Annotated in this window: 391 protein-coding genes, 7 tRNA genes, 2 rRNA genes, 1 other RNA gene and 3 pseudogenes (2 of these 404 running past the window's edge); 143 read left to right on the top strand and 261 right to left on the bottom strand. The window is 32.2% G+C overall.

What is annotated here, in order from left to right; all coding sequences use genetic code 11:
• The 4 genes from CELLY_RS12110 to CELLY_RS12095 all read right to left on the bottom strand — a co-directional run.
• Positions 1 to 608, bottom strand: a 23S ribosomal RNA gene (locus CELLY_RS12110) (it extends 2,217 nt beyond the left edge of the window).
• Between the two features lie 215 nt (positions 609 to 823).
• Positions 824 to 900, bottom strand: a tRNA-Ala gene (locus CELLY_RS12105).
• 183 nt (positions 901 to 1,083) lie between these two features.
• Positions 1,084 to 1,157: transfer RNA gene (locus CELLY_RS12100), tRNA-Ile, on the bottom strand.
• 114 nt (positions 1,158 to 1,271) lie between these two features.
• Positions 1,272 to 2,791, bottom strand: a 16S ribosomal RNA gene (locus CELLY_RS12095).
• The 16S and 23S rRNA genes sit together here with 2 tRNA genes alongside, the layout of an rRNA operon.
• Positions 2,792 to 3,603: 812 nt before the next feature.
• Here CELLY_RS12095 and thrS point away from each other — a divergent pair.
• The 7 genes from thrS to CELLY_RS12065 all read left to right on the top strand — a co-directional run bounded on the left by thrS (position 3,604) and on the right by CELLY_RS12065 (position 8,520).
• On the top strand, positions 3,604 to 5,547 hold the full coding sequence (gene thrS / locus CELLY_RS12090; protein WP_013621967.1) for a threonine--tRNA ligase: 1,944 nt from the start codon (positions 3,604 to 3,606) through the stop codon (positions 5,545 to 5,547).
• A gap of 39 nt (positions 5,548 to 5,586) precedes the next feature.
• Positions 5,587 to 6,135, top strand: coding sequence for a translation initiation factor IF-3 (infC, locus tag CELLY_RS12085; RefSeq protein WP_075695343.1), 549 nt, complete (start codon positions 5,587 to 5,589; stop codon positions 6,133 to 6,135).
• Between the two features lie 108 nt (positions 6,136 to 6,243).
• The gene (gene rpmI / locus CELLY_RS12080) at positions 6,244 to 6,441 is read left to right on the top strand and encodes a 50S ribosomal protein L35 (protein ID WP_034647033.1); all 198 of its coding nucleotides are present in this window, start codon (positions 6,244 to 6,246) and stop codon (positions 6,439 to 6,441) included.
• 96 nt (positions 6,442 to 6,537) lie between these two features.
• Entirely contained in the window at positions 6,538 to 6,882 is a 345-nt protein-coding gene (gene rplT, locus CELLY_RS12075; protein WP_013621964.1) for a 50S ribosomal protein L20, read from the top strand.
• A gap of 206 nt (positions 6,883 to 7,088) precedes the next feature.
• Positions 7,089 to 7,232 carry a hypothetical protein gene (locus tag CELLY_RS17090; RefSeq protein WP_013621963.1) on the top strand — a complete coding sequence of 48 codons (144 nt, stop codon included), beginning with the start codon at positions 7,089 to 7,091 and terminating at the stop codon, positions 7,230 to 7,232.
• Positions 7,232 to 7,618 carry a DUF4870 domain-containing protein gene (locus CELLY_RS12070; RefSeq protein ID WP_013621962.1) on the top strand — a complete coding sequence of 129 codons (387 nt, stop codon included), beginning with the start codon at positions 7,232 to 7,234 and terminating at the stop codon, positions 7,616 to 7,618. The genes CELLY_RS17090 and CELLY_RS12070 overlap by 1 nt, the downstream gene beginning before the upstream one ends.
• Before the next feature lie 104 nt (positions 7,619 to 7,722).
• Positions 7,723 to 8,520: a Cof-type HAD-IIB family hydrolase gene (locus CELLY_RS12065; protein ID WP_013621961.1), complete on the top strand. Its 798-nt coding sequence runs from the start codon at positions 7,723 to 7,725 to the stop codon at positions 8,518 to 8,520.
• A gap of 3 nt (positions 8,521 to 8,523) precedes the next feature.
• On the opposite strand, the gene CELLY_RS12060 is transcribed toward CELLY_RS12065, so the two are convergent.
• The 4 genes from CELLY_RS12060 to CELLY_RS12045 all read right to left on the bottom strand — a co-directional run bounded on the left by CELLY_RS12060 (position 8,524) and on the right by CELLY_RS12045 (position 14,883).
• Positions 8,524 to 9,783 carry a hypothetical protein gene (locus CELLY_RS12060; protein ID WP_013621960.1) on the bottom strand — a complete coding sequence of 420 codons (1,260 nt, stop codon included), beginning with the start codon at positions 9,781 to 9,783 and terminating at the stop codon, positions 8,524 to 8,526.
• Between the two features lie 119 nt (positions 9,784 to 9,902).
• The gene (gene dnaB, locus CELLY_RS12055; protein WP_034647037.1) at positions 9,903 to 11,453 is read right to left on the bottom strand and encodes a replicative DNA helicase; all 1,551 of its coding nucleotides are present in this window, start codon (positions 11,451 to 11,453) and stop codon (positions 9,903 to 9,905) included.
• Positions 11,454 to 11,621: 168 nt separating this feature from the next.
• Complete coding sequence (locus CELLY_RS12050) at positions 11,622 to 12,575, bottom strand: acetyl-CoA carboxylase carboxyltransferase subunit alpha (protein ID WP_013621958.1); 954 nt, start codon at positions 12,573 to 12,575, stop codon at positions 11,622 to 11,624.
• A gap of 121 nt (positions 12,576 to 12,696) precedes the next feature.
• Positions 12,697 to 14,883 carry a glutamine synthetase III family protein gene (locus CELLY_RS12045; RefSeq protein WP_013621957.1) on the bottom strand — a complete coding sequence of 729 codons (2,187 nt, stop codon included), beginning with the start codon at positions 14,881 to 14,883 and terminating at the stop codon, positions 12,697 to 12,699.
• Positions 14,884 to 15,087: 204 nt separating this feature from the next.
• Between CELLY_RS12045 and CELLY_RS12040 the strand changes: the two genes are divergently transcribed.
• The gene (locus CELLY_RS12040; protein WP_013621956.1) at positions 15,088 to 16,098 is read left to right on the top strand and encodes a glutamine synthetase beta-grasp domain-containing protein; all 1,011 of its coding nucleotides are present in this window, start codon (positions 15,088 to 15,090) and stop codon (positions 16,096 to 16,098) included.
• Between the two features lie 87 nt (positions 16,099 to 16,185).
• Here CELLY_RS12040 and CELLY_RS12035 read toward each other — a convergent pair whose 3' ends face one another.
• Entirely contained in the window at positions 16,186 to 17,121 is a 936-nt protein-coding gene (locus tag CELLY_RS12035) for a calcium/sodium antiporter (protein ID WP_013621955.1), read from the bottom strand.
• A 575-nt stretch (positions 17,122 to 17,696) separates the two neighbouring features.
• Between CELLY_RS12035 and CELLY_RS12030 the strand changes: the two genes are divergently transcribed.
• Positions 17,697 to 17,849: a hypothetical protein gene (locus CELLY_RS12030; protein WP_013621954.1), complete on the top strand. Its 153-nt coding sequence runs from the start codon at positions 17,697 to 17,699 to the stop codon at positions 17,847 to 17,849.
• Here CELLY_RS12030 and CELLY_RS12025 read toward each other — a convergent pair.
• The gene (locus tag CELLY_RS12025; RefSeq protein ID WP_013621953.1) at positions 17,846 to 18,358 is read right to left on the bottom strand and encodes an adenine phosphoribosyltransferase; all 513 of its coding nucleotides are present in this window, start codon (positions 18,356 to 18,358) and stop codon (positions 17,846 to 17,848) included. The two genes, CELLY_RS12030 and CELLY_RS12025, sit on opposite strands and share 4 nt — an antisense overlap.
• Before the next feature lie 82 nt (positions 18,359 to 18,440).
• On the opposite strand from CELLY_RS12025, the gene CELLY_RS12020 reads away from it, so the two are divergent.
• The 6 genes from CELLY_RS12020 to CELLY_RS11995 all read left to right on the top strand — a co-directional run bounded on the left by CELLY_RS12020 (position 18,441) and on the right by CELLY_RS11995 (position 22,801).
• A tRNA-Arg gene (locus tag CELLY_RS12020) sits at positions 18,441 to 18,514 on the top strand.
• A gap of 232 nt (positions 18,515 to 18,746) precedes the next feature.
• Complete coding sequence (locus CELLY_RS12015; RefSeq protein WP_013621952.1) at positions 18,747 to 20,018, top strand: site-specific integrase; 1,272 nt, start codon at positions 18,747 to 18,749, stop codon at positions 20,016 to 20,018.
• A gap of 109 nt (positions 20,019 to 20,127) precedes the next feature.
• Entirely contained in the window at positions 20,128 to 20,961 is an 834-nt protein-coding gene (locus CELLY_RS12010) for an RteC domain-containing protein (protein WP_013621951.1), read from the top strand.
• A 180-nt stretch (positions 20,962 to 21,141) separates the two neighbouring features.
• Complete coding sequence (locus tag CELLY_RS12005; RefSeq protein ID WP_013621950.1) at positions 21,142 to 21,414, top strand: helix-turn-helix domain-containing protein; 273 nt, start codon at positions 21,142 to 21,144, stop codon at positions 21,412 to 21,414.
• Positions 21,415 to 21,423: 9 nt separating this feature from the next.
• Positions 21,424 to 21,945: a hypothetical protein gene (locus CELLY_RS12000; protein ID WP_013621949.1), complete on the top strand. Its 522-nt coding sequence runs from the start codon at positions 21,424 to 21,426 to the stop codon at positions 21,943 to 21,945.
• A 172-nt stretch (positions 21,946 to 22,117) separates the two neighbouring features.
• On the top strand, positions 22,118 to 22,801 hold the full coding sequence (locus CELLY_RS11995) for a P-loop NTPase family protein (RefSeq protein WP_013621948.1): 684 nt from the start codon (positions 22,118 to 22,120) through the stop codon (positions 22,799 to 22,801).
• A gap of 80 nt (positions 22,802 to 22,881) precedes the next feature.
• On the opposite strand, the gene CELLY_RS11990 is transcribed toward CELLY_RS11995, so the two are convergent.
• The 6 genes from CELLY_RS11990 to CELLY_RS11965 form a co-directional block, all read right to left on the bottom strand.
• Positions 22,882 to 24,867 carry a UvrD-helicase domain-containing protein gene (locus CELLY_RS11990; protein WP_169309926.1) on the bottom strand — a complete coding sequence of 662 codons (1,986 nt, stop codon included), beginning with the start codon at positions 24,865 to 24,867 and terminating at the stop codon, positions 22,882 to 22,884.
• A gap of 94 nt (positions 24,868 to 24,961) precedes the next feature.
• Entirely contained in the window at positions 24,962 to 31,267 is a 6,306-nt protein-coding gene (locus CELLY_RS11985) for a DEAD/DEAH box helicase (RefSeq protein WP_013621946.1), read from the bottom strand.
• A 509-nt stretch (positions 31,268 to 31,776) separates the two neighbouring features.
• Entirely contained in the window at positions 31,777 to 33,180 is a 1,404-nt protein-coding gene (locus tag CELLY_RS11980) for an ATP-binding protein (protein ID WP_013621945.1), read from the bottom strand.
• A complete protein-coding gene (locus CELLY_RS11975) occupies positions 33,177 to 37,931 on the bottom strand; it encodes an Eco57I restriction-modification methylase domain-containing protein (RefSeq protein ID WP_013621944.1) in 4,755 nt (1,584 codons plus the stop codon). Before CELLY_RS11975 ends, CELLY_RS11980 begins: the two co-directional genes overlap by 4 nt.
• Before the next feature lie 6 nt (positions 37,932 to 37,937).
• A complete protein-coding gene (locus CELLY_RS11970; protein WP_013621943.1) occupies positions 37,938 to 40,775 on the bottom strand; it encodes a DEAD/DEAH box helicase in 2,838 nt (945 codons plus the stop codon).
• Between the two features lie 18 nt (positions 40,776 to 40,793).
• A complete protein-coding gene (locus CELLY_RS11965) occupies positions 40,794 to 41,066 on the bottom strand; it encodes a helix-turn-helix domain-containing protein (protein WP_013621942.1) in 273 nt (90 codons plus the stop codon).
• Between the two features lie 154 nt (positions 41,067 to 41,220).
• On the opposite strand from CELLY_RS11965, the gene CELLY_RS11960 reads away from it, so the two are divergent.
• The 5 genes from CELLY_RS11960 to CELLY_RS11940 are packed head-to-tail and all read left to right on the top strand — an operon-like array spanning position 41,221 to position 46,315.
• Entirely contained in the window at positions 41,221 to 42,072 is an 852-nt protein-coding gene (locus tag CELLY_RS11960) for an SPL family radical SAM protein (protein WP_013621941.1), read from the top strand.
• A 1-nt stretch (position 42,073) separates the two neighbouring features.
• The gene (locus CELLY_RS11955) at positions 42,074 to 44,503 is read left to right on the top strand and encodes a UvrD-helicase domain-containing protein (protein WP_013621940.1); all 2,430 of its coding nucleotides are present in this window, start codon (positions 42,074 to 42,076) and stop codon (positions 44,501 to 44,503) included.
• Positions 44,484 to 44,921: a DUF1232 domain-containing protein gene (locus CELLY_RS11950; protein ID WP_013621939.1), complete on the top strand. Its 438-nt coding sequence runs from the start codon at positions 44,484 to 44,486 to the stop codon at positions 44,919 to 44,921. Before CELLY_RS11955 ends, CELLY_RS11950 begins: the two co-directional genes overlap by 20 nt.
• 10 nt (positions 44,922 to 44,931) lie before the next feature.
• Entirely contained in the window at positions 44,932 to 45,309 is a 378-nt protein-coding gene (locus CELLY_RS11945) for a hypothetical protein (RefSeq protein WP_013621938.1), read from the top strand.
• Entirely contained in the window at positions 45,299 to 46,315 is a 1,017-nt protein-coding gene (locus tag CELLY_RS11940) for a hypothetical protein (protein ID WP_013621937.1), read from the top strand. Before CELLY_RS11945 ends, CELLY_RS11940 begins: the two co-directional genes overlap by 11 nt.
• A gap of 947 nt (positions 46,316 to 47,262) precedes the next feature.
• Here CELLY_RS11940 and CELLY_RS11935 read toward each other — a convergent pair.
• The 4 genes from CELLY_RS11935 to CELLY_RS11920 form a co-directional block, all read right to left on the bottom strand.
• Entirely contained in the window at positions 47,263 to 47,589 is a 327-nt protein-coding gene (locus tag CELLY_RS11935; RefSeq protein WP_013621936.1) for a YegP family protein, read from the bottom strand.
• 604 nt (positions 47,590 to 48,193) lie between these two features.
• A complete protein-coding gene (locus CELLY_RS11930; protein WP_013621935.1) occupies positions 48,194 to 48,451 on the bottom strand; it encodes a hypothetical protein in 258 nt (85 codons plus the stop codon).
• A gap of 4 nt (positions 48,452 to 48,455) precedes the next feature.
• Positions 48,456 to 48,851 carry a DUF5675 family protein gene (locus CELLY_RS11925; protein WP_013621934.1) on the bottom strand — a complete coding sequence of 132 codons (396 nt, stop codon included), beginning with the start codon at positions 48,849 to 48,851 and terminating at the stop codon, positions 48,456 to 48,458.
• Positions 48,852 to 49,607 (bottom strand): hypothetical protein, encoded by a 756-nt coding sequence (locus CELLY_RS11920; protein ID WP_013621933.1) that lies wholly within the window; start codon positions 49,605 to 49,607, stop codon positions 48,852 to 48,854.
• A gap of 158 nt (positions 49,608 to 49,765) precedes the next feature.
• Between CELLY_RS11920 and CELLY_RS11915 the strand changes: the two genes are divergently transcribed.
• Positions 49,766 to 49,969 carry a hypothetical protein gene (locus tag CELLY_RS11915; RefSeq protein ID WP_013621932.1) on the top strand — a complete coding sequence of 68 codons (204 nt, stop codon included), beginning with the start codon at positions 49,766 to 49,768 and terminating at the stop codon, positions 49,967 to 49,969.
• Positions 49,970 to 50,263: 294 nt separating this feature from the next.
• Here the strand turns inward: CELLY_RS11915 and CELLY_RS11910 are convergent, their stop codons facing one another.
• From CELLY_RS11910 to CELLY_RS11900, 3 genes are all read right to left on the bottom strand, one after another.
• Positions 50,264 to 51,271 (bottom strand): hypothetical protein, encoded by a 1,008-nt coding sequence (locus tag CELLY_RS11910; protein ID WP_013621931.1) that lies wholly within the window; start codon positions 51,269 to 51,271, stop codon positions 50,264 to 50,266.
• Positions 51,272 to 51,413: 142 nt separating this feature from the next.
• On the bottom strand, positions 51,414 to 51,839 hold the full coding sequence (locus CELLY_RS11905) for a hypothetical protein (RefSeq protein WP_013621930.1): 426 nt from the start codon (positions 51,837 to 51,839) through the stop codon (positions 51,414 to 51,416).
• Positions 51,840 to 52,009: 170 nt separating this feature from the next.
• A complete protein-coding gene (locus CELLY_RS11900) occupies positions 52,010 to 52,399 on the bottom strand; it encodes an alpha/beta hydrolase family protein (RefSeq protein WP_013621929.1) in 390 nt (129 codons plus the stop codon).
• An 82-nt stretch (positions 52,400 to 52,481) separates the two neighbouring features.
• Between CELLY_RS11900 and CELLY_RS17235 the strand changes: the two are divergent.
• Positions 52,482 to 52,616, top strand: a pseudogene (locus CELLY_RS17235) (IS110 family transposase); the annotation flags it as partial.
• A 48-nt stretch (positions 52,617 to 52,664) separates the two neighbouring features.
• Here the strand turns inward: CELLY_RS17235 and CELLY_RS11895 are convergent.
• The 5 genes from CELLY_RS11895 to CELLY_RS11875 form a co-directional block, all read right to left on the bottom strand.
• Entirely contained in the window at positions 52,665 to 53,600 is a 936-nt protein-coding gene (locus tag CELLY_RS11895) for a retropepsin-like aspartic protease (RefSeq protein WP_013621928.1), read from the bottom strand.
• Positions 53,601 to 53,817: 217 nt separating this feature from the next.
• Entirely contained in the window at positions 53,818 to 56,517 is a 2,700-nt protein-coding gene (locus CELLY_RS11890) for an ATP-dependent DNA helicase (protein WP_013621927.1), read from the bottom strand.
• 221 nt (positions 56,518 to 56,738) lie between these two features.
• On the bottom strand, positions 56,739 to 57,194 hold the full coding sequence (locus CELLY_RS11885) for a hypothetical protein (RefSeq protein ID WP_013621926.1): 456 nt from the start codon (positions 57,192 to 57,194) through the stop codon (positions 56,739 to 56,741).
• A gap of 304 nt (positions 57,195 to 57,498) precedes the next feature.
• Complete coding sequence (locus CELLY_RS11880; RefSeq protein ID WP_013621925.1) at positions 57,499 to 58,170, bottom strand: bifunctional 4-hydroxy-2-oxoglutarate aldolase/2-dehydro-3-deoxy-phosphogluconate aldolase; 672 nt, start codon at positions 58,168 to 58,170, stop codon at positions 57,499 to 57,501.
• Positions 58,171 to 58,203: 33 nt separating this feature from the next.
• On the bottom strand, positions 58,204 to 59,226 hold the full coding sequence (locus CELLY_RS11875; RefSeq protein ID WP_013621924.1) for a sugar kinase: 1,023 nt from the start codon (positions 59,224 to 59,226) through the stop codon (positions 58,204 to 58,206).
• A gap of 152 nt (positions 59,227 to 59,378) precedes the next feature.
• Here CELLY_RS11875 and CELLY_RS11870 point away from each other — a divergent pair, with 152 nt between their 5' ends.
• Entirely contained in the window at positions 59,379 to 60,392 is a 1,014-nt protein-coding gene (locus CELLY_RS11870; RefSeq protein ID WP_013621923.1) for a LacI family DNA-binding transcriptional regulator, read from the top strand.
• Between the two features lie 54 nt (positions 60,393 to 60,446).
• On the top strand, positions 60,447 to 61,085 hold the full coding sequence (locus tag CELLY_RS11865) for a chloramphenicol acetyltransferase (protein WP_013621922.1): 639 nt from the start codon (positions 60,447 to 60,449) through the stop codon (positions 61,083 to 61,085).
• Here the strand turns inward: CELLY_RS11865 and CELLY_RS11860 are convergent.
• The 3 genes from CELLY_RS11860 to CELLY_RS11850 are packed head-to-tail and all read right to left on the bottom strand — an operon-like array spanning position 61,082 to position 64,273.
• Positions 61,082 to 62,101 (bottom strand): UDP-glucose--hexose-1-phosphate uridylyltransferase, encoded by a 1,020-nt coding sequence (locus tag CELLY_RS11860; protein WP_013621921.1) that lies wholly within the window; start codon positions 62,099 to 62,101, stop codon positions 61,082 to 61,084. The two genes, CELLY_RS11865 and CELLY_RS11860, sit on opposite strands and share 4 nt — an antisense overlap.
• Before the next feature lie 23 nt (positions 62,102 to 62,124).
• The gene (gene galK / locus CELLY_RS11855) at positions 62,125 to 63,273 is read right to left on the bottom strand and encodes a galactokinase (RefSeq protein WP_013621920.1); all 1,149 of its coding nucleotides are present in this window, start codon (positions 63,271 to 63,273) and stop codon (positions 62,125 to 62,127) included.
• A 1-nt stretch (position 63,274) separates the two neighbouring features.
• The gene (locus CELLY_RS11850; RefSeq protein WP_013621919.1) at positions 63,275 to 64,273 is read right to left on the bottom strand and encodes a winged helix-turn-helix domain-containing protein; all 999 of its coding nucleotides are present in this window, start codon (positions 64,271 to 64,273) and stop codon (positions 63,275 to 63,277) included.
• A 113-nt stretch (positions 64,274 to 64,386) separates the two neighbouring features.
• On the opposite strand from CELLY_RS11850, the gene galE reads away from it, so the two are divergent.
• Both galE and CELLY_RS11840 read left to right on the top strand, forming a co-directional pair.
• A complete protein-coding gene (galE, locus tag CELLY_RS11845; RefSeq protein ID WP_013621918.1) occupies positions 64,387 to 65,421 on the top strand; it encodes a UDP-glucose 4-epimerase GalE in 1,035 nt (344 codons plus the stop codon).
• Positions 65,421 to 66,407: a LacI family DNA-binding transcriptional regulator gene (locus CELLY_RS11840; RefSeq protein ID WP_013621917.1), complete on the top strand. Its 987-nt coding sequence runs from the start codon at positions 65,421 to 65,423 to the stop codon at positions 66,405 to 66,407. Before galE ends, CELLY_RS11840 begins: the two co-directional genes overlap by 1 nt.
• A gap of 80 nt (positions 66,408 to 66,487) precedes the next feature.
• On the opposite strand, the gene CELLY_RS11835 is transcribed toward CELLY_RS11840, so the two are convergent.
• Positions 66,488 to 67,249 carry an SDR family NAD(P)-dependent oxidoreductase gene (locus CELLY_RS11835; RefSeq protein WP_013621916.1) on the bottom strand — a complete coding sequence of 254 codons (762 nt, stop codon included), beginning with the start codon at positions 67,247 to 67,249 and terminating at the stop codon, positions 66,488 to 66,490.
• A gap of 98 nt (positions 67,250 to 67,347) precedes the next feature.
• A pseudogene (locus CELLY_RS17350) lies at positions 67,348 to 68,254 on the bottom strand (helix-turn-helix domain-containing protein).
• A gap of 183 nt (positions 68,255 to 68,437) precedes the next feature.
• Between CELLY_RS17350 and CELLY_RS11825 the strand changes: the two are divergent.
• The 8 genes from CELLY_RS11825 to CELLY_RS11790 all read left to right on the top strand — a co-directional run bounded on the left by CELLY_RS11825 (position 68,438) and on the right by CELLY_RS11790 (position 85,016).
• On the top strand, positions 68,438 to 72,571 hold the full coding sequence (locus CELLY_RS11825; protein ID WP_013621915.1) for a hybrid sensor histidine kinase/response regulator transcription factor: 4,134 nt from the start codon (positions 68,438 to 68,440) through the stop codon (positions 72,569 to 72,571).
• Positions 72,572 to 73,230: 659 nt separating this feature from the next.
• Positions 73,231 to 76,263: a SusC/RagA family TonB-linked outer membrane protein gene (locus CELLY_RS11820; RefSeq protein WP_013621914.1), complete on the top strand. Its 3,033-nt coding sequence runs from the start codon at positions 73,231 to 73,233 to the stop codon at positions 76,261 to 76,263.
• 17 nt (positions 76,264 to 76,280) lie between these two features.
• A complete protein-coding gene (locus CELLY_RS11815; RefSeq protein ID WP_013621913.1) occupies positions 76,281 to 77,825 on the top strand; it encodes a RagB/SusD family nutrient uptake outer membrane protein in 1,545 nt (514 codons plus the stop codon).
• 366 nt (positions 77,826 to 78,191) lie between these two features.
• Positions 78,192 to 78,683 (top strand): GbsR/MarR family transcriptional regulator, encoded by a 492-nt coding sequence (locus CELLY_RS11810; protein ID WP_013621912.1) that lies wholly within the window; start codon positions 78,192 to 78,194, stop codon positions 78,681 to 78,683.
• 13 nt (positions 78,684 to 78,696) lie between these two features.
• Positions 78,697 to 79,827 carry an efflux RND transporter periplasmic adaptor subunit gene (locus CELLY_RS11805; RefSeq protein ID WP_013621911.1) on the top strand — a complete coding sequence of 377 codons (1,131 nt, stop codon included), beginning with the start codon at positions 78,697 to 78,699 and terminating at the stop codon, positions 79,825 to 79,827.
• Between the two features lie 22 nt (positions 79,828 to 79,849).
• The gene (locus CELLY_RS11800) at positions 79,850 to 82,987 is read left to right on the top strand and encodes an efflux RND transporter permease subunit (RefSeq protein WP_013621910.1); all 3,138 of its coding nucleotides are present in this window, start codon (positions 79,850 to 79,852) and stop codon (positions 82,985 to 82,987) included.
• Positions 82,988 to 82,992: 5 nt separating this feature from the next.
• Positions 82,993 to 84,411 carry an efflux transporter outer membrane subunit gene (locus CELLY_RS11795; RefSeq protein ID WP_013621909.1) on the top strand — a complete coding sequence of 473 codons (1,419 nt, stop codon included), beginning with the start codon at positions 82,993 to 82,995 and terminating at the stop codon, positions 84,409 to 84,411.
• 11 nt (positions 84,412 to 84,422) lie between these two features.
• The gene (locus tag CELLY_RS11790) at positions 84,423 to 85,016 is read left to right on the top strand and encodes a TetR/AcrR family transcriptional regulator (protein ID WP_013621908.1); all 594 of its coding nucleotides are present in this window, start codon (positions 84,423 to 84,425) and stop codon (positions 85,014 to 85,016) included.
• Between the two features lie 2 nt (positions 85,017 to 85,018).
• On the opposite strand, the gene CELLY_RS11785 is transcribed toward CELLY_RS11790, so the two are convergent.
• A complete protein-coding gene (locus CELLY_RS11785) occupies positions 85,019 to 87,442 on the bottom strand; it encodes a DUF5916 domain-containing protein (protein WP_013621907.1) in 2,424 nt (807 codons plus the stop codon).
• Between the two features lie 242 nt (positions 87,443 to 87,684).
• On the opposite strand from CELLY_RS11785, the gene CELLY_RS11780 reads away from it, so the two are divergent.
• The 3 genes from CELLY_RS11780 to CELLY_RS11770 are packed head-to-tail and all read left to right on the top strand — an operon-like array spanning position 87,685 to position 91,111.
• Complete coding sequence (locus CELLY_RS11780) at positions 87,685 to 89,076, top strand: sensor histidine kinase (RefSeq protein WP_013621906.1); 1,392 nt, start codon at positions 87,685 to 87,687, stop codon at positions 89,074 to 89,076.
• Positions 89,076 to 89,786: a response regulator transcription factor gene (locus CELLY_RS11775; RefSeq protein WP_013621905.1), complete on the top strand. Its 711-nt coding sequence runs from the start codon at positions 89,076 to 89,078 to the stop codon at positions 89,784 to 89,786. Before CELLY_RS11780 ends, CELLY_RS11775 begins: the two co-directional genes overlap by 1 nt.
• Before the next feature lie 50 nt (positions 89,787 to 89,836).
• Positions 89,837 to 91,111 carry a hypothetical protein gene (locus CELLY_RS11770; protein ID WP_013621904.1) on the top strand — a complete coding sequence of 425 codons (1,275 nt, stop codon included), beginning with the start codon at positions 89,837 to 89,839 and terminating at the stop codon, positions 91,109 to 91,111.
• Positions 91,112 to 91,143: 32 nt separating this feature from the next.
• Here the strand turns inward: CELLY_RS11770 and CELLY_RS11765 are convergent, their stop codons facing one another.
• From CELLY_RS11765 to CELLY_RS11735, 7 genes are all read right to left on the bottom strand, one after another.
• Complete coding sequence (locus CELLY_RS11765) at positions 91,144 to 93,447, bottom strand: GH92 family glycosyl hydrolase (RefSeq protein ID WP_013621903.1); 2,304 nt, start codon at positions 93,445 to 93,447, stop codon at positions 91,144 to 91,146.
• A gap of 134 nt (positions 93,448 to 93,581) precedes the next feature.
• Positions 93,582 to 95,066, bottom strand: a complete 1,485-nt coding sequence (locus CELLY_RS11760; protein WP_013621902.1) for a SusD/RagB family nutrient-binding outer membrane lipoprotein — start codon at positions 95,064 to 95,066, stop codon at positions 93,582 to 93,584.
• A gap of 4 nt (positions 95,067 to 95,070) precedes the next feature.
• Positions 95,071 to 98,178, bottom strand: coding sequence for a SusC/RagA family TonB-linked outer membrane protein (locus CELLY_RS11755; RefSeq protein WP_013621901.1), 3,108 nt, complete (start codon positions 98,176 to 98,178; stop codon positions 95,071 to 95,073).
• 271 nt (positions 98,179 to 98,449) lie between these two features.
• Positions 98,450 to 100,663, bottom strand: a complete 2,214-nt coding sequence (locus CELLY_RS11750; RefSeq protein WP_013621900.1) for a GH92 family glycosyl hydrolase — start codon at positions 100,661 to 100,663, stop codon at positions 98,450 to 98,452.
• A gap of 4 nt (positions 100,664 to 100,667) precedes the next feature.
• Entirely contained in the window at positions 100,668 to 102,992 is a 2,325-nt protein-coding gene (locus tag CELLY_RS11745; protein ID WP_322500032.1) for a glycoside hydrolase family 20 protein, read from the bottom strand.
• Between the two features lie 12 nt (positions 102,993 to 103,004).
• Positions 103,005 to 104,129, bottom strand: coding sequence for a family 10 glycosylhydrolase (locus tag CELLY_RS11740; RefSeq protein WP_042257438.1), 1,125 nt, complete (start codon positions 104,127 to 104,129; stop codon positions 103,005 to 103,007).
• A complete protein-coding gene (locus CELLY_RS11735) occupies positions 104,116 to 105,174 on the bottom strand; it encodes a carbohydrate-binding family 9-like protein (RefSeq protein ID WP_013621897.1) in 1,059 nt (352 codons plus the stop codon). Before CELLY_RS11735 ends, CELLY_RS11740 begins: the two co-directional genes overlap by 14 nt.
• Positions 105,175 to 105,423: 249 nt before the next feature.
• Here CELLY_RS11735 and CELLY_RS11730 point away from each other — a divergent pair, with 249 nt between their 5' ends.
• The 7 genes from CELLY_RS11730 to CELLY_RS11700 all read left to right on the top strand — a co-directional run bounded on the left by CELLY_RS11730 (position 105,424) and on the right by CELLY_RS11700 (position 115,177).
• Positions 105,424 to 106,509 carry a sensor histidine kinase gene (locus CELLY_RS11730; RefSeq protein WP_013621896.1) on the top strand — a complete coding sequence of 362 codons (1,086 nt, stop codon included), beginning with the start codon at positions 105,424 to 105,426 and terminating at the stop codon, positions 106,507 to 106,509.
• Positions 106,509 to 107,225, top strand: coding sequence for a LytR/AlgR family response regulator transcription factor (locus tag CELLY_RS11725; protein ID WP_034645020.1), 717 nt, complete (start codon positions 106,509 to 106,511; stop codon positions 107,223 to 107,225). Before CELLY_RS11730 ends, CELLY_RS11725 begins: the two co-directional genes overlap by 1 nt.
• Positions 107,226 to 107,368: 143 nt before the next feature.
• Positions 107,369 to 109,732: a PSD1 and planctomycete cytochrome C domain-containing protein gene (locus CELLY_RS11720; protein ID WP_013621894.1), complete on the top strand. Its 2,364-nt coding sequence runs from the start codon at positions 107,369 to 107,371 to the stop codon at positions 109,730 to 109,732.
• Positions 109,733 to 109,734: 2 nt separating this feature from the next.
• Entirely contained in the window at positions 109,735 to 111,228 is a 1,494-nt protein-coding gene (locus CELLY_RS11715; protein WP_013621893.1) for a DUF1501 domain-containing protein, read from the top strand.
• A 33-nt stretch (positions 111,229 to 111,261) separates the two neighbouring features.
• Entirely contained in the window at positions 111,262 to 112,299 is a 1,038-nt protein-coding gene (locus CELLY_RS11710) for an NHL repeat-containing protein (protein ID WP_013621892.1), read from the top strand.
• Between the two features lie 8 nt (positions 112,300 to 112,307).
• On the top strand, positions 112,308 to 113,114 hold the full coding sequence (locus CELLY_RS11705; protein ID WP_042256976.1) for a hypothetical protein: 807 nt from the start codon (positions 112,308 to 112,310) through the stop codon (positions 113,112 to 113,114).
• Positions 113,114 to 115,177 (top strand): chitobiase/beta-hexosaminidase C-terminal domain-containing protein, encoded by a 2,064-nt coding sequence (locus CELLY_RS11700; protein WP_013621891.1) that lies wholly within the window; start codon positions 113,114 to 113,116, stop codon positions 115,175 to 115,177. Before CELLY_RS11705 ends, CELLY_RS11700 begins: the two co-directional genes overlap by 1 nt.
• On the opposite strand, the gene CELLY_RS11695 is transcribed toward CELLY_RS11700, so the two are convergent.
• The 7 genes from CELLY_RS11695 to CELLY_RS11665 form a co-directional block, all read right to left on the bottom strand.
• Positions 115,174 to 115,449 carry an ATP-dependent Clp protease adaptor ClpS gene (locus tag CELLY_RS11695; protein ID WP_013621890.1) on the bottom strand — a complete coding sequence of 92 codons (276 nt, stop codon included), beginning with the start codon at positions 115,447 to 115,449 and terminating at the stop codon, positions 115,174 to 115,176. The two genes, CELLY_RS11700 and CELLY_RS11695, sit on opposite strands and share 4 nt — an antisense overlap.
• A gap of 22 nt (positions 115,450 to 115,471) precedes the next feature.
• Positions 115,472 to 116,308 (bottom strand): 50S ribosomal protein L11 methyltransferase, encoded by an 837-nt coding sequence (gene prmA / locus CELLY_RS11690; RefSeq protein WP_013621889.1) that lies wholly within the window; start codon positions 116,306 to 116,308, stop codon positions 115,472 to 115,474.
• A gap of 43 nt (positions 116,309 to 116,351) precedes the next feature.
• A complete protein-coding gene (tpiA, locus tag CELLY_RS11685; protein WP_013621888.1) occupies positions 116,352 to 117,101 on the bottom strand; it encodes a triose-phosphate isomerase in 750 nt (249 codons plus the stop codon).
• A 137-nt stretch (positions 117,102 to 117,238) separates the two neighbouring features.
• The gene (locus CELLY_RS11680) at positions 117,239 to 117,748 is read right to left on the bottom strand and encodes a GyrI-like domain-containing protein (protein ID WP_013621887.1); all 510 of its coding nucleotides are present in this window, start codon (positions 117,746 to 117,748) and stop codon (positions 117,239 to 117,241) included.
• A gap of 2 nt (positions 117,749 to 117,750) precedes the next feature.
• The gene (locus CELLY_RS11675; protein ID WP_013621886.1) at positions 117,751 to 118,182 is read right to left on the bottom strand and encodes a PH domain-containing protein; all 432 of its coding nucleotides are present in this window, start codon (positions 118,180 to 118,182) and stop codon (positions 117,751 to 117,753) included.
• Position 118,183: 1 nt separating this feature from the next.
• On the bottom strand, positions 118,184 to 119,278 hold the full coding sequence (locus tag CELLY_RS11670) for a BT_3928 family protein (RefSeq protein ID WP_013621885.1): 1,095 nt from the start codon (positions 119,276 to 119,278) through the stop codon (positions 118,184 to 118,186).
• Between the two features lie 71 nt (positions 119,279 to 119,349).
• Positions 119,350 to 119,886 (bottom strand): DUF1599 domain-containing protein, encoded by a 537-nt coding sequence (locus tag CELLY_RS11665; RefSeq protein WP_013621884.1) that lies wholly within the window; start codon positions 119,884 to 119,886, stop codon positions 119,350 to 119,352.
• Between the two features lie 116 nt (positions 119,887 to 120,002).
• Between CELLY_RS11665 and folP the strand changes: the two genes are divergently transcribed.
• The 3 genes from folP to CELLY_RS11650 are packed head-to-tail and all read left to right on the top strand — an operon-like array spanning position 120,003 to position 122,453.
• Positions 120,003 to 120,839 carry a dihydropteroate synthase gene (folP, locus tag CELLY_RS11660; RefSeq protein WP_013621883.1) on the top strand — a complete coding sequence of 279 codons (837 nt, stop codon included), beginning with the start codon at positions 120,003 to 120,005 and terminating at the stop codon, positions 120,837 to 120,839.
• Positions 120,840 to 120,883: 44 nt separating this feature from the next.
• Positions 120,884 to 121,672, top strand: a complete 789-nt coding sequence (gene cdaA, locus CELLY_RS11655) for a diadenylate cyclase CdaA (protein ID WP_013621882.1) — start codon at positions 120,884 to 120,886, stop codon at positions 121,670 to 121,672.
• A 1-nt stretch (position 121,673) separates the two neighbouring features.
• Positions 121,674 to 122,453, top strand: a complete 780-nt coding sequence (locus CELLY_RS11650) for a DUF3667 domain-containing protein (RefSeq protein ID WP_013621881.1) — start codon at positions 121,674 to 121,676, stop codon at positions 122,451 to 122,453.
• A 1-nt stretch (position 122,454) separates the two neighbouring features.
• Here CELLY_RS11650 and CELLY_RS11645 read toward each other — a convergent pair whose 3' ends face one another.
• Together CELLY_RS11645 and truA are read right to left on the bottom strand one after the other, a co-directional pair.
• Positions 122,455 to 124,230: an ABC transporter ATP-binding protein gene (locus tag CELLY_RS11645; protein WP_013621880.1), complete on the bottom strand. Its 1,776-nt coding sequence runs from the start codon at positions 124,228 to 124,230 to the stop codon at positions 122,455 to 122,457.
• Positions 124,223 to 124,978, bottom strand: coding sequence for a tRNA pseudouridine(38-40) synthase TruA (truA, locus tag CELLY_RS11640; RefSeq protein WP_013621879.1), 756 nt, complete (start codon positions 124,976 to 124,978; stop codon positions 124,223 to 124,225). Before truA ends, CELLY_RS11645 begins: the two co-directional genes overlap by 8 nt.
• 138 nt (positions 124,979 to 125,116) lie before the next feature.
• Here truA and CELLY_RS11635 point away from each other — a divergent pair, with 138 nt between their 5' ends.
• The 3 genes from CELLY_RS11635 (at position 125,117) to CELLY_RS11625 (ending at position 126,871) form a co-directional block, all read left to right on the top strand.
• Positions 125,117 to 125,611, top strand: coding sequence for a metallophosphoesterase family protein (locus CELLY_RS11635; protein ID WP_013621878.1), 495 nt, complete (start codon positions 125,117 to 125,119; stop codon positions 125,609 to 125,611).
• Positions 125,612 to 125,756: 145 nt separating this feature from the next.
• Positions 125,757 to 126,590 (top strand): helix-turn-helix domain-containing protein, encoded by an 834-nt coding sequence (locus CELLY_RS11630; RefSeq protein ID WP_013621877.1) that lies wholly within the window; start codon positions 125,757 to 125,759, stop codon positions 126,588 to 126,590.
• Between the two features lie 86 nt (positions 126,591 to 126,676).
• Positions 126,677 to 126,871 carry a hypothetical protein gene (locus CELLY_RS11625; RefSeq protein ID WP_013621876.1) on the top strand — a complete coding sequence of 65 codons (195 nt, stop codon included), beginning with the start codon at positions 126,677 to 126,679 and terminating at the stop codon, positions 126,869 to 126,871.
• Between the two features lie 76 nt (positions 126,872 to 126,947).
• Here CELLY_RS11625 and CELLY_RS11620 read toward each other — a convergent pair whose 3' ends face one another.
• Positions 126,948 to 127,358 carry a DUF4293 domain-containing protein gene (locus CELLY_RS11620; protein WP_013621875.1) on the bottom strand — a complete coding sequence of 137 codons (411 nt, stop codon included), beginning with the start codon at positions 127,356 to 127,358 and terminating at the stop codon, positions 126,948 to 126,950.
• A gap of 195 nt (positions 127,359 to 127,553) precedes the next feature.
• On the opposite strand from CELLY_RS11620, the gene rho reads away from it, so the two are divergent.
• Both rho and CELLY_RS16760 read left to right on the top strand, forming a co-directional pair.
• Positions 127,554 to 129,212 (top strand): transcription termination factor Rho, encoded by a 1,659-nt coding sequence (rho, locus tag CELLY_RS11615; protein ID WP_013621874.1) that lies wholly within the window; start codon positions 127,554 to 127,556, stop codon positions 129,210 to 129,212.
• A 124-nt stretch (positions 129,213 to 129,336) separates the two neighbouring features.
• Positions 129,337 to 129,978 (top strand): hypothetical protein, encoded by a 642-nt coding sequence (locus tag CELLY_RS16760; RefSeq protein ID WP_013621873.1) that lies wholly within the window; start codon positions 129,337 to 129,339, stop codon positions 129,976 to 129,978.
• Between the two features lie 842 nt (positions 129,979 to 130,820).
• Here the strand turns inward: CELLY_RS16760 and rpsT are convergent.
• From rpsT to proS, 4 genes are all read right to left on the bottom strand, one after another.
• Positions 130,821 to 131,072 carry a 30S ribosomal protein S20 gene (gene rpsT, locus CELLY_RS11600; RefSeq protein WP_013621871.1) on the bottom strand — a complete coding sequence of 84 codons (252 nt, stop codon included), beginning with the start codon at positions 131,070 to 131,072 and terminating at the stop codon, positions 130,821 to 130,823.
• A gap of 46 nt (positions 131,073 to 131,118) precedes the next feature.
• A tRNA-Glu gene (locus tag CELLY_RS11595) sits at positions 131,119 to 131,190 on the bottom strand.
• Between the two features lie 80 nt (positions 131,191 to 131,270).
• Positions 131,271 to 131,342 (bottom strand) — tRNA-Glu (locus tag CELLY_RS11590).
• An 81-nt stretch (positions 131,343 to 131,423) separates the two neighbouring features.
• A complete protein-coding gene (gene proS, locus CELLY_RS11585; RefSeq protein ID WP_013621870.1) occupies positions 131,424 to 132,902 on the bottom strand; it encodes a proline--tRNA ligase in 1,479 nt (492 codons plus the stop codon).
• A gap of 98 nt (positions 132,903 to 133,000) precedes the next feature.
• Here proS and CELLY_RS17085 point away from each other — a divergent pair, with 98 nt between their 5' ends.
• The 3 genes from CELLY_RS17085 (at position 133,001) to CELLY_RS11570 (ending at position 135,734) form a co-directional block, all read left to right on the top strand.
• Positions 133,001 to 133,144 (top strand): hypothetical protein, encoded by a 144-nt coding sequence (locus CELLY_RS17085; protein WP_169309925.1) that lies wholly within the window; start codon positions 133,001 to 133,003, stop codon positions 133,142 to 133,144.
• 126 nt (positions 133,145 to 133,270) lie between these two features.
• On the top strand, positions 133,271 to 134,188 hold the full coding sequence (locus CELLY_RS16925) for a hypothetical protein (protein ID WP_013621869.1): 918 nt from the start codon (positions 133,271 to 133,273) through the stop codon (positions 134,186 to 134,188).
• Positions 134,189 to 134,231: 43 nt separating this feature from the next.
• Positions 134,232 to 135,734, top strand: a complete 1,503-nt coding sequence (locus tag CELLY_RS11570; protein WP_013621868.1) for an OmpP1/FadL family transporter — start codon at positions 134,232 to 134,234, stop codon at positions 135,732 to 135,734.
• A gap of 76 nt (positions 135,735 to 135,810) precedes the next feature.
• Here the strand turns inward: CELLY_RS11570 and CELLY_RS11565 are convergent, their stop codons facing one another.
• Both CELLY_RS11565 and CELLY_RS11560 read right to left on the bottom strand, forming a co-directional pair.
• On the bottom strand, positions 135,811 to 137,193 hold the full coding sequence (locus CELLY_RS11565) for a T9SS type B sorting domain-containing protein (RefSeq protein ID WP_013621867.1): 1,383 nt from the start codon (positions 137,191 to 137,193) through the stop codon (positions 135,811 to 135,813).
• A gap of 128 nt (positions 137,194 to 137,321) precedes the next feature.
• Positions 137,322 to 139,121, bottom strand: a complete 1,800-nt coding sequence (locus CELLY_RS11560; protein ID WP_013621866.1) for a T9SS type B sorting domain-containing protein — start codon at positions 139,119 to 139,121, stop codon at positions 137,322 to 137,324.
• Positions 139,122 to 139,258: 137 nt separating this feature from the next.
• Between CELLY_RS11560 and folE (CELLY_RS11555) the strand changes: the two genes are divergently transcribed.
• From folE (CELLY_RS11555) to CELLY_RS11525, 7 genes are all read left to right on the top strand, one after another.
• Complete coding sequence (folE, locus tag CELLY_RS11555) at positions 139,259 to 139,939, top strand: GTP cyclohydrolase I FolE (protein WP_013621865.1); 681 nt, start codon at positions 139,259 to 139,261, stop codon at positions 139,937 to 139,939.
• A gap of 15 nt (positions 139,940 to 139,954) precedes the next feature.
• Complete coding sequence (gene cysS, locus CELLY_RS11550) at positions 139,955 to 141,439, top strand: cysteine--tRNA ligase (protein WP_013621864.1); 1,485 nt, start codon at positions 139,955 to 139,957, stop codon at positions 141,437 to 141,439.
• 11 nt (positions 141,440 to 141,450) lie between these two features.
• Entirely contained in the window at positions 141,451 to 141,675 is a 225-nt protein-coding gene (gene yidD, locus CELLY_RS11545) for a membrane protein insertion efficiency factor YidD (protein ID WP_013621863.1), read from the top strand.
• A 101-nt stretch (positions 141,676 to 141,776) separates the two neighbouring features.
• The gene (gene lgt / locus CELLY_RS11540) at positions 141,777 to 142,733 is read left to right on the top strand and encodes a prolipoprotein diacylglyceryl transferase (RefSeq protein ID WP_013621862.1); all 957 of its coding nucleotides are present in this window, start codon (positions 141,777 to 141,779) and stop codon (positions 142,731 to 142,733) included.
• A gap of 1 nt (position 142,734) precedes the next feature.
• The gene (locus CELLY_RS11535; RefSeq protein ID WP_013621861.1) at positions 142,735 to 143,226 is read left to right on the top strand and encodes a DUF192 domain-containing protein; all 492 of its coding nucleotides are present in this window, start codon (positions 142,735 to 142,737) and stop codon (positions 143,224 to 143,226) included.
• A gap of 5 nt (positions 143,227 to 143,231) precedes the next feature.
• A complete protein-coding gene (locus tag CELLY_RS11530; RefSeq protein WP_013621860.1) occupies positions 143,232 to 143,750 on the top strand; it encodes a GNAT family N-acetyltransferase in 519 nt (172 codons plus the stop codon).
• Between the two features lie 10 nt (positions 143,751 to 143,760).
• A complete protein-coding gene (locus CELLY_RS11525) occupies positions 143,761 to 144,999 on the top strand; it encodes an ATP-binding cassette domain-containing protein (protein ID WP_013621859.1) in 1,239 nt (412 codons plus the stop codon).
• Positions 145,000 to 145,053: 54 nt separating this feature from the next.
• Here the strand turns inward: CELLY_RS11525 and secDF are convergent, their stop codons facing one another.
• Both secDF and CELLY_RS11515 read right to left on the bottom strand, forming a co-directional pair.
• Positions 145,054 to 148,053, bottom strand: a complete 3,000-nt coding sequence (gene secDF, locus CELLY_RS11520) for a protein translocase subunit SecDF (RefSeq protein WP_013621858.1) — start codon at positions 148,051 to 148,053, stop codon at positions 145,054 to 145,056.
• A gap of 145 nt (positions 148,054 to 148,198) precedes the next feature.
• Positions 148,199 to 149,125: a malate dehydrogenase gene (locus tag CELLY_RS11515; RefSeq protein WP_013621857.1), complete on the bottom strand. Its 927-nt coding sequence runs from the start codon at positions 149,123 to 149,125 to the stop codon at positions 148,199 to 148,201.
• Between the two features lie 256 nt (positions 149,126 to 149,381).
• Here CELLY_RS11515 and CELLY_RS11510 point away from each other — a divergent pair, with 256 nt between their 5' ends.
• The gene (locus tag CELLY_RS11510; RefSeq protein ID WP_013621856.1) at positions 149,382 to 149,783 is read left to right on the top strand and encodes a hypothetical protein; all 402 of its coding nucleotides are present in this window, start codon (positions 149,382 to 149,384) and stop codon (positions 149,781 to 149,783) included.
• 86 nt (positions 149,784 to 149,869) lie between these two features.
• Here CELLY_RS11510 and CELLY_RS11505 read toward each other — a convergent pair whose 3' ends face one another.
• The 3 genes from CELLY_RS11505 to asnB form a co-directional block, all read right to left on the bottom strand.
• The gene (locus CELLY_RS11505; protein WP_013621855.1) at positions 149,870 to 150,871 is read right to left on the bottom strand and encodes a DUF6588 family protein; all 1,002 of its coding nucleotides are present in this window, start codon (positions 150,869 to 150,871) and stop codon (positions 149,870 to 149,872) included.
• A gap of 74 nt (positions 150,872 to 150,945) precedes the next feature.
• Complete coding sequence (gyrB, locus tag CELLY_RS11500; RefSeq protein ID WP_013621854.1) at positions 150,946 to 152,886, bottom strand: DNA topoisomerase (ATP-hydrolyzing) subunit B; 1,941 nt, start codon at positions 152,884 to 152,886, stop codon at positions 150,946 to 150,948.
• A gap of 326 nt (positions 152,887 to 153,212) precedes the next feature.
• Complete coding sequence (asnB, locus tag CELLY_RS11495; RefSeq protein ID WP_013621853.1) at positions 153,213 to 154,877, bottom strand: asparagine synthase B; 1,665 nt, start codon at positions 154,875 to 154,877, stop codon at positions 153,213 to 153,215.
• Between the two features lie 243 nt (positions 154,878 to 155,120).
• Here asnB and CELLY_RS11490 point away from each other — a divergent pair, with 243 nt between their 5' ends.
• Positions 155,121 to 155,654, top strand: coding sequence for a DUF2911 domain-containing protein (locus CELLY_RS11490; protein WP_013621852.1), 534 nt, complete (start codon positions 155,121 to 155,123; stop codon positions 155,652 to 155,654).
• A 79-nt stretch (positions 155,655 to 155,733) separates the two neighbouring features.
• Here CELLY_RS11490 and CELLY_RS11485 read toward each other — a convergent pair whose 3' ends face one another.
• From CELLY_RS11485 to CELLY_RS11475, 3 genes are all read right to left on the bottom strand, one after another.
• Positions 155,734 to 157,353 carry an amidohydrolase gene (locus CELLY_RS11485; protein WP_013621851.1) on the bottom strand — a complete coding sequence of 540 codons (1,620 nt, stop codon included), beginning with the start codon at positions 157,351 to 157,353 and terminating at the stop codon, positions 155,734 to 155,736.
• A 106-nt stretch (positions 157,354 to 157,459) separates the two neighbouring features.
• Positions 157,460 to 159,229 (bottom strand): porin family protein, encoded by a 1,770-nt coding sequence (locus CELLY_RS11480; RefSeq protein ID WP_013621850.1) that lies wholly within the window; start codon positions 159,227 to 159,229, stop codon positions 157,460 to 157,462.
• Positions 159,230 to 159,258: 29 nt separating this feature from the next.
• A complete protein-coding gene (locus tag CELLY_RS11475; protein ID WP_038506230.1) occupies positions 159,259 to 162,282 on the bottom strand; it encodes a tetratricopeptide repeat protein in 3,024 nt (1,007 codons plus the stop codon).
• Positions 162,283 to 162,457: 175 nt separating this feature from the next.
• Between CELLY_RS11475 and CELLY_RS11470 the strand changes: the two genes are divergently transcribed.
• Genes CELLY_RS11470 through CELLY_RS11460 form a run of 3 tightly spaced genes read left to right on the top strand, consistent with a single transcriptional unit; the run spans position 162,458 to position 164,246 of the window.
• Entirely contained in the window at positions 162,458 to 163,141 is a 684-nt protein-coding gene (locus tag CELLY_RS11470) for a cell division ATP-binding protein FtsE (protein ID WP_013621848.1), read from the top strand.
• A gap of 28 nt (positions 163,142 to 163,169) precedes the next feature.
• Positions 163,170 to 164,045, top strand: a complete 876-nt coding sequence (locus CELLY_RS11465) for a cation diffusion facilitator family transporter (protein WP_013621847.1) — start codon at positions 163,170 to 163,172, stop codon at positions 164,043 to 164,045.
• Positions 164,046 to 164,060: 15 nt separating this feature from the next.
• Complete coding sequence (locus CELLY_RS11460) at positions 164,061 to 164,246, top strand: hypothetical protein (RefSeq protein WP_013621846.1); 186 nt, start codon at positions 164,061 to 164,063, stop codon at positions 164,244 to 164,246.
• A 78-nt stretch (positions 164,247 to 164,324) separates the two neighbouring features.
• On the opposite strand, the gene CELLY_RS11455 is transcribed toward CELLY_RS11460, so the two are convergent.
• Entirely contained in the window at positions 164,325 to 164,753 is a 429-nt protein-coding gene (locus CELLY_RS11455; RefSeq protein ID WP_013621845.1) for an FKBP-type peptidyl-prolyl cis-trans isomerase, read from the bottom strand.
• A 364-nt stretch (positions 164,754 to 165,117) separates the two neighbouring features.
• Between CELLY_RS11455 and CELLY_RS11450 the strand changes: the two genes are divergently transcribed.
• From CELLY_RS11450 to CELLY_RS11415, 8 genes are all read left to right on the top strand, one after another.
• Positions 165,118 to 165,738 (top strand): hypothetical protein, encoded by a 621-nt coding sequence (locus tag CELLY_RS11450; protein ID WP_013621844.1) that lies wholly within the window; start codon positions 165,118 to 165,120, stop codon positions 165,736 to 165,738.
• 77 nt (positions 165,739 to 165,815) lie between these two features.
• Complete coding sequence (locus CELLY_RS11445) at positions 165,816 to 166,202, top strand: acyl-CoA thioesterase (RefSeq protein ID WP_013621843.1); 387 nt, start codon at positions 165,816 to 165,818, stop codon at positions 166,200 to 166,202.
• A 111-nt stretch (positions 166,203 to 166,313) separates the two neighbouring features.
• Complete coding sequence (locus CELLY_RS11440) at positions 166,314 to 166,640, top strand: DMT family transporter (protein WP_013621842.1); 327 nt, start codon at positions 166,314 to 166,316, stop codon at positions 166,638 to 166,640.
• A 98-nt stretch (positions 166,641 to 166,738) separates the two neighbouring features.
• Positions 166,739 to 167,215, top strand: coding sequence for a hypothetical protein (locus tag CELLY_RS11435; protein WP_013621841.1), 477 nt, complete (start codon positions 166,739 to 166,741; stop codon positions 167,213 to 167,215).
• A 120-nt stretch (positions 167,216 to 167,335) separates the two neighbouring features.
• Positions 167,336 to 167,797, top strand: a complete 462-nt coding sequence (locus CELLY_RS11430) for a hypothetical protein (protein ID WP_034644920.1) — start codon at positions 167,336 to 167,338, stop codon at positions 167,795 to 167,797.
• A 71-nt stretch (positions 167,798 to 167,868) separates the two neighbouring features.
• Positions 167,869 to 169,329 carry a potassium/proton antiporter gene (locus CELLY_RS11425; protein WP_013621839.1) on the top strand — a complete coding sequence of 487 codons (1,461 nt, stop codon included), beginning with the start codon at positions 167,869 to 167,871 and terminating at the stop codon, positions 169,327 to 169,329.
• A gap of 52 nt (positions 169,330 to 169,381) precedes the next feature.
• Positions 169,382 to 169,762 (top strand): hypothetical protein, encoded by a 381-nt coding sequence (locus CELLY_RS11420; RefSeq protein ID WP_038506226.1) that lies wholly within the window; start codon positions 169,382 to 169,384, stop codon positions 169,760 to 169,762.
• Positions 169,763 to 169,867: 105 nt separating this feature from the next.
• Positions 169,868 to 170,359, top strand: coding sequence for a hypothetical protein (locus tag CELLY_RS11415; protein ID WP_013621837.1), 492 nt, complete (start codon positions 169,868 to 169,870; stop codon positions 170,357 to 170,359).
• Positions 170,360 to 170,414: 55 nt separating this feature from the next.
• Here the strand turns inward: CELLY_RS11415 and CELLY_RS11410 are convergent, their stop codons facing one another.
• Entirely contained in the window at positions 170,415 to 171,341 is a 927-nt protein-coding gene (locus tag CELLY_RS11410) for a LamG domain-containing protein (RefSeq protein ID WP_013621836.1), read from the bottom strand.
• 272 nt (positions 171,342 to 171,613) lie between these two features.
• Here CELLY_RS11410 and ppgK point away from each other — a divergent pair, with 272 nt between their 5' ends.
• Positions 171,614 to 172,375 (top strand): polyphosphate--glucose phosphotransferase, encoded by a 762-nt coding sequence (ppgK, locus tag CELLY_RS11405; protein WP_013621835.1) that lies wholly within the window; start codon positions 171,614 to 171,616, stop codon positions 172,373 to 172,375.
• Positions 172,376 to 172,419: 44 nt separating this feature from the next.
• Here ppgK and CELLY_RS11400 read toward each other — a convergent pair whose 3' ends face one another.
• Positions 172,420 to 173,325 carry a hypothetical protein gene (locus tag CELLY_RS11400; protein ID WP_013621834.1) on the bottom strand — a complete coding sequence of 302 codons (906 nt, stop codon included), beginning with the start codon at positions 173,323 to 173,325 and terminating at the stop codon, positions 172,420 to 172,422.
• Positions 173,326 to 173,446: 121 nt separating this feature from the next.
• Positions 173,447 to 175,246: a translational GTPase TypA gene (gene typA, locus CELLY_RS11395; protein WP_013621833.1), complete on the bottom strand. Its 1,800-nt coding sequence runs from the start codon at positions 175,244 to 175,246 to the stop codon at positions 173,447 to 173,449.
• A gap of 172 nt (positions 175,247 to 175,418) precedes the next feature.
• Between typA and kdsA the strand changes: the two genes are divergently transcribed.
• The 3 genes from kdsA (at position 175,419) to CELLY_RS16755 (ending at position 180,274) form a co-directional block, all read left to right on the top strand.
• Positions 175,419 to 176,240 carry a 3-deoxy-8-phosphooctulonate synthase gene (kdsA, locus tag CELLY_RS11390; RefSeq protein ID WP_013621832.1) on the top strand — a complete coding sequence of 274 codons (822 nt, stop codon included), beginning with the start codon at positions 175,419 to 175,421 and terminating at the stop codon, positions 176,238 to 176,240.
• A 41-nt stretch (positions 176,241 to 176,281) separates the two neighbouring features.
• A complete protein-coding gene (locus tag CELLY_RS11385) occupies positions 176,282 to 178,252 on the top strand; it encodes a DUF3857 domain-containing protein (protein ID WP_013621831.1) in 1,971 nt (656 codons plus the stop codon).
• A 105-nt stretch (positions 178,253 to 178,357) separates the two neighbouring features.
• Positions 178,358 to 180,274 (top strand): TlpA disulfide reductase family protein, encoded by a 1,917-nt coding sequence (locus CELLY_RS16755; protein WP_013621830.1) that lies wholly within the window; start codon positions 178,358 to 178,360, stop codon positions 180,272 to 180,274.
• Between the two features lie 61 nt (positions 180,275 to 180,335).
• Here the strand turns inward: CELLY_RS16755 and CELLY_RS11375 are convergent, their stop codons facing one another.
• Positions 180,336 to 180,698 carry a DUF1801 domain-containing protein gene (locus tag CELLY_RS11375; RefSeq protein ID WP_013621829.1) on the bottom strand — a complete coding sequence of 121 codons (363 nt, stop codon included), beginning with the start codon at positions 180,696 to 180,698 and terminating at the stop codon, positions 180,336 to 180,338.
• Positions 180,699 to 180,779: 81 nt separating this feature from the next.
• On the opposite strand from CELLY_RS11375, the gene CELLY_RS11370 reads away from it, so the two are divergent.
• From CELLY_RS11370 to CELLY_RS11355, 4 genes are read left to right on the top strand one after another with little or no spacing between them, the layout of a single operon-like run.
• Complete coding sequence (locus CELLY_RS11370) at positions 180,780 to 181,403, top strand: hypothetical protein (RefSeq protein WP_013621828.1); 624 nt, start codon at positions 180,780 to 180,782, stop codon at positions 181,401 to 181,403.
• Between the two features lie 2 nt (positions 181,404 to 181,405).
• A complete protein-coding gene (locus CELLY_RS11365) occupies positions 181,406 to 181,699 on the top strand; it encodes a winged helix-turn-helix domain-containing protein (protein ID WP_013621827.1) in 294 nt (97 codons plus the stop codon).
• Positions 181,700 to 181,754: 55 nt separating this feature from the next.
• Complete coding sequence (locus CELLY_RS11360) at positions 181,755 to 182,210, top strand: hypothetical protein (RefSeq protein WP_013621826.1); 456 nt, start codon at positions 181,755 to 181,757, stop codon at positions 182,208 to 182,210.
• 2 nt (positions 182,211 to 182,212) lie between these two features.
• Entirely contained in the window at positions 182,213 to 182,860 is a 648-nt protein-coding gene (locus CELLY_RS11355) for a DUF1361 domain-containing protein (protein ID WP_013621825.1), read from the top strand.
• Positions 182,861 to 182,864: 4 nt separating this feature from the next.
• On the opposite strand, the gene CELLY_RS11350 is transcribed toward CELLY_RS11355, so the two are convergent.
• Positions 182,865 to 184,067: an NAD(P)-dependent oxidoreductase gene (locus CELLY_RS11350; protein ID WP_013621824.1), complete on the bottom strand. Its 1,203-nt coding sequence runs from the start codon at positions 184,065 to 184,067 to the stop codon at positions 182,865 to 182,867.
• Positions 184,068 to 184,280: 213 nt separating this feature from the next.
• Between CELLY_RS11350 and ssrA the strand changes: the two genes are divergently transcribed.
• Positions 184,281 to 184,676, top strand: a transfer-messenger RNA (tmRNA) gene (gene ssrA / locus CELLY_RS16920).
• A gap of 153 nt (positions 184,677 to 184,829) precedes the next feature.
• Here ssrA and CELLY_RS11345 read toward each other — a convergent pair.
• From CELLY_RS11345 to CELLY_RS11225, 25 genes are all read right to left on the bottom strand, one after another.
• Complete coding sequence (locus CELLY_RS11345) at positions 184,830 to 185,765, bottom strand: toxin-antitoxin system YwqK family antitoxin (protein ID WP_013621823.1); 936 nt, start codon at positions 185,763 to 185,765, stop codon at positions 184,830 to 184,832.
• An 18-nt stretch (positions 185,766 to 185,783) separates the two neighbouring features.
• Positions 185,784 to 186,281: a hypothetical protein gene (locus tag CELLY_RS11340; protein ID WP_013621822.1), complete on the bottom strand. Its 498-nt coding sequence runs from the start codon at positions 186,279 to 186,281 to the stop codon at positions 185,784 to 185,786.
• 32 nt (positions 186,282 to 186,313) lie between these two features.
• Positions 186,314 to 186,922, bottom strand: a complete 609-nt coding sequence (locus CELLY_RS11335; protein WP_013621821.1) for a hypothetical protein — start codon at positions 186,920 to 186,922, stop codon at positions 186,314 to 186,316.
• A gap of 97 nt (positions 186,923 to 187,019) precedes the next feature.
• Positions 187,020 to 187,394: a hypothetical protein gene (locus tag CELLY_RS11330; RefSeq protein ID WP_013621820.1), complete on the bottom strand. Its 375-nt coding sequence runs from the start codon at positions 187,392 to 187,394 to the stop codon at positions 187,020 to 187,022.
• Positions 187,395 to 187,434: 40 nt separating this feature from the next.
• Complete coding sequence (locus CELLY_RS11325; protein ID WP_013621819.1) at positions 187,435 to 189,354, bottom strand: hypothetical protein; 1,920 nt, start codon at positions 189,352 to 189,354, stop codon at positions 187,435 to 187,437.
• Positions 189,355 to 189,486: 132 nt separating this feature from the next.
• Positions 189,487 to 190,179 carry a hypothetical protein gene (locus tag CELLY_RS11320; protein WP_013621818.1) on the bottom strand — a complete coding sequence of 231 codons (693 nt, stop codon included), beginning with the start codon at positions 190,177 to 190,179 and terminating at the stop codon, positions 189,487 to 189,489.
• Between the two features lie 20 nt (positions 190,180 to 190,199).
• A complete protein-coding gene (locus CELLY_RS16750) occupies positions 190,200 to 191,054 on the bottom strand; it encodes a hypothetical protein (RefSeq protein ID WP_148228904.1) in 855 nt (284 codons plus the stop codon).
• A 17-nt stretch (positions 191,055 to 191,071) separates the two neighbouring features.
• Positions 191,072 to 191,896: a hypothetical protein gene (locus tag CELLY_RS16745; RefSeq protein WP_013621816.1), complete on the bottom strand. Its 825-nt coding sequence runs from the start codon at positions 191,894 to 191,896 to the stop codon at positions 191,072 to 191,074.
• A gap of 20 nt (positions 191,897 to 191,916) precedes the next feature.
• Positions 191,917 to 192,129, bottom strand: a complete 213-nt coding sequence (locus tag CELLY_RS11305) for a hypothetical protein (protein ID WP_013621815.1) — start codon at positions 192,127 to 192,129, stop codon at positions 191,917 to 191,919.
• Positions 192,130 to 192,146: 17 nt separating this feature from the next.
• On the bottom strand, positions 192,147 to 192,761 hold the full coding sequence (locus tag CELLY_RS11300) for a hypothetical protein (protein WP_013621814.1): 615 nt from the start codon (positions 192,759 to 192,761) through the stop codon (positions 192,147 to 192,149).
• Between the two features lie 48 nt (positions 192,762 to 192,809).
• Positions 192,810 to 194,540 (bottom strand): FAD/NAD(P)-binding protein, encoded by a 1,731-nt coding sequence (locus tag CELLY_RS11295; protein WP_013621813.1) that lies wholly within the window; start codon positions 194,538 to 194,540, stop codon positions 192,810 to 192,812.
• A 56-nt stretch (positions 194,541 to 194,596) separates the two neighbouring features.
• Entirely contained in the window at positions 194,597 to 194,833 is a 237-nt protein-coding gene (locus tag CELLY_RS11290) for a hypothetical protein (protein ID WP_013621812.1), read from the bottom strand.
• 386 nt (positions 194,834 to 195,219) lie between these two features.
• Positions 195,220 to 195,552 (bottom strand): CCC motif membrane protein, encoded by a 333-nt coding sequence (locus tag CELLY_RS11285; protein WP_013621811.1) that lies wholly within the window; start codon positions 195,550 to 195,552, stop codon positions 195,220 to 195,222.
• Positions 195,553 to 195,637: 85 nt separating this feature from the next.
• On the bottom strand, positions 195,638 to 196,852 hold the full coding sequence (locus CELLY_RS11280; protein ID WP_013621810.1) for a hypothetical protein: 1,215 nt from the start codon (positions 196,850 to 196,852) through the stop codon (positions 195,638 to 195,640).
• 103 nt (positions 196,853 to 196,955) lie between these two features.
• Positions 196,956 to 197,825: a LytTR family DNA-binding domain-containing protein gene (locus CELLY_RS11275; RefSeq protein WP_013621809.1), complete on the bottom strand. Its 870-nt coding sequence runs from the start codon at positions 197,823 to 197,825 to the stop codon at positions 196,956 to 196,958.
• Positions 197,826 to 197,974: 149 nt separating this feature from the next.
• Complete coding sequence (locus CELLY_RS11270; RefSeq protein ID WP_013621808.1) at positions 197,975 to 198,601, bottom strand: HD domain-containing protein; 627 nt, start codon at positions 198,599 to 198,601, stop codon at positions 197,975 to 197,977.
• A gap of 147 nt (positions 198,602 to 198,748) precedes the next feature.
• Positions 198,749 to 199,312, bottom strand: coding sequence for a hypothetical protein (locus CELLY_RS11265; RefSeq protein WP_013621807.1), 564 nt, complete (start codon positions 199,310 to 199,312; stop codon positions 198,749 to 198,751).
• Between the two features lie 165 nt (positions 199,313 to 199,477).
• Positions 199,478 to 200,074 (bottom strand): RDD family protein, encoded by a 597-nt coding sequence (locus CELLY_RS11260; protein ID WP_013621806.1) that lies wholly within the window; start codon positions 200,072 to 200,074, stop codon positions 199,478 to 199,480.
• 126 nt (positions 200,075 to 200,200) lie between these two features.
• A complete protein-coding gene (locus tag CELLY_RS11255; RefSeq protein ID WP_013621805.1) occupies positions 200,201 to 201,568 on the bottom strand; it encodes a phospholipase D-like domain-containing protein in 1,368 nt (455 codons plus the stop codon).
• Positions 201,568 to 204,894 (bottom strand): AAA domain-containing protein, encoded by a 3,327-nt coding sequence (locus tag CELLY_RS11250; RefSeq protein WP_013621804.1) that lies wholly within the window; start codon positions 204,892 to 204,894, stop codon positions 201,568 to 201,570. Before CELLY_RS11250 ends, CELLY_RS11255 begins: the two co-directional genes overlap by 1 nt.
• Positions 204,895 to 205,178: 284 nt before the next feature.
• Positions 205,179 to 205,910 (bottom strand): hypothetical protein, encoded by a 732-nt coding sequence (locus CELLY_RS11245; RefSeq protein WP_013621056.1) that lies wholly within the window; start codon positions 205,908 to 205,910, stop codon positions 205,179 to 205,181.
• Between the two features lie 189 nt (positions 205,911 to 206,099).
• Positions 206,100 to 206,948, bottom strand: coding sequence for a hypothetical protein (locus tag CELLY_RS11240; RefSeq protein ID WP_013621803.1), 849 nt, complete (start codon positions 206,946 to 206,948; stop codon positions 206,100 to 206,102).
• Positions 206,949 to 207,158: 210 nt separating this feature from the next.
• The gene (locus CELLY_RS11235) at positions 207,159 to 209,360 is read right to left on the bottom strand and encodes a PepSY domain-containing protein (RefSeq protein WP_013621802.1); all 2,202 of its coding nucleotides are present in this window, start codon (positions 209,358 to 209,360) and stop codon (positions 207,159 to 207,161) included.
• Positions 209,361 to 209,367: 7 nt separating this feature from the next.
• A complete protein-coding gene (locus CELLY_RS11230; RefSeq protein ID WP_013621801.1) occupies positions 209,368 to 209,853 on the bottom strand; it encodes a DUF2271 domain-containing protein in 486 nt (161 codons plus the stop codon).
• A gap of 6 nt (positions 209,854 to 209,859) precedes the next feature.
• Positions 209,860 to 211,335 (bottom strand): ankyrin repeat domain-containing protein, encoded by a 1,476-nt coding sequence (locus CELLY_RS11225; RefSeq protein WP_013621800.1) that lies wholly within the window; start codon positions 211,333 to 211,335, stop codon positions 209,860 to 209,862.
• Positions 211,336 to 211,554: 219 nt separating this feature from the next.
• Here CELLY_RS11225 and CELLY_RS11220 point away from each other — a divergent pair, with 219 nt between their 5' ends.
• Positions 211,555 to 211,914 carry a hypothetical protein gene (locus CELLY_RS11220; protein ID WP_013621799.1) on the top strand — a complete coding sequence of 120 codons (360 nt, stop codon included), beginning with the start codon at positions 211,555 to 211,557 and terminating at the stop codon, positions 211,912 to 211,914.
• A gap of 3 nt (positions 211,915 to 211,917) precedes the next feature.
• On the opposite strand, the gene CELLY_RS16740 is transcribed toward CELLY_RS11220, so the two are convergent.
• Entirely contained in the window at positions 211,918 to 212,898 is a 981-nt protein-coding gene (locus tag CELLY_RS16740; RefSeq protein WP_013621798.1) for a helix-turn-helix domain-containing protein, read from the bottom strand.
• Between the two features lie 124 nt (positions 212,899 to 213,022).
• Here CELLY_RS16740 and CELLY_RS11210 point away from each other — a divergent pair, with 124 nt between their 5' ends.
• Both CELLY_RS11210 and CELLY_RS11205 read left to right on the top strand, forming a co-directional pair.
• The gene (locus CELLY_RS11210; protein WP_013621797.1) at positions 213,023 to 215,449 is read left to right on the top strand and encodes a TonB-dependent receptor; all 2,427 of its coding nucleotides are present in this window, start codon (positions 213,023 to 213,025) and stop codon (positions 215,447 to 215,449) included.
• Between the two features lie 20 nt (positions 215,450 to 215,469).
• A complete protein-coding gene (locus tag CELLY_RS11205) occupies positions 215,470 to 216,837 on the top strand; it encodes a hypothetical protein (protein ID WP_013621796.1) in 1,368 nt (455 codons plus the stop codon).
• Positions 216,838 to 216,921: 84 nt separating this feature from the next.
• Here CELLY_RS11205 and CELLY_RS11200 read toward each other — a convergent pair whose 3' ends face one another.
• The 18 genes from CELLY_RS11200 to CELLY_RS11115 form a co-directional block, all read right to left on the bottom strand.
• Entirely contained in the window at positions 216,922 to 217,392 is a 471-nt protein-coding gene (locus CELLY_RS11200) for a hypothetical protein (protein ID WP_013621795.1), read from the bottom strand.
• 26 nt (positions 217,393 to 217,418) lie between these two features.
• Complete coding sequence (locus CELLY_RS11195) at positions 217,419 to 218,045, bottom strand: hypothetical protein (RefSeq protein ID WP_013621794.1); 627 nt, start codon at positions 218,043 to 218,045, stop codon at positions 217,419 to 217,421.
• 7 nt (positions 218,046 to 218,052) lie between these two features.
• Positions 218,053 to 218,622: a hypothetical protein gene (locus CELLY_RS11190; protein WP_013621793.1), complete on the bottom strand. Its 570-nt coding sequence runs from the start codon at positions 218,620 to 218,622 to the stop codon at positions 218,053 to 218,055.
• A gap of 331 nt (positions 218,623 to 218,953) precedes the next feature.
• Positions 218,954 to 219,304, bottom strand: coding sequence for a hypothetical protein (locus CELLY_RS11185; protein ID WP_013621792.1), 351 nt, complete (start codon positions 219,302 to 219,304; stop codon positions 218,954 to 218,956).
• Positions 219,305 to 219,407: 103 nt separating this feature from the next.
• The gene (gene folE, locus CELLY_RS11180; RefSeq protein WP_013621791.1) at positions 219,408 to 220,070 is read right to left on the bottom strand and encodes a GTP cyclohydrolase I FolE; all 663 of its coding nucleotides are present in this window, start codon (positions 220,068 to 220,070) and stop codon (positions 219,408 to 219,410) included.
• Positions 220,063 to 220,467 carry a MerC domain-containing protein gene (locus CELLY_RS11175; RefSeq protein ID WP_013621790.1) on the bottom strand — a complete coding sequence of 135 codons (405 nt, stop codon included), beginning with the start codon at positions 220,465 to 220,467 and terminating at the stop codon, positions 220,063 to 220,065. The genes folE (CELLY_RS11180) and CELLY_RS11175 overlap by 8 nt, the downstream gene beginning before the upstream one ends.
• Positions 220,468 to 220,660: 193 nt before the next feature.
• Complete coding sequence (locus CELLY_RS11170; RefSeq protein ID WP_013621789.1) at positions 220,661 to 221,692, bottom strand: OmpA family protein; 1,032 nt, start codon at positions 221,690 to 221,692, stop codon at positions 220,661 to 220,663.
• 203 nt (positions 221,693 to 221,895) lie between these two features.
• Positions 221,896 to 222,285: a RidA family protein gene (locus tag CELLY_RS11165; RefSeq protein WP_042257426.1), complete on the bottom strand. Its 390-nt coding sequence runs from the start codon at positions 222,283 to 222,285 to the stop codon at positions 221,896 to 221,898.
• Between the two features lie 166 nt (positions 222,286 to 222,451).
• Entirely contained in the window at positions 222,452 to 223,015 is a 564-nt protein-coding gene (locus CELLY_RS11160) for a Crp/Fnr family transcriptional regulator (RefSeq protein WP_013621787.1), read from the bottom strand.
• 396 nt (positions 223,016 to 223,411) lie between these two features.
• On the bottom strand, positions 223,412 to 224,356 hold the full coding sequence (locus CELLY_RS11155; protein ID WP_013621786.1) for a hypothetical protein: 945 nt from the start codon (positions 224,354 to 224,356) through the stop codon (positions 223,412 to 223,414).
• Positions 224,357 to 224,411: 55 nt separating this feature from the next.
• Entirely contained in the window at positions 224,412 to 224,903 is a 492-nt protein-coding gene (locus CELLY_RS11150) for a hypothetical protein (protein WP_013621785.1), read from the bottom strand.
• A 311-nt stretch (positions 224,904 to 225,214) separates the two neighbouring features.
• Positions 225,215 to 225,661 (bottom strand): hypothetical protein, encoded by a 447-nt coding sequence (locus CELLY_RS11145; protein WP_148228901.1) that lies wholly within the window; start codon positions 225,659 to 225,661, stop codon positions 225,215 to 225,217.
• A gap of 236 nt (positions 225,662 to 225,897) precedes the next feature.
• Positions 225,898 to 226,404 carry a hypothetical protein gene (locus CELLY_RS11140; protein WP_038506174.1) on the bottom strand — a complete coding sequence of 169 codons (507 nt, stop codon included), beginning with the start codon at positions 226,402 to 226,404 and terminating at the stop codon, positions 225,898 to 225,900.
• A 159-nt stretch (positions 226,405 to 226,563) separates the two neighbouring features.
• Positions 226,564 to 227,553, bottom strand: coding sequence for a hypothetical protein (locus CELLY_RS11135; protein ID WP_013621783.1), 990 nt, complete (start codon positions 227,551 to 227,553; stop codon positions 226,564 to 226,566).
• A 483-nt stretch (positions 227,554 to 228,036) separates the two neighbouring features.
• Positions 228,037 to 228,354 (bottom strand): hypothetical protein, encoded by a 318-nt coding sequence (locus tag CELLY_RS11130; RefSeq protein WP_013621782.1) that lies wholly within the window; start codon positions 228,352 to 228,354, stop codon positions 228,037 to 228,039.
• A 39-nt stretch (positions 228,355 to 228,393) separates the two neighbouring features.
• A complete protein-coding gene (locus tag CELLY_RS11125; protein WP_038507472.1) occupies positions 228,394 to 228,591 on the bottom strand; it encodes a hypothetical protein in 198 nt (65 codons plus the stop codon).
• Between the two features lie 10 nt (positions 228,592 to 228,601).
• Positions 228,602 to 228,949 (bottom strand): hypothetical protein, encoded by a 348-nt coding sequence (locus CELLY_RS11120; protein WP_013621780.1) that lies wholly within the window; start codon positions 228,947 to 228,949, stop codon positions 228,602 to 228,604.
• Complete coding sequence (locus tag CELLY_RS11115) at positions 228,950 to 229,279, bottom strand: YtxH domain-containing protein (protein ID WP_013621779.1); 330 nt, start codon at positions 229,277 to 229,279, stop codon at positions 228,950 to 228,952.
• 181 nt (positions 229,280 to 229,460) lie between these two features.
• On the opposite strand from CELLY_RS11115, the gene CELLY_RS17080 reads away from it, so the two are divergent.
• A complete protein-coding gene (locus CELLY_RS17080; protein WP_013621778.1) occupies positions 229,461 to 229,637 on the top strand; it encodes a hypothetical protein in 177 nt (58 codons plus the stop codon).
• Between the two features lie 309 nt (positions 229,638 to 229,946).
• Here CELLY_RS17080 and CELLY_RS11105 read toward each other — a convergent pair whose 3' ends face one another.
• From CELLY_RS11105 to CELLY_RS11060, 10 genes are all read right to left on the bottom strand, one after another.
• Positions 229,947 to 230,765: a universal stress protein gene (locus CELLY_RS11105; protein ID WP_013621777.1), complete on the bottom strand. Its 819-nt coding sequence runs from the start codon at positions 230,763 to 230,765 to the stop codon at positions 229,947 to 229,949.
• 22 nt (positions 230,766 to 230,787) lie between these two features.
• Positions 230,788 to 232,149: an oxygen-independent coproporphyrinogen III oxidase gene (gene hemN, locus CELLY_RS11100; protein ID WP_013621776.1), complete on the bottom strand. Its 1,362-nt coding sequence runs from the start codon at positions 232,147 to 232,149 to the stop codon at positions 230,788 to 230,790.
• Positions 232,150 to 232,233: 84 nt separating this feature from the next.
• The gene (locus CELLY_RS11095; RefSeq protein ID WP_013621775.1) at positions 232,234 to 233,283 is read right to left on the bottom strand and encodes a lactonase family protein; all 1,050 of its coding nucleotides are present in this window, start codon (positions 233,281 to 233,283) and stop codon (positions 232,234 to 232,236) included.
• Between the two features lie 103 nt (positions 233,284 to 233,386).
• On the bottom strand, positions 233,387 to 234,754 hold the full coding sequence (fucP, locus tag CELLY_RS11090) for an L-fucose:H+ symporter permease (RefSeq protein ID WP_013621774.1): 1,368 nt from the start codon (positions 234,752 to 234,754) through the stop codon (positions 233,387 to 233,389).
• 189 nt (positions 234,755 to 234,943) lie between these two features.
• A complete protein-coding gene (locus tag CELLY_RS11085) occupies positions 234,944 to 236,353 on the bottom strand; it encodes an MBL fold metallo-hydrolase (protein ID WP_013621773.1) in 1,410 nt (469 codons plus the stop codon).
• Between the two features lie 65 nt (positions 236,354 to 236,418).
• Positions 236,419 to 238,143, bottom strand: coding sequence for a SulP family inorganic anion transporter (locus CELLY_RS11080; protein ID WP_013621772.1), 1,725 nt, complete (start codon positions 238,141 to 238,143; stop codon positions 236,419 to 236,421).
• A gap of 68 nt (positions 238,144 to 238,211) precedes the next feature.
• Positions 238,212 to 238,994 (bottom strand): aldose epimerase family protein, encoded by a 783-nt coding sequence (locus CELLY_RS11075; RefSeq protein WP_013621771.1) that lies wholly within the window; start codon positions 238,992 to 238,994, stop codon positions 238,212 to 238,214.
• Positions 238,995 to 239,020: 26 nt separating this feature from the next.
• The gene (locus CELLY_RS11070) at positions 239,021 to 239,608 is read right to left on the bottom strand and encodes a sugar O-acetyltransferase (RefSeq protein ID WP_013621770.1); all 588 of its coding nucleotides are present in this window, start codon (positions 239,606 to 239,608) and stop codon (positions 239,021 to 239,023) included.
• 12 nt (positions 239,609 to 239,620) lie between these two features.
• Entirely contained in the window at positions 239,621 to 240,601 is a 981-nt protein-coding gene (locus CELLY_RS11065) for a PLP-dependent cysteine synthase family protein (protein WP_013621769.1), read from the bottom strand.
• A gap of 92 nt (positions 240,602 to 240,693) precedes the next feature.
• Positions 240,694 to 241,935, bottom strand: coding sequence for an ABC transporter permease (locus CELLY_RS11060; RefSeq protein ID WP_013621768.1), 1,242 nt, complete (start codon positions 241,933 to 241,935; stop codon positions 240,694 to 240,696).
• 3 nt (positions 241,936 to 241,938) lie between these two features.
• Between CELLY_RS11060 and CELLY_RS11055 the strand changes: the two genes are divergently transcribed.
• The gene (locus CELLY_RS11055; protein ID WP_013621767.1) at positions 241,939 to 243,174 is read left to right on the top strand and encodes an exo-beta-N-acetylmuramidase NamZ family protein; all 1,236 of its coding nucleotides are present in this window, start codon (positions 241,939 to 241,941) and stop codon (positions 243,172 to 243,174) included.
• Here CELLY_RS11055 and CELLY_RS11050 read toward each other — a convergent pair.
• The 3 genes from CELLY_RS11050 to CELLY_RS11040 form a co-directional block, all read right to left on the bottom strand.
• Positions 243,171 to 244,001, bottom strand: a complete 831-nt coding sequence (locus tag CELLY_RS11050) for a sterol desaturase family protein (RefSeq protein ID WP_013621766.1) — start codon at positions 243,999 to 244,001, stop codon at positions 243,171 to 243,173. The two genes, CELLY_RS11055 and CELLY_RS11050, sit on opposite strands and share 4 nt — an antisense overlap.
• 63 nt (positions 244,002 to 244,064) lie before the next feature.
• On the bottom strand, positions 244,065 to 244,559 hold the full coding sequence (locus CELLY_RS11045; RefSeq protein WP_013621765.1) for a YkgJ family cysteine cluster protein: 495 nt from the start codon (positions 244,557 to 244,559) through the stop codon (positions 244,065 to 244,067).
• Positions 244,559 to 245,074: a DUF2059 domain-containing protein gene (locus tag CELLY_RS11040; protein WP_013621764.1), complete on the bottom strand. Its 516-nt coding sequence runs from the start codon at positions 245,072 to 245,074 to the stop codon at positions 244,559 to 244,561. Before CELLY_RS11040 ends, CELLY_RS11045 begins: the two co-directional genes overlap by 1 nt.
• 60 nt (positions 245,075 to 245,134) lie before the next feature.
• Here CELLY_RS11040 and CELLY_RS11035 point away from each other — a divergent pair, with 60 nt between their 5' ends.
• Complete coding sequence (locus CELLY_RS11035; protein ID WP_013621763.1) at positions 245,135 to 245,851, top strand: class I SAM-dependent methyltransferase; 717 nt, start codon at positions 245,135 to 245,137, stop codon at positions 245,849 to 245,851.
• Between the two features lie 68 nt (positions 245,852 to 245,919).
• Positions 245,920 to 246,726, top strand: coding sequence for a hypothetical protein (locus tag CELLY_RS11030; protein ID WP_013621762.1), 807 nt, complete (start codon positions 245,920 to 245,922; stop codon positions 246,724 to 246,726).
• A gap of 15 nt (positions 246,727 to 246,741) precedes the next feature.
• On the opposite strand, the gene CELLY_RS11025 is transcribed toward CELLY_RS11030, so the two are convergent.
• The 5 genes from CELLY_RS11025 to CELLY_RS11005 are packed head-to-tail and all read right to left on the bottom strand — an operon-like array spanning position 246,742 to position 250,519.
• Positions 246,742 to 247,170: a VOC family protein gene (locus CELLY_RS11025; protein ID WP_013621761.1), complete on the bottom strand. Its 429-nt coding sequence runs from the start codon at positions 247,168 to 247,170 to the stop codon at positions 246,742 to 246,744.
• Between the two features lie 14 nt (positions 247,171 to 247,184).
• Positions 247,185 to 248,027, bottom strand: a complete 843-nt coding sequence (locus CELLY_RS11020; protein ID WP_013621760.1) for an alpha/beta fold hydrolase — start codon at positions 248,025 to 248,027, stop codon at positions 247,185 to 247,187.
• Positions 248,028 to 248,057: 30 nt separating this feature from the next.
• Positions 248,058 to 248,426 (bottom strand): cupin domain-containing protein, encoded by a 369-nt coding sequence (locus CELLY_RS11015; protein ID WP_013621759.1) that lies wholly within the window; start codon positions 248,424 to 248,426, stop codon positions 248,058 to 248,060.
• A gap of 1 nt (position 248,427) precedes the next feature.
• Entirely contained in the window at positions 248,428 to 248,973 is a 546-nt protein-coding gene (locus tag CELLY_RS11010) for a hypothetical protein (RefSeq protein WP_013621758.1), read from the bottom strand.
• A 37-nt stretch (positions 248,974 to 249,010) separates the two neighbouring features.
• Positions 249,011 to 250,519, bottom strand: coding sequence for a helicase HerA-like domain-containing protein (locus CELLY_RS11005; protein WP_013621757.1), 1,509 nt, complete (start codon positions 250,517 to 250,519; stop codon positions 249,011 to 249,013).
• Between the two features lie 169 nt (positions 250,520 to 250,688).
• Between CELLY_RS11005 and CELLY_RS11000 the strand changes: the two genes are divergently transcribed.
• Positions 250,689 to 251,336 carry a 7-carboxy-7-deazaguanine synthase QueE gene (locus CELLY_RS11000; protein ID WP_013621756.1) on the top strand — a complete coding sequence of 216 codons (648 nt, stop codon included), beginning with the start codon at positions 250,689 to 250,691 and terminating at the stop codon, positions 251,334 to 251,336.
• A 63-nt stretch (positions 251,337 to 251,399) separates the two neighbouring features.
• Here CELLY_RS11000 and CELLY_RS10995 read toward each other — a convergent pair whose 3' ends face one another.
• The 7 genes from CELLY_RS10995 to CELLY_RS10965 all read right to left on the bottom strand — a co-directional run bounded on the left by CELLY_RS10995 (position 251,400) and on the right by CELLY_RS10965 (position 258,879).
• A complete protein-coding gene (locus tag CELLY_RS10995) occupies positions 251,400 to 252,257 on the bottom strand; it encodes an alpha/beta hydrolase (RefSeq protein WP_013621755.1) in 858 nt (285 codons plus the stop codon).
• 131 nt (positions 252,258 to 252,388) lie between these two features.
• Complete coding sequence (locus tag CELLY_RS10990) at positions 252,389 to 252,850, bottom strand: GyrI-like domain-containing protein (protein WP_013621754.1); 462 nt, start codon at positions 252,848 to 252,850, stop codon at positions 252,389 to 252,391.
• Between the two features lie 42 nt (positions 252,851 to 252,892).
• Entirely contained in the window at positions 252,893 to 253,618 is a 726-nt protein-coding gene (locus CELLY_RS10985; RefSeq protein ID WP_013621753.1) for a helix-turn-helix transcriptional regulator, read from the bottom strand.
• Between the two features lie 3 nt (positions 253,619 to 253,621).
• Positions 253,622 to 254,596 (bottom strand): sulfurtransferase, encoded by a 975-nt coding sequence (locus CELLY_RS10980; protein ID WP_013621752.1) that lies wholly within the window; start codon positions 254,594 to 254,596, stop codon positions 253,622 to 253,624.
• Between the two features lie 152 nt (positions 254,597 to 254,748).
• A complete protein-coding gene (locus CELLY_RS10975; RefSeq protein WP_013621751.1) occupies positions 254,749 to 255,636 on the bottom strand; it encodes a bifunctional 5,10-methylenetetrahydrofolate dehydrogenase/5,10-methenyltetrahydrofolate cyclohydrolase in 888 nt (295 codons plus the stop codon).
• A gap of 49 nt (positions 255,637 to 255,685) precedes the next feature.
• Positions 255,686 to 257,026: a signal recognition particle protein gene (gene ffh, locus CELLY_RS10970; protein ID WP_013621750.1), complete on the bottom strand. Its 1,341-nt coding sequence runs from the start codon at positions 257,024 to 257,026 to the stop codon at positions 255,686 to 255,688.
• Between the two features lie 134 nt (positions 257,027 to 257,160).
• Positions 257,161 to 258,879 (bottom strand): hypothetical protein, encoded by a 1,719-nt coding sequence (locus CELLY_RS10965; protein ID WP_013621749.1) that lies wholly within the window; start codon positions 258,877 to 258,879, stop codon positions 257,161 to 257,163.
• Between the two features lie 114 nt (positions 258,880 to 258,993).
• On the opposite strand from CELLY_RS10965, the gene CELLY_RS10960 reads away from it, so the two are divergent.
• The 3 genes from CELLY_RS10960 to CELLY_RS10950 all read left to right on the top strand — a co-directional run bounded on the left by CELLY_RS10960 (position 258,994) and on the right by CELLY_RS10950 (position 263,030).
• Complete coding sequence (locus tag CELLY_RS10960; RefSeq protein WP_013621748.1) at positions 258,994 to 259,506, top strand: RNA polymerase sigma factor; 513 nt, start codon at positions 258,994 to 258,996, stop codon at positions 259,504 to 259,506.
• 94 nt (positions 259,507 to 259,600) lie between these two features.
• Positions 259,601 to 260,509, top strand: coding sequence for a FecR family protein (locus CELLY_RS10955; RefSeq protein WP_013621747.1), 909 nt, complete (start codon positions 259,601 to 259,603; stop codon positions 260,507 to 260,509).
• Entirely contained in the window at positions 260,496 to 263,030 is a 2,535-nt protein-coding gene (locus tag CELLY_RS10950) for a TonB-dependent receptor (RefSeq protein ID WP_013621746.1), read from the top strand. The genes CELLY_RS10955 and CELLY_RS10950 overlap by 14 nt, the downstream gene beginning before the upstream one ends.
• Here CELLY_RS10950 and CELLY_RS10945 read toward each other — a convergent pair.
• From CELLY_RS10945 to rpsL, 39 genes are all read right to left on the bottom strand, one after another.
• The gene (locus CELLY_RS10945; RefSeq protein ID WP_013621745.1) at positions 263,027 to 263,839 is read right to left on the bottom strand and encodes a zinc-dependent peptidase; all 813 of its coding nucleotides are present in this window, start codon (positions 263,837 to 263,839) and stop codon (positions 263,027 to 263,029) included. The two genes, CELLY_RS10950 and CELLY_RS10945, sit on opposite strands and share 4 nt — an antisense overlap.
• 18 nt (positions 263,840 to 263,857) lie before the next feature.
• The gene (argS, locus tag CELLY_RS10940; protein ID WP_013621744.1) at positions 263,858 to 265,630 is read right to left on the bottom strand and encodes an arginine--tRNA ligase; all 1,773 of its coding nucleotides are present in this window, start codon (positions 265,628 to 265,630) and stop codon (positions 263,858 to 263,860) included.
• A 59-nt stretch (positions 265,631 to 265,689) separates the two neighbouring features.
• Positions 265,690 to 266,622 (bottom strand): citrulline utilization hydrolase CtlX, encoded by a 933-nt coding sequence (gene ctlX, locus CELLY_RS10935; protein ID WP_013621743.1) that lies wholly within the window; start codon positions 266,620 to 266,622, stop codon positions 265,690 to 265,692.
• Positions 266,623 to 266,638: 16 nt separating this feature from the next.
• The gene (locus CELLY_RS10930) at positions 266,639 to 267,550 is read right to left on the bottom strand and encodes a dimethylarginine dimethylaminohydrolase family protein (RefSeq protein WP_013621742.1); all 912 of its coding nucleotides are present in this window, start codon (positions 267,548 to 267,550) and stop codon (positions 266,639 to 266,641) included.
• Positions 267,551 to 267,671: 121 nt separating this feature from the next.
• Positions 267,672 to 268,955 (bottom strand): citrate synthase, encoded by a 1,284-nt coding sequence (locus CELLY_RS10925; RefSeq protein ID WP_013621741.1) that lies wholly within the window; start codon positions 268,953 to 268,955, stop codon positions 267,672 to 267,674.
• A gap of 237 nt (positions 268,956 to 269,192) precedes the next feature.
• Positions 269,193 to 270,485, bottom strand: a complete 1,293-nt coding sequence (eno, locus tag CELLY_RS10920) for a phosphopyruvate hydratase (protein ID WP_013621740.1) — start codon at positions 270,483 to 270,485, stop codon at positions 269,193 to 269,195.
• 130 nt (positions 270,486 to 270,615) lie between these two features.
• Entirely contained in the window at positions 270,616 to 271,728 is a 1,113-nt protein-coding gene (gene carA / locus CELLY_RS10915; RefSeq protein ID WP_013621739.1) for a glutamine-hydrolyzing carbamoyl-phosphate synthase small subunit, read from the bottom strand.
• A 108-nt stretch (positions 271,729 to 271,836) separates the two neighbouring features.
• Positions 271,837 to 272,325 carry a 50S ribosomal protein L17 gene (gene rplQ / locus CELLY_RS10910; RefSeq protein WP_013621738.1) on the bottom strand — a complete coding sequence of 163 codons (489 nt, stop codon included), beginning with the start codon at positions 272,323 to 272,325 and terminating at the stop codon, positions 271,837 to 271,839.
• A gap of 37 nt (positions 272,326 to 272,362) precedes the next feature.
• Entirely contained in the window at positions 272,363 to 273,355 is a 993-nt protein-coding gene (locus CELLY_RS10905; RefSeq protein WP_013621737.1) for a DNA-directed RNA polymerase subunit alpha, read from the bottom strand.
• 16 nt (positions 273,356 to 273,371) lie between these two features.
• On the bottom strand, positions 273,372 to 273,977 hold the full coding sequence (gene rpsD, locus CELLY_RS10900) for a 30S ribosomal protein S4 (RefSeq protein ID WP_013621736.1): 606 nt from the start codon (positions 273,975 to 273,977) through the stop codon (positions 273,372 to 273,374).
• A gap of 97 nt (positions 273,978 to 274,074) precedes the next feature.
• Positions 274,075 to 274,467, bottom strand: a complete 393-nt coding sequence (gene rpsK / locus CELLY_RS10895; RefSeq protein WP_013621735.1) for a 30S ribosomal protein S11 — start codon at positions 274,465 to 274,467, stop codon at positions 274,075 to 274,077.
• A 99-nt stretch (positions 274,468 to 274,566) separates the two neighbouring features.
• On the bottom strand, positions 274,567 to 274,941 hold the full coding sequence (gene rpsM, locus CELLY_RS10890) for a 30S ribosomal protein S13 (RefSeq protein WP_013621734.1): 375 nt from the start codon (positions 274,939 to 274,941) through the stop codon (positions 274,567 to 274,569).
• Between the two features lie 2 nt (positions 274,942 to 274,943).
• A complete protein-coding gene (ykgO, locus tag CELLY_RS16915; protein ID WP_013621733.1) occupies positions 274,944 to 275,060 on the bottom strand; it encodes a type B 50S ribosomal protein L36 in 117 nt (38 codons plus the stop codon).
• 1 nt (position 275,061) lies between these two features.
• A complete protein-coding gene (infA, locus tag CELLY_RS10885) occupies positions 275,062 to 275,277 on the bottom strand; it encodes a translation initiation factor IF-1 (protein ID WP_013305172.1) in 216 nt (71 codons plus the stop codon).
• Between the two features lie 3 nt (positions 275,278 to 275,280).
• Positions 275,281 to 276,624, bottom strand: a complete 1,344-nt coding sequence (gene secY / locus CELLY_RS10880) for a preprotein translocase subunit SecY (protein ID WP_013621732.1) — start codon at positions 276,622 to 276,624, stop codon at positions 275,281 to 275,283.
• A 14-nt stretch (positions 276,625 to 276,638) separates the two neighbouring features.
• Complete coding sequence (rplO, locus tag CELLY_RS10875; protein ID WP_013621731.1) at positions 276,639 to 277,091, bottom strand: 50S ribosomal protein L15; 453 nt, start codon at positions 277,089 to 277,091, stop codon at positions 276,639 to 276,641.
• A gap of 16 nt (positions 277,092 to 277,107) precedes the next feature.
• Complete coding sequence (rpmD, locus tag CELLY_RS10870; RefSeq protein ID WP_013621730.1) at positions 277,108 to 277,287, bottom strand: 50S ribosomal protein L30; 180 nt, start codon at positions 277,285 to 277,287, stop codon at positions 277,108 to 277,110.
• 10 nt (positions 277,288 to 277,297) lie between these two features.
• Positions 277,298 to 277,822: a 30S ribosomal protein S5 gene (gene rpsE, locus CELLY_RS10865; RefSeq protein ID WP_013621729.1), complete on the bottom strand. Its 525-nt coding sequence runs from the start codon at positions 277,820 to 277,822 to the stop codon at positions 277,298 to 277,300.
• Positions 277,823 to 277,828: 6 nt separating this feature from the next.
• Complete coding sequence (rplR, locus tag CELLY_RS10860; RefSeq protein WP_013621728.1) at positions 277,829 to 278,182, bottom strand: 50S ribosomal protein L18; 354 nt, start codon at positions 278,180 to 278,182, stop codon at positions 277,829 to 277,831.
• An 11-nt stretch (positions 278,183 to 278,193) separates the two neighbouring features.
• Positions 278,194 to 278,736: a 50S ribosomal protein L6 gene (gene rplF, locus CELLY_RS10855; RefSeq protein WP_013621727.1), complete on the bottom strand. Its 543-nt coding sequence runs from the start codon at positions 278,734 to 278,736 to the stop codon at positions 278,194 to 278,196.
• Positions 278,737 to 278,755: 19 nt separating this feature from the next.
• Entirely contained in the window at positions 278,756 to 279,154 is a 399-nt protein-coding gene (rpsH, locus tag CELLY_RS10850; protein WP_013621726.1) for a 30S ribosomal protein S8, read from the bottom strand.
• A 76-nt stretch (positions 279,155 to 279,230) separates the two neighbouring features.
• On the bottom strand, positions 279,231 to 279,500 hold the full coding sequence (gene rpsN, locus CELLY_RS10845) for a 30S ribosomal protein S14 (RefSeq protein WP_013621725.1): 270 nt from the start codon (positions 279,498 to 279,500) through the stop codon (positions 279,231 to 279,233).
• A 1-nt stretch (position 279,501) separates the two neighbouring features.
• A complete protein-coding gene (gene rplE, locus CELLY_RS10840; RefSeq protein ID WP_013621724.1) occupies positions 279,502 to 280,053 on the bottom strand; it encodes a 50S ribosomal protein L5 in 552 nt (183 codons plus the stop codon).
• Positions 280,054 to 280,055: 2 nt separating this feature from the next.
• A complete protein-coding gene (gene rplX / locus CELLY_RS10835; protein WP_013621723.1) occupies positions 280,056 to 280,370 on the bottom strand; it encodes a 50S ribosomal protein L24 in 315 nt (104 codons plus the stop codon).
• A gap of 11 nt (positions 280,371 to 280,381) precedes the next feature.
• The gene (gene rplN, locus CELLY_RS10830; protein WP_013621722.1) at positions 280,382 to 280,750 is read right to left on the bottom strand and encodes a 50S ribosomal protein L14; all 369 of its coding nucleotides are present in this window, start codon (positions 280,748 to 280,750) and stop codon (positions 280,382 to 280,384) included.
• Position 280,751: 1 nt separating this feature from the next.
• Positions 280,752 to 281,009, bottom strand: a complete 258-nt coding sequence (gene rpsQ, locus CELLY_RS10825; RefSeq protein ID WP_013621721.1) for a 30S ribosomal protein S17 — start codon at positions 281,007 to 281,009, stop codon at positions 280,752 to 280,754.
• A 13-nt stretch (positions 281,010 to 281,022) separates the two neighbouring features.
• A complete protein-coding gene (gene rpmC / locus CELLY_RS10820) occupies positions 281,023 to 281,214 on the bottom strand; it encodes a 50S ribosomal protein L29 (RefSeq protein WP_013621720.1) in 192 nt (63 codons plus the stop codon).
• A gap of 18 nt (positions 281,215 to 281,232) precedes the next feature.
• Positions 281,233 to 281,652 (bottom strand): 50S ribosomal protein L16, encoded by a 420-nt coding sequence (gene rplP, locus CELLY_RS10815; RefSeq protein WP_013621719.1) that lies wholly within the window; start codon positions 281,650 to 281,652, stop codon positions 281,233 to 281,235.
• Between the two features lie 20 nt (positions 281,653 to 281,672).
• Positions 281,673 to 282,389 (bottom strand): 30S ribosomal protein S3, encoded by a 717-nt coding sequence (gene rpsC, locus CELLY_RS10810; RefSeq protein ID WP_013621718.1) that lies wholly within the window; start codon positions 282,387 to 282,389, stop codon positions 281,673 to 281,675.
• A 9-nt stretch (positions 282,390 to 282,398) separates the two neighbouring features.
• The gene (gene rplV / locus CELLY_RS10805) at positions 282,399 to 282,806 is read right to left on the bottom strand and encodes a 50S ribosomal protein L22 (protein WP_013621717.1); all 408 of its coding nucleotides are present in this window, start codon (positions 282,804 to 282,806) and stop codon (positions 282,399 to 282,401) included.
• A 3-nt stretch (positions 282,807 to 282,809) separates the two neighbouring features.
• Positions 282,810 to 283,088, bottom strand: a complete 279-nt coding sequence (rpsS, locus tag CELLY_RS10800) for a 30S ribosomal protein S19 (RefSeq protein ID WP_013621716.1) — start codon at positions 283,086 to 283,088, stop codon at positions 282,810 to 282,812.
• Positions 283,089 to 283,100: 12 nt separating this feature from the next.
• Complete coding sequence (gene rplB, locus CELLY_RS10795; RefSeq protein WP_013621715.1) at positions 283,101 to 283,925, bottom strand: 50S ribosomal protein L2; 825 nt, start codon at positions 283,923 to 283,925, stop codon at positions 283,101 to 283,103.
• Positions 283,926 to 283,934: 9 nt separating this feature from the next.
• The gene (gene rplW / locus CELLY_RS10790; RefSeq protein ID WP_013621714.1) at positions 283,935 to 284,225 is read right to left on the bottom strand and encodes a 50S ribosomal protein L23; all 291 of its coding nucleotides are present in this window, start codon (positions 284,223 to 284,225) and stop codon (positions 283,935 to 283,937) included.
• 7 nt (positions 284,226 to 284,232) lie between these two features.
• Entirely contained in the window at positions 284,233 to 284,862 is a 630-nt protein-coding gene (rplD, locus tag CELLY_RS10785) for a 50S ribosomal protein L4 (RefSeq protein WP_013621713.1), read from the bottom strand.
• Positions 284,862 to 285,479 (bottom strand): 50S ribosomal protein L3, encoded by a 618-nt coding sequence (gene rplC / locus CELLY_RS10780; RefSeq protein WP_013621712.1) that lies wholly within the window; start codon positions 285,477 to 285,479, stop codon positions 284,862 to 284,864. The genes rplD and rplC overlap by 1 nt, the downstream gene beginning before the upstream one ends.
• Before the next feature lie 160 nt (positions 285,480 to 285,639).
• A complete protein-coding gene (rpsJ, locus tag CELLY_RS10775; RefSeq protein ID WP_013621711.1) occupies positions 285,640 to 285,945 on the bottom strand; it encodes a 30S ribosomal protein S10 in 306 nt (101 codons plus the stop codon).
• Between the two features lie 10 nt (positions 285,946 to 285,955).
• Positions 285,956 to 288,088, bottom strand: a complete 2,133-nt coding sequence (gene fusA, locus CELLY_RS10770; protein WP_013621710.1) for an elongation factor G — start codon at positions 288,086 to 288,088, stop codon at positions 285,956 to 285,958.
• A gap of 5 nt (positions 288,089 to 288,093) precedes the next feature.
• Positions 288,094 to 288,570: a 30S ribosomal protein S7 gene (gene rpsG / locus CELLY_RS10765; RefSeq protein ID WP_013621709.1), complete on the bottom strand. Its 477-nt coding sequence runs from the start codon at positions 288,568 to 288,570 to the stop codon at positions 288,094 to 288,096.
• A gap of 26 nt (positions 288,571 to 288,596) precedes the next feature.
• Positions 288,597 to 288,971 (bottom strand): 30S ribosomal protein S12, encoded by a 375-nt coding sequence (gene rpsL / locus CELLY_RS10760; protein WP_013621708.1) that lies wholly within the window; start codon positions 288,969 to 288,971, stop codon positions 288,597 to 288,599.
• 315 nt (positions 288,972 to 289,286) lie between these two features.
• Here rpsL and CELLY_RS10755 point away from each other — a divergent pair, with 315 nt between their 5' ends.
• The 8 genes from CELLY_RS10755 (at position 289,287) to rlmB (ending at position 305,413) form a co-directional block, all read left to right on the top strand.
• Positions 289,287 to 292,388, top strand: a complete 3,102-nt coding sequence (locus CELLY_RS10755) for a SusC/RagA family TonB-linked outer membrane protein (protein WP_013621707.1) — start codon at positions 289,287 to 289,289, stop codon at positions 292,386 to 292,388.
• Positions 292,389 to 292,399: 11 nt separating this feature from the next.
• Complete coding sequence (locus CELLY_RS10750) at positions 292,400 to 293,905, top strand: RagB/SusD family nutrient uptake outer membrane protein (protein ID WP_013621706.1); 1,506 nt, start codon at positions 292,400 to 292,402, stop codon at positions 293,903 to 293,905.
• 60 nt (positions 293,906 to 293,965) lie between these two features.
• Positions 293,966 to 294,397: a hypothetical protein gene (locus CELLY_RS10745; RefSeq protein WP_148228900.1), complete on the top strand. Its 432-nt coding sequence runs from the start codon at positions 293,966 to 293,968 to the stop codon at positions 294,395 to 294,397.
• A 260-nt stretch (positions 294,398 to 294,657) separates the two neighbouring features.
• Entirely contained in the window at positions 294,658 to 297,888 is a 3,231-nt protein-coding gene (locus tag CELLY_RS10740; protein WP_013621704.1) for a SusC/RagA family TonB-linked outer membrane protein, read from the top strand.
• Positions 297,889 to 297,899: 11 nt separating this feature from the next.
• Complete coding sequence (locus tag CELLY_RS10735) at positions 297,900 to 299,324, top strand: SusD/RagB family nutrient-binding outer membrane lipoprotein (RefSeq protein ID WP_013621703.1); 1,425 nt, start codon at positions 297,900 to 297,902, stop codon at positions 299,322 to 299,324.
• A gap of 465 nt (positions 299,325 to 299,789) precedes the next feature.
• Positions 299,790 to 302,999, top strand: coding sequence for a SusC/RagA family TonB-linked outer membrane protein (locus tag CELLY_RS10730; RefSeq protein WP_013621702.1), 3,210 nt, complete (start codon positions 299,790 to 299,792; stop codon positions 302,997 to 302,999).
• Between the two features lie 4 nt (positions 303,000 to 303,003).
• Entirely contained in the window at positions 303,004 to 304,599 is a 1,596-nt protein-coding gene (locus CELLY_RS10725; RefSeq protein ID WP_013621701.1) for a SusD/RagB family nutrient-binding outer membrane lipoprotein, read from the top strand.
• Positions 304,600 to 304,675: 76 nt separating this feature from the next.
• Entirely contained in the window at positions 304,676 to 305,413 is a 738-nt protein-coding gene (gene rlmB, locus CELLY_RS10720) for a 23S rRNA (guanosine(2251)-2'-O)-methyltransferase RlmB (protein WP_013621700.1), read from the top strand.
• Between the two features lie 6 nt (positions 305,414 to 305,419).
• On the opposite strand, the gene CELLY_RS10715 is transcribed toward rlmB, so the two are convergent.
• Entirely contained in the window at positions 305,420 to 306,166 is a 747-nt protein-coding gene (locus CELLY_RS10715) for a rhomboid family intramembrane serine protease (RefSeq protein WP_013621699.1), read from the bottom strand.
• An 89-nt stretch (positions 306,167 to 306,255) separates the two neighbouring features.
• Between CELLY_RS10715 and CELLY_RS10710 the strand changes: the two genes are divergently transcribed.
• Entirely contained in the window at positions 306,256 to 307,533 is a 1,278-nt protein-coding gene (locus CELLY_RS10710; RefSeq protein ID WP_013621698.1) for a replication-associated recombination protein A, read from the top strand.
• 2 nt (positions 307,534 to 307,535) lie between these two features.
• Here the strand turns inward: CELLY_RS10710 and CELLY_RS10705 are convergent, their stop codons facing one another.
• The 6 genes from CELLY_RS10705 to radC all read right to left on the bottom strand — a co-directional run bounded on the left by CELLY_RS10705 (position 307,536) and on the right by radC (position 313,042).
• Positions 307,536 to 308,318 (bottom strand): hypothetical protein, encoded by a 783-nt coding sequence (locus CELLY_RS10705; protein ID WP_038507468.1) that lies wholly within the window; start codon positions 308,316 to 308,318, stop codon positions 307,536 to 307,538.
• A gap of 14 nt (positions 308,319 to 308,332) precedes the next feature.
• Positions 308,333 to 309,679 carry a DUF5723 family protein gene (locus CELLY_RS10700; protein WP_244847005.1) on the bottom strand — a complete coding sequence of 449 codons (1,347 nt, stop codon included), beginning with the start codon at positions 309,677 to 309,679 and terminating at the stop codon, positions 308,333 to 308,335.
• 68 nt (positions 309,680 to 309,747) lie between these two features.
• Positions 309,748 to 310,290, bottom strand: coding sequence for a hypothetical protein (locus tag CELLY_RS10695; protein ID WP_148228899.1), 543 nt, complete (start codon positions 310,288 to 310,290; stop codon positions 309,748 to 309,750).
• 37 nt (positions 310,291 to 310,327) lie between these two features.
• A complete protein-coding gene (locus CELLY_RS10690) occupies positions 310,328 to 311,017 on the bottom strand; it encodes a YjjG family noncanonical pyrimidine nucleotidase (RefSeq protein WP_013621694.1) in 690 nt (229 codons plus the stop codon).
• Positions 311,010 to 312,305 (bottom strand): polysaccharide deacetylase family protein, encoded by a 1,296-nt coding sequence (locus tag CELLY_RS10685; protein ID WP_013621693.1) that lies wholly within the window; start codon positions 312,303 to 312,305, stop codon positions 311,010 to 311,012. Before CELLY_RS10685 ends, CELLY_RS10690 begins: the two co-directional genes overlap by 8 nt.
• Before the next feature lie 38 nt (positions 312,306 to 312,343).
• Positions 312,344 to 313,042: a RadC family protein gene (gene radC, locus CELLY_RS10680; RefSeq protein ID WP_013621692.1), complete on the bottom strand. Its 699-nt coding sequence runs from the start codon at positions 313,040 to 313,042 to the stop codon at positions 312,344 to 312,346.
• Between the two features lie 74 nt (positions 313,043 to 313,116).
• Here radC and CELLY_RS10675 point away from each other — a divergent pair, with 74 nt between their 5' ends.
• Together CELLY_RS10675 and CELLY_RS10670 are read left to right on the top strand one after the other, a co-directional pair.
• Positions 313,117 to 313,410: a hypothetical protein gene (locus tag CELLY_RS10675; RefSeq protein WP_013621691.1), complete on the top strand. Its 294-nt coding sequence runs from the start codon at positions 313,117 to 313,119 to the stop codon at positions 313,408 to 313,410.
• 6 nt (positions 313,411 to 313,416) lie between these two features.
• The gene (locus CELLY_RS10670; protein ID WP_013621690.1) at positions 313,417 to 315,912 is read left to right on the top strand and encodes an Hsp70 family protein; all 2,496 of its coding nucleotides are present in this window, start codon (positions 313,417 to 313,419) and stop codon (positions 315,910 to 315,912) included.
• An 83-nt stretch (positions 315,913 to 315,995) separates the two neighbouring features.
• Here the strand turns inward: CELLY_RS10670 and CELLY_RS10665 are convergent, their stop codons facing one another.
• Both CELLY_RS10665 and CELLY_RS10660 read right to left on the bottom strand, forming a co-directional pair.
• The gene (locus CELLY_RS10665) at positions 315,996 to 318,092 is read right to left on the bottom strand and encodes a hypothetical protein (RefSeq protein WP_013621689.1); all 2,097 of its coding nucleotides are present in this window, start codon (positions 318,090 to 318,092) and stop codon (positions 315,996 to 315,998) included.
• Positions 318,093 to 318,162: 70 nt separating this feature from the next.
• On the bottom strand, positions 318,163 to 319,521 hold the full coding sequence (locus tag CELLY_RS10660; RefSeq protein ID WP_013621688.1) for a UDP-N-acetylmuramate--L-alanine ligase: 1,359 nt from the start codon (positions 319,519 to 319,521) through the stop codon (positions 318,163 to 318,165).
• A 253-nt stretch (positions 319,522 to 319,774) separates the two neighbouring features.
• On the opposite strand from CELLY_RS10660, the gene CELLY_RS10655 reads away from it, so the two are divergent.
• Both CELLY_RS10655 and cls read left to right on the top strand, forming a co-directional pair.
• Positions 319,775 to 325,810, top strand: a complete 6,036-nt coding sequence (locus CELLY_RS10655; protein ID WP_013621687.1) for an alpha-2-macroglobulin family protein — start codon at positions 319,775 to 319,777, stop codon at positions 325,808 to 325,810.
• 50 nt (positions 325,811 to 325,860) lie between these two features.
• Positions 325,861 to 327,318 (top strand): cardiolipin synthase, encoded by a 1,458-nt coding sequence (gene cls, locus CELLY_RS10650; RefSeq protein ID WP_013621686.1) that lies wholly within the window; start codon positions 325,861 to 325,863, stop codon positions 327,316 to 327,318.
• Positions 327,319 to 327,504: 186 nt separating this feature from the next.
• On the opposite strand, the gene CELLY_RS10645 is transcribed toward cls, so the two are convergent.
• The 7 genes from CELLY_RS10645 to CELLY_RS16910 form a co-directional block, all read right to left on the bottom strand.
• The gene (locus tag CELLY_RS10645; protein ID WP_013621685.1) at positions 327,505 to 328,254 is read right to left on the bottom strand and encodes a LytR/AlgR family response regulator transcription factor; all 750 of its coding nucleotides are present in this window, start codon (positions 328,252 to 328,254) and stop codon (positions 327,505 to 327,507) included.
• Positions 328,251 to 329,339 carry a sensor histidine kinase gene (locus tag CELLY_RS10640; protein WP_013621684.1) on the bottom strand — a complete coding sequence of 363 codons (1,089 nt, stop codon included), beginning with the start codon at positions 329,337 to 329,339 and terminating at the stop codon, positions 328,251 to 328,253. Before CELLY_RS10640 ends, CELLY_RS10645 begins: the two co-directional genes overlap by 4 nt.
• A gap of 147 nt (positions 329,340 to 329,486) precedes the next feature.
• Positions 329,487 to 329,621, bottom strand: coding sequence for a hypothetical protein (locus CELLY_RS17300; protein WP_013621683.1), 135 nt, complete (start codon positions 329,619 to 329,621; stop codon positions 329,487 to 329,489).
• Between the two features lie 191 nt (positions 329,622 to 329,812).
• Positions 329,813 to 329,947, bottom strand: coding sequence for a hypothetical protein (locus CELLY_RS17295; RefSeq protein ID WP_013621682.1), 135 nt, complete (start codon positions 329,945 to 329,947; stop codon positions 329,813 to 329,815).
• A 189-nt stretch (positions 329,948 to 330,136) separates the two neighbouring features.
• Positions 330,137 to 330,661, bottom strand: a complete 525-nt coding sequence (locus tag CELLY_RS10635) for a DUF4136 domain-containing protein (protein ID WP_013621681.1) — start codon at positions 330,659 to 330,661, stop codon at positions 330,137 to 330,139.
• Between the two features lie 102 nt (positions 330,662 to 330,763).
• Positions 330,764 to 331,765 carry a GTPase ObgE gene (gene obgE, locus CELLY_RS10630; RefSeq protein ID WP_013621680.1) on the bottom strand — a complete coding sequence of 334 codons (1,002 nt, stop codon included), beginning with the start codon at positions 331,763 to 331,765 and terminating at the stop codon, positions 330,764 to 330,766.
• 38 nt (positions 331,766 to 331,803) lie between these two features.
• Positions 331,804 to 332,910, bottom strand: a complete 1,107-nt coding sequence (locus tag CELLY_RS16910; protein ID WP_013621679.1) for an adenylate kinase — start codon at positions 332,908 to 332,910, stop codon at positions 331,804 to 331,806.
• Positions 332,911 to 333,037: 127 nt separating this feature from the next.
• Here CELLY_RS16910 and CELLY_RS10620 point away from each other — a divergent pair, with 127 nt between their 5' ends.
• Together CELLY_RS10620 and purE are read left to right on the top strand one after the other, a co-directional pair.
• Positions 333,038 to 334,192 (top strand): 5-(carboxyamino)imidazole ribonucleotide synthase, encoded by a 1,155-nt coding sequence (locus tag CELLY_RS10620; RefSeq protein ID WP_013621678.1) that lies wholly within the window; start codon positions 333,038 to 333,040, stop codon positions 334,190 to 334,192.
• Positions 334,193 to 334,195: 3 nt separating this feature from the next.
• The gene (gene purE / locus CELLY_RS10615; RefSeq protein WP_013621677.1) at positions 334,196 to 334,681 is read left to right on the top strand and encodes a 5-(carboxyamino)imidazole ribonucleotide mutase; all 486 of its coding nucleotides are present in this window, start codon (positions 334,196 to 334,198) and stop codon (positions 334,679 to 334,681) included.
• Between the two features lie 326 nt (positions 334,682 to 335,007).
• On the opposite strand, the gene CELLY_RS10610 is transcribed toward purE, so the two are convergent.
• The 3 genes from CELLY_RS10610 to CELLY_RS10600 all read right to left on the bottom strand — a co-directional run bounded on the left by CELLY_RS10610 (position 335,008) and on the right by CELLY_RS10600 (position 338,164).
• Positions 335,008 to 335,913, bottom strand: coding sequence for a zinc metalloprotease (locus CELLY_RS10610; RefSeq protein ID WP_013621676.1), 906 nt, complete (start codon positions 335,911 to 335,913; stop codon positions 335,008 to 335,010).
• Between the two features lie 11 nt (positions 335,914 to 335,924).
• A complete protein-coding gene (locus CELLY_RS16735; RefSeq protein WP_013621675.1) occupies positions 335,925 to 337,469 on the bottom strand; it encodes a DUF5018 domain-containing protein in 1,545 nt (514 codons plus the stop codon).
• 80 nt (positions 337,470 to 337,549) lie between these two features.
• Complete coding sequence (locus CELLY_RS10600) at positions 337,550 to 338,164, bottom strand: Crp/Fnr family transcriptional regulator (RefSeq protein WP_013621674.1); 615 nt, start codon at positions 338,162 to 338,164, stop codon at positions 337,550 to 337,552.
• 201 nt (positions 338,165 to 338,365) lie between these two features.
• Between CELLY_RS10600 and CELLY_RS10595 the strand changes: the two genes are divergently transcribed.
• Complete coding sequence (locus CELLY_RS10595; RefSeq protein WP_013621673.1) at positions 338,366 to 340,381, top strand: M3 family metallopeptidase; 2,016 nt, start codon at positions 338,366 to 338,368, stop codon at positions 340,379 to 340,381.
• Positions 340,382 to 340,466: 85 nt separating this feature from the next.
• Here the strand turns inward: CELLY_RS10595 and CELLY_RS10590 are convergent, their stop codons facing one another.
• The gene (locus tag CELLY_RS10590; RefSeq protein WP_013621672.1) at positions 340,467 to 341,048 is read right to left on the bottom strand and encodes a DUF4494 domain-containing protein; all 582 of its coding nucleotides are present in this window, start codon (positions 341,046 to 341,048) and stop codon (positions 340,467 to 340,469) included.
• 343 nt (positions 341,049 to 341,391) lie between these two features.
• On the opposite strand from CELLY_RS10590, the gene CELLY_RS10585 reads away from it, so the two are divergent.
• Positions 341,392 to 342,408 (top strand): LLM class flavin-dependent oxidoreductase, encoded by a 1,017-nt coding sequence (locus CELLY_RS10585; RefSeq protein WP_013621671.1) that lies wholly within the window; start codon positions 341,392 to 341,394, stop codon positions 342,406 to 342,408.
• Positions 342,409 to 342,495: 87 nt separating this feature from the next.
• Here the strand turns inward: CELLY_RS10585 and CELLY_RS16730 are convergent, their stop codons facing one another.
• The 9 genes from CELLY_RS16730 to CELLY_RS10540 form a co-directional block, all read right to left on the bottom strand.
• A complete protein-coding gene (locus CELLY_RS16730) occupies positions 342,496 to 344,241 on the bottom strand; it encodes a leucine-rich repeat domain-containing protein (protein ID WP_013621670.1) in 1,746 nt (581 codons plus the stop codon).
• A gap of 41 nt (positions 344,242 to 344,282) precedes the next feature.
• On the bottom strand, positions 344,283 to 345,167 hold the full coding sequence (locus CELLY_RS10575; RefSeq protein WP_013621669.1) for a hypothetical protein: 885 nt from the start codon (positions 345,165 to 345,167) through the stop codon (positions 344,283 to 344,285).
• 35 nt (positions 345,168 to 345,202) lie between these two features.
• Positions 345,203 to 345,598, bottom strand: a complete 396-nt coding sequence (locus CELLY_RS10570) for a hypothetical protein (protein WP_013621668.1) — start codon at positions 345,596 to 345,598, stop codon at positions 345,203 to 345,205.
• A 10-nt stretch (positions 345,599 to 345,608) separates the two neighbouring features.
• Entirely contained in the window at positions 345,609 to 346,127 is a 519-nt protein-coding gene (locus CELLY_RS10565) for a hypothetical protein (protein ID WP_013621667.1), read from the bottom strand.
• A gap of 58 nt (positions 346,128 to 346,185) precedes the next feature.
• Complete coding sequence (locus CELLY_RS10560) at positions 346,186 to 346,635, bottom strand: hypothetical protein (protein ID WP_013621666.1); 450 nt, start codon at positions 346,633 to 346,635, stop codon at positions 346,186 to 346,188.
• A 139-nt stretch (positions 346,636 to 346,774) separates the two neighbouring features.
• Positions 346,775 to 347,278 carry an endonuclease V gene (locus tag CELLY_RS10555; RefSeq protein WP_013621665.1) on the bottom strand — a complete coding sequence of 168 codons (504 nt, stop codon included), beginning with the start codon at positions 347,276 to 347,278 and terminating at the stop codon, positions 346,775 to 346,777.
• A gap of 26 nt (positions 347,279 to 347,304) precedes the next feature.
• Positions 347,305 to 347,766: a hypothetical protein gene (locus tag CELLY_RS10550; protein ID WP_042256931.1), complete on the bottom strand. Its 462-nt coding sequence runs from the start codon at positions 347,764 to 347,766 to the stop codon at positions 347,305 to 347,307.
• A gap of 86 nt (positions 347,767 to 347,852) precedes the next feature.
• On the bottom strand, positions 347,853 to 348,269 hold the full coding sequence (locus CELLY_RS10545) for a hypothetical protein (protein ID WP_013621663.1): 417 nt from the start codon (positions 348,267 to 348,269) through the stop codon (positions 347,853 to 347,855).
• Positions 348,270 to 348,391: 122 nt separating this feature from the next.
• The gene (locus CELLY_RS10540; RefSeq protein ID WP_013621662.1) at positions 348,392 to 353,380 is read right to left on the bottom strand and encodes a DUF4132 domain-containing protein; all 4,989 of its coding nucleotides are present in this window, start codon (positions 353,378 to 353,380) and stop codon (positions 348,392 to 348,394) included.
• A gap of 222 nt (positions 353,381 to 353,602) precedes the next feature.
• Here CELLY_RS10540 and CELLY_RS10535 point away from each other — a divergent pair, with 222 nt between their 5' ends.
• The 7 genes from CELLY_RS10535 (at position 353,603) to CELLY_RS10505 (ending at position 359,962) form a co-directional block, all read left to right on the top strand.
• Positions 353,603 to 356,116, top strand: a complete 2,514-nt coding sequence (locus CELLY_RS10535; protein WP_013621661.1) for a leucine-rich repeat domain-containing protein — start codon at positions 353,603 to 353,605, stop codon at positions 356,114 to 356,116.
• 175 nt (positions 356,117 to 356,291) lie between these two features.
• A complete protein-coding gene (locus tag CELLY_RS10530) occupies positions 356,292 to 356,795 on the top strand; it encodes a GbsR/MarR family transcriptional regulator (RefSeq protein WP_013621660.1) in 504 nt (167 codons plus the stop codon).
• A 7-nt stretch (positions 356,796 to 356,802) separates the two neighbouring features.
• Positions 356,803 to 357,180 carry a DoxX-like family protein gene (locus CELLY_RS10525; RefSeq protein WP_013621659.1) on the top strand — a complete coding sequence of 126 codons (378 nt, stop codon included), beginning with the start codon at positions 356,803 to 356,805 and terminating at the stop codon, positions 357,178 to 357,180.
• A gap of 1 nt (position 357,181) precedes the next feature.
• Entirely contained in the window at positions 357,182 to 357,916 is a 735-nt protein-coding gene (locus tag CELLY_RS10520; RefSeq protein WP_013621658.1) for a DUF2071 domain-containing protein, read from the top strand.
• The gene (locus CELLY_RS10515) at positions 357,910 to 358,662 is read left to right on the top strand and encodes a class I SAM-dependent methyltransferase (protein WP_013621657.1); all 753 of its coding nucleotides are present in this window, start codon (positions 357,910 to 357,912) and stop codon (positions 358,660 to 358,662) included. The genes CELLY_RS10520 and CELLY_RS10515 overlap by 7 nt, the downstream gene beginning before the upstream one ends.
• 10 nt (positions 358,663 to 358,672) lie before the next feature.
• On the top strand, positions 358,673 to 359,071 hold the full coding sequence (locus CELLY_RS10510) for a hypothetical protein (RefSeq protein ID WP_013621656.1): 399 nt from the start codon (positions 358,673 to 358,675) through the stop codon (positions 359,069 to 359,071).
• 3 nt (positions 359,072 to 359,074) lie between these two features.
• Complete coding sequence (locus tag CELLY_RS10505; protein WP_013621655.1) at positions 359,075 to 359,962, top strand: TIGR01777 family oxidoreductase; 888 nt, start codon at positions 359,075 to 359,077, stop codon at positions 359,960 to 359,962.
• A gap of 1 nt (position 359,963) precedes the next feature.
• Here the strand turns inward: CELLY_RS10505 and CELLY_RS10500 are convergent, their stop codons facing one another.
• Positions 359,964 to 360,314, bottom strand: coding sequence for a rhodanese-like domain-containing protein (locus tag CELLY_RS10500; RefSeq protein WP_013621654.1), 351 nt, complete (start codon positions 360,312 to 360,314; stop codon positions 359,964 to 359,966).
• Positions 360,315 to 360,386: 72 nt separating this feature from the next.
• On the opposite strand from CELLY_RS10500, the gene CELLY_RS10495 reads away from it, so the two are divergent.
• Together CELLY_RS10495 and CELLY_RS10490 are read left to right on the top strand one after the other, a co-directional pair.
• Entirely contained in the window at positions 360,387 to 360,935 is a 549-nt protein-coding gene (locus tag CELLY_RS10495) for a sigma-70 family RNA polymerase sigma factor (RefSeq protein WP_034643329.1), read from the top strand.
• 2 nt (positions 360,936 to 360,937) lie between these two features.
• Positions 360,938 to 361,171: a hypothetical protein gene (locus tag CELLY_RS10490; RefSeq protein ID WP_013621652.1), complete on the top strand. Its 234-nt coding sequence runs from the start codon at positions 360,938 to 360,940 to the stop codon at positions 361,169 to 361,171.
• On the opposite strand, the gene CELLY_RS10485 is transcribed toward CELLY_RS10490, so the two are convergent.
• Positions 361,164 to 361,988 carry a UbiA prenyltransferase family protein gene (locus CELLY_RS10485; RefSeq protein WP_013621651.1) on the bottom strand — a complete coding sequence of 275 codons (825 nt, stop codon included), beginning with the start codon at positions 361,986 to 361,988 and terminating at the stop codon, positions 361,164 to 361,166. The two genes, CELLY_RS10490 and CELLY_RS10485, sit on opposite strands and share 8 nt — an antisense overlap.
• Before the next feature lie 135 nt (positions 361,989 to 362,123).
• Between CELLY_RS10485 and gcvP the strand changes: the two genes are divergently transcribed.
• The 4 genes from gcvP to CELLY_RS10465 all read left to right on the top strand — a co-directional run bounded on the left by gcvP (position 362,124) and on the right by CELLY_RS10465 (position 367,591).
• Positions 362,124 to 364,976: an aminomethyl-transferring glycine dehydrogenase gene (gcvP, locus tag CELLY_RS10480; protein ID WP_013621650.1), complete on the top strand. Its 2,853-nt coding sequence runs from the start codon at positions 362,124 to 362,126 to the stop codon at positions 364,974 to 364,976.
• Positions 364,977 to 365,133: 157 nt separating this feature from the next.
• A complete protein-coding gene (locus tag CELLY_RS10475) occupies positions 365,134 to 366,192 on the top strand; it encodes a 3-oxoacyl-ACP synthase III family protein (RefSeq protein WP_013621649.1) in 1,059 nt (352 codons plus the stop codon).
• Between the two features lies 1 nt (position 366,193).
• A complete protein-coding gene (locus CELLY_RS10470; protein ID WP_013621648.1) occupies positions 366,194 to 366,718 on the top strand; it encodes a class I SAM-dependent methyltransferase in 525 nt (174 codons plus the stop codon).
• Positions 366,719 to 366,739: 21 nt separating this feature from the next.
• Positions 366,740 to 367,591 carry a glycosyltransferase family 2 protein gene (locus tag CELLY_RS10465; RefSeq protein ID WP_013621647.1) on the top strand — a complete coding sequence of 284 codons (852 nt, stop codon included), beginning with the start codon at positions 366,740 to 366,742 and terminating at the stop codon, positions 367,589 to 367,591.
• Here CELLY_RS10465 and pafA read toward each other — a convergent pair.
• Positions 367,588 to 369,282 (bottom strand): alkaline phosphatase PafA, encoded by a 1,695-nt coding sequence (gene pafA, locus CELLY_RS10460; RefSeq protein WP_013621646.1) that lies wholly within the window; start codon positions 369,280 to 369,282, stop codon positions 367,588 to 367,590. The two genes, CELLY_RS10465 and pafA, sit on opposite strands and share 4 nt — an antisense overlap.
• A gap of 113 nt (positions 369,283 to 369,395) precedes the next feature.
• Here pafA and CELLY_RS10455 point away from each other — a divergent pair, with 113 nt between their 5' ends.
• Positions 369,396 to 370,133: an MlaE family ABC transporter permease gene (locus tag CELLY_RS10455; RefSeq protein ID WP_034642898.1), complete on the top strand. Its 738-nt coding sequence runs from the start codon at positions 369,396 to 369,398 to the stop codon at positions 370,131 to 370,133.
• Complete coding sequence (locus tag CELLY_RS10450; protein ID WP_013621644.1) at positions 370,133 to 370,900, top strand: ABC transporter ATP-binding protein; 768 nt, start codon at positions 370,133 to 370,135, stop codon at positions 370,898 to 370,900. Before CELLY_RS10455 ends, CELLY_RS10450 begins: the two co-directional genes overlap by 1 nt.
• Here CELLY_RS10450 and CELLY_RS10445 read toward each other — a convergent pair.
• From CELLY_RS10445 to porV, 9 genes and pseudogenes are all read right to left on the bottom strand, one after another.
• Positions 370,897 to 372,402 carry a DUF389 domain-containing protein gene (locus CELLY_RS10445; RefSeq protein WP_013621643.1) on the bottom strand — a complete coding sequence of 502 codons (1,506 nt, stop codon included), beginning with the start codon at positions 372,400 to 372,402 and terminating at the stop codon, positions 370,897 to 370,899. The genes CELLY_RS10450 and CELLY_RS10445 overlap by 4 nt on opposite strands.
• Before the next feature lie 11 nt (positions 372,403 to 372,413).
• Entirely contained in the window at positions 372,414 to 373,484 is a 1,071-nt protein-coding gene (locus CELLY_RS10440) for a mannose-1-phosphate guanylyltransferase (protein WP_013621642.1), read from the bottom strand.
• 4 nt (positions 373,485 to 373,488) lie between these two features.
• Positions 373,489 to 374,088 carry a SprT-like domain-containing protein gene (locus CELLY_RS10435; protein WP_013621641.1) on the bottom strand — a complete coding sequence of 200 codons (600 nt, stop codon included), beginning with the start codon at positions 374,086 to 374,088 and terminating at the stop codon, positions 373,489 to 373,491.
• A 181-nt stretch (positions 374,089 to 374,269) separates the two neighbouring features.
• Positions 374,270 to 374,950, bottom strand: coding sequence for an SDR family NAD(P)-dependent oxidoreductase (locus tag CELLY_RS10430; RefSeq protein ID WP_013621640.1), 681 nt, complete (start codon positions 374,948 to 374,950; stop codon positions 374,270 to 374,272).
• Positions 374,950 to 375,912: a M28 family metallopeptidase gene (locus CELLY_RS10425; RefSeq protein WP_013621639.1), complete on the bottom strand. Its 963-nt coding sequence runs from the start codon at positions 375,910 to 375,912 to the stop codon at positions 374,950 to 374,952. Before CELLY_RS10425 ends, CELLY_RS10430 begins: the two co-directional genes overlap by 1 nt.
• An 85-nt stretch (positions 375,913 to 375,997) precedes the next feature.
• Positions 375,998 to 377,623, bottom strand: a complete 1,626-nt coding sequence (locus CELLY_RS10420; RefSeq protein WP_013621638.1) for a pyruvate dehydrogenase complex dihydrolipoamide acetyltransferase — start codon at positions 377,621 to 377,623, stop codon at positions 375,998 to 376,000.
• Between the two features lie 3 nt (positions 377,624 to 377,626).
• Complete coding sequence (pdhA, locus tag CELLY_RS10415; RefSeq protein ID WP_013621637.1) at positions 377,627 to 378,625, bottom strand: pyruvate dehydrogenase (acetyl-transferring) E1 component subunit alpha; 999 nt, start codon at positions 378,623 to 378,625, stop codon at positions 377,627 to 377,629.
• Between the two features lie 168 nt (positions 378,626 to 378,793).
• Positions 378,794 to 379,276 (bottom strand): cytidine deaminase, encoded by a 483-nt coding sequence (locus CELLY_RS10410; protein WP_013621636.1) that lies wholly within the window; start codon positions 379,274 to 379,276, stop codon positions 378,794 to 378,796.
• Positions 379,277 to 380,428 (bottom strand): annotated as a pseudogene (gene porV, locus CELLY_RS10405) (type IX secretion system outer membrane channel protein PorV).
• A gap of 405 nt (positions 380,429 to 380,833) precedes the next feature.
• Between porV and gldJ the strand changes: the two are divergent.
• Together gldJ and CELLY_RS10395 are read left to right on the top strand one after the other, a co-directional pair.
• Positions 380,834 to 382,501 (top strand): gliding motility lipoprotein GldJ, encoded by a 1,668-nt coding sequence (gene gldJ / locus CELLY_RS10400; protein ID WP_013621635.1) that lies wholly within the window; start codon positions 380,834 to 380,836, stop codon positions 382,499 to 382,501.
• 67 nt (positions 382,502 to 382,568) lie between these two features.
• Entirely contained in the window at positions 382,569 to 383,846 is a 1,278-nt protein-coding gene (locus CELLY_RS10395) for a UDP-N-acetylmuramoyl-tripeptide--D-alanyl-D-alanine ligase (protein ID WP_013621634.1), read from the top strand.
• 33 nt (positions 383,847 to 383,879) lie between these two features.
• Here the strand turns inward: CELLY_RS10395 and CELLY_RS10390 are convergent, their stop codons facing one another.
• From CELLY_RS10390 to CELLY_RS10370, 5 genes are read right to left on the bottom strand one after another with little or no spacing between them, the layout of a single operon-like run.
• Entirely contained in the window at positions 383,880 to 384,656 is a 777-nt protein-coding gene (locus tag CELLY_RS10390) for an RMD1 family protein (protein ID WP_013621633.1), read from the bottom strand.
• A gap of 2 nt (positions 384,657 to 384,658) precedes the next feature.
• Complete coding sequence (locus tag CELLY_RS10385) at positions 384,659 to 384,958, bottom strand: hypothetical protein (protein WP_013621632.1); 300 nt, start codon at positions 384,956 to 384,958, stop codon at positions 384,659 to 384,661.
• Positions 384,959 to 384,960: 2 nt separating this feature from the next.
• Positions 384,961 to 385,935, bottom strand: coding sequence for a deoxyhypusine synthase family protein (locus CELLY_RS10380; protein ID WP_013621631.1), 975 nt, complete (start codon positions 385,933 to 385,935; stop codon positions 384,961 to 384,963).
• The gene (gene speB / locus CELLY_RS10375) at positions 385,925 to 386,869 is read right to left on the bottom strand and encodes an agmatinase (protein WP_013621630.1); all 945 of its coding nucleotides are present in this window, start codon (positions 386,867 to 386,869) and stop codon (positions 385,925 to 385,927) included. Before speB ends, CELLY_RS10380 begins: the two co-directional genes overlap by 11 nt.
• Positions 386,853 to 388,256 (bottom strand): arginine decarboxylase, encoded by a 1,404-nt coding sequence (locus CELLY_RS10370; protein WP_013621629.1) that lies wholly within the window; start codon positions 388,254 to 388,256, stop codon positions 386,853 to 386,855. The genes speB and CELLY_RS10370 overlap by 17 nt, the downstream gene beginning before the upstream one ends.
• 584 nt (positions 388,257 to 388,840) lie before the next feature.
• Between CELLY_RS10370 and CELLY_RS10365 the strand changes: the two genes are divergently transcribed.
• Both CELLY_RS10365 and CELLY_RS10360 read left to right on the top strand, forming a co-directional pair.
• Entirely contained in the window at positions 388,841 to 390,763 is a 1,923-nt protein-coding gene (locus CELLY_RS10365; protein ID WP_013621628.1) for a DUF294 nucleotidyltransferase-like domain-containing protein, read from the top strand.
• On the top strand, positions 390,760 to 391,425 hold the full coding sequence (locus CELLY_RS10360) for a 3'-5' exonuclease (RefSeq protein ID WP_013621627.1): 666 nt from the start codon (positions 390,760 to 390,762) through the stop codon (positions 391,423 to 391,425). Before CELLY_RS10365 ends, CELLY_RS10360 begins: the two co-directional genes overlap by 4 nt.
• 64 nt (positions 391,426 to 391,489) lie before the next feature.
• Here CELLY_RS10360 and CELLY_RS10355 read toward each other — a convergent pair whose 3' ends face one another.
• From CELLY_RS10355 to ccoS, 11 genes are all read right to left on the bottom strand, one after another.
• On the bottom strand, positions 391,490 to 391,903 hold the full coding sequence (locus CELLY_RS10355) for a heavy-metal-associated domain-containing protein (protein ID WP_013621626.1): 414 nt from the start codon (positions 391,901 to 391,903) through the stop codon (positions 391,490 to 391,492).
• A 73-nt stretch (positions 391,904 to 391,976) separates the two neighbouring features.
• Positions 391,977 to 394,472 (bottom strand): heavy metal translocating P-type ATPase, encoded by a 2,496-nt coding sequence (locus CELLY_RS10350; RefSeq protein WP_013621625.1) that lies wholly within the window; start codon positions 394,470 to 394,472, stop codon positions 391,977 to 391,979.
• Between the two features lie 69 nt (positions 394,473 to 394,541).
• Positions 394,542 to 395,099 (bottom strand): helix-turn-helix domain-containing protein, encoded by a 558-nt coding sequence (locus tag CELLY_RS10345; protein WP_013621624.1) that lies wholly within the window; start codon positions 395,097 to 395,099, stop codon positions 394,542 to 394,544.
• A 192-nt stretch (positions 395,100 to 395,291) separates the two neighbouring features.
• Positions 395,292 to 396,560 carry an acetyl-CoA hydrolase/transferase family protein gene (locus CELLY_RS10340; RefSeq protein WP_013621623.1) on the bottom strand — a complete coding sequence of 423 codons (1,269 nt, stop codon included), beginning with the start codon at positions 396,558 to 396,560 and terminating at the stop codon, positions 395,292 to 395,294.
• A 20-nt stretch (positions 396,561 to 396,580) separates the two neighbouring features.
• Positions 396,581 to 397,282 carry a sulfite exporter TauE/SafE family protein gene (locus tag CELLY_RS10335; RefSeq protein WP_013621622.1) on the bottom strand — a complete coding sequence of 234 codons (702 nt, stop codon included), beginning with the start codon at positions 397,280 to 397,282 and terminating at the stop codon, positions 396,581 to 396,583.
• Positions 397,283 to 397,284: 2 nt separating this feature from the next.
• Positions 397,285 to 397,731, bottom strand: a complete 447-nt coding sequence (locus CELLY_RS10330; RefSeq protein ID WP_013621621.1) for a FixH family protein — start codon at positions 397,729 to 397,731, stop codon at positions 397,285 to 397,287.
• A gap of 12 nt (positions 397,732 to 397,743) precedes the next feature.
• The gene (gene ccoG / locus CELLY_RS10325; protein WP_013621620.1) at positions 397,744 to 399,159 is read right to left on the bottom strand and encodes a cytochrome c oxidase accessory protein CcoG; all 1,416 of its coding nucleotides are present in this window, start codon (positions 399,157 to 399,159) and stop codon (positions 397,744 to 397,746) included.
• A gap of 30 nt (positions 399,160 to 399,189) precedes the next feature.
• Entirely contained in the window at positions 399,190 to 400,077 is an 888-nt protein-coding gene (locus CELLY_RS10320) for a cbb3-type cytochrome c oxidase N-terminal domain-containing protein (protein WP_013621619.1), read from the bottom strand.
• A gap of 7 nt (positions 400,078 to 400,084) precedes the next feature.
• Positions 400,085 to 400,276 (bottom strand): CcoQ/FixQ family Cbb3-type cytochrome c oxidase assembly chaperone, encoded by a 192-nt coding sequence (locus CELLY_RS10315; RefSeq protein WP_013621618.1) that lies wholly within the window; start codon positions 400,274 to 400,276, stop codon positions 400,085 to 400,087.
• A 4-nt stretch (positions 400,277 to 400,280) separates the two neighbouring features.
• The gene (gene ccoN, locus CELLY_RS10310) at positions 400,281 to 402,479 is read right to left on the bottom strand and encodes a cytochrome-c oxidase, cbb3-type subunit I (RefSeq protein ID WP_013621617.1); all 2,199 of its coding nucleotides are present in this window, start codon (positions 402,477 to 402,479) and stop codon (positions 400,281 to 400,283) included.
• A gap of 3 nt (positions 402,480 to 402,482) precedes the next feature.
• The gene (ccoS, locus tag CELLY_RS10305; protein ID WP_013621616.1) at positions 402,483 to 402,683 is read right to left on the bottom strand and encodes a cbb3-type cytochrome oxidase assembly protein CcoS; all 201 of its coding nucleotides are present in this window, start codon (positions 402,681 to 402,683) and stop codon (positions 402,483 to 402,485) included.
• Between the two features lie 182 nt (positions 402,684 to 402,865).
• Between ccoS and CELLY_RS10300 the strand changes: the two genes are divergently transcribed.
• Positions 402,866 to 404,125, top strand: a complete 1,260-nt coding sequence (locus tag CELLY_RS10300; protein WP_013621615.1) for an alginate export family protein — start codon at positions 402,866 to 402,868, stop codon at positions 404,123 to 404,125.
• A 58-nt stretch (positions 404,126 to 404,183) separates the two neighbouring features.
• On the opposite strand, the gene CELLY_RS10295 is transcribed toward CELLY_RS10300, so the two are convergent.
• Complete coding sequence (locus CELLY_RS10295; RefSeq protein ID WP_013621614.1) at positions 404,184 to 406,559, bottom strand: heavy metal translocating P-type ATPase; 2,376 nt, start codon at positions 406,557 to 406,559, stop codon at positions 404,184 to 404,186.
• A gap of 117 nt (positions 406,560 to 406,676) precedes the next feature.
• Here CELLY_RS10295 and CELLY_RS10290 point away from each other — a divergent pair, with 117 nt between their 5' ends.
• A complete protein-coding gene (locus CELLY_RS10290) occupies positions 406,677 to 407,363 on the top strand; it encodes a Crp/Fnr family transcriptional regulator (RefSeq protein WP_013621613.1) in 687 nt (228 codons plus the stop codon).
• Positions 407,364 to 407,455: 92 nt separating this feature from the next.
• Positions 407,456 to 408,298, top strand: a complete 843-nt coding sequence (locus CELLY_RS10285; RefSeq protein WP_013621612.1) for a universal stress protein — start codon at positions 407,456 to 407,458, stop codon at positions 408,296 to 408,298.
• Positions 408,299 to 408,358: 60 nt separating this feature from the next.
• Here the strand turns inward: CELLY_RS10285 and nagB are convergent, their stop codons facing one another.
• From nagB to CELLY_RS10240, 9 genes are all read right to left on the bottom strand, one after another.
• On the bottom strand, positions 408,359 to 410,287 hold the full coding sequence (gene nagB, locus CELLY_RS10280) for a glucosamine-6-phosphate deaminase (RefSeq protein ID WP_013621611.1): 1,929 nt from the start codon (positions 410,285 to 410,287) through the stop codon (positions 408,359 to 408,361).
• Positions 410,288 to 410,678: 391 nt separating this feature from the next.
• Positions 410,679 to 411,539, bottom strand: a complete 861-nt coding sequence (locus CELLY_RS10275) for an outer membrane beta-barrel protein (protein ID WP_013621610.1) — start codon at positions 411,537 to 411,539, stop codon at positions 410,679 to 410,681.
• A 282-nt stretch (positions 411,540 to 411,821) separates the two neighbouring features.
• Positions 411,822 to 411,896 (bottom strand) — tRNA-Val (locus tag CELLY_RS10270).
• An 89-nt stretch (positions 411,897 to 411,985) separates the two neighbouring features.
• Positions 411,986 to 413,197, bottom strand: coding sequence for a bifunctional folylpolyglutamate synthase/dihydrofolate synthase (locus CELLY_RS10265; protein ID WP_013621609.1), 1,212 nt, complete (start codon positions 413,195 to 413,197; stop codon positions 411,986 to 411,988).
• 54 nt (positions 413,198 to 413,251) lie between these two features.
• Entirely contained in the window at positions 413,252 to 414,163 is a 912-nt protein-coding gene (locus CELLY_RS10260) for an energy transducer TonB (RefSeq protein ID WP_013621608.1), read from the bottom strand.
• Positions 414,163 to 414,549, bottom strand: a complete 387-nt coding sequence (locus CELLY_RS10255; RefSeq protein ID WP_013621607.1) for an ExbD/TolR family protein — start codon at positions 414,547 to 414,549, stop codon at positions 414,163 to 414,165. Before CELLY_RS10255 ends, CELLY_RS10260 begins: the two co-directional genes overlap by 1 nt.
• Before the next feature lie 11 nt (positions 414,550 to 414,560).
• The gene (locus CELLY_RS10250; protein ID WP_013621606.1) at positions 414,561 to 415,253 is read right to left on the bottom strand and encodes a MotA/TolQ/ExbB proton channel family protein; all 693 of its coding nucleotides are present in this window, start codon (positions 415,251 to 415,253) and stop codon (positions 414,561 to 414,563) included.
• Positions 415,254 to 415,303: 50 nt separating this feature from the next.
• Positions 415,304 to 416,638, bottom strand: a complete 1,335-nt coding sequence (gene nhaD / locus CELLY_RS10245; RefSeq protein ID WP_013621605.1) for a sodium:proton antiporter NhaD — start codon at positions 416,636 to 416,638, stop codon at positions 415,304 to 415,306.
• Positions 416,639 to 416,659: 21 nt separating this feature from the next.
• Positions 416,660 to 417,886: a Glu/Leu/Phe/Val dehydrogenase dimerization domain-containing protein gene (locus CELLY_RS10240; RefSeq protein ID WP_013621604.1), complete on the bottom strand. Its 1,227-nt coding sequence runs from the start codon at positions 417,884 to 417,886 to the stop codon at positions 416,660 to 416,662.
• Between the two features lie 304 nt (positions 417,887 to 418,190).
• Between CELLY_RS10240 and CELLY_RS10235 the strand changes: the two genes are divergently transcribed.
• The 9 genes from CELLY_RS10235 to CELLY_RS10195 all read left to right on the top strand — a co-directional run bounded on the left by CELLY_RS10235 (position 418,191) and on the right by CELLY_RS10195 (position 430,894).
• Positions 418,191 to 419,333 carry an acyl-CoA dehydrogenase gene (locus CELLY_RS10235; protein WP_013621603.1) on the top strand — a complete coding sequence of 381 codons (1,143 nt, stop codon included), beginning with the start codon at positions 418,191 to 418,193 and terminating at the stop codon, positions 419,331 to 419,333.
• A gap of 235 nt (positions 419,334 to 419,568) precedes the next feature.
• A complete protein-coding gene (gltB, locus tag CELLY_RS10230; RefSeq protein WP_013621602.1) occupies positions 419,569 to 424,080 on the top strand; it encodes a glutamate synthase large subunit in 4,512 nt (1,503 codons plus the stop codon).
• A 6-nt stretch (positions 424,081 to 424,086) separates the two neighbouring features.
• Entirely contained in the window at positions 424,087 to 425,553 is a 1,467-nt protein-coding gene (locus tag CELLY_RS10225) for a glutamate synthase subunit beta (protein WP_013621601.1), read from the top strand.
• A gap of 68 nt (positions 425,554 to 425,621) precedes the next feature.
• Positions 425,622 to 425,813, top strand: coding sequence for a cold-shock protein (locus CELLY_RS10220; protein WP_013621600.1), 192 nt, complete (start codon positions 425,622 to 425,624; stop codon positions 425,811 to 425,813).
• A 162-nt stretch (positions 425,814 to 425,975) separates the two neighbouring features.
• The gene (rpe, locus tag CELLY_RS10215) at positions 425,976 to 426,635 is read left to right on the top strand and encodes a ribulose-phosphate 3-epimerase (RefSeq protein WP_013621599.1); all 660 of its coding nucleotides are present in this window, start codon (positions 425,976 to 425,978) and stop codon (positions 426,633 to 426,635) included.
• On the top strand, positions 426,635 to 427,600 hold the full coding sequence (locus tag CELLY_RS10210) for a YpdA family putative bacillithiol disulfide reductase (RefSeq protein ID WP_013621598.1): 966 nt from the start codon (positions 426,635 to 426,637) through the stop codon (positions 427,598 to 427,600). The genes rpe and CELLY_RS10210 overlap by 1 nt, the downstream gene beginning before the upstream one ends.
• A gap of 170 nt (positions 427,601 to 427,770) precedes the next feature.
• Positions 427,771 to 429,762 carry a tetratricopeptide repeat-containing sensor histidine kinase gene (locus tag CELLY_RS10205; RefSeq protein ID WP_013621597.1) on the top strand — a complete coding sequence of 664 codons (1,992 nt, stop codon included), beginning with the start codon at positions 427,771 to 427,773 and terminating at the stop codon, positions 429,760 to 429,762.
• The gene (locus tag CELLY_RS10200; protein ID WP_013621596.1) at positions 429,749 to 430,396 is read left to right on the top strand and encodes a LuxR C-terminal-related transcriptional regulator; all 648 of its coding nucleotides are present in this window, start codon (positions 429,749 to 429,751) and stop codon (positions 430,394 to 430,396) included. Before CELLY_RS10205 ends, CELLY_RS10200 begins: the two co-directional genes overlap by 14 nt.
• Positions 430,397 to 430,501: 105 nt before the next feature.
• Positions 430,502 to 430,894 carry a hypothetical protein gene (locus tag CELLY_RS10195; protein ID WP_013621595.1) on the top strand — a complete coding sequence of 131 codons (393 nt, stop codon included), beginning with the start codon at positions 430,502 to 430,504 and terminating at the stop codon, positions 430,892 to 430,894.
• A gap of 163 nt (positions 430,895 to 431,057) precedes the next feature.
• Here CELLY_RS10195 and CELLY_RS10190 read toward each other — a convergent pair.
• The 15 genes from CELLY_RS10190 to mraZ form a co-directional block, all read right to left on the bottom strand.
• A tRNA-Arg gene (locus tag CELLY_RS10190) sits at positions 431,058 to 431,131 on the bottom strand.
• 21 nt (positions 431,132 to 431,152) lie between these two features.
• A complete protein-coding gene (locus CELLY_RS10185) occupies positions 431,153 to 431,602 on the bottom strand; it encodes a GatB/YqeY domain-containing protein (RefSeq protein WP_013621594.1) in 450 nt (149 codons plus the stop codon).
• Positions 431,603 to 431,700: 98 nt separating this feature from the next.
• A complete protein-coding gene (gene ftsZ, locus CELLY_RS10180; RefSeq protein ID WP_013621593.1) occupies positions 431,701 to 433,674 on the bottom strand; it encodes a cell division protein FtsZ in 1,974 nt (657 codons plus the stop codon).
• Positions 433,675 to 433,720: 46 nt separating this feature from the next.
• A complete protein-coding gene (gene ftsA / locus CELLY_RS10175) occupies positions 433,721 to 435,079 on the bottom strand; it encodes a cell division protein FtsA (RefSeq protein WP_013621592.1) in 1,359 nt (452 codons plus the stop codon).
• A 3-nt stretch (positions 435,080 to 435,082) separates the two neighbouring features.
• Positions 435,083 to 435,802: a cell division protein FtsQ/DivIB gene (locus tag CELLY_RS10170; RefSeq protein ID WP_013621591.1), complete on the bottom strand. Its 720-nt coding sequence runs from the start codon at positions 435,800 to 435,802 to the stop codon at positions 435,083 to 435,085.
• Positions 435,799 to 437,145, bottom strand: coding sequence for a UDP-N-acetylmuramate--L-alanine ligase (murC, locus tag CELLY_RS10165; RefSeq protein ID WP_013621590.1), 1,347 nt, complete (start codon positions 437,143 to 437,145; stop codon positions 435,799 to 435,801). Before murC ends, CELLY_RS10170 begins: the two co-directional genes overlap by 4 nt.
• Positions 437,142 to 438,233, bottom strand: a complete 1,092-nt coding sequence (gene murG / locus CELLY_RS10160) for an undecaprenyldiphospho-muramoylpentapeptide beta-N-acetylglucosaminyltransferase (RefSeq protein ID WP_013621589.1) — start codon at positions 438,231 to 438,233, stop codon at positions 437,142 to 437,144. The genes murC and murG overlap by 4 nt, the downstream gene beginning before the upstream one ends.
• Positions 438,220 to 439,413 (bottom strand): FtsW/RodA/SpoVE family cell cycle protein, encoded by a 1,194-nt coding sequence (locus CELLY_RS10155; RefSeq protein ID WP_013621588.1) that lies wholly within the window; start codon positions 439,411 to 439,413, stop codon positions 438,220 to 438,222. Before CELLY_RS10155 ends, murG begins: the two co-directional genes overlap by 14 nt.
• An 18-nt stretch (positions 439,414 to 439,431) precedes the next feature.
• Positions 439,432 to 440,766: a UDP-N-acetylmuramoyl-L-alanine--D-glutamate ligase gene (gene murD, locus CELLY_RS10150; protein ID WP_013621587.1), complete on the bottom strand. Its 1,335-nt coding sequence runs from the start codon at positions 440,764 to 440,766 to the stop codon at positions 439,432 to 439,434.
• Positions 440,767 to 441,990: a phospho-N-acetylmuramoyl-pentapeptide-transferase gene (gene mraY, locus CELLY_RS10145; RefSeq protein WP_013621586.1), complete on the bottom strand. Its 1,224-nt coding sequence runs from the start codon at positions 441,988 to 441,990 to the stop codon at positions 440,767 to 440,769.
• A gap of 25 nt (positions 441,991 to 442,015) precedes the next feature.
• Entirely contained in the window at positions 442,016 to 443,479 is a 1,464-nt protein-coding gene (locus tag CELLY_RS10140; protein ID WP_013621585.1) for a UDP-N-acetylmuramoyl-L-alanyl-D-glutamate--2,6-diaminopimelate ligase, read from the bottom strand.
• Positions 443,476 to 445,482 carry a penicillin-binding protein gene (locus CELLY_RS10135; protein WP_013621584.1) on the bottom strand — a complete coding sequence of 669 codons (2,007 nt, stop codon included), beginning with the start codon at positions 445,480 to 445,482 and terminating at the stop codon, positions 443,476 to 443,478. Before CELLY_RS10135 ends, CELLY_RS10140 begins: the two co-directional genes overlap by 4 nt.
• A complete protein-coding gene (locus tag CELLY_RS10130) occupies positions 445,482 to 445,799 on the bottom strand; it encodes an FtsL-like putative cell division protein (RefSeq protein ID WP_013621583.1) in 318 nt (105 codons plus the stop codon). The genes CELLY_RS10135 and CELLY_RS10130 overlap by 1 nt, the downstream gene beginning before the upstream one ends.
• On the bottom strand, positions 445,799 to 446,695 hold the full coding sequence (gene rsmH / locus CELLY_RS10125) for a 16S rRNA (cytosine(1402)-N(4))-methyltransferase RsmH (protein WP_013621582.1): 897 nt from the start codon (positions 446,693 to 446,695) through the stop codon (positions 445,799 to 445,801). Before rsmH ends, CELLY_RS10130 begins: the two co-directional genes overlap by 1 nt.
• Positions 446,682 to 446,746 carry the 3' portion of a division/cell wall cluster transcriptional repressor MraZ gene (mraZ, locus tag CELLY_RS10120; RefSeq protein ID WP_013621581.1) on the bottom strand. 400 nt of this gene lie beyond the right edge of the window, so 65 of the gene's 465 nt are visible here — the last part of the coding sequence; the start codon falls outside the window, past its right edge; the stop codon is at positions 446,682 to 446,684. The genes rsmH and mraZ overlap by 14 nt, the downstream gene beginning before the upstream one ends.

The following is a 446,746-nucleotide window of genomic DNA, read 5'->3' as shown; positions in this document are numbered from 1 at the left end:
CTCGTAGGCTCATTATGCAAAAGGCACGCCGTCACCCCTAAAGGCTCCGACCGCTTGTAAGCGTATGGTTTCAGGATCTTTTTCACTCCCTTGTTCAGGGTTCTTTTCACCTTTCCCTCACGGTACTGGTTCACTATCGGTCTCTCAGGAGTATTTAGCCTTAACGGATGGTCCCGCCAAATTCACACAAGGTTTCACGTGCCCCGTGCTACTCAGGATACCACTATCGGTAATGGTCTTTACTTATACAGGGCTATCACCTGCTATGGCCACGCTTTCCAACGTATTCTAATTCATAACACACCAAATATCGTGGTCCTACAACCCCAATATTGCCGAAACAATATTGGTTTGGGCTAATCCGCGTTCGCTCGCCACTACTAACGGAATCACTTTTGTTTTCTCCTCCTCCGGGTACTTAGATGTTTCAGTTCTCCGGGTTTGCTTCTCTTTCGAGATGACATATCTTCAATATGCCGGGTTGCCCCATTCGGATACCTGCGGATCATATCATATGTGCTGATCCCCGCAGATTTTCGCAGCTTATCGCGTCCTTCTTCGCCTCTGAGAGCCTAGGCATTCCCCATACGCCCTTTTGTAACTTGTCACTACTAGATGTTTTACATACCATCTAATAGCCTCTTGCTCTTCTCTATTTCGTATTCTTTTTATTTCTTATCGTGATAATTACCCCTGTGGTAATTATACACAATGTCCCAATATGTCAATGAACGTTATTACGAATCGCAACAGACAATTAAATTATCTATGCTCTCGATTACAATACACTGGATGATAATATTAATTATCTCCAGGAATTGCATGGTGGAGAATATCGGAGTCGAACCGATGACCTCCTGCGTGCAAGGCAGGCGCTCTAGCCAGCTGAGCTAATCCCCCATATACTAAAAGTAGTATATAGTAGCTTGTAGTTAGTACTGCCAACTACTACTCAACTTCCAGAATTTCCTTTTTACATTACGTTTATAATGCTATCTCAATACAACCAAACTAAAATAACTATAGCCTCTTGTTTTACCTTGACTACTTTTGTAACACTTACTCTTGATAAGCTTTACTTAGTAGTCCCAGGCAGACTCGAACTGCCGACCTCTACATTATCAGTGTAGCGCTCTAACCAGCTGAGCTATGGGACTCAATCTTAGTTGTTGTATCTTAATATTTTGAAGTGACAGCGAAAAAAGAAAATAAATCTAGATAAACTAAATTCTTACTACATAAACTAATATGTAACGGTCGTCTTTCTCTAGAAAGGAGGTGTTCCAGCCGCACCTTCCGGTACGGCTACCTTGTTACGACTTAGCCCTAGTTACCAGTTTTACCCTAGGTCGCTCCTTGCGGTGACGAACTTCAGGTACCCCCAGCTTCCATGGCTTGACGGGCGGTGTGTACAAGGCCCGGGAACGTATTCACCGGATCATGGCTGATATCCGATTACTAGCGATTCCAGCTTCACGGAGTCGAGTTGCAGACTCCGATCCGAACTGTGATAGGTTTTATAGATTCGCTCCTTATCGCTAAGTGGCTGCTCTCTGTACCTACCATTGTAGCACGTGTGTGGCCCAGGACGTAAGGGCCGTGATGATTTGACGTCATCCCCACCTTCCTCACGGTTTGCACCGGCAGTCTTGCTAGAGTCCCCACCATAATGTGCTGGTAACTAACAACAGGGGTTGCGCTCGTTATAGGACTTAACCTGACACCTCACGGCACGAGCTGACGACAACCATGCAGCACCTTGTAAATTGCCCGAAGGAAAGTCTATCTCTAAACCTGTCAATCTACATTTAAGCCCTGGTAAGGTTCCTCGCGTATCATCGAATTAAACCACATGCTCCACCGCTTGTGCGGGCCCCCGTCAATTCCTTTGAGTTTCATTCTTGCGAACGTACTCCCCAGGTGGGATACTTATCACTTTCGCTTGGCCGCTCAGATCGAAACCCAAACAGCTAGTATCCATCGTTTACGGCGTGGACTACCAGGGTATCTAATCCTGTTCGCTACCCACGCTTTCGTCCATCAGCGTCAATCAATTGTTAGTGATCTGCCTTCGCAATCGGTATTCTATGTAATATCTATGCATTTCACCGCTACACTACATATTCTAACCACTTCACAATAATTCAAGACCATCAGTATCAAAGGCAATTCTACAGTTGAGCTGCAAACTTTCACCCCTGACTTAACAGCCCGCCTACGGACCCTTTAAACCCAATAATTCCGGATAACGCTCGGACCCTCCGTATTACCGCGGCTGCTGGCACGGAGTTAGCCGGTCCTTATTCTTACAGTACCGTCACCAGACTACACGTAGTCCTTATTCTTCCTGTATAAAAGCAGTTTACAATCCATAGGACCGTCTTCCTGCACGCGGCATGGCTGGATCAGAGTCTCCTCCATTGTCCAATATTCCTCACTGCTGCCTCCCGTAGGAGTCTGGTCCGTGTCTCAGTACCAGTGTGGGGGATCCCCCTCTCAGGGCCCCTACCCATCGTAGTCTTGGTAAGCCGTTACCTTACCAACAAACTAATGGGACGCATACTCATCTTACACCGTAAACTTTATTATTTAAATGATGCCATAAAAATAAACTATAAGGTGTTAATCCAAATTTCTCTGGGCTATCCCTTAGTGTAAGGCAGATTGTATACGCGTTACGCACCCGTGCGCCGGTCGTCAGCAAGAGCAAGCTCCTCTGTTACCCCTCGACTTGCATGTGTTAAGCCTGCCGCTAGCGTTCATCCTGAGCCAGGATCAAACTCTTCATCGTTGTTTTGTAAATATTCTTAACAACCTAAAATCGTCCTAAACTAAACTCATTCTCTTTTTTTAATCCAATAATACTACAAGTAGCATTATTTTGCTGTCTCTTCAATATGTCAAATGAACTTTTAATTCTTGTAGAAATACTAGACTCGAACTAGTTGATTTTTAATAACAAATCATTCCAAAATTTCTTATCGCTTTACCCTCTTTGAAAGCGGTTGCAAATGTAAAACGTTTTTTTAAACTGACAAAATAAAAATTTAATTTATTTTACTGTTAATTTCGCTTTGACAACCCTAGCAAATTGGGAATGCAAAAATAGTATTTTTAATTGCTACAAAACAAGCTTTTAGTTACTTATTTTTTAACCTTTATATTATACTAATTTTACAACTGAATCAATGAACTTTGCTAACTTTACAACTGCTTGTTTCCCCGTTAGCGGCTGCAAATATACTCCCATTTTTAAACACCACAAGGCTTTTTTGATTCTTTTTTTAAAGTATTTTTATTTTATGCTTTAGAACCCTATTTTTCAAGCACTTAAAACAACACACTTTTAACCTATTTTTTTACCAAGCCTAAGCTTATTATTGAAAACTAACCTAAAACAATATTACTTTACCGCTAAAAAGGCGATTGTAGGGATAAAGAAATACAGAAAAGCAATACACACGTATACCTTATATATAATGTAAATTACTTTGGCGTTACACTGATAACATATATGCCATTAATTTAATATAAAATATCTACTTTATTATTGTTAGGGTGACAACAAGATATTATCTTTGTATTCTTATATTAATATTAGGTATGATTAAAATTACTTTACCAGACGGTACTTTAAAAGAATTTTCCGAAGGAAGCACTCCTATGGACGTTGCTAAAAGCATTAGCGAAGGATTTGCTAGAAATGTTATTTCTGCTAAATTTAATGATACCACGGTAGAAACCGTAACACCATTAACCGAAGATGGTAGCTTAGTTTTATATACTTGGAAAGATACTGAAGGCAAACAAGCTTTTTGGCACTCATCTTCACACATAGTTGCACAAGCTATTGAAGAATTATATCCTGGGGTTAAATTAACTATTGGACCATCTATTGAAAATGGATTTTACTATGATGTTGACTTAGGAGAAGGCAGATCTATATCTGATAAAGATTTTCCTAAAATAGAAAAGAAAGCAATTGAAATTGCCAGAGGAAAGCATGATTTTAAAATACGTTCTGTTACTAAAGATGAAGCCCTAGCCTTATACAAGGAACAAGGCAACGAATACAAAACCGAGTTAATTGAAAATTTAGAGGATGGCACAATTACTTTTTGTGACCATGATACGTTTACAGATTTATGTAGAGGCGGACATATACCTAACACTGGCATTGTAAAAGCAATAAAAATACTAAGTGTTGCAGGAGCATACTGGAGAGGTGATGAAAATAAGCCTCAGCTTACTCGTATATACGGTATATCTTTCCCTAAACAAAAGGAATTGACCGAATACTTAGAATTATTAGAACAAGCTAAACAAAGAGATCATAGAAAATTAGGTAAAGAACTTGAACTGTTTACTTTTTCTCAAAAAGTTGGCGCAGGTTTACCATTGTGGCTACCAAAAGGTGCTGCCTTAAGAGAGCGTTTAGAAAACTTTTTAAAGAAAGCACAGAAAAAAGCCGGTTATGAAATGGTGGTAACTCCGCACATAGGACAAAAAGAACTATACGTTACTTCTGGACATTACGCTAAGTACGGAGAAGATAGTTTTCAACCAATAAAGACTCCTAAAATGGATGAAGAGTTTTTATTGAAGCCTATGAACTGTCCACACCATTGCGAAGTATTTAATTTTAAACCACACTCTTATAAAGATTTACCTAAACGTTTTGCTGAATTTGGTACAGTATATAGATATGAACAAAGTGGTGAGTTACACGGACTAACACGTGTTAGAGGTTTTACACAAGATGATGCGCATATTTTTTGCACACCAGACCAATTAGATCAAGAGTTTAAAAATGTTATAGATTTATCTTTATATGTATTAAATTCTTTAGGTTTCACAAACTTTAAAGCTCAGGTATCTGTAAGGGATTTGAACAATCCCGACAAATATATTGGTAGTGTTGAAAACTGGGAAAAAGCTGAGAATGCAATTATAAATGCAGCCAAAGAAAAAGGCTTAGACTACGTTATAGAGAGTGGTGAAGCAGCTTTTTATGGCCCTAAGCTAGACTTTATGGTTAAAGATGCACTTGGTAGAAATTGGCAACTTGGCACAATACAGGTAGATTATAACTTACCAGAGCGTTTTGATTTAACTTATAAAGGGAGTGACAATGAAGATCACAGACCAGTAATGATACACCGAGCTCCTTTTGGAAGTATGGAACGTTTTATTGCTTTATTATTAGAACATACAGGTGGTAATTTCCCATTATGGCTAATACCAGATCAAGCAATTGTACTACCAGTTAGCGAGAAATATGAGAAATATGCGAAAAAAGTTTTAAATTCATTAGAAAATGACGAAATTCGCGCCCTGCTAGACAACAGAAACGAAACGGTTGGTAAGAAAATTAGGGAAGCTGAAATGAATAAAATCCCTTTTATGATTATCATTGGCGAGAATGAAGAGGCTACAAACACTATATCTGTGCGTAAACACGGAGGTGAAGATTTAGGCTCTATCTCAATAAAAGATTTTAGTGACTTGGTAACTAGCGAAATAAATAGTACCTTAAAGTCGTTTTAAAAAAATAGAAGTTTAATCTAAAAATTATTAGTTATAGCAATTAGAAAGAGATTTAGGCCGCAGCCGAGAAGAGAGAACAAGAATCCGCACAATATCAACAACGATATTAAAGTACCTAATGTACGTTTAGTTGGTGATAATGTAGAGGTTGGTGTATACTCAACAAAAGTGGCTTTAGCAAAAGCAGAGGAGTTAGAATTAGATTTGGTAGAAATCTCACCAAAAGCAGACCCTCCTGTGTGTAAAATTATAGACTACAAGAAATTCTTATACGAGCAAAAGAAGCGTGAAAAGGTTATGAAAGCCAAAGCGTCTAAAGTTGTTGTAAAAGAAATTCGTTTTGGACCACAAACTGATGATCATGATTATGAGTTTAAGAAAAAACACGCAGAGAAATTTTTAAAAGATGGTGCTAAATTAAAGGCATATGTATTTTTTAAAGGTAGATCTATAGTCTATAAAGATCAAGGAGAAATATTGTTGTTACGTCTTGCACAAGAACTAGAAGAACTAGGAAAAGTGGAGCAAATGCCTAAGTTAGAAGGTAAAAGGATGACAATGTTTTTAGCTCCTAAAACGAAGAAATAAGAATACTTGTAATTAAGTGTTTTAAAATAAACCAAATGTAACAGTTTGGAATACTAAGCGAGAAATGCCGGAGTTTTTTCGGTATTTAATTTATTAAATAGGAGAAAAATGCCTAAAATGAAAACTAAATCCAGTGCTAAGAAGCGTTTTAAGCTTACAGGTACAGGTAAAATAAAAAGAAAGCACGCTTTTAAGAGTCACATTTTGACAAAAAAATCTAAAAAGCGTAAGCTTGCATTAACTCATAGCGGATTAGTACATGAGTCTGATGTAAAAAGTATTAAAGAGCAATTACGTTTAAAGTAATTAAACTCTTTACGGTAATTATTATTAACCATGGAGTTAGGCTTAAAAACAAAGTGTCTTAATTAAGGCCGCCTACTACAAAAAAAATTAAAATTTATGCCAAGATCAGTAAATTCAGTTGCTTCTAGAGCCAGAAGAAAAAAGGTAATGAAGCAAGCCAAAGGTTACTTTGGAAGACGTAAAAACGTTTGGACAGTAGCTAAAAATGCGGTTGAAAAAGCAATGCAATATGCTTATAGAGACCGTAGAGTTAAGAAAAGAAATTTCCGTGCTTTATGGATTACTCGTATTAATGCGGGTGCTAGATTACATGGAATGTCTTATTCTCAATTCATGGGTAAAGTAAAAGCTAATAACATTGAGCTTAACCGTAAGGTTTTAGCTGATTTAGCTATGAACCACCCAGAAGCTTTTAAAGCTATTGTAAACAAGGTAAAATAAAAAAATAATTCATCTCGCTTAGGTGAATAAAACCTGCTCTTTTAAGAGCAGGTTTTTTTTTAGGAAAACTTTAGCTTAGTCACCACAACATTTACACTAATGATAAGTTTTATACTATAACTAATATTTTTTTGCTTAATACAAGCAACCTTTTTAACTGTTTTACATCTAATGTATGACTTAAATTTTTAAAGAAAGAAACGATTATGACAGGAGAATTTTCAGAAATGACAGATTTCTTAATTAACCTTACCGAACAAAAACCATATATTTTCATTACTATTTGCATACTAATTACAGCTTTTTTAACGTTTTACGAAATACGTAGAACCAAACACAATAAAAGCTAATGCTCAACAATGAATTACCTGAAGATTATAGCAACATATCTTTAATGCACTACTCCCAACTACTAAATTTTTTAGGGCCGTTTGGTATTATTGTACCCATAATAATGTGGTCTTCTAAAAAGACTGAAGTGAAAGATATGGATGCTCATGGAAGAGCTGTTATTAATTTTCAAATTAGTGTACTAATTTACTCCGTGGTATTTTTTGTATTATTATTAATATCTATGTTTTTATCATTATTCATTGTAGGCATTTTATTTTTATTTATACTATTTTTTGTTGGTATTGCACTAGCTTTATTAATGATAATAACTCCAATAATGGGTGGTATGGCTGCTTCTGAAAAAAGACTATACAAATACCCGTTGAGTATTAAATTTATTTAAACCTATTTATCTCTTTTTTAATTTCCATTTACAAAATGTTTAACTAAATTTTATATGATTATAAAGAGTTAAAGATATCTTTGTAGCTTATAATTAGCATAAATATGGATTTATCAAAAGTGAAAATGGTAGTTACCGATATGGATGGTACACTACTAAACTCTAAACATGAGGTTAGTGAAAAGTTTTTTAATCAATTTAAAAAATTAAAAGAGAATAATATTCTTTTTGTAGCTGCAAGCGGAAGACAATACCACAGTATAATAGATAAATTGCATAGCATTAAAGATGATATTTTAGTTATAGCAGAAAATGGTGCTATTGCTAAAAACAAAAATAAAGAACTACTGCAAACAGGCTTAGACAACACTACAATTACAGAGCTTCTAAATTTAATTGACACTATAGATGATGTTTACCCTGTATTATGCGGTAAAAAAAAGGCCTATATAGCATCAGACTCTGAAGAGTTTAAAGAAAAGTTTAAAGAGTATTATGCAGAATACGAAGTTTTAGATAGCTTACGCAACTATGAAGATGATATTTTAAAAATTGCTATTTATCATTTTGAGAGCTCTGAAAACTATATCTACCCAAAAGTAAAACATCTAGAGTCTAAACTAAAAGTGAAAGTATCTGGAGAGAATTGGCTAGACCTGTCTCACAACGATGCACACAAAGGGCACGCTCTAAAAAAATTACAAGATATGTTTAATATATCTTCATCAGAAACAATGGCATTTGGAGATTTTAATAACGACTTAGAAATGTTAGCACTCGCAGATTTTAGTTTTGCAATGGCTAATGCACACCCAAATGTTACCAAAGCAGCAAACTACCGTACAAAAAGCAATGATGAATTTGGAGTAGAGACAATATTAGATAAGCTTTTAGAAAGCTAACACTTAAGTTTTCTTCTTTTTTTTACGAGCCGCAGGAAACAACACATTATTTAATATTAACCTATAACCTGGTGAAGTAGGGTGTAATTCTAATTCAGTTTTAGGATCCCCTACTCTATGCTGGTAATCCTCTGGGTCATGACCACCATAAAACGTAAAAAAGCCTTTACCTTTTATGCCGTGAATATACCTAGCCTCATTATTAATTTTATTTTCACCCAAAACCAAAACTGTAGGTTTTATTTCAAATCTATTAAACGAGGTTGTTTGCCCCATAAAACCTTTAACTAAAGATGTGTGATTTTGGCAAAGCATAGTTGGCACAGGATCCCATTTAGCAGAAAAATCCATTAAAGAAAAATAATCTGTTTCTTTAGCTATTTGTCTTTTTCTTGTCATGTCTATAGATGAAAACTCATAAATAGAAGGGTTACGTTCTAACGTAAAATTAGTAAAGGCAAAAGTTTTCTTATAATCTATTTGAGATTGATAACTTGGGTCTGACGCATCACCATCAAACATAGGTTCACAAATATCTACACCTTCTGCAGACAAAGCAATATCAAAACTATCTGTAGCAGAACACATTGCAAACATAAAACCACCTCCTATCACATAATTTTTAATTTTTAAAGCTACATCTCTTTTCTCTTCAGATACTTTTGAATATCCTAACTTGTTTGCTAATTCTTCGGATTTTTTCTTGTTTTCAATATACCAAGGTGCTGCTTTATAACTACCATAAAATTTACCATATTGCCCAGTAAAATCTTCATGATGCAAATGCAACCAATCATACAAGGCCAATTTATCACTTAAAACCTCTTCATCATAAATAGTAACATACGGAATCTCTGCATAGGTTAACACCATAGTAACAGCATCATCCCACGGTTGATTACCTTTAGGTGAATAAACAGCAATTTTGGGTGCTTTTTCTAAGATAACTGCATCTTGATTTTTAGACGGACTACTTATTTCATCCAAAATACTTTCTGCCTGAGCAGAAGACAAAACTTCAAAAGAAACTCCTCTAATTTGGCATTCTTTACGTATTGCATCACCATCTGGCAGCAAAAAAGAACCACCTCTGTAATTTAGCAGCCACTGTACTTTTTGTTGTTTGGCAAGCACCCAATAGGTAATACCATATGCTTTTAAATGATTTTTTTGACTTTCTGCATCCATAGGAATTAGGATATTAGAAGCCAATGCATTTAATGAAATAAATAAAATTGATGCCAATAGAAGATACTTACGCATTTGTTTAGGTAATTTTAACTTTATTAAAGGTACTTAATTAGCCATTTAAAACATAAAAGCTAGTCTTAAATTATTTATTAAGACTAGCTTTTAGCATATTATATTATATGTTTCCTAAATTAAAAAGGAACATCATTATCATCTTCTGGAGGTAAACCATCGTTCATAGAACTACCAAAAGCTTCATTTGCACTTGGTAAGCCTTGAGTTAAAAATGGGTTTTCTTCATTTTCGTTCATTTTAGATTGATACTCAAAAGGAGAATCAAAATCATCTAGGTTATCAAATTTACCTTGACTACCAATAAACTTAAGTCTAATATTCTCTAAACCACCGTTTCTGTGTTTTGCAACAATAAATTCACCCTGACCTTGTGTTGGCGAATGCTCATCATCATCCCATTCATCAATTTTATAGTACTCGGGTCTATATATAAATGATACAATATCTGCATCTTGTTCAATTGCTCCAGATTCACGTAAATCTGATAAAACCGGTCTTTTACTTCCACCACGTGTTTCTACCGCCCTTGACAACTGCGAAAGTGCAATAACTGGAACATTAAGTTCTTTTGCAAGCGCCTTTAAGTTTCTAGAAATTGTTGAAATCTCTTGTTCACGGTTTCCTCCTTTTTGCGTACCACCTGCAGTCATAAGTTGCAAATAATCAATCATAATCATTTTTATACCGTGCTGAGATGCCAATCTTCTACATTTTGCTCTTAAATCAAAAATAGAAAGCGAAGGAGTATCATCTATAAACAAAGGAGCAGACTCTAAGGTTTTTACCTTTACGTTTAATTGCTCCCATTCGTGTTTTTCTAATTTACCAGTACGAAGTTTTTCAGAAGACAATCCGGTTTCTGACGAAATAAGTCTTGTAATTAACTGTACAGAAGACATCTCTAGAGAGAAAAAAGCAACTGGCATTTGAGACTGCACTGCCATATTACGTGCCATAGACAATGTAAAGGCAGTTTTACCCATACCAGGACGTGCGGCCACAATAATTAAATCACTTGGTTGCCAGCCAGATGTTAATTCATCTAACTTATGAAAACCAGATGGCACACCACTTAATCCTTCTTTACCAGATATCTCTTCAATTCTTTTTTTAGCTTGTATAACTAAATTTTGTGCCGTTTCTGCAGAACGTTTTAAGTTACCTTGTGTAACGTCATATAATTTAGATTCTGCTGTATCTAACAAATCAAATACATCTGTAGCCTCATCATAAGCCTCTTGTATAATTTCATTAGATATTTTAATTAAACTTCTTTGTATAAATTTCTGAAGAATAATTCTTGCATGAAACTCAATATGAGCAGAAGATGTTACTTTTTGGGTTAATTTGATTAAATAAAAATCTCCACCAACAGCTTCTAACTTACCATCTTGTTTTAATTGGGTAGAAACAGTTAATAAATCTATAGGTTCAGAAGATTCAAACAACTTAAAAATTGCTTCATAAATATGCTTGTGGGCATCTTTATAAAAAACATCTGGGTGTAAAATATCTATAACCTCATCTACACCTTTTTTATCTATCATCATTGCGCCAATCACAACCTCCTCTAAATCAACGGCTTGTGGCGGTATTTTTCCTTTCTCTAAATTTATTATTGTAGATTTATCTATCTTATGTCCTAATACTGGGCTTGGCTTATCCATATCTGCTAAAGTATGCAATTAACGTTTAGTTAACTTTATAATAGGTATAGTTATATTCACTAGTGATTAACAATTGACCTGTTGATAAGTTACGAATTTGTGTTCATAACCAAAAAAAATCCAAAGCCTAAGTCTTTGGATTTCTATTATTTTGAATAAAAATGCCTGTTAGCCGTTAAAGACTCCCATACTAGCATATTTATCCATTCTAGTTTCTACCAATTCTTTTGGTGATAACTTTTTTAAATCTTCAAAATGAGAAATAATTTTGTTTTTTACAATTGTAAAATTCTTATCTCTGTTTGCATGAGCTCCACCTGCTGGTTCACGTACAATTTCGTCAATAAGTTTTAATTTCTTCATATCTGTAGCAGTAAGTTTTAATGCCTCTGCAGCTTGCTCCTTATATTCCCAGCTTCTCCATAAAATAGAAGAACAAGATTCTGGAGATATTACAGAATACCACGTATTTTCTAACATTAACACTTTATCTCCCACACCTATACCTAATGCGCCACCAGAAGCACCTTCACCTATTATAACAACAATTATTGGTACTTTAAGGCGAGTCATTTCTAATATATTACGTGCAATAGCTTCTCCTTGTCCGCGTTCTTCTGCTTCAATACCTGGGTAAGCACCTGGAGTATCTATAAAACATACTACAGGAACATTAAATTTCTCTGCAGATTTCATTAAACGTAAAGCTTTACGGTAACCCTCTGGGTTAGCCATACCAAAGTTACGGTATTGTCTTGTTTTAGTATTAAATCCTTTTTGTTGACCAATAAACATAAAACTCTGATCCCCAATTTTTCCAAGGCCACCAATCATAGCTTTATCATCTTTTACATTACGGTCTCCGTGAAGCTCTAAAAAAGTATCTCCGCAGATTGCATTTATATAATCTAATGTATAAGGTCTGTTTGGGTGTCTAGAAAGTTGCACCCTTTGCCATGGTGTAAGATTCTTATATATATCTTTTCTAGTCTCTGTTAATTTTTTCTCTATCTGCTTACAAGTTTCAGATACATCAACATCACTCTCCTTGCCAATAATCTGACACTTATCTAACTGCTCTTCTAGTTCTTTGATAGGGAGTTCAAAGTCTAAATATTCCATATTTTCAAATAGGTTTGATTTATATCAAGAAACAAATATATGATATTAATGTAATTCCCCCATTAGACATCTAAAAAAATCCTAAAAATAACTAAAAGCAATTGCTTTTTACTATTCATTTTTACTTTGTAAATAGCAGTTCTCTATACTTAGTTAACGGCCATAACTCATTCTCTATCAATTGCTCTAACTTATCACTATGGTATCTAATTTCATCAAAAAATGGCTTTACACTATCACAATAAGCAAATGCCTTTTTACTTAAGTCTTTTAAGTTATTGGCATCTCTACGAGCTTGCGTCATTGTATCTGTCTTTGTTTTTATCTCATTTATATGTTCTGCTATTTGCTCTAAAATGGTTAATTGTGCTGCTGCCATTGACTTGTAATTATTGCCATAAATTTCTTTTAAACCAAGAACAGTTTTTAGTAGTTTATTTTGATATGCTAAAGCCGCAGGAACAATATGGCTGTATACCAATTCATTAAACACACGACCTTCTATTTGTACGTGCATAATGTATGATTCTAGCTCAATTTCTTGTCTGGCAGAAACTTCTACTTCGCTCATTACATTCATAGATTTAAACAAGTCTAAACTTTGTTTAGATGTTAAAACCTTTAAAGCTTCTGGAGTAGTTTTATTATTGCTAAGCTTTCTCTTTTTGGCCTCTTTTTCCCATTCTTTACTATACCCATCACCATCAAACCTAATTCTTTTAGACGTTTTTATATATTCTCTTAATATATTAAAAACAGCTTCGTCTTTTTTTAAGTTTTTATCATCTATAAGCTCATCTACCTCTTTTTTAAAATCTATTAATTGTTTTGCAACAATAGTATTTAAAACGGTCATTGGTTTAGAGCAGTTTGTTTTAGAACCAACACCACGCATCTCAAACTTATTTCCTGTAAATGCAAAAGGAGATGTTCTGTTACGGTCTGTATTATCTAAAAGTATTTCTGGTATTTTACCAACTACATTTAATTTAAGCTCTGTTTTTTCTTCTGGCGATAATTTACCTTTAGATACACCTTCTAACTCATCTAACACACTGCTTAATTGTGTACCTATAAATATTGAAAAAATAGCTGGTGGAGCTTCATTAGCTCCTAGCCTGTGATCGTTACTTGCAGATGCTATTGAAGATCTTAATAACTCCTCATACGTATCTACTGCTTTTATAGTATTGATAAAGAATGTTAAAAACTGAAGATTTTTCATTGGTGTAGAACCAGGACTTAACAAATTAGTACCTGTATCTGTAGCTAATGACCAATTGTTATGTTTACCAGACCCATTTATATGTGCAAATGGTTTTTCATGAAACAATACTTTTAAATTGTGCTTGTCTGCAATTTTATCCATAACGTCCATTAATAATAGGTTATGGTCTACGGCTAGGTTTGCTTCTTCAAAAACTGGTGCTAGCTCAAACTGATTAGGAGCAACCTCATTATGCCTTGTTTTTACAGGTATACCAAGTTTTATACACTCTACTTCAAGTTCCTTCATGAAATTTAAAACCCTACTAGGTATAACTCCAAAGTAATGATCATCTAACTGTTGGCCTTTTGCTGCATGATGCCCAACAAGAGTTCTACCTGTAAGTACAATATCTGGTCTAGAATATGCCAAAGATTTGTCTATAACAAAATACTCTTGCTCCCACCCTAGTGTTGCATTTACTTTAGTTACATTTTTATCAAAATATTTAGCCACAGCAGTTGCTGCTTCATCTACAGCAGAAAGTGCTCGTAAAAGTGGTGCTTTATTATCTAAAGCCTCACCAGTGTAGGATACAAATATGGTAGGTATACACAAAGTTTTATCATAAATAAAAGCTGCAGAAGTAGGATCCCATGCTGTATAACCTCTGGCTTCAAACGTATTTCTAATTCCTCCGCTAGGAAAACTAGAAGCATCTGGCTCTTGCTGTACCAATTGTCCCCCTCCAAATTTTTCTAGTGCTCTACCATCACTTAAAACATCAAAAAAGGCATCATGTTTTTCTGCAGTTGTACCTGTTAGTGGCTGAAACCAATGGGTGTAATGTGTAGCACCCATTGTAATGGCCCATGACTTTATACCTTCTGCTACTTGATCTGCAATTTTACGATCTATTTTAGCACCAGAAAAAATAGCATCTTTTACGGTTGCAAGTGCATCTTTAGTTAAAAATTGCAGCATTCTCTCCTCGTTAAAAACATGATTTCCAAATTTTTTAGATCTGCTACCTTTTTCATTTATCACAAAGTTTTCTCTAGACAAACTTTCTCTAACAGCATTAAACCTTACTATAGACATTATATATATTTTAAAAGTGGTGTGAATTACAAAATTACTAATTAAACCGAATAAAAATAAAAAATTTATAATTTACCCCTAAAAAAATAAGGGTATTAAGAATTACATCTAATATTTTAGCAATTACCCCTATAAAAATTATGGAGATACAATGAAAAAAATTATTTTTGCTGCATCTTTAATGAAATTACAACAATCAACATTATGAGCAAATCAAAATTAGAGTACATTTGGTTAGATGGTTATACACCAACTGCCAATTTAAGAAGTAAAACAAAAGTAGAAGATGACTTTAGCGGTAAATTAGAAGATTGCCCTATTTGGTCTTTTGATGGAAGTTCTACACAACAAGCAGAAGGAGGATCATCTGACTGTTTATTAAAGCCTGTAGCTATTTACCCAGATCCAGCACGTAAAGACGGGTACTTAGTAATGACTGAGGTTTTAAATGCTGACGGAACTCCTCACTTATCTAACTCTAGAGCTGGTATTGATGATGAAGATAACGATTTCTGGTTTGGTTTTGAGCAAGAGTACTTTATTATGGATAAGAATACACAATTGCCTTTAGGTTTCCCTGTAGGTGGTTATCCTGGTCCACAAGGTATGTATTACTGTTCTGTAGGTGGTAAAAACACTCACGGAAGAGATTTTGTTGAAGAACATGCAGACCTATGTATTGCAGCTGGTTTAAATTTTGAAGGAATTAACCAAGAAGTTGCAAGCGGACAGTGGGAATTTCAATTGTTTGCAAAAGGAGCTAAAAAAGCTGGTGACGAAATATGGATAGCTCGTTATTTATTAGACAGATTAACTGAACAATATGGTTACTATATTGAGTACCACCCAAAACCAGTAAAAGGTGACTGGAACGGTTCTGGTATGCACGCAAACTTCTCTAACACTATTTTAAGAACTTGTGGTTCTAAAGAAACTTACGAGAAAATATGTGAAGCATTTAGACCTGTTACTAAAGAGCACATTGCTGTTTACGGAGAGTTTAACGACCAACGTTTAACTGGTGAGCACGAGACTGCTGCTATTACAGATTTCAGCTACGGTATATCTGATAGAGGAGCTTCTATTAGAATACCTATTATTACAGTTGAAAAAGGCTGGAAAGGCTGGTTAGAAGACAGAAGACCTGCATCTAACGGAGATCCTTACAAAATTGCAGGAAGAATTATTAAGACTGTAAAATCTGCAAAGATTTAAGCATATAATTAAATTAATTGTTTTTAAAAATGCCTAAGATTATTCTTAGGCATTTTTTTTATTCTTCATTTAACTATTTCTTGTTTACTAAATGGTAAAGTATACAAAAGCAATATATCCAGATAGTAGCACAATACCGTCTCGCCATCCTAAGCGTAAACCTTTTGGAAAAAATACCAGAGGTAATAAAATTATTGCAAAACCTAGCATCCATAAAATATCATTACTTAACAACGTATTATCTACAACATTAAGAGGTGTTATTAATGCAGTTATACCTAGCACAGCAAAAATGTTAAATATATTAGAGCCAATTAAATTTCCTAAAGATATGGCTTTCTCTTTTTTAATTACTGCTATTATAGAAGCAGCAAGCTCTGGTATACTGGTACCTACAGATACAACAGTTACTCCAATTACCCTTTCACTAACATTGTAAAACCTAGCTAAACCTGTTGCACCGCTTACCAAAAGTTCTGATCCACCCCAAAGGCCTAAACCTCCAAGAGCTAAAAACAATAACATTTTAAAGGTTGGCAAAGGTACATCATCCTCTGGCGCTTCATCTTCTACTGCTGTTTTTTGAAACTTAATAAGATACACAATGTATACAATTAAAAGCGCCACCATTATTACCCCTTCATAAAACTTTATAACACCATCAAAATAAATAAAGCCAAAAAATACCAATGAGGCTAACATTAAAATTGGCCAGTCTGTTGTATAAAAACTTTTACGAACATCTATACTGCCTAACATTACTATAACACCCAGTACCAAACCTAGGTTAGCTATATTAGAACCAACTACATTACCTAAAGCTAAATCTGGCGAGCCCTCTAATGCTGCTTTTATACTAACTATTAGTTCTGGTGCAGATGTTGCAAAAGAAACTACCGTCATCCCCACCACAATTTTTGGTATTTGCAACCTTAATGATAATGCTACAGAAGATTTTAATAACCAGTTACCACCCATTATTAAAAAAACCAAACCAATAATTATGTAAACCAAATTGAGCATATACTATTTTTTGCAGCAAATATAACAATTAGAATGCTACATACTTTTTTAGTAAAATTATATTTTTTAACTATTAAAAACACCCCAAAATATCCTTAAAAATAAAAGGGAACATAAACCAAAACCACATAAAGTATTTTTTTGGAAATGAAAGGCCCCTTGCTTTTTTTATTATTGCAAAAACAGCCCTACAAATATTACAATTTAAAATATAAAGTTAAATTTAAGATTACATATATAAACTTTATTCAAGAATGCAATATGAATATTAACACAATTAACATTTAAAAGTTATAAATAGTGTATTCACTTGTATTAATAGTAGTCAACTTATTTGCAAATGAGTATAATTTCTATTTATCTTAAGTGAATAATCGATTATTTACAACTAATTATTAACCTTTAAAAACTACAAATTATGATTATTCTATCAGAAATTTTATTTAGCTATGTTATCACAATTACTGTAATACTATTTTAAGAAGAATCATATAGGCCTATATACCAATAAAGGTTGCTATAATGCAACCTTTATTCTTTTTAAGTATTACCATATATTTGCAGAAATTACTTTTATGAAAAAAGCCCTTTTTAGGTTTCTTGCTAAAATTAACCGTTTACTATTACCATCTTACAGTAAAAAACAGTTAGACTTATCTAAAGCTAGTAAATTACAATTAGCCATAATAGGTTGGCGTTATTATGTAACTACAAATGCTATAGACTAATAATGTAGTAAAGAATCAACATTATAATTTGCTATTTTATCTTTACCATTTAAAAAGTCTAATTCTATTAAAAAATTGCATTGCACTACCTCACCACCTAATTCTTCAATTAACTCACAAACAGCTTTTGCGGTGCCACCAGTAGCAAGTACATCATCATGTATTAATACCTTATCCCCTTTTTTAATGGCATCTGTATGTATTTCTAATGCATCTTCACCATACTCTAAAGAGTAGGGTTTAGAAAGCACGTTAAAAGGTAATTTTCCTTTTTTACGCACAGGAACAAAACCTGCTTTTAACTTGGTTGCTAAAAGTGTTGCAAAGAAGAAACCACGACTTTCCATACCCACAACTTTGTCTATTTTTTGCTCTTTTACTAAATTTAAGAGTGCATCTGTAGTTTTTTCTAAAATTTCTGCATTATTTAGCAAAGGAGTAATATCCTTAAAAACAATGCCTTGCTTAGGAAAATCTTGAACATCTCTAATATATTCTTTAAAATTCATATATTTTTTTCTTTAGTTATTTTGTGGTAAAAGTAAAAAGAAATATATTTGCACCCTCGTTTAAAGGAATTTAAACAAAAACGGCCTCGTGGCGCAACTGAATAGCGCACTTGATTACGGCTCAAGAGGTTACAGGTTTGAATCCTGTCGAGGTCACTTTAAAGAGCTTAAACTCTTATCAAAACCACGTAATTCTTATGAATTACGTGGTTTTCTGGTTTTTAGAGCAACATATAAAATGATATGATTTGCTTTAATATGTCAGTTATCCGTCAGTTAATTTTCAAAGTGTCAGTTCAACTGACGCTTTCACAAAAAGCGCTGAATGTATTGCTATAGTTGATTTGACTTTCGTCAAGACGATTTGTTTAATCTAAAGACGACAACTATGCGGTCAACACACACATTTTCAATTCTCTTTTGGGCAGACCAAAAGAACGCAATCAATGGCGAAGTATTAATCTACGCTAGAATAACTGTAGATAAAAAAAGAGCAAATATTAGTTTAAAAAGACGTGTGCCTCAAAATCTTTGGGATCCTAAAAAGAAAAAACTCAGAGGCAATTCGCACCAAGCTCAAAGCGCCAATCAGTATTTAGATCAGATTTACACACAACTCTTCCAGATTTACCAGGACCTTAAATTTAAAGGAGAGCTTATTACGGCTCAACTTATTAAAGCACAATACACAGGTGAAGCTGACAACAAAGGAAAATCACTTAAAAATATTTTTGAGTACCACAGTAAAAAAATTACAAATACACTTGCTTCTGGTTCCATAAGAAATTTTGGCATTACAGAAAACTACGTATTTAAGTTCCTGGAGCAAAAAAGAAAAACAACAGACATTTACCTCAACCAACTCAATTTTGAATTCTTAAGTCATTTTGAATTGTTTCTATCTGAAGTTTGGCCAACTGGCCACCCAAAAGCATTAGGCAACAATACAAGAATGAAGCACATACAACGTTTACGAAAGGTTGTTACGTTAGCTTATCATTTAGAGTGGATTGACAAAGATCCTTTTGTTAGATGGAAAATGACTTACGATAAAACTAACAGAGAATTTCTATCAGAGCAAGAATTAAAAAAACTCGAAAACAAGGTTTTCATTTCTGAACGATTAGATCGCGTTCGCGACCTATTCGTTTTTAGTTGCTACACTGGTATTAGCTATGTAGATATAATGAACTTAACACCCAATCATTTAGTCTTAGGTATAGACGGAGGTTATTGGATAATGACCAAAAGACAGAAAACCAATACAACAGTCAAAGTACCTCTATTAGGGCAAGCTTTAGATATCGTAAACAAATACAAAGATCATCCGGTAACAGCAGTTAATAATTCATTGCTTCCAGTACTCACAAACGAAAAACTCAATATGTTTCTTAAAGAAGTTGCCAATTTTGTAGGCATTAATAAGAATCTAACCTTTCATATGGCACGACATACATTTGCAACGACTGTAACGCTTTCTAACGGCGTTCCAATCGAAACGGTTTCCAAACTTTTAGGTCATTCAAAAATCGCAACAACTCAAATTTATGCTCGTGTACTTGAAAATAAAGTAAGTGCAGATATGAATGCCTTAAAAAACGTTTTACTCAATAAATCAAAAGATAGCACAGTTGCAAAAAACTCAAAAGCAAGCAGTTGAGTTTTTACAAGAACCTGCTTCCCTCACTCCTATTTTGAAATTTTAAATGTGTTGTATAGCTTAATGGATAAATTTTAAATCCAACCTATGCAACACATTTCCCAAATCATTGAACGTTACAAAAAAACAAATCATTAAGATAGAAGAATCTAACCTGAGAAATCTATCTGTTCTTAACGACGGTCTTAACCTTTCCGTACAAACATTAAATAAATTAAGAAAAAATTTAAGAACCAAGGATAACTTCTTCACTCAAGAAGAAGAAATATCTTTTTTCAAATATGATAAACCGTTTATCAATGGACGAATAAAATTCTTCTCAAAAGTTAGACGATTTATTGCTGAAAAACCTAACGCAAGTATTACTAAACAAATTAAATATGTTCATTCTACAATAGATAAACTAGAAAAACATAAAATGCGAAACTTAGAATTCTTCCAATACACCAGGCAATGCAATAATACACTAGACCATATATATTTTGTACGCGGCAAAGACAACTTAGACTTTCCAGTAGATACTTCTCATTATTTTACAGATCCAGAATTTTCTACCAGTCACGACAATCTTGCTGCGCAAGTAATTGGTTATGATTTACTTTCAAACTATTACGATCTTGAATTAGAATACCTCAACAAAAAGAAAGAAAATGTCATTATTGAAGAAGTCAGTCCAGCCATTTTAAATGGCTTGTCCTGGACAGCGTCTAAAACTGATTTAGTAGAAATTATTTATGCACTACATAGCGCAGGAGCCATCAGAAACGGACAAGCTGAATTAAGTAAAATGGCCGAAGTCTGCGCCACACTATTTGATTTAAACCTAAACAATTTCTATAAAACCTATGCCGAAATCAAGAATCGCGAAAAAGACACCACAAAATTTTTAGACCATTTAAAACGCAGTCTAGAAAAGCGCATAGACCTCGATAATGCTAAGTGAATTCAAAATAAATGCTCATTTTTAACAACATCATAAATGTTAAATTATCTCGGTACTACCGAACACATACCGAACAAAAAATTATAAATCTTACCAGTTTTGTAAAACGAAAGTCAAATCAATGCAAAGTCATCTTTAACCAATTAACTTGATGACTTTGCTTTTAAAACAGTTTTACAAATGCCAACATCAATTCTCACCACAGACGATCTTTATGATTTTAAACTAGAACTTCTTAGAGAACTCAAAAAACTTCTTCAAGATAAAGCTCCAACAGCAATCAAAAAATACCTCAAATCGGCAGAGGTGATGGAAATGCTCCAAATAAGTCCAGGAACATTACAGAACTTAAGAATCAACGGTACACTGCCCTACACAAAAATTGGTGGAATTATTCTATACGAGTATGAAGAAATACTTCGTATTCTTCAAGAAAACAAAGTTGCTTCTTAAAATGAAACAATGGCAGACGTTAATTACATCAAACATCTCAATGCGATATTTGCTTTGTTCCAAAAAGATTCCAGACTCAACCCTACACACATTAGTCTATATTTAGCATTCTTTCAAATATGGAACCATAATCGCTTTCGCGAAAGTTTCCACGTAAACCGAGAAGATGTAATGCAATTGTCTAAAATAGGCTCAAAATCAACCTATCATAGATGCACCAAACAATTGCACCACTACAAATATCTCATTTATATGCCATCGCATAATCCGTTTAAAGGTTCCGTAATCAAGATGCTCAAATTCGAGACAACCTCTGAACAAGCTCTAGACTTAGGTGTGCCAAATCAAGGACAAGCATTGGTACCTTCTAATAAACAGTATAAACAAATAAAAAACAGTTATAAACTGGAGCTTCCAAAAAATGAATTAGAAGTTTTAGATTTTTTCAAAAAAGAAAACTGGCCTCAATTAGAAGCACAAAAATTCTATAACCATTATCAAGCCAACGGTTGGAAAATAGGTGTAAAATAAAAATGGAAAATTGGCACGCTTCCGCTAAAAATTGGATGCTGAAACATATGGAAATATCAGTTCGAACAAGTCATATCGAGCGCAGTCGAGATGCGAAAACAAATGATAAACAGCAGTCCCAAATCAGAGACAACCTACACACAGTTAGAAACAAAGATTATAATCAACCGCTATGAAGCAATCAGAAACAATATTTAATCCAAAGGCACCACACATACTTATTGAAGGCGCCACACAGTTTGAATTAGGTAGTTTTAATGGCAAAGCCATCAATTACGATTTTCCTAAGATACTTAACTACCTAGATGCAAAAGGGAAATTATGCTTCGGCAAGAATTTCAAAATCTACAAAGAGGATCACGAGTTATTACTTGAGCTGGCAAGCTACTTCATTCAAGATCACGAGTATTGTAAGAAACTAAATATTGATACTAAAAAAGGCATACTCTTATCTGGTCCAGTAGGTTGTGGTAAAACGACGCTGATGCGTCTATTACCTCATCTTGTTCCTCATAAAAAAACTTACAATTTTATTCCGTGTCGCAATATCGTTTTTGGTTTTAATGGTATAGGATTCAAAATGATTGAAGATTATAGCGATAATAAAGCATACTGCTTTGATGATTTAGGTGTTGAGCACATTGGAAGGCATTACGGTAAAGATTGCAATGTAATGGGCGAAATTCTCATATCAAGATATGAGGTTTTTAAACAAAAAGATATCTTAACTCATATTACAACAAATCTTAATGCTGTAGAAATTGAAGAACGTTATGGAGAACGTGTTCGCTCCCGTATGCGGTCTATGTTCAACCTACTTAGTTTTGATAGCAACACTAAAGACAAAAGAGGTTAAAAACCTAATGACCTTCTATTATTTGGTTTATGTAGTGTTACTCAACACCTATAAAAATTGGTAACATCAATAAAATTAAATCAAACTATCCAATCTGATTTCTCGCCAACACCAGTAATTATTAATGTTTGAATTGCTCGTGAGAAAACTACGTAGTAAAGTGATTTTTCTTTCTTAAGATATTCTTTTTTCTGAATATCAGAATAAATATCAAAACCAGGATGCCTAAATGGCACATAATCCTTACTAAAGCCTCTTACAAATAAATGCTTGAATTCGTGACCTTTTAAATTATGAAAAGTTGACACTACAATTGAATCATTTGATCGTATTGTAGCTTTAATATCAGAAAACTTTTGTTGGATCTCGTTAAGCAATTTCTTGCTTTCATCTACTAAGCGATTTGTTCTACTTGCGATACAGATATCACTCGGGTTTACACTATCATCAAGGAGTAATGTCTCTATCTGCTCTGAAATATACTGATCCTCCGCTTCAGGACTAGCAAAAACTTTATAGGTAGGGTCTGAACCGTGCATTAAACTCACGTAACCAGTATTTGTTTCTTTTTCTCCATCAAAATCATCGTACTCCGTATTTAACAATATACTTACAGCTCTCTTTTTTATTTCTTCTGTAGTTCTATAGTTAACTTTTAATTTTCTAGATCTACGACCACGAATGTGAATACCTGATTTAGAAAAATTAATTCTTCTTCCATAAATATTCTGAAAAGGATCTCCTACCAAGAACAAATCATCCTCTTTTTCATTTACTAAAACTCTTAATAATGATAATTCTAAATTTGAAAAGTCTTGAATTTCATCGCAAATAATATGAGAAAAAGGCTTCTCGCTAATGCTACTAAAATATGCAATTAATAAATTACACAACTCAAATTTAGTATAGTTTGATTCCTTAGACTTTATAAACTCTTCGCAAAGCTCCCAAATTTGAGTTTTATCTTGGCGACCTATTCTAACAGAGCGACCAACTCGAGAAGTTTTATAATATTCATTAACCGATTTTACTGAATTTGCTAAAATCACATCGTTGTATTCATCCTGAAGAAACTTTTCATCAAAAGTAGATGGATTAAATTCAATAATCTCTTTCCACAGTTCTAGCTCTTGGCTACTATTAATCATTCCCGACGACTCATCAATTACTTTAAATTCACGTGCCAATTCAAAGATTAGTTTGTCGATATTTGAAATTACTATTTCACTATCAGGTATACTAAATTTTTCAGTTACTGTACTTAAATACTGCGTCAAGCTTTTAGTAAATGTTGTAAAAAGAATTGGCTTATCAAATGATTCTAATTTTTGCGATAAATACTTAGCTCTATGTAAAGCACAGACTGTTTTACCTGTACCCGCGCTTCCAGTGACTTTAAGAGGACCTTTAAACTCTCCATAAGCTATAGAACGCTGTGATGGATGCAGAAATAATTTCCATTTTTCGAAATCTCCAGATAATATATTTTCAAGCTCTGCATCATCTGTAAGCACGTATACATTCTTCTGAGCATTAGGACTCAAGGTATTGTCATCTGATACTTTACCAGCCTCTATTTCTTCAAGAATATCTTCTAATGAAATTCCTTCAGACAAGTAGTATAAATACTCATAAACATCTGATGGAAGATTGGAAGCATAACTTTCTAAATGTTCAACGCGCTCGATGCTTTTAACCAATCCAATAAGGTCTTTAGGCACACCAATACTAGTCAGTTGATCGTCTGAATATGATGTATAAAGTGAGGCTGCATCTTTTACGGTGACGTTAGTTGACACAGGTTTAGTTTGGTTTTTAGGGCGGTCATACATTTGAAATGATTGCGTACTCGCATTCCATTCAAAAACTTTATTCTTAGCCCAATCCATTGCTTCATCGTGATTGTCAACCCATAGTAAATGAAATCCATTACCTTCCTCTGGAGCTTGTATAATAGCACGGTATTTTTGATCTATTCTTACCGTCCGAAGAGACTGATCTTTAAATGTATTTATCTTTTCATAATTGATGGCACTAGATTTAGGGTCTTCTTTAAACTTTTTCATAAACTCCCTAGTCTTCTTCTGTATCTTTCTAGGTAGTACAGAGAAAGCATCAAAAAAGGAGTCGTGTATGAACAATTTTATGGCGTTATTCATCTTATTTTTCTAATTTAAAATTGTCAGGAGTAAAAACCTGATATCCATTTGTAATAAATATTTTTTCTGATTCTGAATCAAAAGGACTAACAACTATTTTTTTATCGTGAGAGCCTAATTCGGCAGATGCTAAAATCACATCATTATCCATTAAATCAAAATCTGTATCTGTATTAAAATCAAAACCATTCTTAGCGAATAACTTGACAATATCGTGCAATTCTTCCGAGAAATTTAGTAATGTCTTTTCGCTTACAGCTCCTTGTATTATAGAAACCTCTTTTTTAATCTCTTTATCAAAAGAGTATACCTCTATATTATGAAATTGTGTTAGATTGTAAAACCTCCAGAATAAAGCCCAATTTTCTTTATCCCAAAACGGTACAGCTTTATAATAACCATAGCCTTTAAGTTTAAAATCTTCTGGACGAATAAACAAACCAAAACTAGCTTCGTCTTTCAATTGTAAATCATCTGCGTGAATATAATTAGTTAGCTTTAAGGTTCCCTTTTCAATATCTTTGATACTTCTCGTCTCAATTATTTGCTCAACATTTTCGGGACTGTAAGAAACCCCCATCATCTTACTTTGAAAGCTAAATACGGCAAGACTTGACCAATTTTTATTATCGACTACGGTAATAGGATTTATAAGAAGTTGAAAAAATCGCGTCGCATTATTATTATAATAAACGTCTCTAAAATCATATTCTTTAAAAGAACTATGTTTCAGAAAAAATTTACCAACTATAAATTTCTCGTCTTGTTTAAGCCCTATAGCATCTTTATCATTAAATATAGACTCTGCAAAATCACTCCAAGTAAATACCCACTGATTATATCTGCCAGAATTGATAATACTATTTCTTATTTCTAAATCTTTAGGAAAACGATCGCTATGATTTTCACTAGCGTGATACTCATAACCGTCAAGATATATTACAATATCCTTTATGGTTTCTAATTCGTCTAGCGTAAATTTCTTACCATTTTTAGTAAGTCCAACACATTTTAAAACAAAATCAGGACGTGTTTTCTTCTCGATACCAAAAAGCCACCTATTGAGATTTTGAGGATATACTTTGTAAACAATTTCATTACCATAATAAGCGAGCTTAAGTTTGTAAATTTTAAGTCCCATCTCATTGTCAGACTCAAAAGTTGAACCTGAAAACTTATTTGCAAATTCTTCGAGAAGTCCTTTAAACTTCCATTCTAAGTCTGACTCTTCATTATTTCCAAACGTACTTACATTCTGTAGGCTTTCTATACTATTCCACTCATCAGTCTTTTCTAGTATATTAGAAAATAACTCCTCTGCTTCAGTACGGCTTAAGATGGTTCTCTCATATTGGTTACCGTAAGTATAAATACATCTATAACATCCATCCTTTCCTTCTTGCTTACACGAACAGAAAGCAATACGTTCATAAGCCTTTTCTAAAATTTTAGTAAAAACTGTAGTGTCAAAAAGCTTTGATAAATAGCCTGTCCCTCCAGGAATAGTTTCATAGAAAACCAGATATCGATCTTTTCTATTAGTCGTCTTATTAAATATTTCATTCTCTCTAATTAGGATATGATCCGGACGACCTTTAAAATATTCTTTCAAACCTAACTTAAGACCTGCTTTAAATAAAGCTATACGCTCTTCAGATCTAAAATCTTCAACAGGAAGCAGTATTGATAAGGCTTCAGTATTAAATTTACGATACAAATAAATTTCATTAAAAACATCATCAGATTGATCGGCGTACAACACTTCTCGGTTAGAACAATAAGGGAAGTGGTAGGCTCTATCTCTATTGTTTAATTCTCTTGCTGACAATGAACGTTCTGTAGATTTTCCACACGTTTTACAAACTACAAATCCTACTTGTGGGTGTTTTTCTCCATTGATTTCAATTTCCCTTGTACCAAAAAAGCCTTCTTCCCTAATACCTGTATTTATCTCTAAGTAGTCTACGTCTTGAAAAAACTCGATTCCAAATGGCACTCTCTTTAAGACGTGTGCACCTTGAGAAGATGATTGATTAATCTTGATATGTACCGATTTTTGATAAAAATGTCGCTCTCTATCATCTGAAGAATCTGTGATTTTTGAACGTTCTTTATCATTTACAGATAAAACACCTTGAAGTTTTACAAGAAATTTTCTGTTATTTAAGCTAGACCAAGAGCCGTGACCACAAACTGGGCATTGAGATTGTTCATTTTCCTCTACATCAATTTCTTTCTTTACGTGATTACAGTTACTACAAAAACGATGCTCTTCATAATCTTCTTGAGACTTGATCTCTAAACCTTCAGACTTCAGTTTATGACCCTGAGAATAGAATATGTTCGCAGGAGCCAATTCTGTTAATGCAGATGAACTCGGTCGTACTATTTCGCTAAAGTCTTCATATTTATATTCAGTTTTCCCATCTACTTCTTTCTTTCTTTTAATTTGTGCATTTAAGGTTACTCCAGTTTCTGGAAAAGCGTAGTTAGGTAAAACACCTACGTTCGTTAAATACTCAATTACATTACGCCTATTAATATTATAAATAGCACTAGACAAAGCTCTTTTCTCATTTTTAAGGATTACCGTTTCATTACCTGTCTCCGGTAGTGCTTTAAGTCTCTTGTTTACAAGTTTTATCTTCTCTTGATAATACTCTATCTCATCCAGTAAATTCTTATGTAAACAAGTCAATCTATTAATAAAACGTCCAGAACTTAAATCTTCAAAAATAGAAGCAAGGCTTTTAGAATTATCACCTAACTGTTCCTTGTATTGCTCAACAAATAAATCATAAAGTAAGGTTTTATTATTCTCTATGTGTGTAGCTATTTTTTGAAATAAGAAATTAGGATCACCTGGTTTTAGAGATTTCAATCTCAATACTCTCACCATTGGAGGTATATTATTTTCCTCAGGATCCATTGAAGCCCAATGATCAAAGCAAAAAGCCATAAAGTGTCGCTTTAAAATATCTTTAGCTTCTAAATAACACGATGGAGTTTTTATTTGCCCACTCATCATATCTTGAGGGTCTTGAAAGTAATATAAATCGTGAGCATCACGTCCTGCAAGATTCAAAATCATTGACGTACCACTAGATCTTCCTGCACGTCCTATACGTTGTAAATAATTAGCTGTTTCAGGCGGTAAGGAAGAGTTAAAAGTCACATTTAGATCACCTATATCTATACCCATCTCTAATGTAGAGGTCGCTACTAATACGTTTGTACTATCTTGTTTAGGTTGTCTTTTAAAATCATACTCTAGTTTTTCACGCTCATTTCTATCTATAAGCCCAGTATGATCTTTTGCGAAAATTCGTAACGAGCGTCCACGATTATAAACCATACGATAATAATCTAACTGGGAGTTTTCTGCAGCTTCATACTGTCCTTTACAACGGTATTGTAGACACTTCATCCCACTTACTAATGATGCTTGTGCTGCACCAGTATTAATTTGATTACCGCAATGAGAACATTCATAATGAACAACATTTGGACTCAAATAAATGCTATTTTCAGACAACCCATAGTTTGTAACACCAGCTGCAACGCGTTTATCTAATATTTTATTAGCATCTAGGTAGTCTAACAACTGGGCATAAAAATCATTTATTAAAACGGTCTCTTCTTGAATAATCTCTTGAAAGCACTTTTTAAAATAAGCGCTAAACCAGTTATCCTTAGTAGTTGTTTGAACAACATCAAAAGCTCTTGTATTTGCACCATTTGCAAGCGCTAAAAATTTAGGCAGTCTTGATGATGGCCCAAAGTTTTTCATTAAAAAGTATTGTTTGTTTACATTACCTCTGTGTCCTATTAAATATGAGTTAGTACGCTCTGTCCTATACTTTTTTAGATATTTATGATCTACACCTCCTTTTGTTCGTAGTCGATGTAAAAAGCCATTTAAGAATTTTAAAAAGGGCTCTTTATCTATGGCTGTTCCTAATTTATTTTCATCGAGCCAATATTTCATTTGGTCATAGACCTCACTCATTACTGCTGTATCAAAATAGGTTGCAGATGCTCCTGTTTTTTCAAGCGTACGACCTATCATCGCGCTATATGAAAATTCAGACCATATTTCCCAAGACATTCTATTAGAAAACTCTTTATCAAATACACTACTTAATTTTCCGTCCTTATTTCTGTAATCGCTTATTTCTAATCTCGCATCACAATCTGGCGGAAAAAATTTGTAATAATAAGCGTCTAAATTTCCTGTTTCTTCATCGTCTGAATGTTCTTTCCAGTGTTCTATAAATCGTTCATACACCTGTGGTAGTGTAATAGGCTCTTTTACATCTTTCAAAACTGCTTGTATAGCGTGGCGCATACCAAAGCGAAAGTTTCTATTTTCTATAAAACCGGCTTGATGTGCTGCGTCTTGAACTCCATTTGTAAAAGCAAGTAACTTACGTTGCCCATCTTTAGTAGGATCTGTTGCTGTAGCAAGTACCTGCGCTGTTGCTATGGACTCTAAGGTAGGGACACCTGTTCCTATAAGTGCTAGTGTGTTACGAGAATTGCAATGAGGACAGATTTTATCTATTCTATTACCATCAACTATACGTGTTCCTAGTATTTTAAAATAATCGTTACTCTCGTAATTATCATAAATACTTAGGGAATGTGGATGCAAATAGCCATCTATCGCATCTCCAGAGTGCGTATAGTCAGAAGCATAAACTTCTTGATACTTCCGGTCTTCAAGGCTACTAATAAAGTATAAATTCTTGTTTTGACTATGCGCCATTAGTTGCTGGCGTGTTCTAGATAAATCGTCCTCAAAATGCGCATTTTGTTCTTTCTTGATACCTATCCATCCACTACCTCCACATTCTCTACAAAAGTATGGTGGCAACGATTTTACAGGATCATTAGGATTCATATCGCTTTCCCATTCAAAAGCTGCGGTAGGTTGCAGTTTACGTACTATTTTTGAAAGACTGCGTAACCAATAGGTGATTTGCAGGTATAAAAAAGGAAACTGTTTAGAGCCAGATTGTTCTTTCGCATACGTTATGAGCGCTAGTAGGGAGCTAAATAGTAAATGAATCTCTTTATCATCTAATTCAAGGCCTATCTTTTCTCTCCATCGCTTTAACTTTGGTTTAATTACAACCACATCAGATTTTGTGATCTTCAATAAGTCAAAAAACCATTTGTTTTTTTTGAGTGCATCTCCTAAATCTTTGGGCGATAAACCTGCATAACCCCAAAAAACCAGTTGCCGCTCTAAATAGCTTAAATAGGTATCGTTCTCCTCAAAAGCACATTTTTGAATCTGGTTAACATCAATAACTGGCTCTTCTATAGTATCATCAAAAAACTCATCTGGTTCTAAACGCTGTTCTTCTATAACCGCATCGGTTGTAACTTTTACTCCAAATACTTTAGAAAAGAAATCTACAAGCTCCAGCTTTCCTTGATCTCCACCACCCATTGTTGCAGATGTTCCTACAGGTACGATTTGATCTTTAGGTAGCTTCAGTTTTAGCTTTAAGCGACGTATTAAATTTGCGACGTCAGATCCTTTTGCACCATCATAAGTGTGTAGCTCATCCAGTACTATAAACTTTAAAAGGTCTGTATTTTTAAAGTTGTGGCTCCATAAATTATGAAATCTTGCTTGTAGTAATGCAAAATCAAGCATCTTAAAATTGGTAAGCAATATATCTGGCGGTGCATCTACAAGTGTTTTACGATCTTCTATAATACGATCCTCGCTCATACGTGTTGCACGTATTCCATCCTTATCTTTTCCTTCTCCTATAAAAAGTCCAGCACGTATTTTTCCCTTTAATTCACCGTCATTAAAATCATTAATTTCTTCTGCTATCCTACGTGCTTGGTCTGTTGCTAGTGCGTTCATAGGATACAGAATAATGGCTTTTATCCCTGGTTTATCTCTATGTTGATAGCAATAATCTAGTAACGGAAATAAAAAACTCTCTGTTTTACCAGATCCTGTTCCTGTGGTAAGTATTACAGGTTCTGGCTTATGACCGTTACGTGTAGATAGTTTGAGAAAGGATAAAAATTGATGATGGTACGGATCAAAAGGTGGTTTTACGTATAGCGCTTTCGCGAAAGCGTCTCTATCTCCATCTGTTGCAATCTTATCAAAAGGCAGTCTTAACTGCATATACGGGCCTTTAAACATTCCCTTTTGTTCACTTAAAAGAAAATCTTCAAATGATTGATCCAGTAACGGATCTTCAAAGTTGAAGGTAGATCTTAGATAATCTACCACCGCTTGCTTTATTTCATTTGCTTGTAATAATGGTAGCATCTATATGTTCTTGTTTATTGTTATTATTCTCATTTATTCACCAACTGAATTTACCAACCTTTTCTTCTTTTAACTTGTCAACTATTGTAAATACTATAACGACAATGTTTTTATTCACCAACCAGATTTACCAACATCCTTTTTTAAGAGTCAATCACCAACTTTTTCATTATTTACCCACTCTTTTCACCCTCTTTATAAAAGAAAAACCTCTTAAAAAACTGATTAACAGTATTTAACCCTAAAATTATTCACCCACCCAATTTACCCACCTAAAAAACCTAATTAATCGTAAAACAAGTGTTTACAGCGGTTTATGAGCAATTCAAATTCATTTATTTACCCACCTGATTCACCAACCTTTTAAACAGTCTGTTTATTAACTGTTTTATTATCAACAATTTAAGATTTGGTTATAATCTATTTATTTACCAACCTGATTTACCAACCAATATTTGTAAATATGCTTCTGGTCGCCGTAAATAGAGGTATCATCTATTATTTATTTACTAACCTGATTTACCAACTCCATCATCATTTTCAGGTAGAATATGTAGTAATTTCCAATTACCACCTTTAGTGCCTTCTCTATCTAAAAGTCCTAATTCTTTAAGGACATCCATATTCTTCCCAATAGCCGTATCACTTATACCAATTTTACTCGCCAGCTCTCCTATAGTAACTTTACTATTTTCATTGACGGCTCGTAAAATTTCTAATCGATTATCTGTAAGATGCTTTTCCCATCGGGCTATCCATTTTTCAAAATCAAAAGGTCTTGTAAGTGTTACCGTAAACATTCCATCAAAAGAAAAATGTGGTGGTTGTAAATCGTTCTCTTTCATAAGGTCTTTAATACGACCTATACCAGAACCTATTTGCTCTACCATACGCATACGAGCAAAAAGCCCAAATACTAATGGGTTACGACTGTGGCTACGTTTACCAAAATCTTTTGAAGAAACCGCACTTACTAGTCCACCTGGATTGGCAATCTCAACACGATCATCAAAAAGCTCTATCGTAATGGTAGCACCTCTGTCATAGTAATCTCTATGAGCAAGTGCATTAACTATAGCTTCCTTAAATGCGGTTTGCGGTATTTCCCAAATTTCCTCGCGTGGTCCTGTAGAACCTTCTATTTCATAGCGAACATCTAATTTATTCTTTAACCATTGTATTGCATCTTTGTACTGTACATATAATGGTCCTGTAAACTTTTTATCATCTACAATATATCGTTTATCCTTACCATCAAAAGCAACGCAACGTATCAAAGCAGTATCAATATATTGTTGTGGTTCTTTACCAAAAAACAACACCGCTCCATTTTTAAAAGCATTGTTTTGGTCTTGTAATTTTAGGTTTTTAAAAATCTGCTCGTTAGGAACTGCATTTGATAAATTTGCTTCTGCTTTAAACTCGTTTAAATTATCTGCGTGAATACCTGTCGCAATGTCAAAAGCTGGACACGGTGTTTCATCAAAATAGATGCGATCTGCTTGCTGAAAGAAGTCACGCATCTCTTCGACAGTAGTTACTTTTTGTGAATTAGGGCCATTACGCACGTAAATAGCTCCACTTAACACGTAAGGTTTTTGTGTTCCAGAAGGGATCTCTATAACCCAAATCTCACTACCATCTACATCAACCGCATAAACGTCACAGTTTATAGCAGGCGAAATCTCACCAATTGAATTATGAATAGCAGAGCGTTTTGCGTTATCTATAGTAGCGCCTTGTATCACATTATTATCATCTACTCCTATAAGTAGAACGCCACCAGAGGCATTTGCAAAAGCACAAATTTCTTCTGTAAGCTTTCTCACATTGGCAGGAGCGCTTACTTTAAACTCTGCATTGTAACCTTCTCCAGAAGCTGCAATACTTTTTATGTCTTTGTCTGTGATCATACTACTGCTTCTTCTGTTTTAAAAATGTTCTCAAAATGCGCCCAAGCTGTTTTATAATCTTCTACACGGTCGCACTTAGTAAATGGCGCGTGGTAGGTTATTGTTTTACCTTGATACAACTCACTTTTTGTAATGGTATGCTCATAGGTTTCTCCTGCTTTCATATCCTTAATGCTGTTCCAGCCGCTGCGGTCTAGACCTACGCCTACGAGACCTTTGGATACGGTGAATACAATATTACCAGTAGCATCATACCAGGTGTCATCCTCATTTTGTTGTAATACAGGAAACTGTACATTGTACATTAAAATAAGTTCTTCTAAGGATAAACCTAATGCCATAGCAGTAATGACATCTATCTCAACGAGTGCTTGCCTGCGCTCAAACCAATTACGTAATGGTGTTTCCCATTTCCATTCTTTAGTTAAATCATTAAATGGTTTTAAGCGCGTATCTTTTTTACTCCAAGAATCTTTTTTAAAATCTTCATTCCAGTTACGTTCCCATAAACTTTGGTATGCTGAACTCAAACAGTTCAGTAAAAGTGTTCTACTATTCAAAAAAATTAAAAAAATATCATCGAGCCCAAAGATTAAATTTCTTATGGTATTATCATAAATATTACTTTTTCCCAATGATTTAATATAAAAATCCATTACTAGAGAAAAGCTTAGCCCAGACAATTGTAATAATTCAAACTCTGATTTTGTTTGAATGGAAATCACACTATTAGTATGACTGGTATACGGAGCAATTATAGTTGACTGGAGAGTTCTCTCTGACATAGTATCAATCATCTTCCCCATTGCAAGTCTATAAGTGAAAATCCAATTATCTAAACCAACAACTCTATTTTTAAACAAATCAGAATCTTCATATCTCGTGAATATTGTCCTTGGAATAAAATTCTGATCAATTAAATTTAGATTTATTATATCGTAATCATTATGATTGTTGACCATAATTTGTGGGTTCCGATAGAATGGATTTGCGGTAAAAAAGTGCGGCCCACTATAAATAAATTCGAAATTATCTAATGTGGGATAATGAACTTTCTTTTCAATAACTCCTTGATTTTGAGAATTCACCTCATTCCAACAGTCGGTACTAAAAAACTTGATATCTGATAAGGTTCCTCCATTTTCTTTTAATTTTTCTAGAATTTTTAAAATATCCTCAGAATGAATTGATGGTAGTTTTGCAGATTCATAATTAGCACCTGGTTCAAATAGCTCTTGTAGTATTTTAAGAGATTTTGATTCAATTTGAACAATTCGACTTTTATGTGGAGAGGTATTCCATTCAAATTGATTATTCAATACATTTTTTTCTTTCAACCCTCCACAAATACCTAAACCACTATGGCCAAATGAGTTTACAATGGTAGATACTGAAAAAAGATTATTTATGTTTTTGAAATTTATTTCAGAAGGCGACGAATATATATTTATACTGTAAATAATTTTATCCTTTATTTCAGAAAATAACATAAGTTTATTTTGAAATTGAAAGTGATAATCAAGTCTTTTGTATAAGGTTTTTCTTAGTTTTTGCCCTTTAGGATTGTCATAAATGCCATCAGGATGAATCAATCCAATTGAACCATTTTCTGAGGATAAATCGAAAGTATTAGTTAAAATTGATTTATATAAATTATTCCTATGACCTTGCAACAAAGGATAATTTTGTATTGCGCCTAAGAATTGCTTTGTAGATTGAGCCCATATGAATTCCTTTTTAAAATCCTCATTTAATTTAACATCGTTTTCCAAAATTTTTGGTGCTAATTTTTTTACTTGGGAAGCTGACATTTTCTTAATGAAAATTTCGGGATTTTTTTCTGATAGTATACCTGCTTCATCCATTGTTATACTCACCCAAGGCGGATTCCCTACAATGACATCAAAACCGCCACGCTCATAAAAGACTTCTACAAACTCAATCTCATTATGAAAAAAGCGATGCTGTTGGGCTAACTGCTCAATATTATCAATACGGTCGCTAGTATCAAATAAGGTACCTGCTCGGGCTTTTTTACGTATTTGGTCTTTGATGTCTTGCGACGACCCATCTGCAAGTAGCTCGTTGCTGTCTATTTGTAGTATAGATTCTACTTCGTTATACCATTCTGTACGGTTGGGCAATAATCTAACATCGCGCACATCCCAAAACCATAAACTACACCAGTAGTCTAAAATCATTTTTAACTTAAAGTAAGGTGCAGAACGGTCTTTACGAGAGTCTGTTAGTCTTTCCTTTTCGTCATAGCCTTTAGTAGTTGTTTGAGGATTAGGTTGCCCATATACTTGATAAACAGATGCGGTATCTTTTACCATACCCATTTGCTGTTTGTAATGTTCTTCTAGCAAGTAATCTATAACGTTACTTATCTTTTCTAGTCTATTTAATTCAACTCTGGTTAATGGTTTTTTGAACTCATTACGCCAGTCTTTAAACGCTTTTTGTTCAACTTCGGTTAACTCATTTTTCAATAATTTAATACCATAACTCGGTACCATATTATCATCTGGTAATAGAAAATGATAGATTTGATTTTGCTTTCGCGAAAGCGTACCCTTCTTATTCCACATTACACGTTTAGGAGCTTTGTCCCACCACGGTTTTGGAATGGGTTTTTTACCAATTTTACCGTTTGCCAAAACAGGAAACTCCTCTAAACAGTCTTTATCGTTATATACTTTTAACCAGGCACCCACAACTGCATTACCAGCACCTAAACGGTGCGCAAAAAATGGCGTTTCCATATTTTTATGCATACAGTTAAGCCATAAGGATAGTTTACCTAGCTCTACCGCAGTTGGGTTAAGGTCTACACCATACACATTATTTGCGGCGATGTAGGCTTTTACCTTTTGTAGCTCGTCTTTATAAATACCAGGTGTAATGCGCTTGCGACCAGCTGCTTGTTCTTCATTTTCTTTTAGCTCTAAATAAGCAACAGCCAGCTGGTTAATCACCTCATTATGGAAGGCTGCTGCACCCATTGCTGGTTCTAGTATCTTAAGTTTTAAAATCTCGTCTGCACAGGCTTCACCAGTAAGTACACCATCTACAATAGCTTGTTTTTCTTTAAGGCGTTCTATAATGCCTTTAAGCGTGTACTTTACAGTGGTTTGTGTAAGTACTTCTGGCGTATAATACGATGCTGAGTTTTTACGATCACGACCGTTCAAGCGATACACAAAATGTCCTTTAGGGATAATAACGTCTTGTTCTGGATACTCTTCGTGCTTTAAAATCTCTGATTCCTTGAAATCATCACGCCTTGTTTTTGGCACTAAAAAGGTACCGTCTGTCCCGTTTTTATCTTTAGCGTTTTTAACCTCGATAAGGTCTTCTCTGGCAAAAAAACCAGAGTACGATAATAAACTCTCGTACACACTTCCCAACTGGTTAATACCAAGATTAGCATACGAAATTCTACCACGTCCTTTATTTTTTGTGCGTTCTGAAAGTGATAAACGCACCACAATTTCTTGTAATATCTTATTACGAAACTGGATGCCTTTTAACTGCTTTAAAGATGCATTGTCAAACAATGGCGAGTCTAAAGGTCGCATCTGGAAACCATCTTTTAAATCTGATCCAGTATGTAAAAAGTCAAAAAGCTTCCATAAACTCTCTGAAAAGAAATAACCATTACGGGACGAGTCTGTAGTTAAAGGCACCATCTCAAGATCGCGTAACATTTCTAGACTATAGCCTTTTTGATACGTACTGTCTTTGATAGGTAATATCTCAAGATCTGCTCGGGACTCTGCATAGAATAAAAACAGTAAGCGATATACCATTTCTAGACATTCATCCTTAAGTTCTCTTGCAAAGTTGTCATTATCAAGTAGGGTAACGATTTCCTTTTTAGCTTCTAAGGTTTTGGCTTGTGATGATTTATAATATATGGCTTCATTTGCTAGGGCTTCTACCGCATAGATTACGGCACTTTTTAAAGTAACCGTAACACCATAACTGGCTTTGTGCGCATCTTCTTCTAAACCTACTAGAACACTTTCGGTTTCCGAAATGAATTGCTTTTTAGCGAGAAGTGCATAAAATAGCGCTAGTAAATTTTTATTTGAAGCCGTTTTAGTTACTGTAAAAAGCTCTTCTAGATCAAAAAGTAAATAGCTATCAAACTTCCATTTTTCATATTGAATCAGAAATATTTTGGGTCCTGCAAGCATTATTAAATAAACCGGACGCTCTTCTTCTGGCAGTAAAAACAATTCTGACAGCGCTTCTTTTATAACTTCTGGTCGTATGTCATAACCATCCCAAGAGTCTGGAAGAACTTTCTCCCAGTCCTCCTTTATGTAGCTTTGTTCATACAGCCCATCTGCGTCTACTTCACCTACTTGAATCATAGGCTGCATCTCCATTATGTACAAATATGGCTTGTCATTCTTGTTAAATCTATAACGTATTGGGATGATTTTTTTATCATCCATCACCACAGGTTCATCATAAGCACGCACGCCATTTATGTATCCTAGTGCTTGCAATAATTGGGTATGGAAATCGTGGGTTCTTTTTACTTTGTCCTTAGTTCTACGTAGGTTTAAGTAATCGTTTTTAAACTTATAATACTTCTCACTTAATGGCGCTATCTTACTAGTAAATTCCTTAATGTGGTCTGCACCATAGCCCGATTTATCAAATACTTTCTTCGGGAAATCTTCATCAAAGAAATGCTGAGAAAAGTAATCGCCTATATTTTCTAAAAATTCTATCATTAGTTGTTATGCATTAAAAAATACTGCTAGTACTCTTAAAAAGGGTTCGTTTTCTAATTGGAAAAATTCATTGTAGAACTCATCCATTTGTTCCTTCACGTAATTCACTTCGCGTTGTCTTTTCTTTTTATGGAAGGAACCGGATGTTTCATCGCCAAATTTTAGTTCCATTTGTGCTTCAGAAGCGGTTAACCAAGATTCTAATTTTTCTTGATAGCTTTCTAATTTCTCTTCCAGCTCATCTTCAAGCCCACCTTGTAATGTGTATTTATACAATTGTTCGCCTCTTTTTACTGCTTCAGGTAGTAAGGATTTAATTTTATCGAGTTGCTCGTTAGTAGTTTCTAATTCTGTCAACCTATCATTTAAGCGAAACTGGTTTAAAAACTCATTGAAGGTTTCTAAATTTCCAACGCTAGCACCATCAAAAGATTTACCTATTACAAAGGTTTTAGAAAACATAGGCTTTCCTTGCTGGTTAGAAGTAATACCTTGAAACACAAACCAAGCAGTGTTTTTAGGTAATGGCTCTCGTAATCTTGCAACTAGCGCTTTACCACGATCTACTTGTGCTAGCAACTTGTATTGCATCCATTTGGCAATGGGATTCAGGTCATATAACAACTGAAAGTTAGGCCATTCATTCTGTTTTTTTCTGGCTCTTATAATAGACCGTTCAACAATTTCTGAATCTGTAGTTAGATTAAAGGTTTCATTCTTTTGCGGGAAAGCTTCTTTAGGCATATCGTATAAAACACCTTTAGACGATAACTCTTCAAATTGCTCAATCTCTACAACCTTATCCTCTCTATCTATAGTTATACGAGGTATTAATCGTTCATCTTCAGCTTTTAATTCATCAATTAATGTGGCGTAATAAGTAAAGTCATCAGGATAGAAAGAAGCAAAACCTTCGTCTTTTTTTATTTCTTCTTTTGTCGTGGCTGTATCTTCCATAAGACTAGATAGCCAATCGTCATCAATTACATCTTTATTTTTTGTATCCAAAAGAGAATCATCACCAGTGGCTATAGCTTTTTCCACCAACTTAGTTTCTTGCTGCTGGTCATAAAAGCCCATTACACTACCGGCATCTCCTAAGCTCTTATGAACCTCTTCTTCTTTTTCTTTTAATTTTTCTACAATTCTAATATCGCCTTGCACGTCTTCACTTTTTGAATCTGAAATCAAATAGTATATAAAAGGCGTTTGTTTTTGACCAAAACGGTCAATACGTCCATTACGCTGGTCTAAAGTGATAATAGACCAAGGAATATCATAATTAAACATCTGATTACAGAAATAGTGAAGGTTAACACCTTGACTTCCTGCATCTGAAGCTAGGAATAAACGGATCTCGCTATCCTCTTTTGAAAAATCTTCCAGTATATCTTGCTGTTGTGTATCGGTCAAACTTCCATTAAACTGAACAACTGCTTTTGGTTTTAATCCAAAGTCTTCTGTTAAGTTTTTTTCAAGCTCATTTAAAGTAGCACGGCGTTCGGCAAAAATGATGATACGTTCATCATTCTTTTTACCTTTCCAACCCATTTGATCTAACTTAAATTTGAGCTGATTGTATTTAGAATCGCTCTTTTCATCTACAATTTTCTGAAGGATAACTCTTAATTCTGTAAGATGTTCAATAACACCTTCTTCATCTATATTTTTTTCAATTCTTTTAATTACCGTTTCTAAACAAGCTTTTGGCGAAGACATATAAGCTTTAAAGAGTCCTATGGAAAACAAGAGTGCTTCAAAATTATAATCGCCATCACTGTCTTCTTGTGCTACTTTTTTAAATTCCTGAATAATTCTTAGTGCTTCCTCTTCATCTCGATTAAGAGGACAATCAATTTTACTTGTAACTCGATCCCTAAAGGCGTCTCCAACTTCATCTTCAACATCCTTTTTAAATCGACGCACATATAAAGGTTGAATAGCTTCTTTTGTAAACTCGCCATTAAAAGGAATGGCTGTTGGGTCTAGCATTCCAATAAGATTTGCAAAATTTTCACGTTTACCATTATGCGGCGTTGCAGAGGTTAATACCATAGCTTCTGTACGCTCAGATAAAAACTTGGCCAATCCACCACGTTGTGAAGCTACATTTGCAACAGTATGACATTCATCAATAGCAACTACATCCCATTTTACGCGCTCTAAATAATGCCTAAACTTGGCGTTATTTTTAAGGGTATCAATTGAGACAATTACTTTGTCATAATAATCAAAAGGATTCTTGTTAGATGGAATTTCGATTTTGATTTTTGCAATACCTTGACTATCTAAACGAACCAAAGGTATTGCAAAACGCGCCCAAATTTCTTGCTGAAATTGAGATAAAATAGATTTTGGCGTTACTACCAAAACTTTTTTTCCTTTACCACGTCTTATCAATTCGGCAAGGAATATCCCTACTTGAACCGTTTTACCTAATCCTACAGCATCTGCAATTAGAATTTTAGGTTGAGGTAACTTAAGTGCTTTAATGGTAGATTCAAATTGATAATTAGCACCACGAATAGCTGCTTTATGTGCTATTTCAATATGTTCTGAGTAATGAGACGAATTTCTAAAAGTAGTCTCTAAAAACAGTTTAGTCTGCCTATAATGAGCCGATGTGTCTGCTTTTAGTTCGGTTTCTTCTGGCTTGATTACTTTATAGTTTTTTTCTAATCGCAAATCAAACTTAAAGCTTTGACCATAGACCAATTCAGATATTCCTTCAACATCAATAATGTCGCGCTCCCGATTTGTAACAATAAAATCTTCTCCTCGTAAGCTAATCCTTATGCCTGGAGTAACTTTTTTGGTTTGTTGGGTTAGTGTATCGTTGTTCAAATTATACGTTATTGGTCGTTAAACATTTTCAATCGCAAGTCTCAATGCTTCCTTAGAGAACTTTTCACTGCCTACTGTCTTTAAAATCTTATCTGCAAGCCATAGCGTTAGCAGTTCTTTTTTAGATTGTTTAAAGATTTTTGCAAGTGCATCTATATCTTCTTTTCTAAACGAACGCTCGCCGCGTTCCATCTTACTTAATAATGCTTGATCCATATCCAGCTTAGCTGCAAGCTGTCGAAGTAGGATATCATTAGCTTCTCTCAGCGTTCGTATGCGTTCACCTATCATCTTAGTAAAGTTTTCATTAAAAGACTTGACAAATATTGGACAATTTAAGGATTATGTACGAAAATATTAGTATTTTGTTGAACTAAAATTTAAGATTTCAAAATCTGTACCACCCATCGCAGGTAGTACATATTTAAAGTATAAGAGATAGTAAATGGATCAATTAAATTTATTTAGTGAAGAGGAAGTAAAACGAGAAAAACTTGGCAAAACAGCTATTGAGTACAAGGCTGCAAGTTCCATCTTAACTCCAGCTTCTGGTTTTATGGCTGATTATGATTATACCTTAAACCCTTACTCTGGATGTTCGTTTGGCTGCACCTATTGTTATGCAGCTTTCTTCTCAAGAAATAAAGAGAAAATGGATGGTTGGGGTGACTGGCTTACTGTAAAAGAAAACGCTCTTTCATTACTGAAAAAGAAACGAAAACGACCTTTAATTGATAAAACTATCTATTTAAGTAGTGTTACTGATCCTTACCAACCTGTAGAAAAAGAACTGGAGTTAACGAGGTCTATTTTGAAAGAGCTTCTTGATTTTCATAAAGTGCGATTGGTAATTCAAACTAGGAGTGCACTAGTTACTAGAGATATTGATTTATTGCAAAAGTATGAAACACTTCAAGTAAATATGACTGTAACCACTGATAGTGAAAAGGTAAGGAAAGTTTTTGAGCCTTTTTGTACTGGAAATAAACAAAGAATTAAAGCTATTACAGAGATGCACAATGCAGGTATACAATCTTGTATCACTATGACACCATTACTACCTATAGAAAATCCTGTTCAATTTGCTGATGATTTATTAGCTACTGGCATAAAACGCTTCATTATACAACCGTTTCATAAAGATAAAGGAAAGTTTGTACGAGGAACAAGGAATGAAGCCTTAAAAATTTTGAATGAGTTTAACTGGAGTGATGAAGAGTATAATAGGGTACTCTCTGTAATGCGTGAAAAAATTCCAAATCTTGGAATAGGTAAAACTGGGTTTGCACCGATTTGATATGTATAATAATTATTTAGATTGGCTAGAGAATCAGCGCAGTATTTTAGATGAATTATTTGCTAGAGCAGGTTTTACTTTTTACGAAAAACACAAACATTTAGACAATTTTTCCTTTGATGCAAACGAAACTCAAAAAGAATGTTATTTGCTTGGTACAGATAGAGACTTATGCTATGATCGTTTTACTATAGGATTATCTTATTCTCTTTGGTATCAAGGAAAAAGAACAAATGCATTTATAAGTTACTTCGCCAAGTTACTTTACGAAGCACGTGAAGAGAATGAAATTACTCTACTTGACCTAGGTGCTGGAACCGGAGCTGTTCAACTTGCTATTTCTTTATGTAAAATAGGTCTTGACCAGTTATTTGGTAAAAGCCCCAAAATTACCATTATAAATATTGACACAAGTCCCTTTATGTTGGATTACAATAGGAGTTATTTGTGGCCTGAATTTATTAAGAGTTACGAAATAGCGAAGGATATAAAGACAATTTATTCCGTCAATTCTTGGGAACAGACAGATACTTCTAATTTCAATAATTTTTGGATAACAGCCAGCTATTTATTTGATCAGAGTGATAATGTTCAGCATTTAAGTGATAATTTATCCAAACTGGTAGAAACCTTTGAACCTAGATTTATTATTTGCAATACTTCTAAAAGGAAAAGCTATTTGATGAATAAAGCTTCTGTTCCTATCAAAAATCAAAATTACGAAGTGTTGTCTATTGATATGAAACATCTATTTACTGGTTCTTTACCAAGTACTTTAGCTGTAAGACGCAAAATAAAAGAAGAATGCGGAGTACAGTATAACGGTATGCCAGTATGGCAAGAAAACTGGATGTCATCAATAATTTTGAGACTTGCGACCCCAGGTTTATCAATTCCTATAGAATCACCTTCTGTAGATTTGTTTACACCACCGTTAACCGTTCGTAGGGATATAATTCTGTCTCCAGAACAAAAGAAAGCAGCTGAAGATGACGGAAGGCCTACTGTTATATATGGACCAGCTGGATGTGGTAAAACTGTAGTGATTACAGAGAGAATAATAAATATCTTAAAAAATAGCTCTGAAAAACCAATTGAAGAGATATCTATACTCGTAACAACTTTCAATAAAGGACTTGTAAGTGTTATAAAAAGTTGGTTGAAGGAGTTGTTATCACGTGAGAAATTTAAGTTTATTGATCGTGGCGATTCTTTGCGAGTAGGCGAATCAACTAAAGATACCATTACCATAATGCATTTTGATGTTTTGCCTACTAGGTTATGGTCTAAAATTTCAGATGCACCAACTCCGTTTAAAAATGATAAAATTCAGTTTGACAATTATCACTTAAGTGTTGCTGCTAGGGCAATAAATACAATTAAAAAGAAATATGGAATTACTACTAATGTTTACGATCACGTACTTAATGACAGATACGTTATTGATGAATATCATTATGTGATTTATGGACAAGATATAGCAGAAGCATCAATATATGCTAAAGCACGAATTAAAGGTAGAAAGCGCTTAGAAAGAGATGGTAATTCAAGAAAATACTTATTTGAAAGTGTCGTACTGTATCTTGAACTTTTAGGTTTAAATAGTTCTTTTGTAAAGAGACGCCATCAGTTTTATAAAGAATTGAAAAAATCGAACAAAGGTTTTGGATTTTCTCATCTTATTGTTGATGAGTTTCAAGATTGTACTCAAACTGATTATAACATCTTTTATGAGTTACTAAAAAACCCAAATAATCTTATCATTTGTGGAGATTTTGCACAAGCCATACATCTTGGAAATGTTGCAAATATTCCAAGACTGTCGCAAGAGGATATGGGTAGAAGAAAATTTATTCAACTAGTAGGGTCTTATAGACTGCCTTACAGAATAAGTGAATGTCTACAGAATTTTTCTAAAAATATCGTTACTGAAGAAGATGATATTAAAAATCCTTTATCTCCATTTAAAGGTGCTCCGCCAGGTGCTCGACCAATCCTTATTAAAGCTTCAAATTCAAAGGAGATGGCATTAAAGATTAAAAATGCAGTGTCTTCCTATCATCAATATGATATATTTAATTTTAACGTAGTCCCTTACGACAATATCCTAATTCTTGAAAAAGACGCAGAACTAAGGAATGAACTTGCTTTATTTAGGCGCGGGCTTTCCTATGATGAGACCATATTAAAAGTTAAAGGATTGGAAAAGAAGTGTGTGGTATGGACAGCGCGAAAGAATATAGAATTTAGCGAACGTATTAGGCATTATGTCTACACTATTTTAACGCGAACATCTGGAATTTTGATTATCGCACTATTTGGGGAAGAATGTAAAGAGTACAAAGATATTATAAATGAATTTGATCCAGAGAGAGTGATTATTTGGGATCAAGACACAAAAAACTATTTGGATGAAAACTACAAGCTTTAAGAAATTCAAATTTGAAGATCTATTGTTAAATAATACTAGGGACTATCAAAACAAGCATAGTGAGCTTATTAGGTCTGCACCTTATATTTATCAATTATTAACTTCTTTACTTGATGTGACTGACCTTTCTGTTGCAAATAGATCAAAAATTTTCACCTCTATTGGGTACTTCCTTGTGCCAAAAGACCTGTATTCAGAAGACGAACACGGCGCAATCGGATATATAGATGACATATTATTAGCAATATTTGTCATAAAAGAAGTTGAAACAGAAATTGGTTTTGAACAAATAGAAAGATTATATAATCAAGATTTGAATAATCTTGATGAGTTATTAAATTCAGGGATATATGATAATGCAATTAAAGATTATGACGAATTATTTCAGGAGGTTTTAGAATTCGTTGGCTTCTACTAAACTAACATATATGGAAGATAAAAAATCAGAGCAAAATATACTTGAAAAAGCAATTAACTATATCTCAAAGCTTTCAAGTTCTAAGAAAGAAAAACTGATGACGATTTTAAAAAAAGTAAATGAAGTTCAGTCCTCAAATCTTACGACTAAGGAAAAAGCAAAAGAAATCAAACGAATTATGTGGAGTGATCAATCAACTAATAGCAAGCTGTTTATTGGCGCTTTCCTAGGTGCTGTCACTGGCTTCTTCATTTTTGGAACTGGAGGCATAGGTATCGCAGCTTTAGGTACAGGTGTAGGTGTTTGGGGTTGGTTAGCTACAGCAGCTGGTGGTGCTTTCATTTCTTCATTAATACATAATTACGAGAAGAAAGAGAATGAAAATTAATTCTATTAATGAAATAACACAAGCCATCAAAAACTTCGATATAGCTGCTTTAAAAGAACTGCTGGATGATAATAAGCCATATCAAGATGTTCCTAAATCACTTTTTCTTGAAAAATTAGAAAAGAAGTTTAATCAAGCTAGGCGTGACGATTGCCATTCCTTCGACGATGTATTTTTTGGTATTTGTGAATCTTGCAATAAGGGCTGTGAAGGAATGACCTTTCTATCAAATTCTGGATACTATTTAGACTTGTTTATTGAAAGTAAAGATGAAGAGTTTGCAGATGATATTTACGTCTGTAATAAACTCACAAACTTTACAGATCTTGAAAAGTCCATAGATTTAGGTTTCAGTTTTAGAAAAGATGAATATTACAACTTTAAACCTACCTCAAAGTACCTCATTATAAAAAAAGAATATAATGAATTATTAAATCAAATAAGTGAGATCGAAAAACCCATAAAAGTAGATAAATTATTGAATTGGTACTACAATAACTTTAACTACTTAAGCGAAACCATTAACGGTTTTGGTCCATTTGAATGTTTCGACTACAACTTATATAATGATGCTTATAGTTTGGTAAGTAAAGTAGAACGCGTATTTGAGATAACACAAGTGAAAGAACAAGCAATTGAGAGTCTGGTGGATTATCACAATTCTAGTACTGAAAGAGAAAGACTAATCTGGTTCTTTAAAAATCAAGAAAACCTATATGGATCTATCTATTTTGAATTTTCTGAGAAATGGAAAACAGATTCCATAATATTTTACGAGCAGGAACAAGTTGAATTGGAGTTAGACATTACAGGATATGAATATGTTATAGATTACTTTTTAATATTAGATAACTTATATGATGAACTCATAGAAAAGTATAAACCAATACCAGTGCACTTTGAAGGTTCAAAAAATGGTAGCATCGAATGTTCATTAGAAAACTATCTAAGATTGCGCAACAAGTATATAGACGTAGTGAAAAAATACGGTAGAAAAGGATATTAGATCAATTCGATAGTTCAAAAAGGATTAAAATATATTCGAATAAATGCTTTTACTAAACGCTTTACCAAAAAGGTTTAATATAATCTCTATAATCTAAATTAAAAAGAATACATCTTTCAATTCATCTGCACTAATAATTTCAAAATTCGGGAAGGCAGGTAATAAGGTGTTCGTCAGTCGCTCCATTTAGTTACATAGTACATAATCAAAAATGCTTCTATCGTCGCATTTGTGCTTACAGTAAATAGAACTACTGCGGCGATACGTCCTCGCTCGCACTATTTACTTGTACTATTGCACACATTACGCTATTCCTCACCCATAGCTACTCTTGTGCCTTAAAATCCAAAGCTGTGTGTGCTATGCACACGCATAATTTATTAAGGCACAACCGCTATTTAATGTTTTGCGAGCCTGCGTGTCGCTGCGGGCTACGACCTCAAACTTATGGCAGCATTACGTTATGAGAACGCAAAACACTAAGAAATTGATATTTAAATAACAAGAGCATAGCTAGGCTTAGGAAGACTACCATAAGTTTGAGGTCTACCGGTGTCACATTTTTTGATACCTATTCAATAAATTTCGGTTATTAAATAACGTCCTACAGCCATACCACCTTACCTAGCGGTTAAGCTGATACCGCTTCCGTCCTAGTACGTAAGAGCTATGTATTCCTTCGGCGTCTTCCTACCTTCAGTCACCTCACTCACACATAGCACTTACCTATTCAATTAAAAATAGAAATCACTTTAAACCAAATCAAAAAACTGCGCCACCTAGTGTTACCACATTACCGTGAGAGTGCTCGTACCTCACACTATCACTCACAGTACCCTTGCTAATCTCGCAGTCGGCTCGCGCCTTTTAGATTACCTGCTTAACAAACAATAGCGGATAAGAGAACCTTATACTTCAGAAGGCCTTAAAACTTCTTTTAAAAAATTTTAAACCTCTTCAATAGTTGCTTTTGGTGCATTAGATGTAACCGATGCAATACCATTTTCCATTCCAGAAGAAGATTCATACATTTCACTAGTTCCTATAACCTGACCATTACTCGCCTTAAGATTAAAATAGTGCTTACCATTACTCGCCTTTAAACGCTCATATCGTTTATCATCTTGTGAATTTTTACGAACAGATTCTATTCCATTCATACATCCAGCTTTAGCTGAATAACCTTCACTTGCTAATATTTTTTGACCATTATCAGCTTTCAACCTAAAACGATACTCACTCCTAGCATCTTGATATACTTCAAATTTTGACATAATATTTGTATTGTTTTGATATTAAATGTACTTAAAATAGAAATTCAAATCACAACATTAAACTCTATTTATCAACCACTTATTCAACAGTCTTAAGAATAATAATAAAAAAGGCCACAAATTTAGTTGGCTTCCATCGGCCACCACAATAATGCTATAAAGTTCAAGCCAAAGGTTTTGAAAAAAATAGCACGCCAAAAGGCAGTTCTATTTTTTTCAACCTTCCTCCTAGGCGCACGATTTTTCCAAAAAACTTGACAGCATTGCCACGCCACTAGAGAAATCGCTTTCTTTTTTTTGTTTTTCTTTTAAAATAATACGGAAGGGTTTTGTGATTCAATGAAAGTATCGGAATAAAAAAAGAGCCTCTTCGGAAGCTCTTCTTTATTACTTTTTCTTCTTTCTCGGCACTCGTCCAGACCGTAATCGTAGTAGCGTATGATGCAGTCTTTTTACGAGTAATGAAACCACATAGCTAATTACTGCGCCTATTGCAGCCATAAGTGCTGTCTTAATGAGGTCATCTGATGTGATATGAATCCACGCAGAAGATAACGTCCCACCTAGTACCGAAAATTTGATATGTGTTACATTTTGTGTCACTCTATTTAATATTCGACGCGGAATCTTTTCCGTCTATTTTGGGAATCTCTGTCTTCTCATCAATTGTTACTGCTTGACTAACAGCAGTAGCAACGGTTCCGGCAACAGTCATATAAGTTGCTACAGTTACCAAAACAGCTGGCAAACTAATAGGTGCTGCGATAATTGCGCCACCTGCGGTAGCTAATGCGATACCTATATTACGCAAAGTTCTGAAAAACTTAGGCGTTGGCTTTTTATAACGTTCTACAATATTCATTGTCTTAATATTTAATAGTTAATAATACGTTTTCGTTTCTGTCAAATGCTTGATAGCAAAGAGATACTAATTTTTGAAACAGTGGTTTGGAATAAGCTCCTTTTCCTATACCTGTTAACTTAGTTACAGGAGCTATACAACCACGAAGCTCACGCTTCGCGTTATTAGCAGGATGCAGTAGTATAAGACTACGCTCTTCTACATTAGTAAGATGTAAATGATGCTTAAATTTTACCGAATACCTCGCTTTCAGCTCGTATTCGCCTTCAGGTATACAAGACACGTTTCTTTCATTGTTCAACCAAGGTAATTCAATAGCAAAACCTAAAAACTGACCATTATAGAAGAGAGCACTATTAGTGCCCTCTTTATAATAGGTCCTTTGCAACAACACATTCATTTAGACAGTATCTACTTTTGCTACAGCAAGTGCATTAAATGCACCGTTTTTTAACGGATACATTTGTCCATTTACTTCTTGATAAAACTCAATACCAACGACTTGCAAAATTGGAAGCGCTGAGTTTGCTGGAAGTGCAACACTCAAATCAATTGCTGCAGTATTTGCACTATCATAAGGAAGAATCGCCGTTTCATCACTCTCAAAAGTTGAGGTCTCATTGGCAAAATCAAGCTCTGCAGCACCCATTACTACCTTAAAGTGAGTAGTACCTCCTGGAGCTGCAATTCTTACTGTTGGTGAAAATGGAGCCAAACTCACATCGACATCTCCAGTTGTACGATCAAGAGATGTAGTATAAGGAGCAAATAGTGTTGCGCCTAGCTTTCCATTCGCATTAAATTCAAAGCCTTGCAATGTAGCCATATCACCGTCTTCAATGGTTCTAAGACCACGCTCATTGACAGTATCAGTTTTTGTAATTGCTACAAGAGATTTAGTCAAACGACTCACTACACGCTTGTCTTTTGCGTTCTGCAAAAGCACACGGATAGCATTTCGAATCACTTTACCTCCTTTTCCAGCACGTCCAAACTCAGAGCCATTTTCACGAGTTCTCTGAAACGCAGGATCATTTGCAATACGATTGGCATCGACACCTCCTTTATAGCGCGCAAGGTGTCCATCTGCGCTTTTGTAAAAAGAAATATCTCCGATAGTTCCTTTTAATTTGATAATACCTGTTTGTCTAGCCATAATGTTCTAATTTTTTGATTATTAGACAAAAGACACTAGTTTTATAAAAGAAATCAAAAACAGCCATACATTGGTGCCACAAAATACGTTTTATGCCATAAGAAGACATATAAACAATCCATAGTTGAGGTATAGATAAAGTATGGATAGAGTATAAAATGAGAATAGTAAGAGCTTGTATATACCCAAAAGACATACAGCGTATCACTGGAAGAAGTGAACGCTACGGTCGTAAGCTTTTAAATGACATTAAAACCCACTTTGGTAAGAAGTCACACCAATTTATCACTGCAGAAGAATTCGCCGAATATAGCGGTATTAAAGAGGAAATCGTTAACCAATATCTTGAACAAATTTCATAGTATTTAATATGATTTATATAGGTTTGAATCCTTGATTTTCGTATCTTTATGATCTTCTGAGAAAGACAAACAACTATAAAGACTTTCAATGTAAATGGTAGCTATTAGGTTAGTAATCAAATTGAAAAACTAAGAAAGTCAATAATACTAAGGAATTACAGACAAGGTTTGAATCCTGTCGAGGTCACTAAAAGCTTGCTAAATATTAGATTTAGCAAGCTTTTTTCTTTTTACAATACCTCATTTTATAATCAAAAATAAACAATTAAATTTTACAGTAGAACAATAAAATCACTACTCTAAATTAGCTATTTTACCGTCTTTAATTACCAGATAAAAAATATTACCAGCAGTAACATTTTGGTCCATTTTTTTAGAGTAAGCAGGTATCATTTTAGGTAAACCAATAATAGTCTGTAAGGCTATTGTCTGTAGTTTCTTGTTGTTTGATTTTATATCTCTTTCAAAAGGAGTTATACTGCCATCTATTTCTACCCTAAATCTTACTTTTAAAGTAGCATTTTCAATTACTACATTTTCTACTTCTAATTCTTTTAGTATTCTTTTTCTAACGCTATTACGCAAACAAACTCCTTTATCTACACTTTTTTCACAGCCAATATAAATAGGATCTTTACCACTTACAATAGGGTGCTCTATATTTGGTATTTCTTTTCTATCTCTCTTTATCAACTGCTTAGTTTTATATGTAGGTCTATCTGTTATATTTGTTGCTCTCATACTCACAACAAATTTGTGTATAGGAAACTCTTCTGTTTGTTTATTGTAGTTGTTAGACATTGTAATGCTTAATTTTACTAATGTGTTTTCTAAATTCCAAACTGTACTTTTATAATAAGCAGTGCTATCATTAATTTCTAAAGGAATATTTCCTTCTACAGTACCTTCTCCCATAGAAGCTATCATTGCTTTTTCTCCTCTTAAATAAAAACTGAGCATATTTTTTCTAAACTCTAAGTCTTTTTTATTATTGATTTTTTTGTTGTGGTTGGCTACATCCCACTCATTAATTAATTCTAGAATAAGACTATCTTTTTTATAATAAACATATCTAGCAACTATGTCTATATCTGCAATGTCACTATCTTTTCTTATAAATGAAAGTAATCCCAAATCATCGGAAACTGTATAATAGTCAGAATTTAATATTTTTCCTCCAGGAAAGTTATTTTCTGCTTCTAAGTAAGTTGAAAGCGGAAATTGATTTAAATCTAAATTTGGAAGTTGACATAAACCCGAAGTAACAACAAGCAAAACAAGTAGCGTAGTTAGCTTTTTCATTTTTTAAAATTTTATTTATATCAATTTTAATAACAAGTATGCAATAAAAAAACTAGTAATTTATATTTGTAAGGGTTTAGCGCTTATTTGTATAAAAAAGTAGAATAACTAAGACAAAAAAAATTAATTGTAATTTATATATTTAATAGCCTGTTTTCTGGTATACCTCTTCAAAAATAGGATTTTCTACAACCTTGTACATCCTTTGGTTGATGTCTTTAATTTTAGCTACTTTCTTTTTTATTTGAGATAAAAGCACCCCTCTTGTTCTAATTAAATCATAAACAAAGCCTAATCTACGGCCGCCAACAAACCACAGAAAACTTTTTTCTTTTCTCTTTCTAAATATAAACAACTCAATTTCTGAAACTCTAAGCTTAGGGTAATCACTAATATTTTTTTTTATAAAATCAGATTGTCTCTCTACACCCAAATCTTTAAGCATTTGTATATTTCTGTTATGTATTTCTAAAAATTCAGAAGCAGAATTAACTAAATCTACACGCTCTTCAAAACCTATTATAATAGTAAGTGATTTTTTTAAAATATCTAAATCAGACTCTCTCATACCCTATTTTATAAATAATTATATAGAAACAAGGTTCTTTAATAACCTTATTGCCTTGTGATTAACACAATGCCAAGCAATAATAGGTACATTTAGTTTATAAAAGTATAGGAGGTTTATATTTGTAAGTATACAGTTTATATTCGCTGTGGAATTGTATTGTCTTTTAATTAGGTTATTTTATATAAAGACGCATAAAACAGCTCAAAAGTGTCATAAAGGGTAGCAAAAATATCTTGACCATCAAAAATAACAACAGGGAAGTCTTTTTTTGTTGTATCTACAAACAAAACAAATTCGGCATAAGAATCATAACGAAATTCTGGATTTGCCTCTAAAGCATACTCTAAATCTAAAGCCCCTAATGACTCATAATTTGGATAACGCTCTAATAATTCTGAGTCAAAATCTTCCATTTCATTTTCTTCTAACCACTCGTATAAATCGTAATCATCTAGTCTGTAGGTTAAATCTCCAAACTCTAGCGGATAACCTTGTAGAATATCACAAGCAAGTCCAACTGGTTTTTCTTTAAGCTCCTTAAAATCTGTATATTTCATATTTATTTTTTATACTGTATACAACGGGTTTTAAAATAGTTTGTTGCGTGTTTAAAATTAAAATTAGCAGATAAAAAAGTGAATAGTTGCCAAATGTCAAATTAAAAAGTTAGCGCTAATAGCCATATGCAATAAATTATTAAAACAAGCCTTTGCTATTGCAAAATCAGAACTAGTATATGATGATTCTTACAGAAGCACTTTAGCTGAAAATTAGTTAGTTATTACTTATTTTTTACCACAGTACTTTGTTGTGCGTAGGCTTTTATTTAGAGTTATTATATTCTATTAACTTTATTTTTTTACTATTCCAATTTAGAATTACTCGATAATTTTTAAAAAAGTCTAAACCAAATCTTCTACCCAAATATTGCTCTGAATATACTTTTTGTTTTTTTAAAATAGTATTTCCGAATTCTAATTCATTAATAATTCCTGTGTAAGATATCCTTGCATTGTCGTGTTTTCCATAAATCCCAATAGAACCGGTTGTTTTAGATTCAGTGAAATCTGATATTTGTCCATTTTCTTTTTGCTTTTCAAATTCGGAAAAAGGTATAACTAAATCTCCATTATAGCCAAAATCGACATCAAAATTCCAAACTTTTTCACCATTTATTTTACAAGCAATAGAAGGTATTCCTGCATAACCAATAAATAATTTATTTTCAATTATTTTTTCAGGTAAGCTTAATTTCGATTCATTGTCAGTTATAATAATTTGTTTCTTATCAAAATCAATATCCCAAATAGCGTGTTGCAGTAAACTTGAACCAATAAACCCGTCAATATTGAGAGAAGACCACATTGGTATTGAATTAAAATCATTTATTAAGGCTACTGTTTCAACAAAATCTATTTTTCCAATTCCAATAGATTCTATTCTGGTATATTGATTAGTTTGTTTTTTATTAAAAACATCAGAAACATTTACAGAGTCAATAATTTTCAAATTTAAACTTTTAGCAAGTTCTTTTGACACAAGAGTTGGCGTCCCAGTATCAAAAAGAAAATTATAATTTTTATTATTTATTTCTACAGGAATAATTATCCAACCATTTTTAATTTCGAAAGGTAAAGTAACTTTAAAGTTTTCTTGTTTTGTTTTTCCTTCTTTAAAGTATTTTACTGCTTTGCTAGTTGCACAACTAGTTATTAAAATTAATATTACTGAATAAATAAATACTCTTGTTTTGTTCATATATTTCAATTTTGTAGATGCTGTTTTAGCTTACGCACAACGTTTTTTGTATGATTAGTGGCGTGTTTAAGGAATTAATTTAGCAAATAAAAAATCCGCTAGTCCCGACGCATCGGGATTCGTAAGTAGGCTAAAACAAGAAATAATCACAGACCTTCGATTAAGCACGAACGCCCTATGTTTTTTATACATTGTTAGCAACTGGCCTTTTTATTAATTAAAGACTATTCTTTGTTTTAAGTAAAGCATAGTCCTTTTTGTTAAACTTAGTTTTAAAACTTTCTATAATTTTCTTTTCAGATTCAGGTGTCCAATAAATTTTTAGATTTTCTTTTGCTCTTGTAATTGCTGTATAAAAGATATTATGGGAAATCATCTCTTCAACTTCATCTGTTATCACAATTTTTACAGAATTATATTCTAATCCTTGTGCTTTATGGATAGAAACTGCATAAGCTACTTGAAAAGGAATAATATTGCTAGAATCGTCATCATCATTATCAGTACTTTTGTACTTATCGACAGTAAATCGAATTACAGAATTTCCATTTTCAGAATTATCTAAGAGTTCAAAATCATACCACTCAGTATCAAATTCATTAAGTACTAGATTAACTTCAATGTCAAATTGTATTTGTTCGCCAAGTAATTCAATTCCTGAGATTTTACCTTTTAGGTTATTATAAATTAATGGTGAAAAGCGACCTGATTCGTTAAAAATTATTGGGTCTTCAACTTTGTAAGTTTGAGTACCCCAAATAAATGTCTGATTAGAATTACTGCTTTGTAAAAATGAATTTATATTGTTTATGCCGTAAAGCCCATCGTAATTCAAACAAAGTATTATTTCGTCTTCTTCGGCATTTTGAAAAATTGAATTATCAAGTGTTTTAGAATATTCGTTTTTCGTTAAACTTTCTAGAATATTGTCTTCAATGTTTCTTACTCTTTCCCAAAGTCTTAATAAATCTGGATTATTACTTCTATAAGGTTTTTCCAATTCAAATACTGAAGATTCTGGAATAAAAGATTTTATTAGACTGAACCAATTACCAAAAAGTATTGATTCTATTTGAAATACGTCTCCAACAAGAATAAGCAGCCTGAATTTTGCTTTGTTAAGTATTTTAAGCATATCCGAATTACTTACTGTACTGCACTCATCTATAATTAAAATATCGTATTCAGTTTCTTTACTCCAAGTAAATTTGGTTATAGTTTTAAAATTACAATTGGCAACCTTTATATTACGTTTTAAATTGTCAACTGCAGGATTTGTATTTGCCAAATATAACTTACTTTCTTTGTCAAAAAAGTTTGAAATATGATTAATCATAGTTGATTTTCCAGTTCCAGCTGCCCCATAAATTAAAGCTACTTTTGAGCTTTCGAATAAGTTTTTAAGAGCAGTCTTTTTTTCTTCACAATCAATTTTATAAGCAGTTGAATTAAGCCAAGATTCTATTGAGTTTTTATAATTTTTAATTCCCGTAGATGATATTTCTTTTAGTTTGTTTATAATGTTAAAAGTATCTGCTTCATAGCCTTTGATAAATACATTTTTTTTAAAACTTTCTATTCCTCTATTTTTGTGTTTCCAATATAGATTGTCATTCCATTGACTTATAAGTTCTTCAACATTATCAAAGTTTTCAATTTCATTGATAGCAGTAAATAATTGTCCTTTTTGTTCTGTATTGTTTTTTATATGTCTTGCTAATATTTCGTGTTTTCTGTCTTCAGTATTGATAGATGCAAAAAGGTCACTCAATTTAGGATTGTGATTAATTAATGCCGAATTAAAAGGCATTTGGTCAAAAGGAATACACCCAAACTCTAAATTTAGATTTGATAATAAATCACAAGGAGAATTAGTGTATTGTTTTTTAATTATTTTATTATTAAGCTTGAGTAGTAAATACCTAAGTAGGTTATGACCGTCACTTTTAGTTCTACTCATTTCTCTGCATTTGTCCAGTAGTTGGAATATTCGAGAAGCTTTAGCTTTTTCAGTAACCGTCTTTTTTACGTATTCATAATACCAATCATTTAAACTAATAACCTCTACTAAATTTAATCCGGTGGATGTTAAATATTTCATTAGTTCATAAGGTTCCTTACCACTACTAATTTTAGAGTTCACGCCAAAAATTTTTGCGAAATTATCTATTTCACAAGGTCGTATTGAAACCTCCCAACTATCAATGATTTGAATAGGCATTTTTTTATCTAAAATCTCTATAAAATCTGTGCTTATTGATAATTTTACTGCATAATTTCCAAGAATTTCAAGCTTCGTAAAAGCAATTATTCTGTCAAATTTGCTAGTATAATCATTAGCTCTGCGAAAAGTTACTTCATAGAATATTTCATTTTTTACAAAAAAAGGTTTTATTTTTTGAATATAATATCTGTCTTTGTAATTAGTTTTTTTTCGATTCCCTTCTGGTTGCTTAATTAATGAAGAAATTTTGTCATAATATTCTTTTAAGTTAGAATCTGTTTGGATTGGAAAATCTTTTAGGTTGTGAAGAACATCTAAATTATATGTATTGTAAAGAAAAGACTTTATTTTAATAAGGTATTCGAAGTATTTTAGTATTAATCTTTCTGAACTTTCTTCGTTTAGAGTATAATGCGAAGCTGTAATTTGTAAGAGTTTATGAAATCTTGATAAAAATTTTAAGTCTCCTCTAGCTTTTATATATTCAATAGCGTTCTGGATATTTTCGTAGCTATTATTTAATTCTGTTTGTTGTGCATCCTCAAAAACTTTTAGGGCAATATGTTCAACATAATTCCTAAGTTGAGATAAAATATTTTGAGATAATAACCCTCTTTCATTAATATCAAATTTCTCAATGTTCTTACAAATTGTTTTATCAATATCAAATATGTGGGAATTGATTTTACTCATTCTTATTTAGGGTTTGCTATGGCTTGTTGCTAACGTTTAGTATATGGCAAGTAGGGCAGTAGAAAGCGATAAACTTTCAAGTTGCACTGAGCCAAAACGTTGTATTTTGTTTTTAATTTATTCATTCTTAAAAGCCAAATCAACGATTTGGCGGTGTTGGTAAATAGCACTGAACTTCCTTAAACCACCGAGCGCCGTATTTGCTATATACAGTGTTAGCATTAGTTTTCTTTTAAGTGTTTTCTAATTTCCTCATCACATTTTAGAACTGCCTTTAAACGAGTTTCTATTATATCGAATGTTTTTGCGTTTAATATTTCTCTCAACAGGAAATGGACAGAAATAGAACCACTATACTTTGTATAAACACAAGGTAAGTTATAATAAACATTCGTTTTATCTTCAGTATAGATAATCCATTTTGATTCTGGAATTAAGCGGATTAGAGTTTCTCCCATATATGAAACAATCCCATCAAGTTCATTGTTTTTTTCTTTATTTTTTAAATCAACTAGGCTGTACTTACTAATTATGTGATTTTCTAAACTAGAAAGAGAACTCTCTGAAAAGTCTAACACTAATTCCTCTTCTTTATCAATAAGTCCCTTTTTCCAATTTTCAATTCTACTCGATGTATTTTCTTTCCATTGTTTAAATATTTTTTCCTTTTGATTCATTAAATCACATTCTTTGAGTTATTAATGCTAACTAGTTAGTAAACGCAATTAATTGCGTTTATTCACCCATATTGGTGTAATAAACGCACATTTCTAATTTTAGCGCTTAATTTTCTTACAATATAAAAACATTTTTTTTAGTACAAATACAGATATGTGTAATTGTATCAGAATTAATTATAAATGGTAGCTATAGTAACTTAAAATGTAAAATACTTTTAACTTTTAGGCATAAAAAAAACCATACTTTACTACAAGTATGGTTTTGTGGTTTGTGTTTAGTATAACCCTAAAATGGGATAATTTATTTTTTCTTTAGCTTTTTAATTACTGCTATAGTTTGTTTTACGGTAGCCTCTAAGCCTTTATAATCTTTATTAGCTATAACATCTTTACTAATTAATTTAGAGCCTATACCAACACAAGTAACACCTGCATTAAACCAAGCTGTTAAATTGTCTTCTTCTGTAGTTACACCGCCTGTTGGCATTACGTTTGTCCACGGTTGTGGGCCTTTTATGGCTTTTACAAAACCTGCTCCGTAGGTTGCGCCAGGAAATAGCTTTACTACCTCACAACCCAACTCTTCTGCTGTGTTTATTTCTTTTAAAGAACCACATCCAGGAGACCACATTACTTTGCGTCTGTTACAGGCTATGGCAATGTCTTCTCTAAAAGATGGTGTTACAATAAAATTGGCTCCCATTTGCATATACAAAGAGGCTGCTGCAGCATCTGTAACAGAACCAACACCTAATACCATACCCGGTAATTCTTTTATGGCATATTTATTTAGCTCAGAAAAGACTTCAAAAGCAAAATCTCCACGTGCGGTAAATTCCATTAAGCGTGCGCCTCCATTGTAACAAGCTTTTAAAATGTTTTTTGCTAAATCTACATCAGAATGGTAAAACAAGGGTACCAAACCGGTTTCATTCATTGTATTAAAAACTTCTATTCTGCTATATTGTGCCATAATTGTATGCTGTGTTTTTATTATTTTTAAGTGTTAGCGTGCTACTTTACCAGAGGCATCGCCACTCATTAGTTTTTCTACCTCATCTGCCGTTACCAAATTAATGTCTCCGGCTATGGTATGCTTTAAACAACAGGCTGCTACTGCAAAATCTACTGCTTGTTGTGCGTTATATTCTTTATTTAGTAAGCCATAAATTAAACCTCCCATAAAAGCATCTCCGCTACCTACCCTATCTACAACTGGCGTAACATCTTTTATTGCTGCGCTGTACAGCTCGCCATTATCATACAAAATACCTCCAATCTGTTGGTGAGATGCGCTTATAGAGTAGCGTAATGTTGTAGCTACTTTTTCTAAATTAGGATACAATGTAAACAATTTATTATACAAGCTTGGTAAGGACGCTTTATTTTGGTAATCTGGTTTTTCTTCTGCCAAGCCCGACATAAAAAATGCGGTATCTAAGTCGCCCAAAATTACATTGCTATAAGATAATAACTCTGGCATAATATCTTTAGGTTCTTTGCCATATTGCCACAATTTTGCTCTGTAATTTAGATCCGATGTTATAAAAACACCCATCTTACTGGCTACTTTTACGGCCTCTAAACATACATCTGCTGCTGTTTGTGATACTGCTGGTGTTACACCACTCCAATGAAAAACGGTGGCGTCTTTAAAAACTTCTTCCCAATTTATAGTACCTGGTGTAATGGTTGCCATTGCACTATTAGCTCTGTCATACACCACCTTACTACCTCTAGTACCTGCACCGGTTTCTAAAAAATATACACCTAACCTATCACCTCCAAAAGCAATATTTTTAGCTTGTACATTACGTTTTTTTATTTCCATTAGGGCTGTATGACCCAAATCATTATCTGGTAAACGTGTAACAAACTCGGCCTCTAAACCATAATTTGCAATAGATACTGCAACATTAAACTCGCCACCACCATACGTAGCCGTAAAGTTATTTGCTTGCGAAAAGCGCAAATGTCTTTGTGTAGACAAACGCAACATAATTTCTCCAAAGGTGACAACTTTACTCATTTTTATATTTTTTAATTAAAATTTACATATGGTTAATCGATTAAGCATTGAGCTAAAATAAAATCAAAACCACCTTGTTACACTATAGTAGCTTTGATTATATGTGTATTTTCAATACTTTTGGTTAATCGATTAAGCAAATATATTAAAAATTGTCAAACAAAAAAACCACTCTAAAAGATATTGCTGTTAAGCTAAACATATCTACCGCTGCTGTTAGTAAGGCTTTGCGTAACGACTCTAGAATTAGTAAAAAAACCAAAGAGGCTGTAAAAAAAATAGCAAAAGAGTTGGATTATCAGCCAAATAACCTTGCTAGTGCCCTACGTAGTGGTAAAAGTAATTTGGTTGGCGTAATGGTGCCAAGTACCAATAGTTCTTATTTTTCATCGGTTTTACAAAATATAGAAGAGGTATTAAACAGCAAAGGGTATAATGTTATTGTAACACAGTCTAACGAGTCTTACACTAAAGAATGTAACAATATAGACACACTACTTTTTACGCAAGTAGATGGTATTATTGCTTCTATGGCAAATGAAACGGTGGATTTAGACTTTTTTGAAAAAATAAAAACCAAAGGCATACCTCTTATTTTGTTTGATAGAGGTGAAAACGATTTAAATGTTGATTACATTGGTATTAACGATTATGATAGTAGCCATATGATTGTTGACCATTTGGCTCAAAAAGGTTGTAAAAAAATTGCTCATATAGGCGGATTTAAACACACACGTATTTTTAACAACAGAATTAGAGGTTATGTTGATGCTCTACACAAACACAATTTTACTTTTATTGATGATTATGTAAGCGAAAGTAACCTTACTATTGAAGATGGTAGAATACAAATGAAAAAATTACTTGCCCTACAGAACCCACCAGATGCTGTATATGCTGCTAGTGATTATGCTGCTCTTGGTGCTTTGCAAGTTTTAAAAGAAGAAAATATAGCGGTGCCTAATACTATTGCGCTTGTTGGTTTTGGTAACGAACCCTTTACCACAATGGTTACACCTACCATAACAAGTGTAGACCAACATAGTGCAGAAATTGGTAAAATTGCTGCACAAACCTTTTTAGAATATGCAGACAAAAAAACAGCTACACAGCAATTAAACAAAAAGATATTAGAGGCTAAACTTATTGTTAGAGAATCTTCTTAAGAAACTCATTAGTTTTTTTATTTTTACTTAAAATTAAGAGATTTTAGTTATAATATGAAAAGAACAAAAGTAAATTTAAGCAATTGGGAACGCACAGAACACTATAATTTTTTTTCTGCTTTTACTGAACCTTTTTTTGGTATTACATTAACTATAGATTGCACAATAGCATTAAAAAAAGCTAAAAAAAAAGAAACTTCATTTTTTTTATATTATTTGTACAGAGCAACAAAGGCTGCTAATATGGTTGAAAACTTTAGGTACAGAATTATTGATGATAACGTTTATTTATATGACAGCATAAATGCATCCCCCACAATAGGCAGAGATAACAATACCTTTGGTTTTTCTAACATTATATATCATAAAAACGAAACTGAATTTATTAAAAATGCTAAAGAAGAAATAGAAAAAGTTAAAAAGGGAACTACACTATTTCCTACTCCAAAAGATAGTGACGACTTTAATGCAGTAATACACTTTTCTGCCCTTCCTTGGTTAAATTTCACTAGTATGTCACACGCCAGAAACTATAACTTACCAGACAGTTGCCCAAAAATATCCTTTGGTAAAGTAGTAAGTATAAATAACAAGCAACAAATGTCTATTTCTATACACTTACACCATGGATTAGCAGACGGGTACCACGTATCTCTTTTTGCCGAAAAATTTCAAGAACTTATGAATTCTTAAATTAAGTATCTTAACCTAGATGCTGCTTGCTCTGCTGTAATATCTCTTTGTGGCGACCCAAACATTTCATACCCAACCATAAATTTTTTAACTGTTGCACTGCGTAATAATGGTGGGTAAAAACTCATATGCCAATGCCAATGGCTATTATCTTTACCGTTTGTTGGTGCTTGGTGTATACCACTAGAATAAGGGAAAGAGGTATTAAATAACTTATCATAGGCCTTTGTAATAACAGAAATTGCATCTGCAAAAGCTAAAGATTCTGTATTAGATATTTGACTAATATTGTTGTATTGTTTTTTGGGAACTATCATTACCTCAAAAGGCCAAACAGCCCAAAATGGGGTTAATACAATAAAATCTTCATTCGTATAAATTATACGCTCATTAGCCTCTATTTCTTGTTGTAAATAATCTCCTAAAAGACTTCTTTTATTTTTAGCGTAGTACTCTTTTTGCTCTTTTTCTTTTTTTAAAATTTCGTTAGGCAAGGTAGACTGTGACCATATTTGTCCGTGTGGGTGTGGATTACTACACCCCATAACAGCTCCTTTATTTTCAAAAATTTGAACATAATTAATAGTGTCATTACTACCAAGCTCTACATACTCTTTTTGCCAAGTTGTTACTACTTTATTAATGTCTTCTACAGCCATATCTGCCAAACTCTTAGAGTGGTCTGGACTAAAACAAATTACTTTACAAATACCTTGCTCACTTTCTGCTTTAAACAAACCATTATTTACAGAAAAGGTTTTAGAATCTGTTTGTAGTGCTGCAAAATCATTAGTAAACACAAAAACATCTTTATAATCTGGATTTACTTCTCCGTTAATTCTAGTATTTCCTGCACATAAATAACAACTAGGGTCGTAAGCAGGCCTTACCTCATTAGACACAGCCTCGTTTTGTCCTTGCCAAGGTCTTTTTGCTCTGTGTGGAGAAACCAATACCCATTCTCCTGTTAATATATTAAAACGTTTATGCGAAAAATCTTGTAAATCTGTATTCATTATATTGTAGAATTCTGGTTGTTTTATTTTATTTTTTGTGTGCCGTTAGATAGCTTTACGTTATAAATAGAGCAGTTAGTACCAAATTCTTTTTTAAACGCTTTAGCAATTTCTTTTTTAAATGATTTTATCTCTGACTTTAAAATTAGGTTAATAGTACAGCCTCCAAAGCCGCCACCCATCATTCTTGCCCCTAATATATTAGAATTGTTTTTAGTTTTATCAACCAAAAAATCTAACTCCTTACAACTAACTTTAAACTGTGTGCTTAAACCATTATGAGATTGGTATAATAAAGCACCTAACTCTTGTATATCATCTGCCTTAATAGCTTTTGAAAAAGAAGTTACACGCTGGTTTTCTTCTATAATGTATAACGCTTTTTGGTAATCTTCTTCTGTAATATCTGCTTTTATCGTATTTAAATCTTGTATTGTAGCGTCTCTTAAAGCTTTAACATTTAACTTTTTAGAAACTTTTTCACAAACCTCTCTTCTATCATTATAAGCACTCTCAGACAAGTCATGCTTTACGTTTGTATTAATTAAAAGTAGCTTATAGTCATTAAAATTTAGTTTATATAATTTAGACTTTACTGTTCTACAATCTAGCAAAAGAGCACTATTTTTAACACCAAACATACTTGCATACTGGTCCATAATTCCGCATTTAACACCTGCATAATTGTGTTCTGCCTTTTGCGAAATTAAAATCATTTCTTCTTTAGAAATTCCAAGTTTAAATAGTTTATTTAAGCCATAAACAACACTATTTTCTAATGCTGCAGAAGAAGATAAACCTGCACCACCGGGTATATTACCTGCAAAAACAATATTAAAATTGCTTAACTCTATTTCTCTTTTTTGTATTTCAGATACTACACCCAAAATGTAATTACGCCACCCACCATTTTGTAAAGGAGCAACACTTTGTAAGCTAAACTCATAGGTTTCTTCTTTATTTAAAGCATAAACTGTAGATACATTTTTTTTTGTTTTTTGTATGGCTAAGGCAATACCTTTATTAATTGCTGCCGGAAAAACAAATCCGTCATTATAATCTGTATGCTCACCAATTAGATTTATTCTTCCTGGAGAAAAAACCATAAGTGGTTTAGTTTTAAATGTATGTTTAAAACTATTTTTCACCTCTTTTAGTAACTTTTTATTCATGTTATAGTGAGTTTCTAACAATTAAACTATTTGGGTTTTCTATTTGTATATTTTCATTAGATAAAATCATTTGTGCCAAACGCTCTCCCATAGTGTAAAAATTGGTAGATATTGTAGTAATACCACCTTCTACAACCTCTTTAAGCAAACTATCATTGTAACAAATAATTCCTATATCCATACCTAAAACAAGTTGCTGTTCTTGTATTTTTTTTAATAGTAAAATAAGTGCTCTATCATCTAAAATAAAGTACAACTCTCCCTTAACAGGCACACGATTTTGCAGTGTGCTAATTTGTTCATGAGCTATAGTTTTTGTGGCACAAAATGCATTAAAGCCATCTAATATACCTTGCGGCTGTTTCTCTTTTGAAAACAGCAATATCATTTTTTGATATTTAGAAATTAACGAGGCACTCTCTAACAAACCATTTAAAACATTTTTTTTAAAATTTTGATAGATAGACGGATAAGCTTTTAACTCGGCATTAGTTTGATCTAGAATATAAACATTATCCTTAGGTAGTTTTTCTACAACATGACCAATATTTTGGAGATTTGCAGGCATAATAACGTAGTAAGAGTACGCTCCTATATTGTCATATATAAGCTTGCTAAAAATATCTGAATTAAAGTGATGAAAAAAGATATCTACCTGTACATTATCTCCTAATGTATCTAAAAAAGAATTGTATAAATCTTCTTTAAAAGAATTAAGCTCATCAAATAATAAAAAAACCTTTTGTACTACATTAACATCTTCTGTGTTTAAGTAATACCCTTTACCTGCAATAGATTGCACTATACCACGTGTTTTTAACTCATTAAAAGCCATTAAAACCGTATCTCTAGAGAGCTTATGCTTATCTCTTATACTATTTATAGATGGCAATTTATCTCCTTTTTTTAAAGCACCACTTAACACAGCCTCTTCTATAGATGCTACTATTTGCTTGTACTTTGGAGTGCCAGAATTACCCTTTACCGAAACTATACTCATAAGGCAAATATAAAATAAAAACACAACAAAACAAACTGGTAGGTACTAGTATGGTTTTTTCAAAAAAAATTCTTAATATAGCTACTTCAAATTAGACACAACTAAACTTATAAATGATGAAAGAAAAGATAATAGTTACTGGAGGCTGTGGATATATAGGCTCTCACACAGTTATTGAGCTGCTAAAAAGTAATTTTGAAGTTGTAATTTTAGATGATTTATCTAATTCTACCGAAAAAACAATTGATAGAATATCACAAATTACTGGCAAAACACCAACTTTTATACATATAGATTTAAAAGAAGAACTACAAACAAATAAAGTATTTGCCGCGCATAAAAATGCATTTGCAGTTATACATTTTGCAGCACATAAAGCAGTAGGAGAATCTGTAACAGAACCTCTAATGTATTATAAAAACAACTTTTATTCGCTTATAAACACATTACATGCACAAACTAAAAACAATATAAATAATTTTATATTTTCTTCATCTGCTACTGTTTATGGTTTACCTAAAACACTGCCAATTACAGAAAAAAATAAAACAAAACGTCCGTTTTCTCCATACGGAAACACAAAAAAAGTAGCCGAGGAAATTTTAGAAGACCTTACTAAAGCAAGCGTAAATTTTAATGCAATATCCTTACGCTATTTTAACCCTATAGGCGCTCATGAGTCTGGCTTAATTGGCGAATTACCAACAGGTATACCAAATAACCTTATGCCCTATGTTACGCAAACAGCTGCTGGTATTAGAGAAAAATTAATGGTTTACGGTAATGACTACCCTACAAAAGATGGCACGCCTATTAGAGACTATATACATGTAGTTGATTTGGCAATAGCCCATGTATTAGCAGTTAAGAGGCTTGTAAAAAATAAACAGGAAAAACAGTTTGAGTGTTTTAATTTAGGTACTGGTGTTGGATACTCTGTGTTAGATATTATTAAAACCTTTGAAACAGTAACAAACTCTAAACTAAATTATGAGTTTACAAGCAGAAGAGATGGTGATGTACCTAAATTATATGCAGAAACAAAATTAGCTGCCAAAAAATTAGAGTGGACACCTACTAGAGAACTTAGTGAAATGATTAGTTCTTCATGGAAATGGGAACAAAACGTTAGAAAAGAACAAGCATAATGATACACACAAGACCAACATTATCACAAATATCTAAAGCCTTAGACTTATCTATTTCTACCATATCTAAGTCTTTATCTGATAGTCCAGAAATAAGCATTAGTACCAAACAAAAGGTACAAGAATTTGCACGTAAATGTAACTACAGACCTAATAGCTTTGCTGCAAGTTTAAGAAGAGGATATACCAAAAATATTGGTTTAATTATACCAAGTGTACTAAACCCATTTTATGCAAAAGTTTTGGTTGGTATAGAAAAGCATTTAGATGAAAATGGCTATAAGCTTTTTACTAGCATTAGTAACGAGTCTGCAGAAAAAGAATCTCATTACTTACGTTTTTTAGGTAGTGGTTATGTAGATGGTGTAATTATATGTGTTTCTAAAGAAACAGCAATAACTAATAAATACCAACATATAAATACCCTTATTGCAGAGGGCACACCGCTTGTTTTATTTGACAGAATTAGTAATTTAAAAAAATGTGATAGCGTTATTATTGATGATTACAAAGCTTCATTTAAAGCTACAGAGCACCTAATTATAAATAAAAAGTGTAAAAAACCAATAATGGTTTCTTTAATACACCAATTAGAACATGGTAAATTAAGGGCTAATGGTTTTATAGACGCACTAAAAAAACACAATATACCTACAAAAAATAGCATTATTACTGCTGCTACAATTGAAGAATTATCCAGTAAAATAAAACTTGCTTTACAAAAAAATAAAGCAGACGGAATTTATGGTGCTAATGATTTGGCTTTAGAACAAGCAATGACTATTGGTAATAGGTTACAAACCAATAAAATTGCATATACTGGCTTTTGTAACAATTCTAAAACCGGATGGAATACTGCCTTAAAAATTATAAATCAGAATGCAGAAAAAATGGGTAAAGAAGCTGCTAAATTGGTGCTAGAGCGTATTAAAACAACAAATAATAAAGAATTTTATACTAGAACAATTACAGCAGAATTTGTGTAAAAAATAGCTCTTCAAAAAATTATTTTTAACAAGAGTGCATATACTTCACACTCTTGTTAAAAAATATATTTAAATGAAATTTATATCATTTGTCCACCAGACACTTCTATACGTTGAGCATTAATCCATTTTGCATCATCTGTACACAAAAACGCAACAACACTACCTATATCACTAGCAATTCCTACTCTTCCTAAAGCCGTTTGCGAACCAATAAAATCATTTAAATCCTTATTGTCTCTTACGGCTCCGCCACCAAAATCGGTTTCAATAGCACCTGGAGCTACTGTATTCACTCTTATTTTATTTTCTCCTAACTCTTTTGCTAAATATAATGACAATATTTCCACCGCTCCTTTTGATGCTGCATAAGCTGCATAACCAGGTAAAGTAAACCTAGTTAAGCCGGTTGAAACATTTACTATTCCGCCTTCATTATTTAAATAAGGTAATATTTTTTGAGTAAGAAAAAAAGGTGCTTTAAAATGAATATTAACCATTTCATTAAATTGGTCTTCTGTTGTATTTTTTAAAGACTCATTAATACCAATACCAGCATTATTAACTAAAAAGTCTAATTTATCTGCATTAAAAACATCTTTTAATGTAGCATTTAAACTCATAAAAAAAGAATCAAATTTTTTGCTGTCATCCACATTTAATTGTAACGCAGCTGCTTTATTTCCTAATACCTCTATTTCTTTAACAACAGCTAGTGCACTAGTTTTACTGCTCTTATAAGTTAAAATAACATCTAACCCTTTTTTAGCCAAACTTATAGCCATATTTTTACCTAGACCACGGCTGCCACCTGTTACCAAAACAATTTTATTTTGTACCATAATATTTTATTTTTTAATTAAAGTACAAAGGTCTTTAAATACTAAAATTATTAACTTACTAAAAACAAAGAGATAGTTGTAAATTTCAAAGAAGTTAATTAGTTTCTAAATTTATTAGGTGAAAAGGAGGTTTGTTTTTTAAAAAAGTTTGAAAAATGGGCTACTTCATCAAAACCTAAAGAGTATGCAATTTCTGACACAGACCAATTGGTTTGCTTAAGCAAGTATTTAGCTTCTTGTGTTATTCTATTAGCAATAAAATAAGTTGTAGTATTACCTGTAACCTCTTTTAGTGTTGTATTTAAATGGTTTACATGCACCGCCAACCTATTTGCATAATCTTTAGCAGATCTAAGTTTTAATTGTTGCTGCGTACTTTCTATAGGAAATTGTCTCTCTAACAACTCTAAAAATAAAGATGTAATTCTTTTTGATGCTGTCTGTGCTGTGTACAAAGCAGTATTAGGTTGTAGCTTTTGTCCAAAATGAATAATTTCTAAAATATAATTCCTAATTAAATCATATTTGTAAGCATAGGACGAATCTATTTCTGCTTGCATTTTTTTAAATAACACAGCTAATTCTTGATACTCTTTTTTTAGTTAATTTAAATACAGGATAGCCTCCAGAGTTAAAAATTGGTAAATCATCTAACACTACACCTCTTTTAGATTTTATTAAAAATTCATCTGTAAAAACACAAAATTTTCCTTTCTGTTTAGCATCTAAAGGCTCGTATCTATAAGGTATTTTTGGTGAACCAAATAGCAAAGCATACTTATCTATATTTATAATTTTATCTGCATATTCTGCTTTATTTTTTCCGTTGATAAGGCTAATTTTATAATACATTCGCCTATTGTAAGGCATTACATTATCTTTTTTTAAATTAGCTAACATATCTGGTATATTAAAAATATTAAAGTGTCCAATATACTTACCAATCTCCTCAGGAAGTTTGGCATTTATCTCTTTATAAAAATCTTCAATAGTAGTTACCTTCATTATAATTTATTGTAAAATTCAAATATATAATTATTCTTCGCAATCAATTTTTAATTATAAACAAAAGCAAATATTGATGTAATAAATAGCACATTTTAACAATAACTTAACCAATTAGTCTAAATTCTTTAGTAACTAAATTTTAATTTATAAATTGTACTAGCTAAAACTGTGCAATCATTTATGAGGAAAATAATCTCCCTTGTCTTTTTATTCATTTTCTGTACATCTACTTATTCACAAGATTCTCCTAAAGAATACAACTTTGTTAGTATAAAAGAAGGTATTTCTAAAGTTGGTGTATCTACCATAGTACAAGATCATTATGGCTTTATTTGGATGGGCACCAATGGCGTTGGTCTTTACCGTTATGATGGTATAGATTACACGTATTATAAGCACGTTTTAAATGACACTACCTCATTAAGTAGTAGTCTTGTTTACTCATCATACTTAGATAAAACAAACCGACTTTGGTTTGGTACTGAAGAAGGCCTAAACCTATATGACAGAGATAAAGATCAGTTTAAAAAAATATACCTAACTGCAGAAGAAAAAGAAAATAAAATAAATATTCCTATACGTAGTATAGAAGGAGATAATAACGGAAACTTATTTATTGGCACAGTAGATTTAGGGTTGTTTAAACTAAACTTAAAAACACTAAAAGCAGAAAAAATTGAAAACCAATATAAATATTTACCCGTAGATGTTTATGCCTTAAAGATTGATAAAAACAATAAAATATATGCTGGTACAAGTATAGGGTTACAAGAGTACGACTCTAACACCAATAAACTTAAGCAATCTCTATTAAATACAGAAGATAATTCATCAGCCATAAAAGAGGGTATACAATCTTTATTGGTTGATAAAAACAATAATATTTGGGTAGGTACTATAGATGATGGTTTGTATAAAATAGATCATCTATTAAACACCCGCAATTACCCTATTTCTGACACTAAGATTTTTTCTATGATTCAGTTGCCTGACAATACTATAATGTTGGGTACTGAGAATAACGGACTTTTTCATATTAACACCAACGGTAGCGTTATTAAAAACTATTTATCTAGTAAAACTGATGAAAAAAGTATTTTATACAACTCTATTTGGTCATTATTTTTAGACACAAATGATCGTATTTGGATGGGCTACTACAACTCTGGAGTTGCGGTTTATGACAAGTTGTATGACAAGTTTAATAATATAGAAAGCCTTAATAATACACCAAACTCATTACAAATAGGCTCTGTAACATCTATTGTACAAGACAGCAGCGGTAAACTTTGGATTAGTATGGATGGCGGTGGTATAGATATTTACAACCCAACAACTAAACATTTTACACACATAAATAAAAAAGAAAATAGCACTTATAGTGGTTTAACTAGTGATTATATTGAAGGCCTTTTTATAGATAGCAAAGAAAACATTTGGGCTGTTAGTTGGGATAACGGCATTTATATGCTTAAAAAAGGAACTAACAAGTTTATAAATTTTAATATTACTAATACAGGAGGCAAATTAGAATCTAATACCGTTTTAAGTATTGATGAAGATTCTGAAGGAACTATTTGGATTGGCTCCTTTTATGGCGGGTTACACTCATACAACCCAAAAACTGAAAAAATTACACAGCACAATACCGAAATTTTTGTGAAAAATGGCATTACCAATAGTGATATTTGGAAAGTATTGGTAGATAAAGAAGATAACATTTGGCTTGGTACAACACTAGGGTTATTTCGTATTAAAAAAATGACTAACGGCAACTTTATAGTTACTTCTATGACCAAACGTATGTCTAAAGAATATAAAAACCAAGCAAGTGCAAATCATATTTTAACCCTGCATGAAGATAGCCTAGGTAACATTTGGATAGGTACAAAAGGAGCTGGCTTGTGCAAACACAACCCAAAATTAGACACTTTTAGTTGGTACAATAAGTTTAATGGCTTAACAGAAGAAAATGTTTGTGGTATTATAGAGTGTAAAGAAGGTAATATATGGGTTACTGGTAATTCTGGAATATCTAAAATAATGGTAAATCAAAATAAAATTCTTAATTACACAAGTAATGATGGTTTACTGTCTAACGACTTTAATATTAATGCCACATATAAAGACAGTAAGGGACAATTGTATTTTGGCAACTACAAAGGAGTAGATTATTTTGACCCAAAAAAAATACAAACAAACAAAAATCTTACTTCTATTTACCTTACAGATTTTAAGCTATTTAATAAAAAGGTTACTCCTACACAGGCAAACTCACCTTTAAAAAAAGTTATTTCAGAAACAGATAGTATTAGCCTTACCAACAAACAATCTGTATTTACTATAGAGTATTCTGGTATTAATTACACAAGACCAGAAAAAAACGAATATGCTTATTATTTAGAAGGATATGAAAAAAACTGGAATTATGTAGGTGCCACAAGAAATGCAACCTATACTAATTTAGATCCTGGCAACTATACTTTTAAATTAAAAGCCTCTAATAATGATGGGGTATGGAATGAAGACCCACTGGAATTAAAAATTACAATTTTACCTCCTTGGTGGAAAAGTGTTTGGGCAGTTATTGCTTATATTTTATTGTTTTTATTAGGTGTTTACATACTTAATAAAATGACCCAAAGCAGAATTAAAGAAAAACAAATTATTAATAACGAAAGAGATAAACGTTTACAAGAAAAAGATTTAGACGAGAAAAAATTTCAATTTTTCACCAACATATCACACGAGTTTAGAACTCCGTTAACGCTAATATTAAATCCTTTAAAAGATATTTTAAATGATACTAGTCTTAACCTGCCTTCTAGAACAAAGGATAAACTTAAAATTATACACAAAAACACAGACCGTCTTTACCGCTTAATAAATGAGTTGTTAGATTTTAGAAAGCTAGAACTAAACAGAGTAAACATTAAGGTTAGACAATTAAACTTAGTTGCTTTTACAAAAGAAATAGTTAGTCATTTTACAGAAGAGGCTAACTCTAAAAACATTAACCTATGGGTAAGTTCTGCTTTAGAAGATTTACCTATTTGGGCAGATGAAAATAAGTTAGAAAAAATTATTTTTAATATTCTTTCTAATGCTATGAAGGTTACGCCAAATGGTGGTGCAATTAAAATAAAATTAGAGCCAAAAAACAAGCTAACAATACTACCATTAGTAAACCCAATATCACCTGTAAAGGCAATAAAAATAACAGTATCAGACACTGGTCCTGGATTAAAAAAGGAACAAGTAAAACGCATTTTTGAGCGTTTTTATCAAGTAGACAATCTTAATAAAACGTATTATGATGGTACTGGTATTGGCTTAGAGGTTGTAAAAAGTTTTGTACAACTACATAAAGGCAAGGTAGAGGTTAATAGTACCGTAGGTAAAGGCACAAAGTTTAAAGTAATATTACCTGCAGGTAAAGCTCATTTTACCGAGGATGAAATTGTACCAGATATTGCTAGTACAACTATTACCAATAACAAAATTACAAATAGTGATAAAACCAAAGATACTGAAGAAGATATAGACAATGCTCCTAACCTACACACGCTTTTAGTAGTAGAAGATAATACCGAGTTAAGAAACTACATAAAAAACGAATTTAAACACCTGTATAAAGTGCTTACGGCTGTTAATGGTACAGAGGGATTAAAAATTGCTAAAGAATCTTTTCCAGATGTTATTATTACAGACGTTATTATGCCAGAAATGAATGGTTATAAGTTTTGCCAAAGTATTAAAAACGATCTTAAAACAAGTCATATTCCATTACTAATGCTTACTGCAAAAGCAAGAATAGACGACCGTATAGAAGGTATAGAAACTGGTGCAGATGCCTATATGGTTAAACCTTTTGATATGCGTCTTTTAAAACTAAGGGTATCACAATTAATAACAAGTAGGCAGCTTATTTTTAACAAATATTTTAGTTTAATTAATGATGTCCCTAAAAACATAAACACTACATCATTAGACAAAGAATTTATACAAAAAGTATTGGTTTACATTAATGATAATATTGATGACCCAGAACTAAATGTAGAGTCTTTAGCCTCTGAGTTAAACTTAAGTAGAAGTCAGTTTTACCGTAAAATAAAAGCGTTAACCAACCAAACAGCTAGTGAGTTTTTACGTAACATACGCTTACAAAAGGCTAAACAAATTATAGAAATGGGCAACACAAACATTAGCGAAGTATCATACAAGGTAGGATTTTCTTCTCCTTCATACTTTACTAAATGCTTCAAAAACTATTTTGATATGCTACCAACAGATGTTAAACCTACTAATACATAATAGTATTTTTAACAGTATAAATCAGTCTTTAAAAAGCTTAAAGCAGGTTCTAAAGTTATTTGCTTTGTAGCTAAAAACAACCATTGTTTATCTTAAAAGCTTCCTAAAAAAACAAGCATTACGCTCGTTAAAATACCTGTTAAAATGTTAAATAATGAAGGTTTTCTACTTAGTTTCTATAACATATAAAGCAAAAATTGGTAATTTAAAACACCTGCCACATTAAACTTTAACATTTTAAAGTACTACATCACTACAACAAACTAGACAGTAATAAAACGTATGTTGCATATAATGCTACAAATGTTGCAAAATACTGCATTTACTAGTGTTTGCTACATATTTTTTAGTGAACGCTTTAAATGTCTTAACAACTAATTTACATCTGTAGGTATATTTGGTAATATGAAAATTAACTACTCAAAAATGAGACGCCTTGTAGAAATAGGCTTAATAGCTGCAATAATTGCACTGCTCATATTTATTATAATGTATATATTCTAGTTTCTATATTTTAACAAGATTAATCAAATAAAAACACTCACAAATAATTACTAACAACACATAAAAAAGAAAGGAAAATTTATGACAAACTAATAAAGCAAAACTTACTTAATAAACTAACAAAAAAACTATTTTACTAACTTAAACTTTTTAATATGATAATAAGGTTAAAACACGTGATTGCTACACTTGTAATTATTATTACACAAACAGCATTTGCGCAAACAAAGACTGTTAGCGGTCTTGTTACAGACCAAGCCGGTATACCATTAGGTGGTGTTACCGTTATTGTATCTGGAACCACTAATGGGACCAGTACAGATTTTGATGGAAATTATACCATTGACAACGTTAAATCTACAGACAAATTAGACTTTACTTACATTGGTATGGTGCCACAAACTATAACTGTTGGCAGTAAAACTACCATAAATGTAACTATGCAAGAAGATGCACAAGCCTTAGACGAGGTTGTAATTGTTGGTTACGGTTCTAAGAAAAAGAGCTTGGTAACAGGTGCCATTTCTAGTATAGATAGTGAAGATATAAAAAGTACATCTGGCCAAAGGGTAGAGCAAGTTTTACAAGGTAGAACTTCTGGTGTTACGGTTTCTTCTTCTTCTGGTGCACCAGGTTCTGGAGCTAAAATTAGAATTAGAGGTGCTGGATCAAGTGGTAACTCAGATCCTTTGTATATTGTAGATGGTATGAAAACTTCTTCTATTGTAGATATTGCTCCAGGTGATATTGCTAATCTAGAAATTTTAAAAGATGCTGCTTCTGCCGCTATTTATGGTACAGAAGGTGCAAACGGTGTTGTAATTATTACTACTAAAAGAGGTAAACAAGGTGGCTTAAAAGTTGGATTTAACTCGCAACTAGCTATACAATCTGTAAAAACAGATATGGAGTTAATGAACGCCGAGCAGTTTGTACAGTATATGAACGAAGCCGGGCAAGCTAATGTTGCTTTAAATGGTTATGATACAGATTGGATAGACGAAACATTTAACAACGCTTTAATGTTTAGAAATGATATTAACCTTTCTGGAGCTACAGAAAAATTATCATACTATATGTCTGCATCTAACTTAAACCAAGATGGTATTGTTGGTAAAGGTAATTCTTCTTTTGAGCGTTCTACTTTTAGAGCCAATATTAAGGCAGATATTACAGAGTGGTTAGAAGCTGGTATAAATGCTACTTACTCTATTACAGACAAAAACGGTATTCAAGAAAATAATGATACCAGAGGTGTTATACAAAATATGTTAATTATAGATCCATTAACTCCGGTTTACTATGCAGATGGTCAAGTACCACAATCTGTTATAGATAGGTCTGCAGATAATGGCGTTCCTTTATTAACTTCTAGCAATGGTAGAGTTTATGGTTACCCAAGCTACTCTACAGGTGAGGTTATAAACCCTGTAGCTTTTGCTAATGATATTAATAAAACCATAACAGATACAGATCAATTTTTAGGGTCTGCATATTTAAAATTTAACTTGTTTGAAGGCTTTTCATTTACATCTAGATTTGGGTATGAAAACGGAAAAACAGAGGTTAGAAATAATGTAATTCCTTACTATGTTTCTTCTGAGGCAGCTAATACAAAGTATACCACATCACAAACTAAGTATGAAACTAAAAAGTGGTTATGGGAAAACTTTGCATCGTATACAAAATCTTTAAACGATCATAACTTTACTCTTTTAGCTGGTTACTCTGCAGAACAAACAAGGTTTGAAACTGTTTTATCTAGAAACGGCTCTGTAGATATAGACCAGTTTACTGGTTTTGATTTAGACTTACCTGGTTATACCGTAGAAGTTAAAGATATTTTACCTGCTCCAGATAATATGGTGTCTATGTATGGTAGGTTATCTTATGATTTTGCTGGCAAATACTTATTTGAAACTTCTATAAGAAGAGATAAATCAGATAAATTCCCAGATGCAAACAAGGCTGGTACATTCCCTGCTTTTTCTGCCGGTTGGGTATTATCTAAAGAAGATTTCTGGAAAGAAGACTCTAAACTAAACTACGCAAAATTAAGAGCTAGTTGGGGACAAAATGGTAGTAGAAGCAACTTAATAGGTAATGCAGATAAAACGTATGTTATTAGAGCTATTAATGGTGTAGATATTAATTATGAAGGACAAACAGGTGCACAAATCTCTGGATACTCTAATCCTAACTTAGTTTGGGAAACTTCTGAGCAATTAGATTTTGGTGCAGATTTTAGAGCTTTTGAAAACAGATTAAATTTCTCTGTAGATTACTACAAAAAAACCACAAAAGATGCCATTGTTAATAATGGAGGTTTAATTACACCTGGTTCTGCTGGTTTTCAATCTAACGAGTTTAATGCTGGTACTATAGAAAATAAAGGTTGGGAATTTGAACTTGGTTACGGAGATACAACTAGCGGCGGATTTAGATATGATTTTAACGCTAACTTATCTACCTTAAAAAATGAAGTAACAGAAATATTATTTGTTCCAGAAGGTGCTTCTATTATTGGTGCTGGTGCACAACAAAATCCAGATGGTGTTACTCGTTTTACAGAAGGTCAGCCATCTTGGTATTTCTATGGTTATAAAACAGATGGTATAGACCCAGCTACCGGTGAAGTAATTAAGGTAGATACTAACGGAGATACTATTGTAAACAACGCAGATAAAGTAAAAGTAGGTTCTCCTCACCCAGATGTATTATTTGGTGGTAACATTGCTTTAGGTTATAAGGCGTTTGATTTTAACTTACAGTTTCAGGGTACAATTGGTAACGATATTTTTGCTACTTACCACCAACCATCTAGACCTATTACTAACAAGCCTGTTCATTTTTATAATGAAAGATGGACTCAACCTGGTGATGTAGCTACATTTCCTGGTGCTGCCAATGTAATAGATTCTTATGATACAGATTTAATGGTAGAAGATGGTTCTTATATGAGAATTAAGCAAATACAAGTTGGTTATACATTACCAAAGAAAATTGCAGAGAGACTAAAAATAAACAATTTAAGAGTTTATGTATCTTTAGATGACTACTTTACCTTTACAGACTACAAAGGCTTAGATCCAGAAATTGGAAACTTTAGCTTTAATTCTATTGGTGTAGACAGAGGTTTTTATCCAACAGCTGCTAAAACAGTATTTGGCTTATCATTAGACTTTTAATAAATAGATATAGTATTATGAAAAAAATTATAATCGCAATGGTAACTATCCTTTTTATTGGAGGAGTTACTGCATGTAGTGAGGATTTTACAACAAATCCGCGAGAAGACGGAGAAGATTTGGAAACATTTTTTCTTGAAGAGGAAAACGTAGATGCAGCCATAATTGGTATTTATGATTTAATGCAACACACCTACTCTGTAGACTGGCACAGTGCATTTTTAGTAAAACAATTACCTGGTGATGATATGAATGCTGCCGGTGGTAACAGTGGAGATCAACCACAATTACAAGATATAGATGATTATGCAAACGTATCTACATCTAACCAATCTATAGAAAGTGTTTGGAACTTGTTTTACAGAACAATTTCTTTATCAAACTTAGTTATAGAAAACATTAAAGAAAGTGACTTAAGTAATAAAGAGTTAGCATTAGCTGAAGCTAAATTTTTAAGAGCTTGGTCTTATTTTGAGCTTACTACAATGTTTGGTGATGTTCCTTTAAGATTAACAATACCATCTACAGCAGATGAGTTTGGAATTGCTAAATCTCCTAGAGCAGATATTTACACACAAGTAAAAGCAGACTTAACAGACGCTATTGCTGGTTTACCAGACAAAACTGCTTTAACAGAAGACTTTAGAGTTTCTAAAGGTGCTGCACAGGCATTAATGGGTAAAGTATTGGTTTTTGAAGGATTATACGGAGAAGCTATTCCGTTTTTTGAAGCTGTAATTTCTAATCCAGCGCATGACTTAGAAGATAACCCAGAAGATGCTTGGAGTATTAACCACGAGTTTGGAAAAGAATCCTTATTTGAAATTGGTTTTATTTCTACAACCGGAAGAGACTGGGGTAACTTTGCTTGGGGCGGAAGAAATGAAAACAACATACACATACAGTTAATGGGGCCACGTGGTGATGGTATTTTTGATGTATCTCCTGTTGGTTTAATTAATGGTTGGGGCTTTAACTTACCAACTGCTAAACTTTTAAATGCTTTTGATGCTGCTGGTGATACAGACCGTAAACTAGCTACTGTAATGACAGAAGAAGAACTAATTGCTGCTGGCGGTAGTGTAGATGAAAGCGCTGCAACTGGCGGAAGTATTTGGGACTATGAAGGTGGTATTAGAATAAAATATGCTACAAAAGAAGAAGATACAAGTGCTGATGGTGTTAAAGAATTAAACTATGGTACTAACTATAGGTTATACCGTTATGCAGAAATGTTATTATTAGCTGCTGAAGCTTATAATAAAGATAATAAAGACGCTGAGGCAAGAACAGAACTTAACAAGGTTAGAAACAGAGCTGGTTTACCAGATGTAGATGCATCTTTAGCTGGAGACGATTTGTTTGAAGCTATTGTTAACGAAAAGTTTTTAGAATTAGCTCATGAAGGACAACGTTTTTGGGATTTAGTTCGTTGGGGTAAAGCTGCAACAGAATTAGCAGGAACAGGTTATACATCTAAAAATGATTTATTCCCTATTCCAGAAACAGAAATAGAGAAGAATTCTGAATTGACACAAGCAGATCAGAATCCTGGTTATTAGTAGTTAGATTTTTAGTTCATTTAATACGGCGGTATAAGTTATCTTATATCGTCGTATTTTTTTATCTAGTTTTAAATCGCATGTAGAGCACTTTCCTCTTTATGCGATTTTTTTGCATATACAAGGGTTAATATATAAAAAAACAAGTGTTTTTATCTTCATAAAATTAACAAAAATAGTTGTTGAAATTTGTTAAAAATACAATTTAAACAGCTGATTTTTAACTATATAAATAAAGCATTTCCTTTAACAATTAATTAACTTCGATTAGTTCTGAACTAACCGAACCAATTATATCTTTGTCGCTTCTTTTTAAACATAAAAAGAAAATAAAAACAAATACTAATTAAAAAAAAGGTATTGCAAATGAAGAAGAATATGTGCAGCAAAAAAAGTACACTAGTAGAAAAACTAGGAGTACACATAGAATCTAACAACGGATATTCTCCTATAGCTTCTAGAGTGCTTGCTTATATTATCCTAACAGGAAAAATAGGGACAACTTTTGAAGATTTAGTATCACTATTATGTGCTAGTAAAAGTACCATATCAACGCAGTTAAACTATTTAACAGACATAAAAGAGATAGAATATTTTACTAAAACTGGTGATCGTAAAAAATACTATGTAATTACTTCCAATAAAATAAAAAGTCATATTTCTAATATGATACAGAAATGGGAAGTAGAAAAAGAACTACATCAAGAAGTTAGAGATTATAAAAAAGAGATTAATGATTTAGAAACCACTACAGAAGAAGAAAAATTTGATTTAACATTTCATAACAATTACATACAATTTTTAAACCAAGCAATTACGTCCATCTCAAAACTAAACGTGGACAACATTAACCTATAAAGACAGAATAAAGATGAAAAAGAGAACTATTAGTAGAATTATAATTCCAATGGCAGCATTCCTTGTCATTGTGAGCTGTGGAAGCAAGCAAGAACAACAAGCACCACAGGCACCACCAGCACCTTTCCCGGTTGCACAATTACAACCTAAAACAGTAACAAGTTATGCAGAATACCCTACAACAATAGAGGGTATTGTAAATAGTGATGTTAGGGCAAAAACATCTGGTTACATTCAAAAAGTTTTAGTAGATGAAGGACAAAAAGTACGTAAAGGTCAGGTTTTATTTAGATTAGAAACACAATCTTTAAGTCAGGATGCTAGTGCAGCAAAAGCACGTATTAATGTAGCACAGGTAGAGGTTAACAAATTAATACCACTAGTAGAAAAAAATATTATTAGTGAAGTTCAGTTAGAAACTGCAAAAGCTAATTTAGCACAGGCTAAAGCTAATTACAGCAGTGTAAGTGCTAATATTGGTTACGCTACAATTAAAAGCCCTGTAGATGGTTACGTTGGTGCTATTAATTTTAGAGAAGGTGCTTTAATTTCTCCAAGTGACCCTACTCCACTTACTACAGTTAGTGATATTAGCAAAGTGTATGCATTTTTTAGCTTAAATGAAACACAATATTTAGACTTTTTAGAAAAGGCAGAAGGTAAAACTTTAAATGAAAAATTAGCAAATTACCCAGAGGTAAGTCTAATTTTAGCAAATGGTAGTACATACTCTGAAAAAGGTAAAATACAAACTAGTACAGGACAAATAAACCCAAGTACTGGTACCGTAAGTTTAAGAGCTATATTTAACAACCCTAACCGTTTAATAACAAATGGCAACAGTGGTAAAATACAAATACCTAATACGTTTGAAAATGCTATTGTTGTACCACAACAAGCAACATATGAGCAACAAGGTAATGTAATGATATTTAAAGTAGGAGAAGATAATAAAGTATCTACATCTATTATTAAAATAAAATCTACTGTAGATAATTTATATGTTGTAGAATCTGGTTTAGATCCTAAAGACAAAATTGTTACAACTGGTGTAGGTAAATTAAAAAATGGTGTGGTAATAACTCCTCAAGAAACTTCTTTTGATGATGCCATAAAACCTATAGCTACATTATTTAAAAACTAAAAAAATCTAAACTTATTTAGTTATGTTAAAAACATTTATTGAAAGACCCGTTCTTTCAACAGTAATATCTATTATCATTGTTGTACTTGGTGTTATAAGTATAACAAGTTTACCAATAGAAGAATATCCAGATATTGCGCCACCAACAATTAAGGTGTCGGCATCATATACAGGAGCCAATGCAGAAACGGTATTAGAGAGTGTAATTATACCTATAGAGGAGCAAATTAATGGTGTAGAAGGTATGAGTTATATTACCTCTACAGCATCTAACAACGGTACTGCCGAAATTACAGTTTATTTTGATCAAGAAATAGATGCAGATATTGCAGCTGTAAACGTACAAAACCGTGTAGCAAGAGCCAACCCTTTATTACCACAAGAGGTAATACAAACTGGGGTAACTACGCAAAAGCAAGAGACTAGTGCTTTAATGTTTATATCTATGTATTCTGAAAATGAAGATTATGATGCAACATTTATTCAGAACTACTTAAAAATAAACGTTATACCAGCAATGCAACGTATTAGCGGTGTTGGTGATGTATCTGTATTTTCTCAGCAAGATTATGCTATGCGTATTTGGTTAAAACCAGAAAAATTAGCAGCATATAATTTAATACCCTCAGATATTTCTGCTGCTTTAGCAGAACAAAACTTAGAAGCAGCTGCTGGTTCTTTAGGTGAAAATAATGGAGAAGCATTTTCATATACTTTAACCTATAGCGGGCGTTTTAAAGAACAAAAGCAATACGGAGATATTATTATAAAAGCATTAGGTAACGGAGAATTTTTACGTTTAAATGATGTTGCTACAATAGAGTTAGATGCACAATCTTACTCTTCTAACGCAATGAGTTTAGGAAACCCTGCAGTTTTTATGGGTATTTTTCAAACAAAAGGTTCTAATGCACAAGAAATTATAGAAAACATAAAAACCACTTTAGCATCTGTAGAAAAAGACTTGCCAGAAGGTTTAAATATATTTGTTCCTTATGATACAAGTTTATTCTTAAACGCATCAATAGAAAAAGTAATTAGTACACTTGTTGAAGCCTTTTTATTAGTTTTCTTAGTTGTATTTATCTTTTTACAAGATTTTAGATCTACTTTAATACCAGCAATTGCAGTACCTGTATCTATTATTGGTACCTTCTTTTTCTTAAGTGTATTTGGGTATTCTATAAATCTACTAACATTATTTGCATTAGTATTAGCTATTGGTATTGTGGTAGATGATGCTATTGTTGTGGTAGAAGCCGTCCATGCTAAAATGGATGAAGGAGTTAAAAATCCTAAAAAGGCTACACTTATTGCAATGAACGAGATTTCTGGAGCCATTATATCTATTACATTAGTAATGGCAGCTGTATTTATTCCGGTAACATTTATTACGGGGCCTACTGGTGTTTTTTATGAGCAATTTGGAGTTACTTTAATTATTGCCATTTTAATTTCTGCAGTAAACGCATTAACATTAAGTCCGGCTTTATGTGCTTTATTATTAAAAGAGCATAAACATGATGAAGAATTAAAAGGCAAAAGTCCATTACAACGTTTTTATACTTTATTTAACCGTGGCTTTAATGCTACTATAGACAGGTATGGTAAATCGCTTCAATTTTTATACAAAAGAAAATTTGTTTCTGTATTGTTATTAATAATTGCAGGTGTGGGTATCTACTGGGCATCACAAACAACACCAACTGGTTTTGTACCAGATGAAGATAGAGGTATTATTTTTGCAAACATAGAATTACCTGCGGGTTCTTCTTTAGATAGAACCGATGCTGTTTCTAGAGATTTATACTCTAAAATAAACGGTATAGAAGGTATTGCTGGTGTTAACTTTATTAAAGGTCGAAGTTTAATTAGTGGTGCTGGTACCAACTACGGTTTTGGTATTATTAAATTAAAAGATTGGACAGAGCGTGAAGATCCTTCTACATCTGTACAGGCCATAACAGGTAAGTTATTTGGTATTGCATCTACAATGCCAGAAGCAAATATTATTTTCTTCTCACCACCAAGTATACGTGGTTTTGGTAACTCTGCTGGTTTTGAAGTTAACTTATTAGATAAATTTGGAGGTGAGTTTACAGAATTAGACAAAACAAACAAAGAGTTTGCAATGGCTTTAATGTCTCACCCCGAAATTAAGTATGCACAATCTTCATTTAATACAAGTTACCCACAGTATGAGATGGATATTAATGTACCACTAGCTAAAGAAAAAGGAGTATCTGTTAGCAGTATCTTCTCTACTTTACAGGGTTATATTGGTGGTGTGTACGCATCAGATTTTTCTAGATTTGGTAAACAATTTAGAGTATACATACAGGCCTTACCAGATGACAGAGCTAGTGTAGATGATTTAAACAGTATGTATGTTAGAACAGATGCTGGTGAAATGACGCCTATTACACAGTTTGTAAACTTAGAGCGTGTGTATGGTCCACAATCTGTAACTCGTTTTAACTTATTTAATTCTACAAAAATAACAGGTGCTACAAACGAAGGTTTTAGTACAGGTGATGCTATTAGAATTATAGAAGAGGAAGTTGCTAAATTACCTAGTAATTATACAGTTGCTTATTCTGGTTTAACACGTGAAGAAGTAAATGCTGGTAGTCAAACCACATTTATATTTATACTAAGTATTTTATTTGTTTACTTTTTATTAAGTGCACAGTATGAGAGTTACTTACTACCATTTGCAGTAGTATTATCATTACCATTTGGTGTATTTGGAGCTTATATAAGTACTAAGTTTTTAGGCTTAGAGAATAACATTTACTTCCAAATTGCATTAATTATGCTTATTGGTTTACTTGCTAAAAATGCCATATTAATTGTAGAGTTTGCACTGCAACGTAGAAGAGCAGGAGAATCTATTGTAGATGCTGCTATAGATGGTGCTAAATCTCGTTTAAGACCAATTTTAATGACTTCTTTTGCCTTTATTTTAGGTTTAATGCCATTAGCATTAGCAAAAGGTGTTGGTGCAGAAGGTAACAACTCTATTGGTACTGGTGCCGCTGGTGGTATGTTAATTGGTACCATATTAGGGGTATTTGTTATTCCAATACTGTTTATTTTATTTCAATGGTTACAAGAAAAAGTTTCAGGTAAACCAGCAATTCAAACTACAGAAGAATAAAAACTATGAAATCTACAATAAAATATAAATTTATTAGCAAAACAGCGCTTATAGTAGTTGTTGCTTTTACACTACAAAGTTGTTTTGTTGCTAAGGATTATGATAGGCCAGAGTTACCACAAACCGAGGCCTTATACAGAACAGACAATTTGCCTACAGATAGTATATCTATGGCAAATGTGTCTTGGAAAAACTTGTTTACTGACAATTATTTGGAGCAGTACATACAAGAAGGTTTGCAAAACAATTTAGATATTAGAATTGCAATTCAACAATTGGCAGCTGCAGAGGCTTATGCTAAACAAGGTAAGGCTGGGTATTTTCCAACATTAAGCATTGGTCCTAATTACACACACCAAGAGTTATCTAAAAACAGTCAGTTTGGTTCTTTTTTAAGTAATACTTCTACAGACCAGTATGATATTACTGCTAACCTATCTTGGGAAGCTGATATTTGGGGTAAAATAAGAAGCAATAAAAGAGCCACACAAGCTGCATATATGCAAAGTGTTGCTGGGCACCAAGCTGTAAAAACACAGCTTATTTCTAGTATTGCAAATACATATTATAACTTATTGGCTTTAGATGCCCAATTAGCTATTACTAAAGAAACAATTAAGACTAGAGAAAGTAGTGTAGAAACAATTAAAGCCTTAAAAGATGCTGGTAATGTAACTCAAGTTGCAGTAGACCAAAACATAGCACAATACAATAGTGCAAAAGCTTTAAAAGTAGATCTTGAAGCTGCTATTTTTAGAACAGAAAATACGTTAAGTATATTATTAGGTAAGGCACCACAAAGCTTTAAGAGAAGTAGTTTAGACATACAAAAAATAGAAACCGACTTAGCGCTTGGTGTACCAGCTACATTACTTAGCAACAGACCAGATGTTATGGCGGCAGAATATGGTTTAATTAATTCTTTTGAGCTTACAAATGTTGCTAGAAGTAGTTTTTATCCTTCATTAACATTAACAGCTTCTGGGGGATACCAAAGTTTAGAGTTAGATAAATTATTAGACGCTAACTCCCTTTTTGCAAATATAGTTGGTGGTTTAACGCAGCCTATTTTTAATCAGCGTAAGCTAAAAACACAAAAAGAAGTTGCGCTAGCACAACAAGAACAGTCTTTATTACAATTTAAAAAGACACTTTTAACTGCTGGTTCTGAGGTATCTAATGCTTTGTATACGTACAATGCAGAAACTGAAAAATATGAGTACAGATTAAAACAAGTTGAAGCCTTACGTAGAGCAGAGCAAAACTCTGAAGAGTTACTTAAAAATGGGTACGCAAATTACCTAGATTTATTAACTGCCAGAGAAAGTGCTTTAAATGCAGAACTTAATATTATTGATAGCAAATTACAGCAACTAACAAGTATTGTAAATTTATATGAAGCTCTTGGTGGCGGCTGGAAATAATATAAGTAGTAATGATCACTAAAAAAGAGCTTTTAGAATGTGCTAAAGCCAATTTTACAAAATTTGGCAGCAAACGTATTACTTTAGATGAGTTAGCAAAAACGCTAGGAATTTCTAAAAAAACGATTTATGTACATTTTAAAAACAAAGAAACTTTAGTGAACAAAAGTGTTACGTCTTTAATAAACGATTATAAATTGGATATTAATGAAATTGTTAAAAACAATTTAAATGACGATATACTTACTATTATACTAATATACAAACGAGGGTTTGAGTATCTAAGATACTTTAAACCCTCGTTTATTTTTGGTTTAAAAAAATACTATCCTAAAGCCCATACTACTTTTTACAATTTTAGGCATGAGCTTGCTTTTACAATCATTTATAACCTTTTAAAAAATGCTAAAGAAAAAGGACAAATTTTACCTAATGTAAACCTTAAACTGGTTACAGAGTTATATTTTTTAAATGTAGGGACTATTGCTTTTTCTTCAGACAATCTTTTTAATATTTATGATTCTGATACAATTTTAAAACATTTAATTGTTTACAATTTAAAAGGTATAACTGTAAAAGAGTACGCTAACAGTTATTATAACTAACGTCACTTTTTAAGTATATTGGCATCTAAAAAATATGTCATTTTTAATGATACTGTAGTGCTATTATTTTCTTCTAAAACACGTTTTAAATTTGTACCATAATTAGAGTTTACTGCTGCATTATAGTAGTTAGACCCAAGTTTGCAAGCTAAACTAACTTCACTAGCTGGTGCAAACTGCCATTTGGCTAAAACATCTATATTAAACTGATTAAAATTATCATCATAATCATCTGGATTTATACTAAAATTATTAGTCATAAAATCACCATTATTTTTTAGTGTAAATTGGTTATTATAATCTACTGTAATCCAATAATGACGCAAACGCATATTTACATTTAAGGTAGAGTTTACAGCATAATTTAAAGTAATTGCGTTGTTTAATTCTTTTACTTTTCTACTACCAAAAACAATATCATTTTCCTCATTTTTTATAAATCCTACTCCGTTTGGTTTGTCTTCTAAAGCCTGACTAAAATAAAGAGAAAAGTGCTGACCAACTCTTGCCCGCAGACCATAGCCCGTAATAAACTCATTTGTAAACACATCAGAATTGTAATATTTAACCAAAACCATATATGCAGATAATGAAATGTTTTTGTTACTATTTGTTTGGTATTCTAAAAAGGTTTCTGCTTGTGCTGGCACATTAAAATATCTATCTTTTGTACGTGCTTCAAAAAAGTTTTTGCCTTTAGCTAAATATCTAAATTCAGCAAAAAAAGTATGATTATTTTTTTTTAACACACCATAGGTGCCCAATTTATAATACGTTTGCTCTTGCTTCATTAAACTGTAATAGTACCTCTGCTGGTGATCTAAAAAAACTTGATATCTAGAAAATATTTTTTTAGGCTTATTATTGGTATAACTTAAATCCCCTTTAAAGCGCAGCTCATTGTTTCTAGACAAATATCCAAAATCATTAGAGTCAAATTTATCATCTAGTAATTTAATAGATGCTCCTCCTCGCCATTTGCCACTAACTTTACCCGCATAACCATAGTACTCGTGTCCAAACTCGTCTTCCGTATTAGAAAAATATTTTTGAGAAAGTGCCTTTTTAAAGTACATAGAGTAGGTTCTGTTTTTATTGTAATAACGATACAAAAGTGCTGTTAAGTTAGCATCATAAATAGCGCCACTGCGCAATACAGAGTTATTTATAAAAGTTAAAGATGAGTTGTTTTTTAATGCTTTATCTAAAACAATTGCATTATAATTGGTTAGTGGGTTAGTTACAACTTTTCTTGTAGTATTGGTATTTATATTCTTAATTTCGGCTTCACTCTCTGCAGTAATTCCGTTTAAAACACCAATAGACAATCCGTTTTTAGATTTACCTGTAAACTTAAGTAAGTTAATAATGTTAGATGTAACTGGGTTTTCTTTAACCTCCTCATTTTCAGATAAATGAATGTTATCTTTAGATATTGGCGCACCTCCTATTCTACGTGTATACAAATAACCACCTTTGTCAAAAATCTCTGTACCTTCTACAAAAAACTGTCTATTTTCATTAAACTTTACTTCAAAAGGAGATAGATTAAAAATTTGATCGTCTGATGGTGCCTGACTAAAATCTGGAATAAGAGAAACATCTAATGTATATGCATTTTTGTGCACATACTTTACATCTAAACCGCCATTAAAAGTTGTATTTTTAGTACCAGTAGGACTCTTTTCTGTTACTACAGATACAAACGGATTAAAAGACAAATTAAGCGGTGGCGTTATACTGTTTAATCCATTTAATTTTCCTAGCTGATTTAAATATCCGTCTACATCTAACCGTATTGGGTTCCAATAGGCATCTTCATTTAAAGCATTTGTTATACGTTGAAAATTGATCTTAAAATTGCTTAAATCCTCTTTAGGAAAACGTATACTATTAAACGGTATTTTCATTTCTACAATCCATTTAGTAGCATACAATTTTACTTTACTCTGCCAAACAACATTGTAATTTGCGTAAGTATCGGTTGGTGTTATTTTTTGGTCGGACTGTACACCTGCAGCTGTAACAGAAAAATCGTAACCTTCTCTAGCCTCTCCAAAAGGATCTATTTGTATGCCAAAAACATCTGCATTACCCACATCATCTCTGGCTGTTAATTGGCTGCTAATTTCATTTTTATCATCAACATATAAAACACCTAAAACATACAAGTAACTATCATCAAATAAAATAGCTATATCTGTTTTTTGTTTAGATGATTTTCCGGCCTCTGGCAAGGTTTGTATAAAATTACCTGCCACTAAATGTTGCTGCCATATTGCTTCTGTAGCTTCTCCATCTATCTTAATAATTTCTGTTGCTTTATGTATTTTTATACTTTTTTGGGCTGTTACGTTATGTAGTACAAACCCAAATACACACAAGACTACCAACCTACAGATATTGGTTTTTTTACTAATTTTCATAATTGGTTGTTTTTTAATTGACAACACAAATGTGAGATTGTTATACCATACTATTGGTTAAGCCAAGGTTAAAGGGCAGTTAATGGCAAGGCAACTAAAAAAATTGTTCTATTAACAAAAGAGCAAAAGACCTTTAAATGCTATAAACAGGGCGAATATTAACGTTAACGAAGGGTTAACGACTTCTGTTTACGGTACATAATGTAGGTTTATTGGTATTTTTGACTAGCAGAAAATAACCAATGAAAAACAAAACAACCATATTAATAAGTACCGCTATACTAGTTTTAATAGCGTTATCGTCTATACAGGCGTACTTAATAAACAATACTTACCAACTAAAAAAGAAAGCTTTTATTAATGAAACTACAGATGTTATCTCTGTAATAGATGACAATACTAAACTAGATTCATTGTACAATATATGGGGAGATAATTTAAAAAATTACATAGCAGATTATAAAAACAATCGTTTATCTAAACACCAAATTGTTAGTAGGTCTAAAGAAAAAAGTGATAGCCTAAATACCGAGTTTAAAAAAATATTTAAAGCAGAACTTAAAAAAGTAAATTTAGGGTATGATGTAGATTTTAAAATGAATTTAACTAGCGTTGTTCTTTTAGATAAAGTTAAAAATGACACCATATTTTCTGCTGGCAAAAAAGAATTAAGATTATTTGGCGAAGATTTTGAAGATAAAAACGCAAAAACCATTAACAACGCTAAGTGGTTTTCTGAGCAAGAATTTGTTGAAAAAATTAAAGATGAAATAAAAATAAACACCTTTGATTTAGAAGTAAAAACAGAAAATAAAATAGTTATAAAAGACTGGAAAAGTATTGTATATAAAAGAATGGCCTTTTTATTTTTTGCCTCTGTACTAATATTTTTAATTGTTATTGGGCTTTTATACTACGCCATTAAAAACTTAATAACACAGAAAAAAATAACAGCTATTAAAACCGATTTTATAAATAATATTACGCATGAGTTAAAAACACCTTTAGCTACATTAAGTATAGCATCTAAAAGTCTTAAAAAAGAAGAAATTAAAAATAATGAAGTAATTTTTAACAGCACACTTAATATTGTAGATAGGCAAAATGAACGTTTACAAAAACTAATAGATCAAGTAATGACTAACAGCCTTAGCTCTAGAGAAATTATACTAAACAAAGAGCAGGTTATTGATAATGAGTATTTTAAAAACTTAATTGATGATTTTAAATTATCTGTACAACAACAAGACGTTACTATTGTAAACAACGTTTGTAGCGCAGAGGTTTTATTACGTATTGATAAATTTCATTTTACCACAGCGTTACTAAACATATTAGAAAATGCAGTAAAATATGGTTCAGCATCTATAAAAATCACCATAGAAACAAAGCATATAAACGGAGAATATTGTATTAACATAACTGATAATGGTATTGGCATACCAGAAAAAAACCTACCCCTAATTTTTGATAAATTTTACAGAGTTACAGAGGGCAATTTACACAACGTAAAAGGTTTAGGTTTAGGCTTGTATTATACTAACCAAATTATAAAAGCACATAATGGTTCTATTGCTATACATAGCCAATTACATAAAGGAACAACGTTTACTATTAAAACACCAATAAACTAATGCAAAAAACCACTGTTTTATTAGCCGAGGACGATTTTGATTTTGGAAGTATTTTAAAACAATACTTAGAAATTCACAATTTTGCAGTTACCTGGGCAAAAGATGGAAAAGAAGCTTTAGATATTTTTATGTTAGAAGCTAACAACAACACTCCTTTTGGTATTTGCGTTTTTGATGTGATGATGCCAAAAATGGATGGCTTTACTCTAGCAGAAAAAATAATAAACAATAGCCCAGAAACCCCTTTTGTTTTTTTAACTGCAAAAAAAATGAAAGAAGATAAAATAAAAGGTTTAAAACTTGGAGCAGATGATTATATAGTAAAACCTTTTGAAGCAGATATTTTAGTATTACGATTAAAAAATATATTAAAAAGAACACAAAAAATCATTCATCAATCAAAAAACAACAGCAGTTACAACATAGGCGCCTATGTTTTTAACCCTGTTAATTACCAACTAATATTTAACAACACCACACAACGGCTAACAGAAAAAGAAGCTCAATTAATAGCCTATTTTTTTGAGAACAAAAACCAAATGGTAAAAAGAGATCATTTACTTAATGCCGTTTGGGGTACAGACGATTTTTTCTCTGGTCGTAGTATGGATGTTTTTATTAGTAGGCTCCGTAAATATTTTAAAGAAGACAACAACATTTCTATAGAGAGTGCGCGTGGTGTTGGCTTAACCTTTAAAATTAAGGAGTAAAAGTAACAACAAAAACTTCTGTGAAAAACAGAAATTAAAAACAAAAATCTATGAAAAAAATAACAATATTAACAGTACACATTATTTTATTTTTGCTAGGAAGCACAGTACTAGCACAAACAATACCAACACCGCCAAAACCACCAACAACACATACATCTTCTTCTAGTTCTATGTCTTATTCTAAAACCAGTAGTGATAACCAAGGCGGAAACATTTCTATAGCTATTAGCAATACTAATGATAGCTATAAGTTTAAAGCAAAATTCCCTGAAGAAAGATATGTAGAAATAGTATCTGTCTTAAAAAATGAATTAGAATCTAAAAAAATGACCAAATCTGGTAGTACTTATTCTTGGGTATCTAATGCTAATGGTAACGAAGTTTACAACGTTAATTTAAACTCTAAAAAGCTAACAATGTCTTTAGATAAAAGTATTGCTTCTGATGCTCTTATTACAAAGTTTGAAGCCTTGGGTAAAACACTTAAAACAGTTATTTCTGGTAATGATGAAACAAAAAGAGAAGCAGAAGAATTACAGCGTGAAGCAGATAGATTACTTAGAGATGCAGAAAGAATGAAACGTGAAGCTGCCAGAATACAAAGAGAAGCAAAGCGCATAGAGCAGGCTAATTTGGAAAGCTACAAAGAAGATGCTATACGTATTGCTGAAGAAGCCAAACGTTTAGCAGAAAAAGCTGCAATAATCAGCGTAGAAGCAAGTCATAAAGGAGCTATTAATACTCCTTTAAAAATGTTATTGCGTAGTAACAAAACTTACTTAAGTAATACCCTAAAAAACACAATTAATTATACTTGGCCAAGTGCGCAAAATGAGCTTATTACAGCTCTTTTAAAAAATAATATGGTACAATCTAAAAATAATATTGTTTTTAATACAGACCCAACTGGTGTATACATAAACGGCACAAAACTTACCAACACGCAAATTAACCAGTACAAGAGTATTTTAAAAAGATATAACATTACGCCAGATAATACATTCTCGTTCTACAAAACAGACAATAATATTGTTATTATTAATAACAATGCAAAACTTACTAGCTTTTTAAAAAATTTAAAAGAAAAAGGGTATATAAACTCTTTAAAAGACAAATTGCTTTTAGAAATTAACGGTACCAGTATTATAAAAAACGGAAAAGCTGTTTCTACTAAAGATGTAGCAATTTACAACAGACTGCTTTTACAAAATAACATTATACCTGCGCCTGGTAAAATTATAGAAATAACAGCTTCTAATGCTTATAAATTAGGGTATACATTAAACAACAAATCACATATAGGAACTTGGGTTATGCCTTAAGTAAAGCACAACCCAGTTCTTAATTTTATAAACTATTTTTTTGTTACAGACATTGAGTATGGTTTAGCTTCCTTAGCCGTTCCTCTACTCTTGTTTGGTGTGTTTTTCATACTAAAATTATAAGTTGCACCACTCATAATATCATCATACGTAATGTAGTTTTTAGTATAGCTATTTCCGTTTTTCTGTACCTCATCAATATAAATATTTTCTTTACTATTATTTGGGGCATTAACTGTAAATGTTTTACCGTTTCTTAAATGCATTTTTACACTTTTAAACAACGGACTACCCAAAGCATATTCTCCAGTTCCTGGAGTTACAGGATAAAAACCAGCAGCAGAAAACACATACCAGGCAGATGTTTGCCCGTTATCTTCATCACCACATAAACCATCTGGTGCAGAAGAATATAACTTATCCATTACATTACGCACGTGCATTTGTGTTTTCCAAGGTTGTTCTAACCAATTGTACAAATAAATTGCGTGCTGTATAGGTTGGTTTCCGTGTGCATATTGCCCCATATCTGCAACCAGCATTTCTGTAATTTCGTGTATTTGTTGTCCGTAGTAAGAGTCATTAAAAGTGGGTGCTGCAGTAAAAACATCGTCTAACCTAGAGCGCATTTTAGCTACACCTCCAAAGTCTTCTGCTAAACCTAACGGATCATGAAAAACACACCACGTCCAGTGCCAAGCAGCACCTTCTGTAAAAGCATCTCCCCATTTGTCTGGTGTATATGTAGTTGCCCATGAACCATCTTTATTTTTACCACGCATAAAACCTATTTTAGGATCAAATACATTTTTATAATTTAAAGATCGTTCTCTAAATAACTTAACCTGTTTTTTAGGCTTTCCTAATGCTTCTCCCAATTCTGCAATACTCCAATCTGCAAAAGCATACTCTAAAGTACGTGCTGCATTTTCATTTACGCCAACATCATAAGGCACATATCCTAAATTATTATAAAATTCAGCTCCAAAACGACCAACAGAATTAACAGGTCCTTTACGGGTTGAATTTTTAACAACGGCTTCATACAAGGTTTCAATATCATACCCTCTAATACCTCTTAAATAAGCATCAGCAATGTTTATAGCAGAGTTAGACCCTATCATACAATCTCTATGTCCAGGGCTGGCCCACTCTGGTAACCAACCACTTTCATTATACGTATTTACAAGGCCTTGCATTACATTGCTTAAATACTCTGGATACATTATTGTGAAAAATGGAAAAACAGCTCTAAATGTATCCCAAAAGCCATTATCTGTAAACATATAACCAGGTAAAACTTCTCCGTTATATGGACTGTAATGTACTATTTCATTAGCTGCATTTAGCTCATAAAACTTTCTTGGAAACAATAAAACTCTGTACAAAGCGGTGTAAAATGTTCTGTATTCTTCTACAGTACCACCTGCAACCTCCATACGGCCTAACTCTTTATTCCAAGCTGCAGCAGCTTTTTCTTTAGTCTGATTAAAAGTATCATCTCCTATTTCTCTTTTTAGGTTGATTTCTGCTTGCTCTAAACTAATAAAAGACGATGCTACTTTTGCTGTAACTTGTTCCCCATCTTTTGTTGAAAAACTGATAGCTGCACCAACGTGGTAACCCTCTGCTACCTTATTATAAGATGTTTGTTCTTTTTCTTCCTTTTCTTTTTTCCAAGTTAAAATCTCATCAAAATCTTTATCAAAAACTAAAACAAAATAATTGTGAAAATTACCCGGTACGCCACCACTATTATTTCTACAATACCCAATAATTTTGCGCTCTTCTGGTATTATTTTTACCATAGAACCTTTAAAAAAACCATCTACAAGAATATGAGATTTTTTAGACTCAGGAAACGTAAACCTAAATTGGGCGCCTCTTTCTGTTGGTGTAATTTCTGTAGTTACATCATAGTCTGCCAAGTAAGCACTGTAGTAATGTGGTTTACTAATTTCTGCTTTGTGTGAATACCAAGAAGCTCTCTCGTCCTCATTAATTTTTAATTTTCCTGTTTCTGGAAATAATGAAAATGCTGCATAATCATTAATCCACGGACTTGGTTGGTGGGTTTGTTTAAAACCTCTAAGTTTTAAAGCATCGTAGGTATATCCCCAGCCGTCTCCCATTTTACCAGTTTGGGGCGTCCAAAAGTTCATTCCCCACGGTGTAGCTATTGCAGGGTAAGTATTACCGTTAGACAATGCAAACTCTGAGTCTGAACCTACCAATGGGTTTACATAATCTACATAAGAAACTCCCGTGTTAGATTGTGCTACTACAGCAGTTGTTACAAGTACAATTAGGGGAAAAAGTATTTTTATTAATTTCATTTTTTGAGATTGTTTACACTATTTTTTATGGATAATATTTTACTAATTTAAGGTTATTTGTGCCGTATTTTAACTAAAAAAAGAGGAGGAATAATTTTCCTCCCCTTAAAAAACTAAATAATTACACTAAAAAACTATTTATCCCACCATACTCTTGTGGTAAGTACATCTGGACCTTGAGATGCAATTGCCGCAGCATAGTTGTCTGGGTTATTACTTTGCTCGCTTGTAGAGTACGTTAACCTTCTTGGTATTGTACCTCCTGTTTCATTACCAGGATAATTTGTTGGTGTTAGGTTAGGGAAACCTGTTCTCCTCCAATTAGCAAAAGCTTCATACTCATTTAAAAAAGTTGCAGCCCAATATTGGGTGTTAATTTGCTCTAATGCATTTGCTGCATCAAACGGGTTTGCTGTTAAATAAGCATCTATATCTGCATCATCTATAATAGCGGCATCACCATAAATTGCTAACATTTTCATTGCTGCTCTTACTCCTGCATTGTAGTGTGCTTCTGCATTACCACCTGCTAACCCCCAACGCTCTGCTGCTTCTGCAAGCATAAACTCTACCTCAGCATAAGTCTGAAAAAACATTGGCGCACCTTCACCAGTAATAATACTTCTGTTAGGTTCTGCATATAAATCTGTATCTTTTTCTCCTGTAGACTCCTCTAATAACTGGCTATCTAATCCGTTTGGCAAACCTTTTAAATCTGCAACATTAGTACTACCATCACTTTTACGAGCTGCTAAAATTGGCAGTCTAGGATCTCCCTGTAAAAAGTCTATAAACGTTTTACTCATTCTAGGGTTGCTATCTGCTGTAAAAACTTCTCCGTTACCGTTTTTATTTATTCCCTCTGGGCCAGCAGTATGTTGTATGTATGCAATATCATCATTAGATTCCATTACGCCACCAGCTATTGCTTTAGTTGCCCAAGCCTCAGCCGCAGCAGGATCTACTTTTATTAAGCGTAGACCTAACCTTAGCATCATAGAATTTCCAAATTTTTTCCATTGAGATTGATCTCCTTGAAACATTAAATCTGCATCTCCAAAACCAGAAACTCCGGTACCTAATACTGCAACAGACTCTTCTAACTCTTTTAGCATATCTGCATAAATATCACTCTGCTTGTCATATTTAGGAGTTAGGTTTCCTGTTAGTACCGCTTTACCAGCTTCAGAGTAAGGAACATCACCATACAAATCTGTTAATCTGTGGTAAATAAAAACTCTCATTATTCTAGTAATAGCTTTCATTTCTTCTGGCTGTTCTTCTTCATCTAATTGAACAAGCATATCCTCTACGGTTTTTATAGCATTACCGTAAATACGATCTATCATAGAAGATGCATAGCCTTTGTTCCATGTATATTTATCTCCAGACCAATAGCCTGCTGTTGTAGATAAATGCTGCATCATTGTAGAAGAGTATATTAAATTTGCTCTCCAGTTCTCATAACGTTCACCTGATGTGTATAGTTGAGCAGCACTAAGCTTAGTGGTAGCCGGCACCTGATTTGGTGCTGTTGGGTTAACGTTTAGCTCTTCAAAACCTTTATCACAGGCTCCAAGAACTAATACAAATGATAATATAAATAATATTTTTCTCATGTTCTTAAAATTTTACATTTAGACTAAAACCATAGTTTCTAGTTGATGGTACACCAAAATATTCTAAACCTTGTGAGTTACCTGAGTTGTATGTACTTTCTGGATCTACATTATCTATACTTCTTGAAATGTAGAATAAGTTTCTTGCTATTACTGATACATTTACACTACTTATAAATGTTTTTTCTAGCATTTTTTCTGGTAATGAATACCCTAAACTAAACTCTCTAAACTTTATGTAATCAGAGTCTTCTACAAATTCCTCTGCAATACGACTAATTCTTCCATAGTATGTTTGTAAATCTTCTGGTGCAACAGTAGTTGTAAATTCTTGACCAGTGTCACCGTCTATACCAGTAACTACTAATCCGTTTTCTCTGCCTTTTAAAGTTTCTTTGTGTAAACCTGTACTGTAACCTAAAGCATTAGTACCAGACAATAATTGTCCGCCAAATTTACCGTCAATTAAAAAGCCTAAGCTAAAATCTTTATATCTAAAGGTATTACTCCAACCTAAAGTTAATGGTGGTACACCTTCTCCTAATATTTTACGCTCTCCTTCTTGTGCAATTGGCACACCTTCTGAGTTTATATCATAAATAATGTTACCAGCATCATCTCTATTATAAGATACACCTACTATAGAACCATAAGGCTCACCTACAACGTGTGTAATTCTTGCGTTTTGTGTTCTTGGCTCATCTAAGCTAATTGGTGTACCCTCATCATTAGTAGCAGTAACTTCACTTTTATTATAAGACCCGTTAAAGCTTGTGTTCCAGCTAAAATTATCTGTTTGTATTGGTGTACCAGAAATTAAAAACTCTATACCTTTATTTTCTAACTTACCAATGTTAGCCGTTGCACTTTCATAACCAGAAAATACAGATGTAGATATATTTACAATATCCTTAGAAGTTTCATTTTGGTAATAAGCAATATCAAAAGAAAGTCTGTTTCCAAAAAGTCTAAGATCTAAACCAATTTCTGTTTCGTCTTTTTCCCAAGGAACTAAATTTGGGTTAGGAACAGAGTTTCCGTTAATTCTACCTAAAGTTTGCCCTTGATGACCTTGTCCAAAAATTTGGTATGTTGGTGCTAATTGATAAGCAATGTCTCCACCACCAGCTACACCAGAATAACCTCCTCTAATTTTTAAAAAGTCTATAAAGTTAGGTAGTTCTAATAAATCTGATAAAATAACACTTGTATTTACAGAGAAGTAAAACTCGTCATTAGGTGTAGTTTTGCCTGGGTAAGATAATGTAGAAAACCAATCGTTTCTTCCTGTAAAAGTTAAGTAAGCCCATTTATCATATGAAAATCCTAAAGATCCATAAATACCAGAAATTTTTCTTTCTTGAAATTCTCTACTTCTACTTTGGTCTCTAAGGTTAGATATATCTTCAAAACCAGGAACAACAAAATTGTCTCCTCCTAAAATTAAAGTTTCTGACTTAACGTGGTTTGTATTTGCACCAACCAACCCATCAACAGCAAACTTATCTGTTATACTTTTCTCTATACCTAGCATTACATCAGCATCTATTTGTGTATATCTACCTTCAGTCTCGTTCATACCTCCTAAAAGTTTGTATGCTGTTCCCCAAGGCTCTATAGATGTAGATTTTCTTGTGTAATGATCCACACCAACACGTGTAGATGCATACAACCAATCTAAAATATCATAACGTAAAGATGTAGATGCTATAATTCTGTTTTTTAAATCTTCATTACTAAAATTGTATGCAGAAAAATAAGGGTTTTGCGAGTAAATGTTTGCAGAGTATCCTCTTTCTGACCCATCTGGGTTTGCACCCGGATTCATATCACGTACATCTACGTTTGGAGATAATAATGCAACAGTATAGTTTGCATTTCCAGGAGCATCAGACAATCTTGGTCTGTTGTTCACATTTTCTACAATATATTTTACATTAACCTGACTTGTTAACTTGTCTGCTAATACAGCACTTGTATTTAAAGAAAATGATTTTCTGTTAATACCTGAGTTAGGCACAATATCTTCATTATCTAAGTCAGATACAGAAAGCCTGTAACTCATTTTTTCAGAACCACTTGTAATTGCTATTGTGTTTATAAACGTAGTACCTGTTCTGTAAAAGTGATCTCTGTTATCGCCTACATAAGAATAAGGTCTTTCTTGCCCATCCCATTGTACAACGCTAGAACCATCTAATTTTGGACCCCAAGAAGACAATCCTAAATCAAAAGCTTCAGACTGGTTAGCAGGTACTCTACCCCTTGTACCTTGTCCATATGATGTTTGAAAATCTGTTAAAGAAGTATCTACCTCATCAAAAGTAACAGAGCTACTAATTTCTACACCCAATCCTTTTTTCTGGGTACCTTTTTTTGTTGTAATAATAATTACACCATTACCTGCTCTAGAACCATAAAGAGCTGCAGCTGCACCACCTTTTAGTACACTTACAGATGCTATATCGTCTGGATTTATACTAGAGATACCGTCACCTCCGTCACTACCACCATACAAATCTGCAGATCCACTATTTTCATTACCAATAGGAATACCATCTACAACATACAAAGGTTGGTTGTTACCTGTTAATGTACTGTTACCACGAATAATAACTCTACTAGAACCAGCAGCACCGGTTGAGTTTTGGGTAATATTTACACCTGCAACCTTACCTTGTAATGAGTTAATTGCACTAACTTGTTTTACATTAGATAGCTCGTCTCCTCCAACTTCTGTTAAAGAATACCCTAATGCCTTTGCTTCTTTTTTAATACCTAAAGCTGTTACAACTACTTCGCCTAATTGCTCTGCATCTTCAACTAAAGAAACGTTAAGTGTAGTTTTCCCTGCTACTGCAGCACTTTTTGCAGTATAACCTATAGAAGTAAACTCTAATATTGAAGAGTTACTTGCTACAGTTATTGTGTATTTACCATCAAAATCTGTAGATGTACCATTAGATGTTCCTTTTTCTAAAACATTAACCCCTAGTAAAGGTACTCCTGCTTCATCTGTAACCGTACCAGTCACAGTTTTGTTTTGCGCTACCATACCACTAGTAAGGAGAAATAGCACAAACAACAATAAGTAATGTGTTTGTTTTTGCATACTTAAATGAGTTTTAATTGTTAAGTTAGTTATTAGTTAATTTAACTTTAAATTTTACGTATTAATGTTAAAAGCAGAAATTAATTCGACTAACAACTTTGTGGAAAAGCTAAGCGACAATATAAGGAGGTGTTAAAAATACAGAGGCTTAATTATTAATTCCTCAGTTTTATCTTAAACAAATGCGCATTTAAAAATAACTACAGCAAAAACCTACAAACACTACAGAATAAGACACTTACAAATAAGAAAACTTGTTAAACAATAGCTATTACTCTAGTCTTACTTCTAAAACAGTGCCATTAAGTAAGTTTTTATGAGACACAAAATACCCTTTAAGGTCTTTATTATCTAAACGGATACTGTTAATTTTTCCATTAACATTTCCTGTTCGTTTAATTGTTAACGTTTTGTTTTTGTAGTATGTAGTATTTAAATGAATTGTGACTGATGAAAACCTGGGTGTAGTTATGGTATAAACTGGTGTAGCCGGACTAACAGGATATATACCCATCATTGCATATACCACCCAAGCAGACATTGTACCTGTATCATCATTACCTGGTAAGCCAGATGGTGTATTTGTAAAATATGTATTTATTAATTGCTGCACACGTTTTTGAGTTTTCCATTCATCTCCTTTGCTGTAGTTATATAAAAAAGGATAAGCAATATCTGGCTCATTAGCCATATCAAACTGGTTATTATCAAAAATATAATCTAGGTGAGATACAAATTGTTTTTTACCGCCCATTAGCTTCATTAAGCCTTTAATATCGTGGGGAACCATAAAGGCATATTGCCAAGCATTACCTTCTATATAACCCACATTTTTCTCAAAATTTGCACCTTTATACGGATCAAAAGGTGTGTACCAACTACCATCACTATTTTTAGGTCTTAGTAGTTTTAACTTACTATCAAATAATTTTTTATAGGATAAAGATTGATTATAAAACTTTTTATAGTCTGCCTTTTTACCCAATTCTTTTGCTAGTTGAGAAATGGCAAAATCTGCTATATTATATTCTTCAGTTGTAGAAACAGGACCTTCAGCTCCTCCGTTTACACTTAAATATCCATTTTTCCAATACTCTTTATTACCTGGTCGTAACGGATTATTGTCTAATTCTGTAGCTCCTTTTACCATTGCTGCATAAGCCTCCTCTACATTAAAATCTCTAATACCGCGCAAATATGTATCTGCTATTACAACTGGCGCAGGATCACCTACCATTGTAAAAGTTTCTGTAGAATTTAACTCCCATTTGGGCAACCAACCATTTTCTTTGTACATAGATAACATACTATTTACCATATTAGATTGTTGCTCTGGGTACAATGTACTCATTAAAGGATGGTAATTTCTGTAGGTATCCCAAAGCGAAAAAACGGTGTATCTAGTGCCTTTGGTATTTCCTATTTTACCTGTTGCAATCTCAGGATAATCTCCATTATAATCATTTAAAGTATTTGGATGTATTTGTGTATGGTATAAAGCTGTATAAAATATTGTTTTATCATCTGCAGAACCTCCTTTTACCTCTACAGTAGACAAAGTCTTGTTCCATGCCGCTTTTGTGGTGGCATATACATCATCAAAATTTTTATTAGCTGTTTCTTTTTCTAAATTTTCCCTAGCATTTTCTATACTTACGTAAGACACACCAATTTTTACCTCAACAGTGGTTTTCTTTTTAAAATTGTAACGCATATAAGCACCAATACTATCACCTACAACTTCTCTTGTAAAGCCTTTCATTAGTCTAGTTTTACCATTGTACCCCATCCATTGTGCTTCTACTCCATTATATTTGTATGGTTTTTTCCAAGCTCCAAACTCATCTGCTGGACTAGAAAATTTAGCAACAAAATATACTGGGTAAGCCTGTTCTGGACTATTGTAACAGAAAGAGCCAACTGTGCGCATTCCTTCAATTTCTGTATTAGATACCACTTTTACCGTTGCGCCTTGCTCATTAGTTAAGCCAAGTCCTAAATTTAAAAGTATGTTAGATTCTCCTGCTGGAAATGTATACCTAGACACTCCTACTCTTGTTGTTGCAGTTAGTTCTGTTTTTATATTGTATTTAGATAAGTTAACTGAGTAATAGCCTGCTTTAGAAACCTCATCTGTGTAAGTGGTTCCGTATTGCATATGGTTTGTTTTTAAATCTCCTGTAGTTGGCATAGTTAAAATAACTCCCAAATCTGGACAACCAACTCCACTTAAGTTTACGTGCGTAAATCCTGTTAAAAAATTGTATTGTTTAACATAAGGGTTAGACAGCCAACCAGCATCTTTTTGTACTGCTACATTAAAAGGAGATACACTTGCCATACCTCTTGGCGCAATTGCTCCAGGATTTGTTGCTCCAAAATTAGAGGTTCCTATAAATGGATTTACGTAGTCTACAGGTTGTTGACCAAAGGCAAAACTTACTACAACTAAAACAATACTTAAAATTTTAAATTTTATACTCATAATTCTATTCTACAATAATTTCATCTACAAACAACCAAGCACCACCGCCATTAGGCGGACTTTTTAAATTAGTTACCACCACCTTTATGTACCTAGCTTTAGTTGGTTTAAAATTGATTTTAAAATCTTTTAATTCTGATGCATTGCTTACTTTAAATGGTCTAGTAACCTCTGCAACTTTGGTAAACTTTTTTCTATGTTCTGATGTAAAGACTTCTATTTTTAAAGGAAAATAAATTCCTGAACTTTGATTTTCTAGTGTACCAACTGTTACTGCAGAAAACGCTGTTTCTACATCAAAATCTATTACCACATCCATATTATTACCCAACCAACCTTGCCACTGTCCGTCGTGAAAATTTTTAGATCCTCTTAATACATTTACCAAACCAAGCTGTTGCTCTCCTTGGTAATTTTTATGATACTTAGTGTTATAAACCACATATTTACCAACCGCATTATGGTAATTAAACTCTTTAGTTAAGGTTGGCCCTACTTGTTTATTATTTTTAAACATTGCAGCCTTTAACGTAGCTGTTTTATTTAGTTGAATTGTATTTTGATATTGTGAAGATGACTGTGAAAGCAAAGAACCATCTACGGAGTATCTAATATCTGAATCTGGAAATTCATTTTTTAATAAGATTGATAATTCACCTTTTTCTATATCAACTTTAGTATCTGTAGTTACCTGATAAGCACTTTTAGCATAGTTAACACCCATAACATCATAACGCTTAAACAGCTCTTTTACTCTACCTGAAAAATTAGCCCAGTTTTTATGTGTCGTTGGTGTCCACAGAGCCTCAGACATAGCAGCCAGTCTAGGAAATATCATATACTCGGACTGTTGTTCTGTTGGTATATACTCTGCCCACAAATTTGCTTGTCCGCCTAACACGTGTTTTTCCTGCTCTGGAGTCATTTTATCTACCACTGGGTTAAACTCATATACTTTGCTAAGCGGAGTATAACCACCAAATGCTAAAGGTTCTTGATCTTGATTTCCTTGGTAATGATCAAAATAACAATGCGTACCAGGTGTCATTACAACATTATGCCCCTCTGCAGATGCCTCTAGACCGCCCTTTACACCACGCCAACTCATAACGGTTGCTCCTGGAGCCAAACCGCCCTCTAAAATTTCATCCCAACCAATTAAAACCCTATTTTTAGAACTTATAAAACGTTCTATTCTTTTAATAAAATAGCTCTGCAATTCATCTACATTTGCTAAGTCTTCTGTTTGTAATCTAGAGGTACAATGTGTACAAGTTTTCCAATTGGTTTTTGTAGCTTCATCTCCGCCAATGTGTATATATTTAGACGGAAACAACTCCATAACCTCTGTTAATACATCTTCTAAAAAAGTAAATGTTTCTTCCTTACCAGCACAGTAAATATCTGTAATTGGCCAAACACCACCAGACGGAACCATAATTTGCTCTCCTAAACAAGAAAACTCTGGGTATGCAGCTATTGCACTACTAACGTGTGCTGGCATTTCTATTTCTGGCACTACAGTTATACCTCTTTCTTTTGCATAGGCTACTACTTCTTTTATTTGCTCTTGCGTATAAAAACCTCCGTAAGTAGCTTTTGTTCCTAAAGGTGCATTTGGTCTAGCGTTCCATCCTTTATCCTCTTGGTTTACCCTATAACCACCAACAGACGTTAGTTTTGGATATTTTTTAATTTCTATTCTCCATCCTTGATCATCTACCAAATGCCAATGAAATGTATTCATTTTTAGCATTGCCATACGGTCTAACGTTTTTTTAATATAATCTACCTCAAAAAAATGTCTAGACACATCTAACATTAGTCCGCGCCATTTAAAACGAGGATTATCTTTAATTTCTATTGCTGGAACTACCCACTCTTTTTGCACAAAGTTTGCACTCTCTATACTAGCAGGAAGTAACTGTTTTATAGTTTCTAATCCATATACAAAACCAGAATACGTTTTTGCAGATACGGTTATATGATTAGAATTAATTACTAAATTATAGCCTTCATAAGGTAATGAATCTACAATTTTAAACTGTAAAAAATTAGAAGAAGGAGCACTAGCTACCACAGCTAATTTTACACCTGAGACTTGTTTAAACTTTTGAGAAAAAGACGCTAATAATTTTTGTTCATTTTTTGTGCTTGCAACCAATTTTGTATTTCCATTAAAACTAAAACTACCTTTATGTAACTCTGTAAATACAGGCTTAGGAATAATATTAATTTCTTCTTCTGTAAATTTTTTTTCTTTTTTAGTTGTACAACCAAACATTAATAACAGTAGAAAAATGGTTATGTGGTAGTTAAGTTTTTTCAAAATGAAATACGTTTAATTAAATTTCTTACTTAGTTTTTTTATTACCGCATATTGCTCATCTGTAAGTGCATTACCATCAAAGATAGAGACTCCTTTTGCTCCATTATCTTTTGCTAATAGAATTGCTTTTTCTAAATCTGAAACAGACATATTTGGCACATAAATACCAGTATGCAGCTCTGTATTAGAATTTTTAAGGTCTTTTACACCTTGTCCTGTTGCATAACCAATCCAATCTATTTCTTCATTGTAAAAGTTATGATAAATCATTGGTAGTACTTTATCTACATTCCATTTATCCCAACGTTGGCGAACCATATGGTCTGCCATTTCTGGGTAAGGAAATACTGCTGCGGTTAATATTTTATTGTTATTATGCGCTATGGTATAAGCTTCATCTACAATAGCTTTTACTTTATTTAACCTAAATTGTTTCCACTCCATATCTATAGCTGGATTTTTAGACTCCTTAGGGTTTTTATGGTGCTCCTTTTCAAACTCTGCTACGCATACGTCACAGTAACAAAAATCAAACTCAGGTAACTCTACTTCTTGTTCTAAATTGTATTTTGGTAGTAACCCAATTGGTAAAAAAATATCTGAATAACGAATATAATCTAAATGTACACTTGCTACATCTTCAACCTTTGCCAAACCTTCTACCAAACTTAATATATGTGCTTTAGACTCTTTTCTTGTTGGGCACAACCATTTGTAATACCCTACATATGGTGGCTCATCAAAACAAGACTTACCATTTCTACTAACCGCGTACCACTCTGGGTGTTGTTCTGCAGTAGCATCTCCTGGCCTGTTTACAGTAAACATCCAAGCGTGTACATTTAACCCTTCTTTTTTTGCAAAAGGAACTATTCTTTTTAACAACTCTGGATCTGTACCTGTATTAATTAGCACATCTGTAATTCCGTTTGCGCTATATTTAGCAAATTCCTCTTGGTAAGCAGTATCTTCTTTTTCATTACTGGCCGAAATCCAAGTCCAAAATGTAAAACTATCTGTTACAGCATCTTGCATTTCTACTACATTCTTATCTTGTTTTTTCTCTTCACAAGAAAAAAATAAAGAGCAAAGTAAAAGAACACTTATTACCCTTAAAAATACCTTATTCTGCTTCATTACTACTAAATTTACCATCTTCTTTAATTACTAATATTTTGTTTGTAAAAGGACTTTTTACCCAGATGTTAAATCCGGTTTTATGCTTCTCTAATTTTGGACTCACTAAAGCTCCTAATATAGATTTGTCTTGTATCTCTTTTTCATTATTATTTTCTACATAATTTAAAAACACTTTATACAAATACCATTTTATATGCTCATCCTTTGGAATGCTCCAATTTATATTTTCCTTAGTTTTATCAGAGAAATAAACATATCCCCATGTGTTAGGTTTATGCATATTAATTACGCCTTGTGGAGACCAAACCCAATTATACTCTGGTAAAGCTTTGCCATTAGCATCTTTCTTTTTAACATACTTACCATCTATTAAACTATGTTGCCATTGTACTCTAGAAAAATTTATACGCCAAAAATTATTCACTGGTATTTCTGCTATTTTAGAGGGTTCAAAAAGTGATTTCCAAGGAATAGCAATTTCTGTAGACCAGCTTTTATCTGTATCATTAGCGTTGTTTAAAGTTCCGTTAATATGCACGGCAGTTTTTAATCCGTTTATATCCCAATTATTAATGGCAGCACCACCTTGACTATATGTTTTTGTTAACAACAAATCCCATACTGTATTTAGTGCGTTTATCTCTAACTCCATATAATTATGGGTGGTACCAGGCGGATCTATAAAAATTTCAAAGTCATTATTATGAAAAATAACTGCATCCCTTTTTGTAATATCGCCCCATATATGAAGCTCATCTAACAAAGCAAAGAAATACAAATAAGTATCATCCCAAAGCATTTTTACTCTAGTTTTATACGTTGCTTTTTTATCACCTTCAATATCTATAAATTCGGTTGTCCATTTAGCATTTTCCCAAGACTCCTCATTAGCTAAACCATCTATTTCTAAACTATTTAATGCCTTGTGTGCTATATATTTTTTAGGTGTATTTTGCGCTAATAAAGACGCGCAGCATAAATACGTTAGGAAAAGAAAAATAGCTATAATTCTCTTAATTTTTATAGAAGGTTCTATATTCATATTCTTTATTATTAGTAACTTTTTTTTAACGTTAATATAATTTAGTTGCTAATTAAATTATTTTTTATAATTTTCAGACGTTCTATTTTGCGTGTTTGGTAAAATGCTATATCTAGTTTTTAAACTGCATAGCAACACTTTATAAATATTCCTTTTTTTATTTGTAATAGAAATAATTTTAGACCAATAACGATAGCTAAATGCTAAACGCTTTAATAGTACCGACAAAAAAACAGCCAAACTTAACCAATGAGTATAAACACAGATGTAGATTCTTTTTTAAACAAGAATTCTTCTAAAAGCTTTGAAATAAACTACAAACACCATATAATTTTTTGGGTTATATACTTTATTTTTAACAGCTTAAGGTATAGTAACATTCACCAAGATTTTATGCTCTCATTGCGTATGAATCTTATAGGTTTTCCTATACATATGGCTATTGCCTATTTTAATGTGTATTACTTAATGCCCAAATTTGTTTTTAAGAAAAAATACATTAGTTACACGTTTTTAGTTATTGCAACACTATTTTTAATGTTATTGGTTAAATACTCTTTAACCTATTATTTTATAGGTCCAAATGTATGGCCAGAAGGACCAGAGGAACTAAAAGGCCTAACACTTAATTACGCCACTACAATGATGGTTGGTGAGCTATATGTTTCCTCTTTTGTAGCAGCCATAAAACTTACTATAGATTGGCTTAAAGAACACAGCAAACTACACGAATTAGAAAAAAGACAACTTAGTACAGAATTGCGTTTTTTACGTTCACAGGTTTCTCCGCATTTCTTTTTTAATACACTAAACAATATATATTCATTAACTTTAGAAAAGTCTGATAAAGCTCCTGAGGTTATATTAAAACTATCTGAACTAATGCGCTACTTGTTGTACGCTACCAAAAAAAACAAACAAGACCTAAAAAGTGAGCTAGACTGTATACAAAACTATTTAGACCTAGAACGTTTACGTTTTGATGAGTCTTTAAATATAAACATTAGTATTTCTGGTGATTTAGAAGGCAAACGTATTTCTCCTATGTTATTAATTCCTGTAATAGAAAATTGTTTTAAGCACGGAGCCAGTAAAAACATAGGAGATATGGTAATAGATATAGATGTAAAGGTTAGTGAAGATTTACTTCATTTTAAGGTATCTAATACCATACCCGAACAAAGTGCAGACAGTTTAATACCTATTAGAAGTGGTGGTATTGGACTAAGCAATTTAAAAAAACGCTTAGAGCTAGGGTATAAAAAAGAAGATTACCACCTCTCTATTTATGAAAAAGATAATATGTTTAATGTAATTCTAAAACTTAAAGTATGATTAAATTAAGAACCATAATTGTTGATGATGAACCGTTGGCTATAAATGTTTTAAAAAATTATGTTTCACAAATACAAGAATTAGAGTTAGTAGAAACATTCTCTAATGCGGTTGCTGCAACTACTTTTGTTCAAAATAACGAAATTGATATTATTTTTTTAGATATTAATATGCCCATATTAGATGGGTTAGATTTTCTAAAAAGTTTGCAATCTATGCCAATGGTAGTAATGACAACCGCACATGAAGAGTATGCACTTACTAGTTATGAACTACAAGCTATAGATTATTTGGTTAAACCTATACCGTTTCCTAGGTTTTTACAAGCAGTACAGCGTATTATAAAATTAAAACAAGGTAACACTACAAAAACCACAACTACCAATACAGTTGCAGAAAACCCTAGTATTTTTATTAAGGTAGATAAAAAGAAGTTGCAAAAAATAGTGTTAGATGACATTATGGTAATTGAAAGTTTAAAGGATTACATACGCATAAAAACAAAATCAGATAAATACATTATACACAGAACTTTAAGCAGTTTTACAGACGAATTACCTAGTGATAAATTTATAAGAATACATAGGTCTTATACCATATCTATCTCTAAAGTAGACACTATAGAAGGTAATAGTTTAGAAATTGGCGGCATACGCTACACAATTGGACGTAGTTACATTAATGATGTAAAAGAAACACTTTTAGGACGCGCATAAATTTCAATTTTTAAGAAAAAGCTGTTAGGTTTTCATTTTGTATTTATTAAGCTATTGTTACAAGTTACTGGTCGATTTTTATTGCTAATAATTTAAAGAATAACAATATTTAAGAACAATAAACTAGCTGATTCTTAAAAATTATGATATTATCTAATTGGTTTTTATATCAAAAAAATAATGTAGCAAAAATAGCTCTTGCCGCATTTATTACTATTGGTGCCACTAGTTGCAAAACAGAAAACAAATATTCTGAGGTTGCTATAGCAGAAAATGGCACTGCAGCAATACCTGATGTAATAGACTTTACATTTCACGTAAAACCTATTATATCTGATAGATGTTTTATTTGCCACGGGCCAGATAAAAATGCTGTAGAAGGTAATTTTTCTATGGTTTCACCAGAGGAGGCTTATAAAGCTTTGGGAGAAAACTTAGACCATTATGCTATTGTGCCAGGAGACACAGAAAAAAGTGGAATGCTAGACCGTATTTACTCTAAAGACCCAGGGAGTATAATGCCACCTCCAGAATCTAATTTGATACTTACCGAGTATGAAAAAACTATTTTAAAAAAATGGGTAGAACAAGGTGCAGAATATAAAGATCATTGGGCTTTTACACCTCCTAAAAATAAAAATGTACCTAAAACTAAAGATACTTGGGGAAATAATGAAATAGATAACTTTATTTACCAAAAATTAGAAGAAAACAACTTACAACCTTCTGAGCAAGCCCCAAAAGAAAAATTATTACGTAGGGTTTATTTTGACTTAACTGGCTTGCCACCATCTACAAAAGACATTAATAATTTTTTACAAGATACTTCTGCAAATGCGTATGAAAAAGTGGTAGATAAGCTGCTAGCATCACAAGATTATGCAGAAAATATGGCAGCAGAATGGATGGATATTGCCCGTTATGCAGATACACATGGCTACCAAGATGATTTTGAGCGTATTATGTGGCCTTGGAGAGATTGGGTTATTAATGCTTTTAACAAAAATATGCCATACAATAAATTTGTTACAGACCAACTAGCAGGAGATTTAATTCCGGATGCATCTCTAGAGCAAGTTTTAGCAACAGGTTTTAATCGTAACCATAAAATTACTTATGAGGGCGGAGTAATCCCAGAAGAATACAGAGTAGAATATGTAGAAGACCGTATTACAACTTTTGGTACTGCTTTTTTAGGGTTAACATTAGAGTGTGCCCGTTGTCATGACCATAAATATGATCCTATTAGTCAAAAAGCACATTTCTCATTCTTTAGCTTTTTTAATAATATAGATGAAGACGGATTGGTAAACGGTGGTTCTGGAGTAATTCCTAAACCATACATTACAATTACAGAGAAAGAAAAAAATGAAGTTTTAGATTTTGTACAATTACAAAAATCAGACATAAAAGAAGTTCCTGTAATGGTTATGCAAGAGATGAAAACTCCTAGACAGGCATATATTCTTAACAGAGGCTTGTATGATCAGCACGGAGAAAAAGTATATCCAGATACTCCAGAGACTATTTTAGCTTACCCAGAAGGGTTTGAAAGAAATAGACTTGGATTAGCAAAATGGCTATTTCATAAAGATAATCCTTTAACTGCCAGAGTTGCTGTTAACCGTTTTTGGCAACGTATGTTTGGCACTGGCATTGTGGCTAGTTCTTATGATTTTGGTAACCAAGGAGCATTACCCACACACCCAGAATTGTTAGATTATTTGGCCTTACAATTTAGAGATAGCGGTTGGGACACTAAAAAAATGCTAAAACTTATGGCGCTTTCTAAAACCTACCAGCAAAGTACTGTAATTAGTAAAGAAGCTTTAGAGAAAGATCCAGAAAACAAATGGTTAGCACGTGGACCAAGAATACGTTTGTCAGCAGAAATGATAAGAGACCAAGCCCTTTTTGTAAGCGGACTACTAAATAAAGAAATTGGTGGCCCAAGCGTTAAACCATACCAGCCAGAAGGTATTTGGGAAGAAACCACAGGTGGCGGCGGCGGTAGTACATCTTCTTACGTTTTAAGCGAAGGAAAAGATTTGTACCGTAAAAGTTTGTATACATTTTGGAAACGTACAGTACCTCCACCAAGTATGATAACTTTTGATGCTGCCTCTAGAGATTTATGTTCCGTAAAAAGGCAAGAAACCAACACTCCGTTGCAAGCATTGGTGTTATTAAATGACCCACAACTTATTGAGGCTGCACGTGTGTTAGCTGCTAATGCAATTAAAAAAGAGACAAGTATCGAAAAACAAATTTCATACATTTTTCAATCTTCTACATCTAGACTACCAGATGAAACAGAGGTTACAGAACTTACCAACCATTATAATGATATGTTAAACAGAGTAAAAAGTAACGAAATTAATACAGATGAGTATTTAGCTATTGGCTCTTATAAAGTTGATGCTTCTATTACTGCAGATAATTTAGCTGCTTTGTCTTTAACAGCGCATACCATTTTAAATTTAGATGAAACTATAACCAAAGGATAGTTATGAGCGAGAAAAAAATACTAGAAGAAAGATCGTTAATCCTAAACCGTAGAAACTTTTTAGGCAAAGCAGCTTTAGGAGTCGGTGGCACCGCTTTAGCATCATTAATGGGTTGTAGCTTTTTTAATAAAAGTGAAGCTGGAATATTAACACCAGCAAATTCAATAAGCGGTTCTAAAGGCGCTTTAAGTAGTTTGCATCATCCTGCAAAAATAAAAAGAGTCATTTATTTGTTTCAAAGTGGTGGTCCGTCTCAATTAGAGTTGTTTGATTATAAACCACTTTTAAATGTACGCCGAGGTGAAGATTTACCAGAATCTATTAGAAACGGGCAACGTTTAACTGGTATGACATCTGGGCAAGATAAGTTTCCGTTGGTTGGCTCCCAATTTGATTTTAAACAGTACGGTAAAAATGGAACTTGGATTAGTGATTTACTGCCTTACACCGCTAAAATGGTAGATGATTTGTGTTTTATAAAATCTATGCATACTGAAGCAATTAATCATGACCCAGCAGTAACGTTTTTTCAAACAGGATCACAACAACCCGGTAGACCTAGTATTGGCTCTTGGTTAAGTTATGGTATTGGTAGTGAAAATGATAACCTACCTGCTTTTACAGTATTATTATCTAGAGGTAGCGGAAGACCTCAAGGTCAGCCTTTATATACCAGACTGTGGGGCAACGGGTTTTTACACTCGTTACACCAAGGTGTTCAATTTAGGGCAGCCAAAGATCCTGTATTATATTTAAATGACCCTAAAGGAACTACTAAAGACACCAAACGTGCTATTTTAGATAAATTAGCAGCCTTAAATGAAAAGCAATATGAGGAGTTTGGAGATCCTGAAATACAAAGTAGAATTTCTCAATATGAAATGGCATACAGAATGCAAACCTCTGTACCTGATGTTATGAATATTGATGATGAGCCAGATTATATTTATAAAATGTATGGCTCAGATGCAAAAATACCTGGCACTTATGCTGCAAACTGTTTGCTAGCAAGAAAACTAGCCGAAAAAGATGTACGTTTTATACAGTTGTACCATATGGGTTGGGACCAACATGATAATTTACCAGGCGCTATAGAAAAGCAAGCTAAAGATGTAGACCAAGCCTCTGCTGCGCTTGTAGCAGATTTAAAACAACGTGGTTTATTAGAAGATACGCTTATTGTTTGGGGAGGCGAGTTTGGAAGAACCAACTACTCACAAGGAATATTAACAGCAGATAATTACGGAAGAGATCACCACCCAAGAAGTTTTACAATGTGGATGGCCGGTGGCGGTATTAAACCAGGCATTAGTTATGGTGAAACAGATGATTTTGGATATAACATTGTTAAAAACCCGGTTCATGTACACGATTTTCAGGCCACAATGATGCATTTATTAGGTATAGATCATAAAAAGTTAACCTATAAATATCAAGGTCGTAGATTTAGATTAACAGATGTAGAAGGCCACGTTATTAAAGATATTTTATCTTAAACCATAGTACCAACCATCTACTTTAACCAACTTATGAACCGACGAACTTTTATACAAAACTCTAGCTTAGCTAGTGCAGGGCTTTTTTTAAGTACACCTGCTTTACAAGCTATGCAGCCCTATAAAGATGCCATAATTGGTCATGGCAATTTTAAATATAAAATAGACTTAAATTGGGGTGCACTAAACTCTAATTACTACCCTGTAGAAAACTGCCATGAAATGGTACAAGATTCTAAAGGAAGAATTATTTTACTTACAGACCACACCAAAAACAATGTAATAGTTTATGATAAATCTGGGAATTTAATTGAAGTTTGGGGCACCGAGTTTCCTGGCGCACACGGACTAACATTAAATATAGAAAACGGAGAAGACTTTTTGTACATAGCAGACAATAACCGCCATGAAGTAATAAAAACAACCATTAAAGGTAAAGTTGTACAAATTTTTAAGTTTCCTAAAGGCTATGGTAGTTATAAAGATATAACAGAGTACATTCCTACAGAAACTGCTATTGCTGCTAATGGCGATGTTTATATTACAGATGGCTACGGAGCACAACATATTTTACATTACAATGAAAAAGGTGAGCTATTAAATATTTTTGGAGGTAAAGGAAAAGAAGATCATTTATTTGGTAATGCACACGGTATTACTATAGATACGCGCAACAATGCAGCACCTACATTACTAATTACTGACCGTATGGAAAATAAGTTTAAACGTTTTAGTATGCAGGGCGATTACATAAATACAATACACCTACCTGGTGCTTTTGTTTGCAGACCTGTAATACATAAAAACAATATTTACACAGCCACTATTTGGTCTGGAGATGGCGCAATGGATACAGGTTTTGTATCTATCTTAAATAGTGAAAACAAATTAGTTTCTGCTCCTGGTGGTACTAAGCCAAAGTATAACAATGATGGTACTTTGCAGCCAATACAACAAGCCATAAAGGTATTTAAAAATCCACATGACGTTTGTATAGATGATGATGAAAACCTTTATGTAGCACAATGGAACTCTGGTAAAACATACCCAATAAAATTAACTAGAGTCTAATTAATTCTATGAAAAAAATAATATACATATTAATTTTTATAGTTGGATTTTCTTGTGCTAAAAACAAGAAACCCAACTATGCACAAACTAAAGAAATACAGCTAGTTTCCCCAAACTTTACCGTAGATTCTATATTTTTTAAAAACAATGCTACTATTCATTTTTCTAGTGTTTTAGCAAACACAACACTAAAATATACAGAAGATAATAGTAGCATTACTCAGCAGTCTAAAACACTGAAATCTCCTTTAAGAATAGAAAAATCATCTACAATAACTGTTAAAGCTTTTCATACAGATTATAAAGAGAGTGAGACTGTTAAGCTACAGGTAAAAAAAATAAAACATAATATCTCAAGTGCAGCAATACGTATTTTTCCTGAGCCTAGTAGTACCTATTCTGCCAATGGTGCTGCTAGTCTTACAGATTTAAAAAGTGGTTACCCTCAATTCAAAAAAAATAATGCTTGGTTAGGTTTTAATGCAAAAGAGATTAGTTTTAATATAATTTTAGACAAACCTTTATTGCTCTCTAAAATAACATTACATACATTAACTGCCCAAGGAGACTGGATTTTTGCTCCAGAACATATTAGTATTAAAAACAACAATACAATTATAGGAGAGCTAGTAAATAAAGAAGCTAGCAAACAAAGTTTTAGTGGCGCAAATGTAAACTTTACAGAAGTACCCATTACTCCTAAAACATACAATGCACTTACCATTGTAGTTAAAAGCTTAAATGGCATACCAAATTGGCATTCTGGTGCCAATAATATCCCTTGGTTTTTTATTGACGAAATTATAGTAGAATAATGCAGCAGATACACACACTATACATCCACATAGGAAATTTACACCCTTTATTTGTACACCTTCCAATAGGCATACTAAGTTTTGCTTTTATATTAGAAATTTATTTAAAAATTAAAAAATCTAAGGAAACAGACATTGCTAAACTGGCATTGGGCTTAGCTGCTATTACTGCTCTATTTTCTTTAGGAACAGGATGGCTTTTAGGTGATAATGGCGGCTATGATGAGCAAGCATTATCTAGACATAAATGGATGGCTGTTGCGCTTACTGTTTGTAGTGTGCTGTTATTTATTTTACGCACTTTACATCAAAAATGGAGCTCAAAAATTTTCTTTCCTATATTTATAATTACACTTGCTTTACTTGGTATTACAGGTCATTTAGGAGGAAATATGACTCACGGAGATGATTTTCTTTTTCAAGATAAATCTAGCAAAGAAGTAGCTATTACAGATATTAATAAAGCTAAGGTATATAAAGATGTTGTACAGCCTATTTTAGATACCAAATGCGTTAGCTGCCACAATGCAAACAAAGCAAAAGGAGAACTTATACTTACCAGTAAAACCTTTATATTGGCTGGAGGTGAAAATGGTAGTGTTTTAGATTCTATAAACGGAGAACAAGCCTCACTATTAGGAAGAATACATATGCCAATAGAAGATAAACTGCATATGCCTCCAAAAGGAAAAGTACAGCTAACAGCAGAAGAAATAAACTTATTAGAATGGTGGATGAAAAACAACAATTGTTTTGATTGTACTGTAAATGAAACTAACACCACTGCACAAACAAAAGCTATTTTAAAAACTTTAGAAAAAGACACTACATCTATTGGTATACTTACTGCAAGTTTAGATCCGGTGCCCTTAGAATGGGTAGCTAAAATGAATGCAAACGGATTTAGCATTCTTCCGCTATCAGAAAAAAGTCCTTTATTAATTGTAACCCTTGCTAACAGAAAAGGAATTACTAGTAAAGATATTAAAAAATTAGAAGATTATGCAGATAATATTGTGGAGCTTAATTTAGGTTTTACAGATTTTAATGATGATATGGCAATGCTACTGCCCAACTTTAAAAATATTGTAAAATTACAGCTACAGAAAACAAAAATAACATCTAAAGCTTTAGAGGAGGTTGAAAAATTAGAGTTTTTAGAGTCCTTAAATTTATATGGCACAGCTGTTACTAGTGATATTTTTAAACATTTAAAAAAATTACAAAAGCTAAAAAAAGTATACTTATACCAAACTGCAATACAAAACAGTGAACTAGCTAATTTGCAAAAAGACAAACCACAGCTTGTTACAAAACATTTATCTGATACTATTTTTAATGACGCAGTACTTAACAATCCGTTTATAGTAAATGCTACAGATTTTTTTAATACTGAAATTGATGTAGAACTTACGCACGTTTTTAAAACTGCAAACATATTTTACACTTTAGACGGTACTGAGCCAGACACTACATCTACTAAGTATACTGCTCCTATTAAACTTACAGACTCCAAAACCATAAAGTTTTATGCCCATAAAAAAGATTGGAAACAAAGTAGCGTTGTAACTGCTAACATAAAAAAAAGTGGCTTAAAATTAGATTCTATTTGGTTAGATAAAAAACCTCATGAAAATTACAAAGGAGATGGGGCAAATTCTTTAAAAGATTTAAAAAGAGGTTCTATAAACTTTCAGGATGGTTTATGGTTAGCATACCAAGGAGAAAACTTAAATGCAACCATTGCTTTTAATGAACCTAAAGAGATAAGTACAGTTTCTGTTGGTTCTTTAACTAAACCTACTAGCTGGATATTTAATCCTATTGGTTACAAAGTATGGACAAGTACTAACAATAAAGATTACACTCTTATAAAAACAGTAAAACTCCCTGTTCCCCAAAAATATGTAGATGATGCCATTTCTTTTTACGATATAACTTTTGATAAAACAGTGGCTAAATATGTAAAAGTTGAAGTAGTCAATATAACAAAAAACCCAGCTTGGCATCCAAATCCTGGAGGCAAAAGCTGGGTTTTTGTTGATGAAATTCTTGTAAACTAAACTATTTCTGCACTTAAACCTGCTTGTAATAGTTTGCTACATCTTGGTTCTAAATCTTTATATGAACCGGTTTTAACGGTACATTTACCTTTGTAATGCACCAAAAAAGCACATTGTTCTGCCTGTATTGGTGTATGGTCGCAAGCATCTACCAGTGTGTCTATCACATGATCAAAAGTATTTACATCATCATTAAACAACACTATTTCATTATTGTTTGCTACCTCTTCTTCAACTAAAAGTTCTTCTAAATATTTTTCCTGATTACTCATAATCTTCTAACATTTATACTAACTAAAATACATATTTTACGGCAACCCAATTATTTTTTTCCAGATTTTTTTCAAACTTTAAACCTACTTCATTACATTTTTCTGTAATTACCGGGATATCTTCTTTATAAAATCCGCTTAAAAATAAAATACCATCTTTAGTTAAACACTTTGCATACGCAGGTATATCTGCTAATAATATATTTCTATTAATATTAGCTATAATAATATTGTACTTCTGGTCTTTAAGCAAGCTAACATCTCCCTCAAAAACATTTATTTGGCTACAATTATTACGCTCTTTATTTTCTAAAGCATTTAAATAACACCAGTTATCTATGTCAATAGCATCTACAGAACCTGCATTTTTCATTGCTGCTAAAATTGCCAAAACACCTGTTCCGCTGCCCATATCTAAAACAGATTTTCCTGTAAAATCATGTTCTAAAATATGTTGCAACATCATATGTGTAGTTTCATGATGTCCCGTACCAAAACTCATTTTTGGTTCTATAACAATATCAAACTTGGTATTTGGTTTTTCATGAAAAGGTGCACGTACAGTACAAACGTCATCTACTACAATTTTTTCAAAGTTTTTTTCCCACTCTGCATTCCAGTTTTGTTGTTCTATTTCTTTAAAGTTAAAGCTAATATCAAAATTTTCATTAGATAATATTTGCACATTTTTCACCTTCTCCTCTGTCCAAAGATCCTTTAAAATATATGCTTGTACTCCTTCTTCATTTTCTACAAAACTATCAAACCCAACTTCGCCCAATTGCGCAATTAATATGTCTGATGCTGGTTGCAATGGTGCAACTGTAAAATTGTATTCTATATAGACTAAATCTGCCATTATGTACGTATTTGTAAACTTTTTTTAGAAGTGCAAAGGTACTTTATATTGCGTCTATAATAGCAATAAAATCGTCTGCTTTTAGTGCTGCTCCACCAATTAAGCCACCATCTACATCTGCTTTAGAAAAAATTTCTCTAGCATTTGCAGGTTTTACACTACCACCGTATAAAATAGATACAGCTTCTGCAATTTCTGTAGTATACTCATCTGCTATTGTTTTTCTAATAAATGCGTGCATTTCTTGTGCTTGTTCTGGAGATGCAGTTTCACCTGTACCAATTGCCCATACAGGCTCATAGGCTAAAACAATGTTAGACCAAGCTTCTGGCTTTAAATTAAAAAGAGCATTTTTTAATTGAGACGCCACAATATTAAAGTGGTTGTCTGACTTACGGTCTTCTAACTCTTCACCAAAACAAAAAACAACGCGTAAATTCTTTTCTAACGCTTTAATTACTTTTTTAGCTAAGATTTCATCAGTTTCGCCAAAATAAGCTCTACGTTCAGAGTGACCAATAATTACAGTGTTTATGCCAATATCTAACAACATATCTGCAGAAATTTCTCCTGTATATGCACCATTATCTGCAAAGTGCATATTTTGTGCAATTACTTGTATTGTTGATGATTTTACGTCTTCTACTGCCGCTGCTAAATTTACATACGTTGGTGCTACCATAACCTCTGCATCTGTGTCTGGTAATTTACCAGATAATTCTGCTAACAATGCATTTGTTTCGGTTAGGGTTTTATTCATTTTCCAGTTACCTGCAACTATTTTTGCTCTCATTTTTTATGTGTTTTATGAGTTTACTATCAATTTTAAGTATCAAATATAGTATATAATATTTGTATCACTTAATGATTTTGCATTAGTAACAAATAACTGCCTAATCCTTAAAAAAAAGGACATAAGCTGATAAAAATTTAATGTTTTTTGTTTTTTATTGGTATCCAAATTTCTTCTACAGAATCTGGGTTTGCTGCGCCCAAATATCTATCATCTAAAAACTCAAAATGTGGTCTTTGGTCTAGCTGGTAACCTGTCTTTGGTAACCACTCTGTAAATATGTACTGAAAAGCTGTAGAAAAATCTTTAGCCATACCTTGGTATAAAAAAACTGCATATAAACCACCTTTAAGCTCTAAAACTTGCATACCATTAGGTACTTGTTCTGCATTAGTAACAGCTATTGCTGCCCACTTATTAAATGTAGCTGCTGGGTTAAAGTTAACAAAAGAGTATTCTTTACCATAATCTTGAACCGAATAATACTCGCCTTTTATTTGGTTTACTATTTCATCTTTTCTAGATACAAAATTTTTCCAGTGTGTAACATTATCCATAGTAAGCACAGAAACCTCTTTTTTTATACCTACTAAAATTTTAGGTTCTAATTCTTTTATCTCTGGTGTAACACTTACTAAGTTTCCCATAGCTATGCTTCAATAATTTTTATAGTACTGTTATGCTTTAATATTTCTGTAATAAAGCTATCGTTTGTCTTTGGGCTTATGTAAACCTCATCAAACTTATTGTATTTTATAATTAGTCCTTTGCTTGCTGTTGCTGGTTTTAAACCAACCCAAAGTGTTTTTCCCTTTACGATTTGGTGTATATCTGTAATAGCAATATCGCCTTTAAATGGTCCACTTTTATAACTTAAAGTAGTAGAAGTAAGCTTGTAACTTGTACCATAAAAAACCCATAACAACAAGCACAGCACCAAAGCGTTAACTACTATACTAACAATATGGTTTATAGTTTTAACTTCATCAAAAATACTAAAGAAAAGAATTAAGCATAATAATAGTATTACAACTATTATCACACCTTTAAACAAGTTATCTTTTCTACTTTTAAAAATCATTTTAAAACTTTAAATCGTCTACATCATTGTAGTGTACTTTTTGTTTGATTGTACCTTTTTCTAAAACCAAAACAGCCGGATTAGAACGAACTACAGTTTTCAACGCAGTCTCATCAGTAAAATAAAAACTAAAATCTAGATTGTATTTTTTTACAATTTGGCTAGTAAAGTCGCCATTAGAAGCTGACATTCCTATAACCTTGTATCCCTTTGCAATTGCTTTGTCTGTAACTGTTTTTATTGCTGTAAAAGCATCATAATTACTTTTAGCCAAATCATATGCAATTACCATTACTAATTTATCTTCTTGTAATAGTGATGATGCAAAATCTTCACCATCTTTTTCAATTGTAAAATCATGTATAGGTGGCTCATACCCTTTTTGTACTTCTGTAGTTTCTACACTTACATACTCGCCATCTACACTTGGGTAATCTCCTTGGGTAACGTATATTTTTTCTTCGCCATTTACATTAAACTTCCACTCATAATCAAAAATTGGCTCTGGCGCACCTTCTGGTACAGACATACCTTCTGTTATATTAGCTCCAATTTTATAAGGTCTAAAATCTTTAACTGGTAAATGGTTTAGCACATAATTTGCAAATAACACACAAGCAAGTAAGCCTAGTAAAACTACACCTCTTGTAACATTAAAATTAAAAAGAGGTTTTATATGCTTAAGCCCAAAAAATAGAAGTAGAATATAAAATAGAAGTATTACATCTTTAATAAAAGACTGAAAGGGAGTTAGTTTTATAGCGTCTCCAAAGCAACCACAATCTGTTACTTTATTAAAATAGAAAGAATAGAACGTTAAAAAGGTAAAAAAGATAATCATTCCTAGTAAGCTGTAAACAGTTAGCTTTGGTCTGTACCCAACTAAGAGCATAATACCAAGTAATATTTCTACAATTACTACTACTATAGAGATTGATAATGCGTGTGGCTCAAAAAAAGGCATATTTAAAACACCTACGCTAAAATATTCTTCTAGTTTAAATGAAAAACCAACCGGATCATTAAGTTTTATTAATCCGCTTATAATAAATAATATACCTACAAAAACCCTACTAACACCTACTAAAAACTTCATACAATAATTAAATTTGAAAAAATACAACTTAAAAGTACGCCAACGCAACTTTTAACTTTTGCTTATAATTTTTACTCGCTTAAATGAATTAATGCAAAAACAGAGTAATTAATAATATCTTGATAGTTAGCATCTATACCTTCACTAACCAATGTTTTTCCTTTGTTATCTTCTATCTGCTTAACACGTAACAACTTTTGTAAAATAAGATCTGTTAAAGAGCTAACACGCATTTCTCTCCACGCTTCACCATAATCATGGTTCTTATTTTCCATTAATGTTTTAGTAATGGTAATATGCTTATTGTATAGTTCTACAGCCTCAGCAACATCTAAATCTGGTTGTTCTACAATGCCTTTTTCTATTTGCACCAATGCCATAATAGCATAATTAATAATGCCAATAAATTCAGATTTTTCACCTTCATCTACCTTTCTAACATCGTTTTCTTGTAAACCACGTATACGTTGTGCCTTAATATAAATCTGATCTGTTAAAGACGGCAAACGTAAAATACGCCAAGCACTACCGTAATCTTTCATTTTTTTTTGAAAAAGCTCACGGCATTCTTTTATAACCGCATCATATTGTTCTGATGTATTCTGCATTTATCTTGTGTAATTTGTGTAAATTTCGCTTAAAATTTTGAACTAATCAAAAGTAAGGGTTTTATCTTAAATCATTTATTTTTTAAAAGTCAATAAAAATCATTTTAACACACAGTATGACAATTAATTGCAACGGAAATTTAATAAACCTATCTACACCTAAAGTAATGGGTATATTAAACCTTACACCAGACTCTTTTTATGACGGAGGAAGCTATAAAAATGAAACCGACATTGTTACCAAAGTTGAAAAAATGCTTGTAGATGGTGCTACTTTTATAGATGTTGGCGCATATAGCTCTAGGCCAAATGCTATTAATATCTCTGTTAATGAAGAAATTAATCGTATTGTACCAGTTGTACAACTACTCGTAAAAAAGTTTCCTGGCATTTTACTTTCTATTGATACCTTTAGGAGTGCAGTAGCAAAAGTTTGTTTAGAGAATGGTGCTGCCTTAATTAACGATATTTCTGCTGGTAGTTTAGACGATAAAATGATGAACGTAATTGCAGAATACAAAGTACCTTATATTATGATGCATATGCGTGGTACTCCGGAAACAATGCAACAACTAACAGAATATACAAATGTGACTTTAGACGTAAAACAGTATTTTGCTAAAAAACTTGCCCAAGCAAGAGCCTTAGGCATTGTAGATTTAGTAATTGATCCTGGTTTTGGATTTGCAAAAACTACAGAACAAAACTTTAACGTATTACAAAACTTAGACCTTTTTAAAACAATGAATGTGCCAATACTTGCGGGCATTAGTAGAAAATCTATGATTTACAAAACCTTAGACACAACTGCTAGTAATGCACTAAATGGTACAACGGCATTAAATACCATTGCGTTAACAAAAGGAGCCAATATTTTACGAGTTCATGATGTTAAAGAAGCCTTAGAATGTATTACGTTATTTACTGCTTTAAAGTTAAATGAGGAGTTGTAATTTAATTCTTCATTTTTTTTATAATTTTACAAAAACCCTTTTACTTGGATTTTCTAAATTTTCTTGATTTTAAAATAACAGATATTATAGACATTATATTGGTGGCTGTACTACTGTACTATATTTATAAATTAGTACGTGGCTCTGTAGCTATTAATATTTTTATTGGTATTGTAATTGTTTGGGCACTTTGGAAACTTACCGAATTGCTAGATATGAAAATGATTAGCAGTATGGTTGGCGGGTTTATGAACATTGGTTTAATTGCCTTAATTATTGTTTTTCAGCAGGAATTGCGTAAGTTTTTGCTAATGATAGGTTCTACTAATTTTGCCACAAAACGTAATTTTATAAAACACTTTAAATTTTTAAAACAAGAAGCAATGACTACAGATACCAATGTAGAAGCTATTGTTAACGCTTGTGATAAAATGGGGAAATCTAAAACAGGAGCATTGCTTGTTTTAGAACGCACCAACTCTTTAGACTTTGTAAAAAGTACAGGTGATAAAATGAATATTGAAATTACCCAACCTATATTAGAAAGTATTTTTTACAAAAATAGTCCGTTGCATGATGGTGCTGCCGTTGTTGAAAACAATACCATTGTTGCTACCAGAGTAATACTACCAGTTTCACAAGAGCGTACCATACCTTTACGCTTTGGATTAAGACATAGAGCTGCAGTTGGTATTACAGAAAAAACAGATAGTTTAGCACTTGTTGTTAGTGAAGAAACTGGCACCATATCTTACATAAAAAACGGAGAGTTTGTACTTTACAAAGATTTAGACGAACTTACAAGTCTTATTAAAGAGGACTTAATATCTTAAAATGAATTGTAAAAATTGTGCAAATAGTCTACAAACAGACTATTCTTTTTGTCCAGATTGTGGTGCAAAGGTGATTAGAAATAGGCTTACTATTAAAAATTTACTTAGTGACATTACAGAGCGCTACTTTAATCTAGATAACACTTTTTTACGTACTTTTTTTCATTTATTTACAAAACCAGGTGTTGTCATAAATGGTTACGTAAATGGCACAAGAAGAAAATACGTTAACCCTATTAGTTATTTTGGTATTGCCTTAATGTTAGCAGGGTTTTTAATGTTTTTTATGCGCAAGGTTTTTGATTTTGAAATGGATCTTGACGCTTTTGACCAAGGAATGAACCCTGAGTTTACTAAAAAAATGAAAGATGTAATATATGATTACTCTTCCTTATCTTTTATAAGTTACATCCCTGTTTTTTTAATTGTAGGCCTCATTACATTAAACAAAAGAAAACACATACTAGCAGAATACACAATTAGTGTAATTTATAGCTTAGCACAATGGAGTATTTTGTCTTTTTTTACAAGTATGTTTATAATTGCCTACTTCCCGGAATCATTCACAAACTACAGCCTTACTGCATTATTATTTATGATTTTATACTTTCTTTATGTTCAGCAAAAATTAAATAAATATTCTGCTTGGCAAATAATTTACAAATCAGTATTGTTTACAGGTATATTTTTTACAATATTTGTGGGGCTAATATTTTTTATAATGATAGTTGCTATGATTACTGGCCATTTTAATCCTGCAGATTTTGTTCCTGCAAAATAATTTAAGCTACTTCATCTGCTACAAACTGTGCTTGATAAAGGTTGTAATAATAACCTCCTTTTTTAAGTAACTCTTTATGTGAACCGCTTTCTATAATATTACCTGCATCCATAACAATAATTTTGTCTGCTTTTTTAATAGTTGCCAAACGGTGTGCAATAACAATAGACGTTCTGCCTTGCGTAATTTTCTCGGTTGCCTTTTGTATTAATTGCTCTGAGTATGTATCTACAGAAGATGTAGCTTCATCTAAAATTAAAATACTTGGGTTACTTACATAAGCACGCAAAAAGGCTAGCAATTGACGTTGCCCACTAGATAGCATAGAACCACGCTCTTTTACATTATACTGGTAATCATTAGGAAGACTTGTAATAAAATCGTGCACAGATATTTCTTGTGCAGCCTGTGTTATAGTGTCTAACGTTATATCTTCATTTTTTAAAGAAATGTTATTCTCAATAGTATCTGCAAATAAAAATACATCTTGCAAAACAACCGCTATTTTATCTCTTAATGACGTTAATTTATAGTCTTTAATATCTACACCATCAACCAAAATTTCACCAGAATTTATTTCATAAAAACGGTTTAGCAAATTTATAATGGTAGATTTTCCTGCTCCGGTAGCACCAACAATAGCTATTGTTTCACCTGCCTTTACATCAAAAGAAATTCCGTGTAAAACCTCTTCACCTTCTACATAACCAAAGTGTACATTTTTAAAAGAAATGTCACCTTTTATTTCTTCTTTTTCAAAAGCGCCCTCATTGGTTATAGTATCTTTTCTGTCTAAAATTGCAAATACTCTATTGGCTGCTACCATACCCATTTGCAGTACATTAAACTTATCTGCTATTTGCCTTAATGGTCTAAACAACATTTGTGACAGTTGTATAAACATAAATATGGTACCAAGCTCATCTATATTATTGTTTAATACAACACGCAAACCACCATACCAAACAATTAAACCAATAGCTACAGAAGAAACAATTTCTGCTATCGGGAAAAAGATAGAGTTATACCAAACTGTTTTTAACCAAGCATTTCTATGCTTTTCATTTATAACTCTAAACTTTTCTTGTTCTACTTTTTCTCTGTTAAAAAACTGAACAATTTTCATTCCTGTTAAACGCTCTTGTACAAAAGTATTTAGGTTAGATACTTGCGCTCTAACGTCTATAAAAGCAACTTTCATTGCTTTTTGAAAAACTCTAGTAGCATAAATTATAATTGGCATAATAGCAAAAACAATAAGTGCTAATTTCCAACTATAAAAAACCATTACGCCAGCAACTACAACCATTTTTAATAGGTCTGATACTATCATAAAAAAACCTTGACTAAAAATTTCTCCAATACGCTGTATATCTGTTACTGCACGTGTTACCAATAATCCTACAGATGAATTGTCATAATATTTCATTTTAAAGCTAAGCATATGCTTAAAAAGCTTTATTCTAATATCCTTTATAACAGATTCTCCTAACCAATTAGCATAGTACACAAAAGATAGCTGACTTACCACCTCTAATACTAAAACTATTAACATTAAAACAATAATGTTTAACAATAGTTCCTGGTCTTTATTTTCTAAAGCTGTGTTAACAATTTCTCTTAACAAAATAGGGCTTAAAACCGCAAATGCTGATAAAGATATTGCAGCTATAACAACACCATAAAAAGTAATTTTATAAGGTTTGGTAAATTGTAACAATCGTTTTAACAATGTATAGTCAAACGCTTTTCCTGTTTCTTTTTGTGTTTTAGACATTTTTTACTTTGATAATATTTTTTGGGTACAAAACCTGTGTTAAATATAATGCTTTTGCTGGCACAGAAGTACCTGCCTCTGCCCTACTTTTACTAGCTATTATGGTGTGTATATGGTCTATAGTAATTTTACCTGTTCCCACATCTAAAAGTGTACCCACAATGGCTCTAACCATATTGCGCAAAAACCTATCTGCGGTAATTGTAAACACAAATTTATCTTCTTTTTGTTCCCAAATAGCTTTTTTAACAGTGCAATAATAGGTTTTAACATCTGTTTTAGATTTAGAAAAACACTCAAAATCTTGTTTACCTAACAGCAATTGCGCTGCCTTATTCATTTTTTCTATATCTAATTTTTGCTTTATATAATGTGTTGTTACTATAGAGAAAGGGTCTTTTTGTGTGGTAATTAAATACTCGTATGTACGTTCTGTTGCATTAAACCTAGCGTGGGCATCTTCTGGAACTTCATAAATGTTTTGGATAGCAATATCATCTGGCAAAAAAGAATTTAGCCTACGCATTAAATCTACTGTATTAGATATGGGAGTTGTATTAAAATGGGCATACATTTGCTTAGCGTGTACACCTGCATCTGTTCTGCCAGCGCCCATTAAAGAAATTTTTTCTTTTAAAAGCGTACTAAATGCTTTTTCTAACTCTTCTTGTACAGTTATAGCGTTTGGCTGTATTTGCCACCCGTGATACGCTGCTCCAAAGTATGAAAATGCTACAAAATATCTCAAATTGAATTCCTATTTTTGTAAACCACAAAGATACTTAATATAAGTAAGATTTTAGCAGGCAGTAAACCGTATTACTTTAATTTAAGATTAAATTATACCGCTACTTCTTTTAAATGTTATAAAAACCAATTATTTAAAATGACAAAAATTTTATTACTGTCTGATACACACAGCTACATAGATGATAACATACTAAATTATGTTAAACAGGCAGATGAAGTATGGCACGCTGGTGACATTGGCAATTTAGAGGTTACAGACAAAATAAAAGAGCTAAAACCTTTAAGAGCTGTTTATGGTAATATTGATGATGACAAGGCTAGACTAGAATTTCCGCTAGACAATAAGTTTATGTGTGAAAAAGTTGCTGTTTGGATAACACATATTGGTGGTTACCCAGATAAATACAATGTGCGTATACGCGAAGAAATAAAAAAAGATTCTCCTAAAATATTTATTAGCGGGCACTCTCATATTTTAAAAGTAATGTTTGATAAAAAGTTAAACCTACTGCATATGAATCCTGGTGCTTGTGGTAAACACGGTTTTCATCAGGTACGTACAATGCTACGTTTTACTATAAATGGTAGTGATATTAAAGATTTAGAAGTTATAGAACTTGGTAAAAAATAATATGCAACCCTAAAAATTAGTTAGTTATGCTTTACTATTAATTTTTACTAGGTATTTTTTGTATCCATTTTTTTATATTTACAATTACATTATGTTTTGCAAACACAAACCAAATTAAATAATAGCAACATATTTTCCCCAATTTATGAGTAATAGCCCCAAAATTACTGTTGTAGATTTAGAAACGTATAAAACAAACCCTAAACTACATAACAACAAAAAATATTATAAAATATGTCTTATTCATCCAAAAAGTATACTACACTACCCAAGTAAATCTATTACTATAAACAACACAGTATTGGTATTTACAAATCCGCTTTTAGTCTACAACTGGGAACCAATTTCTAGAGAACAAGTAGGCTATTCTTGCTTATTTAATCCATCATTTTTAGCAGAAAATACTAATGAGCTAGAAAAACAATGTCCGTTATTTAAGCTTGGAGCAAATAATATTTTTCATTTAAATAAAGAGCAAGAAACTCATATCACATCATTATATAAAAAAATTAAAGAAGAACTAGACAGTGATTATAAAAATAAAGATGCTGTTGTTAGCAATTACATTAGTTTAATAATACATGAAGCATTAAAAATAGAACCAAATGCAGCTAACAAAACACCAAAATGTGCTGCGTCTAGAATTACTTCTTTGTTTTTTGAGCAATTAAACAGACAATTTCCTATTAAAGATCCTAACAAGAGTATTACCTTAAAAACTCCAAAGGACTATTCTGACTTTTTATCTGTACATATAAATCATTTAAACGACTCTGTTAAAACTATAACAGGTAAATCTACATCTACACATATTAAAGAAAAAATTACTGCAGAGGCAGAAAATATGCTTCATAATACCGATTTAAACATTACAGAAATTGCTTATTGTTTAGGTTTTAAGTATCCAAATAATTTTAGTAAGTTCTTTAAAAGCAATACAGGTAAATCTCCTTTAGAGCACAGGAGTGTTTTTCTTTGATTTAGATATACTATAGTTTGATTTGTATACTTTTCTAAAAGAATCTATAAATATATTTATAATCCCAAACCTAAATATATTTATAGATGATAAATGAAAATGAACTAAAAGGCAAAACCAAAACTGAAGTTTTAAAATTATTAGGAACTCCTTTTAAAGGAGCCATAACTAATGTATGGACGTATAAAAAAGGTTCTAGTAACGAATTAGAAGCCGAAATAACCGTTTATTTTGATCCTGAAAATGGCAAAGTACTTTTAACAGATTGCGAAACAGTATAAAAAACTATGTTATAAAAATAAAAAAACCCAGGAACAACCCTGGGTTTTACGCACTAATATAACTAAGATGTTAGGTTTAACGCAAACGATCAACAGATTTTACAAGATCTTCATCCTTTTTAATGAACCTATTGGCTAGCACTAAAAATACGATAGAAAATAGTGGAATCAACATCCCAATACCCTTCTCAGAAACAACAGTTTCTCCGGATAAGTTTAGTGATCGGGAAACGAAAAATCCTAGTATAAAAAGATTACATATCATATTCAACCTGTTTACAACAAATTGATTTTTTCTATTTTTAAATAACAAAATGGCAATAAAAGCCAAAATAGCAGACACATAAAAGGCTATAGAAATATACATTTCATCTTTAGCAAAAATAACAGTACCGTTATCTAATGTCCATAAACTAGCAAAAAAAGGAAGCACAGCTGCCAAAACAACTACTATTAATAAAAAAACAGTTTGTACTCTTTGTATCATTTATCTTTCTTTGAAAAAACAAAAATAGCGTCTTTTTAAGATTTATCAATGAAATATTAAAAATAATTTGTAATATTGCTACAGAATATTAGTAATATCGCTTACCGACAGGGACTTTCAAGTCCAAATAAGTACCCAAATTACACACTTCAAGATTTCATATTTTTCAACAAAGTATAACTTATTCAACATTACATGTTTGAGATTTCCGATTTAAAAGCAAAAAAGCTTCCTGAATTACAGGATATTGCAAAAGGTTTAAATGTTCCTAAGTTTAAAACATTAAAAAAACTAGATTTGGTATACCAAATACTAGATGTACAAGCAGCAAACCCTAAAGCGGTAGAAGAAGTTGTTGTTAAAGAACCTAAACCAACCAAAGCGCCAGCTTCTGCAAAAGCAAAACCTGCAGAAAAGCCTAAACCACGACCGGTAAAAAGAGAGCGTGTTTTAAGAGAAAAGCCAAAACCTAAGGCAAAAGAAGAAACAACTACAGAAGAAACAAAAGAGCCTGTTGCAAAAAAAGCGCCAGCTCCTAAAAAAACTCCTGCAGCTAAAAACACAAAACCTTCTGCTGCTACTGAAAAAAAACCAGTACACAGAAACAACCAAGGCCAGCAAAAAAATAATGGTCAGCATAAAAATCAAAACAAAAAACCACAGCACCAAAAAAATTCTAGAGACAAAAGTAATTTTGACAAGGATTTAAAAAATAGATACAGAGAGCCAGAGTTTGAGTTTGATAGTATTATTGCTAGTGAAGGTGTTTTAGATATTATGCAAGACGGTTATGGTTTTTTAAGATCGTCTGATTACAACTACCTTTCTTCTCCTGATGATATTTATGTTTCACAATCTCAAATTAGATTATTTGGATTAAAAACAGGAGATACAGTTTTAGGAAATGTGCGCCCACCAAAGGAAGGCGAAAAGTACTTTCCGCTAATTAAAGTAAATAAAATTAATGGTATAGATCCACAGGTTGTACGTGACCGTGTTTCTTTTGAACACTTAACACCATTATTTCCTCAAGAAAAATTTAACCTTGCCGAAAAGCAGAGTAATATTTCCAACAGAATTATAGATTTGTTTTCACCAATTGGTAAAGGACAACGTGGTATGATCGTTGCCCAGCCAAAAACTGGTAAAACAATGCTTTTAAAAGACATTGCTAACGGTATTGCGGCAAACCATCCAGAGGTTTATCAAATTGTATTACTAATAGATGAACGTCCGGAAGAAGTTACAGATATGCAACGTAATGTTCAAGGAGAAGTAATTGCCTCTACTTTTGACAAGGAACCATCTGAACACGTACGTGTGGCTAATATTGTACTAGAAAAAGCCAAGAGATTGGTAGAATGTGGCCACGATGTGGTTATTTTATTAGATTCTATTACACGTTTAGCAAGAGCATACAACACGGTACAACCAGCGTCTGGTAAAGTATTAAGTGGTGGTGTAGATGCAAACGCATTAAACAAACCAAAACGTTTCTTTGGAGCTGCTCGTAATATAGAAAACGGAGGTTCTTTATCTATTATAGCTACTGCACTTACAGAAACTGGCTCTAAAATGGACGAAGTTATCTTTGAAGAATTTAAAGGAACTGGTAATATGGAGCTTCAGTTAGACCGTAAAATATCTAACAGAAGAATATTCCCTGCAATTGACCTTACTTCTTCAAGCACACGTAGAGATGATCTTTTACTAGATGAAAACACAATTCAACGTATGTGGATTTTACGTAAATACCTTGCAGATATGAACCCTGTAGAAGCTATGGAGTTTATAGAACAACGCATTAAACAAACTAAAAACAATGAAGAGTTTTTATTGACAATGAATCAATAACAAAAACCTTTATTCTATAATAAAAAAATCCTACTAATTAATTTTAGTAGGATTTTTTATTAGTTGATTTTCAGAATACTATAAAAAAGTGACTATATTTATGCGACCGTAAAATCCAATAGTTATGATGACCAACAAAAAAAAAGCATTTTATTTTATTTTACCCTTAGCATTATTTATTGTTAGCAGCTGCAATAATCCTAAAGAGCAAAAGAAAGAACATCCAGAGCCTGTTAAAGAAGTAAAACCACCTACACAAATAATTACCACCAAAAAGGCTCAAACTCTTTTTGATGACTACTCTAAAAGAAGAGCTACTCTCATTAAAGATTTTGAAGACAATGAAGTAGACCCTAACTCCTCTTTTGATGTTGCCAGATATGGCTATTACGATCTTAAAACCTTAAAAAACTACATTGCTTTTATAGAACAAGAAGCCAAAAAAGCAAATGTAGAAATTACCAACGTACGTTTTTATTTTGGAAATTACCCTAAGGATAGCAAATATAAACACCCAAGGCAAAACACATTTTTTATAACACCTACTACTACCGTAGATGGTAAAGATTATCCATTTTCTGTAATTACAGATGGTAAAACATACAAGCCTAAAATTTTAAAAGATAATTTTTTATTACAGCCATCTAAACAATCAACAACTGAAGAAGCATCTATTTTTCCAAAGATTTCATTTTTTAATGACGATGAAGAACAAAGTTTAATTCTTAATCATTCTAATATGGTTCCTCCTCCGTACGAGGATTAGCAAGCATACTTTAGCTTCCAACAAAAAAATGACATTAATAGATAGTTTACTAGAAAATATAGCAGAGCCATTTTATGCAATAACACTAGTTATTGCATTGTGGCGCTATCCAAATTACTATAATACATATTTAAAATATTTTCCAATACTAATTGCCTACACTCTTTTAAACGAGGTTTTAGGATTTTTAATTAGCTCCTATCCAGATTTATTTAATATATCAATCAATAAATTCTATACTAAAAACAATATTTTACTTTACAATATTTACGACATAATTTATTTTCTTTATTTTCTATACATCTACAAACTATACTTAAAAAAAAAGATTTTAAAAATAGTAACCACAACAGTTATTATTCTCTTCTGCTGTATTAGTCTTTTAAATATTTTTTATCAAGATATACAACTAGAAAGCCATGTACTCACCCATTCATTTGGATGTTTTTTTCTAATATTAATTACCTTAGTCTACCTAAATCAAATAGATTGGCATCAAAATAAAAAAGACCCAACAAAAAATTTCTTATTTTGGTTAAGCTGGGGGTTACTTTTGTTCCACGCAGGGTTTCTTCCTATAAGACTATCTTATTATTTTAGAATAATACAAAACCAAGAAAGCTATATTTGGATTAGAAGATTGCATTTATTTTTAATACCATTAATGTATTGTTGCTTTATTATTGGCTTTATTAAAATGAGGCGTAAATTAATAAAAGAATAAAGTATAACAACAAATACTATATGTTATTTTACTCAACATACTTTTAAATCTTTAGATAAACTAAAAAAGCGCTCTTTAAAAAAGAGCGCTTTTAATATTATTACTAATAAGGTATAACTTATAAAGCTGCTACCTGCTTAGTTAATTTGCTTTTAAGGTTAGATGCCTTGTTAGCGTGTATAATGTTACGCTTAGCTAACTTGTCTAACATACTAATGACTGTAGGCAACATAGTTTCGGCAGATTTCTTATCCTCCTCAGCACGTAACTTTCTCAATGCATTACGCATTGTTTTATGTTGGTACTTGTTACGTACACGCGCTGCTTCGTTTCTTCTTATTCTTTTTAATGCTGACTTGTGATTTGCCATTTTATTTTTGTTATTATGTTTTTAACGGGCTTCCACCCAAAAATTGTAGTCCGTAGGGGAATCGAACCCCTGTTACCAGGATGAAAACCTGGCGTCCTAACCCCTAGACGAACGGACCATTATTACTATTTGTATAGTGGTGTGCAAAATAAAGAAAACTTTATTTAATTTCAAAACTATACTTCATTAAAGAACTTGTAGTCCGTAGGGGAATCGAACCCCTGTTACCAGGATGAAAACCTGGCGTCCTAACCCCTAGACGAACGGACCATTAACTTTTTGCGTATTGCGGATGCAAAAATACAACTATTTTTAATTATTGCAACACCTAAGTCAATTTTTTTTTAAAAATTAATATGCTTTTGCAAATAACACCCTGTTTTTAGAGGGTTTACCTGTTATAATACAACTACCATTTTCTTCTTTAGCATCCATAGGAATACATCTAATAGTTGCTTTTGTTTCATTCTTAATCTTTTCTTCGGTTTCTTCAGTACCGTCCCAATGTGCAGATATAAATCCGCCTTTATTTTCTAAAACATCTTTAAACTCATCATAAGAGTTTACTTCTGTAATATGATTGGCTCTGTAGTCTGCAGCTTTTTTGTAAATGTTTTTCTGAATATCATCCAATAAAAACTCAATTTTACCAATAACATCATCTGCATTTACAATTTCTTTTTCTAAAGTATCTCTACGTGCTACCTCATAGGTGCCATTTTCCAAATCTCTTTTACCTATTGCAATACGCACAGGAACCCCTTTAAGCTCGTACTCGTTAAATTTAAATCCTGGCTTATGTGTATCTCTATTATCAAATTTAACAGAAATACCTTTAGCTCTTAGCTCTTTAACTAACGGGTTTACTTTTTCAGAAATAGCATCTAATTGCTCATCTCCTTTATATATAGGAACAATTACAACCTGTATTGGCGCTAATTTAGGAGGCAAAACCAATCCGTTATCATCACTATGAGTCATAATTAATGCTCCCATTAAGCGTGTAGACACTCCCCAAGAAGTTGCCCAAACGTGTTCTTGCTTTCCTTCTTTAGAAGCAAATTTAACATCAAAAGCTTTAGCAAAGTTCTGACCTAAAAAGTGAGATGTACCTGCTTGTAATGCTTTACCATCTTGCATTAAAGCCTCTATACAATAAGTTTCTACTGCTCCTGCAAAACGCTCACTTGGTGTTTTTAATCCTTTTACAACAGGTACTGCCATAAAGTCTTCTGCAAAATCTGCATACACATCCATCATTTGTTCTGCTTCTGCTATAGCTTCATTTTCTGTAGCGTGTGCCGTATGGCCCTCTTGCCATAAAAATTCTGCAGTACGTAAAAATAATCTTGTTCTCATTTCCCAACGTACAACATTGGCCCATTGGTTTATTAATAATGGTAAATCTCTGTAAGACTGTATCCAACCTTTATAAGTATTCCAAATAATAGCTTCACTAGTTGGGCGCACTACTAACTCCTCCTCTAACTTAGCATTAGGGTCTACTCTTAATTTACCTGGTTTATCAGGATCATTTTGCAATCTGTAGTGTGTAACAACAGCGCATTCTTTAGCAAAACCTTCTGCATTTTTTTCTTCGGCTTCAAACAAACTCTTAGGAACAAATAAAGGAAAGTATGCATTTTCATGACCTGTTTCTTTAAACATTCTATCTAGCTCTGCTTGCATTTTTTCCCATATAGCATATCCGTATGGTTTAATAACCATACATCCACGAACTGCAGAATTTTCAGCAAGATCTGCTTTTACAACTAGTTCATTATACCATTTGGAATAATCTTCGGCTCTTTTAGTTAACTTCTTGCTCATTATTAGTAGTTTGGCACAAATATTGTGTTTTTATCAATAAATAAATTATAGTTCGACAAAACTAACTATTTTTACATTGTACAACAATTAAATTTAATATGATGATACATTCCCAATCCATCCAGAAAATAAAAAAAGTTGCTTTTGGCATCGTAGTTGGCTCATTAATTGTTTCTTGTGGTTCTTACCAAGAAGCTTCTTATTATGACAATGACGGCATATACTCCTCTAACACAACATAAACGGTAGAGCAAGCTCCTGACAATAACAATAGTGAATACCAAGACTTTTTTGGACAACAAGCCAATGAGTATAGCGCTATTTTAGACGGAGAGGTTTTTACTGATGTAGATGAGTATTACAGTGATGTGCAAGATGATGAAATAGCAAATAACTACAACGGAAACCCAGGTTGGGGAGACAATGCAACACAGGTTAGCATTAATATTCATGACAACGGATGGGCAAACTACGGAGGTTTTTATGATCCTTGGGGATACGGATATGGCGGATTTGGCTTTTATAACAGCTGGGGAAGTCCATATTGGGGATGGAACAATTGGAGATATAGAGGTTACAACAGCTTTGGATGGGGCTGGGGTGGATTTGGTTATGGCTACGGATGGGGAAATCCTTACTATAACAGAAGATTTAACAATCCTTACTACAACAGATACTATAATAATTACGGAAGAAACTCTTATGCTTACAATAACAGCAGAAGAGGACGTTATGACAATGTTATATATGCCAACAATAGAAATGCATATTCACGTTCTAGCAGGTCTAATCTAAACACAGGTGTATCTAGATCTAATTTAAATTACAGATCTGGGAAATCTGCAACATCATACAGAAGCAACAACAGCTACAGGTCTAATAGTGTTAATGTAGATGGAGTAAACCGTAATAGAACATACAGAACAAGTCGTACCACAAGAACACAACCTAGGTACAGCACATCTAGAAGCAATACATATAATAGAGGTAATACATACAGTAGAAGCAGCAATAGTAGTTCTAGCAGACCTACAACTACTAGAACCACAAGGTCTTCTAAATCTAGCTCTACATACACAAGACCATCTTCTTCATCAAGAAGTTCTGGAACATACAGAAGCTCTGGAAGCAGCTCTAGAAGCTCCGGAACAACCACAAGAAGTAGTAGTTCTTCTAGATCATCTTCTGCAAGAAGCTCTTCTAGCAGTAGGTCTTCATCTAGCGGAAGGTCCTCTTCAGGTGGTGGTAGATCATCTAGCAGTAGATCTTCAGGTAGAGGTAGATAATCACATACATTTTTAAACAAAAACTAATTATAAAACTCAAAGGATGAAAAATTATATCGCCTTAGCGTTTGGCTTGGTATGTACTATTGCTAGTGCACAAAATATAAACGATGTACTACAGTACAACCAACAAAACCTTATTGGTACAGCACGCTACCAAGGTATGAGTGGTGCTTTTGGAGCTTTAGGTGGAGATTTATCTGCTCTAAACACAAATCCTGCTGGTGCCGCAGTTTTTAACAATCATTTATTTTCTGCAACGCTATCTAATTACAATAAAAGTAATGATGCAAATTATTTTAGAACCAACAGAGAGGCTACAAGAAACGACCTAGAAATTAATCAAATTGGTGGTGTATTAGTTTTTAAGTCTAACAACTCTGATTGGAAAAAAATTGCCATTGCTGCAAATTATGATTTGGTTCAGAATTTTGATAATAATTTTTCTATATCTGGTGTTAGCAACCAAGGTATAGATCAGTATTTTTTAAGCTACGCTAATGGTGTGCCCTTTGGACCTTTACTTAAAAGAGACGGAGAATACCTAGAAGAAGCTTATTTAGATATTGGAAGAAACTTAGGTTTTGTAGATCAGCAAGCATTTTTAGGTTACTACGGAGGCATTATAGACCCTGTAGATGAGGCTAACGACAATAACATAGACTATGTAAGCAATGCAACTTACAATACTGTTAATCAAGACTATTTTGAAAATACTACAGGATATAACAGTAAATTTATTTTAGATTTTGCCACCCAATACCAAGACAATTTATATTTAGGTGCATCTTTAAATTTTCATAGCATAAACTATGACAAGTACACAGAGTTTACAGAAACTGGTTACACTGTAGGTACAGACATAACCAGAACTACTTTTGACAATTATTTACATACAGAAGGTAATGGATTTTCATTTGCATTGGGCGCTATTGCTAAGTTAAACGATATGGTAAGAGTTGGTGCCAGTTATGAGTCTCCTACTTGGTACAGATTAACAGATGATACATCACAAAGAATTTCTTCTGATTTGGCTGATGATGACATAAACTATATAAATTTTGACATTATAAATGTATATGAAAGATACACTATAAAAACACCTAGTAAAGTTACTGGTAGTTTAGCTGTGGTATTTGGAAAAGATGGTTTATTGAGTTTAGACTACGGCTTTCAAGATATGAGTCAGGCTGAAATTAAACCTACTAACGATCCTGGTTTTGCCGCTGCTAATAATGAGATATCTAATGAGTTAGGAACTGTTTCTACAGTTAGACTTGGTGGTGAGTACAGAATTAAAGATATTAGTTTAAGAGCTGGTTACAGGTATGAACAAAGTCCGTATGAAGATGAATATACTATTGGTGATTTAAACGGATTTTCTTTAGGTTTTGGCTACTCTTTTGGCCCTAACAGGCTAGATATTGCTTATAATAGAACAGAGCAAGATGTAAACAAACAACTATTTAATGCAGGCTTAACAACACCAGCCTTAGTAAATGCAGCAAACACAAATGTAACTATAGGTTACACTGTAAACTTTTAAAGTTTACCACAATTATATAACTAAAAAAGCAGCCTATTTGGCTGCTTTTTTAGTTATATAATTTATTTATTTTTTATCACCTTTTTAAAGTAAAATGGTTTTGCAGAGTTTTAGCTACAATTACACCTTCCTCTGGCTCTGCATATTCCATACGAAACCAATAATCAGATTCTGGCATTTTTTTACCATTAAACATACCATTCCAAGTTACTCCAGGCCCTAATTGTTTTAAAAGTTTACCATACCTATCGTAAATATAAACTTTGGCGTCTACTAACTCTTCAATACCTAAAACATTCCAACCATCATGTACTCCATCTCCATTTGGAGTAAAAAACTTTGGATAGCCAATTACTAAAAACGGAATTTCTTCAGATTGACCACATCCATATTTATCATTTACAATTAAAGTATTTTGTCCGGGTGGCACATCATGAAAAAGTGTTTCATCTTGAAACTCTCCACCATTAATAGCATATTCATACTCACTAGTACCATTAACAAGAACTTCTATTTTGTTTCTATCTACTAAATAATCTATAACTGTAATTTCTATATCAGCAGGATTTGGAGGTGCGTGAAAATTTATTAAAATATCATCTGTAACTGTAGGCGGAGCTCCAGAAGCTGTAGTAATCTCTACAAAATACCTACCTGTATTTGGGCTAGTAACCGTATATTCTGTTCCTGTTGCTAAATTTGGATCATCAATAGTACCATCATCATCATAATCTACAGACCACCTAACACTTGCAACATCTGGCCCTACCGGAGACCTAAAAGCATTTAAAACCACATCTGGATCTCCCTCACAGGCATTTACATCTAACCCTAAAAACTCATCTCTAAACGTACAATCTAACGCATCTACATCTTCTGTAAAAGTTAAGGTAAAAGGTTCTGGATCTCCATCAAAATTAGTATTGTAGTTATTTATTAAAATATAATAAATTTCACCTTCTGCTATATCTAACAATTCATCGTATGTATTTTTACTTCCTTTAACAAAAGAAAAACCTTCTTGACCAGATTCTGGGTTGGTACCTAAACCTGTAAAAGCTGTATTGTTAGCTTCATAATTGCAACGTACTGGTTGCGCAGTACCGTTACTTATACTAGCACAATCTGTATCTGGGCCATATACGGCAAAATCCCATTCTGCTGTATCTGTATCCGCAGAAATATCAAACCCAATAGTGCCATCTTTTAAAGCTCTAAAAACATACCAAGATGTGTTGTTTTCTATATTTGCAGAACTATTACTACCCTTTTCTAAACAACCAGTTTGGCGTATAACATCTGGATCAAAATCATCTATATCTCCACGGCCATCTGCTATACCGCTAATTGGTGCATCACCGCACACTGGTATAGATGACCTACAATCTGGGGTAAATTGCGCATTGCTAATTAGTGTAAAAAAAAGAAATCCTACTACTAGTTTGTATTGTGCTCGCATAAAAAATATTGCATTGGTTGGGATGTTACATAACCATATTATAAGCGGCAAATAATAAAATTTATTGCATTACGTCGAATATTTTTTTGCATAATCGACGAAATACCATTTTTACTTCAAGTTAAAATTTAACGTTTTAAGGTAAAATGACTACTAATATGTTTTGCAGTAACCCTATCCCCTACTGTGTTTATGTAGTTAAGCTTAAACCAATAGTCAGACTCTGGTAGTAATCTTCCTCCGTAAGTACCATTCCAAGTGTCACGACCTTTTAATTCTTTTAATAACTTCCCATATCTATCAAAAATATGTACAACTGGCTGCTGTAAAGATTCCATTCCGGTTATTTTCCAAGTATCGTTTATACCATCTCCGTTAGGCGTAAAATAATTATCAAAACCAACAACTACAATATCTTCTGTAGCGTAGCCGCAGCCATTTTTATCTATAATGGTAACCGTATGAGCACCAGCAGAAACATTTGTAAAAACATTACTATCCTGCACTGGTAAAGTATCAATTTGATATTCAAAATTTCCATCAATATCAGTTTCTACAGTTACGGTATTATTAGCATTAAAATCTTCAATTAGCACATTAGATATAGATGGTGTTTGCCCAACAACAACTTCAACAACTATTGTATTTACACAAGTTACACCAAAAGCTACACTACTAATATCTAAAACATAAGTTCCTGCAGAAAACACTTGTATAGTAGGTGTTGTTTCTCCGCTTTGCCAATTGTAACTGTAATTTACATTTGGATTTGTTTCTCCTATAGTTTCTGAAGTTGCACCTTCACACAAAAAAACTTCTGTATTTATTGTACTAATAGGTGTTTCTACCACTGTAAACTCAAATTCCTCTGAAACATCAAAACATTTAGGATTTTTTACAGATGTAGTTCTAACATAAACAGTAGTTGCACCAACAGCAGTACTGTATTGCATTGGTAAACTCAAAGAATTATTAATAGCATCTGCAGGGGTTGCGTGGTAGCTAATAATAAAATCTGATGCCGACTGACCACCCAATGCTTCACTGCTTTTAGTAGTTAAATTAAAGGGTAAATCCTCCTGGCACAAAGTAACATCCGTAATTGGGCTTGTGGTTGGCGCTGTAGAAAAAGCCACTTGTACATCACTAATAATAACATCTGCAGTATTTAAAACTACTTCTACTCTATACAATGCATCTGTGGTTACATCTAAAAACGCATTTGTTTCTCCTAAAATTTCTGTAAACCCTAAACCAATATCTCTATACCAAGTGTATGATGCTGTGTTTGGTGTTGCAGCATCTAACCTAACAGTATCCCCATCACATGCCGCAATTGGCGGCCCCAATAAGTTGTTAATAATAGAACAATCTAATGCGGTATTTGGGTAATCTATAAATATTTGCCCAGAAAACTGAATTGAAAAACCTGAATTTACATTGCTAAAATTATTAATTAATAAGTAGTATTCTTCACCAGCTTCAACTGTTAACCAATCTTCATACTGTACATTTGTTGCTCCTGTTGGGTCTTCTCCCACTCCGGTAAATGAATTTCCATCTCCATTATCAAAAAAATTACATCGTACAGGGTCTCCCAAATTAGCACAATCACTTGCTTTGTACAATGCATAATCCCAATCTTCTGCACTATCAAAACTAATATTAAAACCCAACTGCCCAGCTTCACCAGTTTTAAATCTATACCAAGCAGAGTTAGACTCTATAGCTCCAGACAAAGTACGCTCTAAACAACCAGTTTCTGCAGCTCCACCAAAATCATCTACGCCATAACCGTCTGTACCTCCATTGGTTGGTGTATTATTACAAATAGGTATAGCATTGCTACAATCTGCAGACACTTGCGCACCAGCAGAAAGCAACCCTAACGTAAAGAAAAAAAACGCTATTGCATAAAACCTTTTCATAAATTGATAAAAGTTTGAGATATGTAAAACTAAACCTTAACAAACTTTAGCACTAATTAATGTTGTCAAACACCTTAAACTATAACATTAAATGCCATAATATGTATATCTTTGCATTTCTAAAAAATTTTAGGCTGATGAAAATAGAAAGCACCATAGAAGGGTTTGATGAAGAAATGGATAACGACCATTTATCTGCAGCTGAAGACACCCCTTTAAGAGAAGACGCTTTTGATCTTAATGACGACCAAAAGATAGAAAAAATACAAGCCAGCGTTAGAGATATATTAACGACTTTAGGAATGGACTTAACAGACGACAGTTTAAATGACACTCCTAAACGTGTTGCTAAAATGTTTGTTAAAGATATTTTTGGTGGATTAAACCCTGAAAGAAAACCAAAATCTTCTTCGTTTGATAATAAATACAAGTACGGAGAAATGTTGGTAGAAAAAAACATAACTCTTTACTCTACTTGTGAACATCACCTGTTACCAATAGTAGGTATTGCACACGTTGCCTACATCTCTAATGGTACTGTTGTTGGTTTATCTAAAATGAACCGTATTGTAGATTATTATGCAAAAAGGCCACAAGTACAAGAAAGACTAAACATACAAATTGTTAGAGAATTACAAGAGGTTTTAGGAACTGAAGATGTAGCTTGCGTTATAGATGCAAAACACCTTTGCGTAAACTCTAGAGGTATTAGAGATATACAAAGTAGCACTGTTACTGCAGAGTATGGCGGTAAATTTAAAGAACAAGCTACCCGTAAAGAATTTTTAGATTATATAAAGCTAGACACCAACTTTTAATTCCTTTTAGCCATAATGCAACTATATAAAAATCAGACAATAAAAGTTTACAATTCCCTTTCTGGAAAAAAAGAAGAGTTTAAACCTATAAACGATGGGCACATTGGTATGTACGTGTGTGGGCCAACAGTTTACAGCAATGTACACTTAGGTAATTGCCGTACGTTTATGTCTTTTGATATGATTTTTAGATACTTTAAGCATTTAGGGTATAAAGTACGCTATGTACGTAATATAACAGATGCTGGGCATTTAGTTGATGATGCAGACGAAGGAGAAGATAAAATTGCAAAAAAAGCACGTTTAGAGCAAATAGAGCCTATGGAGGTAGTACAACGCTACACCGTAGATTTTCACAATACATTACAAAAATTTAATTTTTTACCTCCTAGTATAGAACCTACTGCAACCGGACACATTATAGAGCAAATAGAAATTATTAAAGAAATTATTGAAAAAGGATTTGCTTATGAGGTTAATGGCTCTGTATATTTTGATGTTGTTGAATTTAATAAAACAAACGACTACGGAATTTTAAGCGGTAGAAAACTAGAAGATATGATTGCCAATACAAGAGAATTGGCAGCGCAAAGTGATAAGAAAAATCCACAAGATTTTGCCCTTTGGAAAAAAGCAGAACCAGAACATATTATGCGCTGGCCTTCTCCTTGGGGAGATGGTTTTCCGGGTTGGCATTTAGAGTGTACAGCAATGAGCACAAAATATTTAGGTGAAACTTTTGATATACATGGTGGTGGTATGGATTTAAAATTTCCGCATCATGAGTGCGAAATTGCACAAGCACAAGCTAGTAACGGATCTGCTCCAGTAAACTATTGGTTACACGCAAATATGCTTACGCTTAACGGTAAAAAAATGTCTAAATCTACAGACAATAACATTTATCCGAACGAGATATTTAGTGGAGACAATAATATTTTAAGCAAAGCTTTTTCTCCATCTGCGGTTCGCTTTTTTATGATGCAAGCACATTACACTAGCATTTTAGACCTTAGCAATGATGCCTTGTTGGCATCTGAAAAAGGATACCTAAAACTAATGGAGGCTATTACATCTTTAAAAGCAATAGAGACTGGCAGTAAAACTGAATTTGATGTAGCTGCTTGGCAACAGAAATGTTATGATGCAATGAATGACGATTTTAACTCGCCAATTTTAATTGCACATTTATTTGAAGCAGTAAAACACATTAACCTTATAAAAGACGGTAAAGAAACTATCACCAAAGAAGACAAAGAGTTATTAGAAAATACACTAAACACTTTTGCTTTTGATATTTTAGGACTTACTGGCGTTAATGAAGACGCTAATGGCAACTCAGAAAAACTAGAAGAAGTAGTAAACTTGCTAATACAATTACGTAATGATGCACGTAGCAATAAAGATTTTGCTTTATCAGACCAAATACGTGACCAATTATTAGCTATAGGTATACAATTAAAAGATGGTAAAGATGGTACTACGTTTAGTGCATCATAAAACAAACTAAAATGATAAAAAAAATACTGATAGCACCTTTTCTTCTATTAGTAAAAATATATCAAACTGTTATATCACCTTTAACTCCTGCTAGTTGCAGGTATTCACCAACGTGCTCACAATACACTGTAGAAGCCTTAAAAAAGCACGGATTATTTAAAGGAGGTTGGCTAGCAACTAAACGTATTTTTAGCTGTCATCCTTGGGGCGGTAGCGGATATGACCCCGTTCCTTAGTTCGTAAAAAAGAATAAGATAAAATTAACTTATAATCACATTTTCTTTTTTAACCCCTTATTCAAAATACGTATCTTAGCCATTCACAAAAAGAAAAATAGATGCATTTTTTAAGTATATTATGGAACCCTAACGAAACTTTATTCAACATTGGGGAAATACAAATAAAATACTATAACCTATTATGGATTACCTCTTTTGCCTTAGGATGGGTAATTATAAAAAAGATTTTTACTAACGAGAAAAAACCAATAGAGCAATTAGACTCTCTATTTTTATACACAGTTATTGCTACTATGCTGGGGGCTCGTTTAGGTCATGTATTCTTTTATGACTGGGCATACTACCAAAATCACCTAATAGAGATTTTACTTCCAATTAGAGAAAACCCTAGCGGAAGACTATTTGGAATAATAACTGGCTATGAGTTTACAGGCTTTGCTGGTCTTGCTAGTCACGGTGCTGCATTAGGTGTTATTATTGGCATGTATTTATACAGCAGAAAGTACCCAGACTATAAAATTTTATGGCTTTTAGATAGGTTAGTTGTACCTGTTTCAATTGGCGCATTTTTTGTAAGACTAGGAAACTTTTTTAATTCTGAGATTAATGGTAAAATCACAGAAAAAACATTTGTTTTTGCTACAAAATTTATACGAGATTCTGATGATATGCCTGCCTCAAGAGCATTAGCACTAACTAAAGAAAGAACAGTTAATGCTGCATACAACGCCATTGAAAACAACCCAAAATTTGCTTCAATTTTAGAAAGTATACCATTTAGACACCCTGCACAATTGTATGAAGGTGTTTGCTATATTTTTGTATTTATTATTTTATCATACTTTTACTGGAAAACAGATAAAAAAGACAAATCAGGCTTTTTATTTGGTTTATTTTTAATGCTATTGTGGACTATACGTTTCTTTGTAGAGTTTGTAAAGAAAAGTCAAGGTGGTTTTGAAGAGTCTTTAGGCACATTATCTACAGGGCAATGGCTAAGTATTCCTTTTATACTAATAGGCGCTTATTTTGTATTTAGACCTAAAAAAGCTTAATATGAAAACCTTAAAATACTATACTTTTTTAGTTCTAATATGCTGCGGCTTAATTACAAGTTGTAAAGATGGAAAAACCGAGGTTATAAAAACTCCAGAACCAACTTTTACAAAAGAGGGAACATTAACTATTACAAAAAGTACCAACAACAGTAAAGCACTTACACTAGACATAGAAATTGCTGAAACTGATTATGAAACACAAACTGGTTTAATGGAAAGAACTAGCATGAAGGAAAACCAAGGAATGTTATTTATTTTTCCTGACTCTAGAATGCATTCTTTTTATATGAAAAATACTAAAATAGCTTTAGACATTATTTATATAGATGAAAACCTGCGTATTGCCAGTTTTCAAGAAAATGCAAAACCACTAGATGAAACTGGCTTATCTAGCAAAGTTCCTGTTATGTATGTCTTAGAAATTAATGCAGGCTTATCTGAAAAATACATGTTAGAGGTAGGTGACAAAATAGATTTTACAAGACTATAAGCATTATGAAATATCTTCTAAATGGCGAATCTTCTGAAAGGTTATTATTTAGAAAATTAGAGCAAAACCATTTTAATGATTGGCTTCCTTTTCATAAAGACCCTAGATCATCTGAGTTTTGGGACGGCTTACCTACAGACCCCATTGTTGCGTGCAAGCAGCAATTTAACAGAGCTTTTGAACGCTACCAATATAATCTTGGTGGTATGAATGCGCTTATTTCAAAAAAAACTAACAAACTTATTGGTTTGTGCGGTTTATTAGTACAAACTGTAGATGATATTGATGAGTTAGAGATAGGATATTCTATTTTGCCAAAATACTGGAGAAAAGGTTATGCTACAGAAGCTGCTGTAAAATGTAAAGAATATGCTTTTAAGCATAATTTTACAGATTCATTAATCTCTATTATTCATACAGATAATATACCGTCACAAAAAGTTGCTATTGCTAACGGTATGCACTTAAGCAAAACAACAAGTTATTGCAATAACCCAGTTCATATTTATAGAGTTTTTAAATAAAAGCAGTAAAATGCAACATCACATTACCATATTTACAAGCAACCAATCTAACACTAAATTGTTTATTGATAGCTTATCTAAAAAAAATAATGCTGATTTTAATTTCCTTAGCAACAAAAAAGTACTGTTCTTTTCTATAGCTGAAATACATAAGTTTATTAAAGAAGAAGAAATACACGATATAAAAACAATTACCAAACACACTAAACAAAGCCTAAAATCTATGTCTAGTGGCGAACAAAAAAAAGCGTTACTTAATTATATACTTACCCAAAAACCAGAATACATTGTTTTAGATAACCCTTATGATAATTTAGACATTGCCTACCAAACAATACTAAAAAAACTACTAATTGACATTTCTAAAAATGTAAACCTTATTTTAATTATTAGCAGACAAGAAGATGTTTTACCTGTAAAAAGTAACATATACAAACTACATAAAAACAGGCTTACTGCCTACTCTTCTTTACAAGCATACAAAGCTTCAAGACAAAAAAATACGCCATTAAAAACGCTTACAATACCTAAAAATAATAACGTAGTTAATTATAAAGACAATGAACTTATTAGGTTTAAAAATGTATCAGTAGCTTATAACAACAAACAAATACTAAACAATATTAGTTGGAGTATTTGTAAAGGTGATTTTTGGCAACTTATAGGTAAAAATGGCAGTGGTAAAACTACATTATTATCTATGATTACCGGAGAAAACAGTAAAGGCTACGGACAAGAACTATACTTGTTTGGCAACAAAAAAGGAACAGGAGAAAGTATTTGGGATATAAAAAAGAAGATTGGTTACTTTACACCGTCATTAGTAGATAGTTTTAAAGGAAACCACAGCTTACTACATATGGTTATTGGTGGTTTTACAGATGCTATTGGCCTTTATACTAAACCTACAGAAACACAAAAAAGCGAAGCAGAAAAATGGTTAAAAATTGCACAGCTATCTACTTTAAAAAATAAATTATTTAATGAGGCTACTGTTGGCCAACAAAGGTTAGCTATGTTATTAAGAGCAATAGTAAAGCAACCTTTACTTTTAATTTTAGATGAGCCAACCGCTGGTTTAGATGATGAGAGTGCCACATTATTTATAAGCTTAGTTAACCAAATAGCTAGCAATAAGCAAACAGCAATTGTTTTTGTATCACACCGAAAAGAACCAAATTTAGAGCCTAGATCTATTTTAGAGTTACAAATTACCCCAAACGGATCTAACGCCAAAAGACTAAAATAAAAAAGCTGCTTACATATTGTAAGCAGCTTTTTATATATTTTACAGATTAAAGAATTACTCTTTGTCTTTTACAACAACATCTTCTTTACCTGATTGTATTCTTTTCTTTAATGTATCAAACATAACAGGTGTTGCAATAAATAAAGATGAATATGTACCTACAATAACACCAATTATCATAGCAAACATAAATCCTCTTAAAGATTCACCACCAAAAATAAAGATAGCTAGTAATACTACTAACGTAGTTAAAGAAGTATTTAATGTTCTACTTAATGTACTGTTTAATGCTAAACCTACATTATCACCAGAACTCCATCCTCTTTCTTTTACTATTTCTCTAATACGGTCAAAAACAACAACGGTATCATTTAATGAGTAACCAATAACTGTTAATATTGCCGCAATAAATGCTTGATCTATTTCCATATTAAAAGGCATAACCTTACCTAATAAAGAGAAAACACCTAGTACAACTAATACATCATGGAATACCGCTACAACAGCCCCTAAAGAGAATTGCCATTTACGGAAACGGAATAAGATATATAAGAACACTACAAATAACGAACCTAAAATTGCCCAAACAGCATTCTTTTTGATATCATCTGCAATAGTTGGTCCTACTTTTTTAGATTTTAATATACCTATAGATACATCTTCTGTACCTCCATTATTAAATTCCTCTAATGTTAAACCACTAGGCAATAAGTTTTGTAATGACGTAAATAATTTTTCTTGAATTTCTTCATCAACAGCAATATCTTCTGCATCTACTTTGTATGATGTAGTAATCATTATTTGATTATCCTCACCAAAAGTTTTTACGTTAGTACCGCTACCAAAAATCTCAGTTAAGTTTGATGAAATTTCTGAAGTATTTACACTTTGATCAAAACGAACTTGATATGTTCTACCTCCAACAAAATCTACACCTTGTTGTAAACCAGTAGTAAGTAAAGAAAATAATGCAATAACTATTAAAGCTCCAGAAAAAATGTATGCAATTTTTCTTTTCTTTAAAAAGTTAATACTTAAATTTTTGAAAAGGTTTCTAGTTAAACCTGTACAAAACTCCAATACTTTTCCTTTAGCTCCAGTATAACCCTCAATAAATAATCTAGTAACAAATATTGCAGTAAATAAAGACGTAGCAATACCAATTAATAAAGTAGTAGCAAAACCTTTAATTGGTCCAGAACCAAATATAAACAAGATAATTGCAGTTAAACCAGTTGTAATGTTTGCATCTAAAATAGAAGATAGTGCATTACCAAAACCATCAGAAATTGCTAATGACTGTCCTTTTCCTTTTGCTAGTTCTTCTTTTATACGTTCAAAAATAAGAACGTTTGCATCTACAGACATACCAATTGTTAAAACAATACCAGCAATACCTGGCAATGTTAACACAGCATCTAAACTTACTAGAACTCCAAATATTAACAATATGTTTAATAACAATGCAATATCTGCAGCTACACCAGCTTTACCATAATAAAAAATCATCCAAACAAGTACTAATGCCATTGCAATTAAGAAAGACATTAAACCACTGTTTATAGATTCATGACCTAATGATGGTCCAACTACTTCTGACTGAATGATGTCTGCTCTTGCAGGTAACTTACCAGCTCTAAGAACATTTGCAATATCCTTAGTTTCTGTAATAGTAAAATCTCCAGAGATTTCTGTACTACCACCAGATATACCACCAACTACAGAACAACCTGGAGCAGTGTATACTCTATTATCTAAAACTACAGCAATACCAGTTTGGTTTAAGTTAACCTCACTTGTAAACTTTTGCCATTGCTTAGCTCCTTTAACGTTCATATCCATACCAACAGCTGGTCTGTTAAACTGATCGAACTGAGCACGTGCAGCACTAACTACATCCCCACTCATTTTAGGAGTATTATCTCTATTACCTTTTAATGCAAAAAGACCAACAACTTCAGAACCCTTAGAAGGACGCTCCCAAGCAAATTTAACATGTTGTATTGCATTTGGAATTAATCTTTTAATTTCTGGCATATTAAGGTACTCATTAACCTTAGCCGTATCTTTAATTGCAAATTCCGCAACAGCAAAACTATTAGGAATACCTTTTATTAAATCTCCTAAAGGGTTTATTTGACTAGCTACATCTAAAGAATCCTGAGTAACATCAGATAATAAAGAATCAATTTCAGATTCTGGTTTAGACTCAGTATCTTCTGCAGTAGCAGTTTTTGTATCTACCAAAGATCTTAATTTTTCATTAGCAGCGTTTATAAACTGCATAACGTTAGGATCGTTTTTAGGATACGTTTCCCAAAACTCTAATTGAGCTGTACTAGAAAGTAACTCTTGCGCTCTTGCCTTATCTTTAGCTCCTGGTAACTCTACCAAAATACGCCCAGAAGTACCTTCTCTTTGTATGTTTGGTTGTGTTACACCAAAACCATCAATACGTTCTCTTAATACCTCAAAAGCAGATTCTACAGACTCATCAATCTTTTTACGGATTATAGATTTTACCTCTTCATCAGAAGCATCCATAGTTTTTATTTCTTCACTTAATGATTTTGTGAAGAAAATATCTGGAGAAGCTAACTTAGTATCACCTTTATTTGCATCAAAAGCTTCAAAAAACAAGTCTACATATGTTTTATCACTGCTTTTAGACGCCTCATCTGCATCTTCTAAAGATTTAAGAAAAACAGGGTTTTTAGTGTTATTTGCCAAACCAGATAAGATATCTTTTATCTTAATTTGAAGCGTTACATTAATACCACCTTTAAGGTCAAGACCCTTGTTTAATTCTTTCTTCTTAGCCTCATTGTAAGATGTAAATCCAAAAACAGATTCGCTCCCAATTGAGTCTAAGTATTTAATTTCCAATGCCTCTCTTTTGCTTGCAAAATCTTTATCAGATTCAGAAATTTTGCTCGCTGCATAAGTTGCTGCTTCATTTTCAATCTTACTACTTATAAAAGTATAGGATAATTGATAGATACTTACGATCCCAAATAAAAAAGCAAACAGCTTTATAAGTCCTTTATTATACATTAGTTTTTGTTTATTATTGGTAATTTTATATAGCGTGCAAATATATCATTTAAGATATGAAATGCCAATATATTTATAATATTATATAAAATAAGGGTGAACAAATAAATTTGTCACCCTTATTAAGCCCTTTTTCTTATAAATATTATAATTCTAAAAGTCCGTTTGTTTTAGAAACACCTGCAGCACTTTCTTGCATTTTTGCCTTTTCAGCGTCGCTAAGTTCAATTTCTACTATTTTCTCTATACCATCTTTACCTAAAATAACAGGTACACCAATACAAAGATCATTTAAACCATACTCACCTTCTAATAAAGTAGAGCAAGGGAACATTTTCTTTTGGTCACAAGCAATGGCTTGTACTAATCCAGAAACTGCAGCACCAGGAGCATACCAAGCACTAGTTCCTAACAACTTAGTTAATGTAGCACCACCTACTTTAGTATCTGCAGCAACTTGCTCCAATCTTTCTTCAGATAAAAACTCAGATACTTTAACGCTATTTCTAGTTGCGTGTGCTGTTAATGGCACCATACCAGTATCACTATGTCCACCTATAACCATACCGTCTACATCAGAAATAGGAGCCTCTAAAGCCTCTGCTAATCTATATTTAAAACGTGCGCTATCTAAAGCACCACCCATACCAATAATTCTGTTTTTTGGTAAGCCAGTAGTTTTATGTACTAAATAGGTCATAGTATCCATTGGGTTACTTACAACTATTAAAATTACATTAGGAGAATGTTTAATTAAGTTTTCTGATACAGTTTTAACAATACCTGCATTAATACCAATTAATTCTTCTCTTGTCATTCCTGGTTTACGAGGAATACCTGAAGTAATAACAGCAATATCAGAACCTGCAGTCTTAGAGTAATCATTAGTAGAACCAACAATTTTAGTGTCAAAACCGTTTAAAGATGCTGTTTGCATTAAATCCATTGCCTTACCTTCTGCAAAACCTTCTTTAATATCTAACACAACAACTTCCGATGCAAAATTTTTAATTGCAATGTATTCTGCACAACTAGCGCCTACTGCACCTGCACCTACTACCGTTACTTTCATAAGTATATATATTTAATTTTTTAATGATTTGTTTATTGACTGTAAAAATAAAGAATTTAAACAAAAAAATAGTGCATATACCAACTTTAATATTTATTGAATCTACTAAAAAGAGGTTTAAACACAACTTAATGTTAAAGAAAGATGTATTTAAACGAAAAACCACAAAAAAACGTGTTATACATCGATTATAATGAAATACACAACAAAATTGAGCGTTGTATACAATAACCCGAATTAATTAAAATACCTACTTATGAAAAAACCCCTACTTTTTTTCATAGCAACCGTTGTATGCTTTACAATTTATTGTTGCTCTGAAATTCCAGAAAACAACGACCCTATTCTTGGGATATGGGCAAAAACCACAACATCAGAATCTGGCGTAGATTCTAAGCAAGAATGGATTTTCAACGATGCCTACAAAGGACGATATCATAGTTATACTAATGACAACGTGGCTTTTTTAACAGATTTTAGATGGACTATAGAGGGTGACACCTATACTATTACATATCCCGAGACAGATATGCCAAGTGATCAAGTAAAAATTAAAACAACACAAATAAATAATAGTACTGAAAAAGCTTCTGAAAATGCCTCTGCTACTGTTATACTAGAAGAAACAAATGGTGAAACTTTAGCTATTAGAGAATAATAGTAAAGAAAGTAACACCACAACAAAAGCCCTAGCAATTATTATTACTAGGGCTTTTTTATTATATATCTTAATAATTGATACTATTATCTAAAACCAAAATTAATACCTACAGAAAGGTTATTGTATTTAGCCATAGAATAATCTGCGTGTAATCTAAAAAATCCTAGTTTAAGTTTAGCACCTATATTACCGGTAACACCGCTAGCATCTGTTTTTACAGAAAAAGGATCTGTATATGTATCTCCAATAAATGGTCCGGATTGCACCCTATACGTTCCTAAAACATCTACAGTAGAATTACCTGTTAAGTAACCCAGTCCTCCATAAAAATTAATAACTGGCATTTTTGTAGATACTACTGCCTGAAAAACCCACGTATTCATTTTCATATCTAATCGTTGGTTTTCTCCTGCAATTACATCTTGGTCTGTAAAATCATAAACACCTGTTAAGTGCGTATAACCAATAACACCAGAAATTGCCACTGGTAAAATTTTATCTGCAGGAAGAAGCTTTGTAAAGTCGTGCTGCAACCCAACACCATACATACCAACTTCTACATCATCTGTTTCTATTTTTGGCAGAAAGCGAGCCTTTATTTCTGTCCCTTTTATTAAGCCTACACTTACTTGTACAAATGCAGAGGGTACAAAGTTTATATTTTCTGATGCTAAACCTGTTGGTAATTCAAATTCTTCCCTAAATAATCCGTTTTCATCTTCTACAAAAACATTAATACCTTCTATATCTCCTAAACCTGTAGACACTTCTTTAGAGATACTACCATCTACAAATTGCAGGTTTTCATAATCTTCAGTATTTAAAATAAATGATTTTTTATCATCTGGAGACTGTGCCATATTTCCTATTATAGAAATTTCAAAACCACCTAATGGTTTGGCATCTGCTGTATTGTACCAACCTCCAGAAATACTATATAGCATTCCTTCAGAAACTGGAGACATATAGTCGTTAATAAATTTATTTGCATCATTAACACCTGCCGCAAAAACTTCATTTGCGCTAGACTGGGCAGAAGCATATGCACTTAATGCCAAGAAAATAACTAAACTAAACTTTCTCATAGAATTACATTTTTTTTATAAAACTAAAAAACTCGCACTTTAGGTGCGAGTTTTTGTTGTGTAAATGTACTTTATTATGCATCAATGTTAGCATAAACAGCATTTTTCTCTATAAATTCTCTTCTAGGTGGTACTTCATCACCCATTAACATAGAGAATATTCTATCAGACTCTGTAGCATTTTCTATAGTTACTTGGCGCAGTGTTCTAAAATCTGGGTTCATTGTTGTATCCCATAATTGTTCTGCGTTCATTTCCCCAAGACCCTTATATCTTTGGATACCTACACTACCATTAAAGCTATCTGCTATTTCATCTCGTTCTTTATCATTCCAAGCATAACGCTTTTTAGTCCCTTTTTTAACTAAATATAATGGTGGTGTTGCTATGTAAACGTGTCCGCCTTCTATTAGTTCTCGCATAAAACGGAAGAAGAATGTAAGAATTAAAGTTTCAATGTGGCTACCATCTACATCGGCATCACACATAATAACTACTTTATGGTATCTTAATTTATCTAAGTTTAGGGCTTTACTATCTTCTTCTGTACCTATAGTTACACCTAAAGCTGTATATATATTTTTTATTTCTTCGTTTTCAAAAACCTTATGTTGCATTGCTTTTTCAACATTTAAGATTTTACCACGAAGCGGTAATATTGCCTGAAAGTTTCTGTCTCTACCTTGCTTGGCAGTACCACCCGCCGAATCTCCCTCTACAAGGAATACTTCGCATTTTGTAGCATCTTGCTCAGAACAGTCTGATAATTTCCCAGGTAAACCACCTATACTCATTACCGTTTTACGCTGTACCATTTCACGGGCCTTTGTAGCCGCATGACGTGCTTGCGCTGCTAAAATAACTTTTTGTACAATTACCTTAGCATCATCTGGGTTTTCTTCTAAATAGTTGGTAAGCATTTCTGATACAGCCTGACTTACTGCTGAAGAAACCTCTCTGTTACCTAGTTTAGTTTTTGTTTGCCCTTCAAACTGAGGTTCTGCCACTTTTACAGATACAATAGCAGTTAAACCTTCTCTAAAGTCATCACCTTGAATCTCAAACTTTAACTTGTCTAACATTCCAGATGCATCTGCATACTTTTTTAAGGTTGATGTTAAACCTCTTCTAAAACCAGAAAGGTGTGTACCACCTTCATGTGTATTAATATTGTTTACGTAAGAGTGAAGATTTTCTGAGTAAGATGTGTTGTACACCATTGCAACCTCTACAGGAATTCCGTTTTTTTCGCCTTCCATAGAAACAACTTCTCTTATTAGTTGCTCTCTGTTACCGTCTAAAAACTTAATAAACTCCTTTAATCCTTCTTCAGAGTAGAATACTTCAGATAAGAACTCACCTTTTTCATCTTTAACTCTCTTATCTGTAATACTAATTGTTACTCCCTTGTTAAGGTAAGCCAACTCACGCATTCTGTTAGACAATGTTTCATAATTGTACTCTGTAGTCTGAGTAAAAATTGTATCATCTGGATAAAAAGTAACTATAGTACCTGTTTCCTCTGTTTCTCCAATACTCTTAACAGGATACAAAGCCTTACCTCTTTCATATTCTTGCTCCCATATTTTACCTTCTCTGTAAACAGTTGCTTTTAAACTGTTAGATAATGCGTTAACACAAGATACACCTACCCCGTGCAAACCACCAGATACTTTATATGAATCTTTATCAAACTTACCACCTGCACCAATTTTAGTCATTACAACCTGTAATGCAGATACACCTTCTTTTTTATGAAGACCTACAGGTATACCCCTACCATTATCTTTAGTAGTTATAGAACCATCTTCGTTTATTACAACACTTATATTGTCACAATGGCCACCCATTGCCTCATCAATAGAGTTATCTACTACCTCATATACTAAGTGGTGTAAACCTCTTACACCAACATCCCCAATATACATAGAAGGACGCATACGTACGTGCTCCATACCCTCTAGGGCCTGAATACTGTCAGCTGAATAATTATTCTTGTTTGCTTCTTCGCTCATTATATATAAATTATTGTGCTTAATTTCATCATAAAATATAACCTAACAAATATAAATTATTGATTTCTTAATTTTAAACAGTTTTAAGACTGTTTTAAAATAGTTATCAACATTTTCTTTACAATAGAGAAAGCTTCTTAAAAGCGCTTAAATTAGCTTTTAACTACGATTAGATTAAAATTAGCTTTTTTAAAAACTACGTAATCTAACAAAATGCGCTTAAAAAGGCTGTAAACAAAAAGGAGCATCAATAAATTGATGCTCCTGAAAGACTAATTATAATTAAAACCTTAGAACAGGCGATAATTCAAGTTATATTTTACTGTTTAATATGCTTCATCATGTACGTTAGCTATTGCTCTACCAGAAGGGTCGTTCATATTTTTAAATGCTTCATCCCATTCTAAGGCTGTTGCTGTACTACAAGCAACACTTGCTTCTTGCGGTACACTTAATGCTGCAGCATCACTAGGAAAATGTCCTTCAAAAATAGTTCTATAGTAATACTCTTCCTTGTTTAATGGGGTGTTGATAGGAAAACGGAATGCCGCATTTTTAATTTGCTCATCTGTTATTTCTTTCTCAACCAATTCTTTTAAGGTATCAATCCAACTGTAACCAACGCCATCACTAAACTGTTCTTTTTGTCTCCACGCTACACTTTCTGGTATCATATCTTCAAATGCCTTACGAACTACCCACTTTTCCATACGCTCACCGTTTATCATTTTATCTTTAGGGTTAATACGCATAGCAACATCCATAAATTCTTTATCTAAAAATGGTACACGTCCTTCAATTCCCCAAGCAGCTAAACTCTTGTTAGCTCTTAAACAATCATACATATGCAACTTATCTAATTTACGTACCGTCTCTTCATGAAACTCTTGTGCACTTGGCGCTTTATGAAAATATAAATAACCTCCAAATAGCTCATCTGCACCTTCACCAGACAATACCATTTTTATACCCATAGACTTAATAACTCTCGCCATTAAATACATTGGTGTAGAAGAACGAATGGTAGTAATATCATACGTTTCTATATTATAAATAACATCTTTAATAGCATCTAAACCTTCCTGTATTGTAAACTTAATTTCGTGGTGTACGGTACCTATATGATCTGCTACTTTTTTTGCAGCAGCCAAATCTGGCGACCCCTCTAAACCAACAGAGAATGAGTGTAATTGTGGGTACCAAGCATCTGCAGTATCACCACTTTCTATACGTTTTTGTGCATATTTTTTTGCAACCGCAGAAGTCACAGAAGAGTCTAAACCACCTGATAACAATACACCGTAAGGTACATCAGACATTAATTGTCTGTGTACAGCTGCTTCTAAAGCTTCTTTTACTTCTTGTATGCTAGTTTCATTTTCTTTAACAGCATCATACTCCATCCAATCACGAGAGTACCATTTTTTTAACTCTCCGTCTTTACTATGTAAATAATGTCCTGGAGGAAATAATTCTATTTTTGTACAAGTACCTTCTAATGCTTTTAATTCTGAAGCAACATAAAAAGTTCCATTTTTATCCCATCCCATATATAAAGGAATAATTCCCATATGGTCTCTAGCTACAAAATATTCGTCTTTTTCGGCATCATATATAGTAAAACCAAAAATACCATTTAATTCATCTATAAAATCTACTCCTTTTTCTTGGTACAAAGCTAGTATAACCTCACAGTCAGATTCTGTTTGAAAGTCATATTTACCTTCAAATTGCTTACGCAATTCTCTATGATTATATATTTCTCCATTGGCAGCCAATATTAATTTACCATTAGGACTCAATAATGGTTGCTTACCAGAAGCTGGGTCTACAATTGCCAAACGCTCGTGTGCTAAAATAGCTTTATCGTCTGCATATATACCACTCCAGTCAGGGCCTCTGTGTCTAATTTTTTTAGACATCTCTAACAACTGAGGTCTTAATGCCTCAGTGCTTTCCTTTACATCAAATGCACAAACTATTCCACACATATTATTAATATTTATATCAATTTGATTACAAAGATGAATTAAAGGTTTCAATTTAAAAACATAAATACTTAAAATGGTTTCAATTTAAAACTTTATTAAGCCAATTACATTCTATTTAGAATTTAGATAAACTATTTTTATAAAAAAAACGGTCATTTTGTAAGTTGGCATAATTTTAGCGACCATATAATGAATTACTGCGAAAATGTCGCTAAATTTGAAAAACACAAAAAACAAACATTTATGAAAAGATTATTTGCTTTATCAGCACTTGTATTAACTATGGTATTTACTACTAATGCTACAGCTCAAAAATTTCCTGGATTAGATAAAAGTCCAGCAGATATTGCTTCACAACCATCTAGCTACAAAATTTCTAAAAAGAACATTCGTGTAGTTTACAGCAGACCACAATTAAAGGGAAGATTAGTAAAAGATTTAGCTCCTGCAGGAAAAGTATGGAGAACTGGTGCTAATGAAGCTGCAGAAATTACTTTTTACGCAGACACAAACTTTGGTGGTAAAAAAGTAACAGCAGGCACATACTCTTTATTCTCTATACCAGGAGATAAGCAATGGACTGTAATTTTAAATAAAAATTTAAACCAATGGGGAGCTTACTCTTATGAGGAAGATGCAGATGTGGTTAGAGTAACTGGAAAAGTATCTAAAAACAAGGAATCTTTAGAAGCTTTTTCTATTACTTTTACAGATACTGATATGGTAATGGGCTGGGGAACTACTTTAGTTTCTGTTCCTTACGCAGTTTCTATGTAATTTAAGCACTTACTAAAAATATAAAACCCGAAACTACTTTTAGTTTCGGGTTTATTTTTTACCTAAATAGAACGTAATTTTACTTTACTTGCTTACCTCCTATAAAAACTTGTTCTGCTTTTATTGTCGGAATTTTAGAAGCTTCAACTTCCATAATATTATCACTTAAGATAACAAAATCAGCTTTTTTACCTGGCTCTATACTTCCTTTTTCATTTTCTTCAAAATTAGAATAAGCTGCCCAAATTGTCATTCCTTTTAATGTTTCTTCTCTAGACAAAGCGTTTTCCATCTGAAAACCACCTTCAGGGTAATTTTTAGTGTCTTTTCTGGCAACAGCAGCATAAAAAGTTAAAAACGGACTAACACGTTCTACAGGAAAATCTGTCCCCAATGCAACAACACCTGCAATATCTAATAATTTTTTAAATGCATAAGCTCCTTTTACGCGCTCATCTCCTAACCTATCTTTTGCCCAATACATATCACTAGTTGCATGCGTTGGCTGTACAGATGGTATAATACCTAATTTAAAATAGTCAAAATCTTGTGGAGCTATAACCTGTGCATGCTCTACTTTCCAACGTCTGTCTTTTGTATTTTTTAAGGCCGATTTGTATACGCGTAATACTGCTACATTAGCAGAATCTCCAATAGCATGTGTATTCATCTGGTAATCTGTTTTTGCTATTCTTTTTGCAAGATTATTTATTTCCTCTACCGGAGTAACCATTGCTCCAAAATGATTGTGTTTGTCTGAGTACTCTTCTTTTAAAGCTGCACCTCTGGAGCCTAAAGCACCGTCTCCATATACTTTTACAGAACGTACATTTAAACCATCTGTTTTTACTATTCCTTTACTTAAATAGTAATCTAAGTTTTCTTTGTTTGCGCTTATCATAGCATAAACACGAATATCTAATTCTCCGTTTTGCTGTAAGCTATCTATAATTTCTATAGTTTGCTTATTTAAACCTGCATCATTTACAGTAGTTAACCCATAATCTACACAAATTTTTTCTGCATCTTTTAATGCTTGTGCCTGTGTAGCTACACTTGGTTTAGGCAAAACAGCATCTACCATAGCCATAGGATTATCTACCAAAACACCTGTAAGCTTACCATTAACTTTTACAATTTCTCCGCCACTAATTTTAGTATCTACTGTAATATTAGCAAGATCTAATGCATACTGATTTACAATGTAAGCGTGACCATCTACACGCTCCAAAACAACAGGTATAGACGGAAAAAGTGAATCTAAAGCCTCTTTTATTGGAAATTCTTTTACTTCCCAATCGTTCTGATCCCAACCTCTACCTCTAATAAACGTTTTTGTATTTGTTTTCTGGAAAGCAGAAACACGCTCTACTACCTCATCAAAACTTTTAGTATCTACCAAATCTACCACTTGCTGGTTCATCCCTAAACCAAAAAAGTGACAGTGTGCATCTATTAAACCAGGAGTAATTGTTTTACCAGCTGCATTTATTGTTTTTGCCGATGTATATTTTTCTGTAATTTGCTGTTCTGTACCAACAGCTACAAACAAATTATCCTTTACAGCAAAAGCTTGTGCTTTTGTAAAAGTAGAATCTACAGTGTAGACATTTGCATTGGTGACTATATAGTCTACCTGTTCTTTTTTAGGATTACACGCTGCAATTGCCAGCAGTAAAACAAGTGTTAGTTTTTTCATTAGTCTTTGATTTTCTTCAAAAATAATGAAAATAAAAAAAGGATATAAATAACCCCTTTATTAACGAGTCATTCATATCCTTTAAAAAAATAGTTTTTCTATTTTTTTACCAATTAAACTTATATGTTGCTCCTGCAAGCACCTGAAAACCCTGAACAGGATAATTTGCCCAACGTTGGTAATTGTTATTTGCTATGTTTGCTGTTTTTACAAATAATGATAATTTTTCATCTAAACGGTAACCAACATGCGCATTAGCATCAAAATAACTATCTAAAGTTACTACTGTAGAAGCAAAATCTTGCGGTTGAGTTGCAGTAGCAGCTACAGAGCTTAAATCTTCTCTTTCTCCTACAAAAAACAGGTTAGCTCCCATAAACCATTTTTCATTAATTTGATAATCCATAAATAAAGATCCCTTTACTTTTGGCAGATTCCAAGCAGGATTGTCTGTTTCTGTTGTGTAGCTAAAAACCTCTGCATTTATACCTAAAGCAAAATTTCTGTTTACATCTACATTTAACTCTCCAAAGAATGAAAATGTTTTTATATCATCATAAAAAATATCAAAAGTATTACCTAAATGATAATCTTTATCTTCATCTGCTCTAAAAGTATTTTCTGGATTTAATTTATATAATGCTCTGTTATTATCTGCTTTATAAGACGCCTTTACATTGTACCCTAAGTTAGTTAACAATTGTCCTTTTAAACCAGCATAGGCATTGTACTGACTATCTGTTGGTAAGATTGTAAGCGTTGGAGACACAAATGGATTTTCATCTACAAAATCATGATAAGAGTTTTGGTGTAAATCTCCCTCTATACCACCGTATGCAATTGCAGTTTCTCCTGATAATCTGTACGATGCCGTTACCGCAGGATAAATATAAAAGTTACTATCACTAGCTTCTGTATCTAAACCATACACAACATTAGCTCCTAAATTTAGGGTAAGGTCATCTCTTAAAATTACCAAACTTGGGTTTACTCCAAACTGTACTTGGCCAAATTTAATTTCTCCTGTATTCTCTGTATTATTTAAACTAGCGTTTTTAAACTTACCACCTAAATAATCTAGCTTTACATTAAAATTTATAAGTTCATTAGAAATTGGTACTTCTACAGCAGCATTAATAACCGCTCTATTTTCGCCAGATTCTGTTGCGTCCCAAAAACGTCTTAACAACACATCGCCACCTTTTATTAGGTAATCTTCCATTTTAAGTTCTCCTCCAAGTTCAGCATCAAAATAGTGTTGTTTTTCATCTATTAGACTTTCTGGTGTTGTACCTAAAGCATCTTCTGTTACTCCATACCAGCTATATAACTTGTGTTGCAATCCTACATTAGCATTCCACTCCAAATCTCTTTCTCTTCTGGTATAAATACCTTTTACTTTAGTATCATAAAAAACATTATCTACAGGAGCTTCTTCTATATCTCCACGAGAAGAATGGTGGTTTAACCCTATATCTAAAGTCTCATTTCTGTTAATTGGCCTACTTGTGTAAAAATCTACCAATGCATTACTATAGTTCCCTAAACCTATAGAAGCATATGAATTAAACAACTCCTCTGGCTTTCTCTTTTTTACTGCAGTAGCTTTTCCTTTTGCTGGAGTAAATGTAGAAGCTACCGGTACAGAAAAAATACTGTATTGAATTGGTTTTTTCTTTAACTCTACAGCTCCATTAATTACAGGTGTAGATTTTAGTTTAAAAGCATCTGCTATAGTTGGCTTGTATGCTTTTACAACTGTTACGGTTTCTGTTCCTAAATCTTTTTCTTCTTTATCTTTGTCTTTATCCTGTGCAAAGGCAATTTGTGCCAGTCCTAAAAATAAAGTTATAGTTGTATAGATATACTTTTGCATAGTGTGTTCTTAATATTATTTACCTTTTACTAGTTGCCGTCTGGGTTAATAGATGAGTTGCTACGCGCTTCCTTGGTTTTAATAAGTCGTTGCTCTGTTTGCGCCTCTGCCACTATATCTGGGTAACTTGCAAAGTTTTTAATAATGTTTTCTAAAATATAATTTGCTTGGTAAGCATCTCCTAAGGCATAATAGTTTTTAGCCATAATTAACAACCCTTTACCTGCCCATTCTTTATACCCAGAAAAATCTTTTACTAAAGTTTGTACAGCTGCAGAAGAACCTTCATAATCTTGCTCTTTATGCTTAAAATATGCATTGTAATACCAAGCCTCTGCTCCTCTTTCTCCTGTAGCTATTTTTTGCACTATAGCATATGCTTCTTTTGCTTTAGTTTCATTATTTGTTTTAATAGCAGAACGCGCTATCATAATATGAGCATCACTTTTAATACGGTTATCTATACTCTCTGTAGCTAACACTTTTTCTGCATAAGCAATAGTTTTACTATAATTCTTTTGGTTATAGTAACCTTTCATTAAGTTAGACTGTGCAAAAGTTACATTTTGTTTAATGTTTGCTGTTTGCTCTAACTTCTCTAAATAAGGAAAAGCATTAGTGTATTTGTTATCTCCTATGTAAATTTCGCAAACACGTGCAATTGCTTGTTCTGTAAATTCTGTACCACCTTGGTCTGCAACATACTTGTAATATGGTAAAGCACTTGCTTTTTGCCCCTTACCAAAATACAATTGCGCTAGTTTAAAGTTTGCGTCTAGAATATGAGAGCCGTTAGGGAATTCTTTAATGTAATTTTCATACCCTCTAATAGCAGCATCTGTCTTGTTTTCTATAAATTGTTTTTCTGCCGACTCGTAAGTTGCATTGTCTAATTCTGAATCTGTAACCTCTACAAAATCTAAATCTTTAACCCAATTAGCATATTCATCTACCTTACCTAAATCTACATATACTAGTTTAGCCGTTGCAACAGCTTGTATAGCTTCTTGTGTTTTTGCATGGTCACGTACAACTGTTTTAAACTTAGCCAAAGCCTGTTGGTTTCTACTAGCATTGTAATGCACTAATCCTTGACGTAGCAATGCCCTTGGCACTAAACTACTTCCTTTGTACTCTTCAATTAACTTGTTATACGCTTGTAAGCCTAAATCTTCATTACCTAATTTTATGTAAGTATTACCAAGTTCATACAAAGCATCATCCTTTAAGGTAGATTTGCTATACTTTGTTACAAAGCTTTTTAATTCACTAATTTTAGTATCACTCTTACCAACAAAACCATAACTTAAGGCTCTTTGGTAAGCTGCATAATCCTTTTGTCCGCCTCTATTTTTTAAAGCAATGTTATACGTTTCTATTGCTGGCCAATACTTACTAGTTACAAAGTAGCAATCTCCCAAACGTAAATAAGCATCGTTTAACTTAGCTTCGTCTTCTGGTCTGCTATCTGTATATTTTTTATAGTATGATGTTGCATTTACGTAATCATTAAGCTTAAAATAAGTATACGCTAAATTGTAATCTAACTCCTTATTTTCATCTGTGGAAACAGACATTGGATTCTGCTGAAAAGCCACAAACGATACCAAAGCATCATCAAACTTATTAAGTAAATAAAGCGACTCTGCTTTCCAGAAATTTGCTCTAGCTTTAAACTTTGGCTCCTCTGCATTATCTAAAGACAAGTTAAAAGCTTCTAAAGCACTCTCATAATCTTGCTCTAAAAACAATTCTACTCCTCTATAAAAAGCAACCTTTTGGTAGGTTTCTTTACTTGCATAGTTTTTATTCTTCTCTAACAACTCTAAAGCACCTTTGTAGTTTTTAGACGTAATGTAAGAGTCTACTAAAAGCTCTTGAATTTCTTTAGCGTGTTCACTATCTGGGTAGGTCTCTAAATATTTAGTTAGTACGGATGGTACAGGCTCGTATGCATTACCAATTTCATAACTAAGTCTAGCATAGTTTAAATAAGCATCCTTTTTAATTTCCTCAGAATAATCCATCTGAGATGCATTTTTAAACGCATTTAAAGCTTCTTGTTTTTTATCTAACTTTAAATAACACTCTGCTAAATGGTAATATGCGTTTTGAGACACACTATTATCACCATCTATAATATTATTAAACTGGTCTATACCATTTGCGTAATCTCCTTGCTTATAGTAACTGTAGCCAAGCAAATAATAATCTGTATTACTCCACTTACCACGTTTACCCTTATATTCTGTTAAGTATGGTATAGCGTTGTTGTACTGTTTAAGGTTAAAGTAACTTTCTCCTATAATTTTATTTAGTTCTGATACTTCATTCCTATCTGCCTTTGGCAATTGTTCTTTAGCAAGAGCTATTGCTTTTTCAAAATTACCAAGCTTAAAGTTCATATCTGCTTGGTAATATGATAGTTTTTCTTTTAACTCATCCTGGTCTGTAATCTGGTCAAAACGCTCATTTGCTTCTTGGTAATTATCTTGCTCATAAGCAATATAGCCTAAGTAGTATTTAGCTTGAGAACCATAGGTTGCCGAGTTGGTTACACGATTTAAATACCGTTCTGCATCTTTATATTTTTTAGATGAAAAAAGAGCGTAGCCATTGTTAAACTCAAATCGTTCTTTATCTTTTCTAGACATAGAAGACTGGTCTACTTTTGCATACCATTTTAAAGCGTGCGGATATTTACCTGTTTCAAAATAATAATCTGCTACATCTAAATAAGCTGTATTTCTTTTGGTAGACGTTGGGTAGTCTTCTACAAAACGCTCCATAAGCTTATCTGCTCCAAGCTGGTTAAGGCGTATTGCAGCTGTAGCAATGTAATAGTGGCTATTGGCTTTAGTCTCGTAATCATCTGTGCTTTTTGCCACCTCTTTAAAAACAGCTTGTGATGCTTGGTACTGCTTGTCATTATACAAAGACAGTGCTTTTACGTAATCTTTATTCTTGTGCGTGTAAATTTCTGTTTTTTGCGAATATCCATAGATAGACATCCCCATAAAACATAGGAGTATTGCTATTTTTTTCATTTTCATATAGACTAAGGTCTTATAGTGATATACCTTTGTTAAATTATATAACGTTTAAAACGGCTAAAAGTATATTAAAACTAAGAAAAATATTTTTTACCAAAGCACATTACTTTTACCCTTAAACTTATTACTTTTATATCAACAATAATACCAGTAAATTTATTTACCTCAAAAATTTATGCAAGACACTATTTTAGAACTTAAAGATGTTTCTGTTTACCAAAAAGACAACCTTGTACTTAATAACATCTCTTTAGAGATAAAAAAGGGTGAGTTTGTATACTTAATAGGTAAAACAGGTAGCGGAAAAAGTAGTTTTATGAAAACACTTTATGGCGACTTGGCTTTAAAAGAAGGTACTGGCAATATTGTAGATATAAATTTAAAAACAATGCAAGAAAAAGACATTCCTTTTTTACGCCGTAAACTTGGTATTGTTTTTCAGGATTTTAAATTATTACCAGACCGTACTATAAATAACAATTTACTTTTTGTGCTAAAAGCAACTGGTTGGAAAGACCGCACCAAAATGGATACTAAAATTGAAGAGGTTTTAGACAAGGTTGGTATGAAAACTAAAGGTTTTAAATTTCCTCATGAGCTTTCTGGTGGAGAGCAACAACGTATTGCCATAGCACGTGCTTTACTTAATGACCCTGAACTAATTTTAGCCGATGAGCCTACAGGAAATTTAGATCCGCAAACAAGTGTAGAGGTAATGAAAGTGTTACAAGACATTAACAAAGCCGGACGCACAATTTTAATGGCTACCCATGACTATGCGCTTATATTAAAATACCCATCTAAAACCCTAAAGTGCGATGATAATAAGGTGTTTGAAGTAGTACAACGCGCCGTTTAAAAAAACCAACCTACAAAGGCCTACAACTATGAATGTTGAAGACACCGCCATTAAAACAACCTATTTTAGTATAATAGGCAACCTTTGCCTTGCTATTATTAAAGGACTTGCTGGTTTTTTTGGTAATTCTTATGCCCTTATTGCAGATGCAATAGAATCTACCACAGATGTTTTTTCTTCTTTGTTAGTGCTTGTTGGATTTAAATATGCAAAACGCCCTGCAGACAAAAACCACCCATACGGACACGGTAAAATAGAACCTCTAATAACCTTTTTAGTTGTTGCTTTTTTGGTAACATCTGCAACTATTATTGCTTATGAGAGCATACAAAACATACAAACACCACATAAAACCCCTAAATCTTGGACACTAATAGTTTTAGGCATAATTATAATTTGGAAAGAAATTTTATATCGTATAGTTTTAAAAAAGAGTAAACAAATACACAGTACATCTTTAAAAGCAGATGCTTGGCACCATAGGAGTGACGCAATAACATCTGTAATGGCATTTATAGGTATTTCTATTGCTGTTATTTGCGGCAAAGGCTATGAAACTGCAGATGATTGGGCTGCTTTACTTGCCTCTGGTTTTATATTATACAACAGTTATTTAATTTTAAGACCTGCACTTGGTGAGGTAATGGATGAACAATTATATGATGATTTAATTGATGAAGTTAGAAAAAAATCTGTACAAGTTGATGGCGTTTTAGATACCGAAAAATGTTTTATTCGTAAAGCCGGAATGAAATTTCATATAGATTTACACGCCATTGTAGATGGAAAAATTACAGTAAAAGAAGGCCATGATATATCTCATAAATTAAAAGATTATCTTATGGCAGAAATCCCCAATCTAGAATATGTTTTAATACATATAGAGCCAGATACTTACGAGTAGCATAAAAACATAAAAATGGATAACAAACAGCATCATAAAGGCAAACAACTAGCAACATTTGGTATTTGTGGCGTAATAGGCGGTATTGCTTTACTTACTTTACAACAAAAAATTCTTGGTATTATTTGTATTGCTAACGGTGTATTACTTACCTATACTGGCTATAAAAAAATGAAGACTTCTACAGACTATAAAGAGTAAATTAAAATATATTCAGCACAAAAAAACCCGATAAACTTTAACTAAGTTTACCGGGTTATATTATTTTAAAAAGCAAGCTTATTTAATTTCTAAAACTTCTAAATCAAAAATAAGATCTTTACCTGCTAAAGGGTGGTTACCATCTATAACAATAGACTCGTCTTTAACTTCTACTACCATTAGGTTCATTTCTCTACCATCTGGAGCTTTAGAAACTAATCCCATACCAACTTTAGGCTCCATATCTTGTGGAAGCTCAGATTTTTTAACCTCCTGTATTAAAGCCTCATTAACCTCACCATATGCTTCTTCTTTAGCAATAGTAATGGTCTTTTTTTCATTTAGCTTCATATCTAAAACACCTTTTTCAAAACCAGGTATTAACTGCCCTTGTCCTAAAGTAAACTCTAACGGCTCTCTACCTTCAGAAGTATCAAAAACTTGTCCGTCTGCCAACTTCCCTGTGTAATTAACTTTTACCGTGTTGTTTTCCTTAACTATACTCATATCGTATTTTTCAATTTTTAAAATATTCTTTGCATAATTCTTATACAGCCAATATTTTATTTTAAACTTAGACTAATAATTCTGCCAAAACCAAGCCAAAAGACTAAAAACCTGACACAAAACGGCATAAACCCAATTTTTATCAACCTAAAAAAAGAAAAAAAACAACTATAGCCCTTTGTAAGTAGGCATCTAGCAAATTAATTAAGATTAAAAAAAATATCAATCTAAAAATACAAAAGCAGCAACTCTGTCAGTTTTACACATAAAAACAAATATAAACTGGTTGCAAACGATTACAAAATCAATAAAAATTAGCCATTAAAAACAACTACATTAGCTGTAATGATATTACTAATGAAGTATGAAAAATAGTCTTGAAGAATTTTCTAGCACCTTAAAAGATTTTCAGAGCATATTACGCACCACTAAATTTGGGAGTAAAAATGACTTTTTAAACCGAGAAAACTCTAGACCAATAACACACGTAAAAGAACAAGTACTTTCTGCAGAACTTAGTTACTTATACAGTAATTATATTACACTTTTAATTTTACCACACTTACATGTAAATACTTTTTCTAGTTTACAGCCAAAACTTCATATTTTTGGAAAAGGACCTGCTATGACTAAAAAACATAATCCTTGGAAAAACGGAAAAGTTGTAATAGCACACTCATTTAACGCTTCTGCAAAAAAAATATGGGCAGACAACACAAAAGAGCACACTCCCACTTACATTACAGATGTAGAAGGCAACTTTATACAACTAACACCAACTATAAATTTATTTTTTAAATTATTAATAGAGTTATGTATAAGTTATAATAACAACAGAGAATTAGAACCAAAATGTGGCAGCAAAACAGAACTTTGGAATTTACATAGAGAAAACGTAGTATCCCCATACTTTGCCAACCGTATAAAGGACTTAGTACCACAAGAAGATATATTTTTAATAACTGCAGTTTTTACTTTAGATTAAACTTTATATAGTATTTTTACAACGTCTTTTTTTTCCTCAAAAAAGGATGTAATTTAACTATGAACAAATCTACACGTATGACTTTAGACGAAAGAATTGAAAAATCTGTAACTACAATTTTTAAAGCCGTTTTTCCTAATACTACTAACCATTACGATACTCTTTTTGGAGGTACTGCAATGCAACTTATGGATGAAACTGCATTTATTTGCGCAACAAGATTTAGCAGACAACAAATGGTTACTGTTAGCAGTGATAAAATAGATTTTAAAATGCCAATACCTGCAGGTACAATTGCAGAATTGTCGGGCTACGTAACGCACGTTGGTAACACCAGTTTAAAAGTTAGAGTAGATATTTATATTGAAGAAATGTACTCTAGCTACAGAGAAAAAGCTGTATCTGGCGAGTTTACTTTTGTTGCAATTGATGAGAACAAAAAGCCGGTTACTATATTAAAGTAATAATCATATTTTGTTTTCTTTTATATCTAACCCATTCACTTTAAGTGGAGATAGATGCAATACATAACAAAGTTTATACACTAGAACCAGCATTTTTAGAGAAATAAAACAATGAACTGGATAATTTTAATAATTGCAGGACTTTTTGAGGTTGCTTTTGCCTATTGCCTTGGTAAAGCAAAAGAAGCTACAGGAATAGACATATACTTATGGTATGGAGGTTTTCTTGTTTGCGCAACTATTAGCTTTTTATTATTAATTAAAGCTATACAAACCATACCAGTTGGCACTGGTTACGCGGTATGGACAGGTGTTGGTGCGGTAGGCACTGTACTTGTTGGCATTTTAGTATTTAAAGATCCAAGCAATTTTTGGAGAGTTTTCTTTATAACCACACTTATTGGTTCTATTATTGGCTTAAAAGCAGTTTCTCATTAGTTAAAACTAAAAAATAGCAATTTCACGGTAAACAGCTAATTTGTAATTGTATAATTCTGTTATTTTTGATGATTATATAAATAACTAAACCCATTACAATGACAACAAATACAATTAAACAAAAGTTAATAGCTCAAGGTATTTATCATTCTGATAATAACATTGTAAATAAACCCAGTGTAATTGGTTATGAAAAGAAGTTTAAATTAGCTTGGATGGCAACTCAACTAAATACATTTATTGTTGCTACAGATTTTAAAGATGAGAAAATAACTCCAGAACTCATTAACCAACATATTACTGCATCTTTTAATTTCACTAAAGAAAATTATACGGGTTGGCCTCGTGGTTTACAATCTGGTATTGGAGTAATAGCTATTTTAATTTCTAATAATATAGACGAAAAAGCCAAAGAATATTGTACAAAATTAAAATCTGGCAAAAAATGGGCTGGTTTTACGGTACCCGTAATTTTTAATCCAGATACTAATGAAGTGTATCAATTTCAAAAAAATCCTATGTGGGGGCGCATCTATTACCCACACTTTAAAAAAATAATTAATAGCTTAAAATAAATTACAAAGAATTAACCTTAAAACTGTAAAAAGTTAACTAAACATTAAGTTATCAATGCTTTTAAAATAAACCACTTATATCATTAAAAAAGGCTGTAATTTATGCGTCAAAAAGTCCAAATGAAAGAATTGGAAGACCATATTTACATGCAAATTTTGCAATTATCTAAAGCTGCAGATTTATTAACTGAAAAGGAAGAATATACTAGTGCGTTACAAAAATATTGGTCTGCATATGACCTAATTCCCGAACCTAAAACAAAATGGGAAACTAGCACTTGGTTATTAGCATCTATTGGAGACATTAATTTTATAAATAAGGATTTTGAAGCAGGTGTTAAAAATTTATCTAGCGCTATGCAATGTCCAGATGCTATTGGTAATCCTTTTATACATTTAAGACTGGGACAATGCCAACTAGAAATTGGTAATAAACATAGGGCAGAATGTGAACTAAATAGAGCTTACACCATTAAAGGAAAACCTCTTTTTATGCAAGAAGACAAAAAATATTTTGATTTTTTAGACGCAAGAGTAGACTTATCTACAAAGAAAAAAAAATGGTGGAAACTAATGAAGTAATAGATTAACAAATTTTCACGATTTTATAAGTTTATATCTACTATTTTTGTTGCTAAGCAAAAATAAACTGAATGAACTTAACCATAGAAAATATATTATTAGTTGGCTCTATATTGCTTTTTATAAGCATAATAGTAGGCAAAACTTCTTATAAATTTGGAGTGCCAACTTTATTATTATTCTTGGTAATTGGTATGCTTGCTGGGTCTGATGGTATTGTGGGTATTAAGTTTGATGATCCAAAACTTGCTCAATTTATAGGTGTAGTCTCATTAAATTTTATTCTTTTTTCTGGTGGATTAGATACCAACTGGAACACGGTAAAACCCATATTAAAAGAAGGTATAGTACTATCTACAATTGGTGTGCTTTTAACCGCAGTTACTATAGGTACTTTTGTATTTTACATTACAGATTTTACAATTTATGAAAGTATGTTACTTGGCTCTATTGTATCTTCTACAGATGCAGCAGCTGTATTCTCTATTCTTAGATCTAAAAACTTAGCACTAAAAAACAATTTAAGACCAACTCTAGAGTTAGAGAGTGGTAGTAATGATCCTATGGCATATGTACTAACACTTGCCTTTTTAACTCTTGTTATAAATCAGGATCAAAGTATATTTTCTATAATACCAATGTTTATACAGCAAATGGCTTTGGGTGCTATTGCTGGTTTTGGGTTTGGTAAATTAAGTAAATACATTATAAATAAAATTAAACTAGATTTTGAAGGTTTGTACCCTGTACTTGTAATTGCATTAATGTTTATTACATTTTCTGCTACAGACTTTGTTGGTGGTAATGGCTTTTTGGCTATTTATATTTGTGCAGTTTACTTAGGTAACCAAGATCTAATTCACAAAAAAACCATTTTAAAAATGTATGATGGTTTAGCTTGGTTAATGCAAATTGTATTATTCTTAACACTTGGCTTACTTGTTTTTCCTTCTAAAATTATTCCGGTTTTTGGCCTTGGAATATTAATATCTCTATTCTTAATTATAGTAGCACGCCCTGTAAGTGTATTTTTAAGTCTACTATTTTTTAAAATGAAATTTAGACGTCGTTTTTACATCTCATGGGTAGGTTTACGTGGTGCAGTACCTATTGTTTTTGCTACATACCCACTATTAGCAGGTATAGATAAAGCAGATATGATGTTTAATATTGTGTTTTTTATATCAGTATCATCTGTAATAATACAAGGTACAACGTTATCTGTAATGGCAAAATGGTTAAATGTAGCCTTACCTAACGAGGAAAAAAAGTTAAGTGCTACAGACCTTCTTATGGAAGATAACCCAAAGGCATTAATAAAAGAAATTCCTGTTACCGCTAATTGCTACGCTGTAAATAAAAAAATTGTAGACTTAGGTTTTCCTAAACACGCAATTATAGCAATGATACGTAGAGATAATAAATACGTTACACCAAACGGGTCTACAGTTATTGAAGATAAAGATATATTAGTAGTACTTGCAGACAAGCAAGAAGCTATAGACAATGTAAAAAGCTGCCTTAATAAGTAACTTTAATATAAATTAACATTTACTTATTTATAGATTAAAGTACATTTGTGGCGTGAAAAAAACAGTTAATTTTATAAGCACATTTTTACTTACCACACTGTATTGCTTGGCAATGGGTGTTGTAACAAATTCTCTTGCGTCTTATAATGCAGAAGATATTTCTACAGCTAAAGAAGTTCAGTTTTCATACAATGCATCTAACAACTTCTTTTTACAGTCTTCACAAACAGAAAATGTTGTTAGTATTCCTAGTAATAACAGCAACTACCCTTCTAATTTAAAAAATCTTTTTCAGAGTTTTTTAACACCTAGTACTTATGCAACTCCGCATAATACTCTATCGTTAAGCTCTAATTACCAAAGTACTTATATTAACTTTTTAGCACAACTTAAAAAGCTAAAACTAATATTTCCTTTTCATTATTTCTTGTAATTAAGCTGATGTTTTTTACTGTACTACAGTGAAAACAAATTACAAACAAAGGCTATGTAAACACACATAGCCACACTTTACATACATCAACTTAAAAAAATAAAAATGGATTTAGAAACAGATATAGTAGCTATTATAATAGTGGTAATATGCTTATTGCCATTTATTTTTATAGCCAGAGGAAGAAAAAAAAGAGAAAAGAAAATGCTTACATCTTTAGAAGAAGTGGCTAAAAAAGATAATTGTACAGTTAATGATTATGATATTAATGCTGGTTTTATTATTGGAATAGACCATAAACAAAATCAAGTTTTTTATTACAAAAATGAAGAAGGCATAATAAACCAAGGGTCTGTAAATTTAACTGGCATTAAAAAGTGTAAAATTGCTACCCATACAAAAGCTATTAATGCTAAAAACCGTAAAGAATATATTGTTGAAGGGTTGGATTTAAAATTTATTCCACGTTACAATCAAGACCCAGAAGTATCTTTTACCGTGTATGATTCCGATTTAAAAATGCAACTTACTGGAGAGCTGCAATTAGCTAAAAAATGGGAAACATTAATTAATAAAAAATTACTACAGTTTAATTAACTTAAAAAAGCCCTTTACAAGAGTAAAGGGCTTTTTTAATTGCATTATTTAAAGGTTATATATCTTTTAATTCCCAAGATCTAACCCAGTCATAATAAGTTGTTCTTTCTGATTTAGTACCTGTCATTCCTCCATCTTCAGGAACTGGATTCCAATCATAAGTTTCTACCACCAACCTTAAGTACATTTGCAAATTAAACTCTGCTTTGGGAGTTATGCTATAAACTTTTTTACCATCAAGATAAAACTCTATTTCTGTTGGACTCTTCCACCAAGCACCGTAGATATGGTAATCTTCCCAAACCTTTTCTCCTGTAGTTACATTATTTCCTTCAGACCCAACTGGGGTTTCATCACAAGCAGTATTTCTACTATGTGTATTTGAATGCATTGTTTCATCAAAAGTTTTAGCAAAATTTGCCGTTCCTGTAATTTGCCCAACACACTCTTGTATATCCAATTCTGTTACTCTTTTATCACAACCCTCACCCTCACCAACAACATTAATTAACCAAAATGTAGAAGACATAAAAGTTTTATTTGCTTTCATACTACATTCTACATAAGTACCAACTTGTACTGCGTTTTTAGAGTAAATATTAGAACCTGCGTGAGTAAAAGTGTCGCCATTAATTACTTCTGGCTCGTTTAACTCATATGAAGTTAGCAATAAATTACCATCAGCTTCTGATACTGTATTCGCTTTAAAAATTCCTGGAGCTCTGCCTATCCAACGTGTACTAGTATTTTCCCATTTAGCTTCATCAAAACTATTATTATTAAACTCATCTGATATATTTTCAATCTTGGTCCATTTTTTACCCAAGGGAGTAGGACTGTTACCATCTATAAAAAACGGAGTTTCTTCAGCAATATCATTGTTTACAGCAGTATTAACGGTATTATCATCACTAGAACTACTACATGATAAACCACTAAAAATGATCAATACAATTAAATATTTTAAATTTATTTTTAACATTTGTAAGTTTTTTCTTTATCAAAAAAATAAAAAAAGAATTAATGCTGATCTAGAATAAGCTTAAAAACTACATCTAATAATTGCCTGTAAAATTTAAAATAATTTAAGAGCATTAACATAAAAAACTGCAAATAACTTATTACAAATTAGTTACAAATAATTGCTACTATTGTGATGACATATAAAATCTTTAAATATTACATAGATTTAATTAATACACACTCTTAAAAGTTTTTTTGTTACTTTGTTAATCCTAACTATAAAGTAACTAAATGGAAGTACTTGGTATAGACATTGGTGGTTCTGGAATTAAAGGAGCACTTGTAAACGTAAAAACAGGAGAAAAAATTACAGAACGATTTAGGATTCCTACTCCGCCTACTAAAAAACCAAAAGAAATGGCTAAGGTGGTTAAAAAAATTATTAAACATTTTAATTACAACGGACCAGTTGGTTGTGGGTTTCCTACGTTAATAAAAAACGGAATTTGTAAAACACCAGGAAATTTACATAAAAAATGGGTAGACACAGACGTGACTAAACTTTTTTCTGAAACTACTGGCTTACCTTTTACAGTTATTAATGATGCTGATGCTGCTTGTTATGCTGAAATGAACTATGGTGTAGGTAAAGAGCTTAAAGGCTTTGTAATTATGATTACCGTAGGTACCGGCTTAGGAAGTAGTGCTTACTTAGATGGTAAACTAATTCCTAATTTTGAGTTAGGACAAATACCATATAAAAAACATAAAAAAATAGAACTATGGGCAGCAGACTCTGCCAGACAAAGAGAAGAACTTTCTTTTAAAAAATGGGGAAAACGTTTAAACACTTTTCTACAATACGTAGAGTTGTTAGTAGCACCAGATACTATAGTTATTGGTGGTGGTATATCTAAGGAGTTTGATAAATTTAGCAAACACATAAAAATTAATACCCCCGTAATACCTGCTGTTTTAGAAAATCACGCGGGAATTATAGGCGCCGCCTCTGCTACTATAAAAAATAAAAAGCATAAAAAAAAGCCTTTATAATACATATTATAAAGGCTTTTGATGAATATTAAAATGATTTGGTATTATTTTAATACTTCTGCTCCATTAGGTTTAGAAAAGTAATTTTCTGGTACTTTATTAGAAAAACTAATATCACTAACATCTATTTTAGTAATGTATTCTCCTAGACCATTTTCTTCCTCTGGTTTAGACCAATATGTTTTAAATCCTTTAGCAAATACAATACCGTTTACAGTTGTAGTTTCTTGTGTTACTGTTATTTTTTCTGGAGCGTGTCCGCCTTCAGGAAAATATTCTGGGTAAGAAACAATATATTTAAAAGCATCTACCAAATTAGTTTCTGCATTTATATACATAATGTAGTAATCATCTGGAGCAGAACCCACACCTTTGTCATACGTTACTTTAACTACATTTTGTAAAGCTCCTTTAAATTCTACTTGTGGCAATAACTCTAAGTTAACACCTTTACCGTCAAAAACAAATGGCTGGCCAGAAAAGTATATTGGAGTTAACGCCCAAAATTTAGTATCGTACTCAAAAGAAGTACTGTCTTTTGCTTTTATCCAAGCCTCATTACCATCCCAACCAAAAATATCATTTTTATCTGTAATACTATTGTGCCTTGCTTTGTTGCTCCAAGTATCTATAGTTTGGTATGAGTCTCTAATACCTTTACCATTTAATGGTTGGTAATTAAATCTAAAAGATAAATAACCGTTAGCATACCATTTTTTTAGTCCGCCATGTGCCTCCATTGCACCCCATAAAACTTTACCAGCCTCTGTAGCATTTAATCTATTACTAGCAGAAGTAACTCTTTTTTCTATCCAAGAATCTGGTATTTGATATTCAGATTTTTCTGTTTGAGTTACTGTAGATTTAGCAGCTTCTTTTTTACTTGCTTCCTTACAAGCTACAAAACTTAATACCGCAAATAAACTTACAAGTTTCACTGTTAATTTCATTATTTTCTATATTTATGTGTTACTAATTAGTAGTCGTTTAAACTTACAAAACATTTCAGAAATAAATAAAAAAAATCCCAAGACTTATGTCTTGGGATTTTAGTAGTATAAACTTAATTAATTAAGCTATTTTATTACGTTTACGTTCATTTTCTGTTAAGTAAATTTTACGTAATCTTAAGTGCGCAGGAGTTACCTCTACGTACTCATCTTTTTGTATGTATTCTAAAGCTTCTTCTAAAGAGAATTTAATAGCTGGTACAATTTTAGCTTTATCATCTGCCCCTGAAGAACGTACGTTAGATAACTTTTTAGTTTTAGTGATGTTAACTGTCATATCATCACCTCTAGAGTTTTCTCCAATTACTTGACCTTCGTAAATATCTTCGCCTGGATCTACAAAGAACTTACCTCTGTCTTGTAATTTATCAATAGAATAAGGAATTGCTTTTCCTGTTTCCATAGAAACTAAAGAACCATTTTGACGCTGAGGAATATCTCCACGCATTGGTTGGTACTCTAAGAAACGGTGTGCCATAATAGCCTCACCAGCAGTTGCAGTTAATAATTGGTTTCTAAGACCAATAATACCACGAGAAGGAATTAAGAACTCGCATACCATACGCTCTCCTTTTGCCTCCATACTAGTCATTTCACCTTTACGCATAGAAACCATTTCTACTGCTTTACCTGATACAGCCTCTGGTAAATCTATAGTTAAACTTTCTACAGGCTCACATTTAACACCATCAATCTCCTTAATAATAACTTGTGGTTGTCCAATTTGTAGTTCATAACCTTCTCTACGCATTGTTTCAATAAGTACAGACAAGTGTAATACACCACGTCCAAATACTAAAAATTTATCAGCACTATCAGTTTCGTTTACACGTAACGCTAAGTTTTTCTCTAACTCACGCTCTAAACGATCTTTAATATGACGAGAAGTTACAAACTTACCATCTTTACCAAAGAAAGGAGAATCGTTAATTGTAAACAACATACTCATTGTTGGCTCATCAATAGCAATACTCTCTAATTTTTCAGGGTTTTCCATATCAGCAACAGTATCACCAATTTCAAATCCTTCTAAACCTACAATAGCACAAATATCTCCTGTATTAACTTCTTCTACTCTTAATCTACCAAGACCTTCAAAAGTATAAAGTTCTTTTATTTTAGATTTTGTAATGGTACCATCTCTTTTTACTAAAGAAATTTGCTGACCTTCTTTTAAGCCACCACGTTGTAATCTACCAATAGCAATTCTTCCTGTAAATGAAGAATAATCTAACGAAGTAATAAGCATTTGAGTATTTCCTTCTTTTGGTTCAAAAGTTGGAATATGCTCAATAACCATATCTAATAATGGCTCTATATTTTCTGTTTCGTTTTTCCAGTCGTCACTCATCCAGTTATTTTTAGCTGAACCGTATACTGTTGGAAAATCTAACTGCCACTCCTCTGCTCCTAACTCAAACATTAAGTCAAAAACTTTTTCGTGTACTTCTTCTGGCGTACAGTTTTCTTTATCAACCTTATTAACAACAACACAAGGTTTTAAACCAAGGTCAATTGCTTTTTGCAATACAAAACGAGTTTGTGGCATAGGTCCTTCAAAAGCATCTACTAAAAGTAAAACTCCATCTGCCATATTTAATACTCGCTCTACCTCTCCACCAAAATCGGCGTGACCAGGAGTATCTATAATGTTAATTTTTGTGTCTTTATAGACTACAGAAACGTTTTTAGATACGATTGTTATTCCGCGTTCGCGTTCTAAATCGTTGTTATCTAATATAAGATCACCTGTATTTTGGTTTTCTCTAAATAACTGACAGTGGTACATGATTTTATCTACCAAGGTCGTTTTCCCGTGATCTACGTGGGCAATAATTGCAATGTTCTTTGTTGTTGACATAACTGATTTTTAAATGCATTTACCTTCCTAAATGCGCGCGCAAAGATACTCTATTTTTTTTACTCAAAAGCAAAAGATTACAATTTCTTATTATACTGATTTAGAGCTTGTTTACAAAATGTAAAATACTGGTAAAAACTACTATCTTTGCAATTACAAATTTAGAACACAGATGAACTTAGATCTTATACCTCAAATAAAACACACAAAAAGCGACAATTTTTTCTTACTATCTGGCCCTTGTGCTATAGAAGGTGAGGATATGGCTTTACGTATTGCTGAAAAAATAATTACAATTACAGATAAGTTAGAAATTCCTTATGTTTTTAAAGGAAGTTTTAAAAAAGCAAACCGTAGTAGAGTAGATTCCTTTACAGGGATTGGTGATGAAAAAGCGCTTAAAATATTACGCAAAGTATCAGAAACTTTTAAAGTTCCTACAGTTACAGATATTCATGAAGTATCTGATGCAGAAAAAGCTGCAGAATATGTAGATGTATTGCAAATACCTGCTTTTTTAGTTAGGCAAACAGATTTAGTTGTTGCGGCTGCAAATACAGGTAAAGTTGTTAACCTTAAAAAAGGACAATTTATGAGTCCTGAAAGTATGCAACATGCAGTTACTAAGGTTACAGATAGCAACAACCAACAAGTTATGGTTACAGATCGTGGTACTATGTTTGGCTACCAAGATATGATTGTAGATTTTAGAGGTATACCAACTATGAAGCAATATGCACCTGTTGTATTAGACGTAACACACTCTTTACAACAGCCAAACCAATCTTCTGGTGTTACAGGTGGTAGACCAGATATGATAGAAACCATTGCAAGGGCCGGTATTGTAACTGGTGCAGATGGTATTTTTATGGAAACACATTTTGACCCAGCAAATGCTAAAAGTGATGGTGCAAATATGTTACACTTAGATCATTTAGAGCGAGTACTAACAAACCTAGTAGCCATTAGGAAAACAGTAAATAGTTTAGAGTAAACACAATTCATCAATCAAAACCAATCAAACTTACCATACCAATGTTTAAAAACATCTTATTATTTTGTATTGCTTTAATAAGCACTACACAACTTGTTGCGCAAGAAAGTTACACTTTTGGACAATTATCTGATTTTGATAAAAACTTAACTATTTATGAAAAAGACAGCACAGCCAATGCCGTTGTACTTTATGAAAAAGGCGATAATTACTTTAAGGTAATAGATAATAGGATACAAGTTGTAAAAAAGTATTATTCTAAAATAAAAATATTAAAAAAAGAAGGACTTTCTAAAGCTAATGTAGCTATTTCATATTATGCTAATAACAAGGTTAGTGAAAAAATTGAGGATATTAAAGCCGTTACTCATAATGGACAGTCTAAGATAAAATTATCGTTAAATAATATATTCACCGTCCGTGAAAATGAAAGATGGTCTACCAAAAAATTTGCTTTTCCTGATGCTAAGGTTGGTAGTATTATAGAACTTGAATACACTTTAACATCTCCTTTTATATACAATTTTAAAGGATGGCAATTTCAATCTAATATTCCAAAAATATATAGTGAGTTTAACGCAAAAATTCCCGGAAACTATGTTTATAATAGGAGTCTAATTGGTTTTTTAAAGTTAGAAACCAATACATCTGAGATAGAAAAAAGATGTTTTAAAGTAGATGGCTACCCAGAAAGCGCTGATTGCGAGGTATTAAAATATGCCATGAAAGATATACCTGCATTTAATGACGATGAAGATTTTATGCTCTCTCCTAAAAATTACATTTCTAGAATAGATTTTGAGTTATCTGTACATTATGATTTAAAAGGAGGTAGAGATAGATTTACACAAACTTGGCAAGATGTAGATAAAGAATTTAAACAAGATAAAAACATAGGTAGACAATTAACTAAAAAAGGTTTTTTTGAGAAAAATGTACCAGAGTCTCTATTAACAGAAGGTGACTCTTTAACCAGAGCTAAAAACATTTTTAATTTTGTAAAAGATAGGTTTACTTGGAATGGCAAGTATGGTATTTACAGGGATATTAGAGTAAAAAATGCTTTTGATAATAAAACAGGAAACATAGGTGAAATAAATATTTCCTTAATAAACCTATTAAACAGTGCTGGTTTAAAAACAGATTTAGTCTTATTATCTACCAGAAGTAATGGCTTGCCTAAAAAATCTCATCCGGTAATGTCTGATTTTAACTATGTGATAGCTAAAACTATAATTGGCGGAAAAACATATTTACTAGATGCGTCTGATAAGTTAATGCCATTTGGTATGTTACCATACAGAGCATTAAACTACCAAGGTAGAGTAATGGACTTTAAAAACGATAGTTACTGGGAAACTATTACGCCACAAAAAGACAATCAGCTTTACGTATTAGCTAACTTAGAATTAGATCCAGAAACTCATAAAATTACAGGCTCCTATAATGAAATGAATAGTGGTTATTTAGCTATTGAAAGAAAAAAAGTTTTAAACGACACCACAGAAGATGATTATTTAAACGATAAGGAAAAAGAGATTGGGGTTAATGCAGAAATTAACGAGTATAATTTAGTTGAAGAGCAAAGCAATGAAAAACGTACTGTTGAAAATTTCTCATATACTGACAACACTGTACTAGACCAAAATACATTGTATATAAACCCGTTTTTAGTTAAGTCTTTTGGCTCCTCTAACCCTTTCACTGCAGAAGATCGTAAATACCCTGTAGATTTTGGATTTAAACGTACTTACACTTATGCAGCCAAAATAAAAATTCCAACAAGCTACACCATTGTAGAAATACCTAAAAGTATTAACTTGTCTCTACCTAACAAAGGAGGTAGATTGCAAATGTTGGTTAACTCTAAACCTGGATTAATTACTGTGTCCTTCAAATTAATAATAAATAAAGAACAATATAGTCCTGAAGAATACTTTTCTTTAAAAGAACTTTTTAAACAAGTAATTAATGCTCAGAACAATTCTTTAATTGTTTTAAAAAAACTTTAATTTAATGCTAAATAGTTAAAAAAAATTATAAATAATTCAATTTTAACTAGTTATTTTCCTACAAATCTAATACTTTTATCTTTCAACTAAAAAATTAGATAAAAGATGAAAACTATAAAATGTTTATTAGCATTTACATTTGCTTTGTTATGCTTTTCATGTGATAATACAACAAAAGACACTGGTACTACTATAGGATCTTTACATATTTCTAGTGCTACACCAACACCAGGAGACTCTTTACACCTAAGTTATGCCACTACAGCTAAAAAGGAAGATATTAATGCTTTTTACTATTATACGGTTGGTTATAAACAATATCCTGTAGATCTTAACTTGAGTAAAGCAGATAGTTTATACAAAGCTTCTATTGTAATACCAGATTCTGCAATTGCTATTGCGTTTAATTTTAAAAATAAAAAGGACTTTGACACTAACAATAACAAAGGATATTTGCTGCCATTAACAAATAGTAACGGCGACACTTTAGCTGGTGCAATGGCTAGTTTGGCTAACTTTAAATTAAGAATGGGTGCTAACCTTGGTTTAGATGTAGATAAAAAAGAAGCTTATAAAGAAATGAGCTCAGATGTATTATCTCATAAGGAAATTCAGAAAGACTGGGATGTTGTATTTCCTAGAACTTTTATGGCAGAAGATAAAACAGAAGCAGAAAACTATATTAAAGAACGTATTGCTACTTACTCTAATAACACCAACTTAACAGAACAAGACTATAGAAACCTTAACTCCCTATACCAAACTTTAGGAGAAAAAAGTAAAACAGATTCTTTACAGCTTGTTATGGAAGAAAAATTTCCTACTGGTACAAATGCACAGCAAAAAGCTTGGGCTACTTTTTATAAAGAACAAGATTATGAAAAGCAAAAACAGCTTTACACCAAATTTAAAGAAGTATTTGGCGAAAAAAGCAAAATTAAAGACTATATGGTTACTAGGCTAGCCGCTAAAGCCATAGAAAATGGAAATAAAGAAGAGTATGTACAACTAATGTCTCAGGTGACCGATAAAAATATGCTACCTAGCTCATATAATAGTCTTGCTTGGAGTTATGCAGAGAAAGGAGAAAATTTAGACTTTGCAGCAGAAATATCTAAAAAATCTCTAGAACTTACTAAAAACGCAATAAATAATCCTGAAGAAAAACCTGCATACAGTACAAAATCTCAGTACATAGATAATATGAAAAGTTCATACAATATGTATGCAGATACGTATGCGTTAATTAAGTTTAAACAAGGAGAAATTGATGAAGCCATAAGCTACCAAAAAGAAGCAATTGCAGAAGGCAAAGACCCTGAGCTTAATGAACGTTATATTATGTTTTTAAGTGAAGGTAAACAGTACGATACCGTTTTAAAAGAAGCCGCTAAATTTATTGAAGAAGGCAACACAACAGCAAAAATTAATGACTACTATAAAAAAGCTTACATTACACAAAACGGTTCTGAAAACGGTTTTGAAGAAAAGTTAAAAGCACTTGAAAAAGTTGGGCATCAAAAATTGGTTGCAAAAACCAAAGAAGAAATGATAAATGAAAAGCCTAAAAACTTTAGACTTAAAAATTTAGAAGGAGAAACGGTAGAACTAGCATCTTTAAAAGGTAAAACTGTTATTTTAGATTTTTGGGCAACCTGGTGTGGCCCTTGTAAGGCTTCTTTTCCTGGTATGCAAAAAGCTGTAGACAAATATAAAGACAATAAAAATGTGGTATTTTTATTTGTAGACACTATGGAAAGCGGTGACTATGAAACCAGAAGTAAATTAGCTGGTGATTTTGTAAAAAATAACAATTATAGCTTTCAGGTTGTGGTAGATAACCCTGTTAAAGAAGGTAGTAGAGAATACCAAGTTGCGTCTAATTTTGAGGTAACAGGTATACCTACAAAAGTAATTATTGGTCCGGACGGAAACATAAAATTTGTATCTGTTGGCTACAGTGGTAGTACAGATAAATTAGTAAAAGAATTATCATTAAAGATTGACTTGCTAAACTCGTAACCATTTACATTTAGTTATCAATAAGGCAACTCTAACCAGTTGCCTTTTCTTTTTTTAAAAATTAATTTCCATAAAACTTTTTATGGCGTACCTGGTAAGCATCTTTAACCACAGCTACTAAAACAGTATCATTAACTTCCTCTAAACTTGTATAACGTAAAGATTTCATTTTTTTACGTCCGTCTACAACTAACAACTCTGTATACTTTGTTAAATATTGTCCGTTTTTAAAAACCAAATCTACATAGTTTTTATTGTAATTTAAATGACAAAAAGGACTATCATCTACATAAAAATAAGGAAGCTTGTATTTAAACTTTAAATCTACACTAGGCAAAGTACGTACTATAGTTCCGTGTAAATGCATTAAAATAGGTCTATAATTTTCTGGTGCATTGTAGATGTATTCTTCCGCTGGTTTCATAATTTAAATATATAAATTTTATATGGGTTGTTGCATAACACAATTATTTTAACTTACTTTGTTTTTCAAAGTACTTTAAATATGGATTCTAAAAAATACTTAGACGATATTTCTGAAATTAAGAATATGATGAGTAAGTCGTCTCGTTTTATGTCTTTAAGTGGACTGTCTGGAATATTAGCTGGCGTGTATGCGTTAATTGGAGCTTATTTAGCACACAATATTATACATAATATAAAAGCAGAACCAAGTAAGTTAAAACGTTTTTTGATGACTTTTGGCGCACTAGATAGTTTACTTATAATTGCTTTAAGCGTTATGGTGTTGGCCTTAGTAACTGGTACTGTACTTACCTATTTTAAAGCTAAAAAAAGTGGTGAAAAAATGTGGGATGTATCTAGCAAACGTTTATTACTAAACTTTGCGCTACCATTGGTTGTTGGCGGACTATTTTGTTTGGTGTTAATACAATATGAATACATAAAAATTGTAGCTCCTGCTACCCTAATTTTTTACGGACTTGCCTGTGTTAATGCTAGTAAATACACATTGGGCGGCGTACGTTATTTAGGCATAACAATAATTGCTATTGGTTTAATTTCTACCCAATTTATTGGATATGGTTTATATTTTTGGGCCTTAGGTTTTGGAGTCTGCCATATTATTTATGGATCTTTAATGTATTTTAAACATGATCGTAGTTAAGTATGAGTATTATAAACAATATTAATAAAGCATTTGATCACCGTATTAGATTGGGCATTATGTCTATTTTAATGGTTAATGATTATGCAGATTTTAATATGTTAAAAGAACTATTAGGTGCAACTGACGGTAATATAGCCAGTCACACCAAATCTTTAGAAAAGGTAGAGTATATAAAGGTTGAAAAACAATTTATTGGTAAAAAACCAAATACACGATATTCTGCCACAAAATTGGGTAAGCAAGAGTTTAAAAAACATATAGATGCACTTGAAAAATTAATAGGAAAACAATAGTACTATTTTTTTACCCCTACACTTTGAAAAACAAAGTACTTTTAAAAATTAAAATATGAGAGCAATAGTATTAGAAAAGTTATATGACTGGAGTAAAATTCCGTATCAGAAATTTTTAAAAAAGAACAATGCATGGAACATACAAATAGCCACTTTATTAGACTACCCTAAAGGTACATTAGGTAATAGTTTAGGTATTTTTATAACAAAACATAATTTTGAACTACAAGCAAAGTTAGAAAGTCATGATGTATTTCATGTACTTACAAATACAGGTATTACAGTACCAGAAGAAATTAGCATGCAGTTTTATTTGTTAGGAAATGGCAAGCGTAGTCTTTATTTATTCTCGGTTGTATTTTTAGGGCTACTACTCTACCCTGACTATTTTAAAGTTTTTAAAAAAGCATACTACAAAGGCGGTAAAGCTTTACAATTTCATCAGTTAAATTTTTTAAGAATGCTGCATTTACCTGTCCAAAAAATTAAAACAACCTTTTTAATATCATAAAAATGAAACAGAAATTAATTTTATTTACAACCTCTAACATTGGTTTATTAGCAGCCATAAGTTTTGCTATTTTAATTTTAGCAGTTCGCATAAAAATTACAGGATCATTATTTTTTAGTTTTTTAGTGTGGAACTTATTTTTGGCTGGTTTACCCTATTTATTTTCTCAGGTATTAAAGTACCTAAACAATAGTAACTATAGCAAAATAGGACAATTTGTTTTTTTTGGAATGTGGCTACTGTTTTTACCTAATAGCCCGTATATAATTACAGACCTTATACATTTACAAAACGAAAATGCTACTTTAGTTTGGTTAGACTTGTTACTTGTATTTGTATACGCTATTATTGGTTTGCTACTTGGGTTATTCTCTATGATAGATGTTTACCATGTGCTAAAAAGTAAGTACAATGCTAAAAATGCTCATTTTTTTATGATATACCTGTGTTTACTTTGTGGTTATGGTGTGTACTTAGGTAGGTTTTTACGTTTTAACTCTTGGGATTTATTTACAAAACCACATATACTTGCCTACAATATTGCACACAGTTTAACCAATTACAATGTTTGGTCAATGACGTTTGCTTTTGGTGGTTTGTTATATATTTTATTTTGGACGCTACATAAAAAAATAGTCTTTAAAAAATAAAGTACTATTTACCGTCTACATAGTCTTGTAGATAAGAAAACCTATCGGTTAACTTGCCATCTTTTGTCATTCTAGCACGTTCTAACACTCCGTCTTTATCCTCATTAAAAAAGGCGGGGATTACGTGTTTTATAAAAGACTGTCCAAAACCTACGCTTGCATCTCTTGGCAACTCACATGGTAAATTATCTACAGCCATAACTGCTATGGCATTAGGATTTTTATAATCTGTTTCTTCACCTGTTTCTGGATCATAACCATACACAGGATCTGCAATGGTAGATGCTTTAATGGTTGTAGCTACAGGGCCGTTAATGTCGCAACTAATATCTGCTACAACCTTTATTTTAAAATCGGTATGTTTTGCATCCTCTTTTGTAAATAAGTATGGTGCTCCGTCTCCGTAAAAATGCCCTGCTATATATATGTCTGACACTTTTGCAAACCTAAAAAAGTTAGACTTATATTCTGATGGATTGGTAAAAAACTCTTGCTTGTTGCTACGCTCACCATCTTTACGTTTGTTGTAATCTAAAACGTCTATTTGGCAATAAACAGGAATATTAAAACTTTTATTTAAATAGTCTTTTAAGCCTACTTGCTCTAAGCCCATACCGTCTAACATTTCCTTGGCTCCGTTACCCACACGGCCTTTACCTGTTAGCACAATTTTAATATTTGGTAATTTTATTTTTTTTAATTGGGTTATTAACTCTTGCTGATCTTTTAATGTTTCGGCTTTAGGTAAGTTGTAAGCACCGTATTTTAAACCATAAGCTCTAAAACCATTGTATGCACCAACAATACCCGCGTATTTACCAAAAGCTACTAAGCGTGTGTTTTTTTGACTTACTATAACTTCATGATCGTAAAACTCTATATTTTTTTCTAATATAGCTTTTAGTAAGTCTCTGTTATAGGGTTGTTTTTTTATGGTATGCGAAAAGAAAAAATACTTTTTATTAGGTATTAATGCGCTTATAGGTACTTCTTTAACACCTACAAGAACATCACAATTTTGCATTTGGTTGGCTACTGTAATATTTTGCTCTGTGTATTCTGAATCATTATAAACCCTAATATCTGACGGTTCTACTATTACTTGAGCTTGTTTATAGTTTTTTATAACCTTTTTGCAAGCTTCTGGAGATAATACCACACGACGGTCTGGCGGGTTTTTACGTTCTTTAATGATTCCGAATTTCATAGAAAATTGTTTTATAACTTAAAATTTAAGTATAGTTGTAAATGTAACATATGACAAGATGACAAACAAAACTTTTTTTGGAATACTTTTTGAATTACCTTTGCCGACCGCGTTAGGGATAGTAGCGACATCTTTTTTAAGTTTTATAGCTATAAAACTTAAAAAAATATAGCGAATAGCCCGTTAAAACGCCATAATAATTACTGTAATATTGGGGCCGACTGGTTTTGACAGCGAGATTAATTGAACAGTAAGCACGTCGTGTAATGGCATTGAAACACGTTAAAGGCTAGACCAACTTTTTAAACGGCGAGAATAACTACGCTTTAGCTGCATAATCTGAATTATAGTAAGATTAGCCTAGGTACACAAGGTGTACAAGCTTTATGTCTCCAGAAAGCCTTGATTGACGGCGTTCTATTTTGAGGCATCGTAAATGTCAATATAGATTAGGCAGTGCTTTGTTGCCTTTTTGAAACTAAAGAAGATAAGTTATAAGTAGGTTGTCTTTAACCAGCTTATAATCGAAAAAACAAGAAAAGACTAAGCGTGTAGAAAGCTCTTTGGTTACTTGTTTGGACGAGGGTTCGAATCCCTCCGGCTCCACAACAACAATTAGGTTGTAACCTAAAAAACCTGCCCATTTATTTGAGCAGGTTTTTTTATGTCTAAAATTAGCTTTATTTAATGTTACTGCTACATATACTTAAATATTTGTTACTTATAAAAAAACCATAAAGTGTTGTTTTACAACACTATAATTTAATTAGGTGAGTCTGTATTTATTACCCCGTTTATACTTTTATATTTTTTGTATGAGACAATTTTTCCGGTATCATAAACATATTCATCATAATAATCTTGTGTAATATGGTACACAAAATAATGTCCTTGGTAGGGTTTATTATTTTTGTATTTACACGTTACAAATTTGCCTGTAAGCGGATTTAAACTCATATTTAACAGCAGTACATCATTAGCAAACGTATTTTCTGCAATTAATTTACCTTCATAAAATATGCTTTGTACCCCGTCTTTTTTTCTGTTATTATAATACGTATGTGTAACTTTTAACCAACTCTTTTTAATATCTAATCCATTTATGGGGTCAATGCCTTTATAAATACCAAATCCTATTTTTTTGCCTTTACTAGTGTACCAATACACACTATCTTTTTCTTTACCATATACTGTAGTTGCCAAAGGGTAATAATCATTTGGAGATAAAAACTCAATTCTTTTAGCAGTTACACCATTTTTATATAAATATTTAACTGTTGCTGCTTTATAAATGCCATTGTATATTTTGCCATTTTTGTATTCAGTTGTATACTCTATTTTACCGTTTTTTAAGTAAACAATACTTGGTCCGTTTAGAACACCATTTACATAATTTGCGCTATTTGTTTTTCTTCCTTTTTCATCATAAAAGGTTACTTTACCTTCTATAACTTCTTTTTCTAGATTAGAAAAATGACCATTCATTTGTAGCACTCCATTTATATAAAAGTCTTTTATATGAAAAAGAGAATCGTTCTTTTTGGTAACAACTCTGTAAAACTGTGCTTTATCTTTGGTTGTTGTTTTCCAATCTTTATCAAAATAAATTTTTGATTGACTATAGGTATTCTGAAAAAGGAAAAAGCACACCAATACTATTATGGCATTATTTAAACCTCTTTTTTTTATAGTATTCATCGTAATTCTTTTTTTAAATTAAGTTGATAGTCCTTTTAAGTTTACCTCATCTACTAATTTTAGTAGCTTATACTTTTTAAGCAAGCCAATTAAATACTTACCCATTTGTTTAGAAACACTACTTTTATAGTTGTTTTGATTTTGCACATTTTCTACATCTATATTTCCTGTAATTGAAGAAATATGTACTTTACCTACTATTTTACCATTATGATATATTAGAAATACTAAATTATAATGATGCAACAACGCTCTAGATGAATTGTACGATTCTGGACTTTGCAGTTTTTTTATAAAGGTATGTTGGTCTTTTTTATCTAATACAGTATAACCCAATTCTTTTTTATACTCCTTAACTTTTGTACCTGGGTTTGAAGTTTCTTTAGTCTGTATATGCCAAATTGAAAACTGAATACTATCTACTTTAGTCGGAATTAAATTCTTTTGCAACTTATTTGCTTGAGAAAAACAAAAGGAAGAAATTAATAATAAGCATACAATTAGTACCTGTTTCATATTTTATAAATTGCTTAATAGGATCTATCTCATTAATTTAATGCTAAACTAAATTGTGGTTTAGGCTCTTGGTATGCTTTAGACATTACCATATAATTTACAATGCCTAACTCATTATAAACAAACATAATACTAGTTGATTTAAAAACATACTGTAATACGTAGTTACCCTCACTTACTGGCTTACCAAACTTTTCTTTTATTTCTATTGTGTTAGACTTACCTAGTATAATTCCGTTATAAAACTTTGCTTTTGCTTTATCTAAAGTTATTCTGGTTAATACTTGCTCTTTAGGCTCTGGCATATTTTCTACCCAGCTTTTATTAAAATTTAGTTCTATACCTAGTGTATCATTTTTTAGTCTAATACCGGAATTCCACATTGGACTAGAGTTTCCACAACTTAAACTAGCGTTTTTAGTTTCTGTAAAAGCTACTTTGTTTTGTTTTTTAAAGTTTGAATAGGTTAACGAGTCAATTTTTAAATAAGATATTGTAAAGTCTTTATTAATACGTAAAGTATCAGTCAACTTTACACTAGAATTAGCTTCTAGCTTTTCTAATTCTTTAATTTCCTGTTTTTCTTTACTACCACAAGAAATAAGACTAAAAACCATTATACAGAGCAAGCCAATCTTCATTTATGTATTATTTTAATTAAAACAATAATACATACAGTTGTGTAACTATCAACGTTACAATTAATATTCGTAAGGGTGTGTTGTATATTTAATCTGGTTATTTAAGTCCTTTTGAGTTCTGCTCTTTAACGACTCCGCCTACCAGTATACCAAGCACGCCTATAATTATATAGAATGGTAATCCTAAAAGTAGAAATAAAGGAAAATCCGTCCAACTACTTACAGAGTATATTATTAAAAATAATAGTGTCGAAAAAAAAGGGTAGAAGAAAAGTTTTAGTTTAGATCTGTAAATACCAGTAGTTGCATAATAAACAGGTACTAAACTTATAATTGCAGGTACAACAAAAATGAAAATAAAGTTCTCACTAGAAACATCAAAACACTCCCTTAAAACTCTTAAAAAAACTCCGTAAAGCCCAGTTAATAGTATACCTGAATAACTGTGTATTTGTATTTTTTTTATAGGCATAGTTCTAAAACTAACTACTTACACTGCAAAAAACTTACTCTTAAAACTGACTAAGCTGTTCTACAAAGTAATTTTTTAACGTATGCAAACGAGAAGTTAAATTAGTATTTACCTCTTCTATATTTGATATATCTGTAATAATATACGAATAAAACTCTAGTTCATTTTCACTTAATTTATCATTAACCTCATCTCCAAAAATTAATTTTTTTAAAGCTGCTGTTTTGTCAGAGGTTGTACTCTCTTTGTTATTTCTTTTTATACGCTCTAAATTTTCAATAAGATTTTCAACCATAAGATCTCCATTTTTAAAATCTTTTATGGCATACGGATTTTTTGCCATAGATGAAATCATAAAACTAATATCTGCGTAAAGGTCTTTTGGATAAAAATTTGTGAACGCATCTAAAACTTCTTTACATTTTTTAATATCTCCTACTTTTTTGTAATGATTAATAAGAGTTTCATAAGAAGATGCATAACTTATTAAGACAGAAAGCTCAGTTTTTGAGCTATTTTTTGTGTTTTTGTGATATTGAAAATTATCTACTAAAACAGCATAGGTTTTATCTGTATCTATACCTGCTACATACTTATCATTTTCTATTTTGTTTTTAGGATTAGCTGTTATTTTATATGCAAAACCAGATTTCTCTAAATAGTTAGATACTACAGGCAACTCATTAAATTTACAGTAAACAGGTCTTGTTTTTATATTTGAGGCTATAATATCTAACGCAAGTAATTCTCCCTTTACTATATAATTTGTTTTATATGTAAGTTTTAAGGTGTCTTGGTTAATAGCAATAGCTATTTTATTTGTAGACAATTTAGCATTCTCTTTTGCTGCTTTATAAACAACAGATGAATCTTTTTCATTTATTAATTGTAGTGTGCTTTTTAAGTCTAAATACTTATCATCATTTTTATTGCTACCTAAAACTATATAAGATAAATTTTCTTTTGCATATGCATCTGGTTTTAATGCAAACTTAATTGGTGGTGAAGCTAAAACCATATCATCTCTTAAATGATTTACATAACTGTTTTGGTTTAACAAACTTGTATTTACAATAGCAACATCTTGGCGGTGTTTTAGCTTTGCTTGTGCATACATAAACGGAAATGTATCATTATCACCTGTAGTAAATAAAATTGCATTAGGTTCTAAGGAGTTTAAATAGTTTTTGGCATAATCCATAACAAAATCTGTATACAAATCCTCTGGTAAAAATGCTAAAGCCTCTGCCTGGTTTTGGTAAATGCTAAGGTTTAAATAAGCAGTAACATACTCGTTATCTAATTTATTACAAATGTTACCTACAACTGTTGGATAATCTGGATTTTTTTGACAGAGTATAGTAAAACTCTCTATAGATTTCTCTACATAATACATATACTTTTTAAGCTGTTCTTTTGTAAATTGATTTTTACCAGACTCTAAAAAATTAAATTGATTTTTAGGATTTCCAAATTCATAACTATTATTTAATAAATGACTTGCACTGGCACTGTATGCTCTTCCTAAAGCATAGTATTCTAAATCTGTTAAGTCCTTTTTTTGCTCTAAAAAAGCAATAACATCTTTGGTCCAACCCACATAACCATAATAAGGCAACACATTAAATCTTTCTTTATAAAAGTATGTTAAATGATAATTTGCATACTCGGTATTTAACACTTTACCTTTAGGAAAGCTTAAAACTTGGTATTTATTAGTAGGTGCATCCCAAAAAAGTTCTGGTTCTTTATAACCTTCCGAATCATAGTTATATTCTTGTATGTAATAACCTTCCTTTTTTTTAATAAATCTAATATCACTTGCATCTTGCCCGTTAGGCAAATCATAATCTGTAAAAAATGTGTTAACTATGTTTTTATAAGAAGGGAATTTATGTTGTGCACTCTTGCAACTAACACAAAAAATGAAACACAATAAAAGAATGCTTTTTTTAATCATTAGATAAATTCGATTTTTTTAAAATATATTTTTGAAGTATACCAATACTAACAATAGTAAACCAACAAAAAAAACAACAATTAATATTCGTAGGCGTTTATTGTATATTTAAAACAATCTTATTAGTTACTTTTAATAGCTTATTTCCCTTACTTCTAGTTTACCTATATCATTTTTATTAAAGTAATTTTTAGACAATCTTTTGGTCCAATTTCCATTTTTATCAAACGCTAGATACTTGTATTTTATATGAGATATAGTATCCTTATTTTTATTCAAGGTTACTATATTATTTATAAATTTATCATCTGTATAATAATAAAAATGTGAATCTATTTTATCCCCGTTTACAAGAGTTACTTTAGAAAATCTATCATTTTGCTTTTCAACTCTAATAGAAAATAATAACTCGCCATTAGGTGCAAAAGATTCCTCTAAAATTAATGAATCAGACACATACTTTATTACGCTTTTGTTGCGTAAAACATTGTCTTTACTGTAATGAAAAGACTCATAATTTTTAGCTTTTGTATACTTAGTTATTGTACTACTAGTTTTGTTATTATCTGGGTTTAAAGTAATGCTTTTAGTATACCTTCCTATACTATCAAAACTAACAATTACGGTGTTTAATATACTAAGCTCATCTTCTTTAATTGATTTACTAGTAAAATTAGCCTTATATGTTTTTTCTTTTAAAGTTTTAACTATACCTGTAAGTTCAAACCTATTCCATTCTCTTATGTCTTCTGCTTTAGTTTGCTGTTTTACAAAAGAAAAACTTAATAGTAGAACTAAAAGTAATGTAATTAAAAACTGTTTCATTATTTGTGTATGTTGTTATTCTACTTCTTTTTAAAATGAATATATTTTTCTCCGCAATCATTTAATTTCACATAATAATTCATTGCATTACCGTAATTCTGAATTGTTAATTCTCCTGGACTATAGTAGCACTCTACACCAAGCTTACGCTTGCCTATTTTTTTAAGCTTTGTATATTCCTTTTCTTTTTCTGGATCTTCTTCAAATAAGTCAATATCAAAATAATCTTCAGCATATTCAATCTCTGATAGATTTATATATAAACCATCTTCTCTATAAAAATTAAGTTTGCCTTTTAAGTTTCGTTCTTTAGATTTATAGGTGTAGTAGTACTCCCCTTTAGACTTTGTAAACGTAAGCGTTAGGTTGCACACGTCATTGTAATATTCGCCCAGTATATCTGCTGGCAACGGAGTTACTTTTTTAGCTGCTTTTGTTAAAGCTAAAGGATATTCTTTTTTATTTTCTGCGTTTACCCACGTTCCTTTTATACCAGAATCATTAATTTTTCCTTTTATAATTGCTAGTGTATCATTTTTATAATTTAGCTCGTACCCAAGCAAACTATCTGCTACAACTGTACCAACTACTTTTATATCTACACCTATTTTTTTGTAATAATAAAATCCACTTATGTGTCCTTCATCATTATTTATATGAAATGCAACATCTAAATTGTTGTTTATTTTACCTGTATAGCTTCCTAAATTAATGTCTTTGTTTAATGGTTTAAATGACTCTTCTTTTTTACTAACCTCTTCCGTTTTATTAGAAGTAGCTTCTGTTACTTTAATATCTTCTGTTTTGGTTTTCTTGTCTGCACAAGAAACTAAAACTATTGCAAGTAATACAAGTAGTATTTTTTTCATTTTCATAAAAGATTATTGTTTACTTATAACTTATTTAGCGTTATTCTTGATTTTGTTTTTTGAGCAAACTTGCTTCTCCAATCGTTTATATTAAAATTGTTTCTTTCTTGAAAAGAAGATGTTTCCCAATACATCATTAATGCGTAATTCTGCTCTAGTAACATAGCCTTGTTAGTATCCCCTATTTCATAGAGTTCTGTAAAAATATCTTTAATTACTTCGTAATTTTCATTTTCTTTCTGACCTCCAAAATTAAGATCTAAATTTTTTCTATTTTTAAGTAAAGGATGATTCTCTAGCTCTTTTACTGGCGTACAGTTTTTTAGCAATCTTATCACATTTTGAGAAGGAAACTCTATAGCCCAATTAGAAATTACTGAGTTTATTATGCTTTTCTGAAAATCTAGTTCATTACCAATTCTTTTATATTGTGATGCTAGTTTAAACCAGTTTTCGCTTAGTTCTCCAAAACTTTCTGTACTCATTTTATAAAACTCAATAGCTTTATTTACATTGTTCTGCTTTAGGCATTGGTTTCCTTTTTCTAGATAGTTGTAAACTAACTTTTCATCTTCAATTTCTTCATCACCATAATCAAAATCATTTAATTTATACCATTCTAAAAACTTATCTAACGATGAGAAACTAGGTTTAATAATACCTTCATCATGGATCATTTCGCAAACAATAGGTTCTTTATCCTCTTTACCAAACTCCCAATACAATCCAAAATAATCTCCGTTGCCCAAACTAGCCTCATAAAAATGTAAAAAACCATTTGGAGGGTACACACCTACTTGTACTTCCTTATCTAAAGATATTTCTGCAATATTATTTGGTAGTTTCATATGGCGCTATTCTGCTTTAGTTATATTTTTTTATCGTTTTTATTAATCGATTTTTTTCCTGTAGCCCATATACGAATTACTTCATTTAAAGCTCCAAACCCTATAAAACCCAAAAACAATCCTATTGGCATACCAATTAAAGTTTTCCAAAATTCTTTAGGGTTCATTTTATAATCTGGTAAGTAAGCCCAATATAAAAATGCAGCAAAAAGGATTCCCAAAATTACTACCATTCCATATTATATTTTTATCATTTTAAAACTCCTCTTACAAATAAAAAAATACCCAAAGCGGTTATACCAAAAGAAATGGTATTCCATCCAGTTTTTGATAGTAGTAAAATACCAATTACTAACAAAACTATACCAACAATTCTGTTGGCTTTAGACTTCTTTTCTGCTTTTTCTACACTCTTTTTTAACTCTGGTGAAATTGTAAACAAATGCTCTGTAAAATTATTCATCATTTGTCCAATATTATCGGCGTTATTTATTACTGTATCTCTAAACTCTTTATCGCTTTTTGCTTTTTCATTTAAAGCAGCTGTTAACTCGTTTTGCAAACCTCTTGCTACTGCTTCGTTCCTAAAAATGGTTAATTGCTCTTCTGTAAACTTATCTATATTAAAAACAATTACATTTAATAACTCTTGTTTTGGTAAATTTTTTACAGAGTCTATAATACTATTTTTTCTAGCATTATTAGCTTCTGTAGCTTCTGCCAATTGCGACTCTAGACCTCTTTTGTGTATTTCTTCTGTATAAGCTCTACGCTCATCATTACAAAGGTCTCTATGCAATAAGCTATCAAAAAGCACTTCATTAGAAAATTTTTTAGCACTACTTTTAAAATCATTATAGTTCATAAGTTAGAATTGGTTATTACTACAATCTAAAACTACTTTTTACCATATTTATTTTCTATTAACAGCTGCTTTAGCCCATTCTGCAGGTCTATCTCCAAAACATTCTAATATAGCATCTACGCCAATAACTGTACCTTTTGCTAACCTACCAAGTAAGGCTATTGGTAATTTGTTTTCTGTGTCTTTTTCTATAAGATACCCATCTTTAGTTGTTTGTACCCCAAGATTATCGCTTACTATTTTTATAGACTCATTATAAAGCAAACTTTTAACTAAGTCAGATTTAACTGCTGTAATATCTGGAGCATCTAAAACTGAATTTATCATTATATTGGCAACTATATTTTTATTTTTGGATTTTATAATCCACCCATTTTCAGACAACTCAATTTCAGGATTATTTACATATTCTAGATTTAGAATTTGCGCATCTACCAAAGCTAACATTTGCTGAATACTTTCTACAGGTGGCCCATAAGAATACCTTTTTATTTGCTCATCCAAAGCAATTATATTAGCAAATACCTCATTACTAAAATTATTATATGAGAGCTGTTTGTAAATTGATGGCTGACAATGTCTCCAAACCTGTCCAACACAAAAGTCTAAACTTATTGCACTTGTAGCTGTTGCCATATCTACATAACTATTTATCAAGGATACAATTGGTGTTTCTGTAGGCAATATTAGGCTATGCTTGTAATTTTGATTCGTTATCCATTTAAATGCGGCTTCTTCAACCTGTTTAAACGTATAATTTTTATTTCCTAAAGTATGTGGTAATGAGGTATAAATACTTGCAACAATTGGCACTATAGCAGACACCAAAAAGTCTACTCCTTTAGCATTACTTTGAGCTGTTTTATCTCCTATTTCTTTTTCTAAATTACTAAGCTGTTCTTTAGATGGTTTGTATAAATCATCTATAACCTTGTTTAAAGGTTTAGGAACCGGTGGTAAGCCATCTAATGAAAAAGGCACTATTACCGTATTTGCATTTTTATTGGCAGTAAACTGACACTTTTGGGTATGTTTATCTGTGATTTTAAAAGTACCTTGTTTAGCTAATACACCACGCATAACATCTAACATTGCTAAACCAAACCCCCTAACACCAATATGTGCTTTACATTGTGTATTGGTAACATCTATATAATTTTTAACAGGATAAGGGTCTAAAAAAAGATGAACATTAGAGTTATTTTTAAAATAACTGTTCCATTTAATTAGCTGCTCAGATAATTTTGTGGACTGGTGACCAATAGTAAGCAGCACCTCATCCAAGCCTGTAAAATTCTGATTTTCTGTTGTTAATCTAACTTTATTATTAGCTAATACCTCTATACTTTTTACATTCTGATTATATAATGTAGCTGTTTTATTTAGTAAAAGTGGTGTAATTAATGAAGTAAACCGTTCTTTTAAATACGCTCCTATTTTTGCCCTTGGAGGATATATATCTGGTTCTGAGCTCCCTATTTTATCAAAGTTTAAATTGGCCCAGTGGTGATATGAAGAAAAACCTGGAATAATAGTACCATTGTATACTACCTCATCTCTTTTAGGCAATGTAAGTATACGCTCTGTTATATTTATCCAGTTAGATTTTACTTGCGCTGTACTGTATACTTGTCCGTTTCCAAAATCGCCTGTTACTTCAAACAGCAACAGCTCTAACGTAGTTTGGCTTTCTGTTAAACTTAATTGTGTTATAAAATTTTCTGCCGCATAAAGCCCTCTAGGACCTACGCCTACTATTGCCAACTTTTTTTTAACCACCTTTAACTGTTTATTTATAAATTCATTAGTATCTTATTTTCTAAAAATAAAATAAGTTAATTAGTCATTAAAAAATAAAAAATTATAGCAATAGTAACTAAGACTATTAAATAAACCCATTTTTTTGTGTTATCATTAGTTTTTATAATGTGTGAAGCAACTTTTCTTTTTGGCTCATTATCATTTTTATCATCCCTATTTTTAACATTTACCAAAGAAAACTCTTTATCTATAACCGTTTCTTTAGTTATATCTACTACAAACCTACCTTCATCATCGATATTCTCTCCCAATTGCTCTGTTATTTTCTTGGCTGTTTTTAAGTCAACATTTAAAGCTTCCCTTATTTGTTCAATAATTTCTAATTTATTTTGGCCAGTAAACTCAATTAGATCTTTATTTAGAATTTGTTTTTCTTCAATTACAATAGTTTCTTCGCTTCGGGAGTCTCTTTCTGCAATATCTAATACTTTATTATCATAATAAGTTGGATTATCTTCTAAGTTTTCAACGATATTATAAGCGTCTTTAAGACCAATGTTTACCTGTTGGACAATGTAGCTAACTGCTTGTAATTTATTTTTAGATATTAACTTAATTAAGTCTTCTTTTTATACTTGCTTATCGTTAATCTTTAAATACATTTATTTAATTTAAAGGCAGAATAAATTATTGTATATTAATAACTATTACTTTCCACACCAGCGTTCCATCTTCTTACAAACTCATCAGACCAACTGTCCCAACCAATGGTTGCTAAGGTCCAGATAGTAATACCCAAAATAATTAAATTTAAAACTATACCTATAATAGCAATTACTTTCCCTTTTTTTACACTCTTAATATTATGGTATTCGTCTTGGTTTTCTCTGTAAATACGCTCAGATTTTTTAGCAAGAAAATATGAAATTAAAGCAAATAGGATTGAAAAACCACCAAAACAAAATAGAAAACAACTTAACATTGCTAAAAGATAAATTAATTTACTGTTGGGTAATTTCTTTTTTTCCATAATTAATGCTCTAATTAAATACTTAATTTAAATGGTATAGTACCAAGCTAAAAATACTATTTTTTTTATACATTTTTAATATAGGTTATTTTAAATCTGGCTGAATCCAATCTGCATTACGAACAAATAATATATATTGCGCATAGTCTGTAGTAGATGTACCATCAATAATATCATAAGCATCCCAAATAGGTATAAGGTTTTTAACTTTAGTACCTCTTGTAGAGTTTAAGTAAGGTGATCCCTCTGCATCTAGTTTAAGCAAACTTATTGTATTTGGTACGGTTACTTTTTTATAGTCTGCAATACCTTTTATATACATAAAAAGCCTACTGTCTTGTGAATAATTAAATTTTGTAAACGCTTTGCCTTTATCTTGCATAAACTTTGGTAACGCTCTACTATCTACAGTTAATTTAGAGTCTACATACATTGTATTTAGGCTAACCATTTTGTTTGCGTATGGTAATGTAGTGTCTTTCTTAATTCGTCCCGCAAAAGTATAATTATAAGCTTGTAGTGTATGAGAAAAACCAAATCCGGCATAAATATTCTTATTTCCCCATTCATTTTGTGCATATAATCTTTTAAAGTTTTGATACATAAACTTATCCCTGCTTCTTGTTTTACCATAATTAGAAATGTTGTATTCTATATTTTCTAGTAAATTAAATGTGTTTTTATCTAGTTGTGTTTTCTCTTTTTCTAGAATAGCATTGAGCTTATTTTTAGACCAAAAAATTAAAGAATCTTTAGTGTTAGGAATCTCTCTATGATATTTTTTAGGTAGCTTTTCTTTTAATAGTTTTTGAGTTAGTTCAAAGTCCACAATTCTATCAATTCCTACTAGTTTAAATTTAGAGGTCTCTGGGAGTTGAGCATAATATGTTCTCATATTTTTCCATTTATTTCTGTATTGCTTAGAAATGCTTCCTATGTAAACTGGCCATTTTTTAAGTATGTTTTTAAGCTCTAATTCATTAGAACCTTTTATATATTCTTGTAAATAATATCCTTGGGCAATGTCCATTTCCGCCAAGTAAACATCAATTTTTATTTTTTCATTAAGTTGACTAAATAATGCAAAATCAATTCTTGGAGATGTTTCAACCTCGTGTACTTCACCAACTAAAAAGAGTTTGTTTTTGTAAAAATCTTCATCTAGTGAATTAAACTGAAGTGAATCTTTCATTTTAACTACCTCTGTATTATTTTTTAAATAGTTTACATATTTACCAGAAGAGCAACTTGTTAAAGATAGTATTGAAATGGCTAGGATAAAAAGTATACGAGTTTTCATTTGTTTGTTTTTTAAGTTCTCAACAAAGAGAAAACATAAAAACAATAGAAAAAAAAGAGTGTGATTAACTTGAAGTTTTTGGGTTAAATTTGAATGGCCTGGGCTAATTTTGAAGCTGTTGGGACGAATTTGAAAGCCTTTTTTTTAAGGCTTCATAGTAAATTTGAGAAATTGGTATTGTTTCCTCGGTTGCAGATATTCTTATAAAACGTTTTCTTGCATTGCCTTCTACAGTTTTTAGATAATCTAAATTAACCAAGTAAGAACGGTGCACTTGCCAGGCTTTAGGAAGCTGTTTCATTATATTAGAGAGTGTGCTCCTAAAAGTTTTTTGCTGCATTCCGTTTTCTGTATTGTAGTATACATCTACATAATTTTGTTGCGCTTTTGCAAAAATAAAATCCGATTCAAAAATGGTTAAGGTTTCAGACTTATTATTGCCAACAATAGTTATGGTTTTATTTCTTTTAGTATTTTCTTTATTATACAAAGGAACCTCTATAGAGCCAAATTTAGAGCGCAAATAAAGCCAAAAAGGAACCACAATAGGTGTAAATGGTATTCCAAACGATTTTATAAAACCCCATATTAATTTAGACGTAAATGAAGATAAACCACTAACTACATAAAAGTGATAAAAAAAAGCGAAAAGAAATACAATAAAGGCAGTTGCAATAATATACAAACACTCATTTAATACAAACCATCGTTTTGTTTGAATTTTATAAAAGTAATTTTCAATAGGATGAACAAGCAGTATAGGTATTATTAGGCAAAATGCATAACCAGAAAGAATTAAATATTTGTATGAAAACTCGTTATTACTATCAAAGGGTTCTAAGGCTATCAATAAAATTGAAACAAATGTTCCTAGCAATAACGCAATCATAAAAGTATGTTTCCAATTTTTAGAATATGCTATTGTTTTATTTAGTGTAATCATTGCTTTTATATCATTGTTTTTTTGTGCCAAATACTACAATTTAAGTATGTTTTACGCTTATAGTAGTAATAATTATTCTAGTTTTTTATTTGAAAGGTCAAAATTGTAGATGTCATTTTTTTTATTTTTTTAAAGCACCAATATTGCTTCTTCACTTAATTTAAAGTCTTTTACTTTAGCTATTTAGGTTTTGCTTTTAAAAATTGATTTAATTCAAGCGTTAAGTTCTTTTTTGCTTGTTTTTCATAAAGTTGTTTGAAATAATCTGTTTTATAAATAGAATCCAATTCCAAAATGCTTTTAAGTACTTTTTTTCTTCCTTTCTTATACATAAAATCTGGGTAGATTCTATATTCTTTTCTGATGTTCTCACTATATTTTTTATACTCTTCAGTACTTTTACCTAATACTGAAAGATCTAAATCTAAAAGTATGTTTGTATCATTGTCATCTGATAATTTATGTTCTTTTGTTGCCTCAATTTGCGCTATACATTTACTCAATTTGTTAAATGAAGTTTTAGCAATTCTATTTTCAAACCTTAAAGCACTTTGATGTTCATTATCGCTTTTAGTTGGTTTGTAAATAATGTCATGATAGTAGATGGCAAATAATAAGCAGTCTAAATCGTTAACTTCTGATTGAATTTTACTTAATTCCGAAATCATATTATCTAAATGCTCAAGATTATGATAATGACGAGATTTAGACAAATAATTGTCCTCAATTTCAATCCAACATTCCAAATTATAATCTTCATTAGAAGAATATTTTCTAATTAAATTTAGGAATTTTTGTTTTATCATCTCGGTTTTTAAGGTTTTGTTTATATCGGTCTCGTATAACCGTCAGTTACGGGATTAAAGTTAATGTTTTCGGCTTATCACAGACTTTAGCAATTCCGAGTAGATTAGGACCTAGCCTCCCGAACTTTAGGGACGCCGTAATTGCGGTTATACATATTCAAACCAAATTGTTTCTGAATTTCGGTCAATCGCATAGTCAATAAATCTTTTGAAATTTCGTAAGTCTTGTCCAAAATTATTTCCAACATAACCTTCTCCTTTGTCTTTATTGAAGTCCGAAAAATAGTATTCAGAGTTCATTGAGTCAAAATCCGTTTTTATTAATTTTTCGTACAGATTATCAATATTTTCCAGTTTATTGATTAAGTTTTCTACAAGAACTTTTACTTGGTTTATATTTCCATTTAAATCTTCTTTTCTCTTTTCGAAATCAGACTTTAAACATTCCTTTTCTTCTTCATTTTCCGCAAACTCAATCATATTGACTTCTTCCTCTTCGCTTGGGTATTCGGTCATTTTGTACAAATGAGATATATTGATATTCGTTATTTCTCCAATTTGGTCAAATTCAGATGTGTGTTCAACTACTCCTGGTCTGCACATTAAATTACAAAATTCTCTACTCAGAGAATAGAGATTGCTATTTTCAAAGTATTCTGACGTGATTACTTCACTATCATTATTTACCATTAAATTAATGTCTAATCCCATTTTCTCAAATTATGCGCAACGGTCTTGTATAACCGTCAGTTACGGGATTAAAGTTAATAATTTTCGGTAAAGAACTGACGTTAGCAATTCCGAGTAGATTAGGACCTAGTCTCCCGAACTGTCAGGACGACGTAATTGAGGTTATACAATGTTGGCATTAGTATTTTATTCCACATTGTCTTTTACAACTTTTGTTTTCGATAAAAAATCGTGAATTCCGTTATTAACAAATAGAAACGAAAGTCGGTCAAATGGAATTAGTCGGCAAAAAGTCCGAGTCATTATATCTCCGTCTGTCGGTTTTTCTCTGTTCATTTTCACAACTTTTGTTTTGGTTACAAACTTTCCAATTGTTTTTTGAAATTTAATTTCCATTATCGCATAGTAAGCTATAAAAGTTCCAAAAATTAAAATATAACCAATTAGTGAAATCATTCCTTGGTCAGTCGGTTGGACAAAAAGTCCGATTACAAAACTGATAATAAATGCTAAAACCAACCATACAATAAAGTCAATCAGTAAATTCACAAATCGAATTCCAGAACCAACAACATTTGAGTCAACTTTTTGTTTTTGTTCTTTTTCGGCTGTTGCTTTTTCTCGGATTTTTACGAATTCAGATGTGTCTATATTCCGTTTTTCAACTTCCGCATCTGCTGCTTCGATTGCAGTCGTATTGTATCTTTCTCTTTCAACTGTTACAATCTTTATTAATTCTTCATCTGTCCTCTCGGACATTACTTTAGCAAATTCGTTTTCCATTAGTTTGATGGTAGGTTTATATTAATGCACAACTAGTTAGTAACCGCAATAATTACATTTTCCTACAATATAAAATTATTTTTTTAGTGCAATTACAGAAGTGTTTTAGTGAAAAGTTAATGGTTTTCACCTCAGTCCTTTGTTACCACCCTTATTTATTCCGTATTCTTTCAGAACGTTCTTCCATTTCATTTCCACATTTTGAGGAATTAAAATACTTTCCTCATTCGCTATTTTCTGTCCTTTTTCTTTGTTAAATGATAGAAAATTAAAACTTCCTTGTATATAATAGTCATTGTCTTTTATTATCAATTTTCTATGTGTTCCTGTCATTTTATAGTTCTCTTGTTCTTCAAAATGAGTAGGTAAATGGATTAAATGAAAATTATTTTGGTATTTGCTTTTTAACTTTCGAAGTTTTTCAATTGTTCCGTAATGATGTTCATCATTACTTTCAATTCCATATAATATGATAACATTTACATTTCTTTGTAATGCTTTCTCAATGCTAATTATATATTTTAAAGTAGCACGTTTTACCCAAGGACTTTCTATTAATATTTTAGATTTAACTGTCTTTAATGCTTCTGCAAATTTTTCTTGCGTTTCCCAAACCGAAAGTGCTTGCGTTTCGGTTATCTTTTTCTCAGTTTCGGTTACTTTAAACTCTTCTAAAAGTTCACTATTATTATCTTCTTGAATTTTTGCAAAACTTGTTCTATCGGAAGTTGTAAACTGATATAATATACTTGGATATTTTTCAGATAGAGATTTTGAAAGGCGTTTTTCTTTTGAAATATCTTTATCTGTATTTCTAACTTCAATATATGGTTCTAATTCACTTTCTTTTTCCTTTATTGGAATATATTCGATTAAATAATAATCGTGATTTTCCTTTTTATCAAACTTAATGTTTGACTTGTCGTAATCAACTAAATATGCTTTTCCATTATTCTCTCTTTTATAAATATCAGAAAGTTGTTCGTTTTTATTTTTAAGCAATTCAGGATTTTTGATTGAATAATCTATCTCTGAATTTAATTTGTTTTCAATACTTTTATCGCTAAATAATCTAAAATTCTTTTGAATGGCTTCATTTGATATTGCATCAATTAAAAATTCAAATTCTTCTTCTTCAAGAATTTTTAAAATGCTATTATCTTTTACAAATTCTTCTCCTTGTTTGGTTACTAACCAAATACCTGAAGCAAAATTTACGAAGCCTCTTTCACGCAAAAAGTATAATTCCCTTAATATAAAGTCTTCTTTGTTAAGACCTAAAAATTTGATTAATTGTTCTTCTTTGTTATAACCTGCTTTTATTGTTCTTAAAAAAACAGAATACACTTGTTGTATTGATTTTTCAGGCGATTTATTTACAGTCGCATTTATACGAACTCGTCTGTAAGGATATGCAAATTGGATAATTTCATTTATCTTATAATCGCTTGGACATTGTTTGTCTAACTTTTTATGTATTTCTTGTATGTCCATTAAAATATTTGTTCTACGTTTTTAACAATCCAATCTTTCTTCAATTCACTTAAATATTTTTGCAATGCTGGTTTTTGATTTGTGTTTTCCAAATCTTTTGGTGGTTTAGCACTCAATATACTATCTAAATTACCAACAATAATTAATAGTTTTTTTTGTCTTGATAAAGCGACATTTATACGATTTGCATTAGATAAAAATCCTAATGTTTGTTGCTGACTTCTTACTAAATCAAAAATTATAATATCCTTTTCTAAACCTTGAAATTTATCTACAACAGATATAACTACATTGTTAGATTTTACATTTTTTAGTTTACGATAATCAACTTTATTTCTTACAACTTTTCTTATTTCTCTTACTTGTGCAGAATACCCCGTAATAACACCAATTGTGTAATTCTTTACTTTATCAAACCTCTCTAATTTATTTAGAAGTTCTGGAATTAATTCAGCACTTAATTTATTTCTTGACGAACCATTTCTATCAATTTCACTTTTATATGAATTACCAATGTCAAGGAAGATAATTGAACTATCAATTTTTAAATCAAGATTATGTTCTTTTTCTTGCGGTCTTTCAACTGGTTTTATAGGTTCATCTCCAAAAGGTTCGTAAAAGCATTTTGAAGTTAGTAAAACTTGGTCTTTTGAACTTCTTCTACATTCTTCTAACTGACTTTTAAAGTCATCATCAATTTTTGTTATTACTTGCTCAAATAAACTTGGTCTATTAAAATAATCATCCCAACTATCAAATTCATCCGTGTCAGTTTTAAACTTTTCTCTTAACCATTTTTCAACTTCACGATTTGCAGTTAGCATTGGTCTTAATTGCCTATGGTCGCCAACAAGAATTAATTTTTCGGCTAAAACTGTTGGTATTAATGCTTCTGCTGTGGTTGCTTTTCCACTTTCGTCCATTATTACATAGTCAAATTCAAAATTATATTTTTGATATTTTTTTGATGCAATATGATTAGTTGTTGCTCCAATTACTCTAATGCTATCTATTAATTTTTGATTTATATTGCTATTCTCATCTAACGAACTAATTGTTGCTAACCAATCTTTAAATATTTGTTGTTTTAAAAAATATTCTTCAAAATTTACTTTTACAAAACTATTGATTGATGTTATAAAGGCTGTTTCAGAAGTTAAAGATTTTTCTAAACCTTTAAACATATTGAAACGTTCTAACATTTTTTCTATTTGTTGCTTTTTTACTTTCCATTGTTTATTGGAAGAAAGAATTTCAAAAATTGGTAATAGAATAATATTCTCTTTTTCTAATGCCCTTTTAAATTGTTCTTTATATAGTTTCCAATTGGCTTTAGCTTTTTTTCTTACTTCTTCTTTCCAACCTTCAATTTTTCTGTCTAAAGTATGTTTTTGCAAACTTGCTTTTGGTTTTCTAATGCCACTTAACCGAACAATTGGAATTTCTTTTTCCAATAGATTATCTAAAACATTATCAACTGCATCATTTGTTTGAGAAGTGATTAAAATTTTAGCATCAGGATTTTTATTTAATATTTGAAATACTGTTTCTGTTATTACAGTTGTTTTTCCTGTTCCTGGTGGACCTTGAATAATTGTTAAAGGTTCTCTATGAATTGCATTTAGTATTGCTTTTTGTTGATTAAAACTATATACAAAGTCATTACCTTTTTCGTCTGTTTGATAAACATTTGTTAGTTCCTGAAAATCAAGATATTTGCCTTGCAAATCAGTAGGATTAAAAACGTAATGTATTAAATCTCTATTTTGAACTTCATTATACTCTACTTTTCGTATTGCTTCTAATTGTCTTTTCTTTTCCTCTTCTTGTTTACTGATATTTTCAAATATGTAACCATTTTTGGGGATTTTTTCAAAATCTAATCGTTCACAATCCTTAAATTTTAGAACTCTTGTTTTTGTATTGAAATCATAAGCAACTCCCGAAAATTTCATTGGGTCTTTCATTTGTTTTTTATCGGCAGTTTCACTTACGATAAATTCAAAATCTTCTGGACTTGGTGGTGTTGCTTTGTCAATATGAGAAAAAATTAAACCATTCTTGCTGAATTTTTTATTGTCTTGAATTTTAAATAAAATTTCATAATTTCCTTTTTTCTCAAAACTTACAAAACGTAACCTTAATGAGTTTTTTTCTAAAACTTGCATTTCTTTGGTTAGTAAATCTTTAAAGAATTTCAATTCTTTAGTAATCTCTCTTTTTCCTTTTCTATATTCGCTTTCGTGTTGTTTTTCTTTTTGTATTTTTTTAAAAAAAGGTGTTAAGTTATGATAATCAATTTGGCGGTATTGAGAAGTAAAAGATAATGGAACATTAAACTTCTTTCCATATTTTGAAATTCTTGAATGCTTCTTTTCATCTTCTATTTTACTACAAAAATTACGAATTGTCAATTCATTTTCATCTATTATCCATAAACAATGTACAATGAAAGAATTAGTAATTATATCAAGTAGAATTATGTTTTCATTTTTAGAACTACTCCAAACTTCAATTTTAATGTTTTTATCATTTAATTCATTAATTAGTTCTTCATTGTTTTCTCCTGAAGTATAGATATAGTAATCAGAATTGAATGAAATACTTTGATAAATTTTTAAGAGATCTTCATTAAATTGATTGTAGTTCAGTCTTTCATTAGGTTGTGTTTCACAACATTTATCTATTAACTCTTTGATACTTCCAAATTCGTTAATTTCATTTTGTGTAAAATACCATTCAATAACTTTTCCTATAGAATAAATGTCTGATTGATAAGGAAATCCCTTTGGGATTTTTCTATCCCATTTTTCAGGTGACGCAAATTCTTTTGCGAAAATTTCTAATTCTTGTGATTGGCTTAAGGTTGCAGAAATATCTGAAATTCCGAAATCAATTAAGTAAAAATCAAAGTTTTCATCTACAAGTATATTTGCAGGTGTTATATCTCCGTGAGTAAGTTTATGTTTTTGTTGCAATTGCTGTAAGCAATTTGCAATTTGTTCAATCCCTTTTAAAAAATGCGTTGGTTTAATTTCAAAAATATTTTCTTCTAAAGAACTTGCGTTTTTATTTTCAAATATTATGCAATACGCGCTTTGATTTTCGTCCCATTCGTATTCAATAATTTTCGGTAGGGAAGCGTGAAATGCTTTTTTTAAGTGTCTTAATTTGCTATAGAGAATTTTACTCGGCTGTGAATTTTTCTCAATTCCTTTTATCCATTTGGCAAAATAAATTTCTCCACTTTCATCTGTCACTTTAGCGGTTGATGAATAACCTCTGTTTTGGATTTCTCCGCATAGTTGGTATTTGTCTAAAATCATTCAATAATATTCAGTTTTTCAATTTGAGTACGGTTATTCTTTGATGGTTCACAACGTTTATGTATAAGAAACGTAAGGCAGGTGATAAGCACTATCGTTTCAGTTTGTCACTTAGCTAAATATAAATATTTTGTTTTAAATTTTCTCTTTTAAAAGCCAAAATAGACCATTTCGCTATCGCATAATATTCTATTTGGCGGTCTTAGTAAATAATTCCAAACCAATCGAATTAGCACTTACTAGCTATGTTTTATACACAGCGTTGTAAAACGTTATTTTTAATTTCACTTTTTAAACTCGTAGACATCAACTATTGTTTTATTAAGTTGGTCTTTAGATATGTTTTTTATTACTTTTTTAGTAAAGTTAGGAGTTTTAATATAATATGAGAATTCACCTTCGTATGCACTTTTATATTTGATTTCTAACTTGTTATTATCTTCAATTAAATCTAAATCAGTAATTCCACTTGTACCCCCAAAAGACATTAAACTTTCATCATTTAAAAAAGCTTGGAAGTAATTAATTTTTTCAGAAGCAATAAATGAAGCATCTGTATTACCTAGACTGGTATAATTTTCTTTTAGCTTCTTATCCTGTATATAAAACTTTGAAGTTACTTTTCCAGAATCTTTTCGACTTGAAAAATAATAAAGAGGAATGTTTAAACTTGAACGGGTCAATGAAAAAGTAAATTGTCCATTGCTTTCATAGCTACCTCCATTTCTTTTAAATTCTAATTCAATATTGTTTTCACCTTCTTTTAGGATAAAAGCAAGCTCATCTTTCATAAAAGAAGGCATATTGTCTAACCCTTCTTTTAAGGGGTGATTTTCATTCATAATTTTAAGATTACCCACATATCCATTTTTAATACTTACTCCATTTATTTTGAGGTGTACATCAAATAAACTATTATTGCCTCCAACTAAGCACTTCACAGGTTCTAAATTCTTATATGTCATACTTAAAAAAGTAACTGATGTAATCAATATTAGAATAAATTTATTTTTCATTTTTGTTCATTTGTTTTAATGTTTTAGAACGGTTGTGTATAAGAACAGTAGGGCTGAAAATACGCTGTTATCATTCTGTTGAGCTACAAGCCAAATTTAAAAATTTGGCGACCTCGAAATATACCCAAACCATTCAGTTTTGCTAAAATTGCCCTATTGTTTTTATACGATGTTGTAAAACGTTATTTCTCAAAATGGTAAATCATCAGCCGAACTTATCGTTGTTGGTTTACTAACTCTTATTCCACTAACATATTCCTTCCAAAAATATCTTCCCTTTCTTGTAAAAACATAATCTAATGTTTGTTCTTGTCGGTCTTCTATCTTTTTGATAATGCCAGCATAAATGTACTTTTCAATTATAATTTTATTGATTTTATCGGGAACAGAATTGTTTTGGCTTACTTCGGCACCAACTTCTTCAAAATATTCAGAGTAATCCTCATTTCTAAATTCAGAGTATTCTTTATTTAGTTTCTGCTCTTCCTCCAAAGTGAAGCTCAAATTTGTAGCATCAGTCGAAAGTTTCTTTAAATTATCGTAGTCTGTTGTAAGTGTCTCAACTTTAACTTGCAAGTTTTCTATAATTTCGTTTTTCTTTTCAAGTGTCAAAGCCATTTGCTCCATTTTTTTATTCAAATCCGCTTTTTCTCTATAGTTCGATTTAATTTCTTCAATCTCGCTTTCGCCAATGGCCATTTTCTTTCTTCCTTCTATATCGTGCATTCTATGTTTAAATAAATTTTCTTTCCGATTTTTCAAAGCAAGATTTGAAAAAGTGTCAAAGAGCCACATTATGTAGGGTATTACCACTATATAGAATACTGCTATGATTAACGGTAAAAATAATGTCAACCATAATGAACTATAATCAGTTTCTATTTTTTGAATACGTTCAGCAATGCTCTTTTCAGAAAACAAAAGTGTAATAATTGGTCGCCAATTTATTCCAATCCAAGCAAAAACAAATGCTCCAATAAACGGATTTTTCAACCGGTCTTTTGAACTGTCAAGAAAAGCGTTTATTAGATTTCGCATAGTTTTTTTCTAATGTTTTACAACTAGTTAGTAACCGCAATTAATTGCGTTTATTCTGCCATATTGGTGGTATAAACACAATAATTACTTTTTCCTACAATATAGAAACATTTTTTGTAGTACAAATACGGAAATGTGTAATTGGGTTAAAAAAGAGTATAAATGGCACAAAAAAACCCATAACATACAGTTACGGGTTTTAGTTTGTTTTTAGTAGCAGTCCATTAAAATATAACCTTTGTTTTGGTAGTAACTCAGTGGCTTTTTTAGGTGGTTTTTACAAATGGTATCTAAAACCGTAGTAACCTCTTTTTGCATACCTATAGAGCCGCAAATTAAAATATAACCTTTGTTTTTTATAAGTTGGGCAACTTCTTTACCATTTGCCGCTAACAGGTTTTGCACGTATACTTTTTGGGCTTGTTCTCTAGACAATGCCAAATGTAAAGAGGTTAGGTTACCTGCTTGTTGCTGTGTTTCTAATTGGTTTTTGTATAGCTCAAAAGATGCTGCTGTACGCCCACCCCAATACAGGTGTAATTTTTTGTGTGCAGTGTTTTGGTGTATCATCCCTAAATAAGGGCCAATACCTGTACCAGTTGCTATTAACAGGGCTTCTTTTGCTTTTTTAGGCAAATGAAATGCTTTGTTTTTTACTATACCACAGCTTATTTTGTTGCCCACAGCAAGGTTTTGTAGCCTATTAGACACACTGCCTTTTTGATGACGTTTAACGCTTATAACAAGCTCGTTTTTATTCCACTTACCAATGGAGTACAAACGTTCTCTCTGGTCTTTTTCGCCCAAAATAGAGAGTAAATCTCCGGAGGTAAACTTTACTTTTTCTACTGGTTTTAGGTATATACAAAAAGTATCGTCCGGATTATTTTCTGCCTTGGTGTGTTTGGTTACAGTAAAAGCATAGGTTTTACGTTTCTTTTTACTACCAATAGCTTTTGGTAAACTTATGTTTAAATTTTCTTGCTTGCTCCACGCTAACAACCACTGGTTAAAAGATTCTAAACTTTGGTTGTTTATGGTAAACACATCTGCCAAACGGTTATTGTTTGGGTGCGCTTGTAACATAGTATCTACATCATAAGCAAACTTGCAATAGTCTGGGTATGCTAATGATCCAAAACCTACAACCGAGTAGTTAAACTTTGCGCCTTGTTGGTGCGTATTTAAAAGTGCTTTAAACTTTTTAGCATTTGTTGGTGCTTCTCCTGTGCCATAAGTAGAGGTCATTACCACCAAATGCTGCATATTTTTATAGCTTTTGTAGCTGTTTAGTTCTGCCAAATATGCTTTTTTACCCAAACGTAGTAACTCTGAGTATAATGCGTTGGCAAAATAAAAGGTGTTTCCGTTTTCAGACCCAATAAGAATTACATAATCGCAATTGTCTTTTTTATACTTGTTTTTTATTCTAGATTTTCTGCGTTTTAGTGTAATGCTAAAGCCAGAATACATAAAAAATAAAATACCAATAGAGGCTAATAACAAAACTATACTCCATACTATACTCCCCTGCCCTGTATGAAAAAGTGTACTGTAATAAGTTAATATTACATAAAACGGATAGTTAACCTGACTAACTATATCTCCATTAAATTGGTTTATTAAATACTCTTTATTTGTTAATTGCACTAAAAAGTAACTCTCTGGAAAAGGTGCAAAAGGGTACTCTATTTTACGAACTTCTGATAATTTTATATTTTTAAAAACCTTAAACTCAGATACAGGAATAACTGGTTCTTCTGCAAACAAGGTATCTTCTTGGTGTACAATTTTTGCAGACGGTATTATAGAAAACTGTTCTAAAGACAAATACACGCCTGTTAGCGTTACTATTAAAATAGGAATAAGCAACCATTTACCAAAAACCGTATGGTAATACGGATTAAAGCTTTCTTTAACTATTGGTTTAAAAAAACCTTTAACACCACCTTGCTTTTTTAAGATTAAAAAAATACCGCTAATACTTATTAAACAAAGTAATAATGAAGACAAGCCTACAAAAAACCTACCAATGCCTTTTAAAAATAAGGAACGGTGTAAGGTAGTTGCAAATTTAAACACAGGGCTAGTTTCTTTAGGTGTACCTAAACTATCTCCTGTTTTAGGGTCTATGTATATTATTTTATCTGTACCATCTTTGGTAATAACAGATGCTGTAACCCAGCTATTTTTATCTATTTCTACAGAAATAACCTCTGCATACTTTTGCTGTAGTGTATGTGTAAATTCTGCAACAGTAATTTGGTCTAAATCGCCTGTAGTGTATGGCTGTATACGATTGCTAATTGGCTCTAACGCTAAAACAGAACCTGTTACGGCTGCCAATAAAATAAAAATAGAAGAAGATACAGCCAACACAAGGTGGCTGTATCTCCATACTGATAATGTCATAAATTAATTATTTCTGTGGTAACATACGTATGTAACGAATGTAACCAGTACCATCTACTTTGCTATTTACGCTTGCAGAAGTAAGCTCAAAAGTTACATCGTCCTCAACATATTTTTGATCTTCTACAGCAGTTTCAAACCTAATTTTATAACCACTGTCTATTTTATCGTCATCAATTTTAATAACTTTTATAGCACGTTCACCACCACTAATTGTAGCACCTGTTATGGCATCTATACTTGGTTTCTTATTTTCAAAAAAGTTGTACCATTTGGTTAAATCATGGTACCACTCTGGGTCATCACCCAAAACATTTAATGTCTCTACGTATTTACCTTCAGCATCTAATAAAGATACCACAACGTAAGCACCTTCACCCTCATAATTTTTTAACTGAATCATACATTTGTATTGGCTAGTTTTAGGAGCCGTTGTAAAAGCTGCCATAGTAAACAAACCTACTATTGCTATAATTACTACTTTAAATTTCATTTTCTATTATTTTAAAAATTCAATTTTATTTTTATTCAAAAGTTCGTTTTCAGAAGCTAAGTCATAAACCGTTTCTTCAAACTCTGTTACAGCGTCTTTTTTAGCTCCAACACTAATTAAATACTTAATTAAGTCTACATTATTAGTTGTCATAGCAGCCAAATGTAAAGGTGTTAATCCGTTTGCATTTTTAGCATTTACATCAATACTTAATGGTGCTATTTTAGCTAATAAGTCTTTATTATTTTTAGCTACAGCCAAGTGTAAAATATTGTTTTTACCCTCTTGTACGTGTGTCATATTTAAACCTTTAGCAGTTAACAAGTTCCATTTTTCTGTAAACGCTTTTTTATTTCTTTTAGAGTAAGAGTTAACCAAGTAGTATGCCAAATTGTTTCCTTTTGTATCTACCACATCAATAGCAGCTCCTTTGTTTATTAAATAAGTAACAACATCTGCACTATTATATGCTACCGCATTAGTTAATGCTGTTTTGCCATCTTTATTTTTAGCATCTAAATTTTTAACCTCAAAAAACTTTACAACCTCTAAACTGTTACGCCCAGCAGCATTCATTAACGGAGTATTTCCTTTAGCATCTGCTTTTGTTGTAGTAACACCTTTGTTTATAAAGTAATTAAAAATAGCATTGTCTTTATTTCTGCTAGCCAAATTATGTATTGGTGTAACACCATTATTATCTGTAACATTTGGGTTTATACCTAAACCTTCTAAATACTTAAAAAACGCTAAGCTATTACCAGGACCTCTACCACCTTCTGACGCTACTAAAATAGCATTGCTACCATCTGCATTAGTATCTTTATAAGCAACTCCTTTTTTAACCAACTGTGCTATAATTGTTTGGTTACCAGAACGTGCTGCATAATCTACAGCATTGTGTCCATCCTTATCTGTGTGGTTTAAGTCTAACCCTTTTTCTAAAAAGTAGTTTAAATCTTTAAGGTCTTTAGCACCACCAACTAATTTTAAAATAGCGTTGGCACCTTTAGGCGTAGTTTCTGTTATTTTAGCACCGTTTGCCAATAACAAATCGTATAATTCTGGATTAGTTTGTCCGCCACCAGCAGCAAAAAGTAATACAGAACTTCCTTTATCATCTACAACATCTGTTTTTGCACCTAGCTTAATTAGCTTTTTCATTAATGGTAAATTACCCTTCATAGCTGCCCAAAAAAGGTAAGTACGTCCGTCATGGGTAACCTTATTTACATCATTACCTTTTAAACTTAACAAGTAGTCTACAACCTCTGTAGATGCATTTGCTAAAATAGCATTTGTAGTAGCATCAAAATTATTAGAGCTTAATGCCGTTGCACTGTTACCTGCAGCTTCTTTTGCTTGTATATCTTTAACTGTAGTATTTGGCTTAAAAAAACCACGAGACCAAAAAACATTTGCGTCTTGTGCGGCAATAGTACCTACAAACAGTAGTAAAACAAGTGTTGTTATTTTTTTCATAATAAAGTGTATTTATAATAAATAAAGCTTATTTGTTTATTTAGACTTAGTATTGATAAAGCGCAAATATAAGAACTATTTTTATTTAGAATGATTAAAAATAGATTTTTTATTTAACAATTTTACAAGGAAGATTACAGCAGTTAAGTACACTATAACTTTTAAGTGTTTACATTTGTATGCAACCAACAGCTACTACAAAATTAAATTACTATACCTATGCACATTGAAGACTTGCCTGGCACCTATGCTATTATGGGAAACAACCAAAATGCCGAAAAAACAACTTACAAAGGCACGTTAGTTTTAGCTTTAGATACAAATAAGCGTATAAAAGCAAAATGGTTAATAGGTAATGAACAATACCAATTAGGTACAGGCTTTTTTAAAGACAATATTTTAGTAATTAATTTTAATTATAAAGGCGAAGATAATGCTACGTACAAGGGTGTTGTGGTATACAAATGTATTAGCAAAGATATTTTAGACGGCTTTTGGTCTGAAAAACACGGAGATCCTAATTACTTAGGAGAAGAACGTTGCTTTAGATTAAAAGAAGAACAGGAATTGGTGAATTAGTGGTTATTTAATTAGTTTACTTGGTAAGTAGCCAATTGTTTTTTTAAAAGCTGCCGTAAAATGCTGTGGGTTAGAGTAGCCAACTTCATAAGAAACCTCAGCAATAGACAAGCCTTTTTCCTGTATAAGCTCTTTTGCTTTTTGCATTCTTAGTTGGGTTATGTGTTTAAAAATGGTGGTTTTATATACCTTTTTAAAGTCGCGTTTTAACTTTGTTGTATTAAAGCCAGCGATAAGCGATAAATGATTAATGGTTAGTTTTTTCTTTAAGTTTTGGTTACAATACGCCTCTACTTTTACCAGTGCTAAATAATCTTGCTCAGCTATAATTGCCTCTTCTGCCACAGGTTTTACTGTTTTCATTAAAAAATCTATTAGTAAAACTATAAGCCTGCTTTTTAAATAATTGTCTTTTAAACTACCAGTGTATTTACACTGTAAAATTTCGTTAATCTGGTTTTTAAATTTTAAAGGTATTTGTTTACTTTTTTTATAATAAGCTGCTGGCTCTAGGGCGGTAATTTTAGAAAAAAACTGTTTTAAATCTGTCCCAAATTCAGCACCTACAATTTTTGCCAATTCTTGCGGTGTAATATATACCTCTAAAGTTTTATGGTGCCTACCTGTATACGTTTCTACTGTTGGTAAAACTGGCACAAAAAACATATTACAACACCCTTCTGGCACATTTACCTTAAAATTGGTTGTATTGGTACAAGAGTGTAAATAATTACCTCGCAATGAAAAATGCAACTTTACAAATCTAACATCACTAGTAACATCTACATTAAACCCTATTTCTGTTACTGTGTTTTTATTAGCTACAACTATAGTACTATTACACACTAAGACCTCTTCATCTACTTGGTTGTGTACATTACTTACTATGTTGGTCCCCTTTAAACTAATTTTATCTTGGGTAGCCATTACAGTGCTACAATTAAAATTAATAAAAGAAGAAAAGCTTTTTAACTCTACACTCATTATTTCTTAATACGTTGTTAAAACTTCCTTTTACGTTAGTTGTTTCAGTTGTCCTAAACTTAGATTTGCAAATCTAAATTAATTTAGACTAAGTCTTAATAAATATAAAAAATAATTTAATTCTATGTTAAAAATAGTATCAGTTTTAAGCCTGTTATTAACTTTTCCGGTTTTTTCACAAGCATCTGAAGAAATTGAAACAGGTACTATATCTGGAGTTATTTATTTTAAAAATGGTATACCGGTTGCAGAAGCATCTGTTTTTACAGAAAAACCAATTCAGCACTCTTATACAAACAGCAAGGGATGCTTTACACTAAACAACCTTGGTTACGGAACTCATAAAATTGCAATAAAATACTACGGTAAAGACATTGAATATATTTCGGTTAAGGTATCTAAAAAAAACACAAAAATTAAACATACACTTAGCTATAATGAAGACAATGAGCTAAATGAGGTGTTACTAAACGGTAAAACAAAAGAAACCCAAATAGAAACTCAAGGTTTTGCTGTAAACGTAGTAAAAACTGAAGAAGCAAGTATTAGAAACATACAAACAAATGAGCTACTTAACACTACTGTTGGTGTAAAAATAAGACAAAATGGTGGTTTAGGGTCAGACGTTAGCTATAGTCTAAACGGATTATCTGGTAGTGCTGTACGTATTTTTATAGACGGTATTCCTAGTTCTATGTATGGTTCTTCATTTAACTTAAATAGCATACCACCTTCTATGATAAAAAATATAGAAGTATACAAAGGTGTTGTCCCTGGCCATTTGGCAGATGATGCCTTGGGTGGTGCAATTAATGTTGTACTAAAAGATAATGCTAAAACTAATTTAAATGCATCTGTATCTTACGGGTCTTTTAACACCTTACAAGCTAGTGTTAATGGTTTGTACAGGTCTAACAATAGTGGTTTTACTGTAAAAACTTCTCTTTTTCACAATTACTCAGATAACGACTATAAAGTATCTGGAAGAAGTGTAGTTGTTACTGGTTTAGGTGGTGTACAAACCCCTATAACAGCTCGTAGGTTTAATGATGCTTACCGCTCTACTGGTGGTATGGCACAAATTGGATTTACAAATGTAAAATGGGCAGATCAGTTTTTGGTTGGTGTTACCGGATCTGATGATTATAAAGAGGTACAGCATGGTGCTTTTATGACAATTACGCCATATAAAGACAGGTTTTTAGAGTCTAATGCATTACTGGCTAATTTTATTTACAAAAAAAATGATCTTTTTACCAAAGGATTAGATGTTACAATAAACGGTGTTTATGGTAAAAGAAACCGTACTGTTAATGACACTGTTTCTTGGGCCTATAGTTGGAACGGAGATAGAGCAATTGATTTTAGAGGAGATGAATACCAATATACTTGGAGATCTCAGCAAGAAGGCGGACCAACTTTAGCTAAAATTAAAAGAGATGTTTCTTCTATTAGAACAGGTATATCTTACGCTATTAATAAGAATAACAAAATAGTTGCCAATCATATTTATAGTGGAATTGATAGAGAAGATAGTGACGAGCTAAGGTCTGTTTTAGAAAACACATTTAAAGGCACAAGAAATTTACATAAAAACATATACTCTTTAAGTTATGAGCTGTCTGCCGTAAATAACAAGTTAAAAGCAAATGTGTTTGGTAAACTATATCAGCAAAAAACAGAAAATATAGATCCAGAGATACAAGAAGATAGTAATGGTAATGCTACTGTTGTAGATGAAATTACTGTTAGTGATGTAGAGCACACTGGTTATGGTTTTGCTACATCTTACACCATAACACCTACTATTACCGTATTAGCATCTGCAGAAAAAGCCATAAGATTACCTAATGAAACAGAGGTTTTTGGTGATGATGGAGACAATGTAGTTGCTAACACAAGTATTAATCCAGAGCAAAGTAACAATTACAATTTAGGGTTTAGGTTTGGTTCTTTTCAGGTTAAAAAACACAATTTTACTGTAGCTACCAATTTGTTTTCTAGAAACATAAAAGACCGTATTGGCTTACCTATAGAAACATCTTTAAATATTGATGATGAACTAATTGTATACGTAAACCAAGGAAGCGGAACATCTAAAGGTATAGACGCACAATTAAATTATACGTTTAACAACAACTTTAACCTAAATTTTAATGCCTCTACGTTTAAACTAAATATAGAAAGTAATGGTATAGACATAGCTGTACCTAACACTCCGTTTTTTACTATGAATGGTAATGTGCGTTACGCTTTTAAAAATGTAATACAACAAAAATCTAGGTTAAACCTTTTTTATACAATGTACTTTACAGATGAGTTCTCTTACCTACCACCACAAGGTAAAAATACTGTAGGAGACGAGTTTTTTAAAGTACCTACACAATTGGTACAAGATTTTGGACTTAGCTATGTTTTTCCTAATAAAAAACTGATTGCAAGTTTTGATATTAAAAACATTTTTGATGAGCCTGTGTACGACAACTTATCGGTACAAAAACCAGGTAGAGCCTTTTACTTTAAACTTAATTATACCATAAATAAATTTTAATTTTTTAAACATTATATAAAATGAAACGTAATTTAATACATATTAAATCTTTTGCTGTAGCCTTTGCTACATTAGGGTTATTGGCTTCTTGTAGTAGTGATGATAGCGGAGATGCACCAACAGATACTGAAGAGCCAATTGCTGGCAGATGGATAACTGTTGCAGCAGCTAAAATGGGAGACAATCCTGGAGATGGTAATGGTGGTACTTTAATTTACTCTTTATCTAGTGAAGATGCCAAAGACCCAACGGTATCTATTGCTCCTTTTGATAACGGATTTATTGTGCCATCTAACAGAACTGCAAGGTTACAATCATCTGAAGATGGTAGTACAATGTTTAATATTAGTTATGCTGGTGATACTGGTGGTAATTATACAAAATACACTGTAGAAGGCGGACAAAATTTTACCAAAACAGGTACAGAAGTTAGTATTGCTCCTTATGTTGGTACTGCTCCAAGATGGATAAAATTATTTGATGGTGACCAAACAGGTACTGCTGTTTATGTTTCTACAGAACACCAGTTTGATGATAATGGTACACCTGATGATGCTACAGATGATACATATTTACGCACTGAAGCTACTATGGGTGTAGTTACTTTAGATTTAGAAAACTCTTCTATTAAAAACTTTGAAGAGCAAAGCATTTCTTTATCTGCAGAAGAAGAAGCGCAAGGTTATTACATTTCTAGAATAGATATGCCTACTTTAAATGCTGCTGGAGATAAATTATACATTGGCGCACGTTTAAGTAAAGTAGACCCTGCTACTGCAGAGTCTGACAGTGATTATGAAATTTTAGGTTCTAAAACAATTGTATTAGACTACCCATCTTTATTAAACCCAACCGTAATTACTTCTACTGCCGGTAATGGCAATACAAACGGTTACCGTAGTATTAATGCATTTTTATACAATGGTAGCGTATACCAAGCTAACCAAAGTGATCCTAATGGTTCTCATATCTTAAAAATTGATGCAGATAATGAATATGATAATTCGTATGATTTTAATTTAGATGATGCTTTAGGTGTAGAAGGTGCTTATATTTTAGCTTGGAGACCAGCTGCTAATGGTAAAGCTGTTGTTGCTTACCGCCATAATGGTTCTGCAGAAGGTATTTCTGGTAGAGGCGAAAGCTTTTTTGCATTGGTTGATTTAAATGCAAAAACAGCAACAACTATAAATGACATTCCTTACGAAGTAGATTTTGAATTATTTCAGTACCAAGGTTTTGTTGTAGATGGTGATGATATTTACGTAACACAAGCTCCTGTTGGTAAAAACGGAAACATATACGTTATAAACACTGTAACTGGCCAAGTTACAAAAGGTGCAGAACTAGTTAACACAACTGGTAGCCACTTTATTGGTGCTTTCTAAGTCTTAAAAAAAAGACTTTGTGCAAGCAAAAAGTCCCTTATCTAAAATTTAGATAAGGGACTTTTTTTTGTTTTAAGTAAGCATCTATGCTTCTACAGTTTCTTCCTTTTTCTTCTTTTTAAATAATGCACCTAAACCTGCTTCATGCACTTCTATTTCTATATTCATGTTGTCTTTAATAGTGTTTCTTACTTCATCATAAATTTCAGAATCACTACCATATATTAAGCGTATTACAATTCTGCCAATAAAGCCTACTTGGTTATTTAAAAAACCTAACCAGCCAGCTAATGTAGCTTCAGAAAAGTTTATAGTTGTGTACTTAGGTACAGATGGTGATGAGCTAGATGTTGTTTGTAAACCAACAACCGTTCTGTGGTAAGCATTTTTAATTACGGTAATTTGATCTTGAGCCGCTCCGCCAACCATAGCACCAGCTAAGCTTGCTTTTTTCTTCAATTTATACTCGTACTTATCTCCTAATTTTTCTTTTAATACTTTTTCTACGTCTTCAATTGTAGGATGATCTACTGCTTTGTACAATTCTATTTTCATTCTAATTTTATTTAGTTGGTTATTATTTATTTTTCAAATACGTTTAATCCTTCTGTAGCTACAAGTGCACCATTTTCATCAGTTTTAAATGAAAATTTAAACACATTGCTATCTTCTATTCGTTTGCCGTAAAAACTGTTTTCTTTGGTAGAGATTTTATCAGCAAATAAATTAAAAGACTCATTTATTTTTCCTGTCTTTTGATCTACAATCATACTATAACTACCTTCTAACCTGTAGTTATTAAATTCTTTTGTTTCTTTTTCTATTAAAACAATTGCCTTGTTATAATTTGCTAGGATATTATCTACATTAAAATCTTTTAATTTTACGGCTTTTGTATTATCAGTCTCTTTTACTCCAGATTCTGGCTTAAAAAGTTTGTTCATTAACGTAGAATAAAACCACATAGAAGATTTACCTTTTTCTGCTAGCATAACAGTTACCTGCTCTACCTCTATAGAGTTTAAACTTTTGTTAGAAATAGTTAAAGAGTAAGCATCTTTGTCTAACCCAAATTGGTCTTCTACTATTTTTTTTATTTCTGAAACTCCTTCTTTTGTACTTAATACTATAGTACCACTAGCTCCTTTTCCACAACTAGATAAAACTAGAAGCAACACACAGCATAAACTTTTTATTACTTTACTCATTTTACTACTACTTTATTAAACTTAATGCATTATTCTTATCTACTTTAAAGCTATACTCATCATAAATTATTGTGATAACTTTACCAACTTTATTAGCCCCTACTTCATATTGCAAATCAAATTCAGAAAAAATATCTCCATTTTTATCTGCTTCAAAAACCCAATCGTTAAGTATGTAGTCTGATTTTTCTTTAAACAATCCTTTTTCTTTTAAAAGCGCTATAGCCTCTTTATATTTAGTAGGAATAATAGATACATTAGCATCTCCTACTTTAAAAGGCTTATTTTGTTTAAATAAATTTGCAAACGGACTTTTTACGGGATCTGTAAAACCATTATAAACAAACTTGTCCTGAAAAAAAATGTCCTTAACCTTATATACTCTTGTTATATTATCTAGGTTACTTTTTAAAGTAGATGCGTTTAATGACAATTGATACACTTCAAAATCATCATCAAAATTCTCTTCTAAAATTTTTTCAATGTTTACAATTCCCTCTTCTGTACCTATCTCCTTGTCTTTGCAAGAAAACAAGGTTAGAGTTAAAAAAAATAATACCATTAATCCCCTTCTCATCTATAATTATATTTTGTACTGTTATTAATTACTTTTTTTACACAAAGTAAACGTACAGATAATTAAGGAGTTATAGTTGTATGAATATATATATGACCGGGTTTGGTATATATTTGATGCTGTAGAGGTACTATTGTAAACTTTTAGTATTTAAAACTATGTTTAGAGAAAAAATTTATACCAAAATAATAAATAGCAGTATTTATTACAGTTGATAAGCAAAACTGGTTTATGTATGGTATACTAAACAGCAATTTTGGTAAACATAAAAATTGCTGTTAATATGTAATTTTTATAAAATAGAGTATGCCCTATAAGTTTAGGTATTGTATTACTGCTTTCTATAATCGTACTCACAAAAAATAGCAAGCATTTTTTTATCCTTTCCTTTATCTAAATAAAGCATTGCTTCTGTAATGTGCTCTTCATTACCATCTGCATCAGTAATATCAAACTCCAAAGCAACATCAATCATACCTGTATCTCCAATAGGCGTAATTTCTCCTATCTTAAAGTTTTTAATTACTGCGTCTTTTGGTATTTTATCTTCTTCACAATACCCACTCGCTATTTTTTGATAAACATCTTGACTAATTTGCTGCTCAAACGTTATTTTCTTATCACAAGAAACAATTATAAGAAAGAAAAGAATAACTAATAGTGAGTGGCTTGTATTTTTCATATTTAAAATTTGTTTGGTTGGTTGTTATTATTAGTATACCAATGTAACAAATAAAAAACACATACAATTGTGAAGGTTTAGATTACTGTTTTTATTTTTAAAATTATACCGTTGTTTTCTCTATTATTTTTAAAAAGTCGTTTCTGGTTTGCTCATTGGTAAAACAACCACCGTATTCTATTGTAGTGGTAAAGCTATTTTTGTCTTTTATGCCTCTAGATGATACACATAAGTGTTTTGCTGTTACCATAACTATAACATCTTGTGTCTCTAATGTATTTTGAAGGTCTTTTAATATTTGCAAAGACAAACGCTCTTGTACCTGTGGTCTGTGCGCATAATAATCTACCAACCTATTTATTTTAGATAACCCAATAACCTTATCTTTTGGCACATATGCAATGTGTGCAAAACCCGTTATTGGTAAAAAATGATGCTCACAAGAGGAGTCTATAGTAATGTTTTGCTCTACCAACATTTTATTGTAAGCATACTTGTTTTCAAAAACAGATAATTTTGGCTTGTTTTTAGGATCTAAACCATAAAAAAGTTCTTTAACATACATTTTTGCAACTCTATATGGCGTACCAGATAAGCTATCGTCTGTAATATCTAAACCTAACTCTTCCATTATTTTTTTAAAGTGATGCTGAATAGCGCTTATCTTTTCATCATCAGACTTTAGAAAAGCATTTTTACGCAAAGGAGTATCTACACTTGTAGCTATATGGTTATCTCCTACTGTTTCTATATTATTTTTATCCATTATTACTACAACAATTATTGGTTTTACACTGGCAATATTTTAAGTTATAAATATGCAATGCAGCAAGTACAATAGCTATAATATAAGTTACGGTTTCTGGTAAAGAAAGTAACTGTATTTTTTCGTTTACAATTAAAAAAAACAGGCTAAACCAGCTTGCCCAAAGTAAAGGTTTCATAAAATTTTTAGAGGTATTTTTTGCAGATTGCAATACCGCTAAAAATGAAATAATTAAAAAAATATAATCTAAGCTACGCCACCATACCGGACTAGTTACACAGCCACCAGCAGCACAACTATGTACTATAAAAATAAAAGGTGTAGCAAAGCAATGAACTAAGCATAAGGCACTGGCAAGTGCACCAAAAGTATCTGGCCTGTTTAACGTTAATTTCAAAATAAACTATATTTAATGCAACAAGGTTGCAAATATAAGGATGTATTTTATTAATGCAACAAAGTTGTAATAAATTTATAGGATATTAAAAAACAATAGCCTCTGAATAAAAAATTCAGAGGCTCTGTTTCCTTATAAATAACCCTTTAACAAAACTTATTACAAATTGCTATAAAAGGCTACTTTACATATACTATATTTTTCTTAGCTCTACTCTTCTATTTTGTGCTTTACCCTCTTCTGTAGTATTATCATCTAAAGGTTTTGTTTGTCCAAATCCTTCACTTTTTAAACGGGTCTCATTAATACCTTCTTCTACAATAGCCATTAGTACGGCTTGTGCTCTGTTTTTAGATAGTTTTAGGTTAGAAGAAGCGTCACCTACATTATCTGTGTGCCCTTCAATACTAATTTTTAGTTCTGGATTAGATTTCATCATTTTAGATATTTCACTAATTACTTCATAAGAATCTGCCTTAATTCTAGATTTACCAGTATCAAAATTAATATGTAATGTAGCAATACCTTTATCTGTAATTTCTTTTAAAATATCCTCTGCAGTAACTTTTTGTATTGTTTGTACAAACGCTTTATTTTCTACAACTGAAATGGTTTTGGAGTTAGAGGATACTTGAAAAGCTATTTTTTTATCTGCGGTTTTAAGCACATAAAAACTAACAGGATGGTTTACCACATCTGCTCCATAAAACTCGTGCATATGTTTGTAAATAGCATTTGGACTGTCGCCCCATTTTTGAGTTAACTCTGACGGAATTTGTCCTTCAAAAATTAAATTTGCTCCAATAGATTTTAAATATTCAGAGACACTTTTATCAAATAAATATTGTTGCCATTCTTTATCGCCTTCCATTTTTATTTGCATACGCTCTACTCTACCGTCTAGTACAAAAAACGTATTACCATCAAAAAACTCAAGCTTATCAAATTCAAAAGATTCAGATCCATCTTTGTCTACAATCATCCCTTTTGGTGGTGTAATGTAAGGGTACGCACCAATATCTAGGGTAGATTCAGGTATATTATCCCATAAAAATTCTTTTACATTAGTATTATCTGGTTTATCTGTTTGTACATCCTTTTTTGTAACAGCCTCTTCTTTTTTAACTGGTTCCTGTAGTTCATTTTTCTCTGTTTTTTTATCATTTTTACATGAAATAAAAGCTAAGGCAACTAAAAGACTTGCAAGTATAGATATATTTTTCATTGGAAAATATTTAATGGTTTTTATTATTATAGAATTAGTTTTAAAGTGTTTATATATTTCCGTACCAAATTAGCAAATAAATAGTACATAAAAAATAGATAAATACATATACTACGGAGTTCATAAATAGGCGTAAACTAGCTATTACCTTTACACATTGTCAGCTATTTGTTTTTTTATGATTTTAGTACCTTAATCCAATATTATTTTACCACGGTAACTTCTAATTCTATTTTTAAAGTTTCAAAAAGACTTTTAACTTCTAATAGTGTACTTGCTTGCTTTATGTTATGTTTCTTAATCCAATTCTGGAAAATATCAAAACAGGTAAAAAGCTCTTCAGATGAAGTTGTATAAATGTTTAATCTCACAATATTTTTACATTCATAACCGGCTTCCGTTATCACTTTTTCTAAATTTTCTATAGATTTAAGTAATTGAGTTTGCATATCTGCAGTGCTAGATTTTCCATCAGCATCTATTGCTGTTTGCCCAGAAACATACAAAGTTCCTTCTGGTTTTCTTACTTCAATTGCTTGTGCATAACTTCTTTCGTTCTGCCATTTCCAAGGATTAATTATTCTTTTTTCCATTTTTTCTTCTTTTTTATTTTGTGCTAATGCAGAAACAGTAATTAATAATATAATTGCTACTATTTTATTTCTCATAATTGTAGTTTTATTTTGTACACTACAAACTTCTAAACTAGAGTACTGTTAGAGCGTGATAAACATCACAATTTTAAAGAGACTAAATACATTAAGAAGAAAGCCGACTAAGTGTCTCACGTGAAACACCTAAATATGAAGCTAAAAGAGTTTTGGGAACTCGCTGAAATAGTTGAGGATATTGTTTAAGTAACTGTTTATACCTTTGCTGAGCATTTGAAGTTAAAAAAGATAAAATTCTATTTTGTGAAGAAATGTATCCTGCGTTAGATTTTTGGAGAAAAAAACGCTCCATTTTGGGTAATTGAGATAATAGTTTTTGATAATTTTTAAAGCTTAAAGAAAATACCATAGTGTCCTCAATACACTGTAATGACATTTTAGCTTTAGTTTGTGTAAAATAAGCTGAAAAGTCACTTTCCCACCAGTCTTCCATTGCAAATGAAACAATATGCTGTTTCCCATTTGTGTCATCGTAAACTAATTTTAAAAGTCCCGAAACAACAAAATAACAATACTTTACATTATCTTCTACTTGAATAAGAAAATCATTTTTTTTATATTTTTCAAATGAAAAATGCGATAGAATAAATGAAAACTCATCATCTGTAAGAGGTATTAAATTTTGAATATGATCTCTTAACTTTTCTTCCATCAAAATTGAGGTGATTATTTTTATTATACAAGACAGGTACAGGCACTTTAATTTTGTCTTTGTAATATTTAATTTTACTTAAATTGGTTGATGCATAACTGTATGGCTTTTTTCTTTACCTGTTGTCCATTTCTAGTTTTAAATTCAATTGCAAGTATTCTACATCCCCTCTTTATCAGCGCCATAGAATAGGGCTTTACCTATGCATTCAATTCCGTTTTTTTAATACCCATTATAACAGCCCAAGATTTAATTCCTATTAGTATAAGTAAAGAACCAAGAATTAAAAAACAAATTTCAGGTTTGTAAAACATATAAAATCCAAAAAATAAGTACTATTGGTATTGTATATTTTTTTGTGTAAATTCCATTTGTTACTCTTGTACTTAATTATGATTAAGGTAAATCTAGATCTGTATCTATGTTATAAAGCATTATCCTATTTTTTGTAGGCAAACAAATTATATTTAAATACCTATCTCCTTTACTAGTTTTCACAAATAACCTTATCTCCATATTAGCCTCATATCTGTATTGTTTTTTGTACCATCTAACCTGTGTTTTTTCAGGTATAATTGACTCTAAAATTTCTAACTTATAAAAACCCTTATTTAATTTAGCCTTATTTTCCCGTAAATAATTAGAAAGTTCTCTTGCAGACCTCATTGGAGCATCTAATAAATCATATTCTTTTTCCTGAGGGTATTCTTTACTTAATTTTTTGAAATCTTTATTCTTAATTATATTAAAAATTTTGACGCCATAAGTATAAAAGTCTTCATTTAACTCATTAATAAAGTATGTTTTTTGAGAAGAAATTTTACTTAGTTTATAATTTTCTAATTCTAGTTTATTTTTAGAAACCCACTGGTTATTATATCTATTCAATTTATAGTAATAGGGAGAAATGGTAATCAATAAAGAATCTTTTAAGAAATTAAAACTTACGTTAGCTGTTCTCTCATCTGGTTCATTATTTGCATTTGGTTTTATATAATATTTAAATGTATTATAATATTGATTATCAAGTTTTAGATTATACTTTTTTATAGTATCGCTTATATCCTTATAATTCTTTGCTATTATCTTTTCTTGATTATTTACATAAAGAATAAAATTCTCAAGCATTTTACTTCCCTTTTGTGTTTTCTTCAAGTGGTTAATCCTTTTTAATTCACTAGAATCAAACTGTCTTCTAAATTTTTCAAAATCATTATTTTCTACAGCACTAAAAATACTATCTATATAACTTGAGGGAGTTACAAATGCTTGCTGAGATTTTACAATATAACTTTGTAACATTAGAATAATAAAAAGGAGAAGGAATGTTTGTTTTTTCATCCGTTTTTTTGAATAATCATTGCTTGCATAATAAACTAATTTGCCTTAATTATTGTTATACACCAGTTTGTTCTATCTCTTTTAATTTCACTATCAATTCCTCAATCTGAACTGTTGGTATTTTAATAGCTGATTCTATTTTTTTATTTTCATCCCCTATAACCAATGTTCCTATTTTTTCTTCTGCGTATCCTATTTTATTTATAAAAAAATCTATATTATTTAATTTTATAGTTTTTGTTTGATCCTTAAACCATCCAAAATTTGCTTCGTATTTTAATGTTGATGAATTCCAGATTATAGTCTCTTTACCATAAGTATTCCAAAGAGCTATTTTTAAAAGTCTAAACCCTATAAGTCCAAATAAGAATAAACCAATAAAGTACCCTATCTGTAATCCTTTTCCAATTGCAATTGACATAATAGTAGCTACTAATGGTATAAGAAATGATGTAAAAGCAAAAAAGAACATAACAACTCTAATAAAGAGTGGGCTTTTTTTTGCCTTAAGTACTATTATCTTTTCATTTAAACTGTACTGTTTCATTTAGCTGTAGTATTTATTTCCCTACCAATCCTAACTCATTTTTTATGTATGTCCGTTCCAATAGTTTTGTTGGATTAACACTCCACTTTTCTGCTATACTCATCACTAACTTTTCTTCCATCAAATAATAATTCTAATTTTTAATGTTGTGCTTAAATGATGTATAATGTATTTGTATATAGTTAGTGCGTGGCTTAAGCACCTAATTTAGAAAATAAAAACAGAATAAAAAGTCTGCTAGTCTAAAAGCTTCGGGATTTGTAAGTAGGCGTATACTAGCAATGAATTATACGCATAGCTGTAAACTGTTTTTATTTAATTATTTCAAACATTCTTTCGCTATTATTAGCTTCCCATTTTAAATTTCCATTATACCATACTTTTGTTACAATTGTATTAGAACTGTTTTTGTCAATTTCTGTTTTTATAATATCGAAATCAGAGTCAGAAAATTCAATTTTAGTTTCTGAGAGGTTGTTTGCGTCCAACGTTGTACTTGGTGAAATATTTAAAACTTTTCCGTTTTCTCCTTTAACAACCTTAATTCCTTTTGGGGAGTCTAAATTACTTTTATAATATTTGTTCCATTCTCCGTTTATCTTATGGTAAATGGTAATGCTCGTTTCGTTATAACCATTATCTATTTCAAATAAGTTATCGCCTTCCGCATTTAAGTATTTTATATCAATTCCAATATCAACGTTTACACAACATTCATTGTCATCTGCACAAGCAAAAATTGAAAGTCCTATTATCACAAGTAATATAATTTTTTTCATCAAAGTTTCTTTTCTATAAGATTCAATTTTCTTAATTAGTTGCGTATAAAAAGACGCTAACTTTTCGGGTTAACACAGAGCCGTCCCGAAGCCTCGGGATTATATTTTGTTTTTAATTTTTCTCTTTTCAAAAGCCAAATAAAAAATTTGGCGGACTTACTAAATATACAAAACCTTTTGGTTTAGTAATTATTAGCTATGTTTTTTACACGGTGTTAGCCACTGGCTTTTTCATTTATTTGTTCGAAAATATCGGATAAGAAATAGTCTTTGTCTCTAGGAACTATTCCAAATACAGATTCAATTTTTTCTAAAGTTTGTTCATTGACTAAATCAAAATCGTGCAATGAACTCAAGTCAGATATAAAACAGTCGTAGAAATTAATTCCGATTATTTTGTCAAAAAATTCGACTGCGATATGTTCGTTTTTTTCAATTCGGTCACTCTCGGTATATTCTAATGGAACATTTGCTCCAGGTCTTGGAATTTCCGTATTATTATTCTTAAAATCAGTAAGGTGCTTTTTTAGATTTTCAACAGCTTTATTTTCCGTTTCTCCGTGAGCGACTAAACTCCACCAATTCGTAAATTTTGCTCCATATTCCAAATTGTTTTGTTCCGAATTCGGATTTTTCCACGTTTCTAATGGATAATCATTAAAATCCCATTCCGATTTTAGAAATGATTTCAGGTATTTTATTTTGGCTTTCAGTTGGTTCATTCAGCTTGTGGCTAACGTGTTTGCATATGGTTTGTTGCGTGGTTTAAGCACTAAATTTAGCAAATAAAAACCGAATAGAAAATCCGCTAGTCCCGACGCTTCGGGATTCGTAAGTAGGCGAGAACTAGCCATTAATTTTATACGGTGTTAGGCAACGTATTATTTTTTATTCATTAATCCCATTGAGGATTTTGATGGTTTGCTTTTCGATTTTATATCATTATTATCTATTTCTCTTAACATAGTATATAAGTTTTTTATTCGATTTGTGTCAAGTGCTAAATTCAAAGCAGTTCCTTTAAATGGTGTTTCCAATATTCTTTCTTTATTCTCAGATGTGTAATATCCAAAATCTCCGCTAGCAATAAAAAAACCACCACCTCTTTTACAAATATTACTTGTCATAAATAAACCATAACCTGAATTAGCCCATTCTCCTTTTGGTTTGTTTTTCTGACCTTTATAAACCTTTCCAGAAGTAGCTGGTTTTAAAGCTGCTCTAATAGCATCTTCATCATTATTCAAATTTAGAGTAGGATTGTTTTCTAAAGATTCCTTAAGTCCAATTCCTCTGTCTATAATAGAAAAGGAAACTCTATTTAATGAAGGTCGATATTGAGCACAAAATCCAAATTGTTCTGAATGACTATGTTCTATTACATTTCTAAATATCTCACGTAAACAATAAGTCAAAACTTCATTTAAATCTCCACTTTCACTACGAGTTAAAATGTTAGAAATCTCCTTTGCTTTGGATTCTAACAATTCAGCGGGATTAATCATTAAATCACGAGCATCTTTTTTAATTTCTTGTGTATTGTAAATATTTATCGGGATATAAGTCGAACTACCTTTAGCTTCTCCTGGTTTTTTACCGAAATTCATTCCAAAAGCTTGAAAAAATCCCATATGAGCTGCGTAAGAACAATGTTCAAAATTAGTTGCCATGAATTTTGATTCTTTCAGTCGACTCCTACATCTTTGAATTTCACTAGAAACTAGAAGTAATGAAAAAGGGTCAATTGTTACTAAATTTGTAAAGTCGAAATTAATTTCTTTATGTGGTTCTAAAGCGCGCAAATTTTTCACAAAATCTATTGAGTTCTGAAAAGTTAATCTTGAAGGAACTATTATTTTTTTACGCGTCATTTTTTATGTTGCCTAACTACATATAAACGCAATTAATTGCGTTTATTCCGCCAATATGGTTGTATAAACGCACATTTGCCTTTCTAGTTGTTTTTTGTCTGTTAATTTTCCTACAATGTAAAACTATTTTTTATATCACAATTACGGAAATGTGTAATTGACATAAAATAGTTTACCTGTGGTAGTTTTTTAATTATAAATTACTACAAAAAAAAGCAACACTATATACATAGTGCTGCTCTCTTAAAAGAGAGGTTCTTTTGGGGAACAGTCTCGTCTCTTACAATTCTAACTTAAAAACAAACTAACTAATTTTCTTACAATTTATAATTAATTTTTCTACTTAAAACATACATATGTATAGTTGTAGCAAAATACTTTACCAATGGTAGCTTTTTAATGGTAGTTTGCTATAAACAAAAAAGCAACACTAAAAATAGTGTTGCTTTTTCTCATATATATAGAGCTGTTTTGGGGAACAGTTTAATTGTTGTAATTTTCTTTGGGTATGTCTTTAAAAAATTCTGCTGCATTTAAATTACCCGTTGGCCCATAGCCAATTAAAGCTGTACCTTTATTGTTGTCTTCTGTTTTTATAACATACAGTATAGACATATCAGACGGGTTACTCATACCCTCATACCTGTGTTCTTCTACCACAAAAACTTGTTGTGGCGTGTATTTGGTTTTTTCTTCTACGTCTACCAATTTGCCATCTACCACACTAAAATTACTTGTGTAACCTTTTGCTTGGTATTTTTCTATGTTATCTCTTTCGTTTTTTGCATATTCATTACTCATAGTTGTGTGTGTTTTTGTGATTAAACGTTAGGCAATAGCTTATTTAAATAGTTTTTTAATAACTAGTAAAGCTCCGTATTTACGTGCTAGCTTATAAGCCCAGCTTACCCAGTTGTATGGTTTTAAGTCTTCTGCAACTTGGTGTTTTTGTGCTTTTAGCTCTTCTACTAGTATTTGCCTTTCTAAACTAAGCCTTTTCAAATCCAGCTCAATTTGCTTAAATGATGTGTATTGCATAGTTTGTGGTTTAATCAAAATATGTTTTAGACATATTTTTAATTAATATTTTATCTATAAATGTTCTTCTACTATACACCAATAGGCCAAACAGTATAAAAATACCTCCTACTGCCAAATACCCTAATGGTATATTGTTAAACAAGTCTCCTAAAGCCAGTGCAGCGCCAATTGCCATAAACAAAAATGCTAACAGTAGTAGGCCTCCTATAATAACTGTTTTTACTACATAGGATGATGTACTTGTTAACTGCTGAAAAACTTTTAGCTCGTAGTATTTTTTAGATACATCTACGTATTTTTTTCCAGCCGCTGCGGCTTCAGTTGCCGTTTTGTCTATGGAGTTAATTACACTCATTTATGATTTTTGTAATTTTTTGTTTTTAGCCTTTAGCTCTTTTAATTTACCTTCTAATTGGTTAATTACATCGTCTGCTTTGTAACTAGCGTCAGATACTAAATTTTCAATTTTTGTGTCTAACGTTTCCTTATTTGTTGCTACTGTTGCAGCTACCGTATTTCTTAAATCTAAAGCACTATCTGCAAGAGATTCTTTTGTTGCTACGGCTTCATCTACCAATTTTCTTCTGGTATTAATTCCTTTGTCTGGCGCAAACAAAATTCCTAATGTTGCTCCTACTGCGGTTCCTGCTAATACTCCTAATAATGTGTTACTGTTATTGCTCATAATTTTTATATTTTATTTGTTTGTGTTACAAATTTCAGCAAACTATAGGGGTTACATTGCCGCAAATGATATTATCCTTAACTCATTTACCATAAAGCATTTGAGTTATTTTTATTTTTTTTTGCGATACTAGTTTTTACCACATTCTTGTATACTTGTGCACACACTAAAAACTATAACAATGAAAAGAGATTTAAAACAAGGAGAAGAAGATATTAAGTTTATGAAAGAAGAAGAGAAAAAAACAAGTAACTACTTTTTTCAGAACAACACTATTACTATAGCTGCATTTATAATTGTAATTGCAGCATTAATACTATTAACTATTGCTGTTTTTAGTACAGGTACAGAACTTTAATTACTTTTTTTTACAAGACTGACAATTATCATATTATAGGTGGGTTTTAGCCAATATCTTTACGGTATAAAACATAAATACACCACCAATAATGAAATTAAATATAATATTATCTAATTTAAATAATGGTAAAATAATGATTGCCATTTTTGCGCTAGTATGCATTGTAATAGTGGCAATAGTTGTAGGTTTTTTAATGAATAGTACTAAAAAAAAAGAATAATACGTGGTTAATGGTTAGTTGTAATAATTGATTACATGTTTGGTTGAAATGAAAAAGCAGGTTTTTAAAACCTGCTTTTTTTATGTTTATATTTTAAATGTTACAACGGGTATGGTGGCGTGGTTTGCAACATCTTCTCCTATGCTGCCCATAAAAAAGTGAGATAAGCCTTTTCTGCCGTGTGTAGATATGGCTATTAAATCTGCATTTGTTGTATTGCTGTAATTTAAAATTCCTTTTTCTACAGTATAGTCGTTATAAATTTCTACTTCTATACCGGCATTGGTTTTAGATATAAACTGTGCTATTCTGGTATACGCATCTTCTGTACTTAAAAAATTATCACCTGGTGTGTTTATATACACGTAGTTTATTTTGGCTCCTAAAAGGTTGGCAAAACTTTTTACTTTATGAAAAGCTGGTATGTTATCTTCATTAAAACTAGACGCAAAAACAATAGAGTTTACTGTAAAATCTTCAATATCATCTTTAATTACCAAAACTGGCACTGTTGCATTACGCACTACACGCTCTGTATTGCTACCTATAAAAATTTCTTCTAAACCATCTACACCGTGGGAGCCCATAACAATTAAGTCTGCTTTGTGCTCTTCTGCTACCTCATTAACCTCACTAAACACTTTGTAATGTTTTATTATTGGTGTTACTGTTAGGTCTTTTAAAAATGGTTTGTCTAAAAACTCTGAGAATCTTTTTTCTGTAAGTTTTAATAAAAATACAACTTGCTCTTGTGGTAATCCTTCAGAAGAAATCATTACAGCATTTAGCTCTAACATATGCAAAACTACAAGCTCTGCGTTGTGCTTACTAGCTAAAGATGCAGCAACTTTTAATGCTTTATTAGATTGATCTGAAAAATCTACAGGTACTATTATTTTTTTCATGCGTAAAATTTAAAGTTTATAATTAAATTGTCATTGAAAATAGTCTTGTCTGTGGTGTTTTTTGATGTAGTAACACATCAAAAGCCATACATATATTTCTAATAAAAGGCCTGCCTTTATCTAATACAGTTAGCTTTGTAGAAGAAATTTCTATAAGACCATCATTCTTCATTTCTTGTAACTTGTCTAAAGTTTCGCTTAATTGTGCAAATTCTTCATTTTTGTTACTCCAAGAAGTTTCTAACCTACACATCAAATTTAAAATATGTTTTCTAATTACAACATCTTCTTGTGTTAAAATGTGTCCTCTATAAATAGGAATTATATTATTAAATACCAAATGATTGTATTCTTCTAAACTTTTTACATTTTGTGCAAAACTATACCAACTATCACTAATACTAGAAACACCTAAACCAATCATTACTTGTGTTTTAGATGGTGTATACCCCATAAAATTTCTATGTAAATTGTTAGTTACCATAGACTGGTATAAACTATCGTTCTCTAGGGCAAAATGATCCATACCTATTTCTTTATAACCTACTTTTGCTAGTAAGTTTTTTCCTTTCTCATACTGGTCTCTTTTTTGCGTTGCTGTTGGCAAATCTTCGTCTTTATAACCTCGCTGTCCATTACCTTTTAACCACGGTACGTGTGCGTAACTGTAAAAAGCCAACCTATCTGGCAGCAATTCTTTTGTTTTTAAAATGGTTTCTTCTACGTGCTGTAGTGTTTGGTGTGGCAGTCCAAAAATAATATCATGACCAACAGAGGTATACCCTATTTCTCTAGCCCACTCCGTTACATTTTTTACATTCTCAAAAGACTGTACTCTGTTTATTGCTTTTTGTACCGTACTGTTATAATCTTGCACGCCATAGCTTACACGCCTAAAACCTACGTTATATAATGCTTGTAAATGTGCTTTAGTAGTGTTGTTTGGGTGACCTTCAAAACTAAACTCGTATTCCGCTGCTCGTTCTGCTTTTCTAAAAATACCATTTATAAGTGCCTGTAAGTTTTCTGGTGTAAAAAAAGTAGGTGTACCACCACCCAAATGCAACTCTTTAACAATTGGTTTTTCTGGCAACATATTGCAATACAATTGCCACTCTTTTAATACTGCTTGTATATAAGGTGTTTCTACTTCATGCCTTTTGGTTATACGTTTATGGCAACCACAAAACGTACAAAGACTTTCACAAAAAGGCAAGTGTATGTACAAACTGATGCCTTCTGTAGCGTTACTTTCTTTAAAAGATTTTATTAAGGTACGCTCCCACTCCTTACCAGAGAACGTATTAATATCCCAATACGGAACTGTTGGGTAGCTAGTATATCTTGGACCTGGAATATTGTATTTCTGAACTAAATTGCACATTTATATAGCGTATTTTTAAGGTAAAAATACAGGCTATTTTATGCTATAACTATGACAAATGTCATATTACCAAAAAAATACAATTTAGGCTTTATGCCAAACTATGCAAGTTGGGGTATTTATGTCTTTTATTTGGTGTGATAGGGTTAACGTACCTTCATCTTTATTTCTTTTAAAAACACTTACATCATTAGAGCTTTGACCAGCAACCAGTAACCAATCTTCAGACGGAGACAAATTAAAATCTCTTGGTACTTTACTGCCCGCATCTACACGCTCTACCAATGTTAATTCTCCCGTTTTTTTATCAATCTTAAAAACTATAATTTGACTAGTGGTTCTTTCTGATGCGTATAAAAATTTTCCGTTATCACTTATTCTAATAGCTGCCGCACCTGGCAAACCTGTAAAAGATTCTGGCAACAATTTTATGGTTTGCAACAAACTACTGTCTTTAGTAGAAAATACACTTACAGTACCAAACATTTCGGTTAACACATACACAAACTCTTTTTTAGGATGAAAAACACAGTGTCTTGCTCCACTACCTGCGGCTACTTTAAAGTCTAAGTTAGCCCTATTCATAAAACCAGTATTGCTACCTTTTTCATAGGTTTTAACAACATCTAAACCTAGGTCTGTTACATACATTCTGTTTTTGTTGTACAAGCACATATGCGCGTGCGGCCCTTCTTGTCTGCCTGGGTTTACTCCTTTACCGGTATGTTGTAAAATTTGAGCATTTTGCACAAAACCGTTTTTCTGTATGGCATACACCTCAGCATTTCCTGTACCATAATTGGCAACAGCAACTTCTTTACCATTTGGTGATATGGCTATGTGGCAAGGGTATGCGCCGTGTATGTATTTTTCATCTATAAATGTATAATTACCATTACCGTTGTGTTTAAACACTTTTAGTTTTGGTGTATCTTCATAGGCAATTTCTTCAATAACATACAAACAATTGTTTTTTTCATTGTAAGCAAAATAGCTTGGGTTTTTAAGTGGTAAATGTCCTATTTCTGTAGTAGTACCTGTATCTTTATTCCATTTTAAAATGTAAATACCTTTACTTTTTCCTATTAAGGTTTCAGACATTTTTTGGGTGTAACCACCAACCAATACAATCATAATTTAAATGCTAGTTATTTAAAACACAAATTACAAATAAAAGAGTAACATTACTTTATAAGCTACTTTAAATTTACAATAGCTTAAAAAAGTGTTTGTGTAATTATGTTGTTATTACACCAGCCTCATACTTTTTAAACACCATATAGCCATACCAAGCTATGTATACAAAACATAAAAAAGGCAATATAAAAGAGAAATTAATTTCTGATACGCCCATTATTGTGGTGTCTGATACTCCTGTACCTCCCATATCTATAATTAAACCCTGTAGAGGTGGCATTAAAGCACCACCAACAATTGCCATTATTAAACCTGCAGAACCTACTTTAGACTGGTCTTCTGTTAAGCCATCTAAAGCAATACCATAAATAGTAGGAAACATTAAAGACAAACAAAATGATACGCCCACCAAACTATACAAGCCAAACATACCATCTATAAAAATAGTACCTAAAACAAATACAATTGCCAGTACTGCAAAACCAGAAAGTAGTTTACCTGCGCTCATAAAACGCAACATTGCTGTGCCAATAGCCCTACCAACTACAAAAAGTAAAAAGGCTATAATTTGATAATAGAATCCGTCTTTTAATACCTCTGTACCAAATACTGTAATATAACTTTCTTTAAAAACACCGGTATTAACCAAGCCTTCTACGTATTGATAAATATAGGTCCAACACATAATTTGTGCTCCTACGTATAGTATTTGCGCTAAAACACCCAACGCATATTTTTTATTTTTAGCTAAGTCTTTAAATGTCTCTTTTATGCTTGGCATTTTACCCTCTGTACTATTCTGAGGCATTTTACTTACCAAAAACAATACAAAAAAACCAATTAAAACTAATCCTAAAATCACATACGGGTCTCTAATAACCGCTAAATCTGATGCAGTTATAGCCGCTTTTTTAACGGAGTCTAATGCTGCAAAGTTTTCATAATCATCTGACTGTAGTTTTTCTGCTACAAAAAATTTAGCAATTAAAATACCCGCAATTAACCCAACCGGATTAAACGCTTGTGCCAAATTTAAACGCTGTGTAGCTGTTTCTTTTGCTCCCATTGCTAATGCATATGGGTTTGCTGCTGTCTCTAAAAAAGCCAAGCCAAAGGTTAAAATATACAAGCCTAAACAAAAAAACCAAAATTGCTCTGTTACTGCTGCCGGATAAAAAAGTAATGCTCCCGTTGCAAACAAGCCTAAACCAATTAACACACCTACTTTGTATGAGTATTTACGCATAAACATTGCTGCCGGTAATGCCATACAAAAGTAACCACCGTAAAAAGCCATTTGTACCATAGATGCCTGTGTGTTGCTAAGTTCTAACACTTTTTTAAATGCAGATACCATAGGGTCTGTAACTGCATTAGCAAAGCCCCATAAGGCAAATAAAGAAGTAATTAAAATAAACGGAAGCAACATTTTTTTGGTTACAACAGGTACTTTGCTTGTAGTTTTCATATCGTAGTTTGTTTGGTTTTTAATTTAATGTACAATGTATTTAAAAGACAGCACGTAAACCATTTTTTTTCGACTAACAGATGGTTTTAAAGTAATTATGACGCAATAGCTACTAAAAACAAAAAAGGTTAAAACAAGCTGGTAAGCACCAAACTGTTTTAACCTTTTGTAATTTGTGTTGTGCTACTACTACAAAGTAGATGGACAAACGTATTTTGTTATATTCATATCTGCTTTACGCATAGCCGCAAAACCACCTGCAATATCTACTAAATTATGAATTCCTCTGCTTTTTAAAATAGATGCAGCAATTACAGATCTGTAACCACCAGCACAATGTATATAAAAAGTTTCTTCTTTAGGAAACTCTGCTAAATGGTTGTTTAGCATACTTAATGGTGTACTTGTAACATCTACTAAATGCTCTGACTGGTACTCGCCTACTTTACGAACATCAAAAACAGGTGCATTTTTTTCTGCAATTTCTTTTTTAGCTTCTTGTGCAGATATAGAGCGTAAGCTATCTACTTCTTTACCCGCAGCTTTCCAAGCTTCAATACCACCTTTTAAATAACCAATAGTATTATCAAAACCAACACGAGACAAGCGTGTAATTGCTTCTTTTTCTAGTCCGTCTGGTACAACCAAAACAATAGGTTGCTTAACATCTGCAATTAAAGCACCTACCCAAGGAGCAAAACTACCATTAAGTCCTATAAAAATAGATCTTGGTATGTGTTCTTCTACATATTCATTTTGGTGCCTAACATCTAAAACAATTGCATTAGTTTCATTTGCTACAACCTCTAACTCTTCTGGTGATAATGGTCTTGTACCTCTTTCTTGTACAACAGCTATATCATCATACCCCTCTTTATTCATTTTAACATTAAGCGGAAAATATTTTGGAGGAGGAGCTAAACCATCTGTAACCTCTTTTATAAATTCTTCCTTAGTCATATCTGCACGTAAGGCATAATTCATTTTCTTTTGGTTACCTAGTGTGTCTACGGTTTCTTTCATCATATTTTTACCACAAGCAGAACCTGCACCGTGAGCTGGGTACACAATAACATCATCTGCTAAAGGCATAATTTTGTTACGTAAACTATCAAACAAAAAGCCTGCTAAATCTTTTTCTGTAATTTCACCTGCTTTCTGTGCTAAATCTGGTCTACCAACATCTCCTAAAAACAATGTGTCACCAGAAAAAATAGCGTGGTCTTTACCATTTTCATCACGCAATAAATAGGTTGTACTCTCCATAGTATGCCCTGGTGTATGTAATACCACAATTGTTACATTACCTACTTTAAACTCTTGTAAGTCTTCTGCTATAAGGGCATCAAAACCAGTATTTGCGTTTGGCCCAAAAACTATTGGTGCGCCAGTTGCTTTAGACAAAGAAACGTGTCCGCTAACAAAATCTGCATGAAAATGAGTTTCAAAAATATATTTTATAGTAGCATTATCTGTAGTTGCTCTTTTAATATAAGGGTCTATTTCTCTTAACGGGTCTATAATTGCAACCTCGCCATTACTCTCTATATAATAAGCACCTTGTGCCAAGCATCCTGTATAAATCTGTTCTATATTCATAATCCTTTTCAATTTTGTAAACGCGTAAAACTACGTTAATTATTTTTTTTAGTTACTGATATTTATCAGTTAAAATTTTTTTGGTGTGCCACTTTGGCTCTTAACATTGATATTTCCTTTGGCTCATCAAAATACGTTACAGCTTCAGATGTTTTTACAAACAAAAACTCTCTGTGCAACTCTGTTATAATTCCGCTTGTAAAAATAATGTCTCTTGCAGGACCTATTGCTCCAGCAACATAAAACTGTATGTTTTTTTCGTGAATTTCTCTAATTACTTTTTCTAGCATTTGTGCAGCGCTAGAGTCTATATAATTTATGGCTTCAGCATTTAATATTACACCTTTTAGAGCGGCACCTTTTTTGTGTATGTGTTTGTACAATTCTGTTTTAAAATAGCTTGCATTACCAAAATACAACTGCGCATCAAACCTAACTATTAATAAATCATCTCTTGTAATTACCTCTGTACCAAAACGGCTAACATTTTTGTAATAATCTGTACCTTTTACGTTTCCTAACACTGCAAAATGTGGTTTAGATGTTCTGTACACCATTAACAATAATGAAAATAAAACACCCACTAAAATACCCTCTTTTATGCCTATAAAGACCGTACAAATAAATGTTGCTAGTAAAACTAAAAACTCGTCTTTACGATGTTTCCAGAGTTCTTTGGGATAAGCTATATCTATTAATCCAAATACAGAAACCATTATTATAGATGCTAATACTGCTTTAGGTAGATAGAAAAATAATGGTGTTAAAAATAATAACACCACCACTACCATTATTACGCTAAAAAGTGATGCTAAATTTGTTTTTGCTCCTGCCTCATAATTTATAGCGGACCTAGAAAAACTTGCTGTAACCGGAAAAGATTTAAAAAAAGAACCTACCATATTTGCAGATCCAATAGCAATTAACTCCTGATTTGGGTTTATAGTTTCTTTACCACTTTTTTCTTCTAAAGCTTTACCTATTGAAATAGCCTCTAAATAGCCAACCAAAGCTAATGTTACTGCAATTGGCCAAATATCTAATATGTTTTTTATATTTATGTTAGGTACACCAAATGAAGGTAAACCGTCTGGTATAGCACCTACTATTTTTACTCCGTATTGCTCTAGTTTAAAAAAGTAAACAGCCAAAATACCCAATACTACTACAAATAAAATAGACGGTATTTTTTTATTTATTTTTTTTACTACCACTATTATAAGTATACCAACCATACCAATGGCAAAGTCGTACATATTGGTTTCTGCTACTTTTGCAAACACATTTTTTATTAAAGTTACAAATTTGCTACTGCCCTCTATATTTGCGCCTAGTAAATGTTTAAGCTGACTAAACATAATTATAATTGCTGCACCAGATGTAAAACCACTAATTACAGGTTTAGACATAAAGTTTACTAAAAAACCCATTCTAAATAACCCCAATAAAAACTGAGTAGCACCAACCATAAAACCCAACACAATTGCCATAGCAATATAATCTTGTGTAGTGGCAAGTGACAAAGCTCCTAAACCGGCTGCAACCAATAAAGAATCCATAGCAACAGGCCCCACAGCCAACTGCCTAGATGTTCCTAAAAAAACATACATTAAGGTAGGAAACAAGGCTGCATACAGACCATAAACCGGTGGTAAACCAGCAATCATAGCATATGCCATACCTTGAGGGATTAAAATAATACCAACGGTAAAACCAGCCAATAAGTCTTTTATAAAATCTCCTTTTTTATAGCTTTTAAGCCACGTTAGTATGGGAAAGAAATGCTGCATTAGGCAAATTTACAGTTATTGTTTATAGTATAAATAAAAATTTGAAAAATTGGGTGACAAATAATTTACTAATTAATTGGTTTTAAAAACACTTTATATTCAGCTGGCAACTTAGCTATATGGCTAAACCCTTTAAATAATTTGTTTTGTGCAACATCATAAGGGTAAAATGTAATAGGCTCTATACATAACATAGTGTCTACCTCTGTCCATAACATTAACTCTTTAAAACCTTGGGTTTCTATAGTAATAGCATTTGTATTTTGTAGTTCTGCCTTAGTAACATCTCTTAAAGGATAAGCCACACTACCGGCAGCTTTTATATCTTGTACACTAGCTTTAGTATTTTCTCCATAACTAACTTGTGTAGTACTGTTTTCGGTTTTAAAAGCAGGATGGTACCCTAACATATACGGCATACCTTCTTCTGCTGTAATTGTAAATGTGATTTTTAACCCGCTATTAGTAAGTTGGTATTTTTTTTGAAATTGAAAATCATATGGCCAGTACAATTCACTTACAGTAGATTTATTTGGATATTTAGAATTGGTTACTTTGGTATTGGCCTTATACTCCTTTTGAAAAATTGCCGTAGTACTGCTATTTTCTACCAGTGTATATGCTAACTCTCTTAATAAACCGTGTTGGTCTTGCACAGCATCTCCTTTTGGTGTTTGTACCTTAAAATTTGCTTCTGCAGTTGGCCCAATAATAGGAAACATTTCTGTATCTGCGTTTCGCCAACCTGGATCTCCCTTTTGGTGTATAAACTCTACATCATTAACAATGTAATTTACCAGTTCACCTTTATCAATCTTAACGGTTTGGTTTGCTAATTTTAGTGTTATCATGCTAAAAAATTATAGCACACAAGTTACTATTTTATATCAAAATAGACTTTATCTTCTTCGGTAATTTGCCTTTTAACCACACAAGGATTACCTACTGCAACTACATTACTAGGAATATTTTTAGTTACTACACTACCAGAACCAATAACACTATTAGCACCAATAGTTACTCCTGGGTTTATAACAACGTTACCGCCAACCCATACATTACTACCAATAGTTATAGGTAAAGCGTGCTCATAATGTTTGTTTCTAATACTGTGGTGTATGGGGTGTGTTGCGGTATACATTGCAACATTAGGACCTAGCATTACATTGTCTCCTATGGTAACTTTTGCACAGTCTAAAATAGTAAGGTTATAATTGGCAAAAAAGTTAGTGCCAATTTCTATATTATAACCATAATCACACCTAAAAGGCGGCTCTATATAGAACCGCTTAGGAGTTTTACTTAAAAGCTCTATTAAGTCTTGCTTTTGTTCTTTTATTTGTGTGGGCCTGCGAGAGTTAAAATTAAAAACAATTTCTTTTGCTTTTAAACGCTCTGCTGCTAATTGTTTATCGTAAGGAGAATACGGCTTACCAGAAAGCATTTTTTCTTTTTCACTCTGCATATGCACTAACCTTTATTCTATAAAGTTTTGTTCTCTCATCCAATCATCATTAAACATTTTACCAACATACCTACTTCCGTGATCGTGAAAAAGTACCACAACTACATCATCTTTTGTAAAATGTTCTTTTAACTGCAACACACCTTTAATAGCGGCACCTGCACTATTGCCTAAAAACATACCTTCTTCTTTAGCCAAGCGTTGCGTGTATACAGCAGCATCTTTGTCGGTTACTTTTGTAAAACCATCAATAATACTAAAATCTACATTTTTAGGTAAAATATCTTCACCAATACCTTCTGTTATGTATGGGTAAATCTCGTTTTCATCAAACTCGCCCGTCTCATGGTATTTTTTAAATACAGAACCGTATGTATCTACACCCCAAACTTTTACATTAGGGTTTTTAGATTTTAGGTATTTACCAACACCAGATATAGTACCACCAGTACCAACACCAACAACAAAATGTGTTATTTTACCTTCTGTTTGCTCCCAAATTTCTGGACCTGTACTTAAAAAATGTGCTTTAGCGTTAGACGGATTGTCATATTGATTTACATACCATGAATTTGGTATTTCTTCTCCTAAACGTTTAGAAACAGAGTAGTAAGAACGTGGATCCTCTGGCTCTACCGCTGTAGGGCAAACAACAACCTCTGCACCTACTGCTTTTAAAATATCTACTTTTTCTTTAGACTGTTTATCTGCCATTACAAAAATACATTTGTATCCTTTTATTATAGCAGCCAATGCCAATCCCATTCCTGTATTACCAGAAGTACCTTCTATTATTGTTCCGCCTGGTTTAAGCCTTCCGTCTGCCTCTGCATCTTCAATCATCTGTAAAGCCATACGGTCTTTTACAGAATTCCCAGGATTAAAAGTTTCGTATTTAGACAATACCAAACAAGGTAATTCTTCTGTTAGTTTATTTAATTTAACTAATGGTGTATTACCAATAGTCTCTAAAATATTCTCTGCGTAATTCATTTAAATCGTTTCTATTTAAGTGCAAAGATAAATTAATGACACAGAAAAATAACTAAACCTAAAGTTATTGTTAGATTATGTATGTTGTTAGTCTACTCAAACTTAATAGACTTTACTGGACTTATTCTTGTAATTATGTAAGATGGTAGTAACAACATAAGCAAACAAAGTAGCATTACACCTATGTTTAAAATTAATACTGTAACAGTATCTATATGCACAGGTATGTACTCTATATAGTATTCTTTAGGATCTGCAAAAGTTAAAAACTTAAATTTATTTTGTAACCACAACAAGCCTAAACCTATTAAATTGCCCCAAAAAAGCCCAATTGCAATTAAGTAAACTGCATTGTATAAAAACACTTTACGTACACTCCAATTTGCAGCACCAAGAGCTTTTAAAATACCTATCATTTGTGTGCGCTCTAAAATTAAAACCAACAGAGCAGTTATCATATTAATACCGCCAACAATTATCATAATACCAATAATAAGTGCCACATTAAAATCAAACAAACCTATCCACTCAAAAATACTACGGTATTTATCTTTTATATTGCTAGAGTCTAATGTAGAAACCGTAGTGCCGTAAATTTCTTTGCTTTTTTGGTCTATAGCATCAAAACTATTTAAAAAGACTTCAAAACTACCAACTTGGTCTTTGCTCCATTTATTAATACGTTGTATATGGCGTATGTCTACAAAAACATACGTGCCATCAAATTCTTCAAAACCACTATCATACAAACCAACAATAGTAAAATTTCTGCGGTTTGGTGTTTGTGATGGGTTGTTGTCTTTTAAAAAGAAGGTAGAAAAGGTATCGCCAACCTTTAACTGTAACTTATTAGCAATTAATGAAGACACCAAAACTTCTTCATTTAATTTATCATTGTAATTAGGCAACCTACCAGCTACTACATACTCTTTAAAAACATCCCAATTATAATCTTTGCCTACGCCTTTTGCTATTATACCTTCAAAAGTATCATCTGTAATAATTATACCTCCTTTATTGGCTATGGCTTGTACGTGAGTAATACCGTCTATATTTTTAAATTCTGGATAAAATTCTTGATTTATAGACACAGGAACAACAGACACATCTGAGGTGTTATTGTCATAATTAAAAATTTGAATATGCCCATTAAAAGCGGCTACTTTTTCTCTTACCTTTTCTTTTAAGCCATCTCCTGTTGCAATAGCAAAAAGCATCATAATTACGCTCAATGCAATTGCTACAATAGCAATTTTTATTATTGGCGCAGATATACTACTTTTATTCTCTTTACCTTTAATTAGGCGTTTAGTAATAAAAAATTCTAAGTTCAATTTATGGCAATTTTATCCGGTTTCAAAAGTACAGTTTTATTATGGTTTTTAATACTTTCTGCTTGCGGAAACGCCCCAAAAGCTAATTTTACAGCCAATACAGAAAAAAAACCTACAATTATACCCCCTAAAAAAATTGTAGTTGCAGCTAATAAAACTAATGATTACTTGCCATTATTAGAAGGTAAAAAGGTTGCAATTGTTGCCAACCAAACTAGTGTAATTTTTAAAACAGACAGCACCTACACGCATATTGTAGATTCTTTACAAACATTGCAGATTAATATAAAAAAAGTTTTTGCTCCAGAACACGGTTTTAGAGGCAAGGTAGATGCTGGTGAACACGTAAAAGATGGCGTAGACACTAAAACTGGTTTACCTTTAATATCACTATACGGTAAAAATAGAAAGCCAAATAATACACAGTTAAAAGATATTGATGTGGTGCTTTTTGATATACAAGATGTTGGTGTACGCTTTTACACTTACATAGCTACATTGCAATTGGTTATGGAAGCTTGTGCAGAAAACAACATTAAAGTTGTGGTATTAGATAGGCCAAACCCAAACGGACATTATGTAGACGGACCAACTATGGAAACTGAACATAGAGGCTTTTTAGGAATGACAAATATTCCGTTAGTATACGGAATGACCATTGCAGAATATGCTACAATGATAAATGAAGAAGGCTGGTTAAATGGCAATAAAAAAGCCGACTTAACTATAATTAAGCTTAATAATTATGAGCACACAAGTGATTATAATTTACCTATTAGGCCTTCTCCTAACCTACCAAACAATACTGCAATTACACTATACCCTAGTTTAGGTTTGTTTGAAGGTATGAACATTAACGCTGGCCGTGGTACAGAGTTTCAGTTTCAGCGTTATGGTGCTCCTTTTTTAGACAGTACAAAATATGGCTTTACTTATACTCCGCAACCTAATTTTGGATCTAAAAACCCAAAACACAAAGGGAAACTATGTTATGGTAATGACTTGTCTAAATCTGAAAGAATGAACACTATGACATTAAAATGGATTATAGATGCTTATGAAAATAGTACTGATAAAAGCAACGTATTTTTAACAAGCGGATTTACAAAACACGCTGGTACAGATAAATTGCAAAAACAAATAGAATCTGGTATGTCTGAATCTGAAATTAAAAAGACTTGGCAACCAGCTATTGAAGAGTTTAAAAAAATAAGAGCTAAATACCTTATTTACAACTAAGTTTTAGTTGTAGGTTTCCTATATTTATGAAAGGGTTGCTTTAGCAGCCCTTTTATACTTGCATTCTCTACCTCATCTGGAAAAGTATCTACACCATATACAATACTATCACGGTCTAATTTCATAAATGTACCAAACAACCTATCCCAAACTGAGAAAATGTTGCCGTAATTGGAGTCGGTATAAGGCAAAACATAATGATGATGCACTTTGTGCATATCTGGAGATACTAAAAAATAACTTATAACCTCATCTACCCTCTTAGGTAGTTTAATGTTAGCGTGTCCAAATTGTGTAGCAACTAATGATAAAGATTGATATAACATTACAACACCCATTGGTGCACCAACAATAAAAACACCTGCTAAAGTAAACACAAAACGTATTACGCTCTCTAACGGGTGGTGCCTGTTTGCTGTAGTAGTGTCTACATTATGGTCTGTATGGTGAACCAAATGTACCATCCACAACGGTTTTACTTTATGCTCTGTAAAGTGTGCTAGGTAAGCGCCAAAAAAATCTAGTAACATTACACCTATTATCACATACAACCATAAAGGCATTTGTGGTAACCAATTTATAATCCCAAAGTTATTTACAACAGTCCAATCACTTGTTTTAAGCAATAAAAAAGCGAGCAAAAAATTTATTACAACGGTAGTAAAAGTAAAAAACAAATTAGGCAATGCGTGTCGCCATTTTTTATACGTAAAACTTTGTAACGGTAAAATACCTTCTAAAAGCCAAAAAAATGTAATACCACCAACTAAAATAAAGCTACGGTGAGCAGACGGTATGGTTTCAAAATATGTAATTATACTTTCCATCTTCTAAATATAAAAAAAACCGTTAACTTTTTAGTTAACGGTTTGTATATAAAAGCATAATTACTACACTTTAATTCTCTTTTTCATTTCTTCTACAATATTATAAGCAGCCGGACAAATAGCAATATTTTTCATTGTTAAATTACTTATTTGCTGAAACTTTTTACGGTCTGTATGCGGAAACTCTCTGCACGCCTTTGGCCTTACATCGTATATAGAGCAATAATTATCTGAGCCTAAAAAGGTGCAGGGTACACTTTGCAATACATAATCATTATCTTCATCTATACGTAAATAGTTTTCTATAAACTGCTGTGGTTTTTGCCTAAAAAATTTTGCAATGCGCTCTACATCTGCATTGGTAAATAAAGGCCCTGTTGTTTTACAGCAGTTGGCACAAGTAAGGCAATCTGTTTTAGTAAACTCCTCTTCATGAAGTTCTTGCATTACATAATCTAAATTTTTTGGCGGCTTTTTTTTAAGTTTGGTAAAAAACTTTTTATTCTCGTTTTGCTTTTGTTTCGCCTTTTTGGGTAGTTCTTTTAAAACTTCTTTCATTATTTTAATAAACTCATAGCTGTTTCATACAAATCTCTGCTCCAAGCCTCAGAAGCAGCTCCTATTTCTTTGCTAAGCACTTGTTGTTTTGATATTATTTTTTTTCCAACCTCAGAGTTGTAATATGCATTAAGCTCTTGTTTTTGTTCCTCTGTCATTTTTGTTCTGTCTGCTAGCATTTGTTTAGCAGCTTCACCTCTATAAAAGCCTAACATTTCTTTAATATCTTCTTGTGTAAAATGTTTTGTATATACTACTTCTAAATCGTTTAAAATTTCAGCTACAGCCTTACTTTTATTATCATTTAAATATTTGTAAGCATCTGCATTCTTATCTGTTTTTGGATGATTTTTATGCAACATTGTAAGTAATTGGTCATACGCATACTGGTATTGAGCCGCAGAACCATTGGCTTTTAAATAAGTTGCTACCAAACTATTATCTTTTTTTGTTTGTGCAATACCATTTGTTGCAAAAAAAAGAACTAAAACTAATGCAATACCAAGTTGTTTCATATAAAATACTTTCTAATGTTGTTAAAAAATGCCACTTTTGTTGGCTAAAATACAAATAAAATGGGAAGCGATATTTTTGGTGCCGCAATGTTAGATTATCTTAATAATACCTACAAAGAAGACATTGTAACGCGTTCCTCTATTTCTGAAGATGATACAATTCCCGTGCCATACCTTTTTAGGAGTTATGCAGAAATGCCAATTATAGAGCAAAAAGCACTAAATTTAAGTAAAGGAAAGGTTTTAGATATTGGTTGTGGCGCTGGTAGCCATAGCTTGTATTTACAAAATAAAAATATAGATGTTACCGCTTTAGACTCATCTAAAGGAGCCATAGAAGCTTGTAAAAAAAGAGGCATATCTAAAACCATAAATGCTAAAATACTAGAGCACAACTCTACTACATATGATACTCTTTTACTACTAATGAATGGTATTGGTATTGTAGGCGAGCTAAATAAGCTAGGAGACTACCTACAACACTTAAAATCTTTATTAAATACAAACGGACAATTGCTACTAGATTCTAGTGACATAATTTATATGTTTGAGGAAGATGAAGATGGCGGCTACTGGATTCCTCCTGGTAAAGATTATTACGGAGAGGTAGATTACGAAATGCAATACAAAAATGAAAAAAGCGATACTTTTCCTTGGTTATATTTGGATTACAACACACTACAACGCGCAGCTATTTTAAATGGTTTTAATTGTGAATTGATAGTTGAAGGAGAACATTACGACTATTTAGCTAAACTTACTGTTGCTAAGCAATAGAAGTGCCCTTTTATACGTTTGTAAGTAGGGTTTTGTTGCAACTAATTGTTAGTTATAAAAAGATATATATGAAGAATTTTAGCGCTTTACTATTTGCTGTTTTGTTAGTTGTTAGCTGTTCTAGTACAGATGACAGTACCTCAGAACAAAAAGAAGGAACAAATAAAACATCTAATCTGCAAGGCTCTGGAGATTCTGCAAATGAAATATTATCTAACAATACCTACAGTAAATTAGCATTAGAAATTGTGTACGTTGAAGGTTTTAGGCCAAATGATGCATCTTTGGCTAATTTTACAGATTTTATTAATGACATTACCTTTAAAAACGAAATTACAACTACTTACAAGCAAGTTTCTTCTCCTAATGAAGAAGACTTAACTATAGAGGAAATAGCAAAGCTAGAAACAGATAATAGAACTGTTTATAATACAGATGATACTTTAGCTATTTACATTTACTTTGCAGATGCACCGTCTAATAATGATGATAAAGAAACAAACTCTGTTACTTTAGGCGCTGTATACCGTAACACATCTATGGTTATTTACGAATCTACAATTAAAGATTTAGCCGCTAAAAGTGCTTTAGTATCAGAAACATCTGTAGAAACTGCAACACTCCAACATGAGCTTGGCCACTTAATGGGTTTAGTTAACCTTGGTACAGAAATGGTACACCCGCATGAAGGCGAAACTACAAACGATGATGGTGAAACTGTGGGTAGTAACCACTGCAATGTAGAAGATTGTTTAATGAACGCAAAACTAGAGTTTGGTGCTGGTATGAAAAAAATGCTTATTGCTAGTAAAAACGGACTACCTACACTAGATGCAGAATGCTTAGCAGATTTAAAAGCTAACGGCGGCAGGTAATTACTTTAGCATTTACTATTTTGCAAATAATTGATTTAAATCTTTAAAAGCTTTAAACTCTAGCGCATTACCAGCAGGATCATAAAAAAACATAGTTGCTTGTTCTCCGGTTTCTCCTTTAAACCTTACATAAGGCTCTATTACAAAAGTTACTCCTTTTGCTTTTAAGTCTTTAGAAAAATTCTCAAAAGTTTCCCAAGGTAATACTACACCATAATGTGGTACAGGTACATTTTTACCATCTACAGCATTAGTATGCAATTCTTCTGTTTCTGTTTTTGGCTTGTAGTGTATTACCAATTGGTGACCAAACAAATTAAAATCTACCCAATGGTCACTACTTCTTCCTTCTGGACACTCTAAAACATCTCTGTAAAAAGTTCTACATTCCTCTAAATTATGTACAGGTATTGCTATGTGAAAAGGTGCTATTGGGTATTTCATAATATCTATTTTATTTAGGCTTCTTTTAAAAATGACAGGACAGCATTACTAACTTCATCTTGGTGTAATGAGTGGCCATAACCTTCTGTTACCAGTAATGTACTAGTAGTCCAATTTTTATGCACTAATTCAGAGTCTGAACAAGGAGCTATTAAATCTAACCTATCATGTACTAGTAACCCTTTTTTAGTGTTCTGCTTTGCGTACTCTGAAATAGAAAAATCCTCTGGCAAAAAATTAAACTTTTCAAATATAAATTCTTTTAAACTGTTAAAAACAGCATTATTAAACTTTAACATTGCCTTGTAATTTTTTAGTATGGTATAAAACTCAGACGGAGCTCCTAATATTACAAGTTTTTCTACAAAAGTATTGTTGTATTTGTAATTATTGTACAAGGTAGTCATACCTCCTACACTGTGGCCTATAATATGTTTTGGCTGGTATTTGGTTATTAATGCTTGCGCTACTTCTGTATAAATTGGCACGTGCAAAACAGTACCTGTAGAGTTACCATGTGCTGGTGCATCAAAAGCAATAATATTGTAATTTCCTTTAGTTAGGTAACCTATCAAATTTCGCCATCTAAACACATTACTTTCCCAACCGTGTAACAGCAAAATTGTTTCTTTTTCTCCAGGCCATTGGTATACTTGCAAATCTATATTTGCGGTAGTTACCACTTCTTTTTTTGCGTTGTTTAAAAACTCTTTTTGGTGTGGTAATACCTTACCTTTTCTTGGCGTACAAAAAAGATAAAATGCTTTTTTAGCTGCAGTCTTTGTAGAGAATACAGAAAGCACATTAAAATATGCACCATAAGCTATAGGTATAATTTTACTTAGCATTTTTTTCATAAAAAAGGTGTAGGCTAGTATAAATAGGGGTTAATCTTCTTCTCTATGTACCGTATCTATAGAAAAAGCTGGGGTACATATAGAAATATACTCACAAGGAGCATCAAAAGGGTTTGCGTATTGTACGCGTGTATTTTTCTCTATACGTATAGATTGTCCTTGTTCTAAAACAACGAGTTCACCAGCTATAGTAAATTGTTTTTTTCCCTTAATAATATAAGTATACTCTGTAAACTCAGGAGTCTGAAAAGGCTCTGACCAACCTGGTGGTGCTACCATATGAGCAATACTCATATCTTGCTGTTTATTAGTTGCTCCGCCAAAATGTTCTTCTATTAATTTACCATCTGTAGTAGGCACAACAAAAGGCTCTGTTTGTATGGTATACTTCTTTTTCATACTATTCCCAATCTATCATTAAGTATTTTATTTTAGCAGCGTCTGGTATCTGTATTGCTTCAATATTGGTATTATTACTGTAGCGTAAGTTCTCTGGCAGCTCTTTTTTATCAATAGTAAAATACACATCACTATCTTTTATAAAAAGTACAACATTATTCATAGAGGTTAATACTTTTCTTATGGTGTAATTATCCTTAATATCTTTAAAAGTACTAAGTAAATTAACCCCTTTTTCTGTAGTGTAACGCGGGTCTAAAACTCTAATATTGTCTATAATAGTATCGTTACTAATACTTACTGTAAATAATGGTTTACCTCCTTTTTCGTAAATATGCTCTTTGCGCATACTTGCACTTAATTGTATTGCATTATCTTTTACAATAGAGTCTGATGCGTAAATTGTTTCTATATCATTAGCAGAATTATTTTTACTTAACTTTCCAAAACTAGTTGTAGTTATTAAAAATTCTGAATCTGTACCTTTTCCGCATTTAGCTGCTAAAATTGCTACTGCAACTAAGCAGGTAATTGTAATTTTTTTCATTTAAAATATGTAGTTAGTAAGTAGGTTTATTTTTTATTTAGCGTAACACTTTTTTAAGCACACCTAACATACCTCTTATAAAAGTAGCGCTGGTTAACACTTTTACAATAGGGTTTTGCCTTGTACTTCTAGAACGACTACTAGTACGTTTTGCTGCTGGTTTTTCTTTTTCTTTTGCTGCTATTTGCTCTGCCTTTTCAATTTTATCATTTAGCATTTCATAAGCACTTTCTCTATCTATACTATCATTGTATTTTTTAACTAGAGAAGATGAGTCTATAACTTCTTTTAACTCTTTTGCAGTTAAAACGTCCATACGGCTCATAGGTGCACGCAACATTGTAGCTGCTAATGGTGTTGGCCTTCCTTTTTCATCTAAAGCAGATATTAAAGCTTCTCCTATACCTAAAGATGTTAATACATCTTCTGTATTGTAATACTCACTATCTGGGTAATTTTGCGCAGCTAACTTAATAGCTTTTCTATCTTTTGCTGTAAATGCACGTAATGCGTGTTGCACTTTTAACCCTAGTTGTGCCAAAACATCTTCTGGTACATCTGCAGGGTTTTGTGTTACAAAATATACACCAATACCTTTAGAACGTATTAATTTTACTATACTTTCTATCTGGTTTAATAATGCTTTAGATGCTTCATCAAAAATTAAGTGAGCCTCATCTATAAACAATACTAGTTCTGGTTTATCACTATCTCCTTGTTCAGGAAAAGTATCATAAATTTCAGCCAATAGACTTAGCATAAAAGTTGAAAACAACTTTGGCCTATCTTGTATATCTGTTAATCTTAAAATATTAATGTACCCTCTACCGTTTTCATCAATCCTAGTTAAATCATCTACCTCAAAAGATTTTTCACCAAAAAATAAATCGGCTCCTTGCTGTTCTAACTCTATTATTTTTCTAAGAATTGAACCTGTAGAAGCAGAAGAAATTCTTCCATAGCTTTCTTTAAACTCTGCCTTACCCTCTTCTGTAGCGTACTGTAGTACTTTTTTAAAATCTTTAAGGTCTAAAAGTGGCAATTTATTATCATCACAATACTTAAAAATAACTGCAACAATACCTTCTTGCGTTACTGTTAAGTCTAAAATTCTAGAAAGCAACACCGGACCAAATTCAGATACTGTAGCTCTTAACTTTACACCATCTTGCTCAGACAACGATAAAATTTCTACAGGAAAACTTTTAGCGTTAAATGGCAAACCTATTTTAGCATGGCGTTCATCTATTTTAGGATGTCCTGCACTTGGTTGTGCTATACCACTTAAATCTCCTTTTAAATCCATTAACATAACTGGCACACCTTTGTCTGACAAGTTTTCTGCCAATACCTGTAATGTTTTTGTTTTGCCTGTACCTGTAGCACCTGCAATTAAACCGTGACGATTAAGTGTTTTTAAAGGTACTTTTACAAACGCATTTGTAACGGTTTCACCGTCTACAATACCAGCGCCCATAGTTATAAAGTCTCCTTTTGTAGCGTATCCTTTTTCTATATCTGCTAAAAACTTTTCCTTGGTGCTCATTTCTTAAAATTTTGATAAAAATAGCTTAAATTTAAACAACTAAAAAGAGAAGTTTTACAGTAAACACAATAAACATTAAGTTACAGACGCTATAAATGTTATTTTTTTTGATGTTACCCTATAACTCTATGCTATCTTTTACGTAAAGTTAGATAGTGAAACACAAAAAATGTATCTTTGCATAATGGTTAAAAATGAGGTATTAGCATTGGTAGACAAAGGAGAAATGCTTCCGTTAATGGAAGAATTTTATACCATACAAGGAGAAGGTTTCCATAAAGGAACTGCTGCGTATTTTATACGTGTAGGTGGCTGCGATGTTGGTTGCCATTGGTGTGATGTAAAAGAAAGTTGGAATGCGGCTACGCACCCACCAACAACTATTGATGCCATTGTAAATAACGCAGCAAAATACTCTAACACTATTGTAGTTACAGGCGGCGAGCCATTAACGTGGAATATGGCACCACTTACTGAAGCTTTAAAGGCTAAAAATTTACAAACACATATAGAAACTTCTGGAGCATATACCTTAACTGGTATTTGGGACTGGATTTGCTTATCTCCTAAAAAAAATAAATTACCACAAGGTATTATTTATGATAAAGCAGATGAGTTAAAAATGATAATTTATAATAAAAACGATTTTAAATTTGCCGAAGAACAAGCGGCTAAAGTAAATAAAGATTGTATTTTATATTTACAACCAGAATGGAGTGTTAAAGATAAAATGACTCCGTTAATTGTAGATTTTGTAATGAAAAACCCGCAATGGAAAGTATCCTTACAAACACACAAATATTTAAACATACCATAAAAAAAACAAGCTAGTATAAATTTATACTAGCTTGTTTTAATTTTATACCTTTTGTATGCTTAGCTAATGCTGATGAAAAGCTGCCGATACAAATTTTAAAACTTCTGGTAGAGACTCTCTCCAATACGTCCAATTATGCGCACCATCACGAACTCTGTACTCGTGTGGTATTTTCTTTTTCATCATAGAAATATGTACCAAACTATTTCCTTCAAATAAAAAATCATCATCTCCACAGTCTATATACCAACGTACAGATTTAATATCTTCTACCGGAATAGAATCTAACAAAGAAATGGCAGAATGTCTTTTAAAATACTTTCTCATTTCTGCTACAGATTTTTTTTCGCTCTCTGCAAAATCTTTAATTTTCACGGTGTCTTTTGGCAACATACCCACAGAGGCACTAAGCGGACAAGCAGAAGAAAATAACTCTGGTTTATGTAAAGCATACATAAATGTACCTCCACCACCCATAGAGAGTCCAGAAATTGCACGATAGCGTTTTTCTCCTCTAATTCGGTATTTTTTTTCTACATATGGCATTAACTCTTCAAAAAAGAAATCTTCATACCTCCAATCTTCAGTATTAAAATACCCGCGTTTGCCAGTATTGGCATCTGGCATTACAATAATCATTGGTGTTGCTTTGCCTGCCTTAATAGCTTTGTCTGTAATATGTAAAACTTCTCCAAACTGCACCCAACCCGTGTGGTCATCACCAGCACCATGAAGCAAATACAATACAGGATAATCTCTTTTAGATGACTCGTAATCTGGCGGTAGGTAAATTGAAAAGCTACGTTCGCTTTTTAGAATTTTACTTGTAAGTTTTAGGTTATCAAAAACCTTACCTGTTTGTGATTTTACTGCAAAACTAAACAACAAACAAAAGCAAATAGTAGGTATTAATTTTTTCATGGGGCAAAAAACTTTATAGGCTAGTGTCCTTAAATATAAAAAATGTAGTCCAAAACAGGACTACATTCTCTTTAAACCTTTTAATATATTGGTTAAGTTACCACTGTAACCTAACTACTTCAATATTAAAACTACTCTTTAATAGCTATAAAAATGGGAACCTCAGCATTTTCTGGGTTACTTGCTGCTTCACCATAAATTTCAAAGTCTGATGTATACAAACGATCTACTTTTGAATTCCAAATTTCTAACCATTTGTTATACACTACGTTTTTAGATAAGTCTCCCTTTGCTATACTTTTTTTATAGGTTGATGCCTTAATAGTATGTGCTACCATACCATTTGGAACCTCATCTATACTAGAAACTTTACATCCTAAAATAGTGTCATAAGGCTTTGTGTAATCGCTCTCATAATTGGTATAAATTGAAAAAATTTCGGAACTTATTTTATTGGGAATTTTATCTAAAATTTGCTCAGACATAAAAGTGTTCCATAATGCAACAATGTCTTTTGCTGCTTGCTCGTTTTCATTTGTAGTACGCACTTTAATACCTATTACATAAAAAGACTCTAGAGTTTCAGTTTTCATAATTCTTATTTTTTATTGATTTTCATCAAAAATAAACCAGCTCTATGTCATAGGAGTGTCAGGGGTGTTTTCCCATTTTTTACGAGCCATATCAAAATATTCTTGCAGTGTTAATTTATGAGGATCAAAAGAAGTAGATAACATCACTAATTGCTGAATACAGTCTACCCTAAATGCTCTAAAATCTTTACGTAACCTACAAAAGGCTATTAGTACCCAATTGTCATTATTATGTATAAGTGCAAAAGGCTCTATTGTTCTTTTAGTTTTTACATTCTGAAGCGACAAATAACTTATTTGAAGTAATTTATAGTTGGTTAATGCTATTTGCAACTGCATTAAATGGCTACTTGTTACGTGCTTTTCTAAATTTGTTCTAATATCTAAACGCTCTGTAAGTAAGGACGATTTATCTCTTTGAGAATATTTTAAAACCGATTTTATTTTTTCTACCGCACTGCTATACTTTTCTATAAAAGAAATGTCTTTATTTTTATTTACAATTTGCTCAGCAGTTATTAAAGCATTTGCTTCTTCTTCTGTAAACATTACAGGCGGTAACTTATAACCATCTACCAAAGAATATCCCTTGCCTTCTTCTGTATAAATAGGAATTCCAGATTGCTCTAAAGTACGTATGTCTCTATAAATAGTTCTTATACTAACCTTATACTTTGCTGCCAGCTCTGTAGCTGTCACAATTCTTTTGCTTTGTAACTGCGTAACTATTGCTGTTAGCCTCACCAATCTGGGTTTTCCTTTTTCCATTTATTACTCTTCCTCCTCCTTATCTAACTCTTCCGCATTAAAGTCTTCATTATCACTAATACTCTCTTGTACAATTTCTTCTTCAGCAGCAGGTTTGGTTTCATTAACCTCATCTAAACTTACATCATCATCTAATTCTACTTCTTCTTCTAATTCTTCTTCATACAATTGTACCCACTCTGTCCAAGAGCCATCATAAACAGATGTATCTTTAGTGTCATCTACCAATTTACTTGCTAACAAAATAACACAAGCTGTTAAACCAGAACCACAACTAAAAACTAATGGTTTATCTTCTGCTAAAATTGGCTCTAAAATAACCTCTAATTCTTCTTTAGATTTAAATTTACCATCCTCTAAAACATCTGTAAACGGAAGATTAATAGAGCCTGGTATGCTACCACTAGCTAAATCTTCTCTAGGTTCTGGCTCCGTACCATTAAACCTGCCTGCAGAGCGTGCATCTACAACTAAAGCGGTATTGCTCTCTGTATTTTCTTTAACCATTGAAAAATTTACAACTGCAAACTCTTTTTGGTGTGCAATAAAGTTACCTAAAGGAATTCTTTTTTTAGCAGCCTGTTCTGTTGGTAAATCTTGCGCTACCCACTCTGGCAAACCACCATCTAAAACTGTAACATTATTATGACCAAAGGTGTTAAATAACCACCAAACTCGTGGTGAGGTATAAATACCTAAATTATCATACACCACAATTTTACTATTTTTATTTATTCCTAATTTACGTGCCTCTTCTTGAAACTGTTTAGCGCTAGGTATAGTATTTGGAAAATTACTAGAAGCGTCACTAAAATTAGCTTTTATATTAAACTTACGAGCTCCTTTTATCTGCAAATCTTCTAGGTTAGTACTTAAACCAGATACGTTTGTAGCAGGACTAGCGTCTAAAATTATAATGTTATTTTCTTCTACCAATAAGGCTTGCAGCTCTTTAGCCGAGATAAGGGGTGTTTTCATTATTTTATATTTATGCGGATTAAAATTACCTATTTAAATGGTAGGTTTGAAGCTAACTTATTAACATAAAAAAAACCATTGCACAATATGCAATGGTTTAGTATTATTACTAAAAATTTTTGTTTATTTAGCTTTAAAAATAGCTACTATTTTTATCTATTAGCATTTCTATGACGCTCTCTTGCTAATAAAGTATTCTTTAACAACATAGCAATTGTCATTGGTCCTACACCACCTGGAACAGGTGTTATAAAAGATGCTTTTTTACTTACATTTTCAAAATCTACATCACCAGTAATATAGTAACCTTTTGGTTTTGTATCATCTGCTACACGAGTAATACCAACATCTATAACTACAGCATCATCTTTTACCATTTCTGCCTTTAAGAAATTAGGAACTCCTAACGCAGAAATAACAATATCTGCCTGAGAAATAATTTGTGTAATATTTTTTGTAGCACTGTGTGTTAAGGTAACTGTAGAGTTCCCTGGCCAACCTTTACGTCCCATTAAAATACTCATTGGCCTACCAACAATATGACTACGACCAATAACAACGGTATGTTTACCTTTAGTATCTACTTTATAACGCTCTAACAACTCTAAAATACCAAATGGCGTTGCTGGTATAAACGTACTCATATCCAAAGCCATTTTACCAAAGTTGGTTGGATGAAAACCATCTACATCTTTATCTGGATCTACCGCTAAAAGCACCTTTTGCGTGTCTATTTGTGGTGGCAATGGCAATTGTACAATAAAACCATCTATTTCATCATCTTGATTCAGTTCTTCAATTTTACGTAGCAATTCTATTTCACTAGTAGTACTAGGCATTTGTACTAAAGTAGACTCAAAACCAACACGCTCACAAGAGCGTACTTTACTACCTACATACGTTAAGCTTGCCCCATCATTACCAACTATAATTGCTGCCAAGTGTGGAACTTTTTCTCCACGCTCTCTCATTTTGGTTACCTCAACGGTAATTTCTTCTTTAATTTGGTTTGATACTTTTTTTCCGTCTAGTAATTCCATTATTAGGTTGTTAGTTTGATGGTTTTATATTGAAACTAATTTTTATTAATTATGGGCGCATACCTTTCATACCACCCATCATTTGCATCATTTTTTTACCGCCACCGCCTTGCATCATCTTCATCATTTTGCTCATCTGGTCAAATTGTTTAAGTAATTGGTTTACTTCTTGTACAGATCTACCACTACCTTTAGCTATTCTTCTTTTACGGCTTGCGTTAAGTAAATTAGGAGTTTCACGTTCTACAGGCGTCATAGAATGTATAATAGCTTCTACGTGTTTAAAAGCATCATCATCTATATCCATACCTTTTAATGCTTTACCAGCACCAGGTATCATTCCCATTAAATCTTTTAGGCTACCCATTTTCTTAATTTGCTGAATTTGCTTTAAGAAATCATCGAACCCAAATTTATTTTTTGCAATTTTCTTCTGTATTTTTCGTGCCTCAGCCTCATCAAACTGTTCTTGTGCACGCTCTACTAAAGACACAACATCTCCCATACCTAGGATACGTTCTGCCATACGAGAAGGGTGAAAAACATCTATTGCGTCCATTTTTTCACCAGTACCAATAAATTTAATTGGCTTAGTTACTACAGATTTAATAGATATGGCTGCACCACCACGAGTATCACCATCTAATTTTGTAAGTATAACACCATCAAAATTTAACACATCATTAAAGGCTTTTGCTGTGTTTACAGCATCTTGCCCTGTCATAGAATCTACAACAAATAATGTTTCTTGAGGGTTTATTGCTTTATGTACATTGGCAATCTCTGTCATCATTTCCTCATCTACAGCTAAACGACCAGCTGTATCTATAATAACAACATTATGTCCGTTTGCTTTTGCGTGTGCTATACCAGCTTCTGCAATTGCTACCGGATTTGTATTACCACGGTCTGAGAAAACCTCTACTCCTATTTGGTCACCAACAACGTGTAACTGATCTATAGCCGCAGGACGATAAACATCACAAGCAACCAATAAAGGTTTTTTAGTTTTTTTAGTTTTTAGGTAATTAGCAAGTTTACCAGAAAAGGTTGTTTTACCAGACCCTTGCAAACCAGACATTAATATTACTGATGGTGTACCAGATAGGTTTATACCTTCTGCGTCACCACCCATAAGCTCGGTAAGCTCATCCTTAACCAACTTAACCATTAACTGGCCAGGCTGTAAGGTTGTAAGTACGTTTTGACCTAGTGCTTTTTCTTTTACTCTATTGGTAAATTCTTTTGCTATTTTAAAGTTAACATCGGCGTCTAATAAAGCTCTACGAACTTCTTTTAAAGTTTCTGCAACATTAATTTCTGTTATTTGTCCGTGTCCTTTCAAGACGTGGAACGCTTTATCTAACTTTTCACTTAAATTATTGAACATAAGTCTACTTTTTTCTGGAAATGCAAATTTAATAATTACATTGGGAAGTGTATGGTTTAAGGCAAAAAATATGGCACAAAAAAAGGACAACTTGTAAAAAGTTGTCCTTTTGCATAATTATGATGTGCTAATATTTAGTCACATGCTTTGGTTAAGACAATAATTTCTTCTCCTCTTTCTAATTTAAAAGTATCTGTACCACATTCTATTACATTCCACTCTCCTATGTAGTTTGCTAAAGTCATACTTAAACTATTAAATTGTAAAGTACCACTTTGCAAAGACCAATTACCTTCATCTGCTATTGTATTGTTAGCATCATAAGCGTGAATATTATTGTTAGAAAAATCTATATATAATTCTTCAAAAAAAGTACCATCTAAGTTTGTGATTTTAAATTTACACTGTCCTAGTAAAGCTTCATTTATATCTGCATCACTACAAGCAGCACCATCCTCACAATTTCTTTGCAATACATTTTGATACATTACCTCATCTTCATTGTAGATATCTACATACATTTGAGTTTCTGTATATGATCTTATTTTCCATTTTTCAGCAATCAATTCTTGATTGGCATTATAAAAAATAATGATATTACCTTCTAAAGCCCAAGTTGTAAAAGTATCTATAGTAAAAACACTTCCGTTTTCATCTACAAACTTAACCGTTCCGTTTTCTAAAAATTTAACATTGTAAACTCCAATACTAGAACTGCTAGGAACTGTAAACTCCCATTTACATTCTCCTAATATATCACTTAAGTTATCATTTGGATTGTTCCCAGATAACTCACAATATTTTTTTAATATAATTCTATCACTTCCGCCATTGGCAAAAAGTTTAATTTTATCATTGTTTAACTCATAAACAAACCATTCTAAATTAAAATCTACAAGAGTTTCAAACTCTAATTTTAATTCTACTCTTTTACTGTTAACTCCTATATTAGTAGACCAAGCTCCTTCAATATAATTGCCATCATTATCTTTAGTTATTACAGTTCCGTTTTCTTTAAAGTCTACAATAAACTCTAAGTACTGTTCTGTTTGTTCTTGGCTGTCTCTAAAAATTTCTTGTAAAATCATAGGACAGTCTACTAAAAATGCATCTAACCTTTCTTTAGTAAAATCATCGTCATTGTAATCATTATCATCATCCTCATCACACATATCTTTTGCATTTTCTAACACAACAGCTAATTCTGCATTGTTGTTTACATCAACTTTAGTCCCGTCATACTTTTCTAAAGTAATAGGAAAATCTATTCCAACAATATCATTAGCCCCTAAGCCTGCAAAAAACAATCTCATTTGCCTATCACTCTCTACCGTAGTAGTATTTGTAATTTCAAGGTTTGTATTAAAACTGAATAAATCTATTGGGTAAACAAAGTCTATGCACTCAATATCATCATCTTCACCACCTTCTATACACTCTTTAGCTTGGGCAACTAATTCTTCTCTACTATTAATAGTAATTTCTGTGTAGTTTGATAGTGTAATTTTAATTGGATAAATTATTTGTAAGTTGTAATCATCAGAATCTATTTCATCTAATATTTCTTCTATTAATTTTAAATCTGCTACAGAATCTATAGTAATATCTAACCCATTTACAGTAACATTGTAAGGAAACTGTATGGCAAAACAACTAGCGCCATCAACTATATTGTCATAAGAGCCATCTTTAGAAGATGTTCCTTTAATTAAAGTAGCTGTGGCAGAAGTAGCTTCTATTGATTTACCATCATTGTTATCTGGTAATTCTTCAAACTCTTCTTGACAAGAAGTTAAACTAAATGTTGCTGTAAGTAGGGCAGCAAACATAAATTTTGCAAAAAAGTTTTTCATAATAATTTGGTTTATTTTTTGTTTTTATAGCTCTATAACAACTCAGTTAAAAAATACCCTACCAAAAAAATATCATTTTTTTAAAATACCTTTGGAAAAATAAAAAAACAAGTTTTGAACATAGACAACCACAACAATGTTTGCGAAGAGAAAGTATATAACCACCTCTTTACCACCAACTCTAAAACGGTGTTTAACTATATATATTATAAGTTTGGTAACGAAGAAAAAGCATATGACGCCGTACAAGAGGCTTTTGTAAAACTATGGGAAAATTGTGCTAAAGTTGTACCCACAAAAGCAAAATCTTATGTTTATACTATTGCCAATAATTTATATTTAAATATGATTAAGGCAGATAAAGTACGCTTAAAATATGCACACTTAAACACAGATGTGTCTAATGAAACACCAGAGTTTTTGCTTGAAGAAAAACAGTTTCAAGAAAAATTAGACAGAGCACTGGCAAATTTACCAGAAAACCAGCGTACTACTTTTTTACTTAATAGAATAGATAAAAAGAAATATGCAGAAATTGCAGAGTTAGAAGGTGTAAGTGTAAAAGCAATAGAAAAAAGAATGCATTTAGCACTAAAATCTCTTAGAGAACACATAGATGGCATTTAATACATTGATGCCAAATTATATAGATTGATAAAAAATAAAATATAAAGTAGGGTTTTTTACTTATTGATTGTTATACCTACGTAAAGCAAAAGTTATGCAAGAGAATTACCTAGCCAAATGGCTAAATAACGAGTTAACAGAAGAAGAAATTATTCAGTTTAAAAAAACCGAAGAATACGCATCTTACCAAAAAATTATTACAGCTTCTAGTAAGCTAAAGGCACCAGAATTTGACCAAGAAAAGGCTTTACAGGCTATTAATAAAAAACGCAATACAAATAAACAAACCAAGGTTATTAAATTAAACCCGTTTAAAAAATACATTAGTATTGCCGCTGCTGTTATACTACTATTTGGCTTAGGTTATTTTTATACTACAACTTTAGAACAAACAGTTAGTACAGATTATGCACAAAATAACGAACTTATTTTACCTGATAACTCTGAAGTTATACTAAACGCAGAGTCTAAAATTGCGTACAATAAAAATAAGTGGGACCAAAAAAGAGATGTATCTTTAGAAGGCGAAGCTTTTTTTAAAGTTGCAAAAGGAGAAAAATTTACAGTAACTACAAACCAAGGTGTAATTAGTGTTTTGGGCACGCAATTTAATGTAGAAACTAGAGCAAACTTTTTTGAGGTTACTTGCTATGAGGGGCTTGTAAATGTAAACTACAATGGTAAAGACTACAAGGTTCCTGGTGGCACATCTTTTATGGTTATTAACGGTAATGTTGCACCGCTTAGTCACGTAAAAACACTGGTACCGTCTTGGACTTTAAATGAAAGCACTTTTAAAAGCATACCGTTAGAGTTTGTTTTTAATGAATTACAAAGACAATTTAATTTAACTGTAACCACAAAAAACGTAAACACAAAACAACTTTATACAGGCTCTTTTAACAACAAGGATTTAGATCTTGCGTTAAAGAGTATTAGTATACCTTCTAAAATTAGTTATACATTAGAGGAGAATAAGGTGTTGTTTTATGCTGAAAAATAAGTATTTAAAAGTTATTTTTTATTGCTTTTTTTTTGCCATTAGTTGTGTAGCTAATGCGCAAGAAAGCAGTAGTACGCTACCTTTAACAACTTACTTACAACAGTTAGAGGAGCAATTTAATATTAGAATATCTTTTGCTAATAAAGACACAGATACATTAACTATTACACCAAGCACAGATAATAACTTAGAAAGTATTTTAAATTATATAGCTAAAAAAACTTCCTTAACCTTAACTAAATTAAGTCAACGGTATTATGCTTTTTCTAAAGAGAATACCATAAGTATACACGCAAAATTTTTAGATAATTTTGAGCAAAACACTATAAATGGTGCTACCATAGAAGTTTTAGAACAAAATATTGCTACAGTTACAGACTCTACCGGGTACTTTACATTAAACAATATACCCAAAGATGCTATAATTAAAGTACGTTTTATTGGGTACAAGACTATGCATTTTAATGCTACAGAACTTAATAAAAATAAACCAGTAAATACCTTTTTACTTAAACAACATTATGTACAATTAAAAGAGGTAGTAATTTCTAAGTTTTTAACTACTGGTTTACGTAAATCTAAAGACGGTAGTGTAATTTTAAATACTTCAGATTTTGGAATATTACCTGGACTTATAGAGCCAGATGTACTACAAACAGTACAAGCATTACCCGGAATTAAAAGTAGCAATGAAACTGTATCTGATATTAATGTGCGTGGTGGTACTAACGACCAAAACCTTGTGCTTTGGGAAGACATAAAAATGTACCAGTCTGGGCATTTTTTTGGGTTAATATCTGCTTTTAACCCTTACCTAACCAATAGCGTAACAATAACTAAAAACGGCACCAGTCCGCAATATGGAGACGGTATTAGTAGTGTTATAGATATGCGAACCAACAACAATGTAAACGATTCTTTTTTTGGCGCAGGTTTTAACATGATTAGTGCAGACGCATACACACAAGTACCTATTACTAACAAAGGAGCTTTACAGTTTTCTGCCAGAAGATCTATAACAGATTTTTTAAACTCGCCAACCTACAACAGGTATTTTGATAAGACTTTTCAAGACAGTGATATAGAAAATAATGACCGAGATACAGAAATTACAAGAAGAGAAGATTTCTATTTTTATGATTTTACAGCAAAGGCCCTATATGATATCACTAACAAACATAAATTGCGCTTTAGCTTTATTTATATGAACAACGTTTTAAATTATGAAGAGACTAACGCAAATAACGAAAGTAACTTTAGCAATTTAGATCAAAAAAACACCTCTTTTGGTGGTAGCTTAGAAAGTAAGTGGACCAATAAATTTTCAACCAAAATAAATGCCTACCGCACCTCTTACAATTTAAATGCTAATGAAGTAGCAAACAATCAAGAGCAACAATTACAGCAAACTAATAAGGTTTTAGAAAACGGGTTAAAAGTAAATACTAAATACCAGCTAACAGATAATATAAAGCTAATAAATGGCTATCAACTTATAGAAACAGGTATTATTAATTTTACCAATGTAACACAACCTCCTTATAAAAAAAACATAAAAGGTGTAATTAGAGCTCACTCTATTTTTTCTGAAATTGACTACCAAACTATTAAGCTAAAAGCAAGAGCTGGGGCTCGTGTAAATTACATTGAAAATATTAATACTTTTAAACGTTGGATAGTAGAACCTCGTTTAAACATAAACTACAATGTTGCCACAAATTTTAACGCATCTCTGTTAGGAGAATTTAAAAGTCAGACCACCAACCAAATTATAGATTTAGAACAAAACTTTTTAGGTGTAGAGAAAAGAAGGTGGATTTTAGCTGATGAAGATGAGTTACCTATAACCACAAGTAAACAATTATCTGTTGGGTTTAATTATGAAAAAAATAGCATTTATATTGGTATTGAAGGCTTTTATAAAAATGTAAAAGGAATAAGTACACTTACACAGGGGTTCCAAAACCAAGATCAATTTAATGGCGAAATAGGAAAATACAACATTAAAGGCATTGAGTTTTTAATTAACAAAAAAAACAATAATTATAGTACCTGGTTAAGCTACACATACAACTTAAACAATTATGTTTTTAAAGATATTACACCAAATACATTTCCTAATAATTTAGACATTAGACACACTATTACTTTTGCCGCAAATTACAATTACAAAAATTTTAAAATTGGTGTTGGCGTAAATTACAACTCTGGAAAACCCTATACAGAACCAGAAGAAGGCAATAATGCGTTAGATTTATTTAGTTTTCCTGCAAAAATAAATTACAAAGATCCAAACAGTAGTAGATTGCCAAATTATGTTAGAGCAGACATATCTGCACTCTACAACTTTAAAATAAGCAAAAAATATAAAGCCACATTGGGCACATCTATACTAAACATATTAAACAAAGAAAATATATTAAATAGATATTACAGAGTTACTAATGACAACGAAATTGAAACTGTAGAAAGTGTATCATTAGGTATAACACCAAATGCAAGTTTTAGAATAAATTTTTAAAGTTTGTTATGAAAACTAAACTCTTCAAAGTTAAGCATACGCGTAATTATTTTATACAACTCCGGAAAAGTGGCTACAAAATCTGATGGAGTCTCTACGTAATTTTCCAAGGCAACAGCAAAAAATTCATGAATATTTGTAGTTGCATAAGGTCTAAAATACTGAGTACTTTCTACTCGTTTTAAAAATTCCTTATCATGCAGCAATTTTTCCATTTTTGCTAATCCGTTTCTAAACTTAACAGCTGTGTATTTTAAATCTTTTTTAAAGTGAAAAGCTAATGCGTGTGCAAACTCATGCACTCCTAAATTTAGATTATCTGTAGCATTTTCAAAACCACTTAATACGTGTTCGGCAGAAAAAACCAATGTTTTTAATTGCGGATTATACTCTCCTAAATGATTTTGTTTTGTAATTGTAGAAAAGTATGCAGAAGGGTAAATAAGTATTTTTTTTATTGTAGATATTCTATAATCTTTAAAACCTAACATTAAAAAAGCTGCCGTTGCAGACAATAGCAGCTTTATTTCTTCATCCTTAGAACTTTGTTCTGAAAATATAAATGTTTTATTAGCTCTAAATCTAGATACTCTGTTTTTAAACTTTTGTTTGTGCTTAGAAGACAACAAAGAATACGCAGGTAAATTTTTAATTATTAAATGTTCATCTGCTGCAGATAGCTTAACATTCTCTTTAGAAGGAGTAAAAAAGTATAAATCTGCTATATAGTAAAGAATATAAATAAAGTAGCCTAAAATTGCTAGTAAAGCAGTAATACCAAAAATACTAACCCCTAAATCATCACCCATTAAATTTGTTTATAAAAATTACATGCGGTTTGGAACCTCTATGCCTAATAAAGTAAACGCAGACTTAATTACTTCTCCTACTTTTTTAGACAATTGTACTCTAAATATTTTCTTTTGCAAGTCTTCTTCTGGCAAAATTGGCACATTTTGGTAAAAAGAGTTAAACTCCTTAACCAAGTCGTACGTATAATTTGCTACTAAAGCAGGACTATAGTTTTGAGCTGCATTTTGTACCACAGAAGGAAAAACTTGTATTTGCTTTAAAAGCTCCTTTTCTTTTTCATGTAAATCATTAGTAGTTACAGAAGCCGTATAATCAAAATCTGATTTTCTTAAGATAGACTGTATTCTGGCATATGTATATTGTATAAACGGCCCTGTGTTACCTTGGAACTCCACAGATTCTTCAGGGTTAAATAAAATACGTTTTTTAGGGTCTACTTTTAGTATGTAATATTTTAAAGCTCCCAAACCAATTATTCTATAAAGCTCTTCTTTTTCTTTATCTGTATACCCGTCTAATTTACCTAATTCTTCAGAAATACTAGCTGCTGTAGCTGTCATATCTTTCATTAAATCATCTGCATCTACAACAGTGCCTTCTCTGCTCTTCATTTTTCCGCTAGGTAAATCTACCATACCATAACTTAAATGGTACAATTGTTCTGCCCATGAAAAACCTAATTTTTTAAGTATTAAAAATAGCACGTTAAAATGGTAATCTTGCTCATTACCAACAGTATAAACCATACCATTTACATCTGGATAATCTTTTGTACGTTGTATGGCTGTACCTATATCTTGGGTCATATAAACCGCAGTACCATCGGCACGTAATACAATTTTTTCATCTAAACCTTCATCAGACAAATCTATCCAAACACTACCATCTTCTTTTCTGTAAAAAACACCTTTTTCTAAACCTTCATCTACAATATCTTTTCCTAAAAGGTAGGTATCACTCTCGTAATAATAGGTATCAAAATCTACACCTAAATTTTTATACGTTACCTCAAAGCCATTATAAACCCATTGGTTCATTGTTTTCCACAAGGCAACAACTTCTTTATCACCTGCTTCCCATTTACGTAGCATTTCTTGTGCTTCTAATAAAATAGGTGCTTGTTTTTCTGCCTCTTTAGCATCTGTACCTTTAGCTACTAATTCTGCTATTTGTGCTTTATACTCTTTATCAAACCTAACGTAGTAATTACCAACTAATTTATCGCCTTTAATACCTGTACTTTCTGGAGTTTCTCCGTTACCAAAAAGTTTCCAGGCTAACATACTTTTACAAATATGTATACCACGATCGTTAATAATTTGAGTTTTATATACTTTTTTACCAGATGCTTTTAAAATCTCTGCAACAGAGTAACCTAATAAATTGTTTCTAATATGTCCTAAATGTAGTGGTTTATTAGTATTAGGAGAAGAGTACTCTACCATAACAGCATCTTCAGATTCTGTTACAAACCCATAATTTTCTGTGTTTTTAATACCATTAAAAAAGTTTACATAAAAAGCATCGCTAATTACAATATTTAAAAAACCTTTAACAACATTAAAATTTTCTACTTCGGCTACATTATCTTTTAAATACACACCTATTTGCTCTCCAATTTGTGCAGGGTTACCTTTAACAAAGCGCAAAATAGGAAAAACAACCACAGTTATATCGCCTTCAAAATCTTTTCTTGTTGGCTGAAATTCTACTGTTGGCAGCTCTATTTTATAAATAGCTAAAACTGCTTCTTTTACCTTTTGCGTTAACACTTCTTGGATATTCATTATAAATTGTATTTAAGCCTGTAAAATTACGGCTTTTATCTTTTTTTTAAAGATAGATTTTAGTTTGTTTTTGGTAAAAATACTTCTGCCATCATACATCTTGCGCTACCACCACCACAAGTTTCTATAGTTTCTAAAGAACTGTGTATAATTTCTGATGTTTTTTCTATGATAGAAATTTGAGCTTTTGTTAAGCTATTATATGCTGCAGAGCTCATTACCAAATAACGTTTATTGTCTTTACCTAAAACCTGAAGCATATTACCTGCAAAGGAATGCATTTGTTTTTCTGTAATAGCAATTACCTCTTTACCATCTTCTTTTAAATGTTTAACTACATTTTTACGCTCTTTTTTATCGTCTATAGTATCTAAACAAATTACAGAAAAATCTTCTGCCAGGCACATCATTACATTGGTATGGTAAATAGGCAAGCGTTTACCATTTACTGTTTGGTTTGCAGTAAAAACAACTGGTGTATACTCAAAATCTTCACAAAACTCTATAAATAAATCTTCATCTGCTCTTACAGATAAAGCACAGTATGCTTTTTTATTTACCCTATCTAATAAAATACTACCTGTGCCTTCTAAATATAACTTTTCTTCCTCTGCACTAGTGTAATCTATAGTGTGGTCTATATTAAATCCCTTTTCTTCTAAAATATCTAAAATATCTTCTCTACGTTCATTTCTTCTGTTTTCTGCAAACATAGGATACAAACCAACAGTACCGTTGCTATGAAAAGATATCCAATTGTTAGGGAAAATAGAATCTGGTGTATCTGGTTGCTTTGTATCATTTACAACAACAACATTTACTCCTTTTGCCTGTAAAGCATTCACAAAAGCATCAAACTCTTCTTGAGCTTTTGCATTTATTTCTGCATTTTTAATGTCAAGATCTTCTTGAAAATAATTATTTACAGCTGTTTGTTCGTTTTTACGAAAACCAACTGGTCTAATCATTAAAATTGTATTTGTAACCTGCATAGCACTATTATTTATATTATTCTCTTAAAAGTGGTAAAGTACTGCAACGCAATAACCCTTCTTGTTTAGATATTTCTGCATACGGAATTTCTTCAACCGTAAATCCTTGCTCTCTTAACCAATTATTTAATCTTGTAAAGTTTTTTTCTGATACAATTACTTCCTCTGATATAGAAAATACATTACTAAACATTTGATACATTTCATCACTAGTAATTTCAAAAATATTTTCTTTTCCAAAAAAGTTAACTAACCATTGGTATTCTTCTTCTACTAAAAAACCGTTTTTATGAAGTATTGCTTTATTTTTTCCTAATGGTTGAAAACAACAATCTAAATGCAATGCATTTTCTTTTGCGTTTGTAGATTTGCGCAACTCAAAAGATTTCACTGTTTTATTAGGAAAAAGTTTAGTAATCTGTTCTACTGCTAACTTATTTGTTCTGGCAGTTATGTGGTGCGAGTAATTTTCTGCTGTATAAGTACCAATAAAAATATGATTGTTCCATGGCATAACATCACCACCTTCTATATGTGCTTCCTCTGGAAGCTCTACAACCTTTTCTGGGTTAATTTGATCTACAATGTGTTGTATAGCCAAATACTCCTCTTCCCTGTCTGGTAATATATTGGCTCTAAAAAAAACATCGTCTATAACAAAAGCAATATCTCTAGAAAAAATCTGGTTACAATCTTTAAGTAGTTTAGGCCTTAATACTTCTACATTGTATTTTTTAAGAACAGCCTCAAAAGCATTCATTTCTGCTATCATATCTTCTTCCTTTGGATATGTACCTGCTAAAATATGCTCTAAAGACTTAGGATCATAAGCTTCCTCTGCTGTTGGAGTTGGCCCGCAACTTTGTGCTGTACCTAATACAACAGTTTTTAACCTAGAAGTTTCGTTTTTCACATTTATTTGACGCATAAACTAATTTTTATGCAAATATGAAACGAATTTTTCTAAATAAAAATAAGAATCCCTAAAATAATAAAAGCCTTTTTGAATTAACAAAAAGGCTTTTATTTATTGTATATATTGTAATAGACTATCTTTTGTTTACATCTACAAAAGATCTATGATTTTCACCAACATAAACCTGTCTTGGTCTACCAATTGGCTCATTATTTAATCTCATTTCTCTCCATTGAGCAATCCAGCCTGGTAATCTACCTAAAGCAAACATTACTGTAAACATTTCTGTAGGTATACCTAAAGCTCTGTAAATAATTCCTGAGTAGAAATCTACATTAGGGTATAATTTACGGTCTACAAAGTAAGGATCTTCTAAAGCTTCTTTTTCTAATCCTTTAGCAATATCTAAAATTGGATCATCAATACCTAAATCATTTAAAACTTCATCTGCTGCTACTTTAATAATCTTAGCTCTAGGATCAAAGTTTTTATAAACCCTGTGTCCAAAGCCCATTAACCTAAACGGATCATTTTTATCTTTAGCTTTAGCCATATATTTTTTAGTGTCTCCACCATCTGCTTCAATAGCTTCTAACATTTCTAATACAGCTTGGTTAGCACCACCGTGTAATGGTCCCCAAAGAGCAGAAATACCTGCAGATAATGACGCAAATAAGCCTGCGTGAGAAGAACCTACAATTCTTACAGTAGATGTAGAACAATTTTGCTCATGATCTGCGTGTAAAATTAATAGCTTGTCTAATGCATCTATAACAATTTTATTAGACTTGTAATCTTCACTAGGTCTTTTAAACATCATTTTATGAATGTTTTCTACATAACCTAAAGAATCATCTCCATAATCTAACGGAAGACCTTTTTTCTTTCTTAATGTCCAAGCAACTAAAACAGGGAATTTAGCTAAAATTCTTACTATTGCGTGGTACATATCATTTTCTGAAGTAACATTTACAGAAGATGGGTTAAATGCTATTAAAGCACTTGTTAAAGATGATAACACGCCCATTGGGTGTGCAGACTTTGGAAAGCCATCTAAAATCTTTTTCATCTCCTCATCTACGTGAGACTCCTTTTTTATATCTGAATGAAATTTAGCTAACTGATCTGTGTTAGGTAATTCTCCAAAAATTAATAAATAAGCTACCTCTAAAAAGTCTGCTTTTTCAGCTAACTCTTCAATAGAATACCCACGGTACCTTAAAATACCTTTTTCACCATCTAAAAATGTAATAGCACTTTCACAAGAGCCTGTATTTTTATATCCTGGATCTATTGTAGTTAAACCGGTTGCAGAACGTAATGTTTTAATATCTATGGCCTGTTCTTTCTCTGTGCCTTCTACTATTGGAAAATCATATTTATTTCCCTTAAATTCTAAAGTAACTTTATCTGACATTGGTATAATTTACTAATATTATTAATCGAACTGTAAATTTAAGAAAAAGACAAGAGTTTATCAATTAGTTGCAGCTATTTATACATTTAATAACATATATTATTTAAAAAATATATAATGTAAATTAAGATACTATAAAAACAACCTAAAAAGTTACTTATATTATATTAATTTAACAAAAACAAGAAAGCCGCTCTTAAAAAGAGCGGCTTTTTATTATATAACTTTAAAGTTAAGTTATTTTATTTTAAATGCATCCATTTGTGGGTAATATGCAACAGTACCTAATTCTTCTTCTATACGCAATAATTGATTGTATTTTGCCATACGATCTGATCTAGAGGCAGAACCTGTTTTAATTTGACCTGTATTTAATGCAACCGCTAAATCTGCAATTGTATTATCTTCAGTTTCTCCAGAACGGTGAGACATTACAGATGTATAGCCTGCATTTTTAGCCATTGTTACAGCTGCAATTGTTTCTGTAAGTGTTCCTATTTGGTTTACTTTAATTAAAATAGAGTTTGCAATGTTATTTTTAATACCCTTAGACAAGCGCTCTACGTTTGTAACAAACAAATCATCACCAACCAACTGTACTTTATCTCCAACTTTTTCTGTTAAAGACTTCCAGCCATCCCAGTCATTCTCATCCATACCATCTTCTATAGAAATTATTGGGTATTTAGCAGACAAATCTGCTAAGTATTGTGCTTGCTCTTCAGATGTTCTTACTACACCTTTATCACCTTCAAACTTAGTATAATCATACTTACCATCCACAAAAAATTCTGCAGCAGCACAATCTAAAGCAATCATAATTTCATCACCCAATTTATAGCCAGCATTAGAAACAGCCTTAGCAATTGTATCTAAAGCATCTTCTGTACCACCTGCTAAATTTGGAGCAAAACCACCTTCATCACCAACTGCTGTACTTAATCCTCTATCATGTAAAACTTTCTTTAAATGATGAAAAATTTCTGTACCCATTTGCATTGCATGCGTAAAGTTTTTTGCTTTAACGGGCATTACCATAAATTCTTGAAAAGCAATAGGTGCATCTGAGTGAGAACCTCCATTTATAATATTCATCATTGGTACTGGTAAAGTATTTGCACTTACACCACCAACATATCTATATAAAGGCATACCCATTTCATTAGCAGCAGCTTTTGCAACAGCCAAAGAAACACCTAAAATAGCATTAGCTCCTAATTTAGATTTGTTTGGAGTACCATCTAAATCTATCATTGTTTGGTCTATTAAGTTTTGTTCAAAAACAGACATTCCAACAATTTCTTCTGCAATAGTAGTGTTTACATTAGCAACGGCATTAGAAACACCTTTACCCATAAAAATATCTCCACCATCTCTAAGCTCTACTGCTTCATGTTCTCCTGTAGAAGCTCCAGAAGGAACTGCGGCTCTACCTAAAACGCCATTTTCTGTATAAACATCTACTTCTACTGTAGGGTTACCTCTTGAATCTAATATTTGCCTTGCATGCACATTTATGATAATACTCATAGAATTTTTTATTTTTTAGGTTGATATAATCTAGTTGTAAAGATACAAAAGTGTAGCATTAACAGTGTTCTTTACGCTATAACTATATCAATAATTAACTATAATTTAAACGAAAACGATATCGTATTATTTAGTTCTGACTGTTTTTTATTAATTCAAAAAAATTATCAAACAAATAATTAGAATCATTTGGTCCTGGGCTAGCTTCTGGATGATATTGAACAGAAAAAACATTCTTATTTTTCATTTTAATACCTGCTACGGTATTATCATTTAAATGTTTGTGTGTAATTTCTAATTCAGCGTTAGCCTCTGTTTCTTCTCTATTAATAGCAAATCCGTGATTTTGAGATGTAATTTCTCCTTTACCTGTTGTTATATTCATTACAGGATGGTTAATACCCCTATGACCATTATGCATTTTATAAGTAGAAACACCATTAGCCAAAGCAATAACTTGGTGCCCCAAACATATACCAAATAATGGGTTATTATTTGCTATAATATCTTTAGCTGTTTGTATAGCGTCTGTTAGTGGTTCTGGATCACCTGGCCCATTAGATATAAAATAACCATCAGGATTAAAAGAACTTAACTCTTTATAAGATGCATTGTATGGATATACCTTAATGTATGCATCTCTTTTAGCTAGGTTACGAAGTATATTTTTCTTTATTCCTATATCTAAAGCTGCAATTTTATATTTAGCATTTTCGTCTCCATAAAAATAAGGTTCTTTAGTAGATACTTTAGAAGAAAGTTCTAAACCTTCCATACTAGGAACATTTGCCAATTGCTCTTTTAAACTTTCTATATTATCTACATCTGTAGAAATTACAGCATTCATTGCACCATTATCTCTAATATAACTAACTAAAGCTCTTGTATCTACATCAGAAATAGCAAAAAGGTTACTGTTATTTAAAAATTCTTGCAAACTAGCATTTGCATCAACTCTAGAATAATCATAACTAAAATTTTTACAAACAAGACCTGAGATTTTCACAGAGTTAGACTCTACTTCTTCTTCGTTTGTACCATAATTACCAATGTGTGCATTAGTAGTTACCATTATTTGTCCAAAATAAGATGGATCTGTAAAAATTTCTTGGTACCCTGTCATACCAGTATTAAAACAAACCTCACCAAATGCAGTACCTTCTGCATCACCAACAGCTTTTCCGTGAAAAATTGTACCGTCTGCTAATAAAATTAGCGCTTTTTTTCTTGCTTGATATTTCACCCTATAAAAATTTAATCCTTATTATTTTTACTTTACAAATTTAACATAAAAAAAAGGATAGACTATAAGCCTATCCTTTTTTGAATATTTAAAAATAAAATCATTATTTTATTCTTCTGAATCATCTGATTTTGTTTCTGCTACAGGCGCTACAGCCTTTTTGCTTCTACCTCTTCTAGATTTTTTCTTCTCTTTTGGTTTTCCAGCGTTGTAAACTTCATTAAAATCTACTAACTCTATTAAAGCCATATCAGCATTATCACCTAACCTGTTACCAAGTTTAATAATCCTTGTGTAACCACCTGGTCTGTCTCCTACTTTAGAAGAAACCTCACCAAATAAAGTTGTTACTGCATACTTATCTCTTAAGCTTTTAAAAACTATACGTCTGTTGTGAGTTCCTTTCTCAACAGATTTATTGTTTTCTGCCTTTGATTTAGTAATTAAAGGCTCTACAAATTGTTTTAAAGCTTTAGCTTTAGCAACAGTAGTGTTAATTCTTTTGTGCTCAATTAAAGAACAAGCCATATTTGCTAACATAGCTTTTCTATGCGCTGCTTTTCTTCCTAAATGATTAACTTTTTTACCGTGTCTCATTGTATTATCTTATATATCTCCTTTAATGGAAATAAAATTAATCTTTATCCAATTTATATTTTGACAAGTCCATTCCAAAACTTAATCCTTTATTAATCACTAACTCTTCTAATTCAGTTAATGATTTTTTACCGAAGTTTCTAAACTTCATAAGATCATTTTTGTTAAATGAAACTAAGTCTCCTAATGTATCTACTTCTGCTGCTTTTAAACAATTTAGTGCACGAACTGATAAATCCATATCTACTAATTTAGTTTTTAGCAACTGACGCATGTGTAATGATTCCTCATCATAAGTCTCAGTCTGAGCTATTTCATCTGCTTCTAGAGTAATACGCTCATCAGAGAATAACATGAAGTGATGAATTAAAACCTTTGCAGCTTCAGTTAAAGCATCTTTAGGATTTATTGATCCATCGCTACTGATTTCAAAAACTAGTTTTTCATAATCAGTTTTTTGTTCTACACGATAGTTCTCAATACTATATTTTACGTTTTTAATAGGCGTAAAAATAGAATCAATTGGAATAGTTCCTATAGCAGCACCAGGCTTTTTATTCTCTTCTGCTGGTACGTATCCTCTTCCTTTTTCAATAACAATTTCCATATTGATGCTTACTTTAGCATCCATATTACAAATTACTAAATCAGGATTTAATACTTGGTACCCAGAAATAAATTTCTGAAAATCACCCGCAGTTAACTGATTTTTACCACTTACAGAAATTGAAACTGTTTCAGCTTCAACATCTTCTATTTGTCTCTTAAAACGAACTTGTTTTAAGTTTAAAATCATTTCTGTAACGTCTTCAACAACACCAGGAATAACAGAGAACTCATGTTCTACTTTGTCCATTCTCACAGAAGTAATTGCAAAACCTTCTAATGCAGAAAGTAATACTCTTCTTAATGCGTTTCCAACAGTCAATCCATAACCAGGCTCTAAAGGACGAAATTCAAATTTCCCTTCAAAATCTGTAGAATCGATCATTATAACTTTATCGGGCTTCTGAAAATTTAATAATGCCATAGTTGAATTAGGTTGTTTATTTAGAGTATAACTCGACGATTAGTTGTTCCTTGATATTCTCTGGAATCTGAACTCTTTCTGGAATAGATACATATGTACCTTCCTTCTTTTCAGAATTCCAAGTAATCCACTCGTATACTCGACTGTTAGCAGCCAATGCATCTTGTATAGCAGATAATGATTTAGATTTTTCTCTAACACCTACAACATCTCCTGGCTTTAAAGAATAAGATGGTATGTTTACCAATTCTCCATTTACAGTAATGTGACGGTGAGAAACTAATTGTCTTGCCCCTCTTCTTGAGTTAGAAATACCCATTCTGTAAACAACGTTATCTAAACGAGATTCACATAACTGAAGTAAAACTTCACCAGTTACTCCTTTACTACTGTTTGCTTTTGCAAATAAGTTTCTAAATTGTTTTTCTAAAATTCCGTAAGAATATTTAGCTTTTTGCTTCTCCATTAATTGGATAGCATATTCAGATTTTTTACCACGACGTCTGTTGTTACCGTGTTGTCCTGGAGGATAATTCTTTTTCTCAAAAGACTTATCTTCTCCAAATATCGCTTCTCCGAATTTACGTGCGATCTTAGTTTTAGGTCCTGTATATCTTGCCATTTTCTAAAATTTTGAAAGTGAGATTATGAATTAAGGCTTATCCTTCGATAATCGTAATTACACTTTCTGTGAAATGCCCTTAGGGCTATTAATTTAATTAAACTCTTCTTCTTTTTGGAGGTCTACAACCGTTGTGTGGTAATGGAGTAACATCAATAATTTCAGTTACTTCAATTCCTGAGTTGTGAATTGCACGTATTGCAGATTCTCTACCGTTTCCAGGTCCTTTTACGTATACTTTAACTTTTCTTAGTCCTGCTTCATGTGCAACTTTTGCACAGTCCTCAGATGCTACTTGTGCAGCATAAGGTGTATTTTTCTTAGATCCTCTAAAGCCCATTTTACCGGCAGATGACCAAGAGATTACATCTCCTTTTTTGTTTGTTAAAGAAATAATAATGTTGTTAAAAGAAGCTGTTACGTGTGCTTCTCCAACAGATTCAACTATAACTTTACGTTTTTTAGCTGTTTTTGTATTTGACTTTGCCATATGATTTTAGTTTTTAGTTGTTAGTTGTTAGTATTAGAATCCTAAACTATTACATTTCAAACAGATTCAATCCAACTACTAAATACTAATGACTTTTAATTATTTAGTTGCTTTTTTCTTATTAGCAACAGTTTTTCTTTTACCTTTTCTAGTTCTAGAGTTGTTCTTAGTTCTTTGACCTCTTAAAGGTAAACCAGATCTATGACGAATTCCTCTGTAACATCCGATATCCATTAAACGCTTAATGCTTAATTGAATTTCTGAACGTAATTCACCTTCAATTGTAAACTCAGATACAGCATCACGAATACGACCTATTTCGTCATCATTCCAATCTGATACTTTAGTATCTTCACTAACTTGGGCTTTAGCTAAAATTTCTTTAGCTCTACTTCTACCTACACCAAATATATAGGTTAAAGCTATAACTCCTCTTTTCTGTTTTGGTATATCTACACCTGCAATTCTTGCCATAATTACCCTTGTCTTTGTTTAAATCTAGGATTCTTTTTATTAATTACGTACAACCGTCCTTTTCTGCGCACTATTTTGCACTCGGCACTTCTCTTTTTTATTGATGCTCTTACTTTCATCTTAATATCTATATGTAATTCTTGCTTTAGTCAAGTCATAAGGGCTCATTTCTAATTTAACCTTATCACCTGGTAATAATTTAATATAATGCATTCTCATCTTTCCAGATATATGCGCTGTTACCACGTGTCCGTTTTCTAACTCCACACGGAACATTGCATTTGATAATGCCTCAATTATAGATCCGTCTTGCTCTATCGCTGCTTGTTTAGCCATAACTTATGCTACTTTTCTATTTTTACCACTTTTCATTAAGCCATCATAATGTCTATTTAACAAATATGAATTTACTTGCTGAACTGTATCAATTGCCACACCTACCATAATTAGTAGTGATGTTCCACCATAAAACATTGCCCAATTTCCTTGAATTCCTAGCAGTTGAACAACAATAGCTGGTAAAACAGCCAGCAAAGCTAAGAAAATAGATCCGGGTAACGTAATTAATGACATAATTTTATCTAAAAAATCTGCAGTTTCTTTCCCAGGCCTTGTTCCTGGTACAAATCCACCACTTCTTTTTAAGTCATCTGCCATCTTATTTGTTGGTACAGTGATAGCAGTATAAAAATATGTGAATATTATAATTAGAAAAGCAAATAACAAATTATATGCTAATCCAAAGGGATCCTGAAAATTAACCTCAAACCATGAACCTATTGCAGAAGTATTAAAATACTTACCAATCATACCAGGCAAAAACATTAATGCTTGAGCAAATATTATTGGCATTACACCAGATGCATTTAATTTTAATGGAATATATTGTCTAGATCCAGTAATATTTTTCTCATAACCACCAGAAGCTGTTCTTCTAGCGTACTGAACAGGTATTTGACGAGTTGCCAAAACTATAAGCACAGATGCTAATATAACTAAGAACCATAAAATAACTTCTACAAGTATTAACATTGGACCACCAGTATTTTCTCCTGTTCTAGAAGCAACTTCTTGCATAAATGCCTGCGGCATTGTAGCAATAATACCAATCATAATTAATAATGAAATACCATTACCAATACCTTTATCAGTTATTTTTTCTCCTAACCACATTGCAAATACAGTACCAGTTACTAATATTATTACGGCTGGGATCATAAAATCTAATCCTTTACCTAATACAAAAGCACTATCTGGTACACCAAAAGCACCTAAACCTAACAAATAAGCAGGAGCCTGTACTATACATATAGCAATTGTTAACCATCTTGTAATTTGGTTAATTGTTTTTCTTCCACTCTCACCTTCTTTTTGTAATTTTTGAAGGTAAGGGATAGCTATACCCATTAATTGCACTACAATAGATGCAGAAATATAAGGCATTATACCCAATGCAAAAACAGATGCCTTGGCAAAAGCCCCACCTGTAAATGCATTTAATAAACCAAATATACCTTGTTCTGTACCCGATTGTAAATTACCCAATTCCTGAGAGTCTATCCCTGGTAGTGCAATTTGAGCACCAAAACGGTATACTAATAGTAAAGTAAGCGTAATAATTATTCTGTTTCTTAACTCTTCTATTTTCCAAATATTGGATATGGTATCAAAAAATTTCTTCATCTTCTGTTTAGTGATTAAAGACTTATTGCTTCTCCTCCAGCAGCTTCAATAGCTTGCTTAGCAGATGCAGTAAATTTGTGAGCAGAAATCTTAAGTGAAGCTTTTAACTCACCACCACCTAAAATCTTAACCAAATCATTTTTCCTTACTAATCTATTCTCTACTAGAGTTTCAAAAGTAACTACATCTTTTATAGCTCCTTTTTCAACCAACCCTTGTAGTTTGTCAAGATTAATACCTTGGTATTCTTTTCTATTAATGTTTGTGAAACCAAACTTAGGCACACGTCTTTGCAACGGCATCTGTCCACCTTCAAAACCAATCTTCTTAGAGTAACCAGATCTAGATTTAGCACCTTTGTGCCCTCTAGTAGCAGTACCACCTTTACCAGAACCTTGTCCTCTACCTACGATTTTACCTGCCTTATTAACAGCACCTTCTGCAGGTGTTAAATTACTTAAATTCATCTTGATAAATTTATAATTAAGCTTCTTCAGTAGAAACTAAATGTTCAACTTTATTTACCATACCAAGGATATTTGGCGTAGCCTCATGCTCAACAACTTGACCAATTTTTCTAAGCCCAAGAGCCTCTAAGGTTCTTTTCTGTCTTTGAGTCTGTTTAATATTACTCTTAACTTGCTTTACTTTAATCTTTCCCATTGTATCCTATTTATCCTTTAAATACTTTTTCTAAAGATACTCCTCTTTGATCTGCAATTGTTTTTGCATCCCTAATTTGTAATAAAGCATCAAAAGTTGCTTTTACTACGTTATGAGGGTTAGAAGATCCTTGTGATTTTGATAATACATCATGTACACCAACTGCTTCTAATACAGCTCTTAAAGCTCCACCAGCAATTACACCTGTACCGTGAGATGCAGGCTGAATGTATACACGTGCTCCACCAAATTTACCTTTTTGCTCGTGAGGTATAGTTCCTTTGATTAGAGGGATTCTAATTAAATTCTTTTTTGCGTCTTCAACAGCTTTTGCTATAGCAGTAGCAACATCTTTAGATTTTCCTAAACCGTGTCCTACAACACCATTTTCATCTCCTACAACAACTATAGCAGAAAAACCAAAAGCTCTACCACCTTTTGTTACCTTAGTAACTCTTTGTACACCAACCAGACGATCTTTTAAATCTAATCCTCCTGGTTTAACTGTTTCTACGTTTTTATATTTTTGGTACATAATATATTAGAATTTAAGTCCGCCTTCTCTAGCACCTTCTGCTAATGATTTAATTCTTCCGTGGTATAAGTTTCCACCTCTATCAAAAGCAATAGTCTCTATACCAGCTTTTAAAGCCTTTTCAGCAATAGCTTTACCAACTTGGTTTGCTATTTCTATTTTAGTTCCTTTTGCATCTAGCTCTTTATCTCTTGATGAAGCAGCAACTAAAGTAGTTCCTGCATTATCATCAATAATTTGAGCGTAAATTTCTTTATTACTTCTAAATACAGCTAATCTTGGTCTAGTTGCAGTTCCAAATGAAACTTTTCTAATCCTTCTCTTGATTCTGTATCTTCTTTCAGTCTTTGATAATCCCATATTGCTAATTATTAAGCTGATTTACCTGCTTTTCTTCTTAATATTTCTCCAACAAACTTAATACCTTTTCCTTTGTATGGCTCTGGCTTACGGAAAGCTCTTATTTTTGCCGCTACTTGACCTACTAATTGCTTGTCAAAAGATGTTAATTTTACAATTGGATTCTTTCCTTTCTCAGAAACTGTTTCCACTTTTACTTCTGGAGCTATGTCCAGAACTATATTGTGTGAAAAACCAACAGCCAAATCTAATTTTTGTCCTTGGTGGCTAGCTCTATAACCTACACCAACCAATTCTAATTCTTTAGTCCAACCTTTAGAAACCCCTTCAATCATATTAAAGAATAAAGCTCTGTACAAACCGTGCTTAGCTTTATCACTCTTATGTTCTGAATTTCTCGTTACAATGATTGATCCTTCTTCTATTTTTACTGAAATTCCTGAAAACTCTTGAGTTAATTCACCCAATTTACCTTTCATAGTAACTACATTATCGTTAACCTCTACGGTTACACCCTCAGGAATTGTTACTGGATTATTACCTATTCTAGACATTATTCTTATTCTTTATAGATTAATAAACGTAGCATAAAACTTCACCACCAACTTTTTCTAACTTAGCTTGCTTGCTAGTCATAACTCCATGAGAAGTAGAAACTATAGCGATACCTAAACCGTTAAGTACTCTTGGCAAGTCTGAAGAACCAGCATACTTACGTAAACCTGGCTTACTTACTCGTTGTATTTTTTTAATTACAGGCTCTTTAGTTGCTTTATTGTATTTCAAAGCAATTTTAATTGTACCCTGTACTGCGTCTTCAATGACTTTATAACTTAAAATATATCCTTGATCAAATAATATTTTAGTTATTTCTGTTTTTAGATTTGAAGCAGGAATCTCTACCACTCTGTGACCTGCACGACTGGCATTTCTAACTCTTGTTAAATAATCTGCTATAGGATCTGTTACCATTTAAAATAATTTGCGGTGACGGTTTTTAACTTTTTTTTGTTAAACCTGAAACCAATTTATATTGATTGTTTATTGTTTACCAACTTGCTTTTTTAACCCCTGGGATTAAACCATTGTTAGCCATTTCTCTAAAAGTTACCCTAGAAATACCAAAAGTTCTCATATAACCTTTTGGTCTTCCTGTTAACTTACATCTGTTATGCATACGAACAGGTGAAGCATTTTTTGGTAATTTTTGTAATGCTTCATAATCTCCAGCTTCTTTTAAAGCTTTTCTTTTCTCAGCATATTTTGCAACTGTTGCCGCTCTTTTTCTTTCGCGGGCCTTCATTGATTCTTTAGCCATACTAATTCTTTTTAAAAGGTAATCCTAAATGAGTTAATAATGATTTAGCTTCTTTATCAGTCTCAGCAGTAGTTACAAATGTAATATCCATACCATTGATTCTATTAATCTTATCAATGTTTATTTCTGGAAATATAATTTGCTCTGTAATACCTAAGTTATAGTTTCCACGACCATCAAAACCTGTAGCCTTAATACCTTGAAAATCTCTAACACGTGGCAACGCACTTGTAATTAACCTATCTAAAAACTCATACATTCTCTCACCTCTTAACGTAACTTTAGCACCAATTGGCATTCCTTTACGTAATTTAAATGAAGCAACATCTTTTTTAGACATTGTAGAAACTGCTTTTTGACCAGTGATAAGTGTTAACTCATCAATAGCGTGATCTATAAGCTTTTTATCTGCAACTGCAGCACCAATACCTCTACTTAAAACTATTTTAGTAAGTTTTGGCACCTGCATAACGTTTTTGTACTCAAACTCTTCTGTAAGAGATGAAACAATACGCTCTTTATATTCTTGTTTTAATCTTGGAGTGTAAGTCATAATTAAATTACTTCATTAGATTTTTTAGAAAATCTCACTTTCTTACCATCTCTTACTTCATAACCAACTCTTGTAGTTTCTCCTGATTTAGGATCAATTAAAGATAGGTTAGAAATGTGTAATGGAGCTTCCTTTTTAACGATTCCTCCTTGAGGATTGTTTGCGCTAGGCTTTTCATGCTTAGATACCATATTAGCACCTTCAACAATTGCCTTATTTTTTTCACGGTCTACACTAACAACTTTACCTTCTGTACCTTTATGGTCTCCAGCTATAATTCTTACTGTATCTCCTGTTTTAATTTTTAACTTCATCATTTTTCTGAATATTAAAGTACCTCAGGGGCTAATGAAACAATCTTCATGAATTGCTTATCACGAAGCTCTCTTGCAACAGGTCCAAAAACACACGTACCTCTCATTTCACCCGTTGGGTTTAATAATACACACGCATTATCATCAAAACGAATGTAAGATCCATCTTGTCTTCTTACTTCTTTCTTTGTTCTTACAACCACTGCAGTTGAAACAGCACCTTTTTTGATACCTCCGTTTGGAGTAGCATCTTTAACAGACACTACTATTTTATCTCCAACAGATGCATATCTTCTTTTTGTACCGCCCAATACACGTATAGTCAAAACTTCTTTTGCCCCTGTATTGTCTGCCACTTTTAGTCTAGATTCTTGCTGTAACATATTATTTAGCTCTTTCTAAAATTTCCACCAATCTCCAACACTTAGTTCTACTCAATGGACGAGTCTCCATTATTTTTACTGTATCACCAATATTGCAATCGTTTGTTTCGTCGTGCGCAACATATTTCTTTGTTTTTAACACGAACTTACCGTACATAGGGTGCTTAACACGCTTAACTTCTGAAACCACAATTGATTTCTCCATTTTGTTGCTAGTAACAACTCCTACTCTCTCTTTTCTTAAATTTCTTTTTTCCATAAAGCAGAACCAATTATTGGTTATCCCTTTTAGTTAATTCAGTTGCTAGTCTAGCCACCGTTCTTCTCGTCTTTCTGATTTGAAGTGGATTCTCCAAAGGTGTAACAGAATGTGCTAATTTTAAATCGCCATACTGTTTTTTGTACTCAGCTAATTTATTTTTTAAATCTTCAACTGATAATTCTTTTACTTCTGATTGTTTCATGATTCCTTAAATTATAAATTAAGCTGAATAATCTCTAGCAACAATAAATTTAGTCTTTACCGGTAATTTTTGAGCTGCAAGACGTAAAGCCTCTTTAGCGATGTCCATAGGAACACCTGCAATCTCAAACATAATTCTACCTGGTTTCACAACAGCAACAAAATATTCTGGAGCACCCTTACCTTTACCCATACGTACTTCTAATGGCTTTTTAGTAATAGGCTTGTCCGGAAATATTTTTATCCATAACTGTCCCTCTCTCTTCATATATCTAGTAGCAGCAATACGAGCCGCCTCTATCTGACGTGAAGTAATAAACTTAGAATCTAAAGATTTTATACCGAACATACCGTTAGAAAGCTGATGCCCTCTTTGCGAAAGTCCTTTCATACGGCCTTTCTGCGCTTTACGAAATTTGGTTCTTTTTGGTTGTAACATTTCTCTATCTCTTTAAATAATTACTTTCTACGACGTTGTTTCTTAGGCCCTTCATTTCTTCCACCTTTGCCCTGTCCTTTAGACATACCAACTAATGGAGAAAGTTCTCTTTTACCATAAACCTCGCCTTTCATAATCCACACTTTTATACCTAATCTACCATAAGTAGTATGTGCTTCATTTAATGCATAGTCTATATCTGCTCTAAAAGTAGACAATGGAATTCTACCATCTTTGTAAGCTTCAGAACGCGCCATCTCAGCACCGTTTAATCTTCCAGAGATTTGAATTTTTATACCTTCTGCATTCATTCTCATTGCTGCAGCAATTGCCATTTTTATAGCTCTTCTATAAGAAATTCTATTTTCAATTTGACGAGCAACACTAGCAGCTACAAGATTTGCATCTACTTCTGGTCTCTTAATTTCAAAAATATTAATCTGAACTTCTTTACTAGTAATCTTCTTAAGCTCCTCTTTTAACTTATCTACTTCCTGCCCACCTTTACCGATAATAATACCAGGTCTAGCAGTAGTAATAGTTACAGTTACAAGCTTTAAAGTACGCTCTATAATAACCCTAGAAACACTAGCTTTTGCTAAACGAGCATGAACATACTTACGTATTTTATCATCCTCTGCTAATTTATCTCCATAATCATTTCCACCATACCAGTTAGATTCCCAACCTCTGATGATACCTAGACGATTCCCGATTGGATTTGTTTTTTGTCCCATAGTAATGTCTTAGCTTTGAGTTTTATTGTTAGATTCTAAAACCAATGTTACGTGGTTAGAACGTTTTCTAATTCTATGTGCTCTTCCTTGTGGCGCAGGTCTTAACCTTTTTAACATTGCCCCACTATCTACTCTTATTTCTTTAACAATAAGATCAGCTTCTTCAATATCAGCATCTTCATTTTTAGACTGCCAGTTAGCTATAGCAGAAAGCAATAACTTTTCTACCCTTCTTGAAGCTTCTTTTTGACTAAACTTTAATATAGCCAAAGCTTTTTCTACCTGTACACCTCTAATTAAATCTGCAACAAGACGCATTTTTCTTGGCGAAGTTGGACAGTTGTTCAACTTTGCAAAAGCAATCTTTTTCTTTTCAGCCTTAATTCTTTCGGCCATCTGTTTTTTACGAACTCCCATAGCTTACTTTTTTCCTTTGTTCTTCGCACCAGCATGACCTCTAAAAGATCTAGTTGGTGAAAATTCTCCTAATTTATGCCCTACCATATTCTCTGTTACATAAACAGGAACAAATTGTCTACCGTTGTGTACTGCTATAGTTTGACCAACAAAATCAGGAGTAATCATAGAAGCTCTAGACCAAGTCTTAATAACCGCTTTTTTACCCGACTCAACATTTTGTTGAACTTTTTTCTCTAAACTATAATGAACGTAAGGTCCTTTCTTTAGTGAACGTGCCATTTTTTTCTAATTTTATTTCTTTCTACGTTCTAATATATATCTATTTGTATCCTTAGTTTTAGAACGAGTTCTAAATCCTTTAGCAGGAATACCATTTCTTGATCTTGGATGACCACCTGAAGCTCTACCTTCACCACCACCCATTGGATGATCTACAGGGTTCATTGCTACTGGTCTTGTTCTTGGTCTTCTACCCAACCATCTACTTCTACCCGCTTTACCAGATACAAGTAATTGGTGATCAGAATTTGATACCGCTCCTATCGTAGCCATACAACCCGCTAAAACTAATCTAGTCTCACCAGATGGCAACTTAACAGTTACAAATTTTCCATCCTTTGCCATTAACTGAGCAAAAGTACCTGCACTCCTAGCCATTACAGCTCCTTGTCCAGGACGTAGTTCTATACAAGAAATAATTGTTCCTAAAGGAATAGCACTTAATGGTAAAGCATTCCCTATCTCTGGCGAAGCAGATTCACCAGAAGAAATCTTCTGACCTACTTCTAAACCGTTTTGAGCAACAACATATCTCTTTTCACCATCAGTATACTCTACTAATGCAATAAAAGCTGTTCTGTTTGGATCGTACTGAATAGATTCTACAGTCGCAACAACACCTTGTTTGTCACGCTTAAAATCAACTACACGATACCTTCTCTTATGACCTCCACCTTTTTGGCGCATTGTCATTTTCCCCTGACTGTTTCTACCTCCAGACTTTTTTAACGGAGCAAGTAAACTTTTCTCCGGCTTATCAGTAGTAATCGCGTCAAATCCGTTTACTACTCTAAATCGCTGTCCTGGAGTGATTGGTTTTAATTTTCTAACTGACATTCTTTGTCTTTATAGATTATTATAAAAATCAATTATATCTCCTTCTACCACGTCAATAATAGCTTTCTTATAACTATTAGTTTTTCCGTGCTGCACACCTGTCTTAGTGTGACGTGTTTTACGCTTTGGTCCGTAAATCATTGTTCGAACATCTTTTACCGTAACCCCATAAGCCTGCTCTACAGCATCCTTAATTTGGATTTTATTGGCATTTAAATCCACAACGAAACCATAACGATTATATAACTCGCTATCAGCGGTCATTTTTTCCGTAATTATTGGCTTAATTAATACACTCATTGCTTTTCTATTTGTTTAAGTTCGATACAATTCCCTCTAATGCACTCTCACATAACACTACACTTGAAGCATTAAGTATTTTGTAAGTGCTTAATTCTGAGTTAATTACAACTTCGGAACGCTTTAAATTGCGCGATGACAAATATACATTATTATTTGAATCACCCAACACAATTAAAGATTTTTTATTTTCAATACCTAAAGACTTAAGAACTTGTGTAAATTCTTTCGTTTTTGGAGCATCAAAATTAAAGTCTTCAACTACTAAAATTGCGTTCTCATTTTGTTTAATACTAAAAGCAGATTTTCTCGCTAAACGCTTAACGTTTTTATTTAATTTCTGCTTGTAATCTTTAGGGCGAGGACCAAAAATACGACCACCACCTCTAAAAACTGGAGACTTAATACTACCCGCACGAGCAGTACCTGTTCCCTTTTGCTTCTTTATTTTTCTTGTACTACCAGCAATCTCAGCTCTTTCCTTTGACTTGTGGTTTCCTTGCCTCTGATGCGCTAAATACTGCTTAACATCTAAATATACAGCATGCTTATTAGGCTCTATTGCGAATACCGAATCAGAAAGGTCTACCTTTCTACCCGTATCTTTTCCTTTACTATCTAAAACTGCTACTTTCATTACTTCTGAATAGTTACGTAAGCGTTTTTATGACCAGGAACACAACCTTTTACTACTAAAAGATTTTTTTCTGGAACTACTTTATAAACTCTAAGGTTTTGAACAGTGACTCTTTCACCACCCATTCTACCTGCCATCTTCATACCCTTAAATACTCTTGCAGGATAAGAAGCAGCACCAATAGAACCAGGAGCTCTTAATCTGTTATGCTGACCATGCGTAGCCTGACCAACACCTCCAAAGCCATGTCTTTTAACAACACCTTGAAAACCTTTACCTTTAGATGTACCAACTACATCTACAAATTCACCTTCTACAAATTGATCAACACCTACAGTGTCACCTAATTTGTACTCACCTTCAAAATCTTGGAATTCAACGACTTTTTTCTTAGGAGAAGTACCTGCCTTTTTAAAATGACCCATTTGAGCCTTATTAGCACGCTTTTCTGCCTTGTCATCGAAACCAAGCTGAAGGGCATTATACCCGTCAACCTCTTCGGTTCTGACTTGGGTAACAACACATGGTCCAGCTTCGATTACTGTACATGGAATATTTTTTCCATTTTCATCAAAGATGCTGGTCATGCCAATCTTTCTTCCAATTAACCCAGACATATTTATTAATTATTAATTATTAATTACTTGTTTACTACTTAACTTTTTGACAAAAAAACAGGGTCAAAAATAACTCAACCCTGAATTTATTTTTTCCGTCTTTCCATCGCGAAACGCTCAGGACATGTCATCTACTTCATCCAGAAGCAGACATAGATACTTAAACTTTAATCTCTACCTCTACACCACTTGGCAACTCTAACTTCATTAGAGCATCAATAGTTTTAGAAGAAGAACTATAAATATCCAATAATCTTTTATAAGAACTTAACTGAAATTGCTCTCTAGATTTTTTGTTTACGTGCGGTGAACGCAATACCGTAAATATTTTCTTGTGAGTTGGTAACGGAATTGGACCCGTAATAACCGCTCCAGTAGTCTTAACCGTCTTTACAATTTTCTCAGCAGACTTATCCACTAAATTGTGATCGTAAGATTTTAATTTTATTCTAATTTTTTGACTCATTTTACTAAATTTAAGCGGTTGCTCCTTTTGCTGCTTTTATTACTTCTTCAGATATATTAGATGGAGTTTCTGCATAGTGAGAAAATTCCATTGTAGATGTTGCTCTACCAGAAGATAATGTTCTTAATGAAGTTACATAACCAAACATTTCAGATAATGGAACTTCAGCTTTAACAACCTTAGAACCAGCTCTATCATCCATACTACTAATTACACCTCTTCTTCTATTTAAGTCACCTACAATATCACCCATATTTTCCTCTGGAGTTAACACCTCCATTTTCATAATAGGCTCCATTATAACAGCACCAGCAGCTTTACCAGCAGCTTTATAACCCATTTTAGCAGCTAACTCAAAAGATAATGCATCAGAATCCACTGGGTGGAAAGATCCATCTTTTAGAACTATTCTCATAGTATCCATTTCATAACCAGCTAAAGGACCATTCTTCATAGCGATTTCAAATCCTTTTTGCACAGCAGGTATAAATTCTTTTGGAATACGACCACCTTTAATCTCATCAACAAACTGAAGACCTTCACCTTCGAAATCAGAATCCACAGGACCCATTTCAAAAACAATATCACCAAACTTACCACGACCACCAGATTGCTTTTTATACGTCTCTCTATGGTTAGCAGTTTTTGTTAACGCTTCTTTATATTCTACCTGAGGCTCACCTTGATTAACCTCAACTTTAAATTCACGCTTTAAACGATCAACAATAATATCTAAGTGAAGCTCACCCATACCAGATATAATTGTTTGACCAGAAGCCTCATCCGTTCTTACTGTAAATGTTGGATCTTCTTCTGCAAGCTTTCCTAAAGCCATACCTAACTTATCAACATCAGCTTTAGTCTTAGGCTCAACAGCTATACCAATTACTGGATCTGGGAAATCCATACTTTCCAATACAATAGGATTTTTTTCATCAGACATAGTATCACCAGTCTTAATATCCTTAAATCCTACAGCCGCACCAATATCTCCTGCTTCGATATAATCAATAGCATTTTGCTTATTTGAGTGCATTTGGTAAATACGAGAAATACGTTCTTTTTTTCCAGATCTATTATTTAAAATATAAGAACCTGCATCTAAACGACCAGAATAAGCTCTAAAAAAGGCTAAACGACCAACAAAAGGATCTGTAGCAATTTTAAACGCTAATGCAGCAAATGGCTCCTTAGCATCCGGCTTACGCGTAACAGATTCACCAGTATCTGGATCCGTACCCACAATATCATCCTTATCCACCGGAGAAGGTAAATATCTACATACAGCATCTAATAAAAACTGTACTCCTTTATTTTTAAATGAAGAACCACAAACCATAGGAATAATTGCTCTATCCATAACAGCAGCTCTTAAAGCAGCATGAACTTCCTCCTCTGAGATTGAATCTTCATCCTCAAAAAATTTCTCCATTAACTCCTCATCATATTCAGCCACAGCCTCTATTAAAGCAGCTCTATACTGCTTCACTTCAGCTTTCATCTCTTCAGGAATATCAACAACATCAAAAGTTGCCCCAAAGTTCTCATCATGCCAAACAATAGCCCTATTCTTTGCTAAATCAACAATACCTCTAAAATCAGCCTCATCACCAATTGGCAATACAATAGGAACCGCATTAGAACCTAACATTGTTTTTACCTGACCACAAACCTTTAAGAAGTTAGAACCTTGACGATCCATTTTATTAACAAAACCAATACGCGGAACCTTATAGTTATCAGCTAATCTCCAGTTAGTTTCTGACTGAGGCTCAACACCATCAACAGCACTAAATAAGAAAACCAAACCATCTAAAACACGTAAAGATCTATTTACCTCAACAGTAAAATCTACGTGGCCCGGAGTATCAATAATATTAAAGTGATAATCTTTAGTCTCTGGCAATGGCTTTGCATTTTCCATTGGAAACTGCCAAGTACAAGTAGTTGCAGCAGAAGTAATTGTAATACCTCTTTCCTGCTCCTGCTCCATCCAGTCCATAGTAGCAGCACCATCATGCACTTCTCCTATTTTATGACTAACACCCGTATAAAATAAAATACGTTCAGTTGTTGTTGTTTTACCAGCATCAATATGAGCTGCAATACCTATATTCCTTGTATATCTTAAATCTCTTCCCATTACTATTAGAATCTAAAATGTGAGAATGCTTTGTTTGCTTCAGCCATCTTATGAGTATCTACTCTCTTTTTAACAGCAGCGCCTTCCTCTTTAGCAGCAGCTAAGATTTCAGCAGCTAACTTCTGAGCCATTGATTTTTCATTTCTCTTACGAGAATAACTAATCAACCACTTCATAGCTGTAGATATTTTACGATCTGGTCTAATCTGCATTGGTATTTGAAATGTAGCACCACCAACTCTACGACTACGCACTTCTACGTGAGGCATAACATTAGATAACGCTTCCTTCCATAATTCCAAAGCCGACTTTTCCTCGTCAGTATTTTTTTCATCTACAATTGCAATTGCATCATAGAACACCTTAAAGGCTACAGATTTTTTACCATCCCACATCATCATATTAACGAAACGCGTCACTAATTGATCATTAAATTTTGGATCCGGTAAAAGAGGCCTTTTTTTCGCCTGTTTTTTTCTCATTTCTTCTCTTTAAAAGTGTTAGTTAATTACTTCTTAGGGCGTTTAGCTCCATACTTAGACCTACGCTGAGTTCTTCCAGCAACACCTGCTGTATCCAAAGCACCTCTAACGATGTGATATCTAACACCTGGTAAATCTTTTACTCTTCCGCCTCTTACTAATACTATCGAGTGCTCTTGTAAATTGTGACCCTCACCCGGGATGTAAGCATTTACTTCTTTTCCATTTGTTAACCTAACCCTTGCAACTTTACGCATTGCAGAGTTTGGTTTCTTTGGAGTAGTTGTGTAAACACGCGTACAAACCCCTCTTCTTTGAGGACACGAATCCAAAGCAGCCGATTTACTCTTCTTAGTAATTGAGACCCTTCCTTTTCGTACTAATTGTGAAATTGTTGGCATACTATATTTATATGTATATAAATTTTTTCCCTTCTTTTAAGGGCGGCAAATGTAGTAATTATTTATTAAAATTCAAATAGTTACACATTAATTTTATTTTTTTTCAAGAAACACTCTAGACAAAATCAAATTCATTTACAAAAAAACAACTTCAAATATCATCAACAAAAGCAAAACAAAGTATCAATTGCTAACTATTATTTAACATTTGTTAATTCTCAAATTAAGCTTGAATGTTAAAAAAAAGCTAATTATATTTTTTTAATTAACATTAATTTAAGATTTTTGAAATCGACTAATTCAAAACTCATAAAAATGAAGACAAAAAAAAGAGGAATCTTAACGCTATTATTAGCGTTTATTGTGCACTTATCATTTGCACAACAAAAAACGATTTCTGGTACAGTAACCGATCAAGATGGTTTACCTCTACCAGGAGTTAACATCCTTGTTAAAGGAACTAAAATAGGAACTCAAACTGGATTTGATGGCGAGTATACTATAGCGGGTAATGTTGGTCAGGTTTTAATCTACACCTACATTGGACAAAAAGAAACCACCAGAGCTATTGGGACAAACAACGTCATTAACGTTCAAATGGAAGAAGATGCAGAAGCGTTAGATGAAATTGTTGTTACTGGTGTTGCCAGAGGTACATCAACTAAAAAACTGGGTTTTGCGCTAAGTAAGGTAAGCGAAGAGAGTTTACAAAATGTTCCTGCGGCTGATCCTGCAAATGCCCTAAGAGGTAAGGTTGCTGGTGTAAGAATCGTTAGTCCATCTGGAAACCCTTCTTCTGATGCTTCAATAAGATTAAGAGGTTCTACATCTATATCTGGGTCACAATCACCTTTAATTATAGTAGATGGAATTATTACTGATGGATCTCTTAAAGATATAGCTGTTGAAAACATCGAATCTATGGAGGTTATTAAAGGTGCTGCCGCATCTTCTCTTTATGGTTCATTAGCTGGTAATGGTGTTATTCAAATCATCACTAAAAAAGGGCGTGGAAAAATGCAAGTAACTGTTAAAACAGAGTATGGCTTCTCTGAAATTGCTAATGATTACGATTTATCATCTGTACACCCATATAAAAATGACTCACAAGGAGTTAGAATGGGTGATTGGGATAATGACCCGTCAACTCCAGACACTAGCAACTTCGGTTTTGATTTATCTACTGGAAACAGAGTGCTAGATGATGATGCGGTTTTTGACAACCCATACCTAACTAACAACATAAACAATGTTGATAATATTTTTACTAACCAACCTTTTGAAACCAATACTGTTTCGATTGGTGGATCTAAAAATGATATTAACTATTTTTTATCTGCCCAAAGAAATGAGACAAAGGGTATTATAGAAGGTTTAGACCCATACAAAAGAAATAACTTTAGAGCTAACTTTGATGTTAAAGCCTCTGATAAGGTTACTGTTAAATTTAACGGATCATTAGCACAAACAAAAGGTATTAATGTAACTGAACAAGGACAAGGTGCCAATGTATTTTATAGTGGCCTGGTTGTAGAGCCTTTTATTGACTTACAAGAAAAAACAGCAGATGGCGAATACTCTAACGTACCTAGTGGTTATGAAGTACAAGGTTCTAATTTCCAAAACCCTCTTTATGTGTTACAAAATAGAAGAGATGGGTTTGATAGACAAAGAATGTTATTAGGAGCTTCTTTGAATTATGACATAACAGATAATTTTAGCTTTTCTGCACAACAAAGTTTAGATCAAACCATATACTCATACAAGGGAATAGTAAAATCAGGATTTATTACGCCTACACCAAGTCCTACACTTAACAATGGTAGCATAACTTTAAACGAAAGTAAAACAAGTACTTTAGTTTCGTCAATGCAATTAAATTATTTTACAGAACTTTCTCCTGATTTGAATTTTGCAGCGAGTTTAAAATACTTGTTTGAAAACAGACAATTTAAAAGTTTAAACACTTCTGGTTACGATTTTATAGCAGCTCAAGGTGTTGAAACAATACAAAATACTCCAATTGACAATAGAAGTGTTTCTTCTTATTACCAAAAAGAAATTGCTAAAAACTATTTTGTCAATGTTGATTTGGATTATAAAGACAAGTTAATACTTAATGGTTTAGTTAGGTTTGATCAATCTTCTTTGTTTGGTAGCGATGAAAGAAATAAAATGTACTACAGAGGATCATTAGCATATAGATTATCGCAAGATTTAGACATTAACGGAATAGAAGAATTCAAATTAAGAGCTGCTTATGGTACTGCTGGTCAAAGACCTCCTGCATTTAATGCTCAATACGAAACATTTACTGTTAATGCAAACTCAATAGTACCTGGTGCTTTAGGTAATACATTTTTAAAACCTTCAGAAACTAGAGAATTAGAGGTAGGTTTGGATATTGATTTCTTAGACAGATTTTCTTTCTCTACCAGTTATGCAGACACAAAAACTATTGATGCAATGATTCAGGTACCATTATCTGGTGTTGCAGGTTTCTCTACTCAATGGCAAAATATTGGTGAAATTTCTAGCAAATACATAGAAATGTCTTTATCTGGTAATATCATTAAGAACAAAAATTTCTCATGGGATTTCCAAGTTAATTTTGACAAGGGAACACAAGAGATAACTGACCTAAATGGTATTGCTCCATTTACGAGAAATACTAACTCTGCAATTGACATTTTTAGAGTTGAAGAAAATTTACCATACGGTACTATGTTTGGACAAACTTTTGCAAAATCTACAGATCAACTAATAACAGATAATTCTGGAGCAGTATTAAATGGTACGCAAGGAGGAACTGTAAGTGATTACTCTGTAAACAGTGATGGCTTTGTTGTTTTAACAAGTGCAATTGGTACAGCAGACGAAGCTCCTGTAAAATTATACGATGAAGCTTCAAATTCAGATTTAATATCAAAAATAGGTGACACCAACCCTGATTTCAATGTAGGTTTTTCATCTTCTTTTAAATATAAAAACTTAGGATTATATGTATTAACAGATTGGCAACAAGGTGGTGATATATACAACTACACTAAGCAACTTTTATACTTTAACGAGAGACATATTGACTTACAAACATTTGGAGCTGCTGGCAAAAACCAAAATTACGCTCAAAATATATACAACAAATCAGATCCAACTGATCACTTTGTAGAGGACGGTTCTTTCGTAAAAATTAGAGAAATATCATTAGACTATACTCTAACAGGCGAACAAATGAATATTGATTTCATTGATAGTATTAAATTCGGAATAAGTGGTAGAAACTTATTTACATGGACAAACTATACAGGATGGGATCCTGAGGTTGCAATAGGTCAAAACCCAACTAACTTTAGATTAGATGAATTTGCTTATCCTAACTTCAGAAATTATTCTTTCACATTTATGATTAAATTTTAAAAAAGAGAAAAATGAAAAGATTAATATACAAAATAACGTTATGCATCATTTCCAGCGCAATTTTTACCAGCTGTGAAGATTTAGATGTAGAAAACACGAACCAACCAGATCTAGTTCAAGCACTAGCAAGTGCAGACGACGTTAAAAGTTTGCTAGACGGTTCTACAACAAATGCCTTTACACATTTAATAGGGTTTACAGGTATTTATATGAATTTAATGGCTGATCAAACAACAACGACTAATGCTTATTTAAGTTTTTGGAATTTTGCAGATCAACCTAGAGTACAAATAAACAACAGTAGTACAAATGCTGATTTAGGCTCACACGTAGGGTCTAACTGGTCTTCTTTAAACAATTACATATATAGCGCTAACACAGTTATTGACTTAATTGAGTTTAAAGGAAATACTATGATTGTTGATGATGTAGATAAAACTCAAGAAATGTTAGCAACAGCATACTTTGTTAAAGGCTTATGTCAAGGCTACATATCTTTACTTTTTGATAAAGCATATATAGTAAATCCTGATACAGATTTAGCCGCTTTAGAGTTTAAGACTTACAAAGAACTTAATGATGTTGCCATTCAGAATCTAGATACTGCTATCTCTTTAGCTCAAAGCGATTCTAGTATATCGTTAAAAATACACAATGCATATACTATTGACAATGCTACTTTTATTAAGCTAGCAAATTCTTTTGCTGCTAAAATATTAATTAACTTACCTAGAACTAAAGCAGAAGCTAGTACAACGGATTATAACAAAGTACTTACATATGTTAACAAAGGGATTACAGAGGATTTTAACCCTCCTACAGATGGCGGTTATCAATTTTTTAACAATATGCAAGACTGGTCTACTTATACTTTAAGTGATGGTGCTGGTTATTTGCCTACTGATATTAAAATTGCTTCATTATTTGATGAAACATATCCTAAAGATTATCCAACAGATGCTTCAGTAACACCTGAACCTGCAAATTCTTCTGACCCAAGATTAGATGAATATTTTGAATATGTTACTGCGTTTGGCTTCTTAAGAGAGTCTAGAGGTAGAGAATTATTTACAAACTACAGACATCGTAGGTATTTCACTAACAATGATAGAGGAACAGATCCTGGTTTATCTACAGACATATTTCACACAGAAGAACTAGACTACATAAAAGCAGAAGCAACATTATATGCATCTGGTGCAGGTGCCGCTAAAACTATACTAGACAATTCTGTAAGATTTACTAAAGGTGGCATAACAACTGGAGGTACACCTGAAGAAATTGAAAAAGCATTGTTTTATGAATATTCTATAGAACTAGACTTAGGTAGCACAATAGGTACTCAATGGATGTTTATGAGAAGACACGATTTATTACAAACTGGAACTCCTCTACAGTTTCCTGTGCCTGGAACAGAATTAGAAATCACAGGAGATCAATTATATACTTTTGGAGGTGAATCTAATGGTTCCCAAGAAGGAACTGCTGATGGAAGTAACTCTTGGAACGGAAATTAAAAATTAATGATTACGGAGTTAATAAAAACTCAAAAGCTCCGTAATTTTCAACTTTTAGCTATGTTAAAAAAACAACTAAAAACTATTATAACATTAGTAACATTATCACTGGTTTTTAGCTGTACTAATAATACAATAAAAAAATCCAATAACATTATATCTATAAATTACCCTGAAAGTAACTTATTTAAAATAAAAGATGGTAACTGGATTATTATAGATGACATAAAAGTAACACATAAGAATAACATTGAAAAAGTAAATAATTTTTCAATACCCTCTTACAGTTTTACAAGCTTAAAAGTTGAAGGCAAAACATTAACAGAAAAAGCAAATACTATTGATATGGGAATGCATTTGTACAATGTATTAAAACATAGCAATAAATATATTTTTCACAATAAAGCTGAAATTTTAATTAATGGTAAAATAACTTTTAGTAGAAAAGACAAAAAAAAATACTCATTGAGTATAAAAAAAATTACCCAGTAAATATCAGCTTTTAAATGATTTTATTTTTTAATATTTGAGTAGTAACGAAAAAAGTCTTTGAAGAAATTCAAAGGCTTTTTTAAATAACAAACATTATCTATAAAATATCTTTAATTAATAATAAAAATACAATTGTACATGCTAAAAAAACATATGTTATTTTAATAATTTACTCTATTTGTTAAAATAAAGTGAATATTATTTTTTTAATTAACATTATTTTTTGACTTTTGAAACCGACTAATTCAAATTTCAAAAAAATGAAAACAAAACAAAGAGGAATCTTAACGCTACTCTTAGCGTTTATTGTGCACTTAACTTTTGCACAACAAAAAACGATTTCTGGTACAGTTACCGATCAAGATGGTATACCATTGCCAGGCGTAAACATCCTTGTACAAGGAACAACTACAGGTACTCAAACAGATTTTGATGGGAAATACACTATTTCTGCATCTAGCGGGCAAGTACTTTTATTTACTTATTTAGGTCAAACACCTACTTCTCGTACTGTTAGTAACTCTAACGTTATTAACGTACAAATGCAGGAAGATGCTGAAGCCCTTCAAGAAGTTATTGTTACTGGACTTGGTATAAGCAAGAAAGAAAAAGCTATTGGTTATGCTGTTCAAAAAGTTACAGGAGAAAGTATTGATAACGCCAAAGAAGTTAACATTGTAAACTCTTTACAAGGTAAAGTTGCAGGTGTACAAATCCAAGGTAGTTCATCTACTTTAGGTGGATCATCTAGAATAACTATTAGAGGATCAAACTCATTCTTAGGAAATAACCAGCCATTATTTGTAATTGACGGTGTTCCAGTAAGTAACCAAAGCTTTTCTAGCTCAAGCCAAGAAAGAGGTTTTGGTGGAGGCAACTATGATTACGGTAACTCTGCGTCAGATATAGACCCTTCTAGTATTAAAACTATGTCTGTATTAAAAGGTGCTGCCGCAACTGCTATATATGGTTCTAGAGGTGCAAATGGTGTTATATTGATTACGACCAAAAATGGATCTGACAAAAAAGGTCTTGGAGTAACTTTTGATAGTAGTATTACTATTGATGAAGTTAGAAACTTAATACCTCACCAAAGAATGTATGGTGGTGGTTCATCTTATGAAACACCAAGTGGATTTAATGAATTTACACAAGATGGTGTTGCATATTTAGCTCCCAACTACGGAAAAGATGGATCTTGGGGTCCTAAATTTGACCCAAATGTAAATGTGAGACATTGGGATTCTTGGGATCCAGGAGCTAGTAACTACAAAGAAACTAGACCTTGGGTTGCCCCTGATAACACATATGATTCATTCTTTAATACCGGTGTAACATTAATGAATAGCGTTTCATTAAGTGGGGCTAACGAAAAAGGTTCATTTAGATTGGGTTATTCTAATGTAGACCAAACAGGTACAACTCCTAATGGTGCTTTACAGAGAAATACAGTAAACCTAAACACAACTTATAATTTAACAGAAAAATTAAAAGCTGGTGTAACAATGAGCTACATAAAAACAGAAGCTCAAAACAGAAACATTACAGGTTATAGCAACGGAAACCCTTTACAAGGATTTAACCAATGGTGGCAAACACAATTAGATGTTGAGAGAATTAAAAATCAACAAAACACAACAGAAGGTAACCAATACACTTGGAACCCAAAAGGAATTGTTACAGATGCTTCTGGTAACTTAACTTCTTTTGATCCTACTCCTAATTATTTTGATAATCCATCATGGGTTAGAAATAACTTTATGCAAGAAGATACTAGAAATAGAGTTTTTGGTAACGCTAACTTTAGCTATGCTATAACTGACAACTTAAGCTTATCTTCTCAATTTGGTACAGATATATCTCAATTTAGTTTAATGGAAGGTATTCCATTTAGATCAGTAGATCCTTCTAAATATGTTGAAACTGAAAGAAAATTCCAAGAAAACAACTTTGAGGTTAGATTAAACTATCAAAAAGATTTTTCTGAAGACTTTACTTTTAGTGGTATATTGGGTGCTAACAGGATGAGACAGTTTACAAAAAGAATAACTGCTGCAACTTCTGGTGGTTTGGTAGTAGATCGTTTTTACAATATTAGCAATTCTAGTGCTGCTGCTAACACAGATACTTACGAGGCTAACAAAGGAATTAATAGTATATTTGGATCAACTTCTTTTGGTTTTAAAGATATGTTATTCTTAGATTTATCTGCTAGAAATGACTGGTCTTCTACACTTCCAAAAAAGAACAATAGCTATTTTTATCCTGCTGCTTCTATAAGTTTTGCTTTATCTGAATTAGATTTCATAAAAGGTAGTAACGTAGTAAATTTTGTTAAGCTTAGAGCTAGTATTGCTCAAGCGGGTAATGATGCAGATCCATATAGGTTATCTGATGTATATTCTCCTTTAACTCCAAACTTTGGAAGTTTCCCAATGTACACAGTTCCTAACTCACAGCAAAATCCTGACTTAGTTAATGAGTTAACTACAGAAACAGAATTTGGTATTTTAGTTAAATTATTTAATAGTAGATTAAGTATTGATGCTTCTTACTATGATAGACTTACAGAAGATCAAATTTTTAACGTTCCTACTTCTTCATCTACAGGTTATTCATCAAAATTATTGAATGCTGGTAGTATGAAAAATTCAGGTTTTGAATTCCAAATTAATGGTACTCCAATTCAAACAGAAAACTTTAGATGGGATATAGGATTAAACCTTACTCAACAGAAAAATGAAGTGGTTGAATTGTTAAAAGATGAAAATGGCGAAACTTTAGTTGAAAGTATTAATATGGGTGGAACTTGGGCTGCTGATTTAAGAATTCAAGAAGGAAAACCATATATGGCTATGTACGGTCAAGATTACATTTATGATGACAACGGAAACAAAGTTGTTGGTGATGATGGAGCATACCTATTTACTGATGATAGAGTTTACCTAGGATCTGCAATTGCTGACTGGGTTGGAGGTGTAAGTACATCTTTTACGTATAAAAACTTTACATTGTCTGGTTTAATAGATTTTCAAGAAGGTGGTATAATACACTCTACTTCTTTACAGTGGGCCAAATACTCAGGTATGCACCCAGAAACTGTAGCCTTTAATGGCGAAAGTGACACTAGAGCTAACGGAATGGTTTTACCTGGTGTAACATCTACTGGAGCTGTAAATACTACAAGAATAGATCCACAAACTTATTACCAAACATATTGGAATAGAGCTGCTCCTAACGTTTATGATGCTAGCTTTATTAAATTTAGAGACGTAAGATTAAGTTATTCTTTACCTGCTAAAGTGTTAAAAGACCTTCCTTTTACAAGTGTAAATCTTAGTGTATTTGGCAGAAACTTAGCTATAATCTCTGCAGATGTACCATATATTGACCCTCAAGTTATTACAGGCTCTGGTAACGTACAAGGTTTGGAGAACGCACAGGTTCCACCAACAAGATCATTTGGTGTTAATTTATCTGCTAAATTTTAAATTATTAAATCATGAAAAAAAATAAAATATTTACCTTATTACTTTCTGCGACAATGTTCTGCGCATGTGATAATGGACTTGAAGAACTAAATGTTGACCCTAACAATGCGGTTATAGTTAGCCCTTCTACTCTACTAACAACAGCAGAATACACATTCTACAACAGTATGGCCGGAACAGGAGTTAATGCTGGATGGGGTATGTTAATGACACAACAGTGGGCAGAAAATGAATATACTGAAGACAGTAGATACAATCAAACAATTACTGCTTTTGATGGTACATGGTCTACAATGTATGTATCTATACTTAAAGAACTAAATTCCGCCAAAGAATTAGTAGAATTACAAGATGTATCTGACAACATCAAAACTAACAGAAAAAATATCTTAGATGTAATGTCGTCTCAAGTATTTACTTTCTTATCTGATGGTTTTGGCGCAGTTCCTTATACTGAAGCAATTAACAGCGAGTTTAACTTGCCAAGTTATGACTCTCAGGAAAATGTTTATTTAGGGATTTTAGAAACTTTAGAACAAGCAAGTAATAGTTTTGACACTAGCTCTCCTTCTTTTACCAGTGGAGATGTAGTCTATAACGGAAATGTTGATAGCTGGATTAAGTTAACAAATTCACTTATGCTAAAATATGCCATACGTCTATCCGACGTTGATTTAGCAACAGCTACACAATATGCAACAGCTGCAGCTTCTAATTTAATCTCAAGCAATGTAGAAAATGCTTTATTTACTTTTGATGCCGCACCAGATAGGTCTAACCCATTATGGAGAAATGTAAACATAAATAATAGAGATGATTATGCGGTTTCTGAATATTTAGTTACTACCCTAACAGACCTAGGTGACCCAAGGTTAGAAGTATATGCTAAACCTGCTTCTAGTGGTTCAATTGTTGGTATGCCTTACGGCTTAAGTGATAATGACGCTACAGTATTAAAGCCTACAACTTCTAGACCAAGCGATTTAGTTAGAGCTGCAACAGCACCTCACGTAATTATGTCTTATGCAGAAGTACAATTTTTATTAGCTGAAGCTTACCAAAGAGGTATATTAACTGGAGATGCAGAAGCAGCATACAACAACGCTGTTACAGCTTCTATGAACTATTGGGGTATAGATGATTCTGCAGCTATAAGTGATTACTTAACTAATAATCCTTATGATGCTGCTAACTGGAAAGAATCTATTGGGGTTCAAAAATGGGTTGCGTTATATGCTAAAGGTTTTGAAGCTTGGAATGAGTGGAGAAGATTAGATTATCCACAATTAACAGCACCAGAAGCGGCATTCATTAGTACAATTCCAGTACGTATGCCATATCCTTTATCTGAAACAACATCAAATGCAGCTTCACTAGAAGCAGTTACTTCTACACCAGGAGATATGACAACAAAAGTTTGGTGGGATGTAAATTAAAATTATTTTAATTTCAAATATATTTCAAACCTGCAGGTATTCCTGCAGGTTTTTTTTATTAAAAAACTTACCCAAAAAATAATCAAATAAAAATAAAATAAGAAAAAAACTACAATATATAATATCTAAAAATTAAGATATTTAAATGTAAAAAAATATAAGGAAATTGAGAATTGTATTGATTTTCAATTTAGTAATAACACGAAATAAATAAATAGATTGCGTAAAACAAAATATAAGTTTAGAGTAAATTTCCTACATTATCAGTTGTTTATTATTAATATAACAATACGTAATAAATAATAAACAAAATTACATTTTTAATAGTCTAACATAATTAAAATTATGAATAATATAAAATTTTAGGTCTTTTTATAAGATTATTGTTAAAATAAATAGAAATTTAGTTTGCTTATTAACATTAATTTTTGATTTTTGATACCGACTAATTCAAATATTTCAAAAATGAAAACAAAACAAAGAGGAATCTTAACGCTACTCTTAGCGTTTATTGTGCACATAACTTTTGCACAACAAAAAACGATTTCTGGTACAGTTACCGACCAAGATGGTATACCATTACCAGGCGTAAACATCCTTGTTAAAGGAACAACTACAGGTACTCAAACAGATTTTGATGGGAAATACTCAATTTCAGCATCTAGCGGGCAAGTACTTTTATTTACCTATTTAGGTCAAACACCAACATCACGTACGGTGAATAACCAAGATGTTATTAACGTACAAATGACAGAAGATGCAGAAGCATTACAAGAAGTTGTTGTTACTGCTTTGGGTATTTCTAGAGAAAAAAAATCGCTAGGTTACTCTACCCAAACTGTTAGTGGTGATGACATAGCCGAAACTAGAAGTTCAAATGCTCTTAATGCTATGTCTGGTAAAGTAGCGGGTGTTCAAATTTCAAATAACTCTGGTAACTTAGGAGGATCTACAAGAATTGTATTAAGGGGACCAAGTTCAATAACACAAGAAAACAGACCGTTAATGGTTGTTGATGGTATTCCTTTAGACAATTCTAATTACAATAGCAGCTCTACCCAAACAGGGGGCGGCGGACGTGATTTTGGAGATGCTGGTTTTGACATCAACCCAGATGACATTGAAACTATGAACATACTTAAAGGTGGTGCCGCAGCTGCTCTTTATGGCTCACGTGCAAGTAATGGTGTTATCCTTATAACAACGAAGTCTGGAAAAAAAGGAAAAGCACAAATAACAATAAACTCTGGTATTACATTTGACAAAGTTAATATTCTTCCTAAAGTACAAAACTTATACGGTGGTGGTGCTGGTGATGCAAGCACTATAGGTCAAGTTGGTTTTGGAACTACAACTATTAATGGTACTGTGTATAATGTTGTTGATTATGGTACAGATGAATCTTGGGGGCCAAGATATGAAGGTCAACAAGTATTGCATTGGGATGCTTTTGATCCTGAGTTTAGTGATGATTATTTACAAACAAGGCCATGGGTTGCTCCTAAAAATGATAAAGATTCTTTTTGGAATACTGGTGTAACTTATAATAACGGAGTATCTTTTTCACAAGGAACAGAAAAATCTACAGTACGTTTAAGTGCTAATAAAACAAGTACTACTGGTATTGTTCCTAATTCTGAGTTAAATAAAAGCTCTGTTAACTTTAACGCTACAAGTCAATTAACAGATAAGTTGAAAGTAGATGCACTTGTTAACTTAACAATTACTGACGGATTTAATAGGCCAGCCTCAGGTTATACAGGATCTGGTGTAGTTCAGCAGATGTATCAATTTGGTCAAACGTCTTTAGATTTTGAACGTTTAAAAAAATATAAAAGAGAAGACGGTACTCAACGTAGCTGGAATAGAGTTTCTGCAGAAGATGGAAGCCCTAGATACTCAGACAACCCATACTGGACATTGTATGAAAATACATCAGAAGATAAACGTACACGTTGGTATGGTAATATAGGTGCAACTTATAATTTTACAGATGAATTATATGTAGTTGCTAAAATATATGCAGATACTTATGACTTTAGAATAAATGATCGTAGAGCAGTTGGCTCTCAATCACCAGCATTTTATACTGAAACGGATAGAGATTTCCAAGAAATAAATTACGAGGCTAGACTACATTTTGACAAAAAATTTATGGATGATAAATTTAGTGTTAACTCATTTATAGGTACAAACCGTAGGGATAATGAATTTCATAGATTATCTGCAACTACTTCGGGAGGTTTGGTTGTACCTGGACTTTACAACATTAGTAACTCATCAGACCCTGCTCAGGCAACAGAATATGACTCTTACAAAAGAGTAAACAGTGTTTACGGATCTGTTTCTTTAGGATATGACAACTTTGCTTATTTAACAGTTGTTGGTCGTAGTGATTGGTCATCAACACTTCCTGAAAATGATAATTCTTTCTTTTACCCAGGTGTAAACGGTAGTATTGTGTTTTCTAATTTAATTAAAGCAGATTGGTTGTCATTTGGTAAAATACGTGGTGGTTATGCAGAAGTAGGTAGTGATACTGACCCTTACCAGTTAGCAACTACATTTGTAGCTGATATTCCATTTTTAGGAGATGTACCATTTAGTACAAATGGTATAAGCCAAAATCCAAATTTACGTCCAGAATTAAAGCAGACTTATGAAGTAGGTTTAGAAATGGCTTTCTTAAAAAATCGCCTTAGTTTTGATCTAACTTACTACAATGAAGAAACTAGCGACTTGATAACTCCTGTAACAGTTGACCCTTCAACAGGTTACAACTCTACATTTACAAATGCAGGTGTTTTGAGAAACAGAGGTATAGAAGCTTTAGTTAATATAACTCCAATACAAACTGAAGATTTTTCTTGGGATTTCACTTGGAATTTCTCAAAAAATGACAACGAATTACTTGAAATAATTGACGGTGTAGAATCTTTACAAATTGCATCTTTTCCTTTTAATTCAGTATCAATAAATGCTGTTGTAGGGGAATCATATGGAGTAATTAGAGGTACAAATTTTGTTTTTGATGATCAAGGTAACAAGGTTGTAAATGCAAACGGTAGCTACGCAGAAACTCAAAATGTAGAAAACTTAGGATCAATTCTTCCTGATTACAATATGGGCTTTAAAAATAGTTTCCGTTACAAAAACCTTAGTTTAGGATTTTTAATAGATGTACAAAAAGGTGGTAAGTACAGGTCTCTAACAAATATATGGGGTAACTACTCTGGTATATTAGAACAAACAGCAACAAACAACAAAAGAGAAGTTGGTACCGTTTTAGAAGGTGTAACGGGTACTATTACTTATGATGCTAATGGAGATTATGTTGTAACAAATACAGCTCCAAATACCCAAGTAATATCTGCACAGCAGGAAGGTACAGATTATTATTTTGGAGCAGATGCAGCCAATGTATTTAATGCCGATTACGTAAAATTAAGGGAGGTTAGTTTAAGTTATAAATTACCATCTAACCTATTAAAAAACACTGGTATTTCTGCTGTAAACATTTCTGCTTTTGGAAGAAACTTAGGTGTGTGGGGATTAGACAATGATAACTTTGACCCAGAAGTAGCTACTTCTGGAAGTGGAAACATCCAAGGTTCTGAAGGTGGTTCTTTACCATCAACTAAAAGCTATGGATTAAACTTACAATTAAAATTCTAAGAAAATGAAAAATAAATTTATACTATTATTAGCAGTTGTATTGGCAATTACTTTTAATTCCTGTGACCAAGATTTAGCAGAAATTAATGAGAATCCAAACAACCCAGAGGTAGTACCTACTAGTAATATTTTTGCTAGTGCTACTAAACAATTCACAGATTTCTCTAGAGATGCATTTAATGAAGGAAGATTAACTCTTCCTTGGGTTCAGTACTGGGGACAAACTGCTTATGCTGATGAAGACAGATATCTATACCGTGAATCTTCTGCAGAATCTATATACCGCAACACATATTTAGTTGCTACAGATTTTAAAGCTATATTAGATCAAAATACAAATGAAGAAACAAGAGGCCTTGCTGCTGCATATGGCGATAATGATAATCAAATAGCCGCTTCTCGTATTATGCTTTCTTATATGTTTTACGAGCTAACAAATTTCTTTGGGGATGTTCCTTACTATTCTTATGGTTCTGATAACGAAACCTTTCAAGCTTTAAAGCTAGAGGAAACAGCTACACCTGTTTTTGCTGCTCAAGAAGATATCTATATGGATATACTAAAAGAATTAAGAGAGTCTGCTGATATGATTAATGAAGGTGCTGTAGTTTTTAACAGTGGTGATAACATTTATGGTGGAGATGCAACAAAGTGGAAAAAGTTTGCCAATTCTTTAATCCTAAGAGTAGCTACAACTATAAAAGGTGTGGATAATGCAACATATGAAACTGCTTTTGATGCAGCTATTGCTAGTGGAGTTATGACATCTAATGATGATAATGCTGCACAATCTTACGACACTGCTGATGCTAATTCTTCACCATTGTGGGATTCATTCATTGACAGAACAGATTTTGCTGTTGCAGCACCATTTATAGAGTTACTAAAAGGAGAAAGAGGAAACTTTAATCCTGACCCTAGATTATTTAAAATGGCTGTACCAATTTCAGAAGGAATAGCAAAAGTTAAAGATGGAACTGCAGTTGTTACAGAAAACTTTGATGACTATGTAGGTATTCCTTATGCTTTTAGAAATACTAATTTTTTAAGAAACATTGCGTATTCTTATCCTAGCAGTAACGTTCTAAAACCAAACTACAAAGAAGTTCTAATGGAATATGCAGAGGTAGAATTCTTAATTTCTGAACGTAATGGTTGGTCACAAACTAATTATGAAAATGGTGTAACTGCAAGTATGGAAAAATGGGGAGTTCCTACAGCAGACATTACTACTTTTGTATCAAGTTTGCCTGCTGCTAATCAAGCAAATGTATTAAACCAAAAATACATTGCTTTATATATGCAAGCTCACCAAGCATACACAGAATACAGAAGAACAGGTTTTCCAAATACATTAATTCAACCTAATGAATTAATCACTTTACCTCAAGTTCAAGTTGATGAACAAAATACAGATGACCCATTAACTAGTTATATTTTTGAACCTGGACCTGTAGACCCTTCTGTAGATGACTTACCTTTTCGTTTAAGGTACCCGCAATTACTACAAACTTTAAATGGGGAAAACAGAAATGCTGCTGCCCAAGGCCTTTCTAATGGTGATTTAATTACAAGTAAATTATTTTGGGATGTAAACTAATTAATTAGAAAAATAAATCCTATTTAATATCTAAACCTGCGGAGATTTCCGCAGGTTTTTTTTATACCTTTGCCAAATGGAAAAAACTACCCAAATTTATGGTATTAGAGCTATTATAGAAGCCATTAATGCTAATGAAGCTCTAGATAAAATTTTTGTTCAAAAGGGATTAAAAGGTGATCTTTTTAGAGAACTAGAAAATTTAGCCAGAAAAAAAGGAATTAGCATTTCTTATGTACCTGTTGAAAAACTAAACAGGCTAACAAAAAATAATCACCAAGGTGTAGTTGCTAACATATCTCCTATCACGTTTCATAATTTTGAAGAATTAGTTGAAAGCGTTATTCAAAAAAAAGAAGCTCCTCTTTTTCTACTTCTAGATCAATTATCTGATGTACGTAATTTTGGTGCCATTATTAGAACCGCAGAGTGTACTGGTGTAGATGGTATAATTATTCAGAAAAAAGGTGCTGCACCTGTAACTGCAGATACCATAAAAACATCTGCCGGAGCGGCCTTTAAAGTTCCAATTGCAAAAGTTAACCACATTAAAGACGCTGTACATTATTTACAGGCATCTGGAGTAAAAATTATTGCTGCCTCAGAAAAAACGGAAAACACAATTTACGATGTTTCTTTTAAAGAAGCTTCTGCAATAATTATGGGATCAGAAGATGTAGGTATTTCTCCATCAATATTAAAAGCAGCAGACCATACTGCTAAATTGCCATTATTAGGCGAAATAGAATCATTAAACGTTTCTGTTGCTTGTGGTGTGTTTTTATATGAAGCTGTAAGGCAACGCTTAGCATAAATTATGCTACTCTTCTTTGTTTTCTTTATAGTGGTAAGTAATTTTAATTGGACTTGTAGTATCTAAATCGGTTTCAGGTTCTGATTCAGGAGTAGATTCTATAAAATTACCATCTTCATCAAAATGACGTAAAAACTCATCTGCTTCCTCATTGTAGCTATCCTCTTCCCAAGCATATTTTTTGGGTATAGGAATATCTGCCTTTAAAAAGTATGCAAAAAACAACCCTGTAATAAATCCGCCTAAATGGCCTTCCCAAGATATACCTTCTTTTATTGGTAAAATATACCAAAGCATACTACCGTAAACAAATACAACAAATAAAGAAAGTGCAATTAGTCTAAAATGTTTTGCAAAAACACCTTTAAAAAATATAAAACTAGCTAGTAAGTAAATAACTCCACTTGCTCCAATATGGTAAGATGGTCTACCAATTACCCAAGTAATTAAACCAGACAATAGTGTACCATAAAATAATACTTTAAAAGCTACTGGTTTATAAAAATAAACAAGAGCGGCACTTAACACCACCAATGGCAATGTATTACTATACAAATGCTTTAATGACCCATGTATAAACGGACTAAAAAAAACACCTTTAATTCCGCTAAGTGTTCTTGGATACACTCCAAAATGGTTAAAATTAATTTTAAATTGTAATTCTACCCAATAGACCGTCCAAATACTAAGTACTGCTATTATTGGCACTAATAATACCGAATTGGAGAATTTAAAGTAATTATTGTCTGTCATTAACACTAATTTACTACAATAACGCAATGATTTAGCCAAAAAATATAAATCTGCTAAATTGTCATTTAGATTCTTTTTATTTTTGTGGTATGAATGAGCCTTTAGCAGAAAGAGTAAGACCAAAAACGTTAACAGAATATGTGAGTCAGACCCACTTAGTTGGTGATAATGGCACACTAACCCAACAAATTAAAAGAGGTATATTACCTTCTTTAATTCTTTGGGGACCTCCTGGTACTGGTAAAACCACTTTAGCTAATATTATAGCTAATGAAATAGACAGGCCTTTTTACACACTAAGTGCTATTAGTAGTGGGGTAAAAGATGTTAGAGAGGTTATAGAAAAAGCAAAAAAAAGCGGCGGTTTATTTACTACTAAAAATCCCATTTTATTTATTGATGAAATTCATCGATTTAGTAAATCTCAGCAAGATTCTTTACTGGCAGCTGTAGAAAAGGGTTGGGTTACCTTAATTGGGGCTACAACTGAAAATCCTAGTTTTGAAGTTATACCTGCACTTTTAAGCAGGTGTCAGGTTTATATTTTAAAACCTTTTGATAAGCACGACTTGGTTACTTTGCTTGAACGTGCAATACGACAAGATGCACAGCTACAAAAGAAGAAAATTGAACTAAAAGAAACAGAAGCTTTGTTAAGACTCTCTGGAGGTGACGGCAGAAAGCTGTTAAATATGTTTGAGCTAGTTATAAATTCTGAAGACACAGAAGATGTTGTTATTACTGATGAATTGGTACTAAGCAAAGTACAAAAAAACACTGTTTTATACGACAAAACAGGAGAGCAACATTATGATATTGTTTCTGCTTTTATAAAATCTATTCGTGGTAGTGACCCTAACGGTGCTGTGTATTGGTTAGCTCGTATGATTGAAGGAGGCGAAGATGTAAAATTTATTGCTCGAAGAATGCTTATTGCTGCGTCTGAAGATATTGGCAATGCTAACCCTACTGCTTTGGTTATGGCTAATACCACTTTTCAAGCTGTTAGTACAATTGGTTACCCAGAAGCACGAATTATACTTAGCCAATGTGCTATATATTTAGCTACATCTGCTAAAAGTAACGCCAGTTATGCTGCTATAGGAAAAGCACAGCAGGTTGTTAAACAAACAGGAGATTTATCTGTACCGCTTGCTTTGCGTAATGCTCCCACCAAATTAATGAAAGATATTGGTTATGGTAAAGACTACCAATATGCCCACAATTATGAAAATAACTTTGTAGCAGCAGAATTTTTACCTGATGAGTTATCAGGTAGTTCTTTTTACATTCCTGGAAATAATAACCGAGAACGAACTATTAAAGAATTTTTAAAAAATAGGTGGAAAGATAAATATGAACTTTAGAATTAAAACTTTATGTTTAATTCTTTAGATTGTAATTTATCTCCTTGGTAATACTCAAAAAACCATTTGCCGTTTTTAGATACTACTATTCCGTTAATATCATTATTAGTTGCCAAAAATACATTTTGTACTGTAGTTTTATACATTTTGTATTCAATTTTAGGAGTACTATCTACCAATTGGTAACCATTGCTAATCTGTTGTGCATATAAAACACCTTCTAGAACAGACTCTTCTGCTTTAGCAACTGCAACAACTTGTTTTTTAACGGGAGCCGGAGCTACTGTTTTTTCCTTAACCTCTTCTACATCACCTTCATAACTCACAACCAAAGTTTGGTTATTTTGCTTTTCTTGTTGCTTAGGTGTGTAATTATAAGTTATTGTATTAAAAGATTTAAATGCACTTCTAATAGCTTCATTATAGGCTTTTTGATATTCTTTTTGTTTACTCTTTGCAATTGTAGTTTTAAAAACTTGGTCTGCATTACAGTCTTTTAGTAACAAACCTGCTTTTGTAGTAAACATATTAGACTCATCTTTTAAATCTACTGTTAAACCTAAACATCTGTTAGATTTTAAATCTTGTGGCATAGCGTCATCATATACAACATTATACCCCTTTTTATCAAACAGAAACTTAACCAATGCACTTGTTCTATATTGATCTTCCTCTTTAAAAGCATTAAATTTTTTAGGAACAATTATGTATTTATATTCGTTAAAATTTTGAGCTGATAAAAAAAATGAGCACATAAAAATTGTGCTAAAAAGTAACTGTTTCATAGGACTAAGTAAATTTAACGCCAAGATATAACATTAATTCCTAATTGAAAAGATGCGTACTGTGAAGCTGCTAAATTTTTATATGCAATTAAATTATCTGCCATTGCATATAGGTTTACTGGGCCTAAGTTAAGATTTGCTCCAAAACCTATGTTTGTATATGAAAACTTGTCTACCGTGTAAGTTGTTTTTAAGCTAATTGCTTTTCCAAAATTTCTTTGGTAAAAACCAGTTAATGCCACTTGTGGCCCTCTTGGTCTGTTAATTACATATAATTGTCCGCCTACAGCATTAGGAAAACCTAAGCTACCTTTACTACCACCGGCTTTACAATCACAATCTTGCATACTTCTATCTTGTTCTCCAAAATTGTAACGTATAGAGCCATAAAGTTTAGTTGGCCTAAAACTTATATATGAATCTTGATTTTCTTCGTACGGTATTAATCCATCTACCTCATCTACCAAATCTTGCCAAAAATCTCTTGATGGATCTGCTAAAGCATCTGGTAAAATTACCTCTACGCCTTCTACTGTAGCTTGTCCTTTTAAAGTATAATTTTTAACATCTGTAGAATTCATTATAAAACCTAAGTCTAAAATACTAGCAGTAACTGTTGTGTTTCTGTTTAATTGGTAGGTAAACCCTAAGTCTACACCAACACCTAAATCTCCGCCCAACAAACCTCTTTTTGTAATAACACTACCTAAATTACCATTGTCATTAGCTTCTTCTATGCTATTTAAACCAGATGTTTGCAGTTGCATATCTGCAACTAAAGTAGAGGCTAATAAGTTATTTTGACCTTCTGTGGTTACAAAATACCCTTTATTTTTAGTAGATTTAAATGAAAAAATGCTTGAGTATAATTTAGCTCTTGCACCTACTATAAGTCTGTTGTTTACACGCTTATTTACACCAAAATGAAAAACGTTTACCATTTCTCCTCTTGTTTTTAAGTGAGACAAATCAAACCTTTGATTTAACCTGTCTGCATTTCCCTCAAAACCTAAAATGGCATAATCTTTAAACCAATACCCAATAGCATCACCTTCATTATAAATACCAAAAGAGTAAAAATTATCTGGATTTTTTCTGCTTCTAAATCCAACGTTTAAAATTTCTAAGTGGTAAGTACCGCTTAAATCATCAGATGGTTTCATACCATACAATGCACGTTCTCTAATTTTATCGTTTATATCTAAACCATCATTAGCAAAAAAATCGTTTACAGAAGCACCACTAGATCCTGCCTGAAAAGAAATACCAGACAATAAGGGCACACCAACATACATATTTAAACCTGTTTCTATACCCGGATTTAAAAGCATAGCTTGTGGCACCTCTTTAAAGTCGTACATTATTTGCTTATTTTGCGAAAAACCAAATGTGGCACACACAAAAAACAAAAGTGTTGCATATCTATTTATCATCTTACACCAATTTTTAATTTAGCACTAGATCTAAAAATTAGTTTTGGGTCGGCATTGCTAGATACGCTTGTATTATCTCCTAAATTTTGAGCAGATAAACGCAAAGCAGAAGTATTTCTTATAATATCTAATGGTTTACCTGTACCACCATAAAGCACATCTAAATCTGTAGTTGTAGCAGATTCTGCTCCGATATTTAAAACTGTAGTATCTAATACATTACCACCATCATCAATAAGCTCTATAACCACACTAACAGGTTTACTTGTTGTATTTTCTAATTGATATGTAATAGTACACTCTATAACACGGTCTGATATATAATCCTCCTTAAAGGCATCAAAATTAAAATCGTTTGTATAGAATGATGAAGGGTTAGAATTTATTAAATCTTCTGTAGTTTCAAAGTAAAATATACTGGCTTCTACAGTAGGTTCTATAATAATATCATCAGTTTGGTTAAAGTCTTGTTCATCTATACAAGACACAAATGATAAACACAAAAATAGAACAGCAAATAAATAGTGGGGACTTTTCATTTTTAAGTATTTGTGTAACAATGGTAAAAACATAACTCTACAAATACATTTTTATTTCATCTAAAGAGTTAATTATGCTACAATGGTTATGTAATGGCTCTTGGTGAGCATTAAAATGAAGCGCATGTAAACCTACCGATTTTGCTCCTAAAATATCTGCCTCTAAACTATCACCTATCATTAAGGATTGTTCTGGTTTTGCATTAGCTTTTTGCAAAGCAAGCTCAAAAATATAAGGGTCTGGTTTTTTTACACCTGCCATTTCTGAATCAATTATCACATCAAAAAAGGTGTGTAACTTAGCGTTTTTTATTTTTTTGTTTTGCACTTCCTGAAAACCATTTGTAATAATGTGTAATTTATAGTTTGGTTTTAAGTGTTGCAAAATTTCTATAGCATAAGGAAATAAGTGGTTGTAAGATGATAAATGATTAATATACTCTGCTGCAAGTAAATTAATTTCTGCATCTGTTGCCTTGTAGTTTATGGAGTTAAAGGTGGTTTGCAATCGTTGAAAACGCAAATCTGCTTTGGATATTTTTTCTTCTCTAAACAATTTCCAGTACTGATGATTAATTGGCACGTATGCAGTTAAAAAATCTTCAACTTTAACACCAATTTTATTATCTTCTAATATTTTGGTAAATGTAAGTGCAGAGTTTTTTTCAAAATCCCAAAGTGTGTGATCTAGATCAAAAAAAACATCGGTTACTAATTCTTTATACATTGTATTTTTTTAGTATTGTTTCGTATATATTCATCCAATTAAAACGCTGTTTACCGCCTAGCAATTCGTTAGAAAATATGGTAACCAGCGTACCATTAACTTTATGCAATTGGTGGTACAAAGCATCTAACTTTTTAAAAATTGCTTTTTCGTTTTTTAACGTAATAAGTGAATAATTGTGCACAGCAAACGGATGAATTTTTATTGGCTGCTGAGACTCTAAATGGATATCATAGAAAGAAAAAGGGGAACAAGTACCTGCCCTAAACCCCATACAATGCGTATAACCCATTGTAAAATCTTCTCTAAAATCTGCATCTACCAAAGCCTTATATGTTGCGGGTATTTCTACCCTATTGTATCTAAAACGCACATATTTTATAGGTCTGTTAATTACAGCTGCTAATTTGCGTTTTTCTTCTTTTAAAATTTCTAAGTTAGAAAAAGAATTGTAAGATGCCGCTAAAGACACAACACTATAATCTGCCACAGATTTAATTAAGTATTTAAACTTATTGTTTGTGGTAGATACATTTTTATCAAAAGTAGAATAGTTTGCAAACTGAAAAAAGAACATACTTTTTACAGTATTTGCTTTGTGTAAATTTATAAGGTAATCAAAATTATTATAAGGATCTTTTTTGGGGTTAAACCATACAGATACTCTCTGAAAAACTCGCTTAAATTTTAAGGTAAATACATCTAAAAACAAACCTCCCAAGCTACGCATAATTCCTCTATGGGCATAACAATGAGATGTGGTTACGTCTATTATAGATGTATACTGGTAAGCTCTTTTTTTATAGACTAAATCTGGAAATTGTACTAGTAAAGCATCTAGCACTTTATACATCCAAATATCTACTACAGGTTGCTCTAAAAAATTGTATTTGTATGCTAAACTATCTTTTACAGGGTACCTACCGTGCTCATCTTTAACGTGTGGCAAATACTCTTCATACCTAGAAATTAAGTAAAAACTTGCTGCAAAAACATCAAACGGAATGTTACTACGTTCTCCAGTAGCAAAAAAACAAGGTGTGCCATCCCAATCTCCAATATTAATCTCTAAATCTGTTATTCCTTGTTGGTACAGCAAATCATTACTACGTATAAAAAATTCGTTTTGTAATGGTTGCTTACTGTACGTAATTTTAGCTCCAGAGTGCTTTATAAAATCTTCTACTTTAGTTGTTAATGTAACCTCTACTCCCAATATTTTACCAAAAAGGTGTTTCATTATATACGTGAAACGTGGTGTTATTTTATGTGTGTAGATTAGTAACATTTTGGATTTTAGCTATTTATATAGTGTATGTTTTTATTTTACAATAAATTATCATCTGCAAAGCTAAAGTATTCTCTTTGAGTAATAATAATATGGTCTAAAACTTTCATATCTAAAGCTGCTGCTGCATTTTTTAGTTTCTCTGTAATTTGCTTATCTGCAGTACTTGGTTTTAGGCCTCCAGACGGGTGGTTATGTGCCAAAATTAAGCCTATTGCTCCTATTTCTAAGGCTTGTTTTAACACCAACCTTACATCTACTAAAGTACCAGTTATACCACCTTTACTTAGTTGTGCTTGGTGTATAACCTTATTGGAGTTATTAAGGTAAATAATCCAAAATTCTTCATGCGGTAATTCTCCTAGCACAGGTTGTAACAAGTTAAAAACATCTTTACTACTTCCTATTTTCTCCACCTTTTTTTCTCCTTCTTCTCTTCTACGTCTGCCTATTTCTAAAGCTGCGGTAATAGTAATTGCTTTTGCCTCTCCAATACCTTTAAACTGCATTAGCTGATTTATAGATAGCTTTCCTAAGTCGTTTAAATTATTATTTACAGAGCCTAATATTCTTTTAGATAGTTCTACAGCACTTTCATTTCTGCTTCCAGAGCCAATTAATATTGCTATAAGTTCCGCATCAGACAATACAGATTTTCCTTTTTGTGATAATTTTTCTCTAGGTTTATCATCGTTAGACCAATTCTTAATAGAAAAGGATTGTGGTTGGTTTTGCATTTGTTAAAGATAATAATCTTTGGCAACATACGTATTTGTGTATTAAAACGTTACTTCTATAAATAAATATTACAATGAAAGAAATTCTGAATCAGCTTTACGAGATTGAACAAAAAAGTATAAAAAATAATATTACTTTGTTTAACAGAAACCTAAAACGTTTATTTCATGATATTGAAGAACAAGGTTTTTTTATAAAAAATCCGTTAGGCGAAAAGTTTTCAGAATCTAGAACCGATATTGACGCTACTTTAATGAATAGTTTGGGACCAGAATCTAAAATTACGAAGGTGTTAAAACCTATTATTTACAAAAAAGAGAATGACCAACTAATAATAATACAAAAAGGGGTAGCAATAGTAGAATAAGTAAGTATGAAAACAGTAAATTTTGGAATAGACTTAGGTACAACAAATAGTTTAATTGCTAAATATGAAAACGGATTATTAGAGGTTTTTAAAAACCCTATTGGTCAAAAACAAACCCTTGCATCTGCTGTTGCCTTTAGAGGTAGTAGAATTTTAGTTGGAGATAAAGCCAGAGATTTATTAGAGAAAGATCCCTTAAATGTTTTTACCTGTTTTAAAAGAAAAATGGGTACTACAGACCGTTACTTTGCTAAAAGTATCAACAAAGATGTATCTCCTATAGAGCTTAGCGCTTATGTATTAAAAGAACTTAAAAACTTTATACATACAGGAGAAGAGTTACATGAAGCGGTTATTACTATTCCATCTTCTTTTGACACCATACAATCTAACGCAACTAAAACCGCTGGCCAGCAAGCGGGTTTTAAAGAAGTGTATTTACTGCAAGAACCTATTGCTGCCAGTTTAGCCTTTGCCAATAAAAACAATTTAGAATTAAGCGATACAAAAAAATGGCTTATATATGATTTTGGCGGTGGTACTTTTGATGTTGCCTTGTTAGAGATTAACCAGAGAGAAATGAATGTTTTGGACAATGAAGGTGATAACTTTTTAGGAGGTATGGACATAGACAACCTAATAATTGAAAAACTTCTTGTTCCTAAATTAGAACCTATTTTAAATGAAACCAAACTTTTGGACAAGTTTAAAGAGCCTAACAATCCGCTACAAAAATTATATTTTGAACTCTTATTTAGAGCAGAAGAAGCAAAAAAAGAACTCTCTAGGTTTGAAACCACAGAAATAGATATAGATTACCCAGACAAAGATATTTACACCAGTGTAGAGGTTAGCAGAGCAGATTTTAATAATTTACTTGCTCCTTTGGTAGAACACACTATTAATTTTTCTAAAAAAATACTTAACAATAATAACCTAGCCAATACAGATGTAGAAAAAATTATTATGGTTGGCGGCAGTACGCTTATACCGTATGTTAGAGAACAAGTGCAAAATAACCTAAAAATTGCTATAGATACTAGTGTAGACCCTACTGCAGCTGTAGGCATTGGCGCTGCATATTATGCTGGCACAAAAATATCTACATTAAAACAAGAAAAAATTAGTCAACCAACTAGCACTACTACAGCGGCAACCAGTGAAAAGCAACCTCTTGTTAATTTAATTTTTGAAAAAAACACAAAAGATGCAGAAGAGCTAATTGCATTTACACTACATAAGCCTACACAAGGTTTTTACCGTATTACAAGAAAAGATGGTGGTTATGATACCGGACTTGTTACACTAGAAAACAATGTAAATGTATTTGTAGATTTATTAGAAGGACAAGTAAACACCTTTAATTTAAAAATTTACAATACGCAACAAGAAGTTCTTTTTTCTACAGATGACATACATATTAACCAAGGCAAATACAACATACAAGGACAATTACTACCTAATGATATTTGTTTAGAGATAGATGATATACAGTATAGTGTAACAAGGCTTGAAGCTATTTTTAATAAAAACACTGTTCTTCCTCTTAAAAAAACAATTTACAAATCTGCCTCCAAAACTATTTTAAAAGATAGTGATGAAAAATTACAAATTAATATTGTAGAAGGTGATGGTAATGGTTTACCTAGCTCTGGTTTATCTATTGGTTATATAGAAATTACTGGTAAACAATTAGAACAAGACTTAATTAAAGGAACAGATATAGAATTAAACATCTCTGTATCTGAATCTAGAGATATTGATGTAGATATATTTTTAACAAGTTGTGACCAAGAGTTTAGTAACTCCTTTAAACCAACAGAAAGGTACATTAGCAGCTCTAAAATGGAGAATGAAATTAGAGTAGTTACCCAAAAAATTGAACAAGAAAAAGCTAAGCCAGAATATGCAGAGAACTATGAGTTATTGCAAAAATTTAAAACTATAGAGCACGCTTTAATAGAGTTACAAATACAGTTAACATTATTAGCAGACACAGATGTTACTGATGCTAAATTTAAAATTGACAATGAAAAAAGAAGCTTAATACAACAGTTTGATTTATTAACTAGGCATAAAGAATTAGATAATGATATTGAAGAATACAAAACTTCTGTTTTAGCTGTAAAGCAATCTTTATCTGAAAATAATAGTGAATATTATACAGCCCAATTTAATAAAGTAATTGCCAACGAAAAATCATTTATAAACTCTGGAAACAAATACTTAATACGTTCTAAAATTGAAGAACTACGGGTTATTAGAAATGCTATTTTTACCGCAGACGAATCTAACTTTATAGGACCTTTTTTCCATTATAAAACTTTAGATAATTACCCAGATCAGCAAAAAGCAAATATGTTAATTGCAGAAGGAGATAAAGCTTTAGAAAACAAACAATATAAGGTTTTAAAACAAGTAGTATATCAGCTTGCTAGTATGCTACCAGATGACACGCCAAAAACGTCATTTAACAACCAAGACAAAACTGGTTTAAGTTAAAACTAGGTGTACGGTATTTAATAAAAAAGAAGGGCTGAATTAATTTTAATTCAGCCCTTCTTTTTTTATGCTTAGTGGTTTTATCAACTCTTATTTTCATCATACTCAATATCCACTAAGGTTACTCCAAAAGGAGTTATATTTATTCTGGGGTTTACACCCAAATATGTAATGGTAAAGCTTTTCTTAGATAAGTCTTTACCTATTTTAGACGAGTTCTTAAAAAATCCGTTGGGAGAGTTTATGGTAGAATTCACATCAAAATCTTTATGCTGATAAAAATAAGATCCCATATAAATATATAATGTATCATCTTCATCATGCAAGTTTAAAGTTACAGAAGTATTCTTTTTTATATAGGTAGACTGATCTCTACTTAACGCTGTGTTTACACCAAAAAGGATAACGTCTTCTGCACTAGTATTATTAACAACAACCTCATAGCCAGTAATAGAATTACTTCTAATACTCTTAAATATTTTAGGAAAAGGGTTTGCCCCTGTTTTTAAATTCTTTAAGCTCCATTTTAAAGTACTAACATCTTCTCCTTTAAATAAGTTTACAAAAAATGGCGCCTTATTTTTTCTTGAAACAGTTTCACTAGGTTCTTCATAATATCTATGTGGTTCACTATCCATAATTATAGTTTCTTCTACTTCTTCAACCTCTGGAGGTAAAATTTTATGAGGTTCTAAATGGTAAAACACATCTGTAAAAACAATATCATCATCATAAACAACAATATTAGGATTTGTTCCTAAACTATCTATAATGTATTTATTTTTTAAAAAGCTCAGTTCTTTTTCATTTACACTTTTAAAGTACTTTTTACTAGCACTTAATTTTGTAGATGATCCATAGGTTTCTCGTTTTAAACTTTCGTTGCCCACAAAATCATCACCCATATAAAAAACCAATTCTTCTAAATAATTTTTATTCATTATTTTAAAAGAGTCATTTGGCCTGGTATAAGCTGCGTAATCTGGTTTTATAACGTTAAAATGCTCAAAAAGAATAAAAGGCCTAGTTCTTTTGTTTAGTACTTTTATAAAATCACCAGATCTTAGTCCTTCATTACTTTTAAAAGAAGCTGCGTACGGTGTAGTTCCGGATTTTATAATTATTTTGTTATTTATATCTAAACTATCATTTTCTGCTTTGTGTATTAAGTCTGAGTAAAATGCGGTTTTATCATCCTCGTAAGAAAACTCTAAAGTTGGAATTTTATAATTAGGAGAACTATATGTAGAGTAATTTGTTGATGATGATGAAGACGATGTAAAAATACGCCCCACTCTTACTAGAAATATCATAATCCCAATAACAATTCCAATTGCTTTTAAGCTAGAAAAAGATGACCCTTTACTTTTTTTGGTATCTCTTCTGGTAGATGTATGCTGCTGCTGTTGAGAAGCCCAGTGTTGGCTACCTACATGGTTGGCTACTTTTATATAAAAATCTTTTGTTTCTTGATTGGCTACCTCTATGAGCTTAAAATTACGAAACGCCCTTTGTACTCTGGGAAACTCTTGATATGCATTTTTAGTAATATTGTAATAGTCTATCATAGCATTTACATAGTCTGCCTTAGACTTGGTAATTACACCTAAAGAAACCGTATTTAGTAAATGAATATATGTTTTATAAGTAACCTCCGGACACCTACTTATTAGATCTCCGTTAGAAGATATTTTTACTTTTTCGGTAATAATATCTGCTTGTGATTTTATATAACGGTAATATGTGCTTAATAAATGATCTGTAAAAAGCTCTTTATGCTGCATTGCTTTAATAATAGTATCGTACTTTTTTGCAGCAAAGTCCGTTTTTACCATTTTCATAAAATAAGCTTCAAAATATGGTTCTAAAAACTCTTTTATATTTGGTGTTTTGGCTATTAAGACAGCATCTATTACAAATGTTTTTTCTCCGCTATCATTACCAGTGGTAATAAATTCTTTTAAATACCTGTGTTTTTCTACAAAGTAAACAGACTTTTTTTGTTCTTCGTTAGAGAGTTGTTTTATTATGCTACTTACCTGCTCTGGATTGTAAGCATTAGCGCCAGAACGCAATCTTTGTATTTTTAATGTCTTCTCTAGTCTAATAATTCCTCGGCTATCCAAGTTCATTAATTGGTCTAGTGATATTCCTAAAAGGTCAACAGGAGAAATATACATAAGTAAGTTTAGATATTCTTTTAACGAAAATATCTAAACTTTATGATGTACTTGCCTAAAAAATAAAAAATTAGGCTTCTATAATTTCTTTAAACTCATTAAGATTTAAGCCTCCGTAGTTACCAGAACTCATAAACAAAACAGCAGAGTTGTTGTAATCTTGTTTATGCACAAGGGTTTTAAATTCCTCTGCATTAGTTAAAATTTGCAAATCGTCCCTTTTAAAAGCATCTTTAATTTGTTGTGGACTAACTGGGTCTAGTTTTTTAATAGCCACAGATTCTGGAATATAAAAAACCACTGCTTCATCTGCAGCATCTAATGCTCCTTTATATTCTTTTAAAAACTCTGGATTAAAACTACTATAAGTATGCAACTCTAAAAAAGCAATTAATTTTCTGTTTCCGTATTGTTCTTTTACTGCTTTTGTAGTAGCTGCCACTTTACTTGGCGAGTGTGCAAAATCTTTGTAAGCAACACAAGTTTTACTTTCCGCTATTTTTTCTAATCTTTTAGAGGCTCCTTTAAAAGTTGCTATTGCTTCGTAAAAATCGTCCTCATCTATACCTATGTTCTGGCAAATCCATTTAGCACCTGCCAAATTACTTAGGTTGTGTTTACCAAAAACTTCTATTGGCATTGGACCTTCTGGGGTTTCTAACAAAGTTTCTCCGTCTTCTATAGTATATTCTGGTGTAGAGTATGCTAGTTTGCGTATAGGGTTTTCAGAAGCTTCTACAACTTTAACTACTTCTGCATCTTCTTCATTGTAAGTAATGCTTCCGCCTTTAACAATACTATCTACAAAAATTTTAAATTGTTCTACATAATTTTCAAACGTAGGAAAAACGTTAATATGGTCCCAAGCAATACCACTTAACAAGGCAATGTTAGGTTTGTATAAATGAAACTTAGGTCTTCTATCAATAGGAGAAGACAAGTACTCATCTCCCTCTAAAATTATAAAGTCGTTTTCTTCTGTTAAGTGCACCATTCTATCAAAACCATCTAACTGTGCGCCTACCATATAATCTACTTCTCTACCGTGGTAATTAAGCACGTGCAGAATCATAGAAGTTATAGTTGTTTTTCCGTGGCTACCACCAATAACAACTCTTGTTTTATTTTTACTTTGCTCGTATAAAAATTCAGGGTAAGAATAAATAGTAAGTCCTAATTCTTTTGCTTTTAAAAGCTCTGGATTATCTGCTTTAGCGTGCATACCTAAAATAACAGCATCTATATCTGCCGTAATTTTATCTGCAAACCAACCAAAAGATTCTGGTAGTAATCCTTTAGCCTCTAACCTACTTTTAGAAGGTTCAAAAATAACATCATCACTACCTGTAATTGTGTATCCTTTGTGTTCTAAGGCTAATGCCAAATTGTGCATTGCACTTCCGCCAATGGCTATAAAATGAATTTTCATACGTAAAATTATTGCCGTAAAGATAACAATACAAATAGGTATAAAAAAAATAAACACTGCAGACAATTACACGGTAAATTGGGATGTAAAAAACTTAGAATGGTACTACTTTTGATTTGTTTAGATGACTTTACTCACTTAAAGGGTAAGTTAACGCATTCTTAATTGCATAGTTGTACTATAAAGCTCATTTTTGTTAGTACTTTTAATGCAGATTTAGATTCATAAGTCTTAACAAGATAACATACAGGTAATGAAAAACTTAACGTCAATTATAGTTCTAATTTTATTTGCAAACATAGCAATGGCACAAGAAAACAACAGTTTTAACGCACTTTGGAAAACCGTAGAAAAGCACGAAAAGTCTACAATGACTAAATCTGCCTTAGAAACAGTACAGCTAATTGCTGCCAAAGCAAAAAAAGAAGGTAACTCGCCACAAAATATAAAGGCATTGTTGTACATCTCTAAATATGCAATGGTTTTAGAGGAAAATGCTGTGTTAACTATTATAAATAATTTTAAATCTGAAATTGCTAAAAGTGATTCTCCAACAAAAAACGTTTTGCACAGTTATTTAGCTAATTTATATTTACAATATTTTAGACAAAATAGGTATCGATTTTACAATAGAACTACAACTGAAACTAAAATAGATAGTGTAGATTTTAGAACTTGGGACTTAACTACATTGTTTTATGAAATTGACACACATTTTAAGGCATCATTAGAAAATAGTAGCACATTACAAAACATAAAAGTAACTGAATTTGACTTGTTATTAAACAACAGAAAAGATTCTGAAATATACAGGCCTACCTTGTTTGACCTTTTATCTCATACTGCATTAGAGTTTTATAAAACAGATGAAAGTAACATTACAAGACCTGCTGATAAGTTTGAGATTGATGACCAAAATATGCTTTGTAGTGGAACAGATTTTATTAGCTTACCTATTAACGAAGACGATAAAACATCATTAAAAGCCAGAGCCTTAAAAGTATATCAAAATTTATTAGATTTTCATAAAAACGATGCTTCACCAGAGGCTTTTGCTGAAGTAGATTTAGAACGTTTAAATTTTGTATACTCAAATGCTGTTTTTTTAGAGAAAGATAAATACTACTTATCTACCTTAAAAAAAATGGTTAACGTATTTAAAAGCAATGCCGTTTCTGGTTTATACAATTACAACATTGCAACATACTACAATAATCAAGGTGATACTTACCAACCTTTTAGCGCTGAGCAAGAAAACAAATGGAAAAAAAATGATGCTATTAAAGTTTGTGAAACTGTAATAGCAAAGTTTCCTAAAAGTAGAGCCGCAGAAATGTGCAACGACCTAATTACATCAATAAAAAGAAGTCAGTTAAGCATAACTACAGAAAGCTATATACAAGCCAATAAACCCGCTAAGGTTCTTGTACGTTATAAAAACGTAGACGATTTAAATTTTACAGCCTATACTATTTCAGACAAGCAATTATATACGTTAGACACAATTTATGAAAATGATAAAAAGCTACAGTTTATAAAAAAGCTTAAAAGTGTAAAAACTTGGAAAACAAAATTAAAAAACGAAAAAGACTATCAAAATCACACCATTGAGGTTATTATACCTAGTTTAAATGTTAACCAATTACTTATACTTGCAGAGCCAACTAAACTAACCAAAACATTTGGTTATAGTACCATACAAGTTACAGATATGGCTGTTGTAAATACATCTACAGATACAGAAGATTATTTTCAGGTAGTAGAGAGGGCTAACGGCAAACCAATTGCTAATGCAACTGTTAAGTTTGAGTACCACAAAACGTATGATGACCCTGTGCAACACGCAAAATTTAAAACCAATAGTTTAGGTATAGTTACCATTCATAAAACAAAAGAAAGATGGCGTAATATAAAACTTAAGGTTAGTAGTAATGATGATTACGCTACATTTGGTACGTATAATGTATACACTAAAGCCAACAGAAATAAAAATACAGAATATAACAATGCCTTTTTATTTACAGATCGTAGTATTTATAGACCAGGACAACCTGTTTATTTTAAAGGGATAGCAGTACAACAGAAAAACAATAAATCTACAGTATTAAAAAACGCTAAGTTTACGGTAACATTAAAAGATGTTAACTACCAAGCTGTAAAAACTTTAGAATTAACTACAAATGAATACGGCTCTTTTTGCGGTGAATTTATATTACCAAGCAATGGCTTAACAGGTAATTTTACTATAGAAGCAATTTCTACTCCTAATAAAATAAATAGTACTAGCTATATAAGTGTAGAAGAATACAAACGTCCAAAATTTACAACAACTTTTAAACCTGTTACAGAGACTTACAAGGTTAATGATATGGTAACGGTAAACGGTACAGCCAATGCTTTTGCTGGTAGTACAATTAGTGACGCTAAAGTTGTATACACTGTAAAAAGATTAGTTAGGTACCCTATCTGGTACTATTGGAGAATGCCTTACTATAATAGCACACCACAAGAAATTAAACACGGAGAAACAACTACAGATGCTAATGGTAATTACCAAATTACATTTAAGGCTATACCAGAAAAAAGTGCCAATAAAGAAAACTTACCTGTTTTTAATTATGAAATTACTGCAGATGTTACAGATATTAATGGCGAAACAAAAAGTACAACAACTGTAGTTAATGTTGGTTACCATAGTTTAAACGCCACTATAAATGTAAACTCGCAAATAGACAAAACAAAAAAAGACAGTGTACTATATGTAAACACAAGCAATTTAAACGGACAATTTGCTGCAGCAAAAGGATCTTTAAAAATATATAAATTACAGGCGCCTAAAAATGTTAAACGTAGTAGACCTTGGTCTGCACCTGACTATAAGATGGATGAGGATATTTTTAATGACAAATTTCCTAATGAAATATATAAAAAACAACAACCAAAAGATTGGGACAAGGGTCCACTATTATGGAGCACTACTTTTGATACTGAAAAATCTGCTATAGTTAATTTACCAACTATTAAAAAATGGGATTCAGGAAAATATATTATAGAACTAGAAACAAAAGACAAATTTGGACAAACAGTTACAGATAAAGCTATAACAAGCTTGTACAGTGCAAAAGATAAAACTACTGCAGACAATGAACTTTTTAATATAAAAATTGATAAAAACAGTTACAGTGTTGGAGATAATGTAGAAGTTAAATTGTTATCAGCAGCTACACCATTGTATGTTACTTTATACATAGACAGAGGTAATAAGCCTGTAGAAACAAAAATAGTGACACTTAACAACAACTCTAAAACAATTAAATTGCCAATAACTAAAGAAGATATGGGTGGTTTATCTATTAATTACTCTTTTACTGCATACAACTCTTATAATGATGGTATAGTATATATTAATGTGCCTTACCCAAGTACATCTTTAGAAATAGAAACAGTAACCTTTAGAGATAAAATTAAACCAGGTACAGATGAAACTTGGAAATTTAAAATTAAAGGTCCTAAAGGAGATAAGGTTGCTGCAGAAATACTTGCCAGTATGTATGATGCTTCTTTAGATGAATTTAGAGGTCATAACTGGTACTTTTACCCAATAAACTACCAAACACACTCCTCAAAAACAAGGACTAATGCATATGTAAGTTTCTCTTCAAATTCGTTTAGAGTTTATACTAACGAACCCTATAAATACCTATATAAAGGTCAAGATTATGACTCTTTTAAATGGTATGACTTGTACATAGGTAACTCTTATTATAACCGCAGGTCTATGATGAGAAAATCTACATCACCTGTTGCTATGGAAATGGTAGCAGAAGATACTGAAGAAATAGTTGTAGTAGAGGAAAGTGCTTCTGGCGCATTAGATGATGCCATGAGTAGTCCTGTAGAATCTAAAAAAGATAGCACTGCTCCTGCATCTGTTCCTGCTAAAAAAGAAGAAGTTAAGATTAGAAAAAACTTACAAGAAACAGCATTCTTTTTTCCTCATTTACAAACAGATAAAGAGGGTAATGTTTCATTTAATTTCACAACACCAGAAGCATTAACTAAATGGAAATTGCAGTTATTAGCACATACCAAGAGTTTAGAAAGTGCTGTAACAACACTGCAAACTGTAACACAAAAAGAGCTAATGGTTATGCCAAATGCTCCACGTTTTTTACGTGAAGGAGACAAGCTTATTTTTAGCTCTAAAATTGCCAATATAACAGACAAAAAATTATCTGGTGCAGCCACTTTAGAGCTTAAAGATGCTGTTACTGGTAAAAATATTACAGCTACATTAATTACATCTACTACAGAAAATAACTTCTCTGTAGATGCAAAAGGCAACACTCAGGTTTCATGGACTATAGAAATTCCTAAAAATCTTCAGGCTGTACAATATACGGTTATTGCCAAAGCAGGTAATTTTAGTGATGGTGAGCAAAACTTACTTCCTGTACTTACCAATAGAATGTTGGTAACAGAAACTTTACCAATGTGGGTAAGAAGCAATCAAACTAAAAAATTCAGCTTAGACAAATTAAAAAATAATACATCTACAACATTAACAAACCATAAATTAAGTTTAGAAATTACATCTAATCCGGCTTGGTATGCTGTGCAGGCATTACCATACTTAATGGAGTATCCGCACGAGTGTAATGAGCAGTTATTCTCTAGGTATTATGCAAATACATTGGCTAGCCATATTGCAAATAGTACTCCTAAAATACAGGAAGTTTTTAAGCAATGGGCAAATTCTGATGCATTGTTAAGTAATTTAGAAAAGAACCAGGAATTAAAATCAATTTTAATTCAAGAAACTCCTTGGTTACGAGATGCACAATCTGAAACAGAACAAAAAAAACGTATTGCTTTACTTTTTAATTTAAATAAAATGAAAAGTGAACAAGCAGCAGTGGTTCGTAAATTAGCAAACAACCAAACCAATAATGGTGCTTGGGCTTGGTTTAACGGTGGTAATGAAAGTAGGTATATAACGCAACATATTATTGCTGGTTTTGGGCATTTAGATGCCTTAAAAGCATTGAATAAAAAAGACAAAGATGTTGCGCAAATGATTACAAAAGCTATTACCTACCTAGATAATGAATTTGTAAGTGAGTATGAGTATATGAAAAAACATAGCTCTAACTTAAACAGTGACCATTTAAGTAATATGCAACTACATTATTTATATATGCGTAGTTTTTATCCGGATGTTAAAGCGTCTAAAAAAACAAGAGAAGTTACTGCATATTACAAAGGGCAAGCTAAAAAATACTGGACCAAGCGCAGTTTATACAACAAAGGCTTGCTTGCGTTAAGTTTGCATAGAATGGATGAAGCTGCTACTGCTAAAAAGATTTTAAAATCTTTAAAACAAAACAGCATTACTTCAGATGAATTGGGTATGTATTGGAAAGAAAACACCAGTTCTTGGTATTGGTACCAAGCACCAATAGAAACCCAGTCATTATTAATTGAAGCTTTTACAGAAATTGAGAATGACACTAAAACAATTGACAATCTTAAAATTTGGTTACTTAAAAACAAACAAACTAACCAATGGAAAACAACAAAAGCTACAACAGAAGCTGTTTATGCTTTGCTGTTACAAGGTAGTGATTGGCTTTCTGTAACAGATGCAGTAGATGTTTTAGTAGCTGATAAAAAAATAGACCCTAGTAAGCTAGATAATGTTAAAGTAGAAGCTGGTACAGGTTACTACAAAACTAGTTGGAGCGGTAAAGAAATAGAACCAAATATGGCAGATGTACAAATCACCAAAAAAGGTAACGGTATTGCTTGGGGAGCTATGTATTGGCAGTATTTTGAAAATTTAGACAAAATAACATCTGCAGAAACACCACTAAAATTAGCTAAAAAACTGTTCTTACAAAAGAATACCAATACTGGCGAGCAGTTATCTGAAATAACAAAAAACACAAAACTTGCTGTAGGTGATTTGGTTAAAGTACGTATAGAGCTTAGAGCAGACAGAGCAATGGAATTTGTTCATATGAAAGATATGAGAGCCTCTGGATTAGAACCTGTAAATATACTATCTAGATACAAATGGCAAGATGGTTTAGGTTATTATGAAAGTACTAAAGATGCTAGCACTAATTTCTTTTTTGACTATTTACCTAAAGGAGTGTATGTTTTTGAGTATAACTTGCGTGTAAATAACGCGGGTGATTTTAGTAATGGTATTACAACAATACAAAGTATGTATGCTCCAGAATTTAGTAGCCATAGTGAAGGCGTACGAGTTTCTGTTAACAAATAATAGACGTTAAACAAATGTATTGCTTATCTTAACAAGATAAACTGTTTTTTATGAACTGGATATTGTTGTTAGAAATACTATACGCACTTTTATTATTATTTACATGTTTGCGTATAATTTATGATACTAGAGGCACTACAAAAACACTTGCTTATTTATTAGGCGCAGTGTTTTTGCCTTTTTTAGGTATTATTATTTATTTCTCATTTGGTATAAATTACAGAAAACATAAAATGTATGCTAACAAATTTTTGTTAGACTCTAAACAAAGAAAAGTTTTAGAAAAAGAAATAATAGCACACTCTAAAGAAGTTTTAGAAAATGGTAATGAGCCTGCAAAAAGCAGATCAGAATTGGTTAACTTATTATTGAAAGATACTGCTAGTCCGCTTACAAATAACAATACTGTAAAACTTTTACTCAATGGTGAAAATAAATTTCCGGAAGTTTTAAAAGCTATTGAAAAAGCCCAGCATCATATACACATAGAATATTATATTTTTAGAGACGATAAAATTGGTAATACCATAGAAAAACTCCTTCTAAAAAAAGCAAAAGAAGGTGTTAAAATTAGGTTTATTTATGATGATTATGGTAGTTCTGAAATAAGAAAAACGCTTAGTAAAAGATTAAGAGATGCTGGTATTGAAGCTGTACCTTTTTACAAAATAAAGTTAATAGCTTTTGCTAATAGTCTTAATTACCGCAACCACAGAAAAATTATTGTTATAGATGGTAAAATTGGTTTTGTTGGAGGTATAAATGTAAGTGATAATTATGTAAACTCTACCCAAACCACAGATGCCGTTTTTTGGAGAGATACGCACTTAAAATTAGAAGGTCCGGCGGTAACTTATTTACAGTATATATTTTTATCGGACTGGAACTCTTGCTCTAACCAAAATTTAATTTTAGAGAAAGAGATGTATGTACCTTTTAATTCATTTGCATACACAGATACAAAACTGGTACAAATTGCTGCTAGCGGACCAGACTCTAACTCACCAACAATTTTATATTCTATTTTACAAGCCATTTATTTAGCTGAGGAAGAAATACTAATTACCACACCTTATTTTATACCTGGAGAAAGTTTATTAGATGCTTTAAACATTGCTGCAATGAGCGGGTTAAAAGTTAAACTACTTGTACCTTATGAGTCAGACACCCTTTTAGTAAACGCTGCTTCTAGAGCATATTACAGAGAAATATTAAATGCAGGCGTAGAAGTTTACCGCTATAAAAAAGGGTTTGTACATGCAAAAACTATAGTTACAGATAAAAAAATAGCTATTGTTGGTACGGCTAATATGGACAACAGAAGCTTTGAACTTAATTTTGAGGTTAACGCTATTGTGTATGATGAAGAAATTGCTACTGAATTAACCAAAACTTTTTACAACGATCTATTAGATGCAGAACAAATAGACAAAGAAAAATGGATTAATAGACCTTGGTATATTAGATTAGGAGATAAAATAGCAAAACTGTTATCACCAATGTTATAATTTATTGTTTTACAATACTTTATACTAAAAAGTAAATATTTTTAATTAACTTTAAAGTAGGTATACAATTATACACTATTAGATAGTAAAAATATACAAGCCTACTTAATGGCTAATTTCCTGAAGAGATGTATAAAAAGTAGTGGTTTTTCCCCACAATTTAGTCATTACTTTTTAGCATCTTTTTTAAATACTCATTTTATCTTTAAAAATATAAGACTGTCTTCTAGACACCTCTACTTCTTCACCAGAGTTCATTGTTAATTTAAGTTTACCATTAAACCACGGTACAACATTAGCAATGTAATTTACATTTATAATCTGTTGCCTGTTAACCCTAAAAAAGTTATGCTCTGGTAATTTTTCTTCAACTTGGTTTAAAGACTTATACAACATTGGTTTTTCTCCTTTAAAATAAACACGTGTATAATTACCCACTATTTCAAACAAAGAGATATCTCCTATTTTAACCAACCAACATTTGTCTCCATCTTTTATAAAAATCTGACTACTTTCTGTTAGTTTTTCTTTAGCTTCATTGGTTGCATTCTCTTGGCCATTTTCTGTTGTAGCCCCCTCTAGTTGTGCCTTAACTTTTTCTATAGCTTTTGCAAAACGCTTAGCGTTTATAGGTTTTAAAATGTAATCTAAGGCATTATACTCAAAAGATTTAATGGCATATTCATCAAAAGCTGTAGTAAACACTGTAATTGGCACCTTATCTAACATTTCTAAGAGCTCAAATCCATCTTTTTCTGGCATATTAATATCCAAAAACAATAAGTCTGGTTGGGTTTCATTAATTAATTTATAACCTTCATCTACATTCTCTGCCTCCCCAACAATTTCTATATCGCCGTGGTTTTTAATCAATTCTTTTAACTCGTTTCTAGCCAATCTAGAATCTTCAACTATAACTGCTTTAATCATACTCATACCATTGGTATTTTAATATTTGCTACTACCTCTTCATTTACTTCACCTATAGAAAACTCTGCTAAGTTTCCGTATAACAACCGTAGTCGTTGTTTTATATTTTTAAGCCCTAATTGCGTAGAACCTTTTGCTATTTTTAATTTACCCGTATTACGTACTATTATATGTAAATAATCATGGGTTCTGTTAGTTATTAACGTTATTGTGCCTCCTTTAATTAAATTAGCGATACCGTGCTTTGCCGCATTTTCTACCAATAACTGTATAATCATTGGAGGTATGGACACAGAAAGCGAATTAGGATCTACTTCTTTTACAAATTCTAATCTATCTTCAAACTGAATTTTAGACAAAGCAATATAGTTTTCTACCATATCTAACTCTTCTTCTAAAGCAATAGAATTTACATCGTTCTTAATTAATGAATATCTAAGCATTTCAGACAGTTTTGTAAGCATTTCTCTAGACTTACCAACATCTTCTAACATTAATCCTCTAATATTATTTAAGCTATTAAACATAAAATGAGGATTAATTTGTCCTTTTAAAGAGTTTAATTGCGATTCTTTTAAACTCCCCTCTAGTTTAAACTGTTTTAACGTAATATTTTTGTTGTAGTCATAAGCTTTTATTACTAATACTATAAAAATCCATATCACAAACATTGCAGAAAAGAATGGTATATTTGTTAAACGCATAAACCAATTTATAGAGTCTGTTAAGCTTTTCTCTGATTCAAAACTAGAAATACTCTGAACCACATCTAACATTGGCCATAAAATTAAAGAGTATATTATTTGAACTCCAATAAAAAGCAATACCAAACTAACTACATTTCGTTTTTTAAGGTTCCCAAATGTAATGTGCTTTTCTATATAATATAACAATATAAAAGACATTGCATATGCTAGTAAGCCACATGCAATACCTTCTCCTATTAAGTAACCTATATAACCGTAATATTCATTTTGGTTTGCATATTCTAATCCGTATGAGACTTTGTCAAAAGTTAGTGTAGATAGTATTAAAACCAACCACCCTATTAAGGCAAAAACCCAGTATTTCCAGTTATTTATAAGTTTCATTAAATTTTATTCTAATACATTAATACGCTGTAAAGGCTATATATTTTTGTTTAAGCGATAATGTTTAAAATTACGACAATCAATAATTCTGCTAGTAGTATCATAATGTTTTTTTTAGATTGATGGTTAATAGTTGATTAGTTGTTTTTAAAATCCTAAGTAGTACAAAAGTTTACCAAAGTTGTAACCTAAACCAAAAAGTAGTGCAAGTGCAAAAGTGCTAATTAAAATACCATAAGCAATTGTATTTACTTTTTGGGTTTGGGTTGTTGGTTTCTGCATAACTGTTAGTTTTTAAAAATGATGATTTTGATTGATGAACTATTTATTAATGAACTGTTGTTGATTGATTGATGATTTGTTTTTTGATTGATGATTCAAAAATAAAATAGTTTAAATGTCTTTTTAGGTAATTTATGATGAACGGTAGTATTTAAAACCTAAACGGTAATACACGTTAACACCTTGGTTTATTACACAAATAACTGTACAATAGCACCGCCTAATTTGTAGCCTACGTGGTATACTGGCACTATTGCTATAATGCTACATATTAATAAGGCTTTAATTTGTTCTGCTTTTTTGATGATTGCTATTCTATTTTTCATAATACTAAAATTTAAGGTTATTATTAGTTGTTTAATTATGATGTAAAGGTATAGCAACTTATCCCTAAAAAAATCCGTTTTATGACAAACGGTAATTTAAGAATTGCGAACGGTAATTTTGAAGAATTGAATTGAAATTGCTGTATTTGCAGTACATAACTACTTAGTTTGCAGCAAACAAACTAACAACTATTTTACCTTAGGCGGGTATTTACTTAGTGCTTTTTCTACTATTTGCAGTAGTTTAAGTTCTTTGGCTTCTGGGGTTTGGTTTTCTTTATAACCACTAACACTTACAGCTTGCCAAACCAAAGCATCTCGTTGTACGTCTATAAAGTCAAAGGTAATTTCGCGTTGCAACTGGGCACCACCAATTGGAACTCCTACAGATAGGCCGCCACCAATATTGTTACCGCCACCACCTAAGCCAACACCAACAGAGTTGCTTGGTGCTCCTTTATATACTTGTGCAGTAATGTTAATATAAAGTTCTGGTTCTTCTGCCAATTTAAAACCTTTGGTGCGCATAACATCTTCTATAGCATTTAATAGGCGCTTGGTATCTAAATCATTTAAACCAGTATTCATATCTCTATAAAAACCATAAGTAGTATACGCTGTAAAGTCTAAATCTTTATCATAATCATAATTTACACGTACAGTATTGCATGAAACCAACAGTATAATAAATAGTAGAGATATGTAGTTTTTCATTAGTATGTATTTAATTAATCTTACTTATTATACGGTATAAATAAGAGGTATGGTCTTTTAAAGTTATTAAAAAGATTTAATAATACCCTACAATGTAACTCATTAATTGTTTAGCTGTTGCCACAATTTATCTTTTAACTCTTGTAATCCTTGTTGTGCAACAGAAGAAATAAACATATAAGTAGCACCGTCTAAATCTTTATCTAACTCTGCACTCATTTCTGCAATAAGTTCATCATCTAGCATATCACTTTTAGAAATTACTACAAAACGTTCTTTATCTATAAGTTCTGGATTATACCTTTTAAGTTCATTTAAAAGTATTCTGTACTCCTTACCAATATCTTTACTATCTGCAGGTATTAAAAATAATAATGTAGCATTACGCTCTATATGTCTTAAAAAGTAATGACCTAGGCCTTTACCTTCTGCAGCACCCTCTATAATACCAGGAATATCTGCCATTACAAAACTCTGAAAGTCTCTGTACTTTACAATTCCTAAGTTTGGTTTTAATGTAGTAAACTCATAATCTGCAATTTTAGGTTTTGCAGAAGTTAATACAGATAGCAACGTAGATTTACCTGCATTAGGAAAACCAACTAAACCAACATCTGCTAATACTTTTAGCTCTAAGGTAATTTGCATTTCTTCTCCAGGTAAACCAGGTTGTGCATACCTTGGTGTTTGGTTGGTACTACTTTTAAAGTGCCAGTTACCACGGCCACCTAAACCACCTTTAAGTAGTATAACTTCTTCTCCGTGTTCAGTAACTTCTAAAACAATTTCGTTAGTTTCTGTATTTCTAACTACGGTACCTAATGGTACATCCATAAAAACGTCTTCGCCATCTGCTCCTGTACTACGGCCTTTACTACCGTGTTCTCCGTGTCCGGCTTTAAAATGCCTTTGTACTTTATAATTTAATAAAGTCCATAAGTTTTTATTACCACGTAAAATAATATGACCACCACGGCCACCATCACCACCATCTGGACCACCCTTGGTAATATACTTTTCTCTATGCAAGTGCACAGAGCCTTTACCTCCGTTACCAGAAGAAACCGTCATCTTTACATAGTCTACAAAATTACCCTCGGTCATTGTTTTAGGTTATGGAATTAATATAATAAGTGTTTAGGTTATAAAGTATCTATTACTTTACTTAGCCTAGTTGTAATTTCTTTTATTTCTCCTATACCATTAACGGTATGAAACTTACCTTGCTTGTTATAATACGCTTGTAAAGGAGCTGTTTTTTGGTTGTACTCTTCAAACCTGTTACGAATTTTACTTTCGTCTTGGTCATCAGATCTACCGCTAACTTTACCACGCTCTAATAAACGCTGTATTAAAACTTCATCATTAGCATCTAAAGCAATAGTTGCATCTATCTTCATATCTTTAGTAGATAAAAAGTTATCTAATGCTTCTGCTTGTGCTGTTGTTCTTGGGAAACCATCAAAAATAAATCCACTAGCATCAGGATTTTTTTCTACTTCTTCCTTTAACATATTTATAGTTACCTCATCTGGTACCAACTCACCCTTATCTATAAAAGATTTTGCCAACGTACCTAATTCTGTACCATTTTTTATATTGTAACGAAACACATCTCCTGTAGAAATATGTTTTAAATTGTACTGTTCTTTTAAAAAATTTGCCTGTGTGCCCTTGCCAGCTCCCGGTTTCCCGAATAGTACAAGATTTATCATATTATTTTGATTTAGTTGATACACTTCTCTTAGGTTTCTACCAAGCTCATTATAATCTAGCCCGTAACCTACAATAAATTTATTTGGTATTTCTATACCTACATAGTCTATATTATACTCTCCAGAATATACAGATGGTTTGTAAAATAATGTTGCAATTTTAAACTCCTTTACATTACTATTGCTAAACATATGCACTAGTTGTTTTACAGTACGGCCAGTATCTATAACATCTTCTAGTATTATTACGCTTCTACCTTCTATAGTATCAGACACGTCTATAAGTGTTTCTACAATACCTGTAGAAGACAAGCCACTGTAAGAGCTTAATCTAACAAAAGAAACCTCACAATTGTGTTGGTACTCTTTTAATAAATCTGCTACAAACATAAAAGAACCATTAAGTACACCAATAAATACCGGAGTCTCGTTTTTATAGTCTTCGGCAATCTGACCTGCAATTTTTTTAACTGCAGCTAATATTTCTTGCTCTGTTAAATAAGGTCTAAAATATTTGTCGTGTAGCTTAATCAATTGAATGTTCTTTTAGTAAAAGCGCAAATATACCATTTTGATTTCTCTTTTTAGGATATACAAGAGCAGTTTTAAGATTTAAGTGTATTTTTGTTACCAAGTTAACAATACTGCTAAAATTACAAAAATGAACTTTTTTTCTTCAGATTTTAAACTGGGCATCTTAGGTGGTGGCCAATTAGGAAAAATGATGCTTTATGAAACCCGTAAACTAGACATATTTACCAAGGTTTTAGAGGCTTCAGAAGATGCACCATCTAGCATAGCTTGCAATCAATTTGTTAAGGGTAATATTTTAGATTTTGACACCGTTTACAATTTTGGTAAAACGGTAGACATACTTACTATTGAAATTGAAAACGTAAATTTATCTGCGCTTGAAAAATTAGAAGACGAAGGTAAAAAAGTATACCCACCAACTAGTGCTTTGCGAATTATACATAATAAGGCTACTCAAAAATTATTTTACGTAGACAATAATATACCTACTGCAGATTTTCACAGGTTTGCTTACACCAGTGAAATTAAAGACAGTATAGAAAATGGAGGGTTAAGTTTTCCGTTTGTTTGGAAATGTGCACAGTTTGGTTATGATGGCCAAGGTGTTAAAGTTGTACGTAATTTTTCTGACTTAGAAGGTTTGCCAAATGTAGAGTGTATTGCAGAAGATATGGTACCGTTTAAAAACGAACTTGCTGTAATTGTTGCTCGTAGTAGTAACGGAGAAGTTAAAACATACCCTGTGGTAGAAATGGAGTTTCACCCAGAAGCCAACCAGGTAGAATATGTTATTTGTCCGGCTAGAATACCAGACGCTGTTGCCCAAAAAGCACAAAAAGTGGCTTTGCAAGTAGCAGATAAAATTAAACACGTTGGTTTATTGGCTGTAGAAATGTTTCAAACAAATGAGGATGAAATATTAGTGAATGAGGTTGCCCCTAGACCACACAATAGTGGACATTATAGTATTGAAGCTAGCTACACCAACCAGTTTGAACAACATATACGTGCTATACTTGGTTTGCCATTAGGCGATACAAAAAGTAAAGTAGCTGGTATTATGGTAAACCTTGTTGGCGCAGAAGGGTATACTGGCAATGTAGTGTACCAAAATATGGAAGACATTTTAAAATTAGAAGGAGTTACACCACATATTTACGGCAAAAAGGAAACAAGACCTTTTCGTAAAATGGGACACGTAACTATTGTAAATAAAGATATAGATAAGGCTCGTGAAATAGCAGAGCAAGTAAAAAATACAATTAAAGTAATAAGCGAATAAATTATGAGCAAAGTAGCCGTAGTAATGGGAAGCACAAGTGACCTTCCTGTAATGCAAGACGCAATAGATATTTTAAAAGGTTTTGATATTGAGGTAGATGTAGATATTGTTTCTGCTCACCGTACCCCAGAAAAATTATTCGACTTTAGCAAAAATGCACATACAAATGGTTATAGTGTTATTATTGCTGGTGCTGGTGGTGCTGCACATTTACCAGGTATGGTAGCATCTATGTCTCCTTTACCAGTTATTGGTGTTCCTGTAAAAAGTAGCAACTCTATAGATGGTTGGGATTCTGTTTTGTCTATTTTACAAATGCCAGGTGGTGTACCAGTTGCAACTGTTGCTTTAAATGGTGCAAAAAACGCAGGTATTTTAGCTGCACAAATTATTGGAGCGTCAGATAAATGTGTGTTAGATAAAGTTATTTTTTACAAAGAAGGATTAAAACAAAAAGTTATTGAAGGAGCTAAAAGCATAAACAAATAAATTAAAAGCAAGTACATTACTGTACTTGCTTTTTTATTTTATTGTATTCTTAAATAACTATTTCCTTTAGATTTTTTATGAAGAACATCTTATGTTAAAACTACATCATGAACCTTACAAATTTTGTGTTTATGGTGCACCTTCCTTCCAAGAAGTAAAAATTAATGCTTATATCAAATTTAAATATTTCAGGATAAGTATTTTTTTGTAATAACTCTCTATTTTTCCAAAACCTGGGATTACCTTCTCACCTTTATCTTTTGAATTAGAATAAAATTTTATGTAAAAAGATTACCTCTCAATTAATATAAATGTTTTGTTTACAATTATTTTGAGCTTATATACAAAGACCTCCTTGCTTTATTTTTATTAAATACAGAACGCATTCTTTTTTTTTGACCGTGGGTAAACATATACATTGCATTGTCATTAACCCTGTCCATAAAATTCATATACATATCATTTGTTTCGCATGAATTTTGAGGATAACTAGGCACACCTAAATATTGTGATTTTTGAGTGGGAGTATCATCTATTAAATCACCCTCTTCACAATCTCCGTCTTTACCATAAATATGTAGTAAATTAAGCCAATGACCTATTTCATGAGTTAACGTTCTTCCTAAATCAAAATTTTTAATTAAAGGAGGTAAGGTTCCAAATACTCTTGGATCTATTACAACACCATCTATTCTTGGGTCTGCTCCAGGAAAAGTTGCATAACCTCCTAGACCCAAATTACCATGACGATCACTTAAATCTGCAACCCATATATTTAAATAGTTTTTTTGCCAAGCATCTTGGCCTCCTTTATCTGAATAATAAAGTTTAAAATTTTCTATTGCTGTTTCATCAAACACAGATGTCTTTCCGTCCCAACCTGTAACCTCGCTAGATGATCTTATTATGCCTGTTGTTGCGTTACCTAAAGGATCAATAACTGCTAATTTAAACTGAATTTTAGTATCTGCCGCTAAATGAACAAACTCATCAGGTACATTAGTAACATCTACATTTCGCTTTCTAAAATCTTTATTGAGTACAGCTATTTGTGAAAAAATCTTTTCATCACTAATATCAAAAGGATTTGGAGCATAATTAACAATATGAACAACCACGGGTATGGTAATAATTTCATCATCAGGTACTACGTCTGGTATATTGTCCGCTGCATCTGTTTTACTGCATGCGTAAATAAGTACTATACTAAAAACAATTATAAACTTTTTCATTAGTGAGTTTGTTACTTGCATTCATCGTCAGTATCTTTTGAAATTGTAATCTGTCTTCCTCCTTCTGTGGTCATTTCACATATTTCTTGTGGTATTTCTGTTAAAGGGTTATTGGTAATATTTAACAACAGCAAATTAGGAATATTAGAAATTTCTACTGGTAATTTGTTTAAATTATTATTTTGAACTTCTAAAATTGATAAATTATTTAAGTTTCCTAATTCTACAGGTAATTGTTCTAATAAATTATTTCTTAAAAATAATCCTTTTAAAGACTGTAGGTTTCCTATTTCTATGGGTAAACTTGTTAACTGATTATCGTATAAAGTCAATGTATCTAAATGTTCTAAGCTCCCTATTTCTGGTGGTAAAATAGCTAAACTTTTTCCAGAAATAGTTAAGGTTTTTAATTGATTTAAAGCGGTTATGCTAACAGGAATTTCATTGATGCTTACTCCAGAAATCACAAGTTTTGACACTCTACCATCAACAATTGTAACGCCTTCCCAGTTTTGCATTGTAGAGGCCTCTAAATCCCAATCTAAATAAAATGATGGTGAGTTATAAGCTTCGTTTACGTTATACAATTCTTCTAAAAACTGCCTATCTGACTCTAAAGGACTTAAAAAACCCACATAAACAGTATATTCTTTTTCTGAACCATCTTCAGCTGTTACTGTATAAATAACAGGATTAGAAAAATTTTGAGATGTTCCACTTAAAGGTGAGACTTCAGCTTTATCTGACAATTGAGTTTCTGGAGTTAAGCTGGTAATATCTGTACCTTCAGGAACTTTCAATCTAATCTCATTTAAATCATTATTAATAATTGCTTCAAATGCTTTATCATCAATAGTAACCTCAAATTTAACAACATCCTTAACACTCCTTAACCTTACTATTTTTACTGTATACTCTTTTTGTACTTCACCGTTTTCAGAGGTTACAGTAAATACAACATCATTTCTAAAGTCTATACCAGTATCAATTGTTGGTGATATTGTAGCTCCTTCGGAAATTTCAATTATTGGAATAATGCTCTGTAAATCTTCTTTTTCTGATATTTGTAATTTAATCTCATTATTTTCAATTACAGCTTCATAATTATCAGATAAACTAGCATTATTTTCCTTTAAAAAAGAAAAGTTTAAAATTGAAGCATCACTTTCTTCTTGCTCTTCTTCTAAAGTTACAATAACTGAATAAGTAACGTTGTTAAGCCCAGCTTTAGAAAGCACATAATCTATAGGTTCTAAAAAATCTTGTGTTTTATTATTACCAGGGGTGATTGTAGCACCATTAGTAATTGTTATTGTTGGAGTTAATGAAGTTACAGATGTATTAAATGGTAAACTTAAATAAATTTTATTTTCATCTTCATTAATTTCACCTATTACGTCATTTGATATTGAAGAGTTGTTATCTGCTAAAAACTGAAAGCTTAAAATTTGTAAATCTCCTTTTACAGGATCTGGTGGTAGTTTGTCTTCTTCCTTAGAACAACCAAAAAACAGTAGTATGGTTAAAAGTAGTATGGTAAAATTTGGGAATTTCATAAATGTTTTGTTTAGATTTTTTAATAGGACAAAACAAACTATTTCAGATCAACAATAAGTTATGTACAGATAACTATTGCTTATAAACTTTTATAAAAAATATTTTTTTCCTTACTGTACTGTTGCGGATTCATTTTTAAATACCTAGCTATATGCTTATCTGGTGTATGCTGTATAATTAATTTAGACCTTTCTACATTTTCATAAAAATATTTAAATCGTTTTGCTGCACTCCTATATTGTAGCAAATGCATTCTATTTTCTCTGTCTAACAATATATCTTCATGCAGTCTGTATAGAAGAATTCCTATTTCATTATAATTTTTAAGTATTTCTTCTATATGCTCTTTCTTTAAACTTATTAATTCAACATCAGTTAATGCTTCTTGTATTTCTTCTGTAGGCACTTGATTAACGTAGCTCACTAAACTATTAAAACCTAAACCTGCCGGGGTTAAATTTGTCGTTACTTCCTTATCAATATCAACAATGTATTGATGCACTACACCTTTAATTACAACATTAGAATATTGCTCTATCTCTCCTCCTTTAAGTATACATTCCCCTTTTTGATAAACCCTTTTTATACAAAAACTCTTAACAACATTAAATATTTCTTCATTTATTTTATATGAGTTATTAAAAAAATCATACAAAATTTTAAAATCCTCATCCTTTAGTTTTTTACAAATCATTATCTAACTATTAAAAAAAGCAAACATATTTTTTATTTAAAAGACAACTTATATTTACAATGTTAACTTATTTTTAAATTGTATTTTAATAGTTGTAATTAGCTATGCTAGAATAAAAATAGAGCTAGTAAAATATTCGTTTTTTAATTAATAACTTTGTTATAACATAAAACACTAATTTACACACAAAGTATACAATTAATGAATCCATTATTATCCCCTTTTGATACTGCACCGTTTTCCCAAATAGAAAACGAGCATTTTATGCCTGCTTTTACACAAGCTATGACAGATGCAAGAGCAGAAATAGACGCTATTACAGAAAATAAAGAAGTTCCTACGTTTACCAATACTATTGAAGCTCTAGATTTTGCTGGTCAGCAATTAGACCGTATTTCAAGCGTATTTTTTAATTTAAATTCTGCGGAAACTAATGAAAAAATTCAGAAAATAGCACAAGAAGTTTCTCCTTTATTGTCTGAGTTTGGTAATGATATTACTTTAAACGAAGCTTTATTTAAAAGAGTTAAAGCTGTTTATGAGCAAAAAGACAATTTAGATCTAACTGTAGAGCAACAAACATTGTTAGACAAAAGGTACAAAGGGTTTAGCAGAAACGGAGCAAACTTGGCTGAAGATAAAAAAACTAGACTTAGAGAAATAGATGCAGAATTATCTAAACTTAAACTAAAGTTTGGAGAAAATGTATTGGCAGAAACCAATAAATTTAAAATGCATTTAACTAATGAAGAAGATTTAGATGGTTTGCCAGAAGGAGAAAAAGAAGCTGCTGCGCAACTAGCCAAATCTAAAGATTTAGATGGTTGGTTAATAACATTAGATTATCCTAGCTATATACCTTTTATGAAGTATGCTAAAAACAGAGAACTTCGTAAAAAATTATCATTAGCCTTTGGCAGTAAAGCGTTTAAAGGTGATGAGTTAGACAACCAAGAAAATGTATTAAAAATAGCAAAATTACGCCACGAGCGTGCCAATTTACTTGGGTATGCAACACACGCAAATTTTGTACTAGAAGAACGTATGGCTGAAACGCCAGAAAAAGTACATTCTTTTTTAAACGAATTATTAGAAAAAGCAAAACCAGCTGCTGAACGCGAGTTTAAACAGCTTGAAGATTTTGCTAAGGAATTAGATGGTATAGACCAATTACAAAAATGGGATGGTGCTTATTACTCAGAAAAACTAAAGCAAAAACTCTTTAATTTAGATGATGAAATACTAAAACCTTACTTTAAACTAGAAAATGTAATTGCTGGTGTTTTTAAAGTAGCCGAAAAATTATTTGGCTTACAATTTAAAGAAGTTACCAATGTAGACAAATACCATGAAGACGTAAAAACATATGAGGTGTTTGACGCAGAAAATACTTTTGTATCTTTATTTTACGCAGATTTTCACCCAAGATCTGGCAAGCGTGGTGGTGCTTGGATGACGTCTTACAAACCACAATATATAAAAGATGGTGTAAACGTACGTCCGCATATATCTAACGTATGTAATTTTACAAAACCTACAAACACTAAACCATCGTTATTAACTTTTAACGAGGTTACTACATTGTTTCATGAGTTTGGTCACGGTTTACACGGTATGCTAGCAAACACCACTTATTCTAGCTTATCTGGCACATCTGTGTATTGGGATTTTGTAGAGTTACCAAGTCAGGTTTTAGAAAACTGGTGTTATGAAAAAGAAGCCTTAGAGCTTTTTGCTACTCATTACCAAACAGGTGAAGTTATACCAATGGAGTTGGTTCAAAAAATAAAAGAATCTGCTACTTTTCAAGAAGGTATGCAAACCTTACGCCAACTAAGTTTTGGCCTGTTAGATATGTCTTGGCACGGTGTAGACCCAACAAACTTTACAAATGTAAAAGCACAAGAAGATAAAGCGTTTACAGGCACAGATTTATACCCTAGCACAGCAGAAACTTGTATGAGCACTGCTTTTTCTCATATTTTCCAAGGAGGATATTCTTCTGGGTATTACAGTTACAAATGGGCAGAAGTTTTAGATGCCGATGCATTTGCTTACTTTAAAGAAGAAGGGATTTTTAACAAAGACGTAGCTACTAAATTTAAAGACAATGTATTGTCTAAAGGAGGCACAGAAAACCCAATGGTTTTATACAAACGTTTTAGAGGTGCAGAACCAAAAGTTGAAGCTTTATTAGAAAGAGCAGGCTTATTGTAAATTACAATAAACTTAAAACATAAAAACCAGGATAATAATTTACTTATTATCCTGGTTTTTTTATTTATAAAAGAGTAACTAATTACTACTCTTCTTCATCTAAATCTACGTCTGCACTAACAAGTGCTAACGCTTCATCTTCTAAAATTTCTTTAGCCTCTTCTGTTTCTTCAACCTCAGGAACAGAATCTTTTATCTCGTTAAATCTATGAATACGATCTAGTTCTCCTTCTTCACCAGAAAAGTAAGGAAAAACATCCATAATAGGAGACTCCGTAATTGCAGGTATAGTATATTCACCCATAGTGTCTTTCATTACAGCAACGGTATTATCGTAAGCTTCTTTAACATCGTTAGCTTGTACCAATAAATACATGTTTGTTTTACGTTCTTTACCACTTTCCTCATCAAAAGCAATTAAAGAAACTTTACTTTTAAACCAACGGTCTGTATTTTCAAACGGATGAATTTCTGCAAAATTTGCAACTTTTATGTTTGTTATTTTAAACTCATCACTAATGTATGCTTTCATTTCCTCATTAATTCTAGTTTCTGCCTCTGTATAAGAAATTGCATCTACCAAATAAGGTTCTGTTGTTACTTTTTGAGCTCCAGTGTCGCTCATTTTTCTATATTTTACTTTGCATTCGTACCAAGTTGCGCTCATAATTTTTATTTTTTTTGGGAAGCCAAATATAACCGTTACTAAAAAAAATAGATTGTAATTACGCAAATAGATATTCACAATTTAAATATAAAAAACGTAGTATTCTTATTACAAGACAGTTGAGCGCTAAACTTTTAAAATAGTTTCTGCATTATTCCTAAACTTGACTTAAATAAGTCATAACACATCTTAAAATAGCCGTGTTATTTATTGCTTAATTGTACTTTTGTAGTACATAATTTACACTCAACTATATAGGTGTAATTAATAGGTCTTTAGTACGACAAAATAAAGTCCAAAAAAACTGTTACTTTCTTAAAATAACAGCAACAAACAGAAAAAAATGTCATCAAAAAAAATAGCATACTCGGTTTTAGAACTTGCCATAGTATCTAAGGGTAATTCTTTACAAACTACATTTAAAAATAGCGTAGATCTTGCGCAAAATGCCGAAACCTTTGGTTACAAGCGTTTTTGGCTTGCAGAGCATCATAACTCTATAACTATTGGTAGTTCTGCTACTGCAGTTTTAATTGGTAATGTTGCAGAAAACACAAAAACAATACGTGTAGGATCTGGTGGTATTATGCTACCAAACCACTCACCTTTAATTGTTGCAGAACAGTTTGGCACACTTGGTACACTGTACCAAAACCGTATAGATTTAGGTTTGGGTAGAGCTCCTGGAACAGACCCTGAAACGGCACACGCCATAAGACCAAACCATACACAGGCAGCACACTCTTTCCCTGAAGAAGTAGCACAAATACAACAATATTTTTCTGCAGATAACAAGAACTCTAAAGTTAGAGCTACTGTTGCAGAAGGTGTTCATGTTCCTTTATATATTTTAGGCTCTAGTACAGACAGTGCACATTTATCATCTAGAAAAGGCTTGCCTTATGCTTTTGCTAGCCATTTTGCTACTGCTAAGCTACACGATGCTTTAAAAATTTACAACGAAGAATTTACACCTTCTACTACATTAAAAGCACCTTATACAATGGCTGGTGTAAATGTTATTGTGGCAGATACAGATGAAGAAGCAGAAAACATATCTACATCTTTACTTAAAATTATTGTTGGTTTACTTACCAATCAAAGAGATTTTATGTTACCTCCTGTAAAAATGACTGATGATTTACGACAAATGTTTAAACACCCTGCTGTAGACCAAATGTTAAAGTATTCTTTTATAGGAAGCAAAGCAACTGTAAAAAAACAGGTTAAAGAATTTTTAGAACAAACGCAAGTTAATGAGCTTATTGCTGTAACTAATATTTACAATCATACAGACCGTATAAAATCATACAAATTATTTGCAGAAATAATGAATGAAATAAATTTAGAAAAGAAATAAAAGTAAGTTTTTTTTGTTTTGATAAAGCAATTTTTTGAATTTGCACACAGTAGCTAAACTGCTCGCAAATTTAGAAAGTTGCTTTTTTTAATAACGTTTTACCGTTATATTTTTTGCCTCTAACTGTGCAACTAATTCATCTGAAAAATTCATAGAATTGGTAACTTTTAAACTTGGTAAATATTTAATGTCAGCTATAGATTTTACATCAAAACTGTTATCTTCTCCGCTCCAAAACGGAATTAATTGGGCGTAAATTTCATCTCCTCCATCTGGTTGTAACTCTACAATATCCAACAATAATGATGACGGAATTGGTAACTTTTTAAAATAAGCTGCAACTTCTGGTATTATTTTATACCCTTCTTCCTCAATATTTATAGTACGATCTTTATAATTTTTGGCAAAAAAATGAACATTAAATTTAGGATACAAAACCTCATCTATGTACATTAACTTATTTATTACCATTAATTTAAAGTTAAAGTCAGACTCAAAATAGCAATCACCATCTGGTAATTGTTCTAACTTTAGCTTAACCTCTTCACTAAACAATGCCTTATTTTGCATTTCTAGTTTTAATACATTCATAGGTATTTTAACTAATGACTGTGGCAAATCTTTAAAAGGGTTTTTCCTTAAATTAAGTTCTTTTAAATTGGTAAGGTTATAAATACTATCTGGCAGTGTAGTAAGTTGTGTTTCTTGCAAATCTAAAACCTCTAATTGCTTAAGTTTCCCTATCCAATTTGGCAACGTTAAAAGCGGATTATTATTTAACCTTAATACTTTTAAACGCTTTAAAGTAACCAAGCTCTCTGGCAGTTCTGTTATTTTGTTGTTAGACAAATCTAACTCTTCTAAACGGTTTAGGTTTTTTATTCTTGATGTTATTCTAGTTAATGATGTATTAGATAAATTAAGGGTTTTTAAGCCCGTAATTTTAACAACAGAAGACCAAAGCGGACTTTTATTACCTGAGAAATCTAAATATTTTAGACTATTTATTTGTTCTAATTTTGGAGGCAAACCATTTAATGGCACACTGTAATAATCTCCATCTCTAGAAATTGTTAATGACACTAAATACTTAAACTTATAAAGTTTATTAATTAAGTCTGGAGCCATTAAGCTAACATTACGCAAGGTTAGCTCATTAAGTGATTTTAACTTTAAAATACCTGGATATAAATCTTTTACAGTTTGATTAGACACTGCTAAACATCTTAGGTTGTTACACTCAAAAATACCACGTGGCAACTCAAAACCATAACCATAGTATAATTTTTGGGTTGCTAGTCCAAAATCATTTTCACTATTTAACTCCCAAATATCTGAATAAAATTGCCTTGGGTTTTTCTCTATATATTTTAAAACCTCCTTATGGTATACAGACAAATCTACCTTTTCTGCATTGGGGTTTGTACTGTTATATGGGTCTGATGCACAATAGCCGTAAACTTGGTCTTTGCTAGTTTTTCCTAATCTCTTTTTAAGCTCTAACCGTAACCCAAACCTAGTAATTAAAGCATCGTATAAATTTTGTATTTGTTCTGGCACATTGCGTTTAAAAAAAAAGGACTTTCTTTTTACAGTTAAAAACTGCTGAAAAGTATCCTCATCAAAAGCAATAACCTGACATAAAAACATAAATTCTCCTTTTTTTGCTGGATTATCTACTGGTCTGGTTGGAGGTAAAATTTGACAAACGGAATACACTTTTCCTCCTTTTAAGTCATCTTCCTTAAAAAAAATATCTCCAAAAGGTGAAACCTTCAAAACTTCTCTTTCTTTAAAGTCTTGAAATAATGCATCTAAAATTAATTCTTCCAATGGTTAGTTGTGTTTAATTTATTCTTGCGTAATACTACAAATTACTCTACCTCTAAAAAGGTTTTGGCTGTAATTGTTGCATCACTATTTTTATCCCAAATTTTCACTTGCCATTTTACAGGGTTACTAATAGCTCCTTTAGTTAAAATTAAAGAAGCCTGTATTGATTGTTCTACCAGTGCTGGGTTAACTTTTTGGTTTAAAAATAGATCTGGTTGGTCTAATATAACACGGCCGTCATCATCTTTAACAACCATTGTCATACCCAGTTCTACAGCACCATTTTTATTAGTAAATCCTTTAAGGCCTTCAAATATAAACAACATTTTATCATTAAACCCAACTTTTCTGTTGGTAATCATAGACTTACGCTCTGGAGAAAACAAATAAGACTCTTTATACACTAGTTTTTCTGCATCAATCTTAATATCTGGGTCTTTAACCAGCTCAACATCCATAGTAGATGTTAATACTCCTTCTCCTTTTAGATCTGTTAATGTATATACCAATGTGTAGGTTTTGTCAGAAAAAATAGGGTTTGCAAAACTAACTTGCCCTCTTAAATCTTTCATATCTAAATTTAAACCTTTGTTAGAATTTGGCAATAAATTAGCCTGTTTTAAAACTGTGTCTCCTACTTTAGAAACTAAAGATACCGCTAAATTTGGGTAGTATTTTCCGTTTTCTTCTGTAAAACCATCTACAGACTTAAAGGTTGTTACTAATGTTTTACCATAAATTAATGTATTATCGTCTAGGATGTGGTCATCTAAAGTAACTTCTACCTCATCTACATTTATACCATCTCCTTTAGTGATTAAACCTATACTAAAGTTTTTTTTTACAGATTTGTTAAAACTACATGATGCAGATAACGTTAATAATATTGTTGTAATAGCTAAGCATATTATTGTATTTTTTTTCATAAGGTTAGTGTTTTGTGGTTATTTTTTATTTTTAACTATATTGGATATCCTCCTAAGGCCTCTTTTACATAAATATTAAATTCTTTACGTACCTTTTTAAAGTCTAGATTATTATACTCTGCTATTTCTTTTAACTTCCCTTTTACTTTTAATTGTTTAGTAAAATAAACACCTGCAAAAACCAATAATACTATTATAAATATGCAGCATATTAAAATAACAGATGTTTTTATAGTGTTATAATCTGAGTAAGAATATGATTTGCCAGCTATAAATACATTATATAACAACACTAATGCACCAAAAAGCAGCAGAACATAGCGAATGTACTTTGTACTAGACATAAATTTTAGATATTCTTCTAATACCACGTTAAGCTTTGTTTCTGGTATTCTCTGTAACTCTGATAGTTTATTTTCTTCTGATTTCATTACTACTGTATTAATATTGTTTTTTATTCCAAGCTGGAGCTAAAGAAATTAGTTTAACGTCTTTATAAATAATTGGTGTTATTTTAAATTTTATATTTTGATCTGCTTTAAAATTATATTGATGCTCCTCTTCTACTCCATTATCAGTTAGTAACTCTATTGTATTATTTTTATAATAAGCATACGTACCATCTGTATTTAAATGAAACCCTAAAGATGTAATGTATTTTATAGAATTGTAATTTAATTTTATGGTTGCATTAAGCGTATTATCTTTTTCATAGATCTTTTTAGATATTAATGTTAAACCTTGTAAAGAGTCGTCTAAAGATGTTTGTTCCATAGCTAATTTTAAACCAACAGTAGCAGCTTCTTCTTGCCCTTTAATTGTAGATAAATTATGTTGCTCTATAGTTATTGTTTTAGACTCTACATCTACAAAAAACACTGTATCTGTACTAACAAGAGGAACTTCTCCTTGTATAAAAAAGCTAATTATAGCCATTACTAAAGATTTTACTTCTACCATATTTTATTTTTTTAAGGAATTGTACTTAGTTCATCTAAAACCCAAATTTTGTTTTGTTTTACAAATCTAAATGTATTTGGCCACCTTCATGAAACTTAGTTGGTTTAGTGGTAGTTACTAAAACCTCTATGTAATTAACCGCTTCTATTGCGTGGTTTACATAAATAGTTTCGCTTTCTGCTAAAAGTCCAATAAAGTGATGTCCAAAAATTAGGTTGTAATCTTCTGCTAAAAATTTTGTTATAGGAATATAAATATCTTGCTCATAAATTTTAGTATACCAATCCTCATCATTATCTCTAGAGTAAGCCAATTTCTTTTGCTCTTTTAGAGTATTCTCTAAACAGTTATAACATCTAATTTTAGAAGCAGATAATTGCTTAAACTTTACAGTGTCTTTTGTTTTTAAGGTTGATAAAAAAGTAGCCCATACTTGTTTCATTTCTTTTAAAGAAACGTCTTCTGTTTTTTGCTGTGCACATACTATGCTAACAATAAATAAAAACATTAAAACAATTTTATTCTTTACCATAACAATTGCACACCAATTAATTGATCGCAATTTACAGCAATACATTGTTATATAAACCCCTTTTTTCAGGGATATTACTTTTTAGAAAAGTCTAAAAAACAGAGTAATAGTGTAATTATTTTTCTTTTGTTTTGGTATCTAAAATCTGCAATAAGGTTGGCATTCTGTAATTACCGTGCATAGATTTAACTAACTCATAAGCCTCATCTAAATTTATACCTATAGCAGATATGTAAAGTGGCTTTATACTGTCTCCCCTTAAAAGAGGCTTACTGTTTGTTTTATTTAAATGAAAACTAGATTTTGCAACACCAACAATAGGATTTTTTTTATCTAGACTATTATATAAATGTCCGCCTAAACCTAATTTTCCGTCATCATCTAATAAAACATAACTATCTACTATTACTAACTCAACATCTTCTAAGTTATACTGTTTAAGCAAACTTAAAATACAAGGTAATTCTCTTTTATAAAATGCACCCGGTTCATAGTCCGGCACATCTTCTATAATTTCTTCCTTTATTTCAAAAACAGTATCATCTAACCAATTATTAAAGCTAACACCTACTGTTTTTGCTTTATTATTGTAGTAATAAGTATCAAAGGCTAAAATCATAATATTTGTTTCTTTTTAAGTTGGCCTTACTTATAGGCATACAAAATTCTTCTACCTCCCAAAATATTTTTGTTCCCTTTTTCAATTAAAATTAGCTTTTCTTTTTCAAAAATTCTTTCAATTTTAAAGATAGTATTGTTGTCTATAATTGCTGTTCTATCTTCTTTTACTATTATATTAAAATTATTTAGTTTTTCGTGTGACTTAAACTTTAGATCTCCATTTAGTTGCTGCATAGAATAGGTTAATGGTCCTTCTGCCAAGTATCGCCAGTACTCTTTTAAACTTCCATTCTTGTTAAGTACATATTTACGTTCAATATCAAACTCAAATTCTTCTATTTTAAATGAACAATCGTGGTCCTTCATTTGTAAATATGGAACAACTTTGTTAGCGCAATTTGTATTATTAGGGCTTATTTCTTCATCTAAAACCCTATATTTCACAGTGATTTCAGCAGACTTAGGCAGTTTAGCTATGTTTTTCATACAACCAAAGTTTAATACAAGTAGAAGAAGAACTATTTTTTTCATTATCTTTTTTTATAATTAAAACGTTTACTTTATACGAAAAACTACCAGTAAGTGCCAACCAAAAACGTCATACGTATAAAGGCTACAACACTGTCTTTTGTTAATTGTAAAGGAGTATCTAAACTGGTAACTTCATCACCATCTACAAAAACAACAAAAAGACCGTCTTTAAAAGCAAGTAGTACATTATCTATAGCTTCTTGTTCTACAGCTAAATCTTTATTTGCTAAATCGCCAAAATCTACTTTACCACTCTGGGCTTGTTCTTGTATTTCTGCCGGACTTAAAAAACCAACTACATTAACCTCTACTCTTTTTTTATTAAAAGCTTCTACTTGGTTTTTTACACAACCTACCAATAACTGTTGCAAGTTATTAGGAGTTGCGTCTAAGGTTAATGGTATTTGTTTTACCTTTTTTTTACCTAGTCTTTTAAGTTGTAGTGTTAGTTGTGGCATACGTATTTATAGTTTTTTGGCGCGTTAGGGATTGGCGTGTAAAGCCCACAGTGCGATAGCACGAGGACTTGCAACAAAAGCCCGCCCCACCTTAAGTGGGGAACGCCCTTATTATTTTTAAATTAGCTATTAATTTGTGCTAAAATGGTTGGATCTTGTATTTTGTTGTCTTCTGATAAAAGCTTCATTTTAGAAATAATTTCTGCCGATTTTGGATCGTCGTCTACAAAGGGTAAAAACATACGTCCTCTGTGCTGACTGTGAACCGGAATTATAGATAATTGTAAGCCGTTTTTACTTACTTGTCCGCTTCCTAAATGTATGCTATACTCGCCCAAAGTACCTGCTACCAATATGTGGCGCTCTTTAACTGTAATGTTTTTAAGTTTAAAAAGCTGTGCAGACTCGGTTGCCAATGCTGCTCGCATTTGCATAGTGCTATGGCTAGCTTCTGGGTCTACACCACCTACGTGAGCAACACTAACCACAAGGTCTATGTCTCTCATAATTTCACTAAAAACTACAGATGGCACGTCTTTTAACGGAATTGGCTTGTAATTTTCTAAGGAATAAAATACAATGTGCTCTAAGGTTGGTGCCTCTATATCTGCTGGAGAAAACCAGTCTGCCATAGCATACATTGTTGCCATAAAGCCTTTTTTATGATATACTTTTTGTAACCCGTCTTCATGACTTACCGTCCAACCTCTGCTACGCAATAATGCTACTGTTTTTTTAGGCTGAATTTGGTGTCCTTGGTAACGCTCTGACTTTGCACCAAGCTCTAGCTCATCTTTAGTAACCAAGTATAACTCTCTAAATACCTGCTTAAACGGCTGTACCAAACGCTCTGCAAATAGGTGTTTTTGGTACAAGTCCCACTGTACGGCTTTGTATAGGTGAGATGGGTGTGCAATTACCAAAACATCATCATCTTGCAATTGATGCTTTTTACCTTCTGTATCTGTTAATACTCCGTCTGTATAAAAACCAGAAAATTCTTTTTCTGGAGCAAACAACACCAATTTGCTAAGCATAACTTTAACTATTGGGTGTTGCATTATTTTTTGAATCTCTGCTGCTGTAAACTCATCTTCATTTACCATTGCATTTTCTAAAGACAAACGGGTTCTACTGTATTGTTTAGATAAGTAAGACTTGCCTTCTTTTAAGGCCAATACTTGCTTGTCTTTTTTATACTTAGCAGGTATAGATTTTTGTTTTTTATTGCCTTTAGTTACTAAAATATCTGTTTTGCCATCTTCTGTAATTACCAGTTCTATAACTGCATCATCAAACTTTAAAACGGCGTTTTCCATTATTGCTAAAGTTGCTTTACTCTCCATAGCCCAACTAAAGCGTACGCGGTCTTGAAAACCTGCGTTTCTAGACAGGTTGTCTAACGCAATTTCTACTGCATTTTTCTCGCTCTCTTGACGTTGTGCACCAAACTGCTTGCTTTCTTTTAAAAACTGTTGCAACAAGTTGTAGCGTTTTAATAAATCTTTTTCTGGAATAGTTTTACTAAGCGGAATTAAGCCTAAAGCACGTACATAGTCTTTATCTCTTTTTTCCTTTATTTTTTTTAAGGTCTCTGTAATTTTTACTTCGCCAAGCATTACACTAGAGTATAGTTTTACTTGTCTGTGCCCATTACCATCTGTAATATATTTGGCTGCTTCATGTAAAATTTTCCAGTTGGCTTTGCCTATACTTTTATACACTTTATTAAACCAGTCTATGTCTATAGCTCCAATTGCAAAGTCGGACTTTGGAATATTAGAATACCTAGAAATAATGGTTTCTTTTTCGCTACTCATATATTCTGATGCATGTGCTTGAAACCACCAAACTGCATCTTCTAATTTTTCTAACCCAAGATACTCACCTACAAAACCTGCCCATTGCGTTGCGTAACAAGCAAGCTCTACTAAACGTTTTTTAGGAATTTTAGTTTCATTTGCTAGTGCTGCAAAGTCTGTATAAGTTTCGGTTTCTTTTAACACACTCTTTTTTAAGATAGAGCTAAACTTAGATCTTTTACTGTCTCCATAATAGCTATAACCACGCTCAAAAGTATCTTTACCCATGCGTTGTAGTACTTTAAAAACATAGTCTACACCTTCTACTTTATAAAGAGAAGAAATATATTCTGATGCATCTGTTGCTAAATCTCCACGCTCTAACTCTACAGAAAGTATATTTGCTTTAAGCTCTGCAAGAACACCTTTTGGAACCAATGCTACATCTAAACTACCGTTACGTAGTCTGTAATTTTGCACCCCATCTAAAATAGACATTAGTTCTGATAAGTATAGTGCCTGAAAAAGAAGATCGTCTTTATTAATTATATTTTTTTGATACAACACTAAAGAAATATCTAAATACGGCAATACCAAACCTCTGTCTTGTATTTTTTTATCTGTAATGTCTTTAATGTTTGTTATTACCTTTGGATACCCTATGTATTGTGCAGCCAAATACATTTTTATATCCCAGTATTTTTTTAGTTGTTCTAATGTACCATACTCAGTTAATTCATCTTGATTGATAACACAAACCAAACCATCTACAACACTTACCCAGTTGTAATTGTCATACATATACCCTTTGTATGAAAATTTAGTTGTTTTTAATTTCTCTGGAAAATTAGCAATAACATCTTCCCATAAGCTTAACTTAAAGCTAAATAATGCTGGCATATCTGCGTAAGCATTAAGTAACAGGTTTAATACTTTTGTGTATTTAGAATTTACACTGTAATAACTACGGTCTGATGCGTCTACATTTATAGCTTCTAAATTAGGTACATATTTTTGTACATAATCTTCTAATTTATCATAATTACCATAAGGAGCATTAACTCTATTAATGTAGCGTATGGCCATATACATTTCAAAATCATTAAGGCCACTTTCTTCATACCACTTTATCCAAAGATCTGCTAAAGGAACATTTTTTAAATGTACTTCTGGCGTAACAATTTCTTGAATTCTTTTTATGTTATGAATACCATTTGCAATTAATGTTGTACCTGTTTCTCCATCATAAGCCTCAAACTGGTACTCATAATTTCTATTTTCATGTATAAGATTTATTAACTTATTTATTTGAGTTACAATTTTTTCATCATCTATAAATTTTTTGAACTTAAATTTTGATGGTGTAAAACCAAGTTTATCAAATAAACTTTTAGGCTCTTCAAAATTTACCTGTGGTGTATATAAAGGTGTTAAGTTGTTATAGTCTACAGCTCCAAAACCATTACTAAACGTATACCCTACTTTTGTTTTAGAAAACTTATCTAAAAATACACTTTCGTTCTTTGTAAATTTAGGGCGTTCTTTAAACAGTGTTATTTGTTCTTCTATAAAGTCTGGGTATTTCTCCTCTTCATCTACAATTGTTAGTATTTCTAATGCAGCTAAGCGCCTATCTACACTTTTAGATGTGATTAAATTTTGCGTAGTTTGCTTAAATACTTTTTCTGGCTGCTTAATTACAAGTTTTATTAACCCAGAGCGTAAAGTTTTGTTTTTACGTCCAAATAAATCCTCTATAATATCTAATTCTTTTTGGTATAAAGGCATATGATGAAAAACCGTTAGACCCGTAGACATTACAGACTCATTTCTATCTTTAACTGCTTGGTGCGCTAATTCTCTTCGCCATGCATCTTTAGATAGTACAAGCATTTTTGGTTTTGTTCTTCCGTAACTATATCCAAAAGAATATGTATAATGGTTTGGGAAAATTTTTCTAATATAACTTTCTCTAATTTCTGATGGCAGCTTTGCTAAATCATTAGATAACAAAATTAATTGCTCTTCTGAAGCATGCTTGATTAAAAAATTATAAAAATAGTTTGGTGTAACTGTAAAATTTAGCCAAGAAAAAACCATTCCTTCATACACCTTACCATCTTTTGGTAGACTCGTTGCTATTTTTTCAATTCGACTAAAAAGATCATTATCTATTTCTAAAACAGGTAAATTAACAGTTAACCAATAATCTAATGCAGGGTTATTGCCTAGTTCTTTTTTATAATAATCAACAATAGAATTCTGGGTACGCTGCGTTTGACTTACAAAATACAGACACAGTATTTTTTTCTCTAAACTATCTGTTTTATAAACCAACTCTAATGCTTTTTGGTTAGCAGCATCTACATTTATTAAACCAATAGCCCAAAGACCTATATAAATTTCTAAATTATCATTACTAGTTAAACAGTCTTCAATATTTTTTAAATCTAAAATATGATCTCTACTTAATTCTAAAACTCTTTTTATTGTAGATTTTTTAGGAGCTTCCCAACCAAATCCAAACCACGTGTCTACTGCTCTAACTACACTACTAAAACGAGTTAAATCATGCTCTAAAATTACATTCATCATATATTTTAGAGCTCCCAAACTGGTAGTATCAATAGATTCTAAAATAGTTTGCCTTAACCCTTCTTGGCGTTGTGCTGCAAGCAAAAGTTTAGCTACCAACTCCCAATACGCCTCTTTTTTTGTAAGTAATAAACCTTTAATTATATCCCTACTTATACCACCAATTTCATCTTCGCCCTGTATAATATCTTTTACAACCTCATCTACCAACTCACCCTTAAACTCCAATACAACAGCAAAAAAATAACTGTGTCTATTATCAAAATACGTAGAATACTGAAATTGTTCTTTTAATGACAAATAGCCAAAACCACTACGGTTAGCATATAAAAGACGTTTAAAATACTCTAACTTATTATATAAATGATCTGTGTTTGGTTTTGTTCTAAAAGCTCTTCTACTATACCCGTTTTGGTAAGGCAAGGCATTAAACATACTCCATAACACTGGTAAAAAAGGAGATTGTATATCTCCAAACAAAAAAGAACCTAAGCGTATACCTTCTTCAGTTGCCCATGGGTTTACGGTAGTTTCATCATCAAACACATTAGAGAAAATAGTTACAGTCTCGTGTCTTTGTCGTGGGTTAAGCACATCTGCCACAATCATACCCAACACTTGATATGGATATGAAAACTGTTCAAAATCTGCGTCTGTTAATTCTTCTTTTTTATACTTTTTAATATACGCTTGTGCTTTTTCAAATGGAATCATATAGGTAATATTCTTTTATAAATTTAGGCTTTGTTTACTATGTTTTAAATATAAACTAAGTCTTTATGTTCTTATTTTATTTAATCTTAAAACTTTCGCAAATTATTAAGACTACAAACATTTTTTATCCCTGAATTATGGGATATTTTAGCCTAACTGAATACCGTTATAAAACCTACCTGTAAATATTTTAGGTTTGTAACATTAAAATTAAACTGCCTTATGATAATTGCTAATCACGAATTCGGTTTCAACTTTTTTGAAGAGGAATCATCTTTTAAAAATATTAAAGCTTGCAAAAATTACCCAGAAGATTTTTATTACGAGATTTTTGTACTTGCGAAATCTACTAAAAACAAGCAAATTAGAACGGAGTGTGCTAACATTATAAAAAAACAGGCTCCAGAGGCTTTGCAAATAGCCTTTAAGAGTCGAAAAAAAATAACTACAACAAAAGATTCTAAAGCTTTTGACAAGAAACTGGAATCTATATTGGAGTACGGCCTACTTTCAAAAGATTTAGACCTTTTTAAATTATATAAACTTGTTTGTGAGCGTTTAACGCTTTCGCTTGAATATAGAAGTAAAGAGGTTATTGAACTTTTCATAGAAACACCACGTCTTTTAGGTCAGTTTAATGGTATTAAAGAATTAACAATTAGCACCTCTAGACAGAAAGAAGGTTTTAGTAACGTTGTAAACAACATAACGCAACTTACTTCATTAGAGAAACTTGAACTTGACATTGATTATAAATACATACCAGAAGAACTAGAACGATTAGTTAACTTAAAAGAGTTTATACTAGCAGCACCAAACCTTGTCTGGATTCCTATAGGAATGACCAAGTTAAAAACACTTAAAAAGTTGGAGTTTAGAGGGAGTTTTCCTTTTGGTGATGACGATCCTAACCCTAACATAGTTAACTTTACTTGGCTTACAGAACTTACTAGTTTAAAGCATTTAAGAATGGGCTCTTTTGAAGTAAAAGACCTCTCTAATGTAGAGCTCCCAGCAAGTTTAACAAAATTAGAGCTTTTTAGGCTTAAAAATCTAACTGCTTTACCAGAAACACTTGGTTACTTGCCAAAACTAAAAACATTAAGGCTAAGTGGTATGAGGGAGTTAGAACAATTTCCTGCATCTGTTAGTGAATTTAAAAGGTTAGAGTTTTTTGAGGCAGTTTCTTTACCAAAATTAAAGAAAGTTCCTGCTGCATTTATTTTTGGACCAAATATTAAGCGTTTTAAAAGTTTGCATGTAGCGTTTATACCTTATGGAGAAATGTCTGCAACTAAGTTAAAAAGTATTGTTATCCGAAATCAAAAACTTCTAAGTTTTGTATTAGATAACGCCTTATTTTTTCCTAATTTAAAAGATATAGAAATTATGTGCGATGCTCCAAAACAAAAAAGTGCATATACACTGTCTGCTTTTAAAAAATTGGATACGCTTGCATATAGATTAGCACATAATTTAGAATGGGTTTTAGAGGATATCCACGAGTGTAAAAATCTAAAAGACGTTCTTGTATACGGAATATATAATCCTGTTAAGGGTAAAATAACAAATGCTGATGTTGCTAATTTTCCTCAAGCATTTTCTAAAATAAAGCATTTAAAAACCTTAACAGTACACCGTGCAGAAGCACTAGTTTTAAATACAGATAACTTACCTAGAAAAACAGATAATCTTACCATTAAATTTATAAAACAAGTTAAGCCAGGAACTGAAGATTTTTTAGTAAAAAATATAGAGCTAGTAAGAACACCTATAACTGAATTACAAAAATTTCATTCTCTAATAAGTGCTAAAAAAATGAAATTAGGCGATGTTAATGATGGCAAAAATGAGATTTTAGATTTTAATAATTTTAGAAACCCTGAAAATATTAAAGAATTTAATTTTAACGGCAACGTAAAAGATTTAGGATCAGCACTAAAAACACTTTGTAATTTAGAAACATTAAGCATTGATTTTAATAAAAGTAATACCCAACAAAATAATGATTTAACCACTTATTTACACCCTAACTTAAAAAACTTAACAATTACAAATTTTAACGGTAATACTAGTGTTATTAAATTATTATTAGAACATACACCTAACATAAGGTTTTTAGAAATTAAAGATTGTGAAAGTATTGCAGAATTTCCTAAGGTTACTTTAAATAAACTAAAAACGCTAAAATTATTTTATAACAATGATATACAATCTATAGAAAATTTAGAGGTACCTAACATTGAAACTTTTAAAGTTTTATGGTGTGAAAATTTTGGTTATAATGCTATAGTTACCGCATCACGTTGGAAAACGCTTAAATTTTTATGGTTACAAAGCATTAGTAAAGAATTTGAAACTTACCCAGAGACCATTGCAGACTTAAATTTAGACACCCTATACATAAATGCACCATATACTAAAAGACAAATTCCGAAATGGATAGGAGGAATGAAATCCTTACGAGTATTAGGAATAGAAAAGTTTTGGTATTCCCCATTACCTGTAGAATTAGCCGAATTAACCCAATTAAAAATTATGAGTGTTAATGGGTGTGATTTTACAGAGCAAGTGTCTGATAAATTTAAGAATCTGAATTTAGAGCAATTAATTTATAGGTTTTCAAAATTTAGGGGAGACAATATGAAATGGTCTAAATTCAAAGCACTAGCTAAGAATGAATATAGATTAAGAAGAGATTTTGATAAGGAAGATAGTGAAACTCCAATTTATTAGAGCTATAGTAATACTATAATTATCCCTAAACCCACAATAACGTAGTATTGTATTATTTAATAATAACAGTACTAGGTTAGTTATTTTACATTGTTAGATAATTAAACTTTCAATAATTACTGAAACTTTAAAATATTTAATATATATTTGTGGTGAATTTAAGTTTTTTTAAAAGATGAACTACACAGAAGCAAAATCTAAATTTATAAACACTTGGGGTAGTTTAGGTACTCTTTGGGGCATTAATAAAGCAATGGCACAAATACAGTCGCTCTTATTTATTTCTTCAGAACCACTTTCTATGGAAGAAATTATGGAGGAATTAAAAATCTCTAGAGGTAACACAAGTATGAACTTAAGACAACTTATAGACTGGGGAATTGTTAGTAAAGAGTTTAAAGCCGGCGAACGTAAAGAATATTTTACAACTGAAAAAGATGTGCAAGAATTAGCACGTATAATTGCTAAAGAACGTAGCCGAAGGGAGCTACAACCAACCATAAAAGTATTAAAAGAAGTTAGCAATATAACTCCCGATGGCACAAAAGAAACAGATGTGTTTATTAAACAAACTAAAGCTATGTGCGAGTTAACAGAGACTGCAGATAGTCTTTTAAATAAAATGGCTAATCAACAGCAAAACTGGATTACAAAATCCATTTTAAAAATTTTTAGCTAATCCAACAATGCAAAAAAACATCTTAAATAAAATATTAACTATTGGTATTGGGCTTATTTGGCTTGCAAACGGGTTATTGTGCAAAGTGCTAAACTTAGTTCCAAGACACCAAAAAATTGTAGATAATATTTTAGGTGATGGTTTTGCTAAGCCCCTAACAATTAGCATTGGAGTATTAGAAATTTTTATGGCAGTTTGGATTTTTAGTGGGTATAAATCTAGAGTAAACGCAATGCTACAAATGCTAATAATAGGTGTAATGAATATTTTAGAATTTGCTCTAGTGCCAGAGTTATTGCTTTGGGGTAAATACAACATCGTTTTTGCTTTACTTTTAATTTGTGTGATCTTTTATAATGAATTTCATTTAAAAAAAACAAACTAGTATGGTAGCATCATTAAAAAATCATCCGTTTGCGGTTAAAGCTTTTTTTACAAACTCTACTGTACTTACTTTTGCCATTCCCAAAGAAGAATTAGCACACAGGATACCAAAACACTTACAACTAGACACGTTTAAAGACAAATGGGCTTTTGTAGCTGTTGCAATGGTACAAACAAAAGATTTACGACCTAAAGGGTTGCCTAAATTTATGGGCAATAACTTTTTTTTAATAGGCTATAGAGTTTTTGTTACATACACTAACAAGGCAGGTAAGCGCTTACGAGGATTGTATATTTTAAAGTCAGAAACCAATAAAAAGAAAATGCAGTTTATGGGTAATATTTTTACACATTACAACTACACCACAACAGACATTACAATTAAAAAAGAACTTAAAAACACACAAATAACCTCTTTAAATTCAAACTTTAAAATTGATTATAATAATAACTTAAACGATGTTAACCTGCCTAAAAACTCACCTTTTAGCACCTACAAAGAAGCACGTAGGTTTGCAGGACCATTACCGTTTACTTTTACGTACAATAAAGAAAAAAATAGCATTTTAATTATTGAAGGAGTGCGGCAAAATTGGAAACCATCTCCTATATATATCAATGAATATCACTTTAATTTTTTAAAAGAAGTCGGGTTTAAAAACGCTGTTTTAGCTAATGCTTTTTGCATAAAAAACATACCATATTATTGGAAAAAAGGAAAACTAGAATTATGGTAACAAACCGAAAAAAATTTCAAGGGGTATTAAATATTTTAAGTTTTAACAGGCATTTTTATGTTATTGGCTTACTTGTATTAGCCATTGCATTAACAGTTATATTATTACTAAAACTACCTACTATAATAGTATGGATTACAATTAGTGCATTTGTTTATGGCTTAGTAACTCCTCTTCTAGTTTCTGCATATGTTTACGATTTTTCCGGCTACTACAGTTTTAAATGGTTGCAACCACATATAAATGACAATGCTAGTGTAAAAAAAATTGTAAATATTAATGCTGGTTTTGATGAAACAAGTTTTATTCTTCAGACTAAATTTCCAACATCAGAAATAAAAGTATTCGATTTTTACAATAAAAAACAGCATACAGAGCCTGCCATTGTAAGGGCGCGCAATGTTAGCTTAACATACCCAAACACAAAGCAAATAACAACTAATAAAATTCCGCTTAAAGACCATAGTACAGACCTTGTATTTTTATTATCTGCAGCACATGAAATAAGAAACAATAAAGAAAAAGAAACGTTTTTAAAAGAATGTAAAAGAATATGTAAACCAGAAGGAAAAATAATAATGGTAGAACATTTAAGAGATATACCAAATTTCTTAGCCTTCTCTATTGGTTTTACTCATTTTTTTAGCCGAAAAACTTGGAAGAATGCGTTTAAAAATGCTGGCTTTTCTAAAATTGAAGAAGTAAAATTTACACCCTTTATGTCGGTTTTTAACTGTAGCAATTAAACAAAAAAATATGCAAATTCATATATACATTATTGGTACGCTATTAATGGTTTTAGCATTAGTACACATTATTTTTCCAAAGTATTTTAATTGGAAAATAGAATTGCAAACCTTAGCGTTAATAAACAGGCAGATGATGACTACGCATACATTTTTTATTGCGTTAACCGTTTTTTTAATGGGGTTATTATGTGTAACATCTGCAACAGAACTTATAGAAACAACTTTAGGAAATAAAGTTGTTTTAGGCTTAGCTATATTTTGGACATTTAGGTTATTTTTTCAATTTTTTGTGTACTCAAAAAAACTTTGGAAAGGCAAAAAATTTGAAACAATAATACACATAATATTCAGTGTATTTTGGGTATATTTATCTACAGTATTTTTCACCATTTATTTTAATAATTAATATATGAGTAAACTAGTAATTGCAGGCGGAACAGGTTTTTTAGGAAATGAGTTACTAGATTTTTACGCTAGTAAGTTTACAGCCATTGTTGTACTAACGCGTAGTAAACCTTACCAAACCAAAAATATTAATTATGTGCAATGGGATGCAAAAACTATTGGTACTTGGCATACTTGTTTAAATAATGCAGATGTACTTATAAATTTAACAGGCAAATCCGTAGACTGTAGGTTTACTAAAAAAAACAAAGAACTTATTTTAAACTCTAGAATAGATTCTACTCTTGCGCTTGGCAAAGCTATAAATTTGGTAGACACCCCTCCAAAAGTATGGTTAAATGCTTCTTCTGCAGCTATATCTCACCCAAACAAAGAAGAAAACGGAGAAGACTTTATGTTAGATGTAGGCTTAGCTTGGGAGAAAGCTTTTGGTAGTATAAAAAATTACAACACAAGAAAAGTAGCTTTGCGCATATCATTAGTTTTTGGAAAAAATGGTGGTGCATTGGTTCCTTTAAAAAAAATAGCTCAATTTGGACTTGGAGGTAAACAAGGTAACGGAAACCAAATGGTAAGCTGGGTACATATTAAAGACTTTGTATCCATTACAAATTTTGCAATAGAAAACTCTAAAATTATAGGGCCTATTGTTGTTGCAGCACCAGATGCAAAATCTAACAAAAAGTTAATGGCCACCATAAGAAAAACGCTTAAGGTGCCTTTTGGTTTACCTGCATTTGCTTGGATGCTAAAAATAGGTGGTTTTATTATAGGCACAGAGCCAAGTTTAATTTTAAATAGTATGAATGTCTATCCTGAAAAACTACTAAAAAACGGATTTAAATTTAAATACGCTACTTTAGAAGCTGCCTTAAAAAACTTAATTAAATAAGCTATTTTTTGTTTTTTATAGCATCGTAACCACCTTCTAAATTTATAGCATTATAACCTAATGCTGCTAATTTTTCAGCTGCTTTAGCACTTCTGCCACCACTTTTACAATACACGTATATTGTTTTGGTTTTTGGTATACTATCAAAATAAGCTACAAATGTATTTTGCAAAACATCTACATTTTTTGCATTTTTTAAATGACCCAAACCGTACTCATCAGAAGTACGTACATCTATTAACAAAGCATTTTTTATATCATTTTGTGAAAATTCTGTGATATGTTTTGACTTACTTTGTGAACAAGCAGTTAAAAACAGTAGTATAAACAGTGAATTTAAAAATGGTCTCATAAAATTTTGTTTTCTTCAAAACTAAACAAATTAATTAAAAATCCCCTACATTTGAAAAATCAACAAGAACTAATGCACCACCTTAATCCAGATACTTGGGTAGATAATTACGCAGATTATCTATTTAATTATGCCGTAGCTAGAGTAAGCGATTCTGAAATTGCTAAAGATCTAGTACAAGAAACTTTTTTTGCAGGATTAAAATCTGCTAAAAATTACAAAGGAGATGCCGCTGAACGTACGTGGCTTATTGCTATTTTAAAAAGAAAAGTGATAGACCATTACCGTAAAATAAATTCTAACAAAGGTAAAGCAGAGGTTAGAATGACGTACAACTCTAACATAGACTCTGATGGAGATTGGCTAGAAGAACAAGTAGCTGACCCATATAGCAAGTTAGACAACAGTGATTTAGAAAATACAGAATTAGGCCTTGCAATTCAAGATTGTATTGCTAAATTGCCTAAGAAACAAGCATTGGTTTTTAAAATGAAAACAATACAAGGAGTAAGTACAGAAGATATTTGTAATGAACTTGGCATTAACGCGTCTAACCTATGGGTAATAATCCATAGAGCTAGAACTACTTTAATGGGATGCTTAAATACTAATTGGTTTTAATTATGATTTCTTGCGAAAAAGCAGCTAAAATCTGCAACAAAAAACAATACAAAGAGGCTACTTTTTTTGAAAAAATAAGTTTATATATTCATCTTGCAATATGTAAAACTTGCCCTCAATTTTCTAGAAAAAACACAGAATTTACATCGCTTTGTGAAAAAGCACATTTGCAATCTTTATCCGAACAAGAAAAGATTAAAATGAAACAAAAACTACAAGAAGAGGTTACTAAATAAAGTAATTAGCAACATATACAATTACAAACCAAAATATAGGAAAAGCTTCTACCCAAAAAGAAGCAAAATATTTTCCTTGTTTACCTTGTGTGTATTGCACTAAAAAGCCAAAGCTAATAAACAATATACCTTTTGCTATTAAATCTAAAGGTGTAATAGTATCTTTTAAATAAGTCACAAAAAAGAAAATAAGTACCACTATACCTGTTGCTATTTTAGTATGTATAACTCCAAATCTTTGTGGTATGGTTTTAAGCGCAGGAGAATCATACTGTAAATCTCTAATTTCAAAAGGCATTAACAAAACCAGCACAATTAAAAAACGCTGAAAAGTTTCAATCCATACGTCTGTAGTTAAACTCATATTGGCAGACAAAACCGGCAGTAATACCGTTACACCTGCCCATACAATAGCTACCATAAATACCTTTAATGCACCAAAACTTCTTAAGTTTTTAGCATTTGGCAAAACCGGCACCGCATACAAGCCCGTAAATAAGCCCAAAGCTCCCATACAATACCACACATCTTTATGTAGAAAAAATGAAAAGTAAACTGCAAAGGCTAATGCAATAAAACTAAACACCTGTATATTTTTATGATACTTATTAGCAACCAAAACATATTTTTTTGCCTCTACTCCATATTTTATAAAATTATAGCACACAATTGTACTAAAAAAACAAAAATAAGCTAAGTTTTGGTTTATGGTTATATCTAAAATAAGTGCCGTAATTTCTAGCAAACAAAACACAGATGCAGCCACATGTATGCTTGCATCTAAGTAAAAATTAAAAATTTGCTTTACCAGCTTCATTACACAAATGTAACTAAACTGTTCATAACATTAATTATTCGTTAAAAACTTTAGATGAAGTACTCTTGAATTTAGCAATTTTGAAAAAAATTATCATTAATTTTGCGCATCTTTTTATAAAAAACACTCTAGAATATGAGAACAGATTTGTTTGCCTTAAGACACATTGGTATAAATGAAAATAATTACCAGCAGATGTTTAAAACTGTTGGAGTTGAAAATTTAGACCAGCTTATATATGAAACCATCCCAGATGATATTAAGCTTAAAAACAACTTAAATTTACCTGAAGCTTTAAGTGAAAATGAGTATTTAGAGCACTTACAAGAACTTGCAGACAAGAATAAAGTTTTTAAATCTTACATTGGTTTAGGATATAATGAAGGGCTACTACCCTCTCCTATTAAAAGAAATATTCTAGAAAACCCAGGTTGGTATACTGCCTATACGCCTTACCAAGCAGAAATTGCTCAGGGCCGTTTAGAAGCCTTATTAAATTTTCAAACTATGGTTTGTGATTTAACAGGTATGGAATTAGCTAACGCATCATTATTAGATGAAAGTACAGCTGCTGCAGAAGCAATGGCTATGCTTTTTGATGTACGTAGCAGACCTCAGAAAAAGGAAAATGTAGTTAAGTTTTTTGTTTCTGAAGAAATACTACCACAAACATTATCATTATTACAAACACGTGCTACACCAATAGGTATAGAACTTGTAATTGGTAATCATGAAGAGTTTACTTTTGGTGCAGATTTCTTTGGTGCCTTACTTCAATATCCAGGTAAATACGGACAAGTAAATGACTATGCTAGTTTTGTAGATAATTGCAACCAAAATAACATAAAAGTTGCCGTTGCCGCAGATATATTAAGCTTAGTAAAGCTTAAAGCTCCTGCAGAATTTGGAGTAGATGTTGTTGTTGGTACTACACAACGTTTTGGTATTCCGTTAGGATACGGTGGCCCACATGCTGCTTTTTTTGCAACAAAAGAAGCCTATAAAAGAAATATTCCTGGCAGAATTATTGGTGTTACCAAAGATACAGATGGTAAACCAGCATTGCGTATGGCCTTACAAACCAGAGAGCAACATATTAAAAGAGACAAGGCTACATCTAATATTTGCACAGCACAAGTTTTACTAGCTGTTATGGCTGGTATGTATGCTGTATATCACGGTCCAAAAGGGTTAGAGTATATTGCTAACAAAGTACACAACACTACAATAAATACTGCAACAGCAATTGAAAAATTAGGTTTTAAACAACTTAATACTGTTTATTTTGATACAATTAAGATAGAAGTTAAGGATGCCAGTGCATTAAAAACAATTGCAGAAAGCAAAAAAATAAACTTTAACTATATTAATGATACTACCGTATCTATATCTATTAATGAAGCTACATCTAAAAAAGATTTTGAAGCTATAGCAGCTTGTTTTGCAGAACTTAATAAAGCTGAAAATACTGCTTCATTTACTGAAGATGTACAAACTGTTATTCCTTCTTCTTTACAACGTAATACTCCATTTTTAGAAAATGAAGTTTTTAATTCTTATCACTCAGAAACAGAATTAATGCGTTACATAAAAAAATTAGAACGTAAAGATTTAGCATTAAATCATTCTATGATTTCTTTAGGATCTTGTACTATGAAACTAAATGCTGCATCAGAAATGCTTCCGTTAAGCTCAGCACAATGGGGTAACATTCATCCGTTTGCTCCTGTAGACCAAGCAGAAGGATATCAAATTTTATTAAAAAGATTAGAAGATCATTTAAGTGAAATTACTGGTTTTGCCGCAACATCTTTACAACCAAACTCTGGCGCACAAGGAGAATATGCAGGTTTAATGGTAATTAGAGCATACCATGAGTCTAGAAACGAAGCGCACAGAAACATATGTCTTATTCCTGCTTCTGCACACGGTACAAACCCTGCCTCTGCTGTAATGGCAGGTATGAAAGTTGTAGTTACCAAAACAGATGATTACGGAAATATAGATGTTAATGACTTAAGAGAAAAAGCAGAATTACATAAAGATAATTTAGCGGCCTTAATGGTAACATACCCATCTACACACGGTGTTTTTGAGTCTTCTATTAAAGAAGTTACACAACTTATACATGACAATGGTGGCCAAGTTTATATGGATGGCGCTAATATGAATGCACAAGTTGGCTTAACAAACCCTGGTAATATTGGCGCAGATGTTTGCCACCTTAACTTACATAAAACTTTTGCTATTCCTCATGGCGGTGGAGGTCCTGGTGTTGGCCCTATCTGTGTTGCACCACAATTGGTTCCGTTTTTACCTGGCAACCCAGTAATTAAAACCGGAGGAGAAAAAGCTATAACGGCAATATCTTCTGCTCCTTGGGGTAGCTCATTGGTTTGTTTAATTTCTTACGGTTATATTGTTATGCTAGGCGAAGAAGGCTTAAGACAATCTACATCAATAGCAATTTTAAACGCCAACTATATTAAAGAAAGGTTAAGTGGTAAGTTTGATGTTTTATATACTGGAGAAAAAGGAAGAGCTGCACATGAAATGATTATTGATTGTAGACCATTTAAACAAAATGGTATAGAAGTTACAGATATTGCCAAACGTTTAATGGACTATGGTTTTCATGCACCAACAGTGTCTTTCCCTGTAGCAGGAACCCTAATGATAGAACCTACAGAAAGTGAAAGTTTAGCAGAGTTAGATCGCTTTTGTGACACAATGTTGTCTATTAGAGCAGAAATTGATGAAGCTACTTTAGACAACCCTAACAATGTTTTAAAAAATTCTCCACACACATTAGATATGGTTACTAATGATGTTTGGGATTTTCCTTATAGCAGACAAAAAGCAGCATTTCCGTTAGAGCACATTGCAGATAACAAATTTTGGCCTGTAGTTAGACGTGTAGATGAAGCGTATGGAGACCGTAATTTAATTTGTACTTGCGCTCCTATTGAAGCTTATATGGAAGCTTAAAACATCAATAAATACAATACCTTACAGCCGTTTAGCATTAACTAAACGGCTTTTTTTATTTCTTTTTTTAAGCTTGAACATCATACAATTTATTATGCATGCATAGTTTTTTAAAAGTGTTTTTTGTAACTTCATCGTGTTAAATTAAAATCTAATTATGCATATCGGAATTACAGGAACAGGTAGCTATATACCTACCATAACTACCTTAAACACAGACTTTATCAATCATACTTTTTTAAACACAGATGGGTCTCCTATTCCTAATTCTAATGAAGTTATTATTGAAAAATTTAAAAAAATAACCGGAATAGCAGAAAGGAGATACGCAAAAAAAGAACTTAACACATCAGATATTGCCTATTTAGCAGCAGAAAGAGCTATTGAGGATGCTAAAATAGACAAAGAAACTATAGATTATATTATAGTTGCCCATAACTTTGGTGATGTAACATACGGACAAACACAAGCAGATACACTGCCGAGTTTAGCTACCAGAGTAAAACATTTATTGCAAATAAAAAATCCAAAATGTATTGCGTATGATATTTTATTTGGATGTCCTGGTTGGATACAAGGTATGATACAAGCTTACGCATTTATAAAAGCTGGCCTAGCCAATAAATGTTTAGTTATTGGTGCAGAAACTTTATCTAGGGTTATAGACCCTTATGATAGAGACTCTATGATATATTCTGATGGTGCTGGGGCAACAATAGTAGAAAACACAGAAAATACAGGTGATATTTTAGCACACAATGCTGCAACTTTTGCTCATAACGAGGCTAATTACTTGTTCTTTGGAGAATCTTACAACAAGGAAGAAAACAACAATACTAGGTACATAAAAATGCACGGCCGTAAAATATATGAGTTTGCAGTTACTCATGTACCGCAGGCTATGAAAGATTGCTTAGATAAAAGTGGTGTAGATATAAACGATGTAAAAAAAATATTTATACACCAAGCCAATGAAAAAATGGATGAAGCAATTGTGCAACGGTTTTACAAACTTTACAACAAACCAATGCCTGAAGATATTATGCCTATGAATATCTACAAGCTTGGTAACAGCTCTGTTGCTACCGTGCCTACCCTGTTTGATTTGGTTAAAAGAGGAAAATTAGAAAATCACGCTGTAAAAAAAGGAGATGTTGTTATATTTGCGAGTGTTGGCGCTGGTATGAACATCAATGCCATAGTTTACAGATATTAAAATGTACGAAAAAACATATCCTAGCAAACGTTTTAAACATACGCTAAAGTTTCTTAATAAACACATTAATACTACAGAGAGTATTTTAGATTTAGGAGTTAAAAACCCTTTATCTAAATTAATGACCTCACAAGGCTTTAATGTAACTAATACTAGCGGAGAAGATTTAGACGTAGATTTTTCTTCTGTAACTACTTCTAAAACAGAAGTTGTAACTGCATTTGAAATTTTTGAGCATTTATTAGCTCCACTTAATATTTTAAAAGAAATAAAGAGTGATAAGCTTGTTGCTAGCATTCCGCTTAACTTATGGTTTGCTCCTGCCTATAGAAGTAAAACTGATAAATGGGATAGACACTACCACGAGTTTGAAGATTGGCAGTTTGACTGGCTTTTAGAAAAAGCTGGCTGGGAAATAAAAGATTCTGCCAAATGGACTAATCCTATAAATAAAATTGGCATTAGACCAATTCTACGTAGTTTTACACCTAGATATTATATTGTATATGCAGAAAGAAAAAAATAATATCTTTTTATCTTTTTAAGTATGATGTACTACATTATAATTCCTGCTCACAATGAAGAAGCCTTTATTGCAAAAACACTAGATTCTATTCTTCATCAAACCAAAAAACCAAAACAAGTAGTTATTGTAAATGATAACTCTACAGACACTACCGCGTCTATTATTAATTCTTACGCAAAAAAATACCCAATTTTTAAAATAGTAAACACTACTTCATCTACTAAGCATATGCCTGGCAGTAAAGTTGTAAATGCTTTTAACAAAGGGTTAGCCGTTATAGATTCTAAGTATGACTTTATTGTAAAATTAGATGCAGACATAATTTTACCTAATAATTACTTTGAAGAAATTGCTTCTATATTTATGTCTAATCAAAAAATTGGCATAGCTGGTGGTTTTGCTTACGAAGAAGACAAGGATGGCAACTGGATACTAAACCACCCAATGAACAAGGACCACGTTCGCGGTGCATTTAAGGCATATAGCAAATCTTGTTTTAATAAAATTAATGGCTTACGCAGCGCTATGGGTTGGGATACCGTAGATGAGCTACTAGCACAATACCACAATTTTACAATAGTTACAAACAACAATTTAAAAGTAAAACACCTTAGACCAACGGGTAATGCCTATAATAAACAAGCAAAACTATTACAAGGACAGGCAATGTACCGTATGCGCTATGGTTTTACAATAAGTTGTATTGCTTCTTTAAAAATGGCTTTAAAGCAGAAAAAAGCAGCAGTATTTTTAGACAACTTAACAGGCTATAAAAATGCTAAAAAAGAAAAATTGCCCTTTCTGGTAACACCAGAAGAAGGCAATTTTATTCGTAATCTTCGTTGGAAAAATATTAAACGTAAATTAGTTTAATTCTCTAATACAGCCTCAATAGGTTTTCCTGTTGTACCATTTGGTGATGCTATGCCTAACAATGCAGAAATTGTTGGTGCAATATCTGGTATTTCAGTTGGTGCAACTGTGCTCCCTTGTTTAATTCCTTTTCCAAAAAACAATAAAGGCGCATGAGTATCATAAACCCTAGGAGAACCGTGTGTAGACCCTGTTCTAGAGTAACTTATATAACCAGGCTTTAACACTACTAAAACATCACCAGATCGTTTTTGATTGTATCCATTTTGCAATATGTATGGTATACCTCTTGTGTACTCATTCTGCCACATTTGGTAAGCTGTATAAGCCATATCTACATCACTAAAAGTAAGTAATTCTTGAGCAAAAGCTTCTTGTACTGTTTGCAAATCTAAATCAAGATTAGCAATAACTTTATGGTCTAAAAATATTTGATTATTAGATATATTTTTAATTAAATCCTCAGAACCAAATTTAAATTTAGCCCATTCATTTAACTTAGTAGACATGTCCTTATAATTTACATAACCACCAGGTATTTTACTATCTTTTAAATACGTAGGAACTTGTATAGCTGCATGATCTGCACTTAAAAATACAGTATACTCTCCCTTACCAACTTCTGCATCTAATTCATTAAATAATCTTTCTAAGTCCTGATCTAGACGAATGTAAGTATCTTCAATCTCTTTAGAGTTTACTCCAAATTGATGACCAACATAATCTGTAGAAGAAAAGCTAATTGCTAAAAAATCGGTTATATTATCTTTTCCTAAGTGCTCTCCTTTTAAAGCAGCTATAGCAAAATCTGCAGTTAAACTGTTTCCGTAAGGTGTTGCCTTAATAATATCAAAACCTCTATTTTTATCCCATAAAGCAGGCAAATTATGAGGAAAAGAAGTTGTTGTCTCTCCTTTAAATTTTCCCTCGTAGTTATTTTCATCACTACCGCTTTCTTGGTACGTACTAATATCTTTTAAAGTAGTCCAAGGTTTTTTATATTTTTCTGCTGCGTCTGAAGCATTAAAATTGTTTACCCAAGCAGGTAAACTGTTCATATAGTAAGAGCTTGTAATAAAATTAGCTTCATCTTTACCAACAAACCAATACGCTGCATTAGCCGCGTGGCCACCAGGTAAAACAGCTCCTCTATCTTTTATAGCAACTGCTATTACCTTACCTTTTTTTTGAGTGTGTAAACGCAACTGATCTGTAACAGTTGTAGTTAACATTCTGTGCGGACTCATTTTTCCTTCACTACCGTCAGTACCAACAGAGTTGTAATTACTATCTCCTGCACAATAAACATTTACGCCCAAATTTTTGTCGTACCAATTGTTACCAATTACGCCATGCATAGACGGTGTGGTCCCTGTGTAAACAGATGTATGTCCTGGACCAGTACTTGTAGGTGCATAGTTAAAATGATGATTTTTGGCATTAAAACCTTCATTAACCATACGTTTAAAACCACCTTCTCCATACTGGTTGTAAAAGCGTGTAAGATAATCATACCTCATTTGGTCTACCACAATACCTACAACTAACTTAGGGTTAGATTTTACAGATACAGAAGCTAATTCCTCAACAGTATTTTTATTTTTTCTTTTAGATTTTTTTTGTGCATTAACATTGTCTGTATTTGTAAAAAAACAAACAGCTAATAATGCTACAAATAGACTTCTTTTCATTGCAAATAATTTTATTGATAGCGTAAATGTAAATAAATAAACTTTTAATTTTTTTATTTGGATGTCAAATGAAAGTTAATATTATTATTTTTACAGACAGAAGTCTATTTTATATGAATTACATAGCATCTATTGGTAGTTATTTTATAATGATTAAGGAGGTTTTTAAAAAACCTACAAAGTGGTCTATTATGAAAAAACTTATTTTAAAAGAAATAGACGAATTGGTTTTTGGTTCCTTAGGTATCATTATATTTATTTCGTTTTTTATTGGTGGTGTAGTAACCATACAAACTGCTTTAAACCTTACCAACCCGTTAATACCAGAAAGTTTAATTGGTTTTGCCGCTAGACAATCTGTTATTTTAGAGTTTGCTCCCACGTTTACCTCTATAATAATGGCAGGTAAAGTTGGTTCTTACATTACATCTAGCATAGGCACAATGCGTGTAACAGAACAAATTGACGCCTTAGAGGTTATGGGTGTAAACTCTTTAAATTATTTGGTTTTTCCTAAAATTATAGCATTGCTATTGTACCCATTTGCCATAGCCATTGCAATGTATGTTGGCATTTTTGGAGGTTGGATAGCTGGTGTTTTTGGAGGTTTTACTACAAGCGCAAGTTTTATTGAAGGAATACAGCTAGACTTTATTCCTTACCACGTTACATATGCCTTTATAAAGTCTATAATATTTGCTTTTGTTATAGCTACCATACCATCTTTTCATGGGTATTACATGAAAGGTGGCGCATTAGAAGTTGGTAAAGCAAGTACCACTGCCTTTGTTTGGACAAGTGTTGCTATTATTATTTTAAATTACATATTAACCCAATTATTATTAGGATAATGATAGAAGTAAACAACCTACACAAATCTTTTGGAGAAGCACACATTTTAAAAGGTGTAACTACAGATTTTGAAAAAGGAAAAACAAACTTAATTATTGGGCAAAGTGGTTCTGGTAAAACTGTATTTTTAAAGTGCTTACTAGGCTTATTTACTCCAGATGAAGGCTATATTTGTTACAACGGAGATATTTACAACGATTTATCTGCCGACCAAAAAAGAAACCTAAGACAAGAAATGGGTATGGTTTTTCAAGGAAGTGCCTTGTTTGACTCTCTTACGGTAGAAGGCAACGTAATGTTTCCTTTAGAAATGTTTACCAAACAATCTAAATCTGAAATGCAAGACCGTGTTAATACTGTTTTAAAACGTGTTAACTTAATAGACGCTCACCATAAATATCCTTCAGAAATATCTGGAGGTATGCAAAAAAGGGTTGCAATTGCAAGGGCAATAGTAATGAACCCTAAGTACTTATTTTGTGATGAGCCCAACTCTGGATTAGACCCCAAAACAGCAATATTAATAGATAATCTTATTCAAGAAATTACTCAGGAATACGATATTACTACAATAATTAATACTCATGATATGAACTCTGTTATGGAAATTGGTGAAAAAATACTTTTTCTAAAAAACGGTCATAAAGAATGGGAAGGCACCAATAAAGAAATTTTTAAGACAGACAACGTAGCTGTAACAGATTTTGTGTATTCTTCTGAGTTGTTTAAAAAAGTAAGACAAATGTATATTGAGGAACGTAACTAATTAGCAAGTTCCCTTACTTGAATATTTTTATCTTTTAACCTTAATTTTAACCACTCTGCTATTTTTTTAATATCGGTTTGTTTATCTTTTGATTTTGTTTTAGGCTTCCAATTAATCTCAAAAACAGGAATAGTATCTACCTTTTTAAAGTCTGTACGTATTGTGTAAGAGTAACCTATAGATGCTAAATTTTCGTAATTAGCTTTGGCTTCTGCGCTTACATCATTAAAAGGTATTTGCTTAGATACAATTTTTTGCAATTGAATTAACTCTTTCTCTAACAAAGCAATTTTTTCTTCTTTACCCATTAATTCTGCTTTTTTAGCCTGGTAAAGCTCATCTACATACTTAATTTGGTCTACTTCATTGTTTTTAGAACCTTGTATAATTTTTAACTCTGTATTTTGTAGCTCTTGAAAATCTTCATTTTTTATTTCATTCCAACTTGCAATAATATTATCTGGCACTAGTTCTTCACCCATAAACATTACTTCTATTACAGATTTTTGTTCGTTTTTATTTTTACTAAATATTTTATCAAACAAGGATGTATCACCTCCGTGGTACTCTATATTAGTCAAATTATTTAAATACAAACCATTACCAGAGAATTTATATTTAGCTATATTTTCTGATATAAACTGTTGAGCTTGACTTTTAAACTTAGACTCTTCCCAAGCCTTAAAAAACGTCCAACTAGCAGGTACCATAACTAATATTGCTACTATAGATGCTAATCTACTAATTAATCTACGGCGCTCAGAATTGGCATAACGCACCATAGGAAAACGTAATATTTTTATAACTAAAAATGTTGCTAGCGCTATAAAAATAGTATTAATAATAAACAAATACATTGCACCACTAGCATAGTCCCAATTACCAATTGCCAAACCAAAACCTACAGTACATAAAGGAGGCATTAAAGCAGTTGCAATTGCCACACCAAAAATAACACTAGCTATTGTTCCTTTTTTAGCACGAGCAATAACTAAAGCCAAACCACCAAAAAATGCAATAAGAACATCTCTAATGTCTGGTGCTGTACGGGCTAGGAGCTCTGACGACTCATCTCTTAATGGAAAAAATTTAAAAAATAAAAAGGCGGTAAGTATACTTAATACTACCATTACCCCAAAGTTTTTTAATGAACGGCGTAGCGTATCAATATCATTAATTGCTAATGACAACCCCATACCTAAAATAGGCCCCATTAACGGAGAAATTAACATGGCTCCAATTACTACCGCTGTAGAATTGGCATTTAACCCTATAGATGCTATAAAAATTGAGCAAATTAAAATCCAAGAAGTATGCCCTTTAAAGGGAATATCTGCCACTATAGATTCTCTAGTAGCTTCTTGGTCGGTGTTATTACGAATATCTAGAAGCTCTTTTAAAAACTTTTTAGTAGATCCTAATAAACCCTGAAAATCTTTTTTTACGTTATCTGATGTTTCATTACCAGCTACGTTATTATTCTGCTCTGTATTATTATTCATACACAATGGTATTATTTACCAAACTTGTCTTTTACCTCGTTTAAGATAACTTTTATGTCTTGCTCTTTTTCTTTTGGGCAAATTAATAAAACATCATCTTTATCTACTACAATAAAATCATCTAAACTATCTAAAACTACTACTTTATCATTTTTTGTACGTACAATGTTTCCACTAGCATTACGGTCTAACAATTGCGCACCAACTACAGCATTACTACTTTCGTTTTTATCTAACTTATCATACAAAGATCCCCAAGTACCTAAATCATTCCAGTCAAAAGTTGCGGGCAACACATAAATACTTTTAGAGTGTTCTAATATGGCATAATCTATAGAAATATTTTCTGCTAAAGCATAATTTTTAGCTATAAATTTTTTCTCTTCTGGAGTATTATAAGCTTCTATTCCCGAATTAAACAACTGGTATTGCTCTGGCTGAAACGCTTTAAATGCATCAACTATTGTTTTAACGCTCCACATAAATATACCTGCGTTCCATAAAAAGTTACCTTGGCTAATAAATTCTTTTGCTGTGATATAATCTGGTTTTTCTCTAAACTGATTTACCTTCTTGATTTCTGCAGCAGGATTTTTATCAAACTCTATATATCCAAAACCTGTATTAGGAAATGTTGGTTTTATACCTAATGTACAAAGCACATCTTCATTTTCACACTTAGTAAAACATTGTTTTACGTCATTTTCAAAAGCGTTTTCATCTTCTATCCAATGGTCACTAGGCGCAACAATCATTACTGCATTAGGATTACTTTTTTTAATTTTTAGTGCTGCATATAAAATACAAGGAGCTGTATTACGCATTGCTGGCTCTAAAACTACCTGCTCTTGTGTTAGCATAGGTAATTGCTCCAAAACTAAATCGTTATAACTCTCATTAGTTAACACTAATATGTTTTCTTTTGGAATAAACTTATGTAGTCTATTAAAAGTTTTTTGAATCAATGAAAAGCCAGAGCCTAACATATCATGAAATTGTTTAGGGTATTCTGCCGTACTTACAGGCCAAAACCTTGACCCTATACCGCCTGCCATTATAACTGCGTAATAATTACTGTTCATATGATTAGTCTTTAATAAGTTCTACCTCTGCATTTGGCTGAAAAACATAAGTTCTCCCACTAGAAAGCTCAACACATTCGTATCTCTTTATTTTTTTTGGTCCTTTTTTAAATAGCTTACCATTGTAAATTCTAAATACACTACCAATAGGTAACTCAAAAATATACGTTTTATTTGATACTGGATCAAATTGCTTTAATGCTAACGATAATTTAGCATCAGTATCACTACTTGCCTTTGGGTTTTTAAAATGATTTGCTACAACTGGTAGTACTTTTGTTGGAAAAATTTCTGGTCTAATAAAAGGTAACATCAATGCCTGAAATGTTTTTTTCCACTCTAGGCCGTGTGGTTTTATTCTTCTTCCATACTTTTCAAAAGCGACTAAATGTGCTATTTCATGTACTAAAGTGATTAAAAATCTATATTTATTTAATGATGCATTTACTGTTATTTGATGCTTTCCGTTTGGTAATCTTCTATAATCTCCGTGTCGGGTAATTCTATCTCCAACAATTTTAAGATGCACTGCATTAACTTTTATTAATGAAGCGCAAGGTGTTACAGCCCTTTCAGGTAAGTATTTAAGAAGGATTTTCTCCATATATACAAAAATAACAGATTCTACCTTTTACAGGCGTACACTACAGTATATTTTGTAGTAAAATACAACTTTTCTTCTTATTATTTATTTGATATTCTAATTTTTTAAACAATGTACAACAAAATAAAAACCGCCTATTAGCACTAACAGGCAGTTTTTTACAATTAAATTATTTATAAAGTTATGGTGTACTATTGCTTACTTGCAACAATTTACCATTGTACATTTTATGTCCAGTAAGGGCAAAATTTTGAATATATTCTGCCATTTCTAAAGCAGTAATTGGTGCTTTATAGCCAGGAAAAGCTTCTTCTAGCATTTCTGTTTGCACGGCTCCTAATGCAAGCACATTAAAAGACGGGCCCGTTTCTTTAAACTCTTCTGCCCAAAGCTCTGTTAACGTAACTACGGCTCCTTTACTAGAACTGTATGCAGATAAGCCAGCAAATTTTAAACTACCTTGCACACCACCCATAGAACTGATAGTTACTACGTGTCCGTTTTTTGGCATTTTAGGTATTACCAACTTGGTTATACTTGCTACACCAAAAACATTTACTTTATAAACAACTTCAAAATCTGCTGTTGTAGTTTCTAAAAAGGGTTTATTCGCTAATTTTCCTGCATTATTAATTAATACATCTACCTGTTTCCAGTTTGCAGAAATAAAATCTTCAACTTTTTGTAAATCTTCCTCTGCAGAAATATCAAAAGGAAAAGAAAAAATATTAGGATTTTTAAGGGAGGCTATAGGGTCACTATTCCTGGACAAGGCCAAAACTTGGTGTCCGTTGTTTGCAAATAGCTGTGCCATTTGGTAACCTATACCTCTACTACTACCTGTTATTATAATATTTGCCATTAATTGTATTGTATTTCTTTTGTGTCTGAATTTGCAATGCTTTTTATTATAGGAGCAAATTTATTTATTAAACTAGCCATATGATTAAAGTCCATTACACTTGGCTCATCACCTACTTTGTGGTAATGGTCAAAATTTGTAAAATCAAAAGTAGAATAGGTTTGTGATGGTACATTAAATTCGTTATGAAATGGATAATTATCAGATCTCATAAACAACCTAAAGTCACCTGCTTTTGGTAAAAAACCTGCAATTTTTTCACCAGCGTAAGTATTTGTTACAGATGCCAAGTTAGACTTATTAAACCCTGTTAAATATGCTAAATAATCTTTATTTTGCATAGGAATACCTATCATCTCAAAATTAAGCATAGTGTACAAGTTAAGGTTATCTCCCTTTAATTTTTTTGCCAAATGTTTAGAGCCTAATAAGCCCATTTCCTCAGCAGAAAATAGTGCAAAAATTATGCTCCTTTTGTTAGATTTTGTTTTTCCAAAATAACGAGCAAACTCCATAACTGCAGCAGTACCAGAAGCATTATCATTAGCTCCATTTGCTATTACATCATCGCCATCTGCCTTTGCAGTACCAATATGGTCATAATGAGCTCCTATAATTATAAATTCTTTTTTTAATTTAGGATCATTACCTTCTACAAAACCCACTACATTATAGGCAACACCTTTGCTAGAGTCAAAATTTGATAATGTATCTTTGTACGTTTTAAAAAAAGGCTTTACTCCGTTAGCCTTAAAGTTATTTTCTATAAAAGTAGCTGCTTCTGCTATACCATCTGATCCAGACATACGGCCTTGTAAATCATCAGAAGCTAAAAAGCTAACTATTTTTTTTATATCTACTTCTGTTGCCTCTGTTACAGACTCTTTTACTGCTGTATTCTGAGCAACACTAGAACAAGAAACTACAGCTAATAACCCTAAAAAATAAAACGTCTTTTTCATATTTAATTTATTTAAGCACTAAAGATAAAAAAAGCATCTCATTAATTAATGAGATGCTTTTTAATATAATTTAATACTGTTATAATTATGCAAGCATAGTAACAGGATTTTCAATATAACTTCTTAATGTTTGTAAAAACTGAGCACCAACAGCACCATCTACAGTTCTGTGATCACAAGCTAATGTTAACTTCATTGTATTACCTACTACAATTTCTCCGTTTTTAACAACTGGTTTTTCTACAATTGCACCAACAGATAGTATTGCTGAGTTAGGTTGATTAATTATTGACGTAAACTCTTGTATTCCAAACATACCTAAGTTAGATACTGTAAATGTACTGCCTTCCATTTCTGAAGGAGCAATTTTTTTAGATCTTGCCTTACCTGCTAAGTCTTTTACAGAAGCACCAATAGTTGTTAAACTCATTTGATCTGCAAACTTAAGTACAGGAACAACTAAACCTTCATCTACAGCAACAGCAACACCCATATGAATATGTTTGTTGTAACGTGTTACATCATCTTTCCAAGTTGTATTTACTTGCGGATGTTTTCTTAATGCCATTGCACAGGCTTTTAAAACCATATCATTAAATGATACTTTAGTATCTGGCAAACTATTAATTTGTGCTCTAGATGCTTTAGCGTTATCCATATCTACCTCTATAGTTAGGTAAAAATGTGGCGCTGTAAATTTAGACTGACCAAGAACTTTTGCAATAACCTTACGCATTGAAGAGTTTTTAACATCTTCAAAACCTTCTTCTCCTACAGGTGCATAAATCGCTGGTTGAGGCGTAGCTGACGTTACTGAACTAGAAGAAGCAGTTGTAGAATTAGCAGCCGCAGACGGCTTATAGTTTTCTACATCTTTTTTAATAATTCTTCCGTTATCACCAGAACCAGTTACGTCTGATAAATTTATTCCTTTGTCTGCTGCAATTTTCTTAGCTAATGGAGATGCAAAAATACGTTTACCATCTGTAGCTACATTTTCTACTGGAGCCGACTTTTCTTCTTTTTTAGTTTCTTCTTTTGGAGCCTCAGCTGGTGCACTAGCAGTAGCAGAACCACTACCTGCCTTAAGTACAGCATCTACATCTGTCCCTTCTGGACCAATAATTGCCAAAACTTCATCAACGGGAGAAGATTCTCCTTCTTTTATACCTACATATAATAGAGTACCTGAGTAAAAAGACTCAAACTCCATTGTAGCTTTATCTGTTTCTATTTCTGCAAGAATATCTCCTTCTTCTACTTTATCACCAACCTGTTTTAACCAAGCAGCAACAGTACCCTCTTCCATAGTATCACTAAGGCGTGGCATTTTTACAACCTCTACTCCTTCAGGAATAGCAGCTGTAGAACTTTCTGTTGCAGGCGAAGCAGCATCTTTAGGTTCTTCTTCTTTTTCCTCTGTAGCAGTATTGGCTGAAGCATCACCAGATAATAATCCAGAAATATCTTCACCTTCTTCTCCTATAATAGCTAAAAGAGAATCAACAGGAGCTGTATCTCCTTCTTGAATTCCTATATGCAAAAGAACACCTTCATTAAAAGACTCAAACTCCATTGTAGCCTTATCAGTTTCTATTTCTGCAAGAATATCTCCTTCTTCTACTTTATCACCAACATTTTTAAGCCAAGCAGCAACGGTACCTTCTTCCATGGTATCGCTAAGTCTTGGCATATTTACTATAACTGCCATCTTTTATAATTTATGTTGTACAAATGGAAAATCTTCTTGTTCGTAAACCATATCATATAATTGGTTTACTGGTGGGTAATCAGAACTTTCAGCAAATTCTTCACACTCCTTTACCATACGCTTAACTTCTTTATCTATAGCTGAAATCTCATCATCTGTAGCGTATTTATTTTCTTTTATTACATCTAAAACTTGAGTAATAGGATCTATTTTTTTGTATTCCTCTACTTCTGCTTTAGTTCTGTAGTGTTGTGCATCAGACATAGAGTGTCCTCTGTAACGGTATGTTTTAATTTCTAAAAACGTTGGTCCGCCTCCAGATCTTGCTCTTTCTACAGCCTTACTAACCTCTTCTGCAACAGTTACAGGGTTCATACCTTCTACTGCTTTACAAGGCATTTCATATCCTAAACCAAGTTTCCAAATTTCTGTAGAATGTGATGTTCTTTCTACAGATGTACCCATTGCGTAACCATTGTTTTCACAAATAAAAACAACAGGCAATTGCCAAAGCATAGCTAAGTTAAATGTTTCATGTAAAGATCCTTGCCTTACAGCACCATCTCCCATATAACATAATGTAACAGCATCATTACCAGCGTATTTGTCTCCAAATGCAAGACCAGCTCCTAGAGGAATTTGACCACCAACAATACCGTGACCACCGTAAAAACGGTGTTCTTTAGAAAATATGTGCATAGAACCACCCATCCCTTTAGATGTACCAGTTACTTTACCATAAAGTTCTGCCATTACTTTTTTAGGGTCTACACCCATACCAATAGGTTGTACGTGGTTACGGTAAGCCGTAATCATTTTATCTTTAGTAAGATCCATTGCATGTAACGAGCCAGCTAAAACAGCTTCTTGTCCGTTATACAAGTGTAGAAAACCTCTAACTTTTTGTTGAATATATACTGCAGCAAGTTTATCCTCGAACTTTCTCCAGAATAACATATCCTTGTACCAATTAAGGTAAACTTCTTTGGTTATTTTTTTCATTGAAAACTATTTTAAAAAGTCTGTTTTACAGAATAGCAAAAATACACATTAAATCCACTATCAAAAAAAAATTAAAGAAAAAGCACAGACTAGTTGATGAATGTTTTTTTTAATTAAATTTTTATCAAAAAATTAGGAATAAAAAAATAATTCATCAAAAAAAACAGCTTATAAGAAAGAATTACTAAATGCTAACGGTAAAATATCAGAGATAGAATTGCATTTTACCACAGTACCTTCTTCTCCCATTAACAACAAAGTCATAGGTTCTTTTTGTTTTTGCTCATACTCAATCATAGATTGTCTGCAATTACCACAAGGTGCGGCAGGTTCCAAAACTTTATAATTTTTAGATGTAGCTGAAATTGCTACTGAGCATATTTTAACATTGGGGTATATTGCTGCTGCTTGATAAATAGCTACACGTTCTGCACACAAACCAGAAGGGTAAGCGGCATTTTCTTGATTATTACCTAAAACAATTTTTCCGTTTTCTAATAAAACTGCAGCACCTACAAAAAAACTAGAGTAAGGTGCGTATGCATTATTACGTGCTTCTACGGCTTTGAGCATTATTTTTTTGTCTGTTTCAGGCAACTCATTTATAGAGTCGTAAACAGACATATCAAAAGATAAGGTATGTTTTTTCATTTAGTCGTTTAATAATTCTTCACCTAAGTTAAAGGTAAGAGAAAAACGTAAAGTATTTTCTAACGGATTTTTTATTTTTGATGTAGAAAATAAATAAGATAAATCTACCTGTGCAGCTTTAAATTTAAATCCGGCTCCTAGTGAAAAGAATTTACGAGCTCCTTTTTGTTCATTTTCATTAAAATAACCTGTTCTAAGCATAAATGCATCTTGGTAGGTGTATTCTGCTCCTAGTGCCCATGTTACTTCTTTTATTTCTTCACTAAAACCATCTGGTGCATCTGTAAAAGAATCAAAAGCACCTTCTAAGAAACTAATTTGTTGGTAACGCTCATTATCTTCACTATCAATTTGGCCATCTTCATTAAAATCTTGTGGTGTTGGCACTAATAACTTATTAAATTCTGTATTTATAGATAATACATTGTCTTGATCTAAAATAAAATCAAACCCTGCTCCAAATTTTAAGTTTCCTGGCAAAAAGTTTTCTTGTCCGTTGTTGTCATATGATATTTTACTTCCAAGGTTAGATATGTTAAACCCTGCTCTCCATCTTCCATCAAACTTTTCGTAAGCAATTTCTGGAGATCTATAAAAACCAGATATATCTACGGCAAAAGCTGTAGCTGCACTAGTATCTTCACTAGAATCATCTGAAGGAAATTTTAAATTAGACGTAATAAATCTACCACCAACACCCATAGAAAAGGTATTAGATAATTTTAATGCATAAGCACCTTCTAAAACAAACTCATTTGGTTTTGCTATTCTAGCTGGTTCATCTATAGTTTGCCTAAGTTCTACTTCTCCTAAACCAAAATAACGGAGTCCAAATGCAAATGCACTTCTATCATTAATTTTATTATGAAAAGTTGCATTAAGTAAAGCTACATCTGTAACTATGTTTTCTAGGTAAGGAGTATAACTTATACCAAATCCCATTTTTTACTCTGCAAAAGCAAATTTTGAAGCGTTCCATTGTAAGGAATAAGCATCTGCCGAAGTGGCAACCCCCATATCTCCCATACCTGCAGCTCTGGCGTCTGCGGCTATATTTAAAAAAGGTACTGCTGTTGTAATTGCTCTGTTCTGCTCTTGAGCATTACCAAAATATACGGACACCAAAAGTGCTAAGGCTAGTATTTTTTTCATCATCAATTTTATAATATCTGTTCTTTATCCAAATGTCACTACAATAAATAGTGCAATATTTTAATAAACGCTCTTTTTCAAAATATCTTATAAATTAAGAACTTTATTTTTAATAATACATAACAATGCCCAATATACTATAAAAAATAAAACTCCTTATTTACTTATTATTAAGCAACTATAAATTTCTATTAAAAAGAATTCATAAAATAATACTAATATAATATTTACGCCGTTATAGATTTGTTGAACATTGTTTTATAGCTTGTTTTATAATTTTTTGGGAATTGTAAAATATTCTAAGAAAATTTGCGTTTAATAAGCCGATAGTAAGCAAAGTTTAAATAGAAAATAAGTATAGTATAACTGCAATTAGCAGTAAAGTATAGAACTCAAGTCTTAATTATGAAAAAACAATTCATTAAAGTTGTACTCTCGTGTGCTGTTGTAGCAGGTAGCATAACTAGTTGTAAAAAATCATCTTCATCTAAAGATGTATCTCGTGCCACAGGTTGGAAGATAAATGCCAAAGAGGGTGGTTTTCAGCACAACTCTGATTTTAAAGAACAAGTTACCGCACCGGGACTTGTATTTATAGAAGGTGGTACATTTACCAAAGGTAAGGTACAGGATGATGTTATGCATGATTGGAATAATACTCCAACGCAACAACATGTACAATCCTTTTATATGGATGAAACTGAAGTAACTAATAAAATGTACCTACAATTTTTAGATTACTTAAAATCTGTTTACCCACCAGAAGACCCTAAATATGCAAATATTTACAAAGGGGCTTTGCCTGATACTTTGGTATGGAGAAACAGACTTGGTTTTAACGAAACTATGACTAACAACTATTTAAGACACCCTGGCTATGCAGAGTATCCTGTAGTTGGTGTTAACTGGGTACAAGCTACGCAATTTGCAGAATGGCGTACAGACCGTGTTAACGAATTAATGTTGGAAAAAGAAGGCTACCTTAATAAAGAAGCTAAATACAAAGCATTAAATGGTGAAGCTGCTGGTACTTTTAGTACTGAAGCTTACCTAAACAGACCAGAGTCTGTTTATGGCGGACAAATAGATTCTTTACAAGGTAAAGCTAAAAAGAACGACTCTGTACCTTCTTTTGCTAAAAGAAGTAGTGGTGTAATTTTACCAGAATATAGATTACCTACAGAAACAGAATGGGAATATGCTGCACAAGCTAACCAAGGTTCTAGAGAATACAATAACTACAGAGGTAGAAAAAAATATCCTTGGGAAGGAGATTACACTCGTAACGGACAACGTGTTGGTAGAGGTGATCAACTAGCTAACTTTAAACAAGGAAAAGGTGATTATGGTGGAATTGCTGGTTGGTCTGACGATGGTGCAGATATTACAAACGCAGTAATGTCATACAAACCAAATGATTTAGGTCTTTATGATATGGCAGGTAACGTGTCTGAATGGGTTGCAGATGTATACAGACCAATAGTAGATGATGAAATTAGTGACTTTAACTACTATAGAGGTAACATTTATATGAAAACAGCAATTGGTGAAGACGGTAAAGTAAACGTACTTAGAGATTCTGTTGTTTATGACACCTTACCTAACGGAAAAATAGTAGCTGTTAATTTGCCTGGTGAAATTAAAATGGTTGCCGTAGATGAAGAAGAAACTTATTTAAGAACTAATTTCTCTTCTAGTGATAACAGAGGTTATAGAGATGGTGAGCCTGGATCTACAAGATTTTATGACAGATTTAATGAAGCTGATGGTGATGAAGAAAACAAGATATCTATGTACAACTCTCCTACTAATAAAATAGAAAGAGATAGCGCTGGTAATTTTGTTAGAAACTATGACAAGTCTAACTACAGAACGTCTTTAATTAATGATGAAGTTAGAGTATACAAAGGTGGATCATGGAGAGACCGTGCATTTTGGTTAGATCCTGCACAACGTAGATACTTACCACAGTATATGGCTACAGATGATATTGGATTTAGATGTGCAATGTCTAGAGTTGGTTCTAAGTCTAAAACAAAAAACAAAACTGCTAGAGGTAAAAAAGTAAAATAATTTACCACAACATATTTTTTAAAAAAGACTGCTCCTTTGAGCAGTCTTTTTTTTTTATATTCGCTTTATGACAATAGCACAAATCCATCAACTATTTTTAACACATTCTACCGTTTGTACAGACACTAGAAAAATAACTAAAGACTGTATTTTTTTTGCGCTTAAAGGCGATAATTTTAACGGTAATACATACGCTTCAGAAGCTTTAGAAAAAGGTGCTGCTTATGCAGTTGTAGATGAAAAAGAATACGCAATTAACAACAAGTTTATTTTGGTTGATGACGTATTACAAGCATTACAGCAACTTGGCAAGTATCATCGTAAACAATGTAAGGCAAAAGTAATAGGCTTAACGGGTAGTAACGGAAAAACAACAACCAAGGAACTTATTAAAGCTGTTATTCAAAAAAAATATAAAACCGTTGCAACTGTAGGTAACTTAAACAACCACATTGGTGTTCCTTTAACGCTTTTAACCATACAAAAAGATACAGAAATTGCAATTGTAGAAATGGGCGCTAATCACCTTAAAGAAATAGCATTTTTAAGTAGCTTAGCAGAACCAGATTATGGGTATATTACCAATTTTGGAAAAGCACATTTAGAAGGTTTTGGCAGTACTGAAGGTGTTATACAAGGTAAAAGTGAATTGTACAAGTACCTAACCACAAACCAAAAACACGTTTTTTTAAATGCAGATGATCCTATACAAGAAAGTAAGCTTGGTACGTATGTAAAAAAAATAGGGTTTAGCAGTAACAATAGCAATTATTTTAAAATAGAATTACTTAGCGCAGACCCGTTTGTTACTATTAAAGTAAAAGATATTACAATAACCACTAAGTTGGTTGGTGCTTATAATTTTACCAATTGTTGTGCTGCTATAATTATGGGTAAATATTTTAACATAGCACTACCATTAATTAAAGAAGCTATAGAAGGTTATACACCAGCAAATAACAGATCTCAGATACTAGAACAAAACGGTTACAAAATAATACTAGATGCCTACAATGCTAACCCAACAAGTATGGCTGCAGCATTAGATAATTTTAATGGTATAAAAGCCGCACATAAAATTGTTTTTTTGGGAGATATGTTTGAGCTTGGTACTACTGCAGAAACAGAGCACCAGCATATAGCAGATAAGGCTTGTAAAATGAATTTTACCACTACTTTTTTAGTAGGCGAAAATTTTGCAAAAGCAAAAACAGAAGCTACACAACTAGCCACATTTAAAGATTTAGAAGAGTATTTAAAAAAGCATCCTTTACAACCCAATAGCAGCCTTTTAATAAAAGGATCTAGAGGTATGGCTTTGGAACGCATTTTAGATATATTATAAAAAAACCTCTCTTTTCAGAGAGGTTTTTAGTTTTTAAAAAATTTTTAAAATAAGCATATCTAATACTTCTATTACAATAAGTATTATAATAATCCACTCTAGCCTACTGCTTTCTTTGTGGTCCATAATATCTTTAAACAATTCTAGATTTTCTTTAATAATCTCTAATCGTTCATGAATATACCTATACCTATCTTTTAGGTCAAACGTTTTTTTAAGTTCAAGGTTTAAAAGACTTAAAGCTTCATTATCCCAAGTTATATCTGGAGAATCAAAAATATATAGGTTTTCAGAAATCTCATTTTTAATATTTAAAACTCTACCTATAAATCTTTTTAGTTTATTACCAGAGATATCTAGTTTTCCTTTTTGCTCCAAATACTTTGTGTGCTCATTTGTTTCTCCCAATAATTGCTCTGTAATATCAAAATAATTATCTAAAGCCACAGACTGCGATGCATTTAACACTATTAAACGTATAGCCTCATAATCAAAAAAAGGTATTATTACCTTGTTAAATGACACCTCTTGTTTTTCTGGTTCTATAACAACATTTACTTCTTCAGAAAAACGTTCATCTTTTAAGCCTTTACAAAAGGGTTTAATACTATCTAAAATTGTTCTTTTTTCTTCTAAAGTATGATTAAAAAAGCCAACCATACCATATTGAAAAATGTAAACAAATTTTTCATTTCCCATTTTATAAAATAACTCGTCTCCGTCTGAAAAAAGGAGCTCCCAAGTTAAACTACGCTTGCATTCTCTAATACTTATAGAGGCTGCAATTTGGTATGCATCTACGCTATACATGGCTAATCTTCAACATCGTCTATAGGAATATCTGGTATAGCGTTAGGATCGTCATCATCAAAATCTTCATAATCATCCTCATCATAATTAGCCATAGTCACCTCTAACTTTTCACTAATTTTAACCAAATACTTAGTATCTTCTGTTAGTACCTCTACAGCTTCTATGCGCTCTCCTTTTGCGTTGTAAAAACTTATAACATTAAGGTCATCATAACCATCTGGATACTTCTCTACCAAAAGTTTTAAAACTTCTGGAGTAAGCTTTTTAAAATCTACAATAACTCTTTTTAAATTATCCATAGTTACATATCTAATAAGTAAGCAAAAATTAATGGCGCAACAATTGTAGCATCACTCTCTATTATAAATTTAGGCGTATCTATATCTAATTTACCCCAAGTAATTTTTTCATTTGGCACTGCACCAGAGTATGATCCGTAACTTGTTGTAGAATCGCTAATTTGACAAAAATAGCTCCAGAATGGTGTATCTGTACGCTCCATATCTTGGTATAACATTGGCACTACGCAAATAGGAAAATCACCTGCAATACCACCACCTATTTGAAAAAATCCAATTCCGTTTTCAGAATTCTCTGTATACCAATCTGCCAAGAATGTCATATATTCTATACCAGATTTCATAGTACTAGCTTTAAGCTCACCTTTTAACACATATGATGCAAAAATGTTACCCATTGTACTGTCTTCCCAACCAGGACAAACTATTGGTAAGTTTTTTTCTGCTGCTGCATACATCCAAGAATCTTTTAAATCTATCTCATAATACTCTTCTAAAACACCAGAAAGTAGCATTTTGTACATATATTCATGAGGCAAGTAACGCTCACCAGCAGCTTCTGCATCTTTCCAAATTTTTACAATATGCTCTTGCAAACGTCTAAAAGCTTCTTCTTCTGGTATACACGTATCTGTTACACGGTTTAGGCCTTTTTCTAGCAAATCCCACTCTTGTTGCGGAGTTAAATCTCTATAATTAGGCACACGTTTGTAATGTGAGTGTGCTACCAAGTTCATAATATCTTCTTCTAGGTTTGCACCAGTACAGGATATAATTTGCACTTTGTCTTGACGAATCATCTCTGCAAATATTTTTCCTAACTCTGCAGTACTCATTGCACCAGCCAAAGAAACTAACATTTTAGATCCTTTGTTTAACTGATCTTCATACCCTTTTGCAGCATCTACCAAAGCAGCAGAATTAAAGTGTAAGTAGTATTTTTCTATAAAATTAGAGATAGCTCCTTTAGTCTTCATCTTCTTCAAATTTTGAAATAGTAGAGTTACCAGCTTTTAGATCTATAGCATATGTATTATCATAAGCATCATCTACACCTTCACCCATAAATTTATAACTTAACATTTTGTAGTATAATTTTGCTGCTAAAAAATCTGACGATTTATCTGCCTTATTTGGGCAAAGTTCAACAATATCAAAACCTACAACATTTTTTTCTGTAAATACTTGTTTTAAAAACTCTAGAGTTTCATACCAAAACAAACCTCCTGGTTCTGGTGTTCCTGTAGATGGTAATATAGATGGGTCTAAAGCATCTAAATCTAAGGTAATAAAAACGTTTTCTGTCATTTGGTCTACAACCTTATCCATCCAATACTCATCATTAACCATATCATGAGCAAAGAATGTTTTTTCTTCATCCATATATGTTTTTTCTATAGCATCCATACTACGTATACCTACTTGTAACAAATTAGTTTGTTGACTTGCCTCATGCACTGCGCAAGCGTGGTTACAAGCTGTTCCCTCATAAGATGCTCTTAAATCTGCATGTGCATCAATATGCAAAACAGTTAGGTTATTAAAACACTCATTAAAAGCCCTAATAGTACCTATAGAAATAGAATGTTCACCACCAAATAACGTTACAAACTTGTTACGCTTAATGTACTTTTTAGTGATTTTATGCACCTCGTCTACCATAGCTTCTGGCGAGCTATTTTCTGTAATTGCATCAGCAAGGTATATTCCTTGTTGGTATGGTTCTGTACCGGTTTCAATATCGTACAATTCCATATTTTCTGATGCAACTAAAAAAGCCTCTGGCCCTTTATCTGCTCCTTTTCCCCATGTACTTGTTCCGTCATAAGGAACTGGGATTAAAACTACTTTTGCGGTCTCCAATTGCGCAAACTCATCTGGAATGCCTGCGTAATTATTTGTTGTGCTCATATCCTAAAATTTTAAGCAGATCTTCTGCCTTTTGTTGTTCATTAAATAATTTGGTTGTTATTTTTCCTTCTGCATCTTTGTTTATTAATATGTGCTTTGGCTGTGGTATTAAGCAATGTTGTAAACCGCCATAACCACCAATACTTTCTTGGTAAGCTCCAGTATTAAAAAACCCAATGTATAAAGGTTTATTTTTTTTATATTTTGGTAAATAAATAGCATTTGTGTGTTGCTCACTGTTGTAATAATCATCACTATCACAAGTTAAACCACCAAGCAATACTCGCTCATACTCATCATTCCACCTATTAATTGGCAGCATAATAAACCTTTTATTTATTGCCCAAGTATCTGGCAATGTTGTAATAAAAGAAGAGTCTATCATATTCCACTTTTCTCTATCGTTTTGTTGTTTTTGGTATAAAATTTCATAAATAGCACCACCTGCTTCACCCACAGTAAAACTACCAAACTCAGTAAAAATATTTGGCACATCTACGCCTGCCTCATCACATGTTAATTTAATCTGATTAATGATTTCATCAATCATATATTGGTAATCATAATCAAAAACTAAAGAGTTTTTGATTGGAAAACCACCACCTATATTTAAACTATCTAGAGACGGACAAATCTTTTTTAATTTTACATAAACCTTTAAACACTTTAAAAGCTCGTTCCAGTAATATGCATTGTCTTTTATACCTGTATTTATAAAAAAGTGCAACATTTTTAACTGTACCTTATCATTATCTCTAATTTGATTTTCATAAAAAGGAACAATGTTTTTGTAGCCAATTCCTAAGCGAGAAGTATAAAACTCAAATTTTGGTTCTTCTTCAGACGCTATACGAATTCCTACTTTAAAGTCTTCATTAATTTCATTAGACAACAAGTCTATTTCCTCATAATTATCTATAATTGGTATGCAATTACGGTGTCCTTCATTAATTAACCTTGCTATGTTTGTTATGTATTGGTCTCTTTTAAAGCCGTTACATATTACATAAGTATCATCTTTAATTTTACCTTCTTGTTTTAAGTGCTCAACAATATTAATATCAAACGCAGAAGACGTTTCTATATGTATATTATTATTTAAGGCCTCATGCAATACTGGTTTAAAATGAGAACTTTTAGTACAATAACAGTAATGGTATTTACCTTTATATTGGTATTTTTCCATTGCTATAGCAAACCAATTTTTAGCTCTAGAAATATTATCAGAGATTTTTGGTAAGTATGTAAACTTTAACGGGCTACCGTATTGTTCTACTAGTTGTTTTAATGGTATGTCATGAAACATTAAGTTTTCACCATCTAACTTAAATTCTTCTTGCGGAAAATGATAAGTCTGGTCAATTAAATCAATATATTTAGTATTCATTAAATTATTATTTGATAAATTAAAATTTTAAAACACAGGAAAACCTTGTGCTTTTGGGCGTTTTTTGCGACTAAAATTTTAAAATACTAAACAATGATTTGACGTTCCGTGGTTGGCACGAAAAAGTAGTCATGCTGGCTGCAGACTATAGAGGTGTTACCGGAAGTTAGCTTTAAAATTCGGTTTCCTATCTTATAGGTTGTTTTTGGGTATGACTTCCTAATTCCCAAAAACCCGAACATAGAAACATTATACATTTATGCTCAGCTATGTGCTAAATTGCCAAAATTTAATCCTTTATTTTGACGGGACAAATGAAAACAAAAAAAATGAAAAAACTAATATTCCATCAAAAAAAATAAAAAAAATAATTTTCTGATAACACAAAGCTAACAGAACACTTAAAAACCCCTTTAAAACAAGGAATACAAGAGTTGTAATCAATTTAAAAATAAGTCTTAAAAATCTTATATTTTTAAAAAAAAGTTCTTTTTAAAGTCAAAAACACTTGTTACTTTAAGTTATTTTAATGCCGTTTATAACTTATTCTCTCTTAAATTTACAAAACAATAGTAATAAAACGTATGAAAAATACCATATCACATAGAGTAGCAGATTTTTTAAAAAACTACCCTCCTTTTAATCAATTATTATTAGAAGAATTACAAGAATTAGCTACACAAATATCTATTGTTTATAAAGAAAAAGATGCTATTATTTTTAATGAAAATGATGCGCCACATACTCATTTTTATATTATACATAAAGGTGCCGTATCTTTAAATAAAACAGAAACCAATACTATTGTAGATATTTGTGATGAAGGAGATATTTTTGGTTTACGCCCTTTAATTGCTAATGAAAATTATAAAATGCAAGCAAAGGCACATGAAGAAAGTATATTATACGCCATACCTATTGTTACTTTTAAACCATTTGCTACTAGCAACAGAGATGTTGGTAATTTTTTAATAGATAGTTTTGCCTCTAACACTAGAAACCCTTATTCTAAAAGCTACAGAGGTACCTTATACGGAGAGCCTGAAAGCGGAGAAGTTTACAACCCTAGTGCAGAGTTGTTTGACTTGCAGCCTGTAAAATATTCTAAAAAACTAGTAAGTTGCTCTCCTAAAACACAAGCAAAAGTGCTAGCTGCAAAAATGACAAGCAAAAATGTTGGTGCTATTTTAGTTTTAGAAGACAAATTACCCATTGGTATTATTACAGACAAAGATTTGCGTAACAAAATTGTTACTGGGAAACTACCTATTTCTGCTCCTGCAAGAGAGATAATGACATCTCCAGTAATTACTTACTCAAAAAAATTAACCATTACGCAGGCACAAATGGCAATGATAAAAAGTAATATTAGCCATTTATGCTTAACAAAAGATGGTACTGTTAATTCTAAGGCTGTTGGTATTTTATCTAAACATGATGTTATGCTTGCGGTTGGCAATAACCCAACAGTACTAATTAAGGCAATAAAAAGAGCCACTAGAACTAAGGAAATTAAGCAGGTAAGAAAAAGTATTATGATGCTGTTAAAGGGATATTTAAACCAGAATATACCAATGACATTAATTTCTAAAATTATTTCTGAGTTAAATGATGCCTGTATTAAACAAATTATAAAAAATTCTATTGCTAAGTTAGGTACTCCGTTACCTGTATCTTTTAGTTGGCTTGCATTAGGTAGCCAAGGCAGAAGCGAACAATTATTGCACACAGACCAAGACAATGCTCTGGTTTTTGAAGATGTACCACCAGAAAAACTAGAAGAAACAAAAGCAATATTTATAAATTTTGCCAAACAAGTAACACAAAGACTAAACGTTATTGGCTACGAGTATTGCCCTGCAGAAATGATGGCTTCTAACCCAAATTGGTGCTTAAGCCTTAGTGAGTGGAAAACAAATGTTACATCTTGGATTACAAATCCTGGTAAAGATGAAGTATTGTTATCATCTATATTTTTTGATTATAACAATGTATATGGCAACCAAGAGTTGGTTACAGAACTATCAAACCATATATTTGAAACAGCTAAAAATTACCCAAATTTCTTTTTACATTTAGCTAGCGGATCTTTACAAAACCCATCTCCTACCGGTTTTTTTAGACAATTTTTAGTAGAGCAAGATGGTGCAAATAAAGACTTTTTTGATATTAAAAGACGTGCGCTTATGCCATTAACAGATGCAGCTAGAGTTTTAATATTATCTCACTCTATAAAGTCTATTAATTATACTGCAGAGCGTTTTGAAAAATTAGCCGAGTTAGAACCCAATAACGCAGAACTATTTATTGCTGCATCATATGCTACCAAAGCATTACTAAAATTTAGAACCAAACAAGGTTTATTACATAACGATTCTGGCAGGTACATATCATTAAGCAAACTAACTAAAGCAGAGAAAATAAAACTTAAACGAACCTTTAGAACTATTAAGGAAATACAAGAATTAGTGTATATTAGATTTAAAGTATCAAACCTATTAAGATGATAAATTTCTTTAAAAAAAGTAAATTAGATTTACCAGATTATTGGCTTGAATATGAAAATCTTTTTAAAACCAAACAACCAGAAAACATACAAGATATTACGTTTGTTGTTTTAGATACAGAAACTACTGGCTTTAGTTACCAAGAAGATCGTATGCTTTGTATTGGTGCTTTAAAACTTAAAAATAATGATATTAATATAGGTGATAGTTTTGAGGTTTTTATACACCAAGATCATTACAACCAAGAAACGGCAGAAATACACGGAATATTAAAAGAAGGTAAAACTACTAGACTTGAAGAGCTAGAAACCTTAAAACTGTTTTTAGCGTACCTAAAAAACAGTGTCATTGTAGCCCACCACGCTGGTTTTGATGTTACTTTTATAAATATGGCATTAGAGCGCCATAGCTTACCCAAATTAAAAAACAAAATTTTAGATACCTCTACCTTGTATAAAAAAACACTTATACGCTCTAATTTATTGGTGAAAAAAGAGCATTATTCTTTAGATGAATTGGCAGAAAAGTTTAGTATATCTGTAAAAGATAGGCATACCGCTCTTGGTGATGCGTATATTACTGCTATTGCTTTTTTAAAGATTTTGGTAAAATTAAAAGAGAAAAAAATTACCACTTTAAAACAGTTACTCCGCATTTATTAAAACAGCATAAAAAAAGCGACAAACTAGGTCTACCAGATTGCCGCTTTTTTAAGTTATTTGCATATTATTCTTCTACACTCATTGCCATTTCATGATCATACTTGCAACAGGCAGGTAATTCTTTATAAGCTTCTTCACTTCCGGAAGACTTTTCTGTATCGTAACCAGATTCTGCTATAGCTTTATGAAATGCATCTTCATTAGTTTTATCATCATTAAAAGCAATTGTAATTTGTTTCTTTTTAACATCCCAATTTGCACTAGCTACACCGTCTACAGATTTTGCTGCTTTTTCTATAGTACTTTTACACATACCACAGTTACCACGCACACCAAAAGTAGTTTTAGCCGTAGCCAACTCATCTTCTACATTTACACTAGTGCTGTTACCACCATCTGTAGTCTGCTTTGCATCATTTTTACAACTGGTAAAGGCTAATAAGCCAAGTACAGCTGTAGTCAAAATCATCTTTTTCATAGTAGATATTTATTAATCGATGTTAATATAGTAATTTTTATTTTTTATACATTTAAAAAATGCATCTACTTATTTATATTTTTATGTTTTTTAATCGTAATGCATTTGCAATTACAGACACAGAACTAAAACTCATAGCTAAAGCTGCTATCATAGGGGAAAGCAACAAACCAAAGACAGGATACAAAACACCTGCTGCAATTGGTACACCTATAGTATTATAAATTAGCGCAAAAAATAAGTTTTGTTTAATGTTTTTAAGTACTCCACTACTTAAGTTATGTGCTTTAACTATACCGTGTAAATCTCCTTTTACAAGTGTAATCATTGCGCTCTCTATAGCCACATCTGTACCAGTACCCATTGCAATGCCAACATCACTTTTTGCTAATGCAGGCGCATCATTAATTCCATCACCAGCCATAGCAACTATTTTACCTTGTTGTTGTAATTTTTCAACTTCTTTTAACTTATCTTTTGGCAACATACCGGCTTTAAAACTATTTAAATTAAGTGAGTCTGCTACAGCCTTAGCAGTTTCATAAGTATCACCAGTAAGCATAATTACGTCTACTCCTCTATTTTGTAGTTCCTTTATTGCTTTAGCGCTTGTTTCTTTAATTTTATCAGCAATAACAACATAACCTATGACCTCTTTATTTATTGCTACATAAGAAACTGTTTTTCCTTGTTTTTGATATTTTTGTACTTCCTCTTCCATTACAGAAGAAATAGTAGCATTAGCATAGTTCATCATTAATGCATTACCCAAACTTATTTTAGTATCAGAAATAACACCTTCTACACCTTTACCTGTAACAGCATTAAAGTTTTTTGTTTTTAAAAAATCAACTTTATTTTCTTTAGCATAATTTACTGTAGCTTCTGCTAAAGGGTGCTCACTAGAATTATTTAATGAAGCTATAAATTGTGTTACTTTATCTACCGTAAAATCTTTATTAAAAACACCTACATTTTCTACTGTGGGCTTCCCTTCTGTAATTGTTCCTGTTTTGTCTACAATTAAAACGTCTACTTTATTCATTAACTCCAAAGCCTCAGCATTTTTTATTAAAACACCGTTTTGGGCTCCTTTACCAACACCAACCATAATAGACATTGGTGTTGCCAAGCCTAATGCACAAGGACACGCTATTATTAATACCGCAATAGCATTTACTAAGGCAAAAACATAAGCAGGCTCTGGACCCCAAATTACCCAAGCAATAAAGGTTAGTATAGAAACAATAACCACTACTGGCACAAAATAACTAGATATTTTATCTGCTAATTTTTGTATTGGCGCTCTACTACGACTGGCATCATTCACCATTTTAACAATCTGAGAAAGCAATGTATCTGCACCCACTTTTTCTGCTTGCATTAAAAAAGACTGGTTACCGTTAATAGTACCACTACTAACCTCATCTTTTACAGTTTTACTAACAGCAATGGGTTCTCCAGAAATCATAGACTCGTCTACCGTTGTGCTACCCTCTGTAATATAACCATCAACAGGGATTTTTTCTCCTGGTTTCACTTTTAGAACATCACCTTTAACAACGTTATTTATAGCAACTTCTTCTTCTACTCCGTTAACAACCTTAACTGCTTTGTTAGGTGCAAGTTTAAGTAACTCTTTAACAGCTGCATTAGTTTTACTGTGCGCGCGTGCCTCTAACACCTGCCCCATTAAAACTAATGTTAATATTACCGTTGCAGCTTCAAAATATACATGTACTGCTCCACTTTGTGTTTTAAACTCAGCAGGAAAAAAATCTGGTACCAATAAGCCAAAAACACTAAATAACCAAGCTACACCTGCGCCAATACCAACCAGTGTAAACATATTTAAATTCCACGTTTTCACACTTCTGTAAGCACGTTCAAAAAACATCCACGTACCATAAAAAACTACAGGTATAGACAACACTAATTGTACCCAATTCCAATATTTTTGATCTAAAATGGTATACAATGGGTTGTTAACCAGCATCTCGCTCATTGCTATTAAAAAAATAGGTAATGTAAAACCTAAGGACAACCAAAACTTATGTATTAGTTTTTTATATGTTTTTTCTTCTGCGGAAAGACTAGGTTCCATTGGCACTAAGTCCATACCACAAATAGGGCAATATCCGGGCTCATCTTTTACAACCTCTGGATGCATTGGACACGTATATTGTTGTTGAGTAACAGGGTTTAAATTTTGTTCCTCTACCAAATCCATTCCGCAGACAGGACAGTCACCAGCCTCATCGTAAGTTTTATCATCTTCACAATGCATAGGACAATAAAAAACACCTGTGCCTTGCCCTTTTGGCTGTGCTTCTTTTTTTGGAGTATGCACGTGCTCACCTACATTATGTATACTATACCTGTCACCATCTTTTTTTAAAGCTTCTTTAAAAGTATTTATAGGTATATGAGATTCGGATTCTATTGTAGCTTCTGCTTTTTCTAAATTAACGCTAGCATTAGTAACACCATCTACATTAGCCAGTGTTTTTTCTACGTGCCCACGGCAACCATTACAAGTCATTCCGTGTATATGATAGGTATGTTTCATTTTGTTTCTTTTTACACTACAAAATTAAGCACACAGTCTTTGTTGCACTTTCACAATTCCGATTCTTATTTATACAATTTGGTCTAGTGTTTTTCTATCCCAATTCTCCAAATTTTTATAATCGCTCATAGACATTCCTGTAACAGTTTTAAACTGGCGGGCTAAATGGCTACTTGTTTTATAATTTAAACTATAAGCTATTTCAGAAAAATTTAGTTGTCCTAACTGTATGTATTCCTTTACTTTTTCTATTTTTAAGTTGATGGTGTATTTCTCTAACGTTACACCTTCAGACTTACTAAAAAGCTTACTAAGAGCTGTTTCTGTTTTACCAAATTCTTTTGCTAAAGCCTGAAAAATATGAGCTGTTTCTCCATTTTCGATCTTATGAATTATAGCCACTTTTAATTGTTCAATTAAAGTATCTGTCTTGTTAGCTATTACTTCAAAACCAATTTGGGTAAGCATTTTACTTAAGTTTTTAAAACTACTTTTAGCACCTTTTGTAGCAATAACTTTTCCTAATTCTACAGACTCCACCACATAACCTTCAGCATTAAAAATATCTAAAACCGAAGCTATACAACGGTTGCAAACCATATTTTTTATATAAATTGTTTCTTGCATAATTAATTGAGGGTGCTATTTTTTTTAAAAAAAATTGACATAAAAAAAATACACAAATGGGCAATTTTAAAACTGCTACAATGGTGTATTTTTTTATAATGAATACATTGTAAACAATGCTTCAAAATTACTTAAAAAAAAGAATTACTAGTGTTATAAACCTCTTAAAACAATGCTTTTAAAGTTTTGCAACTAGCTTTTAAAACGATTATAAGCTTCTTTACTTAACTCCTCTCTAAAATTAGGGTGAGAAATAGATATTAATGCCTTTGCTCTTTCTTGTAAATTTTTACCATATAAATTAACCACTCCGTATTCTGTGGCTACATAGTGTACGTGAGCACGTGTTGTAGTAACACCCGCTCCTTGTTTTAAAAACGGTGTTATTTTAGAAATGCCTTTAGCGGTAATAGACGGCATTGCAAAAATAGGTTTACCACCTTTAGACAAAGATGCACCACGTATAAAATCCATTTGTCCGCCTACACCAGAATATTGCCTGCTACCAATTGTATCTGCACAAATTTGACCTGTAAGATCTATTTCTATAGCGCTATTAATGGCTGTAACCTTAGGGTTTCTGCGTATAATGGAAGTATCATTAGTATAAGCAGCTTCTTTAAAATGCACCAATGGATTATCATCTACAAAATCGTAAAGTTTTTGTGATCCTACAGCAAAGCAGGTTACAATTTTACCGTGTTTTACTACTTTATCTTCGCCTGTAATTACACCACTTTCTATTAAAGGCAAAACACCATCAGAAAACATTTCTGTATGTATACCCAAACGTTTGTGGTTGCCTAAATTACTTAACACTGCGTTTGGTATATTACCTATACCCATTTGTAAGGTAGCACCATCTTCTATTAAACCTGCTACGTGTTTACCAATTTGTTGTTCTATGTTAGATATTGGTGAAATACCGTGCGTATGTATTGGTGTATTAACCTCAACAGCACAGTCTATATCTTTTATGTGTATAATACCATCACCGTGAGTTCTGGGCACGCAAGGGTTTATTTGTGCTATAACTTTTTTTGCTGTTTGTATGGCTGGTAATGTTATGTCTACAGAAACACCTAAAGAACAATACCCGTGTTTATCTGGTGGAGACACTTGCACAACAGCAACATCTAACGGAAGAATTCCGTTTCTAAAAAGCAGGTTAATTTCGCTTAAAAAAATTGGAATATAATCTCCTTGAGTTGTATTTATTAATTGCCTAACATTGCTACCAACAAAGCAACTATTCATTTTAAAACTTTTACTATAAGGCTCTTGTGCATATTTTGCTTGCCCCTCTGTATGTATAGATACAATTTCTACGTTTTTTAATTCTTCATACCTATTACACAAAGCATCTATTAGCACATTTGGCGTCATTGCAGCTCCTTGCAAAAAAACTCTATTACCAGATTTTATAGATTTTGCGGCTTGCGCTGCAGAAACAATATTCATAACATTAAATTTTTTAGTAATTAGTGACACTCCATATTGGTAGAAACCATTTCTACAACAGGTTTAGGAGACACATAAGGAATACCAAGGCCCAAGCCTCTAAGAATAAACAACACTCCAATTACAATTACAAAAACAGGAATTAACTGTTGTACTTTTTTACGCGCAACACCTTTTAGCATTCCGCCAAAATAAACAGCAATTGTCATAAGTGGTATGGTACCTACACCAAAGATTATCATATACAAAGAGCCTTGTGCTGCATTACCCATAGCTATGGCTCCAAACAATGCCATATATACCAAGCCACACGGTAAAAATCCGTTTAAAAAACCAATAGTTAAAAACGTATCTGGAGTTCTTTTTTTAAGCTCCTTTCCTAATTTAGATTTTACTTTAGAAATAAGCTTATAAATAGGTTTAGACACATTGTATTTTTGTATTTTTTCAGATGGAATTAATACTATAACAATCATTAAAATTCCTATTGCAATTGATAGTTTTTGTTGCAAACCAAAAACATACAAACCTTTACCTAGCAGCCCAAAAACAAGACCTATTACTCCGTAAGCAAGCAACCTACCAATATGATAAATAAAGATCTGAACAGTTTTTTTTAGTTTGCTATGCCTATCTACTGGTAACATAAAGGCTATGGGCCCACACATACCTACGCAGTGCAAACTTCCCATTAACCCTAATATAAAAGCAGATAGTAACATACTTAATACGTTATACTTTGTTTGTGTAAAAATTCTTTTTTATTGTATTCCCATGCAATTTTAATGTCCCACCGACCATCTAACAAACGTTTGTCAGGTATGAGCAAATGTGTTTTGGATAAACTTATGGGTAAGCTAAAATCCAATTGTTTATTAGATGGTCTATATAGGGACACCTTACCTGTTATTTTATTAAAATCTTGATCCTTTGGAAAAGCTATTAATAAGCCATCTTCAGTTTTTTCTACAGCTAGTTTATTGGTTAATTTATACGCATTGGTAACGTCATTAATTTCTTTTTGATACCCTAACTCTGCCTTATAATACTCCTCTGTAACCAAATCATGTTTAGCCCTGTTCTCAGAATTCATTCTAACAACAAAGTATAATATAAAGCTAATGAAGCCTACAAATGCCAGTACTATTCCTGTTCCCCAATTTATTTTCATAACTTATTTTTTTTATTTGTAGCTTCTTGGTGCTAAAAAACGTGCTGTAGTTGTTTCTACTAATTTATTATTACTATACACTCCTATTTTAAGCTTGTCTTTGTCACCATTTAAAGCTGCATTATTAATTTCTATAAATAATGTGCCTTCTGCCAGCTCTTGTGCTGGCACGTTAAAGTTTTTATGTGTAACCAGTTTAATTGTTCCTTTATGGGATAACAGTTTAAAACTAACATCTGTAACATCCTCTGTAGTTTTGTTCACCAGTTTAAAAGTATATACATTACTAATTATGTTTCCTTCTTTATGTTCATATAACTGACCTGGAAGTCTTAAAATATTTGCTTCTAAATCGTTTCTTAAAAACAGCATACCAATAAGCAATCCTATTAAAATTATTAAAACTGCCGAGTAACCTTTTAGTCTTGGTGTAAATTTAAACTTGGTCTTTTTCTCTATATTATCTTCACTAGCATACCTAATTAAACCTTTTGGCAAGTTTACTTTTTCCATTATGGTATTACACTCATCTATACAAGCTGTACAGTTTACACACTCTAGTTGTGTACCATTTCTTATATCTATGCCAGTAGGACAAACGTTTACACATTGGGCACAGTCTATACAATCTCCATGACCAAGTGCTGTACGATCTTCATTTTTTCTAAACTTTTTTCTTCCATTTTCCCCTTCTCCTCTTTTATGGTCATACGCTACTACAATAGATTTGTTGTCTAAAAGTACACCTTGCATACGCCCATAAGGACAAGCTATAATACATACTTGCTCTCTAAACCAAGCAAAAACAAAATAGAAAACTGCTGTAAAAATTAATAATGATATCATTGTACTGGTATGCAACAATGGTCCGTCTGTGATGTATTTAATTAGCGTATCACTACCAATTAAATATGCTAAAAAAACGTTAGCAATTATAAACGAGATGACAAAAAAGATAATCCATTTGGTTACTCTTTTTCTAATTTTAACAGCATCCCACTTTTGCTTATCTAAACGTATTTGTGCTCCACGGTCACCTTCAATCCAATATTCTATTCTACGAAAAACCATTTCTAAAAAAATGGTTTGCGGACACATCCAACCACAAAAAATACGCCCAAAAGCAACAGTAAATAAGGCGATAAAAACCACACCTATAATCATTGATATTACGACCAAATGAAAATCTTGTGGCCAAAAAGGAAAACCAAATATGTTAAAACGACGATCTATTACATTAAACAATATAAATTGGTTGCCCTTTATTTTTATAAAAGGAGATACTAGCAAAAACAACAGTAATGTGTAACTAACTATTTTGCGATAATTGTAAAATTTACCACTAGGTTTTTTTGGAAAAACCCAAGCTCTTTTACCGTCAGTATCTATTGTACCAATAGAATCCCTAAACTTTTCATCTGCAGCCATTTTGTTTTTTTTACTAGTAATACTCCTTTGTTATTCTTCTGTTGATTCTGGTTTCCAAATTTCTCCTTGCGGTTCTTTAGGATTTGCTGGTGTTGTACCTTGTAGTGTTAATACATAACTAGCTACTTGTGCACGCTCCAACGGCTTTAATATTTGTTTCCAAGCAACCATACCTTTACCATCTCTACCACCTTCAGATATGGTGTTAAAAACGTTTTTAATACCACCACCTAAAAGCCAATATTCATCTGTTAGGTTAGGTCCTATACCACCACCACCATCTGCAATATGACAAGCAACACAACTTGTTTGGTATATTTTTTCACCAGCTTTTATATCTGCAGCATCTGTTAAAACTTCAACTGTGTTTACATCTACTAAACCTTTAGCGGTTTTTTTATACTCTTCTATTTCTATTTTTGCAGCAGCAACATCTTGCTCATACTCCAATGCTTGGTCATAATCATTAAAAACATGAAATCTAGCTAAGTACACTGCTCCAAATATGATACCTGCATAAAAAAGATACACCCACCATGGCGGTAAATTGTTATCTAACTCTTGTATACCATCATAATTATGATCTAAAATTATTTCATGCTCTTCTTCCATAGGTTTAGATCCTAATAGTTTAGCATAAACTCTTTTCCCCCATTTCCACTCAACCTTTTTAGTATCTTCTTCTAAATATTTCTGTTTTGCCTCTTCTGGCAATGTTTGGAACATTACATTTTCAATAGACCTAACTATTACTTCAGACGCTATTAATATTAGTAATACCAATACTAAAAAACCTAAAACAATTGGATAGGCTATAAACGCTGGTTGGTCACCAGAGTCTATAAAGTATTCCATTAATCCAAAAACGATAAAGAAAACTAGAGGTATCCTTATCCACCAAGGTGTCATATTTTTCATAGTACTATTATTTTGTTAGGTTGGTTTTATCATCATCTTCTAGAGGTATGTTACTTACCTCCTTAATATGTTCTTTTGTTGCTGTAAACACCCACCAAAAAAGTATGGTGAAGAACACAAAAAATATAAGTAATGATATCATAGGATAGGTTGCTATACCCTCCATACTCTCCATATGTCCTTTTATAAACTTTAGCATAATATTATTTTTTAGCAGTTGTTTCTTCTGTATTCTTTATTTTAATATCTGTACCTAAACGCTGTAAATAAGCTATTAGAGATACAATTTCCCTGTCTTTCATTTCTACAAAAGGCTTTCCGTTATCTTTAGCAAACTTTTTATCTGCCTCGTAGCTCTTTGCAAAATCTGGGTCTGTATATAGGTTCTTTTCTATTTTAGTAGCTTGCTCCTCCATAGATTTTTCTGCGTTAGCAATATCTTCTTTTGTATAAGGCACACCTAAAGAAACCATAGCCTCCATTTTGCTTTTTACATTGCTCCTATCATGTTCATTACGTATAAGCCATTGGTAGGCTGGCATTATAGAACCAGATGAGGTACTTTGCGGATCGTACATATGGTTTAAGTGCCAATTGTCTGAATATTTACCACCAACTCTTAATAAATCTGGACCAGTACGCTTACTTCCCCATAAAAATGGATGATCATAAACAAACTCTCCTGCTTTAGCATACTCACCGTAACGCTCTACCTCTCCTCTAAACGGACGTACCATTTGCGAGTGGCAACCAACACAACCTTCTCTTATATATAAATCTCTACCCTCTAACTCTAAAGGTGTATACGGTTTTACACTTGTTATTGTTGGTATGTTAGATTTTACTAGTATTGTAGGTATAATTTGCACTATACCACCAATTAAAATAGCTACTGTTGCCAATATGGTTAATTGCACAGGCTTACGCTCTAACCAAGAGTGGTATGTTTCTCCTTTTGTTCTTTTTTTAGATACTCTTGTAAGGGGTGCAGCTTCTGCCAATTCATCTTCTACTTTTTGGCCAGAACGTACTGTTTTAAACACATTATACAGCATAATAAATGCACCTAATATGTACATACTACCACCTATTGCACGCATCCAATACATTGGTATAATTTCTTTTACGGTTTCTAAAAAGTTACCATAAACTAAAGTTCCATCTGGATTAAAATCTTCCCACATTAAGGCTTGTGTAAACCCTGCTACATACATTGGCAATGCGTAAAGAATAATACCCAAGGTACCAATCCAGAAGTGGGCATTTGCTAAACCAGTAGAGTGTAACCTTGCTTTAAACATTTTTGGCACCAACCAGTAGATCATACCAAAAGTTAAAAACCCGTTCCAGGCTAAGGCTCCAACGTGTACGTGAGCAATAATCCAGTCACTAAAATGCGCAATTGCATTTACATTTTTTAATGATAACATAGGACCTTCAAAAGTTGCCATACCATAACCTGTAATGGCTACTACCATAAATTTAAGCGTAGGATCTGTACGTACTTTATCCCAAGCACCACGCAAGGTCAAAAGTCCGTTTATCATACCTCCCCAAGACGGAGCAAGTAACATAATAGAGAATGCTACACCTAAATTTTGTGCCCAATCTGGTAAAGCAGAATACAACAAGTGGTGAGGACCTGCCCAGATATAAATAAATATTAAAGACCAAAAGTGTACTATAGATAACCTGTAAGAATACACAGGTCTGTTTGCTGCCTTAGGTACAAAATAATACATTAACCCTAAAAATGGTGTTGTTAAGAAAAATGCTACCGCATTATGTCCATACCACCACTGCACCAATGCATCTTGTACACCTGCATAAACAGAGTAACTTTTTAGTGCACTTACTGGCAGCTCTAAACTATTAAATATATGCAGTACAGCTACAGTAACAAACGTAGCTAAGTAAAACCAAATTGCTACATACAAATGTCTTTGTCTTCTACGCAACATTGTTCCTATAAGGTTCCAACCAAAAGCTACCCAAACTACTGCAATAGCTATATCTATTGGCCACTCTAGTTCTGCATACTCTTTAGATGTGCTGTAACCCAATGGCAATGTAATAGCTGCGGCTACAATTATGGCTTGCCAACCCCAAAAGTTAAAATTACTTAACCCATCACTAAACATACGTGCCTTTAACAAACGCTGCGTAGAGTAATATACTCCCGCAAAAATAGCGTTACCCACAAAGGCAAAAATTACTGCGTTTGTATGTAATGGTCTTAACCTACCAAAACTTAACCATGAAATACCATCGGTTAAATTTGGAAAAAGAAACATAAAGGCTAATAACAGACCCACTGACATTCCTACAATACCCCAAAATATTGTAGCATAGAGAAATTTCTTTACGATTTTATTGTCGTAATAAAACTGTTGTACTTCCATAATTTAATTCATCTTAGTTTGTTCGATTTTTTTACTTTCTTGAGTCTCAGAGCTCTTTTGTACCAATTCGTCTTCAAAAAGCATACGTATAGATGGTGTATAAGAATCATCATATTGACCACTCTTTACCGATATTATAAATGCTAAAAAGAAAAACAACGCCACTATAATACTTATAGACAGCAACACATAAATTACACTCATACCTACCTGAATTTATAAGACAAAATTACCGGCTATGCACTTCTTATAATATGATATATATCATACTTTAAAGAAATTTTAAAAAACATTTATGAGGTATAAGCTGTTAAGATTGTGATTGTAATTAGCCTATGTAATAAAAGCTAGTATATTTGAAAAAACATTACAAAAAGAGAACTAATATGAAGTTATTGAAGAATGCATTTTTTACTGGTTTAATACTTTTAATACAGCAAGTAAATGCACAACAGTTTAATTTAGATGCAGAAATAAAACCACGTTTTGAGTTTAGAAACGGTTACAGCACCTTAAATTCTGATGCCGTTGACCCTGCTTCTTTTGTATCACAAAGAACTAGATTAAATTTTGACTACAAAGGAACTGAATTTAACGCCTTTGTTGCTGCACAAAATGTAAGGGTTTGGGGAGATGCTGCTACATTATCTACTACAGATGCAAATGGCATAACATTACAACAAGCTTGGGCAGAAGCTTTTTTAGGAAAATGGAGTTTTAAACTGGGAAGACAACATATTGCTTATGATACAGAGCGTATTTTTGGACGTGCAGACTGGAACCAACAAGGTAGAAGCCACGATGCTCTTAGAATAAAATTTAAACCAAATGCAACTAACAGAATAGATATTGGTTTTGCACTAAACGAGACATCACAATCTATTTTTGAAGAAGATTACACCCTAAATAACTACAAAAACTTTCAGTATTTATGGTACAACACTAAGTTTAACAAAATAGGTTTAAGCTTTTTATTTTTAAATACTGGTTTTGCTTTTGATGACAATAACGAACAAAAAATAGCGTACAACCAAACCATTGGTTTAACAAGTGCCTTAAATGATAATAGATGGAGTGCAAATGCATCAATTTATTTGCAAACTGGTAAAATTGAAAATTCAGATTTATCTGCTTTAAATGCCAGTGCAATCATAAACTACAGCTTAAACTCTGAGTTTTTAGTAGGGCTTGGAGCCGAGTATATGTCTGGGACAGATATGAACGAAACTACTAGCGATTTAAATTCTTTTACTCCTTGGTTTGGAACCAACCACAGGTATAATGGTATTATGGATTATTTTTATGTTGGTAACCACAGTAACTCTGTTGGCTTAGTTGATATTAACGCTAAAATTAATTACAGTAAAAATAAGTTTTCTGCCAACTTAGCACCTCACTTTTTTAGTTCTGCTGCTACTATAGTAAATGGTAACGGTATAGAGCAAGATAGCTATTTAGGTACAGAAATAGACCTTACTCTTGGGTACAAAGCATCTAAAAGTATAGTTTTTAATGCCGGATACTCACAAATGTTTGCTTCTGATTCTATGGAAATTATTAAAGGAGGAGACGCCTCTATGACCAACAATTGGGCTTGGGCTATGATTACTTTTAAACCACATTTTTTTAGTTATAATGGCAATTAAACTTTAATGTTTTACACATAAAAAGAGCAGTTTTACAAATTGTAAAACTGCTCTTTTTTTATTCTATTTTTTTACCCACTAAATTCGTTGCAATAGTAGTAAACAAAACAATACTTATAGAGCTTAAAGGCATTAATATAGCTGCAATAACAGGCATTAATTGTCCTGTAGTAGCAAAATACAATCCAATTAAATTATACAATAAAGAAAAACCAAAACTTAATTTTATAATTTTCATTGCACTTTTAGATGCGTTTATATACTGGTACAATTGCTTAAATTTTGATGCATCTAAAATACCATCACAGGCAGGTGAAAATACATTTACATTTTCTGATATAGCAATACCTACATTACTTTGTGCCAAAGCACCAGCATCATTTAAACCATCACCAACCATAAGCACTTTTTTTCCTTGCTCTTGTAAACTCTTTACAAAGTCTAATTTATCTTCTGGTTTCTGGTTAAAGTAAAGTGGAGTTAATTTGGGTAACAAAGCTTGCAAACGTTCTTTTTCTCCTTCATTATCACCAGATAAAACACCCAAATCTAAAGTTTGTTTCATTTCTTCAAACAATTTAGACACACCTTCTCTATATTGGTTACTAAAAACAAACTTGCCTTTGTATGCATCATTACTACTAATGTATACAGCTGTATTCTCTTGTGCGGTTACACTGTTATTTCCAACAAAATTTGCAGACCCTACTTTTATATTATTATCTTCTAAAACTCCTATTATTCCTTTTCCTAAATGTTCTTCATAATCATCTAAGGTTAAAATATCTTGCGCTGCTAATAAATTATAAAGGGTTCTACTTAAAGGGTGGTTAGAGGCTCTTAATGTATTTTTTAATAACGATTCTTCTTCTGCGCTTAACGCCATACCCTCATAACTAGCTGTGCTTTTTTGAGCTGTTGTTAAGGTTCCTGTTTTATCAAAAATAGCTGTAGTTAACTGTGCTAACTGCTCTATAGTTTGTGTGTTTTTTAAATAGAATTTTTTACGCCCAAAAATGCGCAACATATTACCCAATGTAAATGGTGCTGCTAATGCTATTGCACAAGGGCAAGCAATTATTAAAACCGCAGTAAAAACATTTATAGCCTTACTACTATCAATAAACATCCAAATAAATGTAGCCATAAAAGCAATACTTAAAACTGCAATTGTAAAACGCTGACTAATTTTATCTGTAATGGTTTGGAACTTGCTTGTTTTATCTATAGAAAAAACAGAATTTCCCCATAATTGTGTTAAGTAACTTTGTGATACCGTTTTTAAAGCTTCCATTTCTATTGCTCCTTGCAACTGCTTACCACCTGCCAAAATTTTATCTCCGCTTTCTTTTACAACAGCCTCAGACTCTCCTGTAACAAAACTATAATCTATACGTGCATTACCTTTTAATACAATACCATCTACTGGTATTAATTCTTCATTTCTAATTAAAAGTCGGTCTCCTTGCTTAATATCATAAACCTGCACAGTTTCTTCTTTTCCTCCGGTTGCAATTCTGGTTACTGCTATTGGAAAGTACGACTTATAATCGCGCTCAAAAGATAAAAAGGAATATGTTTTTTGTTGAAAAAATTTACCTAGCAGCAGAAAAAATATCAACCCTGTTAAACTATCAAAAAAACCAGTTCCCCAATCAAAAATAATTTCTAATGTACTACGTACAAAAAGCACCAAAACACCTAATGCAATAGGCACATCTATATTTAAAATTTTAGAAGAAATACTTTTGTAAGCAGATATTAAATAGTCTTGTGCAGAATAAAAAACTACAGGCAATGAAAAAGCAAACATTAACCACCTAAATACATTTTTGTATTGATCTAACCAAAACTCTTGCACCTCAAAATACTCCGGAAAAGACAAAAACATAACGTTACCAAAAGCAAAACCTGCAACCCCTAATTTATAAATAAGACTACGGTCTACGTTTTTTTTACCTTTGTCATAATCATCTAAAGAAATGTATGGCTCATACCCAATTTTAGCCAATAAAATAACCAACTGCTTTAAACTTAAATCTTCTGGGTTATAGGCAATACGCACCATTTTTTTTGGAAAATCTACCTGAGAAGAACTTATGGATTGTTGCAATTTATTTAAGTTTTCTAAAACCCAAATACAAGAACTACAATGTATATGAGGTATGTAAAGATTTACTATTTGATGTTTTTTTTCATTAAACTCTATAAGCTTATTTAAAATTATAGGATCATCTAAAAAGTTATACTTATCCGCTACTTCATTTGGTGTTGTACCAGCAGCAGATTGTAAGTCATAGTAATAAGTTAAGTCGTTAGACTCAAAAATTTCGAAGACTGTTTTACATCCATTGCAACAAAAATGCTTACCTTTAAATACAATAGGTATTGTGTCACAATCATCTCCACAATGAAAACATTTTTCTTTTATCATCTTTAACATTTTAGACCAAAACAAAGGTCTGTTAAAGTGCTATTTTAAAATATGACAAATGTCAGGTTTTGATTTTAACATTAACCGTAAATTTGTATTGTGAGCAAAAACAATGTTATGAGTAGGTGTGAAAATTGTATTATTCGTCAGTTTAATTCGTTACGAGCTATGAGCAAAGACGAGTTAAAAAAAGTATCTGACACCAAAGTTTCTAAAACTTATAAAAAAGGTGATGCAATTTTTGAAGAAGGAGAGCGTCTAGACGGTGTATTTTGTGTTAGAGATGGCGTGTCTAAACTATCTAAACTTAGCTCCAACGGAAAAGACCAAATAATAAAACTTGCTACTAAAGGAGAGATTTTAGGGCAACGTTCTGTAATTGCAGAAGAATCTGCTAACTTAAGCGCTGTAGCTATTAAAGATGTAGATCTTTGTTTTATTCCTAAAGAAAGTATTTTACATACTTTAAACACCAATCCTAATTTTGCTGTTGAGGTATTGCGCCATATGGCCAATGATTTAAGAGAGGCAGATGATGTTATTGTAAATATGTCTCAAAAAACAGTAAAACAACGTATTGCAGAAGCCTTTATCTATTTAAAAAATGAGTTTGGTGAAGATGAAAATGGTTTTTTAAAATTAAGTTTAAGCAGAGAAGATATGAGTAATGTTGTAGGTACGGCAACAGAATCTACCATTAGAATTATATCTGAGTTTAAAAAGAAAGGTATGATTGAGACTTCAGGAAAACAAGTTCGTATAAAAGACTTAGTTAAATTACAAAATGTAGTAAGCGGCTTATAGGTTTATAAAAGCTTCTGTTTTAAAACTGACAAATATCATAGTTTACGGTTGCTACTACTTTTATTTTTACATTGGATATTTAATACAGTCTGATGAAAAATATACTTTTACCAACAGATTTTTCTGAAAATGCAAACAATGCAATTTCTTATGCTCTAGAGCTTTTTAAAAAAGAAAATTGTACTTTTTACTTATTAAACACCTATGTGCCGGCTATACCACATAGCAGGTTTATGGCAGAAAACTCTAAAACTTTAGTTTTAGAAAAGAATACAGAAACAGCTTCTAAAAACGGTTTAAAAAAAACAATAGAATACATAAAGCAAAAACACAGTAACCCATTACACAATTACAAAACTATATCCTCTTTTGATTTGCTAACCCATGAGGTTATAGATATCATTAAAAACGAGCATATAAACTTTGTGATATCTGGTACTAAAGGAATTACAAATTTTAAACGTGTTTTTATTGGCGCAAATACAATGCATATTATAAATGCAATTAAAGATTGCCCAGTTTTAGCTATTCCAAACCATTATAACTTTGGCATACCAAAACAATTAGTTTTAGCCACTGACCTTAAAAGAAGTTTAAGCCCTGAAGCATTACAAGCTTTATTATTTATAACAAAAATGTGTAACTGTACAGTACATATTCTTCATTTAAAAACTAATACTGTATTAGATGATTTTCAAAAATCTAACTTAAAAATAATACAAAACTGCTTGGCTAGTATCCCTTTAAAACTGCATTTACTACCGTTTTACGCAAACAAATCTGAAATTATAAGTAGTTTTATAAAAGACCACACAATAGATACATTGGCATTAGTATATAATAACCGTAGTTATTTGGAGGAATTAATACAAGAGCCTGTGCTAGAAAATGCAGATTACCACACAAAAATTCCGTTATTGGTTTTACCTAGCTAACCATTAGCTATAAAAAAAGCGAAAGAAATATCTTTCGCTTTTTTTTATAGTTTTTATATTTTAAAAACGCCACCTTACAAATGCTTCCATAGCAGCATAACGTGCCATACCTAGTTGGTCATAAATATCTGCCGTTTCTTTATTACGGTCTTCTGCTCTTTGCCAAAACTCACGGCTATCTGAACCCTGAAAAACTACTCCGTCTTTTTGAGATTGGTGCTTAAAAATACCACGTCTCTTTTCTAATACCTGGTCTGGTCCCATTGGTACTGCCATTTCAATTTCATCTATCCCCCACTCTTGCCAAGCTCCTCTGTACAACCAAACCCAACAAGTGCTCATAAAAGGTTCTGCTTTTAACCTTTTAACTGCTTCAAAAATAGCATCTAAACACACCTTGTGTGTGCCGTGAGGATCTGCCAAGTCTCCTGCTGCGTAAATTTGATGTGGTTTTATTTGTGCTATTAAATCTACCGTTAACTCTATATCTTCTTCTCCTACAGGATTTTTCTCTATTGCTCCTGTTTCATAAAATGGAAGATTCATAAAATGAATTTGATCATCATTTAAACCTACAAAATGACTTGTAGACCTTGCTTCTCCTTTTCTTATCAACCCTTTTATATAACGTACTTCTTCAATATCTACTTCACTAGCTTTTTTATTGGCTAAAAACTTGGCTGCTTTTGCAAAAATACTCTTTGCTGTATCGTCATCAATACCAAACTTCTCATTATAATCACAAACAAAACTAGCAAAACGCAAAGCCTCATCATCTGCAACAGCAATATTACCAGAGGTTTGGTAAGCAACATGTACATCATGGCCTTGTTCTACCAATCGTTTAAAAGTACCTCCCATACTAATAATATCATCATCTGGGTGCGGACTAAAAATTAATACTCGTTTTTTTTCTGGGGTAGCACGCTCTGGCCTGTTACTATCATCTGCATTAGGCTTACCCCCTGGCCAACCTGTAATTGTACTTTGTAGCTTATTAAATATTTTTATATTAATGTCGTAAGCCGGACCAGAATCTGCCAATAAATCACTCATCCCGTTTTCTATATAATCGGCATCGGTAAGCATTAAAACAGGCTTGTTTAAGCGCAATGCTAAGCCCAATACTGCTTTACGTATAAGCTTGTCTGTCCACACTACTTTTTCTACTAGCCAAGGAGTATTAATTCTTTTTAATTTTGATGCTGATTCTTTATCTAATACAAATACTGCATTATTATGTTCTTGTAAAAATGATGCTGGTACTTTATTGGTAACCTCTCCTTCTACAGATTGTGCTATTATGTTAGATTTACCCTCTCCCCAAGCCATAAGAATTACTCTTTTGGCTTCCATTATTTTTTTAACTCCTAATGTAATTGCTGTTCTTGGTGTATTACTTAAACCTCCAAAATCTTTACTAGCCGCTACTCTGGTTATATGATCTAAGGCTACCAGTCTTGTTTTAGAGTTTTGTAATGAACCAGATTCGTTAAATCCAATGTGTCCGTTACCTCCAATACCCAAAATTTGTAAATCTAAACCGCCAGCTGCTTCAATTTTAGATTCATAATCATTACAATATTTAGATATGTTAGCTTTTGCTAATGTACCATCTGGAATATGATAGTTTTCTGGTAAAATATCTACTTGGTCTAAAAGTAACTCTTTCATAAACCTAACGTAGCTGTGTATAGAGTCGGGCTCCATTGGGTAGTACTCATCTAAATTAAATGTAACTACATTTTTAAAACTTAAGCCTTCTTCTTTATGTAGCCTAACCAATTCTGCATACAATCCCTTTGGTGTAGACCCTGTAGCTAAACCTAAAACACAAGGTTTGTTATCTTTTTGCTTTTCCTTAATAAGCTGGGCTATTTCTTGGGCTACTGCCTTAGATGCTGTTGTTGAGTTTTTAAAAACAACGGTATTTATGTTTTCAAATCTTTTTTCAAAACCTGTGGCCTTATCAATCTTACTTTTCAACATGTTCTCACAATTTATTTTGGGGTTAATTAAATCAAAGATTAAAAGTCTTTTTGTATAATTTGATAGTTTTTAGACTAACACCATGTTTGGTACAGTATAGGTTAAAAAACATCTAGTAAAAGACCATAATTTTTATTGCTAGTAAAACAAATTGAGGCCTATTACTTAGTAGAACCTAAATAATGTTCTGAAAACAATAAGCCAACTAAGGTATAATTAACTATGCTAGAAGCAAAGTATATTTAACATACTAATAAAGAATTAACAATAAATTAAGACACTACGTAATACATTTACATAAAACGTAAGTTTATATTTATTAAACACAAAAAAAGCTCCTAAAATGCGAAATACATTTTAGGAGCTTTTAGTAATGTGCAAAAAGTACTACTTATTGTTTAGCAGCCTTTTTAAACTTGTATGTTACACCTACATTAATTCCAAAAGAAGAATAAGGCACTTTTTGAGATAATTTTTTAGATGGGTCAGTATTATCGTTTGGTAACTCATCTACATAGTTAGTTTTCTTATTGTAACCTGCAGGTAAGTTGTCTAGAGTATAAACACTTTCTGCAACCATATTACCGTCTGGAGTAAAAAGATTTGTATTGAATTCTTGTAATTCAGAATCTTTACGTTTTAAGCTAATACCGTAATACTCGGCTTCTACATAAATACTAAAGTTGTTATCTATAGGGAATTTATATCCTAAAGCACCAACAAAGCCTAATGGAAACTTACCGTGAAAATCTTCTGTATAGTTAGTTTCTGAATAAGAACCTTCTGGAAGATTATATGGTTCTCTCTCTGCCTCAGACAATAATGTACTACTAAAAACTACAGCTTCTGTTTTACCTGCAATTTTTAATAATGCACCTGCACGACCATAAAAGTTATCTGTAAATTTGTAAGCTACAGCAACAGTAGCACCATAAGCTCTACCTCTTGCAATTGCATCTACATCTACTCCAGGTACAGTTGTTTTATTTATTGTATGGTCTACACCATTTAAGTAACCAACACCAACATCTAAACCAACTTTTTCATTAAAAAAATAAGTTCCTCTTAGTTGAAAGTTTACACCCTCTCCATAACTACCATAAGTATTCTCTACACTTGTTGTTGTTGTTTCTGTTCCTAATTTCATCTCAGCGCTTCCAATTGCATATCCAGTACCTGCCGAAATTTCAAATTGAGCATAAGACATAGTACTAATTAAAATACCGACTAATAATATTACTCTTTGTTTCAAAATATTTAGTTTTAAGTTAATATAACGTAAAGGTAGAAAAAAGGAAAATTAAGAACACGTGAATTGATGTAATTTCTGACGTTTAACACTAATATTGCATAAATGATAATTTATTATTTAAATTACAGAATAATAATAAACACAACTACTAACAAGCTTAATTATACCTAAATTTATTAAGATATATTGTAGTTTCAGTATAAGATTGTATAACAAGAAGTTTACTTACAAAACGATACAAAATAAAAAAGCTTCCGATAAAATCGGAAGCTTTTGTTACTGTGGGCCCTACTGGATTCGAACCAGTGACCCCCTGCTTGTAAGGCAGGTGCTCTGAACCAACTGAGCTAAGAGCCCTCATTCACAATTTAGAAATTTGTTTTCCGTATTGCGAGTGCAAATATATAACTGTTTTTCGTTTCCCGCAAATAAAAAATGAAAAAAAATTAAACTATTTCTGCAACAACAAAAGTACTGCCGCCAACGTAAATTAAATCTTCTTTTTTGGCTAAAGATTTTGCTTTTTTAAGTGCTTCTTTTACAGATGAATAAGCATCTCCCTGTAATAAAAAGCTACTTGCCTTAGCTTTTAACTCAGCTGCATTTAACCCTCTTTCTATTTTTGGACAGCAGAAAAAATATTTTGCATTTTTAGGAAAAAGAGGCAAAATAGCATCTAAATTCTTATCCTTAACAACTCCTAACACAATAAAAAGCGACTTATAAGTTTGCTGATTTAGTTGTTCTATAGTTAAACTTAGACCTTCTTTATTATGTGCCGTGTCACAAATTACTTTAGGTTGGTCTTGTAATTGTTGCCACCTACCCATTAATCCGGTATTTTCTACAACACGTAATAAGCCTTTTTCTATTGCTTTATCATTAATTACAAATTCTTTTAATTGTTGCAAAACCGCAACTACTCCTTTTATATTTTTTTGTTGATAATTACCAAGTAAAGATGTTTTATAAGTTTTTACAGAAATAGAATCTGCAAAAATTATAGGCGCATTTTTTAAAGCAGCCATTGTATTAAATATTGGAGCAGTATCTGTTTGGTACTCACTAACAACAACAGAAACACCTTCCTTAATAATACCCGCTTTTTCTGCTGCTATTTTCTCTAGAGTATCACCCAACAAATCTGTATGATCTAATCCAATATTTGTAATTAAAGATATTTCTGGTGTTATGATGTTAGTAGAATCTAATCTTCCACCCAAACCAACTTCTATTATTGCTATATCTACCTCTTCATTGGCAAAATATTTAAATGCCATAGCTACTGTCATTTCAAAAAAAGACAATTTATGATCTTTAAAAAAAGACATATTATCTTTTACAAAACTAATAACAGCATTCTCTGGAATTTTACTGCCATTAATTCTTATGCGCTCTCTAAAATCTTTTAAATGCGGAGAAGTATACAAACCAACTTTGTAGCCAGCCTCTTGCAAAATAGACGCTAACATATGACTACTAGAGCCCTTACCATTAGTACCAGCTACGTGTATACTTTTAAACTGTTGTTCTGGAGATCCTAAAGCTTTAGAAAATAGCTTTATATTATCTAACTTACCATTAAACGCAGATTTTCCTTTGTTTTGGTATATTGGAAGTTGAGCAAACATCCAATCTAACGTTTGGCTATATGTCATTAAAGTTTATTAAATTGAGTAAATAAGGAGTAAAATTAAAGTAATTTTAGATAATTACTCTCCTAATTTAAAGTTTACAACAACAAATCCTATTTGTCTGCTTGGTGCATTAGCATCTAAGTTCCACTTATGTAAACGTGCAGTTGCCTCTGCAGGCTTTAGTAAACAAGGATGATTGTTTGTAGTACCTTTTACACCTGGTGTTGCAGATAGCACCTTACCATTACGGTCTACTACTATTTTAACAACTACCCTACCTTCTTCATTACAGTCTTGTTTTACCTTACCTTTAGCAAGTAATTTTCTTCCAGAAAGACCATAACCAGAACCACCATTTCCTGACCCTGGAGCACCATAATAGCTAGTTGCATAAGGGTTACCTTGTGGATTACCTTTATCACCAGCTTTATTATCGTCTCCTTCTCCTCCTGTAGCTTTACCGTCAGACTTTGCTAAACCACCAAAAAGATTATCTACTTTATCCCTTTTGGCTTGTTCTGCTTTACGTTTGCGTTCTGCCTCAGCTTTTTCTGCAGCAACACGTTGCTGCTCTTTACGCTCTGCTTCTGCTTTTGCTTTTTTTGCTGCAGCATCTGCCTTGCGTTTAGCTTCTTGCTTTTGTTTTATTAAAATTGATTCTTCATTATCTTGAGTAACCAATTTTTCTGCAGCCTTTTCTTGTGCAGACTCCTGTTGTACTTGAGGCTCTGCAACTGGCTTAACTTCTTCTTGTTGTTCCTCAACAACTTCTTTAGTTGTTTTAATTGGCTCAGATTTTATTTTCTCCTTTGGCTGTACATTCCCCTTTCCAAAGTCCATCTGACCAAAATTTACGGCAATACCCTTTTCTTCTGGAGGATCCATATAAGTTAATCCAACATAAAAAAGCAACAACAAGAGTACGCTTAGCAACAACGTTGTAAGCGTAAAAGATTTTTTCTTGTGTTTGGTATCTAAGAACGACATTATTTGGCTCGCACAGCTAAGATTACCTTATAATTATTTTTATTAGCAATATCCATAACGTTTACTGCTTCTTTTACAGGCACTGTTTCTTCTGCCCTTAAAATAATTGTTGGTTTTTCTTGACCTTCTAGTGCTTTCTTTAATTCAATTTCTATATACTTCCCGTTTATTTTTTCATTATTCACAAAATACTCTAAGTTTTTATTAATACTTACAGATACATTTTGTGTGTTGGTTGACTTCCCTCTTGCCTTAGGGAGCAACAGATCTAGTGCATTTGGTGCATTTGAAGTTAGCATAAAAAACACCAACAATAAAAACACGATGTCCGTCATAGACGACATACTAAAGTCTGGACTTACTTTATTTCTTCCTTTTAATTTCATCTAAAGGAATTTTAAAGTGGTTCGTTTAATAAATCTAAAAAGTCTACTGCATTAGCCTCCATAGCGTGCACAACTTTACCTGTTCTGTTTACAAGGTGGTTGTACCCAATATATGCAATAATACCTACAACTAAACCAGCCACTGTGGTTGTCATTGCTGTATAAATACCTGAAGCTAAAGACCCCATTTCTGCTTGTCCGCCTGCAGATGCCATTTCATGAAATGCCAAAATCATACCAATTACGGTTCCTAAGAAACCAATCATTGGAGCTGCACCAGCAACAGTTGCCAAAACGCTTACATTTTTTTCTAATTTGTAAACTTCTAAGGTGCCCGCATTTTCTATGGCTGTATTAATATCATCTAAAGGCTTTCCTATTCTAGAAACACCTTTTTCTGTTAGTCTAGCTACCGGAGAATCTGTTTGCGCACATAACATACGAGCAGCCTCTAGCTTGCCATTTGTTACGTGATCTTTAATCTGATTCATAAAATTTTTATCAATTTTAGAAGCAGCCTTTATTGCAAAGATTCTTTCAAAATAAATATATAGAGCAACAAATAAAAGAATTCCTAAAATTGCTATAATAATAATGCTTCCTGCACCACCATTTACAATTAAATCTATTACTGATAGTGTTTTTTCTTCGGATACACTTTCTCCCATTACTACCTCATTAGCAGCATCTTGAAACAATAACATATATTTTCCAGTATTTAAGTTGCTCTTATAACGCTATTTTGTAAATAAAATTATACGTTTAATATAAAATCTCTAATTAAAATAAAAGATCCTGCACCTGCTAAAAACCCTACTAGAGCTAACCAAGTGATTTTCTTTAAATACCAAAAGAAATCTATTTTTTCCATACCCATTGCAACTACACCAGCGGCAGAACCAATAATTAACATACTACCACCTGTACCTGCAGAATATGCAATAAAGTGCCATAATGGATCATCCATACCTTGTGGGAACATACCAATACTTGCTGCTACTAAAGGAACGTTATCTATAACTGCAGAACCTGCACCTAATAACATTACTACAAAATCTGAATTTGGAATTGCAGCATTTAAGTTTTCTGCAAAGTGGAATAACATACCTAAAGATTCTAATGCTGCAACAGCTAATAAAATACCTAAGAAAAATAAGATACTTGGTAACTCTATCTTAGATAAAGAATGATGAACAGGACTATGGTGAGAAGCTGCTTCACTTTCTCCGTCTACATTAGAAATACTAAATTTAGAATTACTGTATATTTCTGCAAAAGTTGCAACTACCGCTAAAGACAACATCATACCTACGTATGGTGGTAAGTGTGTAATAGTTTTAAAGAAAGGAACAAAAACAATAGCTCCTAAACCTAAATACAACATTGTAGATCCAAATTTAGATTTCTTTTCACTAGCTGTTTCTTCAACCTCTTCTATATTACCCTGAAAAGCCTTAAATCTACTTGCTATAAGTGTTGGTACAACCATACATACTACAGATGGTACAAATACGTGCTCTACTAATTGTGCTGCAGAAACTTTATCTGCAATCCAAAGCATTGTTGTTGTTACATCTCCAATAGGAGACCAAGCTCCACCTGCATTTGCAGCAACAATAATCATCCCAGCAAACCACAAACGAGTTTCTCTGTTTCTAATTACTTTTTGTAAAATTGTTATTAATACAATAGTAGCTGTTAGGTTATCTATAATTGCTGATAAGATAAAAGCAAGAATGGAGAACAACCATAATAATTTACGTTTACTTCTAGTTTTTATAAATCCTTTAATAGTAGCAAAACCATTAAAGTAATCTATAATTTCTACAATAGTCATTGCTCCTAGTAAAAAGACCAATATTTCTGCCGTTTTCCCTAAGTGATGTAGTAGAATTTCATCTACGTGGCTTGGCGCTAATTCTCGCAAAGCAGCATCTACTTCAAAAACTGGCATATGAGCTAAAGCTATTACTGCCCATAACAATGCCATCATTGCAAGTGCAGGTATTAACTTATCTATTTTAAGATTGTGCTCTAAGGTTATTGCTAAATAACCAACAAAAAAAATAATTATTATAATGGTCTCCATTCTTCTTCTTCTTAGTTTAGTTTATATTAATTGTTTTAATGCTATCTCAAAAGCTGTTTTACTTAACTGCTTTTTTGAAGCGTTATTTTTATATACATTTTGCATTGCCTTTTTAATGGTTTCAGAAGTATCTTTAAAAACCAACTCATCATTCATTTCTACTCTTCTTTCCATAAAGTAAGCAAATACTCTTGCCATACCACAGTTAGATATAAAATCTGGAATTAAACTTACGCGTTCATCTGTATATTCCATTATAGGACCAAAGAAAATTTCTTTATCTGCAAATGGTACATTAGCCCCGCATGTAATAACTTCTAGGCCTGTATTTATTAACTGTGTTATTTGTTCTTTGGTTATTAGTCTAGATGCGGCACAAGGTGCAAATATTTCCGCTTCTAAACCCCAAATTTGTTTATTAATTTCTTCAAACGGAATCATATTATCCGCTACAAGAGTATTTCCGTTTTTATTAAGGTAAAGCTCTTTTACTTCTTCAAAAGAAAAGCCTTCTTTATTAATTATTCCGCCATCACGGTCTATAATACCTACTATTTTAGCTCCCATTTGACTTAGGTAATATGCTGCTGCTGCACCAACATTACCAAAACCTTGTACTATTGCCCTTTTACCTTCTACAGTACCGCCGTAAATATCATAATAGTGTTTGGCTGCTTCTGCTACACCAAAACCTGTAATCATATCTGCCACTGTATACTTACGTTCTACAGAAGGAGAATATGTATTACTTTCTATTACTTTTATAACCCCTAAACGCAATTGTCCAATACGGTTAATTTTATCTGCTTCTGTAGGTTTAAAATGTCCGTTAAAAACCCCTTCTTGTGGGTGCCACACTCCAGCATCTTCGGTAATAGGAATAACCTCGTGTATTTCATCAACATTTAAATCGCCACCAGTACCGTAATAACTTTTTAATAATGGTGCAACGGCATTGTACCAACGTTTTAAAACTCCTTTTTTTCTTGGGTCACTTGGATCAAAATTAATTCCTGATTTAGCACCACCAATTGCTGGTCCAGAAACCGTAAATTTAACTTCCATTGTTTTAGCTAAAGAAAGAACCTCGTTCATATCTAATCCTTTACGCATTCTTGTACCACCACCAGCAGCACCGCCACGCAAAGAATTTATAACTGTCCACCCTTCGGCTTCAGTCTCAGAATCTTTCCAATTAAAAACAATTTCAGGTTGTTTATCCTCGTATTTTTGTAGTAAATCTTTCATTTTAAATTGATTGTAAATTATGTAACATTCTTATTGCATTGCTATTGTTGTTAAAAATATCCCTCCCAAACGGGAGTTACTGCTGTCTCATAATTTTAATATTAAATCAATTACTAAAAGTTCAATTCAACAAATATAAAAATATTGCGGCATTTTTAAACTTTTAACAACCATAGAATGATTAATTTTTCATTAATTTTACGTTGAACAGTACTAAAACATAGAGAAAGAGAATGCTATGTTGTTGAATATATCACAATATAGACCTATATTTGTACACATAAATTAACATTATCGCAATAAGATGGACTTTAAGTTAACAGAAGAACAATTAATGATTCAACAAGCAGCAAGAGATTTTGCTCAAAATGAATTATTACCAGAAGTAATTGAAAGAGATGACGCCCAAAGGTTTCCTAAGGAAGAGGTAAAAAAAATGGGCGAACTAGGCTTTTTAGGAATGATGGTTGACTCCAAATACGGAGGAAGCGGCCTAGATACACTTTCTTATGTACTAGTAATGGAAGAATTGTCTAAAGTAGATGCTTCTTGCTCTGTAATTGTTTCTGTAAACAACTCTTTAGTTTGTTGGGGATTAGAAACATTTGGTACAGAAGAACAAAAGCAAAAATATTTAACACGTTTAACAACAGGAGAAAGTATTGGTGCTTTTTGCTTATCTGAACCTGAAGCTGGTAGTGATGCTACTTCTCAAAAAACAACAGCTATAGATAAAGGAGACCACTACGTTTTAAACGGTACTAAAAACTGGATTACTAACGGTAGCTCTGCGGATATTTATTTAGTAATTGCACAAACAGATATAGAAAAAGGACACAAAGGAATTAATGCTCTTATTGTTGAAAAAGGTGCAGAAGGTTTTGAAATTGGGCCAAAAGAAAATAAACTAGGTATTAGAGGTAGTGATACACATTCTTTAATTTTTAACGATGTAAAAGTACCTAAAGAAAACAGAATTGGAGAAGATGGTTTTGGTTTTAAATTTGCCATGAAAACGCTTTCTGGCGGAAGAATTGGTATTGCTGCACAAGCATTAGGTATTGCTGCAGGCGCTTATGAATTAGCATTAAAATACTCTAAACAAAGAAAAGCATTTGGTACCGAGATTGCTAACCACCAAGCTATTGCTTTTAAATTAGCAGATATGCACACTTCTATTGAGGCCGCAAGAATGTTAGTTTACAAAGCTGCAATGGATAAAGACAATCATGAGAACTATGATTTATCCGGTGCTATGGCCAAATTATATGCATCTAAAGTTGCTATGGATGTTGCTGTAGAAGCTGTACAAATACACGGTGGCAACGGTTTTGTTAAAGATTACCACGTAGAGCGTTTAATGAGAGATGCTAAAATTACACAGATTTACGAAGGTACTTCTGAAATACAAAAAATTGTAATTTCTAGAAGTATTTTAAGAGATTAACTTAAAATAATATTTTGTTTTAATACAAATGCTGTACAATAATTATTGTGCAGCATTTTTTTATGCAAAATCCATAAATTAACATTATGAATTTGATAATTTACACACCCTTTAAAATTAAAAATTTCATTTAATTTATCAATACACTGAAAATGCTGAATTAATTTCTCGGTTATCAATAATTCTTTAAAGATAATTTAACAATTATAATATATTTGAAGAAATGTGATAATTTATGAAGCTGAAAAAACAAGGGTTATACCTACCGGATTTTGAACATGACAACTGTGGAGCAGGTTTTATCTGTAGCTTAAAAGGAAAAAAGTCTAACGACATAATACATAAAGCCTTAGAAATACTAGATAAACTAGAACACCGTGGAGCGGTTAGTTCTGATGGCAAAACAGGAGATGGGGCTGGTATACTAATAGATATACCACATGATTATTTTACAGAAGTATGTGATTTTAACTTACCAGAACCTGGTGAGTATGCAGTTGCAAACATTTTTTTACCGCAAAAACAAAATCAAAGAGATTTTTGTATTTCTGTCTTTGAAGAAAACATAAAAAAACAAGGGTTAAAATTACTTGGCTGGAGAGATGCACCTGTAAACAAAAATGTTCCTGGCCGTATTGCTATGGAAACAGAGCCTTTTGTTAAGCAAATATTTATAGCAAAAGAAGACAGCTCACAAGATTATGCTACTTTTAATCTTAAACTATACATTGCTCGTAAAGTTACAGAGCATACAATTTTAAGTTCTAAATTATCTGAAAGTGGCTTTTTCTATGTACCAAGCTTATCTACCAAAATTATTATTTTTAAAGGACTATTAATGCCACAAGACATTAAATTTTACTTTAAAGATTTAATGGATCCAAGAGTTGTTACTAGACTAGCATTAGTACACCAACGTTTTTCTACCAACACTTTCCCTACTTGGGATCTTGCACAACCATTTAGGTACATGTGCCACAACGGAGAAATAAATACCTTGCGTGGTAATGTTTCTAGAATGCGCTCTAGAGAAGAGTTATTAAAAAGTGATTTATTTGGAGATGAAATAAAAAATATACTACCTATAATATTACCTGGTAAATCTGACTCCGCAACTATGGATATGGTTGTAGAACTGTTATTAATGACAGGCAGATCTTTACCAGAAGTAATGATGATTATGGTGCCAGAAGCCTGGGAAAAAAACCCAGACATGTCTCCTGCTAAAAGAGCATTTTACGAGTACAACTCTTGCATGATGGAACCTTGGGACGGACCTGCATCTGTACCATTTACAGACGGCAACTACATTGGTGCCGTTTTAGACCGTAATGGATTAAGACCTTCTAGATATTCTGTAACCAAAGATGGTTACGTAATTATGTCATCAGAAACTGGTGTAGTAGATATAGAACCAGAAAACATTGAGTTTCACGGCCGTTTAGAGCCTGGAAAAATGTTTTTAGTTAATATGGAAGAAGGCCGTATAGTTAATGATGAAGAAATAAAAGAAAAAATTGCTCAATTAAAGCCTTACCAAAAGTGGTTAGATAATAATTTGGTGCATTTAAAAGACATACCTTATAACGACTGTCCTTTATTTTTAGGAGAAGAAAGTTTAGAAAAAAGAAAATCTCTTTTTGGCTACACTTTAGAAGACATAAATACCATTATACTACCAATGGGCAAAACAGCAAAAGAACCTATTGGATCCATGGGGTCTGATACACCAATTGCTGTTTTATCAGAAAAACCACAACTTATATACAACTACTTTAAGCAATTATTTGCCCAAGTAACAAACCCTCCTTTAGATGGTATTAGGGAAGAGTTAATTACAGATATTAGCTTAACTCTTGGTAGTGATCATAATATTTTTGATTTTTCAGAATTGCATTGCCGCAAACTTAAAATTCAAAATCCTGTAATATCTAAAGAAGATTTAGATAAGATTAAAAACTATGATGCTAGTCCAGATTACAAAGTAACATCTATTCCTATTTTATACAAAATAGCACGTGGACACAATGCTTTAGAAGAAGCTTTAGCTAGCATATTAGACCAAGCCTCTAAAGCAATAGATAACGGAACTAACATAATTATTTTATCAGACAGAAATGTAGATAAAGACAACGCACCTATACCTGCTTTGCTGGCTTTATCTTTTGTAAATAGCGGACTTCAAAAACTAGGAAAAAGATCTAAGCTAAGTATTATTATTGAGTCTGCAGAACCTAGAGAAGTGCATCATTTTGCATTATTGTTTGGCTACGGAGCAAGTGCAGTAAACCCATATTTGGTAAACGAAATTATTGCTGAGCAAATAGAAGAAAATGACATTACAGACATTACTTTTGATGAAGCAATTAAAAATTACAACAAAGGTATTGGCAAGGGAGTTTTAAAAGTGATGAACAAAATAGGCATCTCTACATTAAACTCCTACAGAGGTTCGCAATTATTTGAGTGTATTGGTATAAACACCAAGGTTGTAGATAAATATTTTCCAAATACCCCTACAAGAATTCAAGGTATTGGCTTGTATCAAATTGAAAAAGAAATATCTAAAAGACACCAAAAAGCGTTTAACACTAAAGAAGTTGCTGCTAGTTTAGAGCTAGAAATGGGTGGCGCATATAGGTGGCGTAGAGACGGAGAAAAACACTTGTTTAACCCCCTTACTATTGCTAAACTTCAAAAATCTGTTCGTAACAACGAACCAGAAACTTACAAAGAATACTCAAAGCTTATTAACGAGCAGTCTAAACATTTAATGACCATTAGAGGTTTGTTTGAATTCTCTAACTACGATCCAATTCCTATTGAAGAAGTAGAGCCATGGACAGATATTGTAAAACGATTTAAAACGGGTGCAATGTCTTACGGATCTATAAGCAAAGAAGCTCATGAAAATTTAGCTATTGCTATGAACCGTATAGGTGGTAAAAGCAACTCAGGAGAAGGTGGTGAAGATGCAGAACGATTTTACAAAAATGAAACTGGAGATTGGAAAAACAGTGCCATTAAGCAAGTAGCTTCAGGTAGGTTTGGTGTTACATCTAACTACTTATCAAGCGCAAAAGAAATACAAATAAAAATGGCTCAAGGAGCCAAACCTGGAGAAGGCGGACAATTGCCTGGGCCAAAAGTAAATCCGTCTATTGCAAAAACAAGAAATTCTACTCCATATGTAGGACTTATTTCCCCTCCTCCACATCATGATATTTACTCAATTGAAGATTTATCTCAATTAATATACGATTTAAAATCTGCCAATAGAGAGGCAAGAATAAATGTAAAATTAGTATCAGAAGTTGGTGTAGGCACTGTAGCCGCAGGTGTTGCTAAGGCTAAAGCAGATGTTATATTAGTTTCTGGCCACGACGGTGGTACAGGAGCATCTCCGCTTACCTCATTAAAACACGCTGGTTTACCTTGGGAACTTGGTATTGCAGAAGCACAGCAAACCTTAGTTATGAATGATCTTAGAAACAGGGTTGTTGTAGAATGTGACGGACAATTAAAAACAGGTCGTGATGTTGCCATAGCTTGTTTACTTGGAGCAGAAGAATTTGGTTTTGCAACTGCACCATTAGTAGCTTCTGGTTGTATCATGATGCGTGTTTGTCACCTAAACACTTGCCCTGTTGGTATTGCTACTCAAAACCCAGAGTTGCGTAAAAAGTTTAAAGGAAAACCAGAACACGTAGTTAACTACATGTACTTTATTGCTCAAGAATTAAGAGAAATAATGGCGCAATTAGGGTTTAGAACAGTTAACGAAATGGTTGGTCAAGTTCAAAAATTAGATAGAAAGAAAGCTATAGAACATTATAAAGCAGAAGGAATAGATCTTACTCCAATTTTACACCAAGTAAGTGTTCCTAAAGAAACCAAACTATACAATACTCAAAAACAAGAGCACGACATTTACAAATCTATTGAGTTTAAAATCATAGAAAAAGCGCATCCATCTTTATTTAGAAAAGAGAAACTAACCTTAGATTTCCCTATTAAAAATACAGACAGAGCAGTTGGCGCTATAATAAGTAATGAAATTTCTAAAACCTATGGTGCAAAAGGCTTACCTATAAACACGCTACGTTTAAATTTTACTGGCTCTGCCGGACAAAGTTTTGGAGCCTTTGCAACCAGAGGTTTGACTATGACTGTTAATGGTAATACAAATGACTATTTAGGAAAAGGTCTTTCTGGAGGTAAACTAGTAATAAAAGTTCCAGAAGGCGCCACTATTATACCAGAAGAAAATGTTATAACTGGTAATGTTACCTTATACGGTGCTACAGCTGGTAGAGCATATATTAATGGTAAAGCAGGTGAGCGTTTTTGTGTACGTAACTCAGGAGCAAAAACCGTGGTAGAAGGAATTGGAGATCACGGTTGTGAATATATGACTGGCGGTGTTGCTGTAATTTTAGGTGAAGTAGGCCGTAATTTTGGAGCAGGTATGAGTGGTGGTATTGCCTATGTTTTAGACCCGAATAAAACATTTGAAAAAAACTGCAACAAAGAGTCTCTTAATTTACTACCTGTAGAAGAAGCTAATGACATTGCAGAGTTAAAAGACCTTATAGAGAGTCATTACAACTACACTATGAGTCCTTTAGCACAACGTCTATTAGAAAACTGGGAAAACAGCCTACCAATGTTTGTAAAAGTATTCCCTGAAGAATACAGACAAGCACTAAAAAGATTAGAAGAAGAACAAAAAGCTAGCATAATATAAAGCACTATGGGAAAAATAACTGGATTTTTAGAGTTCGAAAGAAAAATAGAAGACTATGCTCCTGTAGAAGAGCGCATAAAAAATTATAAAGAGTTTACACAACCACTAAAAGAAACTGAATTAAAAAATCAAGGTGCACGTTGTATGGATTGCGGAGTTCCGTTTTGCCATAGCGGATGCCCTTTAGGAAATTTAATTCCAGATTTTAATGATGCTGTATACAAAGGCAAATGGGAAAAAGCAGCAACCATACTACATTCTACTAACAATTTTCCTGAATTTACAGGCAGATTATGCCCTGCTCCTTGCGAAGAAGCCTGTGTACTAGGCATTAATGAAGATCCTGTATCTATAGAAAATATAGAGAAAAACATTGTAGAAACTGCATTTTCTAAAGGATGGATAACAGCACAACCTCCTAAAACAAGAACTGGTAAAACAGTTGCTGTTATAGGTTCTGGGCCAGCTGGTTTAGCTACTGCACAACAATTAAACAGAGCCGGACATCTAGTTACTGTTTTTGAGCGTGATGCAAAAGTTGGAGGATTATTACGTTATGGTATTCCAGATTTTAAAATGGAAAAAAACGTAATAGACCGAAGATTAGAAGTTCTTAAAGAGGAAGGAATAATTTTTAAGACTAACACACATATAGGAGTAGATATAGATGCTAACACACTAAAAGAAGATTTTGACGCCGTAGTACTTTCTGGTGGGGCAACAGTACGCAGAAATTTACCTATTAAAGGAGCAGATTTAAAAGGGGTTGTACAAGCAATGGACTTTTTAAAGCAAAACAACAAACGTGTAGATGGTATTACAGATCTAGGAGAAGAAATAAAGGCTACCAACAAAGATGTTATTGTTATTGGTGGTGGTGATACTGGGTCTGACTGTATAGGAACATCTATACGCCACGGAGCAAACTCTGTATCTAATTTTGAAATTATGAGTAAAGCAACTCCAGAAAGACCAGCAGACCAACCTTGGCCGTTTTGGCCAATGCGTTTGCGCACAAGTTCTTCTCATAAGGAAGGGGCAGAACGCTTTTTTAGCATATCTACCAAAGAATTTATTGGAGATGAAAAAGGAAACTTAAAAGGGCTTATAACCGCAGAAGTAGAGTGGATAAAAACACCTGGACAAAGACCTACATTAAAAGAAGTTCCTGGAACAGAAAAAGAATGGAAATGTGAGTTAGTATTACTTGCAATGGGTTTTACAGGGTCAGAAATGACTGTAGCTCAGCAATTAGGCTTAGAAGCCGACTCTAGAACAAATATTAAAGCATCTGCAAAAAACTATATGACCAATGTACCCGGTGTTTTTGTTGCAGGAGACCAAAGAAGAGGTCAGTCATTAATTGTATGGGCCATCTCTGAAGGCAGACAGGCAGCGCATCACGTAGATGTTTACTTAACAGGAAGCTCTACTTTACCACTAAAAGGAGAAGGAGATTTACCTAGAGTTTAGAAAAAAAAATAAAAAACGCTTTGTATTGATATTATACTATCTTTGCACTTTAAATTAAAAATAAAATTATGAGTAACGGTACAGTAAAATTTTTTAACGACTCTAAAGGTTTCGGTTTTATCACTCCAGATGATGGTGGTAAAGACGTTTTTGTTCACATTAGTGGATTAACACACGAAATAGCTGAAGGAGACAAAGTTAGTTATGACGTTGAAGAAGGAAAAAAAGGACCTAATGCAGTAAACGTTGAAGTCCTTTAATATATAAAGAATTTAACTTATTACATGCAAAGCCTGTTGTTAAAAACAACAGGCTTTTTTGTTTTTACAAGTATCAATCTTAAACAAATTATAAAGGTTAATTTCCACTATTTCAATTTATATCAAATGCGTACTTTTGTACAAATATCAATCTAAAATAAAATGAGCAACAATAAAATTGCACCCTCTTTATTAGCAGCAGACTTTGGAAACCTACAGAGAGATGTAGAAATGGTAAACAACAGCGAGGCAGATTGGCACCATATAGATATTATGGACGGCGTTTTTGTTCCTAACATATCTTACGGTATGCCTGTGTTAAAAAGTATTGCACAGCACGCAACAAAAACATTAGATGTGCATTTAATGATTGTAGACCCAGACAGGTATATAAAAACCTTTGCTGAGTTAGGCGCAAACGTATTATCTGTACACTATGAAGCTTGCACACATTTACACAGAACTTTACAAGCTATTAAAGCAGAAGGAATGATGGCTGGCGTTGCTTTAAATCCGCATACTAACGTAAACCTTTTAGAAGACATTATTAACGATATTGATGTTGTATGTCTAATGAGCGTTAATCCAGGTTTTGGCGGGCAATCTTTTATTGAAAACACATACAATAAAGTAAAAGCTTTAAAAGAACTAATTACCAAAAATAATGCAACTACACTTATAGAGATCGACGGCGGAGTTACCTCTAAAAATGCAAAAGCATTAGTAGATGCAGGTGCAGATGTGCTTGTTGCGGGTAGTTTTGTTTTTAAAAGTGACAACCCAACTGATACAATTAAAAACTTAAAAGAAATTATAGGCTAGTGAATTTATTAGATGTTGTAATTATTGGTGGCGGTCCAATTGGTATTGCCTGTGGGTTAGAAGCTAAAAAAAATGGGCTTTCTTATCTTATTATAGAAAAGGGATGTATTGTAAATTCACTTTACAATTATCCTGCTAAAATGCAATTTTTTTCATCATCAGAAAAACTAGAAATAGACAACATTCCTTTTATAAGTAATGAAGCCAAACCCAAAAAGGAGGAAGCTTTAGAATATTACAGAAGAATTGTGAGTAGTAACGACCTAAACATTAATTTGTTTGAAAAGGTAATTAATGTTACTAAAAATACCACAACATATACCTTAGAAACCAGTAAGCAAACTTACAACACTACAAACGTTATAATTGCTACTGGTTTTTATGATATACCAAACAAATTAAATATACCCGGAGAGAACTTACCAAAAGTAAGTCATTACTACAATAATCCTCATTTTTTTTCTAAACAAAAATTAGCGGTTGTAGGAGCAAGTAACTCATCTATAGATGCTGCATTAGAATGTTGGCGTAAAGGCGCAGAAGTTACTTTAATAATTAGAGGATCTGAAGTTGGTAAGCGTGTAAAATATTGGGTACGTCCAGACATTATTAACCGTATAGAGGAAGGTAGTATAAAAGTTATATACAGTGCTAATATTACAGAAATTAAAGAAAGAGAGCTTGTTATAAAAACAGCTAACGAAACTATAGTATTAGAAAACGATTATGTTTTAGCTTTAACAGGCTACAGACCTAATTTTGAATTTTTAACCAAAATGGGAATTACTTTATCTAATGATGATAAAAAAATTCCGACTCACAATACACACACAATGGAAACCAACTTAAACAATGTTTTTTTGGCAGGCGTAATTTGCGGAGGTATGGAAACACATAAATGGTTTATAGAAAATTCTAGAATTCACGCTAAAAAAATAATAAGTACTATCTTAAAAAAGAAATAATAATTATATTACACTGTTTTCAGGGATATGCGTTTCGCTAACTTACGGGTTTTTTAAACAAACAATTATCACAAACTTTGCTAACAACACCAAAACAAACAGTTAACGCATTTTTTTAAATCTTAAAATGGTTTAAAACACAATATGCAATTACATAAATTATTATTTTTTTGACTACCACCAAATCTACATACCACCTACAACAGCACATTAAATTTAAACACATTTTAGTTTTTCTTTTAATTGGAGTTTTTCAGTTTGCAAATGCTCAAGAAGCAGATAGCATCAAAAAAGAAGAGGACCCGTCTTTTTTCTCTTTTTCATGGTCTAAAATTCAAAAAGATAAGACTTTACAACCATTATATGATGCCTTAAAAGATGCTGACTTTGGGGCTCAAAGATTCTCTATTTTTGATCAACTTATAGATCATCATGCAAAAAAAGCCAACACAGACTCTGTTTTACATTATGGTAACTTATATGTACAGGAATTAGGCAACTGGGATAAACCCGAAAAAGAAAAGAAATATTTATATGCAAAGGCATATTATTTAATGTCTTTGGGCAGTTCTTTAAACGGACTTGTAGATAAATCTATTGAGTGGAATATAAAGGGACTACAAGAAGCTGAAGCAATTAACGACTCTGAATATATGTATTTACACAAGGTAAGTCTTGCAAAAAATTACATAGCCCAAAACAGCATTGACAAAGCCATTAATTTACTTAAAGAGAGTATAAGTATTTATGGCAAACAACAACCAACAATTACCTATAGAGCACTACTGCAATTAGGTAACGCATATTCACAAAAAAAAGAATATGACATAGCTAAAAATTATTACAACTCATCTTTAGAGTTAGCAAAGCAATTTAAAGACTTAGAAGCCGAATTAGAAATTAAACTACACAATGCCAAGCTTTTAGAAGTCAACAAAGAATATAACAAAGCAATACAAATGTATGCGCAAATAAGCAACCAAGCCAAAGCTAAAAATTTTAACGCCATATATTATGAAGGAGCGCTACTTGTTGCCAAGTTATATTATAAATTAGAAGAATACAACATTGCAAATGTAGGTCTAACTATGGCATACATCAATGCTGTAGACCATGAAAATTTACAGTTTCAAAGAGAATCACTCATCATACAAGCAAGAAGTTTTTACAAACAAGAAGATTACAAAAATGCATACGCCACAATGACACAACTCTTTGGAGTTTTAAATGAAATAAAAGACAAACAACAAAGAGAAATAATAAAGGAACTTGAAATACAGTATGAAACTATAAAAAAAGAACAAGCTATATCTGATTTAAAAGAAGATCAAATTAAACAGCAAGCCGAATTAGATAGGCAAAAAACCATTAAAGCTGCTTTTTTAATTGGATTTTTAGTGATTCTTATCCCTGTCATTGCTTTGCTATATACTTACTACCAAAAAATGCAAGCACAGAGCGAGCTGGCTAAAAAAAATGAAGAAATTAATAGTCAAAAAGTAGCCGCACTTAAACAAGAACAAGAATTAAAATTAATAAAGGCCGCTATTGAAGGTCAGGATGAAGAGCGCAAACGTATTGCTCAAGAATTACATGACAGTATTGGTGGCAACTTAGCCGGCATAAAATTGCAATTAGCAAGTGTAAAAGAAAAAACCCAAACACTAAACACAATTTCAGGTCAGTTAGATGAAACCTATCAATTAGTTAGAGACATTTCTCACACCCTAATTCCTAAAAAGTTTAGACAAGATGATTTTACGCAGCTTATAAAAGAATATACTAAATCTATCACAAGCACTGGCAAATTAAATGTAGAATTTCACCCTCATCCAGAGGATAAAATAAACACTCTTAATGAAATTGTTAAAATGGAGTTGTTTAAAATTATCCAAGAGTTAATGACCAACACCTTAAAACATGCAAAAGCATCTACTACTGATATTCATTTAAATTATTTTGAAGATAGCATTACTTTACTTTTTGAAGATAACGGAAAAGGTTTTGACACTAGTAAAAACGGAGAAGGTATTGGATTTAAAAACATTAAAAGCAGAATAGAAAAACTAAACGGTACGCTACACGTAGACTCAGCAATTAACAGAGGTACTGTAGTATCTATAGAAATACCAATTAAAAACACAACCAATGACAACATATAACCTTATTATTGCAGATGACCACAAAATGTTTATTGATGGTCTAATGAGTATTTTAAATGATGCACCTGAGTTTAATGTAATTTTAACAGCCAAAAACGGAGCACAAGTTGTAAAGTACTTAGACATTAATGGCGCAGCAGACATACATTTACTAATTACAGACTTAACTATGCCAGAAGTTGATGGCATTGAACTTAACAACATAGTTAAGGAACGTTTTACTAGCCTAAAAACTTTAGTTGTAAGTATGCATATTGATGGAACTATGATTGACACGTTGATAAGAAATAATGTAGATGGATATGTACCTAAAAATGCTGAAAAAGAAGAATTACTAGAAGCTATTAGAAGCATTGTAAAGGGTGAAAAATATTTCTCTTCAGAAATTAAAAAAGCATACACAGATGCTATGTTTGCTAGTAAAAAGGAAAAAGAAATTTCTTTAACCAATAGGGAAAAAGAAGTTTTGAAACTAATTGCAGAAGAATATACCACACAAGAAATTGCAGACGAGTTATTTTTAAGCAAACACACTATAGAGAGCTACCGTAAAAATTTAATTTCTAAGCTAAACGTAAAAAACTTAGCCGGACTAACCAAACACGCAATAAAAATAGGCCTTCTAGACGATTAACAAATCTACACCCCTGTTTTCAGGGTGTGTATTTTCACTTATTTAGGCGTATTCTTAGGCCTGTAATAGCTTCATCTTTGTAGTGTATTTAAAAAGCACTCAATTATGAAAACTAAATTATTTGTATCAGTATTAGCAACAGCATCATTATTTTTATCTTGCAGTAACGATAAAAAATCTGCAAACCAAGCAAAAACAAATGCAGATATTAAGTCGGACATTATTATTGAAAACACAAAAATAAGAACAGGTATTTCTGCTGTAGACGAAGAACGTTCTTTTATAATAGTAACAGGAAAATCTTTATTAGAAGGTACTGCAACTGTAAAAACTACCAATATTAAAGGTGAAGAAATACACTGCGAAACGTTTCCTGCGAAAAAATTAATAGACCAAGAATACAAAACAGCCAACTCTACATTAAAAGAATCTCATATTATGGAAAATGTACAAAACTATTTTGAAGTTAACCATAGTAGAGACTTGGCTAAATCATAAAAAAATATACTAGACACCAACCAGAAAACCACGCAAGTTGCGTGGTTTTTACATTATATATGCTTTACAAATTTTAACTAAAAGCTCCGCTTTTAAAGCAAAGAATCCAAAATTGAAAACACAAGTAAACTTAATTTTCAATTTTGGATTCTTTGTTTATTCGTGACCCCGGAGGGACTCAAACCCCCAACCCTCAGAGCCGAAATCTGATGCGCTATTCAGTTGCGCCACGGGGCCTTTTATTAGCCTATAAAAAAATTAAGCTAATTTACTTTTTACTATAGTAGAAATTGTTTTACCATCTGCTTTACCTGCCAACTGAGAAGATACCATACCCATAACTTTACCCATATCTTTCATACCTTCTGCTCCTGTTTTTGCTATTACACTTTCTACAACCTTAGCTATATCATCTTCTGACATTTGCTCTGGTAAAAATTGTGCAATTACTTCTGCCTGTGCTAACTCTGGAGCTGCCAAATCCTCTCTTCCTTGTTCTTTATAAATAGCTGCACTGTCTTTACGTTGCTTAACTAATTTTTGTACAATTTTTATTTCTTCTTCTTCAGTTAATTCTGTTTTTGCTCCTGACTCTGTTTGCGCCATTAACAAAACAGATTTCATAGCCCTTAATGACTCTAAAGCAACGCTATCTTTAGCTTTCATAGCTGTTTTCATTGCCGTCATTACATCTTGTTGTAAGCTCATAATTTATAATTTTTAGGAACACGAAGATAAAAAAATAAACCCGAAAACAATTATTGCTTTCGGGTTTATACACTAAATTATATAGTTTAAAAACTACATTAATCTACATTATCATGTAAAAAAGAATTATTAGAACGTAATTGAATATCGTCTCCGTCTTCACTTAACGTTGTTCTAGAAATTCTGTTTTCAGGGTTGTTCTGATTTAAATCTACACCCTGACGTAAATAAGCTGGTTTTTTCTCCATATCATTTACGGTATTAATATTGTTTTTAAACTTATGGTTAAAGTCTTTTAATTTCCTTCTACGCTCATCTGCTCTGTTTCTTAACAAATCTTCAATAGGGGTATTCATTGGATCTACCTCTATTTCTTTTTCTTCTGGAGCAGGTGCTGGAGCCGGTGTTGGTGCCTGAGTTGCTTTTGGCGCAACTGTTTTTTTCTCAAAAGCTAACTCTTCATCAATAATTTTAGGCTCTGCCTTTTCTGCTTTAGATTTAGCTCCTGTAAGCTCTTTTTCTAACTCCATATAGTCATCTAAACTATATCTTTTTTCTCCTTCTTTATTATACTCTAAAACAGGAACAACCTCTACATGATCTTTTACATCCATATTATTTACATCTTCATCATCTAAACTAAATGTAATAGTATGTTCTTGCTCTTCCTCTTCTACTTTCTGTTCTTTACGAGGAATATCAAAACTAAATGCAAACTGATCTTCTTCTTGAACAACTTTAACTTCCTCTGCATCTACAACGTCAAAATTTCTAACGTCTACAATAACAAAATCATCTTCTTTAGGAGTTTCTGCAACTACTTCATCATAAAAAACATTAAAATTCTTTATAAAATTTGTTGTAGGTATTAAATCCATTTCTGGTTTTTCATCCTCAAAAAGCGTGTGTTTAATTACTTCTGGTTCTTCTGGAGCAACCTCTTTTTTAACAGGAGTAGTTTCTGGCTCTACAACTTCATAAACAACATTTGCATTATTTGGTGTTAAGTTATGAGTAGCCTTCTGCTCGTCTTCTAGAGTATGAATTATTTTTTTAGATTCTGTATTTACAATATCATCTTGCTGATCTACATTAAAACCCGTAGCTATAACAGTAACTGCTATTGCATCACCTAAATTTTCATCTTCACCAACACCCATAATAATGTTAGCTCCGTGTCCTGCCTCAGTTTGTATATGATCGTTAATTTCACCTATTTCATCAATAGTAATTTCCTGAGCACCAGAAACTATCAATAACAATACGTTTTTAGCACCAGCTATTTTATTATCATTTAATAATGGCGAGTCTAAAGCTTTCATAATAGCCTCTTGCGCTCTAGAAGAGCCAGATGCATTTGCTGAACCCATTATTGCAGTACCACTGTTTGATAATACTGTTTTAGCGTCACGTAAATCTATGTTTTGTGTATAGTGATGAGTTATAACCTCTGCTATACCACGAGCAGCAGTTGCTAATACTTCATCTGCTTTAGAGAAACCGGCTTTAAAGCCTAAATTACCGTATACTTCTCTAAGTTTATTATTATTAATAACAATTAATGAGTCTACATTAGCACGAAGTTTTTCTATACCAGTCTGAGCTTGCTGGCATCTCATTTTTCCTTCGAACTGAAAAGGCATTGTAACAATACCCACTGTAAGGATATCCATACCTTTTGCTTGCTTAGCTATTATTGGGGCAGCACCTGTACCTGTACCACCACCCATACCAGCAGTAATAAATACCATTTTAGTATTAGAATCTAACATACTTTTTATGTCTTCCATACTTTCAATGGCAGCTTGCTCACCAACTTCTGGGTTGGCACCCGCACCTAAACCTTCTGTTAAGGTAACACCTAATCTTATTTTATTAGGCACTGTACTGTTTTCTAATGCTTGTGAGTCTGTATTACAAACAATAAAATCTACACCATTTATTCCGGCTTGGAACATGTGATTTATTGCGTTACTACCACCGCCACCAACACCAATGACTTTTATTACGTTACTTTGATTTTTAGGCAAATCAAAAGAGATATTACTTTCTAATTCAGTGTTCTTGCTCATACTGTTATTTTACTGAGTTATTTTTTTCAATTTTTCTATTTATGCGTTACTCTGCATTATCTAAAAAGTCTTTCAACTTATCAGACCATTTTTCAAAAATGGATTTACGTTCTGGTTTCACTTCTTTTTTGGTTGATGTGGTATTTGGTTCTTCTGTTTGGAAACCTTCTTCTGTTTGATTATTTTCTACTATTGCTTCTTTTTCTGCTTGGGCTTCCTCTAATGCTATTTCTTTATTTTTAGCATTTGTCTCTATTGCATTCATTAACAAACCTACGCCTGTTGCATAAAGCGGACTTGCTATATCTTGAGTAGAATCTCCTGCCAAATGTTCATTAGGATACCCTATTCTGGTATCCATACCGGTGATATACTCTACTAATTGCTTTAAATGTTTTAACTGGCTACCACCACCTGTTAATACAATTCCTCCAATTAGCTTCTTTTTTTGATCTTCGTGTCCGTAATTTTTAATCTCCATATATACCTGCTCAATTATTTCTACAACACGAGCATGTATAATTTTAGAAAGATTTTTAAGTGTAATTTCTTTAGGCTCTCTACCTCGTAATCCTGGTATAGAAACTATTTCATTATCCTTATTTTCTCCTGGCCAAGCAGAACCAAATTTAATTTTTAATAGTTCGGCTTGTTTTTCAATAATAGAACAGCCTTCTTTTATATCTTCTGTAATTACATTACCTCCAAAAGGAATTACTGCAGTGTGCCTAATGATACCATCTTTAAAAATAGCAACATCTGTTGTACCACCTCCTATATCTATTAATGCAATACCTGCTTCTTTTTCTTCTTGGCTTAGTACAGCATTTGCAGATGCCAAAGGCTCTAACGTTATGCTACCTAAATCTAAACCTGCACTTTTAATACATCTACCAACATTTTTAATAGATGATACTTGCCCAACTACTACATGGAAATTAGCTTCTAACCTACCACCATACATACCAATTGGCTCTTTAATTTCTGCCTGCCCATCTACCTTATATTCTTGTGGTAACACATGAATAATTTCTTCTCCAGGAAGCATAATTAGCTTATAAACCTGATTTACAAGTATATCTACATCATCTTCATTAATAACCTGCTCAGAGTCTGGTCTTGTAATATAGTCACTATGCTGTAAGCTACGTATGTGCTGCCCAGCAATACCAACTACAACAGAACTAATTTTTAAGCCAGAGGTAGCCTCTGCTTCTTCTACAGCCTGTTGTATAGATTTTATAGTTTGCGTAATATTATTTACCACACCTCTATGTACACCAAGGCTTTTAGATTTACCAATACCTAAAACTTCAATTTTACCGTACTCGTTTTCCTTACCAATTATGGCAACAATTTTTGTTGTTCCTATGTCTAATCCTACTGAATATTTACCTGGCTCCATAACTTAAATTTTGGTACACACTACTTGATTATTGTACTCTAAACTAACAGCTTTATAACTACCTAAAGCTTTATCTTTTATTGCTTTACTATAAAAAGCCTTGTAATTATTAAACTTAGCTTTTAAATTTTCTACGCCACCTATATTTACCACATAATCCTCTAACCTAAGCTTAAGCTGAAAATCGTTTTCATCTGCAATGTGAATACCAATAATATTTTTCTTTAAAAAATCATCAGAATTGATAAAATTCAAAAAAGCAAAGCAATTTTGAAGGCTACTATCTGTAATTTTTCCAGTAATAATTGGCACTCTTGCAGAGTGGTTACTAGATAAAGGCATACGCTTACCCTCGTCATCCAAATAAAAATTTGAATTTCCTTGAATACGCCCTAAAGGTTTACGTTGTACAATTTTAGATATAAGTTCCCCATTTACAGTAAGATAAACCTGAGCACTTTTAACCATTTTATTGGCTTCTAAAACCTTTTCTACTTTATTCAAAACTAGCGCATCTTTTGGCACGTTTGTAAGACTTCCTAAATTTTGTATTAACAATTTATTAACCATCTGCTGAGTTATAAACAAATTGTCTTCGCCTAGAAACTCAACTTTAGTTTTTACTATTTTTTTAGATTGATGCCTAACACCCGAAAAAGCGTACACTCCTAATAATAAGAGCAATAGAAACATCAATTTTATGTAGTTCCAATTTACTTTCATTTTGTAAAAGCGTTTTTTATTTTATCAATCTCCTGCCCTATATCTCCTGCTCCCATAGCTACTAACACTTCTGGGTTTTGTTTTTTTAATTCACTAATTAATTCTTTTTTAGAACATATTTTTTTATTCGGATTTTTTATTTTTCCCAACAGCCATTCCGACGTAACACCTTCTACTGGCTCTTCTCTGGCTGGGTAAATATCTAGCAATATAACGCTTTGAAATTGCGATAAACTAACTGCAAAATCGTCTATGAAATCTTTAGTTCTAGAGTATAAATGCGGCTGAAATACTGCTACAGTTTTTTTATTTGGATGCATTTCTGAAACTGCTTCATACACAGCATTTATCTCTGTAGGATGATGCGCATAATCATCAATAAAAACAAAATCTTCTTCTTTTATACGGTATGAAAATCTACGTTGCACTCCTTTAAAAGTACCTAGTGCAGCAGCAACTATTTCTGGAGATTTACCAGCTTCTAATGCCATTGCAAAAGCAACCAATCCGTTAAGTAAATTATGCCTACCAGGCTTATTAAACTTAACCCCATTTACAACTGCATTTGGTGTTTTTATACTAAAAATATAAGAACCATTTTTTATTTCTACATCTGTAATACAAAAATCAGAATCGTCTTCTATACCATAGGTAATACCACTTAATGGCAAACCGTTACGCACAAACAATTTACCATTTGGCTCTAATCTATTTACATAAGCAACAAAAGCATCTTTTAAATCGTCTCCTGTACCGTAAATATCTAGGTGATCTGCATCCATAGACGTAATACAAGCTACATTTGGAGATAGCTGTAAAAATGATCTATCAAACTCATCTGCTTCCACAACAGAATAGTCCGTTCCTTCTAATAAAAAATTACTATTAAAATCTTCAGATATACCACCTAAAAACGCTGTGATTGGAGTACCTGTTTCGTGCAGCAAATGTGCCAAAATACTAGACGTAGTAGTTTTACCGTGTGTACCGGCAACACCAAAACAGAATGTATTATTGGTTATAATTCCTAAAACTTCAGAGCGTTTTTTAACTCCAAAACCATTAGTCAAATAATAATTTAACTCTAGGTTATTTTTAGGCAATGCAGGCGTATACACAACCAGCGTATTATTTATATTTTTATAATATTCTGGTATAAGACTTACATTATCTTCATAATGAATTTCTATACCAGATGCAGCAAGCTCTTTAGTTAAAGTAGTTTCTGTTTTATCATAACCAGCAACTTCTTTACCAATAAATTTAAAATAGCGAGCCAAGGCAGACATTCCAATGCCACCTATACCCAAAAAGTAGACGCTATGTATATTTTTTAAATTCATTTATTTAATAACTTTTGCACTTCTAAAGCAATATTTTTTGTGGCATTAGGGAGTGCCTGCTTTTTTATATTTTCACCCAACTCTACTTGCCTTTCTTTATTCTGAAATAAATCTGTAAAAACAGTTTTAAATTTAACGTCTAGTTCTTTTTCTTTAATTAAAATAGCTGCATTTTTATCTGCATAAGCCAAAGCATTTTTTGTTTGATGGTCTTCTGCAACATTAGGAGACGGTATAAAAATAACCGGCTTACCCACAATACTTAATTCTGATACAGAACCAGCACCTGATCTAGAAATAATTAGATCTGCCGCTGCGTATGCAAAATCCATTTTATTTAAAAAATCGAACACCAAAACATTTTCATTTTGGCAGTTTTTATAGTCTTGATAATACAACTTACCACATTGCCAAATTACTTGTACACCTAAAGATGCAAACAATGGTAATTGCTCTTTTATAAGTGTATTTACTCTTTTAGCTCCTAAACTTCCACCTAAAACAAGCAATACTGATTTATTACTCTTTAACCCAAAAAACTCTAATGCCTGTTGCTTAGTAGCTTTCATCTCTACCAAATCTTTACGAACAGGATTACCTGTTTTTACAATTTTATTGGCCTCAAAAAAGCGATCCATACCATCATAAGCAACACAAATTTTTTGCACTTTACCGGCTAATAATTTATTGGTTATACCTGCATAGGAATTTTGCTCTTGTAACACACACGGAATATTTTTACCCGCTGCCATACGCAATAATGGCCCGCTTGCAAATCCTCCTGTGCCTATTACAGCATTAGGTTTAAATTTTTTTATAATTTGTTTAGATCTGTACAAACTGCTAATAACCTTTAACGGAAATAACATATTTTTAAACGTTAACTTGCGCTGTAAACCAGAAATCCAAAGCCCTTCTATTTTATAACCAGCCTGTGGCACTTTTTCCATCTCCATACGGTCTTTAGCACCCACAAACAAAAATTCTGCATCAGGATACATTTCCTTTAGCTCATTTGCTATTGCTATAGCCGGATATATATGTCCGCCAGTGCCTCCTCCAGATAATATAAATTTATAATTGTTCACTTAACACATCTAAAGGGTTAGACTCATCTACTACTTTTTTCTCTTTAACTGGATTTTTATTACTTGCACTAAGTACAATACCAATTGCCAAACACGTCATCCAGATAGACGTACCACCACTACTTATTAATGGTAATGTTTGTCCCGTAACAGGAAATAATTCTACCGCTACAGCCATATTTATAAACGCCTGAAAAACTATAGGTAAGCCTACGCCTACTACTAACAATTTACCAAACACACTAGGATTTGCATTTGCCACCACCACAATTCTAAACAGCAGTAATAAATAAAAAAACATTACTACCAAACCACCAACTAATCCGTATTCCTCTACAATAATTGCATAAATAAAATCTGAAGAACTCTGTGGTAAAAAGTTTTTTTGCACACTTTTACCAGAACCTTTACCTAAAACACCGCCAGATGCAATTGCAATTTTAGCACGTTCTATTTGGTAATCTTCACTAGTATCTTCACCATTAAAAAAGTTAGCTATTCTATTTTCCCAAGTATCAATTCTATTATCAAACAAATCTGGTACAGCTTTAGCTATAAGAATAAATAATGCCAAACAAGCAATACCTGTACCAACAATACCTAACAAATATTTAAAAGGGTAGCCACCTAAAAAAGTTAGCGTAAGTACCATAAAAAATATAATTGCAGCAGTTGAAAAATTGGCTGGTAAAATTAATACAACTACTAAAAAAACAGGCAGCCATAATGGAAGAATACTCTCTTTAAAAGTAACCACTTTATTTTTAATTTTTGCTAAATATCTAGCAACATAAATCATTAAAACAACAGCCGCTAAAGTTGATGTCTGGAAAGAAAAACCAACAAACGGAATGTTTATCCACCTACTTGCATTTGCGCCACCAATAGTTTTACCTTGTGCTAACGTATACCCCAAAAGCAACAGCACAATTGGCATAGCAATAATAGACAAACCTTTAAAAAAGTGCATTGGTATTTTATGTACACCGTAAATAATACCAAAACCAAGCAATAACAAAAAAGCGTGCTTTATTAGGTGACTTACAGCAGTACCATTACCAACCACATACACTAAATTACTACTAGCACTGTAGACTGGCAAAAACGAAAATAATGCCAATAGCGCAACTATGCCCCAAATAGCCTTATCTCCTTTTATATTTTTAAAATAACTTAACACTATACTTTATTATACTAATTATAAGCTTTTTACAGCTGCTTTAAATTGATTACCTCTATCTTCATAATTCTCAAACAAATCAAAACTAGCACAAGCAGGAGATAACAATACAGTATCACCACGTTGACCTATTTTATAAGCCATTTTTACAGCTTCATTCATACTTTTTGTTTCAACTAACAGATCTACAACATTACCAAACTCTTCAATAATTTTAGAGTTGTCTACTCCTAAACAAATAATAGCTTTTACTTTTTCTCTTACCAATGGCATTAACGACTTGTAATCGTTTCCTTTGTCTACTCCACCAACAATCCAAACCGTAGCAGATTTCATACTTTCTAATGCGTAATATGTAGCATTAACATTAGTAGCTTTAGAGTCATTTACATAATGTACGTGAGCAATTTTTAAAACACTCTCTAAACGATGCGCTGCACCCTGAAAATTTTCAATACTAGCCCTAATAGTAGCTTTTCTAATATTTACTAATTTAGAAGCTGCTGAAGCTGCCATTGTATTTTTTAAATTGTGTTTACCTTCTAAAGCTAAGTTATCTGTTGCCATCTCTATTGTATTATTTTGGGTCGTTATATGTATTTTATTATTCTTTAAACAAACACCTTCTTTAAACTGTTTTGTTAGTGAAAAGGGTATTAATTTTGATTTTACTGGGTGTTTCTCTAGCCAACTTACAAGCACTTCATCATCAGCATCATAAATTAAATAGTCATCTTCTGTTTGGTTTTCTGCTATTCTAAATTTTGATGTTATATAGTTATCAAACTCATAATTATACCTATCCAAATGATCTGGTGTAATGTTGGTTATAATTGCGATATGAGGCTTAAAATCTACAATACCATCTAATTGAAAACTACTAATCTCTAATACGTAATAATCAAAGTTATTTTCAGATACCATTTTAGCGTAACTATCACCAATATTACCAGCCATACCAACGTGTAAACCTTCTTCTTTTAAAATATGGTTTACCATCATTGTTGTGGTTGTTTTACCGTTACTGCCAGTAATACCAATTATTGTAGCGTCTGTATACTTACTTGCAAATTCTATTTCAGAAATTACAGGTATGTTTTTAGCTGCCAATTTTTGCACTAAGGCTACTTTGTCTGGTATACCAGGGCTTTTCATTACCAAATCTGCATTTAAAATTTTAGATTCTGTATGCTGTTCCTCCTCCCAGTCTATCTCAAAATGTTTAAGAACTTTTTTATATTCTTCTTTTATTTTTCCTTTATCAGACACAAACACATTGTATCCTTTTTTTATTCCTAAAAGTGCTGTACCAACACCACTTTCTCCACCACCAAGAATCACTAACCTCTTCACCTATCTTACTTTTAAGGTTACAAAAGTTACAATTGCTAAAATGATGCTTACCACCCAAAAACGGGTTACTATTTTACTCTCATGATATCCTTTTTTCTGGTAATGATGATGTAAAGGCGCCATTAAAAATATACGCTTACCCACACCAGATATTTTTTTAGTGTATTTAAAATAGCCCACTTGCAACATTACAGAAATAGACTCTGCAAAAAAGATTCCGCATAAAACAGGTATTATTAATTCTTTACGAACAATTATAGCAATTACAGCAATTACACCACCAATAGTTAAGCTACCTGTATCTCCCATAAAAACACTTGCTGGGTAAGCATTGTACCATAAAAAACCAATAAGCGCACCTACAAATGCTGCTATAAAAACTACCAATTCTCCTGATCTAGGAATAAACATAATGTCTAAATAATCTGAAAAAATAATATTACCAGATACCCAAGCAAAAATACCAAGCGTAAAAACTATAATTGCAGATGTACCAGCTGCCAAACCATCTATACCGTCTGTTAAATTAGCTCCGTTAGATACTGCTGTTACTATAAATATTACAATAGGAATAAATATTAACCAAGCGTAATCTTCTGCGCCATCACCCATCCAAGAAATAAGACTTGTATAGTCTAACTCATTGTTTTTTACCAATGGCACAGTAGTAGCCATAGATTTAATTTCTGGCACAGAAATAGGTGTAACAACAGAACCTTTTGTTGCTATACCGGCAATTGCATTTTCTTTAATTGTTACTCCTGGATGAAAATAAAGTGTACAACCCACAATTAAACCAAGTACAACTTGACCAAGAATTTTAAATTTTCCTTTTAATCCTTCTTTGTCCTTTTTAAATATTTTTATATAGTCATCAATAAAACCAATAACCCCCATCCAAAGCATTGTTACTATTAAAAGTAAAATGTACACATTGTCTAATTTTGCAAATAATAAAACAGGAATTAAAGTGGCCATAATAATAATTAAACCACCCATTGTAGGTGTACCAGCCTTTTGCGTTTGCCCATCTAATCCTAAATCTCTAACAGTTTCTCCTATCTGCTTTTTTTGAAGAAAAAGAATAATTTTTTTACCATAAACAGTAGCTATCAACAAAGACACAATTATTGCCATAGCAGCTCTAAACGTGATAAACTGAAACAGACTTGCTCCAGGCAATTGATACTCATTTTCTAAAAACTCAAATAAATAGTATAACATATATTGTGTGTTGTATAACTAGTGCTTACTTTTCTAAACTTGTTAGTAATTGTTTTACAATTTTATAATCGTCAAAATCTATGCGCACACCATTAGTTTCTTGGTATGTTTCATGACCTTTACCTGCTATTAAAATAATATCTTTAGGTTGTGCTAACTGACAAGCAGTTTTTATTGCTTGCTCTCTATTTTCTATTGTTAACACCTTGCGCGTATTTTGCGCTTCTACACCAGCCTCTACCTCTTTTAAAATTTCTGAAGGAGATTCTGTCCTTGGATTATCTGATGTAAAAACCACTTTTGTACTCATTTCTGAAGCAATATGACCCATAACCGGACGTTTTGACTTGTCTCTGTCGCCACCACACCCCACAACGGTGATGACGTCTTCATTTCCTGTCCTCAATGCATTGATAGTGTTCAGTACATTTTTTAAAGCATCCGGAGTATGAGCATAATCTACTATAGCTGTAATATTTTTACCAGATATGTAATATTGAAATCTTCCGTCTACGTTTTCTAATTCACTTAAAAGACGTAGAATTTCCATTTTTTCTAATCCTAACAATTGCGCAGTTGCATATATAGCAAGCATATTGTAAGCATTAAAATCTCCTATTAATTTAGACCAAAGCTCATTATCATCAATCTTTAGCAATTGTCCGCTAAACTGATTTTCTAATATTTGAGCTCTAAAGTCTGCGTATGTTTTTAATGCGTATGTCTGCTTTTTTGCCTTGGTATTTTGCAGCATAACAGCACCATTTTTATCATCTATATTGGTAAGTGCCCATGCTGTTTTTGGCAGACCATCAAACAACAACTTTTTAGTATCCCTATATTCTGCAAAAGTTTTATGATAGTCTAAATGATCATGAGATAAATTGGTAAAAATGGCGCCTTCAAAAACCAAACCTTCTATTCTTTTTTGATGAATACCGTGAGAGCTCACCTCCATAAAACAAAACTCTACTCCTGCATTATTCATCTCTGCCAAAGATTTGTTTATTGTAATAGCATCTGGTGTTGTATGTGTTGCCTTAATCTCTTTATCATCTATCATTATTTTAATAGTTGATAGTAAACCCACCTTATAACCTGCTTTTTTAAATAATTGATACAACAAGCTGCTAATAGTGGTTTTACCATTAGTACCTGTTACACCAACTAGTTTTAAATTTTTAGATGGCGTACCGTAAAAATTAGAAGCCATTATAGCCAAGGCAGCATTACCATTTTTTACTTGTACATATGTAATACCATTAACCAGGTTAACTGGCATAGTTTCACATATTATAGCATTTGCACCAGCATTTAAAGCGGTATCTATATAACTATGACCATCTACAAGTGTGCCTTTTACAGCTACAAATACATCATCTAACCCTACTTTTCTAGAGTCAAAACATATGGCATTAACCATAGTATCTGTAGTGCCATTTACAGCAACAATACCTACACCGTATAATATGTCTTTTAATAATTTCACGATAATTCTAACGTTATTTTAGACACTCCGTTTACAGCTGTTCCCTGAGCCACAGATTGTGCTTTTACTTTTCCGTTTCCTTTAACTACTACCTTTATCCCCATATTCTCTAAAAGAGATACAGCATCCATACCACTCATTCCTTTTACATTAGGAACGGTTCTGTATTTTTTTTGAACACTTTTATAGTAAGCTTCATAATCTCCATTTAACTTTTTACTACTAACAGCTAAACCTTTTACAATATCTGTTTTTGGTGATGTAGCATATATTTTATGCGCTACAGATTTAAACACAGGCCCAGCAACATCTGCTCCATAAAAACCTGCTTTTTTATCTGGGTCATGCACAACTACAATACAAGAGTACTTTGGTTCATCTGCCGGAAAATATCCTGCAAAAGATGATATGTATTGCAACTTATTTGGGTCTTTAGCCACATAGTTTTTTTGCGCAGTACCTGTTTTACCAGCCATTGAAAAATTTGGAGAATACAATTTATGTCCTGTACCCTTTTTACTTTCTACCACATTTTTTAATAAGGCTTGTACTTTTTTTACTGTTTCCTTAGAGCATATAGACGGATTTATAACCTCTTTATCAAACTTATAAATAGTTTTATTCCACTCTTTCACCTCTTTTATTAGCCTTGGTCTTACCATTTCCCCGCCGTTAGCAATAGCATTATAAAAAGTTAATGTTTGTAACGGCGTTAAAGACACCTCATACCCGTGAGACATCCAAGCTAATGAAATACCAGACCAACCTTTATCTCCAGGATACCTAATAACTGGTTTCCCTTCTCCCTTAATAGGCAAACCTAAATCTCGGTTTAAGTTCATTTCCATTAAACGGTCTACAAATTTTTCTGGATTATTTTTATAGCCATTATGTATTACTTTAGCAAAAGCTGTGTTAGAAGAATACTCAAACGCCTTACCAAAAGAAATTTTACCGTAACCTCCCCATTTAGAATCACGTACAGTTCTATCATAAATTTTCCAACGTCCGTTTTCTGTATCAACAACAGTACTTGTATCTATAATTTTATCTTCTAATGCCGCTACCATAGACACTAACTTAAACGTTGACCCAGGCTCAGAAGATTCTCCTACAGCATAGTTAAGACGCTCATAATACGTATTGTTTTTAGTACGCCCCAAGTTAGATATTGCCTTTACCTCACCTGTAGCCACCTCCATAACAATTACACAACCATGATCTGCATTATATTTTTCTAATTGACCCAACAAAGCGTGGTGTGCTATATCTTGTATATTAATATCTATTGTAGAAACAACATCATAACCATCTTTTGGCTCCACATCATTATCTGGACCAATTGGTTTCCACTGTCCTTTTGCTATTTTCTGCTTTAAACGCCTACCCTCTTCACCACGCAAATACTGTCCAAAAGCACCTTCTAGCCCAACTCTAGTGTAATGACCTTCTTCATCTACACGCTCATAACCAACACTACGTTCTGCTATTTTCCCTAAAGGATGCTCACGAACCGTTTTTTGCTCAACTATAAGTCCGCCTCTATTTGGCCCTTTTTCAAAAAGAGGAAATTTTTTAATTTTTATATAGTCCGAATAATCTAAATTACGAGCAATAAGCTTATACCTATTTTTATTAGACCTTGCTTTTCTTAATAGTTGTTGGTAATAAGATGATGGTTTCTGAAACATTTTACCCAATGCATCTGACAAAGGTTTTATATTTTCATTAAAATCTGAGTTACGAACCGTTACAGCATCAAACCTTATTGTATACTTATTTACAGATGTAGCCAACAAGCTACCATCATCAGAAATTAAGTTTCCTCTGTTAGGCTCTATAACAAAAACACGCTCTGTACGATCCATAGCCAGTTTGCGGTACTTATCACCATCTACTACCTGAATACTTATTAGCTTTACAGCCACAGCAATAGCAAACAGAAACAGAAAGCCTGCAACTATATACAAACGAGTTAATATGTTTTTTTCTGATGTAGCCACTACTTAACTGGTATTACTCTTATTTTTTTTGGTGGTGTCTCTGACGGATACAAATCCCTTTTTTTAACTTCTTCTACTATTGAAGACTCTAGCTTAAGCTCTTGTAAATTAGAGCGCCCGTCTAAAAACTGACTACGCAACTCTTTTACCTCTTCACTTAAGGCTGCAATTTTATGCACTTTAGCATCTGCACTATGCGCGCTAGCAATCATTAATGCAGCCAAAAAAGATGCAAAAAGGATAAACATCCAATTTTTAGGAGCATCACCACTCACCAAAAACTTACCTTTTAATATGTCTAACAATCCTTTTCTCATTATTTACGCTCTGCAATTCTTAATTTTGCACTTCTTGCTCTGTTATTTACAGCAATTTCTTCTTTAGATGGCACTATTAACCCACCTACTTTTTTAAACGGAACATCTATATTTCCGTAAAAATCTTTTTCTGGCTCGCCCTCAAACTTACCAGCTCTTATATACCTTTTTACCAATCTATCTTCTAATGAATGGTAACTTATTAAGCTTAATCTTCCGCCCTCAACCAACAAATCATTAGTTTGCTCTAAAAACTCTTTAATAACCTGTATTTCTTGATTTACCTCTATACGTATAGCCTGATAAATTTGAGCTAAAATTTTATGCTCTTTAAAAGCAGGCAAAAACTTTTTCAACACCTGTTTTAACTGATCTGTAGTTTTAATTTCACCCTCTTGCCTATAATCTATAATTGTATTTGCCATAGCATTAGCACTTCTTAAATCGCCATACTGAAACAATACCCTTCTTAAATCATTGTACTCATAATTATTAACCACATCAAAAGCAGAGACTGTATTTTTTTGACTCATCCTCATATCTAAGTCAGCATCAAAACGAGTAGAAAAACCTCTTTCTGCCTTATCAAACTGATGTGAAGAAACTCCAAAATCACCTAAAATTCCGTCTACCTTACGTATACCATGAAATTTTAAAAACTGCTTTATATACCTAAAATTTTCATTAATTAATAAAAACCTATCATCATCTAAAGCATTAGCAAGCGCATCTTCATCTTGATCAAAACCAATAAGCCTACCTTTTTCTCCAAGCCTACTCAAAATTTCTCTAGAGTGTCCTCCGCCACCAAAAGTAACATCAACATACACTCCATCTTCCTTAATACTTAGTCCATCTACAGACTCCTTTAACAAAACTGGATTATGATAACTCATCTTCTTCACCTCCCATTACTTCTTCTGCCAAATCCGCAAAATTCTCTGCGT

The sequence above is a fragment of the Cellulophaga lytica DSM 7489 genome (assembly GCF_000190595.1).
Lineage (GTDB): Bacteria > Bacteroidota > Bacteroidia > Flavobacteriales > Flavobacteriaceae > Cellulophaga > Cellulophaga lytica.
This window is presented reverse-complemented; position numbering and strand designations above follow the sequence as displayed.

Excerpts from the sequence above, each read along its gene's own strand:
- CELLY_RS11260 (WP_013621806.1), bottom strand. The coding sequence starts at position 200,074 with ATGGAAAACGAATTTGCTAAAGTAATGTCCGAGAGGACAGATGAAGAA.
- rplR (WP_013621728.1), bottom strand. The coding sequence starts at position 278,182 with ATGGGATTATCAAAGACTGAAAGAAGATACAGAATCAAGAGAAGGATT.
- CELLY_RS10455 (WP_034642898.1), top strand. The coding sequence starts at position 369,396 with ATGAATTACATAGCATCTATTGGTAGTTATTTTATAATGATTAAGGAG.
- CELLY_RS11920 (WP_013621933.1), bottom strand. The coding sequence starts at position 49,607 with ATGGCTAGACAAACAGGTATTATCAAATTAAAAGGAACTATCGGAGAT.
- CELLY_RS11305 (WP_013621815.1), bottom strand. The coding sequence starts at position 192,129 with ATGGTAGTAATTTTGGGAATCCTTTTTGCTGCATTTTTATATTGGGCT.
- CELLY_RS11930 (WP_013621935.1), bottom strand. The coding sequence starts at position 48,451 with ATGAATATTGTAGAACGTTATAAAAAGCCAACGCCTAAGTTTTTCAGA.
- folE (WP_013621865.1), top strand. The coding sequence starts at position 139,259 with ATGAAAATAGAAAGCACCATAGAAGGGTTTGATGAAGAAATGGATAAC.
- CELLY_RS12005 (WP_013621950.1), top strand. The coding sequence starts at position 21,142 with ATGCCAACATCAATTCTCACCACAGACGATCTTTATGATTTTAAACTA.
- CELLY_RS17300 (WP_013621683.1), bottom strand. The coding sequence starts at position 329,621 with ATGCAGAAACCAACAACCCAAACCCAAAAAGTAAATACAATTGCTTAT.
- CELLY_RS10660 (WP_013621688.1), bottom strand. The coding sequence starts at position 319,521 with ATGAAAATTCATTTTATAGCCATTGGCGGAAGTGCAATGCACAATTTG.
- CELLY_RS11890 (WP_013621927.1), bottom strand. The coding sequence starts at position 56,517 with ATGAGTAAAATCAATTCCCACATATTTGATATTGATAAAACAATTTGT.
- CELLY_RS11980 (WP_013621945.1), bottom strand. The coding sequence starts at position 33,180 with ATGATCACAGACAAAGACATAAAAAGTATTGCAGCTTCTGGAGAAGGT.
- CELLY_RS11815 (WP_013621913.1), top strand. The coding sequence starts at position 76,281 with ATGAAAAAAATTATAATCGCAATGGTAACTATCCTTTTTATTGGAGGA.
- CELLY_RS11225 (WP_013621800.1), bottom strand. The coding sequence starts at position 211,335 with ATGAAAAAAATAACAACACTTGTTTTACTACTGTTTGTAGGTACTATT.
- CELLY_RS11780 (WP_013621906.1), top strand. The coding sequence starts at position 87,685 with ATGAAAAACAAAACAACCATATTAATAAGTACCGCTATACTAGTTTTA.
- CELLY_RS11570 (WP_013621868.1), top strand. The coding sequence starts at position 134,232 with ATGAAAAATTATATCGCCTTAGCGTTTGGCTTGGTATGTACTATTGCT.
- CELLY_RS10715 (WP_013621699.1), bottom strand. The coding sequence starts at position 306,166 with ATGACAGACAATAATTACTTTAAATTCTCCAATTCGGTATTATTAGTG.
- CELLY_RS10675 (WP_013621691.1), top strand. The coding sequence starts at position 313,117 with ATGAAAGAAATTCTGAATCAGCTTTACGAGATTGAACAAAAAAGTATA.
- CELLY_RS11635 (WP_013621878.1), top strand. The coding sequence starts at position 125,117 with ATGACAAAAATTTTATTACTGTCTGATACACACAGCTACATAGATGAT.
- CELLY_RS10250 (WP_013621606.1), bottom strand. The coding sequence starts at position 415,253 with ATGTTATTGTTTCAAGATGCTGCTAATGAGGTAGTAATGGGAGAAAGT.
- CELLY_RS11205 (WP_013621796.1), top strand. The coding sequence starts at position 215,470 with ATGAAACGTAATTTAATACATATTAAATCTTTTGCTGTAGCCTTTGCT.
- CELLY_RS16755 (WP_013621830.1), top strand. The coding sequence starts at position 178,358 with ATGAAAACTATAAAATGTTTATTAGCATTTACATTTGCTTTGTTATGC.
- purE (WP_013621677.1), top strand. The coding sequence starts at position 334,196 with ATGAGCAAAGTAGCCGTAGTAATGGGAAGCACAAGTGACCTTCCTGTA.
- CELLY_RS11320 (WP_013621818.1), bottom strand. The coding sequence starts at position 190,179 with ATGAAACAGTTTTTAATTACATTACTTTTAGTTCTACTATTAAGTTTT.
- CELLY_RS10520 (WP_013621658.1), top strand. The coding sequence starts at position 357,182 with ATGGTAGCATCATTAAAAAATCATCCGTTTGCGGTTAAAGCTTTTTTT.
- CELLY_RS10725 (WP_013621701.1), top strand. The coding sequence starts at position 303,004 with ATGAAAAATAAATTTATACTATTATTAGCAGTTGTATTGGCAATTACT.
- murC (WP_013621590.1), bottom strand. The coding sequence starts at position 437,145 with ATGAATTTAAAAAATATACATAGCGTCTACTTTTTGGGTATAGGTGGC.
- CELLY_RS11850 (WP_013621919.1), bottom strand. The coding sequence starts at position 64,273 with ATGAGTATAGTTTCGGTAAAGGGTAATTCTGGCACTCCAAAGTACAAG.
- mraY (WP_013621586.1), bottom strand. The coding sequence starts at position 441,990 with ATGTTATACTATTTATTTGAGTTTTTAGAAAATGAGTATCAATTGCCT.
- CELLY_RS11010 (WP_013621758.1), bottom strand. The coding sequence starts at position 248,973 with ATGAAAAAAATTACAATTACCTGCTTAGTTGCAGTAGCAATTTTAGCA.
- CELLY_RS10645 (WP_013621685.1), bottom strand. The coding sequence starts at position 328,254 with ATGAGTATGATTAAAGCAGTTATAGTTGAAGATTCTAGATTGGCTAGA.
- CELLY_RS11115 (WP_013621779.1), bottom strand. The coding sequence starts at position 229,279 with ATGAGCAATAACAGTAACACATTATTAGGAGTATTAGCAGGAACCGCA.
- CELLY_RS11785 (WP_013621907.1), bottom strand. The coding sequence starts at position 87,442 with ATGAAAATTAGTAAAAAAACCAATATCTGTAGGTTGGTAGTCTTGTGT.
- CELLY_RS10640 (WP_013621684.1), bottom strand. The coding sequence starts at position 329,339 with ATGAAACTTATAAATAACTGGAAATACTGGGTTTTTGCCTTAATAGGG.
- CELLY_RS11915 (WP_013621932.1), top strand. The coding sequence starts at position 49,766 with ATGAGAATAGTAAGAGCTTGTATATACCCAAAAGACATACAGCGTATC.
- CELLY_RS11265 (WP_013621807.1), bottom strand. The coding sequence starts at position 199,312 with ATGGGATTAGACATTAATTTAATGGTAAATAATGATAGTGAAGTAATC.
- CELLY_RS10980 (WP_013621752.1), bottom strand. The coding sequence starts at position 254,596 with ATGAAAACACCCCTTATCTCGGCTAAAGAGCTGCAAGCCTTATTGGTA.
- CELLY_RS10655 (WP_013621687.1), top strand. The coding sequence starts at position 319,775 with ATGAAAAACTTAACGTCAATTATAGTTCTAATTTTATTTGCAAACATA.
- secY (WP_013621732.1), bottom strand. The coding sequence starts at position 276,624 with ATGAAGAAATTTTTTGATACCATATCCAATATTTGGAAAATAGAAGAG.
- CELLY_RS10365 (WP_013621628.1), top strand. The coding sequence starts at position 388,841 with ATGAAAAATACCATATCACATAGAGTAGCAGATTTTTTAAAAAACTAC.
- CELLY_RS11160 (WP_013621787.1), bottom strand. The coding sequence starts at position 223,015 with ATGGAAGAAAAGTTAAGAGATCATATTCAAAATTTAATACCTCTTACA.
- CELLY_RS10670 (WP_013621690.1), top strand. The coding sequence starts at position 313,417 with ATGAAAACAGTAAATTTTGGAATAGACTTAGGTACAACAAATAGTTTA.
- CELLY_RS11470 (WP_013621848.1), top strand. The coding sequence starts at position 162,458 with ATGCAAGACACTATTTTAGAACTTAAAGATGTTTCTGTTTACCAAAAA.
- CELLY_RS10130 (WP_013621583.1), bottom strand. The coding sequence starts at position 445,799 with ATGAGAAAAGGATTGTTAGACATATTAAAAGGTAAGTTTTTGGTGAGT.
- ftsZ (WP_013621593.1), bottom strand. The coding sequence starts at position 433,674 with ATGAGCAAGAACACTGAATTAGAAAGTAATATCTCTTTTGATTTGCCT.
- CELLY_RS11995 (WP_013621948.1), top strand. The coding sequence starts at position 22,118 with ATGAAGCAATCAGAAACAATATTTAATCCAAAGGCACCACACATACTT.
- CELLY_RS11510 (WP_013621856.1), top strand. The coding sequence starts at position 149,382 with ATGAAAAAACCCCTACTTTTTTTCATAGCAACCGTTGTATGCTTTACA.
- CELLY_RS11400 (WP_013621834.1), bottom strand. The coding sequence starts at position 173,325 with ATGAAATTAACAGTGAAACTTGTAAGTTTATTTGCGGTATTAAGTTTT.
- CELLY_RS10440 (WP_013621642.1), bottom strand. The coding sequence starts at position 373,484 with ATGAACAGTAATTATTACGCAGTTATAATGGCAGGCGGTATAGGGTCA.
- secDF (WP_013621858.1), bottom strand. The coding sequence starts at position 148,053 with ATGTATAATAAAGGACTTATAAAGCTGTTTGCTTTTTTATTTGGGATC.
- CELLY_RS10740 (WP_013621704.1), top strand. The coding sequence starts at position 294,658 with ATGAAAACAAAACAAAGAGGAATCTTAACGCTACTCTTAGCGTTTATT.
- tpiA (WP_013621888.1), bottom strand. The coding sequence starts at position 117,101 with ATGAGAGCAAAAATAGTTGCAGGTAACTGGAAAATGAATAAAACCCTA.
- CELLY_RS11045 (WP_013621765.1), bottom strand. The coding sequence starts at position 244,559 with ATGAAAGAAGTTTTAAAAGAACTACCCAAAAAGGCGAAACAAAAGCAA.
- CELLY_RS11300 (WP_013621814.1), bottom strand. The coding sequence starts at position 192,761 with ATGAACTATAATGATTTTAAAAGTAGTGCTAAAAAATTTTCTAATGAA.
- ftsA (WP_013621592.1), bottom strand. The coding sequence starts at position 435,079 with ATGGAGCCAGGTAAATATTCAGTAGGATTAGACATAGGAACAACAAAA.
- CELLY_RS11950 (WP_013621939.1), top strand. The coding sequence starts at position 44,484 with ATGAAAACTACAAGCTTTAAGAAATTCAAATTTGAAGATCTATTGTTA.
- nagB (WP_013621611.1), bottom strand. The coding sequence starts at position 410,287 with ATGTTGAAAAGTAAGATTGATAAGGCCACAGGTTTTGAAAAAAGATTT.
- CELLY_RS16740 (WP_013621798.1), bottom strand. The coding sequence starts at position 212,898 with ATGAGTGTAGAGTTAAAAAGCTTTTCTTCTTTTATTAATTTTAATTGT.
- CELLY_RS10255 (WP_013621607.1), bottom strand. The coding sequence starts at position 414,549 with ATGAAATTAAAAGGAAGAAATAAAGTAAGTCCAGACTTTAGTATGTCG.
- ffh (WP_013621750.1), bottom strand. The coding sequence starts at position 257,026 with ATGTTCAATAATTTAAGTGAAAAGTTAGATAAAGCGTTCCACGTCTTG.
- CELLY_RS11765 (WP_013621903.1), bottom strand. The coding sequence starts at position 93,447 with ATGAAATTAATAAAAATACTTTTTCCCCTAATTGTACTTGTAACAACT.
- CELLY_RS10905 (WP_013621737.1), bottom strand. The coding sequence starts at position 273,355 with ATGGCATTATTAAATTTTCAGAAGCCCGATAAAGTTATAATGATCGAT.
- CELLY_RS11940 (WP_013621937.1), top strand. The coding sequence starts at position 45,299 with ATGAAAATTAATTCTATTAATGAAATAACACAAGCCATCAAAAACTTC.
- CELLY_RS11695 (WP_013621890.1), bottom strand. The coding sequence starts at position 115,449 with ATGAGTAATCAGGAAAAATATTTAGAAGAACTTTTAGTTGAAGAAGAG.
- rplC (WP_013621712.1), bottom strand. The coding sequence starts at position 285,479 with ATGTCTGGGTTAATTGGAAGAAAGATTGGCATGACCAGCATCTTTGAT.
- CELLY_RS11105 (WP_013621777.1), bottom strand. The coding sequence starts at position 230,765 with ATGAAAAAAATAATAGTACCTGTAGATTTTTCAGATCAATCTAATAAA.
- CELLY_RS16735 (WP_013621675.1), bottom strand. The coding sequence starts at position 337,469 with ATGAAATTCCCAAATTTTACCATACTACTTTTAACCATACTACTGTTT.
- thrS (WP_013621967.1), top strand. The coding sequence starts at position 3,604 with ATGATTAAAATTACTTTACCAGACGGTACTTTAAAAGAATTTTCCGAA.
- CELLY_RS11270 (WP_013621808.1), bottom strand. The coding sequence starts at position 198,601 with ATGATAAAACAAAAATTCCTAAATTTAATTAGAAAATATTCTTCTAAT.
- CELLY_RS11960 (WP_013621941.1), top strand. The coding sequence starts at position 41,221 with ATGGATCAATTAAATTTATTTAGTGAAGAGGAAGTAAAACGAGAAAAA.
- CELLY_RS11505 (WP_013621855.1), bottom strand. The coding sequence starts at position 150,871 with ATGAGAAAGTTTAGTTTAGTTATTTTCTTGGCATTAAGTGCATATGCT.
- cysS (WP_013621864.1), top strand. The coding sequence starts at position 139,955 with ATGCAACTATATAAAAATCAGACAATAAAAGTTTACAATTCCCTTTCT.
- fusA (WP_013621710.1), bottom strand. The coding sequence starts at position 288,088 with ATGGGAAGAGATTTAAGATATACAAGGAATATAGGTATTGCAGCTCAT.
- CELLY_RS10950 (WP_013621746.1), top strand. The coding sequence starts at position 260,496 with ATGCTGAAAAATAAGTATTTAAAAGTTATTTTTTATTGCTTTTTTTTT.
- CELLY_RS10985 (WP_013621753.1), bottom strand. The coding sequence starts at position 253,618 with ATGGAAAAAGGAAAACCCAGATTGGTGAGGCTAACAGCAATAGTTACG.
- CELLY_RS12030 (WP_013621954.1), top strand. The coding sequence starts at position 17,697 with ATGAAAAAAGCCCTTTTTAGGTTTCTTGCTAAAATTAACCGTTTACTA.
- CELLY_RS11675 (WP_013621886.1), bottom strand. The coding sequence starts at position 118,182 with ATGATTTTTAAAAGTAGAAAAGATAACTTGTTTAAAGGTGTGATAATA.
- CELLY_RS11905 (WP_013621930.1), bottom strand. The coding sequence starts at position 51,839 with ATGAGAGAGTCTGATTTAGATATTTTAAAAAAATCACTTACTATTATA.
- CELLY_RS11790 (WP_013621908.1), top strand. The coding sequence starts at position 84,423 with ATGATCACTAAAAAAGAGCTTTTAGAATGTGCTAAAGCCAATTTTACA.
- CELLY_RS11460 (WP_013621846.1), top strand. The coding sequence starts at position 164,061 with ATGGATAACAAACAGCATCATAAAGGCAAACAACTAGCAACATTTGGT.
- speB (WP_013621630.1), bottom strand. The coding sequence starts at position 386,869 with ATGAGCACAACAAATAATTACGCAGGCATTCCAGATGAGTTTGCGCAA.
- gltB (WP_013621602.1), top strand. The coding sequence starts at position 419,569 with ATGAAGCTGAAAAAACAAGGGTTATACCTACCGGATTTTGAACATGAC.
- rpmI (WP_034647033.1), top strand. The coding sequence starts at position 6,244 with ATGCCTAAAATGAAAACTAAATCCAGTGCTAAGAAGCGTTTTAAGCTT.
- CELLY_RS10465 (WP_013621647.1), top strand. The coding sequence starts at position 366,740 with ATGATGTACTACATTATAATTCCTGCTCACAATGAAGAAGCCTTTATT.
- CELLY_RS12060 (WP_013621960.1), bottom strand. The coding sequence starts at position 9,783 with ATGCGTAAGTATCTTCTATTGGCATCAATTTTATTTATTTCATTAAAT.
- CELLY_RS11740 (WP_042257438.1), bottom strand. The coding sequence starts at position 104,129 with ATGAAGCAGAATAAGGTATTTTTAAGGGTAATAAGTGTTCTTTTACTT.
- CELLY_RS11385 (WP_013621831.1), top strand. The coding sequence starts at position 176,282 with ATGTTTAAAAACATCTTATTATTTTGTATTGCTTTAATAAGCACTACA.
- CELLY_RS10345 (WP_013621624.1), bottom strand. The coding sequence starts at position 395,099 with ATGCAAGAAACAATTTATATAAAAAATATGGTTTGCAACCGTTGTATA.
- rpsS (WP_013621716.1), bottom strand. The coding sequence starts at position 283,088 with ATGGCACGTTCACTAAAGAAAGGACCTTACGTTCATTATAGTTTAGAG.
- CELLY_RS11055 (WP_013621767.1), top strand. The coding sequence starts at position 241,939 with ATGGCAATTTTATCCGGTTTCAAAAGTACAGTTTTATTATGGTTTTTA.
- rpsQ (WP_013621721.1), bottom strand. The coding sequence starts at position 281,009 with ATGGAAAAAAGAAATTTAAGAAAAGAGAGAGTAGGAGTTGTTACTAGC.
- CELLY_RS11280 (WP_013621810.1), bottom strand. The coding sequence starts at position 196,852 with ATGAAAACTCGTATACTTTTTATCCTAGCCATTTCAATACTATCTTTA.
- CELLY_RS10285 (WP_013621612.1), top strand. The coding sequence starts at position 407,456 with ATGAAAAATATACTTTTACCAACAGATTTTTCTGAAAATGCAAACAAT.
- CELLY_RS11735 (WP_013621897.1), bottom strand. The coding sequence starts at position 105,174 with ATGAATATAGAACCTTCTATAAAAATTAAGAGAATTATAGCTATTTTT.
- ccoS (WP_013621616.1), bottom strand. The coding sequence starts at position 402,683 with ATGAGTGTAATTTATGTGTTGCTGTCTATAAGTATTATAGTGGCGTTG.
- CELLY_RS10485 (WP_013621651.1), bottom strand. The coding sequence starts at position 361,988 with ATGAAGCTGGTAAAGCAAATTTTTAATTTTTACTTAGATGCAAGCATA.
- ctlX (WP_013621743.1), bottom strand. The coding sequence starts at position 266,622 with ATGCAGGTTACAAATACAATTTTAATGATTAGACCAGTTGGTTTTCGT.
- CELLY_RS10665 (WP_013621689.1), bottom strand. The coding sequence starts at position 318,092 with ATGTATATTTCTCCTGTTGACCTTTTAGGAATATCACTAGACCAATTA.
- CELLY_RS10540 (WP_013621662.1), bottom strand. The coding sequence starts at position 353,380 with ATGATTCCATTTGAAAAAGCACAAGCGTATATTAAAAAGTATAAAAAA.
- CELLY_RS10315 (WP_013621618.1), bottom strand. The coding sequence starts at position 400,276 with ATGCTAAAGTTTATAAAAGGACATATGGAGAGTATGGAGGGTATAGCA.
- CELLY_RS11955 (WP_013621940.1), top strand. The coding sequence starts at position 42,074 with ATGTATAATAATTATTTAGATTGGCTAGAGAATCAGCGCAGTATTTTA.
- CELLY_RS10170 (WP_013621591.1), bottom strand. The coding sequence starts at position 435,802 with ATGAAAGTAAATTGGAACTACATAAAATTGATGTTTCTATTGCTCTTA.
- CELLY_RS10755 (WP_013621707.1), top strand. The coding sequence starts at position 289,287 with ATGAAGACAAAAAAAAGAGGAATCTTAACGCTATTATTAGCGTTTATT.
- CELLY_RS10965 (WP_013621749.1), bottom strand. The coding sequence starts at position 258,879 with ATGAAAAACTTTTTTGCAAAATTTATGTTTGCTGCCCTACTTACAGCA.
- CELLY_RS16760 (WP_013621873.1), top strand. The coding sequence starts at position 129,337 with ATGATGACCAACAAAAAAAAAGCATTTTATTTTATTTTACCCTTAGCA.
- radC (WP_013621692.1), bottom strand. The coding sequence starts at position 313,042 with ATGCAAAACCAACCACAATCCTTTTCTATTAAGAATTGGTCTAACGAT.
- CELLY_RS10340 (WP_013621623.1), bottom strand. The coding sequence starts at position 396,560 with ATGAATATTGTTTCTGCAGCGCAAGCCGCAAAATCTATAAAATCTGGT.
- CELLY_RS10390 (WP_013621633.1), bottom strand. The coding sequence starts at position 384,656 with ATGTATAGCGTAGATGCATACCAAATTGCAGCCTCTATAAGTATTAGA.
- CELLY_RS11360 (WP_013621826.1), top strand. The coding sequence starts at position 181,755 with ATGAGAGCAATAGTATTAGAAAAGTTATATGACTGGAGTAAAATTCCG.
- CELLY_RS10735 (WP_013621703.1), top strand. The coding sequence starts at position 297,900 with ATGAAAAAAAATAAAATATTTACCTTATTACTTTCTGCGACAATGTTC.
- kdsA (WP_013621832.1), top strand. The coding sequence starts at position 175,419 with ATGAACTTAGATCTTATACCTCAAATAAAACACACAAAAAGCGACAAT.
- CELLY_RS11415 (WP_013621837.1), top strand. The coding sequence starts at position 169,868 with ATGGATTTAGAAACAGATATAGTAGCTATTATAATAGTGGTAATATGC.
- CELLY_RS10530 (WP_013621660.1), top strand. The coding sequence starts at position 356,292 with ATGAACTACACAGAAGCAAAATCTAAATTTATAAACACTTGGGGTAGT.
- CELLY_RS11040 (WP_013621764.1), bottom strand. The coding sequence starts at position 245,074 with ATGAAACAACTTGGTATTGCATTAGTTTTAGTTCTTTTTTTTGCAACA.
- CELLY_RS10685 (WP_013621693.1), bottom strand. The coding sequence starts at position 312,305 with ATGTTACTAATCTACACACATAAAATAACACCACGTTTCACGTATATA.
- rpsK (WP_013621735.1), bottom strand. The coding sequence starts at position 274,467 with ATGGCAAAGTCAAATACAAAAACAGCTAAAAAACGTAAAGTTATAGTT.
- CELLY_RS11755 (WP_013621901.1), bottom strand. The coding sequence starts at position 98,178 with ATGCAAAAACAAACACATTACTTATTGTTGTTTGTGCTATTTCTCCTT.
- CELLY_RS11345 (WP_013621823.1), bottom strand. The coding sequence starts at position 185,765 with ATGAATACTATAAAAAAAAGAGGTTTAAATAATGCCATAATAGTATTG.
- rplD (WP_013621713.1), bottom strand. The coding sequence starts at position 284,862 with ATGAAAGTAGCAGTTTTAGATAGTAAAGGAAAAGATACGGGTAGAAAG.
- CELLY_RS12050 (WP_013621958.1), bottom strand. The coding sequence starts at position 12,575 with ATGGAATATTTAGACTTTGAACTCCCTATCAAAGAACTAGAAGAGCAG.
- CELLY_RS11650 (WP_013621881.1), top strand. The coding sequence starts at position 121,674 with ATGAATTGTAAAAATTGTGCAAATAGTCTACAAACAGACTATTCTTTT.
- CELLY_RS10420 (WP_013621638.1), bottom strand. The coding sequence starts at position 377,623 with ATGGCAGTTATAGTAAATATGCCAAGACTTAGCGATACCATGGAAGAA.
- CELLY_RS11775 (WP_013621905.1), top strand. The coding sequence starts at position 89,076 with ATGCAAAAAACCACTGTTTTATTAGCCGAGGACGATTTTGATTTTGGA.
- CELLY_RS11490 (WP_013621852.1), top strand. The coding sequence starts at position 155,121 with ATGAAAAGATTATTTGCTTTATCAGCACTTGTATTAACTATGGTATTT.
- rplB (WP_013621715.1), bottom strand. The coding sequence starts at position 283,925 with ATGTCAGTTAGAAAATTAAAACCAATCACTCCAGGACAGCGATTTAGA.
- CELLY_RS11705 (WP_042256976.1), top strand. The coding sequence starts at position 112,308 with ATGAAAAAAATAATATACATATTAATTTTTATAGTTGGATTTTCTTGT.
- typA (WP_013621833.1), bottom strand. The coding sequence starts at position 175,246 with ATGTCAACAACAAAGAACATTGCAATTATTGCCCACGTAGATCACGGG.
- galK (WP_013621920.1), bottom strand. The coding sequence starts at position 63,273 with ATGAATAAAAAGTTACTAAAAGAGGTGAAAAATAGTTTTAAACATACA.
- CELLY_RS11050 (WP_013621766.1), bottom strand. The coding sequence starts at position 244,001 with ATGGAAAGTATAATTACATATTTTGAAACCATACCGTCTGCTCACCGT.
- CELLY_RS12015 (WP_013621952.1), top strand. The coding sequence starts at position 18,747 with ATGCGGTCAACACACACATTTTCAATTCTCTTTTGGGCAGACCAAAAG.
- CELLY_RS10600 (WP_013621674.1), bottom strand. The coding sequence starts at position 338,164 with ATGATTTGTAAAAAACTAAAGGATGAGGATTTTAAAATTTTGTATGAT.
- rpe (WP_013621599.1), top strand. The coding sequence starts at position 425,976 with ATGAGCAACAATAAAATTGCACCCTCTTTATTAGCAGCAGACTTTGGA.
- CELLY_RS11875 (WP_013621924.1), bottom strand. The coding sequence starts at position 59,226 with ATGAGTAAAGTTGTCACCTTTGGAGAAATTATGTTGCGTTTGTCTACA.
- CELLY_RS11630 (WP_013621877.1), top strand. The coding sequence starts at position 125,757 with ATGAGTAATAGCCCCAAAATTACTGTTGTAGATTTAGAAACGTATAAA.
- CELLY_RS11480 (WP_013621850.1), bottom strand. The coding sequence starts at position 159,229 with ATGCAAAAGTATATCTATACAACTATAACTTTATTTTTAGGACTGGCA.
- rpsM (WP_013621734.1), bottom strand. The coding sequence starts at position 274,941 with ATGGCAAGAATTGCAGGTGTAGATATACCAAAACAGAAAAGAGGAGTT.
- CELLY_RS10450 (WP_013621644.1), top strand. The coding sequence starts at position 370,133 with ATGATAGAAGTAAACAACCTACACAAATCTTTTGGAGAAGCACACATT.
- CELLY_RS11515 (WP_013621857.1), bottom strand. The coding sequence starts at position 149,125 with ATGAAAGTAACGGTAGTAGGTGCAGGTGCAGTAGGCGCTAGTTGTGCA.
- rplX (WP_013621723.1), bottom strand. The coding sequence starts at position 280,370 with ATGATGAAGTTAAAAATTAAAACAGGAGATACAGTAAGAATTATAGCT.
- hemN (WP_013621776.1), bottom strand. The coding sequence starts at position 232,149 with ATGTGCAATTTAGTTCAGAAATACAATATTCCAGGTCCAAGATATACT.
- CELLY_RS10260 (WP_013621608.1), bottom strand. The coding sequence starts at position 414,163 with ATGTCGTTCTTAGATACCAAACACAAGAAAAAATCTTTTACGCTTACA.
- ccoN (WP_013621617.1), bottom strand. The coding sequence starts at position 402,479 with ATGGAAGTACAACAGTTTTATTACGACAATAAAATCGTAAAGAAATTT.
- CELLY_RS11150 (WP_013621785.1), bottom strand. The coding sequence starts at position 224,903 with ATGAAACAGTACAGTTTAAATGAAAAGATAATAGTACTTAAGGCAAAA.
- CELLY_RS11820 (WP_013621914.1), top strand. The coding sequence starts at position 73,231 with ATGATAATAAGGTTAAAACACGTGATTGCTACACTTGTAATTATTATT.
- CELLY_RS11770 (WP_013621904.1), top strand. The coding sequence starts at position 89,837 with ATGAAAAAAATAACAATATTAACAGTACACATTATTTTATTTTTGCTA.
- CELLY_RS10695 (WP_148228899.1), bottom strand. The coding sequence starts at position 310,290 with ATGAAAAGTCCCCACTATTTATTTGCTGTTCTATTTTTGTGTTTATCA.
- folP (WP_013621883.1), top strand. The coding sequence starts at position 120,003 with ATGACAATTAATTGCAACGGAAATTTAATAAACCTATCTACACCTAAA.
- CELLY_RS10505 (WP_013621655.1), top strand. The coding sequence starts at position 359,075 with ATGAGTAAACTAGTAATTGCAGGCGGAACAGGTTTTTTAGGAAATGAG.
- yidD (WP_013621863.1), top strand. The coding sequence starts at position 141,451 with ATGATAAAAAAAATACTGATAGCACCTTTTCTTCTATTAGTAAAAATA.
- CELLY_RS11560 (WP_013621866.1), bottom strand. The coding sequence starts at position 139,121 with ATGAAAAGGTTTTATGCAATAGCGTTTTTTTTCTTTACGTTAGGGTTG.
- rplV (WP_013621717.1), bottom strand. The coding sequence starts at position 282,806 with ATGGGAGTTCGTAAAAAACAGATGGCCGAAAGAATTAAGGCTGAAAAG.
- rpsG (WP_013621709.1), bottom strand. The coding sequence starts at position 288,570 with ATGAGAAAAAAACAGGCGAAAAAAAGGCCTCTTTTACCGGATCCAAAA.
- CELLY_RS11620 (WP_013621875.1), bottom strand. The coding sequence starts at position 127,358 with ATGATACAAAGAGTACAAACTGTTTTTTTATTAATAGTAGTTGTTTTG.
- CELLY_RS11165 (WP_042257426.1), bottom strand. The coding sequence starts at position 222,285 with ATGGAAAAAAGAATAATTAATCCTTGGAAATGGCAGAACGAAAGAAGT.
- CELLY_RS11140 (WP_038506174.1), bottom strand. The coding sequence starts at position 226,404 with ATGAACCAACTGAAAGCCAAAATAAAATACCTGAAATCATTTCTAAAA.
- CELLY_RS10435 (WP_013621641.1), bottom strand. The coding sequence starts at position 374,088 with ATGGAGAAAATCCTTCTTAAATACTTACCTGAAAGGGCTGTAACACCT.
- CELLY_RS17080 (WP_013621778.1), top strand. The coding sequence starts at position 229,461 with ATGAAAAGAGATTTAAAACAAGGAGAAGAAGATATTAAGTTTATGAAA.
- CELLY_RS11435 (WP_013621841.1), top strand. The coding sequence starts at position 166,739 with ATGACAACAAATACAATTAAACAAAAGTTAATAGCTCAAGGTATTTAT.
- ykgO (WP_013621733.1), bottom strand. The coding sequence starts at position 275,060 with ATGAAAGTAAGAGCATCAATAAAAAAGAGAAGTGCCGAGTGCAAAATA.
- cls (WP_013621686.1), top strand. The coding sequence starts at position 325,861 with ATGAACTGGATATTGTTGTTAGAAATACTATACGCACTTTTATTATTA.
- CELLY_RS10335 (WP_013621622.1), bottom strand. The coding sequence starts at position 397,282 with ATGTTACTATCTGCTTTTATATTAGGGTTAATGGGAAGTTTGCACTGC.
- CELLY_RS11000 (WP_013621756.1), top strand. The coding sequence starts at position 250,689 with ATGTATCTTTGCATAATGGTTAAAAATGAGGTATTAGCATTGGTAGAC.
- CELLY_RS10350 (WP_013621625.1), bottom strand. The coding sequence starts at position 394,472 with ATGAAACATACCTATCATATACACGGAATGACTTGTAATGGTTGCCGT.
- CELLY_RS10185 (WP_013621594.1), bottom strand. The coding sequence starts at position 431,602 with ATGAGCTTACAACAAGATGTAATGACGGCAATGAAAACAGCTATGAAA.
- CELLY_RS10235 (WP_013621603.1), top strand. The coding sequence starts at position 418,191 with ATGGACTTTAAGTTAACAGAAGAACAATTAATGATTCAACAAGCAGCA.
- rho (WP_013621874.1), top strand. The coding sequence starts at position 127,554 with ATGTTTGAGATTTCCGATTTAAAAGCAAAAAAGCTTCCTGAATTACAG.
- rpsJ (WP_013621711.1), bottom strand. The coding sequence starts at position 285,945 with ATGAGTCAAAAAATTAGAATAAAATTAAAATCTTACGATCACAATTTA.
- CELLY_RS11450 (WP_013621844.1), top strand. The coding sequence starts at position 165,118 with ATGAAAAATAGTCTTGAAGAATTTTCTAGCACCTTAAAAGATTTTCAG.
- CELLY_RS10570 (WP_013621668.1), bottom strand. The coding sequence starts at position 345,598 with ATGAAATCAGAAGAAAATAAACTATCAGAGTTACAGAGAATACCAGAA.
- CELLY_RS10475 (WP_013621649.1), top strand. The coding sequence starts at position 365,134 with ATGCATATCGGAATTACAGGAACAGGTAGCTATATACCTACCATAACT.
- gldJ (WP_013621635.1), top strand. The coding sequence starts at position 380,834 with ATGAAAAAACAATTCATTAAAGTTGTACTCTCGTGTGCTGTTGTAGCA.
- CELLY_RS11355 (WP_013621825.1), top strand. The coding sequence starts at position 182,213 with ATGAAACAGAAATTAATTTTATTTACAACCTCTAACATTGGTTTATTA.
- CELLY_RS17085 (WP_169309925.1), top strand. The coding sequence starts at position 133,001 with ATGATGATACATTCCCAATCCATCCAGAAAATAAAAAAAGTTGCTTTT.
- rpsC (WP_013621718.1), bottom strand. The coding sequence starts at position 282,389 with ATGGGACAAAAAACAAATCCAATCGGGAATCGTCTAGGTATCATCAGA.
- CELLY_RS11445 (WP_013621843.1), top strand. The coding sequence starts at position 165,816 with ATGACTTTAGACGAAAGAATTGAAAAATCTGTAACTACAATTTTTAAA.
- asnB (WP_013621853.1), bottom strand. The coding sequence starts at position 154,877 with ATGTGTGGAATAGTTTGTGCATTTGATGTAAAGGAAAGCACTGAGGCA.
- rsmH (WP_013621582.1), bottom strand. The coding sequence starts at position 446,695 with ATGAGTTATCATAATCCAGTTTTGTTAAAGGAGTCTGTAGATGGACTA.
- CELLY_RS11120 (WP_013621780.1), bottom strand. The coding sequence starts at position 228,949 with ATGAGTGTAATTAACTCCATAGACAAAACGGCAACTGAAGCCGCAGCG.
- rpsD (WP_013621736.1), bottom strand. The coding sequence starts at position 273,977 with ATGGCAAGATATACAGGACCTAAAACTAAGATCGCACGTAAATTCGGA.
- lgt (WP_013621862.1), top strand. The coding sequence starts at position 141,777 with ATGCATTTTTTAAGTATATTATGGAACCCTAACGAAACTTTATTCAAC.
- CELLY_RS11020 (WP_013621760.1), bottom strand. The coding sequence starts at position 248,027 with ATGAAAAAAATGCTAAGTAAAATTATACCTATAGCTTATGGTGCATAT.
- CELLY_RS10330 (WP_013621621.1), bottom strand. The coding sequence starts at position 397,731 with ATGAAAATAAATTGGGGAACAGGAATAGTACTGGCATTTGTAGGCTTC.
- CELLY_RS16745 (WP_013621816.1), bottom strand. The coding sequence starts at position 191,896 with ATGAAACTACCAAATAATATTGCAGAAATATCTTTAGATAAGGAAGTA.
- CELLY_RS11865 (WP_013621922.1), top strand. The coding sequence starts at position 60,447 with ATGAAAAGAACAAAAGTAAATTTAAGCAATTGGGAACGCACAGAACAC.
- CELLY_RS11860 (WP_013621921.1), bottom strand. The coding sequence starts at position 62,101 with ATGAATACAGATTTACAAGATTTTTCGCATAAACGTTTTAATATATTA.
- CELLY_RS11085 (WP_013621773.1), bottom strand. The coding sequence starts at position 236,353 with ATGAATATAGAACAGATTTATACAGGATGCTTGGCACAAGGTGCTTAT.
- CELLY_RS10515 (WP_013621657.1), top strand. The coding sequence starts at position 357,910 with ATGGTAACAAACCGAAAAAAATTTCAAGGGGTATTAAATATTTTAAGT.
- CELLY_RS10925 (WP_013621741.1), bottom strand. The coding sequence starts at position 268,955 with ATGTCAGATAAAGTTACTTTAGAATTTAAGGGAAATAAATATGATTTT.
- pafA (WP_013621646.1), bottom strand. The coding sequence starts at position 369,282 with ATGAAAAGAAGTCTATTTGTAGCATTATTAGCTGTTTGTTTTTTTACA.
- CELLY_RS10445 (WP_013621643.1), bottom strand. The coding sequence starts at position 372,402 with ATGAATAATAATACAGAGCAGAATAATAACGTAGCTGGTAATGAAACA.
- CELLY_RS11565 (WP_013621867.1), bottom strand. The coding sequence starts at position 137,193 with ATGCGAGCACAATACAAACTAGTAGTAGGATTTCTTTTTTTTACACTA.
- ccoG (WP_013621620.1), bottom strand. The coding sequence starts at position 399,159 with ATGGCTGCAGATGAAAAGTTTAGGGATTCTATTGGTACAATAGATACT.
- CELLY_RS10945 (WP_013621745.1), bottom strand. The coding sequence starts at position 263,839 with ATGGGTGATGATTTAGGGGTTAGTATTTTTGGTATTACTGCTTTACTA.
- CELLY_RS11130 (WP_013621782.1), bottom strand. The coding sequence starts at position 228,354 with ATGAGTAATGAATATGCAAAAAACGAAAGAGATAACATAGAAAAATAC.
- CELLY_RS11185 (WP_013621792.1), bottom strand. The coding sequence starts at position 219,304 with ATGAAAAATACAAGCCACTCACTATTAGTTATTCTTTTCTTTCTTATA.
- CELLY_RS10500 (WP_013621654.1), bottom strand. The coding sequence starts at position 360,314 with ATGAGACCATTTTTAAATTCACTGTTTATACTACTGTTTTTAACTGCT.
- rplP (WP_013621719.1), bottom strand. The coding sequence starts at position 281,652 with ATGTTACAACCAAAAAGAACCAAATTTCGTAAAGCGCAGAAAGGCCGT.
- CELLY_RS11760 (WP_013621902.1), bottom strand. The coding sequence starts at position 95,066 with ATGAGAAAAATATTATTTATATTATCATTTGTATTAGTTCTTGGAGCC.
- CELLY_RS10490 (WP_013621652.1), top strand. The coding sequence starts at position 360,938 with ATGATTTCTTGCGAAAAAGCAGCTAAAATCTGCAACAAAAAACAATAC.
- CELLY_RS10320 (WP_013621619.1), bottom strand. The coding sequence starts at position 400,077 with ATGAAAAATATGACACCTTGGTGGATAAGGATACCTCTAGTTTTCTTT.
- CELLY_RS11455 (WP_013621845.1), bottom strand. The coding sequence starts at position 164,753 with ATGAGTATAGTTAAGGAAAACAACACGGTAAAAGTTAATTACACAGGG.
- CELLY_RS11465 (WP_013621847.1), top strand. The coding sequence starts at position 163,170 with ATGAATGTTGAAGACACCGCCATTAAAACAACCTATTTTAGTATAATA.
- CELLY_RS11715 (WP_013621893.1), top strand. The coding sequence starts at position 109,735 with ATGAGCGAGAAAAAAATACTAGAAGAAAGATCGTTAATCCTAAACCGT.
- CELLY_RS10385 (WP_013621632.1), bottom strand. The coding sequence starts at position 384,958 with ATGGATAATTTAAAAAGAGTTATTGTAGATTTTAAAAAGCTTACTCCA.
- CELLY_RS11530 (WP_013621860.1), top strand. The coding sequence starts at position 143,232 with ATGAAATATCTTCTAAATGGCGAATCTTCTGAAAGGTTATTATTTAGA.
- CELLY_RS10745 (WP_148228900.1), top strand. The coding sequence starts at position 293,966 with ATGTTAAAAAAACAACTAAAAACTATTATAACATTAGTAACATTATCA.
- CELLY_RS11835 (WP_013621916.1), bottom strand. The coding sequence starts at position 67,249 with ATGGTACAAAATAAAATTGTTTTGGTAACAGGTGGCAGCCGTGGTCTA.
- CELLY_RS11155 (WP_013621786.1), bottom strand. The coding sequence starts at position 224,356 with ATGAAAAAACAAACATTCCTTCTCCTTTTTATTATTCTAATGTTACAA.
- infA (WP_013305172.1), bottom strand. The coding sequence starts at position 275,277 with ATGGCTAAACAAGCAGCGATAGAGCAAGACGGATCTATAATTGAGGCA.
- rplN (WP_013621722.1), bottom strand. The coding sequence starts at position 280,750 with ATGTTACAGCAAGAATCTAGACTAAAAGTGGCAGACAATACAGGGGCA.
- fucP (WP_013621774.1), bottom strand. The coding sequence starts at position 234,754 with ATGAAAACTACAAGCAAAGTACCTGTTGTAACCAAAAAAATGTTGCTT.
- dnaB (WP_034647037.1), bottom strand. The coding sequence starts at position 11,453 with ATGGATAAGCCAAGCCCAGTATTAGGACATAAGATAGATAAATCTACA.
- CELLY_RS10410 (WP_013621636.1), bottom strand. The coding sequence starts at position 379,276 with ATGAAAAAACATACCTTATCTTTTGATATGTCTGTTTACGACTCTATA.
- CELLY_RS12025 (WP_013621953.1), bottom strand. The coding sequence starts at position 18,358 with ATGAATTTTAAAGAATATATTAGAGATGTTCAAGATTTTCCTAAGCAA.
- CELLY_RS10425 (WP_013621639.1), bottom strand. The coding sequence starts at position 375,912 with ATGAAAAAGACGTTTTATTTTTTAGGGTTATTAGCTGTAGTTTCTTGT.
- CELLY_RS12040 (WP_013621956.1), top strand. The coding sequence starts at position 15,088 with ATGAGCAAATCAAAATTAGAGTACATTTGGTTAGATGGTTATACACCA.
- CELLY_RS11370 (WP_013621828.1), top strand. The coding sequence starts at position 180,780 with ATGGATTCTAAAAAATACTTAGACGATATTTCTGAAATTAAGAATATG.
- rpmC (WP_013621720.1), bottom strand. The coding sequence starts at position 281,214 with ATGAAACAATCAGAAGTAAAAGAATTATCAGTTGAAGATTTAAAAAAT.
- gyrB (WP_013621854.1), bottom strand. The coding sequence starts at position 152,886 with ATGAGCGAAGAAGCAAACAAGAATAATTATTCAGCTGACAGTATTCAG.
- CELLY_RS10555 (WP_013621665.1), bottom strand. The coding sequence starts at position 347,278 with ATGATTTTAGCCTTTGATACTTATTACTACAATAATAAAGCAAAAACA.
- argS (WP_013621744.1), bottom strand. The coding sequence starts at position 265,630 with ATGAATATCCAAGAAGTGTTAACGCAAAAGGTAAAAGAAGCAGTTTTA.
- CELLY_RS10370 (WP_013621629.1), bottom strand. The coding sequence starts at position 388,256 with ATGAATACTAAATATATTGATTTAATTGACCAGACTTATCATTTTCCG.
- nhaD (WP_013621605.1), bottom strand. The coding sequence starts at position 416,638 with ATGGAGACCATTATAATAATTATTTTTTTTGTTGGTTATTTAGCAATA.
- CELLY_RS11375 (WP_013621829.1), bottom strand. The coding sequence starts at position 180,698 with ATGAAACCAGCGGAAGAATACATCTACAATGCACCAGAAAATTATAGA.
- CELLY_RS11825 (WP_013621915.1), top strand. The coding sequence starts at position 68,438 with ATGAGGAAAATAATCTCCCTTGTCTTTTTATTCATTTTCTGTACATCT.
- CELLY_RS11880 (WP_013621925.1), bottom strand. The coding sequence starts at position 58,170 with ATGGCACAATATAGCAGAATAGAAGTTTTTAATACAATGAATGAAACC.
- CELLY_RS11080 (WP_013621772.1), bottom strand. The coding sequence starts at position 238,143 with ATGCAGCATTTCTTTCCCATACTAACGTGGCTTAAAAGCTATAAAAAA.
- CELLY_RS11350 (WP_013621824.1), bottom strand. The coding sequence starts at position 184,067 with ATGAAATTCGGAATCATTAAAGAACGTAAAAACCCGCCAGACCGTCGT.
- CELLY_RS11135 (WP_013621783.1), bottom strand. The coding sequence starts at position 227,553 with ATGACGCGTAAAAAAATAATAGTTCCTTCAAGATTAACTTTTCAGAAC.
- CELLY_RS11475 (WP_038506230.1), bottom strand. The coding sequence starts at position 162,282 with ATGAAAATGAAAAAAATAGCAATACTCCTATGTTTTATGGGGATGTCT.
- CELLY_RS10930 (WP_013621742.1), bottom strand. The coding sequence starts at position 267,550 with ATGCGTCAAATAAATGTGAAAAACGAAACTTCTAGGTTAAAAACTGTT.
- galE (WP_013621918.1), top strand. The coding sequence starts at position 64,387 with ATGATGAAAGAAAAGATAATAGTTACTGGAGGCTGTGGATATATAGGC.
- CELLY_RS11730 (WP_013621896.1), top strand. The coding sequence starts at position 105,424 with ATGAGTATAAACACAGATGTAGATTCTTTTTTAAACAAGAATTCTTCT.
- rpsN (WP_013621725.1), bottom strand. The coding sequence starts at position 279,500 with ATGGCTAAAGAATCAATGAAGGCCCGCGAAAGAAAAAGAGCGGCAACA.
- CELLY_RS10220 (WP_013621600.1), top strand. The coding sequence starts at position 425,622 with ATGAGTAACGGTACAGTAAAATTTTTTAACGACTCTAAAGGTTTCGGT.
- CELLY_RS10355 (WP_013621626.1), bottom strand. The coding sequence starts at position 391,903 with ATGAAAAAGATGATTTTGACTACAGCTGTACTTGGCTTATTAGCCTTT.
- CELLY_RS10620 (WP_013621678.1), top strand. The coding sequence starts at position 333,038 with ATGAACTTTTTTTCTTCAGATTTTAAACTGGGCATCTTAGGTGGTGGC.
- CELLY_RS11240 (WP_013621803.1), bottom strand. The coding sequence starts at position 206,948 with ATGCGAAATCTAATAAACGCTTTTCTTGACAGTTCAAAAGACCGGTTG.
- CELLY_RS10995 (WP_013621755.1), bottom strand. The coding sequence starts at position 252,257 with ATGAAAAAATTAATACCTACTATTTGCTTTTGTTTGTTGTTTAGTTTT.
- CELLY_RS11910 (WP_013621931.1), bottom strand. The coding sequence starts at position 51,271 with ATGAAAAAGCTAACTACGCTACTTGTTTTGCTTGTTGTTACTTCGGGT.
- CELLY_RS11285 (WP_013621811.1), bottom strand. The coding sequence starts at position 195,552 with ATGGAAAAAAAGAAATTACCCAACAGTAAATTAATTTATCTTTTAGCA.
- CELLY_RS10590 (WP_013621672.1), bottom strand. The coding sequence starts at position 341,048 with ATGAGCGCAACTTGGTACGAATGCAAAGTAAAATATAGAAAAATGAGC.
- CELLY_RS11330 (WP_013621820.1), bottom strand. The coding sequence starts at position 187,394 with ATGCCTATAAAAAAAATACAAATACACAGTTATTCAGGTATACTATTA.
- rplE (WP_013621724.1), bottom strand. The coding sequence starts at position 280,053 with ATGACTTACACTCCAAGATTAAAACAAGAATATAAAGAGCGTATTGTT.
- gcvP (WP_013621650.1), top strand. The coding sequence starts at position 362,124 with ATGAGAACAGATTTGTTTGCCTTAAGACACATTGGTATAAATGAAAAT.
- CELLY_RS10535 (WP_013621661.1), top strand. The coding sequence starts at position 353,603 with ATGATAATTGCTAATCACGAATTCGGTTTCAACTTTTTTGAAGAGGAA.
- rpsL (WP_013621708.1), bottom strand. The coding sequence starts at position 288,971 with ATGCCAACAATTTCACAATTAGTACGAAAAGGAAGGGTCTCAATTACT.
- rpmD (WP_013621730.1), bottom strand. The coding sequence starts at position 277,287 with ATGGGAAAGATTAAAGTAAAGCAAGTTAAGAGTAATATTAAACAGACT.
- CELLY_RS17295 (WP_013621682.1), bottom strand. The coding sequence starts at position 329,947 with ATGAAAAATAGAATAGCAATCATCAAAAAAGCAGAACAAATTAAAGCC.
- CELLY_RS10700 (WP_244847005.1), bottom strand. The coding sequence starts at position 309,679 with ATGTACGACTTTAAAGAGGTGCCACAAGCTATGCTTTTAAATCCGGGT.
- CELLY_RS10710 (WP_013621698.1), top strand. The coding sequence starts at position 306,256 with ATGAATGAGCCTTTAGCAGAAAGAGTAAGACCAAAAACGTTAACAGAA.
- CELLY_RS10225 (WP_013621601.1), top strand. The coding sequence starts at position 424,087 with ATGGGAAAAATAACTGGATTTTTAGAGTTCGAAAGAAAAATAGAAGAC.
- CELLY_RS16750 (WP_148228904.1), bottom strand. The coding sequence starts at position 191,054 with ATGAAAATGAAAAAAATACTACTTGTATTACTTGCAATAGTTTTAGTT.
- CELLY_RS10750 (WP_013621706.1), top strand. The coding sequence starts at position 292,400 with ATGAAAAGATTAATATACAAAATAACGTTATGCATCATTTCCAGCGCA.
- CELLY_RS12065 (WP_013621961.1), top strand. The coding sequence starts at position 7,723 with ATGGATTTATCAAAAGTGAAAATGGTAGTTACCGATATGGATGGTACA.
- CELLY_RS10240 (WP_013621604.1), bottom strand. The coding sequence starts at position 417,886 with ATGAAAGATTTACTACAAAAATACGAGGATAAACAACCTGAAATTGTT.
- CELLY_RS10610 (WP_013621676.1), bottom strand. The coding sequence starts at position 335,913 with ATGAAAAAGTTTATAATTGTTTTTAGTATAGTACTTATTTACGCATGC.
- CELLY_RS11025 (WP_013621761.1), bottom strand. The coding sequence starts at position 247,170 with ATGAAATACCCAATAGCACCTTTTCACATAGCAATACCTGTACATAAT.
- obgE (WP_013621680.1), bottom strand. The coding sequence starts at position 331,765 with ATGACCGAGGGTAATTTTGTAGACTATGTAAAGATGACGGTTTCTTCT.
- CELLY_RS10470 (WP_013621648.1), top strand. The coding sequence starts at position 366,194 with ATGTACGAAAAAACATATCCTAGCAAACGTTTTAAACATACGCTAAAG.
- CELLY_RS11340 (WP_013621822.1), bottom strand. The coding sequence starts at position 186,281 with ATGAAACAGGTACTAATTGTATGCTTATTATTAATTTCTTCCTTTTGT.
- CELLY_RS10595 (WP_013621673.1), top strand. The coding sequence starts at position 338,366 with ATGAATCCATTATTATCCCCTTTTGATACTGCACCGTTTTCCCAAATA.
- rplW (WP_013621714.1), bottom strand. The coding sequence starts at position 284,225 with ATGAGTGTATTAATTAAGCCAATAATTACGGAAAAAATGACCGCTGAT.
- CELLY_RS11035 (WP_013621763.1), top strand. The coding sequence starts at position 245,135 with ATGGGAAGCGATATTTTTGGTGCCGCAATGTTAGATTATCTTAATAAT.
- CELLY_RS11485 (WP_013621851.1), bottom strand. The coding sequence starts at position 157,353 with ATGAAAAAACTAACACTTGTTTTACTGCTGGCAATTGCAGCGTGTAAT.
- CELLY_RS11070 (WP_013621770.1), bottom strand. The coding sequence starts at position 239,608 with ATGCAGAGTGAAAAAGAAAAAATGCTTTCTGGTAAGCCGTATTCTCCT.
- rpsH (WP_013621726.1), bottom strand. The coding sequence starts at position 279,154 with ATGGTAACAGATCCTATAGCAGATTATTTAACAAGAGTTAGAAATGCC.
- rplO (WP_013621731.1), bottom strand. The coding sequence starts at position 277,091 with ATGAATTTAAGTAATTTAACACCTGCAGAAGGTGCTGTTAATAAGGCA.
- CELLY_RS10585 (WP_013621671.1), top strand. The coding sequence starts at position 341,392 with ATGTCATCAAAAAAAATAGCATACTCGGTTTTAGAACTTGCCATAGTA.
- ppgK (WP_013621835.1), top strand. The coding sequence starts at position 171,614 with ATGGAAGTACTTGGTATAGACATTGGTGGTTCTGGAATTAAAGGAGCA.
- CELLY_RS11535 (WP_013621861.1), top strand. The coding sequence starts at position 142,735 with ATGAAAACCTTAAAATACTATACTTTTTTAGTTCTAATATGCTGCGGC.
- rlmB (WP_013621700.1), top strand. The coding sequence starts at position 304,676 with ATGGAAAAAACTACCCAAATTTATGGTATTAGAGCTATTATAGAAGCC.
- CELLY_RS11250 (WP_013621804.1), bottom strand. The coding sequence starts at position 204,894 with ATGATTTTAGACAAATACCAACTATGCGGAGAAATCCAAAACAGAGGT.
- CELLY_RS11975 (WP_013621944.1), bottom strand. The coding sequence starts at position 37,931 with ATGATAGAATTTTTAGAAAATATAGGCGATTACTTTTCTCAGCATTTC.
- rplQ (WP_013621738.1), bottom strand. The coding sequence starts at position 272,325 with ATGAGACACGGTAAAAAAGTTAATCATTTAGGAAGAAAAGCAGCGCAT.
- CELLY_RS10265 (WP_013621609.1), bottom strand. The coding sequence starts at position 413,197 with ATGACATATAGCCAAACGTTAGATTGGATGTTTGCTCAACTTCCAATA.
- CELLY_RS11005 (WP_013621757.1), bottom strand. The coding sequence starts at position 250,519 with ATGAGCACCAAGGAAAAGTTTTTAGCAGATATAGAAAAAGGATACGCT.
- CELLY_RS10730 (WP_013621702.1), top strand. The coding sequence starts at position 299,790 with ATGAAAACAAAACAAAGAGGAATCTTAACGCTACTCTTAGCGTTTATT.
- CELLY_RS11840 (WP_013621917.1), top strand. The coding sequence starts at position 65,421 with ATGATACACACAAGACCAACATTATCACAAATATCTAAAGCCTTAGAC.
- CELLY_RS10510 (WP_013621656.1), top strand. The coding sequence starts at position 358,673 with ATGCAAATTCATATATACATTATTGGTACGCTATTAATGGTTTTAGCA.
- CELLY_RS10380 (WP_013621631.1), bottom strand. The coding sequence starts at position 385,935 with ATGAAGACTAAAGGAGCTATCTCTAATTTTATAGAAAAATACTACTTA.
- CELLY_RS10635 (WP_013621681.1), bottom strand. The coding sequence starts at position 330,661 with ATGAAAAACTACATATCTCTACTATTTATTATACTGTTGGTTTCATGC.
- CELLY_RS11190 (WP_013621793.1), bottom strand. The coding sequence starts at position 218,622 with ATGAGAAGGGGATTAATGGTATTATTTTTTTTAACTCTAACCTTGTTT.
- CELLY_RS11670 (WP_013621885.1), bottom strand. The coding sequence starts at position 119,278 with ATGAAGTTTTTAGTAGGTGTTAGTAGGGTTTTTGTAGGTATATTATTT.
- CELLY_RS11065 (WP_013621769.1), bottom strand. The coding sequence starts at position 240,601 with ATGAATTACGCAGAGAATATTTTAGAGACTATTGGTAATACACCATTA.
- CELLY_RS11665 (WP_013621884.1), bottom strand. The coding sequence starts at position 119,886 with ATGCAGAATACATCAGAACAATATGATGCGGTTATAAAAGAATGCCGT.
- CELLY_RS11095 (WP_013621775.1), bottom strand. The coding sequence starts at position 233,283 with ATGATTGTATTGGTTGGTGGTTACACCCAAAAAATGTCTGAAACCTTA.
- CELLY_RS11030 (WP_013621762.1), top strand. The coding sequence starts at position 245,920 with ATGAAGAATTTTAGCGCTTTACTATTTGCTGTTTTGTTAGTTGTTAGC.
- CELLY_RS10295 (WP_013621614.1), bottom strand. The coding sequence starts at position 406,559 with ATGATAAAAGAAAAATGTTTTCATTGTGGAGATGATTGTGACACAATA.
- eno (WP_013621740.1), bottom strand. The coding sequence starts at position 270,485 with ATGAGTATTATCATAAATGTGCATGCAAGGCAAATATTAGATTCAAGA.
- CELLY_RS11255 (WP_013621805.1), bottom strand. The coding sequence starts at position 201,568 with ATGGACATACAAGAAATACATAAAAAGTTAGACAAACAATGTCCAAGC.
- CELLY_RS11800 (WP_013621910.1), top strand. The coding sequence starts at position 79,850 with ATGTTAAAAACATTTATTGAAAGACCCGTTCTTTCAACAGTAATATCT.
- CELLY_RS11235 (WP_013621802.1), bottom strand. The coding sequence starts at position 209,360 with ATGACATTATCAGTATGGAGATACAGCCACCTTGTGTTGGCTGTATCT.
- CELLY_RS12045 (WP_013621957.1), bottom strand. The coding sequence starts at position 14,883 with ATGTCTATAGTAAGGTTTAATGCTGTTAGAGAAAGTTTGTCTAGAGAA.
- CELLY_RS11935 (WP_013621936.1), bottom strand. The coding sequence starts at position 47,589 with ATGTCAAAATTTGAAGTATATCAAGATGCTAGGAGTGAGTATCGTTTT.
- CELLY_RS11680 (WP_013621887.1), bottom strand. The coding sequence starts at position 117,748 with ATGGGAAACTTAGTAAGTGTTACACCAGAGATAAAAGAATTAGAACCT.
- CELLY_RS11965 (WP_013621942.1), bottom strand. The coding sequence starts at position 41,066 with ATGATAGGTGAACGCATACGAACGCTGAGAGAAGCTAATGATATCCTA.
- CELLY_RS10575 (WP_013621669.1), bottom strand. The coding sequence starts at position 345,167 with ATGAAAAAAAATACAATAATATGCTTAGCTATTACAACAATATTATTA.
- CELLY_RS10565 (WP_013621667.1), bottom strand. The coding sequence starts at position 346,127 with ATGGTAGAAGTAAAATCTTTAGTAATGGCTATAATTAGCTTTTTTATA.
- CELLY_RS10525 (WP_013621659.1), top strand. The coding sequence starts at position 356,803 with ATGCAAAAAAACATCTTAAATAAAATATTAACTATTGGTATTGGGCTT.
- CELLY_RS11645 (WP_013621880.1), bottom strand. The coding sequence starts at position 124,230 with ATGTCTAAAACACAAAAAGAAACAGGAAAAGCGTTTGACTATACATTG.
- CELLY_RS11990 (WP_169309926.1), bottom strand. The coding sequence starts at position 24,867 with ATGAAAAAGTTTAAAGAAGACCCTAAATCTAGTGCCATCAATTATGAA.
- CELLY_RS10395 (WP_013621634.1), top strand. The coding sequence starts at position 382,569 with ATGACAATAGCACAAATCCATCAACTATTTTTAACACATTCTACCGTT.
- CELLY_RS10300 (WP_013621615.1), top strand. The coding sequence starts at position 402,866 with ATGAAGTTATTGAAGAATGCATTTTTTACTGGTTTAATACTTTTAATA.
- CELLY_RS11210 (WP_013621797.1), top strand. The coding sequence starts at position 213,023 with ATGTTAAAAATAGTATCAGTTTTAAGCCTGTTATTAACTTTTCCGGTT.
- CELLY_RS11410 (WP_013621836.1), bottom strand. The coding sequence starts at position 171,341 with ATGTTAAAAATAAATTTAAAATATTTAATTGTATTGATCATTTTTAGT.
- CELLY_RS11335 (WP_013621821.1), bottom strand. The coding sequence starts at position 186,922 with ATGAAGATTGGCTTGCTCTGTATAATGGTTTTTAGTCTTATTTCTTGT.
- CELLY_RS11230 (WP_013621801.1), bottom strand. The coding sequence starts at position 209,853 with ATGAAATTTAAAGTAGTAATTATAGCAATAGTAGGTTTGTTTACTATG.
- CELLY_RS10495 (WP_034643329.1), top strand. The coding sequence starts at position 360,387 with ATGCACCACCTTAATCCAGATACTTGGGTAGATAATTACGCAGATTAT.
- CELLY_RS11710 (WP_013621892.1), top strand. The coding sequence starts at position 111,262 with ATGAACCGACGAACTTTTATACAAAACTCTAGCTTAGCTAGTGCAGGG.
- CELLY_RS10290 (WP_013621613.1), top strand. The coding sequence starts at position 406,677 with ATGAGTAGGTGTGAAAATTGTATTATTCGTCAGTTTAATTCGTTACGA.
- CELLY_RS10975 (WP_013621751.1), bottom strand. The coding sequence starts at position 255,636 with ATGGAATTACTAGACGGAAAAAAAGTATCAAACCAAATTAAAGAAGAA.
- CELLY_RS10195 (WP_013621595.1), top strand. The coding sequence starts at position 430,502 with ATGAAAACTAAATTATTTGTATCAGTATTAGCAACAGCATCATTATTT.
- CELLY_RS11795 (WP_013621909.1), top strand. The coding sequence starts at position 82,993 with ATGAAATCTACAATAAAATATAAATTTATTAGCAAAACAGCGCTTATA.
- CELLY_RS11810 (WP_013621912.1), top strand. The coding sequence starts at position 78,192 with ATGAAGAAGAATATGTGCAGCAAAAAAAGTACACTAGTAGAAAAACTA.
- CELLY_RS11625 (WP_013621876.1), top strand. The coding sequence starts at position 126,677 with ATGATAAATGAAAATGAACTAAAAGGCAAAACCAAAACTGAAGTTTTA.
- prmA (WP_013621889.1), bottom strand. The coding sequence starts at position 116,308 with ATGGCAGATTTAGTCTATATAGAATACAATTTTACAGTTGCACCATTG.
- CELLY_RS10690 (WP_013621694.1), bottom strand. The coding sequence starts at position 311,017 with ATGTATAAAGAATTAGTAACCGATGTTTTTTTTGATCTAGATCACACA.
- CELLY_RS11220 (WP_013621799.1), top strand. The coding sequence starts at position 211,555 with ATGCACATTGAAGACTTGCCTGGCACCTATGCTATTATGGGAAACAAC.
- CELLY_RS10560 (WP_013621666.1), bottom strand. The coding sequence starts at position 346,635 with ATGTTTTTATTTATTGTTAGCATAGTATGTGCACAGCAAAAAACAGAA.
- CELLY_RS11125 (WP_038507472.1), bottom strand. The coding sequence starts at position 228,591 with ATGCAATACACATCATTTAAGCAAATTGAGCTGGATTTGAAAAGGCTT.
- CELLY_RS11325 (WP_013621819.1), bottom strand. The coding sequence starts at position 189,354 with ATGATTAAAAAAAGCATTCTTTTATTGTGTTTCATTTTTTGTGTTAGT.
- rpsE (WP_013621729.1), bottom strand. The coding sequence starts at position 277,822 with ATGTACCAAAAATATAAAAACGTAGAAACAGTTAAACCAGGAGGATTA.
- CELLY_RS12035 (WP_013621955.1), bottom strand. The coding sequence starts at position 17,121 with ATGCTCAATTTGGTTTACATAATTATTGGTTTGGTTTTTTTAATAATG.
- CELLY_RS11430 (WP_034644920.1), top strand. The coding sequence starts at position 167,336 with ATGAAAGAATTGGAAGACCATATTTACATGCAAATTTTGCAATTATCT.
- CELLY_RS11245 (WP_013621056.1), bottom strand. The coding sequence starts at position 205,910 with ATGAAAAATAAATTTATTCTAATATTGATTACATCAGTTACTTTTTTA.
- CELLY_RS11750 (WP_013621900.1), bottom strand. The coding sequence starts at position 100,663 with ATGAGTATAAAATTTAAAATTTTAAGTATTGTTTTAGTTGTAGTAAGT.
- CELLY_RS11195 (WP_013621794.1), bottom strand. The coding sequence starts at position 218,045 with ATGAGTAAAGTAATAAAAAGTTTATGCTGTGTGTTGCTTCTAGTTTTA.
- CELLY_RS11075 (WP_013621771.1), bottom strand. The coding sequence starts at position 238,994 with ATGATAACACTAAAATTAGCAAACCAAACCGTTAAGATTGATAAAGGT.
- CELLY_RS12070 (WP_013621962.1), top strand. The coding sequence starts at position 7,232 with ATGCTCAACAATGAATTACCTGAAGATTATAGCAACATATCTTTAATG.
- CELLY_RS11925 (WP_013621934.1), bottom strand. The coding sequence starts at position 48,851 with ATGAATGTGTTGTTGCAAAGGACCTATTATAAAGAGGGCACTAATAGT.
- CELLY_RS10545 (WP_013621663.1), bottom strand. The coding sequence starts at position 348,269 with ATGCCACAACTAACACTACAACTTAAAAGACTAGGTAAAAAAAAGGTA.
- CELLY_RS10705 (WP_038507468.1), bottom strand. The coding sequence starts at position 308,318 with ATGAAACAGTTACTTTTTAGCACAATTTTTATGTGCTCATTTTTTTTA.
- CELLY_RS10550 (WP_042256931.1), bottom strand. The coding sequence starts at position 347,766 with ATGAAAAACATAGCTAAACTGCCTAAGTCTGCTGAAATCACTGTGAAA.
- CELLY_RS11015 (WP_013621759.1), bottom strand. The coding sequence starts at position 248,426 with ATGAAAAAGAAGTATACCATACAAACAGAGCCTTTTGTTGTGCCTACT.
- rplF (WP_013621727.1), bottom strand. The coding sequence starts at position 278,736 with ATGTCTAGAATAGGTAATAATCCAGTAACAATTCCTGAGGGTGTAACC.
- CELLY_RS11885 (WP_013621926.1), bottom strand. The coding sequence starts at position 57,194 with ATGAATCAAAAGGAAAAAATATTTAAACAATGGAAAGAAAATACATCG.
- pdhA (WP_013621637.1), bottom strand. The coding sequence starts at position 378,625 with ATGAAAAAAATAACCAAAGAAGTTTACCTTAATTGGTACAAGGATATG.
- CELLY_RS11895 (WP_013621928.1), bottom strand. The coding sequence starts at position 53,600 with ATGAACAAAACAAGAGTATTTATTTATTCAGTAATATTAATTTTAATA.
- CELLY_RS11805 (WP_013621911.1), top strand. The coding sequence starts at position 78,697 with ATGAAAAAGAGAACTATTAGTAGAATTATAATTCCAATGGCAGCATTC.
- CELLY_RS10360 (WP_013621627.1), top strand. The coding sequence starts at position 390,760 with ATGATAAATTTCTTTAAAAAAAGTAAATTAGATTTACCAGATTATTGG.
- CELLY_RS10200 (WP_013621596.1), top strand. The coding sequence starts at position 429,749 with ATGACAACATATAACCTTATTATTGCAGATGACCACAAAATGTTTATT.
- CELLY_RS17090 (WP_013621963.1), top strand. The coding sequence starts at position 7,089 with ATGACAGGAGAATTTTCAGAAATGACAGATTTCTTAATTAACCTTACC.
- CELLY_RS11425 (WP_013621839.1), top strand. The coding sequence starts at position 167,869 with ATGAACTTAACCATAGAAAATATATTATTAGTTGGCTCTATATTGCTT.
- CELLY_RS11365 (WP_013621827.1), top strand. The coding sequence starts at position 181,406 with ATGAGTATTATAAACAATATTAATAAAGCATTTGATCACCGTATTAGA.
- rplT (WP_013621964.1), top strand. The coding sequence starts at position 6,538 with ATGCCAAGATCAGTAAATTCAGTTGCTTCTAGAGCCAGAAGAAAAAAG.
- CELLY_RS11200 (WP_013621795.1), bottom strand. The coding sequence starts at position 217,392 with ATGAAAATAGAATTGTACAAAGCAGTAGATCATCCTACAATTGAAGAC.
- rpsT (WP_013621871.1), bottom strand. The coding sequence starts at position 131,072 with ATGGCAAATCACAAGTCAGCATTAAAAAGAATAAGAAGAAACGAAGCA.
- CELLY_RS10990 (WP_013621754.1), bottom strand. The coding sequence starts at position 252,850 with ATGAAAACTGAAACTCTAGAGTCTTTTTATGTAATAGGTATTAAAGTG.
- proS (WP_013621870.1), bottom strand. The coding sequence starts at position 132,902 with ATGAGCAAGAAGTTAACTAAAAGAGCCGAAGATTATTCCAAATGGTAT.
- CELLY_RS12000 (WP_013621949.1), top strand. The coding sequence starts at position 21,424 with ATGGCAGACGTTAATTACATCAAACATCTCAATGCGATATTTGCTTTG.
- CELLY_RS11720 (WP_013621894.1), top strand. The coding sequence starts at position 107,369 with ATGATATTATCTAATTGGTTTTTATATCAAAAAAATAATGTAGCAAAA.
- folE (WP_013621791.1), bottom strand. The coding sequence starts at position 220,070 with ATGGATAAAAATAATATAGAAACAGTAGGAGATAACCATATAGCTACA.
- CELLY_RS11170 (WP_013621789.1), bottom strand. The coding sequence starts at position 221,692 with ATGAAAAATATATCTATACTTGCAAGTCTTTTAGTTGCCTTAGCTTTT.
- CELLY_RS11440 (WP_013621842.1), top strand. The coding sequence starts at position 166,314 with ATGAACTGGATAATTTTAATAATTGCAGGACTTTTTGAGGTTGCTTTT.
- CELLY_RS11900 (WP_013621929.1), bottom strand. The coding sequence starts at position 52,399 with ATGAAATATACAGATTTTAAGGAGCTTAAAGAAAAACCAGTTGGACTT.
- CELLY_RS11525 (WP_013621859.1), top strand. The coding sequence starts at position 143,761 with ATGCAACATCACATTACCATATTTACAAGCAACCAATCTAACACTAAA.
- CELLY_RS11985 (WP_013621946.1), bottom strand. The coding sequence starts at position 31,267 with ATGCTACCATTATTACAAGCAAATGAAATAAAGCAAGCGGTGGTAGAT.
- CELLY_RS11700 (WP_013621891.1), top strand. The coding sequence starts at position 113,114 with ATGCAGCAGATACACACACTATACATCCACATAGGAAATTTACACCCT.
- CELLY_RS10430 (WP_013621640.1), bottom strand. The coding sequence starts at position 374,950 with ATGGCAAATATTATAATAACAGGTAGTAGTAGAGGTATAGGTTACCAA.
- CELLY_RS11945 (WP_013621938.1), top strand. The coding sequence starts at position 44,932 with ATGGAAGATAAAAAATCAGAGCAAAATATACTTGAAAAAGCAATTAAC.
- CELLY_RS10955 (WP_013621747.1), top strand. The coding sequence starts at position 259,601 with ATGCAAGAGAATTACCTAGCCAAATGGCTAAATAACGAGTTAACAGAA.